Raw genomic sequence first — 450,014 nt, 5'->3', positions numbered from 1 at the left:
GTCCGCTCGCCGCGGCACTCGCCGACCGCGGTCACGACGTGCTGCTGCCCGAGTACCGCCGGGTCGGCGATCCCGGAGGCGGCTGGCCGGGGACCGGAGCCGACGTCGTCGCGTTCCTCGCAGCCCTGCCCGCTCTCATCGGCGCGGCTCCGCGGACGACGCTCGTCGGACACTCCGCCGGCGGGCATCTCGCCCTGTGGTCGCAGGCCGCGCATCCGTCGCCCCACGTCGAGGCGGTCGTGGCGCTCGCCGGAGTCGCCGACCTGCGCGCCGCCGCCGAGCTGGGCCTCAGCGACGACGCCGTGCTCGAGCTGCTCGGCGACCATCCGCTCGCCCCCGCCGACCCGCTGCAGCTGCCGACACCTCCGATGCCCGTCACCCTCGTGCACGGCACGGACGACTCCGATGCGCCGCCGTCCCTCAGCCGTGCCTACGCCGCTCGGCACCCGCAAGCGCACCTGATCGAGCTCGCCGGAGCCGACCACGTCGATCTCGTCGACCCGCGCACCCCCGCGTTCGACACCCTCCTGACTCTGCTGCCCTGACCGTGAGAGCGCCCGAGCGCTAGATCGCCGGCGGGTACAGGAAGAGGGGCACCTGCGCCGTCGGGTACGTCCGCGTCACGTAGCTGTGCTTGCCGCCGTAGTTGTACTCCTCGAGGAGCACGGTGCCGTCGTCGTTCACCTTCTGCACGTACGAGACGTGGTTGTAGGTCCACCACGCGACGCAGCCGACGATCGGCACGCTGCTCGTCGCCCAGCCCTTGGCGGCCCAGTTGTCGGGCCACTCCCACGCGCTGCCGCCCATCGGGGTGATGTTCCCCCAGGTGTACGTCCACGGCGCCGCGGTCGCGCCGGCGTCGCGGTTGAGGCGCCAGGCCACGAAGTCGACGCACTCGCGGTAGTAGTAGCCGAGGGGCGAGAGTCCGCCGCCGTCGTCGTCGATGGTCTCGTACGGCCAGGGGTAGTCGTCGCCCACGGCGCGCGTCTGCACGGTCGTGAACTCGCCGCCGTTCGAACCCGAGAGCACCGCCGCCTGGCGGCTCGCCTCGTCGAGCTGCGCCTGCGTCGGCGCGGCGAAGGCGTCGCGCACCGCGGTCTGCCCGGCGGTCTCGGAGGAGACGGTGAGGTTCTGCAGGCCCGCGCGGTTCGCGGCGGTGCCGGTTCCGCCCGAGGCGGCGGTGGTGCCGCGGGCGCCGTACGCGGGGATCGCGGTGGTGGCGACGAGTCCGCCGACGATCGAGAAGGTGGCGAATCCGAGCGCGCGGCGGCTGAGAGAGGGGGTGCTCGACGCGGCGGGGCGGGCGGAGGAGCGCGGGGTGGTCGCAGCGCGAGCGGGAGCGACGACGCGGGCCGCCGCAGCAGCCTCCGCCGCTCGCGCCTCGCGCCGCGTCGACGGCACCGGTGCCGCCCCCTCCACGCGCTCCGGATTCTCGGGAACGCCAGGGTTCGACACGCGCGCGTACTCCTCGGGATCGTCCGTCCGCGGGGCTTCGGGGCCACCGGCGGGGCCGGTCGGGCACCGGCGAGGAGCGAGTCTAACCCGACCCTCGCAGATAACGAAAGGATCACGACCCGTCCTGCGGTCCCCGGTGCCAGGATGGACGGGCAAGGGAAGGAGCCGTCCATGACCGAGTCCACCCCCACGGGTCCCGTGCTCGTCGGCGTCGCCGAGGGCCAGCGACCGGAGGTCCTGCGCACCGCCGCGCGCTTCGCGAAGGACTTCGGCGCTCCGCTCCTCGTCCTCTACGCCGCCCCCGATCCCTACCTCGTCGGCGAGTACGTCGATCCGATGACGGGCGCGATCCCGGTCGTCGGTCGAGGCCGTCCGGCCGATCGCCCGACTGCTCCGCCGAGCCTCGTGGCCGAGGTCGAGGCGATCCTCGACGGCGCCGAGCACACGTTCCAGGTCGCGGAGGGCGAGCCCGCGCTCGCGCTCAGCGATGCCGCCGAGAAGACGGACGCGCGCATGATCGTCGTCGGCACCCGCGACTCCGGCGTACTCGCGAGCATCGCCGAGTTCCTCAGCGGCAGCGTGGCCGTGCACCTGGCCCACCGCCAGCACCGGCCCGTCGTGGTGGTGCCGCGTGCCGAGCGCGACCCGGCGCACCGCGTGCCGTGGGATCTGGCGGAGTGACGCGCCCGCTGCACCTGCGCGCCGGTCCGATCCTCCTCGTCGCGGCGGGCGGCTCCGTCGGGACCGCCGCCCGGTACGCGACCGCGCTCGCACTGCCTCCGGTCGGGGGCCTGCCCCTGCCGACGATCGCGGTGAACCTCGTCGGCACGTTCCTCCTGGGCGTGCTCCTCGAGTCGCTCGCCCGGAGCGGCCCCGACGACGGCGGCCGTCGCACGGCGAGGTTCCTGCTCGGCACGGGCGTGCTCGGCGGCTTCACCACCTACAGCGCGTTCTCGCTCGACACCGCGGAGCTGCTCCTCGCGGGACGCGTCGCCGAGGCCGCGCTCGCCGTCGCGATCACGCTGGTGCTCGGCACCTCGGCCGCCGTGCTGGGCATCCTGCTCGCCCACCGCACCGCGCGCGCAGAACCGACTCCCGCCGGACGGGCCGCGGAGTGACACCGCTCGCCCTCCTCCTGGGCACGGCGCTGGCCGGTGGTGCCGGCTCGGCCGCCCGCCTCGTGGTCGACGGAGTCGCGCGCTCGCTCGTGCCCGTCCGCTGGCCGATCGGCACGGCCCTGATCAACGTGGCCGGGTCGCTGCTCCTGGGACTCGTCGCCGGTCTCGCCCTCGCGGGCGTCGTCGCCGAGGAGTGGCGGATCCTGCTGGGCACGGGGCTCCTGGGCGGATTCACCACCTTCAGCACGGCGAGCGTCGAGGCCGCGCGGATGCTGCTCGAGGGGCGCCGGGCCGCGGCCCTCGCCTACGGCCTGGGCACGTGGGCGGCGGCGCTCGCCGCGGCGCTCCTCGGTCTCGCCCTCAGCGGGGCCCTCTTCTAGGGGTATATCCCGGGGCCCGGGGGCCCTCGACCGCCGTGTCGATGCGCGATCATGGATCCGTGACTTCCGTGGGGGGGCGTTCGGGATCTGAGGGTGGCCGTCGTCGACGACCAGCCCCTCTACCGGCAGATGCTGGCGTCGATGCTGCGCTCGGTGCCCGGCGTGCGGAGCGTCGTCGACGCCTCCTCCGTCGCCGAGGCGCGCGAGCGGCTGCAGCCGGAGTCGCTCGACGTCGCGATCCTCGACATCGAGCTGGGCGACGGCGACGGCATCGAGCTGGGCCGCGAGCTGCGCGCCCGCAATCCCGAGCTCGCCGTCGTGCTGCTCTCGGCCGTCGACGCGATGCACCGCTTCCTCCGGCTCGACCGCTCCGAGGCGCGCGGCTGGAGCTACCTCTCGAAGACGTCCTCGCTCTCGACCCCGGCGCTGCTGACCGCGATCCGCGCGACGTCCGACGGGCGGACCGTCCTGGATCCGGCCCTCGTCGTCGCCCGCACCGCCCGCCGCAACTCGCCCGTCGCCGCCCTGAGCCGCCGGCAGTACGAGGTGCTGACCTGGCTCTCGGCGGGCCTGACCAACGCCGCGATCGCCGAGAAGCTGGGCATCGCCGTCCGCTCGGTCGACAACCACGTCAACGCGGTCTACGCGGGCCTGGGCCTGCGCGCCGACGGCGCCCGCAATCCCCGGGTCGAGGCGACCCTGCAGTTCCTCGAGCACACCGGATGACCCTCGTCGACGGCACCCGGCCCACGCGCGAGGACCTCCGCCAGGACAACCGCATCCTGATCGGAGTCGTGTCGCTCCTGGGCGGCGTGCTCTCGGTGCTGGCCGCGCTGCAGGCGGTCTTCGCGCTCGGCATGCTGTCGCAGACGGTCCGCGGAGTGTCGGGCGGGCCCGTCCTGGACGTCGTGGTCCGCGTGAGCGTCAACGTCTCGGCGATCGCCCTGGCGGTCCTGCTGCTCGCGGTGCTGCGCCCCGAGCGGTTCCCGCGTCGCGTCTCGCTGCCCGCAGTCGTCGCGCTCGCGGTGGGCGTCGCCCTCGTGCGTTGCACGATGCAGGTGCTCGCGGGCGTGTACCCGCTCGACGCGGTCGACGCCCTCGTGGTCGAGCTGGCCGTGGGCACCGTCGTGATCGGCATGATCACCGCGTTCGGCTTCCTGCTCGTGCGCACCGCGCGGCGGGTGCGCGAGAAGGAGCGCGAGAACGCCCGCGTGCTGCTCCAGGCGGTCCAGGCCGTGCAGGCGCTGCAGGAGGAGGAGCTGCGCGTGCGCCGCGAGGTCGCGCAGAACCTGCACGGGCGGCTCCAGAACTCGCTCGTCGTGCTGAGCGCGGAGCTGCGCGCGGCGGCCGGCGCCCCGGCCGATCCCTCCCGCGTCGTCTCGATCGCCGACCGCCTCGACGAGCTCCGCGAGCAGGAGGTGAGAGCCGCGAGCGGCGCGCTCTACCCGGTCGACATCGACCACGGCCTGGTCGCGGCGGTCCGCGACCTCCTCGCCCGGCTCCCGCTCGAGATCGCGGTGGAGCTCGACATCGACGAGCGCTACGCCGAGGTGGAGGAGCGCGCCGTCCCCCTGGAGCAGCGCGTCCTGCTCGTGCGCACGGTCGAGGAGGCGCTGACGAACGCACTCAAGCACGGCGGGGCGGACGCGGTGCGGCTGACGGTCGCGGTCGACGACGCTCCTGCCGTGCTGGTGTCCCTGGAGGACGACGGGCGGGGCCCGGGCGAGGCTCCGGAGTGGAGCGGTCTCGACCGCCTGGCCCGCCAGTTCGCGGTCTACGGAGGCGGGCTCGAGCTGCTGCCGTCCGCCTCGGGTGGCGCGCGGCTCGCGGCGCGCCTGCCGGTGCGGGGCTGAGGCCGTGACGGCGTCGCGCCACAGCCGGGGCGCGGCTCCCGTCCCACGTCGCCGGAGCGCCGATCCCGATCCCGCAGGGGAGGGGCCCTCGCGCCCGCCGATCTGCCAGAGTGGGCCCATCCGCACCAGAGCGGACGCGGGGGGTCCGAGTGAGTGACGGAGTCGTGAGCGCGCGCGCTGACGAGACGATCGTGCTGCCGAACGGCGACCGGGCCCGCGCCTCCGCGCGCATCCGTGCTCTCCGCCTCGGCGTCGGTGCCGCGGGGCTGCTCCTCACCGCCGTCCTGCTCGTACCGAACGCGACCGCGCTGCCCGCGCTCGGCCTGCCGTTCCTCGTGCTGCTCGCCGCGATGTGGATCACCGCGTCGTTCCGGCTCGAGCTCTCCTCCGGCATCGGCACCGTGACCTTCGGAGTCGGGGTGTCGGTCCTCGCGTTCCTCGCCGAGGACGTCCCGCGGCCCCAGGCGCTGGTGCTCTGGGTGCTGGCGCTCGCCGCGTACCTGGTCGTCAACCGGCGGCCGTGGATGGTGATCGTCTACCTGACCGGGCTCGCCGGCCTGTCGGGCGGTGCGTTCCTCCTGACGCTCTCGCTCTTCCCGCACACGGGCTGGTGGCCCGTGATCGCCGCCGTCCCCGCGGTGCTCGCCTACGGCCTGCTCGCGATCGGGGTCGAGTACCTGCAGGCGTGGCTGACGCTCGACGAGGTGCCGGACGCGCCGCGCCCGACCCTGCGCGCGGACCGCGTCGCCCTCGCGCTCGCCCTGAACATCGGACTCGTGGCGCTCGCCTACGGCGCCCGGCTCTCCTCCGGGATCGAGCGGATCGACCTGGGCGTCGGCGTCGACATCCGCTCGGCCAACACGCTGCTGCTGATCGCGCTGGCGATCGCCGTGGTCAGCCAGCAGCTGCGCCGCACCCGCGTCGAGCGCAAGCTCGAGGGCCTCGTGCAGGCGTCGCTCGCGCTGCCGTGGGGCGACCAGGCCGCGATCTTCGAGACGCTCGAGAAATCCGCGCGGCAGTCGATCCCGTCGGCGAGCATCCGCATCGCGGAGGAGCCGGGCCGGCCCTTCGAGCTGTCCGCGCCCGTGACCGCGCCGGGCACCGGCGTCCGCCACGTGGTCCTCACCCGCCGCCCCGACTCCGACGGCTTCAGCCCCCTGGAGCACCGGACGCTGCTGGCCCTCGCCCACATCGCCACCCAGGCCCTCTACGACCGCCGCAACACGCGCGCCCTGCGCGATGCGGCCACGACGGATTCGCTCACGGGCCTCACGAACCTCCGCGGCCTCTACGAGGAGTTCGACGCGATCACCGACCCGTCGCGCCGCGCGATGCTGTTCATGGACCTCGACGCCTTCAAGGCGATCAACGACACCCACGGCCACTCGACGGGAAACACGGTCCTCGAGGAGGTCGGCCGCCGGATCCGCGAGAGTGTGCGCAGCGACGACGTCGTCGCGCGCATCGGCGGCGACGAGTTCGCCGTGCTGCTCGACTCGGGCACGGCGGGAGCCGTCGCCCAGCGCATCAGCCGCGCGGTCGAGCGCCCCGTCTTCGTCGGCGGCCTCACCCTCCACCCCCGCATCAGCATCGGCGCCCCGGTCGCCGTCGACGGCGGCAGCTTCGACCGGGTCATGCAGGAGGCCGACGAGCGGATGTACGAGTCGAAGAAGGAGCGCAAGGGGGCGCCCCAGGACCCGACGGGCGAGGATCTGCTCACCGAGGTCCACGAGGCCGTGCTCGACGAGGCGGTGCGAGTCGCGTTCCAGCCGGTCATCGACGTGGCGGAGCGCCGCATCATCGGCTTCGAGGCCCTCGCCCGCTACACCCGCCGCGACGGCACTCCGCTGAGCCCGCTGACGCTCGTCGACGTCGCCCGCTCACTGGGCCTGCTCGACCGGCTGACCATGCAGATCATCGACCAGGCCGTCGCCTGCATGGTCGAGTTCCGCGGGATCGACGACTCGGTCGCCTTCCTCAGCGTCAACCTCGAGGCCGACCAGCTCCTGCACGACGACCTCCTCGACCTCGTCCGCGGCCACCGCACGGCCGAGAAGGGCATCCAGCTCTGCCTGGAGCTGACCGAGGGCTCGATCGGCCGCGTCGACGCCGAGGTGATCGAGCGGGTGCGCCGGCTGACGGAGGAGGGCATCGCGATCGCCCTCGACGACTACGGCCAGGAGCACGCGGCCGCCGCCGCCCTGCTCACCGTGCCCCTGAGCATCGTCAAGATCGACCGAGTCTTCCTGGCGGACGAGGAGAATCCCAAGCACGCCACGATCCTCCGCTCGATCATCAACCTCGTCTCGGACCTCGACATGCACACGATCGTCGAGGGCGTCGAGACGCCGTCGGCCCACGCGCTGCTGACCTCGCTGCGCGCGGAGCGGGCGCAGGGCTACTTCTACGGCCGGCCGCTGTTCCCGGAGCTGGTGAAGGAGCGCCTGCGCACGACGGGGACGGCGGCGCTGCCGGACCAGGCGGGCTGAGGTGCGGCTCAGCGTCGTCGTTCGCCACTTCCTGCTGGTCTCGGCCCGCTGACGCAGCAGGAAGTGGCGAACGGGGCGAGAGGATCGGCCGTTTCCCCGGGACGACGGAGGATCCGTCAGGGCGCGGTGCATGCTCGGCCCTCGTCCTGAAGAGTCGTCAGGAACGACGTCTTGCCTGCGCCGCGCAGACCCGAGACGAGAACGGAGTGGTTCTCGCCGAAGTCGAGCGTGTCGAACACCGCTCGGAGTTCGGTGAACTCTTCTCCGTGACCGCCGAAGACGGCAGGCTTCCTACCGTAGCCAGGAGTGAACGGACTCGGCGCGGTATCCACCATCTCGACCTCCGGATCGTATTCATTTTGTTCTATTCGCGCGTTGGTGCTGTGTCCTTCGCGGTCGCGGTCGCGGTCGCGGCCGCTGTCGTTCGCGACGTCGCCGCCTCCGACCGCCACCCCGCCCGCAGCACCTCGACCCCATCGAGCAGCACGTCGAGCCCCGTCTCGAACTCGGCGTCGTAGTCGTAGCCCGCGCGGGCCAGCTCGACGACGACCTCCATCAGGTACGGATACAGCACTTCCGCCTCAGCGGGCTGGTCCCGGTGCGTGGCGGCCGCGGCCTCGGCCGACTCCTCCGGGGTCTCGAACGAGAGCGTCTTCTGCTGCAGGGCGAAGCCGTAGACGTACGCGTCCAGGAGCGACGTGACGTGGACCGTCGTGCGGAACGAGAAGCCGCTCTCACGCAGGCATCCCATCATCGCGTCGTGCTGGCGCAGGTTCTCGGACCCGGGCCGCCCGTGCGCCTCCATCAGCCCGACGGCCCACCGGTGCCGGGTGAGGGCGGCGCGGAGGGAGGCGGCGCGCTCGCGCATCGCCGGCTTCCAGCCGCGGGCCGCGTCGGGCAGGGCGACCTCGCTCCAGACCAGGTCGACCATGCCGTCGAGCAAGTGCTCGCGGTTCTGCACGTGCTTGTAGAGGGCCATGGGGACGACCTCGAGGCGCTCGGCGAGCGTGCGCATCGTGAAGCCGTCGAGCCCGACCTCGTCGGCGAGGCCGACGCCGGCGCGCAGGACGGCGTCGCGGTTCAGGCGCGGTCGTCGGGGAGTCTGCTCCGGCACGCGTTCCTCCCGTCGGCTCTTGACGAAGTGTACGCGATACACCTAGCCTCTGAGTCGAAGGTGTACGCCGTACACCGCGAGTCGGCCGCACGGCCGGGAACAGGACGCCCATGCCCTCCGTCGACCGGACCGCCCGCCTCACGGGCGTCCTCTTCCTCCTGACCTTCGCGTCGGCCATCGCCGGGGCCGTGCTCTACCTGCCGCTGCTCACCGACCCGGACTACGTGCTCGGCCCCGGCGCCGACACCCGCGTGCTGATCGGCGTCGTCTGCGAGATCGTCCTCGTCATCACCAACCTCGGCACGGCGCTCGTCCTCTACCCGGTCCTCCGCAGGCACCACGAGACCGCCGCCCTCGCCTACGTCGTCGCGCGGGTCATGGAGTGCGCCCTGATCGTCGTCGGCATGCTCGCGGTCGTGTCGGTCGTCGAGCTGCGGCAGGCGTCGAACGGTGCGGAGGAGGGAGGGACGCGAGCCGTCGCCCAGGCGCTCGTCGCGGTGCACGACGCGACCTTCCTCCTCGGCCCCGGCTTCGTCGTCGGCATCGGCAACGGCCTGCTCCTGGGCTTCCTCCTGTACCGCGCGCACCTCGTGCCGCGGCCGGTCGCACTCCTCGGTCTGGTCGGCGGGCCGCTCATGTCGCTGTCCGGCATCGCCGTTCTCTTCGGCGCCTACGAGCAGACGTCGGTGCGGTCGGGGCTGCTGACGCTCCCCGAGATCGCGTGGGAGCTGTTCCTCGGGGTGTACCTGACCGTGCACGGCTTCCGGCGGGCGGCGGTGCGCCCCGCAGATGCGGTGCTGGTCGGTGCTGAGAGCTAGGCGAGCTTCTTTCTTCCGGAGGGCGCTCGTCCGGAGGCGGTCCTCATCGCCGTTGGACGTTTCTCGCTGCTCTCAGGGCTCGGAAGCAGCAGAAAGTGGCGAACGTTGCGGCGCCGGTCCGTCTCCAGGGGGGATCACGACGGAGGCTCGTTCGGCACCCCTCACGAGCAGGTGTACGTCACCCCGTCCACCACGTGCACGCCCTCGCCCAGCTCCGCGCACGTCGCGAAGAGCCCGCCGAACAGCGTCCCCAGCAGCACCGCTCCGGCCGCGAACAGCACGATCGTCACCGACGCGACGATGATCCCCGCCACGGCCAGCCCGCGCGGCCCGCCGTCGTGGCGACTCCTCCGGAAGGCGATGATGCTCAGCATGAGCCCCGCGACGTCGAAGACGGGGAACAGCGCGAGCACTAGCCCGGTGACGGCCAGCACCACCGTCGTCGTGTACGCCGGCGAGGCGGCCGTGCGACCAGTGCTCATGCCCGCCCCTGCAGGATCAGGTTCCAGTACACCCACGGCAGCACGAACCGGTCCGCGACGAACGTCGCCCGGCGCTCCTTCGCGAGCCCCTTCCAGAACGGGATCGTCGGCTTCGGCCGGTAGCGGTCGTCGAACTCGGCGAACACGACGGTCTTCCGCGAGACGACGAACGGGCAGACGGAGTAGCCGTTGTAGGTCATCGGCAACGGCTTCCCCTTCCGCGCCGCCACGAGGTTCTTGGCCAGCGTCTTCGCCTGCGGGCGCAGCGCCCCGCCCGACTTCGAGTTGGTGGTCGCGGCCGCGTCGCCGAGCGACCAGACGTCCGGGAAGCGGACGTGCCGCAGCGTCAGCGGATCGACCTCGACGAAGCCCCCGGCGGTCAGACCGGAACCCTCGAGGAAAGCGGGCGCCGACTGCGGAGGAACGACGTGCAGCACGTCGTAGGCCAGCGTCTCGCGGTGGTCGCCCTCCAGGCCCTCGAGCGACGTCGAGTGGTCGGGTCCGAGCAGCGCGGTGGGGCTGTCGTCGCCCGCGAGCTCGATCGTCTGCGACGCGGCGTCCACCTCGACGAGCTCGCGGTCGTAGTGCACCTCGATGCCGTACTCGGAGACCTTGCGCTCGAGCTCGGCGTCGATGAGCGGCATGCCGAACAGGGTCGGCGTCGGCACGACGAGCACCACGTGGATGTCGTCGAGCACCCCGGTCTTCCGCCAGTAGTCGCAGGCCAGGTACATCGGCTTCTGCGAGGCCCCGGAGCAGGTGGCCGGCCCGCTCGGCTGCGTGAAGACGACGGTTCCCGAGCGCACGTCGCGCAGCACCCTCGAGGCCTTCCGCGCGTACTCGAACTCGTAGTTCGAGATGCCGACCGGCGACTCCATCGCCTCGACGAGGCCCGGCACCGCGTCCCAGTCCTTCCGGATGCCCGGGCACACCACGAGCTGGCCGTAGCCGACCGAGCGTCCGCTCTCGAGCGTCACCGTCTTGGCCACCGGGTCGATCGTCGCGACCCGGTCCCGGATCCACGTCACGCCCTTCGGCGTCACCTCGCCCTGCGGACGGGTCGCCTTCGAGGCCGGCGCTGTGCCTCCGGCGACGTGCGAGAACATCGGCTGGTAGTAGTGCGTCGTGCGCGGCTCGATCACCGCGACGTCCGCCACTCCGTACCGCCGCAGCCGCCCCGCCACCGAGAGCCCGGCGTTGCCACCGCCGATGACGAGCACGTCGTGGTGCAGGGCGGGGGAGCCGGAGTCGGTCATGTGCCCACCGTAGGGGCCACCCCGCCCGCCGTCACCGGGTGCCCGCGCCCCTTGCGCGCCGGGCGCCGACGTCCTAGCTCACACCGCGTACAGCTCGACAGGCTCCATCACGAACCCGACCTCGACCCCCGGCGCCAGCTCGCGCCGCGCCGCCTCGGCCGGAGTCACGTCGGCCGCGAGCACCCGCCCGTGCACCCGCACCGCGTCCCCGCGCGGCTCCAGGTCGACGATCTCCTCCCGCAGTCCGCTCTCACCCAGCGTCACCGCAGAGGGGCGCACCGCGGCGGCGACGGCCGACCCCGCCGAAGCATCCGAGACCCCCGCGATCTCGCGCCCGTCCTCCAACCGCAGACCGACGGCCGTCCGCACCCCGCGCACCAGGCGCAGCCCCGACAGCTCGGCGGTGAACGCCGTGCGCGGCCGCTCGAGCACCTCGGCGGTCGGCCCCTCCTCCACCACGCGCCCCTCGTGCAGCACGACGACGCGGTCGGCGAGGGTCCACGCGTCGAGCACGTCGTGGGTGACCAGGATCGTGGTGCGGTCGGCGAGCACGGTCCGCAGCATCCGCCGCAGCACCGGCGCGACCCGCACGTCGAGCGCCGCCATCGGCTCGTCGAGCAGCAGGAGTCGCGGATCCGTCGCGAGGGCACGCGCGAGTGCCACGCGCTGGGCCTGCCCGCCCGAGAGGGTCCCCGGCCGGCGATCGGCGAGGGGCAGCGCGTCGACATCGGCGAGGCGGCGCTCGGCACGCGCGCGCGCCTCCGCCCGGCCGACCCCCGCGCTGCGCGGACCGAACGCGGCGTTCTCGCGGACGCTCAGGTGCGGGAACAGCAGCGGGTCCTGCGCGAGCAGGGCGACGCCGCGACGGTGCGGAGGAGTCCACGCACCCGGCCCGAAGAGGACGGAGTCGCCCAGGCTCGTGCGTCCCGAATCGGCGCGCACGAGGCCCGCGAGCAGCTCGACCAGGGTCGACTTGCCGGCGCCGTTGGGCCCGAGCACCGCCACGGTCTCGCCGTCGGCGACCTCGAGCGCCACGTCGAAGCCGCGGGAGGCGAGGCGCGCCTCGAACCGCAGGGTCACGATCGTGCCTCCCGCCGGCCGTACGCCAGCCCGATCACCAGCACCGCGACGACCACGAGCACCAGGGCCAGCGCGACCGCCGAGTCGGGGTCGCTCTCGCGCTGCAGGTAGATCTCGAGCGGCAGGGTGCGCGTCACTCCCTCGAGGCTGCCGGCGAAGGTCAGCGTCGCGCCGAACTCGCCGAGCGCCCGCGCGAACGACAGGATCGCTCCGCTCGCCAGCCCCGGCAGGATCAGCGGCAGGGTGACCCGGCGCAGCACGGTGCCCGGCGACGCGCCGAGGGTCGCGGCGACCGCCTCGTAGCGCGCCCCCGCCGTGCGCAGCGCGCCCTCCAGGCTCAGCACCAGGAACGGCAGCGCCACGAACGTCTGCGCGAGCACCACCGCGGTCGTGGAGAACGCGATCCGCACCCCCACCGCGTCGAGCGCACCGCCCAGCAGGCCGAGCCGACCGAAGGTGTAGAGCAGCGCGAGTCCGCCGACGACCGGCGGCAGCACCAGCGGCAGCAGCACCAGCGCGCGCAGGATCCGCTGCCCCGGGAACGCGGTGCGCGCGAGCACCAGCGCCATCGGCGTCCCGAGCAGCACGCACAGGAGGGTCGCCGCGGCCGACGTGCGCAGGCTCAGCAGGAGTGCCGCGACCGACGAGTCGGAGGTGATCAGCGGCACGAAGCGCGGCCAGTCGACCCGCGCGAGGATCGCGACGAGCGGCAGCAGGACCAGCAGCGCGCCGACCGCGGCGAGGGCCACGACCCAGCGCGGCGGCGCGGATCCGGTGCGCATCAGGTGCGCGGCAGCGGCGTCTCGACGATCACGGTGGTCGCCTTCACCACCGCGGTGGCGGGGGAGCCGGGCTCGAGGCCGAGCTCGCGCACCGCCTCGCTGCTCATCAGCGAGACCACCCGGTGCGGTCCGCACTGCAGCTCGACCTGCGCCATCACGGTGTCCATCACGATGCTCGTCACGATGCCGACGAACCGGTTGCGGGCCGAGCGCGCGACGGGCGACGGATCCTCGGGCAGGACGGCATTGGCCCGGGCGAGCTCGGCGACGGCCAGCCCGTCGACGACGAGGCGGCCGGAGGCGTCCTTGCCGCTCTCGAGGACCCCGTTGTCGATCCAGCGGCGCAGAGTGTCGTCACTCACTCCGAGGGCGGCGGCGGCGTCACGGATCCGGATCTGCGGCATGAGGAGGAGTCTACGACCGCGGACGCGGAGACGCCCGAGGGCTTCCACGGAAGGCCGGGCAGTGGCAACCCCCTACAGCTCCGGCGGGAGCGCGACGGAGGCTGTCGGCGTCGAGGAGGAGGAGGACGCATGCGCGCCATGACCTACCGGGGTCCGTACAAGATCCGTGTCGAGGAGAAGGACCGGCCCCGCATCGAGCACCCGAACGACGCGATCGTGCGGGTGACGCTCGCCGCGATCTGCGGCTCCGATCTGCACCTGTACCACGGGCTCATGCCCGACACGAGGATCGGCCACACCTTCGGCCACGAGTTCATCGGAGTGGTCGACGAGGTCGGCTCGTCGGTGCAGAACCTGAAGGTCGGCGACCGCGTGATGGTGCCGTTCAACATCTACTGCGGCACGTGCTTCTTCTGCGCGCGCGGCCTCTACTCCAACTGCCACAACGTGAATCCGAACGCCACGGCCATCGGCGGCATCTACGGCTACTCGCACTCCACCGGCGGCTACGACGGCGGGCAGGCCGAGTACGTGCGCGTGCCGTTCGCCGATGTGGGGCCGAGCGTGATCCCGGAGTGGCTGCCCGACGAGGACGCGCTACTGCTGACCGACGCGTTCTCGACCGGCTACTTCGGTGCGCAGCTCGGCGACATCGTCGAGGGCGACACGGTCGTGGTGCTCGGGGCCGGGCCCGTCGGCCTCGCCGCCGCCCGCTCCTCCTGGCTGATGGGAGCGGGTCGCGTGATCGTCGTCGACCAGCTCGAGTACCGGTTGGCGAAGGCGCGCGACTTCGCGCTCGCCGAGACCGTGAACTACCTCGAGCACGACGACGTCGTCGTGCACCTTAAGAAGACGACGGGCGGCCTCGGCGCCGACGTCGTCATCGACGCGGTCGGAGCGGAGGCCGACGGCAATCTGATCCAGCACGTCACCTCGGCGAAGCTCAAGCTCCAGGGCGGCTCGCCGGTCGCGCTCAACTGGGCGATCGACGGCGTGCGCAAGGGCGGCACGATCTCGGTGATGGGCGCCTACGGCCCGCTCTTCAGCGCCGTGAAGTTCGGCGACGCGATGAACAAGGGCCTCACGCTCCGGATGAACCAGGCGCCGGTCAAGCGCCAGTGGCCGCGCCTGCTCGAGCACATCCGCGCCGGCTACCTGAAGCCGAGCGACATGATCACGCACCGCATCCCGCTCGAGCACATCGCCGAGGGGTACCACCTGTTCTCGTCCAAGCTCGACGGCTGCATCAAGACCGTCGTGGTGCCGTAGGAGGTCACCGTGCCGTACACCGCCGACAAGCCGATCCCGCCGCCGACCGCGGAGGAGCTGCGCGCCCGCATCCCCGGCTGGGGCGCCGACCTCGACCCGGCCGACCGGCCCTCGTTCCCGCGCGAGCGCTTCGATCTCGAGACGGGGGCCCACTGGCACAAGCCCGAGTCGATGGATCCCGGGGAGTACCGCGAGAAGAGCATCGAGCACGAGGAGCTGCCACCCGTCTTCGGCACCGCGCAGCCGCTGCACGGGGTCTCGGGAGCGATCCGCCGCTACGCCTACGACCGCTTCAGCGAGGGGCGCGCGGCCCACTGGCTGCTGCTGGTGCTGGGAGACCGGGTCGACGCGACAGGGGCGCACCTGCGCTCCTTGGCGACGCTGCGGCCCGACAATCCTGTCACCGAGACCGGCGTGCTCTCCGAACTGAAGGCGCATCCGATCGCGTCGCGGCGCGGCCGCGCGGACGTGCGGCACCAGGTGCTGGATCCACTGCTGGTCGCGGGGCCCTGGGTGCTCGGCGGTCTCGCGGTGGTGGCACTGGGCCGGCGGCTGCTGCACTGAGGGTGGTCGTCAGGGAGCGCCGAAGCCGGCCGCGGCGAGGACCGCGCGGCCGGCGTCCCCGGTGACGAACGCGGTGAACGCCGCGGCCGCCTCGGAGCCGGTGAGCGGGGCGATCGGGTAGGTGTTCACCGCCTGCTCGGCCTCGGCGAACGGCACGCCGAGCACGTCGTCGCCCGCGCCCCGGACATCGGTGACGTAGACGAGGCCGGCGTCGGCCTCGCCCGAGCGGACTTTGCCGAGCACGTCGGTGACCGACGACTCCTCGCTGACGGGCTCGATCGCGAGGCCCGCCGCCCGTTCGACGACGTCGGCCGCGGCTCCGCACGGCACCTGCGGTGCGCAGACGACCGTCGCGACGCCCTCGCGGGCTAGGTCGGCGAGCGAGCGGACCCCCGCGGGATTGCCCGGCGGCACGGCGATCTCGAGCACGTTCGTCGCGAACGGCACGGGATCGGCGGCGGTGAGCCCCGCCTCCTGCACCGTCCGCATCGTCGCGGTGTCGGCCGAGGCGAAGACATCGGCCGGTGCTCCGTTCTCGATCTGCGTGGCGAGATCGGAGGAGCCGGCGAACGAGAGCTCGACCGTGGTGCCGGGGTTCGCGGCCTCGAACTCGTGGGCGAGCTCGGTGAAGACGCCGGTGAGGGAGGCGGCGGCGAAGACGGTGATGCCGCGGGGCTCGGGCGCTGCATCGGGGGAGCAGCCGGCGAGGGAGCCCGCCAAGGCCACCGCGGAGAGGGCGGCGAGGGAGCGGACACGGAGCATGCGGATCCTCGGGTCGGAGCGTTTCCGCATCTGCGGCTTTTCGCCCACTCTAGGACTTCGCTTGCGGAGATTTAGCGGTACAGGCCCGGACCGCCGGACCACATGGGGCGATGAGCCCTGCAGAACCTGAGCCGAGAAGGGGCTCTGACCGCTGACAGCCGAGAGACCCCCTTCTCAGCGGATGTTCTGCGCACCTCCCGTCCCGGAACCGCAGGATCGACCCGCCGCGCGCGCGGCCGGGTGCCCGGCGTGGCATCGTCGAGGGGACGTCGACGAGGAAGAGGACGAGCATGCCGGAGACCACGCGGACCAGGAGCGCACTCGTCGTGCGCGGCGGCTGGGAGGGGCACCAGCCGGTCGAGGCGACCGATCTGTTCCTCCCGTTCCTCGAGGAGCAGGGCTTCGCGGTCCGCGTCGAGGACACGCCCGAGGTCTACGCCGATGGCGACGCGATGTCGGGCCTCGACGTCGTCGTGCAGTGCGTGACCATGTCGGAGGCGTCGCCCGCCGCGATCGCGGGCCTGCGCGCCGCGGTGGCCGGCGGCACCGGGTTCACCGGCTGGCACGGCGGCATCGCCGACTCCTTCCGCGCCTCCTCCGACTACCTGCAGCTCGTCGGCGGCCAGTTCGCCACGCACCCCGCGGTGGCGGAGGGGAGTGAGGACGCGTTCCGTCGGCACCGCATCGAGTTCACCGGGCTCGAGCACCCGATCACCGCCGGACTCGACGACTTCGAGCTCGTGACCGAGCAGTACTGGGTGCTGCACGACGACCTCAGCGACGTGCTCGCCACGACCACGCATCCCGCCGAGGCCTGGCAGGAGTGGCACCGCCCCGTCACGTCGCCCGCGGTTTGGACCCGGGACTGGGGGCGCGGGCGCATCGCTGTGAGCACCCCCGGGCACAGCGTCGAGGTGCTGCGGCATCCGACGGTGCGCACGCTCGTGGAGCGCGGGATCCTCTGGACCGCGCGAGTGCTCTGATGCGGCTGCTCCCCTCCGACCTCGACCGAAGGACCTCCCCATGACCGACCGCCTCCGCGTCGTCGCCGCCACCCCGATCAGCGACGAGCTGATCGCCCGCGTGGTGGAGCTCGAGCCGCGCCTCGACTTCGTGGCCGACCAGAGCCTGCTCCCGCCGATGCGCCACCCCGGCGACCACGGCGGTGATCCCGCCTTCGAGCGCACTCCCGAGCAGCAGGCCGCGTTCGACGAGCTCGTCGACTCCGCCGAGGTTCTCTACGGGGTCCCGGACGAGACGCCGTCGGCCCTCGCGCGCACCGTCGCCGCGAATCCGTCGCTGCGGTGGGTGCAGACGATGCCGGCGGGCGGCGGCAGCCAGGTGAAGGCCGCGGGGCTCGACCCCGACTCGCTCGAGCGGATCGCGTTCTCGACGAGCGCGGGCGTCCACTCCCAGCCGCTCGCCGAGTTCTCGGTGTTCGGACTGCTCGCCGGCGCGAAGTCGCTGCCGAGGCTCCAGGAGCTGCAGCAGCGGAAGGAGTGGGGCTCGCGCTGGACGATGGGCCTGATCTCGGAGCAGACGATCCTGATCGTCGGACTCGGGACCATCGGCCGGGCCACCGCGCAGAAGCTCCAGGGCCTGGGTGCGCGGGTGATCGGCACGAGTCGGCACGAGGACTCCGTCGAGCACGTCGACGAGATCGTGCGGCCCGACGCGATCGCCGAGGTGGCCGAGCGGATCGACGGGGTCGTCGTGACGCTGCCCGGCACCTCCGCCACCGAGAAGCTGGTCGGCGCCGCGTTCTTCGAGGCGCTGCGGCCGGGAGCGACGCTCGTCAGCGTCGGCCGAGGCACCGTGATCGACGAGGAGGCGCTGCTCGCCGCGCTGGACGACGGCCGCGTCGGCTGTGCGGTGCTGGACGTGACCGCGCAGGAGCCGCTCCCCGCGGACAGCCCGCTGTGGACGCATCCGGCCGTGCTGATCAGCCCGCACACCGCGGCGCTGAACTCCGCCGAGGACCGGCTGATCGCCGAGCTCTTCGCGCGCAACGCGACGCGGTTCCTCGACGGCGAGGAGCTGATCAACCGCGTCGACACGGTCGAGTTCTACTGAGGCGGGCGGGCCGCCGGGCTCGTCTCGGCCATCCGTCGCGGAGGGTCGCCCGGATCGTAGAACGGCGGCCGTCCGCGACGGATCGGGCACCGTACTCGACGGCCGGGGGAGGCCCTTCGCGCACCGGGATCGGCGCCGCGGACCTCCGAATCGCCTCCACAGGCCCCCTGATCGGCTACGATCCGGGCCGATCAGGGCGATGCGGCCACCGCGGAGGGCCTCGACGGCCTACCGTTGCACCATGGCGTCAACCGAAACACCCGATACCGCCCCCGAGGATCAGAGCGCGACCGCGGCTCAGAGTGCCTCCGAGGCTCCGACCACCGAGGCCCCCGCCGCACCCGCCGCCGCGGCCTCCGACGAGCCCCGCTCGCTCACCTTCTCCGAACTGGGCCTCAGCGAGCCCGTCCTCAAGGCTCTCAAGGAGGTCGGCTACGAGACGCCCTCGGCGATCCAGGCCGCGACGATCCCGTCCCTCCTCTCGGGCCGCGACGTCCTCGGCGTCGCCCAGACCGGCACCGGCAAGACGGCCGCGTTCGCGCTGCCGATCCTCTCCCGGCTCGACGTCTCGCAGAAGACCCCGCAGGCCCTCGTGCTCGCGCCCACCCGCGAGCTCGCGCTCCAGGTGTGCGAGGCGTTCGAGCGCTACGCGTCGGCCCTGCGCGGCGTGCACGTGCTCCCCGTCTACGGCGGCCAGGGCTACGGCACCCAGCTCTCCGCGCTGCGCCGCGGCGTCCACGTCGTCGTCGGCACGCCCGGCCGCATCATGGACCACCTCGAGAAGGGCACCCTCGACCTCTCGGCGCTGAAGTACCTGGTGCTCGACGAGGCCGACGAGATGCTCAAGATGGGCTTCGCGGAGGACGTCGAAACGATCCTCGCCGACACCCCCGTCGAGAAGCAGATCGCGCTGTTCTCGGCGACGATGCCCTCGCAGATCCGCCGCATCTCGGGCAAGTACCTCAAGGAGCCCGAGGAGATCACGGTCAAGAACAAGACCACGACCTCGGTGAACACCACGCAGCGCTACCTGATGGTGTCGTACCCGCAGAAGGTCGACGCCCTCACCCGCATCCTCGAGGTCGAGAACTTCGAGGGCATGATCGTCTTCGTCCGCACCAAGAGCGAGACCGAGACGCTGGCCGAGAAGCTGCGCGCCCGCGGCTACACCGCCGCCGCGATCAGCGGAGACGTCGCCCAGGCCCAGCGCGAGCGGACCGTCGAGCAGCTGAAGTCGGGCAAGCTCGACATCCTCGTCGCCACCGATGTCGCGGCCCGCGGCCTCGACGTCGAGCGCATCAGCCACGTCGTCAACTACGACATCCCCATCGACACCGAGTCGTACGTGCACCGCATCGGCCGCACCGGCCGTGCGGGGCGCAGCGGAGCGGCGATCAGCTTCGTCACGCCGCGCGAGCGCCGCCTGCTCGCCGCGATCGAGAAGGCGACCCGCCAGCCGCTCACCGAGATGCGCATGCCCAGCGTCGAGGACGTCAACGTCACGCGCCTCTCGCGCTTCGACGACGCGATCACCGCGGCGCTCGCCGACTCCGAGCGCCTGCAGCGCTTCCGCGACATCATCGGGCACTACGTCGAGCACCACGACGTCGTCGAGTCCGACGTCGCCGCGGCGCTGGCGATCGTCGCCCAGGGCGAGGAGCCGCTGCTGCTCTCGCCCGACGACCCCCGCTTCGCGCGCCGCGAGCGCGAGGACCGCGAGCCTCGTCCCGACCGGGGTGACCGCCCCGAGCGCGGCGACCGCTTCGACCGCGACCGGGGTGAGCGTCCCGAGCGCCGTCAGCGTCCGGCGAACAGCAACCTCGCGTCGTACCGGATCGAGGTGGGCCGCCGTCAGCGCGTCGAGCCCCGCCAGATCGTCGGCGCGCTCGCGAACGAGGGCGGCCTCAACCGCGGCGACTTCGGGCACATCGACATCCGCCCCGACTTCTCGATCGTCGAGCTGCCGGCCGACCTGCCCCAGGACGTGCTCGACCGCCTCGCCGACACCCGCATCAGCGGCCAGCTGATCGAGCTGAAGCCCGACCGCCGCCCGAGCCGCGCCGGCGCCGACCGCGGCGGACGCCCCTCGGGCCCGTCGCGCTCGTCCGAGCGCCCGGACCGCAAGCCGCGCTACTAGCGCTCGCGCGCCGACCGCGAGGGGCCGGTCCGCCGACCGGGGAGCCACCGCTCCCCGCCGGCGGCCCGGCCCCTCCGTCGTCCCGCCGCTCCTCCGAGTGGACGCGCAACGGGCCCTGCCCGCCCGCCGGTGCCCTGTTCGCGTCCACTCACCGCGGCGGCAGAGGGGGACTCGTCGCGGAGCGGGCGCACAGAGGAAGCCGAAGCCCGGTCGGCGTCGACTCGCGGGCGGGGCGGTTCTCGATACGCCCGCTCCGCGGGCTACCCGATCAGCGAGGGACGATGCGGGGCGCAGGGCGTGGGTGCAGCGGTGCGCATTCCCTGCTGGTCGAGTAGCGGCGGCACGCCGCGTATCGAGACCCCCGTCTCCACAAGCCCCCGCCCTACTCCGGGTGCCGCTGCGGCGCGCCGAACAGCAGCGCGGTCGTGGCCGCGACGATCGCGCCGGCCGTGAGGGCCGCGGCGAGCACGACGAGCTGGAACTGCGCGGCCTCCAGCGGCGACGCTCCCGCGAACACCGCCCCGACGAAGGCGCCAGGCAGGGTGACGAGCCCGGTCGTCCGCGTCTGGTCCGTCGCCGGTACGAGCGCCGTCGAGGCTGCCGCGCGCACCAGGCGCAGGGCGGCGCGGCGCGGAGTGGCGCCCAGCGCCAGCCAGCCCTCCACCTCCTCCGTCCCCGCGGCGAGACCGGCCCGCAGCTGCCGCCCCATCAGCGAGGCCGCGGTCATCGCGCCGCCGATCACGATGCCGCCGGTCGCGAGCAGGTACCGCGGCTCCGATCCCACGGCCCCGGTCGCCGCGACGACCGCGAGAGGGACGCCCGCCGCGGCGAGGAGCACGACGAACGTCCGCAGGCCGTGACGGTCCAGGCCCGCGCGCGTGCGCACCGTCCACGTCGCCGCGACGAGCATCAGCACCAGGAACGCGGCGACCAGCCGCGCATCCTCGATGATGCCGTGCAGCACGAGGCTGAGGAGTCCGAGCTGCAGCGCCGCCCGCGCGATCGCGACCGCCTGGGCACCGGGCCGCTCGAGTCGCAGCGCGGCGACGATCGCCGTCGTCACCAGCGCGAGCACCAGCACCGCGACGAGCGTCGGAACGGTGGTGGAGGTCATGGTGCGACGAGCCTACGAGGCGCGGGCCCGCGCGCTCGGACCGGCCCCGTCACTCCGCTCGCCCTCAGCGCCGCAGCACCCGCCGCGCGAGCACGTTGCCCAGCAGCTGCACCAGCTGCACGATCACGATGATCACGAGCACCGCACCCCAGGTCACGACCGGCTCGAACTGGCGGTAGCCGTACTGGATCGCGAAGTTGCCGAGGCCTCCCGCGCCGATGTACCCGGCGACCGCCGACATGTCGACGATGGCCACGAAGACGAAGGTGTAGCCGAGGATCAGCGGGCCGAGCGCCTCGGGGAGCAGGACGGTGCGCACGATGCGCAGCCGGCTCGCTCCGACCGAGCGTGCGGCCTCGATCACGCCGGGCTGCACGGTCAGCAGGTTCTGCTCGACGATGCGGCCGATGCCGAACGCGGCGGCGAGCGACAGCGAGAAGATGATCGCGTCGGTGCCGATGCCCGAGCCGACCACGAGGCGGGCGAGCGGCTGGGCGGCCGCGATGAAGATGATGAACGGGATCGGCCGGAAGACGTTGACGATCACGTTCAGCAGTCCGTAGACCAGGCGGTTCGCGAACAGCGCGCCGCCGCGGGTGAGCGCGAGGCCGAGGCCGATCAGCAGGCCGCCGAGCCCGCCGAAGAGCAGGCTGAGGGCGACGATGTAGAGCGTCTCGCCGGTGGCCTTCGCGAGTTCGGGGAGCAGCTCGATCAGGGCGTTCAACGGGGCACCTCCGTGAGGCCGACGCGAGCGCCGAGGCGGGCGAGAAGGGGCTCGACGACGTCGTCCGACGCGTCGAGGGCGACCGTGAGGTGGCCGAAGGCGCGTCCGCGGACGTCGGTGATGCCTCCGTAGACCAGCTCGAGCGGCACGCCCGCGGCGGCGATGTCGGCGAAGACGTCGCCCTGCGAGGCGGAGCCGTCCGAGAACGAGAGCGTCACGAGCCGGCCGCGGTGGCGCTGCCGCAGCACGGCCGCCTCGGCAGGGGAGGGCACGGAGCGGACGACGGTCGAGACGAAGCGCCGGGTGACCGGCTCGCGCGGAGCCGAGAACACGTCGAACACGTCGCCGCGCTCGACGATGCGACCCGACTCCATCACGGCGACCTTCGTCGCGAGCTGCTGGATCACGTCCATCTCGTGCGTGATGACGAGGATCGTGACTCCGAGCTCCTCGTTGATGCGCCGGAGAAGCGCGAGGACTTCGCCGGTCGTGTCGGGGTCGAGAGCGCTGGTGGCCTCGTCGGCGAGCAGGATGCGCGGCGAGGCGGCGAGGGCACGGGCGATGCCCACGCGCTGCTTCTGCCCGCCCGAGAGCTGCTCCGGGTGGCTGCGCGCCTTGTCCGAGAGGCCGACGAAGCTCAGCATCTCGTCGACGCGGGTCTTCAGCTCGGCGCGCGGAGTGCCGGCGACCTGCAGCGGGTAGGCGACGTTCTGCCACACCGTCTTCGAGCCGAACAGGTTGAACTGCTGGAAGATCATGCCGATGCCGAGCCGGATGCGGCGCAGCTCCCGGTCGGGCAGGCCGACGATGTCGCGGCCGTCGATCTCGATGCTGCCGGACGTCGCGGGCTCGAGCGCGTTGACGAGGCGCGCGAGCGTGCTCTTCCCGGCACCGGAGTAGCCGATCACGCCCTGGACGTCGCCGGCCTCGATGTCGAGACTCACGCCGTCGACCGCGGTCGAGGCCGTCGCCCCGCGGGACAGGGGCGGGTAGACCTTGCTCACGTCGGTGAGGCGGATGAGCGGCACGGCGCTCCCTTCGAGGGGTTCGGGCGGGGGTGCCGGTGTCCCGGCGGACGGACGGGATCCCCCGCCGGAGCAGGGGATCCCGTCGCGAGGGGAGGGCGGATCAGCTCCGGGCAGATCAGCTCTGGGCGGCGGTGTCCGCCTCGACGGTCTCGAGCGAGGCCTCCAGCTCGTCGGCGGGGGTCTTCACGAAGATCGCGGTGCCGCCGGACTGCTCCGACACTCCGTCGAGCACGGCCTGCGTGCTCTGGTAGATGTCGACGAGCTCCTGGTAGGTCTCGTTGTCGGCGTCCTCGGAGCGGGCGGCGAACACGTTGACGTAGGGGAGCGCGTTGGGGTCGCTCGGGTCGTCCGTCGCGATCGCGTCGGTGGCCTCGAGGCCGGCGTTCTCGATGAAGTCGTTGTTGATGATCGCGGCGGCGACGTCCGGCAGCGAGGTCGGGGTCAGCGACGCCTCGAGGGCGGTCACCTCGACCTTCGACGTCGCGGTGTCGACGTCGTCGACGCTCGAGAAGATGCTGCCGCCGTCCTTCAGCTCGATCAGACCGGCCGACTGGAGCACGAGCAGACCGCGGGCCTGGTTGCTCTCGTCGTTCGGGACGGCCACGGTCGAGCCCTCGGGGATGTCCTCGACGCTGTCGTACTGCGTGGAGTAGAGGCCGAGCGGATAGATCGCGGTCGCGCCGATAGGCACGAGGTCCTCGTCGGCGGACGTGTTGTACTGCGCCAGGTAGACGATGTGCTGGAACTGGTTGAGGTCGATCTCGCCCTCGGACAGCGCCGGGTTGGGCTGGTTGTAGTCGCTGAAGTCGACGATCTCGACGTCGATGCCGGCGTCGGCCGCGGCCTCCTCGTAGGTGGCCCAGTAGGGGTCGCTGGCACCGACGACGCCGATGCGGACGGTGTCGCTCTCGCCCGCCGAGGCGGAGCAGCCGGCGAGGAGGAGGGCGGAGGCGGTGATCGCGGTGGTCGCGAGGAGCTTCGTGCGCAGGGACATGCTGTGTGGATCCTTCCGTGGAGAGGATCCGCTCGGTGCTGCTCGCTGACGGAGCGGCGACCACGGGCGGTGCTGATCACCGCCGGCGCTGCGACCGGCCTCCGGTCGCACGACGCCGCGTCGACGCGGATCCCGGGGACCACGGTACGGATGTCGCGCCGTGGACGCGAAACATGCGCGTAACACGACGACTCGCGCCGCCGGGGAGGAGGGTCAGCCCGCGAGGGCTTCGGCCTCCGCGGCCTCGTGCTTCGCCAGGCGCTTCGCGATCGCGTCGCGCTCGGCCCGGAGCGACGTGATGGTCGGCTGGTCCAGGCGCGGATCCGCGAGGTCGGCGAACGGGCTCGCCGATCCGGTGCGGGCCGAGACGAGCGCGGCGTACGCCTTCGTGGCGGACCGCAGCTCGGCTCCGGCGCGCTCGACCTTCCGAGGGCTCGAGTCCTTGTCGGAGACGAGTCGGGCGTGCTTGTCGAGGGCTGCTACCAGTGCCTGGTGGGCCGCGTCAATCTTCTTGCTCATAGGCGCATTATGTCGCAAGCTCGCCTCACGAGGCGAGACCGGCTCCGCGACTCCGGCCGGTCGGCCGGCGAGGGGTCCACCGATCGATCGCCGCCCCTGAGGATCAGACCGGGCCGGATCCCCGCGCGATCGACGTCGACTCGGAGTTGCGCCCGGCGCTCGTCGAGACCGCGTCGAGCACCCGCTGCACGTCGAGCGCATCGTCGAACGTCGGAGCAACCGGGGTGCGGCCCGTGATCGCCTCGACCAGGTCGACGACCTGGTGCGTGAAGAGGTGCTCGTAGCCGATGCCGTGCCCGGTGGGCCACCACGCCTCCATGTACGGGTGCGCGGGCTCGGTCACCTGGATGCGCCGGAATCCCTGCGCCTCGTCGGCGTCGCGCGCGTCGTAGTACTCGAGCTCGTTCATCCGCTCGAAGTCGAATGCGATCGAGCCGGTCTCGCCGTTGATCTCGATGCGGTTGGCGTTGCGGCGGCCGGTCGCGACGCGGGTCGCCTCGAAGACGCCGAGGGCTCCTCCCTCGAACGCCGCCGTGAACGCGACCGCGTCGTCGACCGTGACCGGTCCTCGCTCCGCCCCCTCCTCGGCGCGCCCGCCGAGCCCCGACTGCTCGGCCAGCACCGGGCGCTCGGTCGTGAAGGTGCGCAGCACCGCCGAGACGGAGGAGATCCGTCGGCCGGTCAGCCACTGCGCCGTGTCGATGCTGTGCGCGCCGATGTCGCCCAGTGCGCCCGATCCTGCGCGGTCCTTCTGCAGGCGCCAGGTCAGCGGCGCCGCGGAGTCGCGCAGCCAGTCCTGCAGGTACTGCGCGCGGACGTGGCGGATCGCCCCGAGCCGCCCCTCGTCGACGAAGCGCTTGGCGAGGGCGAGCGCGGGAGTGCGGCGGTAGCTGAATCCGCACATCGCGACGCGGTCGGAGGCGTGCGCGGCGGCCGCCATCCGCTCGGCCTCCTCGACGGAGTTGGCGAGCGGCTTCTCGCAGAGCACGTGCTTGCCCGCCTCGAGAGCCGCGATCGCGATCTCGGCGTGCGTGTCTCCGGGGGTGCAGATGTCGATCAGGTCGATGTCGTCGCGCTCGATCACCGCCCGCCAGTCGGTCGAGGACTCGCTCCAGCCGAGGACCTCGGCGCGCTCGCGGGTCGTCTCCGGGTTGCTGCCGACGAGCACCGCGAGCTCGGGCTCGAGCGGCAGGGGGAAGAAGCGGGCGGCGGTGCGCCAGGCGTGCGAATGGGTCCTGCCCATGAAAGCGGTCCCCACGAGTGCCACCCGCAGTGCTCGGTCGTTCGACATCCTCGTCCTCTCGTCGGCGCTCCCGACCCTGCCACGGGACGGGGTCGGAGGGCTACCACCCGCCGCCGGGTCTTCCCGGCCGCCTGACGTCCGTGCCCCCCGCTACGGTGAAGCCCGAACGGAGGCGCCCATGACCTGGCAGCTCGAGACGATCCCCTACGACCATCCCGACGCGGATGCGCTCCGCGCCGCCCAGCGCGTCGAGCTCGACGAGCGCTACGGCAGCACCGACCACGAGCCCGGAGTGCCTCCCTCGGCCGCCGACGTCCCCGTGTTCGTCGTGGCCCGCGACGCCGGAGGCACGGCACGGGCCTGCGGCGGCCTCCGTCCGCTGGCCGACTCGGTGCTCGGCCCCGGAGTGATCGAGGTCAAGCGGATGTTCGTGGACCCGTCGGCGCGCGGCTCCGGCGTCGCGACCCTCGTCCTCCGCCGGCTCGAGCAGCTCGCGGCGGGGCTCGGAGCGACGCGACTCGTCCTCGAGACCGGCACCCGGCAGCCGGACGCGGTCCGCTTCTACGAGCGCGAGGGCTACACGTCCGTCCCGCTCTTCGGCGCCTACATCGGCGGCGAGTGGTCGCTCTGCTTCTCTCGCGACCTCTGAACGCTGCGCCTCGAGCGGCGCGCACCGATGGAACGACGGAGGGGCGCCCCTCTCTGGACGCCCCTCCGGTGCTGCCGTGACCGCTAGGCGCGGCGGCGGCGCGTGATCATCAGCGCGAGTCCGCCGAGGATCCCGAACGCCGCGAGGGCGAGCGGTGCGGTCGGCGAGACGCCGGTCGCCGCGAGGACGGGCCGGCCTGCAGTGACTCCGATACCCGCTCCGGTGCCGGCGCGAGCCGCCGCCTCGGCCGCCGAGCAGTCGACCGGGTCGGACACGGACCGGCCGTAGTCGTACTCCGCAGTGGCGGTGCGACCGCTGGTCGTGCCCAGCGCGACGACGCAGTAGATCTCGGGCTCCGGGTCGGCGAGCGGGTACTCGCCCAGCGCGATCAGGCTCCAGCCGACCGCGTCCACGGTGAAGTCGAGACGGGTGCCGCCGTCGACGAGGCGCTGGCGGGTGCCGTCGAGGGAGTGGATGCTCACCGAGACGCGCTCGCCCGCGGCGAAGCCGAAGACGGCACCGCCGCTCGTCAGCTCGTCGTCGGGGGCGGAGGGCTCGAGGGGAGCCCATTGGGGCCAGATCCGGACGCCGGGCTTGTCGTGCACCTGCACGAGCGAGGCCGAGGCGGTGCGTCCACTGGTCGCCCCCGTGCCCGTCACAGTGAACCTGCCGAACTGGTCGACCATCGTGCTCTCGTCGAGAATGACATCCGCTTCACCGTAGATCGCCGTCCGAGGGTCTCCGTTCTCGATGGTCGTGACGGAGCCGTCGGGCGCGGTCAGGGTGATCGTGACGTCCTCGTCGCGGTCGAAGCCCCGCAGCTTGGCGGCGATGCCGAAGATTCTGAAGCCGGCGACGCTCACCTCGGCGCCGAGCTCGAACGGCGAGCCGTCCTCGGCGAGGACGAACGACACGGCCGGGTCCGGCTGCGTGACCGTGAGCGGCACGGCGTTCGAGAGGAGCGGCCCCCCGGCCGCGTCGGTCGCCGAGGCCACGACGGTGATCTGCTCCCCGACGCGCGGGAGGTGCGGATACAGGCTGTTGCGGTCGTCCAGGCTCCCGGGGAACCAGTCGTCCAGCACGACCTCGCCGGTGGCGGACGCGACGACGGTCGTGCGGGCCTCCGGGGTCGGGCCGTCCATCAGCGCGACGACGACGGAGGAGCCCGCGGCGAATCCGGAGCCGACGACGTCGAGGCCGTCGCCCCAGCCGGTCGAGCGGTCGCCGATGATGCCGGCGCCCGCGACGAAGTCGGTGCGGGGCAGAGTGAGAACCGGGGCCACAGCCACAGCCACCGGCGCCGCGCTGGGCGCGGGCGGTGCGGTGACGGGCGCCTCGGTGGCGATCGGTGCCTCGACCGGCTCGGCCGTCTCCTTCGGCGTGCTCGTCGGCTCCGGCGTGCTCGTCGCCTCCGGATCGATCGTGGCGACCGGGGTCGGCGTGGGCTCGAGCGCCGGCGCGACCGCGGTCGGCGTCGCCTCGGAGGCGGGCGCCTCGAGGATCTCGGTGGCCCCCGCCGCACTCGGGAACGCGAGCGCTCCCAGCAGTGCGGCGGTCGTGATGACGGAGGCCGTGCGGCCCCCTCGCGCTGTACGCACGATTCCTACTTCCTCCGGGGCGCAGTGCGCTCTCCCGGCTTCCCCATGGATCCGGGGGCGATCCGCCCCCTGGTGCTGATCCTGGCGGAGCGGAGGCATGCGACACGACGTCCCGACACAACGAACGCATCACGGAATCCGGCGGCCGGAGGAGACCCCGGCCGCCGGGCCGTCGACGTCAGCCCTCGAGCGGCAGCAGGATGCCCTTCACCGTCTCGTCGGTCGCCAGGAACTCCTGCACCGCGGGGTCCTGGAACGCCTGCACGAGCTTCTGGATGTTCTCGGTGTCGGCGTAGCGGGAGCCGATCGTGAGCTGCCCGGCGAAGTCGTCGGGAGCGGTCGGCGCGAAGATCTGCTTCTCGATCGGGATGTCGGCGGCGAGGTAGTACTCGGTGTAGCCGACGGCCGCGTCGAGGTCCGGCAGCGCGCGCGACTGGGCCGCGAAGTCGAGCAGGGTGAACTTCAGGTTCTTGGGGTTCGAGGCGATGTCGTCCTGCGTCGCCGTGCCGGGCTCGGTGCCCGGCTTCAGCTCGATCAGCCCCGCGCTCTGCAGCAGCCAGAGGCCCTGGGCCTCGTTCGCCGGGTCGGAGTAGAGCGAGATCGTGCCGCCGTCGGGGATCTCGGACACGTCGCCGTACTTGTCGCTCCAGAGTCCGAAGCCCCAGCGGAACACCGGAGTGGCCGCCTCCTCCTCGAAGTCGGGGTTCGACTCGAGCACCTGCCCGAGCCAGAGCTTGTGCTGGTAGACGGTCGCCGCCACCTCGCCCTCGCTGACGGCGCGGTTGATGGTGTTGCTGTCCGAGAGGCCCTTGAACTCCACCTCGATGCCGTACTTCGGCGCGACCTCGTCGGCGACGAACTGCACGAGCGCCTGCTCCGACGCGTTGCCCTCGGCGGTCGCGACGTAGAGCGTCGCTCCCTCGGTCTCGTTCGCCGAGACGGCGGGCGAGAGGATCGGGACGACGATCGCCGCGCCGACGCCGAGCGCGACGACCGCGCCTCCGGCGATCCACGGCCAGCGGCGCTTCTTCTTCAGCTCGAAGCCGAGCGTGTCGGAGGTGTCGGGGGTGTCGTTCTGCGTGGGCATGAGAGGCCTTCCGGAGTGCGCGCGCCGGGTTCCGGGCGCGCGAGAGGGACGCCGCGGGGGGAGGCCGGGCGAGGGGTGGGGGAGAAGAGAGGAGAGCTGTCTCAGACCGCGACGGCGACGCGCTCGGACCGCCGGGTGCGCGAGGCGCTCGGCGTCGTGGCGCGCACGAGGGCGTCGCCGGTGAGCTGCACGAGCGCGACCGTGGCGACCAGGATCACGATCGTCGCGAGCATCACCGTGTTGTCGAAGCGCTGGTAGCCGTAGGTGACGGCCACGTAGCCGATGCCGCCGGCTCCGATCGTGCCCGCGATGGCCGAGTACTCGATCATCGCGATGGTGTTGATCGTCAGGCCGCCGATGATCTGCGGCACGGCCTCGCTGAGCTGCGCCGAGCGGATGACCTGCAGTCGCGACGCTCCGGAGGCGCGGGCCACGCGGGTCAGCGCGATCGGCACGCTCCGCAGCGCGTTCTCGACGATGCGGGTGAAGAACGCGATGCCCGCGATCGACATCGGCACGACGGCCGCGGCGATGCCGATGTTGGTCCCGGTGATCAGCCGGGTGAACGGCATGATCGAGGCCATCAGGATCAGGAACGGCAGCGAGCGGCCGATGCTGATCACCCAGCTCAGCGTCTGGTGCGCGGCGCGGTTCTCGAACAGTCCGCCGGGCGCGAGATTGTGGACGGCGGCTCCGAGCGGGATCCCGACGAGCACGACGACCGTCATCACGATGCCGACCATGATCAGGGTCTCGCCGAGCGCGGGCAGCACGAGCGCCGGGATCTCGGCGCTCGGGACGCGGTTGTCGAGGTGCAGGCTCATGCGGCGATCTCCTCGGTGAGCTCGAGCGGGGCGGAGTCGAGGCGCGCGGGGGCCGGGCGGACCGACAGGCCCAGCGCTCCGGCGGCGTCGACGAGGCGGCGCTCGTCGACCGGTCCGAGCGCGATCGTCGCGTGGCCGACGGCCCGGCCGCCGATCGTCTCGATGGCGGCGCCCAGGAGCGACACCGGTCCGACCGTCTCGCCCAGGCGGACGATCCAGTCGGCCGGCACGTCGGAGCGCGCGTAGCCGAGCACCCACTCGGTGAGCCCGGGGGCCGGAGCCGCGGCCGGGCGCAGCGGATTGAGCGCGAGGCCCAGCGGCGAGGAGGCATCGCGGAGCAGGTCGACGAGGCGTCCCGACTCCACTATGCGGCCGTGATCGAGCAGGGCGGCGGAGTCGGCGACCTGCCGCACCGTCTCCATCTCGTGCGTGATGAAGAGGATCGACAGGCCGAGGTCGTCGCGCAGCTCCTTGAGGAGGGTCGTGATCGCGGTCGTCGACGCGGGGTCGAGCCCTGACGTGGCCTCGTCCGAGAGCAGCACGCTGGGACGCAGGGCCAGGGCCCGGGCGATGCCGACGCGCTGGCGCTGCCCGCCCGACAGCTGGTGCGGGTAGTGCCGGGCGCGCTCGGCGAGTCCGACGCGGTCGAGCAGCTCGGCGACGCGGCGCTTCGTCTCGGCGGGGGTCACTCCGAGGTACTCGAGCGGCAGCGCGACGTTCTGGGCCGCGGTGCGGCGGCTGAAGAGGCCGTCGGACTGGAAGACGGTGCCGATGCGGCGACGCGCGACGCGCAGCTCCTGCTCGGACAGCTGCGAGAGCGCATCGCCGTTCACGACGACCGAGCCGGAGGTGGGGCGCTCGAGGAGGTTCACGCACGCGGCGAGCGTGCTCTTCCCGGCGCCACTCGGGCCGACGACGGCGAAGATCTCGCCCGTCGCGACCGAGAAGTCGAGGCGGTCGAGCACGGTGACGGCGGCGTCGCCGTGTCCGTAGACCTTCGTGAGCTGCTCGAGGCGGATCATGCCTGCTGTCCTTCCGGGACGGGGCGGAGCGGGCGCCGTCGGCGCACGGGGACGATGATGGAGCATCGCCGCCGCCCCGCGTCGGCCGCGTGACGTCCGCCGTAACACTCCGCCCGTACTGGCCCCTGGAAGGGAGGCGTCAGTACACGAACCAGCGCAGCCAGTCGCGGTTGTGCGCGTGCACCAGGGCCAGGAAGACCACGAGGTCGAACAGCAGGTGCACGCAGATCACGTAGGTCAGCGACTTCGTCTTCGAGAAGATCCAGCCCTGCAGCAGCGCGAACGGGATCGTGAACGCCGGCGCCCACTCCCGGTAGCCGAGCTCCCAGAGGAACGACACGAACACGACCGCCTGCAGCACGTTCGCCCACCACATCGGCAGGTGGCGGCGCAGCACCGCGAAGACGACGCAGATGAAGAACAGCTCGTCCCAGATGCCGACGAAGCCGACTCCGACGAAGAGGCGCGCGACCTCGTCCGGAGCGTGGATGGCGGGCCAGTTCAGGTAGGCGCCCGAGCGGATGAAGTAGAACGGCAGCAGGATCCAGCCGAGCACGAGCACGGCGGGCAGGTACGACTTCTCGAGCGGCGTCCACTTCTGCCCGGTGCGCAGCGGGAAGCGGATGATCGACCGCTTCGTGCCGTAGCGGTCGATCGCCCAGGGCACGGCGACGGCCGCGGACAGCACGGCGCCCATCAGGGCCATGTTCGGGTAGTCGAGGTTCGCCTCGACCGAGATCGTGCTGACGATCACGAGCCCGGCGGCGATCAGCGACAGGTCGACCGCGAGGACGCGGTCGATCACGAGGGCCAGGAGCAGGCTCGCGCCGAGCACGAGGTAGCCCGCGAGCGGGAGGCGGAGTCCGAAGAGGAGGACGGCCGAGACGGAGATCCCGGCGGCCGGGGCGAGAGCGGGAGGCACGGCTTCAGGGTAGGCGCGCGGCGTCTCGCGCCAGCATCGGGCTTGCCGGTTTAGTCGGGCTAAATTTCCCTGAAGGTAAAGCCGATGAAGTACCGGGACCTGGCAGCTCTGCTGCGACGAGCAGGCTTCTCCCGCACGGCGAGGCAGGGGCGATCAAGAGGTGTGGACCCGCGGCCCGCAGCTGGTGATCGTCACGCAGACGTGTGAGATCTCTCCCGATCTTGTCCGCACCGCGCTGAAAGCGATCGAAGCAGCATCAGAGGAGGACGGATGACCATCACAACCACCGCTCACCGCTGGGAGCACGGGTGGGAACTCTGGATCGACAGCGAGCCCGCCACCCAGGTCGCCTCACTCGACAGAGCCGCGCAGCAGGTTCGCGACTACCTCGACACCGGAACCGATCACAGCCGGTGGGACGTTGCGATCGTTCCCGAGATCAAGGACCTTTCGCACACTGGCCGTATCTCCCCGCGCGTTGACGGCTCAGTCTGCCGGTTCCAGCGCCAGGGGAGGGCCGCGTTGGCCGTGCGCCTCGAGGGTGATCGATTCGGTTGGTACGACTGAAGCCGCCGATAGCGTGCTGCGTCCTTTTGCCGGGAATCAAGGCCGTCGAATAATGCTCGTGAAGCCGGCGGCGAAAAGCGCTGTTAGGGCCCAGCCTGCGATGGCAAACGGAATGCTTGCCCATGCGATGAACTGCCCTCCGAGCGACCTAGAAATTTCGCATGCTGTGCCTGTGCTCGTCGAAATGAGTGGGACTACAATATCGAAAGCGATCTCGAAAGCCTCAACCGGCCGGCAGGCTGTGGCTTGTCCTCGATCCGCGTAGGCGAGCGCGTCCGGGGTTAGAAAGACCGTCGCTACTGCGATGCCGAGCACGAGACCAAGCCAGGATAACGCCAACCAGGGCTTGTATCCATAACCAAGAGTATATTTTGTGAAGCGCGCCCAGCTTCTAGCGCCAAACCCCAAGTTGCCTCTAGCTACCTGATCGTCCCTTTGGGCGATCAACGCGCGGCGGGCATCTCCTTCGTGGCCAGCGGCGGTTGCCGCTGCCGCGAGTTGGCGATACGGCTGAGGGTGGTAGAAGGATGTTCCCTTCCTTAGGAATTCCAGCCATGTGTTGAAACCGACGCTTGGGTGGCTGTTGTACGACAAACCGTCGATACCCCACCGATACCCGGACCCAACCAGTTCGAGAATCCGTGGATCGACCTGCAATGCGCCGCGAATTTGCATATTCGACAGCACCGCAACTTGTTGAGTCTTGTTAGCGTCTGCGTCAAAAGTTGCGTCGAATAAAGCGTCACCATCGATGACAGCGCTCTCTGCCATGAGTGCAGGCCCGCCATTGCAAGTCAAGCGCGCCTGTGAGAGGACGAGTTGCGCGCCGATTCGGGCCCCAGGGACGCGAACGGCTCCCTCGCCTCCTTGGCCTGTCGCAGTGAATTTTTCGTCTAACGACAGGCGGCCGCCAACGAAGATCGTGTCCGCTACCAAAGCGGGCCCAAGCGTGTTCAGGAGAGTCGCTCCCGACATTATGAGCTGCTTCTCAATCCGAGCATCGACTAGGCGAACTGATCCCTGTTCGCCCTGACCGGTTGCTTCGAATCCGTCATCGAGGTAAGCACTTCCGCCTACGACAATTCCATCTGCATGAAAAGCCGGCCCAATGTCGTTTTGCAGCGTCGCGCCAGACATCACCAAAAGACCTCGAATTTTGCTGTTCAGCATTCTGATTGTTCCGCGCTCAAACGACCCCGTGGCACTGAATGTCCCATCGAGAAAGGCGTCACCGTCAACGGTCATGCCATCTCCGATGAGAGCTGGGCCCGACCCATTTGCTAGGTTCGAGTTCGACATTGTCAGGCGTCCAGTGATGTGTGCTCCAGGGACGCGCAAGGTGCCCCTCTGACTTTCATCGTCCTTGGTGATTAGCTGGCTTGTAAGAATTGCGTCGCCTTCGACTTTCATGCCGTCCGCCACGACTGCTGGCCCGGTTGTGCTAACCACCAAGGCTCGAAACAAGTCGAGTTGACCGAATATGTGGCTTCCGTGTAGGTTAATGACCCCTTCATCTCCCGCGCCAACTGCTCGAACACTAGACGCGAATAGGCCGCCAGAAACCACAACGCCGTTTGCTTGCAATGCGGGGCCGTTCTGGTTCTCTATTACCCCTCCCGCTAATGTAAGTTGGCGGCCGATGTGCGCTCCCGAGAGGCGAAGGGTGCCCTGTGGGGTTCGTGCTGTGGCGTTGAAGCCGCGATCGAACGTGGCGCTGCCACCTACCGTCAGGCCATCGGCGGCTAACGCAGATCCTGATTGGCTTCGCAATGTCGCGCCGCTCATAACGAGAGACCCCTTGATGTTCGCGTTGCCCAAGCGAACAGCACTGTAACCACCTGTCGAGTGAGCCTCAAATGACCCCGCGAGAATGGCGTCGCCATCTATTAAAGCGCCGTCTCCGGTTAAGGCTGGCCCTACGTCATTCCTGATTGTTGCGTGAAGCATTGACAGGCGCCCGCCTATGTGTGCACCTGCTATGTTGACGGCGCTCAATGCATTTGTGGCGTTGGTGCTAATGAGCGACCGATCGAACAGTAGGCGTGGAATAGAACAATCCACCGCATTCACCCCGCCAAGAATTTGGCAAGCGGTCAATTCGAGCCGGATTGTAGATCGAAGGCCTTCGAGGTCAATTCTGCCAACAATTCGGGCTCCTCGAATGCGTAGGGCGCGAGGGTGTCGCTTATCGCCGCCAATGAACTGTCCATCGAGCACCTCATGTATGAACTGCGCACGGATTTCATTAGCTTCGCCCCACGAGGTCATTAGACCCTCGTCTACTAGCTCGTTGGGTACGGAGGGTGCGAGATCGGCAAGTGAACCGTCGAAAATGTGACTGATGGCGAGCTCTTCTGCTGGGGTGAGGTGCACGAGTACCAGGGTCGCACGGCAATAGCGAGGAGGGTAGGGCCGCTCAGCTGGTTCGAAGAAGTGGACATCGGTGCAGAAATAACTCACACTCGATCCGGTCTTGCTGAATCGGCGGCACTCGCGAGCAGATATTTGCGGACTGTGGGCAGACTTAGGCCATCAGTGATCCCACGAGTTCTCGTCCCTGCGTTTCGCCCGAGCACCGCGCCGTGCCAGGGAGTTCCGAGGCGCTCGCTAGAGCGCGCCTCGGGCGGGAGGGCATGCTGGAGGGATGACCGACGCCTCCGCCTCCGCCTCCCCGTCCGCGAGCCCCGCCGCCGCCCGTCCCCGGGGCGAGCGCCCCGTGCGCACGCAGCACGTGCTGACCGTGCTGCGGACCGAGCGGTTCGGCGACCACCTCGCACGCGTGCACCTCGGCGGTCCGGGTTTCGACGCCTTCGCTGCGGAGGCGGACCCCGCGGCTCTCGCCACCACCGACAAGTACGTGAAGCTGCTGCTGCCCCGCGCCGGTGTCGACGTCGAGCCGCCCTACGACCTCGACGCGCTGCGGGCGACCCTCGCCCCCGAGGATCTGCCGGTGCGCCGGACCTACACGATCCGCTCCGTCGACCCGGCGAACCGCAGCCTCGCCATCGACTTCGTCCTGCACGGCGACGACGGAGTGGCGGGGCCGTGGGCCGCGTCGGCCGTCCCCGGCGACCGCATCGCCTTCAACGGCCCGGGCGGCGCGTGGTCGCCGAGCACCGAGCCGGGGGCGTTCCACCTGCTGCTCGGCGACGACTCCGCTCTGCCTGCGATCGCCGCGGCGCTGGAGTCGATGCCCGCGCACGCGCGCGGTCTCGCGCTGATCGAGGTGCACGGCGCCGAGGACGAGCAGCCCCTTCCGGCACCCGACGGCGTCGAGGTCCGCTGGCTGCACCGCGGCGAGCTCGCCGCCGGCCGAGCGCTGGTCGCCGCCGTCCGCGCCGAATCGCGGCCGACCGGGGTGCTCGACGTCTTCGCGCACGGCGAGCGCGGGGCGATGAAGGAGCTGCGCGCCCTCCTGCAGGACGACTGGGGCCTCGAGCGCCGCGCTCTGTCGCTGTCGGCCTACTGGGCGCTCGGCCGCGCCGAGGACCGATTCCAGGCCGAGAAGCGCGAGCCCGTCGGCGAGATCTTCGCCGACTGACCCGCGGCCCGCCCGGCCTCATCTCCGGCTCGTGGATTCGTGTTCGGCTCGCGGAATCTGTGGATTCTCGCGAGCCGAACGGATTCCTGCGAGCCGAAGATGCGACCGGCGTAGGGGCGTCGATCTCCGGCTCGTCGATTCGAGTTCGGCTCGCGGAATCTGCGGAGTTTCGCGAGCCGAACGGATTCCTGGGAGCCGAACGGATTCCTGCGAGCCGAACGGGATCCTGCGAGCCGGAGGTGGCGCAGGGGCGAGCCGTCAGACCAGGCGCCGCCCGCTGAACCGGTCGATCGAGGCGTCGCGCGCCATCGCCCGCTCGTACATGCGGTGGAACGGCGCGGTCAGCACGCCGTTGGTGCGGTCGAGCGAGTCCTGCCACGCGACGATCCCGCCCAGCTGCGCCGCCAGGTCCGCCCGCAGCGCCTTCTCGTCGACCGTCGTCGACTCGCCGCCCGCCACCACGATCCGGCCGGCCACGATCACCGTGTCGATCGAGGAGCCGTTCTCGGAGTAGACGAGCTGGTTCTCGAGTCGCTGCCGGGGCGTGAAGTTCAGGGTCTCGAGGTCGAACAGCACCAGGTCGGCCTGCTTGCCGACCTCGATGCTGCCGGTGACGTGGTCGAGCACCGCGCTGCGCGCTCCGCCGATGGTGCCCGCCGTGAGCACCTCCGCCACGGTCGGCCACGACGCGAGGTCGGGATCGGTCACCTTGTGGAGCAGGGCCGCGGCCTTGATCACGTCGAGCATCCGCGGGGAGTCGCTGCTCGAGCAGCCGTCCGTGCCCAGCCCCAGGTTCACTCCGGCGTCGTGCAGAGCCCGCCACGGCGCGATGCCCGAGCCGAGCTTGAGGTTCGACAGCGGGTTGTGCGAGATCGACGTGCCGGCCGCCGCGACCCGGTCCATGTCGGAGTCGGTGAGCCAGATTCCGTGCGCGAACGTGGTGTTCCGCGAGAGCGCCCCGATCCGCTCCATGTACTCGACGAGGGTGCCCCCGTACGATTCCTCGCCCGTGACGAGCTGGGTCTTCGTCTCGAGGACGTGGATGTGGCACTCCGCGTCGTGCTCGAGCGCCAGCTCGGTCGCTCCGACCAGCAGCTCGGGCGCGACCCGCTGCGGAGCGGAGGGGGCGACCATGTAGCGCAGCCGGCCCCCGCCGCGCCCGTGCTGGGTCGCGAACGCCTCACGGCTGAACGCGAGGTACCCCTCGGTGGTCGGCCGCGAGGCCGCCCGCGCCGACTCGAGGACGTCCGCCGGCAGCAGCTCCTCGAGGAACGGCATCGTCTCGAAGAACGGCTTGCTGATCACGTGCCCCGAGATGTTCGCCCGGATCCCGATCTCGTCGTACGCGTCGAACACCGCCGCGAGCTGCGCGGCGTCCTGATCCGGGTTCTCGAGCACGTCGTCGACCAGCGTCGTCACGCCGGCCTTCAGCGATTCGAGCGCGAACAGCGACGAGCGCAGCCGCACCAGGTCCGGCGCGACGCGGCTGTCGCCGAGGATCGGGTACGAGAGCAGCATCCACAGCTCGAGCGGCAGGTTGTCGTAGCGCCCCTTGTAGAGGTACTCCCACGAGTGGGTGTGCGCGTTGACGAAGCCGGGGGTGACGAGGCGGTCGCGGCCGTCGATCACCTCGTCGCCCGGTTCCGCGGCGAGCCCCGGGCCGATCGCGACGATCACGTCGTCGACGATCCGGATGCTCGCCGTGATCGGCACGGCGCCCGAGACCGGGTCCATGGTGATGACGGAGGCGTCGGTGATGAGCAGCGGCATGGCGGTTCCGTTCGTGGTTCGAGGTGCGGTGGAGCGTCTGGAGCAGGTGGTGCGGGCGGTCCGAGCGGGGGTGAGGGGAGAGCGGAGTGACGGGGCCGGTTACCCGAGGACCGGCTCGGCCGCCCGCGGCGCCCGCTCCAGGGCCTCGCGCCTCTCGACCCAGGCCGTCGCGTCGCGACGTCCGAGCAGAAGGTAGGCGACGCCGGCCGAGACCGCGCCGGCCAGCCACGAGACGTCGATGCCGCCGAGGGCGGTCGAGGCCGGCCCCTGCAGGGCGGGGACGGAGCCGTTCATGAACATCCAGGTCAGCGTCGCGCCGATCGCGAACGAGAGCAGGGCGCGCCAGCGCACGTCCGGGAGCAGCGGCGATCCCACCGGGGCGAAGAGGTGGCCGAAGGAGCGGACGCGCTTCTCGAAGACCGCGTAGTGCACGAGCACGATCGCGCCCCACGGAGCGACCCAGCCGACGAGTCCGACCAGCCACGCGTCGAGCGTGGTCGCCAGGTCGTCCTGGAAGACGAAGAAGACCGCGGCGGCGAAGGCCAGGACGCCGACGATGAGGCTGAGGGTGCGGCGGCCGAGCCGCACGTCGAGCGCCTGCGTGGCCATGCTGAACGAGTAGATGTTGAGCACGTTCGTCGCGATGGGGCCGTGCACGACCAGGAGCAGCACCGGGATCGCGAGGGCGCCGAAGTTGTCGACGATGAGCTCGCCGGGGTCGACGCCGCCGTTCTTCGTCGCGAGGGTCGCACCGAGCAGGCCGAGCCAGACGACCGGGATGAACTGGCCGAGCACGCTCGCGAAGTACAGCTTCGGCCGCGAGGCGCGCGGGCTGACGAAGCGGGAGTAGTCGCCGGCGTAGGCGAGCCAGGTGAGGCCCCAGCCGATGCCGATCGCGGTCATCACGATCGACATCGCGGCCAGGCGGTCGCCGCCGGTGAGGGCGCCCTCGGCCGGGCCGGCGTAGGACCAGTCGATGTCGAGGAAGAACCACGCGACGACCGACATCAGCGCGAGGACGATCAGGGTCGGCGGCACGGTCCAGCGCTCGAACGCGGCGATCGCGCGGTAGCCCAGGAACGAGATCCCGACCTGGATCGCCATGATCACGGCCGCGACGGCGATCTTCCAGCCGATGTTCGACTCCTCCGGATCGACGAGGCCGACCGAGCCGAGCAGCGCGATGACGAGGTCGAGCACGATCCAGGTGTTGATGGCGCACCATCCGATCACCACGACCGCCTGCACCGCCGCGGGGGCGTAGTTGCCGCGGCGCCCGAAGACGGCCCGGCCGATGAGCATGCCCGTCGCTCCGGTGCGCTGCCCCAGCAGCACGAAGAAGCCGAAGACGGCCATGCCGACCACGTTGCCCAGCACCAGGACGGTGACCGTGTCCCAGAGCCCCAGGCCCATGTTCACGCCGAGGGCACCGAGGACCCAGTTGATCGGGGCGATGTTGGCGCCGGCCCAGATCCAGAACTGGCCGTCGAGGCGGGCGGTGCGACGGGAGTCGGGGAGGGGCGCGAGCGCCTCCTCGGAATCGGCGGTGCCGTGCAGGGCGTCGGTGCTCATGGCGGATCCTCTCGGAGTGAGGTGGAGCGGTGGGGGAGCGGGGGGCGCCGGGCGGACGTGGTGCGGGAGGTCCTCGACCGGCGGTGAGGCCACTCTGCTCCGGACCGGTTTCGCGCGACGCGCCCCCGTGTAAATTCGCCGTGACGCGAGAGGACGTTCTGTATGGCCTACCTGCTCCTGGACGCCCTCCGCGACCCCCTGCTCTCCGCCGCCCTCCCCGTCGTCGTGGCCGGAGGCGACCCGGCGCTGCGCGCGATGATCCGCTGGGCGCACGCGAGCGAGCAGCTCGACGTCGGACCGCTCCTCCTGGGCGGCGAGCTGCTGCTGATGGAGGGCGTGCACCTGGCGTCGGACCAGGACCCCGCCGAGTGCCGCCGCTACGTGGAATCCCTGGTCGCGGCCGGAGTCGGGGCCCTGGCCGTCGAGCTCTCGCCGCGCCTGCCCGAGGTGCCCGCGCCGCTCGTGGCGGCGGCCGACCGGCTCGGGCTCCCCGTGCTCTCGCTCGCGAAGCGAGTGCCGTTCGTGCAGGTGTGCGAGAGCATCAACACCCGGCTGACCGAGCAGAAGTTCCGGAGTCTGCGGCTGGCGGACAGACTGTCCGGTCGCCTCGGCGAGGCGGCGGCCGGGGAGGCGACCGTGGAGGAGCTGCTGCAGGTCGTCGCCTCCGAGACGGGCGCGAGCGCCTCTCTGGTCTCCGCGACCGGCGAGCCCCTCGCGCGGGCGGATCCCGGCGGCGGCATCGACACGGCCAGGACAGCGGGCGCCTTCTCGGGCGTGCTGCACGCCGGCGACTCCCTGCTCGGCACCCTGTACCTCCGCGCGCACGTCGACGCCGACGTGCACTCGGTCGCGGTGGCCCTGGATCGGGCGCCCGACGTGCTCGCGATCGCGGTCCTCCGGAACCGGCCTCCGTCGGTCGACGAGCGGCTCGCGGCGCAGCTGATCGCGGTGCTCAGCGCTCCGCAGCCGCCCAGCACGCTGGATCTGCAGGTCGACGCGTTCCTCGAGCGGCTCGGTGCGGGCGGGCGCGAGCGCTACCTCGGGGTCTCGGCTGACGTCGAGCACGACGAGCGGGTGCTGCGGGAGGTGCGCGGCGCCCTGCGCGCGGTGGGCGAGTCGGAGCCGGTGCTCAGCGTGGTCGGCACGGAGGTCCTCGCGCTGCTCGCCTTCTCGACGGTGGCGGCCATGGAGCGGGCACGCGCCGAGCTGCTCGTCAGGGCGGCCGGTATGCACGCCGGCCAGGTGTGCGTCGGGAGCGGCATCGGCGACCAGCGCTCGCTCCAGCGGGAGCTCGCCGAGGTGCGGGGGGTGCGCGAGTGGGCCCGGCCCGGGGGCGTGATCGACGCCCGCCAGCACCGGCTCGAGCGCTTCGCCAGCGCCCTGCGCGAGGCGCACGAGGCCGACGACTTCGTCGAGGACCTGCTCGGGCCCCTCCTGGCGCAGCGGCCGGACCTGCTGCCGACGCTCGAGACCTACGCCTCCCTCTGGGGCGGGAAGACGGCCACCGCGGCGGCGCTCGGCATCGGGCGGCAGACCCTCTACGACCGCCTCGAGCGGATCGAGGACCTCCTAGGCCCCCTCGACGCCTCGCCTGCGCGCACCCGCGCGATCATGACCGCCGTCTTCCTCCGCGGCGCCCGAGCGGCCCTGCCGAGCTGAGGGGAGCCGCGTCGAGCGGAGTCACGCGACCCCGATCGACGCGACCGCCCGTCACTCCTTCTCGTCGACGATGTCGGTGTCGGTCTCGTCGGCGCGGTCGCGCAGCGCATCGGCCATCGCTCCGGCGCCCTCGGCTCCGTGGTCGTGGTCGACCTGCTCGACGAGGCCGCTGAGCTTCTCGTCGTTGGTCGCGTCGTCGCTGCCGTCCATGACCGGCCGGCTCTGCTCGTTCTCGCTCATCAGTGGCCTCTCTCGTCGCGTCCACGGAACGGGCGCGGGAGTCCGACGCTACGACTCCGGGCGGATCCGCGCCCGTCCTTGACCCCCGGGCGAGGGCGTGGGAGGGCATCGGCGGGCCGTGGACAGGGCCGGTCGAAGTCCCCAGTTCGGGTGGGGATGCACTCCTGCTAGGCTCCGATCCGTCTCGCACTACGCAGGTTGCTCGTGAACCCTGTGGTGACCGCCCCCTCACCATCGGCTCCCCCCGACCGGAAGCAAAGGAACGCCGTGGCGTCGTATCTGTTCGTCTGCTCCGGCGGCGGCCACCTGTCGGAACTGCACACGCTGGCCGAACAGCTCCGGATCCCGGTCGAGGAGCAGTTCTGGGCGACCCCCGAGGGCGGACTGAGCCGCAGCCTCCTGGCGGGGCGCGAGGTCGCGGCACTCCACGAGGCGCCGCCGCGCGCGGTCGTCCCGCTGCTGCGCAACGTCCTCCTCGGCCGGCGGATCCTGCGCAGCCGCCGGTTCGACGCCGTCTTCAGCACCGGAGCGAGCCCCGCGCTCTCGATCCTCCCGCTCGCGGTGCTGCAGGGGATCCCCGCGCACTACATCGAGAGCGCCGCCCGGGTCGACGGTCCCTCCTTCTCGGGTCGCATCCTCGCCAAGCTCCCCGGCGTCGCGACCTACACGCAGTACCGCTCGTGGGCCGATGCGCGCTGGCGCTTCGGCGGGGCGATCTTCGAGAACTACCACGTCGAGGACGTGCCGCCGCAGCCCATCCGCCGCGCCGTCGTCTCGGTGGGGACGCAGGACGGGTACCCCTTCTCGCGCTTCTTCGAGTCCGTGGTGCCGCTGCTCGAGGGTGTCGAGGTGCTCTGGCAGACGGGCATGACCGACGTCTCCGGCCTCGGCATCGACGGGCGGCCCTCGGTGCCGCACGGCGAGCTCGTGGCGGCGATGGCCGAGGCCGACGTCGTGATCGCGCACGGGGGCGTGGGCACCGCGCTCAGCGCCATCGAGCAGGGCCGCGTCCCGATCCTCGTCCCGCGCCGCCTCGCGCACGGCGAGCACGTCGACGACCACCAGGTCCAGATCGCGGCGCGACTGGCGGAGTCGGGCCTCGCGGTGCACGCGGAGGCGGGCGAGCTGACCCGCGAGATCCTCGAGCGCGCGGCGAGCCGCCGGGTGGTCGCGGCGGCCGAGCGGCCGCGCTTCGTGCTGCAGACCTCGGTGCCGAACCCCCGCTCGCGGTGGCGGCGGCTGACGTCGCTCCTCGGCGGACTCGTCCCCCGCCGGGCCCGAGGCTGAGGTGCCCCCGGCCCCTCGGCCGTGCATGGAGACGGCCCGCCACGTAAGATCGGCGGGCGAGTGATCTCGCAGAGCCTCGGGGCGGCTCGGACCGTTAGGCCCCGCGCCACACACCTCGACCGCCTGTGAAGGACTCCGCCATGACCCGACCCCAGTCCCCCCGGATCTCCCGACGAGCGCTGCTGCTGTCGTCGGCCGCCGCCGCAGGAGTGGGAGCGACCCTCGTCGTCGCGTCGCCGGCCTCCGCCGCACCGAACTACTCGGTGATCCCCCGACTGCCGGGCGAGATCTCGCGCACGGACACCGTGGTCTCGCGGGTGGGCAAGAAGAAGTACGAGGTCGTCGACGTCGTCATCTCGGGCGATCGCGCCCGCCTGTTCGTGCCGCACTCGGCGAAGCCGGGGTCCTCGGTCTCGATGATCTGGTACTACCACGCGAGCGGGAGCAACTACGCGGCCCTGTCCGGCGCGTACCAGTACTCGGCCGACCAGGCCGTCGACCAGGGCCTCGTCTCGATCTGCCCCAACTACGGCGGCTCGCTCTACACGAACCCCGTCGCGCTCGCCGCTCAGACGAAGGCGGCGGCGTGGGCGTCGTCGGTGTGGACGGTCTCGGCCAGCCTGCTCCGCTCCAACTCCGGCGGCGGCACGCTCCTCGCCTGGGCGTACGGCAAGCGCATGGTCCCCGCGATCCGCGGCGCGTACCACGCGAGCGGCTCGTTCGACATGGAGGACCTGGGCCGCCGCGATCCCTCGCGCGTCCTGCCGATCTACGGGAACGACCCGGCGGCCCTCCGAGCCGCCAACCCCCTCCGCCTGCCCGAGTCCGCCTGGGCGGGCGCGCGACTGCGCGTCACCGGCTCCTCCGAGGACGAGCTCGTGCCCCTCGAGCTGCACGGCGGGCGCTTCTACCGCCGGGCGCTGCCCCTCGCGAAGGAGGCGACCATCGTCGCCCACTCGGGGGAGGGCAGGGAGAACGGCCACACGGTGCCCTCCTCCACCAACGCCGACATGCTCACGACCTTCCAGCGCTGGCTGCGGGAAGGCCCGGCCTGATCGATGGCGGAACCGGCACCCCTTCGGATCCTGAGTGACACCTGGTACGGACGGGTCGTGGGCGCGGACGTGGCAGGCACGAACACGAGCGCGCTCCGTCGATGGCGGACCACGCTGCGGATGTGCCTCCGCAGCCGCGACTACGACCTCGTGCTGACGTCGCAGGGGACCCGTCGGATCGGCGGTGTCGTCGTGCTCGCGGGCTTCCTGGCCCTCACCGGACGCCGCCGGCTCGTCCTCACCGAGTTCATGCCGAGCACGGTCCGTCCCGGGCTCAAGGGCGCCGCGGCCGTCCGTCTCTACCGGCTCCTGCTGGGCCGTGCGGTCGCGCGCATCCAGGTCATGACCGAGTGGGAGCGGGAGGAGTACGCCGAGCGCTTCCGCATCCCGCCCGAGCGCATCGTGCACGTGCCGTTCTACTGGTTCGACGACCGCGTCCCGCCCGCCGAGCCGACCGCTCGCAGCGGCGCGATGGCGTCCGGGCGCAACTCCTGCGACTGGGAGACGTTCTTCGCCGGACTCGGCGAGCAGGGCGTCCCCCTCACCGCGGTGTGCGATCACCGCGACGCCGAGAGTGCGCGGCGATCGGCGACCCCCGGCAGCACGGTGCTCGTCGAGGTGCCCCGCGAGGAGCACGACCGGCTCCTCTCCTCCAGCGAGCTCTACGTGCTGGCTCTGAAGGACACGCGCAAGAGCACCGGGCACGTGCGCCTCGCCTCGGCGGCCACGCGCGGCACCCCGGTCATCGCGTCGGACGTCGCGGGGATCCGCGGCTACGAGCACCTCGCGGTGGCGGTCGTCCCGCCCGGGCGGCCCGAGGAGCTCGCCGAGACGGCCGCGCGGCTGCTGGCCGATCCGGCCGGTCTGCGAGCCCGAGCGGAGGAAGTGGGTCGGATCGCCCGGTCCCGCCCCTACAGTCGTTACGTCGAGGAGATGCGCTCCTTCGTCCTCGGCTCCCCGATCCTCTGCGCCGTCCGGTGACGGCCGGGGTCCCCGCTCCACCCCGCCTCCGATCGCACCGCCGGCCTCCGCACCGCCCGCGCCCCCTCCTCCCGCTCCGACTCCAGAAGGATCCACGACCGTGATCGATCTCCTGCCCCGTCGGCTCGTCGTCGCCGGTGTCTTCTCGTTCGCCACCATCGTGGTGGCCGGCCTGCTCTACGTCATGACCACGCGCTCCATGACCGGGAGCGCCAGCCTCGTCGTGCTCGCCGCCGGCGGGATCGTCGGAGCGGTCGTGGTGCTCCGGGTGCCCGCGCACTGGCTCCCCGCGCTCGCGCTGGCCCTCTTCGCGATCGTCCCCTCGCCCCTCACCCCGTCCGGCTTCACCTTCCGCGTGACGCTCTGGGCGGTCGTGCTCGTCGTCTGGGTCGTGCGCCGCGCCCTGTCCCCCGAGCTGTGGCGGGCTCCCATCCGGGAGTGGACGAGCGAGCTGGTGCTGACCGCGCCGCGCGCGATCGCGATCCTGAGCGGGTTCGCGCTCCTCGCCTGGTCGGCCGTCGTGTCGCTCCGCTCGGAGTACGCCTCGGCCGGCGTCTCGTGGATGATCAGCATCGCCGTCTGCGTGATCCTCCCGCTCTTCGTGTTCGACGCCCAGCGCGAGGCCGTGCTGCTGCGCAAGACCTGGGTGATCCTCGCCGCCGTCTTCGGTTTCTACGCCTGCATCGAGCTGGTCCTGCAGGGCTCGCCGCTCTACGGCACCGTCTACGAGATCCTCGGCCGCGAGTCGACCCAGCACTGGTCGCTGTACCGGGCCGAGGCGACCTTCGGCCACCCGCTGCTCGCCGGCACGTTCTTCACCGTCGGCGCCGCCCTCGGCTTCGGCGCCTGGCTGCAGGGCTCGCGCCGCTCCGACCTCATCTGCGCGATCATCGCCGCGGCCGGAGTCGTCGGCACCGTCTCGCGCGGCCCCATGGCGGCGGTCGGCATCGCGATCGCCGTGACCCTGGTGGCGGTGGCCTTCATGAACCCGAACCGGTCGCTCTCGCGGCCCGGCTCCATCGCCGTCGCGGGCATCATCGCGGCGGTCGGAGTGCTGAACTTCGAGCCCGTCACCGCCCGCAACAACAACCTCGACGCCGCGATCTCGGCCGACGCCCGCGACGAGGGCATCACGGTCGCGCTGCAGGCGGCCGACTTCTCGAACTGGCTCGGCTCCGGCGCGGGGACCTCCGGCATCACTGGCCGCCTCTTCTCGGAGGTCGTCATCGAGAACTCGTTCCTGCAGCTGCTGATCAGTGTCGGGATCCCCGGAGTGGTCTTCTTCCTGATCTTCGTCGGCGCCCTCGCCGCCAGCGCCCTCTCGAAGAAGGACGTCGCGCCCGCGACGGCCCTGCTCGGCTTCCTCATCTGCCTCGCCGGCTACAACGCGATCGATGCGGTGCGCCCGAGCCACCTCCTCCTGGGCTTCCTCGTGATCATCTGCCTGAACCCCGTCCACGTGCCCGAGTTCTCCAAGGGGATCCGGATGCGCCGCCAGCCGCGCGGTGCCCGCATCTTCGACGCCCCGGTCACCGCCAGGAGCGGACGATGACGGGCGGGCGCGACGGCGCCGCGAACCTCGTCGTCCAGCAGTCGCTCGCACCGCCGGACGACACGACCCAGTACGTCGACTCGATCGTCGACGGGCTCGCGCCCGGCGTCGAGCTCCTCTTCTTCTCGTGGCGGAGCGCCCTGACCGCCCGCTACGACGTGCTGCACGTGCACTGGCCCGAGCTCATGATCCGCGGCCGCAGCCGGAGCCACCGGTTCCTGCGCCGCCGGGCCCTGGACGTGCTGCTGGTGCGCCTCGCCCTGCGGCGGATCCCGCTCGTGCGCACGGTGCACAACGCCGAGCCGCACGAGAAGGGACCCGTGGCGGAGCGGCGCTCGCTGCGGCGCATCGACAAGGCGACCGACCTCTTCGTCCGGCTGAACCCCACCACGGTCACCCCGGCCGGAGTCCCGGCCGTCACGATCCTGCACGGGCACTACCGCGACCAGTTCGCCCGCCACCCGCAGCCGCCGTCCGAGCAGGGCCGCCTGCTGTACTTCGGCATCATCCGCCCCTACAAGGGCGTCGTCGAGTTCATCGACGTCTTCCGCGGAGTCGAGGACCCGACGCTCTCGCTGCACGTCGTGGGCAGCCCCAGCGCCGGTCAGCGCGAGCTCGTGGAGGAGCGCGCCGCGCGCGACGACCGGGTCTCGGCGACCCTCCGCCGGGTCGACGACGACGAGATGGTCCGGGAGATCGCCCTCGCCGAGCTCGTGGTGCTGCCGTACCGCGAGATGCACAACTCCGGCTCGATCCTGGTGGCGCTCTCGCTCGCCCGGCCCGTCCTCGTCCCGAGGACCCCCGCCAACTCCGTCCTGGCCGAGGAGGTGGGCAGCGACTGGGTCATCGAGTACGACGGCGAGCTGACCCCCGAGACGATCACGGCCACGATCGCCGACCTCCGCGCCCGCCCCCGCACCGGGACCCCGGCCCTCGCGGGACGCGACTGGGACAGGCTCGGACTCCAGCTCAAGGAGGCGTACCAGGACGCCGTCACCAGGAAGAAGAAGTCGAAGCGATGAGCGCAGCGCCCAAGGCCCCCGGCAGTCTCGGTCGCTCGGCGACCCGCGGCGCCGCGGTCACGATCGGCGGCCAGGCCGTCCGGATCGTCATCCAGCTCGGGAGCATCGTCATCCTGGCGCGCCTGCTCGCGCCCGCGGACTACGGTCTGATCGCCATGGTCACGGCCATCATCGGCATCGGCGAGATCTTCCGCGACTTCGGTCTCTCCTCCGCGGCCATCCAGGCGAAGGAGATCAGCCGCGGGCAGAAGAGCAACCTCTTCTGGATCAACTCCGCGATCGGCCTCGTGCTCACGCTCCTGGTGATCGCGGCGTCGTGGCCGGTCGCCGCGCTGTACGGCGACCCGCGGCTCCAGCTGCTGACGGTCGCGCTCTCGTCGACGTTCCTCCTCAACGGAGTCGCGACGCAGTTCCGCGCCGACCTCGCCCGCCACCTCCGCTTCGTGAAGCTGACCGCGGTCGACATCGCCGGCCAGGTCATCGGCCTCGCGCTCGGCGTGATCCTCGCCCTGTCCGGAGCGGGCTACTGGGCGCTCGCCGCGTCCCAGGTGGTGCAGCCGCTGGTGGGAGTGATCGTCCTGATCGCGATCACGGGGTGGCTCCCCGGCCGCTACCGCCGCGGCGAGCCGATGAAGGCGTTCCTCCGCTACGGCGGCGGCGTCTTCGCGACGCAGGCGCTGACCTACGTCAGCAAGAACGTCGACTCGGTCATCATCGGCGCCCGGTTCGGCCCGGTCGACCTCGGTCTCTACAACCGTGCCTTCCAGCTGATGATGCTGCCGCTGCAGCAGCTGAACGCGCCCGCGCAGCGGGTCGCCCTGCCGGTGCTCTCGCGCCTGCAGGACGAGAAGGAGCGCTTCCGCACCTTCATCCTGTTCGGCCAGTCGGCGATGCTGACGGTGATGGGCCTCGTGCTCGCGGTGCTGGGATCCCAGGCCGACTCGGTCATCCGGATCCTGCTCGGCGAGCGCTGGCTCGCCTCGGTGCCGATCTTCCAGATCCTGCTCGTCGCCGGCTTCTTCCAGGCCACCGCCTACTGCTCGTGGTGGGTGTTCCTGGCGAAGAACCTCGTCCGCCAGAGCGTCTGGTACAGCCTCTGCACCCGCCCGCTGATGGTCGTCCTGATCCTGGTCGGCTCGAACTGGGGCGTGACCGGAGTGGCCGTCGCCTACGCCGCGTCCCTCGCCCTGACCTGGCCGATCGCGCTGCTGTGGATCGGCCGCACCTCCGACGCACCCGTGGGCGAGATGTTCCTCAACGGACTGCGCAGCCTCGTCGTGTTCGGCAGCATCACGGTCGGCGCGTTCTTCGCGACGATCGCGCTCCCGGCCGACGTGCCGATCCTCCGCCTCGCCGTCGGCGTGGCCGCGGTGCTCGTCGGGGTCGGCCTGTGGATGCTCGTCCTCCCCGCGTTCCGCCGCCAGATCCTCGGGCTCGCCGATGCCCGCCGCCACCTCAAGCGCGCGCCGAAGGCCGCCGCCGCTCCGGTCCCCACCGACGAGCCGACCCTCGAGTCGGACCCCGCCGCTACCCCTAGTGAAAGAGACCGATGAAACTCAAGCTCGGCGTCGTGAAGTCCTGGAAGAAGGACTTCGTCACGACCACGCTCCTTCCCGCGAAGCGCGACGCGAAGGTCTTCCGGGCCGCCGTGTCGTCGCTCCCCGCCGCCCCCTCGGCGCACCTGCTGCTGGCCGCGCCGGGCAGCGGCAACATCGGCGACCAGGCCATGCTCGAGGCGTTCCTCGAGAACACCTCCGGCCCGGTCGTCATCATCGAGCGCTTCGCCGGTGATGTCGTCGTCCCCGCCGACCAGGCCGATCGCGTCGAGGTCGTCGTCCTGCCGCACCTCGTCTACGGAGTGGGGGAGGACCACGCGGCGGACCTCCGCCGTTTCGCCGAGCTGGTGCGCCGCGCGAGCACGTTCTCGGTGATCGGCGCCGACATGATGGACGGCAAGTACAGCCTCCGCGGATCCGTCCGCCGCTCCCTCCTCGCGCAGCTGGCCGCCGAGGCCGGCGTGCCGACGCGCATCCTCGGCTTCAGCTGGAACGGCAGCGCCCGCCTGGCCGCCAAGCGGAGCCTCGCCGCCGCGTCGCGCGCCGGCGCCGTCCCGATGCTGCGCGACCCGGTCTCGGCCGAGCGCGCCCGCGGCGACCGCGCGAAGGGCGTCGTCGAGGTCACGGACATCGTGTTCTCGGCCCGGACGCGGGACCGCAGCGCCCGCGACGCGCTCGACCTGCCCGTCGGCGTCCCCTACGCCCTGGTGAACGCCAGCGCCCTCGTGGCGAAGTCGGTCGACCAGGTCCCCGAGTACGAGCGGATCGTGGCCCGGCTGCGCGTTGCGGGCGTGCACGTCGTCCTCCTGCCGCACGTGTCCCGTCCGATCGGCGACGACAAGGTCGCCGTGCGCGCGGTGGCCGAGCGCGTCGGTTCCGAGGGCGTCACCGTCGTCGACCGCGTGCTGTTCCCCGCCGAGATCCGCGGACTCGCCGAGGACGCGCTGCTGGTCGTCACCGGCCGCATGCACCTCGCGATCATGTCGCTCTCGCTCGGCGTGCCCGCGATCACGCTGGCCACCCAGGGCAAGGTCGAGGGCATCATGCGCCTCATCGGCCTGCCCGAGCTCTGCGTCGAGCCCGTGCCGGGCTTCGCGGACGCGGTCCTCCCCGTGCTCGACCGGATCCTCACCGGACCGGAGGGGGGCGGACTGCGTGCGACCATCGCCGCGGCGCTGCCCGAGGTCACCCGGCTCTCGGCGCTGAACACCCAGGGACTCGACTCGGAGGTCGTCAAGTGAGCACGACAGCACCGTCCACCCGCCCGAACCGCATCATGTTCGTCGTGACCTCGCTGCACGGCGGTGGGGCCGAGTTCGTCGCCCGCACCTGGATGCAGTGGCTGCTCGACCAGGGCTACCACGTCGACGTCGTCACGACCTCCTCCAAGGCCACGGACGAGTACCTCCCCGAGGGTGCCGTCCTGCACCGCATCGGCGCCGGCACCGGCCACGTGGGCAAGGCGAAGATGCTCAAGGAGCTCTTCCAGCGCCGCACCCCCGACGTCGCCATCGGCCTGCAGGGCTACCCGAACATCGTGCTCCTGGCGGCCGCGGAGACCACTCCGAAGCGCTACCGCCCCAAGACGATCGTCAGCGAGCGGAACCTCGTCTCGCTGGGGATCCCCGGGTTCTCGAAGGTGCAGAAGGTGCAGCTGGGTCTCGCGAAGACCCTGTACCGCCGCGCCGACCACGTCATCGCGATCTCGCACCCCGTGGCGGGCGAGCTCGTCGCCGGCTTCGGAGTCTCGGGCGAGCGCTGCACCGTGGTCCCGAACCCCGCGACCGCCAAGGTCGACCTCACGCAGCGCGTGCACCGCGTGCCCGGCGCGGCGAACGGACTGCAGATCGTGCTGCCCTGCCGCCTCGTCGTGCAGAAGCGGCCCGAGCTGGCGATCCGCGCGGCCGAGGAGCTCGGCCGCCGCGGCGTCGACGTGCGCGTCGTCTCGTTCGGCGGCGGGCCGCTGCTCGACAGCATGCGCTCCGAGGCGACCCAGCGGAACGTCGTCTTCGAGGACATGGGCTGGGTCGAGGACTGGTTCACCCACTTCGACGAGAACGCCGTCGTGCTGCTCCCGTCGCTGCGCGAGGGCTTCGGCAACGTGCTCGTGGAGGCCGCGGCCGCCGGAGTCCCGTCCGTCGCCGTCTCGGGCGCCCTCGGCGTCGCCGACGCGATCGTCCCGGGTCTCACCGGCGAGCTGTCGCTGACGGCGTCCGCCTCCGACCTCGCCGACGCCCTCCTCCGGGCGAGCGAGCTCGAGGTCACCGGAGTCGAGCGCTGGCTCGACCGCTTCTCGCTCGAGTCCAGCGGGCGCGCTCTCGAGATCGTGCTCGCGCGAGTGATGGCGCAGCCGTGACCTCCGCCGACACGCTCGTCTCGATCGTGCTGCCCTGCCACCAGGAGGAGGAGCACCTCGCCTCGGCGCTGGAGCGGCTCCTCCGGCAGACCCACGACCGGATCGAGATCCTGGTCGTCGACGACGCCTCCACGGACCGGACGGGCGAGATCGCCCGCGCCGCCGCCGAGCGCGACGCGCGCGTGCGCCCGCTGACCCAGGAGGTCAACGCCGGAGTCGCGGCCGCTCGCGAGCGCGGCGTCGGCGAGGCCCGCGGCGAGTGGATCTGGATGGTCGACGCCGACGACGTCTGGCCGGACGACGCCGTCGAGGTCCTGCTGGCCGCGGCGCTGTCGACGAGGGCCGACGTGGTCGTGGGAGGCGCCGTCACGGTCGAGCCGGGAGGCACGACTCCGATCGGGGGCCTGCGCGGACCCGTGGCGCTGAGCGGCCGGGGCGCGTTCGACGCGCTCCTCGTGGGCGAGCTGACCGGGCACCTCTGGAACAAGCTGTTCCGCCGGACCCTGTTCGACGGCATCGACTTCACGAGGATCCGGCAGCACTCCGACCAGGCCCAGGTGGCCCAGCTCCTCGCGGCGGCCGACGAGGTCGCCGTCATCCCGGACCGGGTGTACGAGTACCACCTCCGCTCGGGGTCGATCATCCGCTCGGGTGCGAAGCGGGCCGACTCGCTCGCGGCGCTCGCCCGGGTCGTCGAGTCGACGGCCGAGGGCCTGGACCCCCGTCTGACGCGGTCGCCGGAGTTCTCGTACTACCTCGCGCGGTTCAACCTGCTGTCCCGCTTCAAGGACGCCACGTCCGGGGCTCACGAGGCCGGCGAAGCGGACCGACTCTGGCGCGAGACGCACGATGAGGCGTCCCTCCGGCACCTGATCGCGCTCGCCGGACGCCGCGATGCGAAGCGCGCCGTGCTCTTCGCGCTCGCCTGGGGAGCTCCCGCGCTCTACCGGCGGGCGATGGACGCGGGTCGCGCCCGACGGTGACCGACCGGCGGCGCCCTCACGAAGGGGGACGCCGCCGGAGGCTCGGCGGGAGCGGTACCACGTGTCCCCCCGAATCCTCGCAAGTAGGTGTGAGTGTCGCGCCTCCCGTAGGCTGGCCGGGTTGCGACGCGTGCCGGGCCCTGCCCGGTCCTGCGGAGCGGCTGGATCCGAGGGTGGTCCGAGAAGTGCAAAGGGGGGTGGAGATGGTCAAGATGATGAAGGCGCCGGCCAATGCTCGGCGCGAGTGGGTCGACTTCGCCAAGGGCGCAGCGATCCTGTTGGTCGTGTATTACCACACCTCGCTGTACCTCGGCGACATCGGCGTGGAGAACACGCTCGGCCGGATCAAGGTCGTCTTCGAGCTCTTCCCGATGCCGGTCTTCTTCCTGGTCTCTGGGCTCTTCGGGAGCCGGATCCCCACGTGGTCCTTCCGCGACCTCTGGCGCCGCAGGCTCTACCCGCTGCTCTGGCTCTACGTGATCTGGTCCGTGCTGCGCATGGTCTTCTACCTGGTCGTCCCGCTCGCCAACGGCGGACTGGGCGAGCTGCCCGCGACGGACCCGCTCAACCTCCTCCTCCTCTTCTTCTGGCCCAGCAGCAGCTACTGGTTCATCTACGGCCTCTTCCTGTTCACCCTGGGGGCCTGGCTCCTGCGTAAGGTCGATCACCGGGTGCAGGTCGCCTTCGCGGCGATCCTCGGCACGCTGTTCACCACCGGTCTGATCAACACGACCAACGTCGGGTGGAACCGCATCGGCGCCCTGTTCGTCTTCTTCCTGGTGGGGACCCTCTACTCGAAGAAGATCATCGATTTCGTCGAGCAGAAGGGCGCGAAGGCCTACCTCATCGTGACGCCGGTCTTCCTCGCCCTCAGCGTCGTGCTGTTCGTCTTCCCCGTCCGCTGGGTGCCGTTCCTGGTGCTCGCGGCGCAGATGGCGGCCGTCGCGATGGGCATCCTGGTGTCCCGCTCGCTGTCCCGCGTGCGGTTCCTCCACTTCGTCACCACGTGCGGCGAGCGGAGCCTGCACATCTACCTGCTGCACCTGTACGTGATCGTGGCGAGCATCACGTTCCTCCGCTTCGCCCTCCCCGAGGACCGCTCGCGGCTCGCCGGGCTCGAAGTGCCCCTCCTGCTGGTCGTGCTGGTCCTCGCCGTCGTGATCTCCCTCTTCGTGACCCGGTACCTCTCGAAGATCCGCTGGATCTACGTGCCGCCCGCGATCCTCGGCGGCCCCGGAGCCAAGCGCAAGCCGCGCCCGGGCACCCCCGCCGTCAGCCCCGACGCCCGAGCGACCGATGCCGTGAGCACCCCGGACATCGGCTCCCGCACACCTCCCTCCCCCCGATCCACGAAGGCGGACACCGAAGAGTGACGAAGGCAACCACGTACCGCAGAGCCGGACTCCTGGCGATGGCCCTGGCCGCCGCCGCGACGCTGGCGGGCTGCACGGCGAGCCCCGGCCCGGTCTCCAGCCCGGCCGGCTTCACGACCGAGAAGGCCATCGAGTACCGCTCGATCGACGGCACGTCGCTGAAGGCGGACGCCTGCCTCCCGACCGGCGAGACCGGGCCGCTCCCGGCCCTGGTGATGATGCACGGCGGCGGCTTCGTCGAGGGCGCGCGGAACGAGGGCGGCATGTCCGAGCTCTGCGCCTACTACGCGCAGCGCGGCTACGCATCCTTCACCATCGACTACCGCCTCCTCCCCGAGAGCCTCTACCCGGGGCAGATCGAGGACGCGCAGGCGGCCGTGGAGTGGCTCCGCGACCCGGAGCAGGTCGAGCGCTTCGGCATCGACCCCGCCCGCATCGGGGCGATGGGCAGTTCCGCCGGCGCCATCATCGCCGCGTCCCTCGGCACCGCGGGCGAGGGCCCGCTGACCGAGGGCTCCCGGGTCAAGACTGTCGTCGCCTTCTCGGCGGTCGCCGACATGACCGAAGCGGGCCTCACCCTCGGCGATCCCGCCCCCGAGGCGGAGCAGCAGATCGTCTCGTACCTCGGGTGCGAGTCCGTCAGCGAGTCCTGCCCCCAGGCGGTCCCCGCGTCGCCCATCACCGCGGTCGACGCGAGCGATGCGCCCCAGATCTGGCTCACGTCCGAGGGCGAGCTCGTCCCCGTCGAGCAGGCCGAGGCGATGCAGGCGGCGCTCCAGGGCGTCGGCGTGGCGGCCGAGGTCGGCATCGACGGCGAGCAGCACCACGGTCTGCAGAACAACACGCCCAACAACAAGAAGGCGATCCTCGCCTTCCTGCAGGCGAATCTCTGATCCACCGCCTCCCGCTGCACCTTCTCCGATGAGCCGCGGAATCCGGCCGAAACATCACGACGCTAGAGTCGGCTCCCGAGTACCCACGGTGCCGATCACGAAAGGGACACCAGAATCATGACCTTGAACGGACTTGTCGCCGGCATCTGGCGGAGGTGGATCGTGATCGTCGCCTTCACGCTCATCGGGATCATCGGCGCCCTCATCGTCAACGCGGTCGTGCTCCCTCAGTACCGGGCCGAGGCCCGCGTCTACGTGGCGGTCTCGACCACGGGCGCCCTCTCGACCAGTGACCGGGTGGCCGCGAACAGCGCCGCGGCGCAGGCGACGGTCACCTTCGTCGCCCTGGGCACCTCCGACACGGTCCTGCAGGGCGTGATCGACAGCCTCGGGCTCGACGAGACGATCGAGGACCTCGCCTCGCGCGTCGAGGTCACCTCGGAGCTCGAGTCCGTCGTGATCACCATCGCGGCCACCGACCCCAACGCGGAGCAGGCGGCGGTGATCGCGAACGCCCTCGCGGCGCAGCTCGACGCCTCCGTGCAGGGCACCGAGACGCCGGCGGTCACGGCCCAGCCCGTGCCGGTCATCCAGCTCGAGGTGCTCAGCCAGGCGATCCCGCCGCTCATCCCCGTGACGGGAGGCCCGATCGTCCTGCTGATCCTCGGTCTGCTCGCCGGTGCCGTGATCGGAGTCGGAGTCGCGATCGTGCTGACTGCGCTCGACCGCCGCGTACGCGACGGCGACGACGTGCGCACCGCCTTGGAGCGCCCGCTCCTCGGCGTGGTGCCGTCGAAGGTCGCGAAGCTCGGCGAGCTGCTCGCCTCGAACCGCATCCCGGCCCGGTACTCGGCCGTCGCGTTCGAGCTGTCCTCGATCGGCCGCGCCCGCTCGGTCAGCTCCTTCGCCCTGGCTCCCGCCACCTCCAGCACGCCGCACATCACGAGCGCCGTGCTCCTCGCCAAGGCGATCGCCGCCGTCGGCTCCTCGGTCATCCTGGTCGACGCCACCGCCGACGGATCGGCCCTCGCCGACGCCGCCGCGGGCCGCCCCGGACTGCGCGACGTCGCGTCCGGCACCGCCTCGCTCGACGCCGCCGTGGTCCGCCGCCAGGACGACGGCATGGACCTCCTCCCCGCCGGTGGACGCAACGCCGCCGCCGCCGGTCGTCCGGAGGCCCTGCGCGCCGTCATCCGCGAGCTCGAGCAGGTCTACGACATCGTGCTCCTGATCACCGGAGTGGTCGGCTCGACCGAGGAGTCGATCGCGTTCCGCGGGCTGGCCGACGCGGCCGTGCTCGTCCTCGTCGAGGGCAAGGTCGAGGGCCGCCAGGCCGCCGCCGACACCCACTGGATCGAGACCGCCGGCACCCCGGTCGTCGGCGCGCTCGTCGTGGCCCGCCGCCGCCTGCAGAAGACGCCCGCGATCGTCTGATCGCCCTCTCCTGAAGCGCGTGCCGCCCGACTCTCCCGTCGGGCGGCACGCGCTTTTCTCGTCTGCGCCCCTCTCGCCGGTCGGGCAGCCCCTCGGGCTCCGGGCGGCGGTCGATCTCGATACGCCCGCTGCGCGGGCTACTCGATCAGCAGGCAGTCGGCTGGTCGAGTAGCCCCGGAGGGGCGTATCGAGACCGACCGGCTCCGGGTGCTGGTGGACCTACTGGGAAGAGACCCCCGCCTCCTCGCTGGTCGAGTAGCCCCGAAGGGGCGTATCGAGACCCACGTCTCCCAGAAGCCGCGTCTCGTCCCCGCCCTGCGCCGGCACCGAAGGCGCCCCTCCGCTCGATACGGCCGCCACGCGGACTGCTCGATGAGCAGGGGGGACGACCAGTCCCGGGCACGCCCCCCGCAACGACAGCGCCGCCCCCGTCGGGTCGACGGGGGCGGCGCGGGTGCTCGGGCCGGCGAGGGGCCGGTCAGTGCGTCACGGGGTGCAGGGCTGCGTTCCGACGGGGTCGGCGCCCGAGTTGGAGCAGCTCAGCGTGTTGCCCTCGGTGGTCCACTTCGACGGCTGGTGGAGGTACACCGGCGCCGACGTCGAGCCGACGGCGAGGTTGCCGTCGATCGAGTTGTCGTTGCCCGAGCCGTCGGCGCGCGTGATGACCTGGTAGCCGTACGTCGTGCCTCCTGTGGCCGTGTTGCCGCTGACCCGCCATCCGTTGCCCGACACGAGGACGAGCGAGGCCACGTCGGAGTCGAGGCGCGACCCGGCCGAGACCGTGTTGCCGAGGATCGACCCGTCGAGGGTACCCTCCTTCGCCTCGATCGGCTCGGCTCCCGTGTCGCTGATCGTGTTGTCGATGATCGAGATGCGGGCGGAGCGGTCGGGGTCGCAGTCGTTGTACTTGCACCAGTTGCGGTCGGATGTGCCGATGTAGACGCCCTCGCCGAACTTGGCGGTCACGAGCCCTGTGCGGCGGATCGTCGTGCCGGTGATCAGGGAGTCGGTCGTCTGGCTGCGCAGGTGCACCGCCTCGTAGCCGATCCCGGTGACCGTCAGCCCGGCGATGGTCACGCCCTCGCTCTCGAGCACCTGAACGCCCTGGAAGGAGTCGCGCACCGTGAATCCGGTGAGGTGGACGTCCTCGACGTCGTTGAGCATCAGCGCGGTTCCCGAGGAGACGCCTCCCGAGGTCACGACGGCGTCGGGGGACCCGCAGAGCCAGACGTCCTTCTTCTTCCGCAGCGCGAACTCGCCGGTGTACTCGCCGTCGGCGAGGCGGATCACGTCGCCGGAGCCCGCGGAGCGGAGCGCCGAGTCCAGCTCGCCGGAGTCGGAGACCGTCGTGGTGGGGGCGGGGCAGTCGGAGGCCGCGCTCACGGCGGCGCGCTGCGAGCGCATCGCGTTCGTCGTCGAGACGGACTCGTTCAGGCGGGCGCGGCTGCCGGAGCCGTCGACTCCCTCGACCCAGTAGCGGTAGGCCTCGTCGGCGGAGGCGTCCTCGTCGCGGTACAGGCGCACGGGGTCGGCGACCGAGGCGAGCTTCCGCTCGTCGGAGCCGTCGGCCTTCGAGCGGAAGACGTCGTAGGACTCGGCGCCGGAGGAGAGCGGTGCGTTCCACGCGACCGCGTAGCCGTCGACCAGCGGAGCGAGCGTCACTCCGCCGACCGCGAGCCCGTCGGCCGAGAGCACGAACGCGTCCACGATCAGGTTGTTCCCCGAGGACTTCGGGTTCTTCTTCCCGGTGAACGAGACGGTCACGGTGTGCCTGCCCTGGTCGAGGCCGTTCTTCTCGAAGACGGGGACCTGGTACTCGGCCTTCGGTCTGTAGCGGTCCACCGCCGTCGCCGGTCCTCCGTCGATCGAGACGCTGGCGATGCCGGAGGAGGAGGTCGTGCGGCTGAGCCAGCGGAAGGACGTGCCGATGAAGTCGAACGAGACGGAGCCCGCCGAGGTCAGGTACTTCATCGACCCTCCGCTGTCGCCACCCTTCAGGTCCTTCCAGCGTCCCTTCCACACGAGGACGGGGTCGGTCTCCTCGGCGACGAGCGGAGCGGTCGCGGACGGGGTCAGCGCCGGTCGGGCGGGCGTGGACGGGTCGCTCGTCGGGATTTCCGGCTCGTTGGTCGGGGTCGGTGCGTCGGAGGGGGTCGGCTCGGGAGTCGATCCGTCGCCGCGGACGATGTCGAACGCGTCGATGACGAGGTTCTTGTCCTTCGAGGCCGCGGCCCGCGTGCCGGTGTACGAGATCGTCACCGTGTGCTGCGCGTCCGGCAGGCCGCTCCGCGAGAACACCGGCACCTTGTACTTCGCGGTGGGGCTGTAGCGGTCGACCGAGGCGATGTCGTCGCCGTCGAGCGAGACGGAGGCGATGCCCGCGTAGGAGGTGGTGCGGCTGATCCAGGTGAACCCGGTGCCGCGGAACGTGAGCGTGACCGATCCCGCGCGGTTGAGGAAGCGGATGCCACCGGCGCTGTCGCCGCCGGACATGGTGCGCCAGGGCCCGTCGTAGACGAGGGCGGGATCGCCCTCCTGCACGCGGACGGTGTTCCCGGCGCCGGGGTCCAGGGTGTCGGCCGAGGCGGCCTGGGAGACCAGGGGAGTGACGAGCAGGGCGAGTGCCGCGACGAGGGCCCCGACGACGACGCCGCGGCGTCGACGCGCCGGGCGGCTCCGCTCGCGGGGGAGAGTGTGCGATGAGGGGTTCACGGGTGGCTCCGGGGGCTCGAGGGGGCTCAGGGGGCGTGCAGGGGACGTACGGCGGGAGCGGGACGAGCCCTGTGCGGACTCCCCGGCTGCCCTCGACGCCGGTTCGCGGCGCCGCTGCCCGCAGGGACGGGCAGACGTGGGATCGCTGCGATCCGGGCGGGCGGGAACCGGCCGGGGCTCGACGGCGAGAGGATGCGGTGACGGACGAGGAGGAGGATCCGGGCTTCGGGGTGGGGCCGCGGGAACGCCTCCACACTACCCGTGACCGCTGTCCCACTCCTTGGGGGTACGAGCCGATACAGTCCGACGTGACGGAGAATTCATCTCCCCGATTCATCGGCGAAACATCCGCTGAGATAACGTCATGAGACCCTCGCGCCGAATCCCCGGGATCAGTGGCGCCGGTGGGTCGAACGAGCACGACAGGATCACGAGGGGCGGCGATGGACGGGATCACGACCGGCACCGCCTCGGCGGGCGCCCCGGCGCCCACCCCGTCCCGACGGACGAGCGGACACCGGGCCGAGCGCGTCGTCCGCGCCGTTCCGCGCTGGTGGTTCCTGCTGCGGCGGGTCCTCCTCGTGCCCCTGATCGCGCTCGCGCTGCTCGGTGCGGGGATCCCGCTCTACGTGACGCCCCCCATCGAGCGGATCCCCGAGCAGGCCGACGCCGTCTTCGTCCTCGGCCCCTCCACCCGGGCCCGCGTCGAGTACGCGCGCCGCATCATCGAGTCGGGAGCCACCGAAGTGATGGTGCTGTCGGTCGGCCCCGAGGAGATGCAGGCCGACTACGAGGACAAGAAGTACAAGAAGTGCAACGAAGAGGGCGGCGACGTCCTCTGCTACGCGGCCGAACCGCTGACCACCCAGGGCGAGGCGCGGCAGCTCGAGCGGATGGCCGAGGAGTACGGCTGGGACTCGGTGATCGTGATGACGAACGAGCCGCACATCGTCCGCGCGCGGATGATCATGGAGCGCTGCTACTCGGGAGAGATCTCGATGATCCCCTCGAACGAGCCCATGGGGTTCGACTACCTGATCGGCCAGTACTTCTACCAGACCGGCGGATTCCTGAAGGCGTTCTTCGTCACGAACACCTGCTGAGCGCTGCGATAGTGTTCATGCGCGTCGCGCCGAGGTGCCTCGCGAGGACGTCCGGAGCACTCCCGGGGAACGCCCGGCCGGCGGATCGCCCCGCCCGGGCGACGCGACAGACCCCGACCCGCACCCGAAAGGCCCGCCTGTGACGCAAGCACGCTCGATCTTCGCCGTCGGACGAGGACAGTACGAGAACATCGGCGACATCATCCTCCGGCGCCAGCTCCTCGACTGGCTGCGCGAGGCCGGGCCGATGCACGTCTACGTCGGTCACTCGCCGTGGGGCTACGACGACGGCCTGCGCCTGGGCCCGGACGACACGGTCTACCGCTCGCTCGTGCGCTGGTACGCGGCCCTCGCCCGCGAGGCGCTCGCCGGTCGTGCGCACTCGGTCTTCAAGCCGGGCGAGATCCAGCTGACGCTGATCGGCATGAAGGAGCACCTGGTCATGCTCCCCGGGATCGCCCTCGTGCGCCTGGGCGGCGGCAAGGTCATCCGAGCCGGAGTCGGCACGAGGAACTTCGCCCCGCTGCCGCGCGCGATCATGTGGCCCTCGATGGCCCTCTCGAGCTACACCCGCTGGCGCGACGACCGCACCGCCTCGTACATGCGGGTGGGAGCGGCGATGCCGGACCTCGGCTACGGCGAGGGCGCGACGGACGACGAGATCCGCTCGTTCCTGCAGGAGCCGGAGGATGCGCGCCGCATCCTCGTCCTCTCCCTCCGCGAGGACCACGAGGTCGACGCGCGTCCCTACCCCCGCAAGGAGTGGCTGGACGCCATCGCCGCCTACGCGCAGCGCGAGGACCTCGACATCCACGTGGTCACGCAGGTCGCGGTCGACTCCGACCGGTCGCGCCGCCTCGCCGCCGACCTCGGCGCCGAGCTCCTGGACTGGGACCCGAGCGACACCCACGACCAGCACGAGGTGAAGCTCCGCGAGCTCTACCGCCGCACGCGCATCGCCCTGAGCGACCGCCTGCACGTCATCATCATGGCGTTCACCGAGGGCGCGGTCCCCGTCAGCCTGCAGATGGACTCCTCGACCAAGGCGTCCCGCCACTTCGAGACGATCGGCGTCGACGGCGTCACCCTCGACATGTCGAAGGCGCGCCCCGAGGACGCGGTCGAGTTCCTCGGCGCCGTCGCCGGCCGGCGTCGCGAGCTGCTCGAGGCGCTGCTGGAGGCCCGCGGTCGCCTCCGCGGCGTGCGCGACGACATCCAGTCGCTCCTCCGCACGCCCAGCCGGGGGAGCCGCGCCCGCGGTGCCGCCGCGAAGCGCCCGGTCTACCACGTGGGCCGCAGCGGCGAGGTGCCCGGGGGCATGACCCAGGTGGTCAACGGCTACCTGGCCTGGCCCTTCGAGCGCTCCGAGGTCGGAGTGATCTCGTCGCGCACCGCTCCCGGTGAGCACGTGGCGGGGGCCCGCCTGGCGGCGTCGGCCGCCGCGCGGATCGTGGCGCTCGCCCGGCGCGAGCCGCAGGCCGTCGTCGTCGTGCACCTCTCGGAGCGGGGCTCGTTCCTGCGCGAGGGATCGCTCCTGCGCCTCGCGCACCGCCTGGGCCTGCGCACCGTCGCCCACCTGCACGGCAGCGAGTTCGCCGCGTTCACCCGGGCGCACCCGTCGCTGGTGAAGAACGTGCTGCGGAGCGCGGACGAGGTCATCTCGCTCTCGGAGGAGACGTCCGAGATCTGCCGGCGCTACGCGCCCGCCGACCGCGTGCACCTCGTGCCGAACGCGATCGAGAAGGGGACGCCGTCGGCCAAGACCGACACGGTCGTCTTCGGAGGGGTCGTCAGCCGGCGCAAGGGCGTCGACGTTCTGCAGAAGGCCTGGGCCGATCTCGCGAAGGGCGACACGTGGCGCCTGCTCGTAGCGGGTCCGATCCGCGAGGAGGAGATCGTCGACCGGAGCATCCCCGGCATCGAGTTCCTCGGCTCGCTCGAGCACGACCGCCTGCTCGACCTGCTCGACGAGGCGGCGATCGCGGTGCTGCCCTCGCGCGACGAGGCCATGCCCATGTTCATCCTCGAGGCGATGGCGCGCGACGCCGCCGTCGTCTCGACCGCCGTCGGCGGGATCCCCGAGGTGCTGTCGGAGGGTGTCGGCTCGGTCGTGCCCGCGGGCGACGCCGAGGCCCTCACCTCCGCGCTGCGCGAGCTGATCGACGACGCCGAGGCGCGGGCGCAGATGGTCGAGCGGGCCGCGCGCCGGTTCGACGAGCGCTTCTCGGCGACCGCGGTCTTCCCGCGGGTCGAGGACGTCTGGCTCGGCACCGTCGCGCGCTGACCCTGTGGGGTGCGCGGTCGGGCTCGACCGCGCACCCGCGGGGACCGGGAACTCGCCGGGGATAAGGCTGGGGAAGAGGCGCCGGGCGCTCGTGCGCCGGGCGGGGGCGTAAAATCGTCGTGCCTGCGGGATCCGGCGGGTCCGCCCGCGCGGCCGACGCCCGCACCGGACCGCATCCCGCCGCACCGTGAGGCGGACCGCCCCGCATCCTCCGCCGACCGCACCACCAGAGAGGCTCGATCGTGGCCGAAGCCGCCGACACCGCCCGGACGACGAGCCGCACCTGGCTCCTCCCGCTGGGTCGCGCGATCGTCGCCGCCGTCGCCGGATGCACGGTCACGTTCTCGCCCGACCACAGCCCCGTCCTGGGCCTCGCCGTGTTCGCGGGCTTCGCGCTGCTCACGGGCGCGCTGTCGCTCCTCCTGGCCCTGCGCACCCTCACCGGACCGGGTCGCGCTCCCGCGCTCGTGTCGGCCGGAGTGACGCTGCTCGCGGGAGTGCTCGCGCTGGTCGCGCTGCCCGTCCCGTCGCTGATGCTGTTCATCGCCCTCGTCTCGGGCTGGGGCCTCGTCGCGGGCACCTTCGAGTTGGTCTCCGGGCGCCGCCGCAGCGGACTCGCCGCGCGCGACTCCGTCGTCGTCGGAGCCGGGACGCTCCTGCTCGGAGCGGCCTTCGCGCTCCTCCCGCCCCATCCCGTCGTCTCGGTGGGGCTCCTCGGCGCCTACGCCGTGATGGTCGCCGTCTACCTCGGGATCGCCGCGTTCTCGCTCAAGTGGGCGGGCGCCTCCGACGCCGTCGCGCCCTCCACCCCGACCACCGGAGGAGACCGATGACCGCCGAAGGCCCCACCCCCGACTCCGGCTCGACCCCGGGCGCCGACGACGAGCACTTCACGCCCCGCACGTTCCAGCCCACCCGCAAGGATCGTCTGCGCCCGCTCGAGCTGATCGGCTTCTCGGCCGTCATGGCGCTCTTCGTCGGCGGCGTGGTGCTGCTGTCGACCCGCGAGATCGTGGTGGCGCTGATCTCGTTCGGAGTGACGTTCATCGTCGTGCTCGTCGCGATCGCGATGTTCTCGCTCACCTTCAAGCCCGACGGCGCCGAGATCGCCGACATCGACGAGCAGGACCGCGGGCACGGGGCCTGATCCCCGTCGCGGTCCCGTGACCGCCTAAGCACCTCCTGATCGCGGCGGTGTCGGAGGTGCGCGTTAGCGTGCCGCCGTGGCTGAGCAGATCGGACGATGGTGGCGGCGCCGGCGCTTCTCGCGCGGCGTCGAGGTGCCGTACGCGGTGGGCACCTACCGGGAGGCGTGGCGGTCGTACCCGGTGCTCGTACGCCAGTACCGGCCCGAGTACAACGAGGGCATCGTCCTGAGCCAGATCCCGCCGGCCGCCGATGTCTACCTCTGCTGGCTCTGCGACACGGGTCACCTGTTCGTGGCGACGCCCGAGGAGCAGCGGATGCGGCCGGGGCGCGAGCGGCGGCGCTCGTCGTGGTGCCCGGACTGCGCCGAGGCGGCGGCTCCCCGAGGGCCGCGGGCGGCGCCGATGCGGGAGGACGTGGGGGAGCCGATGGTGGTGGCGCTCGCCCGGGCGGCGTCGGCGGGGCGCACGGCGTCACCTGCTGCCTCTGCGGCTGCTGCTCCCGTGCGCGCTGTCGCCCCGCGCCCCTCCTCCCGTCGCCCTCCGCGGCTCTGCTCGAAGACGCCGGATCTGCCCGTCGGCGAGCCGTTCGCGAGCCGCTGCGCTCCTCCGCCCGCCTCGGCCGTCGAGGCGCGACTGCGGGCGCTGCTCGCCGAGCGCCTGCAGTTCGAGCCGGGGCTCACGGCGGTGCGGCTCAGGCAGCCGTTCTTCGACCACCTCGAGGCGTGGCCCGACGTGGTGCTCGCCGAGCTGCGCGTCGCGATCGAGTACGACTCGACGGGTCGGCACGGGCTCGAGCACGTCGGGAAGCGCGAGGAGGCCGACCGGCGGAAGGACCGTGCGGTGAGAGCGGCCGGCTGGGAGGTGCTGCGCGTGCGGACGGGGAGGCTCGCTCCGCTCGGTCCGTTCGATCTGACCGCGTCGGCGGTCTCGCCGGCCCTCGCGGACCGGGTCCTCGAGCGGCTGCGCGAGATCCGCGGGCCGCTGCTCGTGGATGCGTGGTGCCGCTGACTCCGATGGTCGTCAGGTGCGCAGCGCCAGGGCCTCGCTGACCCAGCGGCGGTGAGTCGCCCACGGATCGGGCTCGCCCGCCCGGACCGTCTCGACGTGACGGTCGAGGGCGGGGCTCCGCGCGAACCACTCCGTGCGCTCGAGGCGCTCGGCGGCGAACTGCGCGTGCCGGTGCTGCTCGAGCGATCGACCGCCGCGCTCGAAGGCCAGCAGCTCCTCGTGCCGCAGCCGGTGCAGCCGCTGGCGCGGGTTGGCGCTCGTGCCGATCTTCAGCCGGTCGCCGAAGCGGATGTAGTACACCACCTCGACGCGCGGCGGCCCGAGCTCGCCGTCGGGCACCTCGCCGTGCCGCCACTCGCACGCGGCGCAGAGCCAGGCCGACGGCAGGTGGACGCCGAGCCGGGATCCGCAGACGGGGCACGGCGACGGCAGCGCGTCGACGACTCCGTCCTCGCGGGCGACCCAGTCGTGGGCGAGGCCGAGGTGCGCCGCGCACAGCGCGACGGGTGCGCCCGCCTCGGTCGGCAGAGCGCACCCGTCGATGCTGCAGGCGGTGACGGCGGCGGTGCGGCGGCGGGGCATGCCCCGACGCTACGCACGACCGCCGACACCGGCGCCTCCGTCAGTTCAGGCGGTCGACCAGGGCCGAGGCTGCGCCCGTGTAGCCCGCGGGGGTCAGCGCCAGCAGGCGCGCCTTCGCGGACCCGCCGATGTCGAGACCGTCGACGAAGGCCGCGAGGTCCTCGGCGCCGAGGCGCTTGCCGCGGGTGAGGTCCTTGAGCATCGCGTAGGGGTCGGTGATCGAGGAGCGCCCGGCGGTCACCTCCGCGCGGATCACGGTCTGGATCGCCTCGGCGAGCACCTCCCAGTTGGTGTCGAGATCGGCCGCGAGCGCGCGCGGGTCGAGGTCGATCTCGAGCAGGCCGCGCGCGATGTTGTCGAGGGCGAGCAGGGAGTGGCCGAAGGCGACTCCGATGTTGCGCTGCGTCGTCGAGTCGGTCAGGTCGCGCTGCAGCCGCGAGGTGACGAGGGTCTGCGCGAGGGAGTCGAGCAGTGCGCTCGAGAGCTCGAGGTTGGCCTCGGCGTTCTCGAACCGGATCGGGTTGATCTTGTGCGGCATGGTCGACGAGCCCGTCGCTCCGGCCTGCGGGATCTGCCGGAAGTAGCCGAGCGAGATGTAGGTCCAGATGTCCGTGCAGATGTTGTGCAGGATCCGGTTGGCGTGCGCGGCCTTGCCGTAGAGCTCGGCCTGCCAGTCGTGCGACTCGATCTGGGTGGTCAGCGGGTTGAAGTCGAGACCGAGCGAGGTGACGAACTCCTCGGCGAGACCGGCCCAGTCGACGTCGGGATCGGCGGCGAGGTGCGCGGCGAACGTGCCGGTCGCTCCGCTGAACTTGCCCAGGTACTCCGTGGCGTCGATCTGCGCGAGGACGCGCTCGAGGCGGTACGCGTAGACCGCGAACTCCTTGCCCATCGTGGTCGGCGTCGCCGGCTGGCCGTGCGTGCGGCTGAGCATGGACTCGTCGCGGTAGCGCACCGCCAGCTCGCGGAGGGAGTCGACGACCGAGCGGAGCTTGGGCTGCCAGATCTCGCCGACGGCCTGCCGCACGACGATCGCGTAGGAGAGGTTGTTGATGTCCTCGCTGGTGGCGGCGAAGTGGGTGAGCTCGGCGATGCGGTCCAGGCCCAGGTCGGCCAGCCAGTGACGGACGAGGTACTCCACGGCCTTCACGTCGTGGCGCGTGGTCGCCTCGAGGGTCGCGAGCTCGTCGATCTCGGCCTGGCCGAAGTCGCGGGCGCGACGGCGCAGCTCCTCCGCCGTGGCGGCGTCGACGGGCTCGGAGCCGAACAGCCGTCGGTCGGTCAGGGCGAGCAGCCACTCGACCTCGACGTGCACCCGCGCCCGGTTCAGGCCCGCCTCCGAGAGGTACTCGCCGAGCGAGGAGACGGCGGAGCTGTAGCGGCCGTCGAGCGGGCTGAGCGGCTGGAGGGGGAGCGTCATGCGGTGGTGCCTTCCGGTTCTCGGGGGGAGTCGGTGAGGGACGCGCGGTTGCCGCGCAGTCCGGGTTCGATCTGGGCGAAGAGCGACTCGCAGGCCCGCTCGATGAGCGCGAGCACGGAGTCGAACGCCGCCGCATCGGAATAGTAGGGGTCGGGCACGTCGCCCTGCGGGGAGAGGCCCGGCTCGAAGGCGAGCAGCCGGCGGACCTTCTGGCGGTCGACGTCCGTCCGCGCCCAGGAGCGCAGGGCGCGCTCGTGACCGTGGTCGAGGGCGACGACCAGGTCGAACTCCCCGAACCGCGAGGGATCGAAGAGCTGGGCGCGGTGGCGGGCGCCGTCCAGGCCCCGTCGCTCGAGGGCGTCGAGCGCGCGGTGGTCGGCCTGCTCGCCGAGATGCCACTCGCCGGTGCCGGCCGAGGTGATCTCGATGACCGAGCCGAGGCCTGCCCGCTCGGCCAGCGAGCGCAGGACGACCTCGGCCATCGGCGATCGGCAGATGTTGCCGGTGCAGACGAAGCACACGGCGAAGGCCGAGGGCGCGAGGGGGCGGGGGGTCACCCGCTCATTCTGGTGCACGAGGGCTCCCTCACACCCGGTCGGTCCGCTCCGTCCTCCCCCGAACCGACCCGGCGGTGCCCGGCCGCGCGGTCGTGTGGCGATGCTGGCTCCGCGGGGGCCCGATGACGGAGGCGAGCACGGTGATCGAGCACACGGCGCACGGGGCGGGGCCGCAGCTCCGCGTCCTCGCGGAGAGGGTGGGCGAGCTGCGGGCGGAGGCGGCGGGGCTCGTCCCCGACGCCGACTGGGAGGACGCGGCGGCGAGGGGCTTCGCGGAGCGGGCGGCCCGGATCCTGGGCGATCTCGCGGTCCTCGAGGCGAGCGCGGCGATGCTCGCGGAGGGCGTGCGGTGACCGCGCGGGTCGAGACGCTCGAGCTCGACGAGCGGAAGCGGATGCTGAGCGTGCTCGGGGCGGGTCTCACCGAGTGCGCGGCCGAGGTCGACGCGGCGGCGCCGGCCGTCGCGCTCACCTCGCCGGAGCGCTCGGGCGAGCTCGGCCTCCTCGGCGCGCGGCTGCGCGTGCTCGCCCAGGAGGCGGACGTGCTGCGGGCGGCTCTGGCGAGCGCCGCTGCCGCGTACGAGCGGGCGGAGGAGCCGCCGCCGCTGCGACCCGGCTCCGCTCCCGTCGTCGCGGTGGTCGCCTTCGCGCGACGGGCGGAGGAGTCGCTCGGGCACCGCGCACCGACCGCGCTCGCGGACGCTGCGGCGCTCGTGCGCGCGACGACGGAGGCGGTGCACGGTGTCGGAGCGGCGCTGCTCGCGGGCGGCGACCGGGCCGCGCTCGAGCAGGAGCGCGACGAGCTGGTGCGGGCGCTGCTGGGCGATCCGCTGGTGCTCGAGGGGATCCGCGCGCTGATCTCGACGATCGGGCTGGGGACCGAGATCGGAGTACTGCTGCTGCCGCCGCCGATCGCGGCCGCACTCGGCGCCCCGCCTGACGAGCGGGTGATCGGCACCGGCGTCGGCTCGGCGTCGGGGGTGCTCGTCGTGCTCGGGACGCTGCTGGGCGCGGTGCCCCCGCCGGGTGAGCGGCGGCTCCGTCTCGAGCGGGCGGATCCTCCTGCGCCGCCCTTCGGATCGGCCGCCGCCCCGCCGCGCGGCTGGGGCGAGCTCGCGGGGCGGGTCCCGCCGAGCGACCCGGACGGGCCGCAGGTCGTGATCGAGCGCTACGGATCGGAGTGGCTCGTCGCCGTCTCGGGGACGACCGACTGGAGCGGGGATCCCGCGCAGGCTTTCGGGGCCGCCGCGAACCTGCAGGCGATGAGCGGGAGCGCCGGGACCTCGGTGCAGGGGACGCTGGCCGCGATGGAGGCGGCGGGCGTGCCTCCGGGAGCGCCCGTCACGATCGTCGCGCACTCGCAGGGCGGGCTGATCGCGGCGCGCGTCGCGCAGTCGGGGCGGTACGACGTGCACGACGTCGTCGCGTTCGGCAGCCCGATCCGGGGTCTGGATCTGCCCGACGGCACCCGGACCGTGTCGGTCGAGCACTCGGACGACCTGGTGCCGGCCCTCGCCGGATTCGGGCGGACCAGCGCGCTGGAGCCGGGCGTCGTCCGCGTGGAGCGGGGGTCCGATCCCGTCGCGACGCTGCAGGAGGGCGCCGTGCCCGCGCACGCACTCCACTCCTACATCGCGACCGCGCAGACCCTCGACAGCGACCCGCGCCTGGCGGTCGCCGGTGCGGGGCTCTTCGCCCTGTGGCGCTCGGCACCCGACTCCCGGGTCGGCGTCCGCCTGACGACGGTGCCGGTCAGCTCTCGCGGCTCCGCAGGAACGGGCGCACGAGGAGCCCGATGAACCAGTTGACGATCGCGAGCACGAGGGCGCCGAGCACGCCCCACCAGAAGCCGTCCACCTCGAGTCCGAACCCGAACAGGCCGCTGACCCAGGCGGTCAGGAGCAGGAGCGCCCCGTTGACGAGGAACGAGATCAGCCCGAGCGTCAGCAGGTACAGCGGGAACGCGACCACGCGGATCACGCCGCCGACGACGGCGTTCACGACTCCGAAGATCACCGCCACGAGGAGGTACGTGAGGACGGCGGCGGTGGCCCCCTCCTCGTACGGAGCGACGCGCACCCCCGCCACCACGAGCGTGGTGAGCCAGATCGCGACGGCGTTGGTCAGGAGGCCGAGGAGGAGTCTGCGCATGCCTCCACTATCCCGGTCCGCGGGGCCGCCCGCGAGAGCCGGTGGGTCAGCGGGGGTCGTCGATCGACGGCGAGGGGACGGGCGGGCAGAGCGAGGGGTCGCTGCCGCAGTCGGGGATCGGATCGATCGGCGGCTGCCGGGTCGGAGTGGGCTCGGGCTGCTCCGGCGGTTCCGGCTGCGCCGGGGGCTGCGGCGGCGGCTCCGGCTGCGCGGGGGGCGCCGTCGGCTGCGGCTCGACGGGCGGCTCGGTCGGAGTCGGCTCCGGGGTGGGCTGCGCGGGTGGGGGAGTGGCCGCGGGCGGCTGGGGTGCCTGCGTGGCGCGCGGCGGGACTCCGCTGCCGGGAGGCGGGATCAGCGGGTCCCGCGCGTCCAGCACGGCGCGGGCGGGAGCGGCCAGACCGCCGCGGGCGGCGACGGCCGCCTCGAGCTCGCCCATCGCGGTGCGCAGTGCGGCTCGGCGGGCGCTGGACCCGGAGCCGGAGGCGAGGGTGCCGGCACCGAGGCCCAGCACGCGATCCGCGACGACGAGCTCGGCGTCGACGGCGGCATCGGCCGCGGCCGTCAGCTCCTCGGTCGAGACGCCGGCGAGGGCGGCGGTGAGAGCGGGGACGGAGGCGAGGAGGTCGCCCCTGGCGCTGCCCTCGACCGAGCGGTCGGTGGCCGCGAGCAGGGCGAGCACGTCGTCGCGGACGCTCAGCGCCCGCTCCTTCGCCGCGGTGAACTCGGCCGGAGCGGTCACCTCGATCGACGTCTCGCGGGGCGTCGGAGGGGGACCGGCCGCGTCCTCCTTCGGGGTGCAGGCGACGAGCGCGAGGGTCAGCAGGCCCGCCGAGACGGCGGCGACGACGCGGTGAGGCTCCCGGTGCGCACCAGGGCACCGCTCGGTTCGCCGTCGACTCCGCATGACGGCACCTTATCGGGGGACAGGGCCTCGATCGGCCCCCGAAGAAGGGAGCTTGCCGCGGGCCAGGGGGTGTGTGTCCCCCCTGCCGCCTACCATGGGCGGGTGACAGACCCGTCGGCCCCTCCCGTCCGCCTCCGCCCCGAGATCCTCGCCCTCCCGGCCTACCGCCAGGGTCGAGCGGCGGCCGCCGACGCGTTCAAGCTGTCCTCGAACGAGAATCCGTTCGATCCGCTGCCCTCCGTCCTGCACGAAGTGCACGCGGTGAGCGACTTCAACCGCTACCCCGATGCGGCGGCGACCGCCCTGCGGACGGCGCTCGCCGAGGAGTACGGCGTCGGTCTCGACGAGGTGATCGTCGGGGCCGGATCCGTCGCCGTCATCGCGCAGCTCATCAGTGCGGCGGCCGGAGCGGGCGACGAGGTCGTCTACGCCTGGCGCTCGTTCGAGGCGTACCCCTCCCTCGTCACCACCGCCGGAGCGACGAGCGTGCGCGTCCCGCTGCGCGCCGACGACACGCACGACCTCGACGCGATGGCGCTGGCGATCACCGAGCGCACCCGCCTGGTGATCGTCTGCAGCCCCAACAACCCCACCGGCACGATCGCGACCGCCGACGACGTCGAGGCGTTCCTCGAGCGGGTCCCGAGCGACGTCCTCGTCCTCCTCGACGAGGCGTACGCCGAGTTCGTCGACGACGAGCGCGCCGTCGACGGCACGGCGCTGCTCGGCCGGTACCCCAACCTGGTGATCGCCCGCACCTTCTCCAAGGCCTACGGGCTCGCGGGACTGCGCGTCGGCTACGCGATCGGCCACCCCCGGATCCTCGACGCGGCGCGGTCGACCGCGATCCCGCTCTCGGTGACCCGGTTCGCCGAGACCGCCGCCGTCGCGTCCCTCCGACACCGCGAGGAGCTGCTCGAGCGCGTGCACCGCATCGTCGCGCTCCGCGACCGCGTGCAGCAGTCGCTCCGGGAGGCGGGCTGGACGCTGCCCGACTCGCAGGCCAACTTCCTCTGGTTCGACACGCGCGAGCAGACGGAGTGGGCCGCGAGCGTCTTCGAGCGGGCCGGCGTCGTCGTCCGGGCGTTCCCGCCGGAGGGCATCCGGGTCTCGATCGGCGAGGAGGAGTCTGTCGACAAGCTCCTCTCGGCGGCGGCCGAGATTGTGGGGTCCCTCCCGCAGGGGCATCCCGCGAGGCGGATAGGTTAGTCGGGTGGTAGTCACCAGCACGGAGTCGCCGACGGTCCAGTTCCTCACCGCGGACGGGCGCTTCGCCCCGACCCCCGCGGCAGAGCAGTACGCCTCCTTCCTCGACGGGATCGGCGAGGAGCAGCACCGCTCCTTCTATCGCGAGATGGCGGTGGTCCGGCGCTTCGACAAGGAGGCCGCGAACCTCCAGCGGCAGGGTCAGCTCGGGCTCTGGGTGCCCAGCCACGGCCAGGAGGCGGCGCAGGTCGGCTCGGCCTTCGCGATGCGCCCGCAGGACCACGTGTTCCCCTCCTACCGCGAGCACGTCGTCGGCAAGATCCGCGGCATCGACCTGCTGAACGTCCTCGCTCTGCTGCGCGGCACCACGCACGGCGGCTGGGATCCCACCGATCCGGCGAACGGCAACTTCCACCTCTACACGCTCGTGCTCGGCTCGCAGGCGCTGCACTCCACCGGTTACGCGATGGGGCTGACCTTCGACGGGGCGACCGGCACCGGCGACCCCGAGAAGGACGCGGCGGTCGTCGTCTACTTCGGCGACGGCGCCTCGAGCCAGGGCGACGTCAGCGAGGCGATGGTCTTCGCCGCGAGCTACCAGACGCCCCAGGTCTTCTTCCTGCAGAACAACCACTACGCGATCTCGGTGCCCGTGGCGACGCAGTCGCGCAGCCCGCTCTACCTCCGCTCCTCCGGCTTCGGGATCCCCGGCGTGCAGATCGACGGCAACGACGTGCTCGCGAGCTACGCCGTCACCGCGAAGCACCTCCAGGACGCCCGCTCGGGCGGCGGACCCCAGTTCATCGAGGCGCTCACCTACCGCATCGGCGCGCACACCTCGAGCGACGACCCGACGAAGTACCGCACCGACGACGAGCTCGCCTCGTGGATCGCGAAGGACCCGCTCACGCGCTTCGCCGCGTACCTGCGCACCGAGGGAGTGGAGCAGTCCTTCTTCGACGAGGTCGACGCGGAGGCGGAGGACTACGCGTCCGACATCCGCCGCCGGCTGCTCGAGCTGGAGGCGCCGCCGGTCGACGTGATCTTCGACCACGTGTACTCGGAACCGCATCCGCAGGTGGCCGAGCAGAAGGCGTGGCTGCAGCGCTACGAGGACTCGTTCGGAGGCGACCCGCGATGACGATCGACACCAGCACCACGGCTGCCCAGCCGCACCTCTCCGAGGAGCAGCTCCAGTCGATGTCCATGGCCAAGGCGCTCAACGCCGGCCTCCGCCGCGCGATGACCGAGAACGACCGCGTCCTGCTGATGGGCGAGGACATCGGCCCCCTCGGCGGCGTCTTCCGCATCACCGAGGGACTGCACGCCGAGTTCGGACCGCAGCGCGTCCTCGACACCCCGCTCGCCGAGTCCGGCATCGTCGGGACCGCGATCGGACTCGCCATGCGCGGCTTCCGGCCCGTCTGCGAGATCCAGTTCGACGGCTTCATCTACCCGGCCTTCGACCAGATCACCTCGCAGCTGGCCAAGATGACCAACCGGCACGAGGGGCAGCTGAGCATGCCCGTCGTGATTCGCGTGCCGTACGGCGGACACATCGGAGCGGTCGAGCACCACCAGGAGAGCAACGAGGCGTACTTCGCGCACACCGCCGGTCTGCGCGCGGTGAGCCCGTCCACGCCCAACGACGCCTACTGGATGATCCAGGAGGCCATCGCCTCGGACGACCCGGTGATGTTCTTCGAGCCCAAGAGCCGCTACTGGCCCAAGGGCGACGTCGACCTGCGCGCCTCCGCCGTTCCGCTGCACGCCTCCCGCGTCGTGCGACCGGGCACCGAGGTGACCGTCGTCGGCTGGGGCCCGATGGTGTCGGTGCTGCTCCAGGCCGCCGAGCTCGCGGGCGAGGAGGGGACGAGCATCGAGGTCGTCGACCTCCGCTCGCTCTCGCCGATCGACTGGGAGCCGCTGCTCGAGTCGGTGCGCCGGACCGGCCGCCTCGTCGTCGCCCAGGAGGCGTCCGCGAACGTGAGCCTCGGCTCCGAGATCGCGGCGACCGTCACCGAGCGCGCCTTCTACTCGCTCGAGGCGCCCGTGCTGCGGGTCGCCGGCTTCGACACCCCGTTCCCACCCGCCAAGGTCGAGAAGATCTTCCTCCCCGACGTCGACCGCGTGCTCGAGGCCGTCGACCGCTCCCTCGCGTACTGACGCGTCCGCGTCCCACCCGACGCGTCCGCGTCCCTCCAGCGTCAGAAAGCAGATCCCGACGATGACAGAGCAGTTCCTCCTCCCCGATGTCGGCGAGGGCCTCACCGAGGCCGAGATCGTGGCCTGGAAGGTCAAGGTCGGCGACGAGGTCGCCGTCAACCAGGTCCTCGTCGAGATCGAGACCGCGAAGTCCCTGGTCGAGCTGCCGTCCCCGTTCAGCGGCACCGTCGTCGACGTCCTCGTCGACGAGGGCCAGACGGTCGACGTCGGCACCCCGATCATCACCGTGCAGGCGGGAGCCGGCACCCTCGGGTCCGAGATCCCCGCGATCCCCGCCCACCCGGCGCAGGCGGCTCCGCCCGCCCCGTCGACGACCGAGCCCGGAGAGGGATCGGGCGCCGCGCTCGTCGGCTACGGCACCGCGGGCGGCCACGTCGCCACCCGTCGCCGCCGACCGCAGGGCGCTCCGGCCGCCGCGGCCCCCGCGCGCCCGGCCGCGCCGCCGCGCCCGACGTCGGTCCCCGCCGCGGCCGCGCTCCCCGTCATCGCGAAGCCGCCCATCCGCAAGCTCGCGAAGGACCTCGACGTCGACCTCCTCGAGGTGCAGGCCACCGGCCTCGCCGGCGAGGTCACCCGCGACGACGTCATCCGCCACGCCTCGCAGGCCAGCGTCTTCCGCAACATCCAGACCCCCGCCTGGGCCGACTCCCGCGAGGAGCGGATCCCGGTGCGCGGCGTCCGCAAGGCCATCGCCGCCGCGATGTCGCAGAGCGCCTTCACCGCGCCGCACGTCAGCGTCTTCGTCGACGTCGACGCCACGCGCAGCATGGAGTTCGTCAAGCGCCTGAAGAACTCGCCCGACTTCGCCGGCACCAAGGTGTCGCCGCTGCTGATCATGGCGAAGGCCATCATCTGGGCGGTCCGGAGGAACCCGACCGTCAACTCGGCGTGGACCGACTCCGAGATCATCGTGCGCCACTACGTCAACCTCGGCATCGCCGCGGCCACCCCCCGCGGACTGATCGTGCCGAACGTGAAGGACGCCCAGTCGATGAGCCTGCTCGAGCTGGCCCAGGCCCTCGAGAAGCTCACGCTCGACGCCCGCGACGGCAAGACGGCGCCCGCCGACATGCAGAACGGCACCATCACGATCACCAACATCGGCGTCTTCGGGATGGACACGGGCACTCCGATCCTGAACCCCGGCGAGGTCGCGATCATCGCGCTGGGCACGATCAAGCAGAAGCCGTGGGTCGTCGACGGCGAGGTCCGTCCCCGCTACGTGACCACGGTCGGCGGATCGTTCGACCACCGCGTTGTCGACGGCGACGTGGTGAGCCGCTTCGTGGCCGACGTGGCGAGCGTGCTGGAGGAGCCGGCGCTGCTGCTGGACTGAGTCCGATTCGACGAGGTCCTCGTCGATCGGCGCGCGGTCGGCTGTTCGAGTCGGGCGCGGTCGGCAGAGCGGAGTGCGTTCCGCTACGCGATCCGCTCGCACACGGATCGCCCCGTGGCGTCGCGTGGTCGGCTCGGCGAGGTGGTCCCGTTCTCCGGGGAGGGATGTGCTTCGCGCGCGGCGATACGCAGGCCTGCTGGTCGAGTAGGCGCCGGAAGCGGCGTATCGCGACCCGCCGTCGCCGGGAGCCGCGGGTGCCCACGCACCCTGGTTCACATTCGATCGATGGGCGCGACGCGACGCGGGTTTCCGCGGTCGCCTGCTCACAAGGGTGGCGGCGGGTCGGCGAACCGCGGGTCCGAGCCCGGCGGGGCGCCGGGGACCGGGCCCGGGCGGGTCGTGACACGGCGTCCGGTGGGGGTGGTCCAGTCGGCGGTGCCGTCGGGGTGGAGGACGTAGGTCCAGCGGTCGCCGTGGCGGACGTGGTGGTGGGCGACGCAGAGGGAGGCGAGGTTGCGGAGGGCGGTCTCGCCGCCATGGCGCCACTCGACGGCGTGGTCGGCCTCGGTGCGCGACGCGGGACGGGTGCAGCCCGGGAAGCGGCAGGTCTGGTCGCGCAGCTGCAGGTGGAGGCGCATCCCCGGGGGTGGGACGCGCAGCGTGCGGCCGACGGAGACGACGGTGCCGGCACCGGGATCGGTCGCGACGCGAGTGAAGGAGGCGCCGCCGGCGACCAGCTCCCGGGCGACATCGGCCGGCACGGGGCCGTAGCCGTCGAGGTCTGCGGGGGAGTCGTCGAGACCGGCGGCGGTCGTGGCGGGGAGGGTCAGGCGGATCTCGGCGCGCACCCCGGGGACGAACGTGGGTGCACCGGGCTCGCCGGGCGAGGTGCCCGACACGTCCCCGTCGCACAGCAGGTCGGCGAGGGCGTCGGCGCGCAGTTGCGCGAGGGTGCGGTCGTCGCACGGCTCGTCGCGGCGCTGGTCGCCGTGCTCACCGGCGCCGGCGCGGCCCTCGCGGAGGGTCCGCGCGAGCCGGTCGAGGCGGGCCAACGCTCCGATCGCGGTGGGAGCGGGGAGGAGCGCGGACAGGGTCGCCATGCCGTCGATCTCCGGCGTGATCCACACGGCCCGGTCCTCACGGGCTCGCCGGTGGCGCTCGGCGAGGGGCTGCTCGTGCAGCTCCTCCCGGAGTCGCGCCAGGGCTCGCCGCAGCTGGGTGGGGGTCAGGGAGACGGCGAGACGGGCTGCGCGCTCGTCGAACGCGGCTCGCGAGGCGACGGGCAGCGTGTCGGCGACGGCGCAGACGATGCGGCCCGACTCCCAGAGGATGCGCGCTCCGGCCAGCGCGGCCCTGGTCATCGGCAGATCCTCGACGAGCAGCTGCGCCTGCTCCAGTGAGCGCGAGGCGGACGCCTCCGAGACCCTGAGGGCGACCGCGAACTCGGCTCGGATCGAGCGCTCCACGAGATCGCTCGACTCGCTGCGCGACCGGCCTCGGGAGAACGCCTCGGGGTGCTCGAGAGCTGCGCGGTAGCCCGCGTACAGCTCCTCGGCCGCGGCGAGGTGGAGCGGTGCAGCCGAGCGGGCGAGCGCGGCGGCGCGGTCGCCGCGCTCGCGGACCTCCGCGAGCACCGCTTCCGTCGTACCGATCTCCGTCATGCGAGCAGTGAACCGTCGACCACTGACATTCCCTCGCCTTCTCGGCGCGGAGGTGGCGCGTCCGGGATTAGAGCCCCAGCCCGAACTCCGCGTCCAGTGCATCGAGCTCCGCCGCGGCCGCCACGTGCAGCCGCGCCTTCTCGGCCGCGGGCAGCCACGACGCGTCCACCCCGGTCAGTGCCATCGCGCGCAGCTGCGCGTGCGTCGCTCCGATCGGCCCCGCGGCGATCCGGTACTCGTCGGCGAGCGTCGTCGGGAACATCCCCGGGTCGTCCGAGCAGGGGGTGACGCGCAGACCGGCGTCGAGCATGGCGCGGATGGAGGCGCGGCGCCACGGGCGCCAGGAGCGGCGGGAGGTGGTCGACGCGACGGTGAAGACCACTCCGTCCTCGCGCATCCGCTCGACGACGGCCGGGTCCTCGAGCACGAAGTAGCCGTGGTCGATGCGGTCGCAGCCCAGCAGATCCAGGCAGGTGATCGTGTTCGCGGCGGTGGGGGCGTGCTCGGAGGAGTGCGCGGTGCGGCCCAGGCCCGCTCGTCCGGCCAGGGCGTACGCGTCTGCGAAGCGCTCGGGCGGGCCGGCGGTCTCGAGGTTGTCGAGGCCGATGCCGGCGACGTACTCGTGCGGGGAGTCGACGACCTGCTGCACGAGGGCGAGGGCCTCCTCGCCGCTGCGGCTGCGGTCGATGCCGGCGATCATCCGCCCGGTCATGCCGAAGTCGCGCTCGGCCGCGCGGATGCCGTCGGCGTACGCCTCGACGCTGCCGCGGTAGCCCAGGCCCGCCAGGTGCTCGGGGACGCCGTCGAAGAAGAGCTCGAGATGACGGGTGCCGCTGCGGTGGTGCGCGTCCTCGAAGGCCTCGTAGACGATCCGCGTCAGGTCCTCGGGGGAGCGGAGCACCTGCACCACCCACTCCGACGCCTGGAAGAGCGAGTACGAGACCTCGGGCTCGCCGGCCGAGCGTCCCTGCGGCACCGGCACGACAGTGTCGTGGTAGAGCGCGGGGTCGGGCGGGAGGGAGTTGATGTCGGCGAAGATCCGCTCGGGGTCGGCGGGCAGCGCGAGGCGCTCCCGGCGGGCGAGCTCGGCGAACGTGCTCGCACGCACGGTCCCGATCAGGTGGCAGTGCAGGTCGACCTTGGGGATCCGGCGGATCCACTCGTCGGGGACGGCGCCGGCGGCGGCGGTCGGGGCGGCGGTCTCGGTGCTCATGGCGGTCTCTCCGGGTGGTGCGGGCGGTGCAGGGTGGAGGGCCCGTGCGCGGCGCGGCGGCCGCGCACGGGCGGGCCGCCTACTGGGCGGTGACCTCGCGGGCGAAGCGGTCGACCCACTCCGAGCGGGTGGGGACGAGCTCGGTCGGGTCGAGGGTCTCGTAGCCGGCGGCCGTGGGGTCGGCGGCGATGTCGCCGACGACGGCGGTGATCGACTCCGGGACCTGCGCGGCGAGGTTGACGGGCAGGTCACCCACGATCTCGGCGGAGGAGGTCTGCGCCTCGACCGAGAGCAGGTAGTCGATGAACTGCTCGGCGGCGTCGGTGTTCGCGGCGCCCGCGGGGATCATCGCGCGGTTGGTCGCCATGTAGCGGCCGGTCGCGGGAGGGGTCCAGCCGATGGGCTCGCCCGAGGCGACGAGGTCGGTGGCGAAGCCGCTCAGCGCGTCGGCGGCGGTGATCTCGCCCTGCGTCAGCAGGTTCGTGACCTCGGTGGAGGAGCTGTAGAACTGCAGCACGCCGGGCGCCCAGCCCGACAGGGTGTCGAGCGCCGTGTCGATGTCGTAGGGGCCGTCGCCGTAGGTGGCCGCGACTCCGCTGATCATCAGCTGGCCCGCGGTGACCGAGATGTCGGGCAGCGCGACGCGCCCGGCGTTCGCGGAGTCGCCGTAGAGCTCCCAGTCGGCGGCCTGCTCGGCCGAGAACGCGTCGGTGGAGTAGAGCGTGCCGTTGAGCTGGTAGCTGTAGGCCGGGCCGAGGTAGACGTCCTCCTTCGCGAAGTCGGCGATGTCCGCGATCGCGGGCACGGCGTCCGCGTCGACCTGCTCGAAGAGGTCGTCCTCCTGGCCGAGTGCGGCGTAGTAGTCGCTGATGAGCATCACGTCGACGCCGGGGTCGTCGCCGCCCGCGAGCTGCAGCTGCGAGAGCCGGTCGGAGTTGGAGCCGGTCTCGACCTCGACCTCGATGCCGGTCGCCTCGGTGAAGGGGTCGATGACAGCCTCCTGGAACTGCTCGACGCCGAAGGGGAAGGTGCTGACGACGAGCGTCTCGGAGGCGCCGTCGGACTCCGAGGAGCCGGAGCCGCCGGAGCAGCCGGCGAGGGCGAGGGCGCCGATGACGGCACCGGCGGTGAGGGCGACGGCGCGCCGGGGTGTGGTGCGGGACATGGCGGTTCCTTTCGAGAGGTGCTGCGGAGGGGGAGCTGCTGGGGAAGAGGAGGACGGAGAGAACGAGGAGAGCGCGGGAGCAGGCGCCGCGTTCAGTCGCGGGCCAGTGCGACGATCCGCGACGCCGCGGCCGACACGACCACCGCGTCCCCGGGCGCGACGCGCGCGGCGGAGTCGGCGCGCACGTCCGACACCAGCCGCACCGGGTCGCCGGCGGGATCCGTCGCTTCGACCGTCACCAGAACGTCGACCCCGCGGTAGGCGACGTCGACGACGACCGCGTCCAGCGACAGTGCGCCGGAGGGGGCGGCGGCCCCGCTCGTCACCGAGAGGTGCTCCGGCCGCACCGTCACGAGCGAGCCGTCGGCGAGGCCGAGGAAGTTCTCGTAGCCGAGGAAGTCGGCGACGAAGCGGTTCGCCGGAGCGCCGAAGACCGCGGCCGGTGCGCCCTGCTGCATGATGCGCCCGGCGCGCATGAGCACCATCTCGTCGCTCATCTCGAGCGCCTCGTCCTGGTCGTGCGTGACCAGCACGACGGTCAGCCCCGTCTCGGACTGGATGCGGCGGATCTCGGAGCGCATCTGCACGCGGAGCCGCGCATCCAGGTTCGACAGCGGCTCGTCGAGCAGCAGCAGCCGGGGGCGGATCGCGATGGCGCGGGCGAGGGCGACGCGCTGCTGCTGTCCGCCCGAGAGGCGTCGCGGTCGGCTCGCTGCGAGGTGCGCGAGCCCGACCATCTCGAGGCTCTCGGTCACCCGCTGAGCCCGCTCGGCGCGTCCGAGACCGCGCAGCTTCAGCCCGTAGCCGACGTTGTCGGCGACGCTGAGGTGCGGGAACAGCGCGTACGACTGGAACACCATGCCCAGTCCGCGCTTCTCGGGAGCGAGCCGGGTGCTGTCGACGCCGTCGATCAGGATCCGGCCCGAGGTCGGCGTCGAGTACCCGGCGAGCATCCGCAGCGACGTGGTCTTGCCGCATCCGCTGGGCCCGAGGAGGGTGGTCAGCTTCCCGGACGGGATCGCCAGGTCGATGCCGTCGACCGCGGTGAAGTCACCGAAGACCTGACTGACGTCGACGAATTCCGCTGCTGCGCTCATCGGTTGATGCCTCCGAAGATCTGGGCGAAGCCGACGCTGCGCTCGGCGATGATCGCGATGACGACGGTCGCCGCGAGGATGAGGGTGGACGTGGCCGCCACCATGGGGTCGTAGCTCTGCTGGACGTAGTCGAGCATCCTCACGGGGAGGGTCCTGGCGTCGCGGCTCTGCAGGAGCAGCGACAGCGGGACGTTGTTGAACGAGGTCACGAATCCGAGCAGCGCGGCCGAGAAGACCCCGGGGCGCAGGATCGGGAGCGTGACGGTGAAGAAGGTGCGCAGCGGTCCGGCCCCGAGGCCGCGGGCGGCCTCCTCGAGCGCCGGGTCGCTGGTGGCGAGCGAGGCGCCGGTCACGCGGACGGCGTAGGGGAGCAGGAGCGCCGTGTGGCCGATCAGCAGCACGGTCGCGTTGTCGATGTCGAGCGTGACGACGAGCTGCTGGAACAGCGCCAGGCCGACGACGAGCTCGGGCACGATCAGCGGCGAGAGGAAGAGCCCCTCGATCAGCGAGCGGCCGGGGATCCTGCCCCGGTAGATCGCCAGGGTCGCCGGGATGCCGATCAGCAGGGCGATCGCCGTCGAGAGCACGGCGAGCTGCGCGCTGGTGGCCAGCGACTCCAGGAACGGGTCGTACGAGAGCGCCTCGCCGAACCAGCGGAACGAGAGCCCCTCCGGCGGGAAGCGGAGCGTGGATCCGGCGGTGAAAGCCGTGGCGACGACGAACAGGATCGGCACGATCATGATCACGTAGCCGGCGACCGCGAGCGACGCGGCGACGGGGCGGCGGGTCCTCATGAGACGGCTCCCTTCCGGGCGACGAGGGAGGAGAGCCCGGAGACCAGGAAGACCAGGACCGTCATGACGATCGCGGTGGCGGAGGCGCCGGCCCAGTCGATCGTGACGCTGGAGTAGGAGAACAGCTGGGTGCTCAGCATCCGCTGGCTCGACCCGCCGAGCAGGTAGGGCGTGGTGTACGCGGTGACGGAGCCGGCGAAGACGAGCGTCGCGGCGACGACGACGCCGGGCAGCGAGAGCGGGACCACCACGTCCCAGAAGGTGCGGGTGGGGCTCGCGCCGAGTCCGCGGGCGGCGTCGTCGAGGCCGGCGTCGACCTGCGAGACGGCGGAGTAGCAGGAGATGATCGCGAGCGGCAGGAAGAGCTGGGTCAGGCCGAGCACGATCGCGAGCTCCGTGTAGAGCAGCTGCGGGGCCTCGGACACGACGCCCAGGCCCACGAGCAGCTGGCCGATCGCGCCGTTCGAGCCGAGCACGACGAGCCAGCCGAAGGTGCGCACGACGTTGCTGAGCAGGAGCGGGAAGATCGCGAGGGCCAGCAGGACGCCGGACCAGCGGGACGAGGAGCGCGCCAGCAGGTAGGCGATCGGGAAACCCAGGACGACGCAGATCAGCGTCACCACGAGTCCGATGCCGACCGTGCGGCCGATGATGCGCAGCTCGTAGGGGTCGGTGAGCATCTCGCCGACCCGGGCGATCACCTCGACGGGCCCCGTTCCGGGAGGGGCGAACAGCATCACCAGCGAGGGGACGACGAAGAAGAGCAGCAGGAAGCCCAGCCCGGGCAGGAGCAGGAGGGGAGCGGTCCTCGACCTCACGAGTACCTCCGATCGGACGCGTCGGGCGGCGCCGTGAAAGGCCGCAGGGTGAATGTAACCGGTTGCATCGACAGTAGACCGGCGACGCTACCCGCTTCGATTCGCGCGTGTAAACACTGTGTTTCGTGATCCCGAGTCAGGGCACGTCGTCGGTGCGAGCGGTTGCAGACGTGGCCCTATGATCACGGGAGAGCCGGAGGGGGGACGCATGGCCACGCTCGCCGACGTCGCCGCCCTCGCAGGCGTCTCGAAGGCGACCGCGTCGCGCACGCTCTCCCGCCCCGAGGTCGTCTCGCCCGAGACGGCCGCCCGGGTGCTCAGCGCCGCGGCGAAGCTCGGCTTCATCCCCAACTCGGCGGCCCGCCAGCTGGCCCGGGGCCGCACCGGCGTCGTCGCGCTGGTCGTGCCGACCCTCGACAACGCGTTCTTCACGCCGATCATCGGAGGGGCGCAGCGCCGCGCCGACGAGGACGGCCTCCAGCTCACCGTGGCCGTGCATCCGCTCGAGGCGGTGCGCGAGCTCGGAGCGTTCGACCGGCTCTCGCGCCAGGTCGACGGCTTCATCGTGGTCGCGCCGCGCGGCGGCGACGAGCTGCTGCTCTCGGCGGGATCGCACAAGCCGACCGTGCTGGTCGACCGGGAGGTCGACGGGATGGCCTCCGTCGTCGCCGACACCGCCTCGGCCTTCGGCGCGCTCGTCGAGCGCTTCACGGCCGACGGGCACGAGCGCGTGCTCTACATCGGCGGACCGGAGGGGTCGTGGCAGGACGGTCAGCGCACGGCGGCGGTCCGCGAGGCGGCTCGGCGCGGGGGAGCGGAGCTGACCGTGCTGGGTCCCTTCCCGGCTACGTTCGCGGCGGGAGTGGGCGCCGCGGCATCGGTGCGCGACTCCGGAGCGACGGCCGTCGTGCCGTACGCGACCGCGCTCGGGCTCGGCGTGCAGTACGCGCTGCTGTCGTCGGGCGGGGTGCCGGAGGGGCTCGTGGTGAGCTCGGAGCGCTCGATCGTCGACGCGCTGGGTCTGGTCGGGGTGCCCGCGGTCGACGTCGACGGCGAGCAGCTGGGGCGGGCGGCGGCCGAGCTGCTCATCGAGCGGCTGGCCGACCGGGGTGCGGCGCCGGAGCGGCGGCGGCTGCCGGTGCCGGTGCAGTGGCCGGCGTGACGCGCGGCCGAACCGCGTCCGGCTCGCAGAACGTCGTCCGGCTCGCAGGAATCACCGATTCCCGCGAGCCGAACGCGATCCTGCGAGCCGGAGGTGTGCTCGGAGTCGGCGCTACGCCGTCAGCGCGACCGCCGTCCAGGACACCGGGGGCAGCGTCACCGTGAGGGAGCCGTCCGAGAGGGAGGCGTCGACCGCGTCGCGCAGGCCCACGCGCTCCTGGTCGTCCTTCGTGTTCTTCGCGTAGGGGTCCTCGTCGAAGAGGGCGACCGCCTCCGCGATGCTCGAGACGCCCAGGCCCGACACGTCGACCGTGACCGTGATCGACTCCGTCTGCGAGCGGTTCACGAGGAACACCGACGAGCGGTCGCCGTCGTGCGTCGCGACCGAGTCGACGAGCGGAGCCTCGCCGTGGCGGGCGGTGGAGTACGTGCCCGCCTCGATCCGGGGCTTGAGCACGGTGCCGGAGGCGAGACGTGCGGTCGTCGAGAACGGGAAGAACGTGGTCTGGCGCCACGCCGCTCCGCCCGGCTCGGTCATGATCGGCGCGATCACGTTGACCAGCTGCGCGAGCGACGCCGAGGTCACGCGGTCGGAGTGCTTCAGCAGCGTGATCATCAGGTTGCCCAGCACGACCGCGTCGGCGACCGAGTAGACGTCCTCGAGCAGGCGGGGGGCGTAGGCCCACTCGCGGGTGCTCTGGTCGCCCTCGGCGTCGGCCTTCTCCTTGGCCTGCCACTCCTCGAGGTACCAGATGTTCCACTCGTCGAAGGACAGCATGATGTCCTTCGTCTTCTTGAGCTTGTACTTCACGTGGTCGGCGGTCGCGACGACCGTCGCGATGAAGTACTCCATGTCGAGCGAGGAGGCCAGGAACGAGCCCAGGTCTCCGCCGTACTCCTGGTAGTACGCGTGGCACGAGACGTACTCGACGTCGTCGTAGGTGTGCTCGAGGACCACGCGCTCCCACTCGCCGAAGGTCGGCATGCCGGATCCGGACGAGCCGCAGACCACGAGCTCGAGCGACGGGTCGGCGATCTTGAGCGCCTTGGCGGTGCGGGAGGCGAGCTTGCCGTAGTCCTCCGCGTTCATGTGGCCGACCTGCCAGGGGCCGTCCATCTCGTTGCCCAGGCACCACATGCGGATGTCGTAGGGCTCGGTGCCGCCGTTGGCGATGCGCTGGTCGGCGAGGGCGGTGCCGGCCGGTCCGTTGGCGTACTCGAGCACGTCGAGCGCCTCGAGGACGCCGCGGGTGCCGAGGTTGACCGCGTACATGATCTCGCTGCCGGTGAGCTCGGCCCAGCGGGCGAACTCGTCGAGTCCGACCTCGTTGGTCTCGAGCGAGTGCCAGGCCAGGTCGCGGCGGCGGGGGCGCTCGGAGCGCGGGCCGACGCCGTCCTCCCAGCGGTAGCCCGAGACGAAGTTGCCGCCGGGGTAGCGGATGGTCGTGCTGCCCAGCTCCTTCACCAGGTCCACCACGTCGAGGCGGAAGCCGTCCTCGTTCGCCGTGGGGTGCCCGGGCTCGTAGATGCCGTCGTAGACGCAGCGTCCGAGGTGCTCGACGAACGAGCCGAAGATCCGCGGATTCACGGGGGCGACGACCGCGGTGGGATCGAGGGTGATCCGGGCCGAGGAGGTGGACGGGACGGCGCGGGGAGCGTCGGTCATGACAGGGCCTTTCTGAGGCGGTGACGGGCCCCTCCTGTTCCGGAGGGGAGTGGTGCGCGGGTGCGGCCGGTCACTTGACCGAGCCGATGGACAGCCCGCCCTGCCAGTACTTCTGCAGGGTGAGGAAGGAGACGATCAGCGGGATCACCGAGATGAGGGCCCCGACGATCACGAGGTTCCACAGCGACTGCCCGCCGGTGTTGACCGACGCCTGGGTCTGCCAGGTGCCCAGGCCCACGGTGACGGGGAAGAGCTGCGAGTTCGAGAGCATCACGAGAGGGAGGAAGTAGTTGTTCCAGGTTCCCACGACCGACAGCAGCAGCACCGTCACGAGCGCGGGGCGCAGCAGCGGCAGGGCGACGCGGAAGAAGACCGTGATCTCGCCCGCCCCGTCCATCCGCGCGGCGTCGAGCATCTCCTCCGGCACCGCGTCCTGCGTGTAGACCCGCATGAGGTAGACCGCGAACGGGTTGAGCATCGAGGGCAGGATGACCGCCCACATGGTGTTGGTGAGCTGCGCGGCGCTGAACATGACGAAGAGCGGGATGACCAGGGCCGTCGCCGGCACCATCACGGAGCCCAGGACCAGCGAGAAGAAGGCGTTGCGGCCCTTGAACGCGTAGGCCGCGAAGCCGTAGCCCGCGAGCACCGACAGGACCGTCGCTCCGAGACCGCCGACGAAGGCGTAGAGGAACGAGTTGCCGAGCCACTTCCAGTAGAGCCCGTTCGAGTAGGTGAACAGCGAGCCGATGTTCGTGAAGAACTCGAAGGAGTCGCCGAACCAGAGCGGGCTGACGGTCCCGGAGAAGAGGCCGACCTGGTCCTTCGTCGACGCCACCACGAGCCACCAGAACGGCAGGGCGAAGTAGACGACGAAGGCGAGCAGGATCACGTGGGGGAGCAGCTGGCGTCCGCCGCGGCGGCTGCGGGCGCGGACGGCGTCGTCGCGGCGCTGCACGCGGTCGCGCTTGGGGGCGAGTTCGAGGGTGCTCATGAGAGTCCGTTCCGCTTCTTCGTGGCCGCCAGGAACAGGTACGACCCGACGAACACCACCAGGCCCAGCGCGAACGAGATCGCGGAGGCGTAGTTGAACTGGTTGTAGGAGAAGGCGAGCGTGTAGGCGTAGATGTTCGGCGTGTAGGACGCGTCGATCGAGCCGGACGCCAGCGAGCGCAGGATCTGCGGCTCGGTGAAGAACTGGAGCGTGCCGATGAGGGCGAAGACGAGGATCAGCACCATCGAGGAGGAGATCATCGGGATCTTGATCCGCAGCGCCGTCTGGATCGCGCTCGCACCGTCGAGGCGGGCGGCCTCGTACACGGCGGGGTCGATGCCCTGCAGTGCCGCGTAGATGATGATCATGTAGTAGCCCGCCCACTGCCAGGTGACGACGTTGACGAGGCTGCCGAAGATCGACTCCTTGCCGAGCAGGTTCGGAGCGTCGAGTCCGAACCAGCCGAACACCTCCGAGGCGGGGCCGAACGACGGGCTGTAGAGGAAGCCCCACATCAGCGCGCCGATGACGGCCGGGACCGCGTAGGGCACGAAGATCATCAGCCGGGCGAAGCGCGAGAACCGCGAGGTGAGCGCGTCCAGCATCAGCGCGGCGATCAGCGAGACCAGCATCTGGATCGGGATCAGGATGAACGCGAACCGGACGACGAGCCAGACGCCCTCGAGGAAGAGGGGGTCCGAGAACGCCTTGGCGTAGTTCGCGAACCAGACCCACTCGGTGCCGGTGGCGACGGTCTTGTTCTGCAGGCTCAGGATGAACGAGTAGATCAGGGGCGTGATCAGGAAGACCACGAGGAAGACGCCGAAGGGGGCGACGAAGACCCAGCCCCAGCGGGCGCGGCGCGAGGCGACGACTCCGGTGCGGGGCTTCTTCGTGCGGCGTTCGGCGGTGGCGGCGGGCGCGGGGACGACGAGGTTCGACATGGTGCTCCTTCGAGACGGGACGGGGCGGCCGCCGCCCTCGCGGACGGCGGCCGCCGGTCGTCAACCGACCGTGTAGCCCTGACCGGCGGCGTAGTCGCTGACCGCGGTCTGGTAGGTCGCGAGGGCGTCCTCGACGCTGGACTCGCCGCTGTTGACCGCGTTCACGGCCTCGGTGAGCTTGTCGTAGGCGAAGTTCTGGAACGGCGAGACCTGGAAGCCCTGGTACTCGGTCGCGGCGGTGAGGAAGACGTCCTTGTTGATCTGCTGACCGCCGAAGAAGTCGTACTCGAGGTTCGCGAAGTAGTCGGACTCGAGGATCGGCTTCCAGAGCGGGAACAGCGCGCCCTTCTCGATGCCGATCTTCCAGGCCTCCTCGGTGCCGAAGATCTCCTTGGCGACGAGGGCCGCCGCCTCCTTGTCCTCGGCCTGCTCGGTCACCGCGAACGCGGATCCGCCGATGTTGATCTGGGTCGGCTCCTCGCCCTCCCACTGGGGGACCGGAGCGGCGCGCCACACGGCGTCGGGGTCCGCGCCCTCGAAGCCCTGCAGGTAGCCGGGCAGCCAGGCGGCGGCGATCACGGAGGCGTAGGTGCCGTCGACGAGGTGGGTGTTGTAGTCGGTGGTCGAGCTGTCCTCGGTGCCGACGAGGCCCTTGGTGACGAGGTCGTTCCAGTAGTTCATGACCTTGGCGCTGGCCTCGTCGTCGAGGTCGACCGTGACGTCGGTGCCGTCGACGGTGTAGGGCACGGAGCCGGCCTGCGCGAAGAGCGCCTGCTGGTACGCGCGGCCGTTGCCCGCGTAGTCGGTCATCAGGGTGCTGGAGCCGGCGTCCTTGAGCGCCTGCGCGGCGGCCGCGTACTCCTCCCACGTGGTGGGGACGGGGATGCCGTACTCGTCGAGGATGTCCTGGCGGTAGAGCATGCCGACGGGACCGCCGTCGACCGGGATCGCGTAGGTGGCGTCGCCGCTGGAGACGTCGGCCCAGGCGCCCTCGGAGTAGTTCTGCTGCACGTCGGACGCGCCGTACTCGTTCAGGTCGACGAGGGCGTCCTGCGGGATGTAGCTCTGCACGACCTCGCTCTCGAGCATGACGACGTCGGGGGCGCCCGAGCCGGCCTGCACGGCGGTGGTGAGCTTGGTGTACTCGTCGTTGCCGGCGCCGGCGTTGCTCCAGCAGATCTGGACGTCGTCGTGGCTGTTGTTGAACAGGTCGACCACGCCCTCGAACTCGGGGTACCAGGCCCACATCGTGACGACCTTCGCGTCCTCGTTCACGATCGTGTTCTCGCAGTTGGCGGCGTCGCTCCCGGCGGAGCAGCCCGTGAGAGCAGCGGCGGAAGCCGCGACGGCCACCCCCGCAGCCAGCAGTCTCTTCGAATGACGCGTCATTGCGTTTCCTTTCGGATGCGGCCGTCGTCGGCCTGAGGAGGGTTCCACGCGGGAGCGGGGAGGTTCTGCAGCGTGTCCCCGACGTTTCTACAACGATGGAGACAACGTTGTAGAGACGATGATGCGGAGTCGCCGCGGCGCTGTCAAGAGCGGCTCGCCGAGCGGCCCGAGCGGTGTCCGCCCAGCCGGCCGTGCTGGACTGGGCGGGTGGGAACGATCGACGCGTGCCGCCTCCTCGCCGACCGGGTGGAGGCGCTCGCCGCCTCCGATCCGCCGCCCAGGGCCCTGATCCGCGCGGTGGCGCGCGACATCGCCGGCATCCGGGGCGGGTTCCTCGGGCCACTCGATCTGCTGAGCGGCGGACGCAACCGGATCCGCGGCCGCGGCTTCGCCGAGCCGTACGACGACGACACCCGCGGGCAGGCGCGCCACTTCGCGGGCGTGGCCGGAGCGACGCTCCACCTCGGCGGTCCGCTCGCGCACCTGCTCCTGCGCACGGTCGGCGGCGACGCCGCGGGCAGCGCCGACGACCGGCTCACCGGGCGGGCCGTGGAGTGGAGTCGGCTGCTGCGGCGCGGACGCCTGCCGGTCGGCGACGCGGGGGAGTGGATCCGCCGCGAGATCTGCGACTGCGGCTGAGCGCTCAGACGGGAGCGCTCGATTCCCGCGCCACCACCGAGAACGCCGCGGTGCGCAGTCGGTGCGGACCCGTCTCGGTGCCGTCGATGCGCGCCTTCAGCACGTCGACGGCGGTCTGCGCGATCTCCTCCCGCCCCGGGTCGATCGAGGACAGGCTCGGGACCGAGTAGCGCGACTCGTCGATGTCGTCGAAGCCGATCACCACGACGTCGCCGGGCACGTGCCGGCCCGCGTCCTGGAGGGTGCGGATCGCGCCGAGCGCGAGGGTGTCGTTGAACGCGAAGACGGCGTCGAAGTCGACGCCCGACTCGATGATGCCGCGCATCGCGACCGCGCCGTTGGCCCGGTGCCAGGGGCCGGAGTAGCCGATCAGCCGTTCGTCGTAGGGCACGCCCGCCGCCTCCAGCGCCTGCTCGTAGCCGCGGGTGCGGAGCACGGCCGAGCCGACCTCCTCGCCGGCGTGCGCGCCGAGCGCGACGATGCGCCGGCGGCCGCTCTCGAGCAGGTGCTCCGTCGCCGCGCGGGCCGCCTCGACGTTCTGCATCGTGACGTGGTCGACGCGCTCGGTGAAGATGCGCTCGCCGAGCAGGACGAGCGGGTAGTCGACGGCGAGGGCGGGCTCGTCGGCCATGTCGATGCCGAGCGGGCTGAAGAGGAGGCCGTCCGTCAGCTGGCGGCGCGGAGAGCTGAGGACGCTGCGCTCGCGGGCGGGATCGGCTCCGGTCTGCTCGATCAGCACCGTGAGCCCGCGGCGGTCGGCGGCGCGCATCACGCTGTCGGCGAGCTCGGCGAAATAGGCGAGGCTGAGCTCGGGGAGCGCGAGGCCGATCACTCCGGTGCGGCCCCTGCGCAGGCTCCGCGCCGAGAGGTTGGGGCTGTAGCCGAGCTCCGCGATCGCGGCCTCGACCTTCTCGCGCGTGGCCGGACGGATGTGCGGATAGTCGTTGATGACGTTCGAGACCGTCTTGATCGACACTCCGGACGCACGCGCGACGTCGTGCAACGTGACCGCCATCGGTCCTCCTCCGCTCGGGGGTGCGCCCAACCTACAACGTTGTACCACCGCGCGTCCCGCGGCGTCCTGTTCTCGCGGGACACGGTGTCGCGGCGAGTGCGGACCTCGAGCGGGGCGGAGGCGGCGCGGTCGTAACGCGGCCGGGCGGCGGAGGGCGGGTCCGGCACGCTGGAGACTCGACGAGAGGGGGCGCGATGGACGCGCGCGAGCACGAGGTCCGCCGGCGGATGGACGCCCACGAGCTGTACACCGATGCGGGCGAGGGGCTCGCGGCGCTCGAGGAGGAGCGGATCCGCGGCAAGGAGCTCGCGCACGCGTACAACGCGACCGGGCCGCGCGAGGCGGGGGAGCGGCGCCGGCTGCTGCACGAGCTGTTCGAGTCGGTCGGCGAGGGCGTCTGGGTCGAGCCTCCGCTGCACGTCGCCTACGGCAACCGGGTGCGGCTGGGCGAGAACGTCTACGTGAACTTCGGTCTGACGCTCGTCGACGACGTCGAGGTGGTGATCGGCGACCGAGTGATGATCGCTCCGAACGTCACCATCAGCACGACCGGGCACCCGGTCCACCCGGAGCTGCGCCGCGACGGCACGCAGTTCTCGGCGCCGGTCGTGATCGAGGACGACGTGTGGATCGGGGCGGGCGCGATCCTGCTGCCGGGCGTCGTGGTCGGCGCGGGCTCCGTCGTGGCCGCGGGGGCGGTGGTGGCGGCGAGCGTGCCTCCTCTGGTCGTCGTCGGAGGAGTGCCGGCGTGCGTGCTGCGGGCCATCGGCGACGAGGACCGGGAGTGGGAGTACCGCGCGCCGCGGGTGCTCGGGTGACGGGGGAGCGAGCTGCCCGGCTGTGCAGGGCGACCAGCCCTGCTGATCGAGTAGGCCGCGGAGGGGGGCGGACCTGCCTGCTGATCGAGTAGGCCGCGGAGCGGGCGTATCGAGATCCGCGGTGTCGGGTGGTGGTGGGTCTCGATACGCCCCTGCGGGGCTACTCGACCAGCAGAGGGGGCGGACCTGCCTGCTGATCGAGTAGGCCGCAGAGGGGGCGGACCTGCCTGCTGATCGAGTAGGCCGCAGAGGGGGGCGGACCTGCCTGCTGATCGAGTAGGCCGCAGAGGGGGGCGGACCTGCCTGCTGATCGAGTAGGCCGCAGAGGGGGGCGGACCTGCCTGCTGATCGAGTAGGCCGCGGAGCGGCCGTATCGAGATCCGCGGCTCCAGCCGGGCGTTCTTCCGGGCTCGGTAGGCTCCGCGGGTGACCCGCTCCCGCCTGATCCTGCTCGACATCGACGGCACGCTGATGGACGGCGGCGTCGTCGCGCCCTCGGCCGCCGAGGCCGTGGCGGGCGCCCGCCGCAACGGGCATCTGGTGCTGCTCGCGACCGGCCGCTCGCGTCCCGAGATCCCGCAGAAGGTGCTCGCCCTCGGCTTCGACGGAGTGGTCTCGGCCGCCGGTGGGTTCGTCGAGCTCGACGGCGAGCTCGTCTCGCGGAGCACGATGCCGGCGGACGCGGTGCGCGAGATCGTCGACTTCTTCGAGGCGCACCGGATCGAGTACACGCTGCAGGCGCACGACGCCGTGTTCACGAGCGGCGGGCTCGCGGCGCGGGTCGCCGAGCTGCACGCCCGGCGGGGCGAGGCGGTGGAGCCGGTCGTCGAGACGCCGCGCGGCCCGGTGCCGACCGAGGGGATCGCGAAGGCGACGTTCTTCGGCGACCACGACGACACGTTCGCGGTGGTGCGCGACGGCCTGGGCGAGCGATTCCACGTGGTCAACGGCACCATCCCGTACCTCGGTCACGCCGGCGGCGAGGTGAGCCTGCCCGGCGTCGACAAGGGCGCGGCGCTCCTCGCGCTCGCCGAGCGGCTGGGGCGGGCGGTCGAGGACACCGTGGCGATCGGGGACAGCTCGAACGACGTCGAGATGATCACCGCCGCCGGGCTCGGGATCGCGATGGGCAACGCCACCGACGACGTCCTCGCGATCGCCGACGACGTGACGACGTCGGTGCACGAGGACGGCGTGCGGACGGCGTTCCTCCGTCACGGCCTGATCTGAGCCGGCCCCGGCCCGTCGGAACCGGGGCCGACGGCGATCAGGTGTACCAGGAGGTCTCGGGCACGTCGCCCAGCAGGGCGAAGACGCCCACCTCGCGTCGCTTGTACGCGATCGGATCGTGCAGCGAGTGGGTGCGGAGGTTCCTCCAGTAGATGTCGAGTCCGACCGAGTTCGCGCTCGCGCGGGCGCCGGTCAGCTCGAAGACGCGGGTCGCCGTCTCGAGTCCGTCCTCGACGATGCGGGCCTTGGCCGCGGCGATGCGCACGGCGATCTCTCCGCGGCGGCGGGGAGTGAGCTCCTCGCGCGGGGCGTGCAGCACGGCCGACAGCTCGGCTCCGGTCGCGTCGATCAGCGCTTCGGCCGCCCACAGCTTCGCCTGCAGATCGCCGTAGCCCTCGAGGAGGTACCACTCGTCGGTCGCGCGCTCCTTGTCGTCTCCGCCGAACGGCCAGGCGCGGGTGCGCTCTCGCGTGTAGCGCGCGGCGTGCTCGAGGGCGCCCTGCGCGATGCCGAGGTAGAACTCGGCGAACACCTGCTGGATCGTCGGCACGTTCAGCGAGTTGTAGACGAGCGGCTGGAACTCGCGGTCGACGAAGCCGGCGGCCGCTGCCCACGGCACGCGCACGTCGCGGATCTCGACCGAGCCCGACTCCGTGAGCCGCTGGCCGAGGCTGTCCCAGTCGCGGCCGAAGACGATGCCGTCCTGCGCGGTCGGGACGATCGCGAAGACGTGCGTGTCCGTGCCCTCGAGGATCCCCTCGAGCACCGTCAGGTCGCTGACGACGCCTCCGGTCGAGAACGACTTGCGGCCCGAGAACACGAGCTCGTCGCCCTCCTCGCGGATCGAGAGGTCGGAGTCGCGCGGGTTCACGGCGCCGCCGTAGAGCAGGTTCCCCTCGGTGGCGAGCTGCTCGACGGCCGCGATCTGCTCAGGGGTGCCGACGAGTCGAGCCGCCCACGCCCAGAGGTAGTGGTAGCCGAGCAGCTGGCCGATCGAGCCGTCGGCGCGCGCGACAGTGCGGATCACGCGCAGCGCGGTGGTCCACTCCTGGCCGCCGCCGCCGTGCTCGCGCGGTCCGAGCAGGGTGACGAGTCCGGCGTTCTTGAGCAGGGCGACCTCGGTGAACGGCGCGGCGCCGGCCCGATCGCGCTCGAGGGCGTCGACGGCGAGGACCGAGGCGACCTCGTCGGCGCGGGCGATCCACTCCGCAGGGGAGGCGGGGCGCGGGGCGCCGGACCAGCGGTCGGTGAGCGGGTCGCCCAGCGCGGTGGCGCGCGCGGCGGGCTCGTGGCCGGTGGGCGGGGTGGTGGTGCCGGTGGGCGTGGGGGCGGATGCGGTGCTCACGGTGGTCCTCTCTCGAACGGTGCGGCGACTCTCGCAGCCGGGCGCGGCGGATGCACCGCGTGCGTCGGGCGGTGACGGCGTGTGACTCCGGGTGTCGTCGCGGGCAGTGGAGCGGCCGTGATGAATCGATGCGCTGCCGATTTTGACAATCGTTATCAATAGTCGCTACCGTGAAGTCACCCCGACCGTCCGACTCCGGACTCAGATTGGCTCTCCGTGACGACCCGCACCCGCACCCTCTCCGCTGCCGCCCTCGTCGGCGCCGCGGCCCTCGCCCTCTCGGCCTGCTCCGGCTCCGGCTCGGCGAGCGACGACTCCGGCCTCGTCTCGATCGTCGCGTCGACGAACGTGTACGGCGACCTCGCGCAGAGCGTCGGCGGTGACCTCGTCGAGGTCACGAGCATCATCGACAGCCCGGAGAAGGACCCGCACGAGTACGAGGCCACGGCGCGCGACCAGCTCGCCGTCTCGGACGCGCAGCTCGTGATCGAGAACGGCGGCGGCTACGACCCCTTCATCGACACGATGATCGACGCGTCCGGCTCCGAGGCGCCCGTCGTCACGGCGACCGTCGTCGCCGGTCTCGAGGACGAGCACGCGCACGAGGAGGAGCACTCCGACGAGGAGGGCGCCGAGGAGGAGGGTCACTCGGACGAGGACGGCCACGATCACGCCGCCTACAACGAGCACGTCTGGTACGACCTCGCCGTCGCCCGCGACGTCGCGACCGGGATCGCCGACGAGCTCTCGAGCATCGACCCCGACAACGCGTCGACCTACTCCGCCAACGCCGAGGCGCTCGCCGCCGACCTCGACGCGCTGATCGAGCGCGAGCAGGAGCTCAAGGGCACCCTCGAGGGCCGCTCCATCGCCATCACCGAGCCGGTGCCGCTGTACATGACCGAGGCGCTCGGCCTCGTCGACGCGACTCTGGAGGAGTTCAGCGAGGCGATCGAGGAGGGCACCGACGTGCCCGCCACCCTGCTGCAGGAGACGCTCGCCCTGTTCTCGGACGGCGCCGTCGACGCCCTCGTCTACAACGCGCAGACCTCCGACGCGCAGACCGAGGCGGTGCTCGAGGCGGCGAAGTCGGCCGGGATCCCCGAGGTCGCCGTCACCGAGACCCTGCCCGACGGCGACGATTACGTCGGTTGGATGACCGCGAACCTCGACGCCGTCGAGGGGGCGCTCTCGTCGTGACGCCTCCGTCCCCGATCGATCGGCCCGCCTCCCCGGAGGCGGGCCTTCCGGCGTCTCCGGCCGTGCTGCGGATGCGCGGCGCGGGCCTCCGCTTCGGCTCCCGCGAGCTGTGGGGCGGAGTCGACCTCGACGTGCAGGCGGGCGAGTTCGTCGCCGTGCTCGGCGCGAACGGCTCGGGCAAGACCAGCCTGCTGAAGGCGGTCCTGGGCCAGCAGCCGTTGAGCACGGGCGAGCTGCAGGCGCTCGGCGCCCCCGTGCACCGCGGCAACCGCCGCATCGGCTACATCCCCCAGCAGAAGCTCGCCGACGACGGCACTCCGCTGCGCGCCCGCGACCTGATCGGGCTCGGGATCGACGGCCACCGCTTCGGATTGCCGCTGCCTTCTCGCGCCCGCCGCGAGCAGGTCGACGCCCTGCTCGCCGCCGTCGGGGCGACCGACTACGCCGACGCCCCGCTCGGCAGCCTGTCCGGAGGCGAGCAGCAGCGCGTCCGCGTCGGCCAGGCCCTCGCGGGCGACCCGGCGCTCCTGCTCTGCGACGAGCCTCTGATCGCCCTCGACCTCGCGCACCAGCGCGCGGTCAGCGAGCTGATCGACCGGCACCGGCGCGAGCGCGACCTCGGCGTCCTCTTCGTGACGCACGACGTGAATCCGGTGCTGCGGATGGTCGACCGCGTGCTGTACCTCGCCGGCGGCCGGTTCCGCATCGGCACGCCCGACGAGGTGCTGCGCTCGGAGGTCCTGAGTGATCTGTACGACGCGCCCGTCGACGTGATCCGCGCCCGCGGCCGGATCATCGTGGTCGGCGCCCCCGACCACTCGCACGTGCACGAGCACGAGGCGGAGCACCGGCACGGATCGGAGCACCGGCACGAGCCCGAGCGCCGGCGCGAGCACCGCCACGACACCCCGGAGGAGCGCGCCTGATGGACTACGTCTGGTCGCAGATCTTCGACTTCTCGGACTACGGAGGTCTGCTGGCGCTGCTGCGGAACTCGGTCATCGCCGGCGCCGTCCTCGGCGTGGTCGGCGGGCTGATCGGCGTCTTCGTGATGTCGCGGGACATGGCCTTCGCGGTGCACGGCATCAGCGAGCTGTCCTTCGCGGGCGCCTCCGCGGGCCTGCTGCTCGGGATCGGCGTGGTGCAGGGTTCGATCGTCGGCTCGCTCGTCGCGGCGCTGCTGATCGGCCTGCTCGGCTCCCGGGCCCGCGATCGCAATTCGATCATCGCCGTGCTCATGCCGTTCGGCCTGGGCATCGGGATCCTCTGCCTCGCCCTCTATCCGGGGCGCAGCGCGAACAAGTTCGGCCTGCTCACGGGGCAGATCGTCGCGGTCGACGACCCCCAGCTCGGCTGGCTCATCGCGATCTCGGTCGTCGTCGTGATCGGCCTCGCGCTGATCTGGCGCCCGCTGACCTTCGCCAGCGTGGACGCCGACGTGGCGGCGGCCCGCGGAGTGCCGACCCGAGCGCTCTCGATCGTCTTCATGCTGCTGCTGGGTCTGGCCGTGGCCGTGTCGGTGCAGGTCGTGGGCTCGCTCCTGGTGCTCGCGATCCTGGTGACACCCGCCGCCGCCGCCCTGCGGATCTCGGCGTCGCCGGTGATCGTGCCGCTGCTGAGCACGCTCTTCGCGGTCGGGTCGCTGGTCGGCGGGATCCTGCTGGCGCTGGGCGGCTCGGTGCCGATCAGCCCGTACGTGACGACGATCTCGTTCACGATCTACGTCGTCTGCCGGATCGCCGGGCGGCGGGGAGTCCGGCGTCGCCGCTCACCGGCGCTCGCCGGGGCGGGGGTATAGCGTGGCCCGGGTCGTGAGACGGGAAGGTGGTCCGGTGGTCAAGCGGAACACGTGGCAGAGGGAAGCGGTGCGCGAGGCGCTGACCGGGCGCGACGACTTCGTCAGCGCGCAGGGGCTGCACAGCGCGCTGCACGCGTCGGGCTCGCCGATCGGCCTGGCGACGGTGTACCGCGCGCTCGCCGACCTCGCGGTCGAGGGCGAGGCGGACTCGCTGCAGTCGCCCGACGGCGAGAGCCTCTACCGGGCCTGCACTCCGGGCACGCACCACCACCACCTGATCTGCCGGCGCTGCGGGCTGACCGTGGAGATCGCGGCCGACGAGGTCGAGACCTGGGCGCGCTCCGTCGCGGGCCAGCACGGCTTCACGGATGCGCACCACGTCGTCGACGTGTTCGGCCTCTGCGCCGAGTGCACGCGGGCGACCGCGGACTGACGAGCCGCAGGTCGGCAGCTCAGGCCGGCAGGAAGACGCCGGCCGCGCGGTCCTTCACGACCGCTCCGGCGGGCAGGACCCGGCCGCTCATCGCGACGTAGACGCCCGGCGGCAGCAGCTGCACAGCGGCCACTGCGGCGCCGAGGTTGAACGACGCGTCGCTGTCGCGCATCCGCGCCGGCTGCATCGCTCCGGTCAGCACCACCACGCGGTCGCGGACGGTCCCGATCGCCTCGGCCGTGGCGGTCATGGTGTCGGTGCCGTGCGTGAGGACGATGCGGTCCTCCTCCGCCTCGAGGACCCGCTGCCGGATGAGGGCGCGGTCCTCGTCGTCGAGGTCGAGGCTGTCCTTCGCGAGCACCTCCTCCACCCGGAACTCGAGCGTCGAGAGCACGGGCTCGAGCAGGCGCGGGATGGTCGGCGCGCCGATCACGAGCTCGCCCGCGAGCGAGTACTCCTTGTCGATCGTGCCGCCGGTGGTGAGGACGAGGATGCGATCTGTCACTCCCTCACAGTAGGGCGGGCCTCCGACACGGGGCGCGCGGGCCGCCTGTCGTCGGATACGGCTAGAGCTCGTCCGACCGGGCGGGAGCCGGCTGCCGGGGGATCGCGCGATGGCCCCAGCGGTTCCACGCCGCGATGTAGATGGCGAGTCCGGTGACGAGCCCGGCGATCACCCACAGCACGACGAGGTAGTCGATCCACGAGCCGACCGGCGGCGAACCGGGGAGGAAGTTCCGCAGCGGGATGACCGCGAAGAGCATGGCGCCGATCCAGCTGGTGAGGGTCGCCTCCACCCTGCGGCGGCCGGTGTAGGCGCTGATGGCGACGAACAGGACGAGCACCGGGGTGACCGCCATCATCCCGAGCAGCACGATCCCGAACGCGACCGTGCTCGCCGAGCGGGTCGCGGTGATGATGACCGAGGTCAGCGCTTCATCGCCGTCGGCGGTGGGGACGCTGTCGCCGGGCTGCGCGGCCGTCACGGTGTTCAAGTGCCACCCCGGCACGGAGTCGTCGATGCAGACCCGAGTGGGCACCGCGGTGTGCTCGTGGTCGTCATGATCGTCCTCGCCGAGGAAGGCGAACGTCGTCAGGTCGGCCCGGTAGCTGTCGAAGGGCCACTCCTCGACGGTCCCCTCGGCGAAGTCCGACTGCACGGAGCTGTCGAGCACCTCGCCCGCAGGGAAGGTCAGGACGCTCGGCCCGTCGACCGGGAAGGTCACCAGGCTGATCGTCTCCTCGGCCGTGTACCCGTCGGAGGAGGTCAGGCCCTTCGAGGGCACCAGCGTCATCTGGAACTCGAGCCGCTGGCGGGCCGCGTCCACCTCCGCCGGCTGGAGCTTCACGGTGACCGGGTCGGCGCCCGCGATGACCGTCTCGCAGCCCTCGCTCGAGTCCCGGATGCCGCCCGCGTACGTCAGCACGACTGTCGCGTACACGAGGACCGCCGCCAGGACGGCGAGGAGGACCGGCCATCGACGGCGCCGGGGACGGGGACGCGGGCCGGTCATCTGCCGAGCATAGGGGGCTGCCCGTCGTCTCCGATTGGATCCGGGATCGAGCGTGCGAAGGCACGGGGTGGAGCGTCGGCGCACCGCTCTGCGGGCGGGCCGTGGTGCACGTCCGTGCGGAGGAGGCGGCCGGAGGCGCCTCCCGCCGCCCCGGCGCGGCACGATGGAGGGATGTCACGCGTCTCCGCCCTGTCCGTCGCCCGCACCGGGGCCAAGCTGCTGCTCGGCTCCGCCCTCGTCTTCGCCGGGGTGAGCCATCTCACCCGCGCGCGCGAGGAGTTCCAGGCGCAGGTGCCGGAGTGGGTGCCGCTGGACAAGGACACGGTCGTGCTGGCGTCGGGCGTCGTCGAGATCGGCCTGGGAGCGGCACTCGTCCTCTCCCGCCGCACCGCGCCGCTCGTGGGGAACGCGGCCGCCGCCTTCTTCACCGCGATCTTCCCGGGCAACGTCTCGCAGTACCTCACGAAGACCAGCGCGTTCGGCCTCGACACCGACCGCAAGCGCGCGGTGCGGCTGCTCTTCCAGCCGGTGCTGGTGGCCTGGGCGCTGTGGTCGACGCGGCGTCCGTGACGTCGGCCGGAGGGACTCGGCTCAGGTCCTGCCGCGCCCGAGGGCGGCCAGCAGGTTCTCGAGGCCGAACTCCCAGGCGTCGTCCACGTCGCCGCCGAGAGTGAACGCGCCGTTGATCTCCATGCTGATGAAGCCCGTCGCCCAGGCCGTGAGGGTCCGGGCGGCCTCGAGCGCGTGCTCGGCACCGGCGAGCTCCTCGGCCGCCCGGAGGAGGGAGGCGCTCGCCGCGACCCGGTACTCCTGCGCCGCCACGGGCGTCCCGGCCGCCGGGGTCATCACGAGCTGGAACGCGGCGGGCCGTTCGCGGCCGGAGCGGCGGAGCTCGGCCGCGATGCGCGCGGGGTCGTCCTCGGCGCCGAGCCGCTGGGCGTAGTCGCGCAGCGTCGCCTCGGCCACCGAGCGGATCAGCGCCTCGCGGCTCTCGACGCGCTTGTAGAGGGAGGGGGCACGCACGCCCACCCGCTGGGCGACGGCCTGCATGGTGACGCCGGCGAGTCCCTCCTCCTCGAGCAGTGCGGCGGCGGCGGCGACGATCGCGTCGTGGGTGGTGCGGTCCGGAGTGGGCATGCCTCCAGCATAGCTATTGACAGTAGCCATGATGGCTAAGTAGCGTAGCCATCATGGAACTCACCCCTTCGCTCCACCGCCTCGGCTCCGACGTCGTCGCCTCCTACCTGGTCGCGACCCCCGAGGGCGTCACCCTGATCGACGCCGGGCTCCCCGGCCACTGGTCCGATCTGCTCGCCGCGCTCGCCGAGCTCGGCCGTCCGATCGAGGACGTGAAGGGCGTCGTCCTCACCCACGGCGACTCCGACCACATCGGCTTCGCCGAGCGCCTGCGCCGCGAGCACGGGGTGCCCGTCTTCGTGCACGCCGCCGACGCCGAGCGGGCGAAGGGCGGGAAGAAGCCCGCGAACGGGAAGCAGTCGATGCGGCTCGGTGCCATGGCGGGGTTCCTCGCCTACTTCGCGCGCAAGGGCGGACTCCGCGTCCCTCCGCTGACCGAGGTGGTCGAGGTCGCCGACGGCGACGTGCTCGAGCTGCCCGGCTCGCCGCGCATCATCGGACTGCCCGGCCACTCCGCGGGCAGCGTCGCCGTGCACGTGCCGGCGGTCGACGCCGTCTTCGTGGGCGACGGCCTGACGACGCGCCACGTGCTCACCGGTCGCTCGGGCCCGCAGCCCGCTCCGTTCACCGACGATCCGGAGCAGGCGCTCGCGTCGCTCCGCCTCCTCCTGCCGACCGGTGCCGCGTGGGTGCTGCCCGGGCACGGGGCTCCGTGGCGAGACGGGGTCGCGGCGGCGGTCGAGGCCGCCGAGGCGGCCGCTCGGAGCTGACGCCTGAGGACACCACTCGGAGCCGACCCCGGAGTCAGGACGCCGGCACGAGCTCCCAGCGCGCCGTGAGGACCCGCAGGCCCTCGTCGAAGACGGCCGACCAGGCGGTCGCGTCGTGCGCGCTGTCGGGCACCTCGAGGTAGGTGGTCCGCATGCCGGCGGCCGTGGCGGCGGCGTGCAGCGTCTGCACCCCGGCGCGGAACGCGGTGTCGTCGGCACCCACTCCGAACACCGCGACCGTGTCGGAGTAGGGGGCGTGCGCGGCGAGGATGCTCGCAGGCTTCGCCGCCTCGTAGGCGCTCGCGCTGCCTCCGAAGCCCTCGCGGATCGTCGTCGCCTCGTCGCCCAGGCTCGGTGCCAGCTCGCCCGAGGCGTCGATGATGCCGCCGAAGAGCTCGGGATGCGCGGCGCCGAGCTGGATCGCGCAGGTGCCGCCCTGCGACAGCCCGCCGATCGCCCAGTCGGCCGGATCCGGCAGGACGGGCAGGTGCGCGCGGATCCAGGCCGGGACGTCGACCGTGAGGTAGGTCGCGGAGTTCCCCAGCGGCGAGTCGACGCACATCGGGTTCGCGGTCGGGTCGCCGAGCTGATCGGGCGAGACGACGATGGGCGCGAGCCCCGCATGGCCCGCCGCGTAGGCGTCGAGCGCCTGCTGCAGCTTCTCGGTCGACAGCGGGTCGGAGGGGGAGCCCGGCTGACCGGACAGCATCACCATCACGGGCAGCAGCGGCGGGTCCGCCGTGAGGGCGGCCGGCGGGAGGTAGACCACGGCGTCACGGGCGCGGAAGCCCGAGACGGTGGCCGGGATCGGGATCGACTGCACCGTGCCGACGGCCGGCATGCCGGCGGGCGCGGTCCAGTCGGAGAACGGGGTGCGGCTGCCGTCGGCGACGGCGGGGAGCGCCCCGACCACGGGGTAGGCGCTGAGTCCGAGGGCGCTGCGCAGCGTCGGGTACTGGCCGAAGTCGAGGTTGACGGTCATCGCGGCGGTGGCGACGACGAGCACGGCGACCCCGACGGACGCGAGCGCGCGTCGCACGCGCCGGTGTCGGAGGGCGTGCACCAGGACGACGAGCGCGACGCCGAGGCCGCCGAGCGCGAGCCCGGTCCAGAGCCGCGTGACGGGAGTCAGGTCGACGCCGAGGGGGCCGTCCGCGCCGTCGAGCAGGGCGGCGAGCGAGGCCCCGCCCACGACGCCGACGAGGAGTACGGCCGCGACGACCGCCGCGCGCCGGACGCGTCCCTCCGGGCGCGAGCGGGCGTACGCGACGACGAGCGCGGCGAAGGCGAGGGCCGCGACCGCGTAGACGGTCACGACGAGGGGCCCGGAGGAGAGGCTCAGCCCGAGGAGTGCGTTCATGCGTCGATCCGGTCGTCCGGCCGTCGGGAGAGACGGCAGGCGACAGTGTCGACTCCTGTTCTGGACGCTCGCTGGATGCCTCCTGGACGGCTGGGAAGCCTGCCGTCCTCCCCAGGCGTCGATCCTCCGGACGCTCCCCGGTGCACGCGCAAGCCCGCGCGCCGCCGCGCCGACCCGCCTACCGTGGAACGCGCAGGACACGCAGACCGCGCCCTCACGAAGGAGCCCGAACCATGATGCAGATCCCCCTCCCCGTCGTTCCCGAGCGCGAGGCCCGCGCATGAGCCGCGGAGTCGCCGTCGTCACCGGAGGCACCGCCGGGCTCGGCCGCGCCACGGTGCGCGAGCTCGCGAAGCGCGGATGGGACGTCGCCGTGCTCGCGCGCGGAGCGGACGGGCTCGCGGCCACGGTCGCCGAGATCGAGCAGGCGGGCCGACGCGGTCTCGGAGTGCCGACCGACGTCGCCGATCGCGAGGCCGTCGAGGCCGCGGCCGACCGGGTGGAGGCCGAGCTCGGCCCGATCGAGCTGTGGGTCAACGACGCGATGGTCGGAGTGTTCGGCGAGTTCCTCTCGACCGAGCCCGCCGACTTCGAGCGCGCGGTGGCGGTCAACTTCTTCGGCTTCGTCAACGGCACCCGGGCCGCGCTCTCGCGGATGATCCCGCGCGGCCGCGGCCACGTGATCCAGGTCGGCTCGGCGCTCGCGCACCGCGGCATCCCGCTCCAGGCGGCGTACTGCGCCTCGAAGTTCGGAGCCCGCGGCTTCACCGAGGCGGTCACCGCCGAGCTCCTTCACTCCAAGAGCCGCATCCGGCTCTCCGAGGTCGACATGCCGGCGCTGAACACCATCCAGTTCAACTGGGTGAAGTCGCAGCTGCCGCACCACCCGCAGCCCGTCCCGCCGATCTACGAGCCCGAGGTGGGCGCCATCGCGATCGCCGACGTGGCCGACAAGCCGCGCCGTCGCACCTGGGTCGGCGAGCCGACGGCGGGCACGATCCTGGGAGATCGCTTCGCCGGCGCGTTCATGGACTGGTACCTCGCGCGCAGCGCCTTCGACGGCCAGCAGGCGCCCGACAAGAAGGCGCCGATGCTCCCGAACAACGTCTACGAGCCCGTGCCCGGCGACCACGGCGCCCGCGGCCTCTTCAGCGACAAGGCCCACACGATGACTCCGCAGATCTGGATGATCCGGCACCGCGCGGCGAGCTACGCCGGAGCGGCGGTCGCCGCGGCGGCCGGAGTCGTCGGCGTCGTCGCGGCCCTGCGGAGGAAGTGACCGTGGCCGACGTCGATGCCGTCGTCGTCGGGGCGGGGCCCAACGGCCTCGCCGCGGCGGTCGTCCTCGCGCGGGCGGGGCTGTCGGTCGCGGTGCTCGAGCGCAACGAGCGGATCGGCGGCGGTGCGCGGACGGCGGAGCTCACGCTGCCGGGCTTCCACCACGACGTCTGCTCGGCCGTGCACCCGATGGCGCTCGCGTCCGAGTTCTTCCGGCGCTTCCGGCTCGACGAGCGGATCGACCTGCGGGTGCCCGACATCTCGTACGCGCATCCGCTCGACGGCGGCCGGGCCGGCATCGCCTACCGCGATCTCGACCGCACGGCCCAGGCCCTCGGGCGCGACGGAGCCGCGTGGCGCGCGCTCATGGGCCCGCTGTCCGAGCGCGCGGACCGCGTCTCGGGCTTCACGAACGACCCACTGCTGCGCGTGCCGACCGATCCGAGCGTGCTCGTGCGGTTCGGGCTCCGGGTCCTCGAGCAGGGCTCGCCGTTCTGGAACCTGCGCTTCGCCGAGGACGTCGCCCCCGCGATGCTCACCGGAGTCGCGGCGCACTCCATCCGCCCGATGCCGAGCCCGTCGACCGCCGCCGCCGCTCTCGCCCTCGGGACCTACGCGCACGCCCGCGGCTGGCCGGTGCCGATCGGCGGCAGCCAGTCGATCGTCGACGCCCTCGCCGACGACCTCCTCGCCCACGGCGGCACCATCGAGACGGGGGTCGAGGTCACCTCGCTGGCGCAGCTGCCCCGCGCCCGGGCCGTGCTCGTCGACCTCACTCCGAAGGCGCTGCTCGCGCTCGCCGGCGACCGGCTGCCGCGCGCCTACGCGAAGGCCCTCCGCGCGTTCCGCTACGGCAACGGCGTCGCCAAGGTCGACTTCGCGCTCGACGGACCGGTGCCCTGGTCGCACCCCGAGCTCCGCCGCGCCGGCACCCTCCACGTCGGAGGCACCCGGGCCGAGATCGCCGGAGCCGAGCGCGACGTCGCCCGCGGACGCCACAGCGAGAACCCCTACGTGCTGGTCGCGCAGCCCTCGATCGCCGATCCCGGCCGAGCGCCCGAGGGCAAGCACGTGCTGTGGGCCTACACGCACGTGCCGCGCTACTCCCCGCTGCACCAGCAGGAGGCGATCACCGCGCAGATCGAGCGCTTCGCTCCGGGCTTCCGCGACCGCGTGATCGGGGTCTCGTCGATGACAGCCCGCGACATGGAGCAGTACAACCCGAACTACCTGGGCGGCGACATCGCGGCGGGAGCGGCGAGCGTCGTCCAGCTGCTGTCGCGACCGGTGCCCTCGCCCGACCCGTGGCGGACGCCCGCGAAGGGCCTGTACCTCTGCTCGTCGTCGACTCCGCCCGGCCCGGGAGTGCACGGCATGGCCGGCTGGCACGCCGCCCGCAGCGCCCTGCGGCACGAGTTCGGGATCACCCGCGCGCCCGATCTGGCACCCTGAGGGGAGGGGCGACCCCGCTCCCGAGCACCGACCGCCTTCCGAAGGAGCCCGCGATGTCCCGCAACACCCGCGTCTTCCACTGCCCGCCCGAGTCCGTCTTCGCGGCCCTCTCCTCCGGATGGCTGTTCCCCTCGTGGGTGGTCGGCGCCTCGCGGATGCGGAAGGTGGACGAGGACTTCCCGCACGTCGGATCGCAGCTGCACCACTCGTTCGGGCTCTGGCCGCTCGTCATCGACGACCGCACCACCGTCCTCGAGTGGGATCCGCCGCACCGCTTCATCATCCAGGCGGCCGGCTGGCCGATGGGCGAGGCGCGGGTCCGGATCGAGGTGGAGCCGCACAAGAGCGGCTGCCGCGTGCGCATGCACGAGACGGCCGTGAAGGGCCCCGGCACGCTCATCCCGAAGCCGCTCCTGCACTCGTTCCTCTGGCTGCGCAACATCGAGGCGCTGCAGCGCCTCGCGCACATGGCCGAGGCGGGCGCGGGCGGACGGGTGCTCGAGCCCCGGGCCCTGCCCTCGCCCCGCGACCGCGAGGGCGTCGACACCCCGAAGCACCTGGTGTCGCGGACGATCGGCACCCTCGCCTCGGTGGCCGTCGGGTCGCTCGTGCTGCGCGCCGCGGCGGCCGCGATCCGGCGGACCCGCAGCTGACCGCGGGCCCGCGGCGGGGTCAGACGATGCGCTCGACGAGCCGCACGTGGTGCACGGCGACCCGCTTCGGCTCGCCCGCGAACGCGGCCGCCCGCTCCGGGGAGTCCATGTAGGTCTTCTCGATCGCGAGGAACGACTCCGCGTCACCCGGCGTGCTGACCGCCCAGACGAACTCGTTCACCTCGCGGTCGGCGTAGGCGAACTCGATCCGGAATCCCAGCGCCTCGCGCGCCGGCACGATCCTCGCCCGGAACCAGGCGAGGAACTCGTCGATCACCCCGTCCACCAGCTCGTAGCGTCGGAGTTGAATGGTCCTGGTCTCGGCAGCGTCGCTCATGCGCTCGACGGTACCGGAGTCGCGGACACCGCTCCCGCCCGCTCGTCCCGCTCACGCATTCACCGCCCGTTCGCCCGCCCGTCCGCCCCCGAGGAGGCACCCCCTGGATCCCCGCCGCAACCGCGCCCTCGCGCTCCTCGTCGCCGGCTGCTTCTTCATGGAGAACCTCGACGCGACGATCGTGACCACCGCGGCGCCCGCCATCGCGGCCGACCTCGGCGTCGACTCCGCCGCGATCGCGATCACCGTGACCGCGTTCCTGCTCACCGTCGCGGTGCTGATCCCGGCCTCGGGCTGGCTGAGCGAGCGCTTCGGCGTGCGCCGCGTGTTCACCCTGGCGATCGCCGCCTTCACGCTCGCGTCCCTGCTCTGCGCGCTCAGCCCGACGCTGCCCGTGCTGATCGCCGCGCGGGTCCTCCAGGGCGTCGGCGGAGCTCTCATGGTGCCGGTCGGCCGCCTCGCGGTGCTGCGGGTCACGCCGCGCGAGCGCATCATCGAGGCCATCGCGATCCTGGTCTGGCCGGGCCTCGTGGCGCCGATCGTCGCTCCGTTCGTCGGCGGACTGCTGACGACCTACGCGTCCTGGCACTGGATCTTCCTGATCAACCTGCCGCTCGGGGCGGTCGCGTTCGTCCTGGCGCTGCGCATCGTGCCCGGCGGGCGCGAGCAGGCCCCGCCGCCCCTGGACGTCGTCGGCCTGGTGCTCGTCGCCGTCGGCCTCGGCGCGCTCGTCGGCGCCTCGGGACTGGTCGCCGCGTCCGTCTCGGACCCGCGGGCGTTGACGCTCGCCGTCGCCGGCGTGGCCGTGACGGCGGTGGCCGTGCGGCACCTGCGCCGTGCGCCGCATCCGCTCGTCCGACTCGACGCCTTCCGCTTCCCGACGTTCCGGGTGGCGAACGCGAGCGGATCGCTGTACCGGGCGACGATCAACGCCGTCCCGTTCCTCCTGCCGCTGCTGTTCCAGGACGCGTTCGGCTGGAGCCCGGTGCAGGCGGGCTCGGTCGTGCTCGCCCTGTTCGTCGGCAACCTCGCGATCAAGCCGGCGACGACGTGGCTGCTGCGGACCCTGGGCTTCCGGACCGTGCTCGTCGTCGCGAACGCGATCGGAGTCGCGTGCATGGCGGCGATGGCGTTCCTCACCCCGGAGGTGCCGATCGCCGCGGTCGTCGCCCTGCTGGTGCTCAGCGGCGTCGCCCGATCGGCGGGCTTCACCGCCTACAACACCGTCACCTTCGCCGAGGTGCCGGCCGAGGGGATGTCGGGCGCGAACACGCTGAGCGCGACCACGCAGCAGGTCGCGGCGGGCTTCGGAGTCGCGGTGGGCGGCGTAGCCCTCGCGGTCGGGACCGCGCTGGGCCCGGGCCTCGTGCCCTACCGGTTCGCGTTCCTGGTGATCGCGCTGCTGACCCTGGTGCCGCTCGTCGCTGCGGCGCGCCTGACCCGCGACTCCGGCAGCGAGCTGACCCGCTGACGGAGGGGCCGCTGACGAGGAAGGCCGCCGACGGCGAGGGTCAGAGCGCGCCCTGCTCCGGCGTGCCGGCGGGGATCGGAGCGAGGCGCACGATGCGCGGCGGCTCCTGCAGCAGCCCCTCGAGCGACGCGTTGAGGCGCGCGACGGGCTCGCCCGCGCCGTGGGCGTCGAGCTCGGCCGCGCTGGTCCACTTCTCGATCATCACGACGGTGCCGTCGGGCGCGTCGTGGATCGAGTAGAGCTCGCAGCCCGGCTCGCCGTGCACCTCCGCGATGCCCGCGCGCAGGGCGTCGATCATGCGCTCGCGGGCGCCCTCGGCGGGGGTGAAGACGACGTGGACGACGACGGGAGCGGTCATGGCGGGATTCCTCACGGTGGGCGGGGCGGAACCCTCCACGCTACTCCGCTCGGTCGGTGCTCCCGCCGAGGCCGAGCACCATGCCGTCGAGGAGGTCGTGCGCGGTCGAGGTGACGGAGTCGAGTCCGGGCGAGGCGCTGCTCGCGGCGCGCAGCACCTCGCCCCAGATCAGCGCGCCGGCGGCGATGACGTCCTCGCGGCCCGCGCGCAGGTAGGGCAGCGCTGCGGCGTCGGCCGGGGAGAGGCGGGCCAGGTCGTCGCAGGCGGCGAGCACGGTGGCCAGGGGGAGCTCCGCCTCGAGCGCCTCGCGGTCGTAGGCGCGGAGCCGGAGTGCGTGCGCGGTGACGGTCAGCACCGTCGCGGCGACGCCGACCACGCTCCGGGCGCGCGAGAGGTCGACGGAGGAGGCGGCCAGCGCCGCGTGGACGTCGGCCCGCATCGCCTCCCGCTCCTCGTCGGTCGGCGCCGCGGCCCGGCGGTGGCGCTCGGTCAGGCGGACACTGCCGACGTCCATCGAGTGCGCCTGCTCGGGTGCCTCGTCGCCGAGGACCAGCTCCGTCGATCCGCCGCCGAGATCGACGACCAGCACGGGCCGGTCCGTCTCGACGACTCCGGTGGCGCCGCGGAACGAGAGCGCGGCCTCCTCCTCGCCGGTGATCGTCTCGGGACGCACCCCGATGATCCGCTCGACCGCGTCGAGGAACTCCTCGCGGTCGCTCGCATCCCGGGTGGCGGAGGTCGCGGCGAAGCGCAGCCGCGTCGCTCCGGCATCGCGGACCAGCTCGGCGTACTCGCGCGTGACGGCCAGCGTGCGCTCGAGCGCCGCGGGGTCGAAGCGGCCGGTGCGGTCGACGCCGTGGCCGAGGCGGACGAGCTCGGTGCGGCGCACCACGTCGGTCAGGCGGTCGCCGTCCACATCGGCGATCAGGAGGCGGAGGGAGTTGGTGCCGCAGTCGAAGGCGGCGACGCGCGTGCGAGGCATGCCGCCATCCTCCAGGACCCGGCGCCGGGATCGCGGCCTCGCTAGGACCTGGCGGCGAGGAGGTCGCCGTCGCGAGCACGCGAGACCAGGTCCTAGCCTGGGAGGACGAGCCGAAGGAGCCCCCGTGCACGATCACCACGTCCGCGTCCACCGCAGCGACGAGAACCTCGAGCGCGCCGGCCAACTCGCCCACGCGCTCGCCGAGATCGCCGTCGACCCGGTCGCCGTCGACGACGAGGTCGCCGAGATGGTCGTCAACCGCGTCATCGACAACGCGGCCGTCGCCACCGCCTCGCTGCTGCGCCGCCCCGTCGTCGCCGCCCGCTCGCAGGCGCTCGCGCATCCCGCCTCGATCGGGGGAGAGGGCGCCGTCGTCGTCGGCACCGACCTCTCCCGTCGCGTGTCGCCCGAGTGGGCGGCGTGGGCCAACGGAGTCGCCGTGCGAGAGCTCGACTACCACGACACCTTCCTCGCGGCCGAGTACTCGCATCCGGGCGACAACATCCCGCCCCTGGTCGCCGTCGCCCAGCACGCGGGCATTGGAGGCGCGCAGCTGGTGCGCGGCATCGTCACCGCCTACGAAGTGCAGGTCGACCTCGTCAAGGCGATCAGCCTGCACCGGCACAAGATCGACCACGTGGCGCACCTCGGCCCGTCGGCCGCCGCGGGCCTGGGCACGATGCTCGGGCTCGACGTGGCGACCGTCGAGCAGGCGATCGCCCAGGCGCTGCACACCACCACCGCGACCCGGCAGTCCCGCAAGGGCGAGATCTCGACCTGGAAGGCGTACGCGCCGGCCTTCGCGGGGAAGATGGCGATCGAGGCCGTCGACCGGGCGATGCGCGGCGAGACCAGCCCGTCGCCGATCTACGAGGGCGAGGACGGCGTGATCGCCTGGCTGCTCGACGGCGCCGGCGCCTCCTACGACGTGCCGCTGCCCGACCGCGGCGAGGCCAAGCGCGCGATCCTCGACACGTACACGAAGGAGCACTCGGCCGAGTACCAGGCGCAGGCGCTGATCGACCTCGCCCGCCGGCTGCACCACTCCCACCCCGAGGCCGCCGACCCCGAGCGCGTCGAGCGCATCGTGATCCACACCTCGCACCACACCCACTTCGTGATCGGATCGGGCGCGAACGACCCGCAGAAGTACGACCCGCAGGCGTCGCGCGAGACGCTCGACCACTCGGTGCCCTACATCTTCACCGTGGCGCTGCAGGACGGAGCCTGGCACCACGTGCGCAGCTACGCCCCCGAGCGCGCGGCCCGGGCCGACACCATCGCGCTCTGGCGCCGCACGACGACGGAGGAGGACGCGGAGTGGACCCGCCGCTACCACTCCGAGGACCCGGCCGAGAAGGCGTTCGGCGCGCGCGTCGAGATCCTGCTCACCGACGGCACCACGATCGTCGACGAGATCGCGGTGGCGGATGCGCACCCGCTCGGCGCCCACCCGTTCTCGCGCGAGCAGTACGTGTCGAAGTTCCGCACGCTCGCGGCCGACGTGCTCGAGGAGCGCGAGATCGAGCGCTTCCTCGACCTCGCGCAGCGGCTGCCCGAGCTGACCCCCGAGGAGGTCGGACAGCTGACCGTCGTGGCGGCGCCCGGCGTGCTCGCCTCGGTGGAGTCGCCGCGCGGGCTGTTCTAGAGCCCGTCTCCGCGAGATGCCTCTTCGGTACGCCGCCTCCGGCGTGTCGCGTACCGAAGCGGCATCTCGCGGTGAGCGTCAGAGCAGGGCGTCCGTCAGGTGGTCCGGCGTGCCGAAGCGGTGCGCGGTGATCGAGACGGCCTGCTCGCGGACGAACGGCAGGAGCTCGAGGCGACCCGACTCCGTCACGGCGCCGGCGTACACCGCCAGGTCGGGGCGGCCGTCGGTGACCGAGGTCACGTCGGAGGCCGGTGCGCCGATCAGCCGCACCCGGCCCGCTCCGTACGCCCGCACCCGCCGCGACCACGCGGCCTCGTCCTCCACGACCGCGTCGGCGACGGCAGCCGTTGCGGCGGCGACCTGCGGAGGCAGTGACGTCGCGCTCGACACGACCACCGCCCCTCCGACGCCCGCCGCCGCGGCGACGACCTGCACGAGCGAGCCCACCGGCTCACCCTCGGCCAGGCGCACCAGCACGGGGGAGCCGTACGCGAGCCGCCGGAACACGTTGCGCTCGGCCGCGAGCCCCGTCACGTCGCGGGGCGCGTGCTCCGCGAGCGCCTCGGCCGCGCTGCGCGCCGTCCGCTCGACGGCTCCCGCTTCACCGGCCGACAGCTCCGCCCGCGCCGCCGCGACGAGCCCGGCCGCCGCGGCGGGCACCTCCGCCGTCGCGGTCGACGCACGGGGCGTCCATGTGCCGAGCCCCAGCAGGTAGACCGGTCCACCCGCCTTCGTGCCCGGCCCGACCGCCGACTTCTTCCAGCCGCCGAACGGCTGGCGCTCGACGATCGCGCCCGTGATGCCGCGGTTCACGTACAGGTTTCCCGCCTGGATGCTCTCGAGCCATGTGCCGATCTCGACCGGGTCGAGCGCGTGCAGCCCCGAGGTCAGGCCGTAGTCGACCTCGTTCACGATCGCGATCGCGTCCTCGAGGGTCGGCGCGGTCATGATGCCGAGCACCGGTCCGAAGTACTCGGTGCGGTGGTACTCGGACCCGCGGCGCACGCCGTCGCGGACACCCGGGCTCCACAGGCGGCCGGAGTCGTCGAGCGTCCGCGGCTGCAGCAGCCAGCTCTCTCCGGCGCCGAGCTCGGTGAGCCCGCGCAGCAGCTTGCCCGCGGCGGGCTCGATGACCGGTCCCATCCGCGTCGCCGGGTCGGTCGGGTAGCCCACGGTCAGCGAGGCGACCGCGTCGAGCAGCTGCGCACGGAACCGCTTCGAGCGGGCGACGGAGCCGACGAGCACGACGAGCGACGCGGCCGAGCACTTCTGGCCGGCGTGGCCGAACGCGCTCGACACGACGTCCTTGACCGCCAGGTCGAGGTCGGCCGAGGGAGTGACGATGATCGCGTTCTTGCCGCTCGTCTCGGCGAGCAAGGGGAGGTCGTGGCGGAACGAGCGGAACAGCTCGGCCGTCTCGTAGGCGCCGGTGAGGATCACGCGGTCGACGGCGGGCGAGGCGACGAGATCCGCGCCGAGCTCCTCCTCCGGGACCCGCAGCAGGAGCAGCGCCTCGCGGGGGACCCCCGCGGCCCAGAGCGCCTCGGCGACGACCGCGCCGCAGCGCGCCGTCGGTCCGGCCGGCTTGAGCACGACGGCCGACCCCGCGGCCAGGGCGGCGAGCACGCCACCGGCCGGGATCGCCACCGGGAAGTTCCACGGCGGTGCGACGAGCGTCAGGTGCGCGGGGTGGAACTCGGCGCCGTCGACCGAGTCGAGCTCGCGGGCGCGCTCGGCGTAGTAGTGCGCGAAGTCGATCGCCTCGGACACCTCCGGGTCGCCCTGGTCGATCGTCTTGCCGGCCTCGGCCGCCATCACCTCGAGCAGATCGGCACGGCGGGCCTCGAGCTCCTCGCCCGCGCGGTGCAGGATCCGTGCGCGCTCGTCGGCGGGGACGCGGCCCCAGGCGAGGCCGGCGTCGCGGGTCGCGGTGAGCGCCGACTCCAGTTCGGGGAGGGCGGTGAGCGTCGCGGCCTCGATGCTGTCGACGCCGAGCCGGGAGGAGGGGACCCGCGCGAGGATCGCGTCGGCCCAGTCGCGGTTCGCGGCGACGGAGGGATCGGTGTCGGGCGTGCTGCGGAAGTCGCCGAAGCCCGGTCGGCCGCTCGCTGCGAAGCGGTCGGCGACGCGGTGGGCGGGCGGCACGGCTCCGTCGAGGGCGGCGACGGAGGCGCGGAACCGCGACTCCTCCCGCGCGAACAGCTCCGGCTGCGCCTCGAGCTCGAAGACGGCCGACATGAAGTTCTCGCTCGACGCGCCCTCCTCGAGTCGGCGGATGAGGTACGCGATCGCGACGTCGAACTCGGCCGGGGCGACGACCGGCGTGTAGAGCAGGAGCGAGCCCACGGTGCGGCGCACCGCCTCGGCCTGGCCCTGCGCCATGCCCAGCAGCATCTCGTACTCGATGCCGTCGCGGACCCCGCGCTCCCCGGCGAGCAGCCACGAGTAGGCGACGTCGAAGAGGTTGTGGCCGGCGACGCCGACCCGCACGTTGCGGATGCGCTCGGGGTGCAGCGCGTAGTCGAGCACGCGCTTGTAGTTCGTGTCCGAGTCCTGCTTCGTGCTCCAGGTCGCGAGCGGCCAGCCGTGCACCGAGGCCTCGACCTGCTCCATCGGCAGGTTCGCGCCCTTGACCACGCGCACCTTGATGCCGGCCCCGCCGCGGGCGCGACGCGCGGCGCTCCACTCCTGCAGGCGGATCATCGCCGACAGCGCGTCGGGCAGGTAGGCCTGCAGCACGATGCCGGCCTCGAGGTCGTGGAACTCGGGGCGGTCGAGCAGGCGGGTGAAGACCGCGATCGTGAGGTCGAGGTCCTTGTACTCCTCCATGTCGAGGTTGACGAACTTCGCCGGAGTCGCGGCGGCGGCGCGGGCGAACAGCGGAGTGAGCTCGTCGACGATGTCGTCGACCGCCGCGTCGAAGGCCCACGGGTTGTGCGGGGCGACGGTGGACGAGACCTTGATCGACACGTAGTCCACGTCGTCGCGGGCGAGGAGGCGGTGCGTGCCCTCGAGGCGGCGCTGCGCCTCCTTGCGGCCGAGCACGGCCTCGCCGAGCAGGTTCATGTTGAGACGGACGCCCTCGCGGCGGATCTTCGCGATCGCGGGGCCGAGCTTCGCGTCGGTCGCGTCGATGATGAGGTGGCCGACCATCCTCCGCAGCACTCGGCGGGCGATCGGCACGACCACGTCGGGCAGGATCGGGGCCATCACTCCGCCCAGGGCGACCGCGCCGCGCATCGGGGCGGGGAGGAAGCGGGGCACGCCGCCCGCGATCGAGCGCAGCGCCGCGCCGGCGACCCGGGTGTCCTCGGGGCGGACGACGCCGTCGACGAAGCCGACGGTGAAGTCGAGCCCGGAGGGGTCCTTCAGCACGCCGGCGAGCTGCGCCCCGGACGCGTCGGTCGGGATGTCCGCGGCCTCGCGGAGCCAGCGGCGCACGAGGGCGACGCTCGCGTCGACGAGCGCCGGGGCGACGGAGTCGGGGGAGGGGGCGGTCGAGGTGGTCGCTCCGCTCGTGGCGGGGCGTGCGGCGAGGTCGGTCACGGTCGTGTCCTTCGGCTCGTGCGCCGCGCGGTCGGAGCGGCGTCTCCCCTCAGTATTCGACGCGGTACCGTTGAGCAGAAGCGATGATTCGTGACCGGTACCGGTCAGCTGAGCTGATGAATCGGAGGAGCCTCCCGTGCTCGACGTCCGCCGCCTGGTCCTGCTGCGCGAGGTCGCCGTCCGCGGCACTCTCGCGGCCGCCGCCGAGGCCCTCGCCTACAGTCCGTCCGCCGTCTCGCAGCAGCTGAGCGTGCTCGAGCGCGAGACCGGCGTGGAGCTCCTGCGCAAGGTCGGGAGGCGGGTGCAGCTCACTCCGCAGGCCGAGATCCTCGTCGAGGCGGCGGGGGAGGTGCTCGCGCTGCTCGAGCGGGCGGAGGCGGCGCTCGCCGCGTCGGGGGAGTCGGTCACCGGACGCGTGCGCGTCGCGGTGTTCCAGTCGGCCGCCCTGGCGCTGATGCCTCGGGCGCTGCGCTTCGCGGCCGAGCGGTTCCCCGAGGTGCGGGTCGAGATGGTGCAGCGAGAACCTGAGGGGGCCCTGCACGAGACGTGGGCGCGCGAGTTCGACCTCGTGGTCGCCGAGCAGTACCCCGGCCACTCGACGTCCTGGCTGCCGGGTCTGGTGCGGGCCGACCTCACGAGCGACGCGATCCGGCTCGCGGTGCGCCGCGACTCCGCCGTGCTGCGCCTCGCCGACGCCCGCGACGAGGCCTGGGTGATGGAGCCGCGCGGCACCGCGAGCCGCCACTTCGCCGAGCAGCTGTGCCGGGTCGCCTTCTTCGAGCCCGACGTGCGCTTCGAGACGGCCGACCTGCAGGCGCAGATCCGCCTCGCCGCCTCCGGCAACGCGGTCGCGCTGATGCCCGACCTGGTGTGGGCGGGCGGGGAGCCGGACTGCCGCCTGCTCGAGCTGCCGGGCGCGCCCCGGCGCACGATCTTCACGGCGCAGCGCGAGGCGGGGCTGGCATCGCCGGCGGTCCGGGTGTTCCGGGAGTGCCTGGAGGAGGCGGCGCGTGCGTACGCGTGACGGGGGCTGCTCCTCCCCATCCGCTCGATCCGAGCTCTCTCCACCGATCTCGGAGGACCGGACGCGCGGAGCACCGGTCGCTGCTTCACTGCGGAGATGACATCGGACGGAGAGACCCCGGCGCACGAGGCGCTGCTCGGTGAGGTGCGCGACCGCGGCGACCGGGCGGCCGAACTGGCGCGCGCGGCGTCCCCGATCCTGCTCGCCTCCGCGGAGGAGCTGTACGCGGGGTACCGGACGGCGATGGCGCAGCCGGAGTCCTTCGCCCGTGGGCTCGCCGATCCCGGCTCCGGCGACCTCGCTGCGAGATCCGTCCGGGCCGAACTCGCCGTCGCCCTCGGGATATCCGAGCGGGCGGTCGCGCGGGAGCTCGATCACGCGGCGATCCTGATCGAGGATCTCCCGCTCACCCGGGCGGCGCTCGCAGCGGCCCGGATGCGCTGGGAGGCGGGCCAGATCGTCTGCGCGATCGCAGCGACTCTGCCCGTCGGGTCCCGCCCCGCCTTCGACGAGCAGGCCGCCGACCTGGCCGTGGCGATCACCCCGACTCAGCTGCGGCGCGCGCTCGCCCGCCTGCGCGAGGAACTCCACCCGGAGCCACTGACCAAGCGTCACGCTCGAGCGCGCGAGGACCGGGCCGTGTGGATCGCCCCGGAGGCCGACGGCATGGCGATGCTGTGCGCTCATCTGCCCGCCACAGCCGCGCTGGGGATGTACAGCCGGCTCGACCGCATCGCCCGGACGCTGCGCGACGGCGCCGATCCCGACGGGGCCCCCGGCGACCAGCGGACCCTCGCGCAGCTGCGAGCCGACGCCCTCACCGACCTCGTCTGCGACGGAGATCTCGTCGGAACGATCCCCCGCACCGACCTCGAGAGCAGGGAGGCGGCCTACGTGCCGGGGATCCGCGCTCACGTGCGCCTCACCCTCACGGCGAGCACCGCGCTCGGCCTCGACGACGCGCCGGTCGAACTCGACGGCTACGGCCCCGTGCCCGCCGACTCCGCTCGGGCGCTGCTCGTCTCGACACTCACGCGCGTGGTGACCGAGCCGGACACCGGCGTGGTGCTCTCGGTCGGGCGCACGCACCGGCTTCCGCCCGAGCGGATGCGGCTCTTCGTGCAGCTGCGCGATGAGACCTGCCGGTTCCCCGGCTGCACTCGGCCCGCCTCGTCGGCCGAGGCCGATCACACCGTCGAATGGCGCTTCGGCGGCGAGACAGGGCCGCACAACCTCGCCTCGCTCTGCACCGCGCATCACCACGTCCGCCACGGTGATCGCTGGACGTATGTCCTCCATCCCGACGGCACCACCGACTGGACCACTCCGACCGGCCGCCGCGTCATCACCCGACCGCCGGGGCTGCGGCCGACGCCGGACGCCCCGCGCGTTCCGTCGGACGATTCTGCCGGCGCCGGCCAGGACCCGCCGGCTCTCTGACCGGTTCGGAACGAGGGAGAGGCCGCTCTGCGTGCCGCCGCCCGACGGCTGCAGGCGCCGGTGGCTCGAGACAATTCTGCTGACGGGTCTCGCGCCCGAGGCTCACGCCGGCGCGTGCACCAGCTCCGAGATCCGGCGCTTGTACTCGTTGAACTCCGGAGCCGTCACGTCGCGCTCCTCCGGCAGGTCGATCGGCACGATCTCGCTGATGTGGCCCGGCACCCCGTGCGAGGCGCCGCCCGTCATCACGACCACCCGGTCGGCGAGGTACACCGCCTCCTCGATCGAGTGCGTGACGAAGAGCACGGTCGTGCGCGTCTCGCGGTGGATGCGCTTGAGCTCGATCTGCAGATCGGAGCGGGTCAGCGCGTCCAGCGCCCCGAACGGCTCGTCCATCAGCAGCACCGACGGCTCGTTCGCGAGCACCCGGGCGATCGCGACGCGCTGTTGCATGCCTCCGGAGAGCTCGCCCGGGTACCGGTCGGCGAAGCGGGTGAGCCGAACCGCCTCGATGAAGCGGTCGGTCACCTCCGTCACGGCCGCCTTCGGCAGCTTCTTGCGACGCGGTCCGTACGCCACGTTCTCGCGCACGCTCAACCACGGGAAGAGGCCGTAGTCCTGGAACACGACGCCGCGGTCGGGTCCGGGCGCCGACACCGGGGTGCCGCCGACCTCGACCACCCCCTCGGTCGCCTCCTCGAACCCGGCGAGGATCCGCAGCAGCGTGGACTTGCCGCAGCCGCTCGCTCCGACCACGGCCACGAACTCGCCGGAGGGGATGTCCAGCGTCACGTCGGCCATGGCCAGCACGCCGCCGCCCGCGGTCTCGTAGCGCTTGACGAGGTCGAGCACGTGGACGTCCGCGGTGCGGACTGTGGGGGTCGCGACGGTCATCGGACGCTCCTGTTCAGAGGTGACGCGGTCATGAGATCAGCGGCCGGCGGCCGAACAGCAGGCGGAACACCAGCAGCAGCAGCCGGTCCGAGGCGAAGCCGGCGATCGCGATGCAGATCATCCCGACCACGATCAGGTCGGTCCGGACCACGTCGCGGGCGAGGAAGATCGTCGAGCCCAGCCCGGTGCTCACGCCCGTGGTCTCGCTCAGCACGAGCACGACCCACGCCAGCCCGAGCCCCACCCGCATGCCGTTGACGATCGCGGCGGCCGAGGCGGGCAGCACGACCCGCGCGAGCACGCCCGCGGTGCCGGTGCCCAGCATCCGCGCCGCCTCGATCAGCCGGGGCGGCACCTGGCGGGCGCCGCTGATGGTGCCCAGCACGATCGGGAAGAACGCCGACAGGGTGATCAGGAAGATCGACGCCTGGTCGCCGTAGCCGATGAGGAGAGCCACGAGCGGCACCCACGCGGTCGCGGGGACCGGGCGGAACAGGTTGATGAACGGGTCGAACAGCGAGTTCACGACGTAGTAGCGGCCCATCAGCACGCCCAGCGGCACTGCGAGGACCGTCGCCAGCGCGAAGCCGCCGAACACGCGTCCGGCGCTCGCACCCAGGTCGGTCCAGAGCAGCCCGCTGAACGCGTCGTTCCGCAGGCCCGCGAACGCGTAGTCGATCAGCGAGACCAGGACGTCGCCCGGGTAGGGGAGGAACGCCATCCGGATGCCGAACGGCAGCTCCCACTCGCCGGCGCGCCCGAACTGCCAGAGCAGGACGAAAAGGATCGGGACGGGCAGGCCGAGCAGGAACGTGGTCCAGCCGGATCGCCCGGGTCGGCGTCGCCGTTTCGCGGTCGCGAGCCGCTCGGTGGCGGTCGAGGGCTCGAGGGTCGTGGTCATCGCCGGGCCGATCAGGAGGTGGGCGCGAACGTCGTGTCGACGACGTCCTCGATCGCCGGCGCCTCGTCGATGAAGCCGAGCTGCTGCATCTGGCCGGCGAGCGCCTCGAGCTGGCCCTGGTACTCCTCGGTCAGGTCGGAGCGGAGCCAGAAGTTCTCGAGCGCCGACTCGAGCACGTCCTGGTCGCCGCCGAACTCGGCGATCATCTCGGGCAGCCACTCGTCGACGTTGTCGGCCATGTACTCGGTGGTCGCGGCGTGCGTGTCGACGACCTTCTGCACGACCTCCGGCTGCTCCTCGATCATCGCGCCGGTCGTGACGAGGCCGATGTTCACGCGGCCGATCGGAGTCGCGTACGGGTCGGCGATCTCGGTCGCGCCGGCCGCCTCCGCGATCGAGACCCCGATCTCGACGCCGAAGAACGCGTCGATCGAGCCGCTCGTGTACGCCGAGGCCATCTCAGGCACGGGGATCGTGGTCAGCTCGAGGTCGGAGTCGGTGAGGCCCGCCTCCTCGAGGTAGTAGCGGAGGGCGACCTCCTGGGCGCTGCCCTGGATGTAGCCGACCTTCTTGCCGGCGAGGTCCTCCACGGAGGAGATGCCCTCGCCGCCGAGGAAGCCCGAGCCGCCGTCGGCCGCCGAGGCGACGATCTTCAGGTCGCGATCCTGGGCGACGGAGGAGATGGTGGGGGTGACTCCGGAGATCGCGAAGTCGATCGTGCCGGCGACGAGCGCGTCCGACAGGGCGGGAGTGGTGTCGAGGGTGATCACCTCGAACTCCACGCCCTCCTCGGCGAACTGCTCGTAGAGGAACGGCTGGTAGAAGTGCGGCTGCCCGCGCAGCGTGCCGACCGTCACGGTGACGCTCTCGGCGTCGCCGCCCGATCCCGCGTCGGCGTCGCTCGCGCCGGAGCAGGCGACGAGCGAGAGGGTGGCGGCGAGGGCGCTGCCGAGGGCGAGGGCGCGGACGGCGGTGCGGGTGCGGGAGGTGGTCGGGCGCATGGTCGGGCTCCGTGAGGGTGGGGGATGGCTGCGGCCCGCCGTGCTGTCGGCGGGGCGGCCGGGTCGACTCCTACTCAACCGTGCGCAGATGCTGGGGGGTTTCTGAGGGGTTTCGGACGTGTAAAACCCGCGCCTGTTCACCCGCGCGGCCCCGGCCCGTCATCCTCCGTCCCTTCTTCGTGCGCCCGTCGGCGCGCTACGGTCACCGCATGGCGACTGTGCGACGGCGCGAAGCGGTGGCTCTGCCCGTCGCCGCGCTCGCGTTCGCGGCCGCCGCGGCCCTGTCCTTCGGCCTCGGCGACGCGCTCGAGACGGTCTCGGACGAGGCGTTCGCCCTGTCCTGGATCCTCGGTTGGGCGCTGCTCGTGTGGTCCGGACTGCTCGGGATCCTCGCCGTCGCGCTGCTCGCCACGCGTCGGCCGCTCTCCCGGGCCGGGCTGGGCGTCTGCGTCGCCGCTGTCGCGCTGATCGCGGTCGTGGTGGCGACGCATCCGCTCGTCGGCTCGGGGTCGGGCGCCGGCTGAGCCTCCGCCCCGGTCGAGCACCGAGAGTCAGACGCCCCAGTTCACGAACGGCGCGCGGAGGCCCGAGACGGTGATCTCGTCGTCGGCGAGCACCCCGACGGAGTTCGTCAGCTCGGTGCCGTCCAGGACTCCGACCGGCGTCCGGTCGAAGTCGAAGATGCCGAGGGAGTCGCCCTGCACGGCCTCGGGGTGCTCGTCGCGCACCTCGACGGCGGCGTCGCCCACCGCCACTCCGCTCAGCGTGCTGATCGCGACGTTGCCGACCGCGGGGGCGTTCACCGCGAGCAGGAAGTCGGGCTCGGGGTACTGGGACTCGGGCCCGCCCGCGTCGTAGACCTCGGTGTCCTTGAAGTCGAAGCCCGGCCAGCTCGAGTTGCGGGTCCGGTAGCCCTCGTAGGGGACGTCGTCGGACTCCGTGGGGGCGCTGCCGAACGCCTCGGTGAGGGCGGCCACCGCGCCCGTGCCGTCGCGGTACTCCCACGTGCCGAGCTCTGTGCCGGAGTCGTCGACCAGGGAGAAGGAGGTCGGACCGACGAGGAGGCTCGTGGCGTCGGCGGCGGTGGGAGCGGCGGTGGGAGTCGCCGTGGGGGTCGGCGTCGCCGGGTCGCTCGAGGGCGTGATGGTCGCCTCGGGCGCCGAGGTCGGGGCTCCGGCGGACGCGGTCGGCTCGGCCGCCGGATCGGCGGGAGTGCAGCCGGAGAGTGCGGCGAGGGCGGTGAGAGCGGCGACTCCGAGGAGCGTGCGGGAACGGACGTGCATGGTGGAGGACCCCCGGAGAGCGGACGACGAGCGGACGACGGAGGCGCTGATCGTCCCCCTCCGCTCAGTGTCGGGCCGAGCCGGTCCGCACACGCCCGGGCGCGGATAACGATCCGGTCGGTCCGCGAGGAGCCGCCGTCCACCCCTGTCGCTCCCGGCGCTCACCCGGTGGACTGACGACGTCCCGCGCACCGTGCGGGCACCGCGAGGAAGAAGGACCGCATGACCACCTGGCTCATCACCGGCTGCTCCACCGGGCTCGGACGCGCGCTCGCGCAGGCCGTCCTGGCTCATGGCGACGACGTCGTGGTGACCGCGCGCGACGTCGACTCCGTCCGCGACATCGTCGAGCCGTACCCGGAGACCGCGCTCGCCGTCGCCCTCGACGTCACCGACGAGACGCAGGTCGCCGCCGCGGTGCGCGCCGCCGAGGAGCGGTTCGGCCGGGTCGACGTGCTGGTCAACAACGCGGGCTACGGCTACCGCGCCGCCGTCGAGGAGGGCGAGGAGGAGGCCGTGCAGCGTCTGTTCGACACGCAGCTCTTCGGGTCCGTCCGCACGATCAAGGCGGTGCTGCCCGGGATGCGCTCGCGCCGCTCCGGCACCATCGTGAACCTCTCGTCGATCGGCGCGCGGATCTCGCCGGAGGGGTCCGGCTACTACGCCGCGGTGAAGGCCGCGATCGAGGCGCTGACGCTGTCGCTCCGCAAGGAGGTCGCTCCGCTGGGGATCCGCGCGTTCTCGGTCGAGCCCGGAGGGTTCCGCACCGACTTCGCGGGGCGCTCGCTCACGCAGTCGGCCGAGCCGATCGCCGACTACGCCGAGACGGCGGGGCGCCGGCGCAAGGAGGTCGACACGGCGCACGGCACGCAGGCCGGCGACCCGGAGCGGGCGGCGGCCGCGCTGATCCGCGTCGTCGAGTCGGGATCGACCCCGTCGCTCCTCCTGCTCGGGAACGACGCGCAGGACGCGTTCCGCGCCGCGCTCGACGCGTTGCGGACGGACGCCGACGAGTGGGAGGAGCTCGGCCGGAGCACCGACTTCGACTGACGCGGCGACCCTCAGCCCGCCGCCTGAGCGAAGGGTATTACCAGCAGCGTCGACGTGGCCGTCGACCCTACGCCGGGTCGGCCGGGTCTAGGCGGAATCCCGCCGGACGAACTCCGTGGCGAGCTGCACGTGGGCCGGCTGCTCGCCGTCGATCTCGGCGAGCAGCAGCCGGGTCATCTCGCGGGCGATCCGCTCGAACGGCTGGCGCATCGTGGTGATGGCGGGGGAGGCGGCGCTCGCCGCGGGGCTGTCGTCGAAGCCGCCCACGGCGACGTCCTCGGGCACGCGGCGGCCCGCGGCGACGAGCGTCGAGATCGCGCCGGCGGCCATCCGGTCGTTCGCGGCGAACACGGCGTCGACGCGGGGGGAGGAGTCGAGCAGCCGGGCCATCGCCTCGGCGCCGCTGCGCTCGGACCAGTCCCCGAACTCCACGGGGGCGGGCTGCGCGGCGACGTCGCCGAGAGCGTCGCGGAACCCGTCGACCCGGAGCGAGGCCCCCAGCCGGTCGTCCGGCCCGGCGATCATCGCGACGGAGCGCCGACCCAGGCTCAGCAGGTGCTCGGTCATGCGGCGCGCACCCTCGCGGTCGTCGGCAGCGACCCAGCCGGCGTCGCCGCCGCGCCGCTCCGGAGTGCCGCAGCAGACGACGGGCAGGCCCGCCGCGCGGAGCTCGTCGAGGAGGGTGAGGTCGCGGCTCCACGACACGAGCATCACGCCGTCGACCTGACCGGTGCCGAGGAAGTCGAGGGCGTGCTGCCGGGTGGCGGTGTCCGCGGCGAGGAGGAGGACCATCGCGTGGCCCTGCTCCGCCAGCGCCTTCGAGACGTGCGTGAGCAGGACGGCCACGTTGGGGTCGGCGAACAGGTGCTCGACGTCCTCCCCGAGTACGAACGCGATCGCCCCGCCGCGCTGCAGGCGCAGGCCCCGCGCGTGGGCGTTGGCGCGGTACCCGGTGCGGCGGACGGCCGCGTCCACGGCGTGCTGCGCCTCGGGGCTGACCCACCTGCCGCCGTTCAGCGCCCGCGAGACGGTGCCGCGCGAGACGCCCGCCGCCCGGGCGACGTCGTCGATGGTGGGGCGGCGCCGGGGCTCGCCGGGGGAGGACATGGGCCCAGTGTAGGCGGGCGACTGGAAACGATCACAGGACGAGACGCCGAGCTATGTCTTGCGGTCACTCACGGCAACGAATTCCCGGCTGGGAGCGATTACAGCTAGCCTGTCCGCGCGGCGCACCTCACCGGTCGCCGCCGCCCGATCCGAAGGAGCCTCCTCGATGCCCGGAACCGCCGACGCGCCCTCCGACCGCGCCGTGACCGCCACCGTCCGGCACACCCCCTGGGAGCACGAGCGGCGCGAGCCGCCGATGAGCACCGTCGGGGACCCCCACTCGCGCTACCGCCTGACCGACCGGTACGTCCTCCGCGACGGCGTGCCCTTCGTCCCCGTCTCGGGCGAGTTCCACCTCACCCGCGTCCCGCGGGAGCGGTGGGAGGAGCGGCTGCGGTTGATGCGCGCCGGCGGAGTGAGCGTCGTCTCGTTCTACGTCATCTGGATCCACCACGAGCCCGCGCGGGGCGAGCGCCGCTTCGACGGCGACCGCGACGTCGCCGCGTTCGTCGACCTCTGCGCCGAGGTCGGGCTCGACGTGATCCTGCGGATCGGCCCGTGGGCGCACGGCGAGGTCCGCAACGGCGGCTTCCCCGACTGGGTGCAGGAGGCGCCCGTGCGGCACCGCACCGACGATCCCGAGTACCTGGCGCTCGTCGAGCCCTGGTACGCCGCGATCGGCGAGCAGCTCGCCTCGCGCTGCGGACCCGACAGCCCGGTCGTCGCGATCCAGCTCGAGAACGAGCTCTACGACCAGCCCGAGCACCTGCGCACCCTCAAACGGATGGCGCGCGCGGCCGGCCTCTCGGCTCCGATCTGGACCGCGACCGGCTGGGGTGGAGCCGACCTGCCCACCGACGCGGTGCTGCCGGTCTTCGGCGGCTACCCCGACGGCTTCTGGCTCGATCACGACCAGCCGTGGGACGACACGTTCCGCGAGCACTTCCTCTTCTCGCACGTCTGGGACGACCCGGGCATCGGCGCGGACCTGCGTCAGGGCGTCGCCCTCGAGGCTCCGCGCACCCCGTCCGAGCTGTACCCGGCCGCGACCTGCGAGCTCGGCGGCGGCATGGCGCTCGCCTACCAGCGCCGGCCGCGCGTCGAGGCGCTCGACGTCGCCGCGGTGGCGCACGACAAGATCGGCAACGGCTCGGCCTGGCAGGGCTACTACATGTTCGCCGGCGGCCGGAACCCCGGCCCCGACCTGCAGGAGTCGCAGGCGACCGGCTACCCGAACGACATGGCGGTCTACGACTACGACTTCCGCGCGCCGGTCGGAGCGACGGGCCGCACCGCCGCGAGCTTCGGGCTCCTGCGCCGCCAGCACGCGTTCCTCTCCGCCTTCGGCGCGACGCTCGCCGAGATGCCCTCGAGCCTCCCCGAGGTCCGTCCCGACGGGGTGCGCGACTCCACGACGCTCCGCTGGGCGCTGCGCAGCGACGGCACGAGCGGAGTGGTCCTCGTCACCTGGCACCAGCCGTACGAGCCCCTCGAGGAGCACCCGGGCGTGCGGTTCGAGGTGGTCCTCGACGAGCGGACGGTCGTGTTCCCGGACGAGCCGCTGCGGATCCCCGTGGGCACCATCGCGCACTGGCCGGTCGGGCTCGTGATCGCGGGCGTGGAGGTGGAGTGGGCGACCGCGTCGCTGTTCACGGTGCTGGGCGGCGAGCGGCCGACCCTGGTGCTGATCGCGGAGGAGGGGATCCCTCCGCGACTCCGCTTCGCGGACGGCACGGCGCTCGTGGTCGACGGCGCCGCGGTCGACGGCCCGCTCGTCCGTCTCGACGGCACGGAGCCCGTGCTGGTCACCGCCGCCGGAGCGCTCGACGTGCTCGTGCTGCCCGCCGCGGTCGGGGCGGACGCGTGGGCGCTCGAGGGCGACTCCGGCGTACGGCTCGTGCTCAGCGCCGAGCCGGTGTGGACGGACGCCGATGGGCGGCTCGTCTCGGACGGCGCCGCGGTGCGCCCCGCCCCGCGCGAGTACCGCGACGGCGCGTTCGAGGAGCTGCCCGGCTCGATCGCGGCGCCCGCGGGGGCCGACTCGGTGCGCCCGGTCGAGGTGCGCGAGCTGCGCGCCGCTGGATCGCCCCCCGACTCCTTCGGCAGCCTCGACGGCCGGGCCGCGGCTCCCCGCGACGCCGAGTTCGCCGCCCACGCCTCGGCGCACCGGCTGCTGCTGCCGCCCGCGTCGGGGCGCGCCGTCCGCCGCGAGCTCGAGATCGACTGGGCGGGGGACGTCGCGCGCGTGCTGGTCGACGGCGTCCTGCGCGCCGACCGCTTCTGGAACGCCGACGGCTGGGTGCTCGACCTCGACGACCTGGGCGTCGGAGCCGACTCGGCGGTCGTGGTCGAGATCCTGCCGCTCCCGCGCACGGCCGAGGTCGGCCTGCCCGCCGACGCCCAGGCGCTGCGCGCCGCCGTCGACGGCGACCTGCACGAGCTCGGCGCCGTCCGTGTCGTCGACGTGTACCGCTGGACCCAGGCCTGAGCGGCGCTACCTGAAGGTGGGCCTCGGTGTGCGGTCTGCGGGTCGCGGGACGGCCCGCACAGTCGGCCCGCGTGCTGATCGAGTAGGCCGCGGGAGCGGCCGTATCGAGATCCGCGGCTCCTGAAGGAAGGGTCGGCGTGCCGATCCTTTCGGGGTGGCGGGTCTCGATACGCCCCGGCGGGGCTACTCGACCAGCAAGGTCGAGCGGGCCCCACTTCTCCCGGGCGCCGCCCGACGCCGCCTCACGCCGCCAGGAAGCGGTCCGCCGTCCGCAGCGACAGCGCCATCGTCGCCAGCGCCGGGTTGGCGATCAGTGCGCTCGGGAACACCGAGTTGTCGCAGATCCAGAGGTTCGGCACGTCGAAGCTGCGCCCGTCGGCGTCGACGACCGCGTCGTCGCGGTCCTCGCCCATCCGGCAGGTGCCGAGGGTGTGCGCGGTGCGGGCGAGCACCCTCGTGCTCGTCGCTCCGGCGGCCTCGACGATCGCGGTCAGGGTGCGGATCGCGTGCCGGTCGATCGCGTCCTCGTTGGAGCCCGGGGAGAACGAGATCACAGCCTTGGGCACTCCCTGCTCGTCGAGCTCGTCGGTCAGCTCGAGGCGGTTGCCGTCCGAGGGCAGGCACTCGGCGTTGATGCCGACCCCGGCCAGGAAGCGGTAGCCGTCGAGCGCGTCCATCAGCTCGCGGCCCCACAGTCCGCCGCCGCGCACGAGCGTCGTGGCGAGGGTCAGCGGCATCACGCCGAGGCTCTGGATGAGGTACCCGCCCGCGAAGTCGGCGTCGGCCGGCCGCACGGTGTCCTCCGAGATGACGGAGGAGGGGTAGCCGCGGTAGCTGCGCATCTCGCTCTCGAAGGTGCCCCAGACCTGCGTCGCGCCGTGCGCGAGGAAGTTGCGGCCGACCTGGCCGCTGCTGTTCGCGACTCCGGTGTGCAGGAGCAGCCGCGGCGTCTCGACGCCGCCCGCGCAGAGGAACAGGGCGGAGCAGCGCTGCCGCCGCTCGACGCCCTCGGACGTGTAGAGGACCGCGCTCACGCGACCGGCCGCGTCCAGCTCGATCCCGTGCACGAACGACTCCGCGCGGATCTCGGCTCCCGCGCGGACGGCCGCGGGGAGATAGGTCGTGTCCATGCTCGCCTTGGCACCGGTGCGGCAGCCCTGGTGGCACTGCCCGCAGTTGATGCAGGCGGGCCGCTCGCCGTGGTCCGGCTGGTGGCGGCTCGCGCTGAGCACCGCGGCGGGGGCGTCGACGGCCCGCATCCCGAGCGCGGCGCAGCCGCGCAGCATCATGTCGGCCGAGGCGTTGCGGTCGACGGGGCCCTGCAGGTAGCGGCGCGAGGGGTCCCACGGGTACTCGGCCGGCCCCGAGACTCCGATGAACGCCTCCACGGTCTCGATGTAGGAGGTCAGCTCCGCGTGCGCGATCGGCCAGTCGCGGCCGAGCCCCGACTCGGCGCGCAGGCGCAGGTCGCGCGGGTCTGGCCGCGGGGTGAACGCGCCCCAGTGCAGCGTCGATCCGCCCACTCCGCGGCCGCTGTTGTTCGGGCCGAAGGCGGTGGGGGCGTCGCCGCCGCTCAGTCGCTCCTGCATCCAGTTGATCTCGGTCGCGACGGTCTCGTCGGACGTGTGGCTCCGGGCGTCGAAGTGCGGGCCGGCCTCGAGTGCGACGACCCGCAGGCCGCGGGCCGCGAGCGAGGCCAGCAGCGGCGCTCCTCCCGCGCCGGTGCCGACGACGACGGCGTCGACCGTCTCGTCGAGGTCGTAGCGGCGCATGGTGGCGGTGTTCATCGCGGGCTCCTCGCCGTGGGCTCCCAGTCCTCGCGCTGATCCGCTCCGAGCGAGCGGAATCCGGCGAGGGGGAGGGTGTCGCCGCCGGACGCGTAGCCGTCGTAGCCGACGCGGGCCATGCTCGCCGGGTGGGCGAGCCACTGGCGCACGAGGTCGACGCGGCAGTCCTCGAACCAGGCGGTCAGCTGCTCCGGAGTCAGGGCGCCGGTGGCAGCGGAGCCGTCGGCCACCGCGGTCAGCCGGTCGTCCTGCTCCACAGGCGTCAGCGCCGCGAATCCGTCGAGGGAGTCCAGGCCCAGGCCGTACGCGATCGGATCGGCGGGCAGCGCGGCGTTCCGCCAGCCGTCGCCCTGCCCGTCGGCGAGCTGAGCGTCGACGCGGGCCGCGAGATCGATCCTGCCGTCGTCCTGCGGCACGACGCGGTCGGCGATCGCGCGCAGCGTCGCGAGCCGGGTCGGAGTGAGGACCCGGGGCGCGTAGTGCGGGTCGTCGGCGAGCAGCCGCTCGGCCAGCAGGGCCCGCACGCGGGTGGTGGTGCGGGCGGAGGCGATGGCGCGCGAGGCGTTCACGGGCACGGCGGGTCCGATGCCCGCCCGCTCGACCCAGAACGAGCGGATCGCGGTGGCGGCGCCCGTCGCGTCATCGAGCCGCAGCGTCGGGATCCGCCCGGCGACCTCGCCCGCTGGGCCGCCGATCAGCACGAGCCCGGCGAGGCCGAAGAGCCCCGAGCGCCCCGCGAGCGTGCGCGAGGCGACGAGTGCGGCGACCTCGCCTCCGCGGCCCTCTCCGGCGATCAGCCAGCGGGTCGAGCCGTGGAAGGCGATGGCCCGCACGATGTCCTGCGCCGCGGAGTCAGGATCGCCCGTCTCGAGCGGCACGACGTCGAGCACGTCCTCGAGCTCCGCAGCGAGGCCGCCGGCGACCGCCGATCCCTGCTCCCGCACGACGAAGAGGGCGGGACGCGCGAGGTCGCTCGACGGCATGGGGCTCCAGGTGAGCGGGCGTGCCAGGGGCACGGAAGCGGAGGGGGGCCGGCGCGCGGCGCGCTGCCGGACTTCCATGCGACCACAGCACCGCCGCCCGTGTTGCCCCTTGCGGCCGACCGTCACTCGTGCGAAGCGCGGAAGCCGTCCCGCCTTCTGAGCGCCGTCGGTCCGCGAGCCCGCGTCGGACGGCGCGGCCTTCGGCCCGATGCCCGAGCGGAGACTGCGCTGATCAGGAGAGGGGGCCGCCGATGTTCTGCAGAGCGAGACGCTCGACGACGGTCAGCAGGATCAAGGTCAGTGCGCCGAGGTACACGAGCAGGCAGAGCGAGTTGAGGGCGATGCCGATCGCCGCGGTCCGGCGCGCGCTCTCCCTCGGTCGGACCACGGAAGCCTGCCCGAGGAGGCGTGGCGGCGGGGTGCGTGGCGCGAAACGCCGTCACCGAGCCGCCCGGCGACTCCCTCGGTCACTGTCGATCCCTAAAGTCGAGTGGTCGTCATGTTCGTGAGGAGTCATGTGGATCTGCTCGTCCTGCTCGTCGCCGTCGGTCTCGCGCTCGTCGCAGCCCTCCGGTTCCGCCGGTCCGGCCGCCCGGTGCTCAGGAGCTTCGGTCTCGCGGTCGATCGCCGCACGCCGATGCACGTCGTGGTCGGGATCGCAGTGTCCTTCTCCGCGGTCGCCGTCGTGTTCCTCGTCGAGCGAGCGCTCGGAGTCATCGACGTCCGGGCCGTGGAGCCGTCCCTGCCGGAGCTGGGGATGTGGACGGCTGTCATCGGTGCGATGGCGCTGATGGAGGAGCTGATGTTCCGAGTCCTGCTCCTGACCGGCGTGCTGGAGGTCGTGCGCAGCCTGCCGGCGGGCCGGTGGATCGGAGTCGGCGCGACCTCGATCGTCTTCGGACTCCTGCACCTCGGCAACCCCGATGCCACGATCGTCGGCGCCCTCGGAACGGCCCTCGGCGGGGCGCTCTGGAGCATCGCCTTCGTGGTCACCCGATCGCTCTGGCTACCGCTGGCCCTGCACGCGTCGTGGAACCTGAGCCTGGCCGTCTGGGGCCTCCCGATCAGCGGGATCTCCGTCGTGCCCGGCCGTTTCAGCACCCGACCGACCGATGGCGGCGTCCTCTCGGGCGGATCGTACGGGCCGGAGGCCGGGCTGGTCGGGATGCTCGCGCTGCTCCTGGTCGCGGCCGCGGTCCTCGCCTACGCCCGGCGGATCTGGCCGTCGGGCCTTCTCAGCACGCTGACGTTCGCGCCGGATCCGGGGTCCTGACCGGGTCGTCCGCGGACGGGAGGCGGACGGGTCCGCCCAGCGGTTACTTCTCGGGATCGATGTGCCACCCGGGGCGGATGACCTCGCGGCCGGTCGGGGCTCCACGCCGAGCGCGGCTGAGCGGAGGGTCGGGGCCCCGCAGCGCTCACGCCTGCTCGAAGCCGTCCAGCGCCTCCGCCTCCGCGATCCGCAGGCGCATCTGCCGGTAGCGGTGGAACTGGTAGACGCCGTGCAGCACGGCGAGCAGGAGGGCGGCGGCGATCCCGGCCGCGATCGCGCGCGGCTCGTCCCCGCCTCCGACGGCGAGCGCCAGCGCCACTCCTGCGCCGGCGACGATCGAGTTCACGACTCCGATCGCCGACGACATGGTGAAGAAGATGCCGCGCCAGCTGCGCCTGCGGCCGATCTCGAGCAGCTCGTTCGGGGCGTGGGGACCGCGCGGCATCGTGAAGTAGCTGCCGGCGCCCGGCAGCAGGGTGCCGTAGTAGCGGCGGATGCGCTGGATCGCCGTGAGCGCGGCGATGTCCTCCATCGAGGTCTGGACGAGCCGCTCGTAGGTGAAGACGCCCAGCAGGACGACGACCGGGATGATCACCGCCAGGAACCCGAGCGCGTACGGGGTGGGCGCGAGGAACCCGAACGCCACGAGCGAGCTCGACAGCATCGTCAGGTAGAGGGACGCCCTGCTGCTCGACTCGGTGACGGTGATGCCCCTGGCCGACTCCAGGACGAAGTGCTCGGTGACCAGCGCGCTGAGGAACGCGGCGGACCGGTCGGGGAGCGACGCGGCCGACGCGGCGGCCTCGGGCAGCGGATCCGACGGCGGCTCGTCGACGCGATCACCGGCATCGCGGTTCACGACGTCTCCTGCAGGTGGCGGTGGGCGAAGGTCACGGCCATGGCGCCCTCGCCGACCGCGGAGGCGACGCGCTTGACGGAGCTGCGCCGCCCGTAGAGGCGCACCTGCGGGAGCCCGGAGTCGAGCGCCGGCCGACCTGGAGCGGCTGCCGTCACGAGGCCCGCCGCCGCTCGTGGCCGCCGCGGAACCGCATCAGCTTCAGGCACAGGTGCAGCGCGCTGCGCGCGAGCCCGTCGTCGAGCGCGGCCCGGACGGTCGGCGGCAGGTTGTCCAGCCGGTAGTAGAGCGTGGTGCGGTGGATGTGCAGGATCGCGCACGCCTCCTTCGCGCTGCCGCGCACGTCGAGGTAGGCCTCGACGGTCTGCCGCTGGAGGTCGTCGCCGTTCTCGAGCAGCGTCGCCGCCGCGGGCGACAGCATCGCGAGCTGGGAGCTGTCGGCGGCGACGGAGGACAGGAGCACCCAGGCTCCGAGGTCCGCGATGTCCCCGCGGTCGCGACCGTCGGGCAGTGAGCCGACGATGCTCGCCGCGAGGGCGGCGTGGTCGGCGGTCGGACGGAGATCGTCGTCCTCCCGCCGGTGGCGCGCCGAGCCGATGGCGAGGACCCGCGCGCCGCAGCGGTGGGCCTCGGCGCGGACCAGGGCGTCCGTCGCGTCGGGGTCGGATCCCGGCGCCTCCGTGCTGACGAACAGCAGCATCCCCTGCTCGTCGCCCAGGAGCACCGGGCCGGCGGCGGGGGACGCGTCGAGGCGACGGGCGAGCGATGCCCTCCGCGGTGCGCTGTCCAGCAGCACGGCGCGCACGACCGTGCTCGGGTCGCGTCGCAGCCGGTGGCGCTCGACGGCCTCGGCGAACGACGCCCGGCGCCGGCCTGCGTCGGGCGCCAGCAGATCCGCGAGCAGCTCGGCGCGCCCGGGGGCCGTCGAGCTCAGGAGGCGGCGGTCCTCGATCGCGATCGGCCGGCCGGGTGCTCCGGCGAGCTCGTCGACCACGTCCTGGAGGGTCATCGGCGGAGATCCGGAGGAGGGGTCATGCGGCGATCCTCGTGGACGCTCCCGTCCGCGAGCGTGACCCTCGCAGGGCCCCCTTCGCTCCCGTGCCGCTTCCCTGACCCTCCGACAGCCACGCTCGGGCACGGAGCCGACGGTTACCGTGAGGCCCGTGGACGACGACGGGCCGGAGGCGCCGCGGGACCGGGCGCTGCCGGCCCCGTGGACGGAGCAGCCCGCGGTGCTGCTCGACCGGCACCTCCGGGTGCTGTCCGCGACTCCTCTCGCGTGCTCTCTCCCCCCACTTCGTCGAGGGGTCCGATCTCGCCCGGTCCACCTTCCTCGAGGCGCCCGACCTGCAGGACCTGCCCTGCTGGCGGGATGCGGCGGAGCAGGTGACCGCGCTGCTGAGCGCCTCGCTCGACCGGCACGACGGCGATCGGGAGTTCCGGAGCATCGTGGGGGAGCTCTCCGTCAGCAGCCCCGCCTTCGCTGCGGCCTGGGCCCGGGACGCCCCGGTGCGGGGGAGCGGGTCGGTCCGCTTCCTCGGCACCGCCGTCGGCACCGTCCCGCTGGACTACCGCCTGCTGCGTCTCCCGCGCGACGACGAGCGCACGCTGCTCCTGTTCGAGCCCGCCGACGCCGCGGCCCGGCGCGTGCTCGAGAGTCTCGCCGTCACCGTCCGGGAACCGCCGCGTTCGGCGTGACGTGCGCCTCCGCCTGCCGAGCAGCGGGCCGGAGCGACGCGAAGTGGTCGACCGCCGCGGCGGCGGGCGACCCCGGTCGGGCGAGGTACGTCACGATGAAGCGGCCCGGTGCCACGGCCGATTCGAACGTCTGCATGTCGAAGTCGAGCCAGCCGAACGGGTCGACGTCGATCCGGAGCGCCCGCTGCGTGATCGGCCGGACCTCGTACTCGGCCCAGACCGACCGGAAGAGCCGGTACCGGACGGAGCACTCGCCGACGATCTCCCGCAGGCGCGGGTCGTCGGGATCGCTGTAGAACCGCAGGGCCGCGATCAGCTCGCGGAAGATGCTGTCCCACACCTGCAGCTGGTCCGGCGGGATGCCGTCCTCGCGAGCGCTCGCGTACCCCTCCGCGACCGAGAGGAGCAGGTTCGCCCCCGGCACTCCCTTCTCCGGGGCGATGCACCGCAGGAGGTCGTTCGTCGCCAGGACGTCGAGGTTCCGGTCGAACGCGAACGCCGGCGTCATCGGCCAGTGGTCCAGCAGCGCCTCCATCGACGGCGCAGGGCTCGAGGCGGCGCCCAGCGGAGGGAGCGGCCTGGCGACCCGGAACAGGTAGGCGCGCTCGAACCCGTCGAGGTCGAGCGCCTCGGCGAGAGCGCTGAGCACCTGGTCGGAGGGAGTGATGTCGTGGCCCTGCTCCACGCGGAGGTAGTAGTCGCGGCTGATCCTGGCGCGATCGGCGACCTCCTCCCGGCGCAGACCCGGGACCCTCCGCCGGGTTCCGGCGGTCGTCAGCCCGATCCGCTCCGGTCGCAGCGCCGCCCGCCTGGCTCGGAGGAAGTCGGCGAGGGGGGTGCGGCTGCTCATCGTCTGACTCCGTCGGAGGATCCGCCGGAACGAGCGGCGGTCGGCTGGGGGCGATCCGATCTCCAGTATGGCTCCCTCGGGCCGATTCGTGAGAGCGCTCCCACTGTTCGAACGAGGATCGTGCCCGGCGGACGACTCCCGCCCGTCATCACTCCGTCGCGGTGGCGCCCCCGGCCCGACTCGGGGAGGAGGCCCTGCTGGGGAAGTAGTGCCGTTCGAGTGGCTGCCCCTGCACATGGGCCAGCGCTGCAGCGCGGATCTCGCGGTCGCGGCCGGTGAGGCGCTGCGTCTCCTGCCGCTGGAACTCGCCCCACGACGGCACCAGGAACGTCTCGAGCTGCACGTCGGCCTCCTCGCCGCTGCGGTAGAGCGCCCACCTCGAGGCGCCGGTCCGTCGCCGGGAGCTCTCCACCCGGCTCATCGCGGTGCGGAACGCGGCGACGGAGTCGGAGTCGACCCGGTAGGAGACCGTCACCAGCACCGGCCCGTCGGCGGGCTGCGGCTCGAACACCAGCGTGGGGGTGGGCCACGACATCGAGATGCTGCGATCGACGGTCCCCGTCCCCGGCAGGAGGGGGAGCGCCCGCACACTGGCCGCCACGACGAGCAGCAGGGCGGCCGACACCGTGTAGGCGATCGGGGTGCCGAGCGCCTGCGCCGCCAGACCCCAGCCGGTCGAGCCGACGGCCATCGCTCCCATGAAGACGAAGATGTAGATCGACGCCCCGCGGGACCGCACCCACTGGGGCAGGGTGAGCTGGAGCGCCGCGTTCAGCACGGTGAGCGTGCCGATCCAGGCCAGTCCCGCGAGCACGAGCAGGACCAGCGTCGGCGCGAACGGGAGGAACGCCGCCGCGAGGGACCCCGCCGCGAAGAGCACCGCGCTCGCCGTGATGACGGTGTTGTCCGAGAGCCGGCGCCGAGCGAGCGGCAGAGCGAAGACGCCGAGCACGGCGCCGGCGCCGAGAGCACCCAGGAGGAGGCCGTACCCGCTCGAGTCGAGGTCGAGGCGCTTCGCGGTGAGGGGCAGGAGTGCCCAGAGCGCACTGGCCGGCAGGGCGAAGAGGGCGGACCGGAGCAGGATGCGGCGCACGAGGTGCGCCGAGGCGACGTACCGGATCCCCGCCTTCAGCGCCGCGCCGAACTGCTCGCGATCGTCGAGGCCCGTCTGGGCGGGCCGCTTCCACCAGAGCAGGGCGATCACGGCGAGCACGAAGCTCAGCGCATTGAGGCCGAAGACGACGGGGGCTCCGAACACCGACAGGACGACTCCGGCCAGTGCGGGGCCGACCGCTCGAGCGCCGTTCACCGTCACTCCTCCCAGGGCGGACGACGCGGCGATCAGGTCGCGGGGCACGAGCTCCGGCTGGATCGCCTGCCAGGCGGGCGACGTCAGGGTGGAGGTGATGCCGAGCAGGAAGGTGAAGGCCAGGATCGTCCACGGCGACAGAGCGCCGACGGCCGCCACGACGGTCAGGGCGGCCGCCAGCAGCGCGCTGGCCGACGTCCCCCAGATCAGCAGCCGTCGCCGGTCGAGGGAGTCGGCCAGGACGCCCGCCGGCAGGGCGACGAGGAGCGAGGGCGCCAGGCTCGCCGTCTGCACGAGAGCGATGACCACCGCGCCCGCGGCGGCCTCGACCAGGAACCACTGGGCGCCGACGGTCTGCATCCACGTGCCGATGTTGCTGCCCAGCTGGGCGAACCACAGCACCCGGAACGCGGTGATCGCCAGGGGCGCCCAGGCCGACGGCTGCGCCGGGGGAGACGAGGAGTGCGGAGTCATGCTCGGACACTACGAAGCCCGGGCGGTTCCGCGCATCGGGGAGTCCGAAGGACTCGACAGATGACGAAGGCGATCGGATCGACGCGGAGCCGTCGGAACGCGATCCGGAGGCAGGGCGGCGCCCGGGGGGTTCCGCCGGTTCTCGGCGTCCTCCGACAGGCCTGCGCCGGTGCGCCCCGACCGACCGGGACGCACCTGCGGCCACAGGCGCCGCTCCCGCTACGCCCGGATGAACGCGAGCAGGTCGGGGTTGATGACGTCGGCGTGGACCGTCAGCATGCCGTGCGGGTAGCCCTCGTAGATCTTGAGAGTCGAGTTCTGCAGCAGCTCGTGCTGCTTCAGCGCGGCGTCCTCGTAGGGCACGACCTGGTCGTCGTCGCCCTGCATCACGAGGACCGGGACGGTGATGGCCTTGAGGTCCTCGGTCTGGTCGGTCTCGGAGAACGCGGCGATGCCCTCGTAGTGCGCCAGCGCTGAACCCGTCATGCCCTGGCGCCACCAGTTGGCGATCACCGGCTCCGAGACGGTCGCGCCGGGTCGGTTGAAGCCGTAGAACGGGCCGGAGGCGACGGCCTGGAAGAACTCGGCCCGGTTGGCGGCCAGGGCCTCGCGGAAGCCGTCGAAGACCGACATCGGCGTCCCGTCGGGATTCGCTTCCGTCTGCACCATGAGCGGCGGGACCGCCGAGACGAGGACCGCCTTCGCCACGCGTCCCTGCGGCTCGCCGTACTTCGCGACGTAGCGGGCGACCTGGCCGCCGCCGGTCGAGTGGCCGATGTGGATCGCGTTCCGCAGGTCGAGGTGCTCGACGACCGCGTTCACGTCGCTCGCGTAGTGGTCCATGTCGTGGCCGGTGCCGACCTGGGTCGACCGCCCGTGCCCGCGGCGGTCGCTCGCGACGACGCGGTAGCCGTGCGCGTGGAAGAACAGCATCTGCGCGTCCCAGTCGTCCGAGGACAGCGGCCAGCCGTGATGGAACACGATCGGCTGCGCGTCCGCGGGCCCCCAGTCCTTGTAGTAGATCTCCACGCCATCGTCCGTGGTCGTGAACGGCATGATTCAACCTCCGTGGTCAGGTCGACGCCGAGCCCGGCCCGGGTCGAGTTCAGGGTCGTCCCGCCTCGTGAGTGGGGGAGTGGGTCCACGCTAACGGCGGGTCCGCGGTCCGGGTCGATGTTCCTACTTTTGTCCAGACCCTCCTCCCGGCGGCGCGCGCGGCCGCCCGCCGGGCTCAGCGCGTGCGCAGCGCCTCGAGCAGTGCCGCCGGCGTCTCCGGGTCGCGCAGGCTGATCGCGAACTCGCGCTCGCGGGTGGTCCGCACCACGAGACCCGGGCCCGCGTTCAGGATGAGCGCCGAGCGGCCCGGCATCATCCGGTAGCCCCAGCCGCCCCACTCCGCCGGCCGCAGCTCGGCCGTGCCGACCGAGGCGATCGTCTCGAGCGGGATGCGCCGCAGCGGGATCCCGAGCACCCGCGACACCACGCGGAGCCCGCGGCGGTCGGCCGTGACGCGCAGTCGGGTGAAGCCGAGGACCACGATCGCGCTCGCGCCGAGGACCACGGCCATCGCGATCGCGGGGCCCGTCGAGCCCTCGGCCAGCAGCGTCGACACCGCGACGGCCGCGGCGAGCGCCAGGACGACTCCGACGACCGCGAAGACCCGGCCGGTGACGGTGTGCGACCAGGCGCCCGACTCGGAATCGCCGAGTGCCATCCGCTCGACGCGCGTGCTCGACTCCGAGCGGCTGCGCGGAGCGAGGGCCCCCGGCACCACCGCGTAGGCGAGGCCGCCGAGCAGCACGAGCAGCCAGGCGCCCAGCTGCGCGCCCTCGGCCGAGCCCGCCGCGAGCGTCGTGCCGAGGGACGTCGCCCAGGCCGAGGCGCCGAGGCCCGCGACCAGTCCGAGGCACGAGAGCAGCATCCGCGAGCCGTGACCGAGCAGCGCGGCGACGATCCCCGCCACCGCCGGGGCGCCGGAGAGGACGAGCGCCAGGGCCAGCAGCGCGCCGACCGGGGCGGTCTCGTCGGCGGCGCCCGTCGAGGACCAGTGCGAGGCGAGGACGGGCGGCACGTCGAGCACGACCCGCGAGACGAGCACGGCGATCGCGGGCAGCAGGAGGGAGGCGGCGGCCAGCAGGGAGCGGGTGCGGTCGGTCACGGGGTGGTCCTCTCGATCAGGCGGATGAGCTCGGCGGGGCCGATCCCGCTGCGGCGGGCCTCGGCGACGAGCTGGTCGACGAGCGCGGTCACGCGCACGAGGCCGGGGCCGGCGGACTCCGCGATCCAGGCGCCCCGGCCGCGGCGCATCTGCAGGAGGCCGTCGTCGCGGAGCGCCGCGTAGGCGCGGAGCACGGTGTGCATGTTGATGTCGAGCGACTCGGCCAGCTCGCGGGCCGGAGGCAGGCGGTCGCCCGCCGAGAGCGCGCCCTCGGCGACGGCCGTGCGCACCTGCGACTCCAGCTGATCGGCCAGGGAGCGCGGCGAGGAGTGGTCGACGCGGAACAACATGTTCGCAATGTTAGTAGAACAAGTACCGCCGCCGCCAGGTCGCGACTCAGTGGGACAGCGCCAGCGACACCGCCAGCACGACCATCACGACCGCGACTCCCGCATCCAGCACCCGCCAGGCCGTCCGGCTCCGGAACAGCGGACGCAGCACCCGAGCCCCGAAGCCCAGCGCCGTGAACCACAGCACGCTGCCCACCGCCGCCCCGACCCCGAAGAACCAGCGCTCGTCGCCGTGCGTGTTCGCGACGGACCCCAGCAGCACCACCGTGTCGAGGTAGACGTGCGGATTCAGGAGCGTCAGCGCCAGGCAGGTCGTGATGGCCGTCCGCAGCGAGGTGGACGCGCCCGCCGGGTCGCCGTCGAGCGTGCCGGGGCGGAGCGCGCGCTTCGCGGCGAGGACCGCGTAGCCCAGCAGGAACGCGATGCCGCCCCAGCGGATCACGACCAGCAGCCACGGCGCCGACTCGAGCACCGCGCCGATGCCCGCGATGCCGAGCACGATCAGCGCCGCGTCGCAGAGCGCGCAGATCGCCACCACGGCGAGGACGTGCTCGCGGCGGAGGCCCTGCCGGAGCACGAAGGCGTTCTGAGCGCCGATGGCGATGATGAGCGAGAGGCCGAAGCCGAGGCCGGACACGGCGGCGAGGAGGGGGGACACACTCCGACGGTAGGGCGCCTGGAAGATGTAGACCAGCTCATGCTTCTTCAGTACCGTAAGCAGAACTGATGCTGACCGACGACCTCGACCTCTCCCGCCTGCGCGCGCTGGCTGCCGCCGTCCGGCACGGCTCCTTCGACGCGGCCGCCCGCGCCCTGCACGTGACCCCCTCGGCGCTCAGCCAGCGGATCAAGGCGCTCGAGACCGCGGCCGGGCGCGTGCTCCTCGTGCGCTCGCGCCCGGTCGTCGCCACCGAGGCCGGAGCCGAGCTCCTCCGGCTCGCCCGTCAGATCGAGCTGCTCGCCGAGGACGCCGTGCGCGCCCTGGGCGGCGACGAGGCGGAGGGAGCCGGCCCGGTGCCCCTCGCGCTCGCCGTCAACGCCGACTCGCTGGCCACCTGGGTCCTCCCGGCGCTCGCCGGCGTGCCCGGCGCCGTCTTCGAGCTGCACCGCGAGGATCAGGAGCACACGACCGCGTTCCTCCGCGACGGCACGGTGATCGCGGCGGTCACGGCCGAGTCGGAGGCGGTGCTCGGCTGCTCCGTCGCTCCGCTGGGCGTCATGCGCTACCGGGCGATGGCCGCCCCCGCGTTCGCCGAGCGCTGGTTCCCCTCGGGCGGGCTCGAGGGCCTCGCCGAGGCGCCCGTCGTCGTCTTCGACGAGAAGGACCGCCTGCAGGAGCGGTTCCTCGCCGCCCACGCGCCCGGAGCCGCTCCGCCCCGGCACCGCGTGCCCGGCTCGACCGACTTCGAAGCGGCCGTGCGGCTCGGCCTGGGGTGGGGCATGCTGCCGGAGCTGCAGGCCCCGGTGGGCGATCCCGGCCTCGTCGCGCTGGGCGGCGACCCGGTCGACATCCCCCTCTACTGGCAGCAGTGGTCACTCCGGACGCCGAGCCTGGACGCCGTCGCCGCCGCGATCGCCGAGGCCGCCCGCGCGAGCCTGCGCTGAGCGCGGGTCAGACCGCGAACACGTCGCGCAGCGTCACCGTCTCGAGCGAGCGCGCGACGAGGAGGTCGACCAGCTGCGCGTAGACCTGCGTGACGGGATCGAAGTTCGCGTGCCCGATCACGATGCGCTGCGGCTGGAACCACTCGTCCGCGAAGGCCAGCACCTGGTCCGTCGTGATGCGGCCGGAGTCGGACAGCGAGCCGTACCAGAGGGTGGTCGCCGTGTAGCCGATCCCCGCGGCGGCTGCCCGGCTCGCGGCGTCGGTGTAGCCGAACGGCGGCCGGTAGAACGGTGCGGCCTCGACTCCGTAGGTCGAGCGGATGAACTCGCCGTTCCGGCCGAGCTCCTCCTGCACCCCGTCGGAGCCCAGGCTCGTGAGGTCGACGTGCGACCAGGTGTGGTTCGCGAGCTGCACCTGGCCCGAGGCGACGAGCGGAGCGAGCGCCGGCGCGCACACGGTCCACGAGTCGTACTGACCGTTGAGGAAGAAGGTGAGGCGCGTTCCGGTGTCCTTCGCGAACTGCGCATAGGCGGCGACGACCTCGGTGTCGGCGCCGTCGTCGACCGTCCACGCCATCGCGTTCCCGACGCCGGCCGGCAGCTCGGTGATGATCCCCTCGGGCAGCGGCACCCGGGCGCGCACCGGCACGGGCGTCGCGGTCGCGGTCGGAACCGGGCGCGGCGGGGGAGTCGGAGTCGGAGTGGCCGCCACCGGCACCGCCGTCAGCGGCGCGGGTCCCGGGTCGGCGGTGCAGCCGCTCAGCCCCACCGCGGCCGACGCGATGCCCAGCAGCAGCGCGCGGCGCCTCAGCGATTCCATGGTCCCCCCTCGACGGCGCGCCGATCCCCCGGAGCGCCCGAGCGACCGTACCGTGCCGCCGCACGCCGCCGCTCGAGCAGCGCGCGGCGCGGCGGGGTGGTGCCTCCGCGCGCTCGGCGGGAGGATGGAGCAATGTCTGGGAAAGCACTTTCCGTCGAGGAGATCGTCGACGGGCGGCATCCGCTGCGCAGCGTCGTCGGCCTGCTGCGGAGGCGTCCGCGCCGCATCCTCGCCGCCGTCGCCTTCTTCGCGGTGAAGGACACCCCGCTCTGGTTCCTGCCCGTCGTCACCGCCGAGGTGATCGACATCGTCGTCGCGGGCGGGCCGAGCAGTGGACTGCTGCTGTGGTCGGTGATCGCCCTGGTGCTGCTCGCGCAGAACTACCCCAACCACGTGATGTTCGTGCGGCTGTTCATGGGCACGGTCCGCGACATGGGCGCGGATCTGCGCAAGGCCATCGCGAACCGGCTGCAGCTGCTCTCGATCGGGTTCCACGCCCGGGCGAACAGCGCGATCGTGCAGACCAAGGTGGTCCGCGACGTCGAGAACATCGAGACGATGCTGCAGCAGACCGCGAATCCGCTGCTCTCGGCGGTGATGGTGCTGATCGGAGCCGTCACGATGACGGCGCTCAACGTGCCGGCCTTCCTCCCCGTCTACGCCCTCGCGATCCCGCTGGCGGTGCTGCTGCGACGGATCCTGCAGCGGCGCAGCATGCAGCGCAACGAGCAGTTCCGCCGCGAGGTCGAGCGCTTCTCTGCGACCGTCGGAGCGATGGCCACCCTCATGCCCGTCACCCGCGCGCACGGCCTCGAGCAGACCGCGGTCCGCACCGTCGCCACCGGCGCCGAGGGGGTCCGCGAGGCCGGCTTCGAGCTCGACCTGCTCAACGGGCGCTTCGCCTCGCTGTCGTGGGTGAGCCTGCAGCTGCTCGGAGTCGGCTGCCTGGTGCTCGCCGCGTGGGTCTCGATCTCGGGATGGCTGCCCGTCACTCCGGGCCAGGTCGTGCTGCTGAGCAGCTACTTCGCGCTCCTCACCTCCTCCATGACCAACCTGCTGATGCTGCTCCCGCTCGCGGCGCGCGGCTCCGAGTCGGTCCGCTCCATCGCCGAGGTGCTCGAGGATCCCGACCTCGAGCACAACGAGGGCAAGCGCGCGGTCGGCCGGGTCGCCGGGCGCATCACTCTCGAGGGCGTCGACTTCCGCTACGGCGACGACGGAGCGGCCCTGCACGGCATCGACCTCGACCTGCGCCCGGGCGAGACGGTCGCCTTCGTCGGCGCCTCCGGATCGGGCAAATCGACCCTGCTGAACGTGGTGCTGGGCTTCCTCCGGCCCACGAAGGGCCGGATCCTGCTCGACGGGGTCGACATGGAGACGCTCGACCTCCGCACCTTCCGCCGCTCCGTCTCGGTGGTACCGCAGGAGTCGGTGCTCTTCGAGGGCACGATCCGCGACAACATCGCCTACGGCCTCGGCGACGTGTCCGACGAGCGGATGGAGGCGGCACTGCGCGACGCGAACGCGTGGGAGATCGTCGAAGCGCTGCCCGACGGCTGGGACTCCGTCGTGGGGGAGCGCGGCGCCCGCCTGTCGGGCGGCCAGCGCCAGCGGCTCTCGATCGCCCGCGCCCTCATCCGCGACCCCCGCGTGCTGCTGCTGGACGAGGCGACGAGCGCCCTCGACCCGGAGTCGGAGGCGCTGATCAAGGAGGCGCTCGGCCGGCTGACGTCGGGACGCACCACGCTGGTCGTCGCGCACCGCTTCTCGACCATCCGCTCGGCCGACCGCATCGTCGTGCTCGAGCGCGGGCGCATCTCGGAGTGGGGCTCGCACGACGAGCTGCTCGCCGTCGGCGGCCACTACGCGCGGATGCACGCGGCGCAATCGGGCTGAGCTGCTCTTGCCGGTCGTGCGCCGGATCACGTAAGCTACTCAGGTTGCGTGCATCTGCACGCGCTTGCGTGCTGCCCGTGCGGCGGAGGTTCCGACCTCCGCGACGAGCGGGCGGTATGCCGACAAGTGACCTTGGGTGGGTCGAGCGGGGCCGAGTGCCGCGTGCGCCCCACGGTAACCACACATGGAGGAAACCATGGCAGCAGTCTGCCAGGTGACCGGAGCCGTCCCCGGCTTCGGACACGCCATCTCGCACTCGCACCGGCGCACCAAGCGCCGCTTCGACCCGAACGTGCAGAAGAAGACGTACTACGTCCCCTCGCTCCGCCGTAACGTCACCCTGACGCTGTCGGCCAAGGGCATCAAGGTCATCGACGCCCGTGGCATCGAGTCCGTCGTCAAGGACATTCTCGCTCGTGGGGTGAAGATCTAATGGCAAAGCAGCAGGACGTCCGTCCCATCATCAAGCTCCGTTCGACGGCAGGCACCGGTTACACCTACGTGACCAAGAAGAACCGTCGCAACGACCCCGACCGTCTCGTGCTGAAGAAGTACGACCCCGTAGTGCGCAAGCACGTCGACTTCCGCGAGGAGCGCTAGAAATGGCCAAGAAGAGCAAGATCGCCCGCAACGAGCAGCGCAAGGTGATCGTCGACCGCTACGCCGCCAAGCGCCTGGAGCTCAAGAAGGCTCTGGTCGACCCGGCCGGCACCGACGAGTCCCGCGAGGCCGCCCGCGTCGGCCTCCAGAAGCTCCCCCGCAACGCCTCGCCGGTCCGCGTCCGCGGCCGCGACGCCGTCGACGGCCGCCCCCGCGGCAACCTGTCGAAGTTCGGCATCTCGCGTGTCCGCTTCCGCGACATGGCGCACCGCGGCGAGCTGCCCGGCATCACCAAGTCGAGCTGGTAGTCCGTACCACTGCGCTCACACCGAAGGGGCCTCGCGATCTGACGATCGCGGGGCCCCTTCGGTGTTTCCGTGCTCGGAGTGCCTTGCGGCACTCCTCGCCGCGGTCGGCTCCTCGAGGTGGTCGCGTTCCGCAGAGCGTCGTGCGTACCGCTACGGCGAATCGCTGGCACGCGATTCCCCGGTTCGCTCGACCTTGCGCGACGGGGTGCAGGTTCACAGCTCGCGTTCCGCGTCGCTCGTGCAGGTCGCGTCCCCCCGCCCGCTGCTGGTCGAGTAGCCCCGGAGGGGCGTATCGAGACCCGCCGTCGCCGGAGTTGCGGCGCCGCCGGCTTTCGTCCGGTCGGTGGGGGATCTCGATACGCCCGCTGCGCGGGCTACTCGATCAGCAAGGAGCCGTGCTTCCGTCCGGCCCGACGCAACCCGATCGATCTGTCGCGGGAGGCCGCCCCGCCCGACTCCGCGCGGCCGTTCTCGACGGATCGGCGCCGCCCGGCACGCCCGGGTAAAATCGAGCGCATGACCACCCCCAGCCTGCCCAGCGTCGCCGAGATCGCGGCGCTCATCGACCACGCGATCCTGAAGCCCGAGCTCACCCGCGCCGAGGTCGACGCGCAGCTCGACGAGGCCGCCGCCTCGGGCGTGTTCAGCGTCTGCGTCCGCCCCTCCGACATCGCGCACGCGGTGCGCCGCCTCGAGGGCTCCGGAGTCCTCGTCGGCACCGTCATCGGCTTCCCGCACGGCACCACCTCCACGGCCGCGAAGGTCGCGGAGTCGCGTCAGGCCCTGGCCGACGGCGCGAGCGAGCTCGACATGGTCGTCAACATCGGCCGCCTGCGCAGCGGCCTGCTGCAGGACGTCGAGGACGACGTCCGCGCGGTGGTCGACGCCGCCGACGGCCACGTCGTCAAGGTGATCCTCGAGACGAGCCTCCTCGACGACGGGCAGGTCGTCGCGGGCAGCGAGGCGTCCGAGCGCGCCGGCGCCGACTTCGTCAAGACCGCCACCGGCTTCGCGGGCGGCGGCGCCAACGAGCACGACCTGCGCCTCATGCGCGGCGCGGTGTCCGACGCCGTCCAGGTGAAGGCCTCCGGAGGCGTCCGCGACCTCGACACGCTGCTCGCGTACCGCGACCTCGGCGTCACCCGATTCGGCACGAGCGGATCGGCGACGATCCTCGGCGACCTGGCCGCGCGCCTCGACGGCGACGCCTCGGCCGCACGCGTCGACTCCGCCTCCTACTGACCGTGGCCCGCCGCGCCGCCGGGCCCGTCTCCCGGTGGATGGAGTACACCCGCCGTCCGCTCGAGGAGAGCGCCCGCGCCCTCAAGGAGCGGGTCTACGCGACGTTCACGGGCCTCGCGGTCGTCATGATCTACGCCGTCGACGACCACCCCGACGCGGGCCACGCCCTGCGGAGCCTCGTGATCTCGATCATCGGCATCTCGGCGGCCGGATTCACGGCCGAGGTCATCGCGCACCAGGTCACCCACGCGGCGCTCCCGTCACGGTCGGAGCTGCGCGTCATGCTCCGCATCGCGGCGGGCGCGCTCGCGTCGGCGTCGCTCCCGGTGCTCGCCCTGCTCGCGGCGGTGCTCGGCTGGATCGAGGCGACGACGGCCCTGTGGATCGGCGTCGGCGTGTACGCCGCGGTGCTCGCCGCCGTGGCGCTGATCGCGGTCGGCCGGGCGGGCCTCACCTGGCGGCAGCGCGTGATCTCGCTCGGGATCCTCCTGGGCCTGGGAGCGCTCGTCGTCGGCGTGCTCGCCCTCGCGCACTGACCCGGGCGTCGAGGCGGGCGTAGGCTCGGGAGCGATGTCGTCACGCACCCGGGTCGAGCTCGGCCGCCGCGAGGATCTGGGCGCCGACTGCGCGAACTGCTTCGGGCTCTGCTGCGTCGCCCTGGCGTTCTCGCGCTCGAGCGACTTCCCCGTCGACAAGCCGGCGGGCGACCCGTGCTCGAACCTCGACTCCGAGGACGCCTGCACGATCCACCGCCGCCTCCGCCCCGAGGGCTTCGTCGGCTGCACGGTCTTCGACTGCTTCGGCGCGGGGCAGAAGGTCTCGACGCACACGTTCGGCGGTGTCTCGTGGCGGAGCGACGCGGCCGTGCGCGAGCGGATGTTCGCCGTGTTCCCGCTCGTCCGCCGCCTCCACGAGCTGCTCTGGTACCTCGACGTCGCGCTCGAGGTCGACGCCGCTGACGGCGACGCCGTCCGCCGCCGCTTCGAGGCCGTGCACGCGCTCACGCTCGCCTCGCCGGAGGAGATCCTCGCGGCCGACGTGGACGCCGAGTTCGCCGCGTCCCGCCCGCTCCTGATCGCCGCGAGCGCGTCCGCGCGCGCCGGGGTGGGCACCGGCTCCGACCGCCGCCTCGTCCCGGGCGCCGACCTGCTCGGCGCGGACCTGCGCGGAGCGGACCTCCGCGGCACCGACCTCCGCGGAGCGCTGCTGATCGCGGCCGACCTGCGCCGCACCGACCTGCACCGCTGCGACGTGCTCGGAGTGGACCTCCGCGACGCGGACGTGTCCGGCGCCGACCTTTCGGGTGCGCTCTACCTCACCCAGGCGCAGGTCTCGAGCACGCGCGGCGACGCGGCGACCGTGCTCCCTCCGCACTTCGAGCGGCCCTCGCACTGGTCGAGCACGACCGCCCCCGACCGCCCGCGCGCGTCGGGACGACCCTCCGCGGGACCCCGCAGAACAGGACGACGCCGATGACCTCCTCCCCGATCCGCTTCGCGATCGTCGGCTCCGGCTGGCGCACCGGCTTCTTCCTCCGCCTCGCCCGCGACGTGCCGGAGTCGTTCCGGGTCACCGGGATCCACTCGCGGTCAGCGCGCCGCGACGCGGTCGCCGCCGAGTGGGGAGTGCCCGCGTTCGCGAGCATCGACGAGCTCGTCGCCCACGGCGACCCCGAGTTCGTGCTCGTCGCCGTGCCGGTCGAGGTGGCGTCCCACATCACGGCGGACCTCGTCCGTCGCGGGATCCGCGTGCTCGAGGAGACGCCTCCGGCCCTCGACGTGCCCGCGATGCGGCGGATGTGGGACGAGGTCGGCGGCTCCGACCTGGTGCAGGTGGCCGATCAGAGCCTGTTCATGCCCGCGCACTCCGCGCGCTGGAAGGCGGTGCGCTCGGGCCTCATCGGCACGCCGAACCAGGTGCAGGTCTGCTCGAACCACCTGTACCACGCGGTCTCGATCATGCGCGGGCTGCTCGGCGACCGGGGCGGGCCGACCCGCGTGAGCGCGCGCGATCTCCGCGCGCCGCTCCTGGATCCGCTGACGACGCACGGCTGGACCGACGCGACCGAGACCCAGGAGCGGACGACCACCCTGGCGACCCTCGACTTCGGCGACGGCCGCTCGGGGCTCTACGACTTCACCGACAACCAGTGGTTCACCCCGCTGCGCCACCGCCGGCTGACCGTGCGCGGCTCGCACGGCGAGATCGACGGCGACAGCGTGGTGCGGATGGCGGCGCCGCGGTCGGTCGTCGAGTCGCGGATCACCCGCCGGCAGACGGGGATCGACCACAACCTCGAGGGCTTCCACCTCGACACGATCGCGCTCGACGGCGAGGTGCTGTTCCAGAACCCGCACCCGGGCGCGCGGCAGTCCGACGAGGACATCGCCGTGGACGCGCTCGTCGGCGCGACGGGGGCCTGGGCGAGGGGCGAGGGGCCGGCGCCGTATCCGCTCGCGGACGGGCTGCAGGACCACCTGCTGGGCCTCGCGATCCGGGAGTCGGCCCAGGCGGGCGCCGATGTCGTCACCGAGCGCGAGCCCTGGGCCGACGCGCTCAGCCGTCCGTCGGTGTTCCGCTGATCCCGGTGCCGTCGGAGTCGTCGTCGGCGGGCACGCCCTCGATCACCTCGCGCTGCAGCAGGTGCGCCCCGCTCCAGCACTCGATGATGCAGCGGGGGAACGCCTCGCGATCGGGTGAGCGGAGCCACACCGTCGCGGCCTCGCGCGCCCATGCCTCGGAGGCGTAGACGCCGATGACCTCGGTGCGGTCCTCCCAGGGGGAGGCCGTCGACAGGACGAAGTGGGCGCCGGGCATGGGGCCACGCTAGCGCCCTCGCGGATCCCGTGGGGTCGTCGCGGGTCAGCCGATGGTGGCCCGGAGGCGCCCGTTCAGGGCGCTCAGGGCCGCGGCGAGCTCCTCGTGGTCGGCTCCCGCGAGCACGCCGCCGCCCTGCTCGAGGCTGCGGCGGATCAGCTCGATCTCGGCGTCGGGCAGCCGTCGGGCGGCCAGCAGGCCTTCGAGTGTCGCGAGGACCGCGACGAGGGCGACGGCGTCGTCCACGTCGAGCGGCCGGGTGCAGGCGTTCTGCATTCGATGCTCCTGTTCGCGATCCGGGTCCGGGGATCCTGTCGATGATCGTGCAGACGGACGCCCCGCCGCGAGGGGCGGGGCGTCCGGAGAGGGCAGTGTCAGTTCTTGAAGACGTCCTTGACGTCCTCGCCCGTCTTCTTCAGGTCGGCGGCCTGCTGGTCGCGGCGGCCCTCCTCGGCCTTGCGCTCGTCGCCCTGGACGTTGCCGAGGGCCTCCTTCGCCTTGCCGGCGAGGTCCTGAGCGGCGTTCTTGATCTTGTCGTCGAGTCCCATGAGGGTGTCCTTCCGTCGGTGTTCGTGTGGGGGTGCGGTGGTGCGGGGCGTCTAGGCGACGCGGGGCTCGGCCTCGGGGGCGTCGTCCTCGGGGATGTGCACGTCCTGGACGGTCACGTTGATCTCGGCGACGTCCATGCCGACGATCTCGCGGATCGCCTCGGCGACGGCGGAGCGCACGCCCTCGGCGACGCTCTGCAGCGCGGCCGGGTACTCGGCGACGATCACGACGTCGGCGGCGACCTGGCGCTCGCCGACCTCGACCTTGACGCCCTGGCCGCGGTCGTCGTTGCCGATGGCGCTGCGGAGCGCGCCGATCGCGCGGGCCGCTCCTCCGCCGAGGGCGTGGACGCCGGGGACCTGACGGGCGGCGATGCCCGCGACCTTCGCGATGACGGCGTCGTCGATGACGGTGCGTCCGACTCCGGTGCCCGTCGTGGTGGTCGCGTTGCTGTCGGCCATGATCTCCTCTTTCGCGTGGTGCCCGATCCGGTCGATCGGGGCGGTATGCGAATAGGACGCGACGACGTCCGGGAACGTCACGGTGCTCGGCGGCTCGTCCAGGGAACTGCCAGAGAAGCACCGTGAGGCCTCATCGTGCCGTCGTGCGCTCCAGGAACTCCAGGGTCCGCTCGAGCGTCACCCGCGCCTCCGGCAGATCGAAGTCGAACTGGTACTCGTGCCCCAGCTGCGCCTCGTGGCCCTCGCCCCAGAAGAGGTCGGTCACCGGCACGCCGAGCGTGCGGAGGTGCGCGGCGAACGGACGCGACTGGCGGGCCGTGAGCGGGTCGGCGTTCCCTCCGCTGAGGAAGACCGGCGGGAACCGCGGAGTGACGTGGTCGATGGTCGACATGTGCAGCCCCGCGGTCGACTCCGACCAGTTGCGCCGGCCCGTGTAGGCCCAGAGCGCCGCGCGGAACGCCCAGCCGGCGACTCCGGTCACCTTCGACACCCCGGTGAGGTCGAACACGCCGCAGTGCAGGATCAGGGCGCGCAGCGCGTCGACGGGGAGGCTGGTCACCAGCCCGGCGTCGCGGGCGTAGGAGGGGTTCGTGATCGCGGTGGCGAGCTGGCTGGCGAGCTGCGCCCCGGCGGAGTCGCCCGCCAGCACGATGCGGTCGCGGGCGATGCCCAGGCGGCCGGCGTGGCGGCGGAGGTGCTCGAGCGCGGCGAGCAGCTGGCGCGGCGCCGTCGGGTAGGCCGACTCGGGGCCGCGGCCGTAGTCGAGGCCGATCGCCGTGTAGCCGGCGGCGGCGAGCATGCGCAGGTAGGGCTCGACGTCCTGCCGGTGCCCCGAGATCCAGGCCCCGCCGTGGATCCACACCACGGTCGGCCGCGCGCCCGCGCCGGCGGAGCGGAAGACGTCGGCGGAGGTGGCGGGCGCGCCGTCGCGAGCGGGGACGATCTCGGCGACGCGGCCGACCCCCTCCGGCACGAACGGCCGCATGGTGTCGGCGGTGCGCCGCGCCTCGCGCTCGAACACGGTGCGGATCGCGAGGGCCGCCGGCCACGGCGTCGCCCCGAGCGCCGCTCCCGCTGCCGCTCCGGCCGCCGCGAGGACGCCTCCGGTGCCGACGATCGCCCCGGTGGTCGCGGCTGTGCGCCTCATGCTGGTCCCCCTCCGCTGCGACGTCCGCCCCGAGCCCCCGCTCGGTGCCGCCGCGTCGCTGCAGGAGGAAGGCTACGCACTCGATGTTTCGACCGTGCGACGCGATTCGTGCCGCAGAGCGCCGCCGTGGTGCGATGGGACGGTGACGGACGACGCGAAGGCCCCGGTGCTGCCCACCGAGCGGCGCGGTCGGCAGTACCTGCTGCTCGGCCTCATCGGAGTGATCGGCGGGGTGCTCTCGGGCGCGTTCGGAGTCGGCGGCGGCATCGTGATGGTGCCGATGCTGGTCGCGTGGGCCGGGATGGACCAGCGCCGCGCCTCCGCGACCTCGCTGCTCGCGATCGCGCCCACCTCGGTCGCCGGCGCCTTCGGCTACGCGCTGGCCGGGCAGGTCGCCTGGATCCCGGCGGCGGTCATCGCCGCGGCGGCGATGCTCGGCGCGGTTCTCGGCTCGTGGCTGCTCGCGCGGCTGCCGCTGGGCGTGCTGCGCTGGCTCTTCGTCGCCCTGCTGGTCGCGGCGGCGGTGCGGATGGCCGTGTTCGGCTCGAACGAGACCGGCGACGTGGCGGAGGGCTGGGGCGTGTGGCCCGGCTTCGTCGGGCTGGGCGCGGCGATGGGCGTCGCCTCCGGTCTCTTCGGGATCGGCGGGGGCGCGATCGCGGTGCCGGTGCTCGTGGGCGCCTTCGGACTCGCCGACCTGCTCGCCAAGGGCACCTCGCTGGCGGCGATGATCCCGACCGCGATCAGCGGTTCGATCGCCAACGCCCGCCGCGGACTGCTCGACGTGCGGGCGGGTCTGGTCGTCGGCCTGGCCGCGACCGCGTCCTCGTTCGCCGGAGTGGCCCTGTCGTTCCTCCTGCCCGCGCGACTGTCGGGGATCCTCTTCGCGGCGCTGCTCCTGCTGGCCGCGCTGCAGCTGGCGCTGAAGGCGCGGCGGCGCGCCTGATCGTCGTGCGCCCCTGCCCGATGGCGGGCCCCGCCGTCAACGCCCTTCTCGCGGTCGGCGGCGCGGCTCTAGCGTCCTGACGACGGCGGTCCGGCGGGCGGGCGCCGGGAGCGGAGGGACCCCATGGCGGTCGCGGACGGCGGACGGCGGAGCGCGGGCGGCGCACGGGGGAGCGTGGACGGCTCACAGCGGAGCGCGGACGGCGGGCAGCGGAGCGCGCCCCGGGGAGGGCCCGCGTTCTTCCGGAACGAGGCACCCGGCATCCACCGGATCGAGCACGCGTACACGAACCTGTACCTCCTCGAGGAGGGCGGCCGGATCACGGTCGTCGACGCGGGACTTCCGCGCACCTGGCTGCACCTGCTCCGCGCCCTCGAGGTGCTCGGGCGCGACGTCTCGGACATCGACGCCCTGGTGCTCACCCACACCCACTTCGACCACGTCGGCGTCGCCCGGCGCCTCGCCGAGCGGGGCGTCCCCGTGCTCCTGCACCCGGCCGATGCGCCGCTGGCCGCGCACCCGTACTCGTACCGGAGGCAGCGCACCCCGTTCGTCTACCCGCTGCGGTACCCGTCGGCGATCCCCGTGCTGGGAGCGATGGCGCGCGCCGGCGCGCTGGCCGTCCCTCCGCTGACGACCACGGTCGCCCTGCGCGCGGGCGAGACGCTCGACGTGCCGGGATCGCCGACCGTGCTCGCGACTCCGGGGCACACCGACGGCCACGTCTCGCTGCACGTCGCCGACCGCGGAGCCGTGATCGGCGGCGACGCCCTCGTGACGCTCGACCCCTACTCGGCGCGCACCGGTCCGCACCTGGTGGCGCGCGCGGCGACGGCCGACACGGACCGCTCGCTCGCGTCGCTGGACGTGCTCGCGGCGACGGGGGCGCAGACCCTGCTGCCGGGGCACGGCGAGCCGTGGCGCCTCGGAGTGGCGGCGGCCGCGACGCAGGCGCGGCGCGCGCCGATGGCCTGAGCGGTCAGCCGGCGATCAGTGCCGTGAGCCGATCGGCGGCCGCGGTCACGCTCGAGACCGCGGTGAGCGTCACCAGGCACGCGACACCCCAGAACCAGGTGCGACCGGGAGCCCGGGCGCTGCGGCGGTCGAACGCGAGCCACCAGGCGCCGACGACCGAGACGCAGGCCGCGACGACCGAGCCGAGCGCCATCCGCACGTGGTCCTCGGGGCCGGGGGACGACCACGAGTTCGTCGCGAGCAGGATCGCGAGCGGGACGACGATCACGGCCAGGACGCCGAGGAGGACGGCGTGACGGGACGAGCGCTGATCGGGTCGAGGAGGTGCTGTCGGTGCAGTGGTCATGACTCGTCCCCCGTCGTGCCGGGAGCGTCCCGGCAGGGCGACGCTACCTCGGCGGCACTGCGGCGGCACTGCGGCGGCACCGCGGAGTCACCGGAACGGGGGAGAATCGGTAGCGATGTCACCTCGAGTCGCATGAGCGCGTTCACCTACCAGGCCGCGTCGATCCCCCTCCGCCTCGCGAGTGCCGGGATGGTCGTCGCCCTCCCCGTCCTCGCCGTCGAGCGCCTCGACGACGTCGCGCTCGGCGGTCTGCTGACCGGCGCGGCGCTGTTCCCGAGCGTCGTCGCGGCGCCGCTCGTCGGCACCGTGCTCGACCGCGTGCGGCACCCGCGCCGGTTGCTGGTGGCGTCGGCCGTCGCGACGGCGGCGGCCTTCGCGCTCGCCGCGTTCCTCGGCGACGTGCCGACCCTCCTCATCGCGCTGCTCCTCGTGCTCGCCGGACTCTCGACGCCGGTCTCGATGGGCGGCATGTCGAGCTTCGTGACCAGCGCGATCCCGGATGCGCGCCGCGCCTACGCCCAGGACTCTCTCTCGTACAACGTGGCGTCGATCGGCGGGCCGGCGCTCGCCGGGCTCGCGATCGCCGTCGCCGACGCGCGCGCCGCGATGCTCCTGATGGCCGCGCTCGCCCTCGTCGGCGTGCTCGGCTCGCTGGCCCTGCGGATGGACGCCCGCCCGGCTCCCACCATCGGCGTGCGCCGCACGATCGCGGCGGGAGTGACCCACCTCGTCCGCCACCGCCCGATCGCGGTCGTCACCCTCTCGGGCACGCTGAGCCAGATCGGAGGCGGCGCGGCGGGGGTCGCGGCGATCGCGCTGTCGATCGAGCGGCTGGGCTCCACGGCCGGAGCGGCGTGGATCCTGACGGCCTTCGCGATCGGCGGACTGCTGGGCGCGGTCGCCGTGGCCGCCCGCCGCTGGACGCAGCGCCCGCCGTCGTGGGTGATGGGCGCGGGCTTCGCCGCGACCGGCGCCTCGCTCCTGCTCGCCGCTCCGGACCTGGGCATCGTCGTCGTGATCGTCGCGTTCGCGGTGGCCGGGGTGTTCACCGCCCCCGCCAACGCGGCGATGCTGATGCTGCGCGATCAGGAGAGCCCGGCGGCCGTCCGCTCGCAGGTGTTCACGATCGGTGCGGGACTGCGGGCGGCCGCCGCCGCAGTGGGCGCGACGCTCGCGGGCGCGGCCTCCGGACTCGACGCGGGCTGGCTCGTGATCGGGATCGCGGCGATCTGGATCGTCTCGGGAGCGCTGCTCCGGGCCTTCCCGCGGCCCGGCACCGGCTCCTCGCCGCAGGACGTCAGCTGAGAAGGGGGTCTCTCCGCTGATAGCCGAGAGACCCCCTCGTCAGCCGAGGTTCTGCGCGCGGATCAGGCCGCGACGCCCGCGAGGCTGCCCGTGGTGAGGCCCTCGGGGTCGGTGATCAGGCAGTTGATCGTGCGGTCCCCGCCGCCCCAGCTCTCCGCGGTGGGGTAGTAGTAGCTGAAGTCGTACTTCGACTCCTGGTAGGTCAGGCCGACGAAGGCGTCGTACGCGGCGACGCACTCGTCCTCGGCCTGCTGCGTGGTCGCCTCCTCGCCGGGGTACTCGTCGGCCTCGGCCATCGTGACGTTCTGGAAGACCTCGTAGCTGTGCGGCTCGGTGCACGGCACGGTCGGCACGTCGGTGACCTCCGTGGCCTCCTCGGTGAGCTCGTCGTTCAGGCAGTCGCCGACGCGGAGCTGGAACACGTCGGTGGTGCCGCCCTCGGTGATCTCGCCCGACTCCTCGTCGCGGGTCTCCCCGCCGGCGAGGCTGTTCAGGCCGGAGCAGCCGCCCAGGCCGAGCGCGATTGCCGCTGCCGCGACCAGGACGAGGGAGGAACGACGGCGGTTCATGGAGGACTCCTGGTTCTGCGAGGACGGATCGCGTCCACGGGACAACGGACTCCCCCAACCTAGGGCTCCGGCGACTCCGACTGCAGGGGGATGCGGGAGGGGACGTCCAGGCAGGAGGAGTCGAATGGGGGCATGGCTCAGAAGACGGTCGCGGACCAGCTCATCGCCCAGCTCATCGATGCCGGGGTCTCCCGGATCTACGGCATCGTCGGGGACTCCCTCAATCCGATCGTCGACGCGGTGCGCAGAAGCGGCGGCTCGGCGAAGGGAGGGATCGACTGGATCCACGTGCGCAACGAGGAGGCCGCGGCCTTCGCGGCCGGCGCCGAGGCCCAGCTGACCGGGAGGCTGGCCGTCTGCGCGGGCAGCTGCGGTCCGGGCAACCTGCACCTGATCAACGGCCTCTACGACGCGCACCGCTCGGGCGCCCCCGTGCTGGCGATCGCCAGCCACATCCCCGGCAATGAGATCGGCTCCTCGTACTTCCAGGAGACGCATCCGGACCGCCTCTTCGTCGAGTGCTCGAACTACCGGGAGCTGGTGTCGACCGCCGCGCAGGCGCCGCGCGTGGTGAACGCCGCGATGCGCAGCGCGGTGGCCCTGGGCGGCGTGGCCGTCGTGACTCTGCCCGGCGACGTGGCCGAGTTCGAGGCCGTGGGGGAGTTCCCGGCGTTCGTCCTGCCCGCGCCGGCCGTGCTCGTGCCGGACGACGGCGACGTGCGAGCGCTCGCTGCCGCGATCGACTCGGCGAAGACCGTCGCGATCTTCGCGGGCGCCGGGGTGCGGAACGCGCACGACGAGGTCGTCGCCTTCGCCGAGCTCGTCGGAGCGCCCGTCGGGCACAGCCTCCGCGGCAAGGAGTGGATCCAGTACGACAACCCGTACGACGTCGGCATGACCGGCCTCCTGGGCTACGGAGCCGCCCACGCGGGCATCCACGACGCCGATCTGCTGATCCTGCTCGGCACCGACTTCCCCTACGAGCAGTTCCTGCCCGACGCGTCCGAGGTCGTCATCGCGCAGGTCGACACCGACGCGTCCAAGCTCGGCCGCCGCGTGAGCGTCGCGCATCCGGTGCACGGGGACGTCGGCGCGACCCTGCGCGCCCTCACTCCGCTCGTGCAGCGCAAGAGCCACCGCTTCCTCGAGAAGACGCTGAAGAAGCACGAGAAGCTCGTCACCGGGGTCGTCGGCAAGTACACCGAGGTCGAGAAGCGCCGCCCGATCCATCCCGAGCTCGTCGCCTCGACACTCGACGGACTGCTCTCGGAGGACGCGATCGTCACCGCCGACACCGGCATGGGCAACGTCTGGCAGGCGCGGTACATCACTCCCAACGGCCGCCGCCGCCTGATCGGCTCGTACCTGCACGGCTCGATGGCGAACGCCCTGCCGCAGGCGGTCGGCGCGCAGCTCTCGCACCCCGGACGGCAGGTCGTCTCGCTCAGCGGCGACGGCGGGCTCTCGATGCTGATGGGGGAGCTCGTGACGGTGGCCGCGTACCGGCTGCCGGTCACGATCGTGGTCTTCAACAACTCCACGCTCGGGCTGGTGAAGGTCGAGATGCTGGTCGACGGCTTCCCGGACTTCGCGGTCGACGTGCCGATGGTGGACTACGCGAAGGTGGCGGAGGCGGTCGGCATCCGCGGGATCCGCGTCGAGGATCCGAAGGACGTCGAGGGTGCGCTGCGCGAGGCGCTCGCCGAGGACGGCCCGGTCCTGGTCGACGTGGTGACGGATCCGCTCGCCCTGTCTCTGCCGCCGACCGTCACCGGCGCGCAGGTGAAGGGCTTCGCGCTGGCGATGTCGAAGATCGTGATGAACGGCGGGGCCGGCGAGGCGATCGCCCTCGCCCGCTCCAACGTGAAGCACGCGCTGCCGTGAGGGGGCTGGCGTCGGGGACCTGGTTCGTGCGCGGCTCGAGCCTGCCGCTGTGGCGGGGGAGGGAGGGGGTCGCGATCACCTACGCGCCGCTGCCGAGCGGTGAGGTCGCCGATGTCGTCAGCTGGCGCGGCCGACGCGCGACGCGGTACGTCGTCGGTCTGGACGCCCCCGATCCGCTCGACCCCGACGGCTTCCGCTGGCGCGGGGTCCAGCCGCTGACGCTGCTCGCGCGCAGCCGCTGGTCGTTCGTGGCGGCCGACGAGGAGGCGGGCTGGGCGCTCACCCGGTTCGCGCGCACGCCGTTCACGCCGGCGGGAGTCGACCTGTACGTGCGCAAGGCGCATCCCGCTCCCGGGGTGCTGGCGGCGGCGCTGCGGGCGTGCGCGGCGGATCCGCGGACGGCGGCGCTGCGGGCCCGGATGTTCGAGGTGGCGCCCTAGGCGCCCTCGCCCGCGAGCGACACCGAGTCGGCGTCCATCCGCTCGCCGCACGCGGCGCAGTGCAGCACCGGATCCAGGCGCGCGCCGCAGCGGTGCTGGTACGGCTGCCGCGCCGACGGCTCGCGGGCCCAGCGTTCGCCCCAGGAGGCGAGGGCGATCAGCACGGGTACGGCGTCGCGCCCCGCCTCGGTGAAGCGGTACTCGAAGCGGGGCGGCCGCTCGGAGTAGGCGACGCGCTCGATCACGCCGTGCTCCTCCAGGGTGCGCAGCCGCGCGGTCAGGACGTCGCGCGGAGCGCCGGTGAAGGCCCGGATGCGGTCGAAGCGGTGCTCGCCGAACGCGATCTCGCGCAGCACCAGCAGGCTCCAGCGCTCGCCGAGCACCTCGAGCCCGGCGGCGATGGGGCAGGCGCGGGGGGTGATGCCGACGGTGGTCACGGGGTCTCCGATCCGGCGCCGAGCGCCCGGGTCCTGTGAGTTGGGAATTCCAACCCACTACTCCGATGTTGCCCGATGCAGAGGTCGCGACCGCCGCGACCCGCAGAATCGGGAGATCCCACCATGACATCACTCCACGGAGCCGTCGTCCTCGTCACCGGAGCGAACGGCGGACTCGGCTCCGAGTTCGTCGCGCAGGCCCTCGCGCGCGGCGCGGCCAAGGTGTACGCCGCCGCCCGCCGCCCGAAGGAGTGGGGCGACGAGCGCATCGTGCCGCTCGTGCTCGACGTGAACGACGCGGAGTCGGTGGCCGCGGCCGTCGAGGCGGCGTCCGACGTGACGGTGCTGGTCAACAACGCGGGCGTCTCCGGAGCGAGCTACAGCCTGCTCGAGCTCTCGACCCAGGAACTGCGCGACGTGATGGAGACGAACTTCTTCGCCCCCGTGCTGCTCGCGAAGGCGTTCGCGCCGCGGCTGTCCGAGGCCTCGGGCGCGGCGATCATCGACGTCCACTCCGCCCTCAGCTGGTTCGCGGTGGCCGGCGGCTACAGCGCCTCGAAGGCGGCGCTGTGGTCGGCGACCAACTCGCTCCGCCTCGAGCTGGCGCCGCAGGGCGTGCACGTGCTCGGTCTGCACGTCGGCTACATCGACACCCCGATGGCGGCGGGCGCCGAGGGGCCGAAGGCCAGCCCGGTCGACGTGGTCGGTCAGACCTACGACGGACTCGAGTCGGGCGCCTTCGAGGTGCTGGCCGACGAGACCAGCCGCCAGGTGAAGTCGGGTCTGACCGCGCCGATCGAGGCGGTCTACCCCCAGCTCACGGGCGCCTGACGCCTGCAGAACGTCAGCCGGGAGCGGTCCTCGCGCACGATGGTGGCTGAGGACCGCTCCCGGCTGAGGTCGTGGTCGGCTACTCGCCGAGGGTGATCGCCTGGGCCTCCACCAGCTCCGGCTCCTCGCCGTGCGCATCGGCACGGGCCAGCGTCCGTCGGCCGAGCAGCACGATCAGCGCGGCCACGAGCACGGCGCCGGCGGCGGCGTACATCGGGAACGCCGGCGAGATCGCGGCGGCGAGGGCCGAGGCGGCGGGCGGCGCGATCGCTCCGCCCAGGAACCGCACACCCGAGTAGGCGGAGGAGGCGACCGAGCGGGGCAGGTCGGTCGCCTCCATCACGCACTCCGTGAGCACGGTGTTGACGACGCCCAGCAGCAGGCCGCCGACGATGATGCAGACGATCAGGCCCATGCGCGACGAGATCGCGAGGCCGCCGGCGACGAGGTCGAGCGCCAGGAGCACCAGCACCGAGCGCAGCACCACGGTGCGCGGCAGGCGCGCGGTGAGCAGCGGGGCGGCGAAGACCGACGTGATCGCGACGCCCAGGCCCCAGCCGAAGAACGTGAAGCCCAGTCCCATCTCGTCCAGGCCCAGCGGGTAGGGCGTGTACGCGAGCAGCACGAAGAAGCCGATGTTGTAGAAGAGCGCGGCGCCCGCGAGCGTGCGGATCGCGGGGACCCGCAGGGCCCTGAACGGCGCCGAGAGCGGAGTCGCGGCCGGCCGGGGACCGTCCTCGCGCAGCAGGGTCGCGATGGCGATGAAGCCGACGGCCATCAGCACGGCGGTGCCGAAGAACGGACCGCGCCACGAGACGCTGCCGAGCAGGCCGCCCAGCAGCGGGCCGATCGCGATGCCGACGCCCAGCGCGGCCTCGTAGAGCACGATCGCCGCGGAGCTGCCTCCGCTCGCCGCCCCGACGATGGTCGAGAGCGCGGTCGAGATGAAGAGCGCGTTGCCGAAGCCCCAGCCCGCGCGGAAGCCGATGACCCCCTCGACGCTGCCGGCCGTGCCCGCCAGAGCGGCGAACACGACGATCAGCACGAGCCCGATCATCAGCGTCTTCTTGGCGCCGATGCGGCTCGAGAGCCAGCTGGTGAAGAACATCACGACGCCGGTGATCACGAGGTAGCTGGTGAACAGCAGCGACGTCTCGGTCGGGGTCGCCTCGAGGCTCTCGGCGATGGCCGGGAGGATCGGATCGACCAGGCCGATGCCCATGAAGGCGATGACGGCCGCGAAGGCCACGGCCCAGACGGCGAGCGGCTGCCGGAGGATCGAGCCGCCGGCGGGGGAGTGGGCGGGAGTGGACACGGAGGGTCCTTTCGGGGAGGGGATCAGGAGATGCGCCGCACGCGCTCCTCGACGAGGGCGGCCGCGCGCTCGAGCACGCGCCGGTCGTCGTCGTCGAGGTCGTCGAACAGGGGCGCCAGGGCGGAGTCGAGGCGGAGGCGGTGCTCGCCGAGGGCGGTCAGGCCTGCGTCGGTGGCCTCGATGAGCCAGGCGCGGCCGTCGCTCTCGTCGTGCACCCGGCGGATCCAGCCGGCCTCGTCGAGCCGGGCGATCAGCCCGGTCATCGTGGGCTGCGTCACGCGCACGCGCTCGGCGAGCTCGCCGAGGCGCAGCGGGGCGGAGGTGCGCAGCTCGGCGAGCGTCGACCAGACGGCGCCGGACTGCGCGCCGAGCCCGGTGGCTCCGCTGGAGCGACCGGCGTACCGCGCGAGGGCGGTGGCGGCGGAGGCGAGGCGCACGGGGGCGGAGGGGGTGGGCACGGGGATAAACATAGCACGCCTATATAAAATGAGCGGGGTACAGATCGGAGGTCTCGGTACGCTCGTGCGGGGTTACTCGACCACCGAGGGGGGATCACCGCCCCGTCTGCTCGTCCGGTCGGAGCTGTCATGCCGTCTGCAACCGAGGTCCGAACGGCCTGCGGAGTCCGGGCGAGTCGTCCGCGCGGCTCCTGACCTCGATTGCGAACGGCTCGGCCCGCAGAACGAAGGCTGAGTACAGAGACCCGAGCGGGAATCACCGGATCGCATCGTGGAGCCTTGCTTCCGAGATCGCTCCGCCTCACCACCCTTTTCCCCCGTCCCTGTGGCAAAATGATCCGCAATCCCTCGCGAATGCCCGGGATCACCGACGGAACGAGTTGTCATGTCCCGAATCGAGCGCGACGTCGTCGTGATCGGAGCAGGCGCCACCGGGCTCACCGCAGCCCTGCGGCTCCACGAGGCGGGGCGCGATGTCGTCGTCCTCGAGGCCCGCGACCGCGTCGGCGGCCGCCTCGAGACCCGCGAGATCGACGGCCAGATGCTCGAGCTCGGCGGCCAGTGGGTCTCACCCGATCAGACCGCGCTGCTCGAGACGCTCGACGAGCTGGGCCTGTCCACCTACTCCCGCTACCGCGAGGGCGAGAGCGTCTACATCGGCTCCGACGGCCGCGCCCGCCGCTTCACCGGTGACATCTTCCCGGGCGGCGAGCGCACCGAGGCCGAGATCGGCCGCCTGATCGAGCTGCTCGACCGCCTCGTGGCCGAGACCGACCCGGCCGCGCCGTGGGCGCATCCGCTCGCCGCCGACTACGACCGCATCAGCTTCAGCGCGTGGCTCGAGCAGCAGACCGACGATCCGGAGGCGCGCGCCAACGTCGCCCTGTTCGTCGCCGACGCCATGCTCACCAAGCCCGCCCACTCGTTCTCGCTGCTGCAGGCGCTGCTCATGGCGGCCAGCGCGGGATCCTTCAGCCACCTCGTCGACGCCGACTTCATCCTCGACAAGCGTGTGCTCGGGGGCCTCCAGAGGGTGCCGGAGCTGCTCGCCGAGCGGCTCGGACACGAGCGCGTGCTGCTCGAGCAGGCCGTGCGCTCGGTGCACTGGGGTGAGGACGGCGTCGAGGTCCGCACCGACGACGTCGTGGTCGCGGCCCGGCACGCGATCGTGGCCGTCCCGCCGAACCTCGTCGGCCGCATCCGCTTCGACCCGCCCCTGCCGCACCTGCGCCAGCAGGCCCTCCAGCACCAGTCGCTCGGACTCGTGATCAAGGTGCACGCCACTTACGCGACCCCGTTCTGGCGCGCCGACGGACTCTCGGGAACGGCGTTCAGCCCGCACGCGCTCGTGCACGAGGCGTACGACAACTCCAACGCGGGGGAGGAGCGCGGCACCCTCGTCGGCTTCGTCTCGGACGAGAAGGCCGACCGCGTGCTCCGCCTGCCCGAGGTCGAGCGCAAGGCCGCGATCCTCGACTCCCTCGCCGCCTACTACGGGCCTGCGGCGCTGGATCCGGTCGTCTACTACGAGAGCGACTGGGCCGCGCAGGAGTGGACGCAGGGCGCCTACGCCGCCAGCTTCGACCTCGGCGGCCTGACCCGCTACGGCGCGCTCCAGCTCGAGCCCGTGGGGCCCCTCCGCTTCGGCACGAGCGACCTGGCCGCCGAGGGCTACCAGCACGTCGACGGCGCGATCCGCGTCGGTCGCCGCCTCGCGCAGGAGATCCTCGACGAGCACGCACTCACCACCGTTCCCCACCGCGAAGGAGCACTCCCCGCATGAGCACCCACTACGCCGTCATCGACCCGGCCTCCGGGCAGACCCTGAGCGAGTACCCGTCGATCACCGACGCCGAGCTGACCGGGGCGATCGGAGCCGCGCACGACGCGTACTCCACGTGGTCGCGCACCGTGCCGGTCGCGACCCGCGCCGCCCTGATCGCCCGCGTGGCCGACCTTCACGTCGAGCGCGCCGACGCGCTCGCCGAGATCATCGTGCGCGAGATGGGCAAGCCGCTAGACCAGGCGCAGGGCGAGGTCGGCTTCGCGGCTGACATCTACCGCTACTACGCCGACAACGGCGAGGCGTTCCTCGCGGACGAGCCCATCGAGCTCTCCGACGGCACCGGATCGGCGTTCGTCCGCCGCGCGGGCCTGGGCGTGCTTCTGGGCATCATGCCCTGGAACTTCCCCTACTACCAGGTGGCCCGCTTCGCCGGCCCGAACATCGTCGCCGGCAACACGATCCTGCTGAAGCACGCGCCGCAGTGCCCGGAGTCGGCCGCCGCGATCGCGGACATCTTCGCCACCGCCGCGGGTGAGCTGGGAGCGCCCGCCGGCGTCTACGTGAACCTCTACGCGAGCAACGACCAGGCCGCCGACGTCATCGCCGACCCGCGGGTGCAGGGCGTCTCGGTCACCGGCTCCGAGCGCGCGGGAGCCGCCGTCGCCGAGATCGCGGGCCGCAACCTCAAGAAGGTCGTGCTCGAGCTCGGCGGCTCCGACCCGTTCGTGCTGCTGTCGACCGACGACCTCGACAAGGCGGTCGAGGACGCGGTCGCCGCCCGCCTGGACAACAACGGCCAGTCCTGCAACGCCGCCAAGCGCTTCATCGTGATCGACGACCTCTACGAGGAGTTCGCCGCCAAGTTCACCGAGGCCTTCACCAAGGCCCAGCCCGCCGATCCGTTCGCCGAGGGGACCCTGCTCGGCCCGCTCTCCTCCTCCGCCGCCACCCAGCGGCTCGAGCAGCAGCTCGCCACGGCCCGCGAGCAGGGCGCGACCGTGCGCGCGAGCGGCGAGGTCACCGGCAACTTCTTCCCGCCCGCGGTCCTCGAGGACGTCACCCCCGGGATGAACGCCTACCGCGAGGAGTTCTTCGGACCGGTCGCTGCGCTCTACCGCGTCCACGACGAGGACGAGGCGATCGCGCTCGCGAACGACACCCCCTACGGCCTCGGCTCCTACCTCTACACGACCGACCCGGAGCAGGCCCTCCGTCTCGCCGACCGGATCGACGCCGGCATGGTCTGGATCAACCTGGTCCTCGGCGACGCCGCCGAGCTGCCGTTCGGCGGCGTCAAGCGCTCGGGCACCGGCCGCGAGATGGGCCGCAGCGCCCTCGAGGAGTTCGTCAACAAGAAGCTCATCCGCATCGCGTAGCGGTCTCGATACGCCCCTGCGGCGCTGCTCGACCAGCGGGACACCCTTGCTGATCGAGTAGCCCGCGCAGCGGGACTCCTGCTGATCGAGTAGCCCGCGCAGCGGGCGTATCGAGATCCGCCACCGTCAGTGGTGCGTCCGCCGTCCGCCGTCCGCTGTCGTGATGGTGGGTCTCGATACGCCCCTTCGGGGCTACTCGACCAGCGAGTAGGCGGGGTCTCTCCCCAGTAGATCCACCAGTCGGCTCGCCTGCATGCGCCTTCTGCTGATCGAGTAGCCCGCGCAGCGGGCGTATCGAGATCGGCCACCGTCAGTCGTGCGTCCGCCGTCCGCTGTCGTGATGGTGGGTCTCGATACGCCCCTTCTGGGCTACTCGACCAGCACGATCTCGCGGACGTCTCGGGATCCGTCGCGCCGTCGCCCCGCAGGCAACCCCGAGCGGGCGCTCGGCGCGCTCACTAGGGTCGAGAGGCGGCACTCGCCGCCGCCCACCCGGAAGGTCCGCCCGTCATGCGCGTGTTCGGCTGCCCCCACTGCGAGGCCCGTGTCGAGTTCGAGGACGCCGCGTGCCTGCGCTGCGGCACCGCTCTCGCCTACGCGCTCGAGACCGATGAGCTCGTCGAGGCCGCGGGCCGGCTGCTCTGCCGCTACCGCGACACGATCGGCTGCACCTGGCTGCAGGAGGAGCTGACCGGCGGCGCCTGCGCCTCCTGCGCCCTCACCGGCGAGCGGCCGGTCGTCTACGACGCCGCCGTGCTCAGCCAGCTGACGGTCGCCGAGTTCGCCAAGCGCCGCCTGATCCGTCAGCTCCGCCACCTCGACCTGCCCGTGCACCGCCGCGAGAACGGCGTCGGACTCTCCTTCTGGCTCCTGTCCTCGGCGCAGCTCGGCTCCGTGACCACCGGGCACGCCGACGGAGTCGTCACCGTCGACCTCTCGGAGGGCAACGACGCGCACCGCGAGGCCCTCAAGGCGCGCCTGGGGGAGCCGTACCGCACGGTCCTCGGCCACTTCCGCCACGAGATCGGCCACTACTACTGGCAGCAGCTCGTCGAGGGCACCGACCTGCTGCCGGCGTTCCGCGCGCTGTTCGGCGACGAGCGCGCCGACTACGCGGACGCACTCGACGCGCACTACGGCGGGGCGTCGGGAGCGGACTGGGCGAGCGATCACATCTCGCAGTACGCGACGACGCACCCGTGGGAGGACTTCGCCGAGACCTTCGCCCACTACCTGCACATCGCCGACGCGCTCGAGACCACCGAGGCGGTCGGCATGAGCATCGACGGCCCCCGCGGCCGACTGCCGGAGTCGCTCGCGCACAGCGTGCACTCGAGGGGCGCCGATCGGGTCGCCGGCCTCGAGATGCCCGAGATCCTGCACCGCTGGCACGGCTTCTCGCTCGCACTGAACAGCGTGAACCGCTCGATGGGGAAGGACGACCTCTACCCGTTCGTCATCACTCCGGTGATCGCCGAGAAACTCGCCTGGGTGCACGAGCTGGTGCGCCGGGCCGAGTAGCCCGGTCGCGGGCGGCGGTCCTGTCGGCACCGCCGCCCGCCCGCGCTCACTTCTTCGTCAGCGACGACTCCTTGTGCGCGGCCTTCGCGTCGGTCTTGTCGCTCTGCACGATCCAGTAGGGCTCGTCGTCCGAGGCGTTGAACTTCTGGCCCTCGAAGTGGAACTCCTTCGTCTTCTTCTCGACCAGCTCGCCGTGGGTCTCGCCCTGCGAGGTGTTCCAGCTGATCTTGTCGCCCTTCTTCACGAAGCGGCTCCCTTCTCCTCGTCGCGCCGGGGCGCGGTTTCACCACCGCGCGGCAGCACGATGGTGGTGGTGACGTCGACGATCGCGGGCTCGGCCGGCGCCGACGAGAATCCGAAGCGCACGGGCGGAGTGAGCGGCCGCAGGCCCCCCAGATCGCTCCCGTCGAGCGACGCGGTGACTCCCCGCACCCGCCGGATCGTCCGCACGCCGTAGTACTCGCGCCGCCCGCCGCCCGCGGAGCCGGCGGTGCGGACACCGCGGACCAGCAGGGACGCGACGGGGGAGATCGCGGTCAGCCAGACGGGGCTCTCGGCGACCGGTCGCGGCACGATCCGCAGCAGCCGGCCCAGCGGAGTGACTCCGCCCAGCTGCAGCGCGACCTCCAGGCCACCTGCAGTGACCGCCAGGCCGCCGGCGATCCGCCGGGTCGACACGGGCGCGACGACGATCTCGTCGAAGGTGTACGTCGCCGAGATCAGGTCCGCGACGTCGCGAGTCGGAGCGATGAGCATCCGGTGCCCGTCGGCCCGCTCGATCATCGCGTCCGAGAACGCGCCGAGCGGCGTGCGCTCCCACAGCCCCAGGACGAGGCGGGTGCCCGACGCCGTGCCGAACCCCGCGATGCGCCCGCGGAAGCGGAGGCGTCGCGAGGCCCGGCCGGCGGTGCTCATCAGGCCGAGCGGAGCAGCGTGAACGACGCGTCGCGGACGATCAGCGTCGTGACCTCGCCCGACACGACCTGGTCCGGGTCGCTCGAGCAGGCGAGCTCCCACTCGGCGCCGGGCGCCTCGGGGACCGTGAACTCGACTCCGTTCTCGGCCGCGTTCAGCAGCAGGGCGAAGGAGGCGCTGCCCTCGTGCGTGAACACGAACGTGATCGAGCGGGCGTCCGGGTTGTCCCAGTCCTCGTCGGCGAAGCCCTCGGCGTCCGAGCGGAGGATGTCGACGGTGTCGGGGCCGCCGTCGCCCGGGGCGCGACGGAACCACTTGGGCTTCAGCGCCGGCTCGGCGGCGCGCAATGCGATCAGCTCGCGGGTGAAGGCGAGCAGCTCGCGGTCGGCGTTCTCCCAGTCGAACCACGAGATCTCGTCGTCCTGGCAGTAGGCGTTGTTGTTGCCGCCCTGGGTGCGGGCGATCTCGTCGCCGCCCAGGATCATCGGCACGCCGGCCGAGAGCAGCAGGGTCGCCAGGAAGTTGCGGCGCATGCGGTCGCGGCGCTCGTTGACCGCCTGGTTCTCGGTCGGGCCCTCGGCGCCGTTGTTGGAGGAGCGGTTGTCGCTCTCGCCGTCGTTGTTGTCCTCGCCGTTGGCCGCGTTGTGCTTGCGCGAGTAAGCGGTGAGGTCGGCGAGGGTGAAGCCGTCGTGGGCGGTGACGAAGTTGACGCTCGAGAGCGGCGAGCGCTTGTCGGCCTCGTACACGTCCGGCGAGCCGAGGATCCGCTGCGCGGTCGTGCCGAGCACGGAGTCGGCGCCGTGCCAGAAGTCGCGCACGTCGTCGCGGAACTTCCCGTTCCACTCCGACCAGTCGGCGGGGAAGCCGCCGACCTGGTAGCCCGCGGTGTCCCACGGCTCGGCGATCATCTTGACGGGGGCGAGCACCGGGTCCTGCGCGATCAGGTCGAGGAACGCGCTGTGAACCTCGGCCTCGCCGGTCTGACGCGTCAGCGTCGTGGCGAGGTCGAAGCGGAAGCCGTCGATGTGCATCTCGGTCACCCAGTAGCGCAGCGAGTCCATGATGAGCCCGAGCGCGGCCGGGTGGCTCACGTTGAGGCTGTTGCCGGTGCCCGTGGTGTCGAAGTAGTTGGCGCGGTCCTCCTCCACCAGGCGGTAGTAGGAGCCGTTGTCGATGCCCTTGAACGAGAGCGTCGGGCCCTTGTCGTTGCCCTCGGCGGTGTGGTTGTAGACCACGTCGAGGATCACCTCGAGGCCGGCCTCGTGGAACGCCTTGACCATGGCCTTGAACTCGTCGACCTGCGAGCCGTCGTCGCCGGCGTGCGAGTACTCGTTGTGCGGGGCGAAGAAGCCGATGGAGTTGTAGCCCCAGTAGTTGCGCAGGCCCTTCTCCTCGAGGTGCGAGTCCTGCACGAACTGGTGCACGGGGAGCAGCTCGACCGAGGTGACGCCCAGGTCGGTGAAGTGCTTGATCGCGGCGGGGTGCGCGAGGCCGCGGTAGGTGCCGCGGACGTCCTCGGGCACGTCGGGGTGCAGTTGCGTGAACCCCTTCACGTGCACCTCGTACACGACCGTGTCCTCGAGCGGGATGCGCGGGGCGGTGTCGCCCGACCAGTCGAAGGAGGAGGGGTCCGTCACGACGCACTTGGGCACCGAGGCGGCCGAATCGGCGTCGTTGCGGCGGTCCGCGTCCTCGTAGTACTGGCCGAAGACGTCCTCGCTCCACGCGTAGGAGCCCTCGATCGCGGTGGCGTGCGGGTCGAGCAGCAGCTTGTGCGCGTTGTGGCGCAGGCCGTTCGCGGGGTCCCACGGGCCGTCGACCCGGAAGCCGTAGCGGGTGCCGACGCCCATGCCGGGGACGATGCCGTGGAAGACGTGTCCGGTGCGGTCGGTGAGGGCGACGCGGGTCTCGGCTCCGGACTCGTCGAAGAGGCAGACCTCGACGCGGTCCGCGGTCTCGGAGTACAGGGCGACGTTGGCGCCGTCGTCGCCGCGGAGGGAGACGCCGAGCGGGTACGGGAAAGAGCGGGTGGTTGCGGGCATGCGACCATCCTGACGGGGCCCGCCCGAGACCTCGGGGTGCTTGTCGAGCGCCCGCGCTCCCGGTACTGTTCTGCGCCCTTCCGGAGGATCCGCGCCCGTCAGACCAGCGGAGCCGACCCGTCGGCCGTGAAGACGACCTTCCCGATCGTGCGGTCGGTGCCCGCCGCGCGCCGGGTCAGCACGTCGATGATCTCCTCGAGCGGATGCACGGCGCCGGGCTCCGCGCGCAGCTCGCCGGAGGCGGCGAGCGAGAGCGCCCGCCCGATCCGCTCGGCGGTCGCCACGACGATCAGGTTCCGCACGCTCGGCCGGTCGCGGCGGAGCGCTCCGACGGCCTGGGCGCCGAGCGCCGGTCCGTTCGGCACGAGGGTGACGACGCGCCCGCCCGGAGCGAGCAGGATCGCCGCGTCGTGGACGGCGAGGTGCCCCGACACGTCGACGACGACGTCGAAGCGGCCCGAGAGCACGCCGAGATCGAGGGCCCGGTAGTCGTGCGGTTCGGCACCCAGCCCGCGCAGCACGTCGGCGGAGGCGGCGGAGCCCGTCGCCGCGACCTCGCAGCCCGCGCGGACGAGCAGCTGCACGGCCAGCTGGCCGATCGCGCCGGAGCCGCCGCCCACCAGCACCTTCTGCCCCGCGCGCACGCGCAGGGCGTCGACGAGCCCGACGGCCGTTCCTCCGGACATGGCGAGGGTGACGCCCTGCACGAGGTCGAGCGAGGCGGGCAGGGGCACCAGGGAGCCGCCGCGCACCAGGGACGCATCGGCGAAGGCATCGCCGTGGCGGGTCATCCCGACCACGCGATCGCCGATCGAGACGCTGCTCGGGCCGGGACCGACGGCCTCGACGGTCCCGGCGATGTCGAGCCCGAAGCCCAGCGGCCGCGGCCGCCCGACGGCCATCACGCGGGCCGAGCCCGAGAGGATCTTCTCGTCGGTGGCGTTGATGCTCGCCGCGCGGGTGCGCACGAGCACCTCGCCTCGCCGGGGCATCGGCACCGGGGCGTCCCGCCACGAGAGCACGTCCGGTCCGCCGAACCGTTCGTATCCGAGTCGTCGCATCGTGCTCCCGTCGTCCGTGCGGCGCCCGCCGCGTCGTTCGAGCCTAGGTCGTGTCGATCACGACCTCGCGTGCTCGCGACGGCGATCCCGTGTCCGACACGCCCCGGGCGCTGGGGAGGGAGCGGTTCCCGGTGATCCGCAAGGCCTCCGGCCGCCGGGGGCCCCGGTGCTACCGTGGCGCCCATGAGCGCAGACACGAGCCCCGAGTTCTCCGGCTGGACCGGCGAGGGACAGAGCGGCGCCGACCCCTCGGGTCCGGTGACCGACGCGGATCGACCCGACGACGTCCGCCCGGCGGACGCCGAGGTCGAGGAGAGCACGAGCGCCGAGGAGAGCCGCGACCCGGACCACGGCTACGACTCGATGGCCGAGAGCGGCACCGAGAACGCCGCCGAGGACGAGGTCTCCGATTCCGAGGACGAGGAGGGGCTGCTGCCCCCCGGCAGCACCGCGGAGGGCAGCGGGACCTCGCTCGGCGCCGTGCCCGCCGAGGCCGCCCGCGAGGCCGAGCCCCTGGGCGAGCACGACGGCGAGGGCACTCCCGGCCAGCTCGCCGACGAGCGCTGGCGCACCAACGGAGTGAATCCGCTGGGCTGACGACACGCGGAGGGGGTTGACCTCTCACCCCCGCAGGAGCGACACCCAGCTTCTCCCCCGGTTGCTCGGAGGTCGCGTCCCGGCTGGCCCCGTAGCGTGCCGGGAGCGCAGGGACCTCCTGCGCGGACGGGGAGTCCCATGTCGTTGTTCCTGAACCGCACCCGCGAGGTCCGCTGGACCCCGGACGAGCGGCGGGCGCTGGCGGAGGCCGTCGCCGAGGACCGCGCGGAGGTGTGGCGCGGGATCGGCGAGCTCGACCGCACGGTCGTCGTCTCGACCGAGGACCCGGGGACGCGAGGCGGCGCCCGCTGGCCGACCGACCACCGCGCCTTCCTCCGGGTCGAGCGGGGTTCCTCCGTGGTGCTCGCCACCGACGGGTTGAGCGACCCGTTCGACCGGCTGAGCCGCCCCGGCACCGGGCTGGGCCTGGAGCTCTGCCTCGAGAGCTCGGCGCTGCGCGGTGTGCCGGCCGCCGATCTGTGGAACCACTGGCAGTTCCGCCTGCTCTACGAAGCCGCCCGCCGCGCGGCACTGCAGGGCGTCTGCTGCCGGACCGGCGTCGACGTCGCCCGGCTCGACGGCGCCGCCGCCCCGCCGGCCTGGGCCGACGCCGACGGCGCGGTCGGAGTGCTGCTGGGGCTGCGCAGCCCGCGGCTGCCCGATCGCATGGAGCTCGCCACGGGCGACGTCGAACTGGTCACCCTGACGCCGCTGTGGCCGGAGGAGTACGCCTCGGCGAGCGCGGACGACCAGGCCTGCGCCGAGGTCGCCGCACGCCTGGCGGGTCTGCCGCACGACGAGCTGGTGCACACGGCGCGACCGCGCGTGGTGTGAGTCGCGTGGTCTGAGTCGCGTGGTCTGAGCCGCGTGCTCTGTGCCGCGGTCGTCGGAGCCGCGTCGCGCGAGCGAGGGAGGGCCCTCAGCCCTCCTGCGGCTCCGGCACCACGAGCATCTCGCCCGTGTTGTTCGCGCTCGAGACGAACTGCTCGATCCAGGCGCGGTTCAGCGCGGGCCTCTTGCTGCCGAAGAAGCGGAAGTGCAGCGGAGTGGCCGGATGGATCCAGACCGAGCTGCGCCCGTAGCCGCTCGACTCCGGCTCGGCCCACGAGAGGCTGAACGACTCGTTGCGGCGCATCTTGGTGAACATCGCCACCTTGAGGTGCGCGAGCATCCGGTCCTCGAAGTCGATCTCGAGCGATTGCGGTCCGTAGATCAGTCGTCCCATGGTCTCCACCTTGCCTTCGTGCGGCGCCCGGTGCGTTCACGGGGGCCGGGGCTCGGCCACGGGAGCCCCGGAGAGAGCCTACCCACCGTTCAGTGGAGGCGTGACCGCGGAGGATCCGGACACGCGGGGGACGTGGAAACGCCCCGCCGACCGGATCCGAGGATCACGGCCGACGGGGCGCTGCGAGTTCTGAGGAACCGGCGAACCGGACTCCGGAGAAGTCAGGAGTCGGTGATTACTCGCCGACGCCGCGGATGTTCGCGGCCTGCGGGCCCTTGCGGCCCTGCTCGACGTCGTACTCGACGTGCTGGTTCTCGACGAGCTCGCGGTAGCCCTGCTTCGCGATGGCGGAGAAGTGCGCGAACACGTCGGCGCCTCCGTCGTCGGGAGCGATGAAGCCGAAGCCCTTTTCGGAGTTGAACCACTTAACGGTGCCAGTAGGCATTTCTTTTCCTTATGTGTTAATGACGCCTGCCGGAGCGGGCGTCGTCAGATTCCGCACGAGCGTGCGGTACCCGAACGGTTCCTCCTCCGCGCGGATGAAACACGCGTCGATCGGGAACAGCTCGGGTCGTCTTGGGGGCGGAGGGGACCTCCGCGGGGGAGAACGTCCCGCGTTCCGACGGAGTCGGAGGGGCGGGGGTCGAACGAGGAACGTCGCGGCTTCCGCGGCGTCCTGTGAAGGGCGGTACCCGCCGGCGAGGCGGGCGTTCGAACCGCTGGATCGAGGTCGATGCCGTCGATCGGTGCTTCCCGGACCAGATCGATCTGGAGGGGGAGCGCGGTCTCTATCAGGGGCTGAGTCTCTTCGTCGTCTCCAGCGAGTGCGTGCTGGTGGTGGTGACTTCTCAGCCGTGGAATTCGGGCGATCGCCCAGGAGATGTCCTCAGCCTACGGGATCGGAGGCGCCGGGCGCGACCGCCGCGGCCGAAACGTGACGGGAGGAGACGTTCCACGGCGCGGAACCCGACAACTGAGGCCGATACGGAGCGCCTCCTGTATGCGACGATGCAGTCCACGGGGCCGCCGTCGGCGGCCCCGAGTCCCATTCCACCGCCCCCGTCCCGCGCGGCCCCCGCGCGATCGGGAGCCTGCAGAGCGGCGAGGCCCGACGGCGATGCTCCCCTCGACGGACCCGGGCGCGCCCGCGTCCCCGGAGCGCGCGGCCCTGCGCCGCGAGCAGTCCGAGGTGGGTCTGCGCTGCGCCCGCCGGGCCCAGGGCGTCTTCACCGGCGCCTCCGCCGTGCACCTGCTCGTGCTCGAGCCGGCCCAGGCCCTCCGCGCCGTGCCGATCCTCCTCGTGCTGGTCCTCGCCGCCGGAGTGGTCCTCCTGCCCCGTCGGGCGCGCTCCACGAGCAGCGCCCGCCTCGTGGCCCTCTCCTGCGCCCTGAGCCTCACCGCCCTCGTGATGTTCGTGCTCTCCGACCTCGACCTCCGCGCGCCGACCGTGCTCGGCTGCATCACGATGCTGGCGTCCATGGCCCTGCCGACCCCGATGCTCGCGCTCGGCGCCTCCCGCCGGCTCCCCGTGTTCGCCCTCGCCGGGCTCGTGCCGGTGCTCGCGCTCAGCACGGCCGCGACTTGGGAGTCCGGCCGCGCCTTCTTCGTCGCCCTCGCCGTCGTCGTGAGCTGGACCGGCTGCTGGGCCATCGCGCGCTGGATCGCCGCGAGCGTCGAGCGCGCCGACATCGGCACCCGGCGACTCCGCACCGCCCACGACGCGGAGCGGCGATCGAGCGAGGACGAGGCCCGCCGCCGCTACGACGCCCGGCTGATGCACGACACGATCCTGGCGACCCTCACCCTCGTCGCGCACCGGGGCGAGGGCGTCCCGGCGCAGACCCTGCGCGAGCGGGCCGCGGCCGACCTCGACCTCCTGCAGCGCCTCGAGCGCTCGGAGGAGCCGCCGCAGGACGCGCCGGGCGACCTGCCCTGCACTCTGCTGCCCGAGCGGTTCGCCGCGGTCGACCGCCGGTACCGCGCCCTCGGCCTCGAGATCTCGTGGCACGCAGGCGACGGCGGCGTCCCCGCGCACGCCCTCGAGCCGCTCGCGCGGGCGACGGGCGAGTGCCTCGAGAACGTGCGGAGGCACTCCGGGGTCCGCGCGGTCGACGTCACGATCGAGCAGGACGAGCGCGAGGTCCGCGTCGCCGTCTCGGACGCCGGGGCCGGCTTCGACCCGCGCGCGGTCCCGGCGGGTCGGCTGGGCCTCGCGGAGTCGGTGCGCGGGCGCCTCGAGGCGGTCGGCGGGTACGCCCGCGTGTTCTCCGCCCCGGGCGCCGGCACCACGGTCCTGATGCGGGTGCCGCGATGAGCGGGCCGGAGCGCCCCGGCGGCACGCTCCTCGCCCTCGTCCGCGCGGCCGAGACGGGGCCGGGATCACTGCGCGCGGTGCGCACGCAGATCCAGCGCACCCACCAGCTGACCGCGAGCTACCTGGGCCTGGGCTTCCTCACGGTCGCCGGCCTCGTGATGGTGCGCGGCGTCTTCTCCTACTCCTGGTCGTGGAACGCCGGTTCGGCGGGCGTGCTGACCGGAGCGGCGTGGCTCGCCGTGATCGCGGCGTTCGTCGCGGGGGCGGTCAGTGCCCTGCTCCGCCGCGGCGAGCTGGGGCTGCGCACCTTCACGGCGGTGATGATCGTCGACGCGGCCGCCTTCGCGCTCGAGATCGCCGACTCGGCGCGGCCGGGCTCCTCCGGGGTCTACTACCCGTCGATCTGCGTGGGGATCGGGGCGACGCTGCTCGGGCTGATGGCCTTCCATCCGCTGTCGCGGACCTACGGGGCGCTGGGGCTGCTGCTCGGGCTGAGCGTCGCGACCCTCGCCGTGCAGAGCGTCACGGCTCCCGGAGGCACCGGGATCGGCACGACCATCACGCTGCTGGCGGTCGCACCCACGGTGTTCTGCGCGATGATCCTCTCGACCGTCGACGAGCACGTGCACCGCAAGCTCGACCGCACCCTCACCGACAGCATGATCGACGCGCCGGGCACCGGGCCGGGCAGCCTCGCGGCGTCCGAGCTGGCGAGCATCGACGGCCGGGTGGAGGAGCTCCTCGCCCGGATCAGCGGGGCGGCGCCCGGAGACCTCGACGAGCGGACGGGCGAGCAGGGCCGGCTGCTGGGCGACGAGCTGCGCAGCGCCCTCGCCCGCAGCCACGACCGCACGTGGCTCCGCATCGCCCTGGACGAGTCCGCGCACCTCTCGGGCGCGGTCGTGCTCGACGACCCGGACCGGCTCGCCGCGTCGCTCCTGCCGCCGGACCGGGCGCGACTGCTGTCCGTCCTGTGGCTCCTGACCGAGCCGAGCGCGCCGTCGCGCCCGCGCGTCGAGGCGGTGTTCCGCACGGTGCGGAGCGCAGGGGACCCGCCGCGACCGACGATCCTCTCGATCGGAGTGACCGCGCTCGGCACGCGTCCGCGCGAGCTGGACTCCGCGGTCTGGGGCATCCTCGGCGAGCTGGGCGCCTACCGCGTGCACCAGGACACCGTCGGCACCGCCGTCCACCTCGAGCACTCGCTCGAGCAGAACCCCCGCGACAGGAGCAGGACCCCGTGAGCACTCCCGCGAGCCGCCCCGAGGACGCCTCGCCGATCACCCTGGCGATCCTCGACGACCACCCGATCCTGCTCCGCGCGCTGTCGGAGTGGATCCGCCGGTCCCAGGCGCAGATCGACGTGGTCGCGACCGCGGCCAGCTGGACGGCGCTGCTGGGTCACCCCGCGTTCCCGAGCGATGTCGTGCTCCTCGACATCGATCTCGGCGACGATCTCGACCTTGCGATGAAGATCCGCACGCTGCGGGCGGCCGGAGCGGCGGTGGTCATCATCAGCACGCACGCCGGGGCCGAGACCATCGGCCGGGCGCTGCAGGCGGGCGCTCGCGGCTACGTCGTCAAGAGCGAGCCGACGGAGGTGATCATCGAGGCGATCCGGACGGCCGCGGCCGGCGGCGTGTTCGTCACCGACCGCACCAGGGCCCTGCTCGAGGGCGATGGGATCGGCACCCTGACCCCGCGCGAGCGCCAGGTCATCGGCCTGTTCGTCGAGGGGGTGTCGCTGAAGCAGGTCGCGACCCAGCTGCGCATCACCCAGGACGCGGCGCGCAGCTGCCTCCGCAGCGCCCGCGCGAAGTACCGCGAGGCGGGTGTCGACGCCGGCACGCGGATCGCCCTGCGGCGTCAGGCGCTGCGGGACGGCATCATCGGCCGGCCCTGACGCGGAGTCTCAGACCGTCTCGCGCCGCTTCTGCCGCGCCGGCTCGGCCGGGCGGTCGTGGCCGTTCCAGACCGAGATCACGCCCCAGACGACCGCGGCGATCGGCACCGCCAGAACGGCGCCCACGATGCCCGCGAGCACGGTTCCGATGGTCAGGGCGACCAGCACGATCAGCGGGTGCAGCTTGAGGGAGCGGGCCATCAGCACCGGCTGGAGGAAGTTGCCCTCGAGCTGGTTGACGGCGATGACGACGAGGATCACGATCAGCGCCGGGATCGGACCGTTGGCCACGAGCGCGACCAGGGCGGCGAGGATGCCGGCGGCCGTCGCTCCGACGATCGGGATGAAGGCGGTGAGGAACACGATCACCGCGAGCGGGATCGCCAGCGGGACGCCGATGATCGCCAGCGCGATCCCGATGCCGACGGCGTCGACGGCCGCGACGGTCGCCGTGCCGCGCACGTAGTCGCCGAGCACGTCGACCACCTTGGTGCCGACGCGCTTGGCGCGGTCGTAGCTCTCGCCGACGAACGGGCGCAGGAGGAACTCCCAGATCTTCGGACCGTCCTTCATGAAGAAGAAGAGCACGACGATCATGAGCACGAGGCCGGTGACGAAGTTGGCGGCGGCCGCGGCTCCCGCGAGGGCGCCGGAGCCGAAGCTGCTCGAGGTGAGGAAGTCGACGACCGTCGTGCGGGCGTCCTCGATCTGCTGCTCGTCGATCTCGAACGGCAGGTGCTGCACGTAGTCCTGGAGCGACGCGATGCCGTCGGAGGCGCGGTTCACGAGGTCGTCCCACTGGTTGCGCACGGCGACCGTGATGAGCCAGCCCACCGCGCCGAGGACCGCGAGCAGCCCCAGGAGCGAGAGCCACGTCGCGAGGATCGACGGCACGCCCTTGCGCCGCAGCCACGCCAGCAGCGGATGGATGGCCGACGCCAGGATGATCGCGATCATCACCGGGATCAGCACCAGGGTGAGCTGCGTCATCGCGAAGACCAGGATCGACGCGAGCGCGAGGATCACGATCACCTGGAGGCACCGCAGGGCGAACCGGCCCAGCCCGTCGGACCACACCGTCCGGCGCGGCACCGGCACGGGAGCCGGCTCGGGTGCGGACGCGGCTGCGGGAGAGGGTGCGGTGTGCGCGGTGGCGGGGCGCGCGGTGGCGCGCCGGTCGAAGATGCCCATGGGGGAAAGGTACGGGAAGGGGGCTTCCGTCCGCGGTGGCTTGACGGCGGGCGCGCGGCACCGCGCCACCTCCTCGGGCTCGCGGACCGAGTGCACTCAGAACTGCTGATTCCGTCGTAAATCTCGCCGGAAGGGCGGGAAAGTTACCAGAAACGCGACGATTCGGGGGCAGGACCGCGCCTTTCCCTTGCCGCCGCGACGGATCGCGCACTAGGGTCGCCATGTCCATGCAGGTGCATGGGGTGCGGCACCCGAAGCCGCGCTGCAGATCCGCACCTGCTGAGCAGCCTCCCGCGGGCGGGAACCCGAATCCCCGCCCGCGCCGGAGCGCACCGCCTCACCGCGAGAACCCGAACCTCTCGCGTGCCGCGGCCGGGAACCCGAAACTCCCGGCCGCGGATCGGCGATCACTCACCCCCGAGACACCCTCTTCCCTGGAGATCCCGCATGCCCAGCACCCCCGTGAGGGGTGACTCCGGCGCGCCGTCGCGCGCTCCGGAGCACTCCGGCGCGCCCGCGCACTCGACCCGCCGCTCCCTCGTCCGCGCCGCCGTCTGGAGCGCTCCCGTCGTCGCCGTCGCCCTCGCGACGCCGGCGGCGGCCGCCTCGGAGGTGCCGCCCGCGCCGCTCCCGGATCAGCGCACCTCCGATGCGACCCTCTCGTTCGACACCTTCGTCAGCTGGTCCGCGCAGTGGGTCGGGAGCACTCCGACCGCCACCGTCACGCAGGTGCAGATCCAGAACCAGTACTGGCACGCCTCCTCGGTCGGAGCGCCCGTCCCGGTCCTCTCGGTTCGGGTCTGCTATCCGGCCGCGGCGCACGCCGGAGCCGCTCCCACCGCCGTCTCGGGATCGGGCTGGCGCTTCGTCGCCGCGGTCCCGCTGGCCGACGGGTCGGTCGACTACGTCTTCACCTGGTCCGGCCCCGCCCTCGAGCCCGGCCGCTCCACTCCGCAGCTCGAGTACGTCGTCCCGGTCGTCGCCTCGGGACTCGTCGGGGAGGCGTCGGCTCCGAACGCCGACCCGGTCCGCCGATAGGAACGACGGAGACCGCCCGCCCCCGGAGGGACGGGCGGCCTCCGGGGCGCCTACGCGGGGACCCGCACGGTGAGCCCGCCGGGCTCGATCCAGGTGCGGAACGCCGAGGTCGACCCGAACGGATCACCGTCGAGCTCGATCTCCTGCGCCTTCTCCAGGCGCACGACCAGCTCGCGGCCCTTCACGTAGCGCAGGGCCGAGACCTCCTTGGTGAGCCCCATGAGCTTCTGGCCCACGACTCCGCTGCGCCGCAGCACGCCGTTCTCCCACACCACCTTGAAGATGATCTGGGCCCAGCCGAAGAACCCCTCGGGCCGCAGCAGCACGATGTCGAACTCGCCGTCGTCGACGGCCGCATCCGGCAGCAGCAGGATGTTCGCCGGCAGTGCGCCGCAGTTGCCCACGATGATCGTGTGCGCGCGCACCTTGCGGACCTTCGAGCCGTCGAGGCGGTAGCGGAACTCGAGCTGGTTCTTGTCCAGCAGGGCCTTCCGCAGCGCATCCACGTAGGCGAGCCAGCCGGCCCGCTTCTTCAGGTCGTCGTCGGTGTTCGCGAGCATCTTCGCGTCGATGCCGAGCCCGGCCATCACCACGTAGGCGCGGCGGTCGCGGCCGTGGTCGGTCTCGATGTCGATCATCCCGATGTCGATCGCGCGGTCGGCGCCCGAGAAGGCGACCGTGAGCGCGTTGTCGATGTCGTCGAGGGTGAGGTTCAGGTTCCGGGCGAGCAGGTTGCCGGTGCCGGAGGGCAGGAGCCCGAGCGCGATGCCGGAGCCGTGCAGCGCCTCGGCGACGACGCGGACCGTTCCGTCGCCGCCGGCCGCGATCACCATGTCGACGCCGGCCTCGATCGCCTCGCGGGTCTGCCCGGCTCCGGGATCCTCCACGGAGGTCTCGAGCCACAGCGTCTCGGCCCAGCCGGCGGCCTCCTCGGCGCGCGACACCGCGGCCTTCACCGAGTCGAGGTCGACCTTGACCGGGTTGTAGACGAGTGCGGCGCGGCGGGGCTCAGACATCGGAGCCGCTCTCGTCGTCCTCGACGCGTCCGGGACGCACGGCGGCGTCCTCGCGGATGTCGATGCGCGTGTCGCCCGCCTCGGTCGTCGACACGTCGATGCGCGGCGCCGCGTCCGCCTCGGTGGCCTGCGGGGCACTGGTCAGCTGGTCTCGGCGATCGTCCGCCGTCTGGTCGCTCATCCCCGGAAGCTAGCAGGACGTCAGCTGCACGCGCGCGGGCTTGCGCAGGGGCGTCACCGTCCCTGCGACCGGGCCGCTTGCAGCCCCCAGAGCACCAGCGGGACCTGCAGCGGCAGGCGCAGGAGCGTGATCGCGCGCGTCCGCGGCCGCCGCGCGTCGCGGGCCATCTGCACGTTGCCGGGGAACACGGCGGCCATCAGGGCGGCGGAGGCGATCCCACCGATCGCGCGCGTCGGCGGCCAGGCGGTGGCCGCGGCGCACGCCAGCTCCGCCACTCCGGAGACGAGGACCCACCCGCGCGCCGAGCCCGGCATCCCGCGGGGGACCACGGCGTCGAAGGTCCGCGGATGCACGAGGTGCACGACTCCCGAGACCGCCATCGCTCCCACCAGGATCCGCGGGCCCGCGCCGAGCGGCACCGGGCGGCTCATCGGCCCTGCGCCCCGCGCTCGAGCGGAGCGACGTGGTCGAGGATCCGCCGCCACTCGCGCACCAGGGCCAGTCGTCCCGTCCCGGCGACGCTCGCGGTGCGCGCATCGGCGAGACGACCGCGGTACCAGCGGCCGTCCTCCGTGCCGGCGACCGGGTCGTCCTCGCCGGTCACGACGAGCACCGAGGCGGTCACCGCGTCGAGCTCGTCGGCCCAGCTCCCGTCGCGCAGGGCCGCGAGGTCGGTCGCGGCGCCCAGTGGGCCCTGCCGCCAGCCCTCGCCGAGCATCCGCTCGAGCCGGTTGCGCAGTCCGCGGGTGCCCGCGAGAACGGGGTCCTCGGGATCGATGCCGAGCGCGTCGAGCCCGGGAGGACCCTCCGGCAGCGTGCCCGCGAGGGTCCCCGCGTCCTCGCCGGGCAGCACCTCGCGGCGCTCCCACGCTCCGGTCCGCTGGACGAGCACGCCGGCCTGCGGAGGAGCGGGCGTGCCGACGAGCGCGATGCGGTCGACGAGATCGGGGTGGCGGGCGGCGAGCGAGAGAGCGAAGGCGCCTCCGGACCCCCAGCCGACCACGCCGACGCTGCCGAACTCGGCGCCGTCGATGACCCGTGCGGTCCGCTCGGAGCGGCGCAGGTACTCGGCGAGGTCGTCGGCCCGGTCCTGCACGCGGGCGTGCCGCGGATCGACGGGGTCGGAGGCGCCGTACCCCGGTCGGTCGAGGATGAGCAGGTGCAGGCCCCAGGGCCCGGTCACCAGCGGATCGGGGTCGAAGCCGCCCGCTCCGGGCGTGGGATGGCAGAAGACGACGAGCCGATCGGCGACGGGATCGCCCGCCGCCGAGACTCCGATGCCCCGGCCCGACCGCAGCTCGAAACGGTGGTTCGCCATGTGACCTCCCCAGAACCCGCCGTCTCTCAGCGGTGACCCCAGTCAACCGGAGGACGGGGTCGGATCTCAGGCCCTTGACCGCGGACCGGGTGCCTCCTGCTGCGCCCGGGCGTATCGTGACGCCATGGCTGATCAACGACCGATCGGATACTGGCTGACCCTCGTGGAGCGCCTCGTCGACGAGCGCTTCTCGGTCACCCTCGAGGAGCACGGAGTGACCCGGCGGCAGTGGCAGCTGCTGCAGCAGCTGCAGCGCGGGCCCTCGCCGCTCGCCGAGCTCGACCGGGCCCTCGCCCCGTTCCTCCGAGCGCCCACCGCGGCGGACCCGGCCGGGGAGTCGGCGGCGGAGCAGCTCGCGGAGCTCCTCGAGAGCGGCTGGGTCGAGGCGCGGTCCGAGCTCTACGCGCTCACGGAGCGCGGCGAGGTGGCGACCGCGCGGCTCGAGGAGGTCGTCGCCTCCCAGCGCGCGAGCGCGACCGCGGGCGTCGCGGAGGAGGAGTACGAGATCACGGTGCGCACGCTGCGCACGGTCGCCGGCAACCTCGGCTGGAGCGAACCGGCCTGACGTCCGCTCCTGTCACCTCCTCGGAGGCCGCCGCTACCCCCTGCCGGAGCGAGCGCTCCAGGAGCAGAGTGGGATCGGCCGGCAGAGCGCCGGGCGAAGGGAGAGCAGCATGAGCAGCGACCGCACCACCGGTGACGACACCGAGAAGACCGAGGACCTCCCCGACGGAACCGGCACCGACACCTCCGAGGGCGGCGGCGACACCGACACCGTCTCGGGCGGCGAGCCGGACGACGAGTAGTCGTATCGATCCCTCAACGGGAAGAGGGGCGGAGCCGGATCACCGGCCCGCCCCTCTCGTCGTCTCCGCGAGGGTCCGCGTCAGACCAGCGGGCCGTCGCTCTCGCTCGTGCGGCGGGTGACCTGCTCGCCGCTGGCCGGGTCGACCGCCGAGCGCGTCGTCGAGACCGCCTGGCGGCGGCGGGTCATCAGGACCAGCCCGAGGACGAGCCCCACTGCACCGGCGGCCATCAGGATGTAGCCGATCAGCGCCAGATCGATCCCCGACACCTGCACGTCGACGGCGAACGCGAGTACCGCTCCGACGACGAGGAGGAAGATCCCTGCTCCGATGCTCATGAGTGCTCCTTCTGCGTGCCGCCGGTCGGCGCGGGGGCGCACGAGGGCACCGGCGTGCGATCGCCCCACGGTAGACCCCGGCGGGTCCCGTCCGGAGGGCCTTCCGGTGTCGAGCCCGGAGGTGTAGGACTCAGGAGATCCTCAGCATCACCCGGGTCCGGTCCCCGCGGCTGACGAGGCGCTCGATCACCATGAAGATCCGGTACTCGAGGCGGTACTTCCCGAGGAACACGCGCCCGAGCCGCTCGACGGTGTCCTCGTCGGACACGATGCGCGCCGTGCCCTCGACGACGGTCGCTCCCTCCTGCACGCGGCCGCGGCGGTCGCAGGGCACGAGCGTCACGCGGGGGTCGTTGCGCAGGCGCTTGACCTTCCCGCTCTTCCGGGGCGTGGTCACGATCAGGTCGTCGCCGTCGCGGGCGATCCAGACCGGGGTCGACACCCCGACCCCGGTCCTGCGGAAGGTGGTGAACGAGACGAACGAGGCACCGGCGAGGTCCGCGAGTGCGGGGGAGAGGGTCATCCTCGAAGAGTAGGGGCGCGCGGGGCCGTCTCCGCAAGCCTGCGGCGCCTCCGGGGCGGTCCAGGGGGAGCGCCGTAGGGTGGAGGCATGACCGACCCGACGCCCCTGATCGGTCCGACCGAGGCGCCCGAGCTGCACGTGATGAGCTACAACATCCGTCGCCGCATGCCCCGCCTCACCTCGCGCGCCGTCGACCTGTGGGACCGGAGGCAGCCCCTGATCCGCCGCCTGCTCGAGGCCGAGCGCCCGTCGATCCTCGCGGTGCAGGAGGCGATGCCCGACCAGGCGGAGTTCGTGCAGGAGGTGCTCGGCTCCTCCTTCGAGGGGATGGGCTTCGGCCGCGATCCCGATCGCAGCGGCGAGCGCGTGATGCTCTTCGTCGACCGCAGCCGCTTCGCGGTGCGCCACTGGTCGCAGATCGCCCTGTCCGAGACTCCGGACGTCGCGGGCTCGCGCAGCTGGGGCAACCGGATCCCGCGCACGGCCGTGATCGCCGAGCTCGTCGACCACGCGGTCAACCGCGAGCTGACCGTGATCGCCACCCACTTCGACCACCTCTCGCGCAGCAGCCGGCTCCGCTCGGCGCAGCTGCTGGCCGAGCGGGTCACCGAGCTCGGCCTGCCCGCGATCGTCATGGGCGACGCGAACACCGACGTCGGATCCGATCCCTACCGCGCTCTGCTCGACGGCGGGGGCCTCGCGGACTCGTGGGCCGTCGCGCAGCGCACCCTCACGCCCGCGTGGGGCACCTACTCCAACTACCGCGCGCCGCGCTCCGGCCGCAGGATCGACTGGCTGACCGTCACCGCCGGGGCCTTCGACGTGGTCTCGGCCGGGATCAACGCGGTCCGCTACGACGGAGCGGCCCCGTCCGACCACGAGCCGGTCCAGGCCGTGCTGCGGTTCACGGCGCCGTGAGCGCCGCCGTCCTCGTCGAGACGTTCCTCGAGCCGCCCCGCACCCGGGGCGAGTGGTTCGCCGACATCGTCCGGGCGCTCGGAGTCGCCAGCATCGTCGTCGCCGGCATCGGCTGGGGCTTCGTCGACGTCGCCGTGTTCGCGCTCTCGTCGATCGGCCTCGTCCTGACGCGGTTCCTCGGCGTCCGCCCCGCACTCGACGCGGCGTTCGGAGTCTCGCTGCTGGTCGCCTCCTGGAGCAGCGTTCTCGAGCTCTACCAGGCCTGGGCGGCCTGGGACCTGGTCGTGCACTTCACCCTGAACGGACTCGCGGCAGCGGTCGCCTACGTCGTCGCCGCGCACGCCGGAGTCGTACCGACGGTCGCCGGGGAGCGCGGACCGCTCGCCCCCGCGATCGTGCTCTGTGCGTGCTTCGGCACCACCGCCGGCGTGCTGTGGGAGTGGGGCGAGTGGGCCGGCCACACGTTCATCGACGGCGCGATCTTCGTCGCCTACGAGGACACCCTCGCCGACCTGGCGGCGGGCGCCCTCGGCTCGATCCTGGCCGGCGCTCTCATGCGCTTCTGGTCGGCGAAGAGCCGGGTGCGGAGCCCCGAGCACGCGTCGGTCTGACGGGTCCCGCTCACACCACCGCGTGCAGCGCACTCCGCTCACACCACCGCGCGCAGCGCGTCCAACACCGCCGTCCGGGCCGGGCTGCCGCGGCTCGAGCGGCGCCAGGCGGCCGAGACGACCCGCGTCGACACCGGATCGACCGCGGGCACCGCGACGACCCGCTCCGGCAGCGGCTCGCGGCCCAGCCGGGGCACGAGCGCCACGGCCGCGCCCGCCTCGACGAGCGCGATGTGCGTGCTGAAGTCCTCGTCGTAGTAGGCGATGTCGGGCTGGCGCCCGGTGCCGGCGAAGGTGCGCAGGAGCCAGGCGTGGCAGATCGCCCCAGCCGGGATGCTCACCCAGGTCTCGTCGGCGAGCCGGCTCGGCGCGAGCGTCGGGCTCAACGCGAGGGGGTGGTCGCGGTGGATCAGGATGTCGGCGCGGTCCTCGAGCAGCGTCGCAGTCTCGATCGTCGACGGCAGATCGAGCGAGAGGCCGGGCCAGTCGTGCAGCACCGCCAGATCGGCCGCTCCGCGCTCGAGCCGCTGCGCCGCCTCCCACGGGTCCAGCTCGTCGAGCGTGATCCGGAGGCGGGGCGCACGCTCGCGCAGCACGGCCAGCGCCGGCACGAGCAGCCCGCGCATCGCCGTCGAGAACGCGGCGACCCGCAGGGTGCCGGTGATCTCCTCCGCCGGCGCCGCCCCGAGGTGCTCGAGCGCCTCAAGCTCGGCCAGGAGGCGCTCGCCGCGCTCGGCGAGCGTGCGCCCGTGCTCGGTGAGGAACACCGAGCGGCCCGCGCGCTGCGCCACCGGCCCGCCGGACTGGCGCTCGAGCCGCTTGAGCTGCTGCGAGACGGCGGACGGAGTGAAGCCCAGCGCCTCGGCGGCCGCGGCGACGGTCCCGCAGTCGCGCACGGCGATCAGGGCGCGGAGAGCCGAGGGCTCGATCATGAACGAACGCTACCGGGTCGGCGGTAGCGACCTGCGCTGGTGCTGTCGGTTCGCGTCGGACAGTCTCGAGGCATGTCCCGTCGCCACAGCCTCCTCGCCCTCGTCGTCGTCCTGCTGTGGGGGCTGAACTTCGTCGTGATCGACGTCGGCCTCGCCGACGTGCCGCCCCTGCTGTTCCTGGCGATGCGCTTCGCGGTGGTGGCGGTGCCGGCCGTCTTCTTCGTGCCCCGCCCCGAGGCTCCGCTGCGCACCGTCCTCGTCATCGGCGCCTTCATGAGCCTGGGGCAGTTCGCTCTTCTCTACCTGGCGCTCGCCCTCGGCATGCCCGCGGGTCTCGCCTCGCTCGTGGTCCAGGCGCAGATCGTGCTGACGGTGCTGATCGCCGCCGTCGTCCTGCGCGAGCGGCCCACGCCGCGCCAGCTCGCAGGTCTGGGGGTCGGGGTGGCGGGCCTGGTGATCGTCGGCATCGCCCACGGCACGACCGCGCCGTGGCTGCCGTTCGTCGTCTGCCTCGGCGGAGCGCTGTCGTGGGCGATCGGCAACGTGCTCACCCGCCGCGCGAAGGGCGCCTCCGGACTCTCGCTCGTCGTGTGGTCGGCGCTCGTCGTCCCGGTGCCGGCCCTGCTGCTCTCGCTCCTCGTCGACGGCGGCCCCGCCGTCGCGAGCGCGCTGTCGGGCCTCACTCCGGCGGCGGTGCTCAGCACCCTCTACACGGCGGTGTTCGCGTCTCTCGTCGGCTACGGCATCTGGAACTCGCTGCTCGCCCGCTACCCGGCGGCGTCGGTCGTGCCGTTCACTCTGCTGGTGCCGGTGGTCGGCGTCCTGTCGGCCTGGGCGCTGCTGGGCGAGGCGCCCTCGGCCGGCGAGCTGATCGGAGGAGCGGTGATGGTCGCGGGGCTCGCCGTCGCGACGATCCGCCGGGTGCGCCCCGACCCCCTGCTGGCCGCTGTCGGTCCTCGGGCGTAGCGTTCCTCCCATGTGCGGCCGCTTCGCGATGGACTCCGAGACCGATGAGCTGATCCGCGAGTTCGTCGCGGCGGGCGGGAGGGCCGCCGACTGGGCGCCCGACTTCAGCGTCGCCCCCACCGACTCCGCGCCGATCGTGCGCGAGCGCCTCCACGACGGAGCGGTCGAACGCGAGGTCGAACTGGCCTCGTGGGGCTTCACGCCCTCGTGGGCGAAGGGCAAGGGGCCGTCTCCGATCAACGCCCGGCTCGAGACGGTCGCCTCGAACGGCCTGTTCCGCGGGGCCTTCGCGAAGCAGCGGGCGATCGTCCCGATGCGCGGCTACTACGAGTGGCAGACGCTCGCCGACGGCAAGCAGCCGTGGTTCCTGCACGGCGAGGAGCCGATCCTCGCGGCCGCCGGTCTCTACACGGCGAAGAAGGACGGCGAGGCCTGGCTGGTCTCGTTCACGATCATCACCCGTGAGGCGCGCGACGCCTCGGGCGAGGTGCACGACAGGATGCCCGTCTTCCTCACCGACGAGGTCCGCGACGTGTGGCTGTCGCCCGAGCCCCTCGACTCCGCGGAGGAGATGCTCGCGACGCTCGACGGCGCCTCGGCCGCGATGGCCTCGACGATCACGGCGTACCCGGTCGACCGGCGCGTCAACAACTCCCGCACGGTCGATCGGCGCGACCCGTCGGTCCTGGAGCCTGTGGAGCTCTAGTCCCGACGGGGTCGTGCCATCAGGCGACTACGCCGTTCCTGCGTGTCCCGGGAACGGCTTGCCGTTCAGGTGCACCTCGCCCGGCGGCACCTCGACGTCTCCGACGTCGTCCGGTCCGCCCGTGCCGGGCACCGTCTTGACCTCGGCGTCGCCCGAGACCTCGGTCGCGCTCGCATCCGGGGCGCTGTCCTGCTTCGCCGCGGTCTCGCGCTCGCTGCCGGGCGACTCCGTCATGTCCTTCTCGATCGTCTCGCTCTCGCTCGACGTGGGCGCCGCAGCGCCGTCGGGCTTCCCGATGGTCGAGCCCTGGTCCTCGAGAGTCGATCCCTGATCCGCGTGGTCCGTCATGTCTGTTCCCTCCGTTGGAATGCCCCCACGCTACGTGCGCCCCGGAGGTGGGACACCCGCTTGACAGCGCCTCTCGGCCCCTACGGAGGGGTCGCCCGACGTACTACCCTGGAGCGACGGTCGCACCGGGGGGCGCGGCACACGCCGCAGCACCCACCGCGCGAGGAGGAACCCCGTGGCATCGCACCGGACGGGCGAGACCCGAGTCATCGGCTCGACGGTCGGCGACCGCTACACGATCGAGGAGCTCATCGGCCGGGGTGGCATGGCCACCGTCTACCGGGCCCGCGACGAGATCCTCGGCCGGTCGGTGGCGCTGAAGATGTTCGCGGCCGGCATCGACGACGCGCAGGACCTGCAGCGCAAGTCCTCCGAGATCCGGCTGCTCGCGGCCCTCAACCACCCCGCCCTGGTCACGCTGTACGACGCGCACGACGGCGGCGACGACACCGGCGGCCAGGCGTACATGGTGATGGAGCTCGCCGAGGGGCCGAGCCTGTCGGAGCGACTCGCCTCGGGGCCCGTCGCCCCCAACGACGTCGCGTCGATGGCCGCCGATCTCGGCGAGGCCCTGCACACGGTGCACGCGGCCGGAGTCGTCCACCGCGACGTGAAGCCGTCGAACGTCCTGCTCGTGCCGAGTCCGCTGACCAGCCGCGAGTTCCGGCCCAAGCTCGCCGACTTCGGCATCGCCTACCTCATCGACGCGACCCGCATCACCTCGCCCGGCACGCTGATCGGCACGGCCGCGTACCTCAGCCCCGAGCAGGCTCACGGCGATCCGCTGACCGCCGCGAGCGACATCTACTCCCTCGGCCTGGTGCTGCTCGAGTCGCTGACCGGCAAGCGCCCGTTCACGGGCTCGGCGATCGAGGTGACCCTCGCGCGGCTGCTGCGCGACCCCGAGGTGTCGGCGTCGCTGGGCAGCGGCTGGTCCGCGCTCCTGGGCTCGATGACGCAGCGCGAGCCGGAGGAGCGCCCGTCGGCGCTCGAGGTCGCCGAGTCCGCCCGCAAGCTGATCGACCCGCGCCGCGACGGACCGCCGACGGCGATCGTCGTGCCCGATGTGCCCCTCACGGCCGCCCGGACGCAGCTGCTCGACGCGACCGCCGAGGCGACGGCGGTGTACCCCGTCCCCGAGCACGGCACCGCGGCGACCACCCTCCTGCCGGCCGAGACCGCGGCGGCTCCCGTGGCTCCGACCGCCCCCGCCACTGCGACGACCGCTCTCCGGCGCGAGCCCGAGCGCCGCCGCGGGCCCAACCCGTGGCTGCTCGTGCTGGTGCTCGCGCTCGTCGCGATCGCGGTGGGACTCGCCGTCGTCCTGCTCGGCGGCGACCAGCAGACGCCGCTGCCCGCCGTCGACGGCGAGCTCGGCGAGCACCTGCAGCGCCTGCGCGAGAGCATCCGCTCGTGATCACGCGCCGCACCTGGCCGGCCGCCGTCGTGACCGCGGTCCTCCTGCTCTCGGGCTGCTCCGCCGCCGACCCGTCGATCGACGACGCCACCGCGCAGACCCTCGACGACGCGGTCGTCGCGGTCGCGGAGCGCGCCTCCGCCGACGACTTCGCCGGCGCCCTCACCGAGCTCGAGGCCCTGCAGGCCGCCCTCGCCGCGGCCCTGACGTCCGGCTCCGTGACCCAGGAGCGGGCCGCGTCGATCCAGGCCGAGGTGGACGTGGTGCGCGGCGACCTCGAGGCGGCGACCGCGGCCGGCGAGGCTCCGGAGCCCGCTCCCGTCGAGACCGAGGAGGCTCCGGATCCCGAGGAGCCCGTCGAGGAGACCCCCGTCGAGGAGGAGCCGGTCGAGGAGGTCCCGGTCGAGGAGGCCCCGGTCGAGGAGACTCCGGCTCCCGTCGAGACCGAGGAGGAGGCGCCCTCTCCGAGTCCCGAGGAGACGGCACCCGTCGAGGAGGAGGCTCCGGAGCCCGAGGAGTCGGAGCCGGCCGAGGAGGCTCCCGCGAACGGGAACAACGGCAACGGGAACAGCGGCACCGGCAACAGCGGCAACGGGAACAGCGGCACCGGGAACGACGGGAACAACGGCAACGGGAACGGCGGCAACGGCAACGGTTCCGGGAACGGCTGAGCCGCTCCCGCGTCCGGCCGTCAGTCGTTCGTCGCGACCACCGCGAAGTCCGCGTCGAGATCGACGTCCACGTCGGTCCCGTCCTCGCGCGTGACCTCCACGTCGAAGGCGTGGTCGGCGTCGTCGCTGCGCTCCGCCTCGGTCACCGTGCCGCCGCCGACCGCCGCGAGGGCCGCCTCCGAGGCGCGCGCCAGGTCGTCGCCGGTCAGGTCGTCGGGGTCGACGACCCCCGAGGTCGAGGTGTCGTCGCCGCCCTGGGACGCTCCGCCCTCGGCGGATCCGCTCGCGGGGCGCCCGTCGTCGTCGGCGTCCACCGACAGCACCGCGAACGCGTCGTCGAGGCGCACGTCGTACTCGAGTCCGTCCTCGCCGCGCAGCTCCAGCTCGTAGCCGGGGGCTCCGTCGTCGTCGCGCTCGGCCGAGGTCACGGTGCCCCCGCCGATCTCCTCGAGGGCCGCGTCGCTCGCGCGCTCGAGGTCCGCTCCGGTCAGGCGGTCGGATCCTTCGAAGCCGTCGGTCGCGGCGTAGGCGATCCCGGTGCCCGCTCCGAGGAGCACGACGACTCCGGCGACGGCGGTGATGATCTTCGTCTTCTTCTGCATGATCCGCTCCTACTCCGGCGCCGGTCCTCGACGCCGTGACCACTCTCGCGTCCGGCCGCTGAAGCCACCCTGAAGCGCTCCGGGCCGCGAGACGTCCTCGGATCGTCGAGACGTCCAGCAGCAGCGGGACGTCTCGACGGGAGCGGGACGCCTCGACGACCCCCGTCTAGAGCGGGAGCCGCAGCACCACGCGCGCGCCGCCCAGGGGAGCGTCCTCGATCGACACCGCGCCGTGGTGCGCCGCCGCGATCTCGGCCACGATCGCGAGGCCCAGCCCCGATCCTCCGGCGTCGCGGGCGCGGCCCTCGTCGAGCCGCACGAACCGCCCGAGCACGCGCGAGCGGTCGGCCGCCGCGATGCCCGGCCCGTCGTCGTCGACGACGATCACGGCCCCGTCCCCGTCGGCCCGGGTGGCCAGGGCGAGGCGCGACGACCGGTGCCGCACCGCGTTGTCGACCAGGTTCCGCACGGCCCGCGCGAGCAGCGCCTCGTCGGCGACGACCTGCACGGGTGAGACTCCGCTCGCGTCGACCTCGATCCCGGAGTCGCGCAGCCGCCGCACCTCGCGCAACGCCAGGTCGTCGAGGTCGACCGGAGCCGCCGCGATCGCCAGTCGCGCCTCGTCGGCGCGCGCGAGCAGCAGCAGTCCCTCGATCAGCCCGCCCATCCGCACCGACTCCTCGGCCACCGTCCGCGCCAGGCGGGCGGAGTCGAGGCGGTCCGGGTGCGCGAGGGCCACCTCGGCCGTCTGCCGCAGGGCCGCGACGGGGGAGCGCAGCTCGTGCGACGCATCCGAGACGAAGCGGCGCTGCCGCTCCTGCGCGTCCTGCAGCCGGTCGAGCATGCGGTTCAGCGTGCGCGCGAGGCGGTCGATCTCGTCGCCCGAGCCGGGCTCCGCGACCCGGCGGTCCAGGGCGGCCGCGGTGACGGAGTCGGCCTCGGCGCGCATCCGGTCGACGGGGCGCAGCGCCCGCCCGACCACCACCCAGCAGACCACCGCGACGAAGGCCACGAGCAGCGGAACCGCGACGGCGAGGAGCGCCGTGGTCGTCGCGACCGCCTCCGCCCGCCCCTCGTCGGGGATCCCTGCGACGAGGAGCGACCCGTCGTCGAGCTCCTGAGCGGCGACGACCACGGGCCCCTCGTCCTCGACCTGCACGGTGACGGGGTCGTCGCCCTCCTCCTGCGCCAGGGCCGGCAGGTCCTCCGCGTCCTCGCCCGCCGCGACCACGCGGCCGTCGACGACGAGCTGCACGACCCCCTCCGAGGCGCGGACCACGTCGGCACCGCCCGACTCGACCAGCGCTCCGAGGCGCTCGGCCTCGGCCTCGGCGGTGCTCGAGGCGCTCGCCGCGAGCACGGAGGAGAGCACCAGCACGAACCCGACTCCGCCGAGCACCGAGGCGAGGGCGACCACGGCGGCGGCCGCGAGCGTGATCCGGGTGCGCAGGCGGCTCATCCGGCCACCAGCGAGTAGCCCGCCCCGCGCTGCGTGCGGATCGTGTCGACGCCGAACGGCCGGTCGATCTTGTTCCGGAGCGTGCGGATGTAGACCTCGACGATGTTCGGGTCGCCGTCGAAGTCGAAGTCCCAGACCGCGCCGAGCACGTCCCGCTTCGGGACGACGTCGCCGGCCCGCGACACGAGGTACTCGAGCACGCTGAACTCCCGCGCCGTCAGCGGGATCGGCACCCCGCCCCGCTCCACGCGGCGCGACGCGGGGTCGAGGACGAGGTCGCCGACCACCTGCACGACCGGCCGCTCCGTCGCGCCGCGGCGGATCAGTGCGCGCAGCCGGGCGATGAGCACCGGGAACGAGAACGGCTTGGTGAGGTAGTCGTCGGCGCCGGTGTCCAGCGCCTCCACCTGATCGAGATCGCCGTCCTTCGCGGTCAGCATCAGGATCGGCGTCCAGTCCTCGGCCGCGCGCAGGCGCTCGCAGACGCGGAAGCCGCTGAGGTCCGGGAGCATCAGGTCGAGCACGATCGCCGCGTACTCGGCCTCCTGGGCGAGCCACAGCGCGTCCGTGCCCGTGGTGGCCGTGTCGACGGCGAAGCCCTCGGCCTCCAGGCCCGTCTCGAGGGCGCGCAGCAGGTTGATCTCGTCGTCGACGACCAGGATGCGGATGGCGTCCTCCCGGGCTCCTCCCGCGGCGAGCGCGGCTCGCCCCAGGCTAGGACGATCCTGCTGAAGCCGCCCTGAAGCCCTGCAGCACCGCCCGTTCCCCTCGATGCGGTAGAAGAGTCGGGTGACTCCGCCCGCCTCCCTCGCCCGCCGTCTCGGGACCGGCGACGCCGTCGTGATCGGTCTCGGCTCGATGATCGGCGCCGGCGTCTTCGCGGCCTTCGCGCCCGCGGCCGCCGCGGCGGGCCCCTGGCTCCTCGCCGGGCTCGCAGTCGCCGCCCTCGTCGCGTGGGCCAACGCCTCCTCCTCGGCGCAGCTCGCCGCGCAGTACCCGCGCTCGGGCGGCACCTACGTGTACGGCCGCGAGCGCCTGGGCGAGTGGCCCGGGTTCCTCGCGGGCTGGGGCTTCGTCGTCGGCAAGACCGCGAGCTGCGCGGCGATGGCGCTGACCTTCGCGGCCTACGCCGCCCCCTCCGGGTGGGAGCGCCCCGTCGCCGTCCTCGCCGTCGCGGCCCTCGTCGGCGTCAACGCGCTCGGGGTCACCCGGACCGCTCTCGCCACCCGCGTCATCGTGACGATCGTCCTGGCGGTGCTCGCGCTGGTCGTCGCCGCCGCGGTCTCCTCCGGTCCCGCCGTCGCCTCCGCGGAGGGCGGCGTCAGCACCATCGGCCCGCTCGGCGTGCTGCAGTCGGCCGGGCTGCTCTTCTTCGCCTTCGCCGGCTACGCCCGCCTCGCCACGATGGGGGAGGAGGTGCGTGATCCGTCCCGGGCGATCCCGCGCGCGATCCTCGGCGCCCTCGCGCTCGCGGTCGTCGTCTACGCCGTGGTCGGGGCGGCGCTCCTCGTGGCGCTCGGTCCGGAGCGGCTCGCGGCGTCGACCGAGCCCCTCGCCGAGGCGGCCGCGGTGTGGCCGTGGACCGGACCGGTCGTCCGGGTCGGAGCGGCCGCCGCCTCGCTCGGCGCTCTGCTCGCGCTCATCGCGGGCATCGGGCGGACGAGCCTGGCCATGGCCCGCGAGGGCGACCTGCCCCGGATGCTCGCGCACGTCGATCCGGTGCGGCAGGTCCCGCGCCGGGCCGAGACCGCCCTGGGCGCCGTCGTGATCGTGCTGGTGCTCGTGGCCGACCTGCGCTCGGCGATCGGGTTCTCGTCGTTCGGCGTGCTGCTCTACTACCTGGTCGCGAACGTGTCGGCGCTCAAGCAGGAGCGGCACTACCGCCTGTACCCGCGGTTCGTCGCGATGGGCGGGGTGATCGGCTGCGTGCTGCTCGTGCTCACCCTGCCGCTGCCGTCGATCCTGACGGGCATCGCGGTCTTCGCGGTCGGAGCCGTGTACCGGCTCGCCCGCCTGCGGGGCCGCGCGGCCGGGGAGTAGCCCCCGGCCGCACACGGCTCACTCGTCGCGGTCGGTGTACTCGCCCTCGGCGTCCGAGTCGGGTCCTGCGGAGTCGGAGTCGACGTAGCTCCCCTTCTCGGTGGAGGTCTCCTCGTGGACCGAGGTGTCGACGTAGCTGCCCTGGTCGTCGGTGGCGGTGTGCGAGACGCCGTCGGTCGACGTGTACTCGCCGTCCGGGGTCTCGGTCGTGGTCGTCTCGGCGGCGTGGCGGCCGCGGCGCGGCGCCTCGCTCGCGCCGTCGGAGGTCGTTCCGGTGGAAGTCTCGTCGTCGTGTGCCATGGCGGGTTCCTCGCTTCATCGCGTCGGGTTCCGGGGCGCGCCGAACGGCGGCCCCCACTCGAGAGAACTGCATCACGCCCCGCGGTGCAAGGCGTTGCGGCTGCACATCCGTGCCGGTCCCTCCCGCTCCCCGCACCTCCTCCCGCGCGGCGCAACTCCTACCCGCCCCTGCCGCTCCCGCCTAGCGTGACGGGCATGAGCATCCCCACCCGCACCCGCTGGAGCGTCATCGGCCAGCTCGGCCCGCTGTTCGACGACGGCGGACCGATGCTGCTCGTCGAGGCCCGCTCGGCCTTCGGACGGCGGCCGATGCACCGCGCGAAGGCGCAGCTGTGGCTCTCGGCGCTGCGGCACCGCGCCCGCGAGCTGGGCGACCGCGTCGAGTACGTCCGCGCCGAGACCTTCGCCGAGGCGCTCGAGGGCCGCGACGACCTCGAGGTGATCGATCCGCCCACCCGCGGTGGCCGCCGCCTCGCCCGGCGCCTGGGCATGAGCGTGCTGCCCAGCCGCGGTTTCGTGACGGAGGAGGAGGACTTCCGCGAGTGGGCGCTCGCGCGGGCCGGCTCCCGGCTCCTGCTCGAGGACTTCTACCGCTGGAGCCGCGAGCGCACCGGTGTGCTGATGCGCGGCGACCAGCCCGAGGGCGGCAAGTGGAACTACGACCACGACAACCGCCAGCCGCCGCCCAAGGGCGCGGCACGGCTCGGGCTGCCCGATCCGTGGTGGCCGGTGGAGGACGACATCGACGAGGAGGTCCGCGCGGATCTCGCCCGTTGGGAGCGCGAGGGAGCCGTGCACCTCGTCGGCGAGGACGGTCCGCGGCGCTTCGCCGCCACTCCCGCCGAGGCGCAGGAGGCGCTCTCCGACTTCGCGTCCTCGCGCCTGCAGGACTTCGGCCCCTACGAGGACGCCATGCTCTCGGGCGACTGGACCATGGCGCACTCGCTCCTGAGCGCTCCGATGAACCTCGGTCTGCTCGACCCGCGCGAGGTGATCGACACCGTCGTCGCCGAGCACGCGTCCGGAGGCGCTCCGCTCGCGGGCGTCGAGGGCTTCGTCCGGCAGATCATGGGCTGGCGCGACTACGTCTGGCACCTCTACTGGCACCTGGGGCCGGAGTACCGCACGCGCAGCCGCGCGCTCGGCGCCTCCGCCCCGGTGCCTGCGGCCCTGCTCGACCTCGACCCCTCGGGGATCGAGGCGAACTGCCTGCACGAGACCCTGGACGACGTCCGGCGCCACGGCTGGGCGCACCACATCCAGCGCCTGATGGTGCTGGGCAACTGGGGCCTGCAGCGCGGCTGGGATCCGGCCGAGCTCAACGACTGGTTCGTGGACGTCTTCGTCGACGGCACCGAGTGGGTGATGCCGGCGAACGTGATCGGCATGTCGCAGCACGCCGACGGCGGCGTCGTGGCGACCAAGCCGTACGCGTCCGGCGGCGCCTACATCAACCGGATGTCGGACTACTGCGGCGGCTGCCGCTTCGATCCGAAGGTGCGCCTGGGCGAGAACGCCTGCCCCGTGACGGCCGGGTACTGGGCGTTCCTGGACCGCGTGGAGCCCGTGCTGCGGACGAACCACCGCATGGCGCAGCCGCTCGCCGGGCTGCGCCGCCTCTCGGACCGCGCCGCCGTGGTCGACCAGGAGCGGAACCGGGAATCGTACTGAGCGGGCATCGGGGCGCCTCACCCGGCGCCCCGATGCCGGCAGATCCGACGCCGACGCTTCCGAGAAGCCGCAGCACCCGCCGGCGCCGCAGCAAGCGTCCTGCGCGACGTCTACGCCGGTCGCGGACCTCAGGAGCGCTCAGCAGATGAGTTCGATGGCGACCCCAGCACCTCGATGACTCTCGACGGTCCGGATCCCTTGCGCTGATCCCCGCGGTGCTCGGGAAGCAGCTGTAGGTCGTACTCGGCGTCCTCGCGGCAGCAGCGCCGGCCCTGATGGGGCTGCTCGTCACGACGCCCCCACCGTCTGGTTCGACCACCGCTGCGGTGAACCGATGGCACGTCGCCTCCTGGATAGTCGTGGGCGGCACCGTGCTGATCGCTGGAACTCAGCTCATCACCTCGAACGACGACAGATCATCCTGCGTGGCCTCCGTCGACGACCGAGGTACTTCTGCGGCTGAGGTGACGTGTCACCAGTGAACGCCACCGACGTCTGCTCGCCGGCGATCGCGAGTGACCTCCGGACGACCCGAACCACGCCATGCCGTTCTCGAACAACGCCGGTCGGGCCAGAGGAGCGGTCGTACCCTCAGCGTCCTACGGGCACTAGAGGGAGTCGCGCGAGGCTACCGGGTGAGGTGGGAGTAATCGGGGAGGTCGATCTCGTCGGCAGGAGGGGAGAAGAGCGTGCCTCCGACGCCGCTGACGAGGCGGCTTGCTCCGATCTTCGCGGCGGTGTTGAGCAACGCGATGCCGGCGCGGGTTCGAGGGTTGGCGATGCGGGGAGCTCCGGGGGGAAGCTTCTGGGCTTGGGTCACGTAGGGGCGCATGATCCGTTCGTAGCCGCGGAGCGCGTCGCGGTGGTCGACGTGTGCGGCGAGCTCGCCTGCGAGGACGTAGGCGCCGACGATCGCGAGGCTCGTGCCCATGCCGCTGATCGGGGATGCGCAGTAGGCGGCGTCACCGAGCAGGGCCACTCGTCCTCGCGTCCAGGTCGGAGCGTGGACCTGGCCGAGGTGCTCGAAGTAGAGGTCCGACTCGGCGTCGAGTCCATCGAGGATGCGCGGGGCCTCCCAGCCGGCGTCCGCGAACCTTCGGCGGAGGAGGTTCTTCTGCTGCTCCGTGGTGAGGCCGGCGTGCTCGTCGGGTCGGGAGAGGAAGGACAGGGTGGCTCGGATCGTGCCCTTGGTATCGGGGCGCAGCGTCATCGTGCGGCCGCCGGGGGCGTTGAACCAGCGCGCCCAGTCCGTGTCCGCAGCGGTGCGCGGGATGGTGAGGTACGAGGTGTTCAGCCCGAGCGGACGGATGGCGGGGCCGTTTCCGAAGACGAGTGTCCGGGTGCGGGAGTTCATTCCGTCGGCGATGACGACGAGATCGAAGGTGCGGTCGTCGCCGTGGTCGAAGGACACCCGGACCTCATCGGGCAGGTTCTCGAGCGCAGTGATGGTCGTGCCGAAGAGGTACTCGACCGGGACCGGTGTGGCGTTCACGAGGAGGCGAGCGAGGTCCCCTCGCAGGATCTCCAGTTCTGCTGTCGCACCGCCGGTGTCGGACTCGCTCGCAGGGAAGCGGGCGACGGTACTGCCGTCCCTACGGACGAATTCGGTGCCCAGCTCTCCTGTGGTCGCGTCGCGGAGGGCGTCTTCGAGACCCATTCGGCGGACTACGATGCGGCCGGCGCCGCGCACGTCGATGTTCTGCCCGCCGTCTCGGAGCTCTGGTGCCCGTTCGACGATGGTGATGTCCCATCCGTACTCGCTGAGCCAGTAGGCGAGGGTGGGACCGGCGATGCTCGCTCCGGAGATCAGGACTGTTCTGGTTCGGGTCATGGTCGTTCCTTCGGTCGTCGGGGTGTCATCTGTCGGCGGAGCGGCTCGAGACGCGGGTGCGGCGAGCGGTCACGCCTGGGCAACTTCAGGTCGTTCGGTGTCGGTGGCATCGGTGAACTCGTCGGGGCGACCCTTCCTGGGGAACAGGAAGGTGAGGCCGAGGAAGACGACGAGAAGCGCGGCCTGGATGGAGAGGGTCTGCTGGAACGCCGCCTCCGCACTCCCGGACGCGATCCGGGAGAAGAAGGTCGAGCCGAAGACGGCGACGCCGATAGAGCTGGCGATCGACTGCACTGCGGTGAGGACTCCGGACGCCGAACCGATCTCCTCGTCCTCGACGGCGGCGAGGATGATGCTGAACAGCGCGGCGATCACGAGACCCGACCCGATTCCGGCGACACCGATCCCCGGGACGATGCTCCAGAGGGAGAAGGCGCCTGTGGTCTGCAACTCCATCCACAGCAACGCGGAGCCGGCGAGCTGGACGAGCGCACCGATCTGCAGCACCGCACGTCCGAGCTTCTCGGCGAGGAATGCCCCGCTCATCGCGCCGCCGATCGCGGTTCCGAGCGCGACGGGGATGGTGCCCAGGCCCGCCTCACCTGCAGTGAAGCCCTGCCCGATCTGGAGGAAGAGGGTCAGAACGAGTTGCGTGCCGATCAGTGCGCTGAAGAACAGTGCGATGCCGGCCAGGCCCAGCGTGTAGGCGGACTGATTGAAGATCGTGGGCACGACCAGCGGCGTGCGCCCGGCCGCTCCGGCCCGACGCTGCTGCACAGCGAAGAGGACGAATCCGGTGAGCCCGGCCGCGATGCTGACGAAGGTCCACGCGGGCCATCCCTGCTCCTGGCCGAGGTTCAGCGGCAGCACGAGCAGCGCCGAGGCCGCCACGATGATCACGGCTCCGAGCGTGTCCACGCCGATCGTCTTGTCGCCCGGCTTTCGGGGCAGGATCCGCCACGCGATGATGAGCGCCGCGAGGCCGATCGGGAGGTTCACTAGGAACACCGCACGCCAGCCCAGCCCGAAGAGATCCGCTTCGATCAGGCCGCCGCCGATCAGCGGGCCGAGTATGCCGCCGAGTCCGAGGACGGGACCGAACACGCCGAACACCTTCGCCAGCTCAGGACCGGAGAAGTTCTCGCGCAGCAGACCCAGCCCCTGCGGAAGGAGCATCGCTCCGGCCAGACCATGAAGTAGACGGACCGCGATGAGGACACCGATGGTGGGCGCGGCAGCGCACAGCACGGATGCCACGGTGAAGGCGGCCAGTCCGACGAGGAACATTCGACGGCGCCCGAAACGATCACCGAGCCGGCCCCCCAGAATCAGCCCGGATCCGAGCGTGAGCGCGTAGCCGCCGATGACCCATTGGAGGCCGACTGCTGTCGAACCGAGTGAGCGCTCGAGGTCAGGACCGGCGACGTTCACGATGGTGGAATCCAGAAGATCCATGATCTCGGCTGCGAGCATCACGACAAGGATCGACCAACGCCATCGGCCGGACGCTGCTGGTGAAGTGCTCATCTAATTCCGATCATTGGTAATCAATTAAATTGGCAACACCGAGTATTACCATAGGTGGCATGGACGTCAAGTCGACTCATCCCAGCTCGCCGCACCCTTCCTACGTCGACCGGGAGGATCGAACCGCAGCCCGGCGGGACGGGCGGGCGATCCCCGCAGGTGATCTCCGCGCCTACGTCCAGCAGATCGCTGTCCGGCAACAGCGCTTCGAGCGGTACCTCGGAACGGAGCTGAACGTCGATCGCGCCGGCCTCGAAGCGATGGACCACCTCCTCTCGGTCGGGCCTGCGACCCCAACCGAACTCGCTCATCAACTCGGCATCTCGACGGCGACGATGACGCTCGTCCTCAATCGGCTCGAGGCCGCCGGTCACGTGACTCGCGATCGCCACCCCTCGGACCGGCGGAAGATGATCGTCACCGCCTCCAGTGAGACAGCAGCCCGCGCATACGGCCACGTCGCACCGCTCATCGAGGGCGTCGAGGGCGTCATCGAATCCCTCACCGACCCCGAGCGAACGATCATCGAGGCGTTCCTCACACGTCTCATCGCCACCTACGACAGCGTGACTCCCCCTATCGGGCGGTAGGACGGCTCAGCGCGGCGCTCGCGATGATCGCGGAGTCCGCGGGCGACGTGATCCGGGCGCGCACGCGGGAGTCGTACCGAGCGCCGCCCATCAGGCGCGGCTGAACACCGACACCGTCACCGCGACGGTCACGTCGGTCGTCCCCTCGCGCTCCGCCAGGACCGCGACCAGCGCCCCGGCGTCGACGTGGTGCGCGCTGGGACCCATCAGCACCTCCGCGCGCAGCTCCGCGGGCGTCATCGCGACCGCGTAGTCGAGCTCCCGCCGCTCGGTCAGCGCGAAGCCGGCGAGCTGCTCGTCGAGGCGTTCCGCCTTGCCCGCGTCGATCCCGAGCATGCCGAAGACCGGGCGGATCTCGTGCAGGTGCCGCTCCCGCGGCGTCACGACCACGGCGGTCCCGCCGGGCCGCAGCACGCGCAGCATCTCGGGGGCGTTCCGCGGGGCGAACACGGTCAGCAGCGCGTCGGCGCAGCCGTCGGCCAGCGGCAGCGGCTGCCAGAGGTCCGCCGTCGCGATCGCGGCACGGGGGTGCGCGCGGGCGGCGCGCCGAGCGGCCGGGGCCGAGAGGTCGAGTCCGAGACCCGCGGCCTCAGGATGCGCGTCGAGCACCGCCGTGAGGTACGCGCCCGTGCCGCAGCCCAGGTCGACGACGAGCCGGGCGTCCGCGGGCACCGCCGCGGCCACCGCGTCCTGGATCGGGCGGTAGTGCCCCGAGCCGAGCAGCTCCGCGCGCGCCTGCACCATCGCCGCGGTATCGCCGGAGGTCGCGTGCCGCCCGCGCAGCAGCGACACGTAGCCCTGCCGCGCGACGTCGGCGCTGTGCCCGTTCGGGCAGCGCAGGAGCGAGGGCCGCGGCAGCGCGTCCGGAGCGAGTACGGCGCCGCAGACGGGGCAGGCGAGCGCCGGCAGCACCCTCGATCCGGGCACCTCCGACGGATCGAGGGGGTGCGCGCTCACGCGGCGGTCCGGTCGTGCAGGGCGGCCGAGCGGTCCCGCATCGCCGTGACTCCGGAGTTGACTGTGGCGCTCACGGGCACCGCGAACAGCGCGCCGGCGAGGCCCGCGACCTCGAGGCCGATCGCCACGCCCAGCACGACGGCGAGCGGATGCACCTTCACCGCCGATCCGAGGATCAGCGGCTGCAGCACGTGCCCCTCGAGCAGGTGCACGACGATCACCACGCCCACCATGACCAGCGCCGCCACCGGCCCGATGAACAGCAGGGCGATCAGCGCCGCGAGCGCCCCGGTGACGATCGCGCCGAGGAACGGCACGAAGGAGCCCAGGAACACGGTGACCATGATCGGCACGACCAGCGGGAGCTGCAGCGCGAGCGCCCCGATGCCGATGCCCGTGGCGTTGATCGCCGCCACTCCGAGCTGCGCCCGCACGAACTGCGTGAGCGCCTCGAAGCCCGCGGCCGCACCCGTGAGCAGCGGCGCCCGGGCGGGCAGCGGCAGCAGGCGGAGGAACCACGACCAGATCCGCCGCCCGTCCAGCAGCAGGAAGATCAGCGAGAAGAGGGTGAGCAGCGTGCCGGCGACGACCTCGGCGACCTGCGAGCCCACCGCGAGCGCTCCGGAGGCGATCGTCGCGGCCTGCGCGTCGGCCCACGTGATCGCGCTCTGCGCCCAGTCGGTGAGCTGCACCTGGGTGAAGCCGAGGCCCTGGATCCACTCCTCCACGTCGTCGACCGCGTCGAGCGTGCGCTGCCCGATGCCGCCGAACCCGGCCCGGGTCTGCACGACGACCAGAGCGACGAGGCCGCTGATCGCGAGCAGCAGGGTCAGGATCGAGACGAGCACCGCGAGTCCGCGGGGCAGGCGCCAGGCCTCGAGCCGGTCGCGCAGCGGAGTCAGCAGCGCGGTCAGCAGCAGCGCGACGAGCACCGGCACGACCACGACCGGCACCATCGAGACCAGCTTCACGATGAGCCAGAGGATCGCGGCGACCGCGAGCACCCGCCACGACCACGCGGCCGCGATGCGCATGCCCGGCGAGACGTCGTCGGCCTCGGGCTCTTCGAGCACGACAACGGGAGCGGTCGCCGCGGTTCCCCGCAGTCGCTCCTGCGTCCGGCGTCCTCGCATGACCCCTCCCCGTTCCCTCGCAGTGTACGGCGGGGCGCGCGGCCGGGGCAGGGAGCGCACCGAGAGCGGTCACGGGCGCCGTCGACGACGGATCCGGTTGCCGAATCATCAGAACACTGGCGTAATGGAGACATCATGCCGACCCACGCCACTGTTTTCGAACGTCTCGCCCCGTCCTCCGCGGCCGTCGTCGCCTCCCTCGCCGACTCCCGGCGCGGTGTCTTCTGGCTCGAGCACGCACCGGCCCCGCGGTCGCCGCTGGTCGGCTCCGTCCGCGCCGACCTCGTGATCGTGGGCGGCGGCTACACCGGCCTGTGGAGCGCCCTGCGCGCGAAGGAGCGCGATCCCGGCCGCCGCGTGGTCCTCCTCGAGGCCCGCTCGATCGGCTGGGCGGCCTCCGGACGCAACGGCGGCTTCGTCGAGTCGAGCCTCACCCACGGCCGCGAGAACGGCCTCGCCCGCTGGCCGGAGGAGAGCGACCGACTCGAGCGCATGGGGGTCGAGAACCTCGACGGCATCCAGGAGACGATCGCCGGCTACGGCATGGACTGCGGCTTCGAGCGCACAGGCTCGCTCGCGGTGGCCGTCGAGGAGCACCAGATCGCGCAGCTCGCCGAGGGCGACGGGGTAGCGGGCGCGCGCTTCCTCGACGCCGACGGCATCCGCGCCCTCGTCGACTCGCCCACCTACCTCGCCGGACTCGTCGTGCCCGCCGAGCAGTGCGCGCTCGTGCACCCCGGCGAGCTCGTGCGCGAGCTCGCCCGCGTCGCCGAGGAGCTCGGCGTCGAGATCCACGAGGACAGCCGGGTGCTCGGTCTCGAGTCGACGGCATCCGGGGTGCTCGTGCGCACGGCCCGGGGAGCCGTGGAGGCGTCGCACGCGATCCTCGGCACGAGCGCCTTCCCCTCCCTCCTCGCCCGCACCCGGCTGATGACCGTGCCCGTCTACGACTACGTCCTGATGACCGAGCCGCTCGACGCCGGGCAGCTCGAGTCGATCGGCTGGCGGGGGAGGGAGGGCGTCAACGACACGGCGAACCAGTTCCACTACTACCGCCGGACCGCCGACGACCGGATCCTGTGGGGCGGCTACGACGCGGTCTACCACCCCGGTGGCCGTATCCGCTCGCGCTACGAGGAGCGGCCCGAGACCTACCGCGCGCTGGCCTCGCACTTCCTCACCACGTTCCCGCAGCTCGAGGGCGTGCGCTTCAGCCACCGCTGGGCCGGAGTGATCGACACCAGCACGCGGTTCGCCGCGTTCTACGGCACCGCCCTCTCAGGCCGCGTCGCCTATGCCGCGGGCTACACGGGGCTCGGAGTCGGCACGACGGCGTTCGCGGCGGACGTCGTCCTCGACCTGCTGTCAGGCGAGCGGACCGAGCGCACCGAGCTCGAGATGGTGCGCTCGCGCCCGCTGCCCTTCCCGCCGGAGCCCTTCGCCACCGCGGGGATCCAGGCCACCCGCTGGTCGCTCGACCGCGCCGACCACGACGGCGGGCGGCGCAACCTGCTCCTGCGCACCCTCGACGCGCTGGGCCTCGGCTTCGACTCCTGACCGCGTCTCGTTCCGCGCCGGCGACCCCGCGTCGCGCGGCGCCTCGGGTAGCGTCCGGTGCGGAGCACCCGCCGCCGGTGCACGAGGGGGAAGGATGCTCGAGGTTCTGCTCGCGATCGCAGGCTGGGCCACCGGCGCCGTCCTCGTCGTGAGCGGGGCGCTGAAGCTCGGCCGCACGGAGCGGTTCCGCGAGTCGCTCGGCGCCCTCGGCCTCCCCGCCGTGGTCGCTCGCGGCACCCTCTTCGCCCGCTCGTTCCCCGTCGTCGAGATCGTGCTCGGCCTCGCCGTGCTCCTCGCTCCGGCTCCGCTGCACCGGCTCGCCCTGCTGGCGGCGCTCGCCGTGCTCGTGGTCTTCCTGGTGGTCGCGATCGGCGCGGCCCGGGCGCCGGAGCCCGTCGACTGCGAGTGCTTCGGCGGTCTCGGCGAGGCACGGATGAGCGGCCGCACGGTCCTGCGCAACAGCGTTCTCGTCGCCCTCGCGGTCGCCGGGCTCGCGGGTCCCGTGCCGCCCGCCGCGCTGGCGCCCGGGCTCCCGGCGCTCGCCGCGGTGCTGCTCGCCCTCGTCCTGGTGCTCGTGCGCGACCGCCTGCAGCGCCGTGCGGCACCTCCCTCCGCTCCCGCATCGACGTCCGCTCCCGCACCCTCCTCCGGGCCCGTCCTCCTCACCGCCTCGGGCGACCGCATCGCGCTCGCCGAGTTCACCGAGCCGCCGACCCACCTCGTCTTCTTCTCGCCCTCGTGCATCTCGTGCCACGAGCTCGTCGACCGGTTCCGCTGGTGGCCGAACGGCCTGCGCGCGGGCGAGGACCTCGTCCCGGTCCTCCTCGGCCGGCCCGAGGACTTCGCCGTGCACGAGGTGTTCGCCCCGCTCGTCGAGCACGCGCTCTACGATCCCAACCGCTCGGTCGCGGCGCTGCTCGGTCGCGGCGCGACGCCCGGCCACGTCCTCCTCGACGCCGAGCACCCGCTGGGCTCGGGCTGGAGCACCGGCTGGTACGAGATCGAGAAGCGGGTGCTGAGCGAGGAGTTCTTCACCGACGTGCACCGCGGCCGCGTCGTGCCCGACCCCGAGGTCCTGGCGCGCGAGGAGTCCGAGCGCGCCGCCGCTCGCGAGGAGTCCGCCTCGCACTGACCGGCCCGGGACGGCGCCGCGCCGCCCTCCCGCTCCCGTGCTCCTGGAACGATGGATCCCACCCGTCCCCGACCCTCCGGAGCCCCCATGACCGCCTCGCTCGGCTCGCTCGTCCCCGTTCCCGTCTCGGAGCACCCGGAGCTGCTCCCCGAGGCGGTCCTCGCCGCCGCCGAGCGCGACGGCGTGCTCGCCGACCTCGGCGTCGTCGACCTCGATCCCGCCCTCTCGGACACCGCGGCGACGAAGGAGCACTACGGCCTCGACGACGCCGACCTCGCCAACTGCGTCGTCGTCGCCGGCTCGCGTGGAGGGGAGGAGCGGATCGCCGCGTGCGTCGTGCTCGCCGACTCCCGCGCCGACGTCAACGGCGCCGTCCGCCGCCTCCTCGACGTGCGGAAGGCCTCGTTCCTGCCGATGGACCGCGCGGTCGCCGAGTCGGGGATGGAGTACGGCGGCATCACCCCGATCGGACTGCCCTCCGGCTGGCGCCTGCTCGTCGACGCCCGCGTGCTCCTGCGCCCGCTCGTCGTGATCGGCAGCGGGGTGCGCCGCTCCAAGATCGTGCTGCCCGGCTCCGCGCTCGAGCGCCTCGCGGGCGTCGAGATCGTCGAGGGCCTCGGGCTGCCGACGTCCCTCTGAGGCGAGGTGGCCGTGCCCCTGCACTCACGATCCGCCCGGGCAACCCGTACCTCCCCGAAACATGAGCGCCGTACGGTGGGCGCATGCGCGCAGAACTCACACTCGGCGCGGAGGAAGAGCTCCACCTGATCGATCTCGAGACGAAGCAGCTCGCCGCGCACGCACCCCAGGTGCTGGCGCGGTTGCCGAAGGACAACTTCTCGGCCGAGCTGCAGCGGACCACGGTCGAGACGAACACGCCGGTCGTCGACTCGCTCGACGGTCTGCGGGAGCAGCTCATCACCCTCCGCAAGTCCGTCATCGACGCCGCGGCGCCCGACGGCATCGGCATCGCCGCGGTCGGCACGGCCCCGCGATCCGAGCACAAGGACTTCGAGCTCACCAGCACCGGCCGCTACGGCCGCATGCAGGAGCAGTACCGGATGCTCGTGGACGAGCAGCTGATCTGCGGCACGCAGATCCACGTCGGTGTCTCCGATCGCGAGCTCGCGGTCCAGATCGCCCAGCGGATCGCGCGCGACCTCCCCGTCCTTCTCTCGGCGAGCGCGAGCAGTCCCTACTGGAACGGCCAGGACACGGGCTACGCGAGCATCCGCACGATCATCTGGCAGCGCTGGCCGAGCGCCGGGGCCACCGGTCCGCTCGCCTCCGCGGCCGAGTACGACCGCCTCCTCGACGACCTGATCGCCACGGGGGTCATCGCCGACTCCAAGATGGCCTACTTCGACGTCCGCCCCTCCTCCCACGCGCCCACGCTCGAGCTGCGCGTCTGCGACGCGATGCCGATCGTCGACGACGCCGTCCTGGTGGCGGGACTGTTCCGCGGGCTCGTGCGCTCGGCCGAGCTCGACATCGAGGCGGGGCGTCCCTTCCGCTCGACCCCGCCGCCGATCCAGCGCGCGGCCACCTGGCAGGCCGCGCGCGGCGGGCTCGCCGGGTCGCTCCTCGACCACACCGAGCACCCTCGGCCCGTCCCGGCCGCCGAGGCGCTGCGCAGCATGATCGCGCGCCTCCAGCCGGCGCTCGAGGAGCTCGGCGATCTCGAGCAGGTGCGCGAGCTGGCCGAGGCGCTGATCGCCCGGGGCAACTCGGCCGACCGCCAGCGCGCGGTGTTCGCCGAGCACGGCACCCTCGACGCCGTGGTCGACGCGGTCGTCGCCGAGACCCACGGGCCGGCGAGCGGGCCGATCCTGCCGGCGCCGAGCCTGCGCACCTACCGCGTGCGGGCGGGCGACGAGGCGGTGGCGACCGGCGGACGGCCGCGCACCGCCTACCAGCCGATCCTCGAGCACTTCCGCGGTCTCGGCCCCGAGCGGCTGGGCGAGCTGCACGCCGCGCGCGATGCGACGGTGCTCGACGCGGGCATCTCCTTCCGACTCGACGGAGAGGACCGCCCGTTCCCGGTCGACCTCGTGCCGCGGGTGCTGCAGGCGCACGAGTGGAGCGAACTCGCCGCCGGGCTCGAGCAGCGCGCCCGCGCCCTCGAGTGCTTCCTGCAGGACGTCTACGGCGAGGGCCGCGCCGTCCGCGACGGAGTCGTCCGTCGTCCGGCCGGCACCGCGGGCTGGCGCGAGGAGGCGACCCGACTGCCACGCGGCGTCGTGCGCGGACCGGTCATGGGCTTCGACCTCGTGCGCAACGAGTTCGGCGGTTGGCGGGTGCTGGAGGACAACCTCCGGAACCCCAGCGGCATGGCGTACGCCATGGGCATCCGCTCCCTGCTCGACGACGTCCTGCCCGACCTGCCCCGGCCGACCGGGCTGCTCGACCCCTCCGACACCCTCGACGCGCTCCGCCGCACCCTCGCGGCGGGCGCCCGGCGCACCGACGGCCGCGAGCCCGTGCTCGCACTGCTCTCGAGCGGAGCGGACAGCTCGGCCTGGTTCGAGCACCGCCGCCTGGCCGAGGGCGCGGGACTGCTGCTGCTCGAGCTCGGCGACCTCGAGGTCGAGGGCGGGCGCGTCCTCGCCTCCGGCACGCAGGTCGACGTGCTCTACCTGCGCCTGGACGACGAGCTGGCCGAGCTCGGCGTCGGCGATCGGCCGCTGGGCCGCGAGATCGTCGACGTCGCCGCCTCCGGAGGGGTTTTCCTCGCCAACGCGCCGGGCAACGGCATCGCCGACGACAAGGCGCTCTACTGCGCCGTCCCCGAGCTGATCGGCTACTACCTCGACGAGCGCCCGCTGCTCGAGTCCGTCCCCACCTACCGGCCCGAGGACGAGGCCGAGCGCCGCATCGTCCTCGAGCGGGTCGGCGAGCTGGTGACCAAGCCGGTGGACGGCTACGGCGGCCGCGGCGTCATGATCGGCCCGTCCGCTCCCGCCGCCCGCGTCGCCGAGCGCCGCGCGGCGATCGCCGCCGAGCCGGAGGGCTGGGTCGCTCAGGAGGTCGTCCGCCTGTCGTCGCTCCCGTCGTTCTCGGGCACCGAGCTGCAGCCGCGGCACGTCGACCTGCGCGCCTTCGTCTTCGTCACCGGCACCGGAGCCGCCGACGTGCGCCTCGCGCCTCTCGCGCTGACCCGCGTCGCCGCCGAGGGCAGCATGATCGTCAACTCCTCGCGCGGCGGCGGCGCGAAGGACACCTGGATCGTGAGGGCCTGACATGTGCGGAGTGGCGGGGGAGATCCGGCTCGACGGCCGCCGGGCCGACGTGGAGGCGGTCGATCGGATGAGCGGCTGCCAGACGCACCGCGGCCCGGACGGCGACGGTCTGTGGGCGCGCGGCCCGGTCGCGCTGGCCCACCGCCGGCTGTCGATCATCGACCTGTCCGTCGCCGGCTCCCAGCCCATGATCGACTCCGCGCTCGGCCTCTCGATCGTCTTCAACGGCTGCATCTACAACTACGAGCAGCTGCGGACGGAGCTGGAGGGCAAGGGCCACCGCTTCTTCTCCCACTCCGACACCGAGGTGATCGGCAAGGCGTACGCCCAGTGGGGCGAGGACTGCGTCGACCGCTTCCTCGGCATGTTCGCCTTCGTGATCGTCGAGCACGAGTCGGGGCGCGTGGTGATGGCCCGCGACCGGCTCGGCATCAAGCCGTTGTACCTCGACGAGACGCGCGAGCGGATCCGCTTCGCCTCGACCGTGCAGGCGCTGCTGGCCGGCGGCGTCGCCGACACCTCGATCGACCGCACCGCCCTGATGTTCTACCTGAGCTTCCACTCCGTCGTCCCCGCGCCGCGGACGATCCTGGCCGGCGTGACGAAGCTGCCCCCGGCGACCGTCCGCGTGATCGAGCCCGACGGCACGAGCCGCGAGCGCGTCTACTGGGAGCCCGTCTTCACCCGCGACCCCGCGCGCGCCGACTGGTCCGAGAAGGACTGGCAGGAGGCGCTCATCGCCTCGTTCCGCACCGCGGTCGAGCGACGGATGGTCGCCGACGTGCCGGTCGGCGTGCTGCTGTCCGGCGGCATCGACTCGAGCCTCGTGGTGGCGCTCCTGGCCGAGGCCGGTCAGACCGGACTGCAGACCTTCTCGATCGGCTTCGACTCCGCGGGCGGAGAGTCGGGCGACGAGTTCGAGTACTCGACCCTGGTCGCCGAGCGCTTCGGCACCGACCACCACCGCATCCGGATCGACTCCTCGCGGCTGCTCCCCGGCATCGACGGCGCGATCGGAGCGATGAGCGAGCCGATGGTCTCGCACGACGCCGTCGCGTTCTACCTGCTGAGCCAGGACGTCTCGCAGCACGTGAAGGTCGTGCAGTCCGGCCAGGGCGCCGACGAGGTGCTCGGCGGCTACGACTGGTACCCGCCGCTGGCCGGGGTGCCGCGAGAGCGGGCGCCCCAGGCGTACGCGTCCGTGTTCTTCGACCGGGGCTTCGCCGAGCTGCAGGCGCTGCTGCGACCGGAGTGGCGCGGCGAGGACGCGGCGACCGCCTTCATCGCCGAGCGGTTCGCGCGCCCCGGTGCCGACACCTCCGTGGATGCGGCGCTGCGCAACGACACCACGGTGATGCTCGTGGACGACCCGGTGAAGCGCGTCGACAACATGACGATGGCGTGGGGACTCGAGGCCCGCGTGCCGTTCCTCGACCACGAGTTCGTCGAGCTGGTCGGGCGGATCCCTCCCGAGCTCAAGCTCGCCGACGGCGGCAAGGGAGTGCTCAAGCGCGCCGTCCGCGGCATCGTGCCCGACGAGGTGATCGACCGCACGAAGGGCTACTTCCCGGTGCCCGCGATCCGTCAGCTCGAGGGCCCGTACCTCGAGCGCGTCCGTGCGGCTCTGACGGACCCGTCGGCCCGGGAGCGCGGGATCTTCGATCCCGCCCTGGTCGACTCCCTGCTCGCCTCGCCCAACGAGACGCGCACGCGACTGGGCTCGAACGAGCTCTGGCAGCTCGCGCTGCTCGAGATGTGGCTGCAGGAGCACGGCGTCGGCTGACGTTCGTCCCGCGTTCGCGTCCCGCGGAACACCGGCCCCGACCGGTGCCGGAGGATGGAGAGCATGACCTCCACCGCGACCTCCGGGCTCCTCGCCGCCGAGCAGCTCGGTCTCGACCTCGTGCACGCCTGGGGCAGCTGGGGCCCGTCGATGACTCCCGACGCCGCCCGAGCCGCCTTCATCAGCGATCGCGGAGGCGCTCCCGAGGTCTGGGTGCAGGACGTCGTCGTCGACGGCGAGCTGCCCGAGGCGCACTGCATCCGCTTCACGGAGGATCCGGTGCTCTCGGTCTCGTGGTCGGCCGACTCCGCGTGGCTCGCCTGCCTGGTCGCGACCGACGGCGGCGTGCGCACGCAGGTCTGGGTGGTCAGGCCCGACGGCTCCGACGCCAAGCGCATCGCCGGCTCGCGCGACGCGCACGCCGAGCTCGGGCCGTGGACCCGCAGCGGCCACCACGTCGTCGTCACCGTGCCGTCGGCCGAGCCGGAGCAGCCCACCCGGTCGTTCCTCGTCGATCCGGTCACGGCCGAGCGGCGTCCGCTCGTCGACGGCGACCTCATCTCGGTGCTCGACCTGTCGACGGAGGAGCGCCTCGTCGTGGTCCGCGACGGCCAGCGCGGTCACCAGTACTGCTCGGTGGTCGACCGCCTGACCGACGAGAACCACGCCCTCCTGCCCGATTCGGGCACCGGATCGACGGACGTCGCGTTCCTGCGGCCCGCACCGCTGAACGACAACGAGAGCCCGATCGTCGCCTACCTCGCGACCGACGTCGACCTGCCCCGGCGCCAGCTGGTCGCGATGCCGCTGGGCCCCGACGGCTGGCGCGGGCGCATCCGCCGTCTCGCCGCCCGCGACGACGCCGAGCTCGAGGGCCTGGACGCGGACGACGCGGGGCACCTGCTGATGCTGGTCTGGAACGTGGCCGGCTCGAGCGAGATCGAGCTCTTCGACACCCTCACCGGCGAGCGCGTCCCCGTGACCGGGCTGCCCGGCCTCGTCGCCACGACCCCCGTCCTCTCCCGAGACGGCAGCTCGGTGGTGCTCGGCGTCGAGGGCCCGGAGCGGCCGCGCGAGCTGTGGCGGATGGACACCGCGACCCACGAGTGGTCGCGCATCACGCAGGTGCCTGTCCTGCCGGCCGCCCCGCTCGTGGTGCCCACGCTCGAGCGCTTCACGGGCCGCGATGGTCTGGCGCTCTCGGGCTGGCTGTACCGGGCTCCGGGCGTGGAGGGCCCCGGGCCGGCGATGCTCAGCCTGCACGGCGGGCCGGAGTCGCAGGAGCGGCCGACGTTCTCGGCGCAGCACCAGGCCGTGGCCGCCTCCGGGGTCTCGGTCTTCGCGCCGAATGTCCGCGGCTCCTCCGGCTTCGGCCGCGACTTCGTGCACGCCGACGACGTCGAGCGCCGGTACGGCGCGTTCGACGACGTGCTCGCCGCCGCCGAGTTCCTGGTCGAGTCCAGAGTCGCCGACCGCTCGCGCATCGCCGTCACCGGCCGCTCCTACGGCGGCTACCTGACGCTGGCCTCGCTCGCGTTCTCCCCGGGCGTCTTCGCGGCCGGAGTCGACATCTGCGGCATGTCGCACCTGCTCACCTTCTACCGCGACACCGAGCCGTGGATCGCCTCGGCCGCGGTGACGAAGTACGGGCACCCGGAGCACGACGCGGAGCTGCTCGAGGAGCTGTCGCCGCTGGGCCGCGCCTTCGCGATCGACGTGCCGCTGCTCGTCGTGCACGGCGAGCTCGACACGAACGTGCCGCTGGGAGAGGCGACGCAGATCGTCGCCGCCCTGGAGGCGCTGGACCGTCCGGTGTCGTTCCTCCAGCTCGACGGCGAGGGGCACGAGTACCGCCGCGCCGACTCGAAGGAGCTGCTGCTGCTGTCGCTCCTGCGCTTCCTGCACTCCTCGCTGGCGCCGGCGGGAGAACCGCTCGCGGTCGTCGCGAGCTGAGCCCGGACGGGTCCGCGACCCGGGGAGGGTCAGCTCCGCTCGAACTCCTCGGCGAAGGAGCCGTGGATCGGCCGGTCGGGGTCGTCACCGACGGCGCGCGACGGATCGTCGATCTCGACCGCGCGCGCGAGGTCCGGGGCGGCCGCAGCCGGTCCGGCTCCGGCGCCTGCGAGATCCTCGGGGATCCCGTCGAGCAGCTCCTCGGCGATCCGGCTCGACAGCCCGCTGCGCTCGCCCGGGCCCGGGTCGCCCCTGGGGTCGATCGGTGCGTCGAGAGCTTCGTCGAGCCCCGTGGTCCTGCCCTCCGGTGCGTCGGGCCCGGGTGAACCGGGCCCCGATGTCGTGTCCTGCACCGCTCGCTCCTGCCTCGGGCGCTCCGACGACCGGGCGCGCTCCGTCCTGCGACGAGGATAGGACGCGGTGCGCCGATCAGTCGAGGAGCAGCCAGGTGTGGCCGTCGACCCGCACGCCGCCCACGGTCGCCGGCTCGTCGCCGATGTTGAGGGCCAGCCGGGCCGATTCGCCGCCCGGTCCCTCGGCGACCAGCAGCACCGAGGTGTTGGCCAGGTCGACCGCGCTCGTCCGCGCCTGCGCGAGCCACGGGTGCCTGCGCCGGAACGCGATCACCTCTTGGTGCGCGCGGTACGCCTCTCCGCCCGGCAGGTCGGAGGGATCCGCCGGGAACGCCGGACGGATCGCGTCGTCGCCGCCGACGCGCTCCTCCTTCACTCCGCGCAGGCCCCGCTCGTCGCCGGAGTAGATGCTGGGCACGCCGCCCACGAAGCCGAGCACCGCCACGGCGTGGCCGTGGTGCCGCTCGTCCGACACCGCGCTGGCGAGGCGGGTCACGTCGTGGTTGCCGATGAAGGTGAGCGGGAGGAAGGAGTCGAGGAACTCGCCGTGCCGCGTCAGCGACCAGGCGAGCTCGAACAGGTTGCGCTCCTCGAGCGAGTTGCGCACCGCCTTCCACAGCTCGTACTGGGTGACGGAGTCGAGGCCCGAGTCGCGCACGTAGCCGGCGTAGTCGCCGTGGATGACCTCGCCGACGAACCACGCCTCGGGGAACCGCTCGCGCACCGGATCGATCGCCGCGCGCCAGGAGGCGGGCGCGACCGCATAGGCGGCGTCGAGCCGCCACCCGTCGATCCCGCGCTCGAGCCAGTGGGCGAGGACGGAGGAGACGTAGGCGGACACCTCGGGATTCGCGAGGTCGAGCTCGACGAGCGCCTCGTGCCCCTCGAAGACGTCGACACGGAGCCCGTCGACCTCGCGGGCGGAGTCGCTGCGCGAGAACCGCGCGGCCGCCGCGGACCCGGGGCCCGCCGCCACCGCCTCGCGCCACCACGGGTGCTCGCGTCCGACGTGGTTGAACACGCCGTCGAACAGCACCCGGATCCCGCGCTCGCGGCAGGCGGCGATGAGGGCGTCGAGGTCGCCCTCGTCGCCCAGCCGCGGGTCGACCCGGAAGTGGTCGACCGTGTCGTAGCCGTGCGTGCTCGAGGCGAACACCGGGCCCAGCAGGAGGCCGTTGCAGCCCAGCGCGAGCAGGTCGTCCAGCCAGGGGAGGAGCGCGGGCAGCCGGTGCTGCACCTCCCCGGGCGCGTCGGCCGCCGAGGTCTCGGCGCCGGTGAACCCCAGCGGGTACACCTGCCACCAGATCGCCGTCGTGATCCAGCCGTCCGTCGTGTGCGCCATCCCGGCCGCCTTCCCTGCGCGCTCGGGCACGCGTCGGGCCGAGTGTAGTGAGACGGACCGGTCGTGCCCGAGGGCTTGCGGCCGACCGCCGCCTCGCTCATGAGCGCAGTCCCGCGATCCAGCCGAGTAGATCACCCGCACCACGGAGGGTCGCGGGCACGGTGACCGTCGCCACCGCGAGCGCGAGCACGGCCGCCGCCGCGCCCGCCGCTCCGAGGCGGCGCTCCCCGGGCCGGAGGAGGGCGGCGACCGCGACGACGAGCGCCGCCGCGGCCACTCCCACCGATGGGAGCGCCCACACCGGGTGGACGGCCGAGGTCAGAGCGAGCAGGCCGACCGCGACCGCGGTCAGGCCGGGCTCGCGCGGTGACCGGAGGCGCCGGGCGAGCACCGCGGAGCGGAGGAAGGACGGCCGGGCGGGCGCCGAGGAGGTCGCGGAGGAGGGAACGAGGGGGAGGAGGGTGATCGACATGCGCCGATCCTGACCACCCGGACGGTCGGGTGGACCGCCTGTCCGCGCATCGGTGGAGGAGCGCCCCGATCCGCGCCTGGGGAGGGCTGGAGGGGCACCAGGGGCCTCCGGACGGCCCGGATCAGCGTCATTCCGGGCTTCTGCGCCCCGGAATCACGTGCTTTGGCGGGTCGTGCTGGTAGGTTACCGACGGTCCGACCGGTTAGAGGGAGTCCGTCCCCGGCCGAGGACGATCCACAACCACCAGCTGTTCTCAACAGCGCGAACGTCCTGGGAGGACACTCCAATGGCTGACAAGTCGCTCAACCGCACCGAGCTCGTCGCGAAGATCGCCGCGGACTCCGGCCAGAGCCAGGCCGCCGTCAACGGCGTCCTCGACTCGCTCTTCTCGACCCTCGCCGACTCCGTCTCCAACGACGTGAAGGTCACCATCCCCGGCTGGATCGCCGTCGAGCGCACCTCCCGCGCCGCGCGCACCGGCCGCAACCCGCAGACCGGTGAGACCATCCAGATCGCGGCCGGCCACTCGGTCAAGGTCTCGGCCGGCACCAAGCTCAAGGCCGCTGCGAAGTAGCACCGGTCCTCCGACGAAGGCCCCGGCGTCCGCGCCGGGGCCTTCGTCGTCCCCGCGGCTGCCGATCAGCCGGGGAACGTAGGCTTGACGGGTGAATCGAACCGTCCGGATCGCGGGGCCCGCGCTGCTGCTCGTCGCAGCCGCGCTCGTCGCCCTCCTCGCGGCCCTCGCCTTCGGCCGCGGAGCCGCCGCGCCGCTGCTGAACGATCCGGGGCCCGTCGTCCGCTACGGCCTCCCGATCGCGAAGCTCGCGGTCAACCTCGGCGCGGCCGCCATGATCGGCGCGCTCGTGCTCGCCCTCTTCGCGCTGAGCCCGCGCTCGACGGCGAAAGCGGCGAAGACCCCGAAGCCCGCGAAGGCCTCGAAGACGGCGGAGCCCGAGACGCCCGAGCAGCGCACCGAGTACTCCGTCGCCCTCGACGTCGCCGCCGCCGGCGCCGCGTTCTTCGCCGCCGCCGCGGCCGTCACGGGCTTCTTCACCTTCCTCAACGTCACCCAGACTCCGCTGAGCCTCGATCGCGACTTCGGCACGAAGCTCAGCTACTTCATCGGCAGCATCCCGGTCGGCCAGGCCTGGCTGACCACCACCCTGCTCGCCGCCGTCGTCACCGTGCTCTGCTTCGCCGTGCGCAACCAGACCGCGCTCGTCTTCGTCACCGCGATCGCGCTGCTCACCCTCCTCCCGATGGCGCAGCAGGGCCACGCCGCCGGCTCCGCCGGGCACGACGCCGCGGTCACCGCGCTGGGCCTGCACCTCGTCTTCGCCGCGATCTGGCTCGGCGGCCTCGTCACGGTCGTCGTGCTCCGACCGCTCCTCGACGGTCCGCGCCTGCTGCCCGTGATCCAGCGCTACTCCAGCCTCGCCCTCGTCAGCTTCGTGGTCGTCGCGGCGTCCGGCTACCTCAGCGCCGAGCTGCGTCTGGCCAGCTTCGGCAACCTCCTCACCGGCTACGGGATCCTCGTGATCGTGAAGGTCGCGGCGCTGATCGCCCTCGGCCTCTTCGGCCTGGTGCAGCGCCGGTTCCTGATCGAGCGGATGCGCTCCGCCGGCGGTGCGGGCGGCCGCAGCTTCTGGTGGCTGGTCGGTGCCGAGGTCGCCTTCATGGGCATCGCCTCCGGAGTCGCCGCCGCACTCGCGCGCACCGCGACCCCGGTCGACCAGGTCGCCGCGAGCCAGCTGACCGACCCGACGCCCGCCCAGCTCCTCACCGGCGAGCCCCTGCCGCCCGTGGCGAGCGCCGTGAACTTCGTGACCCTCTGGAACGTCGACCTGATCTGGCTGCTCGTCACCGGCTTCGGCATCGCGTTCTACGTGGCGGGCGTGCTGCGCCTGCGCCGTCGGGGCGACTCCTGGCCCTTGCACCGCACGGTGCTCTGGATCGCGGGCATGCTCCTGCTGGCCTACATCACCAACGGCGGCGTGAACGTCTACGAGAAGTACCTGTTCAGCGCGCACATGCTCTCGCACATGGTGCTGACGATGGCGGTGCCGCTGCTGCTCGTGCCCGCCGCCCCGGTCACGCTGATCGCGCGGGCGGTCGTCCGACGCACCGACGGATCCCGCGGGCCGCGCGAATGGGTGCTGCTGGCCGTGCACTCGCGCTTCGGCACGATTGTGTCGCATCCGATCGTCGCGGCCGTGCTCTTCGTCGGCTCGCTCTGGGCGTTCTACTACTCGCCCCTGTTCCGCTGGGCCACGACCGACCACATCGGCCACGAGTGGATGATCGTGCACTTCCTGATCACCGGCTACCTCTTCGTGAGCGTGCTGATCGGAGTCGATCCCAGCTCGCACCAGGTGCCGTACCCGATGCGTCTGCTGCTGCTGCTGGGCACCATGGCCTTCCACGCCTTCTTCGGCCTCGCGCTGATGACAGGGGAGGGCCTCCTGCTCGCCGACTGGTACGGAGCGATGGGCTGGGGCAGCGATGCGCTCGCCGATCAGCGCGCGGCCGGAGGCATCGCCTGGAGCATCGGCGAGATCCCGACCCTCGCCCTCGCGATCGTCGTCGCGATGATGTGGAGCAGGTCCGACGCCCGCGAGACGAAGCGGCGCGATCGGCAGGCCGACCGCACGGGCGAGGCGGAGCTCCACGAGTACAACGAGCGCCTGGCCGCCCTCGGCAAGCGCCGCTGACCCTCCTCCCCAGGCGGCCGTCCGCCCCCGTCCTGCCCGTTCCGGATCGACGCCGCACGGCCGCGGGTACAGTGGACCGGTGACCCAGCCGACCCTCTCCGACGAGCAGCAGCGGGTGTTCGACCTCATCGAGAACACCCGCGAGCACCTGTTCGTCACCGGTCGGGCCGGCACCGGCAAGTCGACCCTGCTGAACCACCTGAGCTGGAACACCGACAAGCAGATCGTCATCTGCGCCCCCACCGGAGTCGCGGCGCTGAACGTGGGCGGCCAGACGATCCACTCGCTCTTTCGCCTGCCGATCGGCGTGATCGCCGACTCCGATCTCGACCAGCCGCCCGAACTGCGCAAGCTCCTGAACACCATCGACACCCTCGTGATCGACGAGATCTCGATGGTCAACGCCGATCTGCTCGACGGCATCGACCGCAGCCTCCGCCAGGCGCGCCAGCGGCGGGCCGAGCCGTTCGGAGGCGTGCAGGTCGTCCTCTTCGGCGATCCGTTCCAGCTCGCCCCCGTCCCCGGCGACCCCGAGGAGCGCGCGTACTTCGCCGACCGCTACCGCTCGCTGTGGTTCTTCGACGCGCTGGTCTGGCAGGAGGCTCCGCTGCGCATCGTGGAGCTCGGCCGGATCCACCGTCAGAGCGACGAGCGCTTCAAGTGGATGCTCAACGCCGTCCGCTTCGGCATGGTCACGAAGGAGATCGCCGACGTCCTCAACGAGGCCGGCGCCCGCACCCCGCCGACCGACGGGGCGATCACCCTCGCGACCCGCAACGACACGGTCAACCGGATCAACCAGACGGCGCTGGCCCGTCTCAAGGGACCGCTCAAGACGGCGACCGCCGAGATCAGCGGCGACTTCGGCGGCCGCACCTACCCGGCCGATCAGAACCTCGAGCTCAAGATCGGCGCTCACGTGATGTTCCTCCGCAACGATGCGGAGCAGCGCTGGGTCAACGGCACGATCGGGATCGTGAAGAAGGTCGCCGGCACCGTCTGGGTCGAGGTCGACGGCGAGGTGCACGAGGTCGAGCCGGCCACCTGGGAGCGCTACCGCTACTCCTACTCGGCGGCGACCAAGAAGCTCACCCGCGAGATCGTGGCGGAGTTCGCCCAGTTCCCGCTCCGGCTCGCCTGGGCGGTCACCATCCACAAGTCGCAGGGCAAGACCTACGACTCGGCCGTGGTCGACCTCGGCCAGCGCGCGTTCGCGCCGGGGCAGACCTACGTCGCGCTCAGCCGCATCACGAGCCTCGAGGGCCTGTACCTCACCAGGCCGCTGCGGCCGAGCGACATCATCGTCGACAAGGACCTGCTGCGGTTCATGTCCGAGCGCCGGGCCGAGCCCGCCGCCGTCGCGACCGCCGAGGGCGGCGCGGCGTCGGCCTGACGTCGCGGGGCGCGATCAGGCGGCGACGCGGGAGCGGGCGAGGTCGCGGAACAGCTCGGTTGTCAGCCGGTAGGCCTCGGCCACCTCGGCGATGACCCGATCGCGCTCGGCGTCGTCCCAGTCGACCGCGTCGAGCTGCTCGCGGTACACGGCGCGGAACGCCGACGGCGTGGCGATCTCGCCGTACAGGTAGAAGCCGACGCCGTTGGTCTCGAAGCCGAAGCGGCGCTGGAGCAGGGTGCGCACGATGCTGCAGCCCGACAGATCGCCGAGGTAGCGCGTGTAGTGGTGGGCGACGAATCCGCCGCTCCATCCGCTGGCCACGGTCGTGATGCGCTCGACGTACGCCGCCGTCGAGGGCAGCGGGCGGATGCGCTCGCGCCAGTCCTCGCCGATCAGGAACCGCAGGTCCTCGGCGATCGCGGGCAGTCGGGTGAGCTTGGCCGAGATGAAGGGGGCCGCGACCGGATCGTCGCCCATGCGATCGGCCACCGCCTCGAGCGCCTCGTAGACGAAGTAGTGCTGCGAGACGAGCGCGATGTAGTCGTCGCGGCTGCCGGCGCCGGTCATCAGGGCGGTCATGAAGGCGGCGCCCTCGTCGTCCGCCGCGTCGGTCTGGCCGACGCGCTCGCGGAGAGCCTGCGAGAACGGGATCACGTTCGACACGAGGGCCTCCGATCGGCTTCTTAGGTTGGCCTTACCTTAGCCGACCGCGCGGAGGGAGGCCAGAGGCCGTCGGAGACCGCTCAGTGCCCGTGCCCGTCCTGGACGACGCCGTGCGTCCCTCCGGTACCGCCCGGCCCGGCCGAGGTCGCGGCCATCGCCGGAGTCGCGAGCGCCGAGACGACGAGGGCCCCGGCCAGCAGACCCAGCACCGTCCGGCCGGCCGGCACCACACGATCGGGGGAGGGGGCGCGTCGGAGGGACGCCGCCACGAGGCCCGCCGCGGCGAGCTGAAGCACCCCGCCCGCGAGCGAGGGCAGCGGATCGCGCAGGAGCCCCGCGGTGAGGGCGAGGGCCGAGCCGACCGTGGTGGCGACGGCGACCGCGAGCACCACCCGCGGCAGGAGGATCCGGCCACGGGCCAGCACGGCGACGGCCCAGGCGAGCTCGCCGGCGCCGAGGAGCGCGGGCACGAGCAGCCAGGAGTCCTCCCGCACGGAGGCCAGGCAGAGGTGGACCAGACCGGCACCGAGGGCGGCCGAGGCGGCCCAGCCGCGGACGAGAGGATTCACGCGCGCCTCCGGAGAAGAGGAAGGCCCCGGATCGACACACCGCATCGTGTCGTCCGGGGCCGTGGAGTCCGTCCGCCGCGGAAAACGGCGGGCCCGCGGCGGACGGAGTGGGAGGGGGGCGGCTGTCGCCGCCCGGATTCAGGCGGTGGCCGCTCGCGACCGGGTCGACTTCTCGGTTCCCAGACCCACGCCCAGCAGCACGATCGCGCTGCCGAGGTGGAGGAAGTGGTCGGCCGTGTTGAGGGCGAGCACGTTCAGCGACGTGTTCACCACGAAGAAGCCGACGATGCCCAGGAGCAGGTACGCGGCTCCGACGACCGTGTTCACGGTCTTCGCGGCGGCGACTGTCGAGAGCCCGGCGATCAGCAGCGCTCCGCCGATCAGGAGGTGGGCGATGTTGTGCATCGGGTTCACCTCGAAGATCCCGAGGAGCAGCCCTCCGTCGGTGGCGAGGAACTGCACGCCGCCCGTCACGACGAAGCCGAGCAGCCCCACGACGAGGTAGACCGCTCCGAAAGCGGTGGCGAGCAGGCGGTTGGGTGATCTGCGCATGTGACTGGACCTCCTTCACGCGACGGCCCTGTGCCGACACCCCTTCTTCGTAACCCGCGCCGAGTCGGTTTGGAAACGGGGTGGACGTCTCGGGTCACGGTCCGGATACGAACCGGCGGGACACCGGCCCGGGCGGTCCTCGAGTCGGGGCGCGCCCGTACAGTGGGGTCCGTTCCAGAGGATGTTCCGGGGGGAGCCGAAGGTCATGGTCGTGCGTCGCAAGCGGAGACGGGTCGCGGCTCTCGCCGTTCCCGCACTGGTCCTGGCCCTCGTCGGCTGCACGCAGGGGGCCGCCTCGGTCGTCCCCGATGCGCCGCCCGGTCCCGTGTCCGACGACCTCGCGATCGCGCTCTCCGGCCTCGTCGACGAGGCGCGCGGCGCGGCCGGAGCGACGGGGGCCGTCGCCGGGGTCTGGTCGCCCTGGGCGGGTGGCTGGGAGACGGCGCTCGGCGTCGTCGGCGACGCCGACCCCACTCCGCTGACCACCGACGCGCACGTGCGCCTGGGCACGGGAGGGACGGAGGCGATGACCTGCGACGTGGTCGTCGCGCTCGCCGAGGAGGGCCGCCTGGACCTCGACGCCGACATCTCCGAGTCGCTCAGCTCCCTGCCCGGCATCGAGGGCACGACCCTCCGCCAGCTCTGCGCGCACACCTCCGGACTCGCCGACTTCCGGGCGGCGCTCTGGCCGACGGTCCTGCAGAACCCGGTCAGGGAGTGGCCGACGATGGAGCTGATCTCGGCCGCCCAGGTGCGCGCGCCCGTGGCACCTCCGGGAGCCGCCTGGTCCGACTCCGCCACCGGGCCGTTGCTGGCGGGACTCGCGGCCTCGGAGGCGACCGGCCGCAGCGTCGCCGACCTCTACCGCGAGTACGTCGTGCCGCGGTACGGCCTGCGCAGCACCGCGCTGCCCTCGGCGCGGACGCTCGATCTGCCCACTCCGGCGCCGCGCGGGTACGCGGCCGGCCTCGACCTCCGCACCGGAGCCGTGCAGTGCGAGGTGCGCCGCGACGTCGGCTCGGCGTCGCCGTCGGCGCTGGGGGCCGCGGGCGGAGTCGTGACCGACCTCGAGGACCTCCGCCGGCTCGCGACCGGCCTCGCCGCCTCGCCCTCCGGCGACGCCGTGTGGTCCGACCCGGTCCCGCAGGGTCAGGGCCGCGCCGAGTGGCTCCTCGCCGGCCTGGGCGGGCATGAGGCAGGCCCGCTCCGGGGCTTCTCCGGCGTGGCGCCCGGATTCGTGACCGCCGCCTACTCCGACCCGGTGTCGGGACTGACGGTCGCCGTGTCGTTCAACAGCTCCACCGCGGGGGCCGACTTCGCCGGGAACGTCGCGCGGGCGATGGCGGCCGTCGCCGTCGAGCAGGGCGCCGCGTCGGGAGCGGCGGACCTGCCCGTCCTGCCGTGGACGGCCGAGGGCGAGCGCGTCGCCGCGCTCACCGTGCACCAGCGCTGCTGAAGCGGGTGGCGGGGGATCGCCGATCCCTGACCGTCCAACGCGCCGTGGGGCCGGAGCCGGGGTCCTACTGTGGGGTCATGCCGATCACCCCCGACACCAAGGACTGGACCTGGGCCGCCGAGCGCCCCTGCCTCGAGTGCGGCTTCGACGCCTCGCTCGTCGACGCGTCCGACGTCTCCCACCTCATCCGCGAGAACGCCGCCGCCTGGCCGTACGTCCTCGAGCGCGACGACGCCGCGGGCCGGCCCGACGACGAGACGTGGTCGCCCCTGGAGTACGCGGCGCACGTGCGCGACGTGCACCGCATCTACCGCACGCGCCTGGGCCTGATGCTCGCCGGCGACGATCCGCTGTTCCCCAACTGGGACCAGGACGTCACCGCCGTCGAGGACCGCTACTCCGAGCAGGATCCGGCCGTCGTCGGCCGCGAGCTCGTCGAGGAGGCGGGCCTGATCGCCGACGCCTTCGACGGCGTCACGGGCGCCCAGTGGCAGTACCCGGGCCGCCGCAGCGACGGAGCCGTCTTCACCGTCGAGACGATGGCGCGCTACTACCTGCACGACGTCCAGCACCACCTGCACGACGTCCGCGGTTGAGCGCGCAGCCCGCTCAGTAGTCGATGAGCTGCGGATTGAGGAACGACACCGTCCGCGCGTAGGCGAGCGCCGCGGAGGAGGGGTCGACGGCCTCGCGCAGGGTCCCGTTCGCGAAGTGCCGGACGGTGCCCGGATACGTGTGCGCCGTGACGGGCGTCCCCGCGTCCTTCAGCCGGCCGACGAACGCCTCGGGGTCGTCGCCCTCGGGCCACTCGTCGCTCTGCGCGTAGTGGAGCAGCGTCGGGCACGGCACGAGCGCGTGCTCCTCCTGCCCGAGGGTCGCGTAGTACGCGACGACCGCGTCGACCAGCCCGGTGGCGGCGGCGAGCAGGCCGAGACGCCCGCCGAAGCCGAAGCCGATGATGGCGCTGCGCTGCGCGCCCTCGGCCGCTCCGGAGCGGACCGCGTCGGCGATCGCGGCCATCGCGCGGTCCTGCGCGGTCATCGCGGCGAGGTCGCGGGCGTCCTCCGGGGCGAGCGTCGCCCAGCCGTCGTAGAGGTCGGGGACGAGCACGTGGTACCCGTGCTTCGAGACGGCCTCGGCGAAGGGCTCCATCCACGGGAGCCGGCCGTACACGTCGTGGAGCACGACGACGACCGGGCGGCCGGGGCGCCCGTACTCGAGGGCGACGCCCGGCGACGGGATCTGGACGAGCTCTGTCACTCCTCCACCCTGCACCGCGACGTCCGCCATTCCGCGCGTTCGCGGCGATCGCCTCGGCGTGTCGCCCGATGAGGGCGCCTGAGGAGGACGGAGGGGGAGGAGACCTGTGGAGCGAGTGACGGGAATCGAACCCGCGCCATCTGCTTGGGAAGCAGAAGTTCTACCATTGAACTACACTCGCGCGGCGCCTCGGAGGCGCACTCGATCATCGTAGCAAGGCCTGCGCGCGCACCACGTCGATGGTGCCGCCCCACGCCCTAGGATCGCCTCGTGCTGCTCTCCGATCGCGACATCCAGACCGAACTCTCCTCCGGCCGCGTCGGTCTCGATCCGCACGATCCGGCGATGATCCAGCCCTCGTCCGTCGACGTGCGCCTCGACCGCTTCTTCCGGCTGTTCGACAACCACCGGTACCCCTACATCGATCCGGCCGAGGATCAGCCGGACCTCACGAGGCTGGTCGAGACCCCGCAGGGCGAGCCGTTCATCCTGCACCCGGGCGAGTTCGTGCTCGGATCGACGTACGAGGCGGTCACGCTGCCCGACGACATCGCGGCGCGGCTCGAGGGCAAGAGCTCGCTCGGGCGCCTGGGGCTGCTGACGCACTCGACGGCCGGGTTCATCGATCCGGGCTTCACCGGCCACGTCACGCTCGAGCTCAGCAACGTCGCGACGCTGCCGATCACTCTCTGGCCGGGGATGAAGATCGGCCAGATGTGCTTCTTCCGCCTCAGCTCTCCGGCCGAGAAGCCTTACGGATCCGCGGAGTACTTCTCGCGCTACCAGGGCCAGCGCGGCCCGACCGCGTCCCGCTCCTCCCTCAACTTCCACCGCACGGACGTCTACGGCGACTGACGGAGCGGGGCGTCTCTCAGCCCAGGAGCCGGGGGAGCTGCAGCACGAGCCAGGGCGAGAACGCCCACGGCGCCGCACGCACGGAGGCCAGCGTGGCCTCCGGGTCGACCCACTCGTAGTCCATGACCTCGTCGGCCCGCGGCGAGAGTGCCTCGCGGCTCGACAGGGTCGCGGTGTACACCGGGCAGATCTCGTTCTCGACGATCCCGGAGGCGTCCACCGCGCGGTAGCGGAAGTCCGGCAGCGCCACCTCCAGCGTCTCGAGTCGGGCACCGAGCTCGCGCTCGGCGCGACGGACGACGGCGTCCTCGATCCGCTCGCCGGGGGCGGGGTGACCGCAGAACGAATTGGTCCAGACGCCGGGCCACGTGCGCTTGCCGAGCGCGCGGCGCGTCACGAGCAGGGCGCCGTCCGGTGCGAACACGTGGCAGGAGAACGCCAGGTGCAGGGCCGTCTCGGCGTCGTGCACCGTCGCCTTGTCGGCGACGCCGATGGCGCCGCCCGTCTCGTCCAGCAGGACGACCTGCTCGATCTCGTCCTCGCGCACGGCGATTCCTCCCGAAGTCATGGCTGTAAGTCAAGCACGAGGAGGGAACTCAGCCGGCTTAGTGCTAGAAGACCGAACTTGTTAGCCTCTCCCTCGTGGATACACGCGACCCCGTGGTTCTCTCCCGGAAGCGGCAGGAACACGTCGATGCCGTGCTCGACCGGTTCTTCTCCCTGGCGCGCGCCCGGGCGGAGCGGCTGGGGACGCGGTACACGACCCTGTGGCAGACGCTCGAGGCCAACACCCGCGGGGGCAAGCGCTTCCGCCCCCTCATGGTGATCTCGGCGTACGAGGCCCTGGGCGGGCGCGACCCGGAGGCCGCCGCGCATCTCGGCGCCGCCTTCGAGCTCCTCCACACCGCGCTGATCGTGCACGACGACGTGATCGACCGCGACTTCGTCCGACGCGGCGGACCCAACGTCTCGGGCAGCTACCGCGACGAGGCGACCACCGCCGGTCTCTCCATCCCCATCGCCGAGCACCGCGGCACCTCCGTCGCCGTCATCGCCGGCGACCTCGCGCTGACCGGCGCCCACCGCCTCATCGAGGGTGTCGGAGCGGACGACGCCGTCCGCGCCCGCCTGCTCACGCTGCTCGACGAGGCCGTCTTCGCCTCGGCAGCGGGGGAGCTCGCCGATGTCGACTTCTCGCTCATGCCCGGCATGCCCTCGGTCGAGGAGGTGCTCGAGATGGAGCGCCTGAAGACCGCCGTCTACTCGTTCGAGGCGCCGCTGCAGGCGGGCGCGATCCTGGCGGGGGCCTCCGACGAGGCCGTCGAGGCGCTGGGCGAGTTCGGCCGCTGCATCGGCATCGCCTACCAGATCGTCGACGACCTGCTGGGCGTCTTCGGCTCGGAGGGGCAGACCGGCAAGACCACGCTGGGCGACCTGCGCGAGGGCAAGCGCACGGTGCTGATCGCGCACGCGGCGGGCACCGACTGCTGGCCCGAGATCGAGGGTCTGATCGGCGACGAGCACCTCAGCGGCGAGACCGCCGAGCGCGTCCGCCGGATCCTCGAGGAGTGCGGTGCCCGCGGGTTCGCCGAGTCCCTCGCCGGCGACTTCGCGAACCGCGCCTGGGAGGCGCTGAACACTCCCGCGGTCTCGGAGGCGTTCCGCGTCGAGGTCCGCCCGCTCGTCGCGAGCGTGGTCGGACGCACCCGATGACCCTCGTCGTGCGCGGCCGCCACGCGCGGCCCTCCGCACCGATGACCCCCCGCACATCCACGACCCGTACGGTGGCACGATGACCCGGCAGAGCGAACTGTACGACCGAGTCGCGCACGAGGCGTCCGCGCAGGTGATCCGCAGCTACTCCACGTCGTTCGGACTCGCCACGCGGCTGCTCGGGCGCGGCGTCCGCGAGCGGGTGGAGGACGTCTACGCCCTGGTGCGCGTCGCCGACGAGATCGTCGACGGCGTCGCCGAGGCGGCCGAGCTCGACCGCGCGGCCGTCGAGGAGGCCCTCGACGCGTTCGAGGCCGAGACCGACCGCGCCCTCGACTCCGGCTACAGCTCGAACCTCGTGGTGCACGCCTTCGCCAGGACCGCCAGGGCGACCGGGTTCGGCACCGAGCTGACCCGCCCCTTCTTCGCCTCGATGCGGGCGGACCTCCGCGAGACCGTGCACACGCCCGAGTCGTTCGAGCGCTACGTCTACGGCTCCGCCGAGGTCGTGGGGCTGATGTGCCTGCACGTGTTCCTCGCCGCCCCGGATGCGGGCCACGTCGCGCCCGCGGCCCGTGAGCGCCTGGTCGCCGGTGCCCGGCGCCTGGGCTCCGCGTTCCAGAAGGTCAACTTCCTCCGCGACCTGGCGGCCGACGTCGACGGACTCGGACGCAGCTACTTCCCGGGTGTCGACCCGCGCGCGTTCTCCGAGACGGACAAGGCGGTGCTGCTCGCCGACCTCGACGACGACCTCGCCGAGGCCGCCGCGATCATCCCGGAGCTGCCCCGGTCGAGCCGCCGGGCCGTCGTGCTCGCGCACTCGCTCTTCCAGGCGCTGGCCGACCGCATCCGCGAGACGCCGGCCGAGGAGCTGCTCCGGGCCCGCGTCAGCGTGCCGACGGCCACGAAGACGGCGCTGGCCGCCCGCGCCGCCGCGTCCACTCTCGCTCCGCGACTCGGTCGCGGCCCCGCCCGCGCGAGCCGTTCGGCCTCCGGACCGCACCGCGCGGTCGTGATCGGCGGCGGCATCGGCGGACTCGCCTCCGCCGCGCTCCTCGCCCGCGACGGCTGGGACGTGACCGTGCTCGAGAAGCGCGAGGTCGTCGGCGGCCGCGCCGGCTCGTGGGAGCGCGACGGGTTCCGCTTCGACACCGGTCCGTCCTGGTACCTCATGCCCGAGGTCTTCGACCACTTCTTCCGGCTGATGGGCACGAGCGCCGACGAGCGCCTCGACCTGGTGAAGCTGGATCCGGGCTACCGCGTCTACAGCGAGGGAGTCGAGGAGCCGCTCGACGTGCTCGCCGACCTCGAGTCGAACATCGCCCTGTTCGAGAGCGTCGAGCCGGGCTCGGGCGAGCGGATGCGCGCCTACCTCGAGTCGGCGCGCGACACGTACGAGATGGCCAAGCGCCGCTTCCTCTACACCAGCTTCGCGTCCTTCGTCCCGCTGCTGCGCAAGGACGTCCTCTCTCGCACGGCGACCCTCGGGAAGCTCCTGCTCACCTCGCTCGACTCCCTCGCCGGCACCGCGGTGACCGACACCCGCCTGCGGCAGATCCTCGGCTACCCGGCCGTCTTCCTCGGCTCCTCGCCGTACGACGCGCCGAGCATGTACCACCTGATGAGCCACCTCGACCTGGCCGACGGCGTGCTCTACCCGATGGGCGGATTCACGCGGCTGATCGAGGCCGTCGCCGAGGTCGGCGAGGAGGCGGGCGTCACGATCCGCACCTCGTCGCCCGCCACGCGCATCCTCACCGCCCGCGCTCCCCGCGGGAGCCGTCGCGGTGCCGAGGTCGTGGGAGTGGAGTTCGAGGGCCCGAACGGAGTCGAGCGCCTGCCCGCCGAGCTCGTCGTCAACGCGTCCGACCTCTTCACCACGGAGCAGTCCCTCCTGCCCGACGAGCAGCGCACCTTCCCGCCGCAGTACTGGGAGGACCGCAATCCCGGTCCGAGCGCCGTGCTGATCCTCCTCGGCGTGCGCGGCGAGCTGCCGCAGCTCGAGCACCACACCCTTCTCTTCACGAAGGACTGGCGCGACAACTTCGGCCGTATCTTCGGCGAGAACCCCTCGGTGCCGGATCCCGCCTCCCTCTACGTCTGCCGTCCCAGCGCGACCGACCCGGGCGTGGCTCCGGACGGGCACGAGAACCTCTTCGTGCTCGTGCCGATCCCGGCCGACACCTCGATCGGCCACGGCGGAGTCGACGGCCAGGGCGACGCGCGGGTCGAGGCGATCGCGGACGCGGCCATCCGGCAGATCGCGACCTGGACCGGAGCGGCGGACCTCGCCGACCGGATCGTCGTGCGGCGCACGATCGGCCCGGCCGACTTCGAGACCGACCTCGGCGCCTGGCGCGGCTCGATGCTGGGCCCTGCGCACGTGCTCAAGCAGAGCGCGTTCTTCCGCGCCGGCAACGCGAGCGCGCACGTCGACGGGCTCCTCTTCGCCGGCAGCTCGACGATCCCCGGCATCGGCCTGCCGATGTGCGTCATCAGCGCCGAGGTCATGCTCAAGCGCGTCCGCGGCGACGTCTCGACCGAGCCGATCCCGGTGCGCGGCGCGCCAGACGCCCCGGTGGCTCCGACCGTCGGAGCCGAGGTGCGCGACGCCGTGCTCGCCGGCCCGGCGGAGTAGCCGGTGGGCGTCGTCTACCTGCTCGCGCTCGCGGTCTCGATCTTCGGCATGGTCGTGCTCGACAGGCGCTTCGGGCTGTTCTTCTGGAACGACGCCCGGCGGGCCGCGATCGTGCTGCCCGCGGGAGTCGTCTTCTTCCTGATCTGGGACCTGTTCGGGATCGGGCTCGGCGTCTTCTTCCGCGGCGAGACCCCGTACATGACCGGACTGCAGCTCGCCCCCGAGCTCCCGGTCGAGGAGGTCCTCTTCCTCACCCTGCTCTGCTACCTGTCGATGGACGTCCACGGGGCGCTCGAGAAGCGGGCGGAGGCGCGCGCGTGACCTACCTCCTCCTGAACACGGTCTTCCTGGCCGTGGTGCTGGTGGTCCTCGTGATCGCCCTGCGCCGCGGTCGGCTCCGCCTCGGCCCCCTCGCCGGCACGCTCGTCGTCCTGCTCGTGATGACGGCCGTCTTCGACAACGTGATGATCGGAGTCGGACTCCTGGTGGCCTACGACGATTCGCTCATCTCGGGGATCAGGATCGGCGTCGCGCCGATCGAGGACTTCGCCTACGCCATCGCGGCGGCCGTCGCGCTCCCGGCGCTCTGGTCGATCCTGCCGGCCCGCCGACGCACCACCGGGAGCACCTCGTGAACCGACTCCGCGCCCTCTTCGTCTCGAGCAGGCCCCTCAGCTGGGTCAACACGGCGTACCCCTTCGCGGCCGCCTACCTGCTGACCACCCGCGAGATCGATCTCGCCTTCGTGCTCGGCACTCTCTACTTCCTCATCCCCTACAACCTCGCGATGTACGGGATCAACGACGTCTTCGACTACGAGTCGGATCTGCGGAACCCTCGCAAGGGCGGCGTCGAGGGCGCCGTCCTCGATCGGAGCGAGCACCGCGCGACCCTGATCGCGGCCGTCGCGACGAACGTGCCGTTCCTCGTCGCGCTCGTGATCCTCGGCTCGCCGGTCTCGTGGCTCGTGCTGGCGATCAGCGTCTTCGCCGTGATCGCGTACAGCGCGCCGGGACTGCGCTTCAAGGAGCGGCCGTTCGTCGACTCGCTGACCTCGGCGACCCACTTCGTCAGCCCGGCCGTCTACGGCATCGCGCTGGCCGGCACCACGGTGACCGGGCCTCTGGTGGCCCTGCTCGTCGCGTTCTTCCTCTGGGGCATCGCGAGCCACGCCTTCGGGGCGGTGCAGGACATCCTCGCCGACCGCGCCGCGGGCATCGGATCGATCGCCACGGTCATCGGGGCGAAGGCGACCACGCGCTTCGCGATCGCCGCCTACGTCGCGAGCGGCCTGCTGCTCCTGCTGCTGCCGTGGCCGGGGACGCTCGCCGTGATCCTGGCCGTGCCTTACGCGCTCAGCATCTGGCCGTACCGCTCGCTGAGCGACGCGGAGGCGGAGCGGGCGAACGCGGGCTGGAAGCGGTTCCTCGCGCTCAACTTCCTGACCGGGTTCCTGGTCACGCTGCTGCTGATCGTCTTCTGGCTCGCCACCTGAGGGTGAGCCCCTCCGCTCAGAAGAGCTGGTGCGGAGCGACGATCAGCACGACGACGACCGCGAGGCCCGCGAGGAGCGCCGCGACGAGCAGGCCGTAGCCGATCCGCTTCGCGGTCTTCGCGATCCGGGTGCGACGAGGGACGCGGCGCTTCTTCTTGACGCGGATCGACGCCGGGCGGTCGGCCGCCGGAGCGGGGGCGGCCTGCGCCGGAGCGGTGGGCCAGCCGTCGGCGGGACTCGTGCGAGGAGCGTCGACGGCCTGCTCGGCACTCCTGGTGTGCCGCTCGGGTCCGCGTCGTGCGGGATCCTCGTTCGTCGTCCGCCGTGCCATGCCGCTCCTCCGGGTCGCCCGCCGTCGTTCTGCGGGCGGGGGCCGTCGGGGCGACGGCTCCGACACTCTAGGGCAGCGCCGCTCCTCGCGGCTCGGTCGGCGCGACCGGCGCCGCGGCGGGCGGGCGGCGCACGGGGAGGAGCAGGAGGAGCCCGACGCCGAGTACGAGCACGAGGCCGAGGATGCCCCAGTACTGCACGTTCGCCTCGTCGCCGCCCGAGGTCGCCGCGGCGATCGAGACGAAGGCCGCGAAGGCGGCCGGGGCGAGGAAGGACGCGGCGCGACCCGTCGTGGCGTAGAGCCCGAAGATCTCGCCCTCGCGTCCCTCCGGGATCAGCCGCGCGAGGTAGCTGCGGCTCGCCGACTGAGCGGGGCCGACGAAGAGGCACAGCAGCAGGCCGAAGATCCAGAAGACGGTGGCGCCGCCGTCGTGCAGCACGAAGACCGCGGTGCCGCAGACGAGCAGCCCGACCAGCGAGGCGACGATCACGGTCTTGGGGCCGAGGCGGTCGTCGAGGGCGCCGACCGAGATGGTGGCGACTCCGGCGACCACGTTGGCCGCGATGGCGAAGAGGATCACCTCGCCGGCGGTGAAGCCGAACGTGCCCTGCGCGAGGACCCCGCCGAAGGTGAAGACGCCGGTGAGCCCGTCGCGGAACACGGCGCTCGCGATCAGGAACAGCACGGTGGTGCGGCTCTCGCGCCACAGTGCGGCGATCTGGCGGAACAGGGCGCGGTAGGAGGCGATCACGCCGACGCGCTCGCGCGAGCCCGCCCGCGCCGGCAGCTCGGGCACCGCGACGAGCACGGGGATCGCGAAGACGGCGAACCAGACGCCCGCGAGCAGGATCGAGACGCGGACGTCGAGTCCGTCCTCCCCGGTCACGCCGAAGAGTCCGACCTCGGGCGAGATGAAGCCGAAGTAGACGATCAGCAGGAGCACGATGCCGCCGACGTAGCCCATGCCCCAGCCGAAGCCCGAGACCCGGCCGATCGTGGCGCGCGTCGAGACCTGGGTGAGCATCGCGTTGTAGTTGACGCTCGCGAACTCGAAGAAGACCGTGCCGACGGCGAGCAGCCCGAGGCCCAGCCAGAGGTATCCGGGATCGGGGCGGACGAGGAACATCAGCAGGATGCACGCCACGACGACGGCGGAGTGGATCCCGAGCCACAGCCGGCGGCGTCCGCCGAGGTCGGCCCGGCGGCCGGTGATCGGAGCGATCAGGGCGACGACCAGCCCCGCCCCCGCGAGCGACCAGCCGAGCGCGGCCGAGACTCCGCTGGGGGTGCCGAAGAGGCCGTCGGTCGTGAGGTAGACCGTGAAGACGAAGGTGGTGACGACGGCGTTGAAGGCGGATCCGCCCCAGTCCCAGAGGCCCCAGGCGAGGACGGGTCGACGGCCGGCGCGTTCGGTCATGCGCTCACCGTAGGGCGTGGAGGTGAACGGCGGGAAGCTGCCACCGAGAGTTGAGCCCGCTGGACTCAACTTCTCCGTTCCCGGCTTGACTCCAGGAATGGTCCGCGTAAACTTGAGCCTGCGGGACTCAACTCCCGCAGAGGTTTGCACCACTCACGTCAGCACCACTCACGACAACTGATCGACCGCCTTCACGGCCGGCCGGTCGCGAAGGAGAAACACGCTATGTCCCGTGCCGTAGGCATCGATCTGGGAACCACCAACTCGGTCGTGGCCGTCCTCGAGGGTGGCGAGCCCACCGTCATCGCGAACGCCGAGGGCTTCCGCACCACCCCGTCCGTCGTCGCGTTCACCAAGGACGGCGAGGTGCTCGTCGGCGAGACCGCGAAGCGCCAGGCCGTCACCAACGTCGACCGCACCATCGCGTCGGTCAAGCGCCACATGGGCACCGACTGGACCTTCGGGGTCGAGGAGAAGAAGTACACGCCGCAGGAGATCTCGGCCCGCATCCTGGGCAAGCTCAAGCGCGACGCCGAGCAGTACCTGGGCGACAAGGTGACCGACGCGGTCATCACGGTCCCCGCCTACTTCAACGACGCCGAGCGCCAGGCCACGAAGGACGCCGGCGAGATCGCCGGACTGAACGTCCTCCGCATCATCAACGAGCCCACCGCGGCCGCCCTCGCCTACGGCCTCGACAAGGGCAAGGAGGACGAGCTCATCCTGGTCTTCGACCTCGGCGGCGGAACCTTCGACGTGTCCCTCCTCGAGGTGGGCAAGGACGACGACTTCTCGACCATCCAGGTGCGCTCGACCTCCGGCGACAACCGCCTCGGCGGCGACGACTGGGACCAGCGCGTCGTCGACCACCTCGTCAAGCGCTTCAAGGACTCCACCGGCGTCGATGTGTCGAAGGACAAGATCGCCCGTCAGCGCCTCAAGGAGGCTGCGGAGCAGGCGAAGAAGGAGCTCTCCTCGAGCACCTCGACCAGCATCCAGCTGCCCTACCTCTCGCTCACCGAGAACGGTCCGGCGAACCTCGACGAGACGCTGACCCGCGCCAAGTTCGAGGAGCTCACCAGCGACCTCATCGAGCGCACCCGCAAGCCGTTCACCGACGTCATCGCCGAGGCGGGCGTCAAGGTCGAGGACATCGCGCACGTCGTCCTCGTCGGCGGATCGACCCGCATGCCGGCCGTCGCCGAGCTCGTCAAGAAGCTCACGGGCGGCAAGGAGCCCAACAAGGGCGTCAACCCGGACGAGGTCGTCGCCGTCGGCGCCGCCCTGCAGGCCGGTGTCCTCAAGGGCGAGCGCAAGGACGTCCTCCTCATCGACGTCACCCCGCTGTCGCTGGGCATCGAGACCAAGGGAGGGATCATGACCAAGCTCATCGAGCGCAACACCGCGATCCCGACCAAGCGGAGCGAGACCTTCACCACGGCCGACGACAACCAGCCGTCCGTCGCGATCCAGGTCTTCCAGGGCGAGCGCGAGTTCACCCGCGACAACAAGAACCTGGGCACCTTCGAGCTCACCGGCATCGCGCCGGCGCCCCGCGGCATCCCGCAGGTCGAGGTCACCTTCGACATCGACGCCAACGGCATCGTGCACGTGTCCGCGAAGGACAAGGGCACCGGCAAGGAGCAGTCGATGACGATCACCGGCGGCTCGTCGCTGCCGAAGGACGACATCGAGCGCATGGTCCGCGAGGCCGAGGAGCACGCCGCCGAGGACAAGGCCCGCCGCGAGGCCGCCGAGATCCGCAACAACGCCGAGACCCTCGCCTACTCGATCGACAAGCTGATCAAGGAGAACGAGGAGAAGCTGCCCGAGGACGTCAAGTCCGAGGTTCAGGGCGACGTCGATGCGCTGAAGACCGCGCTCGCCGGAGACGACGACGCCGCGGTGAAGACCGCGTTCGACGCCCTCAACGCCTCGCAGACCAAGCTCGGCCAGGCGATCTACTCGCAGGACCAGGCCGCGCAGAGCGCCCCGCAGGACGCTCCCGCCGACGGTGACAAGAAGGACGACGAGGACATCGTCGACGCCGAGGTCATCGACGACGACGAGCCGAAGGACGCCAAGTGACGGCCGGCGGGCAGGACCAGGAGCCGACCGAGGGCGCTCCCGAGCAGGAGCCGACCACCGGAGCCGAGGCGGCGCAGGCCGCTCAGGACACCGAGGGTCTGATCGAGGCCGAGGGCCCGGACGTCGAGACGACGCTCTCGGACGCCGACCTCTCGTTCCTCTCGGGCCAGTCCGACGCCGAGACGCTCGCTGCGGAGCACCTCGCCGACCTCCAGCGGGTCACCGCGGAGTACGCGAACTACCGCAAGCGCACGGAGTCGAACCGGCAGGCCGAGAAGGAGCGGGCCATCGGCGACGCGGTGAAGGTCATCCTCCCCGTGCTCGACGACCTCGACCGCGCCGAGAAGCACGGCGACCTGCCCGAGGGCGGCCCCTTCACCGCCATCGCGCAGAAGCTGCGCGGCGGGACCGAGAAGCTCGGCCTGGTGAAGACCGGCGCCGTCGGGGACCTGTTCGACCCGAACATCCACGAGGCGATCTTCCAGCAGCCCACTCCGGGCGCCGAGACCTCCACGGTCGCGGACGTCGTCGAGGCGGGCTACTACCTCGGAGGCACGCTCCTGCGCGCCGCCAAGGTGGTCGTCGCGGTCCCCGCCGACTGACACCCTCCGCACCACCGCGAGGGACCCCGCTCCTCCCGCCGCTCCCGGCGGGCCCGGGAGCGGGGTCCCTCGCCGCACTCGACACAGGAAGAGGCACATGGCCAGCCAGGATTGGTTCGACAAGGACTTCTACAAGGTCCTCGGCGTGTCCAAGGACGTCTCCGCGGCGGATCTGAAGAAGACCTACCGCAAGCTCGCGCGGCAGTTCCACCCGGACTCGAACCCGGGCGACGCCCGCGCGGAGGCGCGCTTCAAGGAGATCAGCGAGGCGTACACCGTCCTCTCGGACGCGGATCAGCGCAAGGAGTACGACCAGATCCGCGCGATGGGCGGCGGAGCGCGCTTCACCGCCGGCGGACAGCCCGGCGGCTTCGACGACGTGTTCGGCAACGTCTTCGGCCAGGGCGGGCGCTCCGGATACAGCGCACAGCAGGGCCCGCCTCCCGGTTTCGAGGACCTCCTCGGCGGGATGTTCGGCGGCGCCGGCGGCCGCTTCGGCCAGCCCAGCGGCGGGTACCGCGGCTTCGGCGGCCCGCAGAAGGGCGCCGACCTCACGGCCAGCACCACCATCGACTTCCTCACCGCGACCCGCGGCGACACCGTGCAGCTGCAGACCGGCGAGGGGCGACCGCTCTCGGTCCGCATCCCGGCCGGAGTGGCCGACCAGCAGAAGATCCGCGTCCGCGGCAAGGGGCGGCCGAGCCCCGACGGAGGCGAGCCCGGCGATCTGGTGCTCACCGTCGCCGTCCGCAAGCACCCCGTCTTCGAGCGCGACGGACTGAACCTCCGCGTGAACGTCCCGGTCACCTTCGTCGAGGCCGTGTTCGGCGCGACGATCGAGGTCCCGACCCTCGGGGGAGAGCCCGTCAAGCTGCGGGTCGCTCCCGGAACGCCCAGCGGACGCGTGCTGCGCGTCAAGGGGCGCGGCGTCGAGACGGGCAAGGGCACCGGCGATCTGCTGGCCATCGTCCAGGTCGCGGTCCCCGACCACCTGTCGGCCGCGGCCAAGGCCGCGCTCGAGGCCTACGCGGCCGCCGAGCCCGCCGAGAACCCCCGCGAGGACCTCCTGGAGAAGGCCCGCTACTAGAGCGCACGAGTGCGACGGGCCGAGAGGCCGGAGAGGAGGCGGTGATGGACGAGAACACCCCCGTGTTCGCGATCGCGGTCGCCGCCGACCTCGCCGGCATGCACCCGCAGACCCTCCGGCAGTACGACCGGCTCGGACTCGTCCGGCCGACCCGCACCGCGGGCAAGTCGCGCCGCTACTCCATGCGCGACGTCGTCCAGCTGCGCGAGGTCGCACGGCTGTCCTCCGAGGGGGTCTCCCTCGAGGGCATCGCGAGGATCCTCCAGCTCGAGAACCAGGTGCAGTCGCTGTCCCAGCGGGTGCGCGAACTCGAGTCGGCCCTGGCCGACGAGCTCCTCAACCGGCCGGGGCGCCGCGTCTTCGCGGCGGGACTCGAGGGCGACGTGGTGACGCTGCGTCACGGCACGCGCGCGCAGCGTCGCACCGAGGTCGTCGTGTGGCGCCCGGTTCCTCGCGCGCGCGACGAGGCGGCACCGGACGACGACGAGCCGGACGGCCTGTGATCGGGGTACTCTGACCGTCGCGCCCGGCACCGTCGCCGGGTCGCCCGCCCGCTCGCCGCGGTCGCGGTGAGACGAGGAGGACCCGTGGTCGAGGACAACCAGCGAGACGACGCCGTCGAGAGGCGGTCCGGGCGCGAGGCCGACCCCCAGGACGACGCGCGCTCCTCCGATCGGCGCGCCCCCGTGGTTCCGGACAACGGCTACAGCCGCGAGTCCTACGCGATCCACGCCACCCGCACCGAGCTGCCGCTCTTCTCGAACGCGCTGCAGGGCAGCCGCGACGACGCCCGCTGGCTGTCCTCGCTCTCGAGCGTGCTCGGCTCCGGCGATCCCGAGGCCGCCGCCGTCGCGGCGCAGGCCGCGATCGAGCGCCGCCGGCGCCGGAGCGACGAGTCGGGCGCCTAGCGCCGGTCGCGCGAGGGCGTCAGTCGCGCGCCCGAGCGCTCACGTACCGCCGGTCGAGCCGCGAGCCGACGCGGCCCCCCGTCGCCCGTTGCAGCAGATCGGAGCCGCGCGCGAGCATCTCGCCGCCCAGCGGCAGACCGCGCACGAGCCCGCGCACCTCGACGCGCTCGGCGTCGGTGTAGCCGAGCAGCACGTAGAGGCCCACGACGGCCATGGCCGCGATCGTGGCCACCCGGCCGGGCAGCTGGTCGAGGATCCCGCCGTTGCCCTCGACGGGCTCGGCGAGGGTCACGCACATCAGGAAGATCGTCGCGTACACCGCGAGGTGCACGTGGACCGTCCTCCACGGGCGCGCGAGCGCGGCGACGGGCAGGATCCAGAGGGCATACCACGGGTGGATCGCCGAGGACGCGGTCACGAACGCCAGCAGGGCGGTCGCGAGCCGCGCCACCGGATCGATCGAGCGGCGCGTCAGCATCAGCCACCCCGCGACGACTCCGGCGAGCGTGAGCACCAGCAGCTTCACGAGGGTGACGGCCGCGGCGGGGTCGTGCCCCGTCAGCTCGACGGAGGTCGAGACGAGGATCGAGACGAGCGACATCGGCGCGTACCAGTGCATGATCGTGCCGGGAACGATCATCGCCGCGACCCAGCCCACTCCGACTCCGACGGCGAAGCCCGCCGCCACGACGAGCCCGAGGGCGCCGAGACCCGTCCAGAGCCAGGCGCGCACCCGTTCCCGCAGGCTCGCGTCGCGCCGCAGCCAGAGCAGCGCGACCACCGGCAGGGCGATCACGGCGACCGGCTTCACCGCGATCGCCGCGCCCATCAGCACGACGGCGAGCACTCTCCGGTCGGTGCTCGCATAGAACAGCGACGCGAGGATCAGCGCCAGCATCACCGAGTCGTTGTGCCCGGCGACGACGAAGAGGACGAGCGTGAGCGGATTCGCGACGACGGTCCATGCCGTCAGCGGGACGGAGAGGCCGCGCAACCGGGCGAGCCGCAGCGCGTAGACGGCCATGACGACGACTCCGGCCACCGACACGGCCCGCAGCATGGCGACCGAGAGCCCGGGGGAGGACCAGCCGGCCAGCTGGACCACGGTCCTCTCTGCCAGGAGGTACAGGGGGCCGTAAGGGGTCGGCGAATCGGCCCAGACGGGATCGACGCCGAGGATGAACCAGCCGGGCAGCGTCGCGACGCCGTTCGAGTAGGGATCGATCCCCTGAACCATCAGCCGCCCCTGCGCCACGTACGAGAACATGTCGCGGCTGAACAGGGGGACGGCGATCAGCAGGGGCGCGCACCACGAGAGGGCCGCGACGAGGATCGTGCGCAGCGCGCGCGGGTCCCCGCTCCGCGCCGTCGAGCGGAGCCGCAGCCACGCGAGCAGCAGGAGCAGTCCGCCGCCGAGCACGGCGATGGCGCAGATCTCGGTGAGCGAGGCGGTCGAGCGCAGGGTCGCGATGAGGGGCCACTGCCGGATCGGCGAGTCGCCGGGCAGGTACCCGACGCCGAGCGAGCCGACCAGGATCGCGCTGGACGCGACCGTGCCCATCGCCAGCGGGGCGACGCGCGACGCGTGCTGCGCGAGTCGGCGGGCCCGGAGCGGGACGCGGGAGGTCCGCTCCGACGCCTCGACCGCGCCTGGTCGTCCGGTCGTCACCTGTGCAGCCATCGCAGCCACGCTAGGCGACCGCTCTTCGAAACGGATGGACGTGGCGTGAACGGTTGACCTCCGCCGTTCTCAGGCGCTAGTCGGCTCCGGCACGGCTTCGGCGAAGCGGAGCTGGTTCCCGAACGGGTCGATCACCTCGAGGGAGAAGCCGAAGGGCGTCCGGGTGATGCGCGGGTTCAGGTACGGGTAGGCCTTGGCGTCGAGCTCGGCGTGCAGCTCGCGCACCCCGCGCAGCGACACGTGCAGGGCCGCTCCGGGGCTGCCGTCGCGATGGTGCTCGCTGAGGTGCAGGCGCAGGCCCGAGCGCGACACCTGGAGGTAGAGGGGAGCGTCGCGGCCCGCGCGGTGCTCCCAGTCGACGGTGAAGCCGAGGTAGTCGACGTAGAACTCGCCCGCCTTCGCGACCGAGAAGATGCGCAGGATCGGGACCGCCGCCTCCATCCGCACCGCTTCGAGCCGCGAGGCCCCGCCCGGCGTCGACTCTTCCCGTGCGCGTCGTCTCGTCTCCACGGCACGAGGCTAGCCGTCGGCGCGGAGCGACGGCGGCGGCGGCCGTCTCCGAGCGCGGCGGGCTCGGCGGGCCGGGCGCGTCGCCGTCTCAGTCGACGAGATCCAGCAGCCGGAGGCGCTCGAGCGTCGCCACGCCCGCAGGCGGGCACCGGTGCGCGTCGGCCGTCCCGATCCAGTGCAGCGAGTCGATCTCGGCGCTCGGCGAGGGCTCGCCCGCCAGCTCCGCGAGGTACACCCGCATGTGCACCTCGCGGCCCTCCGGCTCGCCGTGGGCCTGGGTGCGGACGACGAACAGCTCCTCGAGCCGGGTGGTCGCTGTGCCGAGCTCCTCCTGCGCCTCGCGCGCGGCCGCGTGCTCGCCGGTCTCGCCCGCGTCGACCTTGCCGCCGGGGAGGTAGACCACGTCGCGCCCTCGGGCCGTCACCATCAGCACGCGGCGCTCGCGGAGGACGACGACGGCGGACACGACGATCGGCGGGTGACTGCTCATGCGGCCATCCTCCCGCCTCCCGCCTGCACCCGGCGCCCGGGCGCCCCGCGGCTACCATGGGTGCACACATCACAGGACGCGCGCAGCCGGCGCGCGTCGGGGCCCCGTGCGCCCGAACAGCTGAGGAGCAACCCGTGGCAGAATCCACCACCCTCGACAAAGTCATCACCCTCGCGCAGCACCGGGGGTTCGTCTTCCCCTCGGGAGAGATCTACGGAGGCACGCGCTCGGCGTGGGACTACGGGCCGCTCGGTGTGGAGCTGAAGGAGAACATCAAGCGCCAGTGGTGGAAGGCCTTCGTGCAGGGCCGCGGCGACGTCGTCGGACTGGACTCCGCCGTCATCCTGCCCACCGCGATCTGGAACGCCTCCGGTCACGTCGGCGTCTTCTCCGACCCGCTCACCGAGTCGCTCATCACCCACAAGCGCTACCGCGCCGACCACCTCTTCGAGAAGTACGAGGAGGTCAACGGCCACCCGCCCGTGAACGGCCTCGCCGACATCCCGGACCCGGAGCACCCCGACAAGGTCGGCCAGTGGACCGAGATCAAGCAGTTCTCGGGGCTGATGAAGACCTACCTCGGCGTCGTCGACGACGAGTCCGGACTGCACTACCTCCGCCCCGAGACCGCGCAGGGCATCTTCACCAACTTCGCCAACGTGCTCCAGAGCGCGCGCAAGAAGCCGCCGTTCGGCATCGGCCAGATCGGCAAGGCGTTCCGCAACGAGATCACTCCGGGCAACTTCATCTTCCGCACCCGCGAGTTCGAGCAGATGGAGCTCGAGTTCTTCGTCGAGCCCGGCACGGACGAGGAGTGGCAGGAGACCTGGATGCAGCTCGCCTGGGACTGGTTCGTCGACCTCGGCATCGACCCCGAGAACATCCGGCAGTACGAGCACCCGAAGGACAAGCTCTCCCACTACTCCAAGCGCACGGTCGACATCGAGTACCGCTTCAGCTTCGCGTCGGGCGAGTGGGGCGAGCTGATGGGAGTCGCGAACCGCACCGACTTCGACCTCAAGACCCACATGGAGCACTCGGGCAAGGACCTCTCGTTCTTCGACCAGACGCGCAACGAGCGCTTCGTGCCGTTCGTGATCGAGCCGTCGTTCGGGCTCACCCGCGCGCTGATGGCGTTCCTCGTCGACGCGTACGAGGAGCAGGAGCTGCCCCCGAACGCCAAGGGCAAGGTCGAGACCCGCACGGTGCTGCACCTCGACCCGCGCCTGGCGCCGGTCAAGGTGGCGGTGCTGCCGCTCTCGCGCAACGAGGCGCTCTCGCCGCTCGCCCGTCAGGTCGCCGACCGCCTCCGCCAGCTCTGGAACGTCGACTTCGACGACTCCGGCGCGATCGGCCGCCGCTACCGCCGCCAGGACGAGATCGGCACCCCGTTCTGCGTGACGGTCGACTTCGACTCCCTCGAGGACGACGCCGTGACGGTGCGCGACCGCGACACGATGAAGCAGGAGCGCGTCCCGCTCGACCAGCTCGAGGCGCACCTCTTCTCGGGCCTGCGCGGAGCGTGAGCCTCTTCCTCTCGCTGGTCGAGTAGCCGCGGAGCGGTGTATCGAGACCTCCGGCTCCAGCGCCGGCGGATCTCGGTACGCCCGCTGCGCAGGCTGCTCGATCAGCCGAGGGTCCGGTGCTCCCGCGCCAGCAGTGCGTAGACGAGGGTCGACGTCCACTCGCCCTTGCAGTACTCGTCCTCGACGTGGTGCGCCTCGCGCCGCATCCCGAGGCGCTCGCAGAGGCGGGCGGAGGCTGAGTTGCGGTCGTCGAGTTGAGCGATCGCGCGGTGGGCGCCGAGCCGGTCGAACGCGAGGTCGAGCAGCGCGAGGGCTCCCTCCGTCGCGAGACCCGCGCCCTGCGCGTCCGGATGCAGCACCCAGCCGATCTCGACCGCCCCCTGCTCGACCGAGACGGCGATCAGCGTGAGATCGCCGACCACGTGCCCCGAGAGCGGGCCCTCGCGCGGCACCATCGCCAGCACCACCACGTCGCCGTCGGCGGCGAGCCGCGCGGACGGCAGCCGGGTGAGCAGGTGCGCGTGCGACTCCTCCGGAGTGCGCACCGGCCAGCGGAGGTAGCGCACCGCGTCGGAGTGCCCCTGGTAGCGCGCGTGATCGGCGGCGTCCTCCACGCGCAGCGGCCGCAGCAGGAGCCGGTCGGTCAGGATCGGCTCGGCGTCGAAGGGGAGCCGCAGTGCCACGGGTCAGGCGGTGGCGGCGGAGTCGTCCCTGCGCGGGCGCGCCACGGCGGGCTCGGCGGGTACTTCGATGCCGAAGAGCGCCTCGAGACCGGTGAGGTACGCCTCCTGCGCGCCGGCGCGAGCGTAGTCGCGCGCACGGATGCTCGGGGTGTGCAGCAGCACGCCGGCGAGGTGGCGCAGCGCCTGCTCCGTCCGCCCGTCGTCGTCGCCGCGGGAGCGGGCCCGCTCGATCTCGGCGTCGAGCGCGTCGAACACGTGGGCGCGGAGGGCGACGACCGCCGGGGTGAGGCTCTTCTCGTCGGCCACGTCCGAGAACTTGCGAGCCGCCTTGTCGACGAGCGCGCGCGCCTTCTCGGAGGCGTCGAGCACCTCGAGGGGTGCGTGGAGGCTGATCGTCTCGAGGTCCAGCAGCTCCACGCCGCTGACGCTCGTCACGTCGGCGGCGACGTTGCGGGGCAGGCCCAGATCGATCACGAGCTGGCGCTCGCGAGCGGCGGAGTGGAGCCGTCCGTCGATCAGCAGGGCCGCGTCGAGCACGGGCGCCTCGGTGGTGGTGCAGGTGATGACGACGTCGGCACCGACCGCCTCGGCCGCGAGGTCGGCCCCCTCGATGGGGCGCAGGGCACGCCGCGCGGCGAAGCCCCCGGCGCGGCCGGAGGGGGAGTGCACCGCGATGTCGACGACGCCGCGATCGCGCAGGGCCGCGACGGTCGCGCGGGCGTAGCTGCCGGTGCCGATCAGGAGCACGCGGGCCGCGCGCCAGTCGGTGATGCGGCTGGAGGCGAGGTCGAGCGCGAGCCGGACGATCGAGCGGCCGGCGCTGCCGAGGCCGGTGCGGTTCTTGATGCCGCGCGAGGTCTGCGAGGCGCGCTGGAAAAGGCGCTCGAGCTCGGACGAGGTGGTGCCCAGGCGGCGGGCCTCCTCGAGGGAGCGGCGCACCTGGCCGGCGATCTCGCCCTCGCCGACGACGACCGACTCGAGCCCGCTGGACACGGCGAAGAGGTGCTCGGCCACGCGGTCGCCCGAGACGACGTCGACGCTGCCGCGGAGCTGCTCCTGCTCGACTCCGGTCGCGGCGCTGACGGCGGCCGTGGCGGCCTCGACGGCGACCGCGCGGGCGGCGGTGAGCGGCTCGTCGATGTCGAGGTAGGCCTCGAAGCGGTTGCAGGTGGCCACGACGACGGCCCCCGAGACGAAGTCGATGCCGTCCGCGAGCGCCGAGGCGACGGCGGAGGAGTCGACGGAGAGCTTCTCGAGGAGATCGAAGCTGGCGTTCTTGTGCGACGCCGTCAGACACAGAAGCACCTCAGCAGTCTACGCGCCGTCCCGGGGGAGCGGGCCCGGGATCCGGGAGGAACGCTCGGGGAAGCCTGGAATAATGCCGCGGTGACCTCCCCACTCGACGGCCTGCTCGATCCGCTGCACCCCCTCTCGGCCGGGCGCACAGCCGACTCGGCGCTCGTGCGCGCGTACCGCTCGGAGCGGCCGGAGCGCACGCCGGTCTGGTTCATGCGGCAGGCGGGCCGCAGCCTGCCCGAGTACCGGGCGCTGCGCACCGACACGAAGATGCTCGACGCCTGCCTCGATCCGGCGCTCGCGAGCGAGATCACCCTGCAGCCGGTGCGGCGCCACGGCACCGACGCGGGCATCTTCTTCAGCGACATCGTGATCCCGCTGCGGCTCGCGGGCGTCGCGGTCGACATCGTGCCGGGTCGCGGCCCGGTGCTCGAGAAGCCGGTGCGCACCTCCGCCGATGTCGACGAGCTGACGGCGATCGACCCCTCGGTGCTCGACGAGACCCTCGAGCCGATCCGCGAGGGCGTGCGCCGCACGGTCGCGGGCCTCGGCGACACTCCGCTGATCGGCTTCGCAGGAGCCCCGTTCACCCTCGCCGCGTACCTCGTCGAGGGCGGTCCGTCGAAGGACCACATCCGCGCCCGCACGCTGATGCACGCCGACCCCGAGGCCTGGGCCCGGCTGATGGAGTGGACCGCCGAGGTCACCGGCCTCTTCCTCCGGGCGCAGGTGACGGCCGGAGCGAGCGCCGCCCAGCTGTTCGACTCGTGGGCGGGGGCGCTCTCCCTCGCCGACTACACGGCGCACGTCGCTCCCGCCTCGACCCGCGCGCTCACCCACGTGCGCGACCTGGCCTTCGAGAGCGGCGGCGTCCGCCGGAACGTGCCGATCGTGCACTTCGGCGTCGGCACCGGCGAGCTGCTCGGCGCCATGCACGCGATCGGGGCCGACGTGGTCGGAGTCGACTACCGGATCCCGCTGGACGAGGCGAACCACCGCCTCGGCGGCTTCGTGCCCGTGCAGGGCAACGTCGATCCCGCCCTGCTCTCGGCGCCCTGGGAGGTGCTGGCCGCGCACGTCGACGACGTCCTCCGCCGCGGTCTCAGTGCCCCGGCGCACGTGCTCAATCTCGGCCACGGCGTGCCGCCCGAGACCGACCCGGACGTGCTGACGCGACTCGTCGCCTTCGCGCACGACTGGCGGCCGTGAGTCCCGAGCGTCCCGTCGACCACGACGTCGCGGTGATCGGCGGGGGAGTCGCGGGGCTCGCCGCCGCCGCGGAGTGCCTCCGGATCGGCCTGCGCGTCGTCGTGCTCGAGGCGGGTGAGCGGGTGGGCGGCTCGGTCGCCCCGCTGCACCTCGCCGGCACCGTGCTCGACGCGGGGGCCGAGAGCTTCGCGACCCGTGGCGGGCACGTCGAGAAGGTGCTCGCCGGGCTCACCCTCGGCGGTCATCCGCTCGCCGAGTCGGTCGTCGAGCCGAGCACCGGCGGATCCTGGCTGCACCTGTCCGGCGGCCGCTCCGTCCCGTCTCCGCGCGCCGGGATCCTCGGGATCCCGAGCACGCCCCTGGCTCCTGACGTGGTCCGCGCCATCGGCCGGCGGGCCGCGACGCGGGCCTGGCTCGACACCCTCATGCCGGTGCTGCGCATCGGCCGGGCCCACTCGCTCGCCGAACTCGTCCGCACCCGGATGGGCGAGCGGGTGCTCCAGGACCTCGTCGCCCCGGTCGTCTCGGGCGTCTACTCCTCGCGCCCCGAGGACATCGACGTCGATCTCGCGGCTCCCGGGCTGAACGGCGCGATCACCCGACGGGGCTCCCTCGCGGGAGCGGTGGCGGCTCTGCGTGCCAACGTCCCGGCGGGCGTCGCCGTGCGGGGCCTGGACGGCGGCATGCACCGCCTGGTCGCCGCGCTCGTCGAGCGGATCGACTACCTCTCCGGCGAGATCCGCACCGGCACCGGTGTCGCGAGCCTCGAGCGCCCCGCAGAGGACGCTCCCTTCTCCCTCCGTCTCGCCGACGGCTCGGACCTCACGGCTCACGCCGTGATCGTCGCGACTCCGGAGCACGATGCGCGCGCGCTGCTCGCCGATCTGGTGCCGGCGGCCCGCGACGCGGACGAGCCGGGCGAGGACACCGTCGAGCTCGTCACCCTCGTGATCGACGACGCCCGTCTCGACGCGGCGCCGCGCGGATCCGGAGTGCTGGTCGCCCCGACCGCCGACGACGTCGTGGCGAAGGCGCTCACCCACGCGACCGCGAAGTGGTCCTGGCTGGCCGACACGCTGCCGCGCGGCCGCCACGTGCTCCGCCTCTCCTACGGCAGGCCGGGCGAGGCGCCGCCGCTCGCGGGAGCCGACGACGCGAGTGCCGCCGCCACCGCGCTCCGCGACGCGTCGATCCTGCTGGGAGTCGACCTCGACCCCGCCGCGCTCGTCGCCTCCGCCCGGGTGCGCTGGGCGAACGTGCGTCCCGCCGCGGCCCTCGGCCGGCGCGACCACCTCGAGGCGTTCCGGGAAGCCCTCGCCCCCGTGCCCGGCCTCGCCGTCACGGGCACCTGGATCGCCGGGACCGGGCTCGCATCGGTGCTGCCGCACGCGGCCGAGACCGCCGCCCTAGTCCGCCGCCGCCTGGTGCGTCAAGGCGTCGGGCTCCCGCGCGAAGAACCCGACGGCGGCGGCTACTCTGGGTCGCAGGCGCCCGCGTGAGTGCGGTGCGCCCCGACACGAGTGGTCATCGACCGCGTGAACGAGCCGCGAGAGCGGCCCAGGACGAGGAGTAGGCGTGAAGGGCAAGATCATCTTCGTGGCAGGAGCCGCAGCCGGATACGTGCTGGGAGCACGCGCGGGCCGCAAGCGGTACGAGCAGATCGCCGCGGCGGCGAACCGGTTCTGGCAGACCCAGCCGGTGCAGGACGTCGCGGGAGCGGTCGGCGGAGCGGCGAAGCAGCAGCTCGGCACCGTCTCGGACAAGGCGTACGAGATCGTGCGCACGGTCGTCTCGAAGGCCGTCGCGGGCGGGAAGAAGTCGCAGGGCGCGAGCGATGCCGAGGCCACCGCCGCAGCACGCCGCGCGGCCGCCAAGGTCGACGAGGCCGCGGCCTCGGCCGGCTCGGGAGGATCGGCGTCGTCGACCTCCACGAGCAAGGCGTAGTTCTCATCCGCTCGGCCCCATCGACCGGTGCCGGGCCGGCACGTCCCGACCTCGAGGAGCCCCCGTGGTGAACGAACGCAATCCGAAGAACGCCCGATCACTGGGCGAGCTCGTCGGCGACCTCCCGGGGCTCGTCATCGAGCTCGTGAAGGCCGAGCTCGCCTCCCTGAAGAACGAGCTGTCCGGCAAGGCGAAGAGCGCGGGCCTCGCGGTCGCCCTGTTCGCCGTCGCGGCCTTCCTCCTCCTGACCGCCTGGGCCACCCTGGTGACCTTCGCGATCATCGGCATCTCGTCGTGGCTGCCCGCGTGGCTGTCGGCGCTGATCGTCACCGTGTTCTTCCTCGTCGTGGCCGTCGTGCTCGCGCTGGTCGGCGTCAAGTCGATCAAGAAGGCCGTCCCGCCCGTTCCGCAGGACTCGATCGAGAGCATCAAGAAGGACGTCCAGGCGTTCAAGGGAGTCGGCACTTATGACCACTGACGTGAGCACCACCACCCCCCGCTTCGTCGACCCGGCCCAGCTGAAGCCCGACCAGCTGAAGGCCGACATCGAGCGCGCCCGCCAGGAGCTGGCCGCGACGCTCGACGCCATCGAGTTCAAGATCAACGTGCCGCGCAAGGTGAAGAACGCGCAGCGCACCCTGCAGCGGAAGTTCCGGGTCGTCGGCCGGCAGAACCCGTCGGCGCTGATCGCCGGTGCCGCGGGAGTCGCCGCCGCCGTCGGGCTGATCGCCTGGGGCGTCGTCAAGCAGATCACCGAGGACTGAACCCCCTCTCCGAACGGCCGTCCCCACGGGGGCGGCCGTTCGTCGTCCGCTAGCGCGCCGGAGCCCCCGGCGCCAGAGCCGTCGCCGCTTTTGTGCATCCGCACGAGCGGAGGGATGATGGATCAATGACCGATCAGACCGCCGGAACGGCGGGTCCCGTTCAGTCCGCCCGCGAAGAGACCGCTGCCGCTTCCTCGCCGCAGCGCCCCGCCGATCAGGCTCCCGCCGATCAGCCTCTGGGATACACGCTCTGGGCGGTCCTCCGCAGGGATCCCGCACGTCCGCTCAGCCTCTCCGAGGACTCCGCCGCCCCGGCCGCCGAGCAGTACGAGCGCGTCGTCGCGCAGCTCGCGAGCGAGGGCGTCACCGTCCGCGGCACCTACGACGTCTCGGCCCTCCGCGCCGACGCCGACATCATGCTCTGGCTCGTCGGCTCCGAGCCCGAGGAGCTGCAGCGCGGCTACCGCGTGCTGCGACGCACCGACCTCCTGTCGGTCCTCCTGCCCACCTGGAACGCGATGGGCGTGCACCGCGACGCCGAGTTCAGCTCGAACCACCTGCCCGCCTACATGCGCGGCAAGGAGCCGGCGCGCTGGCTCACGGTCTACCCGTTCGTCCGCTCCTACGAGTGGTACATCCTCCCCGAGGAGGAGCGCCGCTCGATGCTCGCCCAGCACGGCCGTCAGGGCTCGCGCTTCCGCTCCGTCCTCACGAACACGGTGGCGTCCTTCTCGCTCGGCGACTACGAGTGGATCCTCGCGCTCGAGGACGAGGAGCTCGTCAACCTGGTCGACCTGATGCGCGACCTGCGCGCCACGGAGGCGCGTCGTCACGTGCGCGAAGAGGTCCCGTTCTTCACCGGTCGGCGCATCGAGGCCGACCAGATCGCAGAGGTGCTCCGATGAGCGACACGACTCCCGACTCCCCGATGAGCGACTCCGGCGTCCTGGTCCGCGGGGCCACCCCGGCCGCCGCATCCGGACCGGAGCACGTCGAGGTGCCCGTCGCGTACGACGCGATCCTGCTCGCCGGCTTCGGTGGACCGGAGGGGCAGGACGACGTCATCCCGTTCCTGCGCAACGTCACCCGCGGCCGCGGGATCCCGGAGGAGCGCCTCGAGGAGGTCGCCCACCACTACCGGCACTTCGGCGGCGTCAGCCCCATCAACGCGCAGAACCGCGCGCTGAAGGCGGCCCTCGAGGTCGAGCTCGAGAAGCGCGGCATCGACCTCCCCGTGATCTGGGGCAACCGCAACTGGGCGCCCTACATGAGCGAGGCGGTGGCGGAGGCGAAGGAGCGCGGCTTCTCGAACCTGATCGCCATCGCGACCAGCGCCTACTCCTCCTTCTCGTCCTGCCGTCAGTACCGCGAGGACTACGCCGCGGCGCTCGACGCCACCGGCCTCGAGGGCGAGCTGCGGATCGACAAGGTGCGCCAGTTCTTCGACCACCCGGGCTTCGTCATGCCGTTCGTCAAGGCCGTGCACGACGGTCTCGAGGAGCTGCAGGGGCGCCTGCCGGGCATCGACCTCACCACCGAGGTGGAGGTGCTGTTCTCGACGCACTCGATCCCGATGGCCGACGCCGAGCGCAGCGGACCGCACGAGCGCCACGACGACGGCACCGTCGTCGACGTGCACGGCTTCGGCGCGGGCGGCGCCTACGAGGCGCAGCACCTCGCCGTGGCGGAGGTCGTCATGGCGGCCGCCACCACCGAGGACGTGCCGTGGCAGCTCGTCTACCAGTCGCGCTCCGGCCCGCCCACGCAGCCCTGGCTCGAGCCCGACATCAACGACGCGATCGCCGAGCTGCCCGCTCGCGGCCGCAAGGCCGTCCTCATCGTGCCGCTGGGCTTCGTGTCGGACCACATGGAGGTCATGTGGGACCTCGACAACGAAGCGCTCGAGACGTCCGAGGAGAACGGGCTCGTCGCGATCCGCGTGGCGACCCCCGGCACCGACCCGGTCTACGTCGCCGGGCTCGTCGACCTCGTGCTCGAGCGCGTCAACGGCACGCCGACCGAGGAGCGGCCGTCGATGACGGCGCTCGGCCCCTGGTACGACGTCTGCCGTCCCGGTTGCTGCGAGAACGTCCGCGCCGGCTTCAAGCCCGCGCTCGCGGGAGTCGCCCCGTGACGGGAGGCCCTCGATGAGCATCCGGATCGGCACGCGCGCGAGCGCTCTCGCGGTCGCGCAGACGAGCATGACGGCCGACCTCATGTCGGCTGCGGCGGGCGTGCCCGTCGAGCTGGTGCGGATCGAGTCGGACGGCGACCGCATGAAGGGCTCCCTGGCGTCCCTCGGCGGCACCGGGGTCTTCGTGAGCGCGTTGCGCGACGCCCTGCTCGCGGGGCGCTGCGACGCGATCGTGCACTCGCTCAAGGACCTGCCGACCGCGCCGGTCGACGGCCTCCTCCTGGGGGCCGTCCCGGAACGCGAGGACCCGCGCGACGCCCTGTGCGCGCGCGACGGGCGCACCCTCGCGACGCTGCCTCCGGGCGCACGGGTGGGCACGGGATCGCCGCGCCGCCGCGCCGCGCTGCTCGCCGCCCGCCCCGACCTCGAGATCGTGGACATCCGCGGCAACATCGACACGCGCCTGCGCCGGGTGACCGAGGACGGCGACTCCGCACTGGACGCGATCGTCCTCGCCTACTCGGGACTTCGCCGCCTGGGTCGCACGGAGGCGATCACCGAGCTGCTCGACTTCGGCGTCTCGCCGCACGCGCCCGGTCAGGGTGCGCTCGCGATCGAGGTGCGCGACGAGGAGCCGTCGGACGAGCTGCGCGCGGCCCTCGCGGCCGTCGAGCACACTCCCACGCGAGCCGCGATCACCGCCGAGCGCAGCCTCCTGGCCGCGCTGGAGGCCGGCTGCGCCGCTCCGATCGGGGCCACCGCCGCGGTCGAGGGGGACGAGGTCGTGCTCAGCGGCGTCGTCTTCGCGACGGACGGATCGGCGTCCCTCGCCCGCGAGGTGAGGGAGCGGGTCGGTAACGGTTCCTCCGGCGGAGGTCGACATGTGGCGGATTCGCAGTATGGTGGTCGCGAACTGCCCGTCGTCGAAGCCGCGTTCCGTTGCGGCTCTCTGCTCGCTGACGCGCTTCTCGGTGCGGGTGCCGCCCAACTCGCACCCCTGGGAGCCCCTTCGTGATCGTGCCCGCCGCCTACTCCCAGTGGGAGAAGCCGTTGCAGGGCTGGCGCGTCCTCGTCCCCCGCGGAGGCCCGTGGGGGGACGGCGTCGCCGCAGCTCTCCGCGCCAAGGGAGCCTCGCCCGTCGTCGCTCCCATGATCAACTTCGCACCGACCGACGACTTCCCCGCGCTCGAGCGGGCGCTCGCCGATCTCGAGGGCGGCGCCTTCGACTGGATGACCGTCACGAGTGCGACGACGGTCGACGTCCTGTCCCTCCTGCGCACCACGGTGCCGCCGTCGACCCGCATCGCAGCGGTCGGCGAGACCACCGCCGCCGCCCTCGTCGCCGCCGGCTACGCCGTCGACCTCGTGCCGTCCGAGGACAACTCCGCCCGCGGTCTCCTGGCCGAGTGGGAGGAGGCGACCGGAGGGAAGCACCCGCTCCGCGTTCTCACGCTGCGCTCCGAGATCGCCAAGCCCCTGCTCACCGAGGGCCTGAAGCGCATCGGCCACGACGTCCGCTCGGTGGTCGCCTACCGCACGGTGGGAGTCCCGGTCGAGGACCGGGTCGTCAACGACGTGGCGAGCGGAGCGGTCCACGCGATCCTCGTCACCTCGGGCAGCGTCGCCGAGCAGGTCCAGCAGCAGCTCGGCCCCGTCCCGGAATCGACCCTCGTCGCCGCGATCGGCCCGCAGACCGCGAAGGACGCCCGCGCCTCGGGCCTGCGCGTCGACGTCGTCGCCGACGAGCGCTCGGCGTCCTCCCTGATCGAGGCGGTCGCCCGCGTCGCCACGGAGCGCGCGAGCCGCTGAGCCCGGGGCTCCTGCTGGGGCGCCGAGTGGTCCGTTTCGAGGGCACCGCTGCAGAACCTCAGCCAGAAGCGGTGCTCAGCGATGATGGTGGCTGAGGAGTGATCTCAGCTGAGCTCGTGCCGCCGCCTCTGTGCCGGGGTCCACAAGTGCTCTCGTCGCCGGATGAGCGAGACGATCACCGCTTCGGTTCGTGGCCAGTCGTGCATGATCTGGTGGTTGTCGAGCCGAAGGCACAGGTAGCCCTGGGCGGCGAGCTCGAGATCGCGTCGGCGGTCCTCGTGGAACTGCTCGAGCGAGGAGTGGTAGCGGTGGCCGTCGCTCTCGAGGACGAGGCGTTCACCGACGACGGTGTCGACGCGGCCGACCCGAGGGATCGCGACCTGCGAGCGTACCTGGACCCGGAGCCGGCGAGTGCTCACGCGGATCTTCGTCTCGAGCCCTGACCGGCTCCGTCCGTCGACCCGGTCGAGGAGCAGCTGCTTGCCGATCGGCGCGATCGCCCGGAGCGAAGGGAGCTCCTCCGCAGGCAGCAGGCCGCTGTTCAGAGCGGAGTCGATGGTCGCGATCGCGTCGTCCTCTCTCGCGCAGGTCATGACGTTCAGGATCGCAGCTCCGATCCCGTCCTGCGAGGCGGATCGGCGGCCTTGTCCGGGCCAGGTCCTCCAGTGGCCGACTTCGCCGGGGCGGAGGTCGTGCACCGACGAACTCCCGAGGGCCACGTGCAGGCGGGGCCGCTCCGTCGTCCAGAGGCCGAGGTGCCGGAGGAGGGCGACGCATGTGAGCACCCCTCCAGCTCGCACGGCCGCGAGCTCTAGTGGGTGCACATCGGCGAGTGCGTACCAGCCGCGGAGTACCGCGCGATCGTCGAGAGCGCGCTGGACCACTGATCGCGGGATCCCGGCGGAGACGATGGCGGATGCGGCGGCGAACCCGTCGCCGGAGCGGAGAAGGAGTATGAGCTCGTGCATGCGGGTACCTTGCCGATCCGGTGTGCTGCAGAAGTCGGCTAGGACGTCGTCAGGGGAGGATCCGGGCGCCCTCGACGCTGGGAAGGAGCGGCACAGGACCTGGACCACCTCGACGGCCACGATGACGGCTGAGACCTCTTCCGGCCGATGTCCTGCTCCAGCGGCCGCCGCTCCACGCCGGATTAGGCTGGAGGCATGACCGCCATCCGTCCGCGGCGACTCCGCACCACCCCGGCGATGCGCCGGCTCGTGCAGGAGACCCGCATCCACCCGGCCCAGCTCGTCCTCCCCCTCTTCGTCGCGGAGGGCATCACCGAGGCTCGACCGATCGGGTCGATGCCCGGGGTCATGCACCACTCGCTGGACAGCGTCCGCGGCGCGGTGACGGAGGCGGCCGAGGCCGGTCTCGGCGGCGTCATGCTCTTCGGTGTGCCCACCACGCGCGACGCGGTCGGCTCCGGCGCGACGGATCCCGACGGGATCCTCAACGCCGCCACCCGCGCGGTCGTCGAGGAGGTCGGCGACGCGCTGGTCGTGCAGACCGACCTGTGCCTGGACGAGTTCACCGACCACGGCCACTGCGGGGTGCTCGACGAGCGCGGCCGTGTCGACAACGACGCGACCCTCCTCCGCTACGAGGAGATGGCGCTCGCCCAGGCCGAGGCCGGCTCCCACCTGCTCGGCCTCTCGGGGATGATGGACGGCCAGGTCGGCGCGATCCGCGGGGCGCTCGACGAGTCGGGCCATCTCGACACGGCGATCCTCGCCTACTCGGCGAAGTACGCGTCGAGCTTCTACGGGCCCTTCCGCGAGGCGGTGCAGTCGACCCTCGAGGGCGATCGCCGCACGTACCAGCAGGATCCGGCCAACCGCCGCGAGGGACTCCGTGAGGCGACGCTCGACCTCGCCGAGGGCGCGGACGTCGTGATGGTGAAGCCCGCGATGAGCTACCTCGACGTGCTGGCCGATGTCGCCGCCGTCTCGGACGTGCCGGTCTGGGCGTACCAGGTGTCGGGGGAGTACGCGATGATCGAGGCCGCCGCCGCGAACGGCTGGATCTCGCGCGAGCCGGCGATCCTGGAGTCGGTGACGGGGATCCTCCGCGCGGGGGCCGACGCCGTGCTGACGTACTGGGCGGTCGAGATCGCTCGCGATCTGCTGAAGAACTGATCGCTCGGGATCTGCTGAAGCGCTGATCGCTCGCGATCTGCTCGAGCGCTGATCGCGAGCGATCCGCCCGCCGAAGCTCGGCATCTCGTCCGAACGGGAGCGTTCGGCCCGAGCGCCCCGGGCCGCCCGCGTACCCTGGATCCGTGACCACCTCGGCGAACGACACCCTGTACGAGCGTGCCCGCCACGCGATCCCCGGCGGCGTGAACTCGCCCGTCCGAGCGTTCCGCTCGGTCGGCGGCACCCCGCGCTTCATGGTCTCGGCGTCGGGCCCGCACATCACCGACGCCGACGGCCGCGAGTACGTCGACCTCGTCTGCTCCTGGGGGCCGGCCGTGCTCGGCCACGCGCACCCCGAGGTCGTCGCGGCGGTGCAGGAGGCGGCCGCACGCGGCCTCTCCTTCGGCGCGTCGACGCCCGCCGAGACCGAGCTCGCCGAGCTCGTCGAGGCGCGTATCACGGCCGGCGGAGTGTCGCCGATCGAGAAGCTGCGGCTCGTCTCGACGGGCACCGAGGCCACGATGACCGCGATCCGCCTCGCTCGGGGCGTCACCGGCCGCGACCTGCTGATCAAGTTCTCGGGCCACTACCACGGCCACTCCGACGGCCTCCTGGCCGACGCCGGCTCGGGTCTCGCGACCCTGTCGCTGCCCGCTTCGGCCGGAGTGACGGCCGCGACGACCGCGCAGACCATCGTCCTGCCCTACAACGACCTCGACGCCGTGCGCGCCGTCCTCGCCGAGCGCGGCTCCGAGATCGCCGCGGTGATCACCGAGGCCGCGGCCGCCAACATGGGCGTCGTCGCTCCCGAGGCGGGCTTCAACGCGGCCCTCGCCGGGCTGGTGCACGCGAACGGCTCGCTGCTCATCATGGACGAGGTGCTCACCGGCTTCCGAGTGAGCGCCGGCGGCTGGTGGGGACTCGAGAACCGGTCGTCCGAGACGCCGTACCGCGCCGATCTCTACACGTTCGGCAAGGTCATCGGAGGCGGCATGCCGGTCGCCGCGCTCGGCGGGCGCGCGGACGTGATGGACCATCTCGCTCCGCTGGGCCCGGTGTACCAGGCGGGGACCCTGTCGGGGAACCCGGTCGCCGTCGCGGCGGGCATCCGCACCCTGCAGCTCGCCGACGACGCGGTCTACGCCGCTCTCGACGCGACCGCGGCGACGCTCCAGCGCGAGGTGTCGGCGGCGCTGTCGGCCGAGGGCGTGGCGCACACGGTGCAGACGGCGGGCAACCTGTTCAGCTTCGTCTTCACCGACCTCGGCCGGCCCGTCCGCGACTACGCCGAGGTGCAGGCGCAGGAGGCGTTCCGGTATCCCGCGTTCTTCCACTCGATGCTCGACTCCGGAGTCTCGCTCCCGCCGTCGGTGTTCGAGGCGTGGTTCGTCTCGGCCGCGCACGACGACGCGGCGGTCGACCGCATCGTCCGAGCGCTTCCGGCTGCGGCGAAGGCGGCGGCGGCGGCATCACGCGCGTAGAGGGGACGGCGCGAGCCGCCCCCTCCGGCCTCAGCGGCGCGAGACCGACTTCGGCAGCACGAACACCAGGGCGAAGGCCGCGACCGCCATCAGCGTGCTGAGCAGCATCGCGGGCGCCGCGGCGTCGAGGAATCCGGACGCCACGGTGTCCGGCCCGGTGATGACGAGCCCGCCGAACAGCACGCTGCCGATCACGGCGATGCCGACGGCCGAGCCGATGCGCTGGATGGCCGAGATCACTCCGCTGGCCGCTCCGGCGTCCTGCGGATCGACGGTCGCGACGATGAACTGGACGTTCGGGGCGATGAAGAAGCCGTTGCCGAGCCCGGCGATCAGCAGCGGAGCGAGCAGCTGCCAGTTGGTGATCGAGTCGGGAGTCGCGGTGAGGAGCACGAGCCACACCCAGGCGAGGCCGATGGCGAGGAGCCCGCTGCCCATGACCAGGACGTTGCGGCCGAGCCGCGCGGTCATCCGGTTGCTCTGCGACGAGCTGATGATGCTGCCGATCGCGAAGGGGATCGAGACGAGCCCCGACTCGAGCGCGGTGTGCCCGAGTCCCGACTGCCAGAGCAGCGAGATGGTGAAGAAGATGCTCGTGAAGGCCGCGAAGTAGACCAGCGCCAGGATCACGCCGCCGGTGAAGGCGGGGTGGCGGAACAGCGACGGGGGCACGAGGGGAGTGCGGCCGCGGCGGACGTAGAGGACCTCCCAGGCGCCGAACGCCGCGAGCAGGACGACTCCGCTGACGATCGAGAGGATCGTCCAGAGCGGCCAGCCCTCGTCCTCGCCCTGGATGAGCGGCACCAGCAGGGCGACCAGACCACCCGACACGAGCACGAGGCCGAGCCAGTCGACACCGCCGCTCGGTGCGCGATCGCCCGACTCGAGCTCGCGGCGTGCGGGGAGCAGGCGTGCCGCGGCGATCAGCGTCATGATGCCGATCGGCAGGTTGACCCAGAAGACCAGGCGCCAGCCGTTCTCGTCGCCGAACGCCTGGATGATGAGTCCGCCGACGATCGGCCCGAGCGCCGACGAGACGCCGAGGACGGCGCCCATGATCGCGAAGGCCTTGCCGCGCGCGGGTCCGCGGAAGAGCAGCTGGATGTACGCGTTGACGGCCGGCACGAACATGCCGCCGGCGAGGCCCTGCACGACGCGCGCGACGACGAGCTGCAGGTCGTCGGCAGCGAGTCCGCACGCGAAGCTCGCGACGGTGAACAGCGCGACTCCGCTGACGAAGACCCACTTGTGGCCGAAGCGGTCGCCGAGGCGCCCGCTGGGGATGAGCGCCAGGCCGAACGCGAGCGCGTAGCCCGAGATGATCCACGACAGCGTCGACTCGGAGGCGTCGAGGGTGGTGCGGATGGTCGGCAGCGCGACGTTGACGATCGTGGTGTCGAGCAGCGCGATGAACATGCCCGCCAGCAGGACGACCAGCGAGCGCCACGCGCGCCGGTCGGGGGCGGGAGGGGCGCCGGTCGCGCCGCGATCGGTCGACGTCTCGGTCATGGGAGGGGCCTTTCGAGCGGAGGGGGAGCGCAGAGGGGAGCGACGGGCCGTGGGGGCACGGCGGCACAACCTGCGAACTCTCGCAGACGCAGCCGCGCTTCCCCGAGCCGCTGTCTGTGCACGCCCTCAGATCCGTGGCCCGCGCACGAGGGTCAGCGGGCGCGTTCGGCGAGGCGCGCGCAGTCGATGCAGAGCTCGGCTGTCGGGCGCGCAGCGAGTCGCTCCGCGCCGATCGGCTGGCCGCACCGGAGGCAGTCGCCGTAGGCCCCCTGCCCGATCCGGCGGCGGGCGTCGGCCAGCTCGCGCTCGGACCGCGTCAGAGCGTCGCGCACTCCGGCCATCCGCGACCACTCCGCCGACAGCGGGGTGCCCTCGGGATCGTGCTCGTCGTCGGCCGTGCCGTCGCCGCGCGCGAGCAGCAGCTCGGCCAGCGCCTCGTCGAGCCGGACGGCCTCGCTGCGGGCCTCGGCCTGGCGCTCGGCGAGCAGCGCGTCGAGCCGGCGCAGCTCCTCCTGGTCCATCGGCATCCCACCATGGTCGCACCGGCCGCACGATCCGTTCCCCCGACGGCACCGCGACTCGGGGCAGACTAGAGGCATGCCCGTCGTGACCGTGCTCCCCGACCGCCTCGAACTGCGCCTGACGAGGGCCGAGCGGCTGCTCGCCTTCCACCGCGGCGACGTCGTGATCGACCGATCGAGCATCCGCTCCGCGACCGTCACCGAGGATCCCTGGATCTGGGTCCGCGGAATCCGCGCCCCGGGCACCGCCGTGCCGCTGACCATCGCCGCCGGCACGTGGAAGTTCCACGGCGGCAAGGACTTCCTGCTCATCAAGCGCACCGCGTCGGCCGTCGTGCTCGACCTCGTCGACGAGGACTGGTCGCGCCTGATCATCAGCACGAAGCACGCCCCTGAGCTCATCGCGGCCCTGCAGCTCGGGCCGACGACGGCGGCGATCCCGATCATCGAGACGGACGACCTGGTCGTGGTGCCCGAGGTGGCGGAGCAGGCCGCCGCCCGGCTCGCCGCGACCGACGACGCCGCCACGGCCCGCGAGACCGAGGCCGTCGGCGCGGCCGACGCGGACCGTCCCGCCGTGCCACCCGCTTCGCCCGCCGAGGACGCGTCGCTCGACACGGAGCAGGCGGTGGCCGAGACGTCCGCCGTGGCCGAGGCGATCGGGGAGGACCCGGCGCCCGCGAAGAAGCCCGCCGCGAAGAGGAACCCGGCTGCGAAGAAGCCGGCGGCGAAGGCGTCCGCGGAGACCCCCGCCCCGGAGGCACCCGAGGCGACCGCCGTGAAGCCCCGCGCCAGCACCCCGCGCCCCGACTCCTCCGTGGGACACGCCTCCGCCGAGCCCAGCGGAGCCACCGAGGCCGCCGAGTAGCGCCTCCGGCCTCGCGAGCGGCCCTCAGAGCTTCAGCCGCACCGCCGTCTCGAGTGCCGCCTCGATGCTCAGCCGCCAGCCCTGCGCCAGCCGGTCCTTCGTGCCCGAGTAGAGGCTCGCTCCGTCGACCAGGTTGCTGGAGCACGCGCAGACCATGCCCGCCCGGAGCCCGCGCAGCCGCGCGACGACGTACAGCGCGCTCGACTCCATCTCGACGTTCAGGACCCCGTGCCGCTCGAGCGTCGCGATCCACTCCGGAGTCTCAGCGTAGAACGCGTCGTCGCTCGCGTTGATGCCGGAGTGCACCGGCACTCCCTCCCGGTCGGCGATCTCGCGTGTGGCCTCCAGCAGCGCCGAGGTGAGCGCCAGATCGGGCACCGCGGGGAAGCCCGGATGCGCGTACGCCGCGCTCGTGCCGTCGTTGCGCAGCGTCCCCTCGCTCACCAGCAGCGCGCCCGGCTCGATGCCGCGCTGCGTCGCCGCCGAGCTCCCGACGCGGATGAACGAGGTCACTCCGACCCGCGCGAGCTCCTCCACCGCGATCGCGGTCGAGGGGCAGCCCATCCCGGTGCTCGTCGCGGTGATCGGATGGCCCTTGTAGGTCCCCGTCATCGTGAGGTGCTCGCGGTTGTGCGCGATCTCGCGCACGTCCTCGAGGAACTCGGCGATCATCGGGACGCGGAACGGGTCGCCCGGGAGGAGGGCGACGGTCGAGACCTCTCCCGGTGCGATCCCGATGTGGTACTGGCGCTCGCCGAGTCCGGCGGCGCTCTTGTCGACTGCAGTCATGGGCCGAACCTACGCAGGCGCTGTTTCGACGCGGTTACCGGCCGCGGTGCGATCGGGAGCCGGCGGATCAGGCCCGCACGTCGACGAGCGTGCGCCCGCGCACCTTCCCGGCGAGCACGTCCCCGGCGATGTCGAGCGCGCCGCTCAGCGACACCGTCGAGGTGAGCCCGTCCAGCAGCTCGAGGTCGAGGTCGTGCGCCAGCCTGCGCCAGGCCTCCTCGCGGAGCTTCCGCGGCGCCTCGACCGAGTCGACCCCCGCGAGCGTCACTCCGCGCAGGATGAACGGCATCACCGTCGTCGGCAGGTCGGCCCCCTGCGCGAGTCCGCACGCGGCGACCGCGCCGCCCCGGCGGGTCTGCGCGAGCACGTTCGCGAGCGTGTGCGAGCCGACGGAGTCGACCGCCCCGGCCCAGCGCTCGGACTGCAGCGGCTTCCCCGCCTCCTGCAGCTCCGCGCGGTCGATCACCTCGGCGGCCCCGAGGCGGCGCAGGAAGTCGCCCTCCTCGACCGCTCGACCCGACGACGCCACGACCTCGTGGCCGAGGCGCGCGAGCAGGGCGACGGCGAGGGAGCCGACCCCTCCCGCCGCGCCCGTCACCAGGACGGGACCGGAGCCGGGGCGGACGCCGTGCTTCTCGAGCGAGAGCACCGCCAGCATTGCGGTGAACCCGGCCGTGCCGATCGCGCCGGCCCGGGCCGACGAGATCGCCCCCGGCAGACGCAGCAGCGAGGCGGAGTCGACCCGGGCGCGCTCGGCGAGCCCGCCGTCCACGCGCTCGCCGAGGCCGGCGCCGGTGAGCACGACCCGGTCGCCGGAGTCGAAGCGCTCGGCCGCCGCGCCGTCCGCGTACTCGACGGTGCCGACGAGGTCGATCCCGGCCACCAGCGGCGGTCGCCGGACGACTCCGGGCCGCCCGGCGAGCGCGAGGGCGTCCTTGTAGTTGACGCTCGAGTACTCCACCGCGATCACCACGTCGCCGTGCGACCGATCGGGTTCGTCGCGCTCGATCAGCGCGGCGCGGTTCGGGGTGTCGGTGTCGGAGGCGTCATGCTGCTCGACGACGATGGCTCGGTACATGGGCCCACGCTACGCCCGGGACGCGGTCGCCGTCCCGCCCGATCACTCAGTCCGCCCGATCGCTCAGTTCAGCGCGCGCGTCCCCTCGGGCAGGGAGCCGCCCTCGTAGAGCGCGCTCGCCGCGTCCTGCAGGGCGGTCAGCGCCACGCGCTGCGTCCACGGCCCGTACGAGATCCGGGCGACGCCCAGCTCCTCGAAGCGGGCGGGGGACTGCGACCCGGGGACGCCGATCACGCTGATCCGCTGCCGGCCGAGTGCGGCGACGAGCGCCTCGATCTCGGCGTCCTGGAGGAGACCCGGCACGAAGAAGCAGGTGGCCCCGGCGTCGAGGTAGGCGCGGCCGCGCTCGACGGCGTCAGCGAGGACCTCGGAGCGGTCCCGCTCGCCCGCGCGGAGGAACGCGTCGGTCCGGGCGTTCAGCGCGAAGGGCACCGCCTCGGCCTCGGCCGCCGCGACCGCCTTCTCGACGGCGCGCAGAGCCTCCGGCAGCGGCTTCGCCTGATCCTCGAGGTTCGCGCCGACGACGCCCACCTCGATCGCCCGGCGCACGGTCTCGCCGGCGTCGCCGTAGCCCGCCTCGAGGTCGGCCGAGACGGGGACCTCGACCGCGGCGACGATGCGCGCGATCATGCCCAGGTGCAGGTCCAGCGGGATCCGCTCGCCGTCCTCGTAGCCGAACGACGCGGCGATGGAGTGGCTCGCGGTGGCGAGCGCCCGGGTCGCGGGCAGCGCGGCGATCGTGGTCGCCGAGACGGCGTCCCAGACGTTCACCACGCTCAGCAGCTCGGGGTCGGTGTGGAGGTCGACGAGGGTGCGTCCGCGCGCTTCGATGCTCATGCCCCGAGACTAGGGGTGCCTCCGTGCACCGCGCAGAAGAGCTCGTCGCACTCCCCGCACACCACCAGCTGCGTGCGGCAGGAGGGATCGAGGCAGTTGCGCATCCGGCTGGTCGGCGCGGCGCAGCCCGCGCAGCGGCCCAGCACCTCGGCGTCGGGCGAGAAGGTCAGCGAGCCGCGGCCGTCGAAGACGTAGAGCGCTCCGCGCCATAGTCCGGAGTCGCGTCGCGCCTCGCCGTAGCGGACGATCCCGCCGTCGAGCTGGTACACCTCGCCGAATCCCCGCGCGGTCATCAGGCTCGAGAGCACCTCGCAGCGGATGCCTCCGGTGCAGTACGTCACGATCGGCCGCCCCTTGAGGTGGTCGTAGACCCCGGAGTCGAGCTGCTCGACGAAGTCGCGCGTGCTCGCGACCCCCGGGACGACCGCGCCGTCGAAGCGGCCGATCTCGGCCTCGAAGGAGTTCCTGCCGTCGAAGAAGACGACGTCGTCGCGCTCGGCGACCAGCGCGTCGAGCTCGTCGGGCTGCAGTCTCGTCCCGGTGCCGACCACGCCGTCCGCGTCGACCCGCAGCTCGTCGGGTGCGCCGAACGAGACGATCTCGTCGCGCACCTTCACCGAGAGACCGGGGAAGTCGAGGCTGGCGCCGTCCTCGTCGAGCCCGGTGCCGGCGCTCCACTTCACGTCCATGCCGCGGAACGCGGGATGCTCCTTCGTCCGGCGCGCGTACTTCTTCAGCGCGCCCATCTCGCCGCCGAGCGTGCCGTTCAGGCCGTCCTTCGAGACGATCAGCCGCCCGCGCAGCCCGAGCGACTCGCACAGCTCGCGCTGCCACAGGCGGATCGCCTCGGGGTCGGCGAGCGGCACGAAGCGGTAGAACAGGAGGATCTTCGGCAGCACCGGCACATCCTACGAGGCGCCGCCACCGCGCGAAACGGCGCCGCAACACGGCTGTGGCAGCATCGGCGGGTGACCGACGCCTCCGCCACCGTGCCGCACTCCCGGATCGAGGACGTCTTCGGACTCGTGACCGGGGCGTTCGTCGTCTCGCTGGGCCTGTTCCTCCTGCGCGCGAGCGAGGCTGTGACGGGCGGCACCGCGGGACTCGCGCTGCTGCTGGGCTATCCGCTGCCGATCCCGTTCGGCGTGATCCTGGTGGTCGTCAACATCCCGTTCCTCGCGCTGTCGCTGTGGAAGAAGGGCTGGCGCTTCACCCTGCGCACCATGTTCTCGATCGTGCTCGTCTCGGTGCTGGCGGGGCTGCATCCGCTCGCCTTCGGCGCCCTCAGCATCGAGCCGGTCTACGGAGTGATCACCGGCGACGTGCTCGCGGGCATCGGGCTGCTGATCCTCTTCCGGCACGGCTCGAGCCTGGGCGGCTTCAGCATCGTCGCGCTGATCGCGCAGGAGCGGCTCGGCTGGCGGGCCGGCTACGTGATGATGGCGCTGGACGCGTGCGTGGTGGTCGCCGCGCTGCTCGTCGTGCCGCCGGTGAACGTGCTGATCTCGGCCGCCGGCGTCGTGGTGCTCAACCTCGTGCTCGCCTTCAACCACCGGCCCGGCCGCTACCTCGGTTCCTGAGCACCCGCTCCGCAAGCCCTGGCCCTCGTCGCGGGCGTTCGTACGCTGGAGAGGGCCCGCGATCGCGGGTCACCCCGTCCGAACGGAGAACCGGATGTCCGACTGGAACTACGACCCCTACGCCCGCCTCGGAGAGGTGCCCTCCTTCGCGCTGACCAGCGACGACATCGCCGACGGCGCCCCGCTGGATGCCCGCCACTACGGCGAGGGCTCGGGCGGCGAGGACGTCTCGCCGCACCTGGCCTGGTCGGGAGCGCCCGAGGGGACGAAGAGCTTCGCCGTGACGGTCTTCGATCCCGATGCACCGACCGGCTCCGGCTTCTGGCACTGGGCGCTCTACAACCTGCCCGCCGACACGGCCGAGCTGCCGACCGGCGCCGGCGCCGCCGGCTTCGAGCTCCTGCCGCCCGGGGCGCAGACGCTGCCCAACGAGATGCGGCTGCGGCAGTTCATCGGAGCGGCACCGCCGGACCGCGAGCACCGCTACTTCTTCGTCGTGCACGCCCTCGACGTCGAGCGGCTCGACCTCGATCCGGAGTCGACGCCCGCGATCCTGGGCTTCAACGTGCACTTCCACACGCTGGGCCGCGCGCAGATCGTCGCCACGGCGACGCCGGACGGCGCGAAGGGCTGAGCCGCCCGAGGGGCGCGCCGCTCAGCCGAAGAGCGTGCGCGCCTCCTCGTACCGGGAGTCCGGCACGGTCTTGAGGGTGCCGAGGGCCTCGGCGAAGCCGACGTGGTAGATGTCCGTGCCGCGCAGGGCCACCATCCGGCCCCAGTGCTCGGCGACGACGGAGTCGATCGCGGCCATGCCCAGGCGGGTCGCGAGGACCCGGTCGAACGCCGTGGGCGTCCCTCCGCGCTGGATGTGGCCGAGCGTGGTCGCGCGGGTCTCGATGCCCGTGCGCTCCTCGATCATCGGGGCGAGCATCTCGCCGATGCCGCCCAGGCGCGGGCGGCCGAAGGCGTCGAGTCCGCGTTCGGAGTGTGCGTCGTCCATGGTGTCGAGGGAGAAGCCCTCGGCGACGACGACGAGCGGCGCGCGCCCTCTGTCCTGCGCGCTCTGCACCCATTCGACGATCTGGTCGATCGAGGTGCGCTTCTCGGGGATGAGGATGACGTGCGCGCCCGCGGCCATGCCGGAGTGCAGCGCGATCCAGCCGACGTGGCGGCCCATGACCTCGGCCACCATGCAGCGGCCGTGCGAGTCGCCGGTCGTGCGGAGCCGGTCCATCGCGTCGGTCGCGATGCCGACGGCGGTGTCGAAGCCGAAGGTGTAGTCGGTGGCGCCGAGGTCGTTGTCGATCGTCTTGGGGACGCCGACGATCTTGAGGCCCGCGTCGGTCAGCCGCTTCGCTGCGGCGAGGGTCCCCTCGCCGCCGATCGCGATGATCGAGTCGATGCCGTTGCTCTCCATCATCGCGGCGATCTTCTCGGGGCCGCCGTTCGGGCCCTCGAAGGGGTTCGTCCGGCTCGTGCCGAGGATCGTGCCGCCCTGCTTCGCGATGCCCTGGATGTCGGAGCGCTCGAGCGGCATCAGGTCGCCGTCGACCACTCCTCGCCAGCCGCCGCGGAAGCCCACGAACTCCTGGTCGTACACCTTGATGCCCTTGTACACGGCACCGCGGATGACGGCGTTGAGGCCGGGGCAGTCGCCCCCGGAGGTCAGGATCCCGATCTTCACCCGCTCAGAGTAGAGGACGACGGAGCGACCGGCGCACCCCACTGGCCGGTCCGGGTCCCGGACGCGACGACGGGCCCCTCCTCGCCGCCTCGAGGAAGGGCCCGTCGCGTGGGGAACTAGTTGGCCTTGCTGGTGTTCAGGGTGCCGTTGACGCCGCGGGGGAAGAATCCGCCGACGCGCGAGGCCTTGGGGGTGAGGTACACGATGTTCAGGACCTCGCCGGGGGTGCGGCTGAAGGCGATCGAGTTCTTGTCGGTGGGGACGATGTTCGTCTGCCCGTCGACCTTCACTCCCTGGTCGAGGTCGCTCTTCCCGTCGAGGCTGTCGCGCGCGTTCGAGAGCTTGTTCGCCGGGTCGGACAGGTCCGCCGCGTAGATGGCCGAGCGGATCGCGCCCGCGTGGTACGCCTCCACCGCGAGGATGCCCGCGGCGGCGTCCAGGTACGTCTTCGACTGGATGAGCGGCGCGGCACCCTTGTACGCCGTCACTCCGACGTCCTCGAAGACGAAGGCGCCGAGCAGGAAGTTCGCCTCGCTCGCGAAGGGATCGAACGTGCCACCGGCCGGGATCACGCCGGCCGCGGCTGCGGCGGCGTTGAAGCTGGACCGGAGGTCGATCGCCGGGCGGGCGACCGCGGCCGTGCCCAGCGCGGCGCGGAGGAACTTGACGTGCGCCTTCTCGTCGTTCGCGACCTCGGTGGCGAAGCTCTTGAGCCACGGGGTCTTGAACTGCACGGGACGGCCGCCGATGACGCCGCCGGGGGTGCCCTTGCCGGTCACGTCCGAGCCGCCGAGGCCGGTGCCGTAGACGGCGCGGAGGTAGAACTCGGCCTCCAGGTACTCGAGGTTGAGGGCGAAGTTGAGGATCGAGGCGTCGCTGGGGCCGCTGGCAGCGACCTCCTCGGCGGAGGCCGCGGGGGCGGCGAGGGCGGCCGCTCCGATGCCCAGGCCGGCGATGCCGGTGGCCTCGAAGAAGCGGCGACGGTCGAGAGCGGTCTCCGAGCTCTTGACGATCGCGTTGCGGATGAAGGAAGTGTCGAACATGTGCGCATCTCCAGTGATAGGCGGGATGCCGGACGACTCAACGCGCCGTCGCGACAGCGTGAAGCTACGCCCGCGAATGCGGTGCTGACCAGCGGAATCGGAGAGAAAAGATTGCGCATGTGGTCATCGGTCCTGGTCCAATCCGGCGGGGCCGCGGCTCCGAAGACCTGTCACCGGAGGAACGCCGGGCGGTGTTGCCGGAGGCTCTGTCGGAGGCCGCGATTACCATCGCTGCGTGACCTCCGCCCCTCCCGCTCCGGTGCCCGCCCGGGCCACGGTCTACGCGCCGGCCGTGCCGGTGAGCCTCGCGCTCACCGTGCGGACGCTGCTGCGCGGCACGGGCGATCCGACCATGCTGATCGACGCCTCCGGGTTCTGGAAGGCGTTCCGCACGCCGCGGGGCGCAGGCACGCTGCACCTCGTGCAGGCGGCCGACGGCGCGGTGCACGCGCGCGCCTGGGGCGAGGGCGCCGAGTGGCTGATCGACCAGGTGCCGGAGCTGCTCGGGCACGGCGACGACTGGAGCGGGCTCGACCTCTCCTCCCACCGCCCGCTCGCCGAGGTGCTGCGCCGCGTCGAGGGCCTGCGGCTCGCCCGCGCCGGGCTGGTGTTCGAGATGCTGGCGCCCTCGATCCTCGAGCAGAAGGTCACCAGCACGGAGGCGTGGCGCGCCTACCGCACGCTCGTGCGCCGCTACGGCGAGGTCGCTCCGGGCCCCGTCGCCCTGCACGCGGCGCCCACGGCCGAGCAGTGGCGCCGCATCCCGTCGTGGGAGTGGCACCGGGCCGGTGTCGATCCGCGGCGCTCGCGCACGCTGCTGACCGCCGCGCTCGTCGCTTCGGGCCTCGAGCGCACCCTCTCCCTCGGCCGCGGGGGAGCGGAGGTCGAGTCGCGTCTGCGCTCGGTTCCCGGCATCGGCGCCTGGACGGCGGCCGAGGTCATGATGCGGGCGCACGGCGATCCCGACGCGGTCAGCGTCGGCGACTACCACCTCGCCGCCGCCGTGGGCTTCGCCCTGACGGGGCGGCTGGGCGTCGACGACGACGGGATGCTGGAGCTGCTCGAGCCGTGGCGCGGGAACCGCCAGCGCATCATCCGGCTGATCGGCTGCAGCGGCGCGAGGAAGCCCCGCCATGGCCCGCGGATGACGATCCAGGACCACCGCGGCCACTGACCGGGCCGGGACGCCTAGGCGCCGCGCTCCTCCAGCACCGCCATCGCCGCGTTGTGCCCGCCGAGCCCCGAGACTCCTCCGCCGCGGCGCGCTCCCGCTCCGCAGACGAGGATGCGGGGGTGCGCCGTCGCGACGCCCCAGCGCTGGGCGGGGGTGTCGAGCGGGTCGTCGTCCTCGGCGAAGGGCCACGCCAGCGGTCCGTGGAAGATGCTGCCGCCGGGCAGGCCGAGGCTCTGCTCGAGATCGTGCGTGGTGCGCGTCTCGATGCAGGGCTCGCCGTCGGCGTCCTGCAGCAGCAGGTCGCGGATCGGCTCGGCGAGCACCGAGTCGATCGAGTCGAGGATCTCCTCCTGCAGGCGCTCGCGGGTCGCCGCGTTGTTCTCGGCGGTCAGCCAGCGGTCGGGGGTGTGCAGGGCGAAGACGGTGAGGGTGTGCGCGCCCGAGGCGGCGAGCTCGGGCGAGAGGATCGTGGGGTCGGTGAGGGAGTGGCAGTAGATCTCGCACGGGATCGGTTCGGGGGTGCGCCCCGTCGCCGCGGCCCGGTGAGCGGTCTCGAGCGCGTCCCAGCCCTCGTTCACGTGGAAGGTGCCGCCGAAGGCCGCCTCGGGCGCGACGCTCTCGTCGCGCAGCCGCGGGAGGCGCCGCAGCACCAGGTTGACCTTCACCTGCGATCCCTCGGGGCGCTCCGCTCCGACGCCGGACGTGCCGCCCATCAGGGCGTCGAGCACGAACGGCGCGACGTTCGAGAGCACGTGCCGGGCGCGGACGCGGCGGCTGCGCGGACCGCGGCGGTAGACGACCTCGCCGTCCGCCCCGATCGCGGTCACCTCGGCGCCGGTCAGGATCCTCGCTCCGGCGTCCCGCGCGGCCCGGTCCAGGGCGCCCGAGACGGAGCCCATCCCGCCGACCGGGACGTCCCAGTCGCCGGTGCCCTGGCCGATCACGTGGTAGAGCAGGCAGCGGTTCTGTGCGAGTCCCGCGTCCGCGGCGCCCGCGAAGGTGCCGATGAGCGCGTCGGTCAGCAGGACCCCGCGCGCGAGGTCGTTCGCGATGCTCTTCTCGATGACCTCGCCGATCGGCCGCTCGATCATCGCGTGCCAGACGGAGTCGTCGCCGACCAGCCGCCGCGCCTCACTCCGGCGCAGGAGGGGCTGGGTGAGGGTCGGCCAGAGCGCCGCGGCCATCCGGCCGGTGCGGCGTGAGAACTCGGCGAACGGTTCGGCGTCCTCCGGCGAGCCGAGCCGGGCGAAGGACGCGGCCGTCGCCTCCCGGTCCTGCGTGTCGACCAGCAGGCCGCGACTCGGATCGACGGGATCGGGCGTGTAGGAGGAGTAGCGGCGGCGCACGAGCGGCACGTCGATCCGCAGGTCGTCGAGGATCGCGCGCGGCAGGAGGCTCACCAGGTACGAGTAGCGGCTGAGCCGCGCCTCCACGCCGCGGAACGGGGACTCGGACACGGCGGCGCCGCCCGTGTGCTCGCTCCGCTCGAGGACGAGGACGTCGAGCCCCGCCTGCGCGAGGTAGGCCGCGGCGACGAGCCCGTTGTGCCCCGCGCCGACGACGACCACGTCGACCGCGGCGTCGGACGGGGTGCGCGGTGCGCGGGGACCCGGCGCGGTGCCGCTGCGCTCGCGGTCCTGAGCATCGCGGGGACGGTGCCGATCGCGTCGGGCTGTGCTTCGCGCCATGCAGGCCAGTGTGGTCGGCCGGGCGGCGGGGCGCGAGTCCGGAACGGCTCAGGCGTCGTCGGTGCGCAGCGCCTGGGCGACGAACTCGCGGAGGGAGAACAGGATCTCCTCCGTGGAGCGGCCGCTCGACTCCGCGAGCCGGCCGGTCAGCCAGGTCAGGCAGATGACCGAGGCGCCGGCGACGTCGGACGCCGTCGGCACGACCACGCCGTCGAGGTCGACCACGCCCTCCTCGATGGGGCTGAGGGCGCGCTCGAGCACGGCGCGGTTCATCGGCCCGGTCGCCTCCCCGTCGAACGCGGCGGTGCTGTCGATGAGGGCCTGGGCGGCGATCATCGCGCCCTGCGGGACGGGCAGCGGATCCATCGGATCTCCGATCAGGAGCGGGAGCGGTCGGGTGCGCCCATCGTCCCGCGCGCCCGCTCCGGCGTCCACCGGACGGACCCGGGTTCGGGAGTCTTCCCAGAGGCGCGACGACACGCACCGCCTGCATGCCGACTCGGGCATAGCCTCGTGGCATGGAGCAGTCGGAGTCCCCAGCCGTACCCGGGAACGACCCCGAGCCGATGATCGCGCGCGTCGAGACGCTGGCGCGGCGCTGGCTCGAGCGCAGCCGCGCCTTCGAGCCCGACCCGGCCGCGCAGCGGCTCGCCGGGGTGCTGCAGGACCCCGACGGCCTCGACTTCACCGTCGGCTTCGTCGACGGCGTCGCACGACCGGAGGACGTCTCGGTCGCCGCGGAGAACCTGTCGGCGCTCACCTCCAGGACCCCCGCGTTCCTCCCCTCCTGGCTGCGCGCGGCCGTCGCCACCGGAGGAGCGGTCGGACCCGTGCTCCCGTGGGTCGTCGTACCGGCGGCGCGGCGCGTGCTGCGGCAGCTCGTCGCGCACCTGGTCGTCGACGCCTCCGACGCCCGGCTCGGCGCGTCGATCGCGAAGCTGCGCGAGGGCGGCGACCGGCTGAACCTGAACCTGCTCGGCGAGGCGGTGCTCGGTGAGCGCGAGGCGCTGCGGAGGCTCGAGGGCACCCGCAGGCTCCTCGAGCGCGACGACGTCGACTACGTCAGCATCAAGGTCTCGAGCATCGCGAGCCAGCTGTCGATGTGGGCGTTCGAGGACGCCGTCGAGCGGGTCGTCGAGCGGCTCACTCCGCTGTACGAGGCCGCGGCGATGAGCCCGACCCCCACCTTCATCAACCTCGACATGGAGGAGTACCGCGACCTCGACCTGACGGTCGCCGTCTTCCAGCGCCTGCTCGACCACCCGAACCTCCTCGAGCTCGAGGCCGGCATCGTGCTCCAGGCCTACCTCCCCGACGCCCTCGGCGTGCTGCAGCGGCTCACCTCCTGGGCCGCCGCGCGGCGGGCCCGGGGCGGTGCGCCGATCAAGGTGCGCGTCGTGAAGGGCGCGAACCTGCCGATGGAGCGGGTCGACGCGGCGATCCACGACTGGCCGCTCGCCACGGTCGGCAGCAAGGCCGAGGCCGACACGAACTACAAGCGCGTGCTCGACTGGGCGCTCGACCCCGAGCGCACCGACGCGGTGCGGATCGGAGTGGCGGGGCACAACCTCTTCGACGTCGCGTTCGCCTGGCTCCTCGCGAACGACCGCGGAGTGGTCGACGCGGTCGACATCGAGATGCTGCTGGGCATGGCGACGGGCCAGGCGCGGGCGATCCGCGAGGACGTCGGGCGCCTGCTGCTCTACACGCCCGTCGTCCACCCGGGCGAGTTCGACGTCGCGATCTCGTACCTCATCCGGCGCCTGGAGGAGAACTCGAGCCCGGACAACTTCCTCTCGGCGGTGTTCGAGCTCGAGGACGAGACCGTGTTCCAGCGCGAGCTCGAGCGCTTCCGCGTCTCGCTCGAGGCGCTCGACGACCGCGTGCCGCGTCCGAACCGCACGCAGGACCGGCTGCGGGAGTGGTCCTCCGGCTCGGGCCTGCGCCTCGTGCAGGAGCATGCGGGCGCGGGCGAGCACGCGCTGGACCCGGCGGCGGAGGGGCTGACCCAGGCCGTGCTCGGGCTCAGCCGAGGATCAAGTGCCGCCGCGGCGACCGCCGGCTTCCGCAACGAACCCGACACGGATCCGTCCCTGCCCGGCAACCGCCGTTGGGCCCGCCTGATCACCGACCGGATCGCCGCCTCGACCATCGGCACCGCGACCGCCGATGCCGCGCGGATCACCTCGCCCGAGGCGCTGCAGGAGCTCCTGCGCGCGGTCGGCCGACGTGCCGAGCGCTGGGGCGAGCGCCTGGGCTACGACCGCGCCGCGATCCTGGACCGCGCAGGGCTCGCGATCGCCGCCAACCGCGACCGCCTGCTCGAGGTCATGGCCTCCGAGACGGGCAAGACCCTCGCCGAGGGAGATCCCGAGGTCTCGGAGGCGATCGACTTCGCGCACTACTACGCGACCCGGGCGCGCGAGCTCGACGCGATCACCGGCGCGACCTTCGTTCCCGCCCGGGTCACCGTCGTCGCCCCGCCGTGGAACTTCCCGGTGGCGATCCCGGCCGGCTCGGTGCTCGCGGCGCTCGCCGCGGGGTCCGGAGTCGTGCTGAAGCCCGCCCCGCAGGCCCGCCGCTCGGCCGCCGTCCTGGTCGAGGCGCTCTGGGACGCCGGGGTCCCGCAGGACCTGCTCGCCCTCGTCGACCTCGACGAGGAGTCCCTGGGCCGTGCGCTCATCACCGATCCGCTGGTCGACCGCGTGATCCTCACCGGCTCCTACGACACCGCGAAGCTCTTCCGCTCCTGGCGCCCGGACCTGCCGCTGGTCGCCGAGACGAGCGGGAAGAACGCGATCGTCGTCACTCCGCACGCCGACTACGACCTCGCGGTGGCCGACATCGTGAAGAGCGCCTTCGGCCACGCGGGCCAGAAGTGCTCGGCCGCCTCGCTGGTGATCGTCGTGGGCTCGGTCGCCCGCTCGAAGCGGTTCCGCGCGCAGCTCGTCGACGCGGTCACGTCGCTCCGCGTCGGGTATCCCGACGACCCCGCGGCGGCGATGGGCCCGCTGATCGAGGCGCCGACCGGGAAGCTCGCCCACGCGCTCACCACCCTCGGCGGCGGGGAGTCCTGGCTCGTCGAGCCGAGGCGCCTGGACGTCACGGGCAGGCTGTGGTCGCCGGGCGTGCGCGAGGGAGTCGGCGAGAACAGCTACTTCCACCTGACCGAGTTCTTCGGACCGGTGCTCGGGATCATGCACGCGATGACGCTCGAGGACGCGATCCGGATGCAGAACGCGACCGACTACGGTCTGACCGCCGGGCTGCACTCCCTGCACTCCGACGAGCTCGCCCTCTGGCTCGACTCGGTCGAGGCGGGCAACCTGTACGTCAACCGCGGGATCACCGGCGCGATCGTGCGCAGACAGCCCTTCGGCGGCTGGAAGCGCTCGTCGGTCGGCGGCGGCTCGAAGGCGGGCGGCCCGAACCACCTGATCGGCCTCGGGTCGTGGAAGCCCTCGCCCGCCCGCCCGTCCTCGACGCTGCACCTGCGCGGACTGGACGACCGGGCCCGCCAGTTCATCGAGGCCGCGCAGTCGTCGCTGCAGTACGAGCAGTTCGACCTGCTGCGCCGCTCCGCGCTCTCGGACCAGCTGGCCTGGTCGACGGAGTTCGGAGTGGTGACGGACGTCTCGAAGATCGGCGTGGAGCGGAACTTGTTCCGCTACCTGCGCGTGCCGATCGCGCTGCGCCTGGCCGACGGCGGCGACCTGGGGGAGCTGCTCCGGGTGGTGGCCGCCGGCCTGCTGACGCGGTCGCGGATGGACATCTCGACGTCGATCCCGCTGCCGCCGCGCGTGCTCGAGATGCTCGGTGGCGACGAGCTGGCCGAGATGGCCGGACTGGTGCCGAAGGTGGTCGTCGAGTCCGACGCGCAGTGGCTGGCGCGCGCGGCGGCCGGGCGCATCACGGCGTCGCGCATCCGCATCGTCGGCGACATCGTGTCGGACCGGGTCGACGCCTTCGCCGGTCCGCAGGGCCGGACCGGGCCCTCGCTCGGGCCGGACACGGCGGCGACCGTCGACGCGCGCAACGCCACCCGATCCTTCACCGACGTGGTCACCGGCATGACGCGCGGCAGCACCGGCAAGCCGATCCCGCTGCAGCGGGCCGACGGGTCGAGGATCCCGCTCGCGTCGGCGCTCGCCGAGGCGCTCGGCGGCGCTCCGGACGTCGCGATCTTCGCGAACCCCGTCACCCCCTCGGGCCGGGTGGAGCTGCTGCCGTTCCTCCGCGAGCAGTCGATCTCGATCACGAACCACCGGTTCGGGAATCCGATCGCACTGTCCGACGACGTGATCTGACGCCGGGACGAGGCAAAAGGTTGTCGCTTCAACGAATCGTGTAGAGTGGACGTCATGTCCTCGACCCCGCCCGAGCCCCGCTGGCTCACCTCCGAGCAGCTGGGCGCGTGGATCCGCTTCATCGCCGTCGTCGAGCTGCTCCCGGGTGCGCTCGACCAGCAGCTCCAGCGCGAGGCGGGCCTGACCCACTTCGAGTACATGACCCTCGCGATGCTGTCGGACGCCCCCGACCGGACCCTGCGCATGACGACCCTCGCGACCCGCACCAACGCCACGCTGCCGCGCCTCTCGCACGTCGTCACGCGGCTCGTCTCCCGGGGCTACCTCGAGCGGCGCCCCTGCCCGACCGACGGCCGGGCGACGAACGCCGTGCTCACCGAGCAGGGTCTGGCGAAGCTCGTCGAGACCGCGCCCGGGCACGTGGCGACGGTGCTCGCCGATGTCATCGACCCGCTCGACCCCGAGCAGATCCCGCAGCTCGCCGACATCATGGCGCGCATGCTCACCCGGCTCGATCCCGACGGGCGGATGACCGTCGACGCGGTCCGGACCGCACTCGGCCCGGCCCTCGACCGGGAGCGGGCGGACCGGGCGCAGGACTGAGCCCCGACGCACCTCTGGCCCGTCGTCGAGGGCTCTGCCATCCTCGGGCCATGCGCTTCTCGACGACGATGCACCAGGTCGGCCGCAACACCGGCATCGAGGTCCCGCCCGAGGTCATAGCGGCCCTGGGCGGAGGCGGACGGCCGGCGGTCCGCGTCGTCGTGAACGGGTTCGAGTACCGCAGCACGGTGGGAGTGATGGGCGGCAGGGCGCTCGTCCCCTTCTCGGCCGACAAGCGTGCCGCCACGGGGATCGCGGGCGGCGACGCGCTCGAGGTCGAGATCGAGCTCGACACCGCTCCGCGCGAGGTGGTGGTGCCCGAGGACCTCGCGCGAGCGCTGGAGGCTGCCGGGCTGACCGAGCGCTTCGCAGCGCTGTCCCCGAGCGCCCGCAAGGCGCACGTCGTCGCGGTCGAGGGTGCGAAGGCCGAGGCGACCCGCGCCCGGCGCCTCGCGGGCGTCCTCGAGAAGCTCGGAGTCCCCCTCCCTCCTCCTCAGGGATGACTCCGCACCGCCGGATGTCGCGTCACGGCACCGGCGTCCCGCGCCCTGGGTAAGGTTCACCTCGGTGCCCCACGGGGGGAGCGCCGAGTGCGCTGTCGCGCGGAGCCGGGGGACGAGATGAGTGCGGTTCGACGTTGGGTGTTCCCGATCGTGTGGATGGTGATCATCGGAGCGGCGAGCGTCGCGCTCGTGAAGATCGCCTTCTTCCCGGACACCTCGGCCGAGGCCGATCCGACGGTCCCGACCGGCGAGCTGACGGAGCCCGTCGTGGCGGTCGCGCGCGGCACGATCACCAACGACCTGGAGCTCCAGGGAACCGTCGCCGCCGATCCGGCCGTGCCGCTCAAGGCGACCGCCGTCGGCACCGTCGACGACGTGTACATCCAGCAGGGCGCGACCGTCGCGAAGGGCGACCTCGTCTACGACATCCGTGTCGAGACCGTGCGCGAGCCGGTCGAGACCACGGCCGCCGACGGCACCGTCAGCGTCTCGCAGCCCCCGCCGGCGGTCCGCTTCGAGCGGGTCTACGCCGAGGCGGCGGGCGTGCTCAGCGCGCTCGGCGTCATCCACGACCAGGCCGTGACGGTCGGCGAGGTGACCGGCCAGGTCGCGCCGCCCAGCTACTCCGTCACCGGCACCATCGACGCCCAGCAGCTCTACCGGATCCAGGACCGGCCGACGGAGGCTCAGGTCGCGATCACCGGCGGTCCCGCCGCGTTCGCCTGCACGGGCCTCACGATCACCACTCCGCTGGCCGGCGAGGGCACCGAGGGCGCGGCAACCGGCGAGGCCGGAGCCACGGGCTCGGGGACGAGCTTCCGCTGCCAGGTGCCCGCCGAGGTCACCGTGTTCCCGGGCCTCGCGGCCTCGGTCACCCTCGCCGGAGGGTTCGCCGAGAACGTGCTGGTGGTGCCGACCACTTCGGTCGAGGGCACCGCTGAGTCCGGAGTCGTCTTCCGCCTGGCCGAGGACGGCTCGACCGAGGAGATCCCCGTGACCCTCGGCCTCACCGACGGCGTGAACGTCGAGATCACCGGCGGAGTCGACGAGGGCGTGGAGCTGCTGCAGTTCGTGCCCGGTGCCGCCGCCGTCGACCCCGGCCTCGAGTCGGGCGAGTGCGTCGCCAACCCCGACGGCTCGGTGTTCTGCCCGTGACGATCCTCCGGCTCGAGGGGATCCGGAAGGTCGTGCCCCTGCCCGACGCGGAGCCGCTCACGATCCTCGACGGGGTGGACCTCGAGGTCGGCGAGGGCGATCACGTCTCGGTCGTCGGCCGGAGCGGCTCCGGCAAGTCGACGCTCCTGAACATCCTCGGACTCATCGACGAGCCCACCGACGGCCGGATGCTCCTCGAGGGCGTGCCGACCGAGACCCTGTCGGCGCGGGCGCGCGCCCGGATCCGCGGCGGCAGCATCGGCTTCATCTTCCAGCAGTTCAACCTGCTCGAGGGCCGCACGGCCCGTGAGAACGTGATGACGCCGCTGCTGTACGCGACCGGGCGCGAGTTCTGGCGCCGCCGCGACCTCGCCGCCGAGATGCTCGAGCGCGTGGGTCTCGGCCACCGGGTCGACTCGATGCCCGGCCGCATGTCGGGCGGCGAGCAGCAGCGCATCGCCATCGCCCGCGCCCTCGTGCGCCGACCCCGGCTGATCCTCGCCGACGAGCCGACCGGCGCACTCGACACCGACACGGGGGAGACCGTGATGAGCCTGCTCGACGAGATCGCCCGTGAGTCCGGCTCCGCACTGGTGACCATCACGCACGACCCGGCGATCGCCGCCCGGGCGGAGCGGCACTACCGGCTCGATCACGGTCGTCTCGGCACGGCGTCCTCGGCCGGCACTCTGCACGAGCGCGTGCCCGCGCACGCGGCGGCCGTCGCTCCGACTGTCGTCGGTCCCGCAGTCGATCCCGCGGCCGACTCCGAGGGCGTGCTCTGATGCGCGGCCTGATCGGCGTCGCGGGCGCGATCGTCGAGGCCTGGACCGAGCTGCGGATCCACCGCGGCCGGGTCCTGCTCTCGCTGATCGGAGTGGCGGTGGCGGTGGCCGCGCTCACCGGAGTCGTCGCGGCGGGCGGTATCGCCCGGCAGGCGAACGTCGAGCAGATGGAGCGCTCGAGCGGCCGCCCGGCCAGCCTGTACGTGAGCGCCTACGCCACGGGGCCGGAGGGCGTCGTCGACGCGGAGGTCCTGGACACGGCGTGGGAGAAGGTGCTCGAGCGCTACGGCATCACCTACGCGAGCCGCACCACCTTCGGCTCCACGCGCGTGCAGTTCTCCGACGGCGCCGTCGACGTCTCGGTGACCGCGGTCGACCAGCCGTACGCCGAGATGCACCGCCTCGAGATGGAGGAGGGCGCGTGGTTCACCGAGCGCGACGAGCGCCGGTTCGCGCCCGCCGTGGTCGTGAGCGAGATCATGTGGGACAGGCTCGGTCGACCGGATCTCGCGACGCACCCGACGGTCGCCCTGCTGGGCTCCGAGGGCGACACCACGGCGGTCGTGGTGGGCGTCACTCCGGTGAGCCAGTGGGACACCGAGCCCACGATGATGATGCTCGTCGACGCGTACGCGGGGATCGCCGAGCAGACGCCGGCCGACGACCAGTTCGGCGGGGGAGCGACGCCCAGCTACGAGATGTGGGTGCCGCTCGACATCGCGGACGATCTCGCCCAGGCGGTGCAGCGCGACATCGCCGCGGCGCTCGGCCCCGGCGTCGACGCCGATGTGAGCCGCCAGGACTACCTCGCGTTCGACAGCGATCCGTTCGCCGTGCTCACCTGGGTGATCGGAGGCGTCGCCGGACTCGTCCTGGCGCTCGGTGCGCTGGGGCTGCTCAACATCGCCCTCGTGACCGTGCGGCAGCGCATCCGCGAGATCGGCATCCGGCGCAGCTTCGGCGCCTCCTCGGGCCGCATCTTCTTCTCGATCATGATGGAGAGCGTGGTCGCGACGGTCGTCGCCGGCGTCGTCGGAGTCGCGATCGCCGTGATCCTGGTCACCAACCCGATCACCGTCGACTGGGTCCAGCAGAACGGCATCGAGGACATCCCGCCGTTCCCGGCGGAGGCGGCGCTGCTCGGTCTCGGTGCGGCGACCCTCGTCGGCGCGCTGGCCGGTCTCGTGCCCGCGATCGTGGCCGTCCGGGTCAAGGTCATCGACGCGATCCGGTACTGAGCGATCCGGTACTGAGCCCCCCCTGCCGGAGCCGATCCCGCTAGGGCGCCGTCGAGCGGCGCACGACGAGCTCGGGCTGGAAGACGGTCTGGCGGGGGATCAGTTCGGGATCGGCGGCCTCCTCGAGCAGCACCCGGAGGGCCGTCCGCCCGATCGTGGTGCTCGGCTGGCGCATCGACGAGAGCGGCACCGCGGCGGCGGCGGCGAACGCGATGTCGTCGAAGCCGATGAGCGCGATCTCGTCGGGGACGAGCATCCGCCCGCCGGTCGCCAGAGACTGGAGGAGGCCCAGCGCCAGCAGGTCGTTCGCGGCGAAGACCGCGTCGGGCCGCTCGCGGCGGGGGCGGGCGACGAGGCGCTCGCCGGCCGAGACGCCCTCGGCCACCGTGAGGGCCGAGGTGGCGACCACCTCGATGTCGACCGGGGCGGAGCTGTCCTCGGCCGCGACCCGCGCCCCCGCCAGCCGGTCCACGACCTGGCGGATCTCGAAGGGGCCGCCGACGAACGCCAGGCGCCGCCGGCCCGTGGCGATCAGGTGGTCGACGGCCATCCGACCGCCCGCGACGTTGTCGACCGAGACCGAGCTGAAGCGCCCGTCGCCGCTGAAGCGGTCGACGAGCACGGCCGGGATCCCGCGCTCGCGCAGCCGCTCGAGCCGGCGGGTGATGTCCCCGTGCGGCGAGATCAGGACTCCCCGCACCTGCTGCTCCTCGAAGAGGTCGAGGTAGTGCCGCTCGCGGGCGACGTCCTCGTCGGTGTTGCCGTGCAGCACCGCGATGCCGTGGCGGGAGGCCTCGTCGACCGCTCCGTGCACCACGTCGCCGAAGAACGGGTTGCGGCCGTCGAGCACGACGAAGCCGACGGTCGAGCTGACGCCGTTGCGGAGCTTGCGCGCGGCGTCGTTGCGGACGTAGCCGAGCTCCTCGATGGCGAGGTTCACCCGCGTCAGGTTCTCGGCCGAGACCTCGTCGGGGCGGTTGAGCACGTTCGACACGGTGCCCACGGACACGCCCGCGTGCTGGGCCACGTCGCGGATGCTCGCTGCCACTGTTCCCCTCCGTCACGACCGTGCACCGAGCGGCACTGCTCGTCTTGACCGACCCGGTCGCCGTCCCTAGAGTATGCCTGAACACAGGTTGAATCGATTCAGAATTCCTGAGCCGCCGAACCCGACGCCCTCGACGAGGAGGCACCTCCGTGACAGACACCGCGCCCGCCCCGGCGCTCGAGCTCGCCCGGGTGGTGAAGTCCTTCGGCGCCGTCATCGCGCTGCGCTCGGGCACCCTCTCGCTGCACTCGGGCTCCATCCACGCGCTGATCGGGGAGAACGGAGCCGGCAAGTCGACCCTCGTGAAGATCATCGCCGGCGTCCACCGCCGCGACGCGGGGGAGTTCCGCCTGCACGGACGCGACGTCGACTTCACCTCCACTGCCCAGTCGAAGGCGGCCGGGGTCGCCGTCATCTACCAGGAGCCGACGCTGTTCCCGGACCTCTCGGTCACCGAGAACATCTTCATGGGCCGCCAGCCCACCGACCGCTTCGGGCGGATCGACCGCAGAGCGATGCGCGCCGAGGTCGAGCAGCTGATGCGCCGCCTGGGCGTGTCGATCGATCCGGAGCGGCCCGCCGAGGGCCTCTCGATCGCCGACCAGCAGATCATCGAGATCGCGAAGGCCATCTCGCTCGACGCCTCCGTCCTGGTGATGGATGAGCCGACCGCCGCGCTCTCGGGCGTCGAGGTCGAGCGCCTGTTCGCGGTGGCGCGGAGCCTGCGCGACGAGGGCCGGGCGCTCGTGTTCATCTCGCACCGCTTCGACGAGGTCTTCGCCCTCTGCGACACGATCACCGTGATGCGCGACGGCTCCTACATCGCGACCACGCCGACGAGCGAGGCCACGATCGACGGCATCGTGCGCCAGATGGTCGGCCGCGACGTGACGGAGCTGTTCCCGAAGCAGCCGGCCGAGATCGGCGAGGTGGTCCTCGCGGTCGACTCGCTCACCCAGCCGGGCGTGTTCCACGACATCTCCTTCACCGTGCGCGCCGGCGAGATCGTCGGTCTCGCCGGGCTCGTGGGCGCCGGGCGCAGCGAGGTCGCCCGCGCGGTCTTCGGAGTGGATCCGTACCAGAGCGGCACCGTGACGCTGAACGGGACCCCGCTGCCCCGGCGCGACCCGGCCGGTGCGATGCGCGCCGGAGTCGCCCTCGTGCCCGAGGACCGCCGGAAGCAGGGCCTGGTGCTCGACGCCTCCGTCTCGAACAACATCACCACGGCCATCCGCCGCGGCCTGACCAAGGGCGGGCTGCTCACCCGCGGAGCCGAGAACTCGGCGGCGCGGATCTGGGCCGGGCGCCTCGAGGTGAAGACCAACGCGCTCGACACGGTCGCCGGCACCCTGTCGGGCGGCAACCAGCAGAAGGTCGTCCTGGGCAAGTGGCTCGCCACGAATCCGAAGGTGCTGATCATCGACGAGCCCACCCGCGGCATCGACGTCGGCACCAAGTCCGAGGTGCACCGGCTGCTCTCGCAGCTGGCCGGCGAGGGCATGGCGATCCTCATGATCTCCTCCGAGCTGCCCGAGGTGCTCGGCATGGCCGACCGCGTCCTGGTGATGCGCGAGGGCCGGCTGACCGGCGAGCTCGCCCGCCAGGACGCGACCAGCGAGGCCGTGATGCTCGCCGCCACCGGCGGCACGGGCGCCGTCACCGCCGATCCCACCGCCCCGCACCGCACCGAAGGGAGCGCCGCATGAGCGCCGCGACGACCACCGCGCCCTCGACGGGACGGCCGACGCCCTCCTCCGGCGGCCTCTCCCGCGGACTCCGCGGCTTCGCGACGGCGCGCGAGACGAGCATCCTGCTCGCGATCGTGCTGCTCGTCGCGGTGACGACCGTCAAGAACCCGTCCTTCCTCTTCTCCCCCGACGGCTGGCGGGACCTGCTGCTGACGCCGTCGATCCTCGTGCTCGTCGCGGTCGGCCAGGCGATCGTCGTGATCACCCGGAGCGTGGACCTCTCGGTCGGCTCGATCCTCGGGCTCTCGGCCTACCTCACGGGACGGTTGTTCCTGGACGTGCCGGGCCTGCCGATCATCGTGGTCTTCGTGGCCGGGATCCTCTTCGGCGGTCTGCTCGGACTGATCAACGGCGCCCTCGTCGCGTTCGCCAAGGTGCCCGCCCTGGTGATCACGCTGGGCACGCTCTACGCCTATCGCGGCATCAACGTGGCCTGGGCCGGCAGCGACCGGGTCAACGCCTCGGACATGCCGAAGGACTTCCTGGCGCTGGGGACCGGTCAGATCCTGACCATCCCGATCCTCACGATCATCGCCCTCGTGGTGCTGGTCGTCGCCGGCTACTGCATGCGCAACCTCCGGGCCGGGCGCGAGTTCTACGCCATCGGCTCCGAGCCCGACGCGGCGCGCCTGTACGGCCTGCCCGTCACGCGCCGGATCCTCACCGCCTTCGTCCTGAGCGGGGCGCTGACCGGGCTCGCCGGTGTGCTCTACGCGGCCCGCTACGGCACGGTCAACTCGCAGGCGGGCTCCGGCTGGGAGCTCGACGCGGTGGGAGCGGCGGTCATCGGAGGCGTCGCGATCTTCGGCGGCTCCGGCACGGTCTGGGGCGCCGCGCTCGGCGCGGTCCTGCTCCTGACCATCAACCGGGCGCTCCCGATCCTCGGCGTGCAGGACTTCTGGCAGCGCGCCGTGGTCGGCGTCCTCATCATCGGCGCGATCGTGCTCGACCGCGTCCTCTCGATCCGGCAGTCCCGCCGGCTCCTGGCAGAAAGGGACGACGCGCGATGAGCTCTCTCTCGACCGAGACGACCGCCGTGCGGACGGCGCGGACGTACCGCGACTACGGTCACGGACGCCTCCGGCGCCTGCTGCTCACCCGAGAGACCGCGATCATCGTGCTGCTCGTGCTCGTCGTTCTCGTCGCGTCGGCCACGGTGCGCAACTTCGACCGCCCGATCACCGTGACCTACCTCCTCCTGGACATCGCCCCGGTGCTGCTGATCGCCCTGCCGATGACGCTGATCATCGTCACGGGCGAGATCGACCTCTCCGTCGCCTCGACGGTGGGCCTGGCGAGCGTGCTGACCGGGATCCTCACCCAGGCCGGCGCCCCGTTCGCGGTCGCCGCGCTCGTGGCCCTGCTGGCGGGAGCGGTGGGAGGAGCGCTGAACGGGTTCCTGATCACGGTGGTCGGCCTGCCCTCGCTCGCCGTCACGATCGGCACGCTCGCGCTCTACCGCGGTCTGGCCGTGGGCCTGCTCGGCACCACCGCCGTCACCGACTTCCCGGAGTTCTGGACGGACCTCGCGACCTCGAAGATCGGCGACTCGCCCGTCCCGACGATCGTCGTGCCGATCGTGATCCTCGCGATCGTGTTCGCGGTGCTCCTGCACTTCACCTCCTTCGGCCGCGGGATCTACGCGATCGGACTGAACGACGAGGCGTCCACCTTCTCGGGCGTGAACGTGAACCGGACGAAGTTCGTCCTGTTCCTGCTCTCGGGAGTGGTGTCGGCCTTCGCCGGCGTCTACTTCACCCTCCGCTACGGATCCGCCCGCGGCGACAACGCCACGGGCCTCGAGCTCCAGGTGATCGCGGCGGTGCTGCTCGGCGGCGTCTCGATCTTCGGCGGCCGCGGCGCCCTGCACGGCGTGCTCGCCGGCGTCGTCCTGATCGGGATCCTCGCCAGCGCGCTCCGCCTGGCCAACGTCACCTCCGACGTCATCAACATCATCACCGGAGTGCTCCTCGTGCTCTCCGTGGTGACCACCAGCCTCCTGGCGTGGGTGCAGAAGAAGCGCACCCGCTCCGGGACACCCCGATCGGCCGCGGGCACCCGCCCGTGACCGGTCCGCACCGACAGCACCTCCCGCACGGGGACGGCGAGCGCCGCCCCCGCACCTCACATCGAAAGGACGAAACGATGACGTTTCCCACGAAGGGCCGCACGCTCCGGCGTCTGGGCTCCGTGACCGCAGCGGCGGTCGCGTTCGCGCTCGTCGCGACCGGATGCTCCGCCGGCGGCGACTCCGACGCGGGCTCCGGCTCCGAGGGCGGAGGGGACGCGAACTACGCGATCACCTTCCTCCCCAAGAACCTCGGCAACGCCTACTTCGACACCTCCGACGCCGGAGGCGAGAAGGCGATCGAGGAGTTCGGCGGCAGCTACGCCGAGGTCGGGCCGTCGGAGGCCACCCCCGACGCCCAGGTCTCCTACATCAACACGCTCACGCAGCAGGGCGCCGGAGCGATCGTCATCTCGGCGAACGACCCGAAGGCGATCTGCGACGCGCTGAACGAGGCCCGCGACAACGACGTGAAGGTGGTCACCTTCGACTCCGACACGAACGCCGACTGCCGCGACCTCTACATCAACCAGGCCACGGCCGAGGGCATCGCCAAGGCGCAGGTCGACCTGATCACCGAGCAGATCGGCGACTCGGGCGAGATCGCGATCCTCTCGGCGTCGGCCAACGCGACGAACCAGAACACCTGGATCGAGCTGATGCAGGAGGAGCTCGAGGCCAACCACCCCGACGTCACGCTCGTCGACACCGTCTACGGCGACGACGACGACCAGACCTCGTTCGACAAGACGGCGGCGCTGCTGCAGTCGCACCCCGACCTCAAGGGCATCGTCTCGCCCACCACGGTCGGCATCGCGGCGGCCGCGCGCTACCTCTCGACCTCGGACTACAAGGGCAAGGTCGCGCTGACCGGTCTCGGCACGCCCAACCAGATGCGCGAGTACGTCGAGGACGGCACCGTCACCGCGTTCGCCCTGTGGAACCCGGGAGACCTCGGCTACCTCGCGGCCTACGCGGCGAAGGCCCTGATCGACGGCGACATCACCGGCGAGACCGGCGACTCGTTCGAGGCGGGCGACCTGGGCACGTTCGAGGTGGGCGAGGACGCGACCGTGCTCCTCGGCGACCCGTTCGTGTTCGACTCGGAGAACATCGGCGAGTTCGACTTCTGATCCTCGCCTCCTGTGCAGCGGGCCTTCGCGATCCTCGGATCGCGGGGGCCCGCTGCCGTCAGCCGAGGTCGATCAGCAGGTCGTCCCCGTCGACGACCACCCGGGCGCCGGAGTAGTGCGCGATGCGGGGCAGGCCCTCGGTGCTCGGGCTCTCGTGCCCGCCGACCACGACGACGCGCATGCCGGCCGCGAGGCCCGCGCGGACGCCCGCCTCGGCGTCCTCGAAGACGACCGCGTCGGCGGCGACGACGCCCAGGCGCTCGGCGGCGGCGAGGTAGCCGTCGGGGGCGGGCTTCCCGTGCAGGACGTCGTCGGCGGTGACGACGACGTCGGGGGAGGGGACGCCGGCGGCCGCGAGCCGGCCGGCGGCGAGGGCGGGGCTCGCCGAGGTGACGAGGGCGACGCGGGTGCGGGGCAGGGCCGCGAGGAACGCGACGGCGCCCGGGATCTCGACCGTCCCCTCCGTGTGCTCGAGCTCGTAGGCGTTCAGCTCGGCCACGATGCCGGCGACGTCGCTGCCGGGCGGGGCGAAGCGGCGCACGCTGTCCTCGGCGCGCACCCCGTGGACGGAGGCGAGGATCATCGCGCGGTCGAGGCCGAAGCGGTCGGCGAAGGAGCGCCAGATGGTCTCGACGACCGCGGTCGAGTCGACCAGCGTCCCGTCCATGTCGAAGAGGGCGGCGCGGGCGCGGATCAGGTGCGGCATGCCTCCATCCTGGCGGAGGAGGCGCGCGCGGCTCAGACCAGCCGGTTCTCGTACGCGTGCACGACGATCTGGACACGGCTGCGCAGCCCCAGCTTCACCAGGATGCTGCGCACGTGCGTCTTGACCGTGGCCTCGCTGATGAACGACGCTCCGGCGACGGCGGCGTTGGTCAGGCCCTTGGCGACGAGGGCGTAGATCTCGCGCTCCCGCGGCGAGAGGGCCGCGAGGACCTCCTCCGGTCGGCGCTCGCCGTGGACGTGCGCGAACCGGCGGACCAGGGCGTCGGCGGCGACGGGCGGAGCGTCGCCCGCGGCCACGGCGCGGACCGTCGCGAGCAGCTGCTCCGGCGTCGCGTCCTTCGTGAGGAACGCACTCGCTCCGGCGCGCAGCGAGCGGAACACCGCCTCCTCCTGCCGGAACGTCGTCAGCACGATCACCTGCGGACCGCTCGTGCGCTCGGCGCCCTCGCCCCCGGTGATCCGCCGGGTCGCCTCCAGCCCGTCGAGAAGCGGCATGCGGATGTCCATCAGCACGACGTCGAGCGGCTCCCGGTCCACGAGCGCGAGCGCCGCCTCGCCGTCGTGCGCGGTGCCCGCGACGACGAGGTCGGGCTGCGACTCGAGCAGCATGCGGAGGCCGTGCACGAACAGCTCCTGGTCGTCGACGACGGCGACGCGGATCGGCGCGCTCACGCGTGGGCCTCCCGGCGCTGCAGGGCCGCGGTGGTGGTCGGCAGGAACGCGGTGACGAGGAAGGACCCGTCCGGGTCGGGGCCCGCCGTGAGCCATCCGCCCGCCAGCCGCGCGCGGTGCTCCATCCCGGCGAGGCCGAAGCCCCGACGGGCAGGGTGCGCGGCGGGGGCCGCGCCGCCCGGGCGGCTCGCGACGGCGAGGAGGAGGCCCGGTCCGTCCCAGGTGAGCGAGACGGAGGCGTGCGGCCCGGTGCCGCCGTGCTTGAGCACGTTGGTCAGGCTCTCCTGCACGATGCGGTAGACGGCGAGCTGCTGCGCGGGCGCCAGGTCGGCGGGGTCGCCGAGCTCGCGCAGCTCGACCTGCACGCCGGTGCCCTCGAAGCGGCGGACGAGCTCCGGCAGATCGGCGAGCCCGGGCTGGGGTCGGTCGGTCTCCTCGGTGAGCCCCTCGATCAGGCCCCGGAGATCGACGAGCGCCGACCGGGACGTCTCGGCGATGCGCAGGAGCGAGGTCTCGGTCGATCCGCTGCCCGCCGCGTCCGACTCCGACCGCCGGAGGAACCGCGACCCGTCGGCCAGCGCGATCACGACGGCGAGGGAGTGCGCCAGCACGTCGTGCACTTCCTGCGCGATCTCGCTGCGCTCCTTCAGCGCCCGCAGCTCGTAGCCCGCGATGAGCAGCTCGCGCTCGGTGCTCTCGATCCGCTCGCTCGCGGCCTCGGTGCGCGCGGCGAACTGGAGGGCGGTGCCGGCCGTCCAGCAGACCGCCCAGAGCAGCGCGTGCACGGCGGTGAGGCTGAGCGCCCAGCCGAGCGCCAGCTGCGGGTGCTCGAAAGTCTCGCCGATGCCGATCCAGCTGAGCCAGCCCGCCGAGAAGACGAGCGAGAAGCCCACGGCCGTCGACCACGCGACCCCGACGAGCAGGGCGCCCCAGCGCAGGCGCGTGCCGGCCCGTCGGGCGACCGCGAACGCCACGATCAGGGAGCCCTCGAGGATCGGCCAGGTGGTGGAGTCGGCGCCGGGCAGGCGGACGAGCTGCAGGAGCGGGACGGCCAGGACGAGGGCGAGGGCGACGGACGGGCGGATGGTGCTGAGGCCGATCGCGAGCGCGACGGGTCCCAGGAGCACCGCGAACGCGAGCGCGGCGCCCGGAGCGGCGAGCCGGCCGATCTCGGCGGTGATCCAGAACGCGGCGAACAGCGCGGCCAGCAGCGGGGCGAGCGCGACGAGGAGCGGACGGGAGCGGCGCGGCGTGGACATGGCCTCACCGTAGGCGAGCACCGCCGCGTCGCGCCCTGCCCGGGGCCCGATCTCCTCCCTCCTGATGAGGCCCGCCCTCATCGCCCTCTCATCTGATGCTCGCCGGGCACGCTCAGGCCGCCGCGGGCTCCGCGACGCTAGCCTTCAGGAGGACTGCGGGCAGGGAGCCCGACGGGGATGCGGAGAACGCCATGACCGACGAGAACGAGAACACGGCGGCCGGGTCGACCGCGGGCGGCGGCGAGGCGCAGGCCTCGTCCGGACCGCGGGCCGGCTGGTACCCCGACCCCGCCGGATCGCCGCGGCAGCGCTGGTGGGACGGGACCGGCTGGACGGACTCGCTCCGCGACGCCCCGGCGGCGACGCCTCCCGCACCGCCCGCCGCGCCCGTGACTCCGCCCGCGCCGCTCTACGGGCAGACGTCGAGCGGGCAGTCGACGACGTACGGGCAGTCGGCGTCGGGGCAGTCGGCCACGGGGCCGGCGGCTCCGGGACCGGTCGCCCCCACCGGTGGCTACGGCCAGCAGGCGCCGGGGGAGCAGCCGCGGTACGGCCAGCAGGCGCCGGGGGAGCAGCCCCGGTACGGTCAGCAGGCTCCCGTGCCGCAGGAGCCGTCGGCGCAGCAGCCCGCGCAGCAGAACCCGTACGCGCCGCAGAACCCCTACGCCCAGCAGAACCCCTACGCCGCGCAGACCCCCGCTCAGCCCTATGCCTCCGCGCCCTCGCGCCCCGCGCAGCAGCCTCGCGACACGAGCATCGTCAGCGCCACGCCCTGGATCTGGGTCGTCGTCCTGCTGCCGCTGCTCTCGGCCCTGTCGGTGCTGCTGCTCCCGCCGAGCCTCGTCGTCGAGTCGGCGATGAGCTCGGCCTACGGCACGACGTCGTCGATGGGTGTCTCGACCGCCTACCTCCTCGGCCTCGGCGCGGTGCAGGTCATCGGGTTCCTGATCTACGCGGCCGAGGTCGTCTTCGCGTTCCTCGACTGGCGGCAGCTGAAGCGCGCCGGGATCCAGCGCCCGTTCCACTGGGCGTGGGCGTTCCTGGCCGCTCCGTACGTGTACGTCATCGGCCGCAGCGTCGTCGTCAAGCGCGTCACCGGCGGCGGCCTCCTGCCGCTCTGGATCTTCCTCGGCGTCGTCGCGGTGACGTTCCTCATCGTCGTCATCTGGACCGGCGCGCTCTTCTCGGAGATGATGTCGGCCTTCCCCGGCATGGCCTACTGACCCGATGCCGTCCCGGGAGCCGGTCAACGGCGACGTGTCGTTCTGGTGGTCCTCGCTGGGGCGACCGGAGCCGCGGCCCGCGCTCCCGGGGCCGCTGGACGTCGACGTCTGCATCGTGGGCGCCGGCTACACGGGCCTCTGGACGGCCTACTACCTGAAGAAGGCCGCTCCGGATCTGCGGATCGCGGTGCTCGAGCAGCGCTTCGCCGGTTTCGGGGCGTCGGGCCGCAACGGCGGCTGGCTGACGAACGAGATCACCGGAGGCGTCTCCTCCTACGCCCGCAGCCACGGCCGGGAGGCGGTCGACCGGTTCCAGCTCGCGGTGAACGAGACGGTCGACGAGGTGATCCGGGTCGCGGCCGCCGAAGGCATCGATGCCGACATCGTCAAGGGCGGCGAGTACCAGGTGGCCCGCGGTCCGGCGCAGAAGCGGCGCCTCGAGGCGACGGTCGCCGCCGCCCGGGCCCGCGCCCACACCGACGTCGAGCTGCTCGACGCGGCGGAGGCGTCGGCGCGGATCGCCGTGAGCGGCACCTCGGCCGGCATGTGGCACCCGCACTGCTCCAGGATCCATCCCGCGAAGCTCGCGGCGGGACTCGCGTGCACCGTCGAGGCGCTCGGAGTCGTGATCCACGAGGACACCCGGGTCGACGAGATCCGCCCCGGAGCCGCCGTCACGGCGCGCGGAACCGTCCGCGCCGACATCGTGCTGCGCGCCACCGAGGGCTTCACCGCCGAGCTCGCCGGTCACCGCCGGGAGTGGCTGCCGATGAACTCCTCGCTCGTCGCGACCGAGCCGTTGCCGCCCGCGGTGTGGGACGAGCTCGGCTGGGCGGGACGCGAGACGCTCGGCGACTTCGCGCACGCCTACATGTACGCGCAGCGCACGGCCGACGACCGCATCGCGATCGGCGGCAGGGGAGTGCCGTACCGCTACGGCTCCCGGATCGACGTCGACGGGGCGACCGACCCGCGCACGCTCCGGATGCTGCGCGGGATCCTCGAGCGCTTCTTCCCGGTGCTGGAGGGAGTGGGGATCGACCACGTGTGGTCGGGCGTTCTCGGAGTGCCGCGCGACTGGCACGCGACCGTCGGTCTCGACCGCGCCACGGGGCTCGGCAGGGCGGGCGGCTTCGTCGGCACGGGGGTGACGGCGACCAACCTGGCCGGGAGGACCCTCCGCGACCTGGTGCTCGGCGAGCGCACCCCGCTCACGGAGCTGCCGTGGGTCGACCACCGCGTGCGGCGCTGGGAGCCGGAGCCGCTGCGCTGGCTCGCGGTGACGACGCTCTACACGGCGTACGGCCTGGCCGACGGCGCCGAGGCCCGGGGGAGGGCGACCACCTCGCCGCTGGCGAGCCTGGCCGACGTGGTCGCCGGACGCTCGCACTGATCCCGCCCGCTCGCAGGGAGTCGAGCCTCCGCTACGCCTCGCCGCGCTGGATGAGGCGCGACAGCACGATCGCCGAGCGCGTGTGGTCGACGTTCGGCGCGATCCGCACCTTCTCGAGGGCGAGCTCGAGGCTCGGGATGTCGCGCGAGCGGATGTGCACGATGGCGTCCGCGGAGCCGGTGACGGTGCCGGCGTCGACGACCTCGGGCACCGCCGAGAGGATCCGGCGCAGCTCGTCGGGGGCGACGGTGCCGCGGCAGAACAGCTCGACGTACGCCTCCGTTGCCATGCCGTCGACCGCGGGATCGACCTTGATGGTGAAGCCGCGGATCACGCCGTCGGCCACGAGGCGGTCGACGCGGCGCTTCACGGCGGAGGCGGACAGCCCGACCACCCCTCCGATGTCGCCGTACCCCGCCCGGGCGTTCTGGCGCAGCAGATCGAGGATCTTCCGGTCGATGTTGTCCATGCGTCGAGCCTAGGGCGGGAGGACGGAGCGGGCGCTCCGGGGAAGGGTAGCCTTGCCTTCGCACCCCCGCTCGAGCAGAAGGAGGACCCCGTGCCCGCTCTCCTCGACGAGCTGGGGTTCGCGGAGCTGCTGGCGGCCCTCTTCGCCATCGTCTTCCTCCGTGCGCAGGCCACCTACTGGCTGGCGCGCGCGATCGCGGCGGGAGTCGCCTCCCGCCGGTGGGGCCGGTGGCTGGAGTCCCCGGCGATGCGGCGCGCCTCCGCGGTGCTCGCCCGGTACGGAGCGCCCGCCGTCACGGTGAGCTTCCTGACGGTCGGATTCCAGACGGTGGTCAACGCCGCGGCGGGTGCGGCGCGGATGCGCTGGCTCGTCTACCTCCTCGCGATGATCCCGGGCTGCGCCGCCTGGGCGCTGACCTACGCCACGGTCGGCTTCGCCGTGCTCTGGGCCGTGATCGGCGCAGCGGCCGGGTCTCCCGCGGGAGTGGCCGTGCTCGCGGTGCTCGTCGCGGCGGTGGTCGTGAGCGTGGTGCTCGTCCGCCGGCGAGGCTCCGTCCGTTCGTCGCGCTGAGCGGCTGTCGTCGCGGTCGGGGGCGCGCCCGCCTCCGTTCGCGACCCCTCCGACCGGTTCGTCGGCCCCTCTGGCGAAAACCCACGCCCGGCTATATAGTTGCTCTTGGTCAATAGTTGACCCCGGTCAACTAGAACCGCAGATCACACTCGAGGAGCCGTATGTCCCGCGCACAGCGCACCGTTCCGGAGGCCTCCGCCCCGGACCGCCACACCCCCGCAGGCCCCGACGGGGCCATGTCGCACCGTCAGGTGCTGGAGTCGCTCAGCGGCCTGCTGCTGGGCATGTTCGTCTCGATCCTCGCCGGCACGGTCGTCTCGACCTCGCTGCCGCTGATCATCTCGGACCTGAAGGGCGACCAGAACGCCTACACCTGGGTCGTCACCGCGACCCTCCTGGCGACCACCGTCTCGACCCCGCTCTGGGGCAAGTTCGCCGACCTCTTCAACCGCAAGCTGCTGATCCAGCTCGCCCTCGCGGTCTTCGTCCTCGGATCCGCGGCCGCGGGCTTCTCGCAGGACACGAACATGCTGATCGTGTTCCGCGTCTTCCAGGGCCTCGGCGCCGGCGGTCTCGCGGCGCTGAGCCAGATCATCATGGCCGACATCATCAGCCCCCGGGAGCGCGGCAAGTACGCCGGCCTCTTCGGCGGAGTGATGGCCGTCGGCACCGTCGGCGGCCCCCTCCTGGGCGGCGTCGTCACCGACGCGTTCGGCTGGCGCTGGAACTTCTTCATCGCGCTGCCCGTCGCCATCGTCGCGATCGTGCTGCTCCAGGTGACCCTCCGGCTCCCCGCGCACCCCAAGCGCACGGTGAAGATCGACTACTTCGGCGCGGTCCTGATCGCCGCGGGCGTGTCCCTCCTCCTGATCTGGGTCTCGCTCGCCGGCAAGAACTTCGAGTGGGCCTCGTGGGAGACCGCGCTCATGGTCGGCGGCGCCGTGGTGCTGCTGGTGGCCGCGGTGATCGTCGAGCTCACGGTCGACGAGCCGATCATCCCGATGGGGATGTTCAGGAACCGCACCTTCAGCCTCGCGGTCGTCGCGAGCGTCTCGGTCGGCGTCTCGATGTTCGGCACCGCGGTGTTCCTCGCGCAGTACATGCAGCTCTCGCGCGGAGCGACGCCGACGCAGTCGGGTCTGCTCACCATCCCGATGATGGCGGGCCTGCTGATCGCCTCGACGATCTTCGGCGGCATCATCTCGCGCACCGGCAAGTGGAAGGCGATCATGGTCTCGGGCGGCGTCCTCGCGGTCGTCGGCACCTACCTCCTGAGCACGCTGCGCTACGACACGAACCTGGTGCTCGTCGGGATCTACATGGCCGTCCTCGGCGCCGGCCTGGGCATGCTCATGCAGAACCTCGTCCTCGTCGTGCAGAACTCGATCGAGGTGAAGAACCTCGGAGTCGCCACCAGCGCGGTCACGTTCTTCCGCAGCCTCGGCGGCACGATCGGCGTCTCGGTCCTCGGCTCGATCCTCGGCACCGTGATCGCCGACCGCATCGGCAGCGGCGTGGCCGGCCTCGAGCCCGCCGATCAGGCGCTCGCCGCCCAGACGCTGGGCAGCGGCACGATCCCGCAGGTCGCCACCCTGCCCGAGCCGCTCCGCATCGTCGTCGAGAGCGCCTACGGCATCGGCGTCGGCGACGTGTTCCTCTTCAGCATCCCGCTCGCGATCATCACCCTGATCGCCGTGATCCTGCTCCCGAACGTCGATCTCGGCACCAAGAACGCGATCCAGCTGAAGTCGGAGCCCGGTGCCCCCGCCGCCGGCTCGACCCGCGTGGTCGAGGACGCGGAGGACGCGCTCATCGCGACGGCCGACGGCCAGGCGGGCCTGCGTCCCGTGGGCCAGGCGAGGCCGACCGGCTCGATCGACGTGGTCGAGCGCCGCTGATGACTCCCTCGGGAGTCCTCGACGCCGCGCCGGGATCCGTTCCCGGCGCGGCGTCCCCGCGCGCGCTCGCCGAGGTCGAGGAGCAGATCACGGCGCTCGCCGTGCAGGTGCGCAGCGCCGTGCGCGACGCCGCCGCCGCGATCGACCCGTCGCTCCCTCCGTTCGGCCTGCGGCTGCTGCGGATGCTGGAGCGCTGCGGCCCGGTCCACGCGAGCGTCGCCGCCGAGCGGCTGGGCGTCGACCGGAGCGCCATCAGCCGACAGGTGCGCCAGCTCGCCGAGCTGGACATGGTCGAGATGACCGTGGACCCCGACGACGGGCGCGCCCGCTTCCTCGCGCTGACGGCCCTGGGCCGCGAGCGCATGGCGCACCTCGGCGGCGAGCAGCGCCAGCGGATGCACCGGGCCCTGCGCACCTGGCCCGAGGAGGACCTGCTCGCGTTCGCCGGCTACCTCGAGCGGCTCACGACCGCGGAGTAGGCGGCGGAGGCCGTCGCGCACCACGGTCATGCCCCCACTCCGGCCGGCCCTCGGGTTAGGGTGCTGGGATGCTCCCTCTGACCGAGGACGCGGTGCGCGCCTCCTTCGTGAACGCCTCCCGCAAGGAGGTCGCCGACGTCTCGCTGCCGGTCGGCTTCGACTCCCTCGACTGGGACTCGATCGACCTCCTCGGCTGGCGCGACAAGAAGATCGGGCGCCGCGCCTACGTGGTGGTGCCGATCGACGGCCGGGCCGTCGGGGTCCTGCTGCGGCAGGCCGACGCGCTGCCCCGCTCGCGGGCGCAGTGCTCGTGGTGCCGCGACACGCGCCTCCCCAACGACGTCGTCTTCTTCGGTGCGCGCAAGGCCGGCGCGGCCGGGCGCTCGGGCGACTCGCTCGGCACGCTCGTCTGCGCCGATTTCCAGTGCTCGGCGAACGTGCGGGCGCGGCCCCCGATCGCCTACGTCGGCTTCGACGTCGAGCAGGCGAAGGCCGAGCGGATCGAGACGCTGCGCGCGAAGTCCGCCGGCTTCGTCCGCGAGGTGCTCGCGACGCAGTGAGCGGCGCTCAGCGCCGAGTGGAGGCGCGCACGTGCATCCGCTCGCCCTGGCGCCCGAACAGCGACAGGAACTCGACCGGCTTCTCGTCGGCCCGGCCGAACCAGTGCGGCACCCGGGTGTCGAACTCAGCCGCCTCGCCGGCGGGCAGCACCAGGTCGTGCTCGCCGAGCCGCAGTCGCAGCCGTCCGCTGAGCACGTAGAGCCACTCGAAGCCCTCGTGGGTGCGCTGCTCGAGATCGTCGACGGGCGGTGCCAGGGGACCGCCCGGGATCGTGTGCTTGAACGCCTGCAGTCCGCCGGAGTCGCGGGTGAGCGGCTGGATGAGCATCCCGTTCCGCCGCATCGGGCGCCCGTGCACGCGCGGGTCCTCGGGCGCCGCTCCGACCAGCTCGTCCAGCGGAGCGCCGAGTGCGCGGGCGATCGGCAGCAGCAGCTCGAGCGTCGCGCGCCGGCCCCCGCTCTCGAGCCGCGGGAGGGTGCTCGCCGAGATCCCGGTCTCGGCCGAGAGCGAGGCGAGGGTCCGGTCGCGGCGCAGGCGGAGTCGGCGCAGTCGCGGTCCGACGGCGGCCAGCACCTCGTCGTCGGAGGGTCGGGAGTCGTCGGGCATGCTCCGAGAATGGCAGAAGGGCCGCGCCGTCGTGCCGGAACAGCACGGATCCGCGACACCGGCTCCCGGGCGGCGCACTCTCGATCCATGACACGCACCCCCGCCCCCGCCGACGTCCTGATCCTCGGCGCCTCCTTCGCCGGCCTCGCCGCCGCCACCGCCCTCGGCCGCAGCCTCCGCGACGTCCTCGTCGTCGACGGCGGCCCTCCGCGCAACGCCCCGGCGCCCGGCGCGCACAACGTCCTCACCCGCGACGGCACCGCGCCGACCGAGCTCGTCCGCCTGGCCCGCCTCGAGGCCGAGGGCTACGGCGCCCGGGTCGTCACCGGGCGGGTCGTCAGCGCGTCCAGCACCGGCGAGGCCGTCTCGGCGACCCTCGCCGACGGCACCGTGCTGCAGGCCCGGCGGCTGCTGCTCGCGACCGGAGTCGCCGACCGGCTCCCCGCGATCCCCGGCCTCGCGCCGCGCTGGGGCCGCGACGTGCTGCACTGCCCGTACTGCCACGGCTTCGAGGTGCGCGGGCGGAGGATCGCGGTGCTCGGCAGCGGATTCGCGCCGCACCAGGCGCAGATGTTCCGCCAGCTGAGCCCGCACGTCTCGATCCTGCTGAACGGCGTCGAGGCGCCGACGGGGGAGGAGGCGCGCGGACTCGCCGCCCGCGGCATCGCGCTCGTCGAGGGCGCGGTCGAGGAGGTCCGCGTGGAGGACGACCGCCTGGTCGGCGTCGTGATCGATGGGACGCTCCTCCCGCTCGATGCGCTCGTCGTCGCCCCCGACGTCTCGGCGCGCCTGCCCGCCGGACTCGGTCTCGAGCTCGTCGACCACCCCTCCGGCGTCGCGCGCCACCTCTCGGCCGACCTGATGGGGCGCACCGGAGTCGCCCGCGTCTTCGCCGCCGGCTCGCTGGTGGAGCCGATGTCGCAGGTGATGGCGGCGGCCGCCGACGGCCTGCGGGTGGGCGCCGCGATGAACTACGACCTGATCGAGGAGGAGATCGCCGCGTCGCTGCGCGAGCACGCCGCCTAGTGCTCACCAGGCCCTAGCGCCGCCGGTACTCCAGCTCCGGCCGCCCGGGCGAGCCGTAGCGGGGAGCGCGCTCCGCGACTCCGGTGTCGGCCAGGTGCTCGAGGTAGCGCCGAGCCGTGACCCGCGAGACGTCGAGGCGGGTCGCGAGCTCGGCGGCCGACAGCCCGACCTCGCCGAGCAGCGCGGTGACGGACTCGAGCGTCTGGGCCGAGAGGCCCTTCGCCAGGCCCGGCGCGTTCGAGGTCCGCAGCGCCGCGAACGCGCCGTCGACCTCGTGCTGGCTCGCGACGGCCGAGCCGTGCAGCTGCCCGCGGTAGGAGCGGTAGCTGGCGAGCTTCGCGGCGAACGTGCTGAAGACGAACGGCTTGATCAGGTACTGCACGATGCCCGCGGCGACGGAGGCGCGCACCACCGCCGCGTCGCGCACGGCCGTGATCGCGATCACGTCGACGTCGAGCCCGGCCGCTCGGACGGCCCGGCAGAGGTCGAGCCCGCCCATGTCCGGCAGGTTCATGTCGAGCAGGATCAGCGCGATGCCGGAGTCGGCCCGCAGTGCGCGGATGGCCTCGGCCCCGGTGCCGGCGACCGCCGCCACCTCGAAACCGTCGACGCGGCGGACGTAGTCGGCGTGGGCGCTCGCGGTGAGCGGCTCGTCCTCGACGACGAGCACGCGGATCGGGGTCATCGCGCCGCCTCCGTCGCCAGGTCGGCGCGCACCGGCAGCGGGAGCTGGACGGTGAACACCGCGCCGACGTGCCGCGACACCTCGATCGTGCCGCCGAGGCGCTGCACCACCTGCTGCACCAGCGCCAGTCCGATGCCGCGGCCGAACGCGTCCTGCTCCTTCGTCGAGTACCCGCGCGCGAACACGTCCGCCGTCTCCTCCACTCCGGGGCCGCTGTCGGACACCTGGATCACCAGCTCCTGCTCGCCGCGCGCGCCCTCCGCGTGGCCGAGGTAGACCTCGACCCACGGCTCGTCGACGCCCTCGGGAGCCGCGGCCGCATCGAGCGCGTTGTCGATCAGGTTACCCAGCAGCGTCACCAGATCGCCGGGCTCGAAGCCCTGCGTGCCCGGCTCCAGGTGCGTCTCGAGGTGCAGCTCGACGCCGCGCTCGCGCGCCTGCGCCGTCTTGCCCAGCAGCAGCGCGGCGATCACCGGCTCCTGCACCGAGGTGATCAGTCGGTCGGCGAGCCGCTGGCTGAGCGTCAGCTCGCCGGCGGCGAACGACAGCGCCTGCTCGGGCCGGCCCAGCTCGATCAGCGAGGCGATGGTGTGCAGCCGGTTCGAGAACTCGTGGGTCTGCGAGCGCAGGGCGTCCGAGAGGGTGCGCATCGACTCCAGCTCGCCGGTCATCCGCTGCAGCTCGGTGCGATCGCGGAGGGTGGTCACCGTGCCCAGCGGACGTGCTCCCGGCGACGCGGCCGGCTGCTCCGTGACCACGAGGATCCGCTCGCGGGCGACGACGAGGCGGTCGGTGACCGGCTCGTCCGAGCGGAGCAGCTCGCGCAGCGCCTCGGGGATGTCGAGGTCGGCGATCGGCACCGGGGTGCGGACGCCCTCGAGGCCCAGCAGCTCGAGCGCGTGGTCGTTCGCGAGCACGAGGCGCCCCCGGTCGTCCACCAGCAGCAGCCCCTCGCGCACCGAGTGCAGCACCGATTCGTAGTAGGCGAACACCTGGCTCATCTGCTCCGGACCCCGCCCGCCGGTCACCCGCCGCAGATAGCGGGCCAGGAGCCAGGAGCCGAGCCCGCCGAGCAGCACGGCGCCGAGCGCGCCCCACGCGACGACCTGCACCCGGGCGCCGAAGGACGCGTCGACCGCCTGCAGCGTGACTCCGGCCGACACCAGCGCGACGATCTCGCCGCTCCCGTCGAGGATCGGCGCGACCGCGCGCACCGACGGCCCGAGCGTGCCGGTGTAGGTCTCGGTGAACGTGCGGCCTTCGAGCGCCGGGGCGATGGTCCCGATGAAGGCCTCGCCGATCCGCTCGCGGTCGCGGTGGGTGTACCGGGTGCGGTCCGGATTCATGATCGTGAGGAAGTCGACGCCCGTGTCGGCCATGATCGCCTCGGCGTACGGCTGCAGCGGGCGCGACGGATCCGCCTCCTGCGTCGACTCGACGACGAACGGGTTGTCGGCGACGGTGCGGGCGACGACGAGGCTGCGCGCGGCCGCGTCGTCACCGGCGCGCCCGCGGGCGTCGACGGCGAGCACGGCGACCGCGGCGGCGGCGATGAGGAGGATGCAGAGCAGCTGCACCGCGAACAGCCGCGCGGCGATGCTGCCGCGCGGGCCGCGGTCGCGGCGCGCACGCGGGGCGCGCACTCGGGGCATCGCGACCTCCTCGTCACCTCTCGCGGCGGGCGGAGCGGGCTCCGGCCGTTCCGCGTGAACAGTATGAACGCAACCGCGCCCTCGGACGTCGGCGGGGCCACCATCGGAACGTTCCGGAGCGCTCACCGCTCCGGCCCCGCACCTCACCGGCACGACGACCCGTCGCACCAGCACCCCGCGAACACCCTCCCTCGACGAAGAGACAGGACACGCTCATGGCGAAGACGCCCGGACGCCCCTCCGACCGGAACGGCACCGACAGGCTCAGCCCCTCGGTCACGCCCGCGAAGACCCGCAAGCGGATCGACCGCAACCACTGGCTGTACATCGCGGTCATCATCGCGGTCGTCGCCGGCGTGATCGTCGGCCTCGTGGCCCCCGCGTTCGCCGCGACCCTCGAGCCCGTCGGCAAGGCCTTCGTGGGCCTCATCAAGATGATGATCGCGCCGATCATCTTCTGCACGATCGTGATCGGGATCGGCTCGATCGCCAAGGCCGCCACGGTCGGCAAGGTCGGCGGACTGGCACTGGGCTACTTCATCGTCATGTCGACGTTCGCGCTGGCCATCGGCCTGGTCGTCGGCAACATCCTGCACCCGGGCGAGGGGCTCGACATCTCGGGCGCCACCTACGACACGACCGATCTGAAGGCCGAGACCACCGCGGAGTTCGTCCTCGGCATCATCCCCGTCTCTCTCTTCTCGTCGCTGGTCGACGGCAGCATCCTGCAGACCCTCTTCGTCGCCCTCCTCGTCGGCTTCGCGCTGCAGAAGATGGGCGCCAAGGGCCAGCCGATCCTCGGAGCGATCAAGCAGCTCCAGGTGCTCGTCTTCCGCATCCTCTCGATGGTCCTCTGGGTCGCCCCCATCGGCGCCTTCGGAGCGATCGCCGCGGTCGTCGGCAAGACCGGCTGGGGCGCGGTCGTCGCCCTCGCCACCCTGATGATCGGCTTCTACGTCACCTGCGCGATCTTCGTGGTCGTCATCCTGGGCCTGCTGCTGCGCATCGTCACCGGCGTCAACATCTTCTCGCTGATGAAGTACCTCGGCCGCGAGTACCTCCTGATCGTCGGCACCTCCTCCTCCGAGGCCGCTCTGCCCCGCCTGATCGCCAAGATGGAGCACCTGGGCGTCTCCAAGCCCGTCGTCGGCATCACCGTCCCGACCGGCTACTCCTTCAACCTCGACGGCACCGCGATCTACCTGACCATGGCGTCGCTCTTCATCGCCTCGGCCACCGGCTCGCCCATGTCGATCTCGGAGCAGATCGGGCTCCTCCTCTTCATGATGATCGCCTCGAAGGGAGCGGCGGGCGTCACCGGCGCCGGACTCGCCACCCTCGCCGGCGGCCTGCAGTCCTTCCGCCCCGACCTGGTCGACGGCGTCGGCGTCATCGTCGGCATCGACCGGTTCATGTCGGAGGCCCGCGCGGTCACCAACTTCACCGGCAACGCGGTCGCCACCCTCCTCGTCGGCACCTGGACCAAGCAGGTCGACACAACGCAGGTCCGCGAGGTCCTCGCCGGCCGCGCCCCGTTCGACGAGGCCTCGCTCGGCGCCGACGACCACGACGCCCCGGCCGCGTCGGGCACCTCGATCACCGAGGGCATCGCGTCGATCAGCGCCGCCGACCGCGCGGAACTCGCCGGCAAGCGCTAGGCGCCGCTCCCGCCCCCACGACGACCGCCCCGTTCGAGGAACCGACCCCCCTGGGTTCCTCGAGCGGGGCGGTTCTGCGTCAGCACGGTGCTCTCATCGCCGCCGCCCCACGCCCAGCAGCGGCAGCGTCACCGTGCACAGCGGGCCGATGAGCACCGCGAACGCGAGGGTGCCGACGCCGACGTTCCCGCCCAGCGCCCAGCCGATCAGCAGCACGGTGGCCTCGACGCCCGAGCGGCCGACCCAGATGGGCAGGCCGGTGCGGCGGTGCAGCCCCGTCATCAGTCCGTCGCGCGGGCCGGGCCCGAGGTGCGCCCCGATGTAGACGCCGCTCGCGACCGCGAGCAGCACGAGACCCGCGGAGAAGAGCAGGATCTGCCCCCAGAGCGTCGAGGGCGTCGGGATCAGCCACATCCCGAGCTCGATCGCGGGCCCCACGGTCAGCACGTTCAGCACGGTGCCCAGTCCCGGCCGCTGCCGGAGGGGGATCCACAGCAGCAGCACGAGCAGGCCGATGATGTTCGTGAGCAGTCCGATTCCCAGTCCGGTGCGGAGCGAGAGGCCCTGCGCGAAGACGGTCCACGGATCCACTCCGAGCGCCGCCCGGATCATCATCGCGTCGGCGACGCCGTAGAGGACGAGCCCGACCATCAGCCGGGGAACGGCTCGGATCCGCCACTGTCCGAGCGGAACGGGAGCGTCGAGGGGCGCCGGGGCGGTGAGGGGGCGGGAGGCGGGCGAAGCGGTCACAGGGGACATCACAGCGCAGGATTGGCCTTCCGCGCGCGGTCCAATCCCACTACCTTGGACGCATGGCTGATGTCCACTTCGGCGTGCGCGCCCTGCAGACCCTCCTCGGCGACTGGCGCGAGCAGCGCGGCACCCGCCCCGCGTACCTGGCGCTCGCCGACCGCGTCCGCCTGCTCGTCATCGACGGCCGCATCCCGGCCGACAGCCGTCTGCCCGCCGAGCGCGAGCTCTCGGCCCGGCTGGGCGTCAGCCGCACCACCGTCGCGGCCGCCTACCGCGAGCTGCGCGAGAGCGGCTACCTCGTGAGCGTCCGCGGCTCCGGCAGCGTGACGCGCCTCCCGGGTGCCGCGGTGCACGCCGTGCCGACCCTGGCGCCCGACTTCCTCGACTTCACCAAGGCGGCGCTGCCCGCCGTGCCCGAGCTGGGGGAGGCCTACGCGCGGGCGGCGCAGAGAGTGCCCGAGCACTTCGACGACGGCTCCTACGACACCGTCGGCCTGCCGATGCTGCGCCGCGCGATCGCCGAGCGATACACGAAGCGCGGCCTGCGCACCGAGCCCGGTCAGATCATGGTGACCATCGGCGCCCAGCACGCGATCGCCCTCGTCGCGCGCACCCTCCTCTCGCGCGGCGACCGCGCCCTGATCGAGGCGCCGACGTACCCGCACGCCTACGAGGCGCTCCGGCTCGCCGGCGCCCGGCTCGGGCCGGTCAACGTCGACGGAGCCGACGGCTGGGACGACGAGGGCCTGATCGCCGCGCTCCGCGGCACCAGCCCGACGCTGGCCTACCTGATGCCCGACTTCCACAACCCGACCGGCCGCTCGATGGCTCCGGAGCTGCGCGAGCGCGCCATCGCCGCGGCCGCGCGCCAGGGCACGGTGATCATCGCCGACGAGACCACCGCCGAGCTCGACATCGACCGGCGGATGTCGCCGCTCCCGTTCGCCGCGTACGGCCCGGAGGGCACGGTCATCTCGATCGGGTCCGTCGGCAAGACGCTGTGGGGCGGGATCCGCATCGGCTGGATTCGCGCCGATCGCGGCACGATCCGCAAGCTCGTCGCGGCCCGCTCGGCCGGTGATCTCGGCAGCCCGATCCTCGAGCAGCTGCTCGTCACCGACATGCTCGGGCGGATGGAGGGGGTGTTCGAGCTGCGCCGCGAGCAGCTGCGCGCCGGTCGCGACCACCTCGAGGCGGCGCTCGCCCGCGCGATCCCGGAGTGGAGCGTCCCGCGCGTCTCGGGCGGCCTGTCGACCTGGGTGGGCCTGGGCCGTCCGGCGAGCTCGCAGCTGGCGCTCGCCGCCCGCACCTTCGGCCTGCTGATCACCGCCGGCCCCCGCTTCGGGATCGACGGCGCGTTCGAGCGCTTCCTCCGCATCCCGATCGGCTACTCGCCCGAGACGACGGACCGCGCGGTCGAGGCGCTCGCCGCGGCGTGGGCGCAGGTGGCCCGGCACCCGGTGGCCGAGACGGGGTACCTCGCGGACGTCGTCTGACCTCCCGACGCTGAGAGCACACCCGCATCATCCTGAGGATCGACGAGTACTCAGTCGGCTGATGAAAGACTCGTGAGGTGCATCTCCTCGCGGTCCTCAGCATGAAGAACCGGGCGCTCATCGCCCTCGTCACCGTCGTCGTCGCCGTGTTCGGAGGTGTCGCGCTCACCGGTCTGAAGCAGGAGCTGGCGCCGTCGATCTCGTTCCCGCAACTCGCGGTCGTGTCCAGCTACCCGGGCGCGGCGCCCGAGGTGGTCAACGACGACGTGTCGACCCCGATCGAGACCGCGATCCAGGGTGTGCCGGGGCTCGAGACGACCAGCGCGACGTCCTCGACGAACTCGTCCCTGATCTCGGCGTCCTTCACCTACGGCACCGATCTCGCCACCGCCGAGCAGAAGATCCTGCAGGCGGTCAACCGCATCCGCAGCACGCTGCCCGAGGGCGTCGATCCGCAGGTCGTCACCGGATCCTTCGACGATCTGCCGGTCCTCCAGCTCGCCGTCTCGAGCGACGGCGACGCCGAGGCGCTCGCGAGCGACCTGCGCGAGAGCGTGATCCCGGACCTCGAGGAGGTCGACGGCGTCCGCGAGGTCGCCCTCGTCGGCGAGACCGCGCAGCGCGTGACGATCACTCCCGACGACGCGCAGCTCGCCGCTGCCGGAGTCACGGCGAACGACATCCGCACCGCGCTGCAGCAGAACGGCGTGCTCGTCGCCGGCGGCGAGGTCACCCAGGACGGTTCGACCTTCTCGGTGCAGTCCGGTCAGAAGCTCGGCTCGACCGACGACATCGCGGCGCTGCCGCTGCTGCCGTCCTCCGTCGGCGCGTCCGCGGGCGCGTTCCCCGCCGCTCCGACCGCAGCGCTGCCGACCATCGGCTCCGTGGCCGCCGTCGCCGTGACGGAGGCGCCCGTCACCTCGATCTCGCGCGTCAACGGCCAGCCCGCGCTGACCCTCTCGATCACGAAGCTGCCGGCCGCCAACACGGTCGACGTCTCGACCGGCGTCACCGCGCTGCTGCCCGACCTCGAGGCCTCGCTCGGCGACGGTGCGACCTTCACCTCGGTCTTCGACCAGGCCCCCTACATCCAGGAGTCGATCGCGGCGCTCGCGCAGGAGGGGGCGCTGGGCCTCGTCTTCGCGGTGCTCGTGATCCTGGTGTTCCTGCTCTCGGTGCGCTCGACGCTGGTGACGGCCATCTCGATCCCGACGTCGGTGCTGATCACCTTCATCGGCCTGCAGACCGCCGGGTACACGCTCAACATCCTCACCCTCGGCGCGCTGACCATCGCGATCGGCCGCGTCGTCGACGACTCCATCGTCGTGATCGAGAACATCAAGCGGCATCTCGACGCGGGGGAGGAGCGCGCGGGCACCATCACGCGCGCCGTCCGCGAGGTCGCCGGAGCGATCACCGCCTCGACCATCACGACCGTCGCGGTGTTCCTGCCGATCTCGTTCGTCGGCGGCACGACCGGCGAGCTGTTCCGTCCGTTCGCCCTGACCGTGACCATCGCGCTGCTCGCCTCGCTGGTGGTGGCGCTCACGATCGTGCCGGTGCTCGCCTACTGGTTCCTGCGCCCCTCCAAGCGCCCGGGCGTCCGCGAGGCCGCGCGCGCGGCGCTCGACGAGGAGCGCACGGCGGCGTGTGAGATCCCCGTCGCACCTGCGCCTGCGCGGGAATCGCTGCCGGAGTCGCCCGCCCACGGCCACCGCTCCGCTCACGCCGCCCCGCGCCCGGCCTCCGCGCTCCAGCGCGTCTACGGTCCGATCATCGCCTGGACGCTCAAGCACTCCGTCGTCACGGTGCTGCTCTCGCTGCTGGTCCTGGTCGGCACCGGCGCGCTCTACCCGCTGATGAAGACCAACTTCCTGGGGGCCAGCGGGCAGAACACCTTCACGGTCACGCAGACCGTGCCGGTCGGGCAGAGCCTGGACGCGCAGGACGTCACCGCGCAGGCCTCGAGCACCGCGATCCTCGACGTCGACGGTGTCGAGACCGTGCAGCTCTCGATCGGGTCCTCGGGCGGCGGGCTGCAGAGCGCGTTCGGCGGCGGAGGCGGGAGCAGCATCAGCTACTCCGTCACCACCGACGAGTCGGCCGACCAGGAGGTCGTGCAGTCCGAGGTCCGCGACGCGCTGGGCGAGGTCGCCGACCCCGACGACATCAGCGTCTCGGCCGCGTCCGGCTTCGGCGCGTCCTCGGACATCGAGGTCGACCTGACCACGGCCTCGCAGTCCGACCTGCAGAGCGCGAACGACGCGCTGCTCGAGGCGCTGCGCGGCACCGACGGGATCAGCCAGGCCGAGTCGAACCTCTCCTCATCCCTGCCCTACATCGCCGTCCGGGTCGACCGGGCTGCCGCGGCGCAGGCGGGCCTCAGCGAGGTGGCGGTCGGCACGATCGTCAGTCAGGCGCTGCAGCCCTCGCAGGCGGGCACCGTCGTGATCGAGGACCGCACGCTCTCGATCTACCTCGCCGACGCGCAGCCGCCGGCGACGATCGACGAGCTCTCGGCCCTCGAGATCCCGACGCTCACCGGCCCGGTCGCCCTGTCGACCCTCGCCGCGGTCGAGCAGACGAACGGCCCGGCGAGCATCACGACCGAGCGCGGTCAGCGCACGGCCACGATCACCGTCACTCCGGAGGGAGACGACCTCGCCTCGGCGAACGTCGCCGTGCAGAGCGCGATCGACGGCACCGACCTCCCCGCGGGCGTCTCGGCCGAGCTCGGCGGAGTGACGGCCGACCAGACCGACGCCTTCTCGCAGCTGGGCATCGCGCTGCTCGTGGCGATCCTCATCGTCTACGTGGTGATGGTCGCGACGTTCCGCTCGCTGCTGCAGCCCCTCCTGCTGCTCGTCTCGGTGCCGTTCGCGGCGACCGGAGCGATCCTGCTCCAGGTGGTCACGGGCGTCCCGCTGGGCGTCCCCTCCCTCATCGGCGTGCTGATGCTGATCGGCATCGTGGTGACGAACGCGATCGTTCTCGTCGACCTCGTGAACCAGTACCGCGAGCGCGGCATGCCGGTGCGCGAGGCGCTGCTGCACGGCACGGAGCGGCGCCTGCGCCCGATCCTGATGACGGCCCTCGCGACGATCTTCGCGCTGCTGCCGATGGCGCTCGGGATCACCGGCCACGGCGGGTTCATCTCGCAGCCGCTGGCCATCGTCGTGATCGGCGGACTGGTGTCGTCGACCGTGCTGACGCTGGTCGTGCTGCCGGTCATCTACAACCTGGTCGAGGGGTATCGTGAGCGGCGGCGTGCCGCCCGCGCCGGGAAGGCGTCGGCATGACGATCGATCAGAGCTCCACTCCTCCGGACGAGGCGCAGACCATCGGCTCGCGGTGGCGCAGCGGCCCCGAGCGGGCCGCCGCGGCGCTCGCCGAGGTGAGCCCCGAGACCTTCGTCTCGCGCGGCTACCGCCCCGGGGTCCTCCGCCACATCGTGCTCTTCCGCTTCCGCCCGACCGCGCTGGTCGCCGAGGTCGACGCGGTGACCGCGCGCTTCCTGGCGCTCGCCGACGAGTGCGTGCGCGACGGGGAGCCGTACATCGTCTCGATCGAGACCGGGCCGCAGCTCAGCACCGAGGGCGCGGGCGAGGGCTTCGACCGCGCGTTCCTGCTGACCTTCTCCTCCGAGGGCGACCTCAACTACTACCTCGGCCGGCCCGCCGTCGACGGACCGGGTCTCTTCGATCCGGCGCACGACGCGTTCAAGGGTTTCGTCGGCCCGGTGCTGGACACCGCCGGGGTCGTGGCGTTCGACTTCCGACCCGAGCCTTTCGACGCCGGGGCTCTCGCGGGCTGATGGCGACCCCGGACTTCATCCTGAGCCTGCGCGAGCGGGTCGGCACGGAGCTGCTCTGGCTGACCGGTGTGACCGCGGTGATCCTGCGGGGCGGTCTCGACGTGCTCGAGCCGGAGCGCCGGGTGCTGCTCGTGCGCCGCTCCGACACCGGCGCGTGGACCGCGGTGACGGGGGTCATCGATCCGGGCGAGACGGTCGCCGGCACCGCTCGGCGCGAGGCTCTGGAGGAGACGGGCGTCGAGATCGAGGTCGAGCGCCTCGTGTGGGTGCACACCCTGCCGCCGATGACCTACCCGAACGGGGACCGCGCGCAGTACCTCGACCACGTCGTCCGCGCCCGCTACGTCTCGGGGGAGGCGCACGTGGCCGACGAGGAGTCGAGCGAGGTCGGCTGGTTCGCGCTCGACGCTCTGCCCCCGATGTCCGAGGAGCACCGCGCGCGCATCGAGCGGGCGCTGTCGGAGGATCCGGCCTGCTCGTTCGACTGACGCGGCGCTGCCCGCCGGGCCGGCTCTTGGGCTCGGACGTGCTCGGCTCGGACGTGCTGGGCTCAGACGTGCTCGCTGACGAGCACCGCGGTCGTCCCCGCTTCGAGCGCGTCGAACACGTGCGGCTCGTCGCCCGGGTACGACAGGTAGTCGCCGACGGAGAGCTCGACAGGGGCGTCGGCCGGTCCGGCGAGTGCGCGGCCGGCGGTGAGCACGAGGTGCTCGACCGTGCCGCGGGCGTGCGGGGCGGAGTCGCGGGGCGTGCCGGGCTCGGCGGCGAGCACGTAGAGGTCGCGGCGCGCACCGGGCGGGCAGGCGCTGAGGAGGGTCGCGGCGTAGTCGGCGGTCGCCGACGCCACCCGCGGCCCCTCGCCCGCGCGGATCAGCTGCACCGTGCGGCGCGGCGGCTCGACGAGGTGCGAGAACGGCACTCCGAGCGCTCCGCCGAGGGCCCAGAGGGTCTCGAGGTTGGGGTTGCCCTCGCCCGCCTCGAGCTGCGAGAGCGTCGACTTGGCGATGCCCGCGCGGCGCGCGATCTCGGAGATGCTGAGCCCGAGTCGGGCGCGCTCGCGTCGGAGCGAGGAGGCGACGAGGTCGCGAGGGGTGGGCGCGTCGGCCATGTTCGTCCTAACGGTCGAGCGTTCGGCTTGACGAACGCGTCGCGGGCCTGCACACTGTCCCGCGAGACCATTATGACGTCCTTTCGTTCGATCCTCCGAACGCTCGGTGCCGCCGACGGGCGCTCACTCGGGCTGATCGGGGCGTCGGTCGCGGTGATCGGAGTCTCGTACGGGCTCGGGGCGACAGGCGCCGGATTCCCGCTCTGGCAGATCCTGCTGCTCGCCGTCTCGGTCTTCGGGGCCTCGGCCGAGATCCTCTTCGTGGGTGTCGTCGCGGCCGGAGGCGCCCCGCTGGCCGCCGCGCTCGCAGCGCTGCTCGTCAACGCGCGGGCGCTGCCCTACGGCATGGCCGCCGGCGGCGTCGTGCGCTCCGGGCGCCGCCGGCTCCTGGCCGCGCATCTCGCGAACGACGAGACCGTCGCCTTCGCGCTCTCGGGTCGGACCCCGGAGCGCCGCCGAGCGCTGTTCTGGGCGGCGGGCGCGGTCGTGCTGACCGCCTGGCCCCTGGGCGCTCTCGCCGGGGCGCTCCTCGGCGCGGTGATCGCCGACCCGTCGGTGCTGGGCCTGGACGCCGTGTTCCCCGCCGTGCTGCTCGCGCTCGCGCTCCCGGGCCTCCGAGGCGCCGGGACGCTCGCCGCGACGCTGCTCGGCGGGGCGGTCGCGCTCGCGGCGGTGCCGGTGGTGCCGCTCGGGCTCGCTCCGGTGCTCGCCCTCGCGGGCGTCGCGGCCACGGCAGGGCGGGAACGCTCGTGAGCACCGCCGCCGTGACCCTCGGCATCGTCGTGCTCGCGGTCGGCAGCTTCGCGCTGCGGGCGGGCGGGGTGCTGCTGCGCGACCGGATGCCGCTCGGCTACGAGGCGGAGCGACTCGTCGATCGGGGCACCGTCGTCCTGCTGATCGCGGTCGCCCTGGTGTCGGCGCTGACGGAGGGGGCGGAGCCGGCTCCCGTGTCGCGGGCCGCGGGAGTCGCGGCGGGCGCCGGGGCGGCACTCCTGAAGGCGCCGCTGGTGGTCGTGGTCGTCGTGGCGGCGGGAACGGCGGCGGGGCTCCGGGCTCTGGGGGTGTGACCCGCTCAGACCGACTTCGCGAAGCACAGCGCGGAGTCGTCCCCGACGTGCGCGCCGAAGCCGTCGACCTCCGTGAAGCCGAGCGCCCGGGCTCCGGCGGCGGTCGCCGGATCCGCCGCGTCGGAGCGGAACCGCAGCGTCCGGATCCGCTGGACCCGCGCCCACGACTCGGCCGCGAGGACCAGGCGGCGGGCCACCCCCTGCCGCCGCGCCGCGGGCAGGACGACCAGGCGCACGAGCTCGGCGAAGTCGTCGGGGCCGGGGGCCAGCGCGACGAGCCCGAGGGCGGCGCCGTCCGCTCCGCCCCGCGCGACGAACAGACGCGCGTGCTCGCGGTCGAGTGCGGAGGGCGCTCCTGCGAGGTCCAGCAGCGCGTCGACCTCGGGGGAGCCGGTGCGCTCGAGTCGCACGCTCACGGCCTCCGCGGCGCTCACGAGGTCGGCTCCGCTGCTCCCGCCGGCTCGAGGGAGAGGGTCTGCACGGCCGGAGCGTCGAGGTGCGCGTGCAGGAAGTCGACGATCGTCGAGCGCAGTCCGTCGTCGAGCAGGGCGATGGAGTGCAGCGCGCCCGGGACGACGAGGAGCTCGACCGGGGCGCCGGCCTCCTTCAGGGCGGCGGCGAAAGATGAGGACTGCGAGAGCGACACCCGCTCGTCGGCCGAGTGGGCGATCAGGAACGGGGGCTCGCTGCCGTCGACGTGCGCGATCGGCGACGCCTCCTCGGCCGCGGGGCACGCGGCGAGGTCGGGGCAGTCGAGGTAGGTGCGGACGGCGGCGGCGACGCCCACGACCGGGTCGTCGTCGGCGAGGCCCGCGGCGGTCAGGTCGGAGGGGCCGCTCAGGTCGACGACCGCGGCGAGCTCCGAGGAGGTGTCGTCGTCCGTGCCCAGCAGCGAGGCGAGGTTGCCGCCGGCCGATCCGCCGAACGCGGCGACCCGCTCCGGATCGATGCCCAGCCGCTCGGTCTGCTCGGGGGCGAGGAGCCAGTCGAGCGCGGCCGAGACGTCGTCGATCTGCGCGGGGAAGACCGCGGCCGGAGCGAGCCGGTAGTTCACCGAGACGGCGACGAAGCCCTCGGAGGCGAGCCACTGGCACAGCGGCCGCCAGTTCGCGTCGGCCTTGTCGCCGCGGGCCCAGCTGCCGCCGTGCACGACCAGCACCGCGGGCAGCGGAGCGGAGTCGACGGCGTCGACGGGCGAGCAGACGTCGACGGCCTGGCCGGTCGACTCGTCGTAGACGAGATCGGCGGTGACGGGGATGTCGGAGTACTGCGTCGAGGGTACGGCGCCCGCCGCCTGGGCGATCGGCTCGGAGACCGGAGCCGCGCTCGCGCAGCCCGCGAGGGCGGCGGCGGTGAGCGCGAGGGTCGCTGCGGACAGGGCGAAGGATCGCGGGGTTCGGGAGGTCTCGCGCATGGGTGAGACGAGCGTAAGGGGTCGACGACGCTCCGCCTACAGGACCCCCGCGATCAGGGGGTGCCCGGCCGCGTCAGCTGCTCCAAGCCGGCACCGGCCGGGCCGCGTCAGCTGCTTGCGACCGGGACCGGCGGCTCCTGCGCCGCGGGCTCGACCGGCGCCGGCTCCTCCGCCTGCAGCCGCACGAGCACGACACCGGTGAGGATCAGCGCGCCGCCCGCGAACTGGATCGGCGCGGGCAGCTCGCCCAGGAGCGCCCACGCAGCGACGATCGAGAAGAGGACCTCGGTCAGCCCGACGAACGAGGCGATCCGGGTGCCGAGACGCGAACCGCCCTGGATGCCGAGGAGGTACGCCAGCACGGTCGACATGCCCAGGATCACCGCGGCCGGCACCGCCCAGGAGACCTCGTTCCCGAGGAACACCACGTCGCCGAAGGTCGCGCGCAGCGGAGTGACGCCGGTCACCCCGAGCAGGAGCAGGATCGCGGCGCCGACGGTCATCGCCCCCGCGGTCAGGGCGATCGGCGGCAGCTCCGGATCGACGCGGCCGGCGATCACGTAGTAGACGCAGAGCCCGAGGGACGCGGTGAGCGCCCACGCGATGCCGATCAGCTCGGGGGTGGACTCACCCGACAGATCGAGCACCAGCACCAGGCCGGCCAGTGCGAGCGCCGAGCCGGCGAGCGTGAAGCGGCCGGGGTGCCTCCGGGTGCGGGCCCAGGCGAAGAGGACGAGGAACACGGGCGCCAGGTACTCGATCAGCAGGGCGATGCCGACCGACATGTGCTCGATGGCGCTGTAGAAGCAGAGCTGCGCGGCCACGACGGCGAAGACTCCGTAGAGCCCGATCGTGCCGAGGTTGCGGCGCAGCACGTGCGCCTTGCCGCGGAGGGAGAGCGCCGCGGGGACCGCGAGGACGAGCGCCGCGCCTCCCGCGCGCCAGAGCACGGCGGCCGAGGGGGTCCAGCCCGCTTCGAGGAGCGGCTTCACGAACGGGCCGCCCAGTCCGAAGGCGGCGGCCGCGGCGAGGGCCAGCACGAGGCCGGAGCCGAGCCGGCGCGGGGGTGCCGTGGTGGTCATCTGCGCGTCCCTCGTCTCGGCCGACCGGTTCAGGAGTCAAACTCGTTATGCTCGTGACAGCATCCGGTGGTCCAGACGGTACCGGCTCGCCCTGTCAGGAGTCAACATGGTTTTCGCTCATGACGTCGAGGCCTCCCTCACCTCGACGGCCTTCCTCGTCAACACGCTGCCCGAGCTCTCGCACACGGGCGAGGACGAGCTCGGGACCCTCGAGCAGCTCGACGACTTCCTCCGCATCAACCGCTACACGGGCAGCCGCGAGCACTCGACGGCGGAGCTCGACGCCGTCCGCTCCGTCCGCTCCTCCCTCCGCTCGCTCTGGCTGACGAGCGCCGAGGAGGACCTCGTGGCCCTGGTCAACGGGATGCTCGAGCAGGGCCGGGCGCTGCCGCAGCTCGTGCGGCACGGACTCTGGGGCTGGCACCTGCACGCGACGCGGGACGAGAGCCCGCTCGCCACCCGCATCGTCGTGGAGGCGGCGATGGCCTTCGTCGACGTGGTGCGCGGGGACGAGCGCGACCGCATCCGGATCTGCGCGGCGGAGGACTGCGAGGCGGTGCTCGTCGACTTCTCGCGCAACCGCTCCAAGCGGTACTGCGACACGGGGAACTGCGGCAACCGGGCGAACGTGGCGGCGTACCGGGCGCGGCGCGCGACGGCGGAGGCGTGACGCGGGAGTAGGGGAAAGGGCGCGGCATCCTAGCGGGGGAGTCGCCCCCGCCCTAGCCAGGCCGCGAGGGCGCGTGTAGACTCCTGCGGTCGGCTCTTGACACCGTGCGCTCTGCGCGCGGATGGGTTTGTTAGTCAAGCGGGCCGGATCTCCGACAGTCGTCGTGAGAGACATCACATGTGTGTGAATCGGCCCCGGTCAAAGACTCGCCCGGGTTCCAGCAGGCTGCGTTCGGACGCGCCCCACGAGGGCGCCCTCCGGCGTGCGTCTGCCCGCTCCTCACCGAGCCCACGCAGAACCGAACCCAGGAAGACACAGCCATGCCCAAGAACAAGAAGCCCGCCGGCGGACGCCCCGCCAAGAACTTCGAGCCCAACCGCTTCGGCGCGTCCAGCGGCAAGTCGCAGCTCGGAGGCCGTTCGCGCTTCCCCGCGACCAAGCCCGGCGCGCGCAGCGAGGGCCACCGCGGCTACCGCCCCGTCGACGAGAACGCGCCCAAGAAGGCGCGATGGAACGCCGACGAGCGCGCCGCCCGCGCCGACGAGCGCAGCAGCGAGCGCCCCGCCCGCTCGTACGACCGCGACGAGCGCCCCGCGCGCTCGGCCGACCGCGGCGACCGCCCCGTGCGCTCGTTCGACCGGAGCGACCGCCCCGCGCGGTCGTTCGACCGCAACGACCGTCCGGCGCGCTCGTTCGAGCGCAGCGACCGCCCCGCCCGGTCGTACGACCGCGACGAGCGCCCTGCGCGCTCCTCCAAGCGCAGCGACCGCCCGGCCCGCTCGTTCGACCGCGATGATCGCCCCGCGCGCTCCTTCGACCGGACCGACCGCCCGGCCCGCTCGTACGACCGCGATGACCGCCCGGCTCGCTCGGCCGACCGCGGCGACCGCCCCGCTCGTTCCTTCGACCGCAACGACCGTCCGGCGCGTTCCTTCGACCGGACCGACCGCCCGGCCCGTTCCTACGACCGCGATGACCGCCCGGCTCGCTCGGCCGACCGCAGCGAGCGTCCCGCCCGCTCCTTCGACCGCTCGGACCGTCCGGCCCGCTCGTTCGATCGGACCGACCGCCCGGCCCGCTCCTACGACCGCGACGAGCGCCCCGCCCGCTCCTCCGAGCGCAGCGACCGCCCCGCCCGCTCGTTCGACCGCGGCGACCGTCCGGCCGCCCGCTCCTTCGAGCGCACCGACCGCCCGGCGCGCACCTCGTACGACCGCACCGACCGCTCCGCCGGCGGCGCCCGCGGCCCCCGCCGCGACTCCTCCGACTTCTACCCCTCGCGCGACACCCGCGGCTCGCACCAGGTCGACGACGTCGTCCTCGAGCGCCTCGAAGCGACCGCGACCCTCGCGGTCGATGTCGAGGGCGTGTCCTTCGGCGACCTCGGCCTGGGCGCGAACATCGTCCGCCAGCTGACCTCGATGGGAGCGGCGGCGCCGTTCCCGATCCAGGCCGCCACGATCCCCGAGGTGCTCCGAGGGAAGGACGTCCTCGGCCGCGGCAAGACCGGCTCCGGCAAGACCATCGCCTTCGGCGCCCCGGTTGTCGAGCGCCTGATGGAGAACAACGGAGGCAAGGACCGCAAGCGGGGCCGCGCCCCCCGCGCGCTCATCCTCGCCCCGACCCGCGAGCTCGCGATGCAGATCGACCGCACCGTGCAGCCCATCGCGCGCTCCGTCGGCCTCTTCACCACGACGATCTTCGGCGGCGTCCCCCAGTACAAGCAGGTCGGCGCCCTCCAGCGCGGAGTCGACATCGTCATCGCGACGCCGGGCCGTCTCGAGGACCTCGTCGAGCAGGGCCGCCTCGACCTCTCGAAGGTGACCATCACGGTCCTCGACGAGGCCGACCACATGTGCGACCTCGGCTTCCTCGAGCCGGTGCAGCGGATCCTCCGCCGCACCGCGACCGGCGGACAGCGACTGCTCTTCTCGGCCACGCTCGACAAGGGCGTCGCGACGCTCGTCGACGAGTTCCTGGTCGAGCCGAGCGTGCACGAGGTCGCCGGCGAGGACCAGGCGTCCTCGACGATCGACCACCGCGTCCTGGTCATCGAGCACCGCGACAAGGCCGAGATCATCGAGCAGCTCGCCGCGCGCGAGGGCAAGACGCTGATCTTCGCCCGCACCCGCGCCTTCGCCGAGCAGCTCGCCGAGCAGCTCGAGCACGCGGACATCCCGGCGACCAGCCTGCACGGCGACCTCAACCAGTCGCGCCGCACGCGCAACCTCGCGCTGCTCACCAGCGGCCGCGTCGACGTGCTCGTCGCGACTGACGTCGCCGCGCGCGGCATCCACGTGGACGACATCGACCTGGTCATCCAGGCCGACGCCCCCGACGAGTACAAGACGTACCTGCACCGCTCGGGCCGCACCGGCCGCGCGGGCAAGAAGGGCACGGTCGTGACGCTCATCACGCGCAACCGCCGCCACCGCATGGAGGAGCTGCTCGAGCGCGCCGAGATCGAGGCCGACATGGTCCAGGCGTTCCCGGGCGACCGCGTGCTCGCCGAGATCAGCGCTCCCGCCGAGTAGGCGGACGCGGCAACGCCGAAGGGCGGACACCTCACGGTGCCCGCCCTTCGGCGTTGCTGCGGTCGGTGACCGCGGGTCGACTGCTTACGCAGCCGGCATGAGGACGGTGTCGATGAGGTACACGGTCGCGTTGGCGGTCTGGACGCCACCGCAGATGACCGACGCGTCGTTCACCTTGATGTCGTCGCCGGAGCCGGTGACGGTGAGGTCGGTGCCCTGGACGGTGGTCTGCGTGCCGTCGATGTCGGCGGGAGCGATCTGGCCGGGGACGACGTGGTAGGTCAGGACCGACGACAGCGTCGCGGCGCCCTCGGGGGTGGCCAGCGTGGCGAGCGTCGCGGCGTCGAGCTTGGCGAACGCGTCATCGACGGGGGCGAAGACGGTGAACTCGCTGCCGTTCAGCGTGTCGACGAGGTTGACGTCGGGGTTGAGCTGACCGGAGACCGCAGCGGTGAGGGTCTTGAGGAGCGGGTTGTTCGAGGCGGCCGTGGCGACCGGGTCGAGCGACATGCCGGCGACGGAGCCGGCGCCGTCCGGGACCTGCTCGGCGTAGGCGGCGCAGCCGGGTCCGACGAGGTTCGCGGCCGGGTCCATGGTCGCCATGGGGGTCTCGGTCTCCATGGGGGTGGTGGTCTCCATGGGAGCGGAGGACGACATCGAGTCCTCGGTCGACTCGGTGGTCGAGCCGCTGCCGCTGGAGCAGGCGGTGAGGCCGAGCGTCGCGACGCTGATGAGGGCGAATGCGGCGAAAGTGGTGCGCTTGGTGGTTCGCATGGTGTTTCTCCTTCGTGAGACGGTCCCGGTGAGGGGCTCCGTTGTCCTGGTCGTGCAGAGGGGGTTCGTGCTGTGTGGACCGTTTCGCGGCCGTTGACATGTCTTCGGAGCCCTGGCTGAGGGGGTTTGGATCGGATCGGAGAAGTTCGGTAACGGCTTCGTAACGGGGCCGACCGGCCGCCGTGCAGGTCCTCCTCGAACCGCCGGTGCTCTGCCGCGTCGATTACCCTGGAGTCGGTCCGCGCTCGCGGGCGCCGGCGCGCGATCCGTGCGATCCGCCGGGAGCAGCTGCGCGATCCTCCGGGTCCGCCTCGACGAACGGGATCCGACGTGCAGACCAGGTGGGCGCGAGTCGCACGGGGCGTCACCGCCGCCGTCGCCGCGACCGCCGTCGCCGCGGCGTCGCACACCCTCGCCGGGGCGACGGCTCCGACTCCCGCCGTCCTCGCCCTCGCGGGCGCCTTCGCCGCCGTCGTGTGCGTCTTCCTCGCCGGCCGCCGGCTCTCGCTGCTGCGCCTCTCGCTCTCGGTGCTGCTCAGCCAGCTCGCGTTCCACGTCCTCTTCCTCGCGAGCGGCGGGGGCGACGTCAGCGTCGTCGGGACGACCGCCACCGGCGCGCACTTCCACGACGGAGGCACCGTCGAGCTGGTCGCCGCGGGCGGCGGGCATGCGGCGCACTCTCCTCTCATGACGCTGGCGCACCTCGTGGCCGGCGTGCTCACGATCGCCGCGCTGCGCCGCGGCGAGACGCTCTTCTGGACGCTCGGCGAGCAGCTCGCCCGCGTCGTCGTGCGGTTCGTCGTCCGTGCGGGGGCGCTCCTGCTCGGGCCGGTCGGTCCCTCCGTCGCCGTGCACGGCGCTCCGGAGCCGCGCTCGCCGCACCCGCTCGACGCCGCGCTCACGCACCTGCGGCACCGCGGACCGCCGCTGCGCGTCCTGCACGCCGCCTGACACCGCTCCGCTCCGGAACGCGTGCCGGTCGGCGTCCACGCGCGCACCGCACGACCGCGCTGCGCTTCCGGATGCCCGGCGACCGCCGGCCCCCTTCAAGGACTCGTCACCATGACCTCGACCACCCGTTCCTCCGCTGCCCGTTCCTCCGCTGCCCGTTCCTCTTCCGGCCGCCCTTCGCAGCGCCTCCGCCTCGTCGGCAGCGGCGCCCTCGTCGCCGCCGGCTCCGTCGCCCTCGCGCTCGCCGCACCCACCGCGGCGAGCGCGCACGTGAGCGCCACCGCCAGCACCACGGCGGCCGGCGCCTACACGGTCGTCACGTTCTCGCTCGCCCACGGCTGCGAGGGCTCGCCGACCACCGGCCTCACCATCACCATCCCGGACGGGATCAACTCGGTCAGCCCGACCGTGAACCCCAACTGGGAGGTAGTGAAGAACGAGGTCGCCCTCGCCGAGCCGATCACGGACTCGCACGGCGCCTCGGTCACCGAGCGCGTCGCCGATGTCGTCTACACCGCGAAGACCCCGCTCGCCGACGGCTACCGCGACACCGTCTCGCTGCAGCTCCAGCTCCCCGAGGATGCGGAGGGCGAGAGCCTCGCGTTCCCGGTGCTGCAGACCTGCGAGACCGGCTCGACCGCCTGGGACCAGCGGACCGTCGAGGGCGAGGACGAGCCGGAGCTGCCCGCGCCTGTCGTGACCGTGACCGCCGCGGAGGAGGGCGAGGGCCACCACGGCGCCGGCTCCGCTTCTCATGAGGAGGAGGAGACCGCCGCCGCGACCACCGCTTCCTCGACGAGCTCCGCCGGTGGCGCCGACGTCGTCGCCCGCGTCCTCGGCGTCGGCGGCCTCGTCGTCGGCGCCGTCGGAGTCGCGGTCGCGCTCGCCTCGCGCCGTCGCGGACCGAAGGCCTCCGCGTGACCCTGCATCGCAGCTCCGGCGTCGCCGCCGCGGCGATCCTGCTCGGCCTCGCCGGCTCGGTCGTCGTGGCGGCGCCCGCCAGCGCTCACAACTACCTCGTCTCGAGCACTCCCGCGGCGGACGCGACGCTCACCGAGCAGCCCGGCACCCTGGCCGTCACGACCAACGACGACCTGCTCGTGCTGGGCGACGACGGTCGTGCCGCCGGCCTGCGCGTCACCGGACCCGACGGCCTGTACTACGGAGACGGCTGCGTCACCGTCCTCGGCCCCGAGGCGTCGATGCCGCTCGAGCTCGGTGCGGCCGGCGCGTACGAGGTGACCTGGCAGGTCGTCTCGACCGACGGACACCCGGTATCGGGCCAGTACTCGTTCGACTGGCAGCCCGCCGCGGGCGTCGCCCTCGCGGAGGGCTCGGAGTCGGTGCCGGACTGCAACGGCACCGTCGACGTCTCGGGGGAGTCCGCGTCGGCCGAGTCCGGCTCGGCCGACGGTTCCGGTGACGCCGCCCCCTCGGGAGCCGACGCCGTGCCGATCGGCGACGTGCTGTGGATCGGCGGGGCGCTCGCTGCGGTCGCCCTCGCCGTCGGAGTCACGATGCTGGTGCTGCGCCGACGTCCTCGGGAGTAGCTGCGGCCTGCTGCGCGCGTTCCGGCGTCAGTGCAGCAGGCTCGCCACCGGCCCGCCGTCGAGGTCCGACAGGATCGCGGCGGCGTCGTCGTACACCGCGACAGCGCCCGCGTCGCGCAGCTCGTGCTCGCCGGTGCCGCCCGAGAGGACGGCGACCGTCGCGAGTCCGGCCTTCTCGGCCGCGAGCACGTCCCACGAGGCGTCGCCGATCATGATCGCGTCATCGGGCCCGACCTCCGCGCGCTCGAGCGCGATCGCGATGATCCCGGGGTCGGGCTTCGCCGTGTCCACGTCCTCCCCGCTGGTGACCGCGTGCACCGCGTCGCCCAGATCGAGCACGCGCAGGAGGAGGTCCAGCTCCTCCTGCGGTGCCGACGTCGCGAGGACCACGCGCGCGCCCCGCTCGGCGATCGCCCGCACCAGCTCGCGCGCCCCGGGGAGCAGCACCAGTCGGGGTCCGAGCTCGGCGTAGTTCTTCGCGTGCAGCGTCTTCAGCTGCGTCCGGGTCTGCTCGTCGACGTCGTCGTCGGTCAGCATGCCGATCAGCTCGGACGAGTCGGCGCCGATCGCGCGCTGGATGCGCCAGGCCGGCACCTCGAGGTCGCACTGCCAGAACGCGCGGGCCCACGCCTCGATGTGCAGGAAGTTCGAGTCGACGAGCGTGCCGTCGATGTCGAAGAGCACCGCGGTGGTGCGGGTGCGGTGCGTCGTGGTGATGGTGTCGCTCGTGCTGTCGGCCGTCATGCTCGTGTCGTCCTCCGCTGTCGGGTCGTTCGCGCTGTCGTCGTGCTCGCGCTGTCGTCGTCGGCCCGGCGCCGTCACCAGGGGGAGGACGGCACGTTACTCCGGGCGAGGGGCGGGGTGAGACCCCCTTGCGCGACGTCGCCCCGCACGATCGCGTCGAGGATCCGGTCCACCTCGGCGACCCCGTCGGCGTCGGCCGGCAGCAGGAAGCGCCGGTCGCCGAGGTTCACGGACACCGACGTCGGACCGACACTCCAGTGCACCGGGCGGGCGCCCTCCGCCTCGGGCAGCAGGCTCGCCTTCCGTCCCCCGTGCAGAGAGCGGATGCGCAGTCGCGCCCCGTGGCCGTGGTGCAGCCGCACCAGCCGCTCGTGGAGCGCAGCGATCACCTCGGCCGGCGGCGGAGGAGGCGATTCGCGCACGGCCTCCCGCGGCGCCTCGTACTCGGGGAGGTCCGTGCGGTCGTCGATCTCGAGGACCGCCGTCAGGTCGATCCCGCCGCGAGTGCCGTCCCAGCCGTCGAGCCGCTGCACGCGCCGCCGACTCCGGTCCGGAACGAGGACTCCCTCGCCGATCGCGAGCCGTGCGCCGAGGACCGTGCGTCCGACCAGCCCTCGGACCACGCCCGCCGCCGGTCGAGCGGGCCTCGTCGGCTCGTGGTGCTCCTCCAGGAACCTCGGGCGGACCCCCGGGCTCCGAGGCGCGAGTGCGATCAGCGTCCAGGTCACCCTGTCGCCGACCGCGAACGGCTCCCCGCAGCAGGTCATCGCCCACCCCTCCAGCTCGACGTCGACGAGGTCGTCGTTCGCGGCTTCGTCCGCCGCCGCTCCGCCCGTCGCGGCCTCGTCCGTCGCCGCTCCGTTCCTCGCTGCCTCGTTCGTCGCCGTTCCGTTCCTCGCTGCCTCGTTCGTCGGCGCTCCGTTCCTCGCTGCCTCGTCGGTCGCCGTTCCGTTCCTCGCCGGTTCGGCGTCGGCCCCGTCGCGCTCGTGGATGGTGTGCTCGCTGATCATCGTTCCCCCGTCGTCATCCAGCTGTCGTCCCACCGGCGTCCCCGCGCCGTCCCCTCAGACCATCGTCACCGATGCGCCTCCTCCGTCGGCGACATCCCGCCGTGCATCCCCTGCAACTCAGAACGGAGGGGGATCGCTGTCGCGCCGCCACTCCGACGCACCTCCGAAGAGCCGTTCCGGCGGCTCCGGTGGTTCGGGTGCGGTCGTGTGGTGTCGTCCGGTGGGGCTGGTCCACTCGAGGACGCCGCCTGGTCTGTGTCGGACCTGCCAGGCGGTGGTGTGGCGGAGTCGGTGGTGGTGACGGCAGAGGTGGGCGAGGTTGTCGGCGTCGGTGGGTCCGTCGTGCTGCCATTCGACCGTGTGGTCGACGTCGCTGTCGCGGGCGGACCGGGTGCAGCCGGGGAACCGGCATGTGACGTCGCGGTGTGCGAGGGCCCGGCGCAGGTCGGCGGGGACGCGGTAGGTGGTGCGCCCGACGGAGAGGACCGCCCCGGTCTCGGGATGGGTGAGGATGCGGGTGAAGGACGGCGCGTCGGCGGCCAGGCGCCGGGCGGTGGCGGGGTCGATGGGGCCGTAGCCGTCGAGGATGCCGGGTTCGTCGGAGTGTCCGAGGAGGGTCAGGACGGGAACGGTGACGGAGACCTGCGGGCGGATTCCCCGCAGGATCGCCGTCATCGGCTGCGAAGCGTCGGAGCTCGGCACGGTCTCGCCGTCGAGCAGGAGCGCGGCGGCGACGTCGGCGCGCAACTGCCCGAGGGTCCGTTCCTCGTCGGGGTTCTCGTGCAGGCTTCGGGCGGTTCGGTCGATGCGGTCGAACGCTCCGTACGCATCGGGGGCGGGGAGGTGCAGGTGCAGAGTGGCCATGCCGTCGAGGTCGCCGTCGAGCCAGACCCCGCGGCGGGCGGCGCACCGCGTGTGGCGGTCGGTGAGCGACTCCGGGTGCAGGCGTTCGCGCAGGGAGCGCAGGCGGCGGCGGAGTTGGGGAGGCGTGCACTCGCGAGCGAGAGGCGTTGCGGCTTCGTCGAACCGGCCGCGCAGCTCCGCGGGGAGATCCAGTGCGGTCCGGATGATGACGCGGGCGTGCTCGGGTGCGATCGAGGCTTCTCGCAGAGCCGTCAGAGTCTGCGGCAGCTCGTTGACGAGCATCCGGCTCTCCTCGACGAGAACGCCGGCCAGGGATTCCGAGACCCGCATCCCGGTCGCGAGCTCCGCGACCAGGGCGCGCATCGCGGCCTCTTCGCGTTCGACGTGGGCTTGCACGCTCGGATCGACGAGCGCGTTCGGGAGTGTCATCGCGGTGCGGCGGGCGAGTTCGATCAGCTCGGCGCGCTGCGCTTCGGCTCGGGCGCGGAACGCGTCGACCGCGCACGCGGCTCCGACGGCGGCGACGAGGGCATCGTCGAAGCACTCGCGCACGCTCGGACCGCCGCCCGCGGGCCGTGCTTCGACATCCAGAAGAACCATACGAGGATGACACCAGCGACCACCGACACCACAGCCACACTCGCGCCAAGAGGCTTCGGATCGCGCCGCACGAGAAAGTGGCGGGTGCCGCGTCTCACGCGTACGCGCGCACCGTCTCCCGGATGGTCTGCGCGTATTCGTAGATCTCGTCGAGAGAGGAGATCGGGTGCCGCGTCTCGATCTTCTCGGCATCGAACGTCCCGAGGTACTTCTGCTTCCGATTGAAGTGGAGGCGCGCGACCGGCTTGCGGTTGTTGTCGTCGAGGATCACGGCGAAGTAGGTCTTCGCATCCCGCTGAGCGATTCTGCTCACCTTCACCTCGCTGCAGGCGATGGCGCGGATGATCTGGTACCCCTCGAGCTCCTCGAGAGTCGTCTCGATGTCGCTCTGCTCCTCCAGCTCCTCTTCGACGACGGCTTGACTCGTGACGGCCTGTTCCGCGGCGATGGTCTCGGTGCGAGGGAAGTTCGGGGCGCCGAGTGCTGTCTTCAGGCGTTCATTGACCTGCTCGTTGAGGAACTGCTTGGACGCCTTGGTGACCAGCGCGGTGAACTGCTCTCTGACCTTCTGCGTGAAGGCACCCTCGTACACGCGGGAGGTGAAGAATTTGACCCACTCGTCCGTCGGCGCTGAGAACTGGGCCGCCAGCTCCCGCTTGATCTCCCCGATGTACTTCAGCTCGCCGGCGGCGTTGATGATCGAGTCGAGATCGAACACCTCCTTCGTGAGCTTCTTCAACTCGGGGATCAGCGTCTCGTCGATGTCGGTGAGGTCGAGCACGAGGAACGGCTTCGAATCCATGCGGTTCGGGGCGTCGAGGTCCGTGTAGAAGTGGTACTTCTCACCGTTGGTGAGGATGGCGATCCGGGCATTGGTGACGGCGAAGTACCGGAAGAGCTGGGAGGCGTGCTCGATCTTGAGCGGCTCGCTCGACTTCTTGCACTCGATGAGCATCTGCACGTCGCCGTTGTGGACGATCGCGTAATCGATCTTCTCGCCCTTCTTCACGCCGACGTCCGCGATGAACTCCGGGACGACCTCGAGCGGGTTGAAGACGTCGTAGCCGAGGATCGTCGAGATGAACGGCATGATGAACGCGTTCTTCGTCGCCTCCTCGGTCTGGATGATCTCCCGTTGCTGAGTGACCTTGGTGGCCAATGCGATCAGTCGTTCGGTGAATTCCACGGGGCTCCTCGTCGAGGCATCTGCTGGGCAAGTGTCGTTTAGCAGATACTGTCCGATGAGTGACGCCGCGCGCCAGTCGGCCCGACTCTCTACCGCACCCGCCGCGGCACCGTGAACACCGTCTCGACGCCCGGCGAGTACAGCACCGAGTCCGGAGCCCGCCCCGCGAGCCCCGGGAATCCCGCCTGCTCGAGCAGCCCGTCGTCCAGCGCCAGCAGCTCGGCCCGCTGCAGCGGCCACGGCCGGTGCAGGTTCCGTCCGTACCAGGTCGAGCCCAGGTGCGTCTCGTGGTACGCCCAGCGCGAGGTCAGGAACGATGCGAGCGGATCCTCCGCCGCCGACGACCCCGGCGTGGGCCGCACGACGATCCGCGACCGCGCCTCCGGCCGCCCGATCCGCGACGTCTCGTAGACCACCGCGCCATGGCGGTGCTCGATGCTCATCCGCGCCCACCGGTAGGGCAGCCCGAACACGGCCTGCGCGGTGAGCACCGGGAGCAGGTGGGAGGCGTCGAGCGAGACGAAGACGACTCCGCGGCGGCCCTGGTCGTCGACGGAGTAGAGGCGCACGTTCACCTCGGGGAACGTGCCGAGCCAGGGCACCCTCGGCCCGCCGAGGAACGCCGTGCGCGAGAGGCGGAAGGGGATGAGGCCGACCCAGGAGGAGCCGTCGTGCTCGTCCGGTCGGGTGCCGCGGGGCAGGTGCGGCGCCACGAGCGACGCATCGACCCGCCAGTGCAGGAAGGCGGCCTCGGTCCAGCGCTGGCGGAGGATCCGCGGCCCGCCGAGCGGGGGAGCGGAGCGGGTCAGGAGTTCGAGGGCAGGCACCCGCCCATGGTGGACCTCCGTGCTGCGAACCACCCGCACCGCGACAGCCGGCGCACAGGCTCCCGCCCGGTGCCCTCGGATATGCTGACCGGACGTTCAACCAGAGTCGGCGCCGCGCGCCAGGAACGGTGAGGATCCCCCGATGACCGAGGCCCTGCAGCCGCCCGTCCAGAACGCTCTGTCGCTCACTCCGCCGGAGCCCGTCGCAGCGGTGCCCACGACCTCGGCGCCCTCCATCGCGCCGAAGGTGCCGGAGCAGGCGCTGCCCGGCCTCGAGGCGAAGGTCGACGGCTACCTCGCGTCGCTCCTGCAGTCGGAGGCGCGCAGCCCCGAGTTCGCGGCGAAGGCGAACGACATCCGCACGATGGGCGACGCCGACATCCGCTCGGCCGCCGACTCGTCGAACCGCCTGCTCAAGGCGCCGGTGCGCGCCCTGCAGGAGGGCGGCCTCAGCGAGGGCTCCACCATCGGCAAGACGCTGCTGGAGCTGCGCCGCACGGTCGAGGACCTCGATCCGTCCGAGGACAACGTGCAGAAGAAGATCCTCGGCTTCATCCCGTTCGGCAACAAGATCACCGACTACTTCCGCCGCTACGAGAGCGCGCAGACGCACCTGAACGCCATCATCCAGGCGCTCTACGACGGGCAGGACGAGCTCCGCAAGGACAACGCCGCGCTCAACCTCGAGAAGCAGCACCTCTGGGAGACGATGACGCGTCTCAACGAGTACATCTACGTCGCCGAGCGCCTCGACGTGAAGCTGTCGGCGAAGATCGCCGAGCTCGACGCGACCGACCCGGACCGCGCCCGTGCGCTGCGCGAGGACGTCCTCTTCTACGCGCGCCAGAAGCACCAGGACCTGCTGACCCAGTTGGCCGTGTCGATCCAGGGCTATCTCGCGATCGACGTCGTCATCAAGAACAACGTCGAGCTGATCAAGGGCGTCGACCGCGCGACCACGACCACCGTGTCGGCGCTGCGCACCGCGGTCATCGTGGCGCAGGCCCTCGCCAACCAGCGCCTCGTACTCGACCAGATCACGGCGCTGAACACGACCACCTCGAACATGATCGAGGCGACGTCGCGGATGCTCGCCGAGCAGTCCGCGAACATCCAGTCGCAGGCGGCGTCGGCGACCGTCGGCCTGCCGCAGCTGCAGGCCGCGTTCGCGAACATCTACCAGACCATGGACTCGATCTCGGACTTCAAGATCAAGGCGCTGGACAGCATGGCCCAGACGGTGGGCGTGCTGCAGACCGAGACCGCGAAGGCCGGCGAGTACGTGGAGCGGGCCCGCCGCAGCAACGCCGACATCGACGCGACGTCCTCGCTCGATCTCGGCCGCTAGGGGACGGGATGGGCTGGCTGTCGCGCCTGTTCGGCGGCTCCGATCCGGCGCCCGCGGAGACGGCCCCGGCGCTCCCGGCCGCGCCGACGAGCGACGACATCCTCGCCGCGCTCGACCGGGTGAAGGCCGAGACGGAGGGGCGGGTCGCCCCGTTCGTCGCGGCGCGCATCCGCCGGATCGACGAGACCGTGCGCGAGATGGTGCCCCGGCTCGACCGCCTCGGCGGCATGAGCCAGCAGGGCCACACCGTCGTCGCGACCGCTACCAGCTACCTGCCGGAGGCGGTGGAGGGTTACCTCCGCCTGCCCCGCGACTTCGCCGACCGTCGCGCCGTCCACAAGGGGAAGACCTCGCTGATGATCCTGACCGACCAGCTCGACATCCTCGGAGGGACGCTCGATCGCATCTCGGACGCCGTCTCGCGGCAGGACGCCTCCGCGCTCATCGCGCACGGGCAGTTCCTGGCCGACAAGTTCGCGGAGTCGTCGCTCGGCGGCAACTCGCTCGAGGGCGGTCCGGTGGGCGGCGGCTCCACCGCGCCGGCCGGTCCGCAGCAGAGCGGCCCGCTGACCCCGCCGAGCGCCTCGTGACCGCGCTCGCCCCGGCGCTCGACGCCCTCGTGCTCGCCGGCTCCGCGGCCGGACTCGACGCCGCCGCCGTGCGCGACGAGGGCGCCCGCCTCGCGGCCGCCGTCGCCGAGTCGATCACCGGAGCCGGCCCCGACTGGCTCGAGGCGACCGGCACGTCCGGCGGTCTCGAGTCCTTCTTCACCGCCGCCTCGAGCGCCCGCCGCTGGCGCAGCGGCCCGACCGACCACCTCGCTGCCCTCGTGCGCGTCGGATCCGACCACGCACCCGCCTATGCGCGGGCGCTCACCGAGGTCGTCTCGGCCGCCAGCGCGCTCGGCGACCCCGGCATCGGAGGCATCGCCTCGGCGTCCGCGACCGCCGCGGCCCAGCTCGCGGCGATCCCGCAGCGGGAGGCGCCCCGCGCGCCCCGCGCACCGGCCACTCCCGCCGCACCGAGCGACTCCCTCTTCCCCGCCCCCGACCTGCTCCCGCACGGCGTCCCCGGAGTCGACGAGATCCTCGCGCGCCTGCGCCGCACCGAGCACGACGGGCCGCAGGACGAGCCGGGCGGACCGACCGCGGCCGCCCCCACCACGTCCCCCGCAGCGGAGGAGGAACCCGAGGAGCTCCCTCCGCCCGAGTCGATCGACGACCTGATGGCCGAGCTCGACGCCCTGATCGGCCTCGACCGGGTGAAGAGCGAGATCAAGCGGCAGACGCAGCTGCTCCGGATCGACACGCTGCGGCAGGCGGCCGGGCTGTCCACTCCGACCCTCACGCGCCACCTCGTCTTCACCGGCAACCCCGGTACCGGCAAGACCACCGTCGCCCGCCTCGTCTCGCGCATCTACCGCTCGCTCGGGATCCTCTCGAAGGGCGTGCTCGTCGAGGTCGACCGCTCGGAGCTGGTCGCCGGCTACCTGGGGCAGACGGCGACGAAGACCGCCGAGGTGATCGCGTCGGCCCGCGGCGGGGTGCTCTTCATCGACGAGGCCTACGCGCTCGCGCTCGACCAGTACGGCGCCGAGGCGGTCACGACCCTGGTGAAGGACATGGAGGACCACCGCGGCGATCTGGTCGTCATCGTGGCGGGCTACTCCGGGCCCATGCAGGGCTTCCTCGACACCAACCCCGGCCTCGCCAGCCGCTTCTCGACCACGATCGACTTCGCCGACTACACCGACGACGAGCTGTCGGCGATCTTCGCGCGCCTGGCCTCGTCGGCCGATTTCGAGCCGACGGAGGAGGCGGTCGCCGCGTTCGCCGAGCTCGCCTCCGCGCAGCAGCGCACCGAGGCGTTCGGCAACGGCCGCTGGGTGCGCAACGTGCTCGACGCCGCCATCGCGCGCCACGCCTGGCGGCTGCGCGACGTGGAGGAGCCGACGCTCGACGACCTGCGGATCCTGCAGCCCGAGGACATCACCGAGAGCGCGGAGGCCGCGGAGGAGACTCCCGCACTCGACGCCCCGCCGACGGAGGAGACCGCATGAGCACCGCGCCCGCCGCCCGCCCCGCCGCCGCGCCCCCGGAGCAGGCTCCGGCGCTGCCGCTCGTGCAGATCGCGAACCACCCCGCCGCGAAGAAGCCGTCGCTCCTCGTCCGCGCCACCTCCACCACTCCGCGCCTGTTCCGCACGCTCCTGGTCCTCACCGCGCTCGCCGCCGTGCTGTTCGGGCTCTTCGCCCAGCAGACCGGGGCGCTGCAGGCCCGCGCGGCCGCCGAGGCCCGGGCGCAGTCGGCGCAGCTCGTCGGCGTGCAGGAGGTCCGGAACCTCCTGGTCGATGCCAACGCCGTCGCGGCCAACACGTTCCTGGTGGGCGGTCTCGAACCGGCGGAGCAGCGGCAGCGCTACTCTACGAGCCTCGCCGAGGCGACGTCGCAGCTGACCGACCTCGCCGCGGCCGAGCCTGCCGACGCGCCGCTGCTCGCGACCGTCGCCACGAAGGTCGCCGTCTACAGCGGCCTCGTCGAGCAGGCCCGGGCCAACAACCGCCAGGGCTTCCCGGTGGGCTCGGCCTACCTCGACCAGGCGTCGGCGCAGCTGACCGACGCCGACGACGGGATCCTGGAGGATCTCGAGTCGCTCGTCGCGCAGGGCGCCGACCGGGTCGCGAGCGCGTACGACACGGTCCGCTTCAGCGTCCTGCTGATGATCGGCTCCCTCGTGATGCTGCTGGTGCTGATCGCCGCGCAGATCGCGCTCGCGCGGCGCACGCACCGCTACCTCAACCGGCCGCTCGCGACCGCGACCGGGCTGCTCCTGCTGCTCGGCATCGCCGGCACCGGGGTCTACGGAGTCGCGGCGTCGAACGCCGCGACGGTGCGCTCCGAGAGCTACCGCGCGACCCTCGCCGTCTCGCAGGCGCTCACCGCCGCGACCGACGCGAAGTCGCTCGAGAGCTTCACGCTGATCAAGCGCGGCTCCGGAGCGGCTCTCGAGGCCGACTTCCAGGAGGCGGCGACCGAGGCCGAGCGCCAGCTCCAGCGGGGCATCGAGCGAGGGATCGTCGACGCGTCGCTGCTCGGCGAGCTGCGGTCCTGGCTGACCCTGCACGAGGGCATCCGCCAGGCCGACGACGACGGGCGCTGGGACGACGCCGTCGCCCTCGCCGTCGCCACCGGGGACGGCTCGGCCAACGCCGCGTTCACCGCGTTCCAGGTCGACGCCCGCGACGCCGTCCGCACCGACGCCGCCACCGCGTCCTCGACGCTGGGGGAGTGGAGCTCGATCTCCTCGCTCACCTCGTGGGTCCTGCTGGCCGCGGGGCTCGTGGGCGCCGTCCTCGCCTGGCGGGGCGTCTCGCAGCGACTGGAGGAGTACCGATGAACCGGATCCGCACCGCGGCCCTCGCGCTCGTCACGGCGGCGGTCCTCGCCGTCTCGGGCTGCACCACGGGAGCCGACGACCTCGGCACGCTCGTGTCGGCGCCGGCCGAGACCGCCACTCCCGCGCCGACCACGACCGCCGCGCCGCCGACCGCGGACTGCACGCCGTCGGCCACCACCTCCTACGCCCCCACGGGCGTCACCGACAGCGCGACGCTCACCGAGATCCGCGACCGCGGATCGCTCCGGGTCGGCGTCTCGGCCGACACCCTCCTGATGAGCGCGCGCAACCCGCTCACCGGCACGATCGAGGGCTTCGACATCGACATCGCCCGTGAGATCGCCCGCGCGATCCTCGGCAGCCCCGACGCGATCACCTACGTCGTCATCACCTCGGCGCAGCGCCTCCCCGCGCTCACCGGCGGCGAGGGTGCGCCCCAGGTCGACCTGGTGGCCCGCACGCTGACCATGACCTGCGATCGCTGGAGCACGATCGCGTTCTCCTCCGAGTACTACGGCGCGGGTCTGAAGCTGCTCGTCTCGGCGAGCAGCGACGCGACCAGCATCCAGGAGCTCGAGGCGGCCGACGAGACGCAGCAGGTCTGCGCCCCGCGCGCGACCACGACGCTCAGCCGGCTCGAGAACGAGTACCCGGGAGTGAAGGCGGTGGCCGCCGACACGCACACGCAGTGCCTCGCGCTGTTCCAGGAGGGATCCGTCGACGCGATCGCGGGCGACGACACGATCCTCGCGGGCTTCGTCGCGCAGGACCCCTACGCGAAGGTCATCGGCGAGCCGCTGAGCTCCGAGCCGTACGGCTTGGGCATGGCGGCCGACGACGTCGACTTCGTGCGCTTCGTGAACGGCGCGCTCGACTCCCTCCGCTCGGACGGCCGCTGGCAGAGCATCTACGACCGCTGGCTGGGCGAGCTCGGCGAGGCCGCGCCGCCCGAGCCGGTCTACGGGCGATGACGACGGGCGCCGGAGTCGCGGAGGGCACGCCGGTCGCGCCGGGCCGCCTGGGCGAGGCGATCCCGCAGCGCGAGCTGTTCGAGTACCTGGCGCAGCTGACCCGCTGGCTCGACCGCACGGGCCGTGAGCTGACCCGGTTGGATGCGGCGGCGCTCGCGTCCCCGCAGGCCGACAGCTACACCTCCGACATCGTGCTCGCCCAGTCGCTGCGCGAATCGGTCACCCGGCGGCTCGCCGAACTCGAGACCGTCTGGGACTCGGGACGGGTCGACTCCGTCGCCCGGGAGCGGATGTCGCAGCTCATCTGGGGACGCCTCGACGCGGCGAGCGGGCGCGGCGGGAGTGCGGCGGTCTCCCTCGTCGAGGCCGTGCGCCTCTGCGACGCGGTTGTGGGGCAGCTGAAGTCGCGACTCGAGCTCGACCCGAGCGGCACCGACACCGCGGGACGCATCGTGGGCGTCCGCGCCGAGATCGAGCGCTGCCGCGACCTCACGCAGGACGCGCGCGGAGTGGTCGACCGTCCCGCCGCGCAGCGCGTCGCCGTGCTGCGCTCGCGGCTGGACGCGCTGGCCGAGAAGGCGGGCAGGGGAGCCGACGTGTCGGGCCCGCTCGGACAGCTCGAGAGCGACTCCGCCCGCCTCGAGCGCGACCTGATCATCGCCGCGTCGCAGCGCCGCGGGCTCGAGCGCGACCGGCAGCGCGCCCGCGAGCTGGCCGAGGCCGCCGAGCGCCGCGAGACGCCGCTCCGCGAACTGGTCGCGCGCTGCCGGCGCGAGATCGCGGATCCGCCCCGGCTCGCCGTGCCCGACGTCTCGCGCCTCGGCGAAGCGCCCGCGGACCGCGATGGGCTGGACGAGTACCTCGGCCGCCTCACCGCGGTCGGGCGGGCGTTCGACGCCGTCGAGGCGGCCTACACCTCTCCGCTGCGCGAGCGGGCCGCGCTCGGCTTCCGGCTGCGGGCGCTCCGCGAGCGCGCCGCCGCGAACGGCCGCGCCGCCACCGCCGTCGGACGCGCCGCCGAGGAGGAGGTGCGCGCCGCGCTGGAGGCGGTGCCCTGCTCCGTCCCGCTCGCCCGGCACTTCGTCGAGCAGTACGACGTCGTCACCCGAGATCTGCCGCACCACCGGAAGGCCACCCCATGAACGGCGAACCCTGCACCGCGACTCCGGGCTGCACCGGGACGATCGAGGACGGCTACTGCAACGTCTGCGGATCCCCGCCCGCGGAAGGCGGCGCGGGTCCGGCCGCATCGGCGCCGACCGCACGACGCGCGGCGCCGACTGCGGCTCCCGCCACCGCGTCCGCCGCCTTCGGCACCGGGTTCGTCGAGGGCTCCCCGAACGCCTCCGCCCCCGTCGGATCGAGCATCGAGGAGGCGGCGACCGCGCGCAGCGGACGCACCTCCTCCGCCCGCCTCGCGACCGCCGCGCTCGGCTCCGCCCGCACCGCGCAGACCGGCTCCAAGGTGACCCGCCGTGTCGGCACCACCTCCACCCGCCTGCGCGGACCGCGGCTGGGCGCCGGCCTGACCACCGTGCCCTCGCGTCCCGCAGCCGATCCGATGGCCGCGCTGATGACGGAGGCGGTGCTCCCCGAGCGCAAGCGCTTCTGCTCGAACTGCGGCACAGCCGTGGGCCGCGGCCGCGACGGCAAGCCGGGCCGCACCGAGGGCTTCTGCCCCAACTGCCGCACCCCGTTCTCGTTCACCCCGCAGCTGCAGAAGGGCGACGTGGTCGGCGGGCAGTACGAGGTCGTCGGCTGCCTCGCCTACGGCGGACTCGGCTGGATCTACCTCGCGCGCGACCGCAACGTCTCGGGGCGCTGGGTGGTGCTGAAGGGCCTGCTCAACTCGGGCGACCCGGACGCGTACGCCGCGGCCGTCACGGAGCGGCAGTTCCTCGCCGAGGTCGAGCATCCGCTGATCGTCGAGATCTACAACTTCGTGCTGCACGAGGGCGCCGGCTACATCGTGATGGAGTACGTCGGCGGCCCGAGCCTCAAGCAGATCCTCAAGGAGCGGCTGGAGGCGAACGGCGGCAGCGCCGATCCGCTGCCCGTCGACCAGGCGCTCGCGTTCGTGCTCGAGGTGATGCCCGCCTTCGCGTACCTGCACGACCACGGACTGCTCTACTGCGACTTCAAGCCCGACAACATGATCCAGGTCGGCGACCAGGTGAAGCTGATCGACCTCGGCGGGGTGCGCCGCGCCGACGACGACGCCTCCGCGATCTACGGCACCGTCGGCTACCAGGCGCCGGAGGTGCCCGAGGTCGGCCCGTCGATCGCGTCCGACGTGTACACGATCGGACGCACGCTCGCCTCGCTGGTGCTGGACTTCCGCGGGAACCAGACGACCTACGTCGCGTCCCTCCCGCCGGTGTCCGAGACGCCGCTGTTCCAGCGATACGACTCCTTCTACCGGCTCGTCGCGAAGGCGTGCGCGCCGGATCCGCAGGACCGGTTCGCGACGGTCGACGAGATGCGCGGGCAGCTGCTGGGGGTCCTCCGCGAGGTGGTCGCGACCGACCGCGGACCCGGGCACCCGTCGCTGCACTCGACCGAGTCGGCGCTCTTCGAGGCACCGGTCGCCGACGTGGTCGACCGCCCGCTGCCCTGGGACGCGCTGCCGCTGCTGAAGATCGACGAGTCCGACGCTGCGAAGGCGTGGCTCGCGGGGGTGAACGTCGCCGACCCGATCGTGCGCCTGCGCGCGCTCGCACTCGCTCCGACCGTGACCGTCGAGGTGCGGCTCGCCCGTGCCCGTGCCGCGATCGAGGCCGAGCGGTGGGACGAGGTGTCGCGCGCGACGGGCGAGATCCTGGCGGAGGACCCGTGGGAGTGGCGGGCCGTGTGGATGAGCGGTCTCGCGCAGCTCGCGCACGGCGACCACCTCGGCGCCCGCGCCTCCTTCAACACCGTGTACGGGCAGGTGCCCGGCGAGCTGGCGCCGAAGCTGGCGCTCGCGGCGGCGTGCGAGTCGAGCGGCGAGCCCGAGGTGGCGGAGTCGCTCTACGTGATCTGCGCACGCTCGGACGCGAACTACACGGCCCCCGCCGCCTTCGGGCTCGCCCGGGTGCGGCAGGAGCGCGGCGACCTCGACGGAGCACTCGACGCGCTCGACATCGTCACCCCGACCCGCTCCTCGTTCCTCGACGCCCGCCGGCGCCGGGCCGAGCTGCTCGCCGAGTCGGGCCGCGGACTGCCCTCGCTCTCGGCGGCGCTGTCGAGCGTCGACTCGCTCGCGATCGACCCGCGCACCCGCCTCGAGCTGACCACCGGGGTGCTGGAGTCGGCGCTGGAGCTGGTGCGGCGCGACGGACCCGCCGAGGGGGCGATGCTCGGCACGGTGGAGGCGACCGAGCCGGCGATCCGCGACGGACTCGAGGCGTCCTACCGGGCGCTCGCCGCGTCCACCCGGGAGCGCGAGCAGCGGCTCGAGCTGGTCGACAAGGCGAACGCGGTGCGCCGCTGGACGATGACGTGAGCGCGGGAGAGCTGTCCACTCCGTGCCCCGTCTGCGGCGAGCCGGTCACGGCCGGCGACGCCTTCTGCGAGGCGTGCGGAGCGACGCTGATCGTCGCGGCCGCCGCGCCCGCGCCGCCCGCCGCCGTCGAGGGCACCCGCGCCGCCTGCGTCTTCTGCGGAGGAGCGGTCGCCGACGACGGCTACTGCGAGCAGTGCGGCCAGCGGGCGCCGACCGAGCGCGAGCACTGGGCCGAGGCGCCGCATCCGCTCGTCGGAGGCGTCTGCGACCGCGGGATCCGGCACGCGGCCAACGAGGACGCGATGGCGATCGGCGCGGTGGCGGCCGAGGACGGCGCCCTGCGCACGGCGCTCCTCGTCGTCTGCGACGGCGTCTCGTCGACCCCCGACTCCGACACCGCGTCCCTCGCCGCGGCCCGTGCCGCCCTGAGCGCGCTGCAGGCCGAGGTCGGCGGCGGGGCCCGCGGTGCCGAGCGCTGGGGGGCGCTGCTGCAGATGGCGACGGCGCGCGCCTCCGGAGCGATCGACGCGGCCGTGCCGGAGAAGCGCGACAACCCGCCGTCGTGCACGTTCACGGCTGCGATCCTCGAGGGGTCGCTGCTGGTCACCGGGAACGTCGGCGACAGCCGCTGCTACTGGCTCCCCGACGCGGGAGCCCCGCGGCAGCTCACCGTCGACGACTCGTGGGCCCAGGAGCAGATCGCGTCCGGGATGAGCCGCGCCGAGGCCGAGACCTCGCCGGACGCCCACGCGATCACGCGCTGGCTCGGTGCCGACGCGCACGACGAGGAGCCGCGGCTGTCGACCACGGTGCTCGACGAGCCCGGCTGGGTGCTCGCGTGCTCGGACGGACTGTGGAACTACGCCTCGCCCGCCGAGGACCTCGCCGGGGTGCTGCACGACGCCGAGCAGCGCGTCGGGAGCGATCCGGTGACGCTCGCCGAGGCGCTCGTCGCGTGGGCCAACGCGCAGGGCGGGCACGACAACATCACGGCGGCTCTGGCGCGCTTCGAGGTGACTGCGGAGTAGCGGGTCCGTCCAGTCGGCCGAGGGTCGTCTGGACGAATCCGTCACTCCGTCGCCGGGCGCGGTCCCTACGCTCGACCCCATGAGCCTCGCCGAGTCCCGCACCGAGCTGTCCATCGTCGGCCACTGGATCGACGGGGCGCCCTCCGCCTCCTCGTCCGGTCGGACCGCGCCCGTCTACGACCCGGCGCTGGGAGTCGTGAGCCGCGAGGTCGCGCTCGCCGACGCCGCCGAGATCGACGCGGCCGTCGCCTCCGCCAAGGCGGCCTTCCCGGCCTGGCGCGACACGTCGCTGGCGAAGCGGCAGCAGATCCTGTTCCGGTTCCGCGAGCTGCTGGAGTCGAAGAAGGGCGAGCTGGCCGAGATCATCACGTCGGAGCACGGCAAGGTCGTGTCGGACGCGATGGGCGAGATCACGCGCGGCCAGGAGGTCGTCGAGTTCGCTACGACGCTGGCGCACCACCTGAAGGGGGAGTACTCCGAGCAGGTCTCGACCGGCGTCGACGTGTACTCGACGAAGCAGCCGCTGGGCGTCGTCGGGATCATCTCTCCGTTCAACTTCCCGGCCATGGTGCCGATGTGGTTCTTCCCGATCGCGATCGCGGCGGGCAACACGGTCGTCGTGAAGCCGTCCGAGAAGGACCCGTCGGCGGCGATCTGGCTCGGAGCGCTCTGGAAGGAGGCCGGCCTGCCCGACGGCGTGTACACCGTGCTCAACGGCGACAAGGTCGCGGTGGACGGACTGCTGGAGCACCCGGACGTCCGCTCGATCTCGTTCGTGGGATCGACTCCGATCGCGCAGTACGTGTACGAGACCGGCACCAAGCACGGCAAGCGCGTGCAGGCCCTCGGTGGGGCGAAGAACCACATGCTGGTGCTGCCGGACGCGGATCTCGACCTGGTGGCCGACTCCGCCATCAACGCGGGCTTCGGCTCCGCGGGGGAGCGTTGCATGGCGATCTCGGTCGTGGTCGCGGTCGAGCCGGTGGCGGACGAGTTGATCTCGAAGATCCAGGACCGGGCGTCGCAGCTGCGCATCGGCGACGGGCGCCGCGGCTGCGACATGGGGCCCCTCGTGACGGAGCAGCACCGCGACAAGGTCGCGTCGTACATCGCGATCGCGGAGGAGGACGGGGCCGAGGTGGTCGTGGACGGTCGTGGCATCGAGGTCGACGGCGATGCGAACGGGTTCTGGCTGGGCCCGACGCTGCTGGACAAGGTGCCGACGACGTCGCGGGCGTACACGGAGGAGATCTTCGGGCCGGTGCTGTCGATCGTGCGCGTGCAGTCGTACGAGGAGGGCGTGGCGCTGATCAACGCGGGCGCGTTCGGCAACGGCACGGCGATCTTCACGAACGACGGAGGGGCGGCCCGCCGCTTCCAGAACGAGGTCGAGGTGGGGATGATCGGCATCAACGTGCCGATCCCGGTTCCGGTGGCGACGTTCTCGTTCGGCGGCTGGAAGTCGTCGCTGTTCGGCGACACGAAGGCCCACGGCGCGGAGGGCGTGCGCTTCTTCACGCAGCAGAAGGCGATCACCTCGCGCTGGCTCGACCCGTCGCACGGCGGCATCAACCTGGGCTTCCCTCAGAACTGAGCCGCCCCGCTGGAGCACGGGGATCTCGATACGCCCGCTTCGCGAGCTACTCGATCAGCAGGATGCTTGCTGGTCGAGTAGCCGCCGCAGGCGGCGTATCGAGACCCCCGCTTCCAGCAGTGGCCCCCCTCAGCGCACGAACGCCAGGGCCAGCCAGAGCTCGGTGCGGGCCGACACGTCGTCGAGGTCGACGCCGAGCAGGCGCTCGATCGCGGTGATGCGGTTGCGGAGGGTGTGCCGGTGGACGCCGAGCTCGCGGGCGGCCGGCTCCCACGCGCCGTTGCGGCCGAGCCAGACGCGTGCGGTCTCGAGCAGCACGGCGCCCTCGGCGTTCAGCAGGGGAGCGAGCCGGCGGCGCGCGAGCGGCTCCGCGCCCGAGGCGGTCAGGAGTCCGAGCATGCCCTGAGCGGCGAGGTCCTCGAAGCGCAGGAGCGGCCGTTCGGCGGAGCTGCGCTCGGCCGCGCGCTGCGCCTCCTGCAGGGCCGCCTCGAGCGACGCCCAGTCGGTCGGAGCGGAGGCGCCGGCTGACACCCCGTGCCGCCCCAGGACCGCGGCGATCACCTCGAGATCCTCCGCCCCGGTGATCAGCACGAGCGCCCCCTCGCGCTCGGCGAAGAAGACGCGCGCGCCGTTCTCCTCCGCGACCACCTCGAGCTCGTCGAGCAGCGAATCGCCGCGCACCGGCTCCGCCAGCACGCTCACCCGGAGCGGCGCCGCCGGCAGCGCGCCCCAGACCTGACGCGCCGTGCGGGCCGCGACGTCGAACGCCCCCGCCACGAGCAGCTCGAGCAGCCCCGAGCGCAGCTGGCGCCGAGACGTGTCGAGCGCGCGTCGCTGCTCGAGCGCGATGCTCGCGAGGGCGATGACGCTGGCGACGAGATCGTTGCCCGCCGGATCCAGGGGAGTCCCGGTGCCGACCGCGAGCACGCCGCGCAGGTGGTCGCGGCGCCCGAGCGTCTGCAGCGTGACTCCGCCTCCGTCGTCGAGGCGCAGCCCCGCCCGACTGCCGCGGGAGAGCGTGTGCCGCACGGCCTCGGCGACCGAGCGCTCCGCCTCCGGGGGCACGTCGAGCCGCGTGGGCACCTGCACCCGCTGGCCGACCGCGTCGTAGAGGGCGACCCAGCAGCCGAGCTGCCGCTCCAGCTCCGAGAGGATCGCGGCGAGGCCGTCGGGCCGCAGCGCCGCGCGGGCGACCCGCCGCTGCGCCTCGAGCGACCACTCCAGCCGTTCGCGCTGCTCGCGCGAGATGACGTCGGCGACGAACCGGATGATGCCCATGAACGGGGTCAGGTCGGCGACCTCGAGCAGCGGCAGGCCCTGCCGTTCGCAGGCGGCGATCAGAGCCTCCGGAACCTCGTCGTGCACGATGCCGATCGCGAAGCCGAGCGCGCGGATGCCGCGGCCGCGCAGGCGCGCGACGTACTCCTCCGAGAAGTCGGCCGCGTGCTCGCCGGCGAAGTGCACGCCGTCGGTGAGCAGCAGCTGCCCCGATTCGAGCCAGGGCGTCGGATCGACGAGGTCGGAGGAGTGCGCCCAGACCAGCGGGGCGTCGAGTGCCGCCTCGTCGTGCACGCCCGCGAGGACGTGGAGGGCGAACGCCGGTTCGGCGAGCAGGTCTCGGACGGTCGCGGGCACGGTGGCCTCCTGGGGACGGGATCGACGATCCGTCCATCGTAGGCGCCGGGACTGGACGGATCCGCTCGCGCAGCCACTCCGCTTCCGCGGCAGGATGGGACGCACCGCCTCCGGAAGGACACCATGAGCACCGAGACCGTTCCGCCCGTCACCGCCCCCGGCCGCAGCAACGCCTCGGTCACCGAGGCCGACCGCTCGCGCGTCTTCCACTCGTGGTCGGCGCAGGGAGCGCTGAACCCGCTGCCGATCGCCGGCGGCCTGGGGGCCGAGGTCTGGGACGTCGACGGCACCCGCTACCTCGACTTCTCGAGCCAGCTCGTGAACGTCACGATCGGCTACCAGCACCCCAAGGTCGTCGCGGCGATCCAGGAGCAGGCGGCGGTGCTGACCACCGTCGGCCCCGCCTTCGCCAACGAGACCCGCGCCGAGGCCGCGCGCCTGATCACCGACCTCGCTCCCGAGGGCTTCGAGAAGGTGTTCTTCACCAACGGCGGAGCCGACGCGAACGAGAACGCGATCCGCATGGCGCGCCTGTTCACCGGCCGCGACAAGGTCGTCTCGCTGTACCGCTCGTACCACGGCAACACCGGAGCGGCGATCGTGTCGACCGGCGACTGGCGCCGCATCCCCAACGAGTACGCGCGCGGACACGTGCACGCCTTCGGCCCCTACCTCTACCGCAGCGAGTTCTGGGCCGAGACGCTCGAGCAGGAGTGCGAGCGCGCGCTGCACCACCTCGAGCGCGTCGTCCAGGCCGAGGGCCCGGAGTCGATCGCGGCGTTCCTGCTCGAGACCATCCCGGGCACGGCCGGCGTCCTCACTCCGCCGCCCGGCTACCTCGCCGGCGTGCGGGCGATCGCCGACCGCTACGGCATCCAGCTGATCCTCGACGAGGTGATGGCCGGGTTCGGCCGCACCGGCGAGTGGTTCGCCTTCGACGCGTTCGACGTGCGCCCCGACCTGATCACCTTCGCGAAGGGCGTCAACTCGGGCTACGTGCCCATCGGAGGAGTCGTCATCTCGGAGGAGATCGCGCTCCACTTCGACGAGCGCGTGTTCCCGGGCGGGCTCACCTACTCCGGTCACCCGCTCGCGGCGGCGAGCGTCGTCGCGACGCTGACCGCGATGGCGGAGGAGGGGATCGTCGAGAACGCGAAGACGATCGGCTCCGAGCACCTCGCGCCCGGGCTCGCCGCGCTGCAGGCGAAGCACGACGTCATCGGCGAGGTCCGCGGCTCGGGCGTCTTCTGGGCGCTGGAGCTCGTCGAGGACCGCGGCACGCGGGCGCCCGTGCCGGCCGCCTCGGTCGCGCGGCTGAAGTCGGACCTGCTGTCGCGGGGGCTCCTGCCGTTCACCGCCGACAACCGCATCCACGTCGTCCCGCCGGCCGTCGTCACCCCCGAGCAGGTCGCCCGCGGCCTGTCGATCCTCGACGACGCCCTGACCGCCTTCAGCGGCTGACGCGGGCTGACGCGGGTCTCGATACGCCCCTGTTGACTGCTCGTTCCGCGAGGAATGGCTGCCTTCTGCTGATCGAGTAGGCCGCGCAGCGGCCGTATCGAGATCCACCGACTCCTAGCGGTGGTGGGTCTCGATACGCCCCTGCGGGGCTACTCGACCAGCAAGGGACTGGCCGCCTCTTGCTGATCGAGTAGGCCGCGGAGCGGCCGTATCGAGATCCGCGGTGTCCGGTGGTGGTGGGTCTCGATACGCCCCTGCGGGGCTACTCGACCAGCGAAGGACCGCGCCGGCCGCGCTCCTCGAGGCGTATCCGGGAATCCGCGTCCGAGCGGATTCGCGTCGCCGATCGCAGGACGCTCTGCGGAACGCGCCCCTCTGCCGAAGCCGACTGCGGCACGCCGCCCCGCGGCGTGCACGAGGCTTCATCACCGCCCTAACCGAGGCTGTGCAGAGTGAAGGCGGTGACGAAGCCGAGCACGGAGTACAGCCCCGTCAGCACATTGTCCCGGTCGAACGCCTCCGGGATCATCGTGTTCGAGATCATCGCGAGGATGGCGCCCGCGGCGACCGTCGTGACGAACGCGACGACGGCTCCCGGCGCGCTCGCGAACACCAGGAAGCCGACGAGCGCCGCCGCCGCCGAGGCCGCCGCGATCCCGCCCCACACCGTGAAGACGTAGCGGGCGGAGCGGCCGTCGGCCTTCATCCCGGCCGTCGACGAGAGCCCCTCGGGCAGGTTCGAGATCGCCACCGCGGCGACGATCGGCACACTGATCGCCGCTCCCGAGCCGCCTTGCGCCACCGACAGCCCGAGCACGATCGACTCCGGCACTCCGTCGATCAGCGCGCCGGCGGCGATGGCCGCTCCTCCTCCGCCGCCCGATCCGGAGGAGGACTTGCGGTTCCCGGCGCCCGCGCGCGAGAGCAGCGCGTCCGCTCCGACGAAGACGACGGCTCCGGCGAGAGTGCCGAGCACGGTCGGCAGGAGGCCGCCGTCGTCGGCCGCCTCGGCGACGAGCTCGTAGGCGAGGGCCGAGATGAGGACGCCGGCGCCGAAGGCCGACACGGCGGCCGTCAGCTTCGGCGGGACGCGGACGAACCAGGCGAGAGCGGCGCCGATCAGGAGCGTCGCTCCTCCGATCGCGCCGCTGAGGAGGGCGAGGGACCAACTGGGCACGGCTCAGCGTCTCAGACGGCCGCGCCTCCCTTTCCGGGGTTGACGGCGGCGTCGGGTCCGCGCGGCGGATGCACCCAGGTCACCAGGACCACCGACACGATCATCAGGAGGAACCACGACACGAGCTTCGACACGGAGACCATCTGCCAGCCGGCGACCTGGTCGGGGTAGAGCCACGCGCCGGAGTAGGTGGCGATGTTCTCGGCGAACCAGATGAAGAGGGCGACGAGAGCGAAGGCGAGCAGCACCGGCATCCGGTGCGCGCCGCGGTGCACGCGGTAGACCATCGTGCTGCGCGCCCACAGCACGGCCACGGCCGCGAGCAGCAGCCAGCGCGCGTCGGGCAGGTAGTGGTGGCTGAAGAAGTTCACGTAGATCAGCAGCGCGACGACGCCCGTCACCCAGCGGCGCGGCCAGCGGACGAAGCGCAGATCGAAGAGGCGGTGGATCCGCACCATGTACGAGCCGACGGAGGCGTAGAGGAAGCCGCTGAACAGCGGCACCGCGCCGATCCGCAGCACCCCGTCGGCCTCGTAGCTCCACGAGCCCACATCGGTCTTGAAGAGCTCCATGCCGGTGCCGACCAGGTGGAACAGCACGATCACCCACAGCTCGCGCCCCGTCTCGAGGCGCGTGGCGACCAGCACGATCTGCAGAACGACCGCCGCGATCGTCAGCAGGTCGTTGCGCGCCAGCACCGCGTCGTCCGGGTACCAGAGGCGGGCCGCGAGCAGGAGCGCGAGCAGCGTGGCGCCGAACACGCACGCCCACGCCTGCTTCGCCCCGAAGACGAGGAACTCGATCAGCGCCGCGCGCGGACCGGTCGACGGCCCCCGCGCGAGCAGCCGGTGCGCGGCGTCGTCGATCCGCTGCTCGATCGGTGTGAAGGCCCGTCTCGGCTCGCTCATGCGTCCCGCTCCCTGTCGGAGCGGTCGATGCTACCGGTCGCGCTCGCGGATCAGACCGGCGCGTCGACCGGGGACGGCAGCGAGCTGGCCAGCGCCGCAGCCTCCTCGGGCGTGAGGTCGTCGGCGTAGTAGCGGTAGATGTTGCGCCGGGACACGTCGGCCGCCTCGCGCGGGGAGCGGCGGCGCAGGGCGTCGACGAGGGTCTCGGCGTCGGCCGCGCTGCGGCGCATCCGGGCGAGACGGTCGGTCTCGGAGCGCAGCCGGCCCTCGGTCAGGTGCGCCATCACTCCGCCCACGACGTTGCCGCAGACCTCGATCAGCTGGTTGCCGGAGGCGCGGCGGATAGCGGCGTGGAAGCGGTTCACGCGCTCGCCGAACCCGTCGGCCTCGCCCCGGGCGACCTCGTGCAGGGCGGCGAGGTGCTCCTCGATGCCGGCCAGATCCTCCGCGGTGCGGTTCTCGGCGGCGAGCAGGCACGACTGGCCCTCGAGCAGGAGGCGGAACTGCAGCAGCTCGACGCGGCTGATGCTCTCGAGATGGGCGAGGCGCGCCATGGACTTCTCGAGGATCCGCGGCGAGTACGCGGTGATCATCGGGCCCCGCGGATCGCCGGGGCGGGACTCGAGGAGGCCCGTCGCCTGCAGCACGCGCAGCGCCTCGCGGATCGTGGCGCGGCTGACCGAGAAGTCGGCCATCAGCTGGCGCTCGCCCGGCAGGCGGTCGCCGGGCTTGAGGTCGCCGATCTCTACGGCGCGCTCGATCTGCTCGACGATCGACTCGTACGCGCTGACCTTCTGCACGGGGCTGAACGCCACGGGGCTCCTCTCCGCGTCGGGTCGCGACGGGTGTTACATCTTTGTTTCCTCGCTTGACCCGCGTCTCGGCGCCATCCTAGCGTTCCTTCTACTGGTCAGACCAGTAGCCGTTCCCGGCTCGGATCCTCGCACCTCACCCCCTCCCGACCATGCACCGCCCGACCCTCGGAGCCGCACCCGTGACCCACAGATCCCGACGTCCCGCCCTCGCCGCGGCCGCCCTCCTCTCCGCCCTCGCGCTCTCGGCCTGCAGCGCCGGCGCGGGCGCCTCGTCGTCCTCCTCGTCCGGCGGCGAGCACGCCCCCACGGCGATCGTCGGCCTGACCGGCGAGCCCGCGAACTTCGACTTCACGACGACCGCGGGTGCCGCGATCCCGCAGGCCCTGATGAACAACGTGTACGAGGGACTCGTCGCGATCGACCAGGACGGCGCCCTGCAGCCGCTGCTGGCCGAGTCCTGGACGGTCAGCGAGGACGGCACCGTCTACGACTTCGTCCTGAAGGAGGGCGTGACGTTCTCGAACGGCGCCGAGTTCACCGCCGACGACGTGAAGTTCTCGCTCGAGCGCGTGAAGTCCGACTGGAAGATCAACCAGGCGAAGATGGCGGTCCTGGACCGCGTCGAGGTCGTCTCGCCGACCGAGGCGAGGGTCGTGCTCAGCCGGCCCAGCAACTCCTGGCTGTTCGACATGGGCGGCAGCGTCGGCCTGATGCTCGACGAGAGCGGAGTCGCGGACCTCGCGAACACCCCGGTCGGCACGGGCCCGTACACGGTCACCGAACGCGTCACCGGCGACCACATCTCGCTCGCCGCCCGCGACGACTACTGGGGCGAGGCGCCCGCCGTCACCGACGTGACCCTGCGCTACTTCGCCGACGCGGTCGCCTCCACGAACGCGCTCCGCGCCGGCGACGTCGACATGCTCTACAACATGCAGGCCCCCGACCTGGTCGCGCAGTTCGAGACGAACGACGACTTCCAGGTGATCCAGGGAACCTCGAACGGCGAGATCCTGCTGTCGATGAACAACGCCGAGGCGCCGTTCGACGACCTGCGGGTGCGCCAGGCGATCGCCCACGCCCTCGACCGCCAGGCGATCATCGAAACCGCCTGGGCCGGCTACGGCGAGCTCATCGGCGCGATGGTCCCGCCGACGGACCCCTACTACGAGGACCTCACCGACCTGTACCCCTACGACCCCGACAAGGCGCGCGATCTGCTGGCCGAGGCCGGCACCGAGGACCTGTCGATCACCTTCGACGTCCCGACCCGCCCCTACGCGACGGCCGTGTCCGAGGTCGTCGTCTCGCAGCTCGCCGAGGTCGGGATCGACGCGACGATCGCGTCGGACGAGTTCCCCGCGGTCTGGCTCGACAAGGTGTTCACCCGCCACGACTACGAGATGTCCGTCATCCTCGCCGTCGAGCCGCGCGACTTCCTCGCCAACTTCGGCGACCCCGGGTACTACCTCGGCTACGACGACCCCACCGTCGCGACCCGCGCCGCGGAGGCCGACGCCGCATCGGCCGAGGAGTGGGCCGCAGGCATGGAGGAGATCGTCGCCGATGTGGCGGCCGAGGTCCCCGCGGTGCCGCTGTTCCTCTTCCCGAACATCGTGATCGCCGACTCCGAGCTCACCGGCATCGCGGGCAACTCCGTCACGGAGTCGCTCGACCTCACCGGCCTGGCCTGGTCCTAGCGGTCCCCGCGGCGGCGCTCTCCGCGAGCGCCGCCGCCTCCGCTCCCGTCCGCCCACCCCTCCATCCCCGTGAAAGGGGGCGATCATGGCCCTGCGGATGCTCGCACTCGTCGGCAACTTCCTCGCCACCGTGCTCATCTCGACCATCGTCGTGTTCCTGCTGCTCCGGGTGATGCCCGGCGACCCCGCCACGGTCGCGCTCGGCATCGAGGCGACTCCCGAGCAGCTCGCCGCGTGGCGGGCCGAGAACGGCATCGACGCCCCGCTCGTCGTGCAGTACCTCGACTGGCTCGCCGGGCTCCTGCGCGGCGACTTCGGCACCTCCTACGTCAGCGGGCAGGACATCTCGCCGATCGTGTCCGACCGCTTCCAGGTGACGCTGATCCTGGTGGTCGTCGCCATGCTGATCGCCCTGGTCGTGGCGATCCCGCTCGGCACGTTCGCCGCAATGCGGCAGCGGCACCCGTCCGGAGTCGTCATCTCGGGCGTCTCGCAGATCGGCGTCGCCGTGCCGAACTTCCTCGTCGGCGTGCTGCTCGTGGCGTTCTTCGCCATCGGCCTGGGCTGGTTCCCCTCCGGAGGCTGGGTGCCGCCGTCGGATCCCGCGTTCCTCTCGCACATCGCGCTTCCCGCGATCGCGCTGGGCTCGGTGCAGGCGTCGATCCTGACCCGCTACGTCCGCTCGGCGGTGCTCGAGATCATGCGCGAGGACTTCCTCCGGACCGCCCGTTCGAAGGGGCTGACCTCGGGGGCGGCGCTGGTGCGGCACGGGCTGCGCAATGCCGGCATCCCCGTGCTGACCATCGTGGGCGTCCAGCTCGCCGGCCTGTTCATCGGAGCGGTCGTGATCGAGCGGGTGTTCAGCATCCCCGGTCTCGGCAGCTACCTCGTCGACTCCGTCGGCAACCGCGATCTGCTCGCGGTGCAGGCGGTGGTCGTCGTCCTCGTCGTGGCGATCGTCGCGATCAACTTCCTGGTCGACCTCGCCTTCACGCTCCTCGACCCCCGCCTCAGGAGGGCCTCATGACCGCTGTGCTCCCGCCCGGCACCGAGCCGCAGTCCGGTCGGTCCACTCCTCCGCGCACCGCCCTGATCACCCGGCCGCCCGGCCGCCTCCAGCGGCTCCGGCTCGGCGCCGACGCGCAGCTCTGGATCGGCGGCGCGCTGATCCTGCTCGTGCTGGTCACCGCCCTGGTGTCGCTCGTCTGGACGCCGTACGACCCGACCCGCTCGGTCGCAGGCGACCGCCTGCTGTTCCCGAGCGCGGCGCACCCCTTCGGCACCGACCGCTACGGGCGGGACGTGCTCTCGGGCATCATGGTCGGCGCGCAGATCACCCTGCTGGTCGGCACGGTCGCCGTTGCGATCGCCGCCGTGATCGGCGTCCCGCTCGGGATCCTCGCCGGGATGCGCCCGAAGCGGATCGGCGTCCTGGTGATGGGCGGCAGCGACGTCGTCATGGCGTTCCCCGGCCTCCTGCTGGCCATCGTCTTCGGAGCCGTGTTCGGCGCCGACACCACGACCGCGATGGTCGCCCTCGGCATCGGAGCGGCACCGGCCTTCGCCCGCGTCGCCCGCGCCGGGACGCTGCAGGTGATGGCGACCGATTACGTCTTCGCGGCCCGCGCGGCCAACCGCTCCGGATTCTCGATCGCGCTGCGCCACGTGCTGCCGAACATCGCCGGGATCCTCGTCGTGCAGTGCTCGGTCAACTTCGGCGTCGCCGTGCTCGCCGAGGCCGGGCTCTCGTTCCTCGGGCTCGGCACCAAGCCGCCCACGCCCTCCTGGGGCCGGATGCTGCAGGACTCGCAGCAGTTCCTCGGGGCCTACGACTACCTCGCGATCGTGCCGGGACTGGCCATCGCCCTCGCCGTGCTCGGCTTCAACCTGCTCGGCGACGGACTCCGCGACCGATTCGACCCGAAGATGAGGAACCGCTGATGACCGAGCTCCGCCCCTCCGCCCTCGACGTCTCCCACCTGTCCGTCCGAGCCGGGGACCGCCTCCTCGTCGACGACCTCACCTTCCGCATCGGCGCCGGTGAGCGGGTGGGCCTCATCGGCGAGTCCGGGTCGGGCAAGTCGCTCACCTCCCTCGCCGTGATGGGGCTCCTGCCCGACACCGTGACAGCGACGGGGAGCGTCCACGTGGGCGAGGACGCCGGCGAGGTCGTGGGCCTGGGCGAGCGCGCCGCGGCGCGGCTGCGCGGCTCGACGATGGCGATGGTGTTCCAGGAGCCGATGACCGCGCTCAACCCGCTCATGCGGGTCGGCACGCAGATCGCCGAGGCGATGCGGATCCACCGCACCCAGCCGGACCGCCGGTCCGCCGCCCGCCGCGCGGTCGAGCTGCTCGCCGATGTCGGCCTGCCGTCGCCCGAGGAGGCGGCGCGCGCCTACCCGCACCAGCTGTCCGGCGGGCAGCGCCAGCGCGTCGTCCTCGCCATCGCGCTCGCTAACGACCCCGCCCTACTCGTCGCCGACGAGCCCACCACCGCGCTCGACGTCACGGTCCAGCGCCAGGTCCTCGACCTGGTCCTGCGCAGCGTGACGGAGCGGGGCACCGGCCTCCTCTTCATCACCCACGACCTCGCCGTGGTCGGCGAGACCTGCGACCGGGTGCTGGTCATGAACGCCGGGGTCATCGTCGAGGAGGGGCCGATCGACCGGGTGTTCACGAAGCCCGAGCACCCGTACACGCGCGGGCTCCTCGCCGCCTCCGACCTCGACGCCACCGACTCCGCCGGCCGGCTCTTCACCGTCGCGACCTCCGAGGGCTACACCCCCGGCCGCTCGGTCGACCGGATGGACGCGGGACGCGAGGAGCGCGCTGCGGCCCCCGAGGCGCCGACGGTGGTGCGCGCCTCCGGCCTCACGAAGACCTACACGCGCGGCCGCACCTCCCTCTTCTCGCCGCCGCAGAAGGTCGAGGCCCTGCGCGGGCTCGACTTCGAGATCCGGGCAGGCGACCGGTTCGGCATCGTGGGGGAGTCGGGGTCGGGCAAGTCGACCCTGCTCCGCATCCTCTCGGGGCTCGACACCCCGACCTCCGGAGCGCTCGAGGTGGTCGGGCGCGACCTCACGACGCACCGCCGCGCCGACCTCGCCGAGCTGCGCAGCAGCCTGCAGATCGTGTTCCAGGACCCGATGGCGTCGCTGGATCCGCGGATGAAGGTGGGCGACATCGTCGCCGAGCCCCTGCTGAACGCGGCGAACACCGGAGCCGCGGTGTCGGCGTCGGAGCGCGCCGACCGCGTCGCCGAGGTGATCCGCTCGGTCGGCCTGCCCGCAGACTCCGTCGCCCGCTACCCGCACCAGTTCTCGGGCGGACAGCGTCAGCGCATCTCGATCGCTCGGGCGCTGGTCTGCCGCCCGCGGATCCTCGTCGCCGACGAGCCCGTGAGCGCCCTCGACGTCTCGGTCCGGGCGCAGGTGCTGAACCTGCTCGCCGACCTGGTCGAGGAGTACCGCCTCACCCTGATCTTCGTGTCGCACGACCTCGGTGTCGTGCGCTACCTCTGCGACCGCGTCGCGGTGATGCGCAGCGGCCGCATCGTGGAGCAGGGGCCGACCCGCGCGCTCTACGAGAACCCCGTCGACGACTACACCCGGGCGCTCATCGCCGCCACGCCCTCGATCCGCCACCGCCAGGAGATCCGATGACCCCCTCGACCGACACCTCCTTCCGCTACGACGGGGCACGCCTCACGGCCGCCTACTCCTCGGGCGAGCTCTCGCCGGTCGACGTGGCGGAGGAGCTCCTCGCCGACATCGAGCAGCGGAACCCCGCGATCAACGCCTTCAGCGACCTCGACCCCGAGGGCGTCCTCGCGGCGGCCCGCGCGAGCGAGGAGCGCCGGCGCGCAGGGGCACCCCTCAGCAGGCTCGACGGAGTGCCCGTCACGGTGAAGGAGAACCTGTACCGCGTCGGACTGCCGGCCCGCGCGGGGACCGCGGCCGCCGCCGCGACGGTCCCGCGGCAGGACTCGCCCGCCGTCGCGCGCCTGCTCGAGGCGGGCGCCGTGATCGTCGGCTCGACCACGATGCCCGACTGGGGCATGCTCTCCTCCGGAGTCTCGAGCGCCCACGGAGTGACCCGCAGTCCGCTGGACCCCGCGCTCACCGTCGGCGGGTCGTCCTCGGGCGCGGGAGCCGCGGCGGCTGCGGGCTTCGGCACCTTCCACGTCGGCACCGACATCGGCGGCTCCGTGCGACTGCCCGCCGCCTGGCTCGGGCTCGCGACGCTCAAGCCGAGCGCCGGCCGCATCCCGCTCGACAACCCCTACCAGGGGCGGGCGGCGGGTCCGCTGGCCCAGTCCGTGGCGGACGTCGCGCTCGGGATGTCGGTGCTCTCGCGACCCGACGCCCGCGACTACACCTCGCTGCCGCCCGAGTCGATCGACTGGGACGACCGGGCGCTCGACGTCCGCGGTGCCCGCGTGGCCGTGCACACGGATCCGGGCGCGGGCATGGCGGTCGACCCCGAGATCCGGGCGGCGGTCCTCGCGGCCGCGGACGCCTACTCCGACGCGGGGGCCGAGGTCGTCGAACTGCCCGCCTTCCTCGACGACGGGGTCCTCGAGCAGATCGACCTCTTCTGGCGCGTGCGCTTCTGGCGCACCTACTACGACCTGCCCACCGAGGCGAAGGCGCGCGCCCTGCCCTTCATCACCACCTGGGTGCACGGAGGCGCGGACGTGTCCGGACGTCGAGTGCTCGAGGCGACCGAGGCGATCAGCGAGCTGCGCCGCCGGACCGTCGAGGCCACGCTGCCGTTCGACGCCGTCCTGTCGCCGGTGGCCCCGGTCGCGGCGTTCCCCGCGGAGTGGCCGATGCCGTGGGGCCACGAGGACCGCGGCATGGCGCACATCGCCTTCACCGTGCCCTACAACATGTCGGGTCAGCCCGCGGCGAGCATCAACGCGGGGACGACCTCCGACGGCCGCGCGATCGGGCTGCAGATCTCGGGCCGGCGCTTCGCGGACCGCGAGGTGCTGCGCCACGCGCAGTGGTGGGAGTCGGCGCGGCCGGAGTCGGCAGTGCCGGTGTTCGCCCGGGGGTGAGCGCCGGGTCGTTCGGGCTCCCGGCGACGTTCCGGAGCGGGAGCCGCCTGTGAGCGCGGACACCGTGTCCCCGCGCGGCGCGGAACGCGAAATAGACTGCGGGAATGGCGGAGTTCAGCGCGAGTGTTTTCCAGAACGAGTACCTCTCGGACGGCGCCACGGATGTGCACGCGATCGTGACGGTCACCGCCTCCGGCACCGGCTCGGCCGGCAGCGACGGAGCGGCCGCCGAGATCATCATCGTCGACTGCTCCGGATCGATGACCGGCGAGAACATGGCCGCCGCCAAGCGCGCGGCCCAGGTCGCGGTCGACCAGATCCTCGACGGCACGTTCTTTGCGGTCGTGGCGGGCTCCGAGCGCGCCGACCGCGCGTTCCCGTACCCCAACGCCTCCGTCTCGATGGTGCGGATGGAGCCGGGCGCCCGCGCCGCGGCCCGCGAGGCCATCGGCTACCTCCAGGCCGACGGCGGCACCGCGATGGGCAGCTGGCTGACCCTCGCGCGCCAGCTCTTCGCGACGGTCCCGGAGGCGACGCAGCGCCACGCGATCCTCCTCACCGACGGCAAGAACGAGCACGAGTCGCGGATGCAGCTCGACGCCGCGATCCGCGCCGCCCAGGGCGCGTTCCAGTGCGACGTGCGCGGAGTCGGCACCCGCTGGGTGGTCGAGGAGGCGCGCACGATCGCGAGCGCACTGCTCGGCACCGTCGGCCTCATCGCGAACCCGTCCGACATGGCGGCCGACTTCGAGCAGCTCATGCAGGCGTCGATGGGCCGCGGAGTCGCGAACGGCGAGCTGCGCGTGTGGACCCCGCAGGGCGCGCAGCTGCTCTTCGTCCGTCAGGTCGCGCCGAACCTCGAGGACCTCAGCTCGCGCCGCACGCCGGTGAACCCGCTGACCGGCTCCTACCCCACGGGTGCCTGGGGCGACGAGTCGCGGGAGTACCACGTGGCGGTCCGCGTCGCCTCGAAGCCGGTCGGAGCGGAGCAGCTCGCCGCCCGCGTGCAGCTGAGCGTGCGCGACGAGGTGGTCGCCTCGGCGCTGGTGAAGGCCCGCTGGACCGACGACTCCGCCCTCACCGCCCGCATCGACCCCGCGGTCGCGCACTACACGGGGCAGACCGAGCTGGCCTCGGCGATCCAGGACGGCCTCGCGGCGAAGGCCGCCGGCGACGATGCGACGGCCACCGTCAAGCTCGGCCGCGCCGTGCAGCTCGCCGCCGTCACCGGCAACGACGAGGCGACGGCGAAGCTGCGCAAGGTGGTCGAGATCGACAACCCGAACGAGGGCACGGTGCGGCTGAAGCGCGGAGTCACCCGCCTGGACGAGATGGCGCTCGACACGGCGTCGACCAAGACCACGCGGGTGCGCAAGTGAGCTACCGGTGCCCGGAGGGGCACACCTCCGCGTCCGGCGACTACTGCGACGTCTGCGGCGCGCCGATCCAGGCCGCACCGTCTTCCGCTCCTGCGCCCAGCGCCGCCGCGCCGACCACGGCGATCCCGACCGGGCCGGCCGTGTGCCCCAACTGCTCGTACCCCAACGAGGCGGGCGCGCTGTTCTGCGAGAACTGCGGCTACGACTTCACCACGGGCTCGCTGCCCGAGGCCGACCCGTTCACCGAGTCGGGCGCCGTGCGCGCTCCCGGCGAGGTCGGCGGATCCGCGACGCCGGCGGGGGACCCCGGCGCGCACCCGGGCGAGGCCCCGGCGCCGGCCGCCGATCCCGAGGCGCCGACCGCGTTCGTGCCCGAGCAGGAGGCCGGGTTCGACGTCCCGGTCGCGACGGCGCCGCCGACGGAGGTGATCGTGGAGCCCGAACCGGCCCCCGCGCCGATCGAGTCGGAGGACGAGCCGTGGATCGCCGAGCTCTGGATCGACCCCGAGTGGTACGCGGAGCAGCGCGCCGACGACCCGATGCCCTCCGCGGGACCGCCGGACGTCGTCGTGCTGCGCGAGCGCTCGCTGCTCGTCGGCCGCCCCTCCGTCTCGCGCGGCATCTCCCCGCAGATCGACTGCGGCACCGACTCCGGAGTCTCGCGCCGGCACTGCCAGCTGAGCACCGACGGCTACCGCTGGTGGGTCGAGGACCTGCAGTCGGCCAACGGCACCTACCTCGCGCCCGCGGGAGCCGCGCTGCCGCAGACGCCGATCGCTCCCGGCCAGCGCCGCGAGATCGAGGAGGGCGACCGCCTCTACGTCGGCGCCTGGACCCGCATCGTCCTCCGGAAGGCCCTGCCGGGCGAGGCCTGATCGCGCCTGCGCCGGGTGACCGCGGGGTCCCGATCCGCGGCTACTCGACGAGCAGCGGGCTCAGCGTCCGGCGAGCACGCCGAGCATCCAGGACAGCGCGGCGACCGCGCCGACGCCGACGACGCTCGAGCCGATGATCACGCCGCGGCGGATCCGCGCGGTGCGGCTCCCGTCGACCGTCGCGACCGACCCGGATCCGGGAGCGAGGCCGCCGCGCAGCCGGTGCGCCACCTCGTCGGCGGTGGGCCGGAGGGAGGGGTCGCGCTGCGTCATCTCGGCGAGCAGCATGCGCCACTCCGCCGGCAGGGTCGGGGGGATCGTGGGGCTGCGGTGCAGGCGCGCGATGGCGGCCTCGAGCACCGTGCCCGAGTACTCCCGGTGGCCGGTGAGCGCCTCGAGGAGGACCAGGCCGAGCGAGAAGACGTCGCTCGCTCCGCTGATCGGCTCGCCCGCGACCTGCTCGGGGCTGACGAAGCTGGCCGTGCCGATGACGATGCCGTCGCTGGTGAGGCGCGAGCCGTCCATGAAGTGGGCGACGCCGAAGTCGGTGAGCTTGGCGGTGTGCTCGTAGCCGCTGGAGCCGACGTCGCTGACGAGGATGTTGGCGGGCTTCACATCTCGGTGGACGACTCCGCGCTCGTGCAGGTAGGAGAGCGCCTCGGCGAGCTGGGTGCCGATCGCGGACACCTCGTCGACGGGCATCGGACCCGCCTGGAGCCGGACCTCCATCGTCGGATCCGCGACGAGCTCCATGACGACGTAGCGGCGCACCTCGCCGCCGAAGTTGTGCAGCCCCGCGTCGAAGAGGTTGACGATGCCGGGGTGGGCGAACGAGCTCAGCATCCGCACCTCGCGCTCCTGGCGGGCGACGTCCTCCGGGTTCGACGCCTCGGCGCGGAACACCTTCACGGCGACGTCGCGCTGCACGGTCTCGTCGCGCGCGCGGTACACGGATCCCATCCCACCCGAGCCGATGCGCTCGATCAGGTAGTAGCGCCCTGCCACCCGCTGCTGGGCGGCATTGGCGGCGATGGTGCTCATGAGGAGCCCGCCTTCCGAGGGAACGGCACGTTCGGAGCGCTCCGGAACGGCGCCTGGGGAAAAGGTATCGCGGTCACCCTTCCCGGGGGGAGGCCCGGATCGGGGATTGACAGCGCGTCGCCGCTGAGCGGGTGCCGCCCCGGGTCAGCCGCGGCGGCCGAGCATCCCCTCGAACGAGCCGTCGAGCGCCCACGGATCGCGCACGGACCGCGACGCCCGGGCCGCCTCCGTCGCCAGCTCGCAGCCGGCGCGCTCGATCCGGCCGGGCAGGGCCCGAGCGTCCTCACCCTCTCCGCCCCAGTCGGCGGTCGCCGCGAAGACGGTCGTCGACAGTGGAGCCGCGTGCAGGTAGCTGAAGAGCGGGCGCATCGCGTAGTCGACCGCGAGGGAGTGGCGGGGCGACCCTCCGGTCGCGGCGAGCAGCACGGGCAGGCCGCGCAGCGCCTCCGTGTCGAGCACGTCGACGAACGACTTGAAGAGCCCGCTGTAGCTCGTGGTGAAGATCGGAGTGACGGCGATCAGGCCGTCGGCGCCCGAGACGGCGTCGAGCGCGGTCTGCAGCGCGGGGCTCGGGAATCCGGTCAGCAGCATGTTCGTCACGTCGTGCGCGAGATCGCGCAGCTCGACGACGCTCCGCTCGGTCGCGAAGCCCTGCTCCGCCAGTTCGTGCTCGGTCGCGTCGGCGAGGCGGTCGGCGAGCAGCCGGGTGGAGGACGGCGTGCTCAGGCCGGCCGAGAGGACGGTGATCCTGCGGGTGTCCATGGTGGTTCTCCTGTTCCGGCGTTCAGGCGCCGACGGCGACGGGCTGCGCGTCGCGGGCGGCGACGAGCGAGGCGTGGGTGGGCGCCTCGGGGACGTGGGCGGGGCGGCGGGAGTCGAACTCGTGACGCAGCACGGGCAGGATCTCGCCGAGCAGGTCGAGCTGCTCGAGGACGGTGGCGAGCGGCAGGCCCGCGTGGTCCATCAGGAAGAGCTGGCGCTGGTAGTCACCCACGTAGTCGCGGAAGCCGAGCGTGCGGTCGATGACCTCCTGCGGTGAGCCGACGGTGAGCGGGGTCTGCTCGGTGAAGTCCTCGAGCGAGGGTCCGTGGCCGTAGACCGGCGCGTTGTCGAAGTAGGGGCGGAACTGCGTCACCGCGTCCTGGGAGTTGCGGGCCATGAAGATCTGCCCGCCGAGGCCCACGATCGCCTGGTCGGCGGAGCCGTGGCCGTAGTGCTCGAAGCGCTGGCGGTACAGCTGCACCATCTTCTGCGTGTGCGAGGCGGGCCAGAAGATGTGGTTCGAGAAGAAGCCGTCGCCGTAGTAGGCGGCCTGCTCGGCGATCTGCGGCGAGCGGATGGAGCCGTGCCAGACGAACGGAGCGACTCCGTCCAGCGGGCGCGGGGTCGACTGGAAGCCCTGGAGCGGCGTGCGGAACTGCCCCTGCCAGTCGACGAAGTCCTCGCGCCAGAGGCGGTGCAGCAGGTCGTAGTTCTCGATCGTCAGCTCGATGCCCTGGCGGATGTCCTTGCCGAACCAGGGGTACACCGGCCCGGTGTTGCCGCGGCCGAGCATGAGGTCGACGCGGCCGCCCGAGAGGTGCTGCAGCATCGCGAAGTCCTCGGCGATCTTCACCGGGTCGTTCGTGGTGATCAGCGTGGTCGCGGTCGAGAGGAGCAGGTGCTCGGTCTGCGCGGCGATGTAGGCGAGCGTCGTGGTGGGGGAGGAGGACCAGAACGGCGGGTTGTGGTGCTCGCCGAGCGCGTAGACGTCGAGGCCGATCTCCTCCGCCTTCTTGGCGATCGTGACCGCGGCCGTGATCTTCTCGGACTCGGTCGGGGTCGCTCCGGTGGTGGGATCGGTCGTGATGTCGCTGACCGAGAAGATTCCGAACTGCATGAGGTGCGCCCCTTCGTGATGCCTGCGCCTCGCGGCGCCCGGTCCATGCGTTTGCATGTATATGCTACAACGCCAGGAGACCCGGAGTATTCCCGAGCGCCGGCGGACGTGTCCAGAACATGACCGATCCTCGTCTACCGTGGAACGCATGACGACACCGACCTCTTCCAGCACCGCCCGGCCCCTCGCTCTCGAGGCCGTCGACGTGAGCAAGTCCTATCGGTCAGGGAGGCGGAGCCCGCCTGCGCACGTCCTCCGAGGGATCGACGTGGACGTCCGCGCCGGTGAGATGCTCGCCGTCGTCGGGCCGAGCGGCTCCGGCAAGTCGACCCTGCTGTACTGCCTGTCCTCCCTCGAGGAGGCGACCTCGGGCCACGTCTCGATCGCGGGAGTCCCGATCGGCGGGCTGTCGCGACACGATCTGGCCCGACTGCGCCGGGACCGCATCGGATTCGTGTTCCAGCAGTTCAACCTCATCCCCTCCTTGACGGCCTGGGAGAACGTCGCTCTGCCGGCCCGTCTGGCGAAGCGGTCGGACGTCGCGTCTCGAGTCGAGCGCGCCCTCGCTCAGGTGGGCCTGGAGAAGGTCGCTCGCCAGCGACCGGCCGAGCTCTCTGGCGGCCAGCAGCAGCGGGTCGCCCTCGCGAGGGTCCTCGCGAACGAGCCCGAGATCGTCTTCGCGGACGAGCCGACCGGTGCGCTCGACACGGAGAGCGGCGGGCGGGTCCTGGATCTTCTGCGCACCGCGGCGCACGAAGGCACCGCGGTGGTCATGGTGACGCACGATCTCGACGCTGCCGCTCGGGCCGATCGAGTGCTCGTGCTCTGTGACGGCGCGCTCGTGCACGAGTTCGAGAGGCCGACGGCGAGCGAACTCCTGGTGGCCATGAGGACGAGCGACGAGGGGAGGCCCGCCGCATGATCCGTCTCCTCTTCGGCGACCTCGTGGCCCACCTCTGGTCGTGGCTCGGCCCGGCGATCGTCATCGCGGTGACCGCATTCCTCCTGACGGGAGGAGCGGCGTTCTTCGAGACGGGCGCGCGAGAGGGGCCGCTCGCGGCGCAGACGCTCGTCACCACGGGGAGCTTCCTCGCCGCCGGCGCGACCGCCGCAGCCCTGCTCGTCATCCCGGGGACGGCGCGGCTGGCGATCTCGCTCCAGAGACGCACCTACGCGCTGTGGATGCTCGCCGGCTTCCCTCCGCGCGCCGTCGCGTCGATCGTGTCGTGGCAGTTCGTCGTGGTCGGAGTCGTCGGGTCCTCCGTCGGGGCCGTGATCGGATCCGGCGTCGTGCCGCGGTTCCTCGAATGGATGCTGGCCTTCCAGATGGCGTCCGACACCGATCTGCACCTCGTGTTCGGACCTGCTGCACTTCTCGGCGTCATCGGCGCCACGACGCTCATCGCGGTCACCGCAGCGGTCCCGGCTGCTCGGGATGCGGGTCGGACGCCCCCGCTGGCCGTCCTCCGCGAGCCGGTCACCACACCGACGCGCATGACTCCGATCCGCTGGATCGTCCTCGCCGCCTTGCTCCTCGGAGCGGGCGGCGTCCTGTCCGGGATGCTGTCGGGGGAGCGCGCCACCATCGTCGGGCTCGGGATGCTCCTCCCCCTCGTCCTGGCCGTCGCGATCGCGCTCGTCGGCCCGCAGATCTACCCCCGCGTCGTGCTGGCGTGGACCGCGGTCGTCCCCGCGTCGCTCTCGGTGTCGTGGTACCTCGCACGTCACAGCGCCCGCTACCGGATCGGGCACTCGGCCGCGGTGATCAGCCCGCTCATGATCGCGATCGCGGTGCTGTCGTCGTTCGCCGCTGTGCTGACCGAGGCGACCGCGTCCGTCGCCCTGACGCAGGACGACTCGGTGGGCTACTACGGGCTCGACCGTCCCCTGCTCCTGCTGTCGATGGCCACGCTCATCATCGGCGGCCCCCTCGTCCTCGCTCTCACGGGGACCGCCGTCACAGCCTTCGTCGCGGGTCCGAATCGTGCTCGAGGCACTGCCGCGCTCGTGGCCGCCGGAGCGACGGGCAGGCAGATCGTGACGGCCTCCGTGTGGGAGGCGATCATCCATGTGGTGACCGCGGCTCTGCTCGGCACCGCGATCACCTCGACCGTCGCGGTCGCGACGGCGGCGTCCTTCGCGCTCCAAGGCGTACCGGTCGCCGTGGTCGTGCCACTCGGGTGGGTGGCGGCCCCCGCGGCGGCCGGTGCCGGCCTGATCCTCCTGGCGACCGTGCTGCCGACGCTCGCGACGCTCACCCGGAGCGTCCGCCAGGAGCTCGGAGTGGACTGAGGCTGTTCCGCGGGCGCAGCAGTGGGAACGACGGAGGCGGTGCAGACGAGTCTGTGCCGTGTTGCGTGGATTCGCACCCGAGGAGAGGGGCCGCCCCGGAGGGTGGGACTTGGTGCCCCCCCCCGGGGCGGCCCGAGGTGCGCATCAGGCGATGCAGCCCGACGGGGTGACCACGAAGTCGGTCCAGTAGCCCTGTGTGTCGCTCGCGGTCACGTAGCCGACGGCGCTGGAGACGTCGGATCCGCCAGGGACCCGGGCGTACCAGGACCAGAGGCTCGTGCCCGACAGGAAGAACCCTCCTCCGATCGGCTCCGCGTTCGCGGGCACGGCGGTGAGTCTCTTGTTGGTGGTGTTGCCGGTACCGCTGTCGTTAGCCGTCTCCCAGACCTCTCCGTTCTCGAGGACGTAGTCGGCGTAGTCGGTCCTGACGTTGTTCAGGGGGGACGGGTAGCCGACCGCTGACTTCACGTTCGTCGCGACGATCTTGTTGCCGTACCGGAGGGTGCCGTTGCGGAGGAAGTAACCGCCGCCGACCGCGGTGGCTCCTGCGCCGACCTGCGGGAAGTCGGTGATCGCCGTGCTGTAACCAGTCGCCTGGTGTGCGCCGGTCGCGTTGACGAACTGGACCGTGAAGCTGCCGTCCTGGGCGACGTAGCCGGTGGCGGACGTGACTCCGGTGGCGATCGGACCGCTCGTCCGGTTCCACTGCCAGAGCCGGCCATCCGGGCTGAGGAACCAGGACGAGCCGACGGGGACGGCGTCGGCGGGGATGTGCGGATAAGTTCTCGACCCGTTTCCCGAGCTGCTCCACGTGGTGGCGACTCCGTTCTTGACGAAGTCGAGGTAGTAGGTCCCGTCGCCGGGGTATCCCAACGCGACGCCGGCTCCGGTCACCAGAGGTGTCGACCGCTTCCAGTCGTAGATGTCGCCGTTCGGAGCCTGGAAGTACCCGCCGCCCAGGGCCCTCGAGCCGACAGGCACTGCTCGAAGAGGGTAGGAGCGGCGGGTCGTCGCGTTGTACTCGAAGACGGTCGGTTCGGCGACGATGACGATGTCCGCGGACGTCGCGGGGGCGGTGGGGGTGGTCGCTCCGAGCGTGAAGGTGCCGGCTCCGGGCTTCGCGACGATGTCGGGCCAGGTGATCGAGCCTGATCCGTCCGTGGGGAGGGTCTTCGTCGTCGTTCCGTCGGCGAACGCGTAGCCGGTGGGCGGGGCCACCGTCACGAGTTCGCCCGCTACCGGGGCGCCGGACGGGGAGGTGAGCGTCGTCGTCACTCCCGAGATCCGGCAGTCGGCTCCGGGGACGTACAGGTTCTCGGTGAACGTCAGGACGTTCTCGGTGGTGGTCTCGGATGCCGCGGCGAGCGGTGCGCCGATCGCGGTCGCGACGACGGGGATGGTCCAGGAGGCGCCGGCGACGATCGTGCGGCGCTGGACGCCGCCGGGAGTCGCGTCGGTGGGGTGGTCGGACATGAAGGGCTCCTTCGAGAGGGGTGGATGACGGAGCCGATTCTTCGAGCTTTCCTCGCCCCGAGGCGCTCGGAAGGGCCCGATCTTCCCGAGCGCCGGGGGCGTCTTCCGAACTGCAGGGCCGACACGAGGAGCGTGCGCGGGTCGGCTTTACTGGGGCTACTGCTCGGTGACGTCGACCGGATCCCGCGTGCTCGAGCGCGTCCCTGTCTCGGGGGGACTCTCTGTGATCGTTCGTGGGGGAGAAGCGGAGGAGCTTCTCACGGCTCGCCGTCTTGTCGCGCGGGGGCCGGCGCACGCCTCCGTCGACGAGGTCGAGTCGACGCGACTGCGCGTCGCCCGCGTGTGGCACACGGCCGCCGCCGGGGCGCTCCGATCCCGCCGGGGGCGGGCGCTGCTGATCGTCCAGCTCGACGGGGCGCTCGCCTTCTCGGCCGACGAGGGCAGGTCCCAGAGGAGTGGCGAGTTGCGCCCGGGCGAGCTCCTGCTCGTGACCGCCCATGCCGAGGCGTCGATCGTCGCGGCGGAGGCGACCGCGCGGATCGAGTTCGAGACGCGCGTCCGGGGCCTCACCACGTCCCCCGCGGTGCTGCACACGGGGGAGACGCCTCCGGACGGATGGGCGGGGGCCGCGGCGGTCTCGCTGGCGAACGCGGCCCTCAACGCGGGACTGTCGTCGGACTCTCCCGATCTCGACCTCTTCGGCGTCGCCGTCGAGAGCTGCTGCACGGCGCTCGTGCAGAGCGCGTTCCCGGATGCGATCGGGGAGAGGTCCCTCGGGGAGCGGGCGATGGACGTCATCGATCGGGAGGCGTCGGATCCGGCGTTCTCGGTGGCGCGGCTGGCGGACCGCGTGGGGATCACGAGGCAGCATCTCGCTGTCGTGTTCGCGCGGGAGGGTCGCCGGACACCGCTGCAGGAGATCCGACGGGCCCGGGTCGCCCGGGCGCGGGATCAACTGCGGGGAGCCGAGGGGCGGCGTCCGCTCCTGCGCGACGTCGCGCGCGTCTCGGGGTTCGGATCGGAGGACGCGCTGCGGCGGGCACTGCGAGAGGCGTGATCGGAGGGTGAACCGGAGGGCGGGCGGGAACCCGCTTCCGATCCTTCCCGTCGCGCCCTGGCGATGATCGGCCGGCGAGGGGCCCGGAGATGGGCTTCCCCGCCGGCCGATCGCCGCGCAGCACCGCCCGATCAGGCGGCACTCACCGGATCAGGCGCAGGGCTGGGCCTTCTTGTACCAGATGAGCGGCTGGTCGCCGTTCGGACCGCCGCTGTTCATCGCGACCAGTTCGGCGCCGGTGTTGGTCCCCGTGAGGATGAGGTCTCCATTGCCGTTGCGGATGTCGCCGTTCGTGTCCTGCCAGACGAGGAATCCGGTGGCGGTGTCGGCGATGATCGTGGCGGCGTTCGTCGAGTTCGGTCGGAGCGTGTCGACCTTGGTCCGGTAGTTGTAGTAGTGGATTCCATCGGCCTTCTTGTACCAGATGAGCGGGTCCTCGCCGGTCGCGCCGCCGCGGTTCATCGCGAGCAGTCCGCTGCCCGTCTCCGCGCCGGTGATGATCAGGTCGCCGTTGCCGTTGCGGATGTCGCCGTTCGCGTCCTGCCAGACGAGGAACTGGGAGGCCGTGTCGGCGAGGATCTTGATCGCGCTCGTCGAGTTCGGTCGGAGCGTGTCGACCTTGGTCCGGTAGTTGTACTGGTGGACGCCGTCGGCCTTCTTGTACCAGATCAGCGGCTGGTCCTGGAAGTCGTTGAGCGCGAGCAGGTCGGGGTCCGCCTGTGCGCCCGGGATGAGCAGGTCACCGTTGCCGTTGCGGATGTCGCCGTTGGCGTCCTGCCAGATGAGGTAGCCGTTCGCGGTGTTCGCGACGATCGTCGCCGCGTTCGTCGAGTTCGGCCGGAGCGTGTCGACCTTGGTCCGGTAGTTGTAGTAGTGGACGCCGTCGGCCTTCTTGTACCAGATGAGCGGCTGGTCGCCGTTCGGACCACCGCTGTTCATGGCGAGCAGCCCGGTGCCCGTGTCCGCGCCGGTGACGATCACGTCGCCGAGCCCGTTGTGGATGTCGCCGTCGGCGTCCTGCCAAACGAGGAACCCCGTCGACGTGTCGGCGACGATCTTCACCGCGTCGGCCGAGTCGGCGACAGCGGTGTTGACCTTGGTCCTGTAGTTGTAGTAGACGATGCCGTCGCCCGCACCTGCGGCGACCGAGACCGGGGCCGTGGCGCTCGTCGTGCCGGACGTCGCGGTGATCTGAACGGTGCGGTTGCCGATGGTCGAGCGGACGCCGGACAGCACGACCTGGCCGTTGCCGTCGGTGAAGAGGGTCTTCGAGCCGGTGCTGCCGTCGGACCACTTCAGGCCGCTGGGGAGGTTCACGGCGACGGGAGTGTTCGAGGTGACGGGCTTCGTGCCGTCGGTCGTCGCCGTGATGACGACGTCCGTGAGGGTGCCGCAGGCGGGGACCGCGTACGGGCCGTTGGTGAAGGCGAGGGTCGGTTCGCCTCCGGATGCCGCGGCGAGCGGTGCGCCGATCGCGGTTGCGACGACGGGGATGGTCCAGGCGGCGCCGGCGACCAGCGTGCGTCGCTCGACGCCGGGGGAGCGTTCGGTCGAGGAGGTGTCGTTCATGGGTGCTCTTCTCGTCGGGGCCGAGCTGATCGGCCGGGAGGTGCGCCGGGGTCGACGGCGGGTCCGATGCTGTCCGAGGGGTGGAGCTGCGGCGGCCGTGAGTGGGGAGTCGTGCGCGCGATGTCCGTGATCTGTGCGGGATGTGTCGCTCCGCCGCCTGGCGACGGTGCGATCGAGTTGGGTGGTGGCGAAGGGCGGCGATCCGGCCGCCGTCGCCGATCCGGAGCGCGGAGCGAGGAGACCTGCATGACCGTCGACCCGTCGCGAGAGCCGGCGCTCCGGCGCGGGGTGTCGCTCCGCGGTGCGGCAGCGATCGGGTGGCTCGAGGCGCGCGGGTCATCGGTGACCGATCGTGCCGACGTGAGTCTGGTGACCGACGAGCTCACGGGCGACGGGTTCCGGCTGGCACGGCTCTGGCACACGGCGGCCGTGGTCGAGATGACGGGCGCGGTGGGGTCGACGCGCGTGGTCGTGCCCGTCGAAGGACGGACGTTCGTCGTCGCGGAGGGAGGACGAGCGCGCTCGGAACTCGCACCCGGTGCCGTGCTCGTCCTCGGGGAAGGGGCGGTGGAGGTCACCACGCCCGATCCGTCGATCGCGCGGTTCGAGATCGCGCTGGAGTCCGGGATGATCCCGGGTCCGCTTCGGGAGCTCATCGGCGCGCACGTGGTCCTCGCGGACGTGCCGGTGTCGTTCCGCGCGGCGCTGGTCTCGGCGGCGAACGCCGTCCTGAACACGGACGTGGACCTGCGGTCGCAGGGTCTGCCGGCGTTGCGGCTGGCCTTCTCGCACCTCGCCGTCGCGATCGTCTCGGCGGGGCTCGAGGGGGCGGGGCGTGAGCGGTTCTCGCTTCGGGAGCTGGCGCTGCAGCGCCGCGCGATGGAGGTGATCGCCGAGCGCGCCCGTGACCCGGAGTTCACGATCGAGCGGCTGGCGCAGGAGCTGCGCATCTCGGAGCGGTACGTGCACCGCGTTTTCTCGGCCGCCGGGTCGAGCCCCGCGCTCGAGATCCGCGCGGCGCGTGCAGCCGTGGCGCGCAGCTACTCCGAGGGCGCCGTGGGGCGTGGGCTGACAGCCGAGGAGCGGGCGCGTCTGGCGGGCTTCGCGAACGCGACGGCGATGCGCCGGGCACTCCGCCGGACGAATTGACGAGGAGAGGCCCGGGCTGCGATCGCTCGTGACCCGGGCCTCGCGCGGGTGATCGCGCTCAGGCGGTCGCCAGTTCCCGGCCGTCGCCTATCGCGGCTGGTGCGGAGTCGTCGGCACTGGTTCGCCGATGCGGGTGTCGGCGCTGACCGGGGAAATTGCGATGTCGGTGACGCCTGGCGTGGCGTAGCTGTTCCAGGTGGCGGGGAAGGTGGTGCCGTCGGCGGCGCTGTTCCTCTGGTGGACCCGTCCGTCGCTGCCCAGGACGGTGACGACCATCGATCCGTCGGGCTGGTCGGTGGTCTGCACGTCGACGGCAGTGGCTCCGTGGGGGAGGACGTCTGGAGGAGACGCTCCTCGTCGCGGGGTGGACCCGCTGAGCACGGCCCGGCGCGAGGTGCACCGGAGCCGTGCTCAGCGGGTGCGTCAGGCGGGATTGAGTCCGGACGCCGCCCTGCCGCGGGGGAGCGACGGATGTCGCGTCAGCAGGCCTGCTGCTCCGCGATCGCCGCGGTTCCGGTGCCGTCGTTCGCGGTGGCGATGGTGGTGGCGGTGCCGGCGGTGTTGGTCTGCCAGGTGGGCTCGCCGTCGACGTTGATGTACGCCTTCCCGTCGCTTCCGAGGACCCAGAGGGTGCGCTTGTTGGCATTGTTGATCGTGTACTGGAGGTCCTGCGCGGTGACGCCTGCAGGGAGGGGCGGGAGCGAGACGTTGTAGTTGCTGCCGTTGGTCACGGTGATGAGGCCGCTGCTCTCGAGGACCGCCGCGGTCCCGGTGCCCTGCTCGGCGAGCGCGACGAGGGTGGCGGTGCCGGCGGTGTTGGTCTGCCAGGTGGGCTCGCCGTCGACGTTGATGTACGCCTTGCCGTCGCTGCCGAGGACCCAGAGGGTGCGCTTGTTGGCGTTGTTGACGGTGTACTGGAGGTCCTCCGCCGTGACGCCGGCGGGCAGGGGCGGGAGCGAGACGTTGTAGTTGCTGCCGTTGGTCACGGTGATGAGGCCGCTGCTCTCGAGGACCGCCGCGGTCCCGGTGCCTCCGTTGGCCACGGCGATGGTGGTGGCAGTGCCCGCGGTGTTGGTCTGCCAGGTGGGCTCGCCGTCGACGTTGATGTACGCCTTGCCGTCGCTACCGAGGACCCAGAGGGTGCGCTTGCCTCCGTTGTTGAGCGTGTACTGGAGATCCTGCGCGGTGACCCCGGCGGGGAGGGGCGGCAGTGCCACGTTGTAGTTGCTGCCGTTGGTCACGGTGATGAGGCCGCTGCTCTCGAGAACGGCGGCGGTTCCGGTGCCGTCGTTCGCGGTGGCGATGAGGGTGGCGGTGCCGGCGGTGTTGGTCTGCCAGGTCGCTGCTCCGTCGACGTTGATGTACGCCTTTCCGTCGCTTCCGAGGACCCACAGGGTGCGCTTGCCGCCGTTGTTGAGCGTGTACTGGAGGTCCTGCGCGGTGACGCCGGCGGGCAGGGGCGGGAGCGAGACGTTGTAGTTGCTGCCGTTGGACACCGTGATCAGGCTGGTCGCCCCGCTCGCAGTCACAGGTGCGGAGGTCTGCAGGCCGTTCGCGGAGGCGGTGATCGTGCGCGTGCCGTTCGTGCCGCTCGCCTTCACTCCGCTGAGCACGACCTGGCCGTTGCCGTCGGTGAAGAGGGTCTTCGTGCCGGTGCTGCCGTCGGACCACTTCAGGCCGCTGGGGAGGGTCACGGTGATGGGAGTGCCCGAGGTGACGGGCTTCGTGCCATCGGCCGTCGCCGTGATGACGACGTCCGTGAGGGTGCCGCAGGCGGCGACCGCGTACGGGCCGTTGGTGAAGGCGAGGGTCGGTTCGCCTCCGGATGCCGCGGCGAGCGGTGCGCCGATCGCGGTCGCGACGACGGGGATGGTCCAGGCTGCGCCGGCGACGACGGTGCGGCGGTGGATGCGGCCGGGGGTGTTCTCGGTCATGGGAGTCCTTCGAGATCGAGGTGGGCACCGGAGAGGTGCTGCGGATCGATCGTCGGTGGAGGGGGTCGTGATCCTGCGCTCGACGTGAGGTTGCGTCAGGAACGCGTCGAGAACGCGGTCCGATTCGCGCAGGCGCATGCGGAAACGTCCGGGGTGCGCTCTCATGGAGCCCGTGCCAGAGCAGCGGAGCGGTTCCCGAGGGCGCCCGGACGCGCTCGCCGAGCGCGCGGTCGCCCTCCGCGACGAGGACGCCGTCGCCTGGCTGCGGGGTCGCGGCCTCTGGTGCGAGCCCCGCGGCGCCTTCCACCTCTTCGCCGACCGGCTGATCGACGGGCCGTTCGAGCTGCTGCGCGTCTGGCACACCCCGGCGCGGGTCGGGCGCGCGGTCGGCCCTCGTGCTGCGGCCCGCAGCGAGACGGTCATCCAGGTCGACGGGGTGGTCTCGCTGTCGGCCGGGAACGAGACCGTGGTCCTCGAGCCGGGCGGAGTCGCTCTTCTCCCCTCGAGCGGATCGTGGACGCTCGACGCGGCCGTGGCGAGCGCCCGCATCGAGATCCGCTCACGGCACGGGCTCTGGCCGCCCGACATCGCACGGCACCGGGTCGAGTCGGTCGCGACGGAGGGGTCCGCGTTCAGGGAGGTCCTGGTCGCGACAGCGATCAGCGCGCTGTCCTCGACTCTGAGCCCCGAGGAGGCCGGCTTCGCGTCGTTCCGGTTGGCGGTCGAGAACCTCCTGTCGGGCCTCCCCTCCCTGCGACGCGGGGACGCCGTGCTGTCCCCCGAGGATGCGCTGCGGAGCGAGGCGCTGGAGCTGATCGCGAAGGAGGCGGCGGATCCGGACCTCACCGTCGCCGCGCTCGCAGCCCGCCTCCTCGTGTCGGAGCGCCATCTGCACCGGGCCTTCGCAGGTCACGGGGAAACTCCGTCGGCCGAGATCCGCGCCGCGCGGGCGCGTCTCGCCCGCCAGCAGCGCGAGCTGCACGGACCGCGCCGCGACGGACCGGACCGGCTCGAGATCGCCCGGCGCTCGGGCTTCCGCACGGTCCGCGCGATGAACGAGGCGCTGCGCGCGAGCCGGTGACGCGTCCTCCCCAGGCTGCCGCGGCCGCGCTCTCTCCACGGGGAGGCGTCCGAGCACTCCGGCGGGTGAGCGGCCGTGCCACGGTCGTGGAATGCAGGAACTGGTGTCCCTCCTTCGCGCCGGCAGCGGCTTCTGCAGCGCTCGCACGCTCTCCTCCGAGAGGATCCCCCGCCTCGCGGTCCAGCGTGCTCTCGACGCGGGCGTGCTCGTCCGCGTCCGGCGCGGCTGGTACGCCCGCCCGACCGTGCCGCCGATCGAGCTGGCCGCGGTGCGGGCGGGCGGAGTCCTGACCTGCGTGTCGCTTCTGCAGCACCTGGGCCTCTGGAGCGTCGAGCGGCCCGCGCTGCACGTCGCTCTCGGGACCTCGTCCGTGCACGAGCTCCGACGAGGCGACCTGGGCCAGTGGCGGCAGTGGCCCGGCCAGGGGCGGCGTTCGGCGTCGCAGGACGGCATCGGCGCGGCGATCCTGCATCTGGTGACCTGCGTGCGCGAGGACGACGCGATCGAGACGATCGACTCCGCGCTGAACAGCGGGCTGCTGACGATGGAGGAGCTCGCCGCACTCCCGCCCCTCGCACCTCCCGGGAAGCGGGTGCTCTTCGATCGGGTCGACGGAGGGAGTCAGTCGGGACTCGAGACGAAGACCCGGTTGAGTCTGCGCAGGCGGAACGTGCGGGTGCGCACCCAGGTGCCGATCCCTCGTGTGTGTCGCGTCGACGAGGTCATCGGAGATCGGCTCGTCCTCGAGAGCGACGGCTTCCGCTACCACGGCACCCGCGAGCAGTTCAGCGAGGACCGCCGCCGCGACCTCGAGCTCGCTCGCCAGGAGTACCTCTGCATCCGGCTCGACAACCACCAGATCATGGACGACTGGCCGCGGACCGAGGATGCACTCCTGACTCTGATCCGGAGGCGTGAGCACCTCTGGACCGTCCCGCAGCGGCGCCGACGCGGCCTGGACTAGAGCACCGCAGCGCAACGTCAGCTGCGGAGGGGGTACATCGACGGTCGATCGACGCTTCCCTCGCTCAGCTGAGGTTCTGCCGGCGCCACCGGGCGACGAGCCGCCCACCTCTGCGCGGAACCCCGCGAAACATCCCCGCAATACGCCCCGGACTAGAGTCGTGCCATGGGTGACCTCTTCGACGGCTACGGGTCCCAGAAGGTCGAGCGCCGCCGTGCCGGCGCCCCGCCCTGGGACGAGATGTTCGCTGATGTCGCCGCGACGAAGGGCCCCGACGGGGTCCGCTCGGCGTACCGCGACATCTACTCCTCGCTCGCGCGGATGACGCAGGAGGAGCTGCGCGGTCGCACCGACGCGCTCGCCTCCTCCTACCTCGCGCAGGGCGTCACGTTCGACTTCGCCGGCGAGGAGCGGCCGTTCCCGCTCGACGCGGTGCCGCGCGTGATCGAGCGCGCCGAGTGGAACGAGGTCCAGAGCGGCATCAAGCAGCGCGTCCGTGCACTCGAGGCGTTCCTCGCCGATGTCTACGGTCCGCAGAACGCGGTCAAGGACGGGGTGATCCCGGCCGGGCTCATCTCGAGCTCCAGCCACTTCCACCGCCAGGCGGCCGGCATCGTGTCGGCCAACGGCGTGCGCATCCAGGTCTCGGGCATCGACCTCATCCGCGACGAGGTCGGCGGCTGGCGGGTCCTCGAGGACAACGTCCGCGTCCCCTCCGGCGTCTCGTACGTCATCTCGAACCGGCGCGTGATGGCGCAGACCCTGCCCGAGCTGTTCGTCTCGATGCGCGTCCGCCCCGTCGGCGACTACCCCAACAAGCTGCTGCAGGCGCTGCGCGCGTCGGCGCCCGAGGGCGTCGACGACCCGACCGTGGTCGTCCTGACCCCCGGTGTCTACAACTCCGCCTACTTCGAGCACACGCTGCTCGCGCGGCTGATGGGCGTCGAGCTCGTCGAGGGCCGCGACCTGTTCTGCACCGGCGGCAAGGTGTTCATGCGCACCACCTCGGGCCCGACCCGCGTCGACGTGATCTACCGCCGCGTCGACGACGAGTTCCTCGACCCGCTGCAGTTCCGCGCCGACTCGATGCTCGGCTCGCCCGGGCTCATGCTCGCCGCCCGCCTGGGCACCGTCACCATCGCCAACGCGGTGGGCAACGGAGTCGCGGACGACAAGCTCGTCTACACCTACATGCCCGACCTCATCCGCTACTACCTCGGCGAGGACGCGGTGATCAAGAACGTCGACACCTGGCGCCTGGAGGATCCGGGCGCGCTCGAGGAGGTCCTCGACCGCCTCGACGAGCTCGTCGTGAAGCCGGTCGACGGCTCCGGCGGCAAGGGACTGGTCGTCGGACCGGACGCCTCCGCCAAGGAGCTGGCCGAGCTGCGCTCGCGGCTCCAGGCCGACCCGCGCGGCTGGATCGCGCAGCCGGTCGTGCAGCTGTCGACCATCCCGACCCTCGTCGACGACGGGATGCGCCCTCGTCACGCCGACCTCCGCCCCTTCGCGGTCAACGACGGCACCGACGTCTGGGTGCTGCCCGGAGGCCTCACCCGCGTGGCGCTGCCCGAGGGCCAGCTCGTCGTGAACTCGTCGCAGGGCGGCGGCTCGAAGGACACCTGGGTGGTGGGCCTGGAGGCGCAGCGCGACCGCGAGCCCGACGCGCACGACATCCAGGGCCTCGTCGCCGAGCAGGCCGCGGTGACCAGCTCGATCCCGATCGTGTACCCGCTGAACCACACCCCCGACCACTCGCCGCACGACGCCCCGAACTCCGACCAGGAGCAGCAGCAGCAGCAGGGTCGCGACGCGGGGGAGGAGGACTGATGCTCTCCCGGATCGCCGAGTCCCTCTTCTGGATCGGCCGCTACATCGAGCGGTCGGACGGCACCGCGCGCATCCTCGACGTCCACCTCCAGCTCCTGCTGGAGGATCCGTGGATCGACGAGGACACCGCGTGCCGCTCGCTGCTGTCGGTGATGGGCTCGACCCCGCCCGACGACATGCGCGAGATCACGCGGGCGGACGTGCTGACGATCCTCGCGATCGACCGCACCAACCCCGCCTCCATCGCCTACTCGCTCGGCGCCGCCCGCGAGAACGCCCGCCGCGCCCGCGAGATCGTGTCGACGGAGCTGTGGGAGTGCCTGAACACGACCCGCACCCGGATGCCGCGCCGCGTCTCGGGCGAGCGGGTGTCGGAGTTCTTCAGCTGGGTGCGCGAGCGCTCGGCGCTGGCCGTCGGCATCATCGAGTCGGCGACCTCGCGCGACGAGGCCTGGCAGTTCTTCACGCTGGGCCGCTCGATCGAGCGGGCCGACATGACGGCGCGACTGCTCGCGACCCGGTCGCTGACCGAGGCGAGCGGCCCGTCGTGGACCACGATCCTCCGCTCCTGCGGGGCGTACGAGGCCTACCTCCGCACCTACCGCGGCGTGCCGAGCGCGCGCAACGCGGCGGAGTTCCTCCTGCTCGACCGGCTCTTCCCGCGGTCGATCCTCTTCTCGATCTCGCGCGCCGAGATGTGCATGCGCGACATCGAGCCGCGCACCGGCCGCGTCGGGCACACCGGCGACGCCCAGCGCGTACTGGGTCAGATCCGGAGCGAGCTGGAGTACCGGCCGATCGCCGAGATCCTCGAGGATCTCCCGCGGCACATGGACGGGGTGCAGGAGGCGACCTCGGCCGCGTCCGAGGCGATCCGGCAGCGCTACTTCCCCACCAACGTCATGCCGAGCTGGATCGGGGAGGCGCTGTGAGCAGGCTGCGCATCAAGCACACCACGGGCTTCACCTACCGGGGAGACGTCGTGGCGTCCTACAACGAGGCGAGGATGCTGCCGGCGTCCTCGGACGGGCAGCTCGTGCTGTTCTCGAACCTCGACATCCGGCCGGTCACCTCGGCGCACACGTACACCGACTACTGGGGCACCCGGGTGTCCTCGTTCGACGTGCTCGACGCGCACCAGGAGCTCTCGCTCACGGCGACGTCGCTGGTCGAGGTGCGCCCGAAGGCGCATCCCGAGCACCCGTACGGCTGGGAGCAGCTCGCCGAGCAGGTCGAGACGCTCACCGAGTACGTGGAGCAGTCGAAGCAGACCGTCCGCACCGCGCCTCCGGAGGATCTCGTCGAGCTCGCGCGCTCGCTCGCGGACGAGTCGGCGGGGCCGTGCGAGGCGGCGCTCGCGATCGCCGAGCGCATCGGCCGCGAGATGACCTACAAGCAGGGCGTGACCGGCGTGCACTCGACGGCGACGGAGTCGTGGACGGCGCGCAAGGGCGTCTGCCAGGACATCACGCACATCGTCCTCGGGGCGCTGCGCGCGGTCGGCATCCCCGCCCGCTACGTCTCGGGCTACCTCCACCCCAAGCCGAACGCCGAGATCGGCGAGACGGTGACGGGGGAGTCGCACGCCTGGGTCGAGTGGTTCTGCGGAGGAGCGTGGCGCGGCTACGACCCGACGAACCTGATCGACATCGGAGACCGGCACGTCATCGTCGGCCGCGGTCGCGACTACAACGACATCGCCCCGCTGCGGGGCGTGTACGCGGGCCCGCACTCGTCGAAGCTGTTCGTGCGGGTCGAGATCACGCGCGAGGCCTGACGGCGGAGCCGACCTCGGGCTCGTCGGATCCCGTTCGGCTCGCAGGATCGTCCGGTTCCTGCGAGCCGGAGGTGTTCTCGCGAGCCGGAGGTACTGCTCTGCGGCGCATCCGCAGGTGGAAGCCGAGCCCGACGGCCGCCGCGGCGAGCCCGGAGGCGGCGCCCACCGCGATCGCCCAGCGCGGGCCGAGGCCGTTCGCCACGGCTCCGATGAGCGGAGCGCCGATCGGCGTGCCTCCGACGAAGATCGCCATGTAGAGCGCCATCACGCGGCCGCGCATCTCGGGGGCGGTCGAGAGCTGCACGAAGCCGTTGGCCGAGGTCATCAGCGTCTGCGCGGCGACGCCGACCAGCGGCAGGACGATCGCGAAGGACCACGCGGTCGGCATGAGACCCGAGAGCGCGAGGGCGACTCCGAACGCGAAGGCGGCTCCGACGATCAGCCGCAGCCGTGGCCGGTCGCGGCGGGCCGAGAGCAGGGCGCCGATCACCGAGCCGACCGCGATCGCCGAGGACAGCAGGCCGAACTCGCTCGCACCCATGTCGAACTCCACCGTGGCCATCGTCGAGGCGAAGATCGGGAAGTTCAGGCCGAAGGTGCCGATCAGGAACACGATGATCAGCACCACGATGATGTCCGGCCGCCGCGACACGTAGCGGAACCCCTCCAGCAGCGCGCCCGGGCCTCGGGTGGCGCGCGGAGCGGAGCGGAGCTGGTCGCGGTGCAGGAAGCGCAGCGAGAGCAGCACGGCGAGGAAGCTCGCGGCGTTGAGCAGGAACACCCAGCCCGACCCGACCGCAGAGATGAGGACGCCCGCGAGGGCCGGCCCGATCATCCGGGCGGAGTTGAACGAGGCGGAGTTGAGGGAGACCGCGTTCGAGAGGTCCTTCTCCTCGACGAGAGCCGAGACGAAGGTCTGCCGCACGGGTGCGTCGATCGCCGCGGCGAAGCCGAGCAGCAGTGCGAAGACGTAGACCATCCAGAGCTGGACGACGCCGGTGACGACGAGCAGGCCCAGGCCGAGCCCGAGCACCCCCATCGCGCCCTGGGTCGCCATGAGCAGCCGCCGCCGGTCGAAGCGGTCCGCGATGAAACCCGAGAAGGGGACCATCAGCAGCTGCGGTCCGAACTGCAGCGCCATGGTGACGCCCAGCGCGGTCGCGTCGTGGTCGGTCAGGTCGTTGATGACGATCCAGTCCTGGGCGGTGCGCTGCATCCAGGTGCCGATGTTCGAGACCGTCGCCCCGGCGAACCAGATGCGGTAGTTCGGCACCGCCATCGAGCGGAACATCGCGCTCATCGCTCCGCCACCTCGCGGAGGAGGGCGGCGGCGTCGCGCAGCAGGGACTGCTGAGCAGGGGAGAGCTCGCGGAGCCCGGCCACGAGCCACGCGTCGCGGCTGCGGCGCACCTCGTGCACGAGCGCGGATCCCGCCTCGGTGGGGCGGAGTCGGACGACGCGCCCGTCGGCCGGGTCGCCCAGGCGCTCGGCGAGCCCGTCGTCCACGAGGCAGGCGACCGTGCGCGACATCGAGGGCGGGCGCACGCGCTCCACCTCGGCCAGCTCGCCGAGGGTGCGCGGGCCCTCGCGCTCGAGCAGCGCGAGGACGCTCAGCTGCGCGTCGCTCAGCTCGTGCCGGCCCTTCTCCTGGCGGAGTCGGCGGCCCAGGCGCGCGACCGCGATGCGGAGCTCCCCGGCGAGGGCGGTGGTGGTGGGATCGTGAGGCACATAGTTAGCCTAACGAAATATCACCGCGAACGGAGAGGGTCGCTCCGATCCGCCCGTCAGCGGGAGGCGGAGCGGACGGCGCCGACGCTCGCGGCGACGACCAGGCCGATGCCGATCGCCTCGACCACCGTGAGCCGCTGGCCGAGCACGAGGAAGCCCGACAGGGCGGCCGCACCCGGAGCGAGCGACATCAGGATCGAGAAGGTCGACGAGCGCAGGCGCCGCAGCGCGAGCAGCTCCAGCGCGTACGGCACCGCGGAGGAGAGCACCGCGACCGCGAAGCCCAGCAGCAGCACCGGCGGCAGGATCAGCGCGGGCCCCGCCGTCGCGATGCCGAACGGCAGCGAGACGACCGCGCCGGCGGCCAGGGCCAGCGCCAGCCCGTCGAGGCGGGGGAAGCGCCCGCCCGTCCGCTCGGCGAAAACGATGTAGGTCGCCCAGAGCGCCGCGGCTCCCAGGGCGAACGCGACGCCGACGGGGTCGAGCGAGCCGAAGCCGCCCTGCGAGAGCGTGACGACCCCGGCCAGGGCGAGGCCAGCCCAGAGGAGGCTGAGCAGGCTCCGGCCGGCGATCACCGAGAGGGTCAGCGGGCCGAGGACCTCGAGGGTGACGGCGGCGCCCTGCGGGATGCGGGCGATGGCCTCGTAGTAGCAGGCGTTCATCCCGCCGAGGGCGAGCCCGTAGACCACGACGGTGCCCCAGTCGGCCCGCGTGTAGCCGCGCAGCCTCGGGCGGCAGACGACGAGCAGCACGAGCGCCGAGAAGACGAGGCGGAGGGTGACCGTGCCGATCGGACCCGCGGCCGGGAAGAGCAGGACGGCGAAGGACGCGCCGAGCTGCACGCTCGCCACCGCGCCCAGCACGAGGCCGATCGAGCCGGCACCGCCCGAGCGGCGCGGCGCCTCGCGCACGTCGTTCAGCTCGAGCGCCGCTGCTTCTGCACGGGAGGGACGTTGTAGCCGAGCAGGCCGATGCCCGTCGCGTCCCAGCGGAGCGTCGTCAGCGACACGTTGTCGACGACGGGGAACGTGTGGCGGTACGTCTCGGGGTTGATGCCGAGGTAGGCGCACAGGAGCAGGCGGATGAGCGTGCCGTGCGCGACGACGAGCACGCGGCCCTCGGGGTGGTCGCGGTGGATCCGGGCGAGCGAGGCGTTGGCGCGGGCGACCGCGTCGAGCCCCGACTCCCCGCCGGGCATCGGCTGGATCGCCGGAGCGGCGACCCACGCGCGGTAGGCGTCCGGGAAGCGCTTCTCCATCTCGGCCGTCGTCAGTCCCTCGCCCTGGCCGAAGTCGACCTCGACGAGAGCGGGGTCCGGATGAACCTCGAGGTGCGCCGCGCGGGCGGCCGGGACCGCCGTGCGGACCGCTCGCACGAGCGTGGACGAGTACACCGCCTCGAGGTCGGCGTCGACGGCCCAGGAGGCGAGCGTCGCCGCCTGGTCCTGTCCGCGAGGAGTGAGGGCGATGTCGGAGGAGCCCGCGAAGCGGTTCTCGGAGTGCCAGACGGTCTCTCCGTGCCGGGCGAGGATCAGGGTCGTCACCCCCTGAGCCTACCGAGCGTCACCCGAGCGGGAGGTGGGTGCGGGCGGGACGCGCAGGATCCTGCTCGCCGGGCTTCAGGCGTCGGCCGCGGAGTAGTGCGCGTCGACCAGGACGGGGAGGTGGTCCGAGAGCCCCTGCGGCAGGGTCGACACTCGCTCGATGCGGATGGAGTCGCTGATCGCGAAGTCGAAGTGCCCGCTGAAGTACCGGTAGCGGGCGTAGGTCGGGGAGTCGCTCCGCGACACCAGGTAGCCGTTCCGCGTCATCTTGCGGTCGAGTCCGCGGAAGAACCAGGGGTAGTTGTAGTCGCCGACCATGAGCGAGGGGGTGTCCGGGGCGTACTCGCGCAGCCGGTTGAGCGCCTCGTCGATCTGCTTCCGGCGCAGGGCGTTGCCGGCCGAGAGGGGGGCCGCGTGGAACGAGGAGACGGCGATCGATCCGCCCTGCTCATCGGTCAGCCGGACGGCGAGCAGGCGCTCGTGAGCGGGGGACATGACGCGGTCGTGCATCGACTTGCTGAGCTCGAAGGCGGCACTGCCGGCCAGCTCGAAGCGGGCGTGCGAGTAGTAGATCGCGAGCCCGAGCCGGTTGCGGGCGGTGACGGTCGCGAGGCGCAGGTCGCCCAGCTCCTGCGGGAGCTTCGTGGTGTCGCACTCCTGCAGGCAGAGGACGTCGACGTCATGACGGGCGGCGAGCGGAGCGATCTCGACGTGCGCTCGGTGCTCCCGGAGGTTGTAGGAGATCACCCGGAGGGCGCGTTCTTTCGGCTGCATTCCGCCAGTGTAGGGCGGCTCGTCGGGCGTCGCGGCGACGTCCGGGCGAACACGGAGGGACCTCGTCGGGTCCTGATCGCGACGGCGTCAGGAGCCCGGCGAGGTCCCTCGCGGGGAGTGGTCAGCGGGTGGCGCCGGCGGTCCCGTCGGGGTCGGCGTCGGTGCCGTGGACGCCGTCGGTGGGGCCCCAGTCGGGCAGCGGCGGGTTCTCCGCGTCGCCGTCCTGGGTGAGTCCGTCGGGGGACGGGCGGCCGACCTCGTCCAGGCCCGCGGTGGTGCCGTCGCCGGTCTCCGGCTCGGTCGGCGAGGGGATCTGCTCGGGGTCGACGAGGGTCGGTTCGATGTCGTTGTCGGAGCTGCTCATAGCGTTACGCTAAGCCGCCGTCCGGACGTGGCGCACCCCCTTGATTTCGCAGATGACCGCGCGTGGAGCCAGGCCCGTGCACCGTGATCGAGGTCGCCCGCTCGGAGGGAACGCATCCGTGCGCTTGTGGGAGCGAGACGACGAAGGCCCCCGCTCCGATCGGAGCAGGGGCCTTCGTCGTTCGGGCGGTGCGGCTCAGCGGCCGTAGGCCGAGGCGGCCGGGCAGTCGAACGGGTCGCCGCCGGCCGAGAGGCCCACGCGGTTGAGGTAGCGGACGACGATGCCGTACGACTCGAGCAGCGAGGTCTCGGTGTAGGGGATCTGGTGGGTGGCGCAGTACTCCTTCGCGATGACCTGGGCACGGCGCAGGGCCGGGCGGGGCATGTTCGGGAAGAGGTGGTGCTCGACCTGGTAGTTCAGACCGCCCATGTAGAGGTCGGTGAGCCAGGTGCTCTTGATGCTGCGCGAGGTGAGGACCTGACGGCGCAGGAAGTCGACGCGCGCCTCCTTCGGCAGCAGCGGCATGCCCTTGTGGTTCGGAGCGAACGAGGCGCCCATGTAGAGGCCAAAGACGCCCATCTGCACGCCGAGGAAGGCGAACGCCATGCCCAGCGGGAGCGCCCAGAAGATGACGGCGAGGTAGAGGCCGACGCGGGCGACGAGCATCGAGATCTCGACCCAGCGCTTGTCGACCTTGCCGCGGCCGAAGACCGTGCGGAAGCCGTGGATGTGCAGGTTGAGGCCCTCGAGCAGGAGGAGGGGGAAGAAGGCGTAGCCCTGGCGGCGGGTCAGCCAGGCGTACAGGCCGCGCGAGCGGGCCGCGTCCTCGCTGGTGAACGAGATGACGTCGCGCTCGATGTCGGGGTCCTTGCCGAGCACGTTCGGGTTCGCGTGGTGCCGGCTGTGCTTGTGCATCCACCACGAGTAGCTGATGCCGACGAAGAGGTTCGCGAGGGTGCGCCCCGCGACGTCGTTGGCCTTGCCCGACTCGAACACCTGACGGTGCGAGGCCTCGTGCGCGAGGAACGCGAACTGGGTGAGGACGATGCCGAGGGCGGCGGCCAGCAGGAGCTGGAACCACGAATCGCCCAGCAGGACGAAGCCGGTCACGATGCCGCCGAGGGCGAGCACCAGCACGGCGAACATCGTGTAGTAGAAGCCGGTGCGGCGACGCAGCAGGCCCGCGTCGCGGACGGTGCTGAGCAGGCCGGAGTACTCGGTGGTGGGGTTGATGCGGCCGTCGGCGCGCGGACGCGTCCGGACGACGCGAGAGACGGGCTTCGCCTCGCTGCCGCTCTGGGCGGTCGAGCCGCCGTCGGACAGGGTGGTGGGAACGCTCACGGGGTGCCTCGTTCTTTCGGGGCGGCCATCGGCGTCGACGGCCTCGTGGAGAGCGACCCCCGACTCGGCCTCGTGAGGCACGGCCCGGTCCGCTCCTGGTTCACCACGCCGGTAGGGGCCGGTCGTGGCGTGCGGCGACCGGTTTCTTGGGCTACCTCTTCGAAGACTACGGGCAGGGGGTGCCCACCGCACCATGAGGATTGCCAGCCTTCGCGAACGGTACGACGGCGCGGCGGCCGCGATCGCGACCGCCGCGCCGATTCCGGCGCTCAGGAACCTATCGAGTCCTGCGGGCGTCCGGACTTGAGCGCCGCGAGGCGCGCCTCGACCTCGGTCATCTCGCCGAGGTCCTCGAGCGACTCGAACTGGGCGTCCAGGCTCGAGGAGGCGAGCTCCTCCGCTCCACGGACGCGCGCCTCCTCGCGGCGGATCTTCTGCTCGAAGCGGCTCACCTCGCTGGTCGGGTCCATAATGTCGATGCTCTTGATCGCGTCCTGGACCTGCGACTGCGCCTCGACGGTCTTCGAGCGCGCGATCAGCTCGTCGCGCTTGGACGAGAGCTGGTTGAGCTTCTCGCGCATCTGGTTCAGGCCCGACTTGAGCTTGTCGACGACCTCGGTCTGCGAGGCGATCGTCGGCTCGGCGTCCTTCGCCTCCTTCTCGGACTGGATCTGGCGCTGCAGCGCGACCTTGGCCAGGGCGTCGAACTTGTCGGCGTCGCCTGTGCTGCCGGAGGCGCGCAGGTCGTCGGCCTTGCGGCTCGCTGCGAACGCCTTGGCGCCCCACTCCTGCGCGTTGTCGACGTCCTCGCGGTAGTCGTCCTCGAGCAGGCGCAGGTTGCCGATGGTCTGCGCGATGGCGGCCTCGGCGTCGCGGATGCTCTCGGTGTAGTCGCGCACCATCTGGTCCAGCATCTTCTGCGGGTCCTCGGCCTGGTCGAGGAGCGCGTTGATGTTCGCCTTCGCGAGCTGCGCGATGCGTCCGAAGATGGACTGTCTCTGGGCCATGCTGTCTCTCCTTGCGTCGTGGGATGTCGTGTCGATCAGAGGTGTGAGAACTCTCAGAAGCGGCCGCCGCCGCCGCGGCGTCCACCGCCGCCACGGGAGCCGCCGCCGAAGCCGCCGCCGCTCGAGCGGCGGGAGGAGCCGCCGAAGCCGCCGCCCGACGAGCCGCCGAAACCGCCGCCGAACCCGCCGGAGCGGTAGCCGGAGCGGCGCCCGCCGCCCAGCAGCGACTCGACGAGGATCCCGCCGAGGAACGCGCCGGTGGTGTTCCCGCCGTAAGGGCTGCCCACGGCGGTCGGCGACGCGTACCGGCTCGTGTCCGAGCGGGCCTGCTGCAGGGCGTCCTGGGCCAGGGCGGAGGCGCGCTGCGCCGAGGCCAGCGCCTCGCGCGGGTCGGTCGGCGCGATCTGCGCCGCGTACTCGGAGGCGCGGACCGCCTCCGTCAGCCGGGTGCGCGCGAGCGAGCCCACGGCCCCGCGCCGGGCGGCGATGAAGTCCTCGGCGGCCGAGACGCGGCTCCGCGCGGTCGTGAGCTCGGCCGCGAGGGCGGCGCGCTCGCGCTCCCGCTGGGCCTGGGCGTCGCGGTAGCCGCCGACGGCCGCGTCGATCGTGCTGTCGGCCGCCGCCAGGGTGGCGAGCAGTCCCAGCGGATCGTTCGGGCGCACGGACGCGGCACGCTCGACCTGGTCGAGGGACGCCTCCGTCTGCGCGATCGCGATGCCCATGTTCTGCGCGAGGGGAGCGGTGGCGGGATCCGAGGCGTCGGCCGAGGCGGCGAGCGTGCGGCCCTGGGCGACGTCGGCGCGGATCTCGGCGAGGCGCGCGGCGAGGGTCGCCTCGGCCTCGCGCAGGTCGGCGGCGCGGGTCGCGACCGCGTCGAGCAGGCCGGACGCCTGCTCCGCCGCCTGCTGCCCCGAGCGCAGCAGAACGGCCGCGCGCCCGGTGTCACCGGCGGTGAGGGCCTCGCGAGCGCCGTCGACGCCGTCACGTGCGAAGCGGAGTCGGTCCTCGGCCTGGTCGGCGTCGTCCTCGACGTCGTCGATCGCGGAGGGGGAGTAGGAGACGGCGAGCTCGCCGAGGATCGCGCGCGTCGGCGCGATGCGGAGCGCGACCGCCTCGATGCGCGCGGCGAGCTGCGCCGCCACCTCCGGAGCGTTCTTCTCGAGGTCGCGCAGCTCCTCGAACGCCTCGGCCTTCTCGTCCAGCGCCTGCTCGGCGTCGGCGCAGAGCTGCAGGATCCGGGAGTAGCCGTCGCGGCGCTCCTGGTCGGTCTCGGGCTCGGCGTCGTCGAGGCGCTGCTGCAGCCCGAAGGCCTCGCCGAGGAGCCGCTTGGCGGTCACGAGCGCCTCGCGGAAGGGCCCGGTCGCGTCCGAGCCGAACTGCGCCTCCGCGAAGCCGACCTCCTGCTCGCTGGTGCGCACGGCGTCGTCGGCGTGCACGAGGGCGGATCCGGCGCGGGTGGCGAGCTCGTCGATCGAGGCCTCGACGGCCTCCGCGGCCTTCCGGCGGCGCGAGCGGCGGACGAGGAGGAGGACCACGATGCCCAGGACCACGAGGACGGCGAGGACCGCGAGGACGATCGTCGCTCCGCGACCGAGGGACTCGCCGGCGGTCGGCGCCTCGAGGCGCTCGCCGATGCCGTCCGCCGCGGCCACCGCCGCTCCTGCCCAGTCGCCCTCGACGAGCTGCGGTTCGATCTCGTCGCTCTCGAGCGACGACAGCTGCGCGTCGTCGAGCGCGAAGCCGTCGGCGACCGAGACCTGGTACTGGCGGGCGCCGACCGCGACCGCGAGGAGGACGTCGTCGTCGCCGAGCCCGTTCAGCTCGGCGGTGGCGTCGGCCCAGCGCTGGTCGCCCGAGACTCCGGTGAAGCTGTCGACGTACGCGACGAACAGCTGGACGCGGTGCTGCTCGTACAGGCGCGACGCGGCCTGCTCGATCTCCGCGGCCTCACCCGGTGCGAGGGCCCCGACGGAGTCGAGGACGGGGGAGGAGCCGAGGGTCGCCGGGTCCTCGGCGACCGCGGCGGGGGCCCCGGCGAGCACGGCGGCGGCGGCCACGAGCAGGGCCACGACCGTGCGGAGGAGCGGACGCCCGACGGCGGAGCGCTCACGGACGTCGGACCGGTGGTTCGCTGTCGCGGTCATCGCGCACACTCCTTCGTCGTTCGCCTCCCGAGTGTAGACAGGGCGGTCGACGAGGAGCAGGGAGCGATCGCCGCGGAGCGCGTCCGCCGCCCGTGGCGGATGGGAGAACGCCGGGAGACGGAATGCGCTCGTCACCGCCGCGGTTCCCCTCCGCGGTGCGACTGCTGGTCGCGCCCGCCCGACCCCTGACGAAAGGCCCTCCGTGGATCCCTTCTCCCCCCTCACCGCCGGTGACCTCGAACTCCCCAACCGCGTCGTCATGGCGCCGATGACGCGCCTGCGCGCCGACGAGAAGGGCGTCCCCGGCGCCCTCATCGCCGAGCACTACGCCCAGCGCGCGAGCCTGGGCCTGATCATCAGCGAGGGAGTGTTCCCCAGCGCCGAGTCCAAGGGCTACGCCGGGCAGCCGGGCATCGAGACCGCCGAGCAGGCCGAGGGCTGGCGCGTCGTCGCCGACGCCGTGCACGCCGCCGGTGGCCGCATCGTCATGCAGATCATGAACGCGGGCCGCGTCTCGCACACCGCGATCACCGGCACCGACCGCATCGTCGCTCCCAGCGCCATCGCGATCGACGGAGAGGTCCGCGTCCCCGGCGACGACAAGGCCCGCTTCCCGGTGCCGCACGCGCTCACGACCGAGGAGCTCGCCGTCGTGCGCGACGAGTTCGTCGCCGCCGCCCGCCGCGCGGTCGACGCCGGCTTCGACGGCGTCGAGGTCCACTCGGCCAACGGCTACCTGCTGCACGAGTTCCTCTCGCCGGTCTCGAACGTGCGCACCGACGCCTACGGCGGGAGCCCCGCCGCGCGCGCCGCGTTCCCGATCGAGGTCACCCGCGCGATCGCCGACGAGATCGGCGCCGGCCGCGTCGGCATCCGCATCTCGCCGAGCCACAACATCCAGGACGTCCTCGAGACGGACGCCGACGACGTGCGCGCCACCTACGAGGCCCTCGTCGACGGACTCGCGCCGCTCGCGCTCTCCTACCTCAGCGTGCTGCACGCCGAGCCCGCGGGCGAGCTGGTGCAGGACCTCCGCTCGCGCTTCGGCGGCGTCCTGATCGCGAACAGCGGCTTCGGATCGCCGACCACGCGCGACGAGGTCCGCTCGCTGATCGCCGACGGCCACGCCGACGCCGTCGCGGTGGGCCGTCCGGTGATGGCCAACCCCGACCTCGTCGAGCGCTGGCAGGGCGGACACCCCGAGAACGAGCTCGACCAGGCCACCGTCTACGCGAGCGGCGCCGAGGGCTACACCGACTACGAGCGTCTCTCGGTGTAGTCGTACCGACGACGAAGGCCCGCTCCCCGTGCAGGGGGCGGGCCTTCGTCGTGTCCGGGATCAGCCCCGGTGCTTGAGCTCGTCCTCGATCGCAGCGTCCTCCTCGGGGGAGAGCTCCTGCTCCACGTCCTCGGGGCCGGCGGTCTCGCCGATCCGGCCCTCGCCGAGCGCGCGGATCGACTCGATGTCGTCGGACAGCGCGGCGTCGTCCGGGGAGCCGCTCACGAGCCCGACTCGATCTCTCCGGCCGAGACGGCCTCGGCGTACTTGCGGAGGTCCGGCCCGGGCTCGAAGTCGATGAAGCGGTCCTTCAACCGAGCGTTCAGCTCGGCGAAGACGTCCTCCCAGGGCTCGCCCTTCTTGCTCTGGGCGAGGTCGAGCACCGCCTCGCGGAGGACACGGTCCGAGTCCTCGAGGATCTTGCTGCGGGCTTCGTCGTTCCAGCGGATGTCCTGTGCGTCCATCCTCCGACCGTAGGCGGGGGCGCGGGGGCGACGCAGGGACTTGCGGAGCGCGGATCGGAGGCGTAGGCGCCGCCTCCGATCCGCACCGTTTACGCCAGGGCGGGCAGGACCTCGCGCTCGAACAGCTCGATCCCCGAGCGGTCGTAGGCCGCGTCCGGGAAGTAGAAGATGCCGTAGTCCATGCCGCGCGCGGCCATGTCGGCCAGGCGGTCGACGATCTGCGCGGGGGTGCCGACGGCGAGCGCGTCGGAGGAGCGGTACTCCGCCACGAAGGACGCGGCACCCTCGGCACCGAGGAACGGGGTCACGCGCTCCTCCAGCCGCTGCAGGCCCTTCTCGACGTCGGCCTCGGTCTCGCCGATCATCACGTTGTAGTTGGCGCTGCGGGTGATCGCCGAGAAGTCGGTGCCGAGCCGCTCGCAGTGCGCTCGGAGCACCTCGCTCTTGTGGTCGAACGCCTCGGCGGCGCCCGCGAAGTTCGTGTACTGCGCGTACTGGGCCGCGATCCGCAGCGTGACCTTCTCGCCGCCGCCGGCGACCCAGAGCGGGATCCCGCCCTCCTGCAGCGGCAGCGGGCGGTTGATCGCGCCGTCCACCGTGTAGTAGCGCCCGTCGAGCGTCGCGGAGCCGGTGGTCCAGGCCTGGCGCATGATCTGCACGCCCTCGTCGAGGCGGCCGAGCCGCTCGGCGATGCGCGGGAACCCGTAGCCGTACGCGCGCCACTCGTGCTCGTACCAGCCGCCGCCGATGCCCATCTCGACCCGGCCGCCCGAGACCACGTCGACGGTCGTCGCGATCTTGGCGAGGTGCATCGGGTTCCGGTACGACATGCACGTGCACATCTGGCCGAGGCGCACGCGGGAGGTCGTCGCCGCGAAGGCCGCCATGAGCGTCCACGCCTCGTGGGTCGCCTCCTCGGTCGGCACCGGGACGGTGTGGAAGTGGTCGTACACCCAGATCGACTCCCAGGCGCCGGAGTCGGCGTGCCGGGCGAGGTCGTTCATGGTGCGCCACTGGTCGGCGGGGTCGATGCCGACGAGGTCGTGGCGCCAGCCCTGGGGGATGAAGAGTCCGAATCGCATGCCGCCGACGCTAGACCGGCCCGGGCGAGAGGTCGAGGGGGTGCGGGGGCTCCAGTACGCTTCCCAGCGATGCTGACCGACACCCTCGACCTGGGCCTCCCGATCATCCTGCTCATGGTGCTCGCCGCCTTCGCCGCAGGCTGGATCGACGCGGTGGTGGGCGGCGGCGGACTGCTCCAGCTACCCGCGCTGCTCCTGGTGCCCGGCATCTCGCCCGTGCAGGCGCTGGCGACCAACAAGCTCGCGTCGATCTTCGGCACCACGACCAGCGCGATCACGTTCTTCCGGCGGGCGAGGCCCGACCTGCGCACCGCACTGCCGATGGCGGCCGTCGCCCTCGCGGGCAGCTACGGAGGCGCGACGCTCGCGGGGCTGCTGCCCTCCTCCGTCTTCAAGCCGATCATCGTCGTCGCGCTGATCGTGGTCGCCGTCGTCACGATCGCGCGCCCGACGATGGGCAGCGTCACCGCGCTCAAGCACGCGGGGCGGCGGCACCTCGTGACCGCGGCGGTGCTCGGCCTCGTGATCGGCTTCTACGACGGCCTGATCGGCCCCGGCACCGGCACGTTCCTGATCATCGCCCTGATCACGGCGCTCGGCTACGACTTCCTGCTCGCGAGCGCGAAGGCCAAGATCGTGAACGTGGCGACGAACCTCGGGGCGCTGCTCTACTTCATCCCGGGCGGGCACGTCGTATGGGTGCTGGGCCTGTTCATGGGCCTCGCGAACGTGGCGGGGGCGTACCTGGGCTCGCGGATGGCGGTGGCCAAGGGGAGCCGCTTCATCCGGATCGCGTTCCTCGCGGTGGTCGGCGCGCTCATCCTGAAGCTCGGGTTCGACGTGTGGACCGAGAACCTGGCGCCGCTGCTGGGCTGAGGACCGGGCTCAGGATCCGGGACCCCGGCGAGGACCGGTGCCCGGTTGAGGCGGCAGAACCTCAGCCGGGAGGGCTCGTCAGCCGCGATGGTGCGCGACGAGTCGTTCCGGCTGAGGTTCTGCGGAAGGGCTGCGGCGGATCAGCCGACGGGGATCGCTCCGACCAGGACGCCGACCGCCAGCATCACCAGCGAGACGATCACCGCGCGCCACAGCACCTTGCGGTGGTGGTCGCCGAGGTTGACCGCGGCGAGCGAGACGAGCAGCAGGATCGCGGGGACCAGCGGGCTCTGCAGGTGGACCGGCTGGCCGGTGATGGAGGCGCGGGCCATCTCGACCGGGTCGATGCCGTAGTTCGCGGCGCTCTCGGCGAGCACCGGGAGGATGCCGTAGTAGAACGCGTCGTTCGACATGAAGAAGGTCATCGGGATGCTCAGCACACCGGTGATGACGGCGAGGAACGGGCCCAGCGCCGGCGGGATCACATCGACGACCCACTCGGCCATCGCGTCGACCATGCCGGTGCCGTTCAGGACTCCGATGAGCACGCCCGCGGCGAGGACCATCGAGACGACGCCGACGATGCTCGGCGCGTGCTTCACGATCTCGGACGCCTGGTCCTTCATCTTCGGGAAGTTGATCAGCAGCGCGACCGCGGAGCCGACCATGAAGACGTAGGGCAGCGGCAGGATGTCGGCGACCAGCAGCGTCATGACGATCAGGGTGAGCGCGAGGTTCACCCAGATGAGCTTCGGACGCAGGGTCTCGCGCTCGGGGTCGAGCATGGTGTCGGCCATCGCGGTGTCGGCGTCGTCGGCCTGGACGCGGGCGGCGACGGCGACCTGGGCGCCGCGCAGCGACTCCGGCCCGCGGAGGAACGAGAACTTCTCGCGGGCGACGGTGCGGATGCCTCCGGTCAGGGCGGCGAGGCCGCCGGTGCGCGGGGCGCGGCCGGCGCCGACGAGCTCGCGCTCCACCATCGGCTCGGCGAGGGCCAGCGAGCCGAGGCGGCGGCGCTCGCCGAGTCCGAGGAACCAGGCGAAGACGAGCGTGACGGCGAGGCCCACCGCGAGGGAGGGGAGCATCGGCACGAAGATCTCGCTCGGCGAGACCTGCAGGGCTGCGGCGGCGCGGACGGTCGGACCGCCCCACGGCACGATGTTGAGCGTGCCGTTCGCGAGGCCGGCGACGCAGGTCAGCACGACCGGGTTCATCCCCAGGCGGAGGTAGATCGGCAGCATCGCCGCGGTGGTCACGATGAAGGTGGTCGATCCGTCGCCGTCGAGCGAGACGGCTCCGGCCAGCAGCGCCGTGCCGAGGACGACCTTCGCCGGGTCGTCGCCCAGCGCGCGGACGATGAAGCGGATCAGCGGGTCGAAGAGCCCGACGTCGATCATGATGCCGAAGTACATGATCGCGAACATCAGCAGGGCGGCGGTGGGGGCGAGGCTGCCGATGGCCTCGATGACCATGTCGCCGATGCCCAGACCTGCGCCGGCGAAGAGGCCGAAGATCGTGGGGACGACGATCAGCGCGACCATGGGCGTGAGCTTCTTGGTCATGATCAGGGCCATGAAGGCCAGGATCATCGTGAATCCGAGTACTACCAACACTGCTGACTCCTTCGTCGTCGTGCGTCCTGCTGCCCGTCGCGAGCGGCGCTGTCCGGGTCCTGAGAACCCTAGGGAGGCCCGGCCCCGCCGCCCGGGTATCGCTCATAAGCGCGCGATCTGCGCATAGTGTGGGTTCTGCGCATTCTGCGCAGGGAGGAGACCGCATGCGCTTCGCGACCCACGTGCTCGTGCTGCAGCTCGCGACCGTCTCGGCCGCCGTCCTCGTCTGCGCCAGCCTCGTCACCGCGCTCAGCGTGCAGCAGCTGCGCGGCGAGGCGGAGGAGACCGCGCTCGCCATCGCCCGCACCGTCGCCGAGGATCCGGACGTGCGCGCGGCCGTCGGCGACTACTCCGCCGACCCCGGCACGCCCGACGCGGTCGGCCTGCGGACGGGACCGCTCGAGGACCTCGCCGCCGGAGTGGAGGAGCGCACCGGCGCGCTCTTCGTCGTGATCACCGACGACCAGGGCATCCGGCTCGCCCACCCCGACCCCGACCGGCTCGGCGAGGTCGTCTCGACCAGCGCGACCGAGGCGCTCGCCGGACGCGAGAGCGTCTCGTGGGGCACCGGCACGCTGGGGGAGTCGGCGCGGGCGAAGGTGCCCGTCTTCGCTCCCGGCGGCGGCGGCGGGGTCGTCGGCGAGGTGAGCATCGGCTTCGCGCGCTCGAGCGTCTTCGACGACCTGCCGACCGCTCTGCTGGGCGTCCTCGCCGCGGCGGTCGCGGCGCTGGTGCTCGCCGCGGTCGCCTCCGTGTTCATCCGGCGCCGGCTGCTGCGGCTGACGCTGGGCCTGGCTCCGGAGGAGCTGACCGCGCTCGTGCAGGACCAGGCGGCAGTGCTCGACGGGGTCGACGAGGGCGTGCTCGCCTTCGACCGCGACGGACGGGTCGGCGTCTGCAACGCGCGCGCCGCCGCGATCCTCGGCTCGGACGACCCCTCCGGCCGCGCCCTGCAGGGCCGGACCCTCGACGGCCTCGACCTCCCGACTCCGCTGGCCGACGCGATCGCCGCCGCGCTGCGCTCGCCCGAGCGGGCCCGGTCGGCGGGAGCGGAGGGGTTCGTCGTGCACTCGCGCATCGTCTACGTCGACATCCGCCGGGTGACCCGCGGCGACCGCGACCTCGGCGTCGTCGTCGTGCTGCGCGACCGGACCGACGTCGCGGCGCTCAGCCGCCGCCTGGACGCGGTCGGCTCGATGACGAACGCGCTGCGCGTGCAGCGGCACGAGTTCGCCAACCGCCTGCACGTCGTGGCGGGCCTGCTCGACGCCGGTCGGACGGAGTCGGCGCGCGACTACCTCGACGAGGTGCTGACCCGCGGGCCGCTGAAGTACCCCGTCCAGCACGCCGACCGGCTGCAGGAGCCGTACCTCCAGGCGCTCGTCGGCGCGAAGGGGATCGAGGCGGCCGAGCGCGGCGTGCTGCTGACCCTGGGCGACGAGACGCTCGTGCGCGGCGTCGTCGTGGAGCCGGAGGACGTCGCGACAGTGGTCGGCAACCTGGTCGACAACGCGGTGCGGGCGGCCGCACTCGGCACCCGCGACGTGCGCTTCGTCGAGGTCGAGCTGCTGGACGACGGGGACACGCTGTTCGTGACGGTCGCCGACTCCGGCGACGGGGTCGCGGATCCGGACACCCTGTTCGAGCGCGGCCCCGCGGAGGAGGACGGGGACGACGACCGCGTGCACGGCCGCGGCTTCGGGCTGCCGCTCTGCCGCGAGGTGGCGGCGCGGCTCGGAGGAGCGGTGTGGCTGGCCGACGCGGGCGGCGGCTCGGCGGGAGCGGTGCTCTGCGCGCGGCTGCCGGGCGCGGTCCGTCCGCCCGATACGGAGGAGGAGCGATGACAGACCCGCAGGAGCGCACGGTGCTCGTCGTGGACGACGACTTCCGCGTGGCGCAGCTGCACGCCGACCTGGTCGACGGACGCCAGGGGCTGCGGGCCCTTCCGCCGGTGCACACCGCGCGGGCGGCGCGGGCGGCGGTGCTCGACTCCGCTCCGGATCTGCTGCTGCTCGACGTGCACCTGCCGGACCAGAGCGGCATCGCGCTGCTGCGCGAGCTCGACACGGACGCGTTCGTCGTGAGCGCGGCCTCGGACGGGGCGACAGTGAGACGGGCGCTGCACGCCGGCGCGCTCGGCTACCTGATCAAGCCGTTCGACGCGCGGCTGCTGGGCGAGCGGCTCGACGCGTACGTGCGGTTCCGCAACGTGCTGCGCGAGGACCGCGCGGCCGACCAGGAGGCGGTGGAGCGGGCGCTGCGGATCCTGCACTCGGGCGATGCGGCGGCGGCCGGGCCCTCGCGCTCGGCGACCGAGCAGCTCGTGCTCGCTCGGCTCACGGAGTCGGCCTCCGAGCTCTCGGCGCTGGAGGTCGCCGAGCGCGCGGGCATCTCGCGGGCGACGGCCCAGCGCTACCTCTCGGGGCTGGCCGGCCGCGGGCTGGTCGAGATGACCCTGAGCTACGGCTCGACGGGCCGACCGGAGCACCGGTACCGCGCGAAGTGAGTGCCCATGCCGGAAAGGACGAAGCCCCCCGGGACTCGTGGTTCCGGAGGGCTTCGTCACAGGGTGGTAGCTGAACAGGTGATCCGCGTGCCAGCGGATCGCCGTAGGCGGACGCAGGCCGCTCTGCGGGACCGTCCCACGCAGGGAAGCCGACCGCGGTGCGCCGCTGCGCGGCGCACGAAACGGTTCAGTGCCCGGCGTTCGCCTCCGCTTCCACGCGGCGGCGCTCGGCGGCCTCCTTCGCCATGCGGCGGCCCTTCGGGCTGACCAGCGACGCGATGACCGTGACGGTCAGCACTCCGATGATCACGCTCAGCGAGAGGCCGGTGCCGATCTCGAAGACCTCCACGTGCTCGCCGTTGTTGATGAACAGCAGCGTGTTCTCGTGGAGCGCGTGCAGGATCAGCTTCACGCCGATGAAGGCGAGGATCGCGGCGAGGCCGTAGCTGAGGTAGACCAGGCGGTCGAGCAGGCCGTCGATCAGGAAGTACAGCTGGCGCAGACCCAGCAGCGAGAACGCCGTCGCCGTGAAGACCAGGAAGACGTCGTTGGTCAGGCCGAAGATGGCGGGGACGCTGTCGAGGGCGAACAGGATGTCCGTGCCGCCGATCGCGGCCATGACCAGGAGCATCGGCGTGAGGACGCGCTTGCCGTCGACGGTCGTGTAGAACTTGTCGCCGTCGTAGGTGTCGCTCGTCTTGAAGACGCGCTTGGCGAGGCGGACCATGATGTTGTCGCCCGAGTGCTCGTCGCCCGGCTTCACCAGGTTGAACGCGGTGAGCAGCAGGATGAGGCCGAACGCGTAGAAGACCCACGCGAACGAGTTGATCAGCGCGGCGCCGAGGAAGATGAAGCCGGTGCGGGCGATCAGGGCGAAGACGATGCCGAAGAGCAGCACCTTCTGCTGGTCGGCCCGGGGCACTTTGAAGCTCGCCATGATGATCAGGAAGACGAACAGGTTGTCGACCGAGAGCGCCTTCTCGGTGATGTAGCCCGCGAAGTACTCGGATCCGGGAGTCGGCCCGCCGAAGACGAGCACGCCGAGGCCGAAGAGCACCGCGATGCCGACGTACAGGGCCGACCACACCGCCGACTCCTTCAGCGTGGGCTCGTGTGCCTTGCGCACGTGGAAGAAGAAGTCGAAGAGCAGGAGCAGGACGATGAAGACGATCGTCAGGGTCCAGATCAGGGGCGATACGGTCATCAGTGGGGGAGGCCTCGCTCGTGAAGGGGTGGGGGACGGTCGTCGGGGGGTCCGAGCGCCGGCGACGGGGTCGGGCAGGTGAGAACGCTAGCGATCCGTCGACGCCGGGCCGGCTGGTGCGACCCGATCATGAGCATCCTCTCAGTTCCCGGGCCCGCCGTCGCGTCCAGCGGCCGGTGGGCCACACTGGTGCCATGCCGGACACCGCGGTCGACAGGACCTTCGACGACGCCTACGGGGTGACCATCCACTACCGCTGGTGGTCGCACCCCGCTCCGCGCGCGCTGGTGCAGATCGCGCACGGCGTGGGCGAGCACTCGGGTCGCTACGTGGAGCTCGCCGAGGCGCTCGTCGCCGCAGGCTACTCAGTGGCGGCCGACGACCACCGCGGGCACGGGCGCACCGGCCTCCAGCAGCACGGCGGCGACGCCTCCCAGCTCGGTCGTCTGGGCCCCGGCGGGCTCCGCGCGACGGAGGAGGCGGTCAACCGGCTCACGCGCGAGCTCGCCGCCGAGAACGCGGGCCTCCCGATCGTGCTGCTGGGCCACTCCTGGGGCTCGCTGATGGCGCAGCGGATCGTCGACCACCACTCCTCCGACTACGCCGCCCTGGTGCTCAGCGGCACCGCCTACCGGCTTCCGTTCTTCATGAACGGCGGCGACCTCACCAAGCGCCACCGGCAGCCCGGGGGGCTGGGGCTCGAGTGGCTGTCGCGCGATCCGGCCGTCTGGCAGCTCTTCCACGACGACCAGCTGACGTTCACGGACCCGCTCGCGAAGCGGATCGGGATCGTGGAGACCCTGCGACTGGTCGGCCGCCCCGCGCGCCGCATCGCTCCTCCGCTGCCGTTGCTCATCGTCATCGGCGCCGAGGACACGCTCGGCGGCGAACGGTCGGTGCGGGCGCTGGCCCGGGCCTACCGGCGCCGGTCGGGCTTCACCGACGTCTCGGTGCGGGTGTACCCGGAGGCGCGGCACGAGCTGTTCCAGGAGCTGAACCGCGTCGAGGTCACGGCCGATCTGGTCGCGTGGCTGGACGAGAGATTCGACTCCCGGCCCGCGCGGCCCGCTCCGGCCTAGGCTGGCCCCATGCATGGCGAGTACAAGGTCCCCGGCGGAAAACTCGTGGTCGTCGACCTGGAGGTGGTCGACGGCAGGTTCGCGGACTTCCGCCTCGCGGGCGACTTCTTCCTCGAGCCCGACACGGCGCTCGACGACATCGACCGCGCGGTCGTGGGGCTGCCGGAGGAGAGCGACGCCAAGACGATCGCCGCGGCGATCCGGGCGGCGCTGCCGAGCGATGCCGTGCTGCTGGGCTTCACGCCCGAGGCGGTCGCGGTCGCGATCCGCCGCTCGCTGCAGAAGGCGACGAGCTGGCGCGACTACGACTGGCGGATCGTGCACGCGAAGGCCGTCTCCCCGGCGATGCACCTCGCGCTCGACGAGGTCCTGACGGCCGCCGTCGGCGAGGGCCGGCGCGAACCGACGCTGCGGATCTGGGAGTGGGACCAGCCCGCCGTCGTCATCGGCAGCTTCCAGTCGCTGCGCAACGAGGTCGACCTCGAGAACGCCGAGAAGTACGGCGTCGAGGTGGTCCGGCGCATCTCGGGCGGCGGCGCGATGTTCATGGAGGCGGGCAGCGTCGTCACCTACTCGATCTACGTGCCGGGCGACCTGGTGCAGGGGCTGACCTTCGCCGACTCCTACGCGTTCCTGGACGAGTGGACGATCAGCGCGCTGCAGTCGCTCGGCATCGACGCGGTCTACCAGCCACTCAACGACATCACCTCGCCCTCGGGCAAGATCGGCGGAGCCGCGCAGAAGCGGCTGGGCTCCGGAGCAGTGCTGCACCACGTGACCATGAGCTACGACATCGACGCCGAGAAGATGGTGCAGGTGCTGCGGATCGGCCGCGAGAAGCTGTCCGACAAGGGCATCGCCTCCGCCGTGAAGCGCGTCGACCCGCTGCGCAGCCAGACCGGGCTCAGCCGCGCCGAGATCATCGAGCGGATGAAGGACACCTTCGTGCGCCTGCACGGCGGGACGCCGGGCGACCTCACCGACGCGGAGTACGCGGAGGCCGAGGAGCTGGTGCGGACGAAGTACTCGACGCAGGAGTGGCTGCGCCGGGTGCCGTGAGCCCGCCGGGGCGCCGAGGTCGCCGGGACGGTGCGCGGCGCGCTCAGCTCGCGAGCAGCTCCTGGTAGTCGGGGTGCTCGGCGATGAACTCCGCGACGAACGGGCAGGCCGGCACGATGCGCGAGCCGAAGCGCTCGTGCGCGTCGTCCAGGGCCGCCTCGACCAGGCGGTCGCCGAGCCCCTCGTGCCGGTGCTCGGGGGCGATCTCGGTGTGGAGGAACACCACGTCGGACCCGCGCAGCGCGTAGTCGGCGAGCCCGACGTTCTCGCCGTCGACCCACAGCGTGTACCGGGACTCGGTCGCGTCGTGACGCACTTCTGAGATCATCGCGTCACTCTACGCCGGAGGCCGTCGGGAGCCCGTCAGCCCCGGATCGGAGCCCTGGGCGTGTCGGCGGAGGCGCCCCGCACTGGCAGAATCACAGGATGCCCCTCCCGATCGCGGACGGCGTCCCCGAGCTGCGGAGCGCGGTGATCCACGCCGACAACCTCGACGTCCTGCCGCAGCTGGCCGACGGGTCGTTCACGGTCGTCTACCTCGATCCGCCGTTCAACACGGGGCGCGCGCAGGTGCGCACCTCGACCACGTCGGTGCGCTCGGCGACCGGCACGATCGCCGGGTTCAAGGGCCGCAGCTACGAGCGGATCCGCGGCGACCTGCTGCAGTACGACGACCGGTTCGACGACTACTGGTCGTTCCTGGAGCCGCGACTGGCCGAGGCCTGGCGACTCCTGGCCGACGACGGCACCCTCTACCTCCACCTCGACTACCGAGAGGCGCACTACGCGAAGGTGCTGCTCGACGCGCTCTTCGGCCGCGAGTGCTTCCTGAACGAGATCATCTGGGCCTACGACTACGGGGCGAAGGCCACCCGCCGCTGGCCGACGAAGCACGACACGATCCTCGTGTACGTGAAGGATCCGCGCGGCTACCACTTCGACTCCGTCGCCGTGGACCGCGAGCCGTACATGGCGCCCGGCCTCGTGACGCCCGAGAAGGCCGAGCGCGGCAAGCGGCCGACCGACGTGTGGTGGCACACGATCGTGTCGCCGACGGGGCGCGAGAAGACGGGGTACCCGACGCAGAAGCCGGAGGGGGTGCTGCGGCGCATCGTGCAGGCGTCGAGCCGCGAGGGCGACGCGGTGCTCGACTTCTTCGCGGGCTCCGGGACGACGGGCGCGGTGGCGCACGCGCTCGGGCGCCGCTTCGTGCTCATCGACTCGCACGCCGACGCGGTGGCCGTGATGCGCCGGCGCTTCGCGTCGCTGGATCCGGCTCCGCTCTTCCTCTGAGGCGCGCCGCCGGCCCGCAGCGCTCGACTCCGCGAAAGTTGTCGTACTCGAGCTCGAGTACGACGACTCTGGAGGACTGGACGCGGGAGTCGGCTCTCCCCAGACCCGCGGTTCCTCGCACGTCCACAGATCGGGTGGCGACGACGGTGAGGCGACGCCCGCTCGAGCCATCGTCGGTGCATGAGACCCACCGACCTCGGAGCGTTCAGCCGCCGTACCGCTCTCGCGGAGGGGATGTCCGACGCACAGCTGCGGTCGCCGCTCCTGGCCCACCCCTTCCACGGAGTCCGCACGCGGGTCGCGCCCGTGACCCACGAGGAGCGCGCTCGCGCCTACCTCCCGCGTCTTCGACGTGGGCAGTACTTCTCGCATCTCACGGCGGCCGGCATCTGGGGAGTCCCGCTCCCGTCCCGGTCCGTCCTCGACGACCCGCTGCACGTCTCGGTCCCCGCGCCGCACCGACCTCCGCGCACTCGGGGAGTCGTCGGACACGTCCTGCGTCCCGACTGGACCCGGGTGCTGGTGCGCCGAGGCCTTCCCGTGACCGATCCGGCGACGACGTGGATCCTGCTGGCAGGGGTGCTGCCGCCCCGCGACCTGCTCGCCGCCGCCGACCATCTGCTGTTCACGCCCCGCTTCGCATCGAGGAGCGACCCGCGCCCGTACGCGACGATCGCGGAGGTGGAGCAGCGTCTCGAGGAGTACTCGGGACGCGGCAAGGCGCTCCTCCGCCGGACGCTCCGGCTCGCGTCGGCCGCGTCGGCGTCGCGGCGCGAGACCTGGCTGAGGTCGCTGGCCGTCGAGGCCGGACTGCCTCCGGCCGAGGCGAACGTCGAGATCCTCCACGAGGGCAGGCTCATCGCGATCGGCGACCTGTGCTTCGAGCGGTACAAGGTGCTGGCCGACTACGACGGCAGCCACCACCAGAGCGATGACGTGCAGTACGCCCGAGACCGGGAGCGGAGCCTCGACCTGCAGCTCGCGGGGTGGATCCAGGTGGTGGTGCGCGCCGAGGGCCTGGGTCGCGGGCGCGCGCGCACCATCGCCGAGCTGAAGGCGGCCCTGCGCGCACACGGCTGGCAGGGTTGATCGGCGTGCCGGCGCACAGGCGGCGAGCGGCTCGAGTCTCCAGAAGTCGTCGTACCGGTCACTCGAGTACGACGACTCTCGGGGAGTCGGGGATCCGGTCGGGGGCGAGTCCGCAGAAGTCGTCGTGCTCGAGGTCGAGTACGACGAATCCTGCGGACTCGACGAGGGGCGGGGCGGGGCGGGAGGGTGGGGGCCGGGGGCGGCCGGCGTCAGGAGCTGGCGCGGACGACCAGCTCGGTGGGCATCAGGGTGCGGTGCTCCACCGGGAGGCCCTCGATGCGGGCGACCAGGAGCTCGGCCATGCGGGCGCCCAGCTCGACGGGCATCTGGCGGACGGTGCTCAGGGCGGGCGCGGCGGTGCGGGCGAACATGTCGTCGTCGAAGCCGACGACGGCGACGTCGTCCGGGATGCGCCGGCCGGCCGCCCGCAGCGCCTCGTACGCGCCGACGGCCATCTGGTCGTTGGCGGCGAAGAGGCCGTCGATCGAGGGGTCGCGCTCGAGCAGTCGGCGCATCGCCTCGCGGCCGCTGTCGGGCGAGAAGTCGCCCCACTCGACGAGCGAGTCGTCCAGACCCGCGTCGGCGAGGGTGCGGCGCCAGCCGACGAGCCGGTCGACACCCGGGGGCATGTCGGCGGGGCCGGCGATGGTGGCGAGGCGGCGGCGTCCGCGCTCGACGAGGTGCACGGTCGCGGCGGCCGCCCCCTCCGCGTTGTCGACGTCGACGAAGTACGAGCCGCGCTCCTCCGGCGACAGCGGGCGGCCGCCGAAGACGATCGGGAGCGAGTTGGCGAGAGCCGCGTAGGAGTGGTCGCCCGAGTGGTGCGAGACGACGAGCGCGCCGTCGACGTTGCCGCCGAGGAGGTAGCGGCGGGTCTTCTCCCCGTTGGTCTCGGACGCGATCAGCATCGACAGGGTGTAGTCGGTGTCGGCCAGGCGCATCGCCGCGCCCTGCACGATCGAGGCGAAGAACGGATCGGCGAAGACGCGCGCCGTCGACTCCGGGACGATCAGCGCGATCGACTGCGTGCGCCGCGAGGCGAGCATCCGGGCGGCGCGGTTGGGCACGTAGTCGAGCTCGCCGATCGCCTTCTCGACCGCGGCGACGATGTCGGCGGCCACCTGCGGGGCGCCGTTGACGACCCGCGAGACGGTCGCGCGCGACACTCCGGCGCGCGCCGCGACCATCTCGAGAGTGGGGGAGCGCCCCGCCTCGCGGCCGATCGATCCGTCGGCCACCGGTCAGTCCAGGAGCGACGCGGCGGAACCGCCGAGCAGGCGCGAGTAGACGAGGCCGGAGTCCTTGATCGTGCGCTCCTGGGACTCGTAGTCGACGCGGACGATGCCGAAGCGCTTCTCGTAGCCCCACGCCCACTCGTAGTTGTCGAGCAGCGACCAGACGAAGTAGCCGCGGACGTCGGCGCCCTGGTCGATCGCGTCGGCGACCTTCTCGACGTGGTCGAGGACGTACTGGGTGCGGTCGACGTCGTGCACGCGGCCGTCCTCGACGACGTCGTCGTACGCGGCTCCGTTCTCGGTGACGTAGAGCGGAGGGAGGTTCTCGTACTCCAGGCCCAGGCGGGTGAGCAGGTAGCGCAGTCCGTCGGGGTGCACCTCCCAGTCCATCGCCGTGCGCGGCAGGCCGCGGCTGGGGAAGGTGATGAACTCCGACCCCACGAACGGGGAGGCCGTCTCGCGGTCGGTCGCGACGGCGAAGTCCTCGGCGCCGGCGGGGAGCGGGTGACCCGAGACGTTGTCGTCGTGGTAGTGGTTCACGCCGAGGAAGTCGAGCGGCAGCGAGATGAGGTCGAGGTCGCCGTCGACGATCAGCTCGTCGAGTCCGAGTCCGGCGACGTCCTCGAGCAGGTCCTCGGGGTACTCGCCGCGCAGCAGCGGGTCGAGGAAGATGCGGTTCTGCAGCGCGTCGAAGCGGCGGGCGGCGTCGAGGTCGACCTCGTCCTCGGGGTCGTCGGGGACGGCGTTGGAGAGGTTGAGCGTGATGCCGAGGTTCTGCGCGCCGAGCTGACGCAGCGTCGAGACGGCGAGGCCGTGCGCGAGGTGGGTGTGGTGGACCGCCGCGAGCGCGGCCTGCTGCGAGATCACTCCGGGGGCGTGCACGCCCGCACCGTAGGAGAGCAGCGTCGAGCAGAACGGCTCGTTGAACGTCGTCCAGTGCTGGACGCGGTCGCCGAGGCTCTCGTAGACGGCCTCGGCGTAGTCGCGGAAGCGCTCGGCGGTGTCGCGGTTCGTCCAGCCGCCGGTCTCCTCCACGGCCTGCGGGAGATCCCAGTGGTAGAGCGTCAGCCAGGGCAGGATCCCGGCGCCCAGCAGCTCGTCGACCAGGCGCGAGTAGAAGTCGAGTCCCTCGGCGTTGACGGAGCGGTCGCCCGGCTTCACCCGCGACCAGCTGACCGAGAAGCGGTACGAGCCCAGGCCCAGCTCCTTCATCAGCTGCACGTCGGCGGGCATGCGGTGGTAGTGGTCGACGGCGACCTCGGGGGTGTCGCCCTTCGCGACGGCGCCGGGGACGCGCGAGAACGCGTCCCAGATGCTGTCCTCCTTGCCGCCCTCGTGGCCGGCGCCCTCGATCTGGGCGGCGGCCGTCGCGGAGCCCCACAGGAATCCGACCGGCCAGTCGCGCACGGCGAGGCGCTCGGCCCGGAGGGTCTGCTCAGCGAGGCTCGGCGTCTCGGTGGCGGGGGTGCGGGCAACGCTCATGGGCGACTCCTTCGGCTGGTACGGCCATCCTACGGCCTTCGATGGAGCGCTCTCTCGCCGCCGTACCGGCGCCGCGCCGAGATCTCGCGGCGGCGCCGGAGCGGTTCAGCTCCGCCGGTCGTCGGGTGCGGTCGGAGTCGTGCGGACGGAGTCGGTCCGCACGTCGGGCTCGATGCTGCCGGCGGCGAGATCCGCGCCCGCCCGGGCGGCGAGCTGCGGGTCGGTCCGGCGGAGCTCCTCGGCGCGCTCCTCGTCGGCGGCGAGGTCGTGCGCCTCCTGCATCGCCGACTTCGCGCGCAGCGGCGGCGTCCTGAGGAACCACGACAGCACGAAGGCGAGCAGGACCACGCCGAGGGCGACCGAGAAGACGGTCACGGTGGCGTCGTTGAAGCCGGTCAGGAACGGCGCCGACAGCGCGCGGTCGGCGGTGTTCAGGAACGAGGTGTCGCCGTCGAGAGCCGAGCCGATCGCCGAGGTGTCCTGCGACTGCAGGAGGCCGAGGATCTTCTCGTTCGCGGGGTCGGCCAGGACCGCCGGGTCGGCGAGCGCGGCCTGCAGATCGGAGGCGATCGCCGGCTTCTGGAAGGCGCCCGCGATCGTGTCGGGGATGCGGGTGAACAGCACCGAGAAGATCACCGCGGTGCCCAGGGTGCCGCCGATCTGCCGGAAGAACGTCGAGGCGCTCGTCGCGACTCCCATGTTCGCCACGTCGACCGAGTTCTGCGAGGCGAGGGTGAGCGTCTGCATCATCTGGCCGAGTCCGAGGCCCAGCAGCAGCATGCCGCCCATCATGAACAGGACCGGCTTGTCGATCGAGACGAAGGTGAAATAGAAGAACGCGGCCGACATCAGGAACGTGCCGACGATGGGGAACGCCCGGTAGCGCCCGGTGCGCGAGATGATCTGGCCCGACACGATCGAGGCGATCATGAGGCCGAGGATCATCGGCAGCATCAGGAAGCCGGACTCGGTGGGCGTCGCTCCGTTGACCAGCTGGAGGTAGAGCGGGATGGTCATCATGCCGCCGAACATGCCGAAGCCGACGAGGACGCCCAGCACGGTGGCCATCGAGAAGGTCGGCGAGCGGAAGAGCTTCAGCGGGATCAGCGCGTCGTCGCCCATCATCCGCTCGGCCGCGATGAAGCCGACGATCCCCAGGACGCCGACGATGTAGCAGACCCACGCGATCGGGGAGCTCCAGCCCCACTCGCGGCCCTGCTCCGCGATCAGCAGGAGGGGGCCGGCCGCGACGATGACGAGGGCCGCGCCCCACCAGTCGATGCGGATCGAGCGGGTGCCCGCGGGCTTGGGCAGGTGCAGGAAGCGGAGCACGATGACGAGCGCCACGGCGCCGATCGGCAGGTTGATCAGGAACACCCAGCGCCAGCCGGTGATGAACAGGATCTCGGGTGTGCCGGCGAGCAGGCCGCCGATCAGCGGGCCGACGACGCTCGAGACGCCGAAGACGGCGAGGAAGTAGCCCTGGTACTTGGCGCGCTCGCGCGGCGGGAGGATGTCGCCCATGACGGTCAGGGCGAGCGACATGAGGCCGCCGGCGCCCAGTCCCTGCACCGCGCGGAAGCCGGCGAGGCCGAGCATCGAGGTCGCGAACCCGGCCAGGAGGGAGCCGATCAGGAACAGGACGATCGCGATCAGGTAGAGCGGGCGCCGGCCGAAGATGTCGGAGAGCTTGCCGTAGATCGGGGTCGCGATGGTCGAGACGATCAGGTAGGCGGTGGTGACCCAGGCCTGCTGCGACAGTCCGTCGAGGTCGTCGGCGATCGTGCGCATCGAGGTGCCCACGATCGTCTGGTCGAGCGAGGACAGGAACATCCCCGCCATCAGTCCGAAGATCACGAAGAGGATCTGGCGGTGCGACATGACCGCGCCGGAGGGCGTCGGTGCGGTCGGTCGGGAAGCGGAGTCGGCCATGGGTGTCCCCTCGTCAGGCGGGCGCCTTCAGGGCACGGCGGACCGCCGCGAACGTTGCGTGCTGCGCAAAGTTACACCGGGAGCCGACGCGCCTCCAGAGCCCGCGGCGAGCCTGAACGGGATCTCAGGAGGCGCGCGCGGGCGTCACTCCGATGCGGCGGCGGGCTCCTCGGTCCAGCCCGCCTCGCGGAGCGCGGCCCGGGCTTCGGCCCGGGCGGAGTAGGGCGTGCGGACGCCCCGGATGTCGCGGTAGTTCTGGTGCCCCGGGCCCGCCCAGAGGATCGAGTCGCCCTCCTCGGCGAGCGAGACGGCGACGCGGATCGCGCGCTTGGGGTCGTCGACCTCGTGGATCTCCCCGTTGGGACGCGCGGCGCGGGCGGCCTCGACGAGAGTGCGGCGGATGGAGGCCGGGTCCTCGAAGCGCGGGTGGTGATCGGTGACGACGAGCACGTCGCTGCCGGAGACGGCGGCCTCGGCCATCGCCGGCCGCTTCAGCGTGTCGCGGTCGCCGTCGGCGCCGAACACCATGATCACGCGGCCGCGGGTCACTCCGCGGACCGCCTCGAGCGTGTGCTGGAAGGCGTCGGCGCTGTGTCCGAAGTCGACGTAGACGGTCGGGCCGCGCTCGCCCGAGACGCGCTCGGTGCGACCGGGGAGCGAGACGTCGACTCCGCCGTCGCGGTGCAGAGCGGCGCGGATCTCGCCGAGCGGCCGGCCCGACTCGACCAGCATGACGATGGCGAGGGCCGCATTGGCCGCCATGTGGGCGCCGATGATCGGCACCGAGGTGGTGATCGCCCGCGACTCGCGGTTCTGGATGCGGAAGCCGGTGCGGCCGAACTCCTGCTCGAGGATCGTCACCGTCCAGTCGGCGTCGACGTCCGGGAGCGAGGTGATGGTCGTCACGGGAATGCCGGCCGTGTCGCGGATGCGGGCGCCGGCGGGGGAGTCGAGCGAGACGACGGCGCGTCGGGCCCGGTCCGGCTGGAAGAGCTGCGCCTTCTGGGAGAAGTACGTCTCCATGTCGCCGTAGTCGTCGAGGTGGTCGTGGCTGAGGTTCGTGAATCCCGCGACGTCGAAGACGACCCCGTCGACGCGGTGGCGGGTGAGCGCCTGAGCGCTGACCTCGATCGCCGCGGCTCCCACGCCGTCCTCGTGCATGCGGGCGAGCAGCGCGTGCAGCTCGGTCGCCTCGGGGGTGGTGAGGCCGCTCGTGATCGAGGTGTCGCCGATGTGGCGCTCCGCGGTCGAGCTGAGGCCCGGGACGACGCCGAGCTGGCGGAGGATCCCCTCGATCATGTGCACGGTCGAGGTCTTGCCGTTGGTGCCGGTGACGCCGAAGAGCACCGGCGCGCGCTCGGCCGTGCCGTACACGGCGGCGGCGACGGCGCCCAGGCGCGAGCGCGGGTCGTCGACGACCAGCACCGGCAGGCCCGTGGCGCGGGCGAGCTCCGCCCCGGCCTCATCGGTCATCACCGCGGAAGCGCCGCGCTCGCGGGCCTCGCCGACGAACTCGGCGCCGTGCCGGTTCACTCCGGCGAGCGCGACGAAGAGGTCGCCGGGCTCGACGTCGGACGCGGTCAGCACGACTCCGGTGACCTCGGCGTCGGCCGGATCGTCGGCCGGGATCTCGAGAGTGCGCGCGAGGGCCGCGAGAGGGACCGCGGGGGCGAGGCGGGGTCGGAGCATGGGGTCCTTTCGTCGCCGGGATCGTCGGTGCGGAGCCGAGGGGGCGGACTCGCGCGATCGCCGGTGCTGTCACCCACGCTAGGGGAGTCGAGCAGGTGAATCCTTGAAGGATATTCGAGGCGGGCCCGAAGATCCGGTCGCCGGGCGGCCGTCGGGAGACCTCGACGGACCCGCGTCTAGGCTCGGAGGATGACGTCGAGCGAGAACGAGACCCCCGGCGGACGTCCGGTGCGCCGGCGCGTACTGGTCATCGGAGGAGTCGCGGTGGCCGCGGGGGCGACCGCGTTCGGCGTCGGCGCGGCGATCGGAGCCGGTCGAGGAGCGTCGGCACCGACGGCGGGGGCGACCACTCCCACGACCCCGACGCCCAGTCCGACTCCTCCTCCCTCGGCCACGGCGACCCCGGAGCCGGTCCCGATCGCCACGGAGGAGCCCACGCCCACCCCGACGCCCGGCATCGACCTGTCGGCGAACTCCGTCGACGACGCGGCGAGCCCGTGGGTGGTCGTCAACAAGCTGCGGACGCTGAACCCGGTCGACTACGTCCCCGCCGATCTCGTCTACCCGGACGTCCGCTACGTGAACCGCCAGCCGATGCGGCAGGCGACGGCCGACGCGCTCGTCGCGATGGTCGCGGCCGCGTCGACGGAGGCGGGACTCGCGCTCGCCGTGCAGAGCGCGTACCGCTCCTACGAGACCCAGGTCAGCGTCTACGCGGGCTGGGTGTCGACCCGCGGTCAGGCCGGAGCCGATGCGACGAGCGCGCGGCCCGGGCACAGCGAGCACCAGACGGGCTGGGCCGTCGACGTGGTCGGCGCGTCCGGGACCTGCGCGCTGGAGATCTGCTGGGGGGACACCCCGGAGGGCGTCTGGGTGGGGGAGAACGCGCACCGCTTCGGGTTCCTCGTCCGGTACAAGCCGCAGAACACTCCGATCACCGGGTACGAGTCCGAGCCGTACCACCTGCGGTACGTCGGGACGGAGCTCGCGCAGCACCTGCGCGACACGGGAGTCGAGACGCTGGAACGCCTGTTCGGACTTCCGGATGCGCCCGATTACGCGCCCGGTTCGGTTTCCTAGGCGCTCTAGCGATCACATCCGGGCGTCCGGCGACGTGACACGCGCTGCTCGTTACCGTACTGTTACCCGGAGCGTTTCCGGACGACCCCCTCGTCCGAGCGCGACAGCCCCTTGACAGGGCCACCCCCCCTGTAGATCAGTGCGTCACCGTGCCGTCGCATCCCGAACCGTGAGATACCTCTGTGCCCCCCAGCTCCACCCGCTCCACCCCGACTCCGTCCCCCGCCACCCCCGAGGTCGTCGCTCCCGCCGCGACCGTCGCACCCCTGACCCGCCGCGAGGCCAGGGAGCGGGAGGGCCGCATCCGCCCCGCCGGCCAGGCGACCCCCGTGCAGGACCAGCGCTCGGTCCGCCCCTCCGCCGCCGTGCCGCCGCACCCCGTCGCCGAGACCGTCTTCGTCTCGCGTCGCGACCGTCGCGCCTCCGAGGGCCACCGCCAGCACCGACCGCGCGTCGAGCCCGCCCGTCGCGGCTCCGCGTTCCTCCGGCCCACGCGCCGTCACCTCGTGCTCGCGATGTCCGGCGGCCTCGTCGTCGTCGCCGTCGCCGCGGGGGCGAGCCTGACCATCGGCGGATCGGGGTCGTCCGAGTCCGCCGCGGCCAGCGCCTCGGGGACCGCGGCTCCGACCGCCGTCCCCACCACCGTCGCCGTGCTCCCGGCCACGACCGCCTCCGCCCGCGTCGTGCTGAGCGGCGTGTCGACCACCACCGGCACCGTCGCCGGAGGGACCGCCGTCACGCTGCAGGGCTCGAACCTCGACTCGGTCGCCTCGGTGCGCTTCGGCGAGGCCGAGGGCAGCGTCGCCGTCGAGAACCCCGATCGGATCACGGTCATCGCCCCGCCCGCCTCCGGTGAGGTCGAGGGCGTCGTGCCGGTCGCGTTCTTCGACGCGAGCGGCGCGCCGATCACCTTCGACGCCGTGACCGACGCCGCCGCGGCGGTCACGACCGACGGCACGCCCGTCGTGCAGCCGGCGATCGCGACGACGGCGCCCGAGCCGCTCCTCGCCGACCCGGCCGCGGACCTCGGAGCACCGACGCCCGAGCCGACCGCCACCGCGACAGCGACCGGTGTGCTCGCGACGACCAAGGTCGTCGCGTCGGCCATCACCTTCGCCTACACGCCGGACCCCGCGATCGAGGCCGCGAAGGCCGCCGCAGCGCTCGACGCCAGTCGTCTGGCCTCGCAGCTCGACTACGTCGAGACCTACTGGAACGAGTACAACTCGGCGCAGTACGGAGTCATCGGCGGCAACGACTGCGTCAACTTCGCCTCGCAGTCCCTCATCGCCCGTGGCTGGAGCATGGACTCCGAGTGGAGCTTCTCGGCCGGCGGCGGGTACAGCTCGGCCTGGGCGTCCTCGACGGCGTTCAACTCCTACCTCGCCGCGCACCCCGAGCGCGCGACGCCCCTCGCGAACGACCAGCGCGACCAGGTCGAGGTCGGCGACGTCGTCCAGTTCGACTGGGACGGGTCGGGCGACTGGGACCACACCGGCATCGTCACGAGCGTGGACGGCGACACGGTCCTCTACGCCTCGCACACCGTGGACAACTTCGACCAGGACATCGACTCGGCCTCGGCCGGTCGGATCATGTTCTGGAGCATCTGAACGACGGAGGGCCGCCACCGCCTGAGCGGTGACGGCCCTCCGGGGGTCGAGAGAGTCAGTTCTTGAAGACGTCCTTGACGTCCTCGCCGACCTTCTTGGTGTGGGCCTTCGTCTGATCGGCCTGGCCCTCGGCCTCGAGGCGCTCGTTGTCGGTCAGCTTGCCGACCGCCTCCTTCGCCTTTCCGACCAGGTTCTCAGCGGCGTTGCGGATCTTGTCGTCGGCACCCATCAGGGGCTCCCTTCGTTCTGTTCTCGGATCCTCCGGCGAAGGCCGCTGGAGGGGTGGTGCAGCGAGCGCCGGAGGCGCTGCGCGGGTCAGGAGACGCGGTCCTCTTTCGAGAAGCCGGCGCGGGCGCTCGAGGCGACCTCGAGCACGACCGGCAGGCGGGCGCCGAGGAGCCGGTCGAGGCTCTCGACCTCCTCGTGGACCGCGTCGACCACGGTGCGGGGCGAGACGCCCGACCGGGGGAGGACGCGCACCTTCAGCGCGGTCGTCGAGCCGTGCTCGTACGCCGACACCGTCACGTCCAGCAGGTCACCGCGGCCGGCGAGCGCGTTCTCGAGGACGTCCTCGGCGAAGCCCGTGCCGAACTCCACGGCACCGGCGGGGCCGCCGTCGGCCGACGACTCGTCGCGCAGGACCGTGCCGGTGCGGCCGCGGCCGTGGGCGAGGGCGAGCACCAGGGCGAGCACGACGCCCACCAGGCACACGCCGACGATCGCGTAGAGCGGCCAGAGGACGGCGGCATCGCTCCAGGCGGTGCCGTCCTCGGGCGAGATCCGCGAGACGAGCGACGCCCCCTGGTCGGATCCGAACGCCGAGACGGCGTCGCGCACGGGCTGCGCCACGGCGACCAGGACGAGCCCTGCGGTGACGGCCGCGAGCACGAGGCCCATTACGAGCAGGACGAGGCGGTTGAGGAAGCGGTTGCTCGTGGTCATCAGATCCTCCCGGAGTCGGCGATGCGGACGGAGGCGCGGGTGGCGGGCTGCGGAGCGATGCGCTCCAGCTCCTCGTCGAGGGCCTTCTGCACCGCGTCGCGATCGACGCCGATGCCGGAGGCGGGCGTGATCGAGACGACCGCGGTGCGGCGGCCGATCGAGGCGCTGGTGTCCTCGCGGCGCGACCGCGCGATCGTCCGGGCCGAGCGGGCGAGCGCCGAGGCGATCACTCCGTCGTCGACCACGACCGCGAGGCGGTCGTCGGCGATCGTGTGCCGGGCGCGAGCACCGGGGGCGAGGGCCAGGACGAGCAGGATCAGCGCGAGCAGACCCGTGCCGACGGCGATGCCGATGAGCGCGCCGGTGGCGAGCTCCCCGACTCCGACGAGCGCGGCGAGCAGATCGGACGGCGTGATCAGCAGCGGAGTCGCGCCGAGGACGGCGAGCACCGCCTCGGTGCCGACGTACGCCGCGATCAGCGCGATCACGGTGAGGACCACGATCTCGGCGGCCGAGCGCGACCGGTGGGTCTCGCGCCGCAGGAAGCGGCCGTACCGGGCGTCGGGGGCGGCGTCGCGGGGGGACGATGCGGGGCTCATGCGACTCTCCTCGTGCTGCGGGTCCGGGTGCCGGTGACGCGCACGTCGACGCGGGTGACGGTGCGGCCGGTGAGGGCCTGCATCCGGGCGGCGATGCGGGCTCGGTCGCGGTGGAGGCGGTCGAGCAGGTTCCCGCCGTCGGCTCCGGGAGCCGAGACGGGATCGGGATCGACGACGACCGGAGCGGTGACGGCGAGCGCGAGGCCGCCGCGGTCGTCCGACAGGCGGACGCGGATCGCCGAGACCTCCACGCCGAGCTCCTCGTGCACGACGGCGAGCGCGGTGCGCTCGATCGAGCGGACGCTGACGGTGACGGTCCCCGCCACCGGCGCACCGGTGGCGGGCCGCGACTGCAGGTCGGTGGTCATGCGGTGCTCCTAGCGGGAGGTCGTGCGGCCGCGGAACACGTCCACGAGGCTGCGCACGTCGAGCGATCCGTCGAGCATCCGCGCGATCAGGACGCCCAGCGCCATGAAGACGGCGGTGAGGACGAAGCCCCAGAAGCCGAAGAGCAGGGCGGCGAACGCGAGGATCGCGCCGACGACCACGCCGAGGACGGTGCTGCGGTTCGAGGCGGCGGGGGGAGTGGGGACGCTCATCGGACGCGGCTCTCGGTCTCGGCGGAGTCGTCGTCCCCGGGGATGTGCACGTCGACGATCGCGACGTTGATCTCGGCGACCGCCATGCCCACGAGCTCGGTGATGGCCTCGGCGACGGCGTCGCGCACGCGGTCGGCGACGGTCTGCATCGGCACCGGGTAGGCGACGACGAGGGTCACGTCGACCGCGACCTGGGTCTCGCCGACCTCGACGCGCACGCCCTGGCCGTGGTCGTTGGCGCCGACGGCGGAGCGGATCGCTCCGAACGCGCGGGCCGCGTTGTTGCCCAGGGCGAAGACGCCGGGGACCTCGCGGGCCGCGATGCCGGCGACCTTGGCGATCACGGCGTCGTCGATGACCGTGCGGCCCTGGGCGGTGCCGGACACGGCGCCTCCGAGGCTCGTCACGGTGTCGACGGACGTGTCGACGCGGGGGGTGGAGGGGGTGCGAGTGCTGTCGCTCATGATGTCTCCTGTACGTGTCGTCGGCCGCGGGAGCGCGGTCGGGGATCGGGGGGCCCGGTCGGATCGACTTCGCAGTCTTGCTCGTCCGGGCTGTGCTTACATGAGTCAGACGGAGCCCGGAGGGCGATCGTCACGGTCCGGATCGGGAAATTTCCTGACCGTTGCCTGATAGTCGTCCGGCACGGTGCCGACGGCCGGAGGAGAGAGGGCGCCATGCCGGGTCTGGAGTCGGCGAGCGATGCGCTCCTCGCCGAGCGCTCGGCCGAGGGCGACGTCCGGGCCTTCGAGGTCCTGGTCAAGCGGCACCAGTCGATCCTCCGCGCGTACGCGTGGCGGCTGACGGGCTCGCAGGCCGATGCCTCCGACGCCGTGCAGAACGCGCTCATCACCGTGTGGGCTCAGCTGCCCCAGCTGAAGGAGCCGGCGAGCGTGCGCAGCTGGATGATGCGGATCGTCAGCCGATCCAGCGTCGACCTGATGCGTCAGCGCCGCCCCGCCGACGACGTCGACGCCGTCGAGCACCCCGCCGCGAAGGAGCCGGGGCCCTTCGAGGCCGCCGAGCGCTCCGACGCGATGAAGGCGCTCGCCGCAGCACTGGCCGAACTGCCGGAGTCCCAGCGCCAGTGCTGGCTGCTCCGCGAGGTGGGCGGCGAGTCCTACGGTGAGATCGCCGAGCACCTCGGACTCACTCCGACCGCCGTGCGCGGCAAGCTCGCGCGAGCCCGCGAGTCGCTCGTCGTGGCGATGGAGGACTGGCGATGAAGGACGTCCCCGATGAAGGAGCAGGCCCCATGAACGCCGACGACAGGCCGGAGGTGCCGGGGGACCGGCCGGCCGGACCCGAGCGCAGCGACGCGCTCGAGGTCGTGCCCGTCGAGGCGGTGCCGCTCGACGGCGCAGCCGAGGAGCGCACGATCGACGACCTCAGCGACTACCTCGACCGTGGACGCCTCCCCTACGACCCCGCGATCGAGGAGTCGCCCGAGCACCGCAGGACGCTCCAGGCGCTCGAGCGGGTGCGCGCTCTGTCGGGCGCGTTGATCGACGACGACGCCGAGCGCCTGCCCGCGCCGGAGGAGAGCTGGTTCGGCTCGATCCTCACCCAGGTGCGGCGGGAGGCGCGCGCCGGTCGCGACATCCCGCTGGCGAGCCCCGAACCGGACGTCGAGCTGACGATCACCGAGGGCGCGGTGCGCGGCCTCGTCCGGGAGGCGGGCGACAGCGTCCCCGGCGTGCTGGTCGGCCGCTGCCGGCTGGTCGGCGACGTCGGCGACCCCGAGGCCGAGATCGCGATCGAGGTCACGATCTCGGTGTTCTGGGGCGTGCCGATCGCCGACGCGGCCCAGCAGGTGCGCGAGCGGATCCACTCGCGACTGCTCACCCAGACCGAGCTGAGCATCTCGACGATCGACGTCCGCGTCGAGGACGTCTACATCCCCGGAACGGAGGGGTCGTGAGCACGGCGGGCGGCGTGGTCGCCCCGCAGTCGGAGAGCCCCTCGTCCGTGCTCACCGCGCTCGTGCGCGCCGTTCCCGGAGTGGCGATGGTCGTGCCGGCGCGGGCCGAGGCGCGCGACGTGCTCGCCCACGCGGCGACGGCGCTCGCTCCCTCGCCGATCCCGCTGCTACCCGGCTCCCTGGGCACCGCCTCGGGCGGCACACTCGCGGAGCCGGTGCTGGTGCGGATCGCGCCCGACGGGATCGTCGTCTCGATCGACATCGGAGTGGCCGCCGACGCGTCCGCACCGAGCGTGGCCCGGGCCGTGGGCGCCGTGGCGCGGGAGTGGTGCGAGCAGGAGCACCCGGAGCGCCGCGCGCGGATCGCGGTGCGGATCGCGGCGGTCGACTAGACCCCGGGGATCGCCGTCGTCGGCTCGGGTCGGCGGGCGCTCAGCGCTGATCGGCGCGCTCAGCCCTGATCGGCGAGGAACGACTCCGTCTCGGCGGCGGTCGGGGCCGACACGGCCGCGCCCGCGCGCGTCACCGAGACGGCGGCCGCCGCGCCGGCCCAGCGGACCAGGGGCAGCAGCGCCTCCGGATCGGCGAGGTCGACGGCGCTCGCCGCCAACCGGGCCGAGAAGGCGCCGCAGAAGGTGTCGCCGGCTCCCGTCGTGTCGACGGCGCGGACGCGGAAAGCGGGGGCGTGCAGCGGTTCGCGACCGCGCACGGCGACGACCACTCCGTCGGAGCCGAGCGTGACGAGGACGAGCGGCACGAGCGCCGTCAGCGCCGCGGCCAGCGCGGTGTCGTCCGCCGCCTCGAGGCCGCGCGCGCTCCCGAGCTCCCGCGCCTCGTGCTCGTTGACGATCAGCACGTCGAGCGCCGCGAGCAGCCCGTCCGGCAGCGGCCCGATCGGCGCGGCGTTCAGGATCGTGACGACCCCGGCGGCGCGCGCCGCGCGGGCGGCGGCGAGCACCGTCTCCTGCGGCACCTCGAGCTGGAGGAGCAGAGCAGAGGCGCCCGCGACGACCTCCTCCTCCGCGCCGGTCAGCCCCGTGAACGCGGCGTTCGCTCCGGAGTCGACGACGATCGCGTTCTCGCCCGCGTCGTCGACCGTGATCTGCGCCGTGCCCGTGCGCTGCTCGACGCGGCGGGCGTGCAACTCGAGCGGCTCGCGGGCGAGCACCTCGGCGAGCTCGTCGCCGGCCGCATCGCGCCCGAGGCTCGTGACGAACGCGGTCCCCGCGGCGGTCCGGGCCGCGGCCACCGCCTGGTTCAGGCCCTTGCCGCCCGGGAACGTGCGGTAGTCGGAGGCCAGCACCGTCTCACCGGGAGCCGGGATGCGGGCGACGCGGTGGACGTGGTCGAGGTTGGCGCTTCCGAGGACGACGAGGGGCATGCCCTCGACGTTAGGGCACGCGCAAGGGGCTCCGCGCGACGCGGCCCGCGCCTACGGTGGAGGCATGGACACTCGAACTCTCGGACGCACAGGTGCGCCCGTCTCCGTCGTCGGCCTCGGAACCTGGCAGCTCGGTGCCGACTGGGGTGACGTCGCCGAGAACGACGCCCTCGCGATCCTCGACGCCGCCGTGGAGTCGGGGGTCACCCTCTTCGACACCGCCGACGTGTACGGCGACGGCCGCAGCGAGCGCACGATCGGCTCCTACCTCGCCGCGCACCCCGACTCCGGGGTGTTCGTCGCGACCAAGATGGGCCGCCGCGTCGATCAGGTGCCCGAGAACTACGTGCTCGACAACTTCCGCGCCTGGACCGACCGCTCGCGCAAGAACCTCGGCGTCGACACCCTCGACCTCGTGCAGCTGCACTGCCCGCCCACCTCCGTCTACTCCGACGACGCCGTCTTCGACGCGCTCGACACCCTCGTCTCCGAGGGCGCGATCGCGAACTACGGCGTCTCGGTCGAGCGCACGGAGGAGGCGCTCACCGCGATCGCGCGGCCGAACGTCGCGAGCGTGCAGATCATCCTGAACGCGTTCCGCCTGAAGCCGCTCGACGCGGTGCTGCCCGCCGCCCGCGAAGCCGGAGTGGGGATCCTCGCCCGGGTGCCGCTCGCCTCGGGACTGCTGAGCGGCCGGTACACGACCGAGACGACGTTCGCGGCCGACGACCACCGCAACTACAACCGCGACGGCTCCGCGTTCGACGTCGGCGAGACGTTCTCGGGCGTCGACTTCGCGACCGGAGTCGAGGCCGCGCAGGAGTTCTCGCGCCTCGCCGCCGACCACGGCCTCGCCCCCGCGGCCGCCGCGCTCGCCTGGATCATCCAGCAGGACGGCGTCACCTCCGTGATCCCCGGCGCCCGCTCGCCCGAGCAGGCCCGCGCGAACGCGACCGCCGCCGACGCGGCTCCGCTCGGCCCCGCGTTCATGGAGGCCGTGAACGCCCTCTACGACACCCACTTCCGCCCCGCCGTCCACCTCCGCTGGTAGCCGCTCGGCCCTGACTCGCCCGGAAGGGCTCGTTCTCCAGCGCGAGAACGAGCCCTTCCGGGCAACTCAGTTGGGGCTGTGGAGAGTTGTGCACGCGGCGGCACGGAAGTCGTCAGCATGGGCGCGTGCATGGAGATCTTCCCGAGGGTGTGTTCCGGGTGTCGGAGGGATACGAGGCGGGGGCGACGCGAGCGGGGATGCGCGGGATCGCGGCGCCGGTGCGCGGCGTCCGATCGGTGCGACCGGCGACGACGCTCGGCGAGCGCTGCTCAGCCCTCCTGTACCGGCTCGGGAGGGAGGCGTTCGCGTGCGGGCCGACGGCTGCCCTTCTCTGGGGCGCGCCGCTGGATCTTCCCTGGGAACGCCGGACGGAACTCGACATCGCCGTCGCGGCACCTCGGCGCGCGCCCCATGCAGACGGCATCTCCGGGCGGTCCCTCGCGATCGACACCTCCGTGGAGGTGCTGACGTACCCGCTGGGCCGGCTGACGACGGCGGCCCGCACCTGGTGCGATCTCGGTGCCGTCCTCGAGCTCGGGGACCTCGTCGCTGTCGGCGACTTCTTCCTGCGTCGGGGGCTGTGCACTCACGGCTCGCTCGAGGAAGCGGTCTCGAGGTACCGGTCCAGGAGAGGTCTCCGCAGGCTGCGGCAGGCGCTCGGGCTTCTCGACGCGAGGGCCGAGTCCCGGCCGGAGTCGCTCGTGCGTGTCGCGCTGGTCCTCGCGGGCGTGTCCGGGATCGAGGCCAACGTCGAGATCCACCACGCCGGTGCGTTCCTGGGCCGAGTGGATCTCTGCATCCCGTCCGCGCGGGTGATCGTCGAGTACCACGGCGACTACCACCGGGTCGAACGCGACCGCTGGCGCCGGGATCGCGCACGGATCGGCCGCCTCCGTGCCGCCGGCTATCTCGTCATCGAGCTCACCGGCGACGACCTCGCGGACCTCCCCTCCGTCGTCGCGCAGGTCCGCGCCGCGATTCGACGCTGAACTGCCCGGAAGGGCTCGTTCTCGCAACGGAGAACGAGCCCTTCCGGGCAATTCGGGAACGCCGACGGCTAGGAGTCGAGGGCGGCGTCGACGATGGTGCGGGCCTCGGCCTGCACCTCGTGGAGGTGGTCGAGGCCGCGGAAGGACTCGGCGTAGATCTTGTAGACGTCCTCGGTGCCGGAGGGGCGCGCGGCGAACCACGCGTTCTCGGTGACGACCTTCACGCCTCCGACGCCCGCGCCGTTGCCCGGGGCCTTCGAGAGCTTCGCGACGATCTCCTCGCCGGCCAGCGTGGTGGCCGGGATGGCGTCTCCGTCGAGCTTGCCGAGCGCGGCCTTCTGCGCCTTGGTGGCGACGGCGTCGACGCGCTCGTAGACCGGGTCGCCGAAGCGCTCGGTCAGCTCGCGGTAGAGCGCCGATGGGCTCTTGCCGGTCACGGCGATGATCTCGGAGGCGAGCAGCGCGAGCAGGATCCCGTCCTTGTCGGTGGTCCACACGGTGCCGTCGAAGCGGAGGAACGACGCGCCCGCCGACTCCTCGCCGCCGAAGCCGACCGAGCCGTCGACGAGGCCCGGGACGAACCACTTGAAGCCGACCGGCACCTCCCAGAGGCGGCGGCCGAGCGACTCGGCGACGCGGTCGATGATCGAGGAGGAGACGAGCGTCTTGCCGATCGCCGCGTCCTCGCGCCAGCCGGAGCGGTGCGTGTACAGGTACTGGATGGCGACGGCCAGGTAGTGGTTGGGGTTCATCAGCCCGCCGTCGGGGGTGACGATGCCGTGGCGGTCGGCGTCGGCGTCGTTGCCGGTGAGCACGTCGAAGTCGCCGGAGCGGGCGACGACGGAGGCCATCGCGCTCGGGGAGGACGGGTCCATCCGGATCTTGCCGTCCCAGTCGAGGGTCATGAAGCCCCAGGCCGGGTCGACCTCGCCGTTGACGACCGTGAGGTCGAGCTCGTACATTTCAGCGATCAGCTGCCAGTAGTGCACGGAGGCGCCGCCCAGCGGATCGGCGCCGATGCGCACTCCCGCCTTCTTGATCGCGTCGATGTCGATGATGTTCTTCAGGTCCGCCACGTAGTGGGTGCGGAAGTCGTACGTCTCGACGGCCGAGGGCTCGGCCGACTTCACGCCGCGGTTGCCGTCGGCGATGAGCTCGTTGGCGCGGTCCGCGATCCAGGTGGTGGCGTCGGAGTCGGCGGGTCCGCCGTGCGGCGGGTTGTACTTGAAGCCGCCGTCGCGGGGCGGGTTGTGCGACGGGGTGACGACGATGCCGTCGGCCTCGTCGGTGTGCGCCGGGTCGTTGTTCCAGCGGAGGATCGCGTGGCTCAGCGCCGGGGTGGGCACGAAGTCGTCGAACTCGTCGACCAGCACGCGCACCTGGTTCGCGACGAGCACCTCGAGGGCGGTCGTCAGCGCCGGGCGCGAGAGGCCGTGCGTGTCGGCGCCGATGAAGAGCGGACCGGTGATGCCCTGCTGGGTCCGGTACTCGACGATCGCCTGCGTCACCGCGGCGATGTGGTCCTCGTTGAAGGCGGTGTCGAACGAGGATCCGCGGTGCCCCGAGGTGCCGAAGACCACCTTCTGGAGCGGGTCGGACACGTCCGGCTTGTTGTCGTAGTAGGCCCTCACGAGGGCTTCGACGTCGATGAGATCGGAGGCCTGTGCCGGCTTCCCTGCGCGATCGGTCATGGGGTCCATAGTGGCAGCCCGCTCGGGCCCGCGATACCGCCTGGACAGCCGGTGGCTAGGCTGTCCGCCATGCCCGACAGCGCCTCCGAGTCCCGTGTCTACAGCTATCTCGGGCCCTCCGGCACGTTCACCGAGGCGGCGCTCGCGCAGGTCCCGGAGGCACGCGGCCATCACTGGCGCAGCGTCGCGAACGTGGGCGAGGCGCTGGGCGATCTGGTCTCGGGCCGGAGTCACGGCGCGGTCATCGCGATCGAGAACTCGGTCGAGGGCGGAGTGACGGCCACGCAGGACGCGCTGGCGCGGATCCCGGGGCTGCGCATCGTGGGCGAGTACCTGGTGCCGGTGTCGTTCATCCTGGTGGCGCGGCCGGGGACGCGGCTGGGCGACGTGCGGACCGTGGCCGCGCATCCGGTCGCCTACGGCCAGTGCCGGCAGTGGCTCGACGCCGAGCTGCCCAGCCACGAGTACCTGCCCGCGTCCAGCAACGTGCAGGCGACGGTGGACCTGCTGGCCGGGTCCCCCGCGGACGCCGCCATCGCTCCTCCGGGGATCGTCGCGCACCACGCGGTCGACGTGCTGGCCGAGCGGATCGGCGACAATCCGAACGCCGTCACGCGGTTCGTGCACGTCTCGCGCACGACGCTCCTACCCGAGCCGACGGGCGCGGACAAGACGAGCATCATCGCGGAGCTGCCGGCCGACGAGCCGGGCGCGCTGCTCGAGATGCTCGAGCAGTTCGCGACCCGCGGAGTGAACCTGAGCATGATCCAGTCGCGTCCGATCGGCGACGCCCTCGGCCGCTACCGCTTCGTGCTGGACCTCGACGGGCACGTGGCCGATGAGCGCGTCGCCGACGCGCTGCTCGGACTCCGGCGCTTCAGCCCGGGTGTGATCTTCCTGGGTTCCTACCCCCGGGCGGATCGCCGTCCGGTCTCGTACGTGCGACGCTACGACGACGAGGTGTTCATCGAGGCGCGGGACTGGTTGCGCGGACTCCTCACCGCGGAGCCGGAGGTCGACGATGACTGACAGGGACGGGCAGGACCCGGACACGAGCACGACGGGCGGGCGGGTGCGCGAGCGCGGCGGACGCGAGCGCATGGACCCGCGCTACGACCCCGCCTTCCAGCGGGGCTTCGCCGGGGGAGTGGACCGGGTGCGCGGCGACGACCGCGCGTTCGCCCGACCGGGGGCCGGGCCGCGTCCGACCGGTGCGCGCTCGGCGCCGCTGCCGCGCATCGCCGAGGTCGCCGACAGTCGGCGCGCGCGCCGGGAGGCCACCGGGTCCGCGCGGCCCGAGGAGGCGGTGCGCCTGCCCTCCGAAGCCCGGCCGCCCGCGCGGGACGTCGAGCCGGAGGCTCCGTCCGCCCCGGTGATCGCGTCCGAGCCCGACGCCCCGCTGCTGCGGAACCCCTGGCTCCTGGTGCTGCTGCTCGCGGGACTCGCCGGGACCGCGCTGGGGTTCGCGATCCTCTCGATCGGCTACTCCTCGCCGCCCGCTCCCTACTACGGCGACTCCGACACCCCGTCGCCGGAGTGGATCCAGCGGCAGATCCTCTACTACGCGTCGATCTCGCTGCTGGGGTCGCTGCCGTTCTCGCTGCTGATCGCGATCGGGGTCGCGGCGCTGCGCTGGCGCGGGCGTCCGGCCCCGCGCGAGGAGGAGCAGGCGGAGGACTGAGGGCGCTCAGACCCCCGAGGCTCCGAACAGCAGTCCGAGCAGGTAGGTGACGAGCGCCGCTCCGTAGCCGATGCCGAGCTGGCGCAGCGCCCGGGCGAGCGGGGGCGCGCCCGAGAGGAGCCCCACGATCGCGCCGGTGGCCAGCAGGGCGAGGCCGACGAGGACCGCGGCGAGGATCACGGCGGCGATCCCGGACAGGCCCAGCAGGTAGGGCAGCACGGGGATGATCGCCCCGGACGCGAAGAAGCAGAAGCTCGAGAGCGCGGCGCCCATGCCCGTGCCGATCGACTCGTGCTCGTCGATCGACGGATCGGCCTTCGGGCCGCCGATGGTGATCGGCGACGTGGCCGCGACTCCGCCGCGCAGCCCCGTGAAGACGTGCTCGGCGCGGGCGTTCGCCTCGGCCTCGGTCATGCCGCGCGCGCGGTAGACGAGGGCGAGCTCGTTCGCGTCGACGTCGAGGTCGGGGACGAGGCGGTTGGTGTCGAGGTCGGGGGAGGAGGCGCTCAGCAGCTCGCGCTGCGAGCGCACCGAGACGAACTCGCCCGCGCCCATCGAGAGCGCGCCGGCGAGCAGCCCCGCGAGGCCGGTGAACAGCACGACGCTGGTGGCCACTCCGCTCGCCCCGACGCCCAGCACGAGGGCGAGGTTCGAGACGAGGCCGTCGTTGGCGCCGAAGACCGCGGCGCGGAAGGTCCCGGAGAGGCGGGTGCGGCCGCGCTCGGCGAGTCCCCGCACGACCTCGCCGTGGATCCGCTCGTCGGCCGCCATGGCCTCGGTCGCGTCGTCGTCGTCGGCGTAGGGGGAGCGGGCCTCGGCGCGCTGGACGAGCGCGAGCACGAAGACCGAGCCGAAGCGGCGGGTGAGGAAGCCCAGCACGCGCGTGCGCAGATCCGGTCGCGGCGACGGCTCCGCGGCGGAGCCGAGCAGTCCGCGCCAGTGCTCCTCGTGCCGGCCCTCGGCGGCGGCGAGGGCGAGCAGGATCTCGCGCTCCTCGCCCGAGCGGCGGCCCGCGAGATCGCGGTAGGTGGCGGCCTCGGCGAGCTCGTCGGCGAGGTAGCGGCGCCAGCGGCGGATCTGCGCGGGGCTGGGGGGAGCGGGGTCCTGGGCGGTTCTCACCATGGGATCTCCTGGGTTCGGGCCCGCCGACCCGCGCGAGAGGGACCGGTCAGGACGTGCGTCGACTGACCGAAGGTCTCGTTCGCCCGGGTCCGTGCGGATCCGGGTGGAGCGCCGGGTCCGGATCGTTCCGGACCAGCATGTCGACGCGCCTCGTCGCCTGCCGAGCAGGCGGTGGGAACTACTCCCCTTCGCGTGGACCACCGTAGCCGAGATCGGCGCCGATCGGGCCGGATCCCTCGAGCGGGCCTCGTGCGGGCCCGCGGGGGGAGAGGGCGCGCTGCAGGACCAGGGCGGCGGCGCCGACCGCGGCCGCATCGGCGACGTGGGCCGACAGCAGCACGCGCGACCCCGGATGCTCGTCGGCGAAGCGGGCGCGCAGGACGGCCAGGTGCCGGGAGCCGGCCACCGCGAAGGCGGGTCCGGCGAGCACGACGGAGTCGAGGTCGAGCAGATCCGCGAGCGCCACGGCGACGTCGGCGAGCTCGTGGGCGGCGGCGTCGACCACGGCGGCGGACGCGGGGTCCCCGCCGACGGCGGCGGTGGCGACCGCGGCGGCGTCGGCGAACGCGTCGCCCGAGAGGCCGGGGAGTCTCGCCGCGCGCGCTGCCGCGGCGATGCCGGGCAGTCCGACGCGCTCGGCGAGGGGGGCGGAGCCGCGGGGCCCGAAGCGGTCGAGCCGGCCCGCTCCCGCTCCGGAGCCGCGGTGCAGGGCGCCGTCGAGGACGAGGCCGGCGCGGATCCCGCCGGCGAGGTACAGCGTGCAGTGCGCGCCCGCCGCCGGGAACGTCCCGGCCCAGAACTCGCCGACGGCGGCGGCCGAGGCGTCGTCGTCGAGCAGCACGGGCAGCGCGCAGGCCTCCTCGAGCAGCGAGCGCAGCCCGGCGGCCGCCCACTCCGCGCCCTGCGGGCCGGGCAGGCCGACGACGCGCTCGCCCGAGCGGTCGACGCCGCCGGGAGTGACGACGCCGACGCCGACGACCCGCTCGCGCTCGACGCCGAGCGCCTCGATCAGGAGGTCGATCCGCTCGGCGAAGCCGCGCACGAACGACTCCGGGCCCTCGTCGAGGACGCCGCGGGTGCGGAGCCGCCCGACGACGGATCCGGCGAGATCCGCCACGATCGCCGTGGTCGAGTCGGCCTCGAGCTGCAGGCCGAGGGCGACGCGTGCCGACGGCACGAGGGCGAGGAGCTCTCGCGGCTTGCCGCCCGTCGACTCCGAGCGGCCCGCGTCCGCGACGAGCCCGTCGGCGAGCAGCTGCCGGACCAGGATCGACACGGTGGCCTGCGTCAGCCCGGTGACCTGGGCGAGCTCGACCCGGCTGATCGGACCGCGGGCGCGCACGAGATCCAGCAGGACCCCGCGGCTCGTCGCGGGGGAGCGGGGCGCTCGCGTAGTCGCCATCGGCGCCTCCGTTCTGCTCGTGCGTCCCTTGACGGTACTTCGTTAAGTCGTCTAAGAAAGTATCCGACACCGGATACGACAACCGAGGCGAGGAAGCCATGACCGTCATCCCCCTGCACGAGAACTGGACACTGCGAGCCCTGGAGGGCAAGGAGGCGCCCGAGCGGCCGACGGGGGAGGTGGCGGCGACCGTGCCCGGCTGCGTGCACACCGACCTCCTCGCCGCGGGGCTGATCCCCGATCCCTTCGACGGCGGCAACGAATCGCGGCTGTCCTGGATCGGGCGGACGGCCTGGGTCTACGAGACCCGCTTCGCCTGGTCCGACGACGGCTCCGAGCGGCACGACCTCGTCGCCGAGGGGCTGGACACGGTGGCGACCCTGCGCCTGAACGGCGACGAGATCGGGCGCACGGAGAACCAGCACAGGTCGTACCGCTTCGACGTGCGGGAGGCCCTGGTCGAGGGGGAGAACCTGCTCTCGATCGAGTTCGCGGCCCCGGTCGACGAGGCCGAGCGCCGCTCGATCGAGCACGGCCCGCGCCCGCACGTGAACCACCACCCCTACAACGCGCTGCGCAAGACCGCGAGCAACTTCGGCTGGGACTGGGGCATCGACGTCGCCACCAGCGGCATCTGGCGGCCGATCGGCCTCGAGAGCTGGTCGGGCGTGCGGATCGCCGCCGTGCGTCCGCTCGTCGACGTCGACGGGACCGACGGCGTGCTGAGCGCGCACGTCGACCTCGAGTGGGCCGGCGCCTCCTCGGCCGAGGTGTCGGTCGCGGCGGGCGGAGCGGAGACGGCGACCACCGTGGACGCGGGCACGACCGAGGCGGTGCTCGCGCTGCGGGTGCCGGACGTCGACGTCTGGTGGCCGCGCGGCTACGGCGAGCAGCCCCTCTACGACGTGGCCGTCGCCGCGGGCGACGAGTCGGTCTGGACGGGACGGGTGGGCTTCCGCACCGTGCGGGTCGACACCACTCCGGACGAGGACGGCTCGCCCTACCGCGTCGAGGTGAACGGCCGGACGGTGCAGATCCGCGGGGCCAACTGGATCCCGGACCACGCGTTCGTCACCGAGGTCGACCGCGACAGGTACGCGCGGCGGATCGCCGACGCGACCGAGGCGAACATGAACCTGCTGCGCGTCTGGGGCGGCGGGATCTACGAGTCGCACGACTTCTACGACCTCTGCGACGAGCAGGGTGTGCTGGTCTGGCAGGACTTCCTCTTCGCCTGCGCGGCCTACGCCGAGGAGGAGTGGCTCGCCGTCGAGGTCGAGCCGGAGGCGCGCGAGGCGGTCACCCGGCTCAGCGCGCACCCGTCGCTGATCATCTGGAACGGCAACAACGAGAACATCGTCGGCTACACCGACTGGGGCTGGCGCACCCGGCTCGCGGGCGCGACCTGGGGCAACGACTACTACCGGCGCCTGCTCCCGGGGATCCTCGCCGAGCTCGACCCGACGCGGTTCTACTCGCCGGGCAGCCCGTACTCGTTCGACGACTACCTGCACCCCAACGATCCGGCCAACGGCACCGTGCACATCTGGGACGTCTGGAACACGCGCGACTACACCGGCTACGCCGACTGGCGCCCGCGGTTCGTCTCGGAGTTCGGCTTCCAGGGCCCGCCCGCCTGGTCGACGCTCACGAGCGTCGTGCACGACGAGCCGCTCGAGCCCTACGGCGAGCAGATGCTGGTGCACCAGAAGGCGCACGAGGGCAACCTCAAGCTCGAGCGCGGACTCGCCGGTCACCTGCCCACACCGGTCTCGATCGAGGACTGGCACTGGGCGACCCAGCTGAACCAGGCGGCCGCGCTGCGCTTCGGCATCGAGCACTTCCGCTCGCTGTCGCCGCTGAACACCGGAGTCGTGGTGTGGCAGCTGAACGACGACTGGCCGGTCGTCTCGTGGGCGGCCGTCGACTTCCACGAGCACCGGAAGCCCCTCTGGTTCGCGCTCCGGGCGGCGTACGCGCCCCGGCTCGCGACCATCCAGCCCCGCGACGGCGGGCCGGCCGCGGTGCTGCTGAACGACACGGACGAGGCGTGGAGCGGCTCCGTCGTCGCCCGGCGCCTGCAGCTGGACGGCACGGTGCTCGCGGAGGAGCGCTGGGACGCGTCGGTTCCGGCGCGCGGCGAGGCGACGACTCCGCTGCCCGCCGCGATCACGGCGTTCGGCGACGTGGCCGGCCAGATCGTCAGCGTGCAGCCGGAGGGATGGACGCGCGCGCTGCTGCACCCGGCCGAGGTCGTCGACCAGGCCCTCGACTCGTCACCGCTGGAAGCCTCGGCCGAGCGCTCCGGCGCGGACGTCGTCGTCACGGTCACGGCCCGCTCCCTGGCGCGGGACGTCACCCTGCTCGTCGACCGCGTCGACGCCGGCGCCCGGGTGGACGAGGGCCTCGTCACCCTTCTGGCCGGCGAGTCCGCGCGCTTCACGATCTCGGGCGCCGCGGCCGACACCGATCCGGACGCGTTCCTCGATCCGCTGGTCGTGCGCCACGCCGGCGGGCTGCACGCGGCGGTGCCGGCCTGAGCGCCGGCGGGGCGGCGCGCCTCCCGATCGTCGGGATCGTCGTGCGCCGCCCTCCGCGCGAGCACGGCGGCGACCCGTTCTTCGCCGAGCTGATCGCCGGGATGGAGGACGTCCTGGTGCCGGGCGGCGGGGGCGTGCTGCTGCAGGTCGCGCACGACCAGGCCGCGGAAATCGCGGTCCTCGCGCGCTGGGCCGCGCATCCCCGCGTCGCCGGAGCGGTGCTCGGCGACCCCGTCGAGGACGATCCGCGGCCGGAGCGGGCGCGGGAGCTCGGGCTGCCCGTCGTCGTGCTCGGCGGGCGGGCGGCAGGCGGCACGGTCCCGTCGATCCCCGTCGACAACGCGACGCCGATGCTCGAGGCGATGGCGGCGCTCGTCGCGCTCGGGCACCGGCGGATCGGGCGGGTGTCGGGTCCGCTCCGGCTCGGCCACACCCGGGAGCGCGGCGAGGCGTTCGAGCGGGGGCTGCGGGTGGCCGGGCTGTCGGGCCGCTCGGTCGAGAGCGACTACTCCGCCCGCTCGGGGGAGGCCGCGACCCGGGCGCTCCTCGCCGACGACGAGCGCCCGACCGCGATCGTGTTCGACAACGATCTGGCGGCTCTGGGCGGGCTGGCCGCCGCGCGGGCCCTCGGAGTCGCGGTGCCGCGCGAGCTCTCGCTGCTCGCCTGGGACGACTCCGAGCTGTGCCGCCTGGCCGACCCTCCGCTCTCCGTGATGAGCCGCGACGTGCACGGCCTGGGCGTGCTCACAGCCGAGGCGCTGCTCGCCGTGATCGACGGTGCTCTGCCGCCCGAGCGCTCGCCGGAGCGCCCGCGTCTCGTGCTGCGCGGCACCACCGCCCCCCGCCGGGGCTGATCCCCGTCGTCCCGCGGCGGTCGTCGTCTGCCGGGAAGAGCGCTCTCACGAGTTGCTCCCGAATCTGTTGACCACTTAGTTCAGTCATGTAACAATGCTCGGGCGGCGCTCGCCGCACACAGCTCCGTCACCGTCGACAGCCCTGCGTTGCCGACGCCAGGAAAGGATCAACGATGTTCCTTCGCGTTCGAGAAGGCCGACGCCTGCGCGTCCTCGCCGCTGCCGCCGCCACCGCGGCGTCCGCCCTCCTGCTCTCCGGCTGCACCGGGGGAGCGAGCTCCTCCGGCACCTCGTCGGCCGACACCCTCGTCGCCTACACCGGTCAGGCAGGCGACTACCAGATCAACTTCAACCCGTACTCGCCCTCCAAGATCGGCGGGCTCGGCACCATCTACGAATCGCTGTTCTTCGTCACGAACATCAACTCCGACCCCTACGTGCCGCTGCTGGGCACCGAGTACACCTGGAACGCCGAGGGCACGCAGCTCGACGTGACGCTGCGCGACGACGTGACCTGGAGCGACGGAGAGGCGTTCACCGCCGAGGACGTCGTCTTCACCTTCGAGATGCTGGTCGAGAACCCGTCGCTGAACACCGGCGGCTTCGACGGCGTCGTCACGGCGACCGACGACACCCACGTGAGCATCACCTGGGACCACCCGGCCTTCGTCACCGGCCCCACGGTCCTCGGCCGCACGCCGATCGTCCCCGAGCACCTCTGGGCCGACGTCGACCCGGTGACCGACGTCGTCGCGGAGCCGGTCGGCACCGGCCCCTACCTCCTCGCCGACTTCAAGGCGCAGGCCTTCACCCTCGGCGTCAACGAGGACTACTGGGACGGCGCCCCCGCCGTGAAGGCGATCCGGTTTCTCTCGCTCTCGGGCAACACCGCCGGAGTCGACGCCCTCGCCGCCGGCACCATCGACTGGCAGACGGGGCCCGTGCCGGACATCGAGAACGTCGCGAAGAACTACCCCGGCTACGAGGCCATCACGGTCCCGCAGAACCAGGTCGCCCTGCTCAGCTGCGCGAACGTCGACCTCGGCTGCGTCGGCCCGCAGACCGACCCGGCCGTCCGCCAGGCGATCTACTACGCGCTCAACCGCGACCAGATCAACTCCCTCGCCTTCCAGAACACCGCCAGCGAGGTCTCGCCGACCTTCGTGCTGACGGAGTCGCAGGCCGAGTCGATCTCGACCGCGGTCACCGAGCCGGTCGCGCCCAGCTCGCCCGACCTCGACCGCGCGACGGCGCTCCTCGAGGAGGCCGGCTACGCGAAGGGCGGCGACGGGATCTACGCCAAGGACGGCGTGCCGCTGAAGCTGACCATCGAGGTCGTCACCGGCTGGACCGACTACATCACCGCGATCGACACGATGGCCCAGCAGCTCGGCGACGCCGGCATCGCGGTCACCGCGTCGCAGTCCTCGTGGAACGAGTGGACCGACAAGAAGAGCAAGGGCAACTACCAGCTCGCGATCGACTCGCTCGGCCAGGGCCCCGCCTCCGACCCGTACTACCTCTACAACAACTTCTTCACCACGGCGAACACCGCTCCCGTCGGCGAGGCTGCTCCGATCAACGTGGCCCGCTACAGCGACCCCGAGGTCGACGCGGCCGTCGAGGCCCTGACCGCCACCAGCCCGGACGACACCGCCGCCCGCCAGGCGCAGTTCGACATCATCCAGGCGAAGATCGTCGCCGACATGCCCTACATCCCGGTCATGACCGGAGGCACCACCTCGGAGTACAACGCCGCCAAGTTCGACGGCTGGCCCACCGAGGACGACCTGTACGCCTTCCCGGCGATCTGGGCGTCGCCGGACAACGCGCAGATCTTCAAGAACCTGACCCCCACCGGCGAGTGAGCCGCGCGTGAACTACTACCTGCGCAAACTCGGGTTCTACCTGATCGCGCTGTGGGCGGCGCTGACGATCAACTTCGTCATCCCTCGCCTGCTGCCCGGGAACCCGGTCGACATCCTGCTCGCCAAGCTGCAGCAGCGCGGCGGCATCGTCAGCGCCGAGACCCGCCAGGCCTACGAGCTGCTGCTCGGAGGGAACACCTCCGAGCCGCTGATCTCGCAGTACTGGAGCTACCTGGTCAACGTGTTCCGCGGCGACCTGGGCGTCTCGGTCTCGTACTTCCCCGCTCCGGTGAGCGAGGTCATCGGGACCTCGCTGCCCTGGACGATCGTGCTGGTGGGGGTGGCGACGGTCATCGCGACAGTGATCGGAGTCGCCCTCGGCGCGATCGTCGGCTGGAAGCCCGGGACCTGGCTCGACTCGCTCGTGCCGGCCACGACGCTCCTCGCCGCCGTGCCCTACTTCTGGCTCGCGCTGATCCTCGTCTACGTGTTCGCGACCACACTCCGGATGTTCCCCTCGCAGGGCGGCTACGACGTGGTGCTGGACCCGGGCTGGAACGGGGAGTTCCTGCTCTCGGCGATCCAGTACGGACTGCTGCCCGCCGCGACGATCGTGATCGCGTCCCTCGGCGGCTGGCTGCTCGGGATGCGCAACATGATGGTGTCGACGCTGTCCGAGGACTACATCCTCACCGCGCAGGCGAAGGGCCTCTCGCAGGGGAAGATCCTCCGCTCCTACGCGGCCCGCAACGCGGTGCTGCCCTCGGTGGCCGGCTTCGCGATCTCGCTGGGCTTCGTGGTCTCGGGCTCGATCGTCACCGAGCAGGTGTTCTCGTACCCGGGCATCGGATCGAAGCTGCTCTCGGCGGTCACCAACAACGACTACGCGCTGATGCAGGGGATCTTCCTCTTCATCACGCTGGCCGTGCTCGGCGCGAACCTCGTCGTCGACCTCTTCTACGGGATCATCGATCCCCGGACCCGAGCGCGGAGCTGACGCCGATGACGAACCTCGCCCCCTCCTCCGACACCGTCGTCGTCGACGCGACCGAGCAGCTCGCGACCGTCGAGGCCTCCAAGGGTCGGCCCCCGCGGCCGGCCTGGCGGATGATGCTGCCGACGCCCACCCCGTGGCTGATCATCGGGCTCGCCCTCGTGCTCGGCGTGGCCCTGTTCGGCCTCGTCGGACCGCTCCTCGTGAGCGACCCGACGACCATCCGCGACATCGGCCTGACCGGGCCGTCGGCCGAGCACTGGCTCGGCACGACGCAGACCGGCCAGGACGTGCTCGCCCAGCTCGCCTTCGCCACCCGCGGCTCGCTCGAGATCGGCCTGATCGTGGGGATCCTCGCGACGGCCCTCTCGGCCTTCTTCGGGATCCTCGGCGCGTACCTCGGCGGCATCGTCGACGAGGCGTTCTCGCTCTTCTCGAACGTGTTCCTGGTGATCCCCGGCCTGCCGCTGGTGATCGTCATCTCGGGCTTCGTGCCCCAGGAGCAGCGCGGTCTCTGGACCATCGGCATCGTGCTGGCCATCACGAGCTGGGCCGGATCCGCGCGGGTCCTGCGCGCGCAGACCCTGTCGATCCGGAGCCGCGACTACGTCTCGGCGTCGAAGGTCGCGGGGGAGCGGGCCTGGCGCGTGATCGCGGTCGAGATCCTGCCGAACCTGCTGCCGGTGCTCGCCTCGCAGTTCGTCTTCGCGGTGATCGCGGCGATCCTCGGCGAGGCGGGCCTGTCCTTCCTCGGCCTCGGCGCGTCCAACTCGTCGACGCTGGGCACGATGCTCTTCTACGCGCAGAACGGCTTCGCCCTGCCGCTCGGCGCCTGGTGGTGGTTCGGCCCTCCCGGCCTGATCATCGCGCTGTTCGGCATGGGCCTCTCGCTGGTCAACTTCTCGATCGACGAGATCATCAACCCGCGGCTCAAGAACGTCCGCCTGCACGCCCGTCGCGCCCGCGCGGCGGCCAAGGCCGAGCGCTCGGGAGCCCGCACCGCGCGAAGGAGCGCCGCATGACCCGCACCGTGCTCGAGGTCGAGGACCTCGGCGTCGTCTACGAGGTGGAGTCGCCCGTCACGGCGGTCCGCGGCGCCACCTTCCGCCTGGGCGAGGGCGAGATCCTGGGGCTCGCCGGAGAATCGGGCTGCGGCAAGACGACCCTCGCCTACGCGGTCAACCGGCTGCACAAGCCGCCGGCGCGCATCGCCTCGGGCCGGGTGGTGTTCCACGACCGCGACGGCACCTCCACCGATCTGCTCGAGCTGGGCGACGACGGGATGCGGGCCTTCCGCTGGTCGAAGCTCTCGATGGTGTTCCAGGGGGCGATGAACGCGCTCAACCCGGTCACCTCGGTGCGGGCGCAGCTCGACGACGTCCTGGTCGCGCACCGGCCGGGGCTGTCGCGGAAGGAGCGGAAGGAGCGCGCGGCCGACGTCCTGCGCCGCGTGGGCGTGGATCCGGTGCGGCTCACCTCCTACCCGCACGAGCTGTCCGGCGGCATGCGGCAGCGGGTGATGATCGCGATGGCGATGATCCTCGAGCCGCAGGTGATGATCATGGACGAGCCGACCACCGCGCTCGACGTCGTGGTGCAGCGCGACATCCTCCGCGAGATCGTCCGGCTGCGCGACGAGCTGGGCTTCGCCGTGATCTTCATCACGCACGACCTGCCGCTGCTGCTCGAGATCAGCGACCGCATCGCCGTGATGCTGCGCGGCGAGATCGTCGAGCTCGCGACGGCGGAGCAGATCTACCGCGCCCCCGAGCACCCCTACACCCGCAAGCTGCTCGGCTCGTTCCCGAGCCTGTCCGGCTCGCGCGGAGCCTTCATCCGCTCGGGGGAGCACCCCGACGCCGTTCTCGAGGAGGACATCGCATGACCAGCGTCAGCGTCACCGATCTGGTGAAGGACTTCAGCATCCGCAAGGGGCTGCGCCGCGAGGCGTTCCGGGCGGTCGACCACGTCTCGTTCGACCTCGTCCCGGGGCGCACCGTCGCCCTGGTCGGCGAGTCCGGATCGGGGAAGTCGACCATCGCGCGGATCCTCGCGCGGCTCGAGAAGCCCACGTCCGGCTCCGTCGACGTGACGCTCGACGACCGCACGCCCGTGCAGGGCTCGGTCTACCGGCGGCACGTGCAGATGGTGTTCCAGGACCCCTTCGCCTCGCTGAACCCGTTCCACTCGCTCGAGCACCACATCGCGCGGCCGCTGCGGATCCACCACCGCACCCGCACGGCGGCCGAGACCCACGAGCGGGTGCTCGAGATGCTCCGGCGGGTGAACCTCGAGCCGGCGGAGGAGTTCGCCCCGCGGCGCCCGCACGAGCTCTCGGGCGGGCAGCGGCAGCGCGTCGCCATCGCCCGGGCGCTCGCCCCGGGGGCGCAGGTCGTCATCGCCGACGAGCCGGTCTCGATGCTCGACGTGTCGATCCGCCTCGGCGTGCTCAACCTGCTCGGCCGGCTGCAGCGGGAGGACCGGCTGGCGGTCCTCTACATCACGCACGACCTGGCGACCGCGCGGCACTTCTCGGACGAGATCCTCGTGCTCTACCGCGGCCGCATCGTCGAGCGCGGGCCGGCGGACGACGTGATCCTGAACCCGCAGCACGACTACACGCGGCTGCTCGCGCTCGCCGCCCCCGACCCCGAGCGGGTCGGCAAGGTGGTCGGCTCGGAGGAGGCGCCGGACCGGTCGCGGATCGACAACTCGGTCTGCTTCAACCACTTCACCGGCGAGTGGGAGCGGGCCGGCGATCGCGCGGCGGCCGTGGGAGCGCCGTGAGCACCTCCGACGGACTACATTCGGCGAGATGACGACTTCGCCGCTGACCGCGCCCGTGCCGGTCGTCCCCGCGGCGGCCCTGCGGATCGAGGACATGCCCGCGGCCACGCGCGCCACGCTCCTCGAGGTGCTGATCCACGGATCGCTGCCGCGGGCCGAGCTGGCGCGCCGGCTCGGGCTCTCGCGGGCCAGCCTCACCCGCATCGCGCGCACGCTCGTCGAGGCGGGGCTGCTCGCCGAGGGCGAGACCCGGCTGCGCGCAGCGACCGGGCGCCCCTCCGAGATGCTGCGGGTGCGCAGCTCCGCCCGCCGCTTCCTCGGCGTCAAGCTCACCGGCGACACCCTCTACGCGGTGGTCACCGACCTCGGCGCCGAGGTGACGTCGTCGACCGAGCACGCCCTGCGGAGCAGCGATGTGGCCGAGGTCGTGCGGCAGATCGCGGAGGCGGCGCACGAGCTCGCGGGGGACGGCGCTCCGCTCACCTCGATCGGCATCGCGATCGCGGGCCGCGTGCGGCAGAACCCGGGCGGCGCCGTCGTCGAGCACTCGGCGTTCCTCGACTGGCACCACGTCGAGCTGGCCCGGCTGGTGCGCGAGGCCACCGGGCTCGCGTGCTCGGTCGAGAACGACGTGCAGGCGCTGACGGCGGCCGAGCACTGGTTCGGCGCCGGCGCCGGCCTCGAGTCGATGGCGCTGGTCACGGTGGGCACCGGCATCGGCTGCGGTCTGGTCGTGAACGGCCGCCTGGTCGAGGGCGGGCACAGCCGTCCGGGCCAGGTCAGCCACACGATCGTCGATCCGGAGGGGGAGCTCTGCGCGCACGGGCACCGCGGCTGCGCGTCGACGATGCTCGTGAACGAGGCGGTGGTCGCCGCGTCCGGCCGCCCCGACGCGACCTACGAGGACGTGGTCGGGGCCGCCCGCGACGGCGATCCGGAGGCGCTGCGCGCGTTCGAGCGCGCCGGCCGGGCGCTCGGCGTGATCATCGCCGAGGTCGCGAACCTCGTCGACCCCAAGAAGGTGGTCGTCAGCGGCGACGGCATCGCCGTCGTCGCCTTCGCGGAGGCGTCGATCCGCGCCGGGATCGCGGAGCGCCTCGAGCGCGAGGCCGTGCCGGTCGAGCTCGACGTGCGCACCTGGGACTTCTCGGAGTGGGCCCGCGCGGGCGCCGCCCTGGCGGTCCGCAGCCTGCTCGCCTGACGCGCGGCCGCCCTGCCGCGGATCACGAGGATCGAGACCTCCCCCCGCCCGCACCCCGCCCTTTGTTGCACCGCTTGACAAAGCCCGCCGGCGACAGGAATGCTCGCAGGGTGACCAGCGTCGATCAGCGGACCCACCGCGCCCCCGTCCTGCCCCGGTTCGCCTTCGGCGGCGACTACAACCCCGAGCAGTGGCCCCGGGAGGTGTGGCGCGAGGACGTCCGGCTGATGCAGGAGGCGGGCGTCTCGATGGTGACTATCGGCGTCTTCTCCTGGGGTCTCGTCGAGACCGCCGAGGGCGTCTTCGACTGGGAGTGGCTCGACGAGATCGTGGGGCTGCTGCACGAGGGCGGCATCGCGATCGACCTCGCGACCCCGACCGCGGCGCCGCCGAGCTGGCTGCTCGCCGCGCACCCCGAGATCCTGCCGGTCGACGCCGACCTGGTGCCGATCCACCCCGGCGGCCGCCTGGGCTGGTGCCCGAGCTCGGCCGTCTTCCGCTCCCACGCCCTCCGCATCGCCGGCGCGCTGGCCGAGCGCTACGGCCGGCACCCCGCGGTCGCCCTCTGGCACGTCTCGAACGAGCTCGGCGGAGGCAACCGGCACTGCTGGTGCGACGAGTCCGCCGCGGCCTTCCGCCGCTGGCTCCGCGACCGCTACGGCACCCTCGACGCCCTGAACGCGAGCTGGGGCACCGCGTTCTGGGGTCACCGCTACTCCGACTTCGAGCAGATCCTCCCGCCGCGGGGGTCGCGGGCGATGCACAACCCGGGCCTGCAGCTCGATTTCGACCGCTTCTCCTCGGACGAGCTGCTGGCGCACTACCTCGCCGAGAAGGACACCCTGCGCGCCGCCGGCGTCGAGACTCCGATCACCACGAACTTCATGGTCGGCCAGGGCCCCGACGTCGTCGACTACGCGCGGTGGGCGCCTCACTGCGACTTCGTCGTGAACGACCACTACACGACCGGAGCCGATCCCCGCCGCGAGCAGGACCTCGCGTTCTCGGCGGATCGGATGCGCGGGTTGACCGAGGACCGCGCGCCCTGGCTCCTGCTCGAGCACTCGACCGGAGCGGCGAGCTGGCAGCCGCGCAACCGCGCGAAGGACCCGGGCGAGATCCTCCGCAACAGCCTCGCGCACATCGCGCGCGGCTCCGACGGCGCGATGTTCTTCCAGTGGCGCGCGTCGACGGCGGGCGCCGAGCAGTTCCACTCCGCGATGCTGCCGCACGCCGGCACCGGCACGAAGATCTGGCGGGAGGTCGTCGAGCTCGGTGGCGTGCTGCAGCGCCTCGAGCCGGTGCTCGGCACGCGGGTCGAGCCCGCCCGCGTGGCGCTCTTGCACGATGACGAGGCGGGCTGGGCGTTCTCGTCCGGGCTGAAGCCGCACAACCGGCTCCGCTGGGCCGAGCAGGCCAGGGCCTGGCACCGCGTGCTCTTCGACCGCACCGTGCTGGTCGACATCGTCCCGCCGTGGCGCGACATCTCGGCCTACTCCCTCGTGGTGGTGCCGGCGCTGTTCCTCGTCTCGGACGAAACGGTCGCGGCGCTGACGGCGTTCGCCGAGGCGGGCGGCACGGTGATCGTCACTCCGCTCTCGGGCATCGTCGACCCCGCGAACCGCGTGCGCACGGGGCTCGCTCCCGGCGCCTTCTCGGCGCTGCTCGGCGCCGGCTCCGAGGAGTTCGGCCCGCTGCAGGAGGGCGAGTCCTTCGAGCTCGACACCGGCTGGCGCGGAGCGGAGTGGACCGAGCGCGTCCACGCCGTCGACGCGGAGGTCGTGGCCCGCTACCGCGGCGGGGTCCTCGACGCACTCCCCGCCGTGACCCGCCGCCGGGTCGGCGCGGGCGAGGCCTGGTACGTGTCGGCGCTGCTCGACGACGACGGGATCGGCGGTCTGCTCGACCTGCTCGATCCCGCCCTGACCGCCCCGGTGCTCGACGCGCCGCGGGGTGTGGAGGCGGTGCGGCGGGAGGGGCCCGCCGGCCGCTTCCTGTTCCTCCTCAACCACACCGACGAGGCAGTGACCGTGGAGGCGAGCGGACGCGACCTCGTCTCGGGCGACGAGGCCGACGGCTCCGTCGGGATCCCGGCCGGCGGCGTGCGCGTCCTCGCCCTGCGCGACGGGGGTCTCGCATGAGCGTCCGGATGCTCCGCTCGGCCGGGACGGCGCTGATCGTCGCCCTCCGCGACGAGGGGCTGCCCGAGATCCTGCACTGGGGCCGCGACCCCGGGCCGGTCGACCCCGACGCGCTCGCCGCGCTCGACGCCGCGTCCGTCCGGCAGGTCCCCTCCAGCGCCCTGGACGCCCCGTGGCCGCAGACGATCCTGCCGGGGGAGCAGGACGGCTGGCAGGGCCGGCCGGGTCTCGCCGGGCACATCGCCGGCGAGCCGCTGCTGCCCTCCTGGCGGGTCGTGTCGCTCGAGAGCGACGAGCGCTGCCTCGTGCTCGAGGCCGTCGCCGACGAGCTCGCGCTCTCGTCCTCCTTCCACTTCGACGACGCCGGGGTGCTCGTCGTCGCGCACGCCCTCGCGAACCGCGGGGAGCGTGTGCTCGAGCCGTCGATCCTCGAGGCGACCCTGCCGCTGGACGCGCGGGCCGTCGAGTTCCTCGACCTCTCGGGCCGCTGGACCCGCGAGCGCTCGCCGCAGCGGCGCCCCGTGTCGCACGGCAGCATCGTGCGGGAGTCGCGGCGCGGCCGCACCGGGCACGACGCCCCGACGCTCGCGATCGCGGGCACCGCCGGCTTCGGCGACCGCAGCGGCGAGGTGTGGGGCGTGCACCTGGCGTGGAGCAGCGACTCCGTGCACCGAGTCGACCGGCTGCCGGAGGGGCGCGGCGCGCTCGGCGCCGGCGAGCTGCTGCGGGCCGGCGAGATCGCCCTCGGCCCCGGCGAGCGCTTCGAGGCCCCGGCCGCGCACTTCGTCTGGAGCGACGCCGGGCTCGACGGCCTCTCGCGGCGGCTGCACGCCTCCCTCCGCGCCCGCCCCTCGCACCCCCGCACTCCGCGGCCCGTGCACCTCAACACCTGGGAGGCCGTCTACTTCCGGCACGACCTGCCCACCCTGATCCGCCTGGCCGATGCGGCCGCCGAGATCGGGGTCGAGCGCTTCGTCCTCGACGACGGCTGGTTCGACGGGCGGCGCGACGACTCCGCGGGCCTGGGCGACTGGACGGTCGACGCGGAGGTGTGGCCCGAGGGTCTGCACCCGCTCGTCGAGCACGTGCGCGGCGCCGGGATGCAGTTCGGACTGTGGGTGGAGCCCGAGATGATCAGCCCCGGCTCGAGGCTCGCCCGCGAGCACCCCGACTGGCTGCTCGAGTCGCCGCGCCGAGCGCGGAGCTGGCGCAACCAGCACGTGCTCGACGTCGCGCGCCCGGAGGTGTCGGCGCTGCTGCTCGAGCGGCTCTCGGCCCTGGTCGAGGAGTACGCGATCGACTACCTCAAGTGGGACCACAACCGCGATCTGCTCGAGGCGGTCCACGCCGGGCGAGCGGGGGCGGATGCGCAGACCCGCGCGGTCTACGCCCTGCTCGACGCGCTGCGGGAGCGGCACCCCGGTCTCGAGATCGAGTCCTGCGCCTCCGGAGGCGCCCGCGTCGACCTCGGGATCCTCGCGCGCACCGACCGGGTGTGGGCGTCCGACACCAACGATCCGCTCGAGCGACTGCGGATCCAGCGCTGGACCGAGCTGCTGCTGCCGCCCGAGCTGATCGGCAGCCACGTCGGCCCCGAGCGGGCGCACACCACCGGGCGGACGGCCGAGCTCGCGTTCCGCATGGCGACCACGCTGTTCTCCTCGCCCGGCATCGAGACCGACATCACCGGCTGCAGTGCCCAGGAGCGGACGGCGCTCGCCGCGTGGATCCGCTTCTACAAGCGCATCCGGCCGCTCCTCGCGACGGCCGAGCTCGTGCACGGCGACACGGCCGACGACGGCTCCGAGCTCACCGGAGCCGTCTCGCCCGACCGCCGGCACGCCGTCTACCGACTGGCGCGCTCGAGCACCGGAGAGGACGCGGTGCCTCCGGCCACCCGGCTCGTCGGGCTCGACCCGTCGTTGCGCTACCGGGTGCGGGTGGTCGACGAGCTCGCTCCCGAGCGCTTCCTCGACGCAGTGCCGCCCGAGTGGACGCGCCGCGGCGAGGTCGTGCTGCCGGGCTCGCTGCTCGCCGAGGTGGGCCTGCGGACACCGCTGCTCGCGCCGTCCTCCGCCCTCGTGCTCGAGGTGGAGGCCCTCGATGGCTGCTGACACCGCGGTGCGTCTCGCCGCCGAGCTCGAGGAGCGCGCCCGCGAGCTGCTGCCCTGGTTCGTCGCCGAGTACTACGGGGCGGTCGCCGGAGGGGCGCTCGAGCGCGATGCCGACCTCGCGGCCTGGGACGCGGTGCGCTTCCGCCCCGCCGCCCTGCACGGAGAGCCCGACGCCTCGATCGCCACGACCGTCCTCGGCACCCCGATCGCCGGCCCGGTGATGATCGCGCCGATGGCGCAGCAGGTGGCCGCCGACCCGCGCGGCGAGGTCGCGACGGCGGCGGCGGCGGCCCGCGCCGGCACGCTGCTGGGCGTCTCGACCAACACGGCCGTGCCCTTCGAGCGCGTCACCGCCGAGGGCGCGCCCTGGTGGTTCCAGGTCTACCTCCTCGCCGACCGCGACGTGACCCGCGCCCTCGTCGAGCGGGCCGCCGCCGCGGGCGCCCGCGCGCTGATGCTCACCGTCGAGACGCCGGTGCTCCGGGAGGAGCGACCGGGGACCGAGCCGCTCAGCTGGCCCGACGTGCCCGGCCGCGCGCGCCTGGGCAACCTGACCGCCGCCGAGCGCGAGCGGGTGCTGCACCGCCCGGTCCCGCATCCGGGGCTCGCCGACATCGCGTGGCTCGCCGAGGTCTCCGGACTCCCCGTCGTCGTGAAGGGCGTGCTGCGCGGCGACGACGCCCGCCGCGCGGTCGACGCGGGCGCCTCCGGGGTCGTCGTCTCGACGCACGGGGGCCGGCGGATGGACGGCTCGATCACCGCCGTCGCCGCTCTCGCCGAGGTGGTCGAGGCGGTCGGCCGAGACGTCGAGGTCTTCGCGGACAGCGGCGTCCGTTCGGGGAGGCACGTGCTCGCGGCACTCGCGCTCGGCGCCCGCGCGGTGTTCGTCGGCCGCCCGGTGATGTGGGCGCTCGCCGCGGGAGGGGCGGACGAGGTCGTCCGCTACCTCGCGGTCCTCGACGCCGAGTTCCGCACGATGCTGCGGCAGTCGGGCGCCGCGTCGATCAGGGACCTCGGCGGACTCGCCGTGCCGCCGCTCGAGTGGCGGCGCTGACCGCGGTTCAGCGCTCGGGGACCCGCACGAGCAGCGAGCCCGGATCCACCCGGATCCGCACGGCCGAGGCCAGCCCGAAGCCGTCGCCGTCCAGCTGGATCTCCTGCGGCTCCTCGACCCGGATGCGCACGTCCTCGCCCTTGAGGTAGATCACGTCGCGGGCGTCCTCGCGCAGGTCGATGAGCTTGCGGCCCGCGGCGGAGCGGCGCAGCACGCCGTTCTCCCACGTGATCGTGTTCCACACCTTGAGCCAGCCCAGCGGGCCGCGCGGCCGCAGCGCCACGATGTCGAGCACCCCGTCGTCCGGCTCCGCGTCCGGGATCAGCAGGATCCCGCCGGGCAGCACCCCGCAGTTCCCGACCATGACCGAGTGCACCGAGACCGTGCGCGACGCCGCGCCGTCGATCGAGTAGCGCAGCTTCACCGGCTGGAGCTCGGCCAGCGCGCGGACGCCGCCGTCGACGTACGCGAGCCAGCCCACCGCCTTCTTCAGCGCCGTGTTGGTCTTCGCGATCATCTTCGCGTCGATGCCGAGGCCCGCCATCACCAGGAACACGTTCTCGATCCGCTCGCCGTCAGGCCGCTCGAGCTCGACGACGCCGGTGTCGATCCGGCGCTCGCCGCCGCCGAACGCGACCCGCACCGCCTCCTCGAAGCCCAGGGGCAGGCCGAGGTTCCGCACGAGCAGGTTGCCCGTGCCGAACGGCAGCACGGCGAGGGCGGTGCCGGAGCCGCGCAGCCCCTCCGCGACCGAGCGCACCGTGCCGTCGCCTCCCGCGGCGAGCACGACGTCGACCCCGGAGGCGGTCGCCGCGCGGGCCTGCGTCGCTCCGGGCTCCGACGGGGTCGTCTCGAACCAGACGGTGGGCGCCCAGCCGTGCTCCTGCTCGGCCGTCGCCACGAGGTGCCGCAGCCGCGCCTGGTCGCCCTTCGAGGGGTTCACGACGACCGCCGCGCGCCTGGATCCGGTCTCCGTCATGGAGGAACGGTAGCGGGCGGCGGCGTCGCTCCGGCTGGGAGGGCTACACCCCGGCGGTGGTGCGGGCGCGACGGGCGCGCTGGCGGTCGTGCTCGGCGCCGAGCAGCGCTCGCGTCTGCGGCGTCCCGAGGAGCTCGATCAGCACGTCGACCTCCTCCTCGAGGCGTTCGGCGTGCACGAGCGGATCGGTGCGCAGCAGCCGCTTCGTCGCGGCGGCCACGTGGGCGGGACGCGCGGCCAGGGCGCTGACGCGCTCGTCGATCCGACCCGCGAGATCGGCGCGCGGCACGATCTCGGTGACGAGCTGCCACTCCAGCGCCTCGATCGCGCGGACCGGACGCCCGGAGAGGGTGAAGTCGAGCGCGCGGCGGCGGCCGATCGTGCGGGGGAGCGAGACCGTCACTCCGCAGTCGGGGACGAGCCCCACGTCGCCGTAGGCGCTGAGGAACACCGCGCCCGGAGTAGCGACGACGATGTCGGCCGCGAGGGCGAACGCGATGCCGGCGCCGGCCGTCATCCCGTCGACGGCGCAGACCACCACGGCGTCCGTCTGCTCCAGCACGCGGAAGACCTCGGCCGACACCGTGGCCAGCTCGCGGAGGTAGAGCTCGGGCTCGGCGGCCCCCATGATCGCCGAGACGTCGCCGCCGGTGCAGAACGCGCGACCGGCCGCCTCGATCACGATCACCGTGCAGTCGGGATCGGCGTCGAGCTCGAGGACCGTCTCGAGGAGCAGCGAGGCGAAGCCGAGGTCGATCGAGTTGAGGGCGCCGGGGCGGTTCAGCACGACGCGGGCGATCGGGCCGTCGCGGGCGACGAGGACGGGAGCGGTCGGGTCGGTCATGCGGCGGTTCCGTTCGGGGGCGGGGCGGGGGAGGGGACTCACAAGATTCGCAGCACTGCCCCCGATCGGATGCCACTGCTCGGGCGATCCCCAGGTGGGGAGGGCACGATGCGCGCCCCGGCTAAACTGCCGGAGTGATTGATCCCGTACTTCTCCGCGAGAACCCGGACGTCCTCAAGCGCTCGCAGGAGGCGCGCGGCGACTCCGTCGAGCTCGTCGACGAGGCCCTCGAGGCCGACCGCGTGCGGCGCGCGGCGATCACCGAGGCCGAGCGGCTGCGCGCCGAGCAGAACGCCTTCGGCAAGACCGTCGCGAAGGCCCCGAAGGACGAGAAGGCCGCCCTCGTGCAGGAGGCGCAGCGCCTCGCCGCCGGCGCCAAGCAGGCCCAGCAGGAGGCGGCGGAGGCGGATGAGCGCTTCACCTCGCTCGTGAAGCGCATCGCCAACCCGATCATCGAGGGCGTGCCCGCCGGTGGCGAGGAGGCGTTCGAGCTCGTCAGGACGGTCGGCGAGCGCCCCGTCTTCGACTTCGAGCCGCGCGACCACCTCGAGATCGGCGAGCTCCTCGACGGCATCGACATGCAGCGCGGTGCGAAGGTCAGCGGCGCGCGCTTCTACTTCCTCAAGGGCCTCGTCGCCCGCCTCGAGATCGCCCTGATGAACCTGGGCCTGGAGCGCGCGCTCGAGGCCGGGTTCACCCCGCTGATCACCCCCACGCTGGTGCGACCCGAGATCATGGACGGCACCGGATTCCTCGGCGAGCACGACGACGAGGTCTACCGACTCCGCGACGACGACCTCTACCTCACCGGCACCAGCGAGGTCGCGCTCGCCGGCTACCACAGCGACGAGATCCTCGACCTCGCCGGCGGAGCCAAGCGCTACGCCGGCTGGAGCACCTGCTACCGCCGTGAGGCCGGCTCGGGCGGTCGCGACACCCGCGGCATCATCCGCGTGCACCAGTTCAACAAGCTCGAGATGTTCGTCTACACGCTCCCCGAGGACGCGGAGGCCGAGCACGAGCGCCTCCTCTCCTACCAGGAGGGCATGCTGCAGAGCCTCGGCCTGCACTACCGCGTGATCGACACCGCCGCCGGCGACCTCGGCCAGAGCGCCGCGCGCAAGTTCGACGTCGAAGCGTGGGTGCCCACCCAGGACGCCTACCGCGAGCTCACGTCGACCTCGAACTGCACCACGTTCCAGGCCCGCCGCCTCGACACCCGCTACCGCACCGAGTCCGGCAAGACCGCTCCCGTCGCGACCCTGAACGGCACTCTCGCGACCACCCGCTGGATCGTCGCCCTGCTCGAGACGCACCAGCGCGCCGACGGCTCGGTCGTGGTCCCGGAGGCGCTGCGCCCGCACCTCGGGGGCCTCGAGGTCCTCGAGCCGGTCGCCACGGCATGAGCGCCGCCTCCGGTCGTCGCCTCGTCGCGCTCGACATCGACGGCACCGTCATGCACGAGGACGGCACCATCACCGACGCCGTGATCGACGAGATCCTGCGCGTCCAGCGCCAGGGCGACGAGGTCATGCTCGCCACGGGCCGCTCGCCCGCGTCCACGCTGCCCGTCGTGGCGCGCCTCGGCATCGCTCCGGAGTACGTGATCTGCTGCAACGGCGCGGTCACCCTGCGCCGCGACGAGGGCGTCGAGGGCGGCTACCGCCCCGAGATCGTCAAGACCTTCGACCCCACCGAGGTGCTGCAGAACATCTTCCGTTTCCTCCCCGAGGCGCACTACGCCGTCGAGGACGAGCACGGCGCCTTCTTCTACACTGAGGCGTTCCCCGGAGGCGCGGTGATGGGCGTCGAGACCACCCACGTCCCGTTCGAGGAGCTCCTGGGCCGCCTCTGCACCCGCGTCGTCGTCATCTCGCCCGAGACCGGCATCGAGGAGTTCTCCGGCCTCGTCGAGAAGATGGGCCTGCACCAGGTCAGCTACGCCATCGGCTGGACGGCCTGGCTCGACATCGCCCCCCACGGAGTGAACAAGTCGACCGCCCTCGAGGTCGTCCGCGAGGAGCTCGGCATCGACCGCTCCGATGTCGTCGCCCTGGGCGACGGCCGCAACGACATCGAGATGCTCACCTGGGCCGCCGAGCACGGTGCCGGGCTGGCGATGGGCCAGGCGCCCGACGAGGTCCGCGCGGTCGCCTCGGCCGTCGTGCCCCCCGTCGAGGAGGACGGCGTGGCCGCCGCCCTCTCGACCCTGCACTGACCCGCGCCGTCCCGAACCGAGGTCGGGAGCGCCCGCCGGCGGCCCTCAGCGTTGCCGCGACGCTCCCGCCCTCGGTTCCGAACGCGGTCCCCGCCCGCGGGACGCCCGTCGGTTACCATCGACTGTCGCGCCCCTCGGGAGCGCGGCCGGGAGGGCTGTCCGAGCGGCCGATGGAGCCAGTCTTGAAAACTGGTGGGCAGAGATGTCTCGTGGGTTCGAATCCCACGCCCTCCGCCACCGGCCGGACGAGTGCGTCGACGTCCTCCCTCCGCCGTCCGAACCGTGCCCCTCAGGCCCCGCAGCCTCCCAGCTGGAAGGTGTCGGAGTCGGACAGCGAGATGGAGTCGACGAGGTCGGAGGCGGCGTCGACGAGGAAGAACAGGTTGCGCCCGGAATCCCCCGCGAGCACGTACACGCGGTAGGACGAGATCGGGTCCGCCTCGTTGATCGTCGGGTACGCGGCCAGGAGCTCGGCGCCGGTCGAGCCGGCAGTGATGCCCGCGGCCGTGCGGGGGAGGACCGCGGGTTCCTGCACGCCGTCCCGCACGTAGTTGGAGACGGCCAGGAGCCCCGACCCGACGCCGTTCCCGTCGACGTCGACCGAGATCGACGCGTCGGCGTTGCCCGGGACTCTCCGAAGATCCGACCGGCAGTCTTCGACGTTCCAGTCGAACGGGATCAGGTCGGTCGTGTCGAGGGCTGCGGCGGCCGCGTCCATCGTGCCGCCGAACGCGATCGGGCCGATCCCGTCGAAGCCGATGATCCAGGTGCCGACGTCCACGGTGGTCGGAGTCGGAGTCGGAGTCGGAGTCGGAGTCGGCTCGGGCTCCGGCGGTGCGACCGGCGGAGCGGTGGCGGTCGTGGTGGGCGTCGGCGCGGGAGTGGAAGTCTCGACCGGAGCGGGTGCGGAGACCGGGCCGGGGAGGACGCCGGTCAACGCGAGTGCGACTCCGCCGCCCGAGACGAGCAGTGCGGCGACGACGAGGCCGATGAGCAGCGACGCGCGGCCGCGCAGCGACGGCCGGGCGCTCCCGGCGCGGGCGTTCTCGACGATCATCGCGCGGAAGGCGCGATCGCGAGCGGGATCGATGACGGGCTTATCGTTCATCGGGCACCTCCATCGGTGGCGGCGTCGGCGGTGAGGTCGGCGATCAGGGCGGCGAGCTTCGCCTTGGAGCGGGAGAGGCGGGATTTCACAGTCCCGACGGGGACGCCGAGCACCGCGGCGGCCTCGGCGACGGGCATCTCAGCGACGACGCAGAGCGAGAGCACGTCCTGATCTCGCCGGGAGAGCCCGGCGAAGGCGTGGCGGATCGCCTCGCGGAGCGGCGCGTCGTCCATCCGCCGGTCCGAGTCGTCGGTGAATTCGCCGTACTCCTCGTGCAGGGGGAGCCGGCTCAGCGCGATCCGGTGCCGGCGACGAGAGCGGTCCACGTTGCGGGCGACGTTGTTCGTCGTGGCGAGCAGCCAGGGCAGCGGCGACCCGTCGACCAGACGGATGCCTGCGCGCTTGCGCCAGGCCTCCAGGAAGACGAGAGCGGCGATGTCCTCGGCGTCGTGCAGGGCGCCGGTGTGCCGCAGCGCGTGCCAGAAGACGCGGTGCCGGAAGGTGTCGTAGAGCCGGCCGAAGCCGTCCGGGTCGCCCGCGAGCACGGAGGCCCAGCTGGACCCGGCGGTGTCCCGCGGCGGTGAGGAGGTGGTCATGTCCAGGTATGTCCGTTCGCCGGGATCGGTTCCACGCTAGCGGCGTGTCGCGGTCCGCTGTCGCCCGTCGGGTCGCAGGATCCCGCCTCCCCGACCGTTCCGGGGCCCGCCGGTTACTATGTCCCGACGCGCACACGCCGGTGGCACCCCGCCCGGCTGCGGCGCGCAGGAATCAGGCAGCACCCAGCACGCGAACGGGAGACGGATGCTCAGGACGCGCCCTTCGACGGATCGATCCGCCGCGGACGAGTCGGCGCGGTCCCCGCGTCCGTACGTGCGGCACGGTCGGCAGAAGCGGCACAGCGTCCCCCGCACCCTCGTGAAGGCCGCCGCCGCGGTCTCCGGAGCGGGCATCGCCGCCTCGATCTCCGTCGTCGCGATCGCCGCGACCCTCCTCGTGCAGTCGGCGCAGCCCTCCGTCGACCTGCACCCCGTCGCCGCCGGGTCGAGCGTCGGGGCCGCCGGAGCGGCACCCGAGATCGGAGCCCTCGAGGGCGGCTTCAACGTCCTCGTCGTCGGCAGCGACTCCCGGCAGGGGCAGGGCGACGCCTACGGCGACCCCGACCAGGAGACGAGCGTCCTGAACGACGTGAACATGCTCCTGCACGTCTCCGCCGACCACACCAACGCCACGGTCGTCTCGTTCCCCCGCGACATGTACGTCGACATCCCCTCCTGCGTGAACGCGGCGACCGGCGAGACGATCCCCGAGCGGTTCGACACCAAGATCAACGAGGCGATGGGCAAGGACGTCAGCCTGGGCTGCGTCGCCGGAGTGGTCGAGGACCTCATGGGCGTCCGCGTCGACTACGGAGCGGTCGTGCAGTTCAACGGCGTCATCGAGATGTCGAACGCGGTCGGCGGAGTCGAGGTCTGCGTCGCCACCGAGATCGCCGATCCGTACACCAACACCTACCTCACGCCCGGCACCCACTCGCTGGAGGGCATGGCCGCGCTGCAGTTCCTCCGCAGCCGCCACGGCATCGGCGACGGCAGCGACCTGACCCGCATCAGCAACCAGCAGGTCTTCCTGTCCTCGCTGGTGCGCGAGATCAAGAGCGCCGACACCCTCCTGAACCCCGTCGCCCTCTACGGGCTCGCGAAGGCGGCGCTGGGCAACATGACGCTCTCGACCGAGTTCAACAACGTCAACACGATGGTGCAGATGGGCCTCGCCCTCAGCGACGTGGACCTCGCCGACGTGGTGTTCGCGCAGTACCCGACGGCCGAGACCTACGGCGGAGTCGTTCCCGAGCGCACCGCGGGCGACGTGCTCGCCACCGCGCTGCAGACCGACCAGCCGATCGCGATCACCGGGGGCACCGGCGGCGGCGCCGTCGTCGAGGGAGCGCCCGCCGCTCCGGCGCCCGCGCAGTCCGAGATCCCGGCGGGTCCCGCGACGGCCGAGCCGCTCGCGACGGCGGAGGCGACCCCGGGGACCCCGGTGCCGGCTCCCGCGGGCGAATCCAAGGTTGCGCTGCCAGACTCGGTGACCGGCCAGAGCGCCGACCAGCAGACCTGCTCGGTCGGATTCTTCGGCTGAGCCGAGGCGGGCCCGGTCTCCGGGAGACGCCCCTCCTCGAGCGCCCGACCGCCGGGGAGGAGCACGGAGCGACTCCCGCGGCGACACCGAGAGGAAGACCCATCCGATGAGCGAAGCCCCGTCGCGCAGGACCGCCGCCCGCCACGGTCGGCTGCGCCCGCAGAGCGGTCTGCGCCGGCTCGGCCGGATCCTCGCCGCCTGCGTCGGCGTCGGCGTGCTCAGCACGGTCTGCATCATCGCGATCGCCGCGTCGATGATCGTCGCCAGCGCCCGTCCTTCCGTCGACCTGGAGGCCGGCAGTCCGGTCCCCGAGATCGGCGCGATCGAGGGCGGCGTCAACATCCTCCTGGCCGGCAGCGACAGCGCCGAGGGGTCCGAGGCGGGCGCGTTCGGCGACCGCACCGAGAACCTCAACGACGTGACGATGCTGCTGCACATCTCCGAGGACCACTCCTCGGTCGAGGTGGTCAGCTTCCCGCGCGACCTGTACGTGCCCATCCCGTCGTGCACCGACCCCGAGACGGGCGCGGTGACCGAGGCGGTGAGCTCCGAGAAGATCAACCAGTCGCTGGAGTCCGGCGGGCTCGCCTGCACCGTGCAGACGGTCGAGCAGCTGACCGGTCTCGAGATCCCGTACGCGGCCCTGATTCAGTTCGACGGCGTCATCGAGATGTCGAACGCGGTGGGCGGAGTCGACGTCTGCGTCGCCACCCCGCTCGAGGACGAGTACACCGGGCTGACGCTCGCGGCCGGCACGCACACGCTCGTCGGGGCCGAGGCCCTGGCGTTCCTCCGGACCCGCCACGGCGTGGGCGACGGCAGCGACCTCACCCGCATCTCGAGCCAGCAGGTGTACCTCTCGTCGCTCGTGCGCAAGGTGAAGAGCGCGTCGACGCTCTCGAACCCGGTCGCCCTCTACGGCCTCGCGAAGGCCGCCGTCTCGAACATGCAGCTGTCCACGTCGCTCGAGAACGTCAACACGATGGTCTCGATCGGCCTCGCCGTGAAGGACGTCGACCTCGCCGATGTGGTCTTCGTGCAGTACCCCACCTTCATCGAGGGCAACGGCGTCTACCCGAGCGAGGAGGCGGCGGCGACGCTGACCGCGGCGCTGCAGGCCGATCGGCCGATCGCGCTGACCGGCACGACCGGCGGCGGCTCGGAGGCGGCCGGCGGGTCCACGCCAGCCCCGTCCGATCCGGCGTCCGAGGCCCCCGTGGCGGAGGAGCCGACCGGGGTCGCCTCCGACACCCCGGCGCCGGGAGGGAGCGCCGTCGCGCTGCCGAGCGACGTCACCGGCCAGACCGCGCAGCAGGAGACGTGCACCGTCGGCCGCACCCTCGACGAGCAGTAGCCCGCGCCCGCGGTGTCGTCCCGGTGCGCCGCGTACGGTTATGATGGTCGTCGTGCGTTCGCCCAGCGGGCGCTCGGGAGTCGTCGCATAGTCCGGTCGAGTGCACCACCCTGCTAAGGTGGAGAACCCTTTATTGGGTTCCGTGGGTTCAAATCCCACCGACTCCGCACCTCTCGAAAGCCCTGCTCCGGCGGGGCTTTCGTCGTTCCGGGGCACCCTCCCCGAGGCGGCGCCGGTCGGCGGGCTACCCTGATCGGATGCAGATCCTCGACGCCCTCGCCTCCGCTCCCGCCCGCCGCGACGTGCAGTCGATCCGGGGAGCGCTCGCCGAGATCGGCGTCGGCGACGACGTGCGGATGCTCATCCGCTCGCCCCGCTACGGCCTCTACGGTATCGAGGGCGTCGTCGGCCGCGCGGTGGGCGGCGAGCTCGTCGTCGCCGACGTGTTCCTCGGCACCGGCACCGAGGTGCAGAGCCTGGCGCTGGCGGCGGCCTCCGAAACGCCGGCGGGGGAGCGGTCGGTCGACGGGCTGCAGCACGGCGATCCCGTGCGCGTGACGTTCTCGACTCCGACGCTCGGCACCTTCACCGTCAGCGGGCCGCTGACGGCCGGGCAGGACGAGCTGCTGCTGGTCGGCAGCTGGATCGTCGCGAACAGCGGAGTGGTCGCGCCGCGCGTCGAGTCGGTCGAGCGGCTCCAGCTGTCCGTCCACAGCGCGCACGTGCCGTCCCCGCGCGCGGCGAAGGCGGAGTAGCACCCTGCGGCGTGCCCGCGGGAGGGGGAGAGCGGCCCCCACCGCACGGGACGACCGGCGAGTGCGCCGGTCGATCGGGGGTGCCGGTCAGTCGGTCTCGGTGAGGCGCACCGTCACGACCGAGGTCGCGGATCCGCCGGGCGTGGTCACCGTGATGGTGAGGACGGCCTCGGCGGGCCGCTCGCTCGACGACAGGTTCTGCGTGTTGACGGCGAACAGGGCGACGCCGGTCGCGCCGGTCGTGATCGTCGCGGACGGGTGCGGACTGCTCTCGGGTCCGCCGTTCGACGGTGCCGGAGAGGCGTAGACGCCGAGGAGGTCGCCGTCGCGGTTGCGACCGGTCGCGACGACCGTGACGGTCGCGTTCGCGACAGCGGCGCCGGACGCGTCGGTGACGGCTACGGGCAGATCGTAGGAGCGCCGCTTGGAGTTCGAGTTGCCGCTGCCGTAGTGGTGATCGCCCTTCCAGGTGGTGATCACGGTGCCGTCCGCGGGCGAGACGGACGGGGTACCGCCGGATGCGGCGGCCAGGGGTGCGGCGATCGCGACCGCGATCGTGGGGACGGTCCAGGTCGCGCCGACGAGGACCGTCCGGCGGTGGATCGTGGCGGGAGTGGCGTGTGAGGGGGGTCGGGTCATGGTGGTCTCGCTCTCGTGCTCTCGGGTAGGGCCACACAAGAATGGGTTCCCGGGAGCGACTCGACTCGTCGGGCGAGGACACTGGCGTGATCGAGGTGGAGAGATGGCGCGAGGCATCGACGAAGGACCCCGGATCGAGATGATCTGCGAGGGAGAGATGAGTGATGCTCAAGCATCAGGATGCCCGAGCGAGGGGAGCTCCGTCCCCTGAGGCGCGATCCGCACCGGGATCGGCCGGAGACGCCCGCCCCGGGGCGGCGCGGACCGTCAGTTCTGGCAGTGCGGGCACCAGTAGGTGACCCGCAGCTGCAGCTCGCTGTCGCCGAGCTCGCCCTGCCTGATCGGCGTGCCGCAGCGCCGGCACGGCCGGCGGTCGCGCCCGTACACCCAGAGCTGCTGACCCGGGCGGAGGTTGCCGGTCGTGGTGCGCTCGATGCGCTCGCGGTTGACCGTGATCAGCCTCTTCGCCAGGTGCTGCGGGCGTGCTGGGCCGCAGCACGTTCGGTGCGGCCTCGAGCTGAAATCCCGACCGTTCCCCTGTCTCTCGCCCGTCCCTGCCGACCGCGAAGGCGGAGTCTCACCCTCGGGTTCGGCAGGGCGGGTGTTCGTCGACAGCCTCGGAAATGGAAAACTGTGAGGATCGGTGGACGGAAGTCCACGTCCGCTGTCCTCAGTGACGAGTGATGGAGCCGCTACGGCCTGGTGACCGTCCGCGCCAGCTCGCTGTAGCTCCACTTGAGGACAGGCGAGTCGGCTTGCGATCGTTGGGTTGATTCCGCCGGCGCCGGCAGGGGAGTCGGCCCGGACTTCTCGGTGCTCTCGCCGCTGAGACGATAGGGATTCGTTTTACCGGGATTGGTGAGTGCGTAGGTCACCCATCGCGGACACTTCTCGATGCCATTGTTGTCACAATAGGCGGTCACCATGCCCAATTTGCCATTGACCGGCCAGCCATGATAGCTGGTATAGGTCGTCGGATCGAAAAGCGCGTGAACGAGCATCTGTTCTCTCAGGGTGCAGTTTCACTGGTCCTTGCAATCGTATTTGCCGACGTACGTCCGAAGATCGAAGTTGCCATTCGATTGTTTTTTGTTATTCGTGGAGCCAAGGAGCACCTTCTGGGCTGCACGGGAGGTCAATGCGTGCTTGTGCCACGCCTTATCCATCCCGAATCCTCGCTGAATGTCCGCGTCCCAGAAGCCGCGACGCAAGAGAATCTTGCCCAACCGAGGATTTTCAACTGTCGCCATCACCTGGTCGGTCTGGTATCCCTTCGGGGGCTGGGCTGCTTCTGCCGGTGCTGCTGCACCGACGAGCAGGCCGAGGGTGGTGAGTACGACGCCGATGCCCCGTAAGATCGTCTGTTTCATTGTGCTCCTCATGCTAGTATTGAGCAAAGCTCATTGCCAGGAGGTATGTTGCACGAAACAGACTTGGCTCAGAGGATTTTGACGTTGTTCTTCGACTTCGTGGCGCGGGACATCGGGCCGGATGACCGAACCCCCGAAATTCTTGCTGCGTGGGTGGATGGGGCAGCGCACCTCGCCGTCATCTATCGGAGTAGCTTCGACCCTGATCTCGTCCTCGGTCTACGCCGATTCTTCGACGCCGACTTGGGAATCGATGCCCGTTCAGGAGCGGCCGAGATTCAGGAGAGCATCTCAGAGCCTCTCGGCGACGGAATTAACTTCGTCCGAGCTGACGCAGAAGGAGTGCTGTGGTCGGGGGATCTCGACGATGACCTTCCCCATGCTCCTTCTCGGCAGTGAAAAAAGCGCGACAAGCACCTGCTTCTCTGTCGGTCCTGTCGGGGTCGGTCAGTTCTGGCAGTGCGGGCACCAGTAGGTGACCCGCAGCTGCAGCTCGCTGTCGCCGAGCTCGCCCTGCCTGATCGGCGTGCCGCAGCGCCGGCACGGTCTGCGGTCGCGCCCGTACACCCAGAGCTGCTGACCCGGGCGGAGGTTGCCGGTCGTGGTGCGCTCGATGCGCTCGCGGTTGACCGTGATCAGCTTCTTCGCCAGGGCGATCATCCGCACGAGGTCGCCGGATTCGCCGACCGGGCGGGTCGGCAGCACACCGCGGAGGAAGCAGAGCTCGGCACGGTAGACGTTGCCGAGGCCGGCCATGATCCGCTGGTCGAGCAGCGCCAGCCCGATCGGCCGATCGGGGTCGGCCGAGAGGCGGCGCAGCGCCTCGTCCGGATCCCAGTCCGGCCCGAGCAGGTCGGGACCGAGGTAGCCCACGACGTCCTCCTCGGCCGACAGGGGGACGATCTCGAGGAGCCCCAGCTCGAAGCCGACGGCCTGCCACTGCGCGGTCTCGAGCACGATCCGCGCCTGGAACGCGGGGCGGTGCCACTTCGGCCGCGGGCCACCGAGCGGGTAGAGGTGCCAGCTGCCCTCCATCTTGAGGTGCGAGTGGATCAGCGCCTCGCCCACGCGCATCAGCAGGTGCTTGCCGCGCGGGACCACGGAGTCGATCGTTTCGCCGGAGAGGTCGACGGTCGCGTACTTCGGCACGCGGACGTCGCAGGTCGTCAGAACCTGGCCGTCGAGCGCCTCGGCCAGGTTGTGCGCCGATCGGTAGACGGTGTCACCCTCGGGCACGGGTGCTCCTCCCGGCGCTCACGCGCGCATCCGGAGACCGCGCGGGTTCGCGACGAAGCCGGCCGCGACGAGGGCGTCGCCCAATGCGGTGCCGAGGGAGAACTCGCCGTCCACCTTCTCGACGGTGAGCTTCTCGACTCCGCGGGAGCGCACGAGCTGCGCGAACGCGCCGGCCGCGTCGGCGAGCGCGGTCTCGTCGCTCGTGAAGGTGAGCGCCGTCTTGCCGCCGCGCTCGAGGTAGACGGCGAGCTCGCCGTCGACGATCGCGACGAGCGCGCCGGCCTTGCGTCCGGGCCGGTGCCCCTCGCCCTGCGGCCACGGCAGGGCCGCGCCGAACGGGTTCGCGGGGTCGGTCGCCGCGAGGGCCAGCACCGGCCGGGGCCGGTCGCGTGCGTCGTCCTGCGGCACGAAGGTGCGCAGCCGGTCGACGCTGCCCGCGGTGCCGAACTGGGCGGCTCCGAGCTTCTCGATGAAGTAGCCCCGGCGGGCGCGGCCCTGCTGCTCGAAGCCGCTGAGCACCTTGTAGGCGAGCGCGAAGCCGCCGAGCACGCCCTCCGCCTGCACGGAGCCGCGCGTGACGATGCCGTACCGCTCGAGCAGCACCTCGCCGAGCGCGTGACCGCGGATGGTGGGATCGGACTCGGCGAGCGGCACGATCGACCAGCGGCCGCCCGCGGTCGGCGGGCCGACCCGGGTCTGCATGGTCGGTCGGGTCATCATGCGGCCGCGGGGCGCGCGGGCCCGGGCCGGTGCGCGCGGCTGGCGGTGCGCTCCTCCGCTGGTGCCGACGAGGGTGCGCAGCGGAGCGAACGTGTCGTTGGTGAGCAGCCCGGCCCAGACGAGCTCCCAGAGCGCGTCGACCAGGGCGGAGTCGTCGGTCGAGCCGACCGCGTCGGACAGCTGACGGAAGAAGTAGCCGCCGCCGGAGCCGAGGACCCCGACGATCTCCTGCTGCAGCTCGCCGAGCGGCAGCGTCTCGCCGGGCACGGGCAGGGTGAGCCCGGCCGTCTCGGCGAGGTGCAGGCTCACCCAGCCGTCGTTGCCGGGCAGCGTGCCGGCGCCGGCCCAGAGCACCTCGCCGGTGGCGGTGAGCTCGTCGAGCAGGGCGGGGGAGTAGTCGCGGACGCGGGAGGGCAGGATCAGCGTCTCCCAGGCCGAAGCGGGGATCGGCGCTCCGGCGAGCTGGTCGATGACGGAGGCGACGCCGTCGATGCCGCGGAGCGACCCGCCGACGTGCTGCCAGGCCGGCAGGAACCGCCCGTAGGTCGCGCCGTCGACCGGCTCGACCTCCTTGCGGAGCGCGGCGAGCGAGCGGCTCCGGAGTCGGCGGAGCACCTCGGCGTCGCACCACTCGCTGCCCGTGCCGTTCGGCCGGAACTCGCCCTCGGTGACCCGCCGCTCGCCCGAGAGGCGGCGGAGCGTGTCGGTGACGACCGCGACGCCGAGGCCGAGCCTCGTCGCGACGGCGGCGGCGGTGAAGGGGCCGTGGGTGCGCGCGTAACGGGCGACGAGGTCGCCGAGCGGATCGCGCACCGGGTCGATGAACGCGACCGGAACGCCGATCGGCAGGGGCACGCCGAGGGCGTCGCGGAGCCTCGCCGCATCCTCCATCGCGGCGTAGCGCTGCTCGCCGCCGAGGCCGACGGGCAGGACGCGCTTCGCCTTCACGAGCTGGGCGACGACCGACTCGAGCGTCTCGCGCGCGATCGGAGGAGCGGCCGCGACGTCCGCCGACGCGACGGACTCCTCGACGAGGCGCTCGCCCAGCTCGTCCATCGTCAGCGGACCGAGCAGGCGGAGCAGGTCGGCCGCGCCCTCGAGCCCGCGCAGACGCCGCTCCGGTTCGACGCGCTGCAGCTCGCGCTCGATCTGCGCGAGGACGACCGGGTCGAGCAGCTCGCGCAGCTCGGCGCGGCCGAGCAGCTCGCCCAGGAGCGCCGCGTCGACCGACAGCGCGGCGGCCCGGCGCTCGGCGAGAGGGCTGTCGCCCTCGTACATGAACGCCGCGACGTAGCCGAAGAGCATCGACCGGGCGAACGGGCTCGCGGTCGGCGTCTCGACCTCGAGGATCCGCAGCTCGCGCCCGTCGAGCCGCGCGGCCAGGCGCAGCAGCGCGGGCAGGTCGTAGACGTCCTGGAGGCACTCGCGCACCGTCTCGAGGATGATCGGGAAGGTCGGGTAGGTGCGCGCGACGTCGAGGAGCTGCGCGGCGCGCTGACGCTGCTGCCAGAGCGGTGAGCGCTTGCCGGGGTTGTAGCGGGGCAGGAGCAGCGCCCGCGCCGCGCACTCGCGGAAGCGGGCGGCGAAGAGGGCCGACCCGCCGACCTCGCTCGTCACGAGCGACTCGAGCTCGTCGCGCTCGAACAGGAAAAGCTCGGCGCCGGGGGGTTCCGACTCGGTGTCGGGGATGCGGACGACGATGCCGTCGTCGCCGGCCATCGCCGCTCCGTCGACCCCGTGCCGCTCGCGCACGCGCGCGCCGACGGCGAGGGCCCACGGGGAGTGCACCTGCATGCCGTACGGCGAGTGGAGCACGAGCCGCCAGTCGCCCAGTTCGTCGCGGAAGCGCTCGAGCACCAGCGTGCGGTCGTCCGGGATCTGCCCGGTGGCGATCCGCTGCTCGTCGAGGAACGACAGCAGGTTGTTCGTGGCGTACTCGTCCAGGCCCGCCTCCGCGCAGCGTGCCCGCGCCGGATCGGCGGCCGACCCGCCCAGCTCGCGGGTGAACGCGCCGATCGCCTCGCCGAGCTCGGCGGGCCGGCCCTGGGAGTCGCCCTTCCAGAACGGGAGGCGGCCCGGCTCGCCGAACGCGGGCGTCACGATCACGCGGTCGTAGGTGATCTCCTGGATCCGCCAGCTCGTCGCTCCGAGTGCGAAGACGTCGCCGACGCGCGACTCGTAGACCATCTCCTCGTCGAGCTCGCCGACGCGGTTGCCGGTGGAGCCGGGCTCGCCGACCATGAAGACGCCGAAGAGCCCGCGGTCGGGGATCGTGCCGCCGCTCGTGACGGCCAGGCGCTGCGCACCGGGCCGTCCGGTCAGCGTGTTGGCGTCCCGGTCCCAGACGAGCCGGGGCCGCAGCTCCGCGAACTGGTCGGAGGGATACCGGCCGGACAGCAGATCGAGCGTCGCCTCGTAGGCGGAGCGGGGCAGCGACACGAACGGCGCGCTGCGGCGGACGGTGTCGAACCAGTCGTCGACGTCGAGCGCCTCGAGCGCCGTGGCGGCGACGGTCTGCTGCGCGAGGATGTCGAGCGGGTTCGCGGGGACCTGGATCGCCTCGATCAGCCCGGAGCGCATCCGCTCGGTGGTGACCGCGGAGTGCAGCAGGTCGGCCCGGTGCTTGGGGTAGAAGGCGCCGCGCGACACCTCGCCGACCTGGTGGCCGGCGCGCCCGACGCGCTGGAGGGCGCTGGCGACCGACGGCGGCGTCTCGACCTGCACGACGAGGTCGACCGCGCCCATGTCGATCCCGAGCTCGAGGCTCGACGTGGCGACGACGCAGCGGAGGCGGCCGGACTTCAGGTCGTCCTCGATGATCGCCCGCTGCTCCTTGCTGACGGAGCCGTGGTGCGCGCGAGCGAGCAGCGGCTCGTCGTCGGGGGCGGACTGCCCGGAGCCGCTCGTGCCGCCGGCCGCGCCCATGAGCTCGGCCGGGGCCCGGCGGGACGCCCCCGTGGCCATCGACCCGATCGCCTCGTCGACGAGGGCCCCGACGGCGACGGGCTCGGCCGTCGCGCGGGCCCGCTCGAGGTCGGCCTCGCGGCGGTCCGCGTAGATCTCGTTCAGCCGGGCGGTGAGCCGCTCGGCGAGCCGACGCGAGTTGGCGAAGACGATGGAGGAGGTGTGCGCGAGCACGCGGTCGACGATCGACTCCTCGACGTGCGGCCAGATCGATCCGCTCTGCGGGCCGGTCGCCCCCATGGTCGAGCCCTCCTGCGGAGAGGCCGCCCCGAGCTCGGACATGTCCTCGACCGGCACGACGACCGTGAGGTCCCACTGCTTCTCGGACACCGGCGCCACGATCGACACCGGCGAGCGGCCCGCCAGGAACCGGGCGACCTCCTCGCGCGGGCGCACCGTCGCCGAGAGGCCGATGCGCTGGACCGGCTTCGGCAGCAGGGCGTCGAGGCGCTCGAGCGAGACCGCGAGGTGCGCCCCGCGCTTGGTCGAGGCGACGGCGTGCACCTCGTCGACGATCACGGTCTCGACGCCGCGCAGCGACTCGCGCGCGGCGGAGGTGAGCATCAGGTAGAGCGACTCGGGCGTGGTGATGAGGATGTCGGGCGGCGTCTTCTGCAGCACGCGCCGCTCGGCGGCGGGGGTGTCCCCGGAGCGGACGCCGACCGTGACGGTCGACGGAGCGACTCCGATGCCCTCGGCGTTCAGGCGCAGCGCCGTCTGCGTGACCCCGACGAGCGGGGAGCGGAGGTTGCGTTCGACGTCGACGCCGAGCGCCTTCAGCGGTGAGACGTAGAGGACGCGGGTGCGGTGCTGCGGATCCTCCGGCGGTGGGCCCTGCACGAGGCGGTCGATCGCCCAGAGGAACGCCGACAGCGTCTTGCCCGAACCGGTCGGAGCGACCACGAGCGCGTGCGACCCCGACGAGATCGCCGACCAGGCCCCCTCCTGCGCCGCGGTGGGCGCCGGGAAGGCGCCCTGGAACCAGGCGCGGGTGGCGGGGGAGAAGCGCTCGAGAGCGCTGCCGCCGAGATCGGTGGGCATGATTCCATCCTCCCTGCCACCACCGACACTGGCCGCGGCGTCCGCCACGGGCAAACCCTTGACGCGGCGCCCGCCGTCGGCGGCTCAGCCGAACGCGCGGCGGATGAAGGCGCTCACGTCGGCGATCTCGGCCTGGCTCACTCCGTGCGCCACGCCCTCGTAGACGCGCGAGTCGAGCTCGGTGTGCGCCGGGAACCACGCGTCGCCCTCCGTCACCGCCCTCTCCGGGATGACCGTGTCCAGCGTCCCGCGACCGCGGAACACGAGCGGGCGCTCCCGCGCGAGGCGCTCATCCGCGTCGTCGCCCTCGGGCAGCGGCACGACGAACCCCGAGAGGGCGACCGCGAACGCGAAGCGGCCCGGGGCGCGCCGGAGCAGCTGCACCGCCAGCGCCGCCCCCTGGGAGAAGCCCAGGAGTCCGATCGGGCCCGGGTGGTCGAGCGCGTCCAGCCAGTCGAGGACGTCCCGCGTGGGCTGCTCGACCTGGGCCGGATCGGTGCGCGACTCCTCCGGATCCATCGGCAGCCGCAGCGGCCACCACGCGTTCGCCCGCCCGTCGAGGGCGAGCGGGGCGCGCAGCGACGCGAGCACCGGCTCCAGCGGCAGGTACGCGCCGAGCGAGAAGAGGTCGCCCTCGTGCGAGCCGTAGCCGTGCAGGAGCACCAGAAGTGGGCGGTCCACCCGGTCCTTCTCGGAGGAGGACCACAGCACGGCGTTCGGATCGATTCCCATGACTCCATCATCGCCGCCGGCCCCGCCGCGCCCGCTGCGAAACCGGACCGACATGAACGTCGGGTAAGAATGGCTCCATGAGCGTGCGTACCCCTGACCCCAACTCCGGGTGGCTGTCCGACGACGAACTCGCCGAGATCCGCCGTCGGCTCCCGCTGCTGTACGTCGAGGCGGTGCCCGTGCGCGTCGACGGGCTCGGCCAGGTCACGGAGGTGGGCGTGCTGCTGCGCGCGACGGCGTCGGGCCAGATCACGCGCACGATCGTGTCGGGTCGGGTGATGTACGGAGAGACGCTGCGCGACGCCCTCTTCCGGCACCTCGAGAAGGACCTCGGCCCCATGGCGTTCCCGCTGCTGCCGGCCAGCCCGCTGCCCTTCCACGTCGCCGAGTACTTCCCCATGCCCGGCATGGGCCCCTTCACGGACGAGCGCCAGCACGCCGTGTCCCTCGCCTACGTCGTCCCCGTGACCGGCACCTGCGACCCCCGCCAGGACGCCCTCGAGCTCACCTGGATGACCCCCGACGAGGCCTGCTCCGACGCCGTCTCCGCCGAGATGGAGGGCGGACGCGGCGCCCTGGTCCGTGCAGCCCTGGCATCGGTCGGAAGGCTGAGCTGAACTGTGCGCCGCGGGGCGGCGCACCGCAGTGGGCTTCCAGGGGTGGTCGCGTTCCTCGGAGCGTGGTGCGTTCCGCCTAGCGCGATCCGCTGACACGCGGATCGCACGTTCGGCTCCGCGGTGTTCGTCTTGTGCGCCGCGTGGCGGCGCACCGCGGTCGGCTTCCAGGAGTGGTCGCGTTCCATGGAGCGTGGTGCGTTCCGCCTAGCGCGATCCGCTGGCACGCGGATCGCGCGTTCGGCTCCGCGGTGTTCGTTTTGTGCGCCGCGGGGCGGCGCACCGCAGTGGGCTTCCAGGGGTGGTCGCGTTCCTCGGAGCGTGGTGCGTTCCGCCTAGCGCGATCCGCTGGCACGCGGATCGCGCGTTCGGCTCCGCGGTGTTCGTCTTGTGCGCCGCGGGGCGGCGCACCGCGGTCGGCTTCCAGGAGTGGTCGCGTTCCATGGAGCGTGGCGCGTTCCGCCTAGCGCGATCCGCTGGCACGCGGATCGCGCGTTCGGCTCCGCGGTGTTCGTCTTGTGCGCCGCGTGGCGGCGCACCGCGGTCGGCTTCCAGGGGTGGTCGCGTTCCGTGGAGCGTCCTGCGTTCCGCCTAGCGCGATCCGCTGCCACGCGGATCGCGCGTTCGGCTCCGCCGTGCGCTTCGGCGCCTCCCTCCGGAGAGGAAGCGCTGCCGCGACTTCTGCCCGACGGGGGCGCGTGCCGCGGGGCGTGGTGCATCCCGCCTGAGGGGATCGCCTGGCCCGCGGACCGGGCGTCCCGCTGCGTGGCGCGGCGTGTTGCTTCGCTGGGGGGAGAGGAGCTGTCGCAACCACTGTGGAAGCAGAACCTCAGCTGAGAGCACCCGTCAGCAGCGATGGTGGCTGAGCTGACGTCCTGGCCGACGTTCTGCTCGTCCTTCGGCGTGCGGCACGGCGGTCCGCGTCGGAAGCGCACTCCGTTCGGCTCGCTCCTGCTGACCGGGTCCGTTCGTCTTCGAGAACGAGGACCGCTGGGCCGGCAGTATCGGGCCCGGAGCCGGCTCGTGACCTCGGTTGCGAACATCGACCGCGGCGAACACCGTTCCGAGCGCTACACGCCGTCGACGACTCGAGGCGCCCCGTCACCGGGACCCACCTTTCAGTCGGACCGTACCCACGCACGCCCCCCAGCAACGACGAAGGCCGGGACCCCTCCCACGGACGACTCCGCAGGAGGAACTCCCGGCCTTCTGTACGTTCAGCGCGCCCGTTTCACCCGAACGTGCCGCCGAAGCAGCACCCACGAGGCGAACCGCCGATCCGCGTGCGAGCGGATCGGCGTAGCCGTTCGCAACACGCTCTGCGAATCGCATCCACCTCAGAGAGCCGACCGCGGTGCGCCGCCCCGCGGCGCACCAAGAAGCTCAGCCCTGCGCGCGTCGTCCGCCGCGGCGGGCGCCGCCGCCGGAGCCCTCGCGGGCGGGTGCGGCCGAGGAGGCGCCGCCGGTCGCGGTGCTGTAGAACGAGCGCGAGCCGCCGGAGGTCGACGCGGGGGCCGCGGAGCGGGTGCGTCCGCCGCGGGCGCCGCCGCGAGCGGCTCCGTCGGAGCCGGCGGTGCGGTCGCGACGGGGACGGTCGGAGCCGCCTGCGGGGGCCGCCGAGCGCTCTCCGCGTCCACCGCGGGGTGCGGAGCCGGTGCCGTCGGTGCGGGCCGCGCGCTTGCGCTGCGCGTTCGCGCCCTGCGAGCGTCCGCCCTGCGACTGCCCGCGGGCGGGCTCGACGACGGCCGAGGGGGTCACGTACGCCGCGACGTTCCCGACGAGCTTCGCGACGGCGGCCGAGTCGGCCGTGACCTGCTGGGGCTGGACCTGGATGGCGGCCTTGCGCAGGAGCGTCTTCACGTCGCCGCGCTGCGTGGGCAGCACGACGGTGACGACGTCGCCCTCCGAGCCCGCGCGAGCGGTACGGCCCGAGCGGTGCAGGTACGCCTTGTGCTCCATGGGCGGGTCGACGTGGATGACGAGCTCGACGTCGTCGACGTGGACGCCGCGGGCGGCGACGTCGGTCGCGACGAGCACCTTCACGTCGCCGGCGCCGAACGCCGCGAGGTTGCGGTCGCGGGCGACCTGCGAGAGGTTGCCGTGCAGGTCGACGGCGGGGATGCCCTGGCCGGTGAGCTGCTTGGCGAGCTTCTTCGCGTGGTGCTTGGTGCGCATGAAGAGGATGCGGCGGCCGGTGCCGGACGCGAGGGTCTTCACGAGGGCGTTCTTGGAGTCGAGGCCGTCGACCTCGAACACGTGGTGGGTCATCAGCGCGACGGGCGAGTTGGCCTCGTCGACCGAGTGGAGCACCTCGTTCTGCAGGTACTTCTTGACGAGCTTGTCCACGCCGTTGTCGAGCGTCGCCGAGAACAGCAGGCGCTGACCGCCGCGCGGCGTCTTGTCGAGGATGCGCGTGACGACGGGCAGGAAGCCCAGGTCGGCCATGTGGTCGGCCTCGTCGAGCACGGTGATCTCGACGGCGTCGAGGTTGACGAAGCCCTGCTTCATCAGGTCCTCGAGGCGGCCGGGGCAGGCCACGACGATGTCGACGCCCTGCTTGAGGGCCGCGACCTGGCGCTGCTGCGAGACGCCGCCGAAGATCGTCGTGGTGACGATGCCGTAGGCGTCGGCGAGGGGCTGCATGGCCGCGGTGATCTGGGTGGCGAGCTCGCGGGTCGGCGCGAGGACGAGTCCGAGCGGGCGGCCCGGGCGACGGCGGCCGCCGGCGAGCGATCCGCCGAGGCGGGCGATCATCGGGATCGAGAAGGCGAGGGTCTTGCCCGAGCCGGTCTTGCCGCGTCCGAGGACGTCGCGGCCGTTGAGGGTGTCGGGCAGCGTGTCGACCTGGATCGGGAACGGCTCGGTGATGCCGTTCGCGGTCAGGGCCGAGACGAGGGGAGCGGGGACGCCGAGAGCGGCGAAGGTGGGGATGGACGACATGGATGGTGCCTTTCGGGGCATCATGCCGATCCGACAGCGCAGGCGTACGGCCGGGCGCGGGTGATCGGCTTTCGGGCGAAGGTGACGGTGGTCACATCCGTTCGCCGTACGAAGCTGTGCGCGCGGCCGGAGGCCTCATGCACGGTGCGCCAGATGGTCGGGACGGGGTCCTCGACGGTCAGAGTCCTCAGGGGACAAGGGGCGTTCTACGACGCGGGGGAGCGCAGACTTCGCGCTCGCACCCCACAAGCCTAGCGGACTCCGGTCGCTCGCCGCATCGGAGCCCGCCTTCCGGGCGCGTCTCAGCCCTTGTAGCGCTCGCCCACCGGCACCTCGACCCCGAGCGTGTTGCCGGCCTGCGCGAGCGGGCACGCCCATGCCGGGTCGTACGCGCAGGAGGGGTTGTAGGCGAAGTTGAAGTCGAGCACCAGGGTCGACGGGGCGCTCCCGGGACCGAGGTCCGCGCCCTTCACGGTGTCGAGCAGGTAGCGTCCGCCGCCGTACGTGCCGCCGGGGGTCCCGGCCAGCGCGTCCTTGACCGGCAGGAAGAGCCCGCCGCCGTAGGAGCCGAGCCGCCAGACGTCGAGCGTCCCGGCGCGGGGGATCGCGACGGTGCCGATCAGCTCGAACGGCACGGTCCCGTCCGTCCCGGTCTCCACGTCCATCCTCCGCGGCTCCTCGGCCGGTGCGACCTCGAGCTCGAACCGCCACGAGGCGTCGTAGGGAGCGATGGCGAGGGAGCGGAAGTGCGCGCGGTCCGCCGGCAGGAGCGGAGTGGAGGGGTGGCGCGCGAAGAGCGCGTTGCGCCCGCGGATCCACGAGGCGTGCGCCGCGAGCAGGTCCACGTTGGAGAGGCGGCGGACCTCGGCGTAGAGGGCGTGCACGTGGCGTCGCCAGTCGGCGACCTCGATCGCCGACGCGAGTCTGCGGCGGGGCGAGACCTCGTCCGACTCGTCCGACTCGTCCTCCGCAGAGGGCCACTGGAAGCGGATCAGCTCGGCGCGCGAGAGCTCGACCTCCTCCTCCGCGGTGCCGTCGGGGCTCACTGCGCCGCCTCTCCGCGGGGGCGCGCATCCGCGCCCACGTCGTGGCGCCAGGTCGGTGCCAGCGAGCGGATGCGGATGCCGCGCCACTGCCAGAACGCCCACATCGACGGCCAGAGGGCGGGCGAGGCGAGCCCGGCGCTGAACTCGAGCTTGTCGCGGAACAGCGTGCGCCCGTCCGGGAGCGGAGCGACCGCCATCCGGTGGTCCCAGGCGGTGATCAGCCGCAGAGCGCCCGAGAGCGGAGCGCCGCTGTCGCGCAGGATCCGCACGTCCGGCATCGACGGCACGCGCCGGTACGAGAGGTCGATCTCCTGCGCGCCCATCGGCACGATCCCGAGCGCGTCCATCGCGACGTCGTGCGGGCCCAGCCCCCACGTCGGCCGGAAGCCGCCCTCGTCCAGCGACGCGGCGGTCAGGAGGGGGGACATCACCTCGCGGAACACGGCCGGGCTCTGCAGAGCGCGCCAGGCGGAGTCCACGTCGGTGTCGAGCACGTGCTTCAGCATCACCTTCACGACGCCCATCCTCCTCCGCAGGGCCCTGTGCCGTCACCGGGTGCGCGGGAGCGCTCGGCCGTGTATGCGCCCGGTACCGTGTCAGGGTGAACGCCGCGTCCTCCGCCCACGACCAGTCGACCTACCAGATCCGCTTCGACTGGGGTCCGCGGGCGCTGCGCGTCCTCGCCCCCGCGCACATCACCGTCGTCGTCGACGCGCTGCCCGGCGGCCGGGAGCTGCCCCTCGACGGCGTCGAGGGCCGCGTCGTGCGGGCCGGACTCGCCGACCGCACCGCCGTCGCCCGGTGGATCCTCGAGCGCCAGCACGAGAACGGCGGCCGCACCAGCGTCAACGTGGTCGCCGCGGGCGACGTCGACGAGGACGGGGCCGCGCGCTTCACTCTCGAGGACCAGCTCGCCGCGGGCGCGCTCATCGACGCCCTCATCACGCTCGGGATCGACCACACCTCGCCCGACGCGGCGGTCGCGTCCGCCTCGTTCGCCGGGCTCCGCCGCGCCTGCTCCCACCTGCTGTCGGCGTCGCCGTCGGGTCGTGCGCTGAAGGAGTCGGGACGGGCCGACGAGGTCGCCGCCGCGGCCCGTCTCGACTCGGTCGCCGACGTCACCGTCCTGCGCTGAGGGCCCCCTCGACCGCCGGCCCCGGAGCGGCGTAGCGTTCGCACGGAGCGCTCCCGCTCGCACCGCCCCCGCGACCGAACCCGAAAGCTGGCCCGCATGAAAGCCGTCCTCCACGACGTCGTCCTCGCCGACGCCCCCGACTCCGACCTCATCTCGATCGAGGGCAACTGGTACTTCCCGCCCTCGAGCGTCGCGACCGACCTGCTCGAGCCGAGCGACACCCCCTACACCTGCCCCTGGAAGGGCGAGTGCCAGTACTTCTCGGTGAAGTCCGACGACGGTCTGCTGAAGGACCGCGCCTGGTCCTACCCGACTCCGTACCCCACCGCGTTCGACCGCGTCGGCAAGGACTTCTCGGGCTACGTCGCGTTCTGGAAGGAAGTCCGGGTCATCGACTAGCGGCCGGCCGCGCGCGCCGCGCTCCGACTGCGGTGCGCGCGGACCTTCGCCCGGTTGCCGCAGCGCTGCATCGAGCACCAGCGGCGCGTGCCCGCCCGCGACGTGTCCAGGTAGAGCATCCGGCAGTCCTCGGCGTCGCAGCGGCGGAGTCGCCCCGCGCCCGAGCCGCCCAGCAGCTCGACCCCCTCCCGCGCGATCGTCGAGAGCGCCTGGCGGGCCGCGGCGGTCGCCCGGCCGGCCCGCCGCGATCCGCCCGACAGCATCGGCGGGATGTCCGGCATCGCCGCGAAGAGGTTGAGCACGTCGACGTCCCCCGGCTCCCCGGAGCCGCCCTGCTCGGCGGCCTCCGCCAGCCGCGCGATCGCGTCCCGCAGCATCAGAGCGTCGGCCAGGTCGGCCTCGCGTCCGCCCTCGTCCAGCGCGTCGAACCGCTCGGCGAGCCAAGCCCCCAGGGCCTCGCCCGAGGGCAGCCGCTCACCGGGGGCGCCGCGCATCGCGCCGGTGAACGCGAAGTCGAGCGCGAGGCTGCCGGAGTCGAACCACCAGCGCCGGCCGTCGGCCTCCTCGAGCCACTGCCCCGTGCTGGGCGCGCGACCGCGGATCGCGCGCGGCTCGCCGGTCGCGCTCACGCCGCCGGGACCGGGCGCCGGCGCCACTGGATCGCGTTCGCCGCCTCGAAGCGCCGGGCGCAGCGTCCGCACGCCAGGGGGCGGGACGGCCGGCGGTGCCGGTAGAAGAGGTGTCCGCTCGGGCAGGTGCCCACCCACGGCGCCAGCTCGTCGGCGGTCGGGTTGCTGTGCGTGCGCGAGCCGGTGTACCCCAGGCGAGCGGCGATGCCGCGCCACGCGGCTCCGTGCCCGGCGGTCGGGCCGGCGAGCGCGTGCGCGACCTCGTGCAGGAGGGTCTGCCGCACCTCCTCGTCGCTCCAGCGGGCGGCGAGGTGACGCGAGAGGGTGATCCGCCGGTCACTCCAGTGGCAGGCGCCGCCCCGCGTGCGCGCGTGATCGAAGCCGAAGCTCCAGGAGTCGTCGAGGTGCTCGACGAGGAACTCCTCGGCCCACGCCCGGACCTGCTCCAGCTCGGCCACGCGTCCGCCGTCCGTCGGGGGAGCCGTCAGGCCTGGTCGGCGCTCTCGGCGCTCTCGGCGCCGTCGGAGTCGTCGGTCGCCGCGGCGTCCTTGGCGCCGTCGGCCCGGCGGCGCCCGCGGACGGTGCCCTCGGTCCGCTCGCGCGTCGAGCCGCCCTGGAACTCGGTCGCGGCGGCGAAGCCCACCCGTGCGATCTCGAGCTCCTCCTCCGGGACGCCCACGCGCTCGCCGAGCACGGTCGCGGCGTCGAAGTCGCGCGCGGCGCGGCCGTACTCGCCGAGCTCGAAGGACGCGAGGCCCCGGTGCTTGAGCGCGAAGGAGTGCTCGAGGTGCCACTCGTGGGTGCGCGCCTCCTCGACGCACAGCGCGAGCTCCGAGAGCGCCTCGTCGGGGCGCCCGCGCAGCTGCATGAGCCGGGCCCGGCGGACGCGCGCGGTCAGGAGCTCGGCGCGGTCGCCCGAGAAGCGGGTGCGGCGGACGGCCTCGTTGGCCAGGTCCCAGGCCTCGTCGAGCCGGCCGAGCAGGCGCAGCAGCTCGGCCTTCTCGGTGAGAGCGGCGAGGGAGCGGAGCGCGCCGATCTCCTCGAGGCGCTCCTGGGCGGCGTCGACGTCGATCTCCTCGCGGAGCGTCGCGGGATCGTGGCGGATGATGATGCTCAGAGCAGTGCTTCCTCGTGGGGTGCGGATCCGGTGCGTCGCGGGTCGTGTGCGACGAGCGGGCGGCCGCTCGGGCCGGCCCAGTTTACGGGGCGGAGCGCACGGCTCTCCTCCGGACGCGCCCATCCGACGAGGGTCAGCCGCGCCGCACCTGGAAGATGCTGCGGGCCGGCAGCGGCGAGGGCGTGGCCGTGTCGTCCGTGACGGCGGAGGCGCCCGCGACGAAGTTGTCGAGCTCTCGGCCCTGCACGAGCTTCGCGGGCGCGGGGTCGGAGGCAAGGCGCCGCGGCAGTCCGTCGACCGGCAGCGGCGCGGCGGAGGCGAGCATCACCACGTTCCCGAACCGCTTCGCCTTGAGCATCTGCGTGTCGGTCATGATCGCGGTGTGCGCGAAGACGGAGGAGAGGGTCGCCGCCTGCGCGCGGGCGAACGCGAGCGCCCCTCCGTCGGCCACGTTGACGGCGACGACGCCCCCGGGCGCGAGCAGCGGGGCGATCGCGGAGTAGAACTGCGTGCTCGTCACGTGCGCCGGGGTCCTGGCCCCCGAGAAGACGTCGACGACGACGACGTCGATGCTGCCCAGGAGTCCGGGCGGGAGCTTGCCGAGCACCTCGCGGGCGTCGCCCTGGCGGATGCGGATCTGGGCTCCCCGGGGCAGCGGCAGCGCCTCCCGCACCAGCTCGACCAGCGCGCCCTCGATCTCGACGACCTGCTGGCGCGAGCCCGGCCGGGTCGCGGCGACGTAGCGGGGGAGGGTGAGCGCCCCGGCGCCCAGGTGCAGCGCGGTGACGGCCTCGCCCTCGGGGGCGAGCAGGTCGATGGCGTGGCCGATGCGGCGCACGTACTCGAAGGACAGGTGCATCGGATCGGCCAGGTCGACGTGCGACTGCGGCGTCCCGTCGACCACGAGGGTCGCGGCGTCGGGGGAGTGCCGGTCGGGCTCGATCTGCGCGAGGTAGCCGCTGGAGAGCACCGCGCGGGGGTGCTCGGCGTCGTCGCCGCGTCGGCGTCCGGTTCGTTCCTGCATCCCCTCAGTCTGAGGGACGCGGCACCCCGACGGCGGCCTGCCCGGGACGTATACCGGACCCCGCGACACGACGCAAGGATCTGCACTTGCGCGGCGTGGCGCGATGCATCTATATTTGTACTTTGCGCTCCCGAGTACCCACGCCCTCATATTGCGGTCGGCAGGTCACCGGAACCCGGCATCAGATGGTGGATGCCGATGCCACACTCTAGCCCCCACCCCGAAGACCGCGTCGAAACGGTCCCTGCGGCGTGTGGAGGGCGGGTGTCGGCCCGCCCGGCGGGAGCCCACTCCACACATCCCACAGATTGAGACCCGCAAGGGTCTACGGAGGTTCCTTCCTTGGCTGCTGCGCCCAACGCAACCACCACCTCACCCAAGAACGGACGCGCCGCATCGCGTCTCTCGTTCGCCAAGATCAGCGACACCCTGACGGTTCCGGATCTGCTCGCACTGCAGACCGAGAGCTTCGACTGGCTCGTCGGCTCGGAGGCGTGGAAGACCCGCGTCGCCGAGGCGAAGGCCGCCGGCCGGGAGGACCTCCCCGCCAACTCCGGTCTGGACGAGATCTTCGAGGAGATCTCCCCGATCGAGGACCTCAGCGAGACGATGCAGCTGAGCTTCACGAACCCGTACCTCGAGCCCGAGAAGTACACGATCGAGGAGTGCAAGGAGCGCGGCAAGACCTACGCCGCTCCTCTGTACGTCGAGGCCGAGTTCATGAACCACCTCACGGGTGAGATCAAGACCCAGACGGTCTTCATGGGCGACTTCCCGCTCATGACCGAGAAGGGCACGTTCATCATCAACGGCACCGAGCGTGTCGTCGTGTCCCAGCTCGTCCGCTCGCCGGGCGTGTACTTCGAGCGCCAGCAGGAGAAGACGTCCGACAAGGACATCTACTCCGCCCGCGTCATCCCGAGCCGCGGTGCGTGGCTCGAGTTCGAGATCGACAAGCGCGACCAGGTCGGCGTGCGCATCGACCGCAAGCGCAAGCAGTCGGTCACCGTCTTCCTGAAGGCCCTCGGCCTCACCAGCGAGGAGATCCTCGAGCAGTTCGCCGGCTACGAGTCGATCGAGCTGACGCTCGAGAAGGACAACATCCTCACCAAGGAGGACGCTCTCCGCGACATCTACCGCAAGCTCCGTCCGGGCGAGCAGGTCGCCGCCGAGGCCGCCCGGGCGCTGCTGGACAACTTCTACTTCAACTCCAAGCGCTACGACCTCGCGAAGGTCGGCCGGTACAAGATCAACCGCAAGCTCGGCATCGACAAGGCGCTGTCCGACTCGGTCCTGACGGTCGAGGACATCATCGCGACCATCAAGTACCTGGTCGCGCTGCACGACGGCCGCACCACGCTGCCGGGTGTCCGCGAGGGCGCTCCGGTCGACCTGCGCCTGGACGTCGACGACATCGACCACTTCGGCAACCGCCGCATCCGCGCGGTCGGCGAGCTGATCCAGAACCAGGTCCGCACGGGCCTGTCCCGCATGGAGCGCGTCGTGCGCGAGCGCATGACCACGCAGGACATCGAGGCGATCACGCCGCAGACCCTGATCAACGTCCGCCCCGTCGTGGCCGCGATCAAGGAGTTCTTCGGAACGTCGCAGCTGTCGCAGTTCATGGACCAGAACAACCCGCTCGCGGGTCTGACCCACAAGCGCCGCCTGTCGGCGCTGGGCCCCGGCGGTCTCTCCCGTGAGCGCGCCGGCGTCGAGGTCCGCGACGTCCACCCGTCGCACTACGGCCGCATGTGCCCGATCGAGACCCCGGAAGGCCCGAACATCGGCCTGATCGGCTCGCTCGCGTCCTTCGCGCGCATCAACTCGTTCGGCTTCATCGAGACCCCGTACCGCAAGGTCGTCGCGGGTCGCGTCACCGAGCAGATCGACTACCTCACCGCGTCCGAGGAGGACGAGTACCTGGTCGCCCAGGCGAACGCCCCCCTCACCAAGGACTTCCACTTCGCCGAGGGCAAGGTCCTGGTCCGCCCCAAGGGCGGAGAGGTCGAGCTCGTCGACGCCGACCGCGTCGACTACATGGACGTCTCCCCGCGCCAGATGGTGTCGGTCGCGACCTCGCTGATCCCGTTCCTCGAGCACGACGACGCGAACCGCGCGCTCATGGGTGCGAACATGCAGCGCCAGGCCGTCCCGCTGCTGCGCAGCGAGTCGCCCGTCGTCGGAACCGGCATGGAGGGCTTCGCGGCCATCGACGCCGGCGACGTGATCACCGCCGACAAGGCGGGCGTGGTCCAGGAGGTCTCCGCCGACTCCGTCACCGTCCAGCTGGACGAGGGCGGAACGCAGACCTACTTCCTGCGCAAGTTCGACCGCTCCAACCAGGGCACCTCGTACAACAACCGCGTGGTCGTCTCGGCCGGCGAGCGCATCGAGGTCGGCGAGATCGTCGCCGACGGCCCCGCCACCGAGAACGGCGAGCTCGCGCTGGGCAAGAACCTGCTCGTCGCGTTCATGCCGTGGGAGGGTCACAACTTCGAGGACGCGATCATCCTCAGCCAGAACCTGGTGAAGGACGACGTCCTCTCCTCGATCCACATCGAGGAGTACGAGGTCGACGCCCGCGACACGAAGCTCGGCAAGGAGGAGATCACCCGCGACCTCCCCAACGTCAGCCCGGAGCTCCTGGCCGACCTGGACGAGCGCGGCATCATCCGCATCGGCGCCGAGGTCCGCCCCGGCGACATCCTCGTCGGCAAGGTCACGCCCAAGGGCGAGACCGAGCTCTCGGCCGAGGAGCGCCTGCTCCGCGCGATCTTCAACGAGAAGAGCCGCGAGGTCCGCGACACGTCGCTGAAGGTGCCCCACGGCGAGCAGGGCACGATCATCGGCGTCAAGGTGTTCGACGCGCAGGACGGCGACGACGAGCTCGGCTCGGGCGTCAACCAGCGCGTGGTCGTCTACATCGCCCAGAAGCGCAAGATCACCGAGGGCGACAAGCTCGCCGGCCGCCACGGCAACAAGGGCGTCATCTCGAAGATCCTGCCGGTCGAGGACATGCCGTTCCTCGCCGACGGCACCCCGGTCGACATCGTCCTCAACCCGCTCGGCGTCCCCGGCCGCATGAACTTCGGCCAGGTCCTCGAGATCCACCTCGGGTGGATCGCGAAGCAGGGCTGGAAGGTCGACGGCGAGCCCGAGTGGGCCGCGCGCCTGCCCGAGCACGCCCGCGAGGCGGCGCCCGGCACCAAGGTCGCGACCCCCGTGTTCGACGGCGCGGCGGAGGAGGAGCTCGCCGGGCTCCTCGACTCCACCACCCCGACGCGCGACGGTGAGCGCCTGATCGGCTCGTCCGGCAAGACGCAGCTGTTCGACGGACGCTCCGGGGAGCCCTTCCCGGACCCGGTCTCGGTCGGCTACATGTACATCCTGAAGCTGCACCACCTCGTCGACGACAAGATCCACGCGCGCTCGACGGGCCCGTACTCGATGATCACCCAGCAGCCGCTCGGTGGTAAGGCGCAGTTCGGTGGACAGCGCTTCGGCGAGATGGAGGTGTGGGCCCTCGAGGCCTACGGCGCCGCCTACGCGCTGCAGGAGCTCCTCACCATCAAGTCGGACGACATCCTCGGCCGCGTGAAGGTGTACGAGGCCATCGTCAAGGGTGAGAACATCCAGGAGCCGGGCATCCCCGAGTCCTTCAAGGTCCTCATCAAGGAGATGCAGTCGCTGTGCCTGAACGTCGAGGTCCTCTCGGCCGACGGCACCGCGGTCAGCCTGCGCGACACCGATGACGAGGTCTACCGCGCCGCGGAAGAGCTCGGCATCAACATCTCCTCCCGGTTCGAGTCGTCCTCCGTCGACGACATCTGATCCCGCGCCAGCATCTGACGACCTCCCGTCTCTGACGAGACACCTGTTTTCCGACAAGGAGAAAACATTGCTCGACGTAACAACTTTTGACGAGCTGCGCATCGGCCTCGCGACGGCCGATGACATCCGTCGCTGGTCGCACGGTGAAGTGAAGAAGCCCGAGACCATCAACTACCGCACCCTCAAGCCCGAGAAGGACGGCCTGTTCGGAGAGCAGATCTTCGGACCGTCCCGCGACTGGGAGTGCTCCTGCGGCAAGTACAAGCGAGTCCGCTTCAAGGGCATCGTCTGCGAGCGCTGCGGCGTCGAGGTCACCAAGTCCTCGGTCCGCCGCGAGCGGATGGGCCACATCGAGCTCGCCGCCCCCGTCACCCACATCTGGTACTTCAAGGGCGTCCCCTCGCGCCTCGGATACCTGCTGGACATGGCGCCGAAGGACCTCGAGAAGGTCATCTACTTCGCGGCGTACATGATCATCGACGTGGACGACGACGGCCGTCACGCCGACATGCCCGGCCTCGAGAACGAGCTCCGGCTCGAGATCAAGACCCTCTCCGACCAGCGCGACTCCCGCATCGCGGACCGCCTGGCCCGTCTCGAGACCGACCTCGCCGCCCTGGAGGCGGAGGGCGCCAAGAGCGACCAGAAGCGCCGCACCAAGGACGGCGCCGAGAAGGAGATGTCGCAGATCCGCAAGTCCTTCGACGAGGACATCGCGCGTCTCGAGAGCGTGTGGGAGCAGTTCCGCACCCTCAAGGTCGGCGACCTCAAGCCCGAGGACGCGGTCTTCAACGAGCTCGTCGACCGCTACGGCGTCTACTTCGAGGCCTACATGGGCGCCGAGGCGATCAAGAAGCGCCTCGAGCAGTTCGACCTCCAGGCCGAGGCCGAGACGCTGCACCTGCAGATCGCCGAGGGCAAGGGTCAGAAGAAGATCCGCGCCATCAAGCGACTGCGCGTCGTCAACTCGTTCCTCGCCACCGGCAACTCGCCGGCCGCGATGGTGCTCGACGTCGTCCCGGTGATCCCGCCGGAGCTGCGCCCGATGGTGCAGCTCGACGGAGGCCGGTTCGCGACGAGCGACCTGAACGACCTCTACCGCCGCGTGATCAACCGCAACAACCGGCTCCGCCGCCTGCTCGACCTCGGTGCCCCCGAGATCATCGTGAACAACGAGAAGCGCATGCTGCAGGAGGCCGTCGACGCCCTGTTCGACAACGGCCGCCGCGGTCGCCCCGTCACCGGAACCGGCAACCGCGCCCTGAAGTCCCTGAGCGACATGCTCAAGGGGAAGCAGGGTCGCTTCCGCCAGAACCTGCTGGGCAAGCGCGTCGACTACTCGGGCCGCTCGGTGATCATCGTCGGACCGCAGCTCAAGCTGCACCAGTGCGGTCTGCCCAAGCAGATGGCGCTGGAGCTGTTCAAGCCGTTCGTCATCAAGCGCCTGATCGACCTGTCGCACGCGCAGAACATCAAGGCCGCCAAGCGCATGGTGGAGCGTTCGCGCCCCCAGGTGTGGGACGTGCTCGAGGAGATCATCCGCGAGCGCCCCGTCCTGCTCAACCGCGCGCCCACGCTGCACCGACTCGGCATCCAGGCCTTCGAGCCCCAGCTGGTCGAGGGCAAGGCGATCCAGCTGCACCCGCTCGTCTGCGCCGCGTTCAACGCGGACTTCGACGGCGACCAGATGGCCGTCCACCTGCCGCTGTCCGTCGAGGCCCAGGCCGAGGCGCGCATCCTGATGCTCGCGTCGAACAACATCCTCAAGCCCTCCGACGGCCGTCCGGTCACCCTGCCCACGCAGGACATGATCATCGGCCTCCACCACCTGACGACCATCCGCGAGGGTGCCGCCGGTGAGGGACGCGCGTTCTCCTCGGTCTCCGAGGCGATCCTCGCGAAGGACCAGGGCTCGCTGCACCTGAACTCGAAGGTGAAGATCCGCATGTCGGACGTCTTCTTCGCGCAGGGCACGGCACCCGAGGGCGTCGAGCTCGACGAGAACGGCAAGGTCACCGCGCCGATCCTGCTCGACACGACGCTCGGCCGCGCGCTCTTCAACGAGGCGCTGCCGGTCGATTACCCCTACTTCGAGCAGGTCGCCGACAAGACGACCATCTCCGGGATCGTCAACGATCTCGCGG

The 450,014-nt window shown here is 72.6% G+C and carries 431 protein-coding genes, 3 tRNA genes and 1 pseudogene (2 of these 435 running past the window's edge); 231 read left to right on the top strand and 204 right to left on the bottom strand.

All coding sequences use genetic code 11. The annotated features are described in order from the left end of the window. Positions 1-545, top strand: partial view of an alpha/beta hydrolase gene (locus tag LRG51_RS09385; protein ID WP_230672406.1) — the 3' portion only. Its footprint begins 169 nt before the window's first position; only the last 545 of its 714 coding nucleotides appear in the window; the start codon falls outside the window, past its left edge; it ends in the stop codon at positions 543-545. A gap of 19 nt (positions 546-564) precedes the next feature. Here LRG51_RS09385 and LRG51_RS09380 read toward each other — a convergent pair whose 3' ends face one another. Next, positions 565-1,455, bottom strand: a complete 891-nt coding sequence (locus tag LRG51_RS09380) for a CHAP domain-containing protein (protein ID WP_230672404.1) — start codon at positions 1,453-1,455, stop codon at positions 565-567. 171 nt (positions 1,456-1,626) lie between these two features. Between LRG51_RS09380 and LRG51_RS09375 the strand changes: the two genes are divergently transcribed. The 6 genes from LRG51_RS09375 (at position 1,627) to LRG51_RS09350 (ending at position 7,295) form a co-directional block, all read left to right on the top strand. After that, positions 1,627-2,136, top strand: a complete 510-nt coding sequence (locus LRG51_RS09375; protein ID WP_230672401.1) for a universal stress protein — start codon at positions 1,627-1,629, stop codon at positions 2,134-2,136. Continuing rightward, positions 2,133-2,573, top strand: a complete 441-nt coding sequence (locus tag LRG51_RS09370; protein WP_230672399.1) for a fluoride efflux transporter FluC — start codon at positions 2,133-2,135, stop codon at positions 2,571-2,573. Before LRG51_RS09375 ends, LRG51_RS09370 begins: the two co-directional genes overlap by 4 nt. Further along, positions 2,570-2,953 carry a CrcB family protein gene (locus tag LRG51_RS09365; protein WP_055785775.1) on the top strand — a complete coding sequence of 128 codons (384 nt, stop codon included), beginning with the start codon at positions 2,570-2,572 and terminating at the stop codon, positions 2,951-2,953. The genes LRG51_RS09370 and LRG51_RS09365 overlap by 4 nt, the downstream gene beginning before the upstream one ends. A gap of 93 nt (positions 2,954-3,046) precedes the next feature. Then, positions 3,047-3,679 (top strand): response regulator transcription factor, encoded by a 633-nt coding sequence (locus tag LRG51_RS09360; protein WP_230672397.1) that lies wholly within the window; start codon positions 3,047-3,049, stop codon positions 3,677-3,679. Beyond that, entirely contained in the window at positions 3,676-4,806 is a 1,131-nt protein-coding gene (locus tag LRG51_RS09355; protein WP_230672395.1) for a sensor histidine kinase, read from the top strand. The genes LRG51_RS09360 and LRG51_RS09355 overlap by 4 nt, the downstream gene beginning before the upstream one ends. Before the next feature lie 164 nt (positions 4,807-4,970). Continuing rightward, positions 4,971-7,295, top strand: coding sequence for an EAL domain-containing protein (locus LRG51_RS09350; RefSeq protein ID WP_230672393.1), 2,325 nt, complete (start codon positions 4,971-4,973; stop codon positions 7,293-7,295). Between the two features lie 116 nt (positions 7,296-7,411). Here LRG51_RS09350 and LRG51_RS19515 read toward each other — a convergent pair whose 3' ends face one another. Both LRG51_RS19515 and LRG51_RS09345 read right to left on the bottom strand, forming a co-directional pair. Continuing rightward, positions 7,412-7,534, bottom strand: a complete 123-nt coding sequence (locus LRG51_RS19515; RefSeq protein ID WP_268966575.1) for a hypothetical protein — start codon at positions 7,532-7,534, stop codon at positions 7,412-7,414. Between the two features lie 125 nt (positions 7,535-7,659). Then, entirely contained in the window at positions 7,660-8,409 is a 750-nt protein-coding gene (locus tag LRG51_RS09345) for a TetR/AcrR family transcriptional regulator C-terminal domain-containing protein (RefSeq protein ID WP_230672391.1), read from the bottom strand. Between the two features lie 110 nt (positions 8,410-8,519). Between LRG51_RS09345 and LRG51_RS09340 the strand changes: the two genes are divergently transcribed. After that, entirely contained in the window at positions 8,520-9,227 is a 708-nt protein-coding gene (locus LRG51_RS09340; protein ID WP_230672389.1) for a DUF4386 domain-containing protein, read from the top strand. A 161-nt stretch (positions 9,228-9,388) separates the two neighbouring features. On the opposite strand, the gene LRG51_RS09335 is transcribed toward LRG51_RS09340, so the two are convergent. The 5 genes from LRG51_RS09335 to LRG51_RS09315 form a co-directional block, all read right to left on the bottom strand. Then, positions 9,389-9,709, bottom strand: coding sequence for a hypothetical protein (locus LRG51_RS09335; RefSeq protein WP_230672387.1), 321 nt, complete (start codon positions 9,707-9,709; stop codon positions 9,389-9,391). Further along, entirely contained in the window at positions 9,706-10,965 is a 1,260-nt protein-coding gene (locus LRG51_RS09330; RefSeq protein ID WP_230672385.1) for an NAD(P)/FAD-dependent oxidoreductase, read from the bottom strand. The genes LRG51_RS09335 and LRG51_RS09330 overlap by 4 nt, the downstream gene beginning before the upstream one ends. A gap of 78 nt (positions 10,966-11,043) precedes the next feature. Then, positions 11,044-12,045: a sulfate/molybdate ABC transporter ATP-binding protein gene (locus tag LRG51_RS09325; protein WP_230672382.1), complete on the bottom strand. Its 1,002-nt coding sequence runs from the start codon at positions 12,043-12,045 to the stop codon at positions 11,044-11,046. Then, on the bottom strand, positions 12,042-12,827 hold the full coding sequence (locus LRG51_RS09320; RefSeq protein WP_230672379.1) for an ABC transporter permease: 786 nt from the start codon (positions 12,825-12,827) through the stop codon (positions 12,042-12,044). The genes LRG51_RS09325 and LRG51_RS09320 overlap by 4 nt, the downstream gene beginning before the upstream one ends. Then, entirely contained in the window at positions 12,827-13,231 is a 405-nt protein-coding gene (locus tag LRG51_RS09315) for a TOBE domain-containing protein (protein ID WP_055785804.1), read from the bottom strand. The genes LRG51_RS09320 and LRG51_RS09315 overlap by 1 nt, the downstream gene beginning before the upstream one ends. 129 nt (positions 13,232-13,360) lie before the next feature. Between LRG51_RS09315 and LRG51_RS09310 the strand changes: the two genes are divergently transcribed. Then, positions 13,361-14,500, top strand: coding sequence for a zinc-dependent alcohol dehydrogenase (locus LRG51_RS09310; RefSeq protein WP_230672377.1), 1,140 nt, complete (start codon positions 13,361-13,363; stop codon positions 14,498-14,500). 9 nt (positions 14,501-14,509) lie between these two features. Further along, positions 14,510-15,064: a hypothetical protein gene (locus LRG51_RS09305; RefSeq protein WP_230672375.1), complete on the top strand. Its 555-nt coding sequence runs from the start codon at positions 14,510-14,512 to the stop codon at positions 15,062-15,064. Positions 15,065-15,073: 9 nt separating this feature from the next. Here the strand turns inward: LRG51_RS09305 and modA are convergent, their stop codons facing one another. Beyond that, on the bottom strand, positions 15,074-15,826 hold the full coding sequence (modA, locus tag LRG51_RS09300) for a molybdate ABC transporter substrate-binding protein (protein WP_230672373.1): 753 nt from the start codon (positions 15,824-15,826) through the stop codon (positions 15,074-15,076). 290 nt (positions 15,827-16,116) lie between these two features. On the opposite strand from modA, the gene LRG51_RS09295 reads away from it, so the two are divergent. From LRG51_RS09295 to LRG51_RS09285, 3 genes are all read left to right on the top strand, one after another. Beyond that, the gene (locus tag LRG51_RS09295; RefSeq protein ID WP_230672371.1) at positions 16,117-16,809 is read left to right on the top strand and encodes a ThuA domain-containing protein; all 693 of its coding nucleotides are present in this window, start codon (positions 16,117-16,119) and stop codon (positions 16,807-16,809) included. Between the two features lie 40 nt (positions 16,810-16,849). Next, entirely contained in the window at positions 16,850-17,899 is a 1,050-nt protein-coding gene (locus LRG51_RS09290) for a D-2-hydroxyacid dehydrogenase (protein ID WP_055785825.1), read from the top strand. Between the two features lie 241 nt (positions 17,900-18,140). Then, on the top strand, positions 18,141-20,036 hold the full coding sequence (locus LRG51_RS09285) for a DEAD/DEAH box helicase (protein ID WP_082480931.1): 1,896 nt from the start codon (positions 18,141-18,143) through the stop codon (positions 20,034-20,036). A gap of 382 nt (positions 20,037-20,418) precedes the next feature. Here the strand turns inward: LRG51_RS09285 and LRG51_RS09280 are convergent, their stop codons facing one another. The 6 genes from LRG51_RS09280 to LRG51_RS09255 all read right to left on the bottom strand — a co-directional run bounded on the left by LRG51_RS09280 (position 20,419) and on the right by LRG51_RS09255 (position 25,706). Next, positions 20,419-21,150: an ABC transporter permease gene (locus LRG51_RS09280; RefSeq protein WP_230672369.1), complete on the bottom strand. Its 732-nt coding sequence runs from the start codon at positions 21,148-21,150 to the stop codon at positions 20,419-20,421. 64 nt (positions 21,151-21,214) lie between these two features. Then, positions 21,215-21,874, bottom strand: coding sequence for a methionine ABC transporter permease (locus tag LRG51_RS09275; protein ID WP_055785834.1), 660 nt, complete (start codon positions 21,872-21,874; stop codon positions 21,215-21,217). Then, positions 21,871-22,902, bottom strand: coding sequence for a methionine ABC transporter ATP-binding protein (locus LRG51_RS09270; RefSeq protein ID WP_230672367.1), 1,032 nt, complete (start codon positions 22,900-22,902; stop codon positions 21,871-21,873). Before LRG51_RS09270 ends, LRG51_RS09275 begins: the two co-directional genes overlap by 4 nt. 115 nt (positions 22,903-23,017) lie before the next feature. Next, complete coding sequence (locus LRG51_RS09265) at positions 23,018-23,896, bottom strand: MetQ/NlpA family ABC transporter substrate-binding protein (protein ID WP_230672365.1); 879 nt, start codon at positions 23,894-23,896, stop codon at positions 23,018-23,020. Positions 23,897-24,109: 213 nt separating this feature from the next. Continuing rightward, positions 24,110-24,415, bottom strand: coding sequence for a hypothetical protein (locus LRG51_RS09260; RefSeq protein ID WP_230672363.1), 306 nt, complete (start codon positions 24,413-24,415; stop codon positions 24,110-24,112). A gap of 103 nt (positions 24,416-24,518) precedes the next feature. Further along, on the bottom strand, positions 24,519-25,706 hold the full coding sequence (locus LRG51_RS09255; protein ID WP_230672361.1) for a Gfo/Idh/MocA family protein: 1,188 nt from the start codon (positions 25,704-25,706) through the stop codon (positions 24,519-24,521). 130 nt (positions 25,707-25,836) lie between these two features. Here LRG51_RS09255 and LRG51_RS09250 point away from each other — a divergent pair, with 130 nt between their 5' ends. Further along, entirely contained in the window at positions 25,837-26,307 is a 471-nt protein-coding gene (locus LRG51_RS09250) for a GNAT family N-acetyltransferase (protein WP_055785848.1), read from the top strand. 83 nt (positions 26,308-26,390) lie between these two features. Here the strand turns inward: LRG51_RS09250 and LRG51_RS09245 are convergent, their stop codons facing one another. The 5 genes from LRG51_RS09245 to LRG51_RS09225 all read right to left on the bottom strand — a co-directional run bounded on the left by LRG51_RS09245 (position 26,391) and on the right by LRG51_RS09225 (position 31,760). Then, positions 26,391-27,905: an LPXTG cell wall anchor domain-containing protein gene (locus LRG51_RS09245; RefSeq protein WP_230672359.1), complete on the bottom strand. Its 1,515-nt coding sequence runs from the start codon at positions 27,903-27,905 to the stop codon at positions 26,391-26,393. 178 nt (positions 27,906-28,083) lie between these two features. Beyond that, complete coding sequence (locus LRG51_RS09240) at positions 28,084-28,992, bottom strand: MetQ/NlpA family ABC transporter substrate-binding protein (RefSeq protein WP_230672357.1); 909 nt, start codon at positions 28,990-28,992, stop codon at positions 28,084-28,086. A gap of 101 nt (positions 28,993-29,093) precedes the next feature. Beyond that, positions 29,094-29,816, bottom strand: coding sequence for a methionine ABC transporter permease (locus tag LRG51_RS09235; RefSeq protein ID WP_230672355.1), 723 nt, complete (start codon positions 29,814-29,816; stop codon positions 29,094-29,096). After that, entirely contained in the window at positions 29,813-30,838 is a 1,026-nt protein-coding gene (locus LRG51_RS09230; protein WP_230672353.1) for a methionine ABC transporter ATP-binding protein, read from the bottom strand. The genes LRG51_RS09235 and LRG51_RS09230 overlap by 4 nt, the downstream gene beginning before the upstream one ends. Before the next feature lie 139 nt (positions 30,839-30,977). Continuing rightward, on the bottom strand, positions 30,978-31,760 hold the full coding sequence (locus tag LRG51_RS09225; RefSeq protein WP_055785864.1) for a CPBP family intramembrane glutamic endopeptidase: 783 nt from the start codon (positions 31,758-31,760) through the stop codon (positions 30,978-30,980). A 270-nt stretch (positions 31,761-32,030) separates the two neighbouring features. On the opposite strand from LRG51_RS09225, the gene LRG51_RS09220 reads away from it, so the two are divergent. Further along, entirely contained in the window at positions 32,031-32,327 is a 297-nt protein-coding gene (locus tag LRG51_RS09220; RefSeq protein WP_230672351.1) for a hypothetical protein, read from the top strand. A gap of 36 nt (positions 32,328-32,363) precedes the next feature. Here the strand turns inward: LRG51_RS09220 and LRG51_RS09215 are convergent, their stop codons facing one another. Then, entirely contained in the window at positions 32,364-34,700 is a 2,337-nt protein-coding gene (locus LRG51_RS09215) for a hypothetical protein (RefSeq protein WP_230672349.1), read from the bottom strand. A 271-nt stretch (positions 34,701-34,971) separates the two neighbouring features. On the opposite strand from LRG51_RS09215, the gene LRG51_RS09210 reads away from it, so the two are divergent. Then, positions 34,972-35,868, top strand: coding sequence for a siderophore-interacting protein (locus LRG51_RS09210; protein WP_230672347.1), 897 nt, complete (start codon positions 34,972-34,974; stop codon positions 35,866-35,868). A 258-nt stretch (positions 35,869-36,126) separates the two neighbouring features. Here the strand turns inward: LRG51_RS09210 and LRG51_RS09205 are convergent, their stop codons facing one another. Together LRG51_RS09205 and LRG51_RS09200 are read right to left on the bottom strand one after the other, a co-directional pair. Then, the gene (locus tag LRG51_RS09205) at positions 36,127-37,638 is read right to left on the bottom strand and encodes an amidohydrolase family protein (RefSeq protein ID WP_230672345.1); all 1,512 of its coding nucleotides are present in this window, start codon (positions 37,636-37,638) and stop codon (positions 36,127-36,129) included. 99 nt (positions 37,639-37,737) lie between these two features. Continuing rightward, entirely contained in the window at positions 37,738-39,210 is a 1,473-nt protein-coding gene (locus LRG51_RS09200; RefSeq protein ID WP_055785875.1) for a purine-cytosine permease family protein, read from the bottom strand. A 162-nt stretch (positions 39,211-39,372) separates the two neighbouring features. On the opposite strand from LRG51_RS09200, the gene LRG51_RS09195 reads away from it, so the two are divergent. Continuing rightward, on the top strand, positions 39,373-40,869 hold the full coding sequence (locus LRG51_RS09195) for a PucR family transcriptional regulator (RefSeq protein ID WP_055785878.1): 1,497 nt from the start codon (positions 39,373-39,375) through the stop codon (positions 40,867-40,869). A gap of 51 nt (positions 40,870-40,920) precedes the next feature. On the opposite strand, the gene LRG51_RS09190 is transcribed toward LRG51_RS09195, so the two are convergent. Continuing rightward, the gene (locus LRG51_RS09190; RefSeq protein ID WP_055785881.1) at positions 40,921-41,109 is read right to left on the bottom strand and encodes a hypothetical protein; all 189 of its coding nucleotides are present in this window, start codon (positions 41,107-41,109) and stop codon (positions 40,921-40,923) included. 267 nt (positions 41,110-41,376) lie between these two features. Here LRG51_RS09190 and LRG51_RS09185 point away from each other — a divergent pair, with 267 nt between their 5' ends. The 12 genes from LRG51_RS09185 (at position 41,377) to LRG51_RS09130 (ending at position 55,601) form a co-directional block, all read left to right on the top strand. Further along, positions 41,377-42,396 (top strand): glycosyltransferase, encoded by a 1,020-nt coding sequence (locus LRG51_RS09185; RefSeq protein WP_230672343.1) that lies wholly within the window; start codon positions 41,377-41,379, stop codon positions 42,394-42,396. 140 nt (positions 42,397-42,536) lie between these two features. Then, positions 42,537-43,451: a hypothetical protein gene (locus tag LRG51_RS09180; protein ID WP_055785886.1), complete on the top strand. Its 915-nt coding sequence runs from the start codon at positions 42,537-42,539 to the stop codon at positions 43,449-43,451. 57 nt (positions 43,452-43,508) lie between these two features. Next, the gene (locus LRG51_RS09175) at positions 43,509-44,432 is read left to right on the top strand and encodes a glycosyltransferase (protein WP_162238016.1); all 924 of its coding nucleotides are present in this window, start codon (positions 43,509-43,511) and stop codon (positions 44,430-44,432) included. A gap of 100 nt (positions 44,433-44,532) precedes the next feature. Continuing rightward, positions 44,533-45,984 carry an O-antigen ligase family protein gene (locus LRG51_RS09170; RefSeq protein ID WP_230672341.1) on the top strand — a complete coding sequence of 484 codons (1,452 nt, stop codon included), beginning with the start codon at positions 44,533-44,535 and terminating at the stop codon, positions 45,982-45,984. Then, entirely contained in the window at positions 45,981-47,006 is a 1,026-nt protein-coding gene (locus LRG51_RS09165) for a glycosyltransferase (RefSeq protein ID WP_230672339.1), read from the top strand. Before LRG51_RS09170 ends, LRG51_RS09165 begins: the two co-directional genes overlap by 4 nt. Next, positions 47,003-48,559: a lipopolysaccharide biosynthesis protein gene (locus LRG51_RS09160; protein WP_082480934.1), complete on the top strand. Its 1,557-nt coding sequence runs from the start codon at positions 47,003-47,005 to the stop codon at positions 48,557-48,559. Before LRG51_RS09165 ends, LRG51_RS09160 begins: the two co-directional genes overlap by 4 nt. Continuing rightward, complete coding sequence (locus LRG51_RS09155) at positions 48,556-49,803, top strand: polysaccharide pyruvyl transferase family protein (RefSeq protein WP_055785898.1); 1,248 nt, start codon at positions 48,556-48,558, stop codon at positions 49,801-49,803. Before LRG51_RS09160 ends, LRG51_RS09155 begins: the two co-directional genes overlap by 4 nt. Beyond that, positions 49,800-50,918: a glycosyltransferase gene (locus LRG51_RS09150; RefSeq protein WP_055785901.1), complete on the top strand. Its 1,119-nt coding sequence runs from the start codon at positions 49,800-49,802 to the stop codon at positions 50,916-50,918. The genes LRG51_RS09155 and LRG51_RS09150 overlap by 4 nt, the downstream gene beginning before the upstream one ends. Then, a complete protein-coding gene (locus tag LRG51_RS09145; RefSeq protein ID WP_055785904.1) occupies positions 50,915-51,901 on the top strand; it encodes a glycosyltransferase family 2 protein in 987 nt (328 codons plus the stop codon). The genes LRG51_RS09150 and LRG51_RS09145 overlap by 4 nt, the downstream gene beginning before the upstream one ends. Before the next feature lie 203 nt (positions 51,902-52,104). After that, positions 52,105-53,274: an acyltransferase family protein gene (locus LRG51_RS09140; RefSeq protein ID WP_230672337.1), complete on the top strand. Its 1,170-nt coding sequence runs from the start codon at positions 52,105-52,107 to the stop codon at positions 53,272-53,274. Next, positions 53,271-54,167: an alpha/beta hydrolase gene (locus LRG51_RS09135; protein ID WP_055785910.1), complete on the top strand. Its 897-nt coding sequence runs from the start codon at positions 53,271-53,273 to the stop codon at positions 54,165-54,167. The genes LRG51_RS09140 and LRG51_RS09135 overlap by 4 nt, the downstream gene beginning before the upstream one ends. 117 nt (positions 54,168-54,284) lie before the next feature. Further along, positions 54,285-55,601 carry a Wzz/FepE/Etk N-terminal domain-containing protein gene (locus tag LRG51_RS09130; protein WP_230672335.1) on the top strand — a complete coding sequence of 439 codons (1,317 nt, stop codon included), beginning with the start codon at positions 54,285-54,287 and terminating at the stop codon, positions 55,599-55,601. Between the two features lie 486 nt (positions 55,602-56,087). Here the strand turns inward: LRG51_RS09130 and LRG51_RS09125 are convergent, their stop codons facing one another. Beyond that, positions 56,088-58,313, bottom strand: a complete 2,226-nt coding sequence (locus LRG51_RS09125; protein WP_230672333.1) for a right-handed parallel beta-helix repeat-containing protein — start codon at positions 58,311-58,313, stop codon at positions 56,088-56,090. A gap of 443 nt (positions 58,314-58,756) precedes the next feature. Here LRG51_RS09125 and LRG51_RS09120 point away from each other — a divergent pair, with 443 nt between their 5' ends. From LRG51_RS09120 to LRG51_RS09100, 5 genes are all read left to right on the top strand, one after another. Further along, the gene (locus LRG51_RS09120) at positions 58,757-59,416 is read left to right on the top strand and encodes a YdcF family protein (RefSeq protein WP_055785921.1); all 660 of its coding nucleotides are present in this window, start codon (positions 58,757-58,759) and stop codon (positions 59,414-59,416) included. Between the two features lie 139 nt (positions 59,417-59,555). Further along, positions 59,556-61,700 (top strand): glycosyltransferase family 4 protein, encoded by a 2,145-nt coding sequence (locus tag LRG51_RS09115; RefSeq protein ID WP_230672331.1) that lies wholly within the window; start codon positions 59,556-59,558, stop codon positions 61,698-61,700. A 242-nt stretch (positions 61,701-61,942) separates the two neighbouring features. After that, entirely contained in the window at positions 61,943-62,533 is a 591-nt protein-coding gene (locus LRG51_RS09110) for a DUF308 domain-containing protein (RefSeq protein ID WP_055785928.1), read from the top strand. After that, positions 62,530-62,847 (top strand): hypothetical protein, encoded by a 318-nt coding sequence (locus LRG51_RS09105; protein WP_230672329.1) that lies wholly within the window; start codon positions 62,530-62,532, stop codon positions 62,845-62,847. Before LRG51_RS09110 ends, LRG51_RS09105 begins: the two co-directional genes overlap by 4 nt. Positions 62,848-62,923: 76 nt before the next feature. After that, the gene (locus tag LRG51_RS09100) at positions 62,924-63,856 is read left to right on the top strand and encodes a hypothetical protein (protein WP_055785931.1); all 933 of its coding nucleotides are present in this window, start codon (positions 62,924-62,926) and stop codon (positions 63,854-63,856) included. A gap of 12 nt (positions 63,857-63,868) precedes the next feature. Here LRG51_RS09100 and LRG51_RS09095 read toward each other — a convergent pair whose 3' ends face one another. Genes LRG51_RS09095 through LRG51_RS09085 form a run of 3 tightly spaced genes read right to left on the bottom strand, consistent with a single transcriptional unit; the run spans position 63,869 to position 66,415 of the window. Then, complete coding sequence (locus LRG51_RS09095) at positions 63,869-64,438, bottom strand: GIY-YIG nuclease family protein (protein ID WP_230672327.1); 570 nt, start codon at positions 64,436-64,438, stop codon at positions 63,869-63,871. A gap of 40 nt (positions 64,439-64,478) precedes the next feature. Further along, entirely contained in the window at positions 64,479-65,858 is a 1,380-nt protein-coding gene (gene purB / locus LRG51_RS09090) for an adenylosuccinate lyase (RefSeq protein WP_230672325.1), read from the bottom strand. Continuing rightward, positions 65,855-66,415 carry a low molecular weight protein-tyrosine-phosphatase gene (locus LRG51_RS09085; RefSeq protein WP_200930954.1) on the bottom strand — a complete coding sequence of 187 codons (561 nt, stop codon included), beginning with the start codon at positions 66,413-66,415 and terminating at the stop codon, positions 65,855-65,857. Before LRG51_RS09085 ends, purB begins: the two co-directional genes overlap by 4 nt. 122 nt (positions 66,416-66,537) lie before the next feature. On the opposite strand from LRG51_RS09085, the gene LRG51_RS09080 reads away from it, so the two are divergent. Together LRG51_RS09080 and LRG51_RS09075 are read left to right on the top strand one after the other, a co-directional pair. Then, on the top strand, positions 66,538-66,768 hold the full coding sequence (locus tag LRG51_RS09080) for a hypothetical protein (protein WP_230672324.1): 231 nt from the start codon (positions 66,538-66,540) through the stop codon (positions 66,766-66,768). Then, complete coding sequence (locus LRG51_RS09075) at positions 66,765-68,213, top strand: alpha/beta hydrolase (RefSeq protein WP_230672322.1); 1,449 nt, start codon at positions 66,765-66,767, stop codon at positions 68,211-68,213. The genes LRG51_RS09080 and LRG51_RS09075 overlap by 4 nt, the downstream gene beginning before the upstream one ends. Here LRG51_RS09075 and LRG51_RS09070 read toward each other — a convergent pair. Together LRG51_RS09070 and LRG51_RS09065 are read right to left on the bottom strand one after the other, a co-directional pair. Next, the gene (locus tag LRG51_RS09070; RefSeq protein ID WP_055785948.1) at positions 68,167-68,565 is read right to left on the bottom strand and encodes a phage holin family protein; all 399 of its coding nucleotides are present in this window, start codon (positions 68,563-68,565) and stop codon (positions 68,167-68,169) included. The genes LRG51_RS09075 and LRG51_RS09070 overlap by 47 nt on opposite strands. Before the next feature lie 46 nt (positions 68,566-68,611). Then, positions 68,612-69,469: a hypothetical protein gene (locus tag LRG51_RS09065; RefSeq protein WP_230672320.1), complete on the bottom strand. Its 858-nt coding sequence runs from the start codon at positions 69,467-69,469 to the stop codon at positions 68,612-68,614. Between the two features lie 102 nt (positions 69,470-69,571). On the opposite strand from LRG51_RS09065, the gene hisC reads away from it, so the two are divergent. The 4 genes from hisC (at position 69,572) to LRG51_RS09045 (ending at position 74,237) form a co-directional block, all read left to right on the top strand. After that, entirely contained in the window at positions 69,572-70,678 is a 1,107-nt protein-coding gene (hisC, locus tag LRG51_RS09060; RefSeq protein WP_230672319.1) for a histidinol-phosphate transaminase, read from the top strand. A gap of 4 nt (positions 70,679-70,682) precedes the next feature. Continuing rightward, positions 70,683-71,816, top strand: a complete 1,134-nt coding sequence (locus LRG51_RS09055) for a thiamine pyrophosphate-dependent dehydrogenase E1 component subunit alpha (protein WP_230672317.1) — start codon at positions 70,683-70,685, stop codon at positions 71,814-71,816. A 59-nt stretch (positions 71,817-71,875) separates the two neighbouring features. Beyond that, entirely contained in the window at positions 71,876-72,841 is a 966-nt protein-coding gene (locus LRG51_RS09050; RefSeq protein WP_372488142.1) for an alpha-ketoacid dehydrogenase subunit beta, read from the top strand. Between the two features lie 61 nt (positions 72,842-72,902). Then, a complete protein-coding gene (locus tag LRG51_RS09045; protein WP_055785965.1) occupies positions 72,903-74,237 on the top strand; it encodes a dihydrolipoamide acetyltransferase family protein in 1,335 nt (444 codons plus the stop codon). A gap of 323 nt (positions 74,238-74,560) precedes the next feature. Here the strand turns inward: LRG51_RS09045 and LRG51_RS09040 are convergent, their stop codons facing one another. From LRG51_RS09040 to LRG51_RS09015, 6 genes are all read right to left on the bottom strand, one after another. Then, complete coding sequence (locus tag LRG51_RS09040; protein ID WP_230672315.1) at positions 74,561-75,898, bottom strand: HNH endonuclease signature motif containing protein; 1,338 nt, start codon at positions 75,896-75,898, stop codon at positions 74,561-74,563. Between the two features lie 67 nt (positions 75,899-75,965). Beyond that, entirely contained in the window at positions 75,966-77,111 is a 1,146-nt protein-coding gene (locus tag LRG51_RS09035; RefSeq protein WP_230672313.1) for an adenosine deaminase family protein, read from the bottom strand. A gap of 79 nt (positions 77,112-77,190) precedes the next feature. Beyond that, on the bottom strand, positions 77,191-78,276 hold the full coding sequence (locus LRG51_RS09030; protein ID WP_230672311.1) for an extracellular solute-binding protein: 1,086 nt from the start codon (positions 78,274-78,276) through the stop codon (positions 77,191-77,193). 92 nt (positions 78,277-78,368) lie between these two features. Then, on the bottom strand, positions 78,369-79,373 hold the full coding sequence (locus tag LRG51_RS09025; RefSeq protein WP_230672309.1) for an ABC transporter ATP-binding protein: 1,005 nt from the start codon (positions 79,371-79,373) through the stop codon (positions 78,369-78,371). Then, positions 79,370-80,167: an ABC transporter permease gene (locus LRG51_RS09020; protein ID WP_230672307.1), complete on the bottom strand. Its 798-nt coding sequence runs from the start codon at positions 80,165-80,167 to the stop codon at positions 79,370-79,372. The genes LRG51_RS09025 and LRG51_RS09020 overlap by 4 nt, the downstream gene beginning before the upstream one ends. Beyond that, entirely contained in the window at positions 80,164-80,985 is an 822-nt protein-coding gene (locus tag LRG51_RS09015) for an ABC transporter permease (protein WP_082480939.1), read from the bottom strand. Before LRG51_RS09015 ends, LRG51_RS09020 begins: the two co-directional genes overlap by 4 nt. 208 nt (positions 80,986-81,193) lie before the next feature. On the opposite strand from LRG51_RS09015, the gene LRG51_RS09010 reads away from it, so the two are divergent. Next, complete coding sequence (locus tag LRG51_RS09010) at positions 81,194-82,147, top strand: LacI family DNA-binding transcriptional regulator (protein WP_230672305.1); 954 nt, start codon at positions 81,194-81,196, stop codon at positions 82,145-82,147. Positions 82,148-82,258: 111 nt separating this feature from the next. Here the strand turns inward: LRG51_RS09010 and arfA are convergent, their stop codons facing one another. From arfA to LRG51_RS08990, 4 genes are all read right to left on the bottom strand, one after another. Further along, entirely contained in the window at positions 82,259-83,812 is a 1,554-nt protein-coding gene (arfA, locus tag LRG51_RS09005) for an arabinosylfuranosidase ArfA (RefSeq protein ID WP_230672303.1), read from the bottom strand. Positions 83,813-83,882: 70 nt separating this feature from the next. Beyond that, entirely contained in the window at positions 83,883-84,806 is a 924-nt protein-coding gene (locus LRG51_RS09000) for a carbohydrate ABC transporter permease (protein ID WP_082480940.1), read from the bottom strand. Continuing rightward, entirely contained in the window at positions 84,803-85,750 is a 948-nt protein-coding gene (locus tag LRG51_RS08995) for a carbohydrate ABC transporter permease (protein ID WP_055785988.1), read from the bottom strand. Before LRG51_RS08995 ends, LRG51_RS09000 begins: the two co-directional genes overlap by 4 nt. Positions 85,751-85,810: 60 nt before the next feature. Further along, positions 85,811-87,139, bottom strand: coding sequence for an ABC transporter substrate-binding protein (locus LRG51_RS08990; protein ID WP_230672301.1), 1,329 nt, complete (start codon positions 87,137-87,139; stop codon positions 85,811-85,813). 207 nt (positions 87,140-87,346) lie between these two features. Here LRG51_RS08990 and LRG51_RS08985 point away from each other — a divergent pair, with 207 nt between their 5' ends. Further along, positions 87,347-87,778 carry a hypothetical protein gene (locus LRG51_RS08985; protein ID WP_230672299.1) on the top strand — a complete coding sequence of 144 codons (432 nt, stop codon included), beginning with the start codon at positions 87,347-87,349 and terminating at the stop codon, positions 87,776-87,778. 4 nt (positions 87,779-87,782) lie between these two features. Here the strand turns inward: LRG51_RS08985 and LRG51_RS08980 are convergent, their stop codons facing one another. Further along, positions 87,783-88,793 (bottom strand): LacI family DNA-binding transcriptional regulator, encoded by a 1,011-nt coding sequence (locus tag LRG51_RS08980; protein ID WP_055785998.1) that lies wholly within the window; start codon positions 88,791-88,793, stop codon positions 87,783-87,785. Positions 88,794-88,987: 194 nt separating this feature from the next. On the opposite strand from LRG51_RS08980, the gene LRG51_RS08975 reads away from it, so the two are divergent. Beyond that, the gene (locus LRG51_RS08975; RefSeq protein WP_230672297.1) at positions 88,988-89,611 is read left to right on the top strand and encodes a sugar O-acetyltransferase; all 624 of its coding nucleotides are present in this window, start codon (positions 88,988-88,990) and stop codon (positions 89,609-89,611) included. A gap of 426 nt (positions 89,612-90,037) precedes the next feature. Beyond that, positions 90,038-90,841, top strand: coding sequence for an HAD family hydrolase (locus tag LRG51_RS08970; protein WP_230672295.1), 804 nt, complete (start codon positions 90,038-90,040; stop codon positions 90,839-90,841). Between the two features lie 37 nt (positions 90,842-90,878). Here LRG51_RS08970 and LRG51_RS08965 read toward each other — a convergent pair whose 3' ends face one another. Then, the gene (locus LRG51_RS08965) at positions 90,879-92,186 is read right to left on the bottom strand and encodes an acyl-CoA dehydrogenase family protein (RefSeq protein WP_230672293.1); all 1,308 of its coding nucleotides are present in this window, start codon (positions 92,184-92,186) and stop codon (positions 90,879-90,881) included. A 216-nt stretch (positions 92,187-92,402) separates the two neighbouring features. Here LRG51_RS08965 and LRG51_RS08960 point away from each other — a divergent pair, with 216 nt between their 5' ends. The 4 genes from LRG51_RS08960 (at position 92,403) to LRG51_RS08945 (ending at position 95,617) form a co-directional block, all read left to right on the top strand. Then, complete coding sequence (locus LRG51_RS08960; RefSeq protein WP_230672291.1) at positions 92,403-93,386, top strand: metal ABC transporter solute-binding protein, Zn/Mn family; 984 nt, start codon at positions 92,403-92,405, stop codon at positions 93,384-93,386. A gap of 71 nt (positions 93,387-93,457) precedes the next feature. Next, on the top strand, positions 93,458-94,312 hold the full coding sequence (locus LRG51_RS08955; protein WP_230673111.1) for a metal ABC transporter ATP-binding protein: 855 nt from the start codon (positions 93,458-93,460) through the stop codon (positions 94,310-94,312). Then, positions 94,312-95,184, top strand: a complete 873-nt coding sequence (locus tag LRG51_RS08950) for a metal ABC transporter permease (RefSeq protein ID WP_230672289.1) — start codon at positions 94,312-94,314, stop codon at positions 95,182-95,184. The genes LRG51_RS08955 and LRG51_RS08950 overlap by 1 nt, the downstream gene beginning before the upstream one ends. Before the next feature lie 34 nt (positions 95,185-95,218). Then, positions 95,219-95,617, top strand: a complete 399-nt coding sequence (locus LRG51_RS08945) for a Fur family transcriptional regulator (RefSeq protein ID WP_055786018.1) — start codon at positions 95,219-95,221, stop codon at positions 95,615-95,617. Between the two features lie 19 nt (positions 95,618-95,636). On the opposite strand, the gene LRG51_RS08940 is transcribed toward LRG51_RS08945, so the two are convergent. Together LRG51_RS08940 and LRG51_RS08935 are read right to left on the bottom strand one after the other, a co-directional pair. After that, positions 95,637-96,122, bottom strand: coding sequence for an asparaginase domain-containing protein (locus tag LRG51_RS08940; RefSeq protein WP_230672287.1), 486 nt, complete (start codon positions 96,120-96,122; stop codon positions 95,637-95,639). Between the two features lie 61 nt (positions 96,123-96,183). Beyond that, positions 96,184-97,131, bottom strand: coding sequence for a DUF4436 family protein (locus LRG51_RS08935; protein WP_230672286.1), 948 nt, complete (start codon positions 97,129-97,131; stop codon positions 96,184-96,186). Positions 97,132-97,302: 171 nt separating this feature from the next. Between LRG51_RS08935 and LRG51_RS08930 the strand changes: the two genes are divergently transcribed. Further along, complete coding sequence (locus LRG51_RS08930; RefSeq protein ID WP_055786051.1) at positions 97,303-97,701, top strand: DoxX family protein; 399 nt, start codon at positions 97,303-97,305, stop codon at positions 97,699-97,701. A 21-nt stretch (positions 97,702-97,722) separates the two neighbouring features. Here the strand turns inward: LRG51_RS08930 and LRG51_RS08925 are convergent, their stop codons facing one another. Then, entirely contained in the window at positions 97,723-98,268 is a 546-nt protein-coding gene (locus tag LRG51_RS08925) for a TetR-like C-terminal domain-containing protein (RefSeq protein WP_230672285.1), read from the bottom strand. A 53-nt stretch (positions 98,269-98,321) separates the two neighbouring features. On the opposite strand from LRG51_RS08925, the gene LRG51_RS08920 reads away from it, so the two are divergent. After that, positions 98,322-99,038 carry an MBL fold metallo-hydrolase gene (locus LRG51_RS08920; protein WP_230672283.1) on the top strand — a complete coding sequence of 239 codons (717 nt, stop codon included), beginning with the start codon at positions 98,322-98,324 and terminating at the stop codon, positions 99,036-99,038. Between the two features lie 34 nt (positions 99,039-99,072). On the opposite strand, the gene LRG51_RS08915 is transcribed toward LRG51_RS08920, so the two are convergent. Next, on the bottom strand, positions 99,073-100,398 hold the full coding sequence (locus LRG51_RS08915; protein ID WP_230672281.1) for an alpha/beta hydrolase: 1,326 nt from the start codon (positions 100,396-100,398) through the stop codon (positions 99,073-99,075). Between the two features lie 280 nt (positions 100,399-100,678). Between LRG51_RS08915 and LRG51_RS08910 the strand changes: the two genes are divergently transcribed. Genes LRG51_RS08910 through LRG51_RS08900 form a run of 3 tightly spaced genes read left to right on the top strand, consistent with a single transcriptional unit; the run spans position 100,679 to position 103,781 of the window. Next, positions 100,679-101,677 (top strand): SDR family oxidoreductase, encoded by a 999-nt coding sequence (locus LRG51_RS08910; RefSeq protein WP_230672279.1) that lies wholly within the window; start codon positions 100,679-100,681, stop codon positions 101,675-101,677. Positions 101,678-101,679: 2 nt separating this feature from the next. Then, entirely contained in the window at positions 101,680-103,128 is a 1,449-nt protein-coding gene (locus LRG51_RS08905; protein WP_230672277.1) for a phytoene desaturase family protein, read from the top strand. 53 nt (positions 103,129-103,181) lie between these two features. Continuing rightward, positions 103,182-103,781, top strand: coding sequence for an SRPBCC family protein (locus LRG51_RS08900; protein WP_230672275.1), 600 nt, complete (start codon positions 103,182-103,184; stop codon positions 103,779-103,781). Between the two features lie 19 nt (positions 103,782-103,800). On the opposite strand, the gene LRG51_RS08895 is transcribed toward LRG51_RS08900, so the two are convergent. Next, on the bottom strand, positions 103,801-104,118 hold the full coding sequence (locus tag LRG51_RS08895; protein WP_055786080.1) for a hypothetical protein: 318 nt from the start codon (positions 104,116-104,118) through the stop codon (positions 103,801-103,803). A gap of 157 nt (positions 104,119-104,275) precedes the next feature. Between LRG51_RS08895 and LRG51_RS08890 the strand changes: the two genes are divergently transcribed. Then, a complete protein-coding gene (locus tag LRG51_RS08890; RefSeq protein WP_230672273.1) occupies positions 104,276-105,589 on the top strand; it encodes an MFS transporter in 1,314 nt (437 codons plus the stop codon). Between the two features lie 40 nt (positions 105,590-105,629). Here LRG51_RS08890 and LRG51_RS08885 read toward each other — a convergent pair whose 3' ends face one another. Together LRG51_RS08885 and LRG51_RS08880 are read right to left on the bottom strand one after the other, a co-directional pair. Then, positions 105,630-105,947 (bottom strand): putative quinol monooxygenase, encoded by a 318-nt coding sequence (locus LRG51_RS08885; RefSeq protein WP_230672272.1) that lies wholly within the window; start codon positions 105,945-105,947, stop codon positions 105,630-105,632. A gap of 40 nt (positions 105,948-105,987) precedes the next feature. Further along, positions 105,988-106,929 carry a Ppx/GppA phosphatase family protein gene (locus LRG51_RS08880; RefSeq protein ID WP_230672270.1) on the bottom strand — a complete coding sequence of 314 codons (942 nt, stop codon included), beginning with the start codon at positions 106,927-106,929 and terminating at the stop codon, positions 105,988-105,990. A 124-nt stretch (positions 106,930-107,053) separates the two neighbouring features. On the opposite strand from LRG51_RS08880, the gene LRG51_RS08875 reads away from it, so the two are divergent. Beyond that, a complete protein-coding gene (locus tag LRG51_RS08875; protein WP_230672268.1) occupies positions 107,054-108,577 on the top strand; it encodes an MmgE/PrpD family protein in 1,524 nt (507 codons plus the stop codon). A 78-nt stretch (positions 108,578-108,655) separates the two neighbouring features. On the opposite strand, the gene LRG51_RS08870 is transcribed toward LRG51_RS08875, so the two are convergent. Continuing rightward, positions 108,656-112,123, bottom strand: coding sequence for a bifunctional proline dehydrogenase/L-glutamate gamma-semialdehyde dehydrogenase (locus LRG51_RS08870; protein WP_230672266.1), 3,468 nt, complete (start codon positions 112,121-112,123; stop codon positions 108,656-108,658). A 136-nt stretch (positions 112,124-112,259) separates the two neighbouring features. Here LRG51_RS08870 and LRG51_RS08865 point away from each other — a divergent pair, with 136 nt between their 5' ends. Next, positions 112,260-113,147 carry a LysR substrate-binding domain-containing protein gene (locus tag LRG51_RS08865; protein WP_230672264.1) on the top strand — a complete coding sequence of 296 codons (888 nt, stop codon included), beginning with the start codon at positions 112,260-112,262 and terminating at the stop codon, positions 113,145-113,147. A 96-nt stretch (positions 113,148-113,243) separates the two neighbouring features. Then, on the top strand, positions 113,244-114,587 hold the full coding sequence (locus tag LRG51_RS08860) for an HNH endonuclease signature motif containing protein (protein WP_230672262.1): 1,344 nt from the start codon (positions 113,244-113,246) through the stop codon (positions 114,585-114,587). A gap of 102 nt (positions 114,588-114,689) precedes the next feature. On the opposite strand, the gene LRG51_RS08855 is transcribed toward LRG51_RS08860, so the two are convergent. The 3 genes from LRG51_RS08855 to LRG51_RS08845 are packed head-to-tail and all read right to left on the bottom strand — an operon-like array spanning position 114,690 to position 117,383. Further along, positions 114,690-115,481 (bottom strand): ABC transporter ATP-binding protein, encoded by a 792-nt coding sequence (locus LRG51_RS08855; protein WP_055786104.1) that lies wholly within the window; start codon positions 115,479-115,481, stop codon positions 114,690-114,692. Positions 115,482-115,509: 28 nt separating this feature from the next. Beyond that, positions 115,510-116,382 (bottom strand): ABC transporter permease, encoded by an 873-nt coding sequence (locus LRG51_RS08850; protein WP_055786107.1) that lies wholly within the window; start codon positions 116,380-116,382, stop codon positions 115,510-115,512. 11 nt (positions 116,383-116,393) lie between these two features. Then, a complete protein-coding gene (locus LRG51_RS08845) occupies positions 116,394-117,383 on the bottom strand; it encodes an ABC transporter substrate-binding protein (protein WP_055786111.1) in 990 nt (329 codons plus the stop codon). A 209-nt stretch (positions 117,384-117,592) separates the two neighbouring features. Between LRG51_RS08845 and LRG51_RS08840 the strand changes: the two genes are divergently transcribed. Next, positions 117,593-117,907, top strand: coding sequence for a hypothetical protein (locus LRG51_RS08840; RefSeq protein ID WP_157603029.1), 315 nt, complete (start codon positions 117,593-117,595; stop codon positions 117,905-117,907). A 27-nt stretch (positions 117,908-117,934) separates the two neighbouring features. On the opposite strand, the gene LRG51_RS08835 is transcribed toward LRG51_RS08840, so the two are convergent. Further along, entirely contained in the window at positions 117,935-118,666 is a 732-nt protein-coding gene (locus LRG51_RS08835; RefSeq protein WP_230672259.1) for a hypothetical protein, read from the bottom strand. A 222-nt stretch (positions 118,667-118,888) separates the two neighbouring features. On the opposite strand from LRG51_RS08835, the gene LRG51_RS08830 reads away from it, so the two are divergent. After that, entirely contained in the window at positions 118,889-119,716 is an 828-nt protein-coding gene (locus LRG51_RS08830) for an oxidoreductase (RefSeq protein WP_055786122.1), read from the top strand. An 87-nt stretch (positions 119,717-119,803) separates the two neighbouring features. Here LRG51_RS08830 and LRG51_RS08825 read toward each other — a convergent pair whose 3' ends face one another. Next, entirely contained in the window at positions 119,804-120,823 is a 1,020-nt protein-coding gene (locus tag LRG51_RS08825; protein WP_230672256.1) for a LacI family DNA-binding transcriptional regulator, read from the bottom strand. Between the two features lie 166 nt (positions 120,824-120,989). Between LRG51_RS08825 and LRG51_RS08820 the strand changes: the two genes are divergently transcribed. Further along, a complete protein-coding gene (locus LRG51_RS08820) occupies positions 120,990-123,311 on the top strand; it encodes a beta-galactosidase (protein WP_230672253.1) in 2,322 nt (773 codons plus the stop codon). 242 nt (positions 123,312-123,553) lie between these two features. Here LRG51_RS08820 and LRG51_RS08815 read toward each other — a convergent pair whose 3' ends face one another. The 3 genes from LRG51_RS08815 to LRG51_RS08805 form a co-directional block, all read right to left on the bottom strand. After that, positions 123,554-125,098 carry a GMC oxidoreductase gene (locus tag LRG51_RS08815; protein WP_230672249.1) on the bottom strand — a complete coding sequence of 515 codons (1,545 nt, stop codon included), beginning with the start codon at positions 125,096-125,098 and terminating at the stop codon, positions 123,554-123,556. Then, on the bottom strand, positions 125,095-126,114 hold the full coding sequence (locus tag LRG51_RS08810; RefSeq protein WP_230672247.1) for a gluconate 2-dehydrogenase subunit 3 family protein: 1,020 nt from the start codon (positions 126,112-126,114) through the stop codon (positions 125,095-125,097). The genes LRG51_RS08815 and LRG51_RS08810 overlap by 4 nt, the downstream gene beginning before the upstream one ends. Before the next feature lie 199 nt (positions 126,115-126,313). Next, positions 126,314-126,469 (bottom strand): hypothetical protein, encoded by a 156-nt coding sequence (locus LRG51_RS08805; protein ID WP_230672244.1) that lies wholly within the window; start codon positions 126,467-126,469, stop codon positions 126,314-126,316. A gap of 129 nt (positions 126,470-126,598) precedes the next feature. Between LRG51_RS08805 and LRG51_RS08800 the strand changes: the two genes are divergently transcribed. Further along, a complete protein-coding gene (locus tag LRG51_RS08800; RefSeq protein ID WP_230672241.1) occupies positions 126,599-127,354 on the top strand; it encodes a CPBP family intramembrane glutamic endopeptidase in 756 nt (251 codons plus the stop codon). Positions 127,355-127,499: 145 nt separating this feature from the next. Here the strand turns inward: LRG51_RS08800 and LRG51_RS08795 are convergent, their stop codons facing one another. The 3 genes from LRG51_RS08795 to LRG51_RS08785 are packed head-to-tail and all read right to left on the bottom strand — an operon-like array spanning position 127,500 to position 129,219. Further along, entirely contained in the window at positions 127,500-128,213 is a 714-nt protein-coding gene (locus LRG51_RS08795) for a hypothetical protein (protein WP_230672239.1), read from the bottom strand. Next, positions 128,210-128,368, bottom strand: a complete 159-nt coding sequence (locus LRG51_RS08790) for a hypothetical protein (protein ID WP_230672236.1) — start codon at positions 128,366-128,368, stop codon at positions 128,210-128,212. Before LRG51_RS08790 ends, LRG51_RS08795 begins: the two co-directional genes overlap by 4 nt. Next, positions 128,365-129,219 (bottom strand): helix-turn-helix domain-containing protein, encoded by an 855-nt coding sequence (locus LRG51_RS08785; RefSeq protein WP_230672234.1) that lies wholly within the window; start codon positions 129,217-129,219, stop codon positions 128,365-128,367. The genes LRG51_RS08790 and LRG51_RS08785 overlap by 4 nt, the downstream gene beginning before the upstream one ends. 281 nt (positions 129,220-129,500) lie before the next feature. Between LRG51_RS08785 and LRG51_RS08780 the strand changes: the two are divergent. After that, a pseudogene (locus tag LRG51_RS08780) lies at positions 129,501-129,908 on the top strand (MmyB family transcriptional regulator); the annotation flags it as partial. Here LRG51_RS08780 and LRG51_RS08775 read toward each other — a convergent pair. The 6 genes from LRG51_RS08775 to LRG51_RS08750 form a co-directional block, all read right to left on the bottom strand. Further along, positions 129,877-130,758, bottom strand: coding sequence for a helix-turn-helix transcriptional regulator (locus tag LRG51_RS08775; protein ID WP_230672232.1), 882 nt, complete (start codon positions 130,756-130,758; stop codon positions 129,877-129,879). The pseudogene LRG51_RS08780 and the gene LRG51_RS08775 overlap by 32 nt on opposite strands. A 148-nt stretch (positions 130,759-130,906) precedes the next feature. Continuing rightward, positions 130,907-132,541 carry an MFS transporter gene (locus LRG51_RS08770; protein ID WP_230672230.1) on the bottom strand — a complete coding sequence of 545 codons (1,635 nt, stop codon included), beginning with the start codon at positions 132,539-132,541 and terminating at the stop codon, positions 130,907-130,909. Positions 132,542-132,760: 219 nt separating this feature from the next. Continuing rightward, positions 132,761-133,597, bottom strand: coding sequence for an alpha/beta fold hydrolase (locus LRG51_RS08765; protein ID WP_230672229.1), 837 nt, complete (start codon positions 133,595-133,597; stop codon positions 132,761-132,763). Between the two features lie 175 nt (positions 133,598-133,772). After that, complete coding sequence (locus tag LRG51_RS08760; RefSeq protein ID WP_230672227.1) at positions 133,773-134,699, bottom strand: hypothetical protein; 927 nt, start codon at positions 134,697-134,699, stop codon at positions 133,773-133,775. Beyond that, complete coding sequence (locus LRG51_RS08755) at positions 134,696-135,049, bottom strand: GntR family transcriptional regulator (protein ID WP_055786142.1); 354 nt, start codon at positions 135,047-135,049, stop codon at positions 134,696-134,698. Before LRG51_RS08755 ends, LRG51_RS08760 begins: the two co-directional genes overlap by 4 nt. 46 nt (positions 135,050-135,095) lie before the next feature. Next, the gene (locus LRG51_RS08750; protein ID WP_230672225.1) at positions 135,096-135,707 is read right to left on the bottom strand and encodes a LysE/ArgO family amino acid transporter; all 612 of its coding nucleotides are present in this window, start codon (positions 135,705-135,707) and stop codon (positions 135,096-135,098) included. 68 nt (positions 135,708-135,775) lie between these two features. On the opposite strand from LRG51_RS08750, the gene LRG51_RS08745 reads away from it, so the two are divergent. Next, the gene (locus LRG51_RS08745) at positions 135,776-136,654 is read left to right on the top strand and encodes a LysR family transcriptional regulator ArgP (RefSeq protein ID WP_230672223.1); all 879 of its coding nucleotides are present in this window, start codon (positions 135,776-135,778) and stop codon (positions 136,652-136,654) included. A gap of 7 nt (positions 136,655-136,661) precedes the next feature. Here LRG51_RS08745 and LRG51_RS08740 read toward each other — a convergent pair whose 3' ends face one another. Next, positions 136,662-137,474 carry a polysaccharide deacetylase family protein gene (locus tag LRG51_RS08740; protein ID WP_230672221.1) on the bottom strand — a complete coding sequence of 271 codons (813 nt, stop codon included), beginning with the start codon at positions 137,472-137,474 and terminating at the stop codon, positions 136,662-136,664. 132 nt (positions 137,475-137,606) lie between these two features. On the opposite strand from LRG51_RS08740, the gene LRG51_RS08735 reads away from it, so the two are divergent. The 8 genes from LRG51_RS08735 (at position 137,607) to LRG51_RS08700 (ending at position 144,102) form a co-directional block, all read left to right on the top strand. Then, on the top strand, positions 137,607-139,370 hold the full coding sequence (locus LRG51_RS08735; protein WP_230672220.1) for an ABC transporter ATP-binding protein: 1,764 nt from the start codon (positions 137,607-137,609) through the stop codon (positions 139,368-139,370). Positions 139,371-139,566: 196 nt separating this feature from the next. Beyond that, positions 139,567-139,803: a 50S ribosomal protein L28 gene (rpmB, locus tag LRG51_RS08730; RefSeq protein ID WP_055786157.1), complete on the top strand. Its 237-nt coding sequence runs from the start codon at positions 139,567-139,569 to the stop codon at positions 139,801-139,803. Next, complete coding sequence (rpmG, locus tag LRG51_RS08725) at positions 139,803-139,970, top strand: 50S ribosomal protein L33 (RefSeq protein ID WP_027692168.1); 168 nt, start codon at positions 139,803-139,805, stop codon at positions 139,968-139,970. The genes rpmB and rpmG overlap by 1 nt, the downstream gene beginning before the upstream one ends. A 2-nt stretch (positions 139,971-139,972) precedes the next feature. After that, positions 139,973-140,278: a 30S ribosomal protein S14 gene (rpsN, locus tag LRG51_RS08720; RefSeq protein ID WP_055786161.1), complete on the top strand. Its 306-nt coding sequence runs from the start codon at positions 139,973-139,975 to the stop codon at positions 140,276-140,278. Between the two features lie 516 nt (positions 140,279-140,794). Beyond that, positions 140,795-141,520 carry a deoxyribose-phosphate aldolase gene (deoC, locus tag LRG51_RS08715; protein ID WP_230672218.1) on the top strand — a complete coding sequence of 242 codons (726 nt, stop codon included), beginning with the start codon at positions 140,795-140,797 and terminating at the stop codon, positions 141,518-141,520. Between the two features lie 2 nt (positions 141,521-141,522). Continuing rightward, positions 141,523-142,056 (top strand): hypothetical protein, encoded by a 534-nt coding sequence (locus LRG51_RS08710; RefSeq protein WP_230672216.1) that lies wholly within the window; start codon positions 141,523-141,525, stop codon positions 142,054-142,056. 34 nt (positions 142,057-142,090) lie between these two features. Then, on the top strand, positions 142,091-142,996 hold the full coding sequence (locus tag LRG51_RS08705) for a pentapeptide repeat-containing protein (RefSeq protein ID WP_230672214.1): 906 nt from the start codon (positions 142,091-142,093) through the stop codon (positions 142,994-142,996). Then, positions 142,993-144,102 carry a Gfo/Idh/MocA family protein gene (locus LRG51_RS08700; protein ID WP_230672212.1) on the top strand — a complete coding sequence of 370 codons (1,110 nt, stop codon included), beginning with the start codon at positions 142,993-142,995 and terminating at the stop codon, positions 144,100-144,102. Before LRG51_RS08705 ends, LRG51_RS08700 begins: the two co-directional genes overlap by 4 nt. Here LRG51_RS08700 and LRG51_RS08695 read toward each other — a convergent pair. From LRG51_RS08695 to LRG51_RS08675, 5 genes are all read right to left on the bottom strand, one after another. Beyond that, positions 144,077-144,337, bottom strand: a complete 261-nt coding sequence (locus tag LRG51_RS08695; protein ID WP_055786173.1) for a hypothetical protein — start codon at positions 144,335-144,337, stop codon at positions 144,077-144,079. The genes LRG51_RS08700 and LRG51_RS08695 overlap by 26 nt on opposite strands. A gap of 45 nt (positions 144,338-144,382) precedes the next feature. Next, positions 144,383-144,613 (bottom strand): hypothetical protein, encoded by a 231-nt coding sequence (locus LRG51_RS08690; RefSeq protein ID WP_055786176.1) that lies wholly within the window; start codon positions 144,611-144,613, stop codon positions 144,383-144,385. 98 nt (positions 144,614-144,711) lie between these two features. Further along, the gene (locus tag LRG51_RS08685) at positions 144,712-144,885 is read right to left on the bottom strand and encodes a CsbD family protein (protein ID WP_055786180.1); all 174 of its coding nucleotides are present in this window, start codon (positions 144,883-144,885) and stop codon (positions 144,712-144,714) included. Between the two features lie 51 nt (positions 144,886-144,936). Continuing rightward, a complete protein-coding gene (locus tag LRG51_RS08680; protein ID WP_055788833.1) occupies positions 144,937-145,347 on the bottom strand; it encodes an Asp23/Gls24 family envelope stress response protein in 411 nt (136 codons plus the stop codon). A 130-nt stretch (positions 145,348-145,477) separates the two neighbouring features. After that, a complete protein-coding gene (locus tag LRG51_RS08675) occupies positions 145,478-146,494 on the bottom strand; it encodes an alpha/beta hydrolase (protein WP_230672210.1) in 1,017 nt (338 codons plus the stop codon). Here LRG51_RS08675 and LRG51_RS08670 point away from each other — a divergent pair. Both LRG51_RS08670 and LRG51_RS08665 read left to right on the top strand, forming a co-directional pair. Continuing rightward, complete coding sequence (locus tag LRG51_RS08670; protein ID WP_230673110.1) at positions 146,376-147,440, top strand: sulfite exporter TauE/SafE family protein; 1,065 nt, start codon at positions 146,376-146,378, stop codon at positions 147,438-147,440. The two genes, LRG51_RS08675 and LRG51_RS08670, sit on opposite strands and share 119 nt — an antisense overlap. A 174-nt stretch (positions 147,441-147,614) precedes the next feature. Then, positions 147,615-148,415, top strand: coding sequence for an MBL fold metallo-hydrolase (locus tag LRG51_RS08665; protein WP_230672208.1), 801 nt, complete (start codon positions 147,615-147,617; stop codon positions 148,413-148,415). A 4-nt stretch (positions 148,416-148,419) separates the two neighbouring features. Here LRG51_RS08665 and LRG51_RS08660 read toward each other — a convergent pair whose 3' ends face one another. Continuing rightward, positions 148,420-148,761, bottom strand: a complete 342-nt coding sequence (locus tag LRG51_RS08660; protein WP_230672206.1) for a hypothetical protein — start codon at positions 148,759-148,761, stop codon at positions 148,420-148,422. 132 nt (positions 148,762-148,893) lie between these two features. On the opposite strand from LRG51_RS08660, the gene LRG51_RS08655 reads away from it, so the two are divergent. Beyond that, the gene (locus LRG51_RS08655; RefSeq protein ID WP_230672205.1) at positions 148,894-150,066 is read left to right on the top strand and encodes an MFS transporter; all 1,173 of its coding nucleotides are present in this window, start codon (positions 148,894-148,896) and stop codon (positions 150,064-150,066) included. 62 nt (positions 150,067-150,128) lie between these two features. Here LRG51_RS08655 and LRG51_RS08650 read toward each other — a convergent pair whose 3' ends face one another. Beyond that, positions 150,129-150,635: a septum formation family protein gene (locus LRG51_RS08650; RefSeq protein WP_230672202.1), complete on the bottom strand. Its 507-nt coding sequence runs from the start codon at positions 150,633-150,635 to the stop codon at positions 150,129-150,131. A 132-nt stretch (positions 150,636-150,767) separates the two neighbouring features. Between LRG51_RS08650 and LRG51_RS08645 the strand changes: the two genes are divergently transcribed. Beyond that, entirely contained in the window at positions 150,768-152,519 is a 1,752-nt protein-coding gene (locus tag LRG51_RS08645; RefSeq protein ID WP_230672200.1) for a pyruvate dehydrogenase, read from the top strand. Beyond that, entirely contained in the window at positions 152,516-152,959 is a 444-nt protein-coding gene (locus tag LRG51_RS08640; protein WP_230672198.1) for a hypothetical protein, read from the top strand. Before LRG51_RS08645 ends, LRG51_RS08640 begins: the two co-directional genes overlap by 4 nt. Here LRG51_RS08640 and LRG51_RS08635 read toward each other — a convergent pair. Then, complete coding sequence (locus LRG51_RS08635; RefSeq protein WP_230672197.1) at positions 152,956-153,396, bottom strand: winged helix-turn-helix transcriptional regulator; 441 nt, start codon at positions 153,394-153,396, stop codon at positions 152,956-152,958. The genes LRG51_RS08640 and LRG51_RS08635 overlap by 4 nt on opposite strands. A 123-nt stretch (positions 153,397-153,519) precedes the next feature. Between LRG51_RS08635 and LRG51_RS08630 the strand changes: the two genes are divergently transcribed. Continuing rightward, complete coding sequence (locus tag LRG51_RS08630) at positions 153,520-154,227, top strand: SDR family oxidoreductase (protein WP_230672195.1); 708 nt, start codon at positions 153,520-153,522, stop codon at positions 154,225-154,227. A gap of 79 nt (positions 154,228-154,306) precedes the next feature. On the opposite strand, the gene LRG51_RS08625 is transcribed toward LRG51_RS08630, so the two are convergent. Together LRG51_RS08625 and LRG51_RS08620 are read right to left on the bottom strand one after the other, a co-directional pair. Next, positions 154,307-155,542 (bottom strand): MFS transporter, encoded by a 1,236-nt coding sequence (locus LRG51_RS08625; protein ID WP_230672193.1) that lies wholly within the window; start codon positions 155,540-155,542, stop codon positions 154,307-154,309. A gap of 23 nt (positions 155,543-155,565) precedes the next feature. Further along, a complete protein-coding gene (locus tag LRG51_RS08620) occupies positions 155,566-156,000 on the bottom strand; it encodes a MarR family winged helix-turn-helix transcriptional regulator (protein ID WP_170116346.1) in 435 nt (144 codons plus the stop codon). Between the two features lie 385 nt (positions 156,001-156,385). Between LRG51_RS08620 and LRG51_RS08610 the strand changes: the two genes are divergently transcribed. The 3 genes from LRG51_RS08610 (at position 156,386) to LRG51_RS08600 (ending at position 160,683) form a co-directional block, all read left to right on the top strand. After that, the gene (locus LRG51_RS08610) at positions 156,386-157,783 is read left to right on the top strand and encodes a flavin monoamine oxidase family protein (protein WP_230672191.1); all 1,398 of its coding nucleotides are present in this window, start codon (positions 156,386-156,388) and stop codon (positions 157,781-157,783) included. Further along, complete coding sequence (locus LRG51_RS08605) at positions 157,780-159,162, top strand: NAD-dependent succinate-semialdehyde dehydrogenase (RefSeq protein ID WP_230672189.1); 1,383 nt, start codon at positions 157,780-157,782, stop codon at positions 159,160-159,162. The genes LRG51_RS08610 and LRG51_RS08605 overlap by 4 nt, the downstream gene beginning before the upstream one ends. Before the next feature lie 510 nt (positions 159,163-159,672). Beyond that, on the top strand, positions 159,673-160,683 hold the full coding sequence (locus LRG51_RS08600; protein ID WP_107574408.1) for a zinc-binding metallopeptidase family protein: 1,011 nt from the start codon (positions 159,673-159,675) through the stop codon (positions 160,681-160,683). Between the two features lie 46 nt (positions 160,684-160,729). On the opposite strand, the gene LRG51_RS08595 is transcribed toward LRG51_RS08600, so the two are convergent. From LRG51_RS08595 to LRG51_RS08580, 4 genes are all read right to left on the bottom strand, one after another. Next, positions 160,730-160,927: a DUF2945 domain-containing protein gene (locus LRG51_RS08595; protein WP_055786225.1), complete on the bottom strand. Its 198-nt coding sequence runs from the start codon at positions 160,925-160,927 to the stop codon at positions 160,730-160,732. Continuing rightward, positions 160,924-161,598 carry a hypothetical protein gene (locus LRG51_RS08590; RefSeq protein ID WP_230672187.1) on the bottom strand — a complete coding sequence of 225 codons (675 nt, stop codon included), beginning with the start codon at positions 161,596-161,598 and terminating at the stop codon, positions 160,924-160,926. The genes LRG51_RS08595 and LRG51_RS08590 overlap by 4 nt, the downstream gene beginning before the upstream one ends. Next, on the bottom strand, positions 161,598-163,640 hold the full coding sequence (gene glgX, locus LRG51_RS08585; RefSeq protein ID WP_230672185.1) for a glycogen debranching protein GlgX: 2,043 nt from the start codon (positions 163,638-163,640) through the stop codon (positions 161,598-161,600). Before glgX ends, LRG51_RS08590 begins: the two co-directional genes overlap by 1 nt. Before the next feature lie 98 nt (positions 163,641-163,738). Beyond that, positions 163,739-164,701 carry a quinone oxidoreductase family protein gene (locus tag LRG51_RS08580; RefSeq protein ID WP_230672184.1) on the bottom strand — a complete coding sequence of 321 codons (963 nt, stop codon included), beginning with the start codon at positions 164,699-164,701 and terminating at the stop codon, positions 163,739-163,741. A gap of 183 nt (positions 164,702-164,884) precedes the next feature. Here LRG51_RS08580 and LRG51_RS08575 point away from each other — a divergent pair, with 183 nt between their 5' ends. Both LRG51_RS08575 and LRG51_RS08570 read left to right on the top strand, forming a co-directional pair. After that, positions 164,885-165,298, top strand: a complete 414-nt coding sequence (locus LRG51_RS08575) for a hypothetical protein (protein ID WP_230672182.1) — start codon at positions 164,885-164,887, stop codon at positions 165,296-165,298. Between the two features lie 138 nt (positions 165,299-165,436). Then, entirely contained in the window at positions 165,437-166,132 is a 696-nt protein-coding gene (locus tag LRG51_RS08570; protein ID WP_230672180.1) for a hypothetical protein, read from the top strand. An 85-nt stretch (positions 166,133-166,217) separates the two neighbouring features. On the opposite strand, the gene LRG51_RS08565 is transcribed toward LRG51_RS08570, so the two are convergent. Together LRG51_RS08565 and LRG51_RS08560 are read right to left on the bottom strand one after the other, a co-directional pair. Further along, positions 166,218-166,523: a DUF7882 family protein gene (locus LRG51_RS08565; RefSeq protein ID WP_055788845.1), complete on the bottom strand. Its 306-nt coding sequence runs from the start codon at positions 166,521-166,523 to the stop codon at positions 166,218-166,220. 235 nt (positions 166,524-166,758) lie between these two features. Continuing rightward, entirely contained in the window at positions 166,759-166,968 is a 210-nt protein-coding gene (locus LRG51_RS08560; protein WP_055786246.1) for a cold-shock protein, read from the bottom strand. Between the two features lie 672 nt (positions 166,969-167,640). Between LRG51_RS08560 and LRG51_RS08555 the strand changes: the two genes are divergently transcribed. The 3 genes from LRG51_RS08555 to LRG51_RS08545 are packed head-to-tail and all read left to right on the top strand — an operon-like array spanning position 167,641 to position 170,740. Continuing rightward, a complete protein-coding gene (locus tag LRG51_RS08555; RefSeq protein WP_230672178.1) occupies positions 167,641-168,837 on the top strand; it encodes a sensor histidine kinase in 1,197 nt (398 codons plus the stop codon). Beyond that, positions 168,834-170,081 carry a hypothetical protein gene (locus LRG51_RS08550; protein WP_230672176.1) on the top strand — a complete coding sequence of 416 codons (1,248 nt, stop codon included), beginning with the start codon at positions 168,834-168,836 and terminating at the stop codon, positions 170,079-170,081. Before LRG51_RS08555 ends, LRG51_RS08550 begins: the two co-directional genes overlap by 4 nt. Then, positions 170,078-170,740 (top strand): response regulator transcription factor, encoded by a 663-nt coding sequence (locus LRG51_RS08545; RefSeq protein WP_230672174.1) that lies wholly within the window; start codon positions 170,078-170,080, stop codon positions 170,738-170,740. Before LRG51_RS08550 ends, LRG51_RS08545 begins: the two co-directional genes overlap by 4 nt. Positions 170,741-170,749: 9 nt before the next feature. On the opposite strand, the gene LRG51_RS08540 is transcribed toward LRG51_RS08545, so the two are convergent. Beyond that, positions 170,750-171,931: an AI-2E family transporter gene (locus LRG51_RS08540; RefSeq protein ID WP_230672172.1), complete on the bottom strand. Its 1,182-nt coding sequence runs from the start codon at positions 171,929-171,931 to the stop codon at positions 170,750-170,752. A gap of 447 nt (positions 171,932-172,378) precedes the next feature. On the opposite strand from LRG51_RS08540, the gene LRG51_RS08535 reads away from it, so the two are divergent. Beyond that, positions 172,379-172,969 (top strand): hypothetical protein, encoded by a 591-nt coding sequence (locus LRG51_RS08535; protein WP_230672170.1) that lies wholly within the window; start codon positions 172,379-172,381, stop codon positions 172,967-172,969. 50 nt (positions 172,970-173,019) lie between these two features. On the opposite strand, the gene LRG51_RS08530 is transcribed toward LRG51_RS08535, so the two are convergent. Genes LRG51_RS08530 through LRG51_RS08515 form a run of 4 tightly spaced genes read right to left on the bottom strand, consistent with a single transcriptional unit; the run spans position 173,020 to position 175,484 of the window. Continuing rightward, entirely contained in the window at positions 173,020-173,985 is a 966-nt protein-coding gene (locus LRG51_RS08530) for a diacylglycerol/lipid kinase family protein (protein WP_055786265.1), read from the bottom strand. Beyond that, the gene (locus LRG51_RS08525) at positions 173,978-174,166 is read right to left on the bottom strand and encodes a hypothetical protein (RefSeq protein WP_055786268.1); all 189 of its coding nucleotides are present in this window, start codon (positions 174,164-174,166) and stop codon (positions 173,978-173,980) included. The genes LRG51_RS08530 and LRG51_RS08525 overlap by 8 nt, the downstream gene beginning before the upstream one ends. A gap of 53 nt (positions 174,167-174,219) precedes the next feature. Then, positions 174,220-174,597 carry a DoxX family protein gene (locus tag LRG51_RS08520; RefSeq protein ID WP_200930957.1) on the bottom strand — a complete coding sequence of 126 codons (378 nt, stop codon included), beginning with the start codon at positions 174,595-174,597 and terminating at the stop codon, positions 174,220-174,222. Next, positions 174,594-175,484: an alpha/beta fold hydrolase gene (locus LRG51_RS08515; RefSeq protein ID WP_055786270.1), complete on the bottom strand. Its 891-nt coding sequence runs from the start codon at positions 175,482-175,484 to the stop codon at positions 174,594-174,596. Before LRG51_RS08515 ends, LRG51_RS08520 begins: the two co-directional genes overlap by 4 nt. Positions 175,485-175,608: 124 nt before the next feature. On the opposite strand from LRG51_RS08515, the gene LRG51_RS08510 reads away from it, so the two are divergent. Together LRG51_RS08510 and LRG51_RS19510 are read left to right on the top strand one after the other, a co-directional pair. Then, positions 175,609-176,049, top strand: a complete 441-nt coding sequence (locus LRG51_RS08510) for a MarR family transcriptional regulator (protein WP_230672168.1) — start codon at positions 175,609-175,611, stop codon at positions 176,047-176,049. Between the two features lie 109 nt (positions 176,050-176,158). Continuing rightward, positions 176,159-176,290, top strand: a complete 132-nt coding sequence (locus tag LRG51_RS19510) for a hypothetical protein (RefSeq protein WP_268788495.1) — start codon at positions 176,159-176,161, stop codon at positions 176,288-176,290. 80 nt (positions 176,291-176,370) lie between these two features. Here LRG51_RS19510 and LRG51_RS08505 read toward each other — a convergent pair whose 3' ends face one another. Next, positions 176,371-176,628, bottom strand: coding sequence for a DUF6458 family protein (locus LRG51_RS08505; protein ID WP_055786276.1), 258 nt, complete (start codon positions 176,626-176,628; stop codon positions 176,371-176,373). Positions 176,629-176,758: 130 nt separating this feature from the next. Then, positions 176,759-177,151 carry a PPOX class F420-dependent oxidoreductase gene (locus tag LRG51_RS08500; RefSeq protein WP_230672166.1) on the bottom strand — a complete coding sequence of 131 codons (393 nt, stop codon included), beginning with the start codon at positions 177,149-177,151 and terminating at the stop codon, positions 176,759-176,761. A gap of 87 nt (positions 177,152-177,238) precedes the next feature. Here LRG51_RS08500 and LRG51_RS08495 point away from each other — a divergent pair, with 87 nt between their 5' ends. Further along, entirely contained in the window at positions 177,239-178,069 is an 831-nt protein-coding gene (locus LRG51_RS08495) for an endonuclease/exonuclease/phosphatase family protein (protein ID WP_230672164.1), read from the top strand. Further along, a complete protein-coding gene (locus LRG51_RS08490; protein ID WP_230672162.1) occupies positions 178,066-178,680 on the top strand; it encodes a hypothetical protein in 615 nt (204 codons plus the stop codon). Before LRG51_RS08495 ends, LRG51_RS08490 begins: the two co-directional genes overlap by 4 nt. Positions 178,681-178,718: 38 nt before the next feature. On the opposite strand, the gene LRG51_RS08485 is transcribed toward LRG51_RS08490, so the two are convergent. Continuing rightward, entirely contained in the window at positions 178,719-179,612 is an 894-nt protein-coding gene (locus LRG51_RS08485) for a LysR family transcriptional regulator (protein ID WP_230672160.1), read from the bottom strand. A gap of 72 nt (positions 179,613-179,684) precedes the next feature. On the opposite strand from LRG51_RS08485, the gene LRG51_RS08480 reads away from it, so the two are divergent. Continuing rightward, the gene (locus tag LRG51_RS08480) at positions 179,685-180,578 is read left to right on the top strand and encodes an EamA family transporter (RefSeq protein WP_230672158.1); all 894 of its coding nucleotides are present in this window, start codon (positions 179,685-179,687) and stop codon (positions 180,576-180,578) included. Between the two features lie 10 nt (positions 180,579-180,588). Then, entirely contained in the window at positions 180,589-181,284 is a 696-nt protein-coding gene (locus LRG51_RS08475) for an SOS response-associated peptidase (protein ID WP_230672156.1), read from the top strand. A 27-nt stretch (positions 181,285-181,311) separates the two neighbouring features. Here the strand turns inward: LRG51_RS08475 and LRG51_RS08470 are convergent, their stop codons facing one another. Then, a complete protein-coding gene (locus tag LRG51_RS08470) occupies positions 181,312-181,632 on the bottom strand; it encodes a hypothetical protein (RefSeq protein WP_055786294.1) in 321 nt (106 codons plus the stop codon). A gap of 175 nt (positions 181,633-181,807) precedes the next feature. Here LRG51_RS08470 and LRG51_RS08465 point away from each other — a divergent pair, with 175 nt between their 5' ends. Together LRG51_RS08465 and LRG51_RS08460 are read left to right on the top strand one after the other, a co-directional pair. Then, positions 181,808-183,049: a serine/threonine-protein kinase gene (locus LRG51_RS08465; protein WP_055786297.1), complete on the top strand. Its 1,242-nt coding sequence runs from the start codon at positions 181,808-181,810 to the stop codon at positions 183,047-183,049. After that, positions 183,046-183,720 (top strand): hypothetical protein, encoded by a 675-nt coding sequence (locus tag LRG51_RS08460; RefSeq protein ID WP_230672154.1) that lies wholly within the window; start codon positions 183,046-183,048, stop codon positions 183,718-183,720. Before LRG51_RS08465 ends, LRG51_RS08460 begins: the two co-directional genes overlap by 4 nt. Before the next feature lie 20 nt (positions 183,721-183,740). Here the strand turns inward: LRG51_RS08460 and LRG51_RS08455 are convergent, their stop codons facing one another. The 3 genes from LRG51_RS08455 to LRG51_RS08445 all read right to left on the bottom strand — a co-directional run bounded on the left by LRG51_RS08455 (position 183,741) and on the right by LRG51_RS08445 (position 186,449). Next, positions 183,741-184,322: a PepSY domain-containing protein gene (locus LRG51_RS08455; protein ID WP_055786303.1), complete on the bottom strand. Its 582-nt coding sequence runs from the start codon at positions 184,320-184,322 to the stop codon at positions 183,741-183,743. A gap of 166 nt (positions 184,323-184,488) precedes the next feature. Continuing rightward, on the bottom strand, positions 184,489-185,781 hold the full coding sequence (locus LRG51_RS08450; protein WP_055786306.1) for a sensor histidine kinase: 1,293 nt from the start codon (positions 185,779-185,781) through the stop codon (positions 184,489-184,491). Then, positions 185,778-186,449, bottom strand: a complete 672-nt coding sequence (locus LRG51_RS08445; protein ID WP_055788854.1) for a response regulator transcription factor — start codon at positions 186,447-186,449, stop codon at positions 185,778-185,780. Before LRG51_RS08445 ends, LRG51_RS08450 begins: the two co-directional genes overlap by 4 nt. Positions 186,450-186,570: 121 nt before the next feature. On the opposite strand from LRG51_RS08445, the gene LRG51_RS08440 reads away from it, so the two are divergent. Beyond that, the gene (locus LRG51_RS08440; protein ID WP_230672152.1) at positions 186,571-187,821 is read left to right on the top strand and encodes an APC family permease; all 1,251 of its coding nucleotides are present in this window, start codon (positions 186,571-186,573) and stop codon (positions 187,819-187,821) included. Positions 187,822-187,839: 18 nt separating this feature from the next. On the opposite strand, the gene LRG51_RS08435 is transcribed toward LRG51_RS08440, so the two are convergent. Further along, complete coding sequence (locus tag LRG51_RS08435; RefSeq protein ID WP_230672150.1) at positions 187,840-188,121, bottom strand: hypothetical protein; 282 nt, start codon at positions 188,119-188,121, stop codon at positions 187,840-187,842. Between the two features lie 195 nt (positions 188,122-188,316). On the opposite strand from LRG51_RS08435, the gene LRG51_RS08430 reads away from it, so the two are divergent. Next, entirely contained in the window at positions 188,317-189,792 is a 1,476-nt protein-coding gene (locus LRG51_RS08430) for a cryptochrome/photolyase family protein (RefSeq protein ID WP_230672148.1), read from the top strand. 628 nt (positions 189,793-190,420) lie between these two features. Here the strand turns inward: LRG51_RS08430 and LRG51_RS08425 are convergent. Together LRG51_RS08425 and LRG51_RS08420 are read right to left on the bottom strand one after the other, a co-directional pair. Beyond that, a complete protein-coding gene (locus tag LRG51_RS08425; RefSeq protein WP_230672146.1) occupies positions 190,421-191,623 on the bottom strand; it encodes an FAD-dependent monooxygenase in 1,203 nt (400 codons plus the stop codon). Positions 191,624-191,692: 69 nt separating this feature from the next. Continuing rightward, on the bottom strand, positions 191,693-193,078 hold the full coding sequence (locus tag LRG51_RS08420; RefSeq protein ID WP_230672144.1) for an MFS transporter: 1,386 nt from the start codon (positions 193,076-193,078) through the stop codon (positions 191,693-191,695). Positions 193,079-193,209: 131 nt separating this feature from the next. Here LRG51_RS08420 and LRG51_RS08415 point away from each other — a divergent pair, with 131 nt between their 5' ends. Further along, complete coding sequence (locus LRG51_RS08415; RefSeq protein ID WP_230672142.1) at positions 193,210-193,740, top strand: MarR family winged helix-turn-helix transcriptional regulator; 531 nt, start codon at positions 193,210-193,212, stop codon at positions 193,738-193,740. Between the two features lie 90 nt (positions 193,741-193,830). On the opposite strand, the gene LRG51_RS08410 is transcribed toward LRG51_RS08415, so the two are convergent. Then, positions 193,831-194,697, bottom strand: coding sequence for a methyltransferase domain-containing protein (locus tag LRG51_RS08410; protein ID WP_230672140.1), 867 nt, complete (start codon positions 194,695-194,697; stop codon positions 193,831-193,833). Beyond that, positions 194,694-195,830, bottom strand: coding sequence for an AI-2E family transporter (locus LRG51_RS08405; RefSeq protein ID WP_230672138.1), 1,137 nt, complete (start codon positions 195,828-195,830; stop codon positions 194,694-194,696). Before LRG51_RS08405 ends, LRG51_RS08410 begins: the two co-directional genes overlap by 4 nt. Positions 195,831-195,965: 135 nt before the next feature. Here LRG51_RS08405 and LRG51_RS08400 point away from each other — a divergent pair, with 135 nt between their 5' ends. The 6 genes from LRG51_RS08400 to LRG51_RS08375 all read left to right on the top strand — a co-directional run bounded on the left by LRG51_RS08400 (position 195,966) and on the right by LRG51_RS08375 (position 205,494). Continuing rightward, positions 195,966-197,387 (top strand): NAD(P)/FAD-dependent oxidoreductase, encoded by a 1,422-nt coding sequence (locus LRG51_RS08400; RefSeq protein WP_230672136.1) that lies wholly within the window; start codon positions 195,966-195,968, stop codon positions 197,385-197,387. A 94-nt stretch (positions 197,388-197,481) separates the two neighbouring features. Further along, positions 197,482-198,519: a MauE/DoxX family redox-associated membrane protein gene (locus tag LRG51_RS08395; RefSeq protein ID WP_230672134.1), complete on the top strand. Its 1,038-nt coding sequence runs from the start codon at positions 197,482-197,484 to the stop codon at positions 198,517-198,519. Positions 198,520-198,606: 87 nt separating this feature from the next. Continuing rightward, on the top strand, positions 198,607-199,158 hold the full coding sequence (locus LRG51_RS08390; RefSeq protein WP_230672132.1) for a YbaK/EbsC family protein: 552 nt from the start codon (positions 198,607-198,609) through the stop codon (positions 199,156-199,158). An 83-nt stretch (positions 199,159-199,241) separates the two neighbouring features. Next, the gene (locus LRG51_RS08385) at positions 199,242-201,758 is read left to right on the top strand and encodes a carboxylate--amine ligase/circularly permuted type 2 ATP-grasp protein (protein ID WP_230672130.1); all 2,517 of its coding nucleotides are present in this window, start codon (positions 199,242-199,244) and stop codon (positions 201,756-201,758) included. Between the two features lies 1 nt (position 201,759). After that, positions 201,760-203,541, top strand: a complete 1,782-nt coding sequence (locus LRG51_RS08380; RefSeq protein WP_107574447.1) for an N-acetylglutaminylglutamine amidotransferase — start codon at positions 201,760-201,762, stop codon at positions 203,539-203,541. Positions 203,542-203,604: 63 nt separating this feature from the next. Then, positions 203,605-205,494, top strand: coding sequence for a S9 family peptidase (locus tag LRG51_RS08375; RefSeq protein ID WP_230672128.1), 1,890 nt, complete (start codon positions 203,605-203,607; stop codon positions 205,492-205,494). 29 nt (positions 205,495-205,523) lie between these two features. Here LRG51_RS08375 and LRG51_RS08370 read toward each other — a convergent pair whose 3' ends face one another. The 3 genes from LRG51_RS08370 to LRG51_RS08360 all read right to left on the bottom strand — a co-directional run bounded on the left by LRG51_RS08370 (position 205,524) and on the right by LRG51_RS08360 (position 207,661). After that, the gene (locus tag LRG51_RS08370; RefSeq protein ID WP_230672126.1) at positions 205,524-205,847 is read right to left on the bottom strand and encodes a hypothetical protein; all 324 of its coding nucleotides are present in this window, start codon (positions 205,845-205,847) and stop codon (positions 205,524-205,526) included. A 76-nt stretch (positions 205,848-205,923) separates the two neighbouring features. Then, positions 205,924-207,189: an alpha-amylase family glycosyl hydrolase gene (locus LRG51_RS08365; RefSeq protein WP_230672124.1), complete on the bottom strand. Its 1,266-nt coding sequence runs from the start codon at positions 207,187-207,189 to the stop codon at positions 205,924-205,926. Between the two features lie 97 nt (positions 207,190-207,286). Continuing rightward, positions 207,287-207,661, bottom strand: coding sequence for a hypothetical protein (locus tag LRG51_RS08360; RefSeq protein ID WP_055786344.1), 375 nt, complete (start codon positions 207,659-207,661; stop codon positions 207,287-207,289). A 286-nt stretch (positions 207,662-207,947) separates the two neighbouring features. Between LRG51_RS08360 and LRG51_RS08355 the strand changes: the two genes are divergently transcribed. From LRG51_RS08355 to LRG51_RS08345, 3 genes are all read left to right on the top strand, one after another. Beyond that, positions 207,948-208,235 (top strand): HU family DNA-binding protein, encoded by a 288-nt coding sequence (locus LRG51_RS08355; protein WP_055786347.1) that lies wholly within the window; start codon positions 207,948-207,950, stop codon positions 208,233-208,235. Between the two features lie 91 nt (positions 208,236-208,326). Then, the gene (locus tag LRG51_RS08350; RefSeq protein WP_230672122.1) at positions 208,327-210,372 is read left to right on the top strand and encodes a cytochrome c oxidase assembly protein; all 2,046 of its coding nucleotides are present in this window, start codon (positions 208,327-208,329) and stop codon (positions 210,370-210,372) included. A gap of 79 nt (positions 210,373-210,451) precedes the next feature. Beyond that, positions 210,452-211,765 (top strand): ATP-dependent DNA helicase, encoded by a 1,314-nt coding sequence (locus LRG51_RS08345; RefSeq protein ID WP_230672120.1) that lies wholly within the window; start codon positions 210,452-210,454, stop codon positions 211,763-211,765. A 15-nt stretch (positions 211,766-211,780) separates the two neighbouring features. Here LRG51_RS08345 and LRG51_RS08340 read toward each other — a convergent pair whose 3' ends face one another. The 3 genes from LRG51_RS08340 to LRG51_RS08330 all read right to left on the bottom strand — a co-directional run bounded on the left by LRG51_RS08340 (position 211,781) and on the right by LRG51_RS08330 (position 213,552). Further along, a complete protein-coding gene (locus LRG51_RS08340) occupies positions 211,781-212,431 on the bottom strand; it encodes a biliverdin-producing heme oxygenase (protein ID WP_230672117.1) in 651 nt (216 codons plus the stop codon). An 80-nt stretch (positions 212,432-212,511) separates the two neighbouring features. Next, complete coding sequence (locus LRG51_RS08335) at positions 212,512-213,000, bottom strand: hypothetical protein (protein WP_230672115.1); 489 nt, start codon at positions 212,998-213,000, stop codon at positions 212,512-212,514. Between the two features lie 138 nt (positions 213,001-213,138). Beyond that, a complete protein-coding gene (locus LRG51_RS08330) occupies positions 213,139-213,552 on the bottom strand; it encodes a DUF4383 domain-containing protein (RefSeq protein ID WP_055786358.1) in 414 nt (137 codons plus the stop codon). A gap of 205 nt (positions 213,553-213,757) precedes the next feature. Here LRG51_RS08330 and LRG51_RS08325 point away from each other — a divergent pair, with 205 nt between their 5' ends. Next, positions 213,758-215,008 (top strand): serine hydrolase domain-containing protein, encoded by a 1,251-nt coding sequence (locus LRG51_RS08325; protein WP_055786361.1) that lies wholly within the window; start codon positions 213,758-213,760, stop codon positions 215,006-215,008. A 77-nt stretch (positions 215,009-215,085) separates the two neighbouring features. Next, positions 215,086-215,604, top strand: a complete 519-nt coding sequence (locus LRG51_RS08320) for a DinB family protein (RefSeq protein WP_055786365.1) — start codon at positions 215,086-215,088, stop codon at positions 215,602-215,604. A 13-nt stretch (positions 215,605-215,617) separates the two neighbouring features. On the opposite strand, the gene LRG51_RS08315 is transcribed toward LRG51_RS08320, so the two are convergent. Continuing rightward, positions 215,618-216,268 carry a dienelactone hydrolase family protein gene (locus LRG51_RS08315; RefSeq protein WP_230672113.1) on the bottom strand — a complete coding sequence of 217 codons (651 nt, stop codon included), beginning with the start codon at positions 216,266-216,268 and terminating at the stop codon, positions 215,618-215,620. A gap of 107 nt (positions 216,269-216,375) precedes the next feature. Further along, positions 216,376-216,449, bottom strand: a tRNA-Gly gene (locus LRG51_RS08310). A gap of 89 nt (positions 216,450-216,538) precedes the next feature. Here LRG51_RS08310 and dcd point away from each other — a divergent pair. Continuing rightward, on the top strand, positions 216,539-217,123 hold the full coding sequence (gene dcd, locus LRG51_RS08305) for a dCTP deaminase (protein ID WP_077224077.1): 585 nt from the start codon (positions 216,539-216,541) through the stop codon (positions 217,121-217,123). A 16-nt stretch (positions 217,124-217,139) separates the two neighbouring features. On the opposite strand, the gene idi is transcribed toward dcd, so the two are convergent. Further along, a complete protein-coding gene (idi, locus tag LRG51_RS08300) occupies positions 217,140-217,691 on the bottom strand; it encodes an isopentenyl-diphosphate Delta-isomerase (RefSeq protein ID WP_230672111.1) in 552 nt (183 codons plus the stop codon). Between the two features lie 92 nt (positions 217,692-217,783). Here idi and LRG51_RS08295 point away from each other — a divergent pair, with 92 nt between their 5' ends. The 5 genes from LRG51_RS08295 (at position 217,784) to LRG51_RS08270 (ending at position 222,969) form a co-directional block, all read left to right on the top strand. Beyond that, on the top strand, positions 217,784-218,836 hold the full coding sequence (locus LRG51_RS08295; protein ID WP_055786375.1) for a polyprenyl synthetase family protein: 1,053 nt from the start codon (positions 217,784-217,786) through the stop codon (positions 218,834-218,836). Positions 218,837-218,915: 79 nt separating this feature from the next. Next, positions 218,916-221,474 carry a phytoene desaturase family protein gene (gene crtI / locus LRG51_RS19590; RefSeq protein WP_329958730.1) on the top strand — a complete coding sequence of 853 codons (2,559 nt, stop codon included), beginning with the start codon at positions 218,916-218,918 and terminating at the stop codon, positions 221,472-221,474. A 3-nt stretch (positions 221,475-221,477) separates the two neighbouring features. Next, positions 221,478-221,795 (top strand): lycopene cyclase domain-containing protein, encoded by a 318-nt coding sequence (locus LRG51_RS08280; protein ID WP_082480957.1) that lies wholly within the window; start codon positions 221,478-221,480, stop codon positions 221,793-221,795. Further along, entirely contained in the window at positions 221,792-222,109 is a 318-nt protein-coding gene (locus LRG51_RS08275) for a lycopene cyclase domain-containing protein (RefSeq protein ID WP_055786381.1), read from the top strand. The genes LRG51_RS08280 and LRG51_RS08275 overlap by 4 nt, the downstream gene beginning before the upstream one ends. Continuing rightward, a complete protein-coding gene (locus LRG51_RS08270) occupies positions 222,106-222,969 on the top strand; it encodes a prenyltransferase (protein ID WP_107574458.1) in 864 nt (287 codons plus the stop codon). Before LRG51_RS08275 ends, LRG51_RS08270 begins: the two co-directional genes overlap by 4 nt. Before the next feature lie 16 nt (positions 222,970-222,985). Here the strand turns inward: LRG51_RS08270 and LRG51_RS08265 are convergent, their stop codons facing one another. Both LRG51_RS08265 and LRG51_RS08260 read right to left on the bottom strand, forming a co-directional pair. Continuing rightward, positions 222,986-223,300, bottom strand: coding sequence for a hypothetical protein (locus LRG51_RS08265; protein ID WP_230672109.1), 315 nt, complete (start codon positions 223,298-223,300; stop codon positions 222,986-222,988). A 67-nt stretch (positions 223,301-223,367) separates the two neighbouring features. Beyond that, a complete protein-coding gene (locus tag LRG51_RS08260) occupies positions 223,368-224,717 on the bottom strand; it encodes an MFS transporter (protein WP_055786388.1) in 1,350 nt (449 codons plus the stop codon). Positions 224,718-224,942: 225 nt separating this feature from the next. On the opposite strand from LRG51_RS08260, the gene dnaK reads away from it, so the two are divergent. From dnaK to LRG51_RS08235, 5 genes are all read left to right on the top strand, one after another. Beyond that, a complete protein-coding gene (dnaK, locus tag LRG51_RS08255) occupies positions 224,943-226,805 on the top strand; it encodes a molecular chaperone DnaK (RefSeq protein WP_056866338.1) in 1,863 nt (620 codons plus the stop codon). Beyond that, positions 226,802-227,407 carry a nucleotide exchange factor GrpE gene (locus LRG51_RS08250; protein WP_230672108.1) on the top strand — a complete coding sequence of 202 codons (606 nt, stop codon included), beginning with the start codon at positions 226,802-226,804 and terminating at the stop codon, positions 227,405-227,407. Before dnaK ends, LRG51_RS08250 begins: the two co-directional genes overlap by 4 nt. 97 nt (positions 227,408-227,504) lie before the next feature. Next, the gene (locus LRG51_RS08245) at positions 227,505-228,494 is read left to right on the top strand and encodes a DnaJ C-terminal domain-containing protein (protein WP_055786395.1); all 990 of its coding nucleotides are present in this window, start codon (positions 227,505-227,507) and stop codon (positions 228,492-228,494) included. Between the two features lie 44 nt (positions 228,495-228,538). After that, positions 228,539-228,997: a heat shock protein transcriptional repressor HspR gene (locus LRG51_RS08240; RefSeq protein ID WP_230672106.1), complete on the top strand. Its 459-nt coding sequence runs from the start codon at positions 228,539-228,541 to the stop codon at positions 228,995-228,997. An 84-nt stretch (positions 228,998-229,081) separates the two neighbouring features. Further along, entirely contained in the window at positions 229,082-229,402 is a 321-nt protein-coding gene (locus tag LRG51_RS08235) for a hypothetical protein (RefSeq protein ID WP_230672104.1), read from the top strand. A gap of 19 nt (positions 229,403-229,421) precedes the next feature. Here LRG51_RS08235 and mptB read toward each other — a convergent pair whose 3' ends face one another. The 3 genes from mptB to LRG51_RS08220 all read right to left on the bottom strand — a co-directional run bounded on the left by mptB (position 229,422) and on the right by LRG51_RS08220 (position 232,083). Next, the gene (gene mptB, locus LRG51_RS08230) at positions 229,422-231,083 is read right to left on the bottom strand and encodes a polyprenol phosphomannose-dependent alpha 1,6 mannosyltransferase MptB (protein WP_230672102.1); all 1,662 of its coding nucleotides are present in this window, start codon (positions 231,081-231,083) and stop codon (positions 229,422-229,424) included. 69 nt (positions 231,084-231,152) lie between these two features. Continuing rightward, positions 231,153-231,593 carry a glyoxalase superfamily protein gene (locus tag LRG51_RS08225; RefSeq protein ID WP_200930960.1) on the bottom strand — a complete coding sequence of 147 codons (441 nt, stop codon included), beginning with the start codon at positions 231,591-231,593 and terminating at the stop codon, positions 231,153-231,155. A gap of 88 nt (positions 231,594-231,681) precedes the next feature. Beyond that, on the bottom strand, positions 231,682-232,083 hold the full coding sequence (locus tag LRG51_RS08220; RefSeq protein WP_107574463.1) for an NUDIX hydrolase: 402 nt from the start codon (positions 232,081-232,083) through the stop codon (positions 231,682-231,684). A 134-nt stretch (positions 232,084-232,217) separates the two neighbouring features. Here LRG51_RS08220 and LRG51_RS08215 point away from each other — a divergent pair, with 134 nt between their 5' ends. Beyond that, positions 232,218-233,609, top strand: a complete 1,392-nt coding sequence (locus LRG51_RS08215; protein WP_230672100.1) for a glycine--tRNA ligase — start codon at positions 232,218-232,220, stop codon at positions 233,607-233,609. A gap of 101 nt (positions 233,610-233,710) precedes the next feature. Here LRG51_RS08215 and LRG51_RS08210 read toward each other — a convergent pair whose 3' ends face one another. Continuing rightward, positions 233,711-234,292: a GNAT family N-acetyltransferase gene (locus tag LRG51_RS08210; protein ID WP_230672098.1), complete on the bottom strand. Its 582-nt coding sequence runs from the start codon at positions 234,290-234,292 to the stop codon at positions 233,711-233,713. A 3-nt stretch (positions 234,293-234,295) separates the two neighbouring features. After that, a complete protein-coding gene (locus LRG51_RS08205) occupies positions 234,296-235,597 on the bottom strand; it encodes a glutamyl-tRNA reductase (protein WP_230672095.1) in 1,302 nt (433 codons plus the stop codon). Positions 235,598-235,678: 81 nt separating this feature from the next. Here LRG51_RS08205 and hemE point away from each other — a divergent pair, with 81 nt between their 5' ends. The 9 genes from hemE to LRG51_RS08160 all read left to right on the top strand — a co-directional run bounded on the left by hemE (position 235,679) and on the right by LRG51_RS08160 (position 243,448). Further along, the gene (hemE, locus tag LRG51_RS08200) at positions 235,679-236,797 is read left to right on the top strand and encodes a uroporphyrinogen decarboxylase (RefSeq protein ID WP_230672094.1); all 1,119 of its coding nucleotides are present in this window, start codon (positions 235,679-235,681) and stop codon (positions 236,795-236,797) included. After that, positions 236,794-238,296 (top strand): protoporphyrinogen oxidase, encoded by a 1,503-nt coding sequence (gene hemG, locus LRG51_RS08195; RefSeq protein ID WP_230672092.1) that lies wholly within the window; start codon positions 236,794-236,796, stop codon positions 238,294-238,296. Before hemE ends, hemG begins: the two co-directional genes overlap by 4 nt. Positions 238,297-238,372: 76 nt before the next feature. Continuing rightward, the gene (locus LRG51_RS08190; protein WP_055786438.1) at positions 238,373-238,741 is read left to right on the top strand and encodes a hypothetical protein; all 369 of its coding nucleotides are present in this window, start codon (positions 238,373-238,375) and stop codon (positions 238,739-238,741) included. A 64-nt stretch (positions 238,742-238,805) separates the two neighbouring features. Beyond that, the gene (locus tag LRG51_RS08185) at positions 238,806-239,219 is read left to right on the top strand and encodes a phage holin family protein (protein WP_055786441.1); all 414 of its coding nucleotides are present in this window, start codon (positions 238,806-238,808) and stop codon (positions 239,217-239,219) included. A gap of 1 nt (position 239,220) precedes the next feature. After that, a complete protein-coding gene (locus tag LRG51_RS08180; RefSeq protein WP_230672090.1) occupies positions 239,221-239,505 on the top strand; it encodes a DUF3618 domain-containing protein in 285 nt (94 codons plus the stop codon). A 125-nt stretch (positions 239,506-239,630) separates the two neighbouring features. Then, positions 239,631-240,410: a hydrogen peroxide-dependent heme synthase gene (gene hemQ, locus LRG51_RS08175; RefSeq protein WP_230672088.1), complete on the top strand. Its 780-nt coding sequence runs from the start codon at positions 239,631-239,633 to the stop codon at positions 240,408-240,410. After that, positions 240,407-241,639: a ferrochelatase gene (locus tag LRG51_RS08170; RefSeq protein ID WP_230672086.1), complete on the top strand. Its 1,233-nt coding sequence runs from the start codon at positions 240,407-240,409 to the stop codon at positions 241,637-241,639. Before hemQ ends, LRG51_RS08170 begins: the two co-directional genes overlap by 4 nt. Positions 241,640-241,652: 13 nt before the next feature. Continuing rightward, positions 241,653-242,654 carry a hydroxymethylbilane synthase gene (gene hemC / locus LRG51_RS08165; RefSeq protein WP_107574469.1) on the top strand — a complete coding sequence of 334 codons (1,002 nt, stop codon included), beginning with the start codon at positions 241,653-241,655 and terminating at the stop codon, positions 242,652-242,654. Further along, positions 242,654-243,448: a uroporphyrinogen-III synthase gene (locus LRG51_RS08160; RefSeq protein ID WP_107575789.1), complete on the top strand. Its 795-nt coding sequence runs from the start codon at positions 242,654-242,656 to the stop codon at positions 243,446-243,448. The genes hemC and LRG51_RS08160 overlap by 1 nt, the downstream gene beginning before the upstream one ends. Before the next feature lie 104 nt (positions 243,449-243,552). Here LRG51_RS08160 and LRG51_RS08155 read toward each other — a convergent pair whose 3' ends face one another. After that, complete coding sequence (locus LRG51_RS08155; protein ID WP_230672084.1) at positions 243,553-244,416, bottom strand: endonuclease domain-containing protein; 864 nt, start codon at positions 244,414-244,416, stop codon at positions 243,553-243,555. 195 nt (positions 244,417-244,611) lie between these two features. Here LRG51_RS08155 and hemB point away from each other — a divergent pair, with 195 nt between their 5' ends. Both hemB and hemL read left to right on the top strand, forming a co-directional pair. Continuing rightward, positions 244,612-245,586, top strand: a complete 975-nt coding sequence (gene hemB, locus LRG51_RS08150) for a porphobilinogen synthase (RefSeq protein ID WP_230672082.1) — start codon at positions 244,612-244,614, stop codon at positions 245,584-245,586. 143 nt (positions 245,587-245,729) lie between these two features. Then, a complete protein-coding gene (gene hemL / locus LRG51_RS08145) occupies positions 245,730-247,067 on the top strand; it encodes a glutamate-1-semialdehyde 2,1-aminomutase (protein WP_230672080.1) in 1,338 nt (445 codons plus the stop codon). Between the two features lie 30 nt (positions 247,068-247,097). On the opposite strand, the gene LRG51_RS08140 is transcribed toward hemL, so the two are convergent. Both LRG51_RS08140 and LRG51_RS08135 read right to left on the bottom strand, forming a co-directional pair. Next, positions 247,098-248,576, bottom strand: a complete 1,479-nt coding sequence (locus tag LRG51_RS08140) for an MFS transporter (protein ID WP_230672078.1) — start codon at positions 248,574-248,576, stop codon at positions 247,098-247,100. Positions 248,577-248,728: 152 nt separating this feature from the next. Further along, positions 248,729-249,103 carry a TraR/DksA family transcriptional regulator gene (locus LRG51_RS08135; RefSeq protein ID WP_230672076.1) on the bottom strand — a complete coding sequence of 125 codons (375 nt, stop codon included), beginning with the start codon at positions 249,101-249,103 and terminating at the stop codon, positions 248,729-248,731. Between the two features lie 70 nt (positions 249,104-249,173). Here LRG51_RS08135 and LRG51_RS08130 point away from each other — a divergent pair, with 70 nt between their 5' ends. Then, entirely contained in the window at positions 249,174-249,965 is a 792-nt protein-coding gene (locus LRG51_RS08130; protein WP_230672074.1) for a hypothetical protein, read from the top strand. Positions 249,966-249,989: 24 nt separating this feature from the next. On the opposite strand, the gene LRG51_RS08125 is transcribed toward LRG51_RS08130, so the two are convergent. The 4 genes from LRG51_RS08125 to trhO all read right to left on the bottom strand — a co-directional run bounded on the left by LRG51_RS08125 (position 249,990) and on the right by trhO (position 253,565). Beyond that, positions 249,990-250,754 carry a nucleoside phosphorylase gene (locus LRG51_RS08125; RefSeq protein ID WP_230672072.1) on the bottom strand — a complete coding sequence of 255 codons (765 nt, stop codon included), beginning with the start codon at positions 250,752-250,754 and terminating at the stop codon, positions 249,990-249,992. A 67-nt stretch (positions 250,755-250,821) separates the two neighbouring features. After that, positions 250,822-251,832: an MDR family oxidoreductase gene (locus LRG51_RS08120; RefSeq protein WP_055786486.1), complete on the bottom strand. Its 1,011-nt coding sequence runs from the start codon at positions 251,830-251,832 to the stop codon at positions 250,822-250,824. Between the two features lie 63 nt (positions 251,833-251,895). Next, positions 251,896-252,669, bottom strand: a complete 774-nt coding sequence (locus tag LRG51_RS08115) for an isocitrate lyase/PEP mutase family protein (protein WP_230672070.1) — start codon at positions 252,667-252,669, stop codon at positions 251,896-251,898. Further along, complete coding sequence (trhO, locus tag LRG51_RS08110) at positions 252,666-253,565, bottom strand: oxygen-dependent tRNA uridine(34) hydroxylase TrhO (RefSeq protein WP_230673107.1); 900 nt, start codon at positions 253,563-253,565, stop codon at positions 252,666-252,668. Before trhO ends, LRG51_RS08115 begins: the two co-directional genes overlap by 4 nt. A 72-nt stretch (positions 253,566-253,637) precedes the next feature. Here trhO and LRG51_RS08105 point away from each other — a divergent pair, with 72 nt between their 5' ends. Both LRG51_RS08105 and LRG51_RS08100 read left to right on the top strand, forming a co-directional pair. After that, entirely contained in the window at positions 253,638-254,249 is a 612-nt protein-coding gene (locus LRG51_RS08105) for a YitT family protein (protein ID WP_230672068.1), read from the top strand. A gap of 94 nt (positions 254,250-254,343) precedes the next feature. After that, positions 254,344-254,883: a YbhB/YbcL family Raf kinase inhibitor-like protein gene (locus tag LRG51_RS08100; protein ID WP_055786501.1), complete on the top strand. Its 540-nt coding sequence runs from the start codon at positions 254,344-254,346 to the stop codon at positions 254,881-254,883. Between the two features lie 21 nt (positions 254,884-254,904). On the opposite strand, the gene LRG51_RS08095 is transcribed toward LRG51_RS08100, so the two are convergent. Next, positions 254,905-255,933, bottom strand: a complete 1,029-nt coding sequence (locus LRG51_RS08095; RefSeq protein WP_055786505.1) for a 6-phosphofructokinase — start codon at positions 255,931-255,933, stop codon at positions 254,905-254,907. 116 nt (positions 255,934-256,049) lie between these two features. Next, complete coding sequence (locus tag LRG51_RS08090) at positions 256,050-256,976, bottom strand: ferritin-like domain-containing protein (protein ID WP_107574482.1); 927 nt, start codon at positions 256,974-256,976, stop codon at positions 256,050-256,052. A gap of 235 nt (positions 256,977-257,211) precedes the next feature. Here LRG51_RS08090 and LRG51_RS08085 point away from each other — a divergent pair, with 235 nt between their 5' ends. After that, positions 257,212-258,150: a DNA-3-methyladenine glycosylase family protein gene (locus tag LRG51_RS08085; protein WP_230672066.1), complete on the top strand. Its 939-nt coding sequence runs from the start codon at positions 257,212-257,214 to the stop codon at positions 258,148-258,150. Positions 258,151-258,164: 14 nt separating this feature from the next. On the opposite strand, the gene LRG51_RS08080 is transcribed toward LRG51_RS08085, so the two are convergent. Together LRG51_RS08080 and LRG51_RS08075 are read right to left on the bottom strand one after the other, a co-directional pair. After that, entirely contained in the window at positions 258,165-259,838 is a 1,674-nt protein-coding gene (locus LRG51_RS08080) for a phytoene desaturase family protein (RefSeq protein ID WP_230672064.1), read from the bottom strand. Between the two features lie 48 nt (positions 259,839-259,886). After that, on the bottom strand, positions 259,887-260,204 hold the full coding sequence (locus LRG51_RS08075) for a hypothetical protein (protein WP_146168411.1): 318 nt from the start codon (positions 260,202-260,204) through the stop codon (positions 259,887-259,889). A 200-nt stretch (positions 260,205-260,404) separates the two neighbouring features. Here LRG51_RS08075 and LRG51_RS08070 point away from each other — a divergent pair, with 200 nt between their 5' ends. The 6 genes from LRG51_RS08070 (at position 260,405) to LRG51_RS08045 (ending at position 268,429) form a co-directional block, all read left to right on the top strand. Further along, complete coding sequence (locus LRG51_RS08070; protein ID WP_442966662.1) at positions 260,405-264,145, top strand: bifunctional proline dehydrogenase/L-glutamate gamma-semialdehyde dehydrogenase; 3,741 nt, start codon at positions 260,405-260,407, stop codon at positions 264,143-264,145. A gap of 54 nt (positions 264,146-264,199) precedes the next feature. Beyond that, the gene (locus LRG51_RS08065; RefSeq protein ID WP_230672060.1) at positions 264,200-264,748 is read left to right on the top strand and encodes a MarR family winged helix-turn-helix transcriptional regulator; all 549 of its coding nucleotides are present in this window, start codon (positions 264,200-264,202) and stop codon (positions 264,746-264,748) included. A gap of 50 nt (positions 264,749-264,798) precedes the next feature. Further along, the gene (locus tag LRG51_RS08060) at positions 264,799-265,251 is read left to right on the top strand and encodes a YdeI/OmpD-associated family protein (protein WP_230672058.1); all 453 of its coding nucleotides are present in this window, start codon (positions 264,799-264,801) and stop codon (positions 265,249-265,251) included. A 156-nt stretch (positions 265,252-265,407) separates the two neighbouring features. Then, positions 265,408-266,406 (top strand): hypothetical protein, encoded by a 999-nt coding sequence (locus tag LRG51_RS08055; protein ID WP_230672057.1) that lies wholly within the window; start codon positions 265,408-265,410, stop codon positions 266,404-266,406. Continuing rightward, positions 266,403-267,191: an ABC transporter ATP-binding protein gene (locus LRG51_RS08050; RefSeq protein ID WP_230672055.1), complete on the top strand. Its 789-nt coding sequence runs from the start codon at positions 266,403-266,405 to the stop codon at positions 267,189-267,191. Before LRG51_RS08055 ends, LRG51_RS08050 begins: the two co-directional genes overlap by 4 nt. Continuing rightward, positions 267,191-268,429: an ABC transporter permease gene (locus LRG51_RS08045; protein WP_055786536.1), complete on the top strand. Its 1,239-nt coding sequence runs from the start codon at positions 267,191-267,193 to the stop codon at positions 268,427-268,429. Before LRG51_RS08050 ends, LRG51_RS08045 begins: the two co-directional genes overlap by 1 nt. Positions 268,430-268,469: 40 nt before the next feature. On the opposite strand, the gene LRG51_RS08040 is transcribed toward LRG51_RS08045, so the two are convergent. Then, complete coding sequence (locus LRG51_RS08040) at positions 268,470-269,477, bottom strand: LacI family DNA-binding transcriptional regulator (RefSeq protein ID WP_230672053.1); 1,008 nt, start codon at positions 269,475-269,477, stop codon at positions 268,470-268,472. Positions 269,478-269,626: 149 nt separating this feature from the next. Here LRG51_RS08040 and LRG51_RS08035 point away from each other — a divergent pair, with 149 nt between their 5' ends. From LRG51_RS08035 to rhaS, 4 genes are all read left to right on the top strand, one after another. After that, positions 269,627-271,183 (top strand): sugar ABC transporter ATP-binding protein, encoded by a 1,557-nt coding sequence (locus tag LRG51_RS08035; protein WP_082480962.1) that lies wholly within the window; start codon positions 269,627-269,629, stop codon positions 271,181-271,183. Then, positions 271,180-272,235 carry an ABC transporter permease gene (locus LRG51_RS08030; RefSeq protein WP_055786545.1) on the top strand — a complete coding sequence of 352 codons (1,056 nt, stop codon included), beginning with the start codon at positions 271,180-271,182 and terminating at the stop codon, positions 272,233-272,235. The genes LRG51_RS08035 and LRG51_RS08030 overlap by 4 nt, the downstream gene beginning before the upstream one ends. After that, positions 272,232-273,293 carry an ABC transporter permease gene (locus LRG51_RS08025; RefSeq protein WP_055786547.1) on the top strand — a complete coding sequence of 354 codons (1,062 nt, stop codon included), beginning with the start codon at positions 272,232-272,234 and terminating at the stop codon, positions 273,291-273,293. Before LRG51_RS08030 ends, LRG51_RS08025 begins: the two co-directional genes overlap by 4 nt. Before the next feature lie 77 nt (positions 273,294-273,370). Continuing rightward, complete coding sequence (gene rhaS, locus LRG51_RS08020) at positions 273,371-274,426, top strand: rhamnose ABC transporter substrate-binding protein (protein ID WP_055786551.1); 1,056 nt, start codon at positions 273,371-273,373, stop codon at positions 274,424-274,426. A gap of 58 nt (positions 274,427-274,484) precedes the next feature. Here rhaS and LRG51_RS08015 read toward each other — a convergent pair whose 3' ends face one another. The 3 genes from LRG51_RS08015 to LRG51_RS08005 are packed head-to-tail and all read right to left on the bottom strand — an operon-like array spanning position 274,485 to position 277,083. Then, complete coding sequence (locus tag LRG51_RS08015; RefSeq protein WP_230672051.1) at positions 274,485-275,132, bottom strand: HAD-IA family hydrolase; 648 nt, start codon at positions 275,130-275,132, stop codon at positions 274,485-274,487. Between the two features lie 32 nt (positions 275,133-275,164). Beyond that, positions 275,165-275,824 (bottom strand): response regulator, encoded by a 660-nt coding sequence (locus LRG51_RS08010; RefSeq protein ID WP_268966573.1) that lies wholly within the window; start codon positions 275,822-275,824, stop codon positions 275,165-275,167. Then, on the bottom strand, positions 275,821-277,083 hold the full coding sequence (locus LRG51_RS08005) for a sensor histidine kinase (protein WP_230672049.1): 1,263 nt from the start codon (positions 277,081-277,083) through the stop codon (positions 275,821-275,823). Before LRG51_RS08005 ends, LRG51_RS08010 begins: the two co-directional genes overlap by 4 nt. 191 nt (positions 277,084-277,274) lie before the next feature. Between LRG51_RS08005 and LRG51_RS08000 the strand changes: the two genes are divergently transcribed. Both LRG51_RS08000 and LRG51_RS07995 read left to right on the top strand, forming a co-directional pair. Then, complete coding sequence (locus tag LRG51_RS08000) at positions 277,275-278,306, top strand: DUF2510 domain-containing protein (RefSeq protein WP_230672047.1); 1,032 nt, start codon at positions 277,275-277,277, stop codon at positions 278,304-278,306. A gap of 4 nt (positions 278,307-278,310) precedes the next feature. Further along, positions 278,311-279,699 (top strand): NAD(P)/FAD-dependent oxidoreductase, encoded by a 1,389-nt coding sequence (locus LRG51_RS07995; protein ID WP_230672045.1) that lies wholly within the window; start codon positions 278,311-278,313, stop codon positions 279,697-279,699. Between the two features lie 31 nt (positions 279,700-279,730). Here LRG51_RS07995 and LRG51_RS07990 read toward each other — a convergent pair whose 3' ends face one another. Beyond that, complete coding sequence (locus LRG51_RS07990; RefSeq protein WP_055786568.1) at positions 279,731-280,168, bottom strand: Lrp/AsnC family transcriptional regulator; 438 nt, start codon at positions 280,166-280,168, stop codon at positions 279,731-279,733. A 90-nt stretch (positions 280,169-280,258) separates the two neighbouring features. Here LRG51_RS07990 and LRG51_RS07985 point away from each other — a divergent pair, with 90 nt between their 5' ends. The 4 genes from LRG51_RS07985 (at position 280,259) to LRG51_RS07970 (ending at position 283,675) form a co-directional block, all read left to right on the top strand. After that, complete coding sequence (locus LRG51_RS07985; RefSeq protein ID WP_230672043.1) at positions 280,259-280,738, top strand: DedA family protein; 480 nt, start codon at positions 280,259-280,261, stop codon at positions 280,736-280,738. A gap of 236 nt (positions 280,739-280,974) precedes the next feature. Beyond that, entirely contained in the window at positions 280,975-282,636 is a 1,662-nt protein-coding gene (locus tag LRG51_RS07980; RefSeq protein WP_055786576.1) for an MDR family MFS transporter, read from the top strand. Continuing rightward, positions 282,636-283,115, top strand: coding sequence for a MarR family winged helix-turn-helix transcriptional regulator (locus LRG51_RS07975; RefSeq protein WP_055786580.1), 480 nt, complete (start codon positions 282,636-282,638; stop codon positions 283,113-283,115). Before LRG51_RS07980 ends, LRG51_RS07975 begins: the two co-directional genes overlap by 1 nt. Positions 283,116-283,183: 68 nt before the next feature. Continuing rightward, positions 283,184-283,675 (top strand): FBP domain-containing protein, encoded by a 492-nt coding sequence (locus LRG51_RS07970; RefSeq protein ID WP_107574503.1) that lies wholly within the window; start codon positions 283,184-283,186, stop codon positions 283,673-283,675. Between the two features lie 7 nt (positions 283,676-283,682). Here LRG51_RS07970 and LRG51_RS07965 read toward each other — a convergent pair whose 3' ends face one another. After that, positions 283,683-284,282 (bottom strand): XRE family transcriptional regulator, encoded by a 600-nt coding sequence (locus LRG51_RS07965; protein WP_230672041.1) that lies wholly within the window; start codon positions 284,280-284,282, stop codon positions 283,683-283,685. An 87-nt stretch (positions 284,283-284,369) separates the two neighbouring features. On the opposite strand from LRG51_RS07965, the gene LRG51_RS07960 reads away from it, so the two are divergent. Next, positions 284,370-285,308, top strand: coding sequence for an NAD(P)/FAD-dependent oxidoreductase (locus LRG51_RS07960; protein ID WP_230672039.1), 939 nt, complete (start codon positions 284,370-284,372; stop codon positions 285,306-285,308). 13 nt (positions 285,309-285,321) lie between these two features. On the opposite strand, the gene LRG51_RS07955 is transcribed toward LRG51_RS07960, so the two are convergent. After that, positions 285,322-285,993 (bottom strand): response regulator, encoded by a 672-nt coding sequence (locus LRG51_RS07955; RefSeq protein ID WP_230672037.1) that lies wholly within the window; start codon positions 285,991-285,993, stop codon positions 285,322-285,324. Beyond that, positions 285,990-287,645 (bottom strand): sensor histidine kinase, encoded by a 1,656-nt coding sequence (locus LRG51_RS07950; protein WP_230672036.1) that lies wholly within the window; start codon positions 287,643-287,645, stop codon positions 285,990-285,992. The genes LRG51_RS07955 and LRG51_RS07950 overlap by 4 nt, the downstream gene beginning before the upstream one ends. Before the next feature lie 215 nt (positions 287,646-287,860). On the opposite strand from LRG51_RS07950, the gene LRG51_RS07945 reads away from it, so the two are divergent. Further along, the gene (locus LRG51_RS07945) at positions 287,861-289,303 is read left to right on the top strand and encodes a cation:dicarboxylate symporter family transporter (RefSeq protein ID WP_230672034.1); all 1,443 of its coding nucleotides are present in this window, start codon (positions 287,861-287,863) and stop codon (positions 289,301-289,303) included. A gap of 93 nt (positions 289,304-289,396) precedes the next feature. On the opposite strand, the gene yczE is transcribed toward LRG51_RS07945, so the two are convergent. Continuing rightward, complete coding sequence (gene yczE, locus LRG51_RS07940) at positions 289,397-290,062, bottom strand: membrane protein YczE (protein ID WP_442965558.1); 666 nt, start codon at positions 290,060-290,062, stop codon at positions 289,397-289,399. 53 nt (positions 290,063-290,115) lie between these two features. Between yczE and yczR the strand changes: the two genes are divergently transcribed. From yczR to LRG51_RS07920, 4 genes are all read left to right on the top strand, one after another. Then, positions 290,116-291,552 (top strand): MocR-like transcription factor YczR, encoded by a 1,437-nt coding sequence (yczR, locus tag LRG51_RS07935; protein WP_230672032.1) that lies wholly within the window; start codon positions 290,116-290,118, stop codon positions 291,550-291,552. Between the two features lie 77 nt (positions 291,553-291,629). Further along, positions 291,630-294,851, top strand: a complete 3,222-nt coding sequence (locus LRG51_RS07930) for an efflux RND transporter permease subunit (RefSeq protein ID WP_230672030.1) — start codon at positions 291,630-291,632, stop codon at positions 294,849-294,851. Next, the gene (locus tag LRG51_RS07925) at positions 294,848-295,366 is read left to right on the top strand and encodes a Dabb family protein (protein ID WP_230672028.1); all 519 of its coding nucleotides are present in this window, start codon (positions 294,848-294,850) and stop codon (positions 295,364-295,366) included. The genes LRG51_RS07930 and LRG51_RS07925 overlap by 4 nt, the downstream gene beginning before the upstream one ends. After that, on the top strand, positions 295,366-295,854 hold the full coding sequence (locus tag LRG51_RS07920) for an NUDIX hydrolase (protein WP_107574510.1): 489 nt from the start codon (positions 295,366-295,368) through the stop codon (positions 295,852-295,854). The genes LRG51_RS07925 and LRG51_RS07920 overlap by 1 nt, the downstream gene beginning before the upstream one ends. Before the next feature lie 62 nt (positions 295,855-295,916). On the opposite strand, the gene LRG51_RS07915 is transcribed toward LRG51_RS07920, so the two are convergent. Beyond that, positions 295,917-296,474, bottom strand: coding sequence for a helix-turn-helix domain-containing protein (locus LRG51_RS07915; RefSeq protein WP_055786627.1), 558 nt, complete (start codon positions 296,472-296,474; stop codon positions 295,917-295,919). 72 nt (positions 296,475-296,546) lie between these two features. On the opposite strand from LRG51_RS07915, the gene LRG51_RS07910 reads away from it, so the two are divergent. Together LRG51_RS07910 and LRG51_RS07905 are read left to right on the top strand one after the other, a co-directional pair. Continuing rightward, complete coding sequence (locus tag LRG51_RS07910; protein WP_230672027.1) at positions 296,547-297,227, top strand: AzlC family ABC transporter permease; 681 nt, start codon at positions 296,547-296,549, stop codon at positions 297,225-297,227. Then, positions 297,224-297,541 (top strand): AzlD domain-containing protein, encoded by a 318-nt coding sequence (locus LRG51_RS07905; RefSeq protein ID WP_230672025.1) that lies wholly within the window; start codon positions 297,224-297,226, stop codon positions 297,539-297,541. The genes LRG51_RS07910 and LRG51_RS07905 overlap by 4 nt, the downstream gene beginning before the upstream one ends. Before the next feature lie 5 nt (positions 297,542-297,546). On the opposite strand, the gene LRG51_RS07900 is transcribed toward LRG51_RS07905, so the two are convergent. The 3 genes from LRG51_RS07900 to LRG51_RS07890 form a co-directional block, all read right to left on the bottom strand. After that, positions 297,547-297,975 (bottom strand): GNAT family N-acetyltransferase, encoded by a 429-nt coding sequence (locus LRG51_RS07900; protein ID WP_055786637.1) that lies wholly within the window; start codon positions 297,973-297,975, stop codon positions 297,547-297,549. After that, positions 297,972-298,955 (bottom strand): alpha/beta hydrolase, encoded by a 984-nt coding sequence (locus LRG51_RS07895; RefSeq protein WP_230672023.1) that lies wholly within the window; start codon positions 298,953-298,955, stop codon positions 297,972-297,974. Before LRG51_RS07895 ends, LRG51_RS07900 begins: the two co-directional genes overlap by 4 nt. A 107-nt stretch (positions 298,956-299,062) precedes the next feature. Further along, positions 299,063-300,037, bottom strand: a complete 975-nt coding sequence (locus LRG51_RS07890; protein WP_055786645.1) for an EamA family transporter — start codon at positions 300,035-300,037, stop codon at positions 299,063-299,065. A 106-nt stretch (positions 300,038-300,143) separates the two neighbouring features. Here LRG51_RS07890 and LRG51_RS07885 point away from each other — a divergent pair, with 106 nt between their 5' ends. Together LRG51_RS07885 and LRG51_RS07880 are read left to right on the top strand one after the other, a co-directional pair. Further along, positions 300,144-300,707, top strand: a complete 564-nt coding sequence (locus tag LRG51_RS07885; RefSeq protein WP_055786648.1) for a CGNR zinc finger domain-containing protein — start codon at positions 300,144-300,146, stop codon at positions 300,705-300,707. 320 nt (positions 300,708-301,027) lie between these two features. Next, entirely contained in the window at positions 301,028-303,241 is a 2,214-nt protein-coding gene (locus LRG51_RS07880; protein ID WP_230672021.1) for a DEAD/DEAH box helicase, read from the top strand. An 84-nt stretch (positions 303,242-303,325) separates the two neighbouring features. Here the strand turns inward: LRG51_RS07880 and LRG51_RS07875 are convergent, their stop codons facing one another. Further along, positions 303,326-304,015 (bottom strand): fasciclin domain-containing protein, encoded by a 690-nt coding sequence (locus tag LRG51_RS07875; RefSeq protein ID WP_055786654.1) that lies wholly within the window; start codon positions 304,013-304,015, stop codon positions 303,326-303,328. A 330-nt stretch (positions 304,016-304,345) separates the two neighbouring features. Between LRG51_RS07875 and LRG51_RS07870 the strand changes: the two genes are divergently transcribed. The 3 genes from LRG51_RS07870 (at position 304,346) to LRG51_RS07860 (ending at position 306,516) form a co-directional block, all read left to right on the top strand. Further along, entirely contained in the window at positions 304,346-304,966 is a 621-nt protein-coding gene (locus tag LRG51_RS07870) for a hypothetical protein (RefSeq protein WP_055786657.1), read from the top strand. Between the two features lie 111 nt (positions 304,967-305,077). Next, the gene (locus LRG51_RS07865) at positions 305,078-305,887 is read left to right on the top strand and encodes a YcnI family copper-binding membrane protein (RefSeq protein ID WP_082480965.1); all 810 of its coding nucleotides are present in this window, start codon (positions 305,078-305,080) and stop codon (positions 305,885-305,887) included. Beyond that, the gene (locus LRG51_RS07860; protein WP_055786661.1) at positions 305,884-306,516 is read left to right on the top strand and encodes a copper resistance CopC family protein; all 633 of its coding nucleotides are present in this window, start codon (positions 305,884-305,886) and stop codon (positions 306,514-306,516) included. The genes LRG51_RS07865 and LRG51_RS07860 overlap by 4 nt, the downstream gene beginning before the upstream one ends. A gap of 27 nt (positions 306,517-306,543) precedes the next feature. Here LRG51_RS07860 and LRG51_RS07855 read toward each other — a convergent pair whose 3' ends face one another. The 5 genes from LRG51_RS07855 to LRG51_RS07835 all read right to left on the bottom strand — a co-directional run bounded on the left by LRG51_RS07855 (position 306,544) and on the right by LRG51_RS07835 (position 311,747). Continuing rightward, positions 306,544-307,260, bottom strand: coding sequence for an HAD family hydrolase (locus tag LRG51_RS07855; RefSeq protein ID WP_230672019.1), 717 nt, complete (start codon positions 307,258-307,260; stop codon positions 306,544-306,546). A 74-nt stretch (positions 307,261-307,334) separates the two neighbouring features. Then, a complete protein-coding gene (locus LRG51_RS07850) occupies positions 307,335-308,270 on the bottom strand; it encodes a DUF6578 domain-containing protein (protein ID WP_230672017.1) in 936 nt (311 codons plus the stop codon). Positions 308,271-308,387: 117 nt separating this feature from the next. Then, a complete protein-coding gene (locus LRG51_RS07845; RefSeq protein WP_230672015.1) occupies positions 308,388-309,734 on the bottom strand; it encodes an HNH endonuclease signature motif containing protein in 1,347 nt (448 codons plus the stop codon). Positions 309,735-309,828: 94 nt separating this feature from the next. Further along, entirely contained in the window at positions 309,829-310,920 is a 1,092-nt protein-coding gene (locus tag LRG51_RS07840; RefSeq protein ID WP_230672013.1) for a type I restriction endonuclease, read from the bottom strand. An 89-nt stretch (positions 310,921-311,009) separates the two neighbouring features. Then, complete coding sequence (locus LRG51_RS07835; RefSeq protein WP_230672011.1) at positions 311,010-311,747, bottom strand: YqjF family protein; 738 nt, start codon at positions 311,745-311,747, stop codon at positions 311,010-311,012. 142 nt (positions 311,748-311,889) lie between these two features. Here LRG51_RS07835 and LRG51_RS07830 point away from each other — a divergent pair, with 142 nt between their 5' ends. From LRG51_RS07830 to LRG51_RS07790, 9 genes are all read left to right on the top strand, one after another. Then, complete coding sequence (locus LRG51_RS07830) at positions 311,890-313,095, top strand: toxic anion resistance protein (RefSeq protein ID WP_055786676.1); 1,206 nt, start codon at positions 311,890-311,892, stop codon at positions 313,093-313,095. A gap of 8 nt (positions 313,096-313,103) precedes the next feature. Further along, on the top strand, positions 313,104-313,685 hold the full coding sequence (locus tag LRG51_RS07825) for a hypothetical protein (protein ID WP_056866405.1): 582 nt from the start codon (positions 313,104-313,106) through the stop codon (positions 313,683-313,685). After that, positions 313,682-315,154 carry an AAA family ATPase gene (locus tag LRG51_RS07820; protein ID WP_230672009.1) on the top strand — a complete coding sequence of 491 codons (1,473 nt, stop codon included), beginning with the start codon at positions 313,682-313,684 and terminating at the stop codon, positions 315,152-315,154. Before LRG51_RS07825 ends, LRG51_RS07820 begins: the two co-directional genes overlap by 4 nt. After that, the gene (locus LRG51_RS07815; RefSeq protein WP_230672008.1) at positions 315,151-316,491 is read left to right on the top strand and encodes a hypothetical protein; all 1,341 of its coding nucleotides are present in this window, start codon (positions 315,151-315,153) and stop codon (positions 316,489-316,491) included. The genes LRG51_RS07820 and LRG51_RS07815 overlap by 4 nt, the downstream gene beginning before the upstream one ends. Further along, a complete protein-coding gene (locus tag LRG51_RS07810) occupies positions 316,488-317,462 on the top strand; it encodes a glutamate ABC transporter substrate-binding protein (protein ID WP_230672006.1) in 975 nt (324 codons plus the stop codon). Before LRG51_RS07815 ends, LRG51_RS07810 begins: the two co-directional genes overlap by 4 nt. Further along, the gene (locus LRG51_RS07805) at positions 317,459-318,604 is read left to right on the top strand and encodes a hypothetical protein (RefSeq protein ID WP_107574524.1); all 1,146 of its coding nucleotides are present in this window, start codon (positions 317,459-317,461) and stop codon (positions 318,602-318,604) included. The genes LRG51_RS07810 and LRG51_RS07805 overlap by 4 nt, the downstream gene beginning before the upstream one ends. Beyond that, the gene (locus tag LRG51_RS07800; protein ID WP_055786695.1) at positions 318,601-320,946 is read left to right on the top strand and encodes a serine/threonine-protein kinase; all 2,346 of its coding nucleotides are present in this window, start codon (positions 318,601-318,603) and stop codon (positions 320,944-320,946) included. Before LRG51_RS07805 ends, LRG51_RS07800 begins: the two co-directional genes overlap by 4 nt. After that, a complete protein-coding gene (locus tag LRG51_RS07795) occupies positions 320,943-321,974 on the top strand; it encodes a protein phosphatase 2C domain-containing protein (RefSeq protein WP_230672004.1) in 1,032 nt (343 codons plus the stop codon). Before LRG51_RS07800 ends, LRG51_RS07795 begins: the two co-directional genes overlap by 4 nt. 79 nt (positions 321,975-322,053) lie before the next feature. Continuing rightward, positions 322,054-323,568 carry a CoA-acylating methylmalonate-semialdehyde dehydrogenase gene (locus tag LRG51_RS07790; RefSeq protein WP_329958729.1) on the top strand — a complete coding sequence of 505 codons (1,515 nt, stop codon included), beginning with the start codon at positions 322,054-322,056 and terminating at the stop codon, positions 323,566-323,568. A 129-nt stretch (positions 323,569-323,697) separates the two neighbouring features. On the opposite strand, the gene LRG51_RS07785 is transcribed toward LRG51_RS07790, so the two are convergent. Next, complete coding sequence (locus tag LRG51_RS07785; protein ID WP_055786711.1) at positions 323,698-325,203, bottom strand: PucR family transcriptional regulator; 1,506 nt, start codon at positions 325,201-325,203, stop codon at positions 323,698-323,700. Between the two features lie 123 nt (positions 325,204-325,326). On the opposite strand from LRG51_RS07785, the gene LRG51_RS07780 reads away from it, so the two are divergent. Further along, entirely contained in the window at positions 325,327-326,664 is a 1,338-nt protein-coding gene (locus tag LRG51_RS07780; RefSeq protein ID WP_230672002.1) for an aspartate aminotransferase family protein, read from the top strand. A 433-nt stretch (positions 326,665-327,097) separates the two neighbouring features. Here LRG51_RS07780 and LRG51_RS07775 read toward each other — a convergent pair whose 3' ends face one another. The 3 genes from LRG51_RS07775 to LRG51_RS07765 are packed head-to-tail and all read right to left on the bottom strand — an operon-like array spanning position 327,098 to position 329,564. Further along, positions 327,098-327,841, bottom strand: a complete 744-nt coding sequence (locus LRG51_RS07775; RefSeq protein ID WP_230672000.1) for a ZIP family metal transporter — start codon at positions 327,839-327,841, stop codon at positions 327,098-327,100. An 11-nt stretch (positions 327,842-327,852) separates the two neighbouring features. Then, the gene (locus LRG51_RS07770; protein WP_055786721.1) at positions 327,853-328,749 is read right to left on the bottom strand and encodes a DUF817 domain-containing protein; all 897 of its coding nucleotides are present in this window, start codon (positions 328,747-328,749) and stop codon (positions 327,853-327,855) included. Between the two features lie 50 nt (positions 328,750-328,799). Next, positions 328,800-329,564 (bottom strand): FadR/GntR family transcriptional regulator, encoded by a 765-nt coding sequence (locus tag LRG51_RS07765; RefSeq protein WP_055786724.1) that lies wholly within the window; start codon positions 329,562-329,564, stop codon positions 328,800-328,802. A gap of 179 nt (positions 329,565-329,743) precedes the next feature. Between LRG51_RS07765 and LRG51_RS07760 the strand changes: the two genes are divergently transcribed. The 7 genes from LRG51_RS07760 (at position 329,744) to LRG51_RS07730 (ending at position 338,580) form a co-directional block, all read left to right on the top strand. Next, entirely contained in the window at positions 329,744-331,264 is a 1,521-nt protein-coding gene (locus LRG51_RS07760; protein WP_230671999.1) for an ABC transporter substrate-binding protein, read from the top strand. Between the two features lie 85 nt (positions 331,265-331,349). Further along, on the top strand, positions 331,350-332,291 hold the full coding sequence (locus LRG51_RS07755; RefSeq protein WP_055786729.1) for an ABC transporter permease: 942 nt from the start codon (positions 331,350-331,352) through the stop codon (positions 332,289-332,291). Further along, a complete protein-coding gene (locus tag LRG51_RS07750; RefSeq protein WP_082480967.1) occupies positions 332,288-333,205 on the top strand; it encodes an ABC transporter permease in 918 nt (305 codons plus the stop codon). Before LRG51_RS07755 ends, LRG51_RS07750 begins: the two co-directional genes overlap by 4 nt. Continuing rightward, complete coding sequence (locus tag LRG51_RS07745; RefSeq protein ID WP_230671997.1) at positions 333,205-334,926, top strand: dipeptide ABC transporter ATP-binding protein; 1,722 nt, start codon at positions 333,205-333,207, stop codon at positions 334,924-334,926. The genes LRG51_RS07750 and LRG51_RS07745 overlap by 1 nt, the downstream gene beginning before the upstream one ends. Next, on the top strand, positions 334,923-336,326 hold the full coding sequence (locus tag LRG51_RS07740; RefSeq protein ID WP_230671995.1) for an amidase: 1,404 nt from the start codon (positions 334,923-334,925) through the stop codon (positions 336,324-336,326). Before LRG51_RS07745 ends, LRG51_RS07740 begins: the two co-directional genes overlap by 4 nt. A gap of 104 nt (positions 336,327-336,430) precedes the next feature. After that, on the top strand, positions 336,431-337,705 hold the full coding sequence (locus LRG51_RS07735; RefSeq protein WP_055786738.1) for a VWA domain-containing protein: 1,275 nt from the start codon (positions 336,431-336,433) through the stop codon (positions 337,703-337,705). Beyond that, complete coding sequence (locus LRG51_RS07730; protein WP_230671993.1) at positions 337,702-338,580, top strand: FHA domain-containing protein; 879 nt, start codon at positions 337,702-337,704, stop codon at positions 338,578-338,580. Before LRG51_RS07735 ends, LRG51_RS07730 begins: the two co-directional genes overlap by 4 nt. A 60-nt stretch (positions 338,581-338,640) precedes the next feature. Here LRG51_RS07730 and LRG51_RS07725 read toward each other — a convergent pair whose 3' ends face one another. From LRG51_RS07725 to LRG51_RS07715, 3 genes are all read right to left on the bottom strand, one after another. Then, a complete protein-coding gene (locus LRG51_RS07725; RefSeq protein ID WP_230671990.1) occupies positions 338,641-339,621 on the bottom strand; it encodes a serine/threonine-protein kinase in 981 nt (326 codons plus the stop codon). A 144-nt stretch (positions 339,622-339,765) separates the two neighbouring features. Continuing rightward, complete coding sequence (locus tag LRG51_RS07720) at positions 339,766-340,383, bottom strand: FMN reductase (RefSeq protein ID WP_230671988.1); 618 nt, start codon at positions 340,381-340,383, stop codon at positions 339,766-339,768. A gap of 22 nt (positions 340,384-340,405) precedes the next feature. Continuing rightward, complete coding sequence (locus LRG51_RS07715; protein WP_055786751.1) at positions 340,406-341,500, bottom strand: LLM class flavin-dependent oxidoreductase; 1,095 nt, start codon at positions 341,498-341,500, stop codon at positions 340,406-340,408. A gap of 148 nt (positions 341,501-341,648) precedes the next feature. Here LRG51_RS07715 and LRG51_RS07710 point away from each other — a divergent pair, with 148 nt between their 5' ends. Together LRG51_RS07710 and LRG51_RS07705 are read left to right on the top strand one after the other, a co-directional pair. After that, positions 341,649-342,422, top strand: coding sequence for an ABC transporter ATP-binding protein (locus LRG51_RS07710; RefSeq protein WP_055786754.1), 774 nt, complete (start codon positions 341,649-341,651; stop codon positions 342,420-342,422). After that, a complete protein-coding gene (locus tag LRG51_RS07705) occupies positions 342,419-343,792 on the top strand; it encodes an FtsX-like permease family protein (RefSeq protein ID WP_055786756.1) in 1,374 nt (457 codons plus the stop codon). Before LRG51_RS07710 ends, LRG51_RS07705 begins: the two co-directional genes overlap by 4 nt. Before the next feature lie 144 nt (positions 343,793-343,936). Here the strand turns inward: LRG51_RS07705 and LRG51_RS07700 are convergent, their stop codons facing one another. Further along, positions 343,937-345,265 (bottom strand): hypothetical protein, encoded by a 1,329-nt coding sequence (locus LRG51_RS07700; RefSeq protein WP_230671986.1) that lies wholly within the window; start codon positions 345,263-345,265, stop codon positions 343,937-343,939. 223 nt (positions 345,266-345,488) lie between these two features. Between LRG51_RS07700 and LRG51_RS07695 the strand changes: the two genes are divergently transcribed. Continuing rightward, a complete protein-coding gene (locus LRG51_RS07695) occupies positions 345,489-346,322 on the top strand; it encodes a helix-turn-helix domain-containing protein (RefSeq protein ID WP_230671984.1) in 834 nt (277 codons plus the stop codon). A 150-nt stretch (positions 346,323-346,472) separates the two neighbouring features. Here the strand turns inward: LRG51_RS07695 and LRG51_RS07690 are convergent, their stop codons facing one another. Next, on the bottom strand, positions 346,473-347,891 hold the full coding sequence (locus LRG51_RS07690; RefSeq protein WP_230671982.1) for a hypothetical protein: 1,419 nt from the start codon (positions 347,889-347,891) through the stop codon (positions 346,473-346,475). 360 nt (positions 347,892-348,251) lie between these two features. Here LRG51_RS07690 and LRG51_RS07685 point away from each other — a divergent pair, with 360 nt between their 5' ends. Further along, on the top strand, positions 348,252-349,040 hold the full coding sequence (locus tag LRG51_RS07685) for a hypothetical protein (protein WP_157603040.1): 789 nt from the start codon (positions 348,252-348,254) through the stop codon (positions 349,038-349,040). 87 nt (positions 349,041-349,127) lie between these two features. On the opposite strand, the gene LRG51_RS07680 is transcribed toward LRG51_RS07685, so the two are convergent. Together LRG51_RS07680 and LRG51_RS07675 are read right to left on the bottom strand one after the other, a co-directional pair. Continuing rightward, complete coding sequence (locus LRG51_RS07680; RefSeq protein ID WP_055786770.1) at positions 349,128-349,346, bottom strand: hypothetical protein; 219 nt, start codon at positions 349,344-349,346, stop codon at positions 349,128-349,130. Between the two features lie 173 nt (positions 349,347-349,519). Continuing rightward, on the bottom strand, positions 349,520-350,974 hold the full coding sequence (locus LRG51_RS07675) for a hypothetical protein (protein WP_230671980.1): 1,455 nt from the start codon (positions 350,972-350,974) through the stop codon (positions 349,520-349,522). A gap of 172 nt (positions 350,975-351,146) precedes the next feature. Between LRG51_RS07675 and LRG51_RS07670 the strand changes: the two genes are divergently transcribed. The 5 genes from LRG51_RS07670 (at position 351,147) to LRG51_RS07650 (ending at position 356,626) form a co-directional block, all read left to right on the top strand. Then, positions 351,147-352,055 carry a hypothetical protein gene (locus LRG51_RS07670; RefSeq protein ID WP_230671978.1) on the top strand — a complete coding sequence of 303 codons (909 nt, stop codon included), beginning with the start codon at positions 351,147-351,149 and terminating at the stop codon, positions 352,053-352,055. A gap of 91 nt (positions 352,056-352,146) precedes the next feature. Continuing rightward, positions 352,147-353,019 carry a DUF559 domain-containing protein gene (locus LRG51_RS07665; RefSeq protein ID WP_230671976.1) on the top strand — a complete coding sequence of 291 codons (873 nt, stop codon included), beginning with the start codon at positions 352,147-352,149 and terminating at the stop codon, positions 353,017-353,019. Positions 353,020-353,184: 165 nt separating this feature from the next. Then, positions 353,185-354,849, top strand: coding sequence for a circularly permuted type 2 ATP-grasp protein (locus LRG51_RS07660; protein WP_230671974.1), 1,665 nt, complete (start codon positions 353,185-353,187; stop codon positions 354,847-354,849). After that, positions 354,849-355,781, top strand: a complete 933-nt coding sequence (locus LRG51_RS07655; protein ID WP_055786784.1) for an alpha-E domain-containing protein — start codon at positions 354,849-354,851, stop codon at positions 355,779-355,781. Before LRG51_RS07660 ends, LRG51_RS07655 begins: the two co-directional genes overlap by 1 nt. After that, positions 355,778-356,626, top strand: a complete 849-nt coding sequence (locus LRG51_RS07650; RefSeq protein WP_055786795.1) for a transglutaminase family protein — start codon at positions 355,778-355,780, stop codon at positions 356,624-356,626. Before LRG51_RS07655 ends, LRG51_RS07650 begins: the two co-directional genes overlap by 4 nt. Here LRG51_RS07650 and LRG51_RS07645 read toward each other — a convergent pair. From LRG51_RS07645 to LRG51_RS07605, 9 genes are all read right to left on the bottom strand, one after another. Then, positions 356,610-357,926, bottom strand: coding sequence for an MFS transporter (locus LRG51_RS07645; RefSeq protein WP_230671972.1), 1,317 nt, complete (start codon positions 357,924-357,926; stop codon positions 356,610-356,612). The genes LRG51_RS07650 and LRG51_RS07645 overlap by 17 nt on opposite strands. Beyond that, positions 357,923-358,354: a MarR family winged helix-turn-helix transcriptional regulator gene (locus LRG51_RS07640; RefSeq protein ID WP_230671970.1), complete on the bottom strand. Its 432-nt coding sequence runs from the start codon at positions 358,352-358,354 to the stop codon at positions 357,923-357,925. The genes LRG51_RS07645 and LRG51_RS07640 overlap by 4 nt, the downstream gene beginning before the upstream one ends. Before the next feature lie 56 nt (positions 358,355-358,410). Continuing rightward, complete coding sequence (locus tag LRG51_RS07635) at positions 358,411-359,265, bottom strand: EamA family transporter (RefSeq protein ID WP_230671968.1); 855 nt, start codon at positions 359,263-359,265, stop codon at positions 358,411-358,413. A 5-nt stretch (positions 359,266-359,270) separates the two neighbouring features. Then, complete coding sequence (locus LRG51_RS07630) at positions 359,271-359,897, bottom strand: histidine phosphatase family protein (RefSeq protein ID WP_055786801.1); 627 nt, start codon at positions 359,895-359,897, stop codon at positions 359,271-359,273. Between the two features lie 75 nt (positions 359,898-359,972). Next, entirely contained in the window at positions 359,973-360,671 is a 699-nt protein-coding gene (locus LRG51_RS07625) for an endonuclease/exonuclease/phosphatase family protein (RefSeq protein ID WP_055786805.1), read from the bottom strand. 121 nt (positions 360,672-360,792) lie between these two features. Beyond that, positions 360,793-361,035, bottom strand: a complete 243-nt coding sequence (locus tag LRG51_RS07620) for a hypothetical protein (protein WP_230671966.1) — start codon at positions 361,033-361,035, stop codon at positions 360,793-360,795. 195 nt (positions 361,036-361,230) lie between these two features. Further along, positions 361,231-362,268, bottom strand: coding sequence for a fatty acid desaturase family protein (locus LRG51_RS07615; RefSeq protein WP_055788897.1), 1,038 nt, complete (start codon positions 362,266-362,268; stop codon positions 361,231-361,233). A 377-nt stretch (positions 362,269-362,645) separates the two neighbouring features. Then, the gene (locus LRG51_RS07610; RefSeq protein ID WP_230671964.1) at positions 362,646-363,383 is read right to left on the bottom strand and encodes a PspA/IM30 family protein; all 738 of its coding nucleotides are present in this window, start codon (positions 363,381-363,383) and stop codon (positions 362,646-362,648) included. 53 nt (positions 363,384-363,436) lie between these two features. Continuing rightward, positions 363,437-365,527: a TPM domain-containing protein gene (locus LRG51_RS07605; protein WP_230671962.1), complete on the bottom strand. Its 2,091-nt coding sequence runs from the start codon at positions 365,525-365,527 to the stop codon at positions 363,437-363,439. Positions 365,528-365,729: 202 nt separating this feature from the next. Here LRG51_RS07605 and LRG51_RS07600 point away from each other — a divergent pair, with 202 nt between their 5' ends. Next, positions 365,730-366,806, top strand: coding sequence for an alkene reductase (locus tag LRG51_RS07600; RefSeq protein ID WP_230671960.1), 1,077 nt, complete (start codon positions 365,730-365,732; stop codon positions 366,804-366,806). Between the two features lie 60 nt (positions 366,807-366,866). Here the strand turns inward: LRG51_RS07600 and LRG51_RS07595 are convergent, their stop codons facing one another. The 3 genes from LRG51_RS07595 to LRG51_RS07585 form a co-directional block, all read right to left on the bottom strand. Then, on the bottom strand, positions 366,867-367,031 hold the full coding sequence (locus tag LRG51_RS07595) for a hypothetical protein (RefSeq protein ID WP_230671958.1): 165 nt from the start codon (positions 367,029-367,031) through the stop codon (positions 366,867-366,869). After that, on the bottom strand, positions 367,028-367,270 hold the full coding sequence (locus LRG51_RS07590) for a hypothetical protein (protein ID WP_055786822.1): 243 nt from the start codon (positions 367,268-367,270) through the stop codon (positions 367,028-367,030). The genes LRG51_RS07595 and LRG51_RS07590 overlap by 4 nt, the downstream gene beginning before the upstream one ends. An 89-nt stretch (positions 367,271-367,359) precedes the next feature. Next, positions 367,360-368,352, bottom strand: a complete 993-nt coding sequence (locus tag LRG51_RS07585) for an LLM class F420-dependent oxidoreductase (protein WP_230671956.1) — start codon at positions 368,350-368,352, stop codon at positions 367,360-367,362. Positions 368,353-368,421: 69 nt separating this feature from the next. Between LRG51_RS07585 and LRG51_RS07580 the strand changes: the two genes are divergently transcribed. Further along, positions 368,422-369,228, top strand: a complete 807-nt coding sequence (locus tag LRG51_RS07580; RefSeq protein WP_055786827.1) for a sulfite exporter TauE/SafE family protein — start codon at positions 368,422-368,424, stop codon at positions 369,226-369,228. A gap of 140 nt (positions 369,229-369,368) precedes the next feature. Here LRG51_RS07580 and LRG51_RS07575 read toward each other — a convergent pair whose 3' ends face one another. Next, the gene (locus tag LRG51_RS07575; RefSeq protein ID WP_230673105.1) at positions 369,369-370,817 is read right to left on the bottom strand and encodes a CitMHS family transporter; all 1,449 of its coding nucleotides are present in this window, start codon (positions 370,815-370,817) and stop codon (positions 369,369-369,371) included. A gap of 188 nt (positions 370,818-371,005) precedes the next feature. Here LRG51_RS07575 and LRG51_RS07570 point away from each other — a divergent pair, with 188 nt between their 5' ends. Both LRG51_RS07570 and LRG51_RS07565 read left to right on the top strand, forming a co-directional pair. Then, the gene (locus LRG51_RS07570; RefSeq protein ID WP_230671954.1) at positions 371,006-372,685 is read left to right on the top strand and encodes a sensor histidine kinase; all 1,680 of its coding nucleotides are present in this window, start codon (positions 371,006-371,008) and stop codon (positions 372,683-372,685) included. Then, the gene (locus LRG51_RS07565) at positions 372,682-373,347 is read left to right on the top strand and encodes a response regulator (RefSeq protein WP_055786834.1); all 666 of its coding nucleotides are present in this window, start codon (positions 372,682-372,684) and stop codon (positions 373,345-373,347) included. The genes LRG51_RS07570 and LRG51_RS07565 overlap by 4 nt, the downstream gene beginning before the upstream one ends. Positions 373,348-373,534: 187 nt before the next feature. On the opposite strand, the gene LRG51_RS07560 is transcribed toward LRG51_RS07565, so the two are convergent. After that, the gene (locus tag LRG51_RS07560) at positions 373,535-374,551 is read right to left on the bottom strand and encodes a TerC family protein (RefSeq protein ID WP_230671953.1); all 1,017 of its coding nucleotides are present in this window, start codon (positions 374,549-374,551) and stop codon (positions 373,535-373,537) included. A gap of 194 nt (positions 374,552-374,745) precedes the next feature. Between LRG51_RS07560 and LRG51_RS07555 the strand changes: the two genes are divergently transcribed. Both LRG51_RS07555 and LRG51_RS07550 read left to right on the top strand, forming a co-directional pair. Further along, positions 374,746-375,630 carry an alpha/beta fold hydrolase gene (locus LRG51_RS07555; RefSeq protein WP_230671951.1) on the top strand — a complete coding sequence of 295 codons (885 nt, stop codon included), beginning with the start codon at positions 374,746-374,748 and terminating at the stop codon, positions 375,628-375,630. A gap of 9 nt (positions 375,631-375,639) precedes the next feature. After that, positions 375,640-376,689, top strand: a complete 1,050-nt coding sequence (locus LRG51_RS07550; RefSeq protein ID WP_055786840.1) for a lipoate--protein ligase family protein — start codon at positions 375,640-375,642, stop codon at positions 376,687-376,689. Between the two features lie 43 nt (positions 376,690-376,732). Here the strand turns inward: LRG51_RS07550 and LRG51_RS07545 are convergent, their stop codons facing one another. After that, positions 376,733-377,017, bottom strand: a complete 285-nt coding sequence (locus tag LRG51_RS07545) for a GNAT family N-acetyltransferase (RefSeq protein ID WP_055786843.1) — start codon at positions 377,015-377,017, stop codon at positions 376,733-376,735. A gap of 98 nt (positions 377,018-377,115) precedes the next feature. Here LRG51_RS07545 and LRG51_RS07540 point away from each other — a divergent pair, with 98 nt between their 5' ends. Further along, positions 377,116-377,982 carry a DNA-methyltransferase gene (locus LRG51_RS07540; RefSeq protein ID WP_055786845.1) on the top strand — a complete coding sequence of 289 codons (867 nt, stop codon included), beginning with the start codon at positions 377,116-377,118 and terminating at the stop codon, positions 377,980-377,982. A gap of 180 nt (positions 377,983-378,162) precedes the next feature. Then, complete coding sequence (locus LRG51_RS07535) at positions 378,163-379,071, top strand: hypothetical protein (RefSeq protein ID WP_157603044.1); 909 nt, start codon at positions 378,163-378,165, stop codon at positions 379,069-379,071. Positions 379,072-379,280: 209 nt separating this feature from the next. Here LRG51_RS07535 and LRG51_RS07530 read toward each other — a convergent pair whose 3' ends face one another. The 4 genes from LRG51_RS07530 to LRG51_RS07515 all read right to left on the bottom strand — a co-directional run bounded on the left by LRG51_RS07530 (position 379,281) and on the right by LRG51_RS07515 (position 385,409). Continuing rightward, positions 379,281-380,258: a LacI family DNA-binding transcriptional regulator gene (locus LRG51_RS07530; protein ID WP_230673104.1), complete on the bottom strand. Its 978-nt coding sequence runs from the start codon at positions 380,256-380,258 to the stop codon at positions 379,281-379,283. 54 nt (positions 380,259-380,312) lie between these two features. Continuing rightward, positions 380,313-381,788, bottom strand: a complete 1,476-nt coding sequence (locus LRG51_RS07525; RefSeq protein WP_230671950.1) for a GH1 family beta-glucosidase — start codon at positions 381,786-381,788, stop codon at positions 380,313-380,315. 105 nt (positions 381,789-381,893) lie between these two features. Next, positions 381,894-383,720: an MDR family MFS transporter gene (locus LRG51_RS07520; protein ID WP_230671948.1), complete on the bottom strand. Its 1,827-nt coding sequence runs from the start codon at positions 383,718-383,720 to the stop codon at positions 381,894-381,896. 144 nt (positions 383,721-383,864) lie between these two features. Then, the gene (locus LRG51_RS07515; RefSeq protein WP_230671946.1) at positions 383,865-385,409 is read right to left on the bottom strand and encodes a Mur ligase family protein; all 1,545 of its coding nucleotides are present in this window, start codon (positions 385,407-385,409) and stop codon (positions 383,865-383,867) included. A gap of 189 nt (positions 385,410-385,598) precedes the next feature. Here LRG51_RS07515 and LRG51_RS07510 point away from each other — a divergent pair, with 189 nt between their 5' ends. Both LRG51_RS07510 and LRG51_RS07505 read left to right on the top strand, forming a co-directional pair. After that, entirely contained in the window at positions 385,599-386,489 is an 891-nt protein-coding gene (locus tag LRG51_RS07510) for a M15 family metallopeptidase (RefSeq protein WP_055786854.1), read from the top strand. Between the two features lie 182 nt (positions 386,490-386,671). Then, the gene (locus LRG51_RS07505; protein WP_055786857.1) at positions 386,672-388,102 is read left to right on the top strand and encodes an amidase domain-containing protein; all 1,431 of its coding nucleotides are present in this window, start codon (positions 386,672-386,674) and stop codon (positions 388,100-388,102) included. A 55-nt stretch (positions 388,103-388,157) separates the two neighbouring features. On the opposite strand, the gene LRG51_RS07500 is transcribed toward LRG51_RS07505, so the two are convergent. The 6 genes from LRG51_RS07500 to LRG51_RS07475 form a co-directional block, all read right to left on the bottom strand. Beyond that, the gene (locus tag LRG51_RS07500; protein ID WP_082480972.1) at positions 388,158-388,331 is read right to left on the bottom strand and encodes a CsbD family protein; all 174 of its coding nucleotides are present in this window, start codon (positions 388,329-388,331) and stop codon (positions 388,158-388,160) included. An 86-nt stretch (positions 388,332-388,417) separates the two neighbouring features. Further along, a complete protein-coding gene (locus LRG51_RS07495) occupies positions 388,418-389,044 on the bottom strand; it encodes a hypothetical protein (RefSeq protein ID WP_055786860.1) in 627 nt (208 codons plus the stop codon). Beyond that, positions 389,044-389,643: a DUF6286 domain-containing protein gene (locus LRG51_RS07490; RefSeq protein WP_230671944.1), complete on the bottom strand. Its 600-nt coding sequence runs from the start codon at positions 389,641-389,643 to the stop codon at positions 389,044-389,046. The genes LRG51_RS07495 and LRG51_RS07490 overlap by 1 nt, the downstream gene beginning before the upstream one ends. Continuing rightward, a complete protein-coding gene (locus LRG51_RS07485) occupies positions 389,640-390,011 on the bottom strand; it encodes a hypothetical protein (RefSeq protein WP_055786866.1) in 372 nt (123 codons plus the stop codon). Before LRG51_RS07485 ends, LRG51_RS07490 begins: the two co-directional genes overlap by 4 nt. Positions 390,012-390,020: 9 nt before the next feature. After that, positions 390,021-390,242 carry a DUF2273 domain-containing protein gene (locus LRG51_RS07480; RefSeq protein ID WP_055786870.1) on the bottom strand — a complete coding sequence of 74 codons (222 nt, stop codon included), beginning with the start codon at positions 390,240-390,242 and terminating at the stop codon, positions 390,021-390,023. Then, positions 390,239-390,706, bottom strand: a complete 468-nt coding sequence (locus tag LRG51_RS07475) for an Asp23/Gls24 family envelope stress response protein (protein WP_055786873.1) — start codon at positions 390,704-390,706, stop codon at positions 390,239-390,241. The genes LRG51_RS07480 and LRG51_RS07475 overlap by 4 nt, the downstream gene beginning before the upstream one ends. Before the next feature lie 213 nt (positions 390,707-390,919). On the opposite strand from LRG51_RS07475, the gene LRG51_RS07470 reads away from it, so the two are divergent. From LRG51_RS07470 to LRG51_RS07460, 3 genes are read left to right on the top strand one after another with little or no spacing between them, the layout of a single operon-like run. Then, positions 390,920-391,468 (top strand): RNA polymerase sigma factor, encoded by a 549-nt coding sequence (locus tag LRG51_RS07470; protein ID WP_055786875.1) that lies wholly within the window; start codon positions 390,920-390,922, stop codon positions 391,466-391,468. Positions 391,469-391,497: 29 nt separating this feature from the next. After that, the gene (locus LRG51_RS07465; RefSeq protein WP_055786877.1) at positions 391,498-392,163 is read left to right on the top strand and encodes an Asp23/Gls24 family envelope stress response protein; all 666 of its coding nucleotides are present in this window, start codon (positions 391,498-391,500) and stop codon (positions 392,161-392,163) included. Then, positions 392,160-392,555, top strand: coding sequence for a hypothetical protein (locus LRG51_RS07460; protein ID WP_055786880.1), 396 nt, complete (start codon positions 392,160-392,162; stop codon positions 392,553-392,555). The genes LRG51_RS07465 and LRG51_RS07460 overlap by 4 nt, the downstream gene beginning before the upstream one ends. 59 nt (positions 392,556-392,614) lie before the next feature. Here the strand turns inward: LRG51_RS07460 and LRG51_RS07455 are convergent, their stop codons facing one another. Beyond that, the gene (locus LRG51_RS07455) at positions 392,615-393,544 is read right to left on the bottom strand and encodes a ribokinase (RefSeq protein ID WP_230671942.1); all 930 of its coding nucleotides are present in this window, start codon (positions 393,542-393,544) and stop codon (positions 392,615-392,617) included. 64 nt (positions 393,545-393,608) lie between these two features. Here LRG51_RS07455 and LRG51_RS07450 point away from each other — a divergent pair, with 64 nt between their 5' ends. Both LRG51_RS07450 and LRG51_RS07445 read left to right on the top strand, forming a co-directional pair. Continuing rightward, on the top strand, positions 393,609-394,595 hold the full coding sequence (locus LRG51_RS07450; RefSeq protein WP_055786886.1) for an aldo/keto reductase: 987 nt from the start codon (positions 393,609-393,611) through the stop codon (positions 394,593-394,595). A 455-nt stretch (positions 394,596-395,050) separates the two neighbouring features. Beyond that, on the top strand, positions 395,051-395,584 hold the full coding sequence (locus LRG51_RS07445) for a DUF559 domain-containing protein (protein ID WP_230671941.1): 534 nt from the start codon (positions 395,051-395,053) through the stop codon (positions 395,582-395,584). A 68-nt stretch (positions 395,585-395,652) separates the two neighbouring features. On the opposite strand, the gene pgm is transcribed toward LRG51_RS07445, so the two are convergent. Then, positions 395,653-397,275, bottom strand: a complete 1,623-nt coding sequence (pgm, locus tag LRG51_RS07440) for a phosphoglucomutase (alpha-D-glucose-1,6-bisphosphate-dependent) (RefSeq protein WP_230671939.1) — start codon at positions 397,273-397,275, stop codon at positions 395,653-395,655. Between the two features lie 69 nt (positions 397,276-397,344). Between pgm and pheA the strand changes: the two genes are divergently transcribed. Both pheA and LRG51_RS07430 read left to right on the top strand, forming a co-directional pair. After that, entirely contained in the window at positions 397,345-398,304 is a 960-nt protein-coding gene (pheA, locus tag LRG51_RS07435) for a prephenate dehydratase (protein WP_230671937.1), read from the top strand. Then, positions 398,297-398,956, top strand: a complete 660-nt coding sequence (locus LRG51_RS07430; RefSeq protein WP_230671935.1) for a hypothetical protein — start codon at positions 398,297-398,299, stop codon at positions 398,954-398,956. The genes pheA and LRG51_RS07430 overlap by 8 nt, the downstream gene beginning before the upstream one ends. Before the next feature lie 6 nt (positions 398,957-398,962). On the opposite strand, the gene LRG51_RS07425 is transcribed toward LRG51_RS07430, so the two are convergent. Then, positions 398,963-400,078 (bottom strand): VIT1/CCC1 transporter family protein, encoded by a 1,116-nt coding sequence (locus tag LRG51_RS07425; RefSeq protein ID WP_230671933.1) that lies wholly within the window; start codon positions 400,076-400,078, stop codon positions 398,963-398,965. A 178-nt stretch (positions 400,079-400,256) separates the two neighbouring features. Next, positions 400,257-401,480 (bottom strand): ROK family transcriptional regulator, encoded by a 1,224-nt coding sequence (locus tag LRG51_RS07420; RefSeq protein WP_230671931.1) that lies wholly within the window; start codon positions 401,478-401,480, stop codon positions 400,257-400,259. Between the two features lie 98 nt (positions 401,481-401,578). Here LRG51_RS07420 and LRG51_RS07415 point away from each other — a divergent pair, with 98 nt between their 5' ends. From LRG51_RS07415 to LRG51_RS07365, 11 genes are all read left to right on the top strand, one after another. Continuing rightward, positions 401,579-404,020 carry a glycoside hydrolase family 2 protein gene (locus tag LRG51_RS07415; RefSeq protein ID WP_230671929.1) on the top strand — a complete coding sequence of 814 codons (2,442 nt, stop codon included), beginning with the start codon at positions 401,579-401,581 and terminating at the stop codon, positions 404,018-404,020. Between the two features lie 41 nt (positions 404,021-404,061). Beyond that, entirely contained in the window at positions 404,062-404,874 is an 813-nt protein-coding gene (locus tag LRG51_RS07410; RefSeq protein ID WP_230671927.1) for a LacI family DNA-binding transcriptional regulator, read from the top strand. A gap of 173 nt (positions 404,875-405,047) precedes the next feature. Continuing rightward, entirely contained in the window at positions 405,048-406,742 is a 1,695-nt protein-coding gene (locus LRG51_RS07405) for an ABC transporter substrate-binding protein (protein ID WP_107574583.1), read from the top strand. Positions 406,743-406,749: 7 nt separating this feature from the next. Then, positions 406,750-407,739 (top strand): ABC transporter permease, encoded by a 990-nt coding sequence (locus LRG51_RS07400; RefSeq protein WP_056866468.1) that lies wholly within the window; start codon positions 406,750-406,752, stop codon positions 407,737-407,739. Between the two features lie 5 nt (positions 407,740-407,744). Next, on the top strand, positions 407,745-408,758 hold the full coding sequence (locus LRG51_RS07395) for an ABC transporter permease (protein ID WP_230671925.1): 1,014 nt from the start codon (positions 407,745-407,747) through the stop codon (positions 408,756-408,758). Then, a complete protein-coding gene (locus tag LRG51_RS07390; protein ID WP_055786921.1) occupies positions 408,755-409,621 on the top strand; it encodes an ABC transporter ATP-binding protein in 867 nt (288 codons plus the stop codon). The genes LRG51_RS07395 and LRG51_RS07390 overlap by 4 nt, the downstream gene beginning before the upstream one ends. Next, positions 409,618-410,523 carry an ABC transporter ATP-binding protein gene (locus tag LRG51_RS07385; protein ID WP_055786924.1) on the top strand — a complete coding sequence of 302 codons (906 nt, stop codon included), beginning with the start codon at positions 409,618-409,620 and terminating at the stop codon, positions 410,521-410,523. Before LRG51_RS07390 ends, LRG51_RS07385 begins: the two co-directional genes overlap by 4 nt. Before the next feature lie 28 nt (positions 410,524-410,551). Further along, positions 410,552-411,724 (top strand): ROK family transcriptional regulator, encoded by a 1,173-nt coding sequence (locus LRG51_RS07380; protein ID WP_230671923.1) that lies wholly within the window; start codon positions 410,552-410,554, stop codon positions 411,722-411,724. A 110-nt stretch (positions 411,725-411,834) separates the two neighbouring features. Beyond that, positions 411,835-413,865, top strand: a complete 2,031-nt coding sequence (locus LRG51_RS07375; RefSeq protein ID WP_230671921.1) for a beta-galactosidase — start codon at positions 411,835-411,837, stop codon at positions 413,863-413,865. Then, the gene (locus LRG51_RS07370) at positions 413,862-415,979 is read left to right on the top strand and encodes an alpha-galactosidase (RefSeq protein ID WP_230671919.1); all 2,118 of its coding nucleotides are present in this window, start codon (positions 413,862-413,864) and stop codon (positions 415,977-415,979) included. Before LRG51_RS07375 ends, LRG51_RS07370 begins: the two co-directional genes overlap by 4 nt. Continuing rightward, complete coding sequence (locus LRG51_RS07365; RefSeq protein WP_055786930.1) at positions 415,969-417,033, top strand: alpha-hydroxy acid oxidase; 1,065 nt, start codon at positions 415,969-415,971, stop codon at positions 417,031-417,033. The genes LRG51_RS07370 and LRG51_RS07365 overlap by 11 nt, the downstream gene beginning before the upstream one ends. A 7-nt stretch (positions 417,034-417,040) precedes the next feature. Here LRG51_RS07365 and LRG51_RS07360 read toward each other — a convergent pair whose 3' ends face one another. Next, positions 417,041-418,012: a diacylglycerol/lipid kinase family protein gene (locus tag LRG51_RS07360; RefSeq protein ID WP_157603047.1), complete on the bottom strand. Its 972-nt coding sequence runs from the start codon at positions 418,010-418,012 to the stop codon at positions 417,041-417,043. Positions 418,013-418,055: 43 nt separating this feature from the next. After that, entirely contained in the window at positions 418,056-418,856 is an 801-nt protein-coding gene (locus tag LRG51_RS07355) for an enoyl-CoA hydratase/isomerase family protein (protein ID WP_055786934.1), read from the bottom strand. Positions 418,857-418,990: 134 nt separating this feature from the next. Here LRG51_RS07355 and serS point away from each other — a divergent pair, with 134 nt between their 5' ends. From serS to LRG51_RS07340, 3 genes are all read left to right on the top strand, one after another. Next, positions 418,991-420,262 carry a serine--tRNA ligase gene (gene serS, locus LRG51_RS07350; RefSeq protein WP_230671917.1) on the top strand — a complete coding sequence of 424 codons (1,272 nt, stop codon included), beginning with the start codon at positions 418,991-418,993 and terminating at the stop codon, positions 420,260-420,262. Next, entirely contained in the window at positions 420,259-421,074 is an 816-nt protein-coding gene (locus LRG51_RS07345; protein ID WP_230671915.1) for an HAD family hydrolase, read from the top strand. The genes serS and LRG51_RS07345 overlap by 4 nt, the downstream gene beginning before the upstream one ends. A gap of 149 nt (positions 421,075-421,223) precedes the next feature. After that, positions 421,224-421,311 (top strand) — tRNA-Ser (locus tag LRG51_RS07340). A gap of 52 nt (positions 421,312-421,363) precedes the next feature. On the opposite strand, the gene LRG51_RS07335 is transcribed toward LRG51_RS07340, so the two are convergent. Then, positions 421,364-422,182, bottom strand: coding sequence for a hypothetical protein (locus tag LRG51_RS07335; RefSeq protein WP_230671913.1), 819 nt, complete (start codon positions 422,180-422,182; stop codon positions 421,364-421,366). Then, positions 422,179-422,778, bottom strand: coding sequence for an RNA polymerase sigma factor (locus LRG51_RS07330; RefSeq protein WP_055786946.1), 600 nt, complete (start codon positions 422,776-422,778; stop codon positions 422,179-422,181). The genes LRG51_RS07335 and LRG51_RS07330 overlap by 4 nt, the downstream gene beginning before the upstream one ends. A gap of 274 nt (positions 422,779-423,052) precedes the next feature. Here LRG51_RS07330 and LRG51_RS07325 point away from each other — a divergent pair, with 274 nt between their 5' ends. From LRG51_RS07325 to LRG51_RS07310, 4 genes are all read left to right on the top strand, one after another. Then, positions 423,053-424,321 (top strand): LCP family protein, encoded by a 1,269-nt coding sequence (locus LRG51_RS07325; protein ID WP_230671912.1) that lies wholly within the window; start codon positions 423,053-423,055, stop codon positions 424,319-424,321. Positions 424,322-424,427: 106 nt separating this feature from the next. Beyond that, entirely contained in the window at positions 424,428-425,675 is a 1,248-nt protein-coding gene (locus tag LRG51_RS07320) for an LCP family protein (protein WP_230671910.1), read from the top strand. 76 nt (positions 425,676-425,751) lie between these two features. Continuing rightward, positions 425,752-425,842: transfer RNA gene (locus tag LRG51_RS07315), tRNA-Ser, on the top strand. A 90-nt stretch (positions 425,843-425,932) separates the two neighbouring features. Beyond that, complete coding sequence (locus LRG51_RS07310; RefSeq protein WP_230671908.1) at positions 425,933-426,430, top strand: hypothetical protein; 498 nt, start codon at positions 425,933-425,935, stop codon at positions 426,428-426,430. A gap of 87 nt (positions 426,431-426,517) precedes the next feature. Here LRG51_RS07310 and LRG51_RS07305 read toward each other — a convergent pair whose 3' ends face one another. From LRG51_RS07305 to LRG51_RS07295, 3 genes are all read right to left on the bottom strand, one after another. Continuing rightward, positions 426,518-427,069, bottom strand: coding sequence for a transcriptional initiation protein Tat (locus LRG51_RS07305; RefSeq protein WP_230671906.1), 552 nt, complete (start codon positions 427,067-427,069; stop codon positions 426,518-426,520). A gap of 692 nt (positions 427,070-427,761) precedes the next feature. Next, positions 427,762-428,070, bottom strand: coding sequence for a hypothetical protein (locus tag LRG51_RS07300; protein WP_230671904.1), 309 nt, complete (start codon positions 428,068-428,070; stop codon positions 427,762-427,764). Positions 428,071-428,091: 21 nt separating this feature from the next. Continuing rightward, positions 428,092-428,439 carry a hypothetical protein gene (locus LRG51_RS07295; protein WP_230671903.1) on the bottom strand — a complete coding sequence of 116 codons (348 nt, stop codon included), beginning with the start codon at positions 428,437-428,439 and terminating at the stop codon, positions 428,092-428,094. An 84-nt stretch (positions 428,440-428,523) separates the two neighbouring features. On the opposite strand from LRG51_RS07295, the gene LRG51_RS07290 reads away from it, so the two are divergent. After that, positions 428,524-428,838, top strand: coding sequence for a hypothetical protein (locus LRG51_RS07290; RefSeq protein WP_146168423.1), 315 nt, complete (start codon positions 428,524-428,526; stop codon positions 428,836-428,838). A 48-nt stretch (positions 428,839-428,886) separates the two neighbouring features. Here LRG51_RS07290 and LRG51_RS07285 read toward each other — a convergent pair whose 3' ends face one another. The 3 genes from LRG51_RS07285 to LRG51_RS07275 form a co-directional block, all read right to left on the bottom strand. After that, on the bottom strand, positions 428,887-429,675 hold the full coding sequence (locus tag LRG51_RS07285; RefSeq protein ID WP_230671901.1) for a DNA-formamidopyrimidine glycosylase family protein: 789 nt from the start codon (positions 429,673-429,675) through the stop codon (positions 428,887-428,889). Between the two features lie 18 nt (positions 429,676-429,693). Then, positions 429,694-434,400: an ATP-dependent helicase gene (locus LRG51_RS07280; RefSeq protein WP_230671899.1), complete on the bottom strand. Its 4,707-nt coding sequence runs from the start codon at positions 434,398-434,400 to the stop codon at positions 429,694-429,696. Between the two features lie 84 nt (positions 434,401-434,484). Further along, on the bottom strand, positions 434,485-435,132 hold the full coding sequence (locus LRG51_RS07275; RefSeq protein WP_230671898.1) for an alpha/beta hydrolase: 648 nt from the start codon (positions 435,130-435,132) through the stop codon (positions 434,485-434,487). 77 nt (positions 435,133-435,209) lie between these two features. Here LRG51_RS07275 and LRG51_RS07270 point away from each other — a divergent pair, with 77 nt between their 5' ends. Next, a complete protein-coding gene (locus LRG51_RS07270; protein ID WP_055786971.1) occupies positions 435,210-435,749 on the top strand; it encodes an NUDIX hydrolase family protein in 540 nt (179 codons plus the stop codon). 1,380 nt (positions 435,750-437,129) lie between these two features. Here LRG51_RS07270 and LRG51_RS07265 read toward each other — a convergent pair. The 3 genes from LRG51_RS07265 to LRG51_RS07255 form a co-directional block, all read right to left on the bottom strand. Next, entirely contained in the window at positions 437,130-438,686 is a 1,557-nt protein-coding gene (locus LRG51_RS07265; RefSeq protein WP_230671896.1) for a DEAD/DEAH box helicase, read from the bottom strand. 302 nt (positions 438,687-438,988) lie between these two features. Continuing rightward, positions 438,989-439,597 (bottom strand): DUF1684 domain-containing protein, encoded by a 609-nt coding sequence (locus tag LRG51_RS07260; protein WP_230673103.1) that lies wholly within the window; start codon positions 439,595-439,597, stop codon positions 438,989-438,991. Between the two features lie 131 nt (positions 439,598-439,728). After that, positions 439,729-440,238: a hypothetical protein gene (locus LRG51_RS07255; protein ID WP_230673102.1), complete on the bottom strand. Its 510-nt coding sequence runs from the start codon at positions 440,236-440,238 to the stop codon at positions 439,729-439,731. 95 nt (positions 440,239-440,333) lie between these two features. On the opposite strand from LRG51_RS07255, the gene LRG51_RS07250 reads away from it, so the two are divergent. After that, entirely contained in the window at positions 440,334-440,867 is a 534-nt protein-coding gene (locus LRG51_RS07250) for a 2-phosphosulfolactate phosphatase (RefSeq protein WP_055786980.1), read from the top strand. A gap of 96 nt (positions 440,868-440,963) precedes the next feature. Then, positions 440,964-441,266: a DUF427 domain-containing protein gene (locus LRG51_RS07245; RefSeq protein WP_055786984.1), complete on the top strand. Its 303-nt coding sequence runs from the start codon at positions 440,964-440,966 to the stop codon at positions 441,264-441,266. Here LRG51_RS07245 and LRG51_RS07240 read toward each other — a convergent pair. From LRG51_RS07240 to LRG51_RS07225, 4 genes are read right to left on the bottom strand one after another with little or no spacing between them, the layout of a single operon-like run. After that, positions 441,263-441,895 carry a CGNR zinc finger domain-containing protein gene (locus LRG51_RS07240; protein ID WP_082481095.1) on the bottom strand — a complete coding sequence of 211 codons (633 nt, stop codon included), beginning with the start codon at positions 441,893-441,895 and terminating at the stop codon, positions 441,263-441,265. The genes LRG51_RS07245 and LRG51_RS07240 overlap by 4 nt on opposite strands. After that, entirely contained in the window at positions 441,892-442,353 is a 462-nt protein-coding gene (locus tag LRG51_RS07235; RefSeq protein WP_230671894.1) for a SprT-like domain-containing protein, read from the bottom strand. The genes LRG51_RS07240 and LRG51_RS07235 overlap by 4 nt, the downstream gene beginning before the upstream one ends. A 26-nt stretch (positions 442,354-442,379) precedes the next feature. Continuing rightward, a complete protein-coding gene (locus LRG51_RS07230; protein ID WP_230671892.1) occupies positions 442,380-443,135 on the bottom strand; it encodes a tetratricopeptide repeat protein in 756 nt (251 codons plus the stop codon). A 10-nt stretch (positions 443,136-443,145) separates the two neighbouring features. Next, positions 443,146-444,036 (bottom strand): spermidine synthase, encoded by an 891-nt coding sequence (locus LRG51_RS07225; protein ID WP_230671890.1) that lies wholly within the window; start codon positions 444,034-444,036, stop codon positions 443,146-443,148. 342 nt (positions 444,037-444,378) lie between these two features. Between LRG51_RS07225 and rpoB the strand changes: the two genes are divergently transcribed. Together rpoB and LRG51_RS07215 are read left to right on the top strand one after the other, a co-directional pair. Next, the gene (rpoB, locus tag LRG51_RS07220; RefSeq protein WP_055786995.1) at positions 444,379-447,870 is read left to right on the top strand and encodes a DNA-directed RNA polymerase subunit beta; all 3,492 of its coding nucleotides are present in this window, start codon (positions 444,379-444,381) and stop codon (positions 447,868-447,870) included. 67 nt (positions 447,871-447,937) lie between these two features. Beyond that, positions 447,938-450,014, top strand: partial view of a DNA-directed RNA polymerase subunit beta' gene (locus LRG51_RS07215; RefSeq protein WP_107574600.1) — the 5' portion only. It continues 1,823 nt past the right edge of the window; 2,077 of the gene's 3,900 nt are visible here — the first part of the coding sequence; it begins with the start codon at positions 447,938-447,940; its stop codon lies beyond the right edge, outside the window.

Origin of the sequence: Rathayibacter sp. Leaf248, assembly GCF_920939495.1 — a bacterium.
GTDB classification, from domain to species: Bacteria; Actinomycetota; Actinomycetes; order Actinomycetales; family Microbacteriaceae; genus Rathayibacter; species Rathayibacter caricis.
The sequence above is the reverse complement of the archived record's forward strand: the minus strand, read 5'-3'. Positions and strand labels throughout refer to the sequence as shown.

Excerpts from the sequence above, each read along its gene's own strand:
- LRG51_RS08075 (WP_146168411.1), bottom strand. The coding sequence starts at position 260,204 with ATGGATCCGCTGCCCGTCCCGCAGGGCGCGATGATCGCCGCCCAGGCC.
- LRG51_RS07510 (WP_055786854.1), top strand. The coding sequence starts at position 385,599 with ATGACGTCGAGCGAGAACGAGACCCCCGGCGGACGTCCGGTGCGCCGG.
- LRG51_RS09025 (WP_230672309.1), bottom strand. The coding sequence starts at position 79,373 with ATGAGCGCAGCAGCGGAATTCGTCGACGTCAGTCAGGTCTTCGGTGAC.
- LRG51_RS08515 (WP_055786270.1), bottom strand. The coding sequence starts at position 175,484 with ATGGCGAACCACCGTTTCGAGCTGCGGTCGGGCCGGGGCATCGGAGTC.
- LRG51_RS07560 (WP_230671953.1), bottom strand. The coding sequence starts at position 374,551 with ATGACCGTATCGCCCCTGATCTGGACCCTGACGATCGTCTTCATCGTC.
- LRG51_RS08740 (WP_230672221.1), bottom strand. The coding sequence starts at position 137,474 with ATGGAATCGCTGAGGCGCCGCGCGCTGCTGCTGGGCATCGCGTCGGCC.
- LRG51_RS07960 (WP_230672039.1), top strand. The coding sequence starts at position 284,370 with ATGACACGCACCCCCGCCCCCGCCGACGTCCTGATCCTCGGCGCCTCC.
- LRG51_RS08505 (WP_055786276.1), bottom strand. The coding sequence starts at position 176,628 with ATGAGCATCGGAGCAGGGATCTTCCTCCTCGTCGTCGGAGCGGTACTC.
- LRG51_RS08565 (WP_055788845.1), bottom strand. The coding sequence starts at position 166,523 with ATGGGACGACTGATCTACGGACCGCAATCGCTCGAGATCGACTTCGAG.
- LRG51_RS08030 (WP_055786545.1), top strand. The coding sequence starts at position 271,180 with ATGAGCGCCGCGACGACCACCGCGCCCTCGACGGGACGGCCGACGCCC.
- LRG51_RS07295 (WP_230671903.1), bottom strand. The coding sequence starts at position 428,439 with ATGAAACAGACGATCTTACGGGGCATCGGCGTCGTACTCACCACCCTC.
- LRG51_RS07255 (WP_230673102.1), bottom strand. The coding sequence starts at position 440,238 with ATGCTGAAGCACGTGCTCGACACCGACGTGGACTCCGCCTGGCGCGCT.
- LRG51_RS09105 (WP_230672329.1), top strand. The coding sequence starts at position 62,530 with ATGACCGCCGAAGGCCCCACCCCCGACTCCGGCTCGACCCCGGGCGCC.
- LRG51_RS07265 (WP_230671896.1), bottom strand. The coding sequence starts at position 438,686 with ATGTCGTCCATCCCCACCTTCGCCGCTCTCGGCGTCCCCGCTCCCCTC.
- LRG51_RS07225 (WP_230671890.1), bottom strand. The coding sequence starts at position 444,036 with ATGCAGGAACGAACCGGACGCCGACGCGGCGACGACGCCGAGCACCCC.
- LRG51_RS07950 (WP_230672036.1), bottom strand. The coding sequence starts at position 287,645 with ATGCCCCGAGTGCGCGCCCCGCGTGCGCGCCGCGACCGCGGCCCGCGC.
- idi (WP_230672111.1), bottom strand. The coding sequence starts at position 217,691 with ATGACTTCGGGAGGAATCGCCGTGCGCGAGGACGAGATCGAGCAGGTC.
- LRG51_RS07330 (WP_055786946.1), bottom strand. The coding sequence starts at position 422,778 with ATGACCACCTCCTCACCGCCGCGGGACACCGCCGGGTCCAGCTGGGCC.
- LRG51_RS09180 (WP_055785886.1), top strand. The coding sequence starts at position 42,537 with ATGACCCGACCCCAGTCCCCCCGGATCTCCCGACGAGCGCTGCTGCTG.
- LRG51_RS07345 (WP_230671915.1), top strand. The coding sequence starts at position 420,259 with ATGAGCGCCGCCTCCGGTCGTCGCCTCGTCGCGCTCGACATCGACGGC.
- LRG51_RS08365 (WP_230672124.1), bottom strand. The coding sequence starts at position 207,189 with ATGGCGCACACGACGGACGGCTGGATCACGACGGCGATCTGGTGGCAG.
- LRG51_RS08025 (WP_055786547.1), top strand. The coding sequence starts at position 272,232 with ATGAGCTCTCTCTCGACCGAGACGACCGCCGTGCGGACGGCGCGGACG.
- LRG51_RS09230 (WP_230672353.1), bottom strand. The coding sequence starts at position 30,838 with ATGATCCGCCTCGAGCAGCTCACGAAGGTCTACGGACACGGCGACGCC.
- LRG51_RS07745 (WP_230671997.1), top strand. The coding sequence starts at position 333,205 with ATGACCGAGCTCCGCCCCTCCGCCCTCGACGTCTCCCACCTGTCCGTC.
- LRG51_RS08475 (WP_230672156.1), top strand. The coding sequence starts at position 180,589 with ATGTGCGGCCGCTTCGCGATGGACTCCGAGACCGATGAGCTGATCCGC.
- LRG51_RS07585 (WP_230671956.1), bottom strand. The coding sequence starts at position 368,352 with ATGCGATTCGGACTCTTCATCCCCCAGGGCTGGCGCCACGACCTCGTC.
- LRG51_RS07855 (WP_230672019.1), bottom strand. The coding sequence starts at position 307,260 with ATGACGGCCGACAGCACGAGCGACACCATCACCACGACGCACCGCACC.
- LRG51_RS08700 (WP_230672212.1), top strand. The coding sequence starts at position 142,993 with ATGACCTCCTCCCCGATCCGCTTCGCGATCGTCGGCTCCGGCTGGCGC.
- LRG51_RS07720 (WP_230671988.1), bottom strand. The coding sequence starts at position 340,383 with ATGGACACCCGCAGGATCACCGTCCTCTCGGCCGGCCTGAGCACGCCG.
- LRG51_RS09045 (WP_055785965.1), top strand. The coding sequence starts at position 72,903 with ATGACAGAGCAGTTCCTCCTCCCCGATGTCGGCGAGGGCCTCACCGAG.
- LRG51_RS09285 (WP_082480931.1), top strand. The coding sequence starts at position 18,141 with ATGGCGTCAACCGAAACACCCGATACCGCCCCCGAGGATCAGAGCGCG.
- LRG51_RS08950 (WP_230672289.1), top strand. The coding sequence starts at position 94,312 with ATGGACTACGTCTGGTCGCAGATCTTCGACTTCTCGGACTACGGAGGT.
- LRG51_RS08785 (WP_230672234.1), bottom strand. The coding sequence starts at position 129,219 with ATGACCCTCCAGGACGTGGTCGACGAGCTCGCCGGAGCACCCGGCCGG.
- mptB (WP_230672102.1), bottom strand. The coding sequence starts at position 231,083 with ATGGCTGCACAGGTGACGACCGGACGACCAGGCGCGGTCGAGGCGTCG.
- LRG51_RS08265 (WP_230672109.1), bottom strand. The coding sequence starts at position 223,300 with ATGGCACGGCGGACGACGAACGAGGATCCCGCACGACGCGGACCCGAG.
- LRG51_RS07320 (WP_230671910.1), top strand. The coding sequence starts at position 424,428 with ATGAGCGAAGCCCCGTCGCGCAGGACCGCCGCCCGCCACGGTCGGCTG.
- LRG51_RS08535 (WP_230672170.1), top strand. The coding sequence starts at position 172,379 with ATGCCCAGCACCCCCGTGAGGGGTGACTCCGGCGCGCCGTCGCGCGCT.
- LRG51_RS08690 (WP_055786176.1), bottom strand. The coding sequence starts at position 144,613 with ATGCAGAACGCCTGCACCCGGCCGCTCGACGTGGACGACGCCGTCGCC.
- LRG51_RS08860 (WP_230672262.1), top strand. The coding sequence starts at position 113,244 with ATGACATCGGACGGAGAGACCCCGGCGCACGAGGCGCTGCTCGGTGAG.
- modA (WP_230672373.1), bottom strand. The coding sequence starts at position 15,826 with ATGCTCCGTGTCCGCTCCCTCGCCGCCCTCTCCGCGGTGGCCTTGGCG.
- LRG51_RS07245 (WP_055786984.1), top strand. The coding sequence starts at position 440,964 with ATGAAAGCCGTCCTCCACGACGTCGTCCTCGCCGACGCCCCCGACTCC.
- LRG51_RS08735 (WP_230672220.1), top strand. The coding sequence starts at position 137,607 with ATGTCTGGGAAAGCACTTTCCGTCGAGGAGATCGTCGACGGGCGGCAT.
- LRG51_RS09020 (WP_230672307.1), bottom strand. The coding sequence starts at position 80,167 with ATGAGGACCCGCCGCCCCGTCGCCGCGTCGCTCGCGGTCGCCGGCTAC.
- LRG51_RS08835 (WP_230672259.1), bottom strand. The coding sequence starts at position 118,666 with ATGCACGTCCGTTCCCGCACGCTCCTCGGAGTCGCCGCTCTCACCGCC.
- LRG51_RS07925 (WP_230672028.1), top strand. The coding sequence starts at position 294,848 with ATGACGATCGATCAGAGCTCCACTCCTCCGGACGAGGCGCAGACCATC.
- LRG51_RS07455 (WP_230671942.1), bottom strand. The coding sequence starts at position 393,544 with ATGCCCCTCGTCGTCCTCGGAAGCGCCAACCTCGACCACGTCCACCGC.
- LRG51_RS07535 (WP_157603044.1), top strand. The coding sequence starts at position 378,163 with ATGAGACCCACCGACCTCGGAGCGTTCAGCCGCCGTACCGCTCTCGCG.
- LRG51_RS08680 (WP_055788833.1), bottom strand. The coding sequence starts at position 145,347 with ATGGCCGACAGCAACGCGACCACCACGACGGGCACCGGAGTCGGACGC.
- LRG51_RS09220 (WP_230672351.1), top strand. The coding sequence starts at position 32,031 with ATGACCATCACAACCACCGCTCACCGCTGGGAGCACGGGTGGGAACTC.
- LRG51_RS07530 (WP_230673104.1), bottom strand. The coding sequence starts at position 380,258 with ATGGTCGCGGCGCGCGCCGGAGTGTCGCGCGCGACCGTCTCGCGGGTC.
- LRG51_RS08820 (WP_230672253.1), top strand. The coding sequence starts at position 120,990 with ATGCCCGGAACCGCCGACGCGCCCTCCGACCGCGCCGTGACCGCCACC.
- LRG51_RS09195 (WP_055785878.1), top strand. The coding sequence starts at position 39,373 with ATGGCCTACCTGCTCCTGGACGCCCTCCGCGACCCCCTGCTCTCCGCC.
- LRG51_RS08920 (WP_230672283.1), top strand. The coding sequence starts at position 98,322 with ATGGAACTCACCCCTTCGCTCCACCGCCTCGGCTCCGACGTCGTCGCC.
- LRG51_RS07580 (WP_055786827.1), top strand. The coding sequence starts at position 368,422 with ATGCTGACCGACACCCTCGACCTGGGCCTCCCGATCATCCTGCTCATG.
- LRG51_RS08825 (WP_230672256.1), bottom strand. The coding sequence starts at position 120,823 with ATGTCCTCCCCCGGCGAGCCCCGGCGCCGCCCCACCATCGACGACGTC.
- LRG51_RS09290 (WP_055785825.1), top strand. The coding sequence starts at position 16,850 with ATGACCGACCGCCTCCGCGTCGTCGCCGCCACCCCGATCAGCGACGAG.
- LRG51_RS07735 (WP_055786738.1), top strand. The coding sequence starts at position 336,431 with ATGGCGGAGTTCAGCGCGAGTGTTTTCCAGAACGAGTACCTCTCGGAC.
- LRG51_RS07470 (WP_055786875.1), top strand. The coding sequence starts at position 390,920 with ATGCCGGGTCTGGAGTCGGCGAGCGATGCGCTCCTCGCCGAGCGCTCG.
- LRG51_RS07830 (WP_055786676.1), top strand. The coding sequence starts at position 311,890 with ATGACCGAGGCCCTGCAGCCGCCCGTCCAGAACGCTCTGTCGCTCACT.
- LRG51_RS08745 (WP_230672223.1), top strand. The coding sequence starts at position 135,776 with ATGCTGACCGACGACCTCGACCTCTCCCGCCTGCGCGCGCTGGCTGCC.
- LRG51_RS07740 (WP_230671995.1), top strand. The coding sequence starts at position 334,923 with ATGACCCCCTCGACCGACACCTCCTTCCGCTACGACGGGGCACGCCTC.
- LRG51_RS07850 (WP_230672017.1), bottom strand. The coding sequence starts at position 308,270 with ATGATCAGCGAGCACACCATCCACGAGCGCGACGGGGCCGACGCCGAA.
- LRG51_RS07970 (WP_107574503.1), top strand. The coding sequence starts at position 283,184 with ATGCTCCCTCTGACCGAGGACGCGGTGCGCGCCTCCTTCGTGAACGCC.
- LRG51_RS07980 (WP_055786576.1), top strand. The coding sequence starts at position 280,975 with ATGTCGCACCGTCAGGTGCTGGAGTCGCTCAGCGGCCTGCTGCTGGGC.
- LRG51_RS07555 (WP_230671951.1), top strand. The coding sequence starts at position 374,746 with ATGCCGGACACCGCGGTCGACAGGACCTTCGACGACGCCTACGGGGTG.
- LRG51_RS08840 (WP_157603029.1), top strand. The coding sequence starts at position 117,593 with ATGGCGACTGTGCGACGGCGCGAAGCGGTGGCTCTGCCCGTCGCCGCG.
- LRG51_RS07770 (WP_055786721.1), bottom strand. The coding sequence starts at position 328,749 with ATGAGCGAGCCGAGACGGGCCTTCACACCGATCGAGCAGCGGATCGAC.
- LRG51_RS08890 (WP_230672273.1), top strand. The coding sequence starts at position 104,276 with ATGGAGAACCTCGACGCGACGATCGTGACCACCGCGGCGCCCGCCATC.
- LRG51_RS07485 (WP_055786866.1), bottom strand. The coding sequence starts at position 390,011 with ATGACCACCGACCTGCAGTCGCGGCCCGCCACCGGTGCGCCGGTGGCG.
- LRG51_RS08125 (WP_230672072.1), bottom strand. The coding sequence starts at position 250,754 with ATGACTGCAGTCGACAAGAGCGCCGCCGGACTCGGCGAGCGCCAGTAC.
- rpmB (WP_055786157.1), top strand. The coding sequence starts at position 139,567 with ATGGCAGCAGTCTGCCAGGTGACCGGAGCCGTCCCCGGCTTCGGACAC.
- LRG51_RS08915 (WP_230672281.1), bottom strand. The coding sequence starts at position 100,398 with ATGAACGCACTCCTCGGGCTGAGCCTCTCCTCCGGGCCCCTCGTCGTG.
- LRG51_RS08815 (WP_230672249.1), bottom strand. The coding sequence starts at position 125,098 with ATGAACACCGCCACCATGCGCCGCTACGACCTCGACGAGACGGTCGAC.
- LRG51_RS08900 (WP_230672275.1), top strand. The coding sequence starts at position 103,182 with ATGTCCCGCAACACCCGCGTCTTCCACTGCCCGCCCGAGTCCGTCTTC.
- purB (WP_230672325.1), bottom strand. The coding sequence starts at position 65,858 with ATGACGCTCCCCCTCCAGCCGCTCAGCCCGCTCGACGGCCGCTACAGC.
- LRG51_RS08560 (WP_055786246.1), bottom strand. The coding sequence starts at position 166,968 with ATGCCTACTGGCACCGTTAAGTGGTTCAACTCCGAAAAGGGCTTCGGC.
- LRG51_RS09200 (WP_055785875.1), bottom strand. The coding sequence starts at position 39,210 with ATGAGCACCGACGCCCTGCACGGCACCGCCGATTCCGAGGAGGCGCTC.
- LRG51_RS08400 (WP_230672136.1), top strand. The coding sequence starts at position 195,966 with ATGCCGACCCACGCCACTGTTTTCGAACGTCTCGCCCCGTCCTCCGCG.
- LRG51_RS08360 (WP_055786344.1), bottom strand. The coding sequence starts at position 207,661 with ATGTCGATCACCCTCCTCCCCCTCGTTCCCTCCTCCGCGACCTCCTCG.
- LRG51_RS09260 (WP_230672363.1), bottom strand. The coding sequence starts at position 24,415 with ATGAGCAAGAAGATTGACGCGGCCCACCAGGCACTGGTAGCAGCCCTC.
- LRG51_RS08975 (WP_230672297.1), top strand. The coding sequence starts at position 88,988 with ATGGACGCGCGCGAGCACGAGGTCCGCCGGCGGATGGACGCCCACGAG.
- LRG51_RS07995 (WP_230672045.1), top strand. The coding sequence starts at position 278,311 with ATGCCGTCCCGGGAGCCGGTCAACGGCGACGTGTCGTTCTGGTGGTCC.
- LRG51_RS08705 (WP_230672214.1), top strand. The coding sequence starts at position 142,091 with ATGTCGTCACGCACCCGGGTCGAGCTCGGCCGCCGCGAGGATCTGGGC.
- LRG51_RS07625 (WP_055786805.1), bottom strand. The coding sequence starts at position 360,671 with ATGCAGCCGAAAGAACGCGCCCTCCGGGTGATCTCCTACAACCTCCGG.
- LRG51_RS09130 (WP_230672335.1), top strand. The coding sequence starts at position 54,285 with ATGACCTTGAACGGACTTGTCGCCGGCATCTGGCGGAGGTGGATCGTG.
- LRG51_RS08495 (WP_230672164.1), top strand. The coding sequence starts at position 177,239 with ATGACCGACCCGACGCCCCTGATCGGTCCGACCGAGGCGCCCGAGCTG.
- LRG51_RS08380 (WP_107574447.1), top strand. The coding sequence starts at position 201,760 with ATGTGCGGAGTGGCGGGGGAGATCCGGCTCGACGGCCGCCGGGCCGAC.
- LRG51_RS09140 (WP_230672337.1), top strand. The coding sequence starts at position 52,105 with ATGGTCAAGATGATGAAGGCGCCGGCCAATGCTCGGCGCGAGTGGGTC.
- LRG51_RS07885 (WP_055786648.1), top strand. The coding sequence starts at position 300,144 with ATGGTTTTCGCTCATGACGTCGAGGCCTCCCTCACCTCGACGGCCTTC.
- LRG51_RS08600 (WP_107574408.1), top strand. The coding sequence starts at position 159,673 with ATGCGCGTGTTCGGCTGCCCCCACTGCGAGGCCCGTGTCGAGTTCGAG.
- LRG51_RS08685 (WP_055786180.1), bottom strand. The coding sequence starts at position 144,885 with ATGGGACTCGACGACAAGATCAAGAACGCCGCTCAGGACCTCGCCGGC.
- LRG51_RS07565 (WP_055786834.1), top strand. The coding sequence starts at position 372,682 with ATGACAGACCCGCAGGAGCGCACGGTGCTCGTCGTGGACGACGACTTC.
- LRG51_RS07755 (WP_055786729.1), top strand. The coding sequence starts at position 331,350 with ATGGCCCTGCGGATGCTCGCACTCGTCGGCAACTTCCTCGCCACCGTG.
- LRG51_RS08850 (WP_055786107.1), bottom strand. The coding sequence starts at position 116,382 with ATGACCACGACCCTCGAGCCCTCGACCGCCACCGAGCGGCTCGCGACC.
- LRG51_RS09000 (WP_082480940.1), bottom strand. The coding sequence starts at position 84,806 with ATGAGCACCCTCGAACTCGCCCCCAAGCGCGACCGCGTGCAGCGCCGC.
- LRG51_RS08240 (WP_230672106.1), top strand. The coding sequence starts at position 228,539 with ATGGACGAGAACACCCCCGTGTTCGCGATCGCGGTCGCCGCCGACCTC.
- LRG51_RS07550 (WP_055786840.1), top strand. The coding sequence starts at position 375,640 with ATGCATGGCGAGTACAAGGTCCCCGGCGGAAAACTCGTGGTCGTCGAC.
- LRG51_RS08485 (WP_230672160.1), bottom strand. The coding sequence starts at position 179,612 with ATGATCGAGCCCTCGGCTCTCCGCGCCCTGATCGCCGTGCGCGACTGC.
- LRG51_RS08450 (WP_055786306.1), bottom strand. The coding sequence starts at position 185,781 with ATGAGCCGCCTGCGCACCCGGATCACGCTCGCGGCCGCCGCCGTGGTC.
- LRG51_RS08375 (WP_230672128.1), top strand. The coding sequence starts at position 203,605 with ATGACCTCCACCGCGACCTCCGGGCTCCTCGCCGCCGAGCAGCTCGGT.
- LRG51_RS08500 (WP_230672166.1), bottom strand. The coding sequence starts at position 177,151 with ATGACCCTCTCCCCCGCACTCGCGGACCTCGCCGGTGCCTCGTTCGTC.
- LRG51_RS08355 (WP_055786347.1), top strand. The coding sequence starts at position 207,948 with ATGGCTGACAAGTCGCTCAACCGCACCGAGCTCGTCGCGAAGATCGCC.
- LRG51_RS08055 (WP_230672057.1), top strand. The coding sequence starts at position 265,408 with ATGGTGATCATCGGAGCGGCGAGCGTCGCGCTCGTGAAGATCGCCTTC.
- LRG51_RS09040 (WP_230672315.1), bottom strand. The coding sequence starts at position 75,898 with ATGACGGAGATCGGTACGACGGAAGCGGTGCTCGCGGAGGTCCGCGAG.
- LRG51_RS07335 (WP_230671913.1), bottom strand. The coding sequence starts at position 422,182 with ATGAACGATAAGCCCGTCATCGATCCCGCTCGCGATCGCGCCTTCCGC.
- LRG51_RS07895 (WP_230672023.1), bottom strand. The coding sequence starts at position 298,955 with ATGCGCGAGACCTCCCGAACCCCGCGATCCTTCGCCCTGTCCGCAGCG.
- LRG51_RS08935 (WP_230672286.1), bottom strand. The coding sequence starts at position 97,131 with ATGACCGGCCCGCGTCCCCGTCCCCGGCGCCGTCGATGGCCGGTCCTC.
- LRG51_RS08770 (WP_230672230.1), bottom strand. The coding sequence starts at position 132,541 with ATGACTCCGCACTCCTCGTCTCCCCCGGCGCAGCCGTCGGCCTGGGCG.
- LRG51_RS07365 (WP_055786930.1), top strand. The coding sequence starts at position 415,969 with ATGGCTGCTGACACCGCGGTGCGTCTCGCCGCCGAGCTCGAGGAGCGC.
- LRG51_RS08520 (WP_200930957.1), bottom strand. The coding sequence starts at position 174,597 with ATGAGCCGCCCGGTGCCGCTCGGCGCGGGCCCGCGGATCCTGGTGGGA.
- LRG51_RS07475 (WP_055786873.1), bottom strand. The coding sequence starts at position 390,706 with ATGAGCGACAGCACTCGCACCCCCTCCACCCCCCGCGTCGACACGTCC.
- LRG51_RS07880 (WP_230672021.1), top strand. The coding sequence starts at position 301,028 with ATGCCCAAGAACAAGAAGCCCGCCGGCGGACGCCCCGCCAAGAACTTC.
- LRG51_RS08655 (WP_230672205.1), top strand. The coding sequence starts at position 148,894 with ATGAGCGCGTTCACCTACCAGGCCGCGTCGATCCCCCTCCGCCTCGCG.
- LRG51_RS07430 (WP_230671935.1), top strand. The coding sequence starts at position 398,297 with ATGACTGACAGGGACGGGCAGGACCCGGACACGAGCACGACGGGCGGG.
- LRG51_RS08880 (WP_230672270.1), bottom strand. The coding sequence starts at position 106,929 with ATGCCTCGCACGCGCGTCGCCGCCTTCGACTGCGGCACCAACTCCCTC.
- LRG51_RS07665 (WP_230671976.1), top strand. The coding sequence starts at position 352,147 with ATGCAGGAACTGGTGTCCCTCCTTCGCGCCGGCAGCGGCTTCTGCAGC.
- LRG51_RS08955 (WP_230673111.1), top strand. The coding sequence starts at position 93,458 with ATGCGCGGCGCGGGCCTCCGCTTCGGCTCCCGCGAGCTGTGGGGCGGA.
- LRG51_RS07500 (WP_082480972.1), bottom strand. The coding sequence starts at position 388,331 with ATGGGTGCCGACGACAAGATCCGCAACGCCGCTGAGAACCTGGTCGGA.
- LRG51_RS08115 (WP_230672070.1), bottom strand. The coding sequence starts at position 252,669 with ATGAGCATCGAAGCGCGCGGACGCACCCTCGTCGACCTCCACACCGAC.
- LRG51_RS09265 (WP_230672365.1), bottom strand. The coding sequence starts at position 23,896 with ATGTCCCTGCGCACGAAGCTCCTCGCGACCACCGCGATCACCGCCTCC.
- LRG51_RS07690 (WP_230671982.1), bottom strand. The coding sequence starts at position 347,891 with ATGAACGACACCTCCTCGACCGAACGCTCCCCCGGCGTCGAGCGACGC.
- LRG51_RS08830 (WP_055786122.1), top strand. The coding sequence starts at position 118,889 with ATGACCACCTGGCTCATCACCGGCTGCTCCACCGGGCTCGGACGCGCG.
- LRG51_RS07490 (WP_230671944.1), bottom strand. The coding sequence starts at position 389,643 with ATGAGCCCCGCATCGTCCCCCCGCGACGCCGCCCCCGACGCCCGGTAC.
- LRG51_RS07990 (WP_055786568.1), bottom strand. The coding sequence starts at position 280,168 with ATGGACAACATCGACCGGAAGATCCTCGATCTGCTGCGCCAGAACGCC.
- LRG51_RS09235 (WP_230672355.1), bottom strand. The coding sequence starts at position 29,816 with ATGAGCCTGCACCTCGACAACCGCGTCCCGAGCGCCGAGATCCCGGCG.
- LRG51_RS08155 (WP_230672084.1), bottom strand. The coding sequence starts at position 244,416 with ATGCACGAGCTCATACTCCTTCTCCGCTCCGGCGACGGGTTCGCCGCC.
- LRG51_RS08425 (WP_230672146.1), bottom strand. The coding sequence starts at position 191,623 with ATGACCCGAACCAGAACAGTCCTGATCTCCGGAGCGAGCATCGCCGGT.
- LRG51_RS09095 (WP_230672327.1), bottom strand. The coding sequence starts at position 64,438 with ATGCCCCGCCGCCGCACCGCCGCCGTCACCGCCTGCAGCATCGACGGG.
- LRG51_RS08925 (WP_230672285.1), bottom strand. The coding sequence starts at position 98,268 with ATGCCCACTCCGGACCGCACCACCCACGACGCGATCGTCGCCGCCGCC.
- LRG51_RS08080 (WP_230672064.1), bottom strand. The coding sequence starts at position 259,838 with ATGGCGCGAAGCACAGCCCGACGCGATCGGCACCGTCCCCGCGATGCT.
- LRG51_RS07945 (WP_230672034.1), top strand. The coding sequence starts at position 287,861 with ATGGCGAAGACGCCCGGACGCCCCTCCGACCGGAACGGCACCGACAGG.
- LRG51_RS08395 (WP_230672134.1), top strand. The coding sequence starts at position 197,482 with ATGCTCGAGGTTCTGCTCGCGATCGCAGGCTGGGCCACCGGCGCCGTC.
- LRG51_RS09280 (WP_230672369.1), bottom strand. The coding sequence starts at position 21,150 with ATGACCTCCACCACCGTTCCGACGCTCGTCGCGGTGCTGGTGCTCGCG.
- LRG51_RS08650 (WP_230672202.1), bottom strand. The coding sequence starts at position 150,635 with ATGAACCGCCGTCGTTCCTCCCTCGTCCTGGTCGCGGCAGCGGCAATC.
- LRG51_RS09205 (WP_230672345.1), bottom strand. The coding sequence starts at position 37,638 with ATGCCGCTGCTCATCACCGACGCCTCCGTCATCACCATGGACCCGGTC.
- LRG51_RS07965 (WP_230672041.1), bottom strand. The coding sequence starts at position 284,282 with ATGCCCGACGACTCCCGACCCTCCGACGACGAGGTGCTGGCCGCCGTC.
- glgX (WP_230672185.1), bottom strand. The coding sequence starts at position 163,640 with ATGCCCGCAACCACCCGCTCTTTCCCGTACCCGCTCGGCGTCTCCCTC.
- LRG51_RS07520 (WP_230671948.1), bottom strand. The coding sequence starts at position 383,720 with ATGGCCGACTCCGCTTCCCGACCGACCGCACCGACGCCCTCCGGCGCG.
- rpsN (WP_055786161.1), top strand. The coding sequence starts at position 139,973 with ATGGCCAAGAAGAGCAAGATCGCCCGCAACGAGCAGCGCAAGGTGATC.
- LRG51_RS07710 (WP_055786754.1), top strand. The coding sequence starts at position 341,649 with ATGACGACACCGACCTCTTCCAGCACCGCCCGGCCCCTCGCTCTCGAG.
- LRG51_RS08540 (WP_230672172.1), bottom strand. The coding sequence starts at position 171,931 with ATGGGCATCTTCGACCGGCGCGCCACCGCGCGCCCCGCCACCGCGCAC.
- LRG51_RS07525 (WP_230671950.1), bottom strand. The coding sequence starts at position 381,788 with ATGAGCGTTGCCCGCACCCCCGCCACCGAGACGCCGAGCCTCGCTGAG.
- LRG51_RS07715 (WP_055786751.1), bottom strand. The coding sequence starts at position 341,500 with ATGCAGTTCGGAATCTTCTCGGTCAGCGACATCACGACCGATCCCACC.
- LRG51_RS08765 (WP_230672229.1), bottom strand. The coding sequence starts at position 133,597 with ATGCCGTTCACGACCACGGACGATGGCGTGGAGATCTACTACAAGGAC.
- LRG51_RS09030 (WP_230672311.1), bottom strand. The coding sequence starts at position 78,276 with ATGTCCCGCACCACACCCCGGCGCGCCGTCGCCCTCACCGCCGGTGCC.
- LRG51_RS08325 (WP_055786361.1), top strand. The coding sequence starts at position 213,758 with ATGGTCGTGCGTCGCAAGCGGAGACGGGTCGCGGCTCTCGCCGTTCCC.
- LRG51_RS09310 (WP_230672377.1), top strand. The coding sequence starts at position 13,361 with ATGCGCGCCATGACCTACCGGGGTCCGTACAAGATCCGTGTCGAGGAG.
- LRG51_RS07570 (WP_230671954.1), top strand. The coding sequence starts at position 371,006 with ATGCGCTTCGCGACCCACGTGCTCGTGCTGCAGCTCGCGACCGTCTCG.
- LRG51_RS09355 (WP_230672395.1), top strand. The coding sequence starts at position 3,676 with ATGACCCTCGTCGACGGCACCCGGCCCACGCGCGAGGACCTCCGCCAG.
- LRG51_RS09160 (WP_082480934.1), top strand. The coding sequence starts at position 47,003 with ATGAGCGCAGCGCCCAAGGCCCCCGGCAGTCTCGGTCGCTCGGCGACC.
- LRG51_RS08990 (WP_230672301.1), bottom strand. The coding sequence starts at position 87,139 with ATGACGCGTCATTCGAAGAGACTGCTGGCTGCGGGGGTGGCCGTCGCG.
- LRG51_RS07390 (WP_055786921.1), top strand. The coding sequence starts at position 408,755 with ATGACCCGCACCGTGCTCGAGGTCGAGGACCTCGGCGTCGTCTACGAG.
- LRG51_RS08930 (WP_055786051.1), top strand. The coding sequence starts at position 97,303 with ATGTCACGCGTCTCCGCCCTGTCCGTCGCCCGCACCGGGGCCAAGCTG.
- LRG51_RS08065 (WP_230672060.1), top strand. The coding sequence starts at position 264,200 with ATGTCCTCGACCCCGCCCGAGCCCCGCTGGCTCACCTCCGAGCAGCTG.
- LRG51_RS08550 (WP_230672176.1), top strand. The coding sequence starts at position 168,834 with ATGAGCGGGCCGGAGCGCCCCGGCGGCACGCTCCTCGCCCTCGTCCGC.
- LRG51_RS08120 (WP_055786486.1), bottom strand. The coding sequence starts at position 251,832 with ATGTACCGAGCCATCGTCGTCGAGCAGCATGACGCCTCCGACACCGAC.
- LRG51_RS09050 (WP_372488142.1), top strand. The coding sequence starts at position 71,876 with ATGTCCATGGCCAAGGCGCTCAACGCCGGCCTCCGCCGCGCGATGACC.
- LRG51_RS07385 (WP_055786924.1), top strand. The coding sequence starts at position 409,618 with ATGACCAGCGTCAGCGTCACCGATCTGGTGAAGGACTTCAGCATCCGC.
- rpmG (WP_027692168.1), top strand. The coding sequence starts at position 139,803 with ATGGCAAAGCAGCAGGACGTCCGTCCCATCATCAAGCTCCGTTCGACG.
- LRG51_RS07515 (WP_230671946.1), bottom strand. The coding sequence starts at position 385,409 with ATGCTCCGACCCCGCCTCGCCCCCGCGGTCCCTCTCGCGGCCCTCGCG.
- LRG51_RS07890 (WP_055786645.1), bottom strand. The coding sequence starts at position 300,037 with ATGACCACCACGGCACCCCCGCGCCGGCTCGGCTCCGGCCTCGTGCTG.
- LRG51_RS07910 (WP_230672027.1), top strand. The coding sequence starts at position 296,547 with ATGACGTCCTTTCGTTCGATCCTCCGAACGCTCGGTGCCGCCGACGGG.
- LRG51_RS07380 (WP_230671923.1), top strand. The coding sequence starts at position 410,552 with ATGACGACTTCGCCGCTGACCGCGCCCGTGCCGGTCGTCCCCGCGGCG.
- LRG51_RS07270 (WP_055786971.1), top strand. The coding sequence starts at position 435,210 with ATGAGCGTGCGTACCCCTGACCCCAACTCCGGGTGGCTGTCCGACGAC.
- LRG51_RS07590 (WP_055786822.1), bottom strand. The coding sequence starts at position 367,270 with ATGGACGCACAGGACATCCGCTGGAACGACGAAGCCCGCAGCAAGATC.
- LRG51_RS08630 (WP_230672195.1), top strand. The coding sequence starts at position 153,520 with ATGACATCACTCCACGGAGCCGTCGTCCTCGTCACCGGAGCGAACGGC.
- LRG51_RS07975 (WP_055786580.1), top strand. The coding sequence starts at position 282,636 with ATGACTCCCTCGGGAGTCCTCGACGCCGCGCCGGGATCCGTTCCCGGC.
- arfA (WP_230672303.1), bottom strand. The coding sequence starts at position 83,812 with ATGACCGACGCTCCCCGCGCCGTCCCGTCCACCTCCTCGGCCCGGATC.
- LRG51_RS07360 (WP_157603047.1), bottom strand. The coding sequence starts at position 418,012 with ATGACGGAGACCGGATCCAGGCGCGCGGCGGTCGTCGTGAACCCCTCG.
- LRG51_RS09070 (WP_055785948.1), bottom strand. The coding sequence starts at position 68,565 with ATGCGCAGACTCCTCCTCGGCCTCCTGACCAACGCCGTCGCGATCTGG.
- LRG51_RS08000 (WP_230672047.1), top strand. The coding sequence starts at position 277,275 with ATGACCGACGAGAACGAGAACACGGCGGCCGGGTCGACCGCGGGCGGC.
- LRG51_RS08140 (WP_230672078.1), bottom strand. The coding sequence starts at position 248,576 with ATGACCGAGACGTCGACCGATCGCGGCGCGACCGGCGCCCCTCCCGCC.
- LRG51_RS08415 (WP_230672142.1), top strand. The coding sequence starts at position 193,210 with ATGGACGTCAAGTCGACTCATCCCAGCTCGCCGCACCCTTCCTACGTC.
- LRG51_RS07545 (WP_055786843.1), bottom strand. The coding sequence starts at position 377,017 with ATGATCTCAGAAGTGCGTCACGACGCGACCGAGTCCCGGTACACGCTG.
- LRG51_RS08570 (WP_230672180.1), top strand. The coding sequence starts at position 165,437 with ATGTCGTTGTTCCTGAACCGCACCCGCGAGGTCCGCTGGACCCCGGAC.
- LRG51_RS08610 (WP_230672191.1), top strand. The coding sequence starts at position 156,386 with ATGTCCCGAATCGAGCGCGACGTCGTCGTGATCGGAGCAGGCGCCACC.
- LRG51_RS07575 (WP_230673105.1), bottom strand. The coding sequence starts at position 370,817 with ATGATCCTGGCCTTCATGGCCCTGATCATGACCAAGAAGCTCACGCCC.
- LRG51_RS08525 (WP_055786268.1), bottom strand. The coding sequence starts at position 174,166 with ATGAGCGACCAGACGGCGGACGATCGCCGAGACCAGCTGACCAGTGCC.
- LRG51_RS08385 (WP_230672130.1), top strand. The coding sequence starts at position 199,242 with ATGCGCGCAGAACTCACACTCGGCGCGGAGGAAGAGCTCCACCTGATC.
- LRG51_RS07705 (WP_055786756.1), top strand. The coding sequence starts at position 342,419 with ATGATCCGTCTCCTCTTCGGCGACCTCGTGGCCCACCTCTGGTCGTGG.
- LRG51_RS07300 (WP_230671904.1), bottom strand. The coding sequence starts at position 428,070 with ATGCTCGTTCACGCGCTTTTCGATCCGACGACCTATACCAGCTATCAT.
- LRG51_RS07480 (WP_055786870.1), bottom strand. The coding sequence starts at position 390,242 with ATGAGCGTCCCCACTCCCCCCGCCGCCTCGAACCGCAGCACCGTCCTC.
- LRG51_RS08605 (WP_230672189.1), top strand. The coding sequence starts at position 157,780 with ATGAGCACCCACTACGCCGTCATCGACCCGGCCTCCGGGCAGACCCTG.
- LRG51_RS08845 (WP_055786111.1), bottom strand. The coding sequence starts at position 117,383 with ATGCGCCCGACCACCTCCCGCACCCGCACCGCCGTCCGCGCCCTCGCC.
- LRG51_RS08855 (WP_055786104.1), bottom strand. The coding sequence starts at position 115,481 with ATGACCGTCGCGACCCCCACAGTCCGCACCGCGGACGTCCACGTGCTC.
- LRG51_RS08245 (WP_055786395.1), top strand. The coding sequence starts at position 227,505 with ATGGCCAGCCAGGATTGGTTCGACAAGGACTTCTACAAGGTCCTCGGC.
- LRG51_RS08420 (WP_230672144.1), bottom strand. The coding sequence starts at position 193,078 with ATGGATCTTCTGGATTCCACCATCGTGAACGTCGCCGGTCCTGACCTC.
- LRG51_RS09080 (WP_230672324.1), top strand. The coding sequence starts at position 66,538 with ATGACGGAGGCGAGCACGGTGATCGAGCACACGGCGCACGGGGCGGGG.
- deoC (WP_230672218.1), top strand. The coding sequence starts at position 140,795 with ATGACCACCCCCAGCCTGCCCAGCGTCGCCGAGATCGCGGCGCTCATC.
- LRG51_RS07790 (WP_329958729.1), top strand. The coding sequence starts at position 322,054 with ATGAGCCTCGCCGAGTCCCGCACCGAGCTGTCCATCGTCGGCCACTGG.
- LRG51_RS07780 (WP_230672002.1), top strand. The coding sequence starts at position 325,327 with ATGAGCACCGAGACCGTTCCGCCCGTCACCGCCCCCGGCCGCAGCAAC.
- LRG51_RS09210 (WP_230672347.1), top strand. The coding sequence starts at position 34,972 with ATGACCGACGCCTCCGCCTCCGCCTCCCCGTCCGCGAGCCCCGCCGCC.
- LRG51_RS07425 (WP_230671933.1), bottom strand. The coding sequence starts at position 400,078 with ATGGTGAGAACCGCCCAGGACCCCGCTCCCCCCAGCCCCGCGCAGATC.
- LRG51_RS07230 (WP_230671892.1), bottom strand. The coding sequence starts at position 443,135 with ATGGGCGCGTCCGGAGGAGAGCCGTGCGCTCCGCCCCGTAAACTGGGC.
- LRG51_RS09190 (WP_055785881.1), bottom strand. The coding sequence starts at position 41,109 with ATGAGCGAGAACGAGCAGAGCCGGCCGGTCATGGACGGCAGCGACGAC.
- LRG51_RS08910 (WP_230672279.1), top strand. The coding sequence starts at position 100,679 with ATGAGCCGCGGAGTCGCCGTCGTCACCGGAGGCACCGCCGGGCTCGGC.
- LRG51_RS09320 (WP_230672379.1), bottom strand. The coding sequence starts at position 12,827 with ATGCGCACCGGATCCGCGCCGCCGCGCTGGGTCGTGGCCCTCGCCGCG.
- pheA (WP_230671937.1), top strand. The coding sequence starts at position 397,345 with ATGCCCGACAGCGCCTCCGAGTCCCGTGTCTACAGCTATCTCGGGCCC.
- LRG51_RS08005 (WP_230672049.1), bottom strand. The coding sequence starts at position 277,083 with ATGTCCACGCCGCGCCGCTCCCGTCCGCTCCTCGTCGCGCTCGCCCCG.
- LRG51_RS07815 (WP_230672008.1), top strand. The coding sequence starts at position 315,151 with ATGAGCACCGCGCCCGCCGCCCGCCCCGCCGCCGCGCCCCCGGAGCAG.
- LRG51_RS08170 (WP_230672086.1), top strand. The coding sequence starts at position 240,407 with ATGAGCGACACGACTCCCGACTCCCCGATGAGCGACTCCGGCGTCCTG.
- LRG51_RS09375 (WP_230672401.1), top strand. The coding sequence starts at position 1,627 with ATGACCGAGTCCACCCCCACGGGTCCCGTGCTCGTCGGCGTCGCCGAG.
- LRG51_RS09315 (WP_055785804.1), bottom strand. The coding sequence starts at position 13,231 with ATGCCGCAGATCCGGATCCGTGACGCCGCCGCCGCCCTCGGAGTGAGT.
- LRG51_RS19510 (WP_268788495.1), top strand. The coding sequence starts at position 176,159 with ATGAGCAGCGACCGCACCACCGGTGACGACACCGAGAAGACCGAGGAC.
- LRG51_RS08435 (WP_230672150.1), bottom strand. The coding sequence starts at position 188,121 with ATGGCACACGACGACGAGACTTCCACCGGAACGACCTCCGACGGCGCG.
- LRG51_RS07420 (WP_230671931.1), bottom strand. The coding sequence starts at position 401,480 with ATGGCGACTACGCGAGCGCCCCGCTCCCCCGCGACGAGCCGCGGGGTC.
- hemQ (WP_230672088.1), top strand. The coding sequence starts at position 239,631 with ATGACCGATCAGACCGCCGGAACGGCGGGTCCCGTTCAGTCCGCCCGC.
- LRG51_RS08070 (WP_442966662.1), top strand. The coding sequence starts at position 260,405 with ATGATCGCGCGCGTCGAGACGCTGGCGCGGCGCTGGCTCGAGCGCAGC.
- yczE (WP_442965558.1), bottom strand. The coding sequence starts at position 290,062 with ATGTCCCCTGTGACCGCTTCGCCCGCCTCCCGCCCCCTCACCGCCCCG.
- LRG51_RS08220 (WP_107574463.1), bottom strand. The coding sequence starts at position 232,083 with ATGAGCAGTCACCCGCCGATCGTCGTGTCCGCCGTCGTCGTCCTCCGC.
- LRG51_RS09010 (WP_230672305.1), top strand. The coding sequence starts at position 81,194 with ATGGCCACGCTCGCCGACGTCGCCGCCCTCGCAGGCGTCTCGAAGGCG.
- LRG51_RS08455 (WP_055786303.1), bottom strand. The coding sequence starts at position 184,322 with ATGCAGAAGAAGACGAAGATCATCACCGCCGTCGCCGGAGTCGTCGTG.
- LRG51_RS08980 (WP_055785998.1), bottom strand. The coding sequence starts at position 88,793 with ATGGCGGTCACGTTGCACGACGTCGCGCGTGCGTCCGGAGTGTCGATC.
- LRG51_RS09340 (WP_230672389.1), top strand. The coding sequence starts at position 8,520 with ATGCCCTCCGTCGACCGGACCGCCCGCCTCACGGGCGTCCTCTTCCTC.
- hemB (WP_230672082.1), top strand. The coding sequence starts at position 244,612 with ATGACCGCCATCCGTCCGCGGCGACTCCGCACCACCCCGGCGATGCGC.
- LRG51_RS07805 (WP_107574524.1), top strand. The coding sequence starts at position 317,459 with ATGACGACGGGCGCCGGAGTCGCGGAGGGCACGCCGGTCGCGCCGGGC.
- hemC (WP_107574469.1), top strand. The coding sequence starts at position 241,653 with ATGAGCATCCGGATCGGCACGCGCGCGAGCGCTCTCGCGGTCGCGCAG.
- LRG51_RS07305 (WP_230671906.1), bottom strand. The coding sequence starts at position 427,069 with ATGACCCGACCCCCCTCACACGCCACTCCCGCCACGATCCACCGCCGG.
- LRG51_RS07675 (WP_230671980.1), bottom strand. The coding sequence starts at position 350,974 with ATGACCGAGAACACCCCCGGCCGCATCCACCGCCGCACCGTCGTCGCC.
- LRG51_RS08430 (WP_230672148.1), top strand. The coding sequence starts at position 188,317 with ATGAGCATCCCCACCCGCACCCGCTGGAGCGTCATCGGCCAGCTCGGC.
- LRG51_RS07370 (WP_230671919.1), top strand. The coding sequence starts at position 413,862 with ATGAGCGTCCGGATGCTCCGCTCGGCCGGGACGGCGCTGATCGTCGCC.
- LRG51_RS07405 (WP_107574583.1), top strand. The coding sequence starts at position 405,048 with ATGTTCCTTCGCGTTCGAGAAGGCCGACGCCTGCGCGTCCTCGCCGCT.
- LRG51_RS08885 (WP_230672272.1), bottom strand. The coding sequence starts at position 105,947 with ATGACCGCTCCCGTCGTCGTCCACGTCGTCTTCACCCCCGCCGAGGGC.
- LRG51_RS08510 (WP_230672168.1), top strand. The coding sequence starts at position 175,609 with ATGGCTGATCAACGACCGATCGGATACTGGCTGACCCTCGTGGAGCGC.
- LRG51_RS08320 (WP_055786365.1), top strand. The coding sequence starts at position 215,086 with ATGCCGATCACCCCCGACACCAAGGACTGGACCTGGGCCGCCGAGCGC.
- pgm (WP_230671939.1), bottom strand. The coding sequence starts at position 397,275 with ATGACCGATCGCGCAGGGAAGCCGGCACAGGCCTCCGATCTCATCGAC.
- LRG51_RS07280 (WP_230671899.1), bottom strand. The coding sequence starts at position 434,400 with ATGCCCACCGATCTCGGCGGCAGCGCTCTCGAGCGCTTCTCCCCCGCC.
- LRG51_RS09155 (WP_055785898.1), top strand. The coding sequence starts at position 48,556 with ATGAAACTCAAGCTCGGCGTCGTGAAGTCCTGGAAGAAGGACTTCGTC.
- LRG51_RS08695 (WP_055786173.1), bottom strand. The coding sequence starts at position 144,337 with ATGCCCGGCGCCCACTTCGTCCTGTCGACGGCCTCCCCCTGGGAGGAC.
- LRG51_RS09035 (WP_230672313.1), bottom strand. The coding sequence starts at position 77,111 with ATGAGCACCGAGACCGCCGCCCCGACCGCCGCCGCCGGCGCCGTCCCC.
- LRG51_RS07395 (WP_230671925.1), top strand. The coding sequence starts at position 407,745 with ATGACGAACCTCGCCCCCTCCTCCGACACCGTCGTCGTCGACGCGACC.
- LRG51_RS08775 (WP_230672232.1), bottom strand. The coding sequence starts at position 130,758 with ATGAGCAGCCGCACCCCCCTCGCCGACTTCCTCCGAGCCAGGCGGGCG.
- LRG51_RS08100 (WP_055786501.1), top strand. The coding sequence starts at position 254,344 with ATGTCCGACTGGAACTACGACCCCTACGCCCGCCTCGGAGAGGTGCCC.
- LRG51_RS08045 (WP_055786536.1), top strand. The coding sequence starts at position 267,191 with ATGCGCGGCCTGATCGGCGTCGCGGGCGCGATCGTCGAGGCCTGGACC.
- LRG51_RS07465 (WP_055786877.1), top strand. The coding sequence starts at position 391,498 with ATGAACGCCGACGACAGGCCGGAGGTGCCGGGGGACCGGCCGGCCGGA.
- LRG51_RS08480 (WP_230672158.1), top strand. The coding sequence starts at position 179,685 with ATGTCCCGTCGCCACAGCCTCCTCGCCCTCGTCGTCGTCCTGCTGTGG.
- LRG51_RS08015 (WP_230672051.1), bottom strand. The coding sequence starts at position 275,132 with ATGCCGCACCTGATCCGCGCCCGCGCCGCCCTCTTCGACATGGACGGG.
- LRG51_RS08060 (WP_230672058.1), top strand. The coding sequence starts at position 264,799 with ATGCGCTTCTCGACGACGATGCACCAGGTCGGCCGCAACACCGGCATC.
- LRG51_RS08755 (WP_055786142.1), bottom strand. The coding sequence starts at position 135,049 with ATGTTGTTCCGCGTCGACCACTCCTCGCCGCGCTCCCTGGCCGATCAG.
- LRG51_RS07955 (WP_230672037.1), bottom strand. The coding sequence starts at position 285,993 with ATGACCCCGATCCGCGTGCTCGTCGTCGAGGACGAGCCGCTCACCGCG.
- LRG51_RS09120 (WP_055785921.1), top strand. The coding sequence starts at position 58,757 with ATGGACGGGATCACGACCGGCACCGCCTCGGCGGGCGCCCCGGCGCCC.
- LRG51_RS08260 (WP_055786388.1), bottom strand. The coding sequence starts at position 224,717 with ATGACCGAACGCGCCGGCCGTCGACCCGTCCTCGCCTGGGGCCTCTGG.
- LRG51_RS09240 (WP_230672357.1), bottom strand. The coding sequence starts at position 28,992 with ATGCCCACGCAGAACGACACCCCCGACACCTCCGACACGCTCGGCTTC.
- LRG51_RS07645 (WP_230671972.1), bottom strand. The coding sequence starts at position 357,926 with ATGAGCGCGATGTTCCGCTCGATGGCGGTGCCGAACTACCGCATCTGG.
- LRG51_RS08530 (WP_055786265.1), bottom strand. The coding sequence starts at position 173,985 with ATGTCTGAGCCCCGCCGCGCCGCACTCGTCTACAACCCGGTCAAGGTC.
- LRG51_RS09165 (WP_230672339.1), top strand. The coding sequence starts at position 45,981 with ATGACGGGCGGGCGCGACGGCGCCGCGAACCTCGTCGTCCAGCAGTCG.
- LRG51_RS07920 (WP_107574510.1), top strand. The coding sequence starts at position 295,366 with ATGGCGACCCCGGACTTCATCCTGAGCCTGCGCGAGCGGGTCGGCACG.
- LRG51_RS07605 (WP_230671962.1), bottom strand. The coding sequence starts at position 365,527 with ATGACCGCGACAGCGAACCACCGGTCCGACGTCCGTGAGCGCTCCGCC.
- LRG51_RS08130 (WP_230672074.1), top strand. The coding sequence starts at position 249,174 with ATGCCCGTCGTGACCGTGCTCCCCGACCGCCTCGAACTGCGCCTGACG.
- LRG51_RS07800 (WP_055786695.1), top strand. The coding sequence starts at position 318,601 with ATGAACGGCGAACCCTGCACCGCGACTCCGGGCTGCACCGGGACGATC.
- LRG51_RS09255 (WP_230672361.1), bottom strand. The coding sequence starts at position 25,706 with ATGTCGAACGACCGAGCACTGCGGGTGGCACTCGTGGGGACCGCTTTC.
- LRG51_RS07610 (WP_230671964.1), bottom strand. The coding sequence starts at position 363,383 with ATGGCCCAGAGACAGTCCATCTTCGGACGCATCGCGCAGCTCGCGAAG.
- LRG51_RS08675 (WP_230672210.1), bottom strand. The coding sequence starts at position 146,494 with ATGAGGCGCACAGCCGCGACCACCGGGGCGATCGTCGGCACCGGAGGC.
- LRG51_RS07810 (WP_230672006.1), top strand. The coding sequence starts at position 316,488 with ATGAACCGGATCCGCACCGCGGCCCTCGCGCTCGTCACGGCGGCGGTC.
- LRG51_RS09335 (WP_230672387.1), bottom strand. The coding sequence starts at position 9,709 with ATGAGCACTGGTCGCACGGCCGCCTCGCCGGCGTACACGACGACGGTG.
- LRG51_RS09330 (WP_230672385.1), bottom strand. The coding sequence starts at position 10,965 with ATGACCGACTCCGGCTCCCCCGCCCTGCACCACGACGTGCTCGTCATC.
- LRG51_RS08405 (WP_230672138.1), bottom strand. The coding sequence starts at position 195,830 with ATGCGAGGACGCCGGACGCAGGAGCGACTGCGGGGAACCGCGGCGACC.
- LRG51_RS07725 (WP_230671990.1), bottom strand. The coding sequence starts at position 339,621 with ATGAGCACCATCGCCGCCAATGCCGCCCAGCAGCGGGTGGCAGGGCGC.
- LRG51_RS07495 (WP_055786860.1), bottom strand. The coding sequence starts at position 389,044 with ATGACCACGAGCAACCGCTTCCTCAACCGCCTCGTCCTGCTCGTAATG.
- LRG51_RS07620 (WP_230671966.1), bottom strand. The coding sequence starts at position 361,035 with ATGAGCAGCTCCGACAACGACATCGAACCGACCCTCGTCGACCCCGAG.
- LRG51_RS08895 (WP_055786080.1), bottom strand. The coding sequence starts at position 104,118 with ATGAGCGACGCTGCCGAGACCAGGACCATTCAACTCCGACGCTACGAG.
- LRG51_RS08645 (WP_230672200.1), top strand. The coding sequence starts at position 150,768 with ATGGCTCAGAAGACGGTCGCGGACCAGCTCATCGCCCAGCTCATCGAT.
- LRG51_RS08660 (WP_230672206.1), bottom strand. The coding sequence starts at position 148,761 with ATGACCACTGCACCGACAGCACCTCCTCGACCCGATCAGCGCTCGTCC.
- LRG51_RS08090 (WP_107574482.1), bottom strand. The coding sequence starts at position 256,976 with ATGTTCGACACTTCCTTCATCCGCAACGCGATCGTCAAGAGCTCGGAG.
- yczR (WP_230672032.1), top strand. The coding sequence starts at position 290,116 with ATGGCTGATGTCCACTTCGGCGTGCGCGCCCTGCAGACCCTCCTCGGC.
- LRG51_RS07415 (WP_230671929.1), top strand. The coding sequence starts at position 401,579 with ATGACCGTCATCCCCCTGCACGAGAACTGGACACTGCGAGCCCTGGAG.
- LRG51_RS08470 (WP_055786294.1), bottom strand. The coding sequence starts at position 181,632 with ATGACGGACCACGCGGATCAGGGATCGACTCTCGAGGACCAGGGCTCG.
- LRG51_RS08590 (WP_230672187.1), bottom strand. The coding sequence starts at position 161,598 with ATGAGCACCGCCGGCCGGGCCTCGCGACGCCTCCGCTTCCGCGGGCGC.
- LRG51_RS07450 (WP_055786886.1), top strand. The coding sequence starts at position 393,609 with ATGGACACTCGAACTCTCGGACGCACAGGTGCGCCCGTCTCCGTCGTC.
- LRG51_RS07660 (WP_230671974.1), top strand. The coding sequence starts at position 353,185 with ATGGGTGACCTCTTCGACGGCTACGGGTCCCAGAAGGTCGAGCGCCGC.
- LRG51_RS09250 (WP_055785848.1), top strand. The coding sequence starts at position 25,837 with ATGACCTGGCAGCTCGAGACGATCCCCTACGACCATCCCGACGCGGAT.
- LRG51_RS07310 (WP_230671908.1), top strand. The coding sequence starts at position 425,933 with ATGCAGATCCTCGACGCCCTCGCCTCCGCTCCCGCCCGCCGCGACGTG.
- LRG51_RS08330 (WP_055786358.1), bottom strand. The coding sequence starts at position 213,552 with ATGCGCAGATCACCCAACCGCCTGCTCGCCACCGCTTTCGGAGCGGTC.
- LRG51_RS07700 (WP_230671986.1), bottom strand. The coding sequence starts at position 345,265 with ATGTCCGACCACCCCACCGACGCGACTCCCGGCGGCGTCCAGCGCCGC.
- rhaS (WP_055786551.1), top strand. The coding sequence starts at position 273,371 with ATGACGTTTCCCACGAAGGGCCGCACGCTCCGGCGTCTGGGCTCCGTG.
- LRG51_RS08580 (WP_230672184.1), bottom strand. The coding sequence starts at position 164,701 with ATGCGACGACTCGGATACGAACGGTTCGGCGGACCGGACGTGCTCTCG.
- LRG51_RS07825 (WP_056866405.1), top strand. The coding sequence starts at position 313,104 with ATGGGCTGGCTGTCGCGCCTGTTCGGCGGCTCCGATCCGGCGCCCGCG.
- LRG51_RS07275 (WP_230671898.1), bottom strand. The coding sequence starts at position 435,132 with ATGGGAATCGATCCGAACGCCGTGCTGTGGTCCTCCTCCGAGAAGGAC.
- LRG51_RS07875 (WP_055786654.1), bottom strand. The coding sequence starts at position 304,015 with ATGCGAACCACCAAGCGCACCACTTTCGCCGCATTCGCCCTCATCAGC.
- LRG51_RS07655 (WP_055786784.1), top strand. The coding sequence starts at position 354,849 with ATGCTCTCCCGGATCGCCGAGTCCCTCTTCTGGATCGGCCGCTACATC.
- LRG51_RS09065 (WP_230672320.1), bottom strand. The coding sequence starts at position 69,469 with ATGCGGAGTCGACGGCGAACCGAGCGGTGCCCTGGTGCGCACCGGGAG.
- LRG51_RS08995 (WP_055785988.1), bottom strand. The coding sequence starts at position 85,750 with ATGTCGAACCTCGTCGTCCCCGCGCCCGCCGCCACCGCCGAACGCCGC.
- LRG51_RS08135 (WP_230672076.1), bottom strand. The coding sequence starts at position 249,103 with ATGCCGATGGACCAGGAGGAGCTGCGCCGGCTCGACGCGCTGCTCGCC.
- LRG51_RS07845 (WP_230672015.1), bottom strand. The coding sequence starts at position 309,734 with ATGGTTCTTCTGGATGTCGAAGCACGGCCCGCGGGCGGCGGTCCGAGC.
- LRG51_RS07540 (WP_055786845.1), top strand. The coding sequence starts at position 377,116 with ATGCCCCTCCCGATCGCGGACGGCGTCCCCGAGCTGCGGAGCGCGGTG.
- LRG51_RS09295 (WP_230672371.1), top strand. The coding sequence starts at position 16,117 with ATGCCGGAGACCACGCGGACCAGGAGCGCACTCGTCGTGCGCGGCGGC.
- LRG51_RS08555 (WP_230672178.1), top strand. The coding sequence starts at position 167,641 with ATGCTCCCCTCGACGGACCCGGGCGCGCCCGCGTCCCCGGAGCGCGCG.
- LRG51_RS07750 (WP_082480967.1), top strand. The coding sequence starts at position 332,288 with ATGACCGCTGTGCTCCCGCCCGGCACCGAGCCGCAGTCCGGTCGGTCC.
- LRG51_RS08390 (WP_230672132.1), top strand. The coding sequence starts at position 198,607 with ATGACCGCCTCGCTCGGCTCGCTCGTCCCCGTTCCCGTCTCGGAGCAC.
- crtI (WP_329958730.1), top strand. The coding sequence starts at position 218,916 with ATGACCCGGCAGAGCGAACTGTACGACCGAGTCGCGCACGAGGCGTCC.
- LRG51_RS07915 (WP_055786627.1), bottom strand. The coding sequence starts at position 296,474 with ATGGCCGACGCGCCCACCCCTCGCGACCTCGTCGCCTCCTCGCTCCGA.
- LRG51_RS08575 (WP_230672182.1), top strand. The coding sequence starts at position 164,885 with ATGAGCGCAGACACGAGCCCCGAGTTCTCCGGCTGGACCGGCGAGGGA.
- LRG51_RS07865 (WP_082480965.1), top strand. The coding sequence starts at position 305,078 with ATGACCTCGACCACCCGTTCCTCCGCTGCCCGTTCCTCCGCTGCCCGT.
- LRG51_RS07355 (WP_055786934.1), bottom strand. The coding sequence starts at position 418,856 with ATGACCGACCCGACCGCTCCCGTCCTCGTCGCCCGCGACGGCCCGATC.
- dnaK (WP_056866338.1), top strand. The coding sequence starts at position 224,943 with ATGTCCCGTGCCGTAGGCATCGATCTGGGAACCACCAACTCGGTCGTG.